The following is a 461,373-nucleotide window of genomic DNA, read 5'->3' as shown; positions in this document are numbered from 1 at the left end:
CACCGGCAGTCCCATTTCCATCAAAGTACAGGCGCAGGGGCTGCCGCAGACGCTGGCGTCGATCGAAGCGCTCCACGCGGAGTTTTTCCCGGGCAATCCGTTCGATTACACGTTCCTGGACGAAAGCTTCGCGCGCCAATACCGCAACGACCGGGTGTTCGGACAGGTGTTTCAGCTCTTTACGGGGCTTGCCATCTTCGTCGCCTGCCTGGGCTTGTTCGGGCTGGTGTCGGTGACGCTCGTGCAGCGCACCAAAGAGATCGGCGTCCGAAAGGTGCTGGGCGCTTCGCTGGGGCAACTGGTTTTGCTTCTCTCTCAAGACTTTGTGCGCCTGATCCTCCTGGCCAATCTGCTGGCCCTGCCGCTGGCCTATTTCCTGATCCGGCGCTGGTTGCAGGAGTACGCGTTCCACGTGGGGATAAACGGCTGGCTCTTCGGGCTGCCGTTGCTGTTCATTCTGTTGATCGCCGGACTGGCCATCAGCGGGCAAACGCTACGGGCCGCTTCGGCCAACCCGGTGGACAGCCTGCGCAGTGAATAATAGAATGACTGAATTATAGAATCATTGAATAAAACGCAGAGCGCAGAGCGTGAAGCAGGAAGTAGGAAGTGCGAAGTAAGGTCATCTTGTCAAGGCTCTTCTTTTCATTGGAGAATAAGGCCCTCTTTAAACTTTGAGCTTTAAGCTTTGAACCCAATCAACCAAAACACCATGATCCGCAACTACCTTCTGATCGCCTGGCGGAACCTTCGTCGGAGCCCGGCCTTTTCTCTTCTCAATGGCATGGGACTGGCCGTGGGCATGGCGGCGTTTCTGTTGATTTATCAGTACGTGCGCTACGAGCGGAGCTACGACCGATTTTATCCTGATGCTGCGCAGCTCTACCGCATCAATGCCGAGACGTTTACGAATCAACAGCGCGATCGGAAGACGGTGCGTACGCCACCGGCTCTTCTGCAACGGGAATATTCTGAAATAGAAGCGTTTACGCGCGTAGCTATTTTCGGAGATGCCATCGTGAACCGCCCGGTTACCCCCACCACCGCGACGGAAGTCGTTCCTTCGACGCGTGTGGAAGAAATCTACGCAACCGATCCGGGTTTCTGGTCGGTGTTTGCCTATCCGGTGCTGGCGGGCGATCCGGCCGAAGGGCTGCAAGCACCGATGACGGTGGTGATCTCCGCACGCGTCGCCCGTGCACTGTTTGGTAAGGAAAATCCGCTCAATCAGTCAATTCAACTCAACAGTTCGAACATCGACGGCTCCGCGCAATTTACTGTCAAGGGTGTCTACGCCGATGTTCCCGTCAATGCGCACCTCCGCCCGGACATTCTGATGTCGTACGTCACGATTCATCAATTCATGAGCCCCGAAGTGGACGACAACTGGGACTGGGACAACCTGTTCACCTACGTGCGTCTTCGCCCCACGGCCAACCCCGCGACGCTGGAAACTCAATTGGCCGCCTGGACCGAGGAACAAATCGGTGCCCGCCTCCGCGAAAATCAGCGGGCGGTGCATTACACGTTGCAGCCCGTCACCACCATTCACCTGCAACCCGGCTGGGGCGACGAGCCGAATCCGACCCTCTCCGGGCAGACGCTCTACGTGCTGATGGGCATTGGCTTGCTGATTCTGCTCATGGCGGGCATCAACTACGTGAACCTCTCGACGGCACGGGCCGTGCGGCGGGCCCGGGAGGTCGGCGTGCGAAAAACGGCGGGGGCCTCTCGCCTTCAGCTCGTTGCCCAGTTCCTCACCGAGTCGTTTCTGCTCAATGTGATAAGCGCCGGGCTGGCCCTGACGCTCTTCCAACTCCTGCAACCGTATTTCGGGCAAACGCTTACGGAAATGCCGCCTGCCTTCGCCCTGACCCACTGGCCTCCGTTCTGGTTTCTATTGGCCATGCTCATTGTCGTAGGGAGTCTGGGGGCGGGGCTTTATCCGGCGTTTGTCTTGTCCGGCTTCCGTCCGGCGGTGGTACTCAAGGGAACCCTCGGCAGCGCGGCGACGGCTCAGCGGCAAGGACTGCGGCAGGGGCTTGTTGTCTTTCAATTCGCCGCGTCGGTCTTGTTGATCATCGCCACCCTTACGGCGGCTCGCCAGCTTCGCTTTATGCAACAGCGCGACCTGGGCCTTGACCTTTCCCAGCAACTGGTGGTGCAGGCACCCGCTTATTTGTCGGGGCAAGGTCAGTTCAAACAGGCCTTGGCGCCCGAACCCGACATCGCCGGGATTGCGCTCAGCGGCGACGTGCCGGGCCGGGAGATTTACTGGCGGACCGATCAGTACCACCGCCCCGGACAAGATGCGCCGGGCAGCGTGACGTTTCTGATGATCGACGGCGATTTTGTCGAGGTCTACCAACTGGAACTGCTGGCCGGGCGCACCTTTTTACCCACCGATACATTGCAACGCCCCTACCCGGCGATGCTCAACGCGTCCGCCGTAACGCTCTTTGGCTTCGCGTCCCCCGAGGCGGCCGTGGGCCAAACGCTGGAAACCGGCGATCAGCACCCCATCATCGTGGGTGTGTTGAACGATTATCATCATCAATCACCCGCGCAGCCGATTCCTCCGACCCTCTACCGACCGGGCGGGGGCGATTTCGGCAATTTTTACACCATCCATACGCAGACGCGCAACATGCCGCGCACGCTGGCCAAGGTCGAGTCGACGTTCAAGCAACTCTATCCGGATTCGCCGTTCGAGTACTTCTTCCTGGATGCGTTCTACGCGCAACAGTACCGGGCCGACGAGCGGACCTATACCTTATTCGGCAGCTTCGCGGGGCTGGCCATGCTGATCGGCTGCCTGGGTCTGTTCGGACTTTCGGCCTATACGGCGCAGCAACGCACCAAAGAGATCGGCATCCGCAAAGTGCTGGGCGCCTCGGTAAGTAGCCTGCTGGGGCTTTTGTCGAAAGACTACCTCCGCCTCGTCGTGGTCGCGAACCTCGTCGCGATTCCGCTCGGCTGGTATTTGGCGCGACAGTGGCTGGATCAGTACGCCTTCCGCACGGAACTGAGCGGCTGGCTGTTCCTGGCACCACTCCTAGCGCTGTTGTTGATCGCGGGCCTTACCGTCAGTGTCCAGACGCTTCGCGCTGCCCTGGCCAATCCCGTCGAGGCGCTGCGAAGTGAGTGAAAGCGCATAGCGCTAAGTGTGAAGCATGGGAAGCGGAGTAGAGGGGGCAGAGCGTTTGGATAGCTGGTGATAGGCACAAAGCACCAGGACTTGCCACCAGATAACTCAAGAACCTTTTCACCAACTCCTGCTATCCCTTCGCTCACCTTTAGGGTTAAACGTTTCACCCAATACCTAAAAGCGGTCTGCAGGTCCCCGGTCGACGCCATGTCGCCCCCCACCTGACGTTTTTTTCCGTGGTTATGTGCTGCGACGATGGGTACTTTCTCGTCTTTCCAGCATATTGTACATATGTTCCGCCACGCTCTCCTTTTCCGCCGTTTCTTTTGCCCGGTCATGTGCCTGGCACTGAGCACGCTGGCAATAGGAATGGCGCAGGCCAATGCGTTACTGCAAGGGGTTGTGACCGACCAGATAACGGGCGAGCCGCTGGCGGGCGTGAATGTGTTCGTACGGAACCTGCGGGTAGGCACCACGACGGATTCGAGTGGCCAGTACCAGCTCCGGCTTCCGGTGGGGCAGGTGGCGATTCAGTTTTCCGCGGTCGGGTACCGCACGCACTACGAAGCGTTTTACCTCCTCGACGATACGCTGCTCCAGGTTCGCCTGATCGAGAAAATCCAGCAGATACAGGAGGTGGTGGTGCGCTCCGAGGCGCTGGAGCAACGCCTCCAATCAATCGAGATGAGCCGCGTGCGCCTGGACATCGCCGAACTGAAGAAACTCCCCGCCGTGTTCGGGGAGGCGGACCTGATCCGGGGACTGCTGCTACAACCGGGCGTCAGCACGGTCGGCGAAGGCGCGGGTGGGTTCAACGTGCGGGGTGGTCGTGTCGATCAGAACCTGGTCCTTCTCGACGGCGCTCCGCTGTTCTCTACTTCGCACCTGCTGGGGTTGTACACGGGCATCAATCCTGACGTGGTCGACAACGCGACGCTCTACAAAGCGGGCGTCCCGGCGCAGTACGGCGGGCGGCTATCGTCGCTGCTGCTGGTAAACACGCGGGCGGGCAATGGCGAAAAGCTGCGGGTGTCGGGGGGCCTCAGTCCGCTGGCGAGTCGCGTGGTGGTGGAAGGACCGTTGTGGCGCGAAAAGCTTACGTTCCTGGTCGGGGGGCGTGCCGCCTATCCGAACTGGATTCTCCAGTCGTTTCCGGGCGACGTGAGAAACAGCCGGGCCTTTTTCTATGACCTGAACGGGAAACTCCTGTTCCGTCCGAATGCCCATCACCGCCTCGCGCTGTCGTACTACCGCAGCCTGGACACGTTTCGCTTTCCGGGCGACACGCTGTATTTTGGGACGAACAACGCCGCCTCGCTGCAATGGAATTACCTTTTGAACGATGCCCTGTTGTTCAACGTGCAGGCGACCCACAGCGACAACACCACGGGGCTGCGCGGACTGCGCCAAGCCTACGAGTTCACCCAGCAGGCAACCATTCAGCAACAGGAAATCACTGCGCATTTTCTCTACACGCCCGCACCAACGCATCAGGTGGAAGGGGGACTTTCCGGCACCCACTACGCCGTTCGACCCGGCACGGTGCGCCCGACCCATGAAACCTCGAATGTCATTCCGCTGGACCTGCCGCAGGAGCAAGCCTACGAAGCGGCTGCCCACCTCAGCGAAGAGTGGCGGTTGTCGTCGCGCGTAACGGCACGGGGCGGCGTTCGCTACGTCTGGTTTCAACAGATAGGTCCCGGCGTCCTCTACCATTACCAGCCGGACCGGCCCCGCAGCCGGGAAACCCTCACCGACACGACCTTGTATGCGGCCGGTGCACCCATGCAACGGTACGGCGGCTGGGAACCCCGCCTCTCGGTCAGTATCGTCCTGACACCCGACGCCTCGGTCAAAGCCAGCTACAACCGCACGCGCCAGTACCTGCACCTGATCTCGAACACCACGGCCATTTCGCCGGTCGATTTCTGGAAGGTGAGCAGCCGGTACCTGCCGCCCCAGACGGCCGACCAGTTCGCGGTCGGTGTCTTCCGTAATTTCTCCGAGAACGCTTTCGAGACTTCGGTCGAGGTCTATTACAAAGCGATGCACTCACTGGTCGAGTACACCAACGGAGCCCGGCTCTTGCTCAATCCGCTGCTCGAAACGGACCTGATGCGCGCCCGCGGCCAAGCCTACGGCGTGGAGCTGAGCGTGGCGAAACACCGGGGGCATCTGACCGGGCACCTCAGCTATACCTACAGCCGGACGTGGGTGGCGGTGCAGACCCCGTTTGCGCTGCAACGCATCCATGACGGGCAGTACTACCCGGCGCACGTCGACCGCCCTCACAACCTGGCCCTCACCACCCAGTATCCGCTCGGGCAGGGCTGGACCTGGACCACCACCTTCGTGTTTACCTCGGGGCGGCCGACCACGTTCCCCGACGGGCAGTACCTCCTGAACCAGACGGTGGTGTTCAACTATTCTCAACGCAACCTGGACCGCATTCCGCCCTATCACCGGCTGGACGTGGCCCTGCAAAAAGATACCCGCCGTGCGCCCGACCAGCCGCGGTACAGTACCTGGAACCTTTCCGTGTACAACCTGTACGCCCGCAAAAATCCTTACTCGATTTACTTTACGCGGTACAACTACGCGCAGACGCGCGCCTACCGTCTGTCGGTCCTGGGCACGCTGATCCCTTCGGTCACCTGGAATTTTCACTTCTGATGCGCCCGTTTTTCCAATGGCTTTGCGGTAGCTTGCTTCTCCTGGGTGGGTGCATCGACGAGGTGCCCCTTCGGGTGAGGAACGTGCAGCCCATCCTCGTGGTGGAGGGGCTTATCACCAACGAACCGCCCCCCTACACGGTGCAACTGACCTACACCGGCAACTTCGTTTCTTCGACCCTGTTTCCGGAAGCCCTCTACGTTACCGGAGCACAGGTCCGCATCTTTGACGATCAAGGCGATACGACTACCCTGAAACCGGTGCTGGAAGCGCAGGGCGTCTACCGCACGACCGACCCAACATTTGTCGGGCAGATTGGGCGCCGCTACGCGGTCGATCTTGTCCTGGCCGACGGTCGCCACTACGTCTCGCAGCCGGAACTGTTGCGGGCCGTCGCCCCCATTGATTCGCTGTCGGCTGAGTTTACCGAGGTCGTGAATTTTGACGAAGACCATCCGTACGGTTATCAGCTCTTCGCTCATGCGCAGGACCCCGCCGAGACGGAAGATTACTACCGCTGGACCCTACAGGGCTACAGCCGCCGCGAGTCGACCGGCCGCCCGCTGGGGTTTGCCGGCGTCTGCTGCAACAGCTGCTGGGTGCCTTTCTACGAACGCGGCATCAACGTCCTGTCCGACGCTGCCTTCAACGGTAACCGCATCGATCATTACTACGTGGGGTACGTGCCCTACTACGTGCCGGGGCTACACTTTGTGGAAGTCAGCCAGTATTCTCTGACGCGCGAGGCGTTTCAGTTCTGGCAACGGTACGGCGAGCAACTGACCCGCACGGGCACGACGTTCGATCCCCTGCCCGCTCCGCTGGAAGGCAACGTGGCCAACGCCGACAACCCGGACGACCTGGCGCTGGGTTATTTTGGTGCGTCGGCCCTTGTCCGTCGGCGTACCATCCTGCGGGGCGATACCGTGCGGCCGGGTCCGTATTATTACGAAAGTTTTATCGAGCCGGGCGACTGCCGGGAAGTTTACCTCAACGGGGACCTTTATACGCCGGAAGGATGGTGATGCGCACGTACATTTCCTGGCTTGGCTGCTGCCTTCTGGCGCTGGGTGGGTCGTCCTGTCAGCCCAAAGAGCCGAACCTGATTCCCTTGTCGCCAGACCCCGCGTTGGCCGTACTGTCGGTCTACAGTGCAGCGGCGGGCCAGGCCTCCCTGGTGCTGGAAGTGAAAGGATTTCCGGATGCGGAGGAGGGGGGTGTGGCCTGGGCCGAAACGCCCGACCCTACCGTCGACCAGGAGCATCAGGCATTCTATAGTGACACCTCGCCACGGTCCGTAACGGTGGAAGGCTTACAACCGGGACGGAACTATTACTTCCGGGCGTACGTCCGCACCGGCAGCGAAGTGCAATACAGCGACAATCGCCTTTTAAGGCATCAGTCACCGTTCCGTTGGTCTCCCCGCAATCCCCTCGTGCTTTCCGAAGGCAATTACACAGTTTCCAGCATTTTCAAAGACGACATCCTCTACGTGGTGCGGCCCGTCGACGAAGTCCATACCGAAGTCTGGACGTATTTCGCGCAGGGAGATGCGTGGATTCAGCGACCGGACCTGCCCCTGGCGAACGTGCGCTACGACCCGTACCTCTTTCTCTTTTATCAGGAAAATCTTCCTCAGTTTCTGTATTACGGCGGGGGGTACTACCTCGACGAAAGCACGGTAGAGAAGATTCAGTACCGCAACGACCTGTGGCAATACCCGCCGTACGGAGGCTATTCCACGCCCTTTGGTCCGCCCGATCTGGTGCCGAGTCGCATTCCGGTGCGCGATGGGCCGACGGCTCATTTCTCACTACGTGCCCAGGCCGTGGTGGTGAACGCACAACTGCCGCGTTCGGTCTGGAGTTTCAACGGCGAAAAATGGACCTCGTATGCGGATTTTCCAGATACGACGCCGGGGCAACTCGTGGCCGCCGCATGTGACACGACCGGCTACTTACTGGTGGAAAGTGACGACCCGACCGCCCCGATTCACCTGTGGCGGTACGACGAGGCGACAGACAGCTGGACACGGCTCGCCGACTTTCCGGGCGCGTGGCGGCGGGGCGGCATCACGTTTTCGCACGGCGGCAAGGTGTATTACGGATTGGGGGAAGCCTCGACGCCCAGGGGAGGTCTGTACGATCTCTGGCAATACGATGTCCAAACCAATCAGTGGCATTTCTTTGCTGACTACCCGGGCGCAGGGCAGCTAAAGGTGATCGCCAATGTGTTCGAAGGGCGTGCGTACCTCGGGCTGGGCTATCGGACGGCCCAACAACCCAACGGGGCGTTTAAGTACGTGCACGCCTCCGATTTCTGGCAACTGTCACTGGAGTGACGACGGCTCCACCCCCTTCTGCTGCATCCGAAAGGCGGCCAGTTCTTCGTATACCGCGCGACGCACGCGGTTGATGCCGCCCAGCGGTCGGTGCGTGGGTAGGCTATGCCACGGCGAAAAAGAGAGATTCTCACCGAATGTCCGCCGTGCTTCGGTATCGAATTCCTGCGACGGAATGCGCAGGGTACCGACGCGGTAAAACGGCGCGTGCCAGATGCGGGACGTGTCTTCGATCGGTTCGCGGACGGGGTCAGTCTGAGGCTGCACCAAAAAGGTAAACGTAGCGTCCTGCGTCGCCAAATGATCGACAAGGCGCTGCCGCAGAAAATCGGGTGCGGGGCGACGCGGCCGTTCCACCAGCGGGGCGTACAGGGGACGGGCGCTGAATTTGACCGCCGTGCCTTCTCCGCCCAGCCGAAACGGACTGCCGGAGAAATACGACAGCGTCAGCAGATCCGCATGCTTCTTCATGAACCGGAGGGTCAGCGCCAGGCGTCGCCAGTTGCCGGGGTTGAACACGTACGGCAGGTTGTGCGGAAAGCCGTGCACCAAGCCGTAGAGCGCCTGCCGGTAGTTTCGTGCGTTGCCGGGCGACAGGACCGGGCTGGTGGTCAGCAGAAAATCCTGCGTGGGAACACCGATAGGATCGTCTACTAACGAGGCCTCTCCTACCTCCAGCACCTTGATTGCCATGCCCCGCCCCGAAGCTTTCGCATCGGATTGGACCTTCGGCGGCGCGTTAGAGAAGCGCACCCACGCCTGATACGTCTTGTGTTCTCGGAATAAGCCTTGCCGCAGATGCTCGGGCAAATCGGCATCGACCGTCAGTTCGGCCCGTACGCAGCCGTGCATTTTGGGATGAAACTGCCGCAGGGTTTCGCCGGGTGCGTACCGCTTGGCCAGCGAGGCTTTCATCAGCGCAATCATCGCCGTGATGTCGGCCGCTTCACCGGGGGGGGGGGACTCCTGACCGAGTTGTAAGGGTGGCATCAGCGAAGAGGAAAGGTGGCGAGGTAGCGCAGGGCACGAAGGCCGGGCAGGAAGAAATAGGCCCCGCCCTGCATGTGCGTAAACTGGGGCAATTGCTTGTACCGCCGACGAAACGGGCGGGCCGGGACGGTGAACGAGTCGGTTACGACGCCTTCTTCTTGATAGTGCGTCCCGACGAGCGGATCGCTGTCGTCGTAGGCTCCGCCGAACTTGTGGAACCGTATCCAGGCGTTTTGCACAAACTCGAACTGCCGGACGATATCGCTAACGAAACAAATAAAATGAATGCCGCGCTCCTGCCCATCGGGGGCGGCCTGCATCAGGTCCAGGGGGTCCATCGAAGGAGCCAGCGGCGGTCCGTAGGTGCGTCCGCGCCGCAACAGCCGATGTTTCTGCACCATCTCCTGCGAGTCCTGCGCCGACCGTTCCGTCAAGAGCCAGTCGCGCGGATTGCTGCGGCGAATGTGCGCCCCACCGGGACATTTCAGACCGTGGAAATCGTCGTTCCAATAGAGAAAGTCGTTGTCCTGTGCCAGCGCGGGGTCGTCCTGGTCTGGCGTCTTCGTGAGGGGCGCGCCGCTCGGCCAGCGTCCTACCATTTTGGCTCCCAGACCAATGGCCGCCGCTTCGGGCGTTGCGCCGGGCTCTTGTGAATGCGCCTTCAGGTACTGCCAAAAGGCCGGAACGTCCTGGCTCATTTGCCGGAACACGAGGTAGCTACCGTTTCGTCCCAGGTCCTTTGCCGGTGGGCGCGGCGGCGTTTCCGGTGGAACGTCGGGCAGAACGCCGTCCGGATCGGCGGCGAGCGCGACGTGCGGCGTATCGGGAAACAGGTCGTACTGATTGGGATATCCCAGGATAAATTCACCGGGCGCGAGCGTGTTCCATGCGGGCGTCTCCTCCGCTTTGGAAAGCCCCCGGATGATGGGTTGTGAGATGCTGTCGTTGAACCCGAAGTGTTCCCGGAAGTTCGGCAGCTTGTGGGTATCGAGCCGTGACAGGGCGACGATGCCGGCGGCCTCCCACTGCGTTTTCTGCTCGGCAAGCAAGGCTTCCAGGGCCGCCTGATCGCGCGCAAAGAGCATCAGTACCGCATGGGGCTCGCGTCCGGGTCCGCCCCACTGCCAGTGCGTCGGTGCGTTCTGCGCCACATCACCCAACACAAACTGCCGGTGCGCCTCCGTCATTCCCTCTTTAAACTGCCGGGAAAACGTCGCAACGGCCTCGGCCGGAATGCCCAGTTGCCGGAACCCTTCCGCGGTCAGCGCGAGATGCACCGCCTGGTCCTCGGGCGATTGACTCGCCGGGGTAATCAGCGGCAGCAGGGCGTGCAGCCATTGCTGCGTGCGGCGGGCCTCGGTGAACTGCATCGGCACGTAACAAGCGCCATCCAGCCGGCCGTATCCCCGGATGAGTAATCCCTGGATGTCGTCGGTTTCAAGTGTCATAGGTTCAGTTTTCAGTGGACAGTTGGCAGTGGGCGGTTTGCAGTTGCAGACGAAGCATTAATTTTTGGAGACTTGGTTGGTAAATTTTTCGGGAGACCGTAGTAGGGTGTTCAGCATTCTGCCGATCTCTTCGCTGGCCTGTGTGAGTCGGTTTTTCGTAGGTTCATCCCAATAGCGACAGGCATAGGCAAAATCGATCCACACCTGAACCTCCGCATTTTCGGCATCTGCATCAGAAACCTTGGCTACAAAATGAGCCGGGTATTGCCGTTTGCGGTACGCTTCGGCCAGGTTTGCGCAGACGGCGCGAGAGGCCCGGCGGACCTGATCTGTCAATGCATATTTTTCTTCCTGCGGAAAGACTTTGCTCAACTCGAAGATGTCCATCGCCACCTGAAAAGCTTTCTGGTAGACCTTTAGCTGCTTCAGCGATCCCATTTATGTGCTTATTCTAAACTGCCCAATACAACCTGGTAACTGCAAACTGTCCACTGCCTACTGAAAACCGCCCACTGAGAACCGAACTACAGTCGCAAGAGCCACTCGCTAACCTCGGCGTCGTTCAGGTCTCCGAAGAGCCCTTTGCGGAGTTCGTGGTTGTTGGTGACGTTCGTGATGCTCAGGAGCGGATGGGTGTAGTACCACACCTGCGTGATTTTCTGGCTGGCGCGGACCGTCTGCATGTACTTCCGGCTGTCTTGGCCGCCACCCAGCATGGCCCAGCGCGTCGGGGGGAAGCCCTGCCCGTGGCCGAAGATCAGGTTCATGTTGCGTGTGCGCTTCTTCGAATCCACGAAGTCGTGGGCGTACCCTTCGGAGGTGTTGTCGAAGTAGGCGACGAAGACGATGCGCCGCCCACCATCGAGTTGGAGCCACCGCGCCGCGTGGACGGTCGAGATGTAGTTAAAGCCCCGGACGAAGCGAACCAGCCACAGCGTAGTCGCCAGAAACAGGGGACGTACCCAGCCTCGTTTTAGCGGCCCGATCACCGTCATTTCGTTGATAACCGGATAGGTTTCGCGCGAGGCGATCTGGTAAATCTGTTCGTCGGTCTGGCGCGGAATGGGCGCATAGGGCTGATTTTCCGTCAGTCGCAATACCAGCAGAAGCCCTACCAAGTATAGGAAAAAGCCTCCCAACACAATGGCCGCGCCGATGGTGAGCGGATGGTGGATGAAAAGGGCGACGAGCGACAACAGGAGTAAAATTCCCAATACCCCGCCAAAGAGCCAGAGCGAGCCGAACAGGTTCCAGTAGCTGGCGAACGAGCGCCGGAAAGGCGTCACCGCCCATTGCAACGCAGGGGTAGCGCGCACATGGTCCTGTAATCGTTGCCGGATGGCGACGGGTGTTTCGGATCGCAGTTCGGGATGCGCATCCAGAAAATCCTCCAAGGTCTCGCGCAACGTCTGTTCGCGGGTCACGTCTTCTTTCGAGATGTACTGATAGCCCGCATATGTCGTGGTGGCTTGCAAGTGCCGCTGCAGGTAACGTCGCAGGCCCGCTTCCGACGCGTCGTGGGGGCTTTTTTCGCAGTGCTGGTAGACCTGATGCAGCGCAGCGCCGTTGCCCCGCACCAGTTCGTCCAGATGCTCGCGACGGCTGCCGGTGAAGGTAGTCATGAGCAGAAGCCAGGCGGGCAGCAGTTGCCCCCGCTGGTTGTATTCGGCGTCGATCAGCACCCACGAGGCGAAATGCGTCGTGGTATGTGCCCGAAAGGTATAGCGGCCCCCGTCCTGCTGGACCGAAGCGCCGATTTCCTGAAGCAGATGTTGAAGGGCGTTTTCCTGACCGGGCTGGACCCGGGTCGCGACGGTGAGCCCCTGGAGGGTGGTGATCATGGGAGGAGCGTCGGGCGAGAAAGATAGGAATTAACAGGATAAGATGCTAGAAATCAACTATTTATTCCTACTTACTTGAGTTTTGTGCCGACAATTTTTACCTTGACGGTCCTTCTCTGCTGCCTCGCTCCGAGGCAGCGCGCGTGCCCCTAACCCCACCTCTTATGCTGACGCTCTCCATCTTGCTGCAGTTTCTCGGCAAACTCATTTTCCAACGCAAGCAACTCCCCGACTACCTCGAATCGGTCGACGACCGCCTGACCCACCATTGCACCAACGCGCAACGCGAACAGGTGATCCGTCACCTCAACTGGATGTTGCGGCGGCGGCGTTTTCAACGTTTCATCGAGAACACAGTCAACCACCTGATGCCGAGCGACGAGCGCCTGATTTTCGATACCGGTGCGTACGAGAAGCGCGCCAATGGGTACCTGCCTCCAACGGAAACCCGCGTAACCTGGAGCAACTGGATCGGCAGCCAGCAACTGGTGCCGTTGCGCTTTCTGGTGCCCGGCAACGGCGTTCATCAGGAGGCCGACCAACAACTGCCCGACCAACGGATGGAGTATGATTTCGACGGCCTGCGGTCCCTTCAGCAACTGGTACGCGACGCGGAACGGGAAGGCCGACGCGTGCGGGCGGTGGCGTCGGGACATTCGCTGTCGGACGTGGCGGTGACCGCCGATTACATGGTGAGCACCCGCCGGATGACGCGGCCGCAACGTCGGGCCGATCAGCCCTACATCAAGGCCGACTTCCGCGACGGCTATTTGGTCGATACGCGGGTGGGCGATCACGTGACACAAGAGCGCCGCCACTTGTACGAAACCGGGGCGGGCACGATTATCAAAGACCTGAAACCCCTGCTGGCGCAAGAAGGCTGGGCGCTGCAAAACCTCGGCGGCTCCGACGTACAGGGCATTCTGGGTGCGGTTTCCACGTCGACCCACGGCTCCGGACTGGGGCTGGGCCCTTACCCCAATTTCGTAAAATCGATGGTGATGGTGGTAGGCGGCGGGCGGGCCATCCGGCTGGAGCCCCACGACGGCATCACTGATCCCGAGGCGTACCGACAAACGCCGGAGTGGCTCGAACACGGCATTGAGTTGGTCCAGGACGACGCTCTGTTTTACAGCGCCGTGGTGGCGATGGGCTGCATGGGCATCGTGTTTTCGGTGGTGCTGGAAGTAATGAACCTGTATTCGCTGAAAGAAGAGCGCCTGCCCAGCAGTTGGGAAATCGAGAAGGCCATCATCGCGGAGCGCGGCCTCGACTACCTGCGGCAGGACCGCCATTTCGAGCTCACCATCAACCCCTACGCTGTCGACGACAGCGGCGAACATTTCTGCCTCGTGACGCGGCGCAACTACGTGGACCTGGACCCCGACCAACCGGCCGACGAGCGAACGCGGCGCAACTACCTGTCGTCGCTGCTGTCGGGGCTGATCATCGCGGGGCCGGTGTCGGCGTGGCTGTTCAACCGCCAGTTCGAGCGCATCCCGAAGCTCATCAGCAATTCGCTCTACCGCATTGTCGATTACGAAGAAGACGGTGGGGGCTTTTGCGGTCCGTACGACGTGGTGCTGAACCAGGGATTGGGCGAAATGAAATTTTACGGTTATGCCATCGAGCTGGCCTTTCCGCTGGAAGGAAATTTGTTTGTGCAGGCGGTCGACCGGATGCTGGAACTGATCAACCAGTTTGCGCAGGCGTACAAGCATTTCCATCCCGCTCCGCTGGCGCTGCGGTTTGTCGATGCCTCGCCCGCTTACCTGTCGATGACGTACGAACGGCCGGCGTGCCTGGTCGAAGTGGTTTCTCTGTGGGACGTCCGGTGCAGCCTGGACATTTTAAAAGTAATCGAACGGGAAATGCTGGCGTTTCAGGCGCGCCCGCACTGGGGACTCAACCTCGGCTACGCCACCGGCATCGACCAGGATCTCAGCCGCTGGTATCCCCACTACGACCGGTGGCTGGCCGCGTACCGGACGTTTAACCCGCACGGCACGTTCGACAACCGTTTTACCGACCGCGCGGGGCTTTCGCGCGCCGAAGCACCGACTCCTCCCCCGCCGCTGGCTCCACCGGTGAAGATGATCTGACGCGATGCCCAGCGTTGAGAAGGCCCGTTTGCGCTACGAAACCACTCCCTCTTACATCGTCGCTTTTTGAAGCGGCTACGTGCCAAATCTTTGCCTTGTCGCCAGACTGGTTTTCTGCCTCATGGGCCCATTGGGGGTTTACAACGCGCGTAACCTTTTGTAGCTAAACGGCTTAGGCCTGAGGTGCCGGTCTATCCCACGACTTATCGGACTTTTTCTCTAGTACGATTTCTTTCAAAAGGCGGTGTACCGTTTCGGCCCGCCGCTTCGTGCACGGCTTCCGATTTTTAATATCTACCCTTTTTCTGCAAAAACAGCACAGCAAGAGTGAGTTACCATTCCCGCACTAACTTTATTTAATTAAAAATATTATCAGAATATTTAAAATGGCAGGTTTGAAGGGAGTACTTGTAACAACAATTCAGGAATGGTTCCGATGTTCTCATAGCGCGCAGGTCACCGATAACCTCGACGAAGACATCAATGTCTCCAGTCTGCGCAAACAAATGCTATTGGGCATTATCGGCTGTTTTGGCATGTTGCCGATCGATGCATTTACCGGTGTTTACGGACGGCCCGTCCTCCTGATTGTCGTCGGTTCCTTATTTATCTTCTGGCGGCGTCTTCTGAAGCAGTCGCCTCAACAAATCCGGACCATCCGGGCGCTTCACTGGGCAACTGTTTTTCTGCTGGCCACGGCGGGCTGGTACCTGAGCGGCGGCCTTCTGTCGCCTTTTACGCTCTGCTTCTCTACCTTGTTGGCCGCCGTGCTGGTCATCACTCCCAGTACCCTTCACCTGCGGCTGATCGTATTTTCGTTCATTCATCTGCTCCTGTTGTTGACCCTGGAACTGCTGTTCCCCACACTCATTCCTGCCTCTACCAAAATTCACACGCATCCGTATGCGGAGGCCATCAGCTCTCTGCTCTTCTCCTTCGTTTTTCTGGGCATTCTGGTCAATCATCTGAAACAGCAATACGACCAAGCTTACCAAACCATTCAGTCGCACAACAATTCGCTGCAAAAGGCCAATCAGGAGCTGGACCGCTTCGTTTACAGTGCGTCGCACGACCTGCGGGCCCCCATTGCTTCGGTGATGGGACTGATTCAGGTTGCGCGGATGGAAAAAGATTCCGGCCAATTATCGACCTACTTCGACCTGCAGGAGCAACGCCTGCGCAAACTCGATACCTTTATTCAGGACATCATTCACTACTCGCGCAACAGCCGACAGGCCCTCCGGCCGGCACGCATTCACTTCCGGGAACAGATCGAACTGGCGTTCGAGATGTACGGTGTGGCCGATCAGGGATTGACGGTAGAGAAAATCTATACCGAAACCGTAACGCCCCACGATTTCCATACCGACCCGGGTAAGCTCGAAGTCATTCTAAATAACCTGATTTCCAACGGATTTCGCTACGCAGATGCCCGCAAAGAAAGAAGCTTCGTCAAAATTTCGGTTACCCAACAGGCCAACGAAGTGCTGCTCAAAGTTGCTGACAACGGCGTAGGCATCCCGACCGAACACCAGGCGCGCATCTTCGAGATGTTCTACCGCGCAAACGACCAGAAACCCGGCTCCGGCCTAGGCCTGTTCATCGTCAAAGAAACGGTCGAAAAGATGCAGGGCTCCATTGCCGTAGAGTCGACGCCGGGCCAGGGCACCACGTTCACGGTGCGACTCCCCAATTTACCGCCAACCGAAGTTCCGGTAGAAGAGGAGATCGTCTATGCCTAGATCACAAAATCATTCTTCTGTTCGATAACGACTCTGCTTCCTCTAGAAGTGGGGTCGTTCTGTTTTAGGCCCTTCGTATCTGCTGGATAAAACACTTATGTTCTTAAGCAGATTTACCATCTTTGGACATGAACCGCCTCGCGCGCATTTTTCAACTTCCGGGTTTGCTTTGGTACAACGCCCTGTTCTGGACGCTGCTGGCGTGCCTGGATGTGGTGCGCAGTATCGTGTTGGCCCACCATCTGGGACGGACATTCGTATGGCGTGGGCTGATCGGGTGGCCGCTGGCCGATTACCTGACTTACTGGCTGTTGAGTCTGCTGCTCTTTTCCTTTTACCTGTCGACGCGCAAGCTGCATCGCGGGTGGTGGGCGCTGCTGCACGTGGGGGGTGCGGTGGTCTACGCCGTGGTGCATTGGGTGGGCAGTGCGGTCATTGCGGTGCTACTGGAACGGCTGTTTCTATCGCAAGAGTTGCAGGCGCTCGGCACGTTGCTAACCTGGCACCCTACGGTAGGAGCCGATCTGCTTTATTCCGGTTTTTTGTACGCGCTTTCGCTGGGCCTCATCGCCGGGCTGGACGTCTACCACCGGTTGAAAGACCGCTCGCTTCACGCCCTCGAACTGGAAAACCGGCTGACACAGGCGCAACTCCAGGCCCTGCGTATCCAGATGAATCCGCACTTTCTGTTCAATGCGCTCAACACCATCACGATGATGGTGCGCGCCCGCAAAAACCCGGAAGCGGTCAACATGATTGTAGGGCTGAGCGACATGCTCCGCAGCAGCCTCTCGCGCGAAACCCGCCCCTTCGTGACGTTGCGCGAAGAAATGGCGCTGGTGGAACAGTATTTAACGATTGAAGCGGTGCGGTTTCAGGATCGCCTGACGATCGAATACGACATTGCCGCCGAAACGCTCCCGTTGCAGGTGCCGCCGCTGGTGCTGCAACCGCTCGTCGAAAACGCTTTCAAACACGGCATCGCCAAAACGCTCGACCACGCCACGCTGCGCATTGCCACGTCGGTACGCGGTCAGCAGTTGGTGCTGGAAGTATTTAACTCTGGCCCCGGGGCGGTGCGCACGCGCGCTTCGGGCGTACATCCGGCGCAGGCCTCCACTCTGCTGGGCAGCCGCCAGCGCGCGCCCGCTTCGGAAGAGCGTCCCGAAGGACACGGCATCGGCTACCGGAATACCATTGACCGGCTGTTGCGCCTGTACCAAGCCAATTTTAAATTTCAGATCTATCACCAGGAGGGCGGCGTGCTGGTGCAACTCCTGCTGCCCCTCCGCGAAACACCCGCCGAAGCTCATGCCTAAACTCCGCACCATCCTGGTCGACGACGAATGGGAAGCCCGTGAAGGGCTCCGCGCCCTGGCCGAAGACGACCCTGACCTGGAGGTAGTGGCCGTTTGCCGCAACGGCGTAGAGGCCATCGACGCCATCCACACGCACCATCCCGACCTGCTGCTGCTCGACATCCAGATGCCCGTGGTCGACGGGTTCGAGGTGCTGCGCAGTTTGCAGGTGCCTAGGTTGCCCGCCGTGATTTTCGTAACGGCTTACGACCAGTACGCCCTCAAAGCCTTTGAGGTCCACGCGGTAGACTACCTACTGAAGCCCTTCACCGACGAACGGTTTTACGCGGCGCTGACCCATGCTAAACAGTTGATTGCCGCGCGCCAACCGTCGGGCGTGGAAAAGCTGGTGCAGGCGACCGCTCCGTCAGTAAAAGAAACCCTTCTGGCCGACCGGGAAGAGGAGACGCGGCGGATGGTCATCAAAGCCGACGGGCGGGTGCATTTCGTGCCGCTCGACGACATCATCTGGATCGAAGCCTACGACTATTACGTAAAGATTCACGTGGCCAGGCGGTTTTTCCTCCTGCGCGAAAGCATGAAACGGCTGGACGCACGCCTCCCCGACCACCAGTTCGTCCGCATCCACAAATCAAGCATCGTCAACGTGCGGTTCTTACAACGACTCGACCCGCTCGCCAACAGTGAATACGAGGCAGTCCTCACCACCGGTGAAACACTAAAGGTCAGCCGCCACTACCGGGACCGACTCCAGGCCTGGCTGGAAGGAAAAGGAAGGAGGGTTTGAGGGAGTGAAGGAGAGAACGGTTGGGCTTCAAAACGTAATCCGGTCAATCGAGTTGGGGCTTCGCCGTTGCAATCCAGGCTTTGACTTCCTGTAGATCTTGCCCCTACCGCTTTTTGTTTTCTCACGTACTATCTTTCGTTAAACTAGCTTTCAAGAACTCTGGACTAGAGTCCTGGAACTCACCTCCTTTTGCTATTTGTTCTATCAAGCATATTTCATCGCAGAGATGCGCCCCGTTGGGTTGTGCCCCAAGCTATGGATACATTAATCTCCTTCAATCCCCAACAATTGATTCCGGCAAAAGCCTGAAACGAGAAGCAACTGCATTGCAGGAGGTGTGCAAATGGCCTACCTTGAGCCTTCGTCTTTCCAACGCTTTATGTTACCACACATCCGCCTCGGCACGCCCGACGATGCCGCGCTACTGGCCCCTTTTAGTGCCCGCGCATTCCGCGATACGTATGCGGCCTACAACACGCCGGAAGACATGGACGCTTACGTCGCCACGCATTTCACGACCGCGCAGGTGGCGCAGGAACTGGGATATGCGCACGCGTATTTTCTGCTGGCGTTTCTGGACGATCAACTGGCGGGGTACGTTAAGCTGCGCGACGGCGAACGGCCCGCGTGCGTGCCCGGACAGCGGCCCCTCGAGATTGCCCGGTTGTACGTGGACCAGACCTACCACGGTCGGCGCTACGGTGCCGCGCTCATGCAGGCCTCGCTTCACGAAGCGCAACGGCGGGGACACGATACGCTCTGGCTCGGCGTCTGGACGAAAAACGAACGGGCGCGCGCCTTCTACCAGCGCTGGCATTTCGAGGAGGTGGGTACACAAGTCTTTGTATTGGGTCAGGACGTGCAGGACGATCTGGTACTAGCGCGGAGCGTGCTGCAGTAAGACGGTAGGCGATGCTCTGGACCTCTCTGGCGTCGTCGAAAAAGTTTATCGTGGGTCAAAATGCGCCGGATTCTGCCGAGAATTTAACATATTTGAAAGACCTCGTGGACGACGGAGTGCTTACGCCGGTGATTGACCGAAGCTATGCGTTCGAGCAGGTGGTGGAGGCGCATCGGTACGTGGCGCAAGGACACAAAAGGGGCAACGTCACCCTTACGGTAGCGTGAATCGTCCCCGATCACCCTAAACCCGAATCTCCTCATGGAACAGGAAAGCTCCGCCCTTTTCTCCATTCCGCTGACGGAAGCGGAGGCGCAGGCCATCAACGAATGTATTCCCATCCGAACGTTTGAGAAAGGCACGGTGCTGCTGCGCGAAGGCCAGGTCGCCACCGATGCGTATTTCATTCTCCGGGGATGCATCCGGTCTTATTATCTGCTGGACGGCGACGAAAAAACTACAGCATTCTATACAGAAGAGCAGTCGTGTGCGTCGCTCGACAGCTACACCAACCGAGCGCCCGCGACCCACTACCTTGCCTGCGTGGAAGAAACTACCGTATTGGTGCTCAATTACGAGAAGGAACAGGAGCTGATTCGGCGGTACCCGAAATTTGAGTCGCTTTGCCGTGTGGCGGTGGAACAGGACTTCGGCAAGACGCAAGAGCAGTTGGCCCGCTTCATCACGTCCTCGCCCGAACAACGCTACCGGGCCCTGTTAGACTCTCGGCCTGATTTGCTGCAACGCGTGCCGCAATACCACTTGGCGAGTTACCTGGGCGTCACGCCCGAATCGCTCAGCCGCATCCGCAAACGGATTCTACTCAAGGGCTAACGCCTGCCTTTTCCCGGAGCAATTTGGTCGGTGAAAACCCGCCCACAACAACCAGCCGGTCAAAGACAACTCTCCCATCACGCCTGCCAGCACCACAATTCCGGTGAAGACGACTTCGTAATCCGCGTAACTCGTCAGGAAGAAATGCGCCAGGCTGTCGGCCAGGTACCCGCACGAAGAGGCCAGAAGCAAAAGCCCCACCAGGGTAGGTACGTAAGGCGCCCGGATGACCAGGAAGCCCAGCAGGGCCAGGTGAGCGCCGAAGAAAATCAAGCCGACGAGCCACATTTGGTCAAAGGAAGCCAGCGCGGCCATCACAGCGTCAGGCAGCGCTTCCGCCGCCAGGGGACTGGCACTGCTCGTCAGGAACGCAATGCGAAATAACGCGTACAGCGCTACGCCAAACAGCCCTCCGTTTACAACTCGTAACCCCGACGACAGTTGCGCCAGACGCGGATGCATCGGTTTGAGGAGGATGTACAAGGGCCACGCCAGCGCTACATCGACTGCAACCATCAGCACAAACGCCAGCAGCCCCAGGCGAAACTGAAGCACGTGCGTCATCAGCGCCTGTACGGTCGCCGCGGCATCGTTGGGCACCACCAGGCTTTCCAACACAAAGAAATTGGCAAAGAAGCCGGACAGAAAAATGAGTAGATAACCGATTCCTGCCGCACCGGCGAGTCGTCGAAATGTGTGCGTTTTCATGGCGTTAGTCGGCGTGTACGGTGATCACGACGTTTCCTTTTTTGTGGCCCTGCTCCACATACCGGTGCGCTTCTGCGAGTTGCGTCAGAGCATAACGCCGGTCGATGGCAGGGCGCAACGTTCCCGCTTCCAATTGCTGTTTGATGAAGCGTAAGTTTTCCTGGCGCCCTTTGGCCACCCCGGCCACTACTTTCCGACGGCTGACCAGAGGCGCCCAGACCATGTGGAAATAGTCGGACGGAGCCGCTTCGCTGGCGACATACACGCCCTGATCGGTCAGCAGGTGTCGACACTGGGTGTACGACGTTTTCCCGACGGTGCTGAAGATGATGTCGTACGCATCAGGCAGAGTTGTGAAATCGGTCGTGGTGTAGTCGATGACCCGGTCCGCGCCCAGCGACCGAACCAGCTCCAGGTTGGCGGTGCTACACACCCCCGTTACCGTTGCGCCATACGCTTTCGCTAGCTGTACAGCGGCCGTACCGACTGCCCCGGAGGCGCCGTGAATCAGGACGTTCGCCCCGCGCCGGATCTGGGCCTTCCTCAGAAAATGCAGCGCGGTAAGGGCGCCGACGGGTACGGCCGCCGCCTGTTCGCAGGTGAGGTGTTTCGGCTTCAGCGCCAGCGTACCGTCTTCCGGCAAGGTGATGTATTCTGCGTAGGTACCCGACTGCAACCCCGTTGACCCGAATACCCAATCGCCTTTTTTGAAACGCGTCACCGCCTTGCCGGTCGCCTCCACTTCGCCCGCCAGTTCATGCCCCAGAATCGGATGTTTCGGGGCGGTCAGTCCACTGAACAGGCGTATTGCAAACGGGTCGCCTTTCCGCATGCGCCAGTCGCCGGCCGTCACCGTCGTGGCATGAATCCGGATCAGCACTTCGTGATCCTGCGGCGTAGGCGTTTCCACTTCTGCCAGCTGAAGCACCTCCGGTGCTCCGTAGGTCTGATAGGTTACTGCTTTCATCGCGTTGTGATTTTGTGATGAAGCAAAGGTATTCCCCTCATCCCCTGAAGTTCATTGACTTTGGGTAAGAAGCGACGACGAGGGATTAGATTCTTACAGGGATGCGCCAGACTCAGCTCAGTCGGACACGGGAGATCAGCCACGCGGAACAAAGGCCAAGCAATGCGACGAGCGCGAACGACCACTGCAGGTTGGCGATTTCGGAGATGAACCCAATGAGCGGTGGACCAAACAAAAAGCCGAGGAAGCCGGTGGACGAGACGGCCGTCAGGGCCATGCCGGTCGACATGGTGGTGGTTTTCCCGGCGATGCCGTATACCAGCGGAACGATGGTCGAGGTACCCACGCCCACCAACAGGAAGCCCGCCACCGCCGTGGGCAGATAGGGCAACAGCACAGCCGTCAGCAGTCCCAGGGCAATCAACACGCCATTGACCTGAATGAGCCGCCGGACGCCGAGCCGCATCGCCAGCCAATCGCCGAAGAAACGCCCACCCGCCATGGTGGCCATGAACGCCACGTAACCAAGTGCGGTCATCGATTCCGGCACGCCGACCACTTTGGTAAAATAAATGCCGCTCCAGTCGAACATGGTGCCTTCGCAGATCATGCTGCAAAACGCAATGGCCCCGAGGTTGAGCAGGGTACGGTCGGGCCGCACGAAGATCGGCTTGTTTTTATGAGCACTGGCGTCTTCGTCAAGCGTGTACCGGTGGAACGCCAGCATCAGCACCAATGCCGTAAGGCTGGTGATGGCAAAATGGGTAGTAATGGCAAGCTCGAGCGAAATGAAATAGCTGCCCAACAGCGCCGACAGAAACCCCGCCAGGCTCCAGAGTCCGTGGAACGAAGCCATGACCGAGCGACCGTAAAGGGCCTCTACACCCACGCCCTGGGTGTTGGTTGCAATGTTGTAAAGATTGCCGGAAAGGCCGAACAAAAACAGGACGCCCATCAGCTGCCAGGTGGCTTGCGTCATGCCGATCAGCAACAGAGCTACGGCGTAGAAGGGTGCCCCCACGGCCAGCAACCGATGACTTCCCAAGCGCCCGACCAGCCATGCCGACAGGGGCATGCCCAGGATCATCCCGGCGGGCATGGCCAACAAAACGCCGCCCAGTTCGCCGTCACTCAGCGCTAACCGTTCCTGAATTTGTGGAATACGGCTGGCCCATGAAGCAAAAATAAGTCCTCGTAAAAAGAAAAACGCGCCCACCGCCATGCGGTGCGTCCTGCGGTGACGTGTCGCCACTACCACCTCACTTGCCATAGGTTTCGGGTTCTACGCGGGTGGTGGGCCGTCGCTCGAAAAAGTATTAGAAAAAGTTTCGGCAAAGGTAAGCAACCGGTCATTAGCACCAAAGTGTCCATCAGACACAATTGCACAAACAACCGCTGCGCCCGCAGGAACCGCACTTTTACCGTGGCACGCCGGAAAAGGGGTGATTTGCGTTAGACGATCTTGAAGTCGACCTTCTATTCGCGGAGGTTCACCAGGTACTGACCGTAGCCGCTTTTCATCAGCGGTTGGGCCAGTTCAGTAAGTTGTGCTCGGTTGATAAACTTCATGCGATAGGCGACCTCTTCGATGCAGCCGATCTTCAGCCCCTGGCGCTCTTCGATCACCTGAACAAACTGCCCGGCCTGCATCAGCGACGGGAACGTACCGGTATCGAGCCAGGCGGTTCCGCGGTTAAAAATTTTGACGCTTAGTTTTCCTTCGGCCAGGTACTTCTTGTTGATGTCGGTTACCTCGTACTCGCCCCGTGCCGACGGCTTCAGGTTGCGCGCGATTTCGACCACGCGGTTGTCGTAAAAGTACAGGCCCGGCACGGCGTAGCTCGATTTGGGCTGTGTGGGTTTTTCTTCGATGGAAAGCGCTTTGAAGTTTTCGTCAAACTCCACTACACCGTAACGCTCAGGATCGTGCACATGGTAGGCGAAGACGATGCCGCCGTCGGGATCGTTGCATTCCTGCAACAGGCTGGACAGGCCGGAGCGGTAGAAAATGTTGTCGCCCAGGATCAGCGCCACTTTGTCGTTCCCGATGAAATCCGCCCCGATCGTAAAAGCTTGCGCCAGCCCCTCCGGCTTTTCCTGCACTGCATAGGAGAACGAGCAGCCTAAACGCGAACCGTCGCCCAGCAGTCGCTCGAAGTGCGGCAGATCGTGCGGCGTGGAGATAATCAGTACCTCGCGGATGCCCGCCAGCATCAGGACCGACAGCGGATAATAGATCATCGGTTTGTCGAACACCGGCATAAGCTGCTTGCTGACTGCCAAGGTGAGGGGATGAAGACGGGTGCCGGAGCCGCCGGCCAGAATAATTCCTTTCATCGAATGGATGCGTGGTTGAAATCGTAAAGTTCTAAACTCTGGTCAGAATGGCAAACGTGGGGAAGAAACCAGGGAGCGCGCGAAGTGCAATGTAAGGAAGCCACTTTTACACCAAAAAGGCGGACACCTTCGCACCCGCCCTTGCTATTTTAACGCCCGATTAGCCTACCGGTGACTTACCGCGCTTCGTATTGCTCTTTGTAATAGTGCTGGTAGGCACCAGAGGTTACGTTTTGGAGCCACTCCTGATTGTCTAGATACCAGTCGACGGTCTTCTCCAGCCCTTCGGCGAATTGCAGCGACGGCTTCCAGCCCAACTCACACTCAATTTTGGTCGCGTCGATGGCGTAACGCAGGTCGTGTCCGGCCCGGTCTTTTACAAACTGGATGAGGTTCCGCGAAGTGCCTTCCGTCCGGTTTAGTTTGCGGTCCATAACGTCACACAGCAAATGGATGAGCTCCAAGTTCTGCCACTCGTTGAACCCGCCAATGTTGTAGGTTTCGCCCACCTTCCCTTGGTGATAGACCGCATCGATGGCGCGCGCATGATCCACCACAAACAGCCAGTCGCGAACGTTCTCGCCTTTGCCGTAGATGGGCAGGGGCTTGTCGTGCTGGATGTTGTGAATGCAAAGCGGAATCAGTTTTTCGGGAAACTGGTTGGGACCGTAGTTGTTTGAGCAGTTGGAAAGCACCACCGGCAGGCCGTACGTATTGTGGTACGCACGCACAAAATGGTCGGACGAGGCTTTAGAGGCCGAATAAGGCGAACGCGGGTCGTAGGCCGTTTCTTCGGTGAAGAACGTGTCGGGATCGTGAAGCGAGCCGTACACTTCATCGGTCGAAACGTGGTAGAACAGGTGCTGGTCGAGGGTATCGCGCCACGCATGTTTAGCCGCGTTGAGCAGGTTGACCGTTCCGACCACGTTGGTCAGCACAAAGTCGAGGGGATTGGTGATGGAGCGGTCGACGTGCGACTCGGCCGCCAGGTGAATGACGCCGTCAAAATTGTACGCCCCGAACAGTTCCTGAATGTAGTGCGCATCGGTGATGTCGCCTTTCAGAAACGTATAGTTCGACTTCTGTTCGATGTCGGTCAGGTTCAACAGGTTCCCCGCATAGGTCAGCTTATCGAGGTTATAAATATGGTAGTCGGGGTATTCGTTGACAAAACGACGCACCACGTGCGAACCGATAAAGCCCGCCCCTCCCGTGATTAAAATCTTTTTTTTAGACATAGCGCAATTGCTTAACCAAGGTTCAATTTATCCAAAATTCGCTACAAACCAGCGGCATTTCTTACATCAAAGCTTCTACTTACGCAAACGACCACCCCGCCTTGTTCCAGTCCTTCAGGACTTGTGCTGCCGCGTGGTAGCCGCACATGCCGTGTACGCCCCCGCCCGGCGGGGTGGAAGACGAACAGACGTAAACGCCTTTCAGCGGAGTTTTGTAGGGCGATAAGCTCAGCGTCGGGCGGGCAAACGTCTGCAGCATGTCCTGCACGCCTCCGTTGATGTCGCCCCCCAGGTAATTGGGGTTGTAAGCTTCCATGTCGGCAGTAAACATCGTATGGCGCGCCAGGACCCGATCGCGGAAGCCCGGTGCAAACCGCTCGATCTGCCGCTCGATGCGGTCGGTCATATCCTCCTGCGAGCCGTTCGGCACGTGACAATATGCCCACAACGTATGCTTGCCCTCCGGCGCACGCGTGGTATCGAACAAGCTTTGCTGCGCCATCAACACATAAGGGCGCTCCGGATGGCGACCCTGCCAGATTTCCTCTTCGGAGCGGGCAATTTCGTTCAACGAGCCGCCCAGATGCACCGTCCCGGCCCGGCGGCACGCTTCGGCTTCGAAAGGCACCGGCCCATCGAGCGCATAATCCACTTTGAACACGCCCATGCCCATCCGGTAGCGCTCTACCTGTTTCTGGTAACGCTGCGGAAACGCCAGTCCCCCCATGTGCAGAAGTTGCTTGGGATTGAGGTCGAAAATCACGGCCCGCGAGGCTGGCAGGTCACGGACATCCGTCACCATAAAATCCGTCACAATTTCGCCCCCGATGGCCTGGTAATAGCCCGCCAGCGCGTCGGCAATGCTCTGTGAACCTCCCTTCGGCAAAGGCCACCCGAACCGATGCGCGATGCTACCCAGCACCAGCCCAATGGCCGAAGAAAGCGGCTGCGTAAGGCGCAACATCGAGTGCGCGGCCAGCCCGGCAAACAAAGCCCGGTTCGCTTTGTCGCTGAAGGCCCAGTGGGCCAGCTCGCGGGCCGGCACCAAGCCTTTCAGGCCAAACAGGGAAAAAGCAATCGGATTTTTAGGGATGCCCAGCGGCGGCGCTAAAATGTTGGGCACCAGGTCTTCCCACCGGTCTACAATCGGGCCGATCAGTTTCCGGTACATGCTCCCGTCTTTGCCAAAAGCCGCCACTGTCGCCTCCAGCGATTGTTCCAGTCGTGCGGCCGTCCCGCCGTCGACGGGGTGCGCCAGCGGCAAGTCGGGCTGAATCCACTCCAGTCCGTATTCGTCCAGGGGCAGACTCTGAAAAAACGGCGATCCCATGCCCATAGGGTGGATGGCCGAACAGCGGTCGTGCCGATACCCCGGCAGGGTCAGTTCTTCGGTGCGCATGCCGCCGCCAATGGTCGGCTTGGCCTCGACCAGGAGCGTAGACAACCCGGCCTGTTGCAGGCGGATGGCAGCACCGAACCCATTCGGCCCCGAGCCGACGACAATCGCATCGTAACTGTGCTGTTGGAAGTTGGAAGCCATAGATCAGTATAAAGGTGGTCAATCTGGCGCGACTGCTTTTGTGCACCCGCCTGCCGCAATATTACCTCTCTTCCGGCTACGATTTTTCGTAGCGTGCCAAATCCCCTTATCTTGAGCAGTTTAAATCGGAAAAGGCAGATGAAATACTTGCTTTTCTTGTGGTGGAGCGGCTGGCTGGGCTGGGTTCTGCCTGCGTGTGCACAAGAGCCGACCTGGGAACTCTCCAAGCAAGAAGATAGCATCCGTGTCTATGTGCATCATCCAGAAAAGGGCGCCCGGCACTTCAAAGCGGTTATGCAAATTGATGCGCCCCAGGCGGCCCTGGTGGCCCTCATACGCGACTCGCCCCGCGGCCCCAGGTGGATCGACCGCATGATTTTGTTGCAAGACGTCAAGATCGTCAACGCGCAGGAATGGTATACCTACGCCGAATTGGCCCTGCCGTGGCCGTTCCAGAACCGCGATGTGGTAACGCACAACCAACTCTACGAGGATACGCAGGAACGTTCGTTACGCATCGAAATGCGCGGCGTGGCCGATTTTTTACCTGAAAAAGAGAACAAGGTCAGGATGGCGCATTCGGAAGGTACGTGGAAGCTTCGCGCGCTCGATGCGACGCACACAGAAGTAACCTACCGGGTAAAAATCCAGCAAAACGCGCGTTTTCAGGTTCCGCCGTGGGTAGCGGTTCCGCTGGTCAGCAACAGCCTGTGGAATACCTTCCGCCGGATGCGTCAGGAACTACAGGACACCACCCCGACACGCTCACCCTCCCCCCCGGTGTCCCCGACCGATGCGCCGTAACTTTAACGGAATCGCTTCCGGAACCAATCTTTCACGCGCTGCATGGCGTCGTCGGTCGAATCGCCTCCCGACTGGTCCCCGATCAGGTAGGCATACGGATGCAAAGGCGGTACGTGATCGAAAATAATTTTCAGGATGGCCAGGTACGGAATCGCCAGAATGGTACCCGCCACGCCCCACACACTGCCCCCCACCACGATGATTACGATGGTAAACAGGGCATTCAGTTCGACCCGCTTCCCCACGACTAAGGGCTCCAGCACGTAGTTTTCTAACATCTGCGCTACGGTAAAGACTGCTATCACCCCGATGGCTTGTCCGCTATCGCCCGAAATCAGCGCCGTGGCCAGAGGCAGCCCACCGCCCACGATGTTGCCGATGTAGGGGATGATGCTCACAACGGCCGCCAGCAGCGCAAAGAAAAATGCATTTTGCACGCCTACTACCAGCAGCCCTACCGTGTACAATACGCTCAGAATCACGATCAGAATCAAGCGCCCGAACAAGTATTGGTAGGCCACCTTCGAGCCTTCGGTAATTACCTTATCGGTGCGATCGCTGGCGTCGTCGGGCGTAAGCTTCTGAATGAAACGGCGAAACTTGGTCCGGTACATCAGAAACAGAAACATGTAAACCAGGGTCAGGAACAGGTCTGCCATCGTCCCGAAGAGGCCCATCACAAATCCCTGCGCCATCGACTTCAGGCCACTCATGGCGGAGTCCCCGCTTTCCAGCAACTTTTTCTGTTCTTCTGGACTGATGCCAAACTTTTCGGCCACTACCTTCTGGTACTTGTCCAGCATTTCCGTGAATTGCCCCCCCACTTGCTGGAGTCGCTCGGCAAAATCGGCCATTTGGCCGGACAAGAGCGCCAGCAATCCCCCAAACACCAAGACGAACAGCAACACGCTGAGCAGACTAGCCCAGGTACGGCTCATGCGTTGCTCCAACCATCGGCAGACGGGCTGGAGGAGCATGGCGAAGATGGCGGCAAAGGCCACCGGCTTTAAAAATCCCTGCGCACGGGCCAAGCACACAAACAGAACAAAGAAAAATGCTAAAACAAGGGTGGCCCGGAATAATAAATCTTTTTTCAACATGAAGCGGAACTACATCTCTTTTGGGGTGTTATACGGAGACAGTACGTTTGGGTGTATTGCTCTTTATGAAGAAGAACGGAAGCCCGAAAAAAAAGGTAGCACACAAGCCCTCACCACTGCCCCTCGGTCGATTCGACGGAGCATTCGGCAGATTTAGCAGAATGGATTATAGTAATTATCGAAACTAATCCTTACCTTGTTGATGTCTGGGCCTCATCTACTTTTTTTATCTATTAGTTATTAGGGAAACCTGATTCAGGGGATCCGCTACGCTTACTCCAGGTGCTATGTTTGACCGCCTTTCTACTAAAAGCGGTGTGCTCGTAACGACTACTACACCATACCCAACCTTATGCTGATGCTGAACGACGAAAAACAAGTAAAGACTTCTCAGCTTGTGGAGAAGATCTATCAGGATGTGCTGGACCCCAATCGGGCGCAATTGCACGACCTGCTGATTGCGCACAACCTGAGCCCGGAAGAGACCGATCGGTTGCCGGAAGAAAAGAAACGTCTTTGGTTACGCTTGCAGGAAGCGAATGCCAACGCTTACCGGCGTATCTCACGCATCTTAAATATTTTCTGACCCCACTGGCCCGATCCCCCATCGGGCTTTTTTTGTGCCCCGACGTTTGTGTGTTTCCCTGCGGACCTACGAAAAAAGCCGGCCCTGTGTAACAGGAACCGGCTTTGTCGATTGGAACTCAACTGTATGTAGGACAATCAGGACAGTTTACTTGATTTCTTCGTCGGTGGTGTTGCTCAAATAGGTGGGGGACTCTTCGATGAAAAGATCCTGCGTACCGTTGGCGTAGTCGATCCGGTCCAGTTCGCCCACTTTCATGGTATAGACCGCGCCGCTGGCGTCTCCTTCTTTGGTGTAGCGCACTTCGTCGATGTTGACCAGTTGGACAGTGCCTTTAATGCGCTTGCCTTTGTTGGTGACAATCACGTCTTGGGGGGTTTGGGCATAGCTAGCAAAGGCCAACAGAAGCCCAACGCCGGTGAGTAACCATTTTTTCATGCTGCAATCGTTGTATGAAAGAATCAGGTTAAGGATTCAATTGATTTTCATAACAAATTACAGCCTAAAAAAACAGAGTTACCACTCTTCTTTCAGGGAAAACCTACACCCGCGCTGCTACCCCGAGGCCAGTTTGTGTGCCTGACGCGTGGTTTCGGGCAGGCGGTATTTCGGCGCACAATGCATCACCAACCGGATGGCCGTTTCGAGGCTCACCCGATGGCCGGTGGAAATGAACAGCGGCTTGGTGCCCACCCGCGTACGCAATACGCCCCCGATGATGTCACGCTGGTAATACAAAGGTTGCCAGGCACCGCGCTCGTCCGGCACTTCCTGATAACGCCCCACCAGACGCGATTTTCCTACACCCACCGACGGAAGGTCGAGCAACACGCCCAGGTGGCAGGCAATGCCAAACTGCCGGGGATGGGCTGTTCCCTGCCCGTCGCACAGCAGCAGATCGGGCTTGGCCCGGAGCTTATCGTACGCTTCGAGGACCGCGGGCACCTCCCGAAACGACAGATAGCCGGGCACATAGGGAAAACGGGTGGGCTGCCGCGCCAGGGCGTAGTCGATGAGCTGGAGGGTTTGCCCATCGAGCACGGCGACCGCGGCGCGCGTTATGGTTCCCTCCTGTTCAAACCCCACGTCTACCCCCGCCACCGTGCGGAACGGTTCGAACTGATCGTCGCGAATCACCCGATCGCGTAATTGAAGCTGGACGGCCGTAGCGTCCTCAATTGTAGTAGGCCATTGCATCGTTTCTGTAGTACGTAGGCGCCGCCCGGGCGTTGTGGTTTGGTTTAAGCGCCGACCCGTACTTTTGGCCTATGCAAGTCGATCCGTTCTCTCCCGATTATTTCATGGGCGAAGCCCTGAAACTGGCCCGACAGGCGGCCGGCGCCGGCGAGGTTCCCGTAGGGGCAGTGGTGGTGTGTCGGAACCGGATTATTGCCCGCGCCTGGAATCAGACCGAACAGTTGAACGACGTGACGGCCCACGCCGAAATGCTGGCCATTACGGCCGCCGCCAATCATCTGGGGGGCAAGTACCTGTCGCAGTGTGAGTTGTACGTCACGCTCGAACCCTGCGTGATGTGTGCCGGGGCGCTGGCCTGGGCACAGTTGGGCAAGTTGTACTACGCTGCGGCCGACGAGAAGCGGGGCTTTTCGCGACTGGCTTCCGCAAAGGGGACGCTCCTTCATCCGAAAACACAGATCATGAGCGGTTTGCGTGCCGAAGAAGCGCGGCAGCTGCTGCAAGAATTTTTTGGGCGGCTCAGAAACCCTCCCTCCGGCGGAACGTACGTGTAGCATACAACCCGAGTCCTGCCCTCCGCGCCACGGATGTTCCGTTTTTCCTGCGTACAGACGAATTTTCGTATCCCCGCTCACCCTTAAAATTTCTGATTCTTATGGCTTTTGAACTGCCCTCTCTCCCCTATGCCGCCAACGCCCTGGTGCCGCACATCGACCAGCAAACGATGGAAATTCACCACGGAAAACACCACGGCGGCTATGTCGCGAAACTAAATGCCGCCGTCGACGGTACCGACATGGAAGGTAAATCGATCGAGGAGCTGCTGACGCACGTCAGCAAATACCCGTTGGCCGTGCGCAACAACGGCGGCGGTCACTACAACCACCGTTTGTTCTGGAAGATTCTTTCGCCCAACGGCGGAGGCCAACCCACCGGCGAACTGGCCCAGGCCCTCGACTCGGCCTTCGGTTCGTTCGAGGCCTTCAAAGAGAACTTTTCGGATGCAGCTGCCACGCGCTTCGGTTCCGGCTGGGCCTGGCTGATCTCCCAAAACGGGAAACTGGCCCTCACTTCGACGCCCAATCAGGACAATCCGCTGATGGACGTGGCCGACACCAAAGGCACGCCGATCCTGGGACTGGACGTGTGGGAGCACGCCTATTACCTGAATTACCAGAACCGCCGCCCCGACTACATTTCGGCTTTCTGGAACATCGTCAATTGGGACCAGGTCGCCAAAAATTACCAGGCCACGCTGTAACGCCGTGGCCCTACGGCCTTCGTACCATCGCGTACTTTTGCTGGCAGCTTCCCCGCAACGGAGGGCTGCCATTTTTCCTGCATTTTTGCCTCGCCATGTCCGTTACCACACACGCCTTCCAGAATACCCTCGCCTACGCCCAACAGTGCGACGCGCACGATCCGCTGCACCGGTTTCGCGCGGAGTTTCACCTACCTCAGCACGCAGGAAAACCGGCCCTCTATTTCTGTGGAAATTCGCTGGGCTTGCAGCCTAAAAGCGCCCGCGCTGCCGTAGAACAGGAACTGGACGACTGGGCACGGCTGGGCGTAGAGGGGCATTTTCAGGGCAAAAATCCGTGGCTTTACTACCATAAATTGTTGCAGGAACCGGCCGCCCGCCTCGTGGGAGCAGAACCCGACGAAGTGGTGGTGATGAACAGCCTAACGGTCAACCTGCACCTGATGCTGATTTCGTTCTACCAGCCGCACCGCGAGGCAAACGGCACCCGTCGCTTCCGCATACTGGTGGAAGGAGGCGCGTTTCCGTCCGACCAATATGCGTTGGAATCTCAGGCACGCCTGCACGGCCTGGACCCCGACGAAGCCATCGTGGAAGTCCATCCTCGCACGGGCGAACACACGCTTCGTACCGAAGACCTCCTCGCCACCATCGCCCGGTACGGCGACGAACTGGCGCTGGTCATGATGGGCGGCGTCAACTACTACACCGGACAATGCTACGATATGGCCGCCATTACCGAAGCGGCGCATCGCGTCGGGGCCTATGCGGGCTTCGATCTGGCGCACGCCGCCGGAAATGTTGTCCTCCGCCTGCACGACTGGGGCGTCGACTTTGCGGTCTGGTGCAGTTACAAGTACCTGAATTCCGGGCCGGGGGGCACGTCGGGTACGTTCGTGCACGCGCGCCACGCCCGGAACAAGGAACTGCCACGCCTGGCGGGCTGGTGGGGGCACAACGAAGCGGAACGCTTTCTGATGCAGAAGGGCTTTCAGCCGATGCCGGGCGCGGCGGGCTGGCAACTGAGCAACGCGCAGATCTTCCCGATGGCCATCCACAAAGCATCGCTGGAGGTATTTGAGGCGGCCGGGGGCATGGAAGCGTTGCGCGCCAAAAGCGAGCGGCTCACCGGCTACCTGGAGTTTCTGTTGCGCGATTACCAGGAGCACGCCGCTCGCCACCGCCCCGCAAAGGCATTGCCCGAGGTGCAGATCATCACACCCAGCAACCCGGCCGAACGGGGCTGCCAGCTTTCACTGCTGGTGCCCGAAGGAGGGCGCGCACTTTTTCAGCGACTGACCGAGCGGGGCGTCGTGGCCGACTGGCGCGAGCCGGACGTGATCCGCGTGGCCCCCGTACCCCTGTATAATACCTTCGAGGAGGTCTATACCTTTGTGCAATTGTTTTATGAATTGTGGCCCGATTCCGTTGCGTAACGCGTCATCTTGACGCATCTTTGCGGTCCTTTTCTTAGTACAGAAGCTTATGGCCACTGCCCTCAAAAATTTGTCAGAGTACCAGTCGGAAGGCATCCGCGACGTATCGGCCCGGCGGTTCGGCATTGTGGTAGCCGAGTGGAATCACGAGGTGACGGAAGCGCTTTTCGAAGGCGCCATCGCCACGCTGAAACAGCACGGCGTGCCTGACGAAAACGTGGTCCGCAAAAACGTGCCCGGCAGTTTTGAGTTGTCGCTGGGCGGGCAGTACCTAGCGCAACGCCCCGACATCGACGCCGTCATCTGCCTGGGTTGTGTCATTCAGGGCGAAACCCGCCACTTCGATTTTATCTGCTCGGCCGTGGCGCACGGCATCACCGAAGTGGGGCTTAAGTACAACAAACCGGTAATTTTCGGCGTTCTCACACCCGACAACCAGCAACAAGCCCTGGACCGCGCCGGAGGCAAGCATGGCAACAAAGGCGACGAGGCGGCCATCACGGCCATCAAGATGCTGAGCTTCTGATCTGCACACCAACCAACTACCCGAGTATCCCCCCCGATTTTTACTACTAAATTTTCCGTTTCTGATTGACTAATTGCACAGTATGAAGGTTCTTAAATTCGGCGGAACGTCGGTGGGTTCACCTGAGCGAATGCACCACGTTGCGCAACTCATTCAGGGTGGTACGCCCAACTTTGTCGTGCTTTCGGCCGTGAGCGGTACGACCAACGCGTTGGTGGCCATTGGGCAGGATCTGCAACAGGGTTTGCAGGAAGTGGCCGAAGATAAAATCGCCGCATTGTTCAAAAAATATAAACAGTTTGTCAACGACCTCTACAGCGAAGACCTGAGCAAGCAACAGGGCGAAGAGGTGATCGACCGGCAATTCCGCTGGATGCTCAACCTGGCGCAAACGCCTTTCACGGGCGTGTCGGAACGTGAGCTGCTGGCCCAGGGCGAACTTCTTTCTACGCAACTGTTCCAGATCTACCTGCTGGAAATCGGGGTGCGGTCCGTGCTGTTGTCGGCGCTCGATTTCATGCGTGTCGACGAAGACCACGAGCCGGCCTTCGACCTGATCGGCGAGAAACTCAACGCCTTGATGGCGCAATCGCCCGACCAGGAGATTTACCTGACGCAGGGCTACATCTGCCGGAACCACCGCGACGAGATCGATAACCTGCAACGCGGCGGCAGCGACTACACAGCGTCGATTCTGGGCGCGGTATTGCGCAGTGAAGAAGTTCAGATCTGGACCGACATCGACGGGATGCACAACAACGACCCACGCATTGTGGACCGTACCTATCCGGTGGCGGAACTGTCGTTCGACGAAGCGGCCGAACTGGCCTACTTCGGAGCGAAGATCCTGCATCCGCTGTCCATCCGTCCGGCGCAACGCTTTGGCGTTCCGGTGAAACTGCTCAACACGATGCAACCGGACGCGCAGGGCACTACCATCGCCGATCACTCGCCGACGGGGCAGATCAAGGCCGTAGCCGCCAAAGATGGCATCACGGCCATTCGGATCAAATCGAGCCGGATGCTGCTGGCCTACGGTTTTCTACGGCGTGTTTTCGAGGTATTCGAGCGCTACCGTACCCCCATCGACATGATTACCACTTCGGAGATTGCCGTTTCGGTCACCATCGACGACAGTTCTCACCTGGATGAGATTGTGAAAGCGCTGGAGCCTTTCGGGACCGTAGAGGCCGACCGCGATCACACCATCGTCTGCATCGTGGGCAATCGTCTCTCCGAAAACTCGGACAATGCGTACCGGGTGATGAGCGCCCTGAAAGGCATCCCTGTCCGGATGATTTCGTACGGGGGCAGCCGCCACAACATTTCGGTACTGGTGCAATCGAAATACAAAGAGGCCGCCCTGCGTGCCCTCAACGAGAAAGTATTCGACCTGCTGCCGCAGGAATAACCGCATTCGCTTTCATACAAACGGCGTCGCCTCTTTCGGAAGCGACGCCGTTTGTTTTTGCGGTTGATCCGATGCACCATCACCCGGAACAGAAGGTCTTTTTCGTCCGGCTTGCTGGCCGCTACCCGCAAGGTCAGGTCCACAGAGCTGCACCCTCGTGCTTTGTACAGCGTTGACCGGTGCCGGTTGGATGAAGCGGTTTCCGGTTGACGGGGCGTGGGTGTGGTGCGGTGCGCATGTAGCTCGTCAAGAGCGTCACGCCTCTACTCGCACTGCAGGTTATACTGCTCGATGGTGGTGCCCAACCGCTTGTAGGTACGCAGTTCGGGATGATTGGCCACGTACAACATAAACTCTTCGCAGTCGCCGAACAGTTGGTTGAATTCCTCTTCGTAGTTGCGTCTCCGCAAAATGTAGGGCTTCTCGCCTTCTTTAAACACTACATAGTTCATCTCTTTTTCCGAGAGCTTGAACCCGGCCAGCGACGTGGACGATTCCATGGCCGCGGGGTTGTTGTAGAGCTTGATTTTCCGGCCGTCCATCAGGCGCTCCATAAACACCACCTTGCCTTCGCGTTTTGGGTGCTCGTGGCTTTCGTAATGGAGGTACTGTTTGTCGACGGTGGTCAGGTCCGTAAAGTCGCGCAGCAGCTTCGGGCGCTTCTGCCCAAACGCGCGGATGTCTTCGGCCTTGTACTTGGTTTTGCGGCCGGAGCCTTCGCGCAGCGTGATCTGGGTGACGTAACCGGCCTGCCCCGAGACGTTCACTTTGCCGCGCAGCGTGTCGAGCGTATGGGTCACCACGTAGCCTTCTACCGGAACGGTGAGGGGTTCGGAGTCGGAAACGATTTGCGCCTGTAGGGGGCCTGCCAGAAACAAGGCAACGGCCACCCCGCCAAAGAAAGTTTTCATAAGAGTTGCTTGCTTAAAACGTTCGCAAGTACGCCCCTGGGCAGACCATTCGCTAGGAAAAAACCGACGCGACACCGTGTGCTTCCTTTGGGGTGCGATGGGCTAACTCAACCACACCCCTCTCGATCACTTCCGGTAGATTTCTCTACGAAATCCCCAATCTTCTCTTCTGAACGCCACTTTGTCTGTACAAACTTTCTTTCCGGCATTGCAATTTTCCGGAAATTACAGATATTACCCGCTGTAAGTCTTCCAGTACCAACGACTTATGCTCCATTTCCAACTCATCAACCGTTCCATCAACCCTACCTGCCTATCGAACAACACTCCTCCTTTCTAGCCATGCTCCTATTCAGCTAGCACCCGATTTACTCCAACCTATTTTCCCATCCACCATGCAAACACATCTACTCCGGCAGATGAGGTATGTCTTTATACTTCATCTTGCTCTTCTGTATTCTTTCTCTTCCTTTGCCCAGACCACCATTTCCGGAAAAGTCTCCGACGAAGGGGGCGGTACCTTGCCCGGTGTGAACGTGCTGGTCAAAGGCACCAACGCGGGCACCATTACCGACACCGAAGGCAATTATTCGCTGAGCGTTCCCAGTGGCGACGCGACGCTGGTATTTTCCTTCATCGGGTACAACACGCACGAAGAACCCGTAAACGGTCGCTCCACGATCGACGTCATTCTTCTGGAAGACGTTCAGTCCCTCTCCGAAGTGGTGGTGGTCGGCTACGGCACCCAGAAAAAAGAGACGGTGACCGGCTCGGTCGTCACCGTGAAGGGCAAAGACCTGGTCAAATCGCCAGCGGTCAACCTCTCGAACTCGCTGGCTGGTCGCATGCCGGGAGTCGTGGCGGTGAACCGCAGCGGCGAACCGGGCTACGACGGCTCCGGCATCCGCATCCGCGGCTCGAACACGCTGGGCAATAACGACGCGCTGATCGTGATCGACGGCATTCCTGCCCGCCAGGGGGGCATTGAACGCATCAACCCGGCCGACATCGAAAACATTTCGGTACTGAAAGATGCTTCTGCTGCCATCTACGGCGCACGGGCGGCCAACGGGGTGATTCTGATCACGACCAAACGGGGCCAGAGTGGTAAACCGGAACTGTCGTATTCGTACAACCAGGGCTGGGCACAACCCACGGTGATTCCTCAACTGGCCGACGCAACGCAGTTTGCCGAGATGCGCAACGAACTGGAAATTTACAACCTACCGGCCGACGAATGGTCGGCTGCGCAGAACGCATTCCGGCAGACCGGTACGTACGTACGGCCCAACGGCTCGGAAATCAAAGCGCCCTACAGCCCGGACGATTTCCAGAAGTTTGCAGACGGTTCCGATCCCTGGGGCCACCCCAATACCGACTGGTACGACGCCACGCTGAAGCCCTGGTCGCCCCAATCGCGCCACAACCTGCAACTGACCGGCGGTACCGAAGCTTTCAAATACCTGGCGTCGCTGAGTTACCAGAACCAGGATGCGTTTTACCGCGATGCCGCCACCGGTTACAAGCAGTACGACTTCCGCGTGAACCTCGACGCCAACGTGAACAAGTACATCAAAACGACCATCGGGGTATTGGGGCGTCAGGAAAACCGCTTCTTCCCGACCGTAGGGGCCGGGGCCATTTTCCGCATGCAGATGCGGGGCATTCCGACCCAACCCGCCTACTGGCCAAACGGCCTGCCAGGGCCGGACATCGAAAATGGACAGAACCCGGTGGTGATCACCACTAACCAGACCGGTTACGACCGCGACACGCGCTATTATGTGCAAACGAACGGCTCGGTCGACGTCACGATTCCCTGGGTGAAGGGGCTGAAATTTACGGGTACGGCCGCCGTCGACAAGTACATCCGGCGGACCAAACGCTGGGAGATTCCGTGGTACCTCTACACCTGGGACAAAGTTTCGTATGAGGACGATGGCGTCACGCCCAAGCTGGTGCCCGGCAAACGCGGCCCCGCGGAGCCCCGCCTCAACCAAAGCGACGAAGATCAGCTCAACATTCTGCTCGGCGGGATTTTCACCTACGAGCGTACGTTCGGCGGCCACGCCCTCACGGTGCTGGCCGGTACCAACCGGGAAACGATTCAGAACGACGGGTTCAGTGCCTACCGGCGCTACTTCATCTCGCCGGTGGTCGACCAGATGGCGGCGGGGGGCAATGCCGAACGGAACAACGGCGGCGGTGCCTGGGAGCGCGCCCGCCTGAATTACTTCGGTCGGGTGGCGTACAACTACAAAGAAAAGTACCTGGCGGAGTTTCTGTGGCGTTACGACGGCTCTTACATGTTTCCTGAAGCGACCCGCTACGGGTTCTTCCCCGGCTTTCTGGCAGGCTGGCAAATTTCCGAGGAAAGCTTCTGGAAAGAGAGTGTTCCGTGGGTCAACTACCTGAAGCTACGCGGTTCGTGGGGGCAGATGGGGAACGACCAGGTTTACTACGACGCCAACCGCAACGGCGTAATCGACAGCGACGAGCCGCTGCAAGAGTATCAGTATCTGTCGACCAACGCCTTCCGCAGCTACATCATCGGCGGGCAGGAAGTGCTGACGCTCTACGAAACGCGCGTTCCTAACCCCTCCATCACCTGGGAAATTGCCAACAACGCCGACATCGGGCTGGAAGGGCAGTTGATGCAGGGCCGCTTCTTCTTCGAACTGGACGTTTTTTACAACAAGCGCACCAACATCCTGTGGCCCAAGTTCGGATCGATTCCTCAATCGACCGGGATGAGCCTGCCGCCGCAAAACATCGGGAAAGTGGCCAACCGTGGGTTCGAGTTTTTGCTCGGCCACAACGGGCAGGTCGGCGAGTTGAGCTACAACGTGAGCGTAAACGGCGGCTACTCAAAAAACAAAGTGTTGTTCTGGGACGAAGCTCCCGGCGCGCCCGCCTGGCAACGGACTACCGGCAAGCCCATGTATACCTACCAGGCGTACATCTACGACGGCGTGTTTAAAGATCAGTCGGCGATCGATGCCAACACCATCGACTACAGCGCCATCACGCAAACGCTCCGCCCCGGCGACATGAAGTACGTGGACTACAACAACGACGGAAAGATCACGCCGGACGATCAGGTACGCAACGACAAGACGAACATCCCGACCTTCCAGGGAGGCGTGAACATCGGGGCGCAGTTCAAAAACTTCGACCTGTCGATCCTCTTCCAGGGCGCGGCCGGTGCACAGGTTTACATCAGTCCGGCCGAAATGGGCAGCATCGGCAACTATCTGCTCGACATGTACGAGAACCGCTGGACGGTCGACAACCCCAGCGACGAGCATCCGCGCATCGCCGACCGGGGCAACCAGTATTTCTCGTTCAACAACACATACTGGCTGCGCAGCACCGACTACATCCGCCTGAAAAACCTGGAACTGGGCTACACCCTGCCCTCGCCCATTGTCGACAAAATCGGCATCGGCAACCTGCGGGTGTACGTGAACGGCCTGAACCTGGCTACGGTCAGCAAGTTGAAGGTCTACGATCCGGAAAATGCCAACCCCACGGGGCAGTATTATCCGCAATCGCGCATCATCAACACCGGCCTTACCGTCACTTTCTAACCACCCCCTGAGCTTATTCCCATGAAAAATACCAAGTTTATCCCGCTGGGGATCGTCATGGCCGTTTTTGTGACGACTGGATGCAACGACGACTTCGTGAACACCCAGCCCCTGACGGAAGTATCCGCCGACCTGGTTTGGACCGATGCCGGTCTGGCCGAAGCGTTTGTGACCGACCTGTACACCGGGTTGGGCAACGGCGGCTTCGACGAACAAATGCTAGCCTCGTTGACCGACGAAGCCATTTTCACGCACCCCGGCCGGGGCATCAACACCATTACGGAGGCGCGGTCGAACCCGGCCGACCGGGGCTGGATCAACAACACCCTCGACTGGCCCAACATGTACGCGCGCATCCGGGCGGCCAACCTGGCGCTGACCAACCTGGAGTCACCCGGGTTCGACAATCCGGACATGGCGCAGCGCCTGAGAGGCGAGGCGTACTTCATGCGTGCGTATTATTACCACCAGCTCGTGCGCTATTTTGGCGGAGTGCCGCTGATCGACCGTCCCTACGAACTGAACGAGCCCGACTACATGGCCCCGCGCAACACATTCGAAGAGTGTGTCGACTTCATCATCAGCGATTGCGACATGGCGGCGCAACTGTTACCCGTCAAGGGCGACATCGCCAGCGGTCGTGCCAACGCTACCGCCGCGATGGCCCTCAAGGCGCGCATTCTGTTGTACGCCGCCAGCGACCTGCACGACATCCCGACCGCCAGTGCAAACTCAGCGGCCATTGCGTCGTACAGCAAGCCCGAATACCTGGGCTACCTGAGCGGTGACCGCACGGCGCGCTGGCAGCAGGCCCGCGATGCCGCCAAGGCCGTAGTGGACATGACTGAGTTCGGGTACATGCTCGACCTGAGCGCACCCGCCACGGCCGAAGAAGGCACCGCGAACTACGTGAACATGGCCATGTCGCGCAACGGCGGCGACCGGGAGCTGTTGTTTGGGCGCTACTTCATCAACGCCAAGCAGGAAAACGGCGGCCGGATAGGGCTGTTCAACGGCCCGAACGGCTACCACAACTGGGCGGGCAACACGCCGATCCAGAACCTGGTGGACGATTACGAGATGATGGACGGCACTTCGTTCGACTGGAACAACCCGGCGCAGGCCAGCGATCCGTACAGTGACCGCGATCCGCGGTTCTACGCCACCGTGCTGTACGACGGCGCGCCCTGGAAGCCCCGTACTGCCGATGTCGCCGGCAAAGATCCGTTCAACGAGATTCAGACCGGGCAATACGAGGTGATCAATGCCGAAGGCGAAAAAGTCCCCCATTTCGGGCTGGACACGCGCCAGAGTTCGGTGGAAGACTGGAACGGCACCCGGACGGGCTACTACATGCGGAAATTTATTGATCCCAACCCGTCGATCGTCGACCAGAACACGTGGCAGCAAATTCCGTGGCCCTTTTTGCGCTACACGGAAATGGTGTTCAACTACATCGAAGCCAGCCTGGAACTGGGCGATGAGGCTGAGGCGCTGGCCTGGCTCAACAAAATCCGGTTCCGCGCCGGGATGCCCGCCGTAACTGCCTCGGGGCAGGCGCTGCGCGACCGCTACCGCAACGAACGGCGCATCGAGATGGCCTATGAAGAACAGCGTTACCACGACGCCCGCCGCTGGATGATTGCACCGGAAACGCTGGGGCAGCAGGCCGAACGCATCGAGATCATCGGTACGCTGAAACCGAGTGCCGAAGTGACGTTGTACCGCTATGACCCCGCGCAGTACAACTACGAGTACACGCCACAAGACATCGATCCGGGGATCGAGAACCGCCAGTGGGACGATAAAATGTACTACTTGCCCATCCACCGGGACGAAATGAACCGGAACACCGAATTGGTGCAGAACCCGGGCTATTAACTTACAGACCGTTGATTTTGGACAGAATCTATGTCGGGAGCGTAAGCTTCCGGCATAGATTTTTTAGTTTTGGTACGCTGCTAAACAACTCCCTACATTGTTGAAGCTTTATTCTAGTTCCTTTCGTGCGCTGGCGCTCGTCAGCCTCTTTGCCGCCTGCCAGTCGGAAACGCCTCAAGAATCTCATACGTCGGATCGCCCTGCGCCTGCCGAGTCGGCCCCGCCGCCCCGGTTTACGCTGCTCCCAGCGTCGGAGACGGGCGTGCAGTTCAACAACCCGCTTACAGAAGGCCCCAACACCAACGTGATGATGTACGAGTACTTCTACAACGGCGGGGGTGTGGCCGTCGGTGACCTGAACGGCGACGGGCGCGACGATCTTTATTTTTCGGCCAACATGACGGAAAACCGGCTGTACCTGAATCAGGGGAATTTCAAGTTCGAGGACGTGACCGCGGCGGCCGGGGTCGCCACGCGCAACGGCCCCTGGAAAACGGGTACCACGCTGGCCGACGTGAACGGCGACGGCTGGCTGGACATTTACGTCTGTTACTCGGGCAATTTGCGGCCCGAACGGCGACGCAACGAACTCTACATCAACCAAGGACCGGACAGCAGTGGCGTACCGCATTTCACCGAACAGGCCGCGGCCTACGGCCTGGACAGCCCGGCTACCAGCACGCAGGCGCTCTTTTTCGACTACGACCGCGACGGCGACCTGGACCTGTTTCTTCTGAATCACCACCCGCACCCGCTGCCCATCCTGAACGAGCGCTCCACAGCCGAACTGCTCCGCCAGGTCGACACACAAAGCGGTTCCCGCCTGTTTCGCAACGAAGGTCCCGACACCCAAACGGGCGTAGCACGCTTCCAAGACGTTACCGAACGCGCGGGGCTGCGCAGCTCGTCGCTGTCGTACGGCCTGGGGGCAGCGGTGGCCGACCTGAATCAGGACGGCTGGCCGGACCTGTACCTTTCGAACGACTACGCCGTGCCCGACTACCTCTACCTGAACAACGGCGACGGCACCTTTACCGATCGCCTGCAGGAAAGCGTGGACTACACCTCGCAGTTTTCGATGGGCAACGAAGTGGTGGACGTTAATAACGACGCCCGCCCCGACATCTACACGCTCGACATGCTGCCGGAAGACAACCGCCGTCAGAAGCTCTTGTTTGCGCCCGACAATTATGAAAAGTTTGAGTTGAACGTGCGCGTGGGCTTTCATTACCAGTACATGCGGAACATGCTGCAACTCAACGAAGGCAACGGCACCAGCGGCCGCCCGACCTTCACGGAGATTGGGCAGATCGCCGGCCTATCCAACACCGACTGGAGTTGGGCGCCCCTATTCGCCGATTTCGACAACGACGGCTGGAAAGACCTGTACGTCACCAACGGCTACCTGCACGACTACACGAACATGGACTTCGTGAAGTTTATGGATAGCTTTGTGCAGAAAAAAGGCGGGCGCATCCTGCGCGAGGATGTCGTGGAGCTGGTTCAGCAGATGCCTGCTTCCAACGTCACCAACTACCTGTTCCGTAACGAGGGCGGGCTGAAATTCACGTCGGTGGGCGCCCCATGGGGACTTAACCAGCCTTCCAACAGCAACGGCGCGGCCTATGCCGACCTCGACGGCGACGGCGACCTGGACCTCGTGATCAACAACATCAACCTGCCCGCGTTCATTTACCGCAACGACACCGACCGGCAACAGCCGCGTCACTTTCTGAAGGTACAACTGAAAGGGGCCGGACGCAACACACAGGGCATCGGCGCGAAGGTGATGGCCTACACAGGGGCGAACACGCAATATTTGGAACAAATGCCGACGCGTGGTTTTCAGTCCAGCGTCTCGCCGATCCTACACTTCGGGTTGGGCGACGCCACCACCCTGGACTCCCTGCGCATCGTCTGGCCGACGGGGAAACAGCAACTCCTCCGGAAGGTCGCGGCCGATCAGATCCTGACGGTAGACGAAAACGATGCTTCCGGCAACTACCGCCCCGCGCTCGCTCCCCGACCGCTGTACCGGGAAGTGAAGTCGCCGGTAGCGTTTACGCACGCGGATGCCGCCGTCAACGATTTCAAACGGCAGTCGCTCCTCATCAACCCGCTCTCGTACGTGGGGCCCTGCATGGCGAAAGGCGACGTCAACGGCGACGGTCGGGACGATTTGTTCATCGGCGGGGGGAATGGGCAATCCGGCGCGCTGTACCTGCAACAAGCCGACAGTCGTTTTACCCCTAAAGCCGTGGCGGCTTTTGCGACCGATCAGGGCAGCGACGATGCCGACGCGCTCTTTTTCGATGCCAACAATGACGGGGCGATCGACCTGTACGTCAGCAGCGGTGGCTACGACCGTTACCAACCCGACGATCCGCTGTTGCAAGACCGCCTTTACCTGAACGACGGAAAAGGTAACTTCACAAAAAGCGCCGGACTGCCGAAGATGCTGACCAGCACCGGTACCGTCTGTGCGACCGATGTTAACAGGGATGGACACCTGGATTTGTTCGTGGGGGGGCGCTGCATTCCCGGCCGGTACCCGGAAGCACCGGAAAGTTATTTGCTGATCAACGATGGACAGGGCCACTTCACGGATCAGACGGCCACGCTGGCCCCTGCCCTACAAAACCTGGGACTGGTGACCGACGCCGCCTGGCACGACCTCAACGGCGACCAACAACCGGAACTCATCGTCGTGGGCGAATGGCTGCCCATTTCGGTGTGGGAACAAAAAGATGGTACCTTCTCGGACCAGACCTCCCGCTACTTTGCCCAAGCGTACCAAGGTTGGTGGAACACACTATGTGTCCAGGACCTGAACGGCGACGGAAAAGCAGAACTGGTGGTGGGCAACCAGGGACTAAACACGCAGGTGCGTGCGAGCGACGCCGAACCGGCCGAACTCTACTATAAGGACTTCGACGACAACGGCTCTGTCGATCCGATCCTGACCTTTTACATCCAGGGAAAAAGCTATCCGTACGTCAGTCGCGACGAAATGCTCGATCAGGTAGTCCGGCTGCGGTCCCGCTTTCCGAATTACAAAAGCTACGCCGACGCCACCCTCCAGGATATCTTTACCGAAGAAGAACTTGCCGGCGCGCAACACGCCGAGGCCAACGTCCTGGAAACGGCGTACTTCTCCCAGAACGCCAACGGTATTTTTGAGTTAGGGTCATTACCGGAAGAAGCGCAGTACGCTCCGGTCCACACCATCGCCACCTTTGACTACAACGGCGACGGGCACCTGGATCTGTGGCTGGGCGGCAACGTACACCACGCCCGCCTCCGCCTCGGCAATGCGGGCGCCAACCACGGAATCCTCCTGGAAAGCGATGGCAAAGGCCACTTCACCTATGTGCCGCAGCAGCGTTCCGGCTTCCACCTCACCGGCGACGTGCGCAGCATCACGGTTTGGGACGATCTAGTGTTGTTCGGCATGAATCAACAGCAAGTGGTGGCGTACAGACGGACTCAGGAAAGCGTATTTTGATACCTACAAGCTTGCCTCATGAGGCGATGCCCTGTTAAAAAGAGAGGCTAAATCGTACGACAAGACACAAGTCGTAGTGCATTTGAACACAAAAAAGCTCTGCAAGATCGAAAAGGCTGGTCTACCAGGAAATAAGCGCGGGGTATATCTCCTACAGATGATTGCTCATGCCGTTTTTGATGAAATACTCATTCCTCTTCGATACCCCATGGTTCTTGAAATTCGAGCGAATCTGCCGCAATTCGATAAGGATAGTAATACGTTATTCGCCGCTCTTTACTCCTGCATTCGATGGCGATGGCATCGATTTTTTCCGTAGCCGCCTCCCTTCTGACAAGAACGTCGTAGGCGAGGGCATAAGCCCGGCTCTTACCTTGCTGGCATTTCGCTTCTGTGATTTCCCGCAAGTGCCGAAGCAGCGTTTCGCTTTTCGGAAAATCATCCCCTTCATAGTAGCTAATTGAACCTATCTCTCCGTTTGGCTCAACAGTAAACCCGATGGGATAAAACTCTCCCTGCTTCCGCAGAAGCTTTTCTGCCGTATCCAAGCAGGCGTTCAGTAAAGAAAGAAAATCCCCGTTGGCCACTTCGCGAATCAGATCTCGCCCTGGTGATAGAGGGTTAGCCCGGCGATGGGAGTTTCGAGGATGTTGCGGAGGGTCAGGCCCCGGTCGTTGGCGACCTGCCGTAGCACATTGGCGTAGTAGAACGCAATGGAACCAACAAAGTGGACCGGCACCTCTTTGGCCCGGTCGTATTTCTCCACGTACTTCTGAAAAAAGAGGCCGAACGCATCGTAGACCAGTTGGTACACGTACGGATGGCTGAGGTTATCGAACAGGAACTTGGCGAACGACGCGGCGTGGCTACTCGGCATGGGCTCGGAATAGAGCCGCTGCAACAGCGCATCGCGGTTGGTACCGGGAAAACGTTTGAGAAACTTTTCGTGAAGATCGGCGGGCAGTTCGAGCTGCATGAAGTCGGTGAGCAGGCGTTTGCCCAGATAGCCACCGCTGCCTTCGTCGCCCAGCCAAAAGCCCAGGTTCGGTAGTTGGGCCCCAACGTCCTTTCCGTCGTAGTAGCACGAATTGGCCCCCGTCCCCAGAATGCAAGCAATGCCCGGTTCGTGTCCGCAAAGCGCCCGTGCGGCCGCCACCACGTCGTTTTGCACGTGAATTTCGGCGTCGGGCATCAGGGTCGCGATCGCTCCTTTTACCTGCGCATTTTTCTCCGGAGCGGCACAGCCGGAACCGTAGTAAAACACCGTTTGTGGTGGCCCCGACAGGTGCGGCATCAGGTGCTCGCGCATGTGGCGCACCATTTCGTCGGCCGAAATGAAATAAGGATTAAATCCGATGGTTTTGGCCTGTTCGACCGTACCATCTTGGTGCAGAAGTCGCCAGTCGGTTTTGGTCGCACCGCTATCGGCAATCAGAATCATAAGCAGAGGGCTAAACGCTTCAGCAAGCTTACCCCATCCGCACGAAAGCACAAAAAATTATCCGCCCGTTCCACCTTCAGGCTTTCGCATCAGGGACATGCCGATGAGCTACAGGGTGCGCAGCATTCCCCTTCCCGTTCAACGGCGTTTGGCGCGTTTGCGCGAAGGCGTGTGGTGCTTCTTCAACGCACGATGGAGGGCGTCGTACCCTTCGTGCTCCTGTTGGTTGATGGTAATGCGGTCGGGCCCAAAGTGGATTTCCAGTTGGCGAAAGGTACCGTTCCAGGTTTTGATCGAAGTTTCTTGCAAGTCGTCCAGTTGGCGCAGGTCGAACGTACGTTGGCGAAACAACAGGGGCTGACGGAAGTAGAACTTGCCTTCAGTAAGCCGGATGACCTTGTAATCCCAGAGCATCTTGAGCGTAATGCCCACCATCAGGATGATTGTCAGCGGAATCGCCACCATCAGCCATCCGCGGGGGGCGCGGGTAAAACTGACCAGCATGGTGCCCAGCACAGCGTAGCCCAGCACCAGAAACATGACGATGGCAACAAGCGATTTAGATTTGGGTTTGACCAGCATACAACTGCAAGATACACCCTCTAACACGAAACAAGCTCCACCCATACGGATAGAGCCTGTTTACTGCTACTATATTGTTAAAGCGTTAGTACGTCCTAGTGGACGCTGTGCTTAAATTCGTCCAGTTGGCGCAACGTGCCTTCCACCAGTTTTACCTGATTGGCTAGGCGCTCGCGGACTACGTCCGGCAATTTGTTGTCGAGGGCTTTGCTGTACGCTTCCAAAGCGGAGCGGTCACCGCGTTTGCACTCATCCAAAATGGCATCTGTGTCGTTTTTGACAAATTTCGACTTGATGTCGAACCAGGCCCGGTGGGCATCGCCCAGCAATGTACCGGAGGCTTTGATGTCATATTCGCCACCCAACTGCCGGATGTCGTCTTTCAACTCTTCTTCAAACAGGGAACGCTGCTGTGACAGACGAAGCAAGATCGTTTTCAGTTCCTGATCGTCAATGTGTTCAGCGGCATTTTTGTACCCCGCTTTTCCGTCTTCATTTATCTTTATAAGGCCATTCAACGTGCGAATGGCAGCTTCATTATGATTAGCCATATCTTAGAATATTTTAATTCGCAATCTTGTTGGTGTATACGGGAGCCCCGCCGTTAGGTTGTAGTGTTGTATAGATTTTCGCATCACGACGCCCATTTTATGGCTTGCTGACCCTTTTTTCGGCCTTATTTCAAAATTTATTTCTTTTCGTCTACGTTACTTTTGCCTCATGGAAGACTCACTTACCCTCTCGTCCGAAGAACTGATTCGTTACGGTCGGCAACTCCGGCTGCCCGGCTTCGGCGTGGAGGGCCAGCAACGCCTGCACGACGCCCGGGTGCTGATCGTGGGGATGGGTGGCTTGGGTAGTCCGGTGGCGCTGTACCTCGCAGCGGCGGGTGTCGGGACACTGGGGCTGGTCGACTTCGATCGCATCGATGTAAGTAACCTCCAGCGGCAGGTTTTGTACAGTGAACAGGAAGTGGGACAACCCAAAGCTTTGCGCGCTGCGCAGCGTCTAAAGGCGTTAAACCCGCACGTCAACTGCCGTGTGCACGCATTACAACTGTCGCCCGAAAATGCGCTGGACGTGCTGCAGGACTATGATCTGGTGGTAGACGGGACGGACAACTTTGAGACGCGCTACCTATTGAACGACGCGTGTCGGCTGGCAGGCAAACCCTGGATTTTCGGATCGATTTATCGTTTCGAAGGACAGATGTCGGTGTTCAACCTGACGCTACACGACGGGCAAGTTTCGCCCGATTACCGCGATCTGTTTCCCGAACCGCCACCGCCCGAACTGGCGCCCAACTGTGCCGAGGGCGGTGTGCTGGGCGTATTGCCGGGCGTGATCGGCAGCATGCAGGCCAACGAGGCCATCAAGGTCCTGTGTGGGCTGGGCGAACCGCTGGCCGGACAGCTTTGGACGTTCGATGCCCTGACCGGCCAGGTACGCACCATTCGCTACAAGGCACGCAAAAACCGTCCGGAAATTACTAAGTTGCAGGACTATCAAACATTTTGTGCATCCACCCAACCTCCCTCTCCTATGAAAGAAGTGACTGTCCAGGAACTCCAGAAGATGAAGGAATCGGGCGAAGATTTTCAACTGATCGACGTCCGGGAACCTTACGAGCGCGAAATCGCCGACATCGGCGGAGAGCCTATGCCCATGGGGCAAATCGACCAGCACGTTGATAAAATTGCCCGCGACAAAAAAGTGGTGGTCCACTGCCGCAGTGGAGGCCGCAGCGGCAAGATCATCGAAAAACTGGAACGCGAACACGGGTTCGACAACCTGTATAATCTGAAAGGCGGCACGCTGGCCTGGTCGGCCGAGATCGACCCCTCGGTGCCCCGTTACTAATACGACCTCATTTTCCGCAGAGGCCTTCTTTTTCGCAAAGGGAGGCCTCTGTTCAATTTTCCCCTATGGCCTCTTCTCATCCGCTCAACCAGATTTTTTTCGGGCCGCCCGGCACCGGCAAAACCTACCACACCATCGACCGTGCGGTAGCCGTGGTAGAAGGGCTCTCGGAACAAAGTTTTCGGGAACAGTACCCGCCTGAGGCGCGGGAACGGCTGCGGCGGCAGTTCGAGCGCTACAAAGAAACCGGTCAGATCGCGTTCGTCACGTTCCACCAATCGTTTGGGTACGAAGATTTTGTAGAAGGCCTGCGGCCCCGTCGCAGCGAACAGGGCGGTCTTACGTACGAAGTCGAAGACGGCATTTTCAAACAGCTCTGCACCGAGGCCACTTACGCGCTGTACGTGGCGCAGCACCGCCCCGCCCGGACCATTACGACGCGCGAGCGACGCACCAACCGCGACTTCAACGCGCTCTACTTCGACTTTATGGTGGACCTGAAACAGCGGATGCAAAGTCACGTGACCCCACCGATTTTCACGACGCGTTCGGGTTCGGAAGTGATGCTGACCGGCATCACCGGCAACAACAACCTGTCGGTGCGCCACACCCGAGGCAACCGGACCTACGTGGTGTCCAAAGGGCGCTTGCGCCGCCTTTACGAGCGTTTTGCGCACCCAGACGAAATTCAGAACATCACGACCGATATTTTGGAGACCATCGGCGGTTGCAACACGTCGGTCTACTGGGCGGTGTTTCGTGCACTGAAAGAGTTCGAGCAACCGTTCGATTCGTACGTGTTGGAGAAAGAAGCGCTTTACGAAGAAGAATTGCTGAGTGATCCGGACTACGACACCAAGCGCCGCACCATTGCCGATTTTGACTACGCTTCCCTGACCGAACTCGACCGGCGGTGGGCCGACCGCTACGTGCTGATCATCGACGAGATCAACCGGGGCAACGTAGCGGGTATTTTTGGTGAACTGATTACCCTGATCGAGCCGGACAAACGCGGTGGCAACGCCGAAGCCCTGAGCGTCGAGCTGCCCTATTCCAAAGACCGCTTTACCGTGCCGCCCAACCTCTACCTGATCGGTACCATGAATACAGCCGACCGCAGCATCGAAGCCTTGGATACGGCGCTGCGACGGCGGTTCCACTTTGTCGAAATGCCGCCGCAGCCCGCTCTACTTGCTGCCGAACGGCTTCTGGCTGAACGGGCACGGCAGGGCCTTGCACTAGCTCCTTTGCAGGACTTTCTCCAGAACAAGACCACCCCGCCGCAAGTCGCCGAACCCTTAGCGCGGTATGGCCCGAAGAAAACCACGTTGACAACGCCCCAAGTCGACCTGAAAGCATTGCTTTTCACCCTAAACCGGCGCATCGAGCGCCTACTGGACCGGAACCATTGTCTGGGCCATGCTTATTTTATGGAACTGGCGTTTGCGCCCGATCCGTGGGAAGCCTTACGCCAGCTTTTCCGCGACCGCCTGTTGCCACTGTTGCAGGAGTATTTTTTCGCAACGCCCAACCAACTGGAGCTGGTCCTGGGACGCCACTTTTCGGAAGGCGATGCCTCTTCTGAAAGCACCGACGACTTTTTCGCTGAATCTCGCTTTACTGCTCCGTACGCGTGGGACGAACAGCCTCCCTTTCGCCTGAAATCGCCCGATGCCATGTCGCGCGAAGCATTTCAGGAAGCCGTGATCAGCATCTACCGCCGTTGACACACCAACATCATTACAAAATACGCTAATAGACGCCAAAATGGCAGATTTTACACAAGATATACGCCAAGCATCACACCTTCCTGAACAGACTTGAACACCCCCTTGTCGCTTGTACAGACGCGTTGCGCTTGTGCGTGTTCAGCGCGGAAATCGTATTTTCGAGGCAGATTTTGTTATTTATCAGTAGTTTAGCCTCCAACGGCTTTCCAAAAAGGCAGAAACTTCTCTTTAACGGGAAGAAATAGCCTTTCCACCATACCCGTGATTTTGAGCGCACACCGGCCTCTGTCCATCAGAGTTCCACACATAAACCCTACGATTGAACACCCTATGAACAAGGTTGAACAATGGCCAAACTGAACGTAACGCAGGCAGCAAAGGCTGCCGGAATTTCCCGTACAACCTTTTACAAAGACATTGATAAGAAGCGCATTTCGTTTGATGTGGACGAACGGGGGAACAAGCTTTTCGACACGTCCGAACTGTTAAGGCACTATCCCGACCTGAAAGCGGTAGACACGCCCAAAACCGTTCAGGTGAACAAGGTTGAACAGCCGGAGCATTCCGTGGATTACATGGAGTACCTGATGCTGAAGAAAGAAAATGAGATGCTTCGCCGCGAACGAGACATCGAACGTGAGCGCCGCGAAGCCGCCGAGTTTCGGGAAGAGAGCCACCTGCGCATCATCGAAAAACAGACCTACCTTTTGGAAGGCTCCAAGCGTGACCAATATCCCGCCATGCCCCAGCAACCCGTGCAGGAACTTCCGGAGCCGGAGACCGTTACCCCCCAGGCCGCGCCAAAAGCGGGTGGCTTTTTCGGGTGGCTGCTCGGCAATTAGGCCGCACGATTTCGTACCTTCGTTCTTTTTTCTTCTTTCCTGACTCCGATGCAACGCCTCACCGTTTTTGAGCACGATACCTTGTCGGTCGGCCCGACGGTGACGGCCAAACACGTGCAGGCGTTACTCCGGTATGCCGAACGCTCGGGCCATCGTTTTCTGACGCCAGTCTACCAGGGGGTACGCCTGAATTCGTGGGTAGGCTCGGTGCAGGTCGGCGACCTCCAACTGGAAATTCTGCCTAAAACCGGCCGCCAGGGTCACGCTGAACTGTGGCGCAAAGCCCTGCCCGACTTGCTGCGGGCCTGTCGTCTGCTACCCGTTAAACAGGCCGAGGCTTTGCAGGCACCGACGCCGGGGACGTTGCCGGAGCAATACGCTCAGCATTACCTTTCGATACTGGAACAGTTGTGGGCGCAAGGGTTACGCCGGCATTATCAGGCCGAAGAAGGAAACTTACCCTTCTGGCGGGGCAAGGTGGTGATGCGACAGCAACTTCGGCAAAACTACCTGCACCAGGAACGGTGCTACACACGCCACACCCGTTACGCCATCGATCATCCGGTCCACCAGTTGCTGTATCAGGCCCTGGAAGCGCTGGCGAGCTGGCCACTGGCCGCCTCGCTACAGGTACAACGGCGACGGCTGCGTCAAGAGTGGCCGATCACCACTCCCCTGCCTGATGCAACGGCGCGGGCAGAACAGTTGATCAAAACCGCCTGGAACGATACATACCGGCAGGCCTTGGTGCTGGCACGCCTGATTCTGACGCACACCCGCGTCGATGGCCAGGGTGGACCCGACCACGTGCATGCGCTGCTCTTCGACATGAATCGCCTGTTTGAGGAGTACGTCTACCGGCAATTGAAGGCCCACGAAACCGAAGCTTTGCGCATCACGCGGCAATGCAGCCGCCTTTTCTGGGAAACCCGTTCGATCCGTCCCGATATTCTAATCGAAGCGGGCGACCAGCGGTGGGTGCTCGATACCAAATGGAAAACGTCCCGTCGGGGCCAGCCCGACGACGACGACCTGAAACAGATGTATGTGTACACGCACTACTACGGAGCCGACTGCGCGGTGCTGCTGTATCCACAAACCAACGAAGCGTCTGATTTTCACGGTAGTTACCACCGCACCCCACGCCTGTCGGCCTCTGACCGGCCACACGCCTGTCGTGTGCAGTTTGCGGCATTGTTGCGCCACGGCTCGTTGAATCCGCACCTGGGCCGCGAGCTTTTGCAGGGTATGCTGGCCGATTCTCCGATTGCCCGGCTCGTTTAGGCGATCAGACCAACCCTTTGCCCTGCTCCTGCGTATTTTCTTCCTGAACTGCCCGTTGAGGGCTTTTGCTTATGCCATCATCCATACCTATGTACCGCCCCGTGGGGGCGTTTCTGCAGGCCGATGCCTGTGAATTTACTGTCTGGGCCCCTTTGGCCGAAACCGTTTCTCTCGAACTTTCTTCTCCGCGTGTGCAAAGCGTTCCGATGCACCCCGATGCCTGGGGCTACTGGAGCGTGACGTTGCCTAACATCAAGGAAGGCACGCGGTACGCGTTCCTACTCGACAGCGAACTGCGGCGGCCAGACCCGGCCTCGCGTCACCAGCCGGAGGGCGTACACGGCGACTCCGCGGTGGTGGGTCCCGGCTTTGCCTGGAACGACCAGCACTGGCAGGCGCCTCCGCAAAAAGACTGGATTCTGTACGAACTCCACGTCGGCACGTTTAGCCCGGAAGGCACGTTTGCCGGTGTTATCCAGAAACTGGACCATCTGCTGGAGCTGGGAGTCAATGTCCTCGAAATCATGCCCGTCGCCCAATTTCCGGGCGGGCGAAACTGGGGGTACGACGGCGTCTATCCCTTTGCCGTACAGCATTCGTACGGAGGCGCGCGCGGTCTCAAGCAGCTCGTTGACGCGTGCCACGCCAAAGGCTTGGCCGTTATTCTCGACGTGGTTTATAACCACATGGGGCCCGAAGGCAACTACCTGCGCGACTTTGGACCGTATTTCACCGACAAGCACCACACCCCGTGGGGGCAGGGCATTAACTTCGACGACAAACACTGCGACCCCGTGCGCAGCTTCTTCCTGCAAAACGCCCGCATGTGGCTGGAAGAGTTTCATCTGGACGGGCTGCGCCTTGACGCCATCCACGCCATCCGCGATTCCAGCGCCAAGCACCTACTGCGCGAACTTTCGGAGATGAAGGCCGAACTGGAAGCCCAAAACGAGCGTCAGTACATCCTGATCGGGGAGTGTGATCTGAACGACGTGCGCTACCTGGACCCGACCGAGCGCAACGGCTTTGGGCTCGACGCCCAGTGGATCGACGAATTTCACCACGCCCTGCACGCACTGACGACCCATGAGCGCATGGGGTACTACGAAGACTTTGGAGATTCCGGGCAATTGCTGGCGGCTTTCCAGCGCGCATTTGTGTACAACGGGCAATACTCGCCCCATCGCAAGCGCCGCTTTGGCAGCGATGCCAGCCACCTACCCACGTGGCGGTTTGTCAACTTCGCGCAGAATCACGACCAGATCGGCAACCGCATGATGGGCGACCGGCTAGCGACGACCCTGTCGTTCGAAGCCCTCAAGCTCACCGCCGCGGTGCTATTGCTCTCCCCTTACCTGCCGATGCTGTTCATGGGCGAAGAATGGGGCGAAGACACGCCCTTCATGTATTTCGTCAGCCACGGCGACCCGGACCTCATCGAAGCGGTGCGCACCGGACGGAAGCGAGAATTTGCGTATTTTCAGCGCGAGGGACACGAGGTGCCCGATCCGCAGTCGGAAAAGACGTTCCAGGGTTCGAAGCTGAACTGGGAATACGCCAACGATCCTCAAAAACGCTTGTTGTGGCAGTATCACCGGGAGTTGATCCGCCTGCGGCGAGAGCATCCGGCTCTGGGAACCGGCACGCGCGACGCGATGCAGTTTGAACTCGACGCCTCCCAGCATCTGCTGGAAATGACGCGGACGCACGGCGAACATCGGCTGTGTGCGGTGTTCAACCTGACTCAAACCACACGTTCCACCCTGTGGCCTCACACTGGCCACTGGCGGCTTCTGCACAACGCGGGCGATGCGCAATGGGGCGGCAGTGCCTCGGTGCCGGAGCAGTTGAAACAGACCGATGCGTTCATTGTGCCTCCCTATGGCGTGCTGGTTTACGAAACCACAACCGCAGCAACGACCTAAGCACCACCGCTACAGAAACCGTAGCGTCGTAACGATTTGCTTGATTTTCTAATTTTATACCCCTGGTTGTCGGCGGGCTGTTTGGCTCCGTCGCTACCAGCGGTACCGAACAGATAGTACTTTACACCATGGGTAAAAATAAATACGTCTGTATTCACGGCCACTTCTACCAACCGCCCCGCGAAAACCCGTGGCTCAATGAGGTAGAGATGCAGGAGTCGGCTTACCCCTTTCATGACTGGAACGCCCGCATCACCGCCGAGTGCTACGCGCGCAACTCGGCCGCCCGCATTCTGGACGAGGAAGGCCGCATTCTGGACATCATCAACAACTACGCCCACATCTCGTTCAACTTCGGCCCTACGTTGCTGGAGTGGATGGAGAAAAAGGCGCCCGATGTGTACGCGGCCATTCAGGACGCCGATCGCGAGAGCCAGAAGCGCTTCTCGGGTCACGGCTCTGCGTTGGCGCAGGTCTACAACCACATGATCATGCCGCTGGCCAACGAACGCGACAAACAGACGCAGGTGATCTGGGGCATTCAGGATTTCGAGCGCCGGTTCCACCGGAAACCCGAAGGCATCTGGCTGGCCGAAACGGCCGTCGATACGCCGACGCTGGAAGTGCTGGCCGAGCACGGCATCAAGTTCACGATTTTGTCGCCCTATCAGGCAGAACAGGTACGCCCCCTGAAAGGCGGTGCCTGGACGGAAGTGACCGGCGCACGTGTCGATCCGCGCCAACCTTACCTGTGCAAACTCCCCTCCGGACGCACGATCAGCCTGTTCTTTTACGACGGGCCCGTGTCGCAGGGCATTGCCTTCGAAGGCCTTCTGAACAACGGCGAGCGGTTTGCCCAACGGCTGATGGGCAATTATTCGCCCAACGATCAGTCGGAGTTGATGCACATCGCGACCGACGGCGAAAGCTACGGCCACCACCACCGGTTCGGCGAAATGGCCCTGTCGTTCTGTCTGGACTACATTCAACGCAATCAGGAAGCCACCCTAACCATTTACGGCGAATACCTGGAGAAATTCCCGCCGCAGTGGGAGGCCAGGATTGTCGAAAACAGTTCGTGGAGTTGCGCACACGGCGTGGAGCGCTGGCGCAGCAACTGCGGTTGCCACACGGGCGGCCCCCTGGGCGGCAAGCAGTCCTGGCGCGGCCCGCTGCGCGAAGCGTTTGACTGGCTGCGCGACCAACTGATTCCGATTTACGAACGCCAGATGGATGCGCTGGTGCACGACCCGTGGGCAGCCCGCAACGACTACATCTCGGTGATTCTGGACCGCTCGGCCGACAACGTGGAGGCCTTTATCCAACGGCACGCCCGGCACCGCCTGTCCGATGCAGAAAAGAGCCGCCTCATGAAGTTGATGGAAATGCAGTTTCATGCCCTGTTGATGTACACCAGTTGCGGCTGGTTTTTCGACGAAGTGACGGGCATCGAGGCCATGCAGGACGTTTGCTACGCGGCGCGGGCCATTCAGATCGCCGAAGAACTGGCAGGGGTCGAGCTGGAACCGGAATTTGTCCGCCTCCTGGCGCAGGCCCCCAGCAACTCCGACGAATTTGCCACGGCCGCCGAAGCATACGAACAGGAAATTCGTCCGTCGGTTGTGGACCTGAAGCGCGTCGGCGCACATTACGCCATTTCGTCCCTTTTCAGCGATTACCCCGAGGAAGCGCATGTCTACAGCTACCAGGCGCGCTCCCTCAAATACGAGCGCTTCGAAGCCGGAAAACAAAAGCTGGCGATCGGCAAGGCCGAACTGCTGTCGGAAACGACCCTCGGGCGCGACACGCTTTCGTTTGCGGTCCTGCACCTGGGCGACCATCACCTGTTCGGAGGGGTACGCGAGTTTCTGGACGAAGACGCGTACCACGTGATGCGTGATGCCATGGAAGATGCCTTTCAGCGCAGCAACGTTCACGAGATCATCATGCTGATGGACCAGCATTTCGGCATGCACAGCTACTCGTTCTGGCACCTGTTCCGCGACGATCAGAAGAAAATCATCGATCAGGTGCTGTCCTACACCTACACCAGCGTGGAAGGCATGTTCCAGCAGATCTACGACAACAACTTCCCGATTATGCAGGTCTTGCGCAACTTCAGCATGCCGATGCCCAGTCACCTGAAAATTCCAGTGGAGTTTGTATTGAACACGCGGATTCGCAGGCAATTGGAAGCCAGGCACATTGATCTGGATGAACTGAAGCGCATCTTTGCGGAAGTAAAGCGCCTGCAGGTCGACCTCGATCTGGTTACGCTGCACTACGCAACGGTCGAGCGGGTCAACCAGCTGATGGAAGACCTCACCACGAGTCCGTTCAAGGTGGCGCTGATGCAAACGGCCAGCCAATTGCTAGACCTGGTGGGCAAAACCTCGGCGCAGCTGGATTTGTGGCGGGCGCAGAACCTCTGCTTTATGGTGTGGCGCGAACACCGCCACGACATGCAACAGAAAGCCGAACAAGGGGAACGCCCCGCGCAAAAGTGGCTGCAGCACTTCGAGCAGCTCACCAAGAGCCTCAACATGAAAGTGGATCATTACGTACCGGTCAAGGTCTGACCAATCCCTGTTGTTCGGGGCGGTGCAACGGATGAATCGCCCCCAGCTTTTTTTAACCTAACTATTCCCTATGCCCTTTACTCCTTCGGCTACCTACCGGGTACAGCTTTCCCCACAGTTCACACTGGCTGACCTGCGTGCCATTTTGCCCTACCTGCACCAGTTGGGCATCGATACCATTTACGCCGCGCCCATGTTCGAGGCGCGGCCCGAGAGCAACCACGGCTACGACGTAATCAACCCCGATCGGATCAATCCCCTGATCGGCACGCTCGAAGAATTCGAAAGCCTGGTTGCCGATCTGAAAGCACGAAACATGTCGTGGGTGCAGGACATCGTGCCGAACCACATGGCCTACGACCCGGGCAATCCCTGGATCTGGAGCATCCTCGAACAAGGCGAGCACTCTCCTTACGCCTCGTTTTTCGACGTCGACTGGCGCCATCCGAACCCCCAACTGCGCAAGCGCATCATGCTGCCGGTGCTGGGCGGGCCCGCCAAAGAGATCATGGAAAAAGGTGAAATCAAGCTGGACTGGGACCCGGACCGGGGCTTTGTGCTGGCGTATTGGGACAACCGCTTTCCGGTGAGCCGTCGCAACTACCCGGGTCTGCTGACGCGGATGCGCTCCGACCTGAAAGAAAAGGAAGGCAAGGCCAAGAAAGACCTTTCGGCACTGCTGCGCGAGATCCGCAAAACGGTGCAACAGCCCGACGCCACCGACGCCTGGGCAGAGTTGCGTCAGCAATTCAACACCTTGCTCGAAAAACACAAGCCTCTCCAGCGGGTACTCAACGGCTTGCGCTGGAAATACAGCGACAACTCCGTACTGTTGCAGCGGCTGGTACGCGACCAGCATTACCGCCTGAGTCACTGGAAGATGACGGAGCGTCACATCAACTACCGTCGCTTTTTCACCGTCAACGACCTGATTTGCCTGGCGGCCGAAAACCAGGAAGTGTTTGACCGCTACCATCGGTTTATCAAGGAGCTGTACGACAAAGGATTGATCCAAGGCGTCCGCGTCGATCACGTCGACGGACTGGCCAACCCGGGACAGTACCTCCGCCGCCTGCGTGCGCTGTTGGGCGAAGAGGCCTACATCGTAGTCGAGAAGATTCTGGAAGAGGGCGAGCACCTGCCGGAAGACTGGCCCGTGCAGGGCGAAAGCGGTTACGGATTTCTGGCGCACGTCAGCCAGCTGTTCACCACCCCGGAAGGGGCCGCGCCACTGGCGGAAGTGTATCAGAATTTTATCGGGACCCAACCCGTTTACGCCGACGTGGTGTACACGCAAAAGCGGTTCATCCTGACCGAACGTATGGGCGGCGAACTGAACAACCTGATGCGCCTCTGGAAACTGGCCCTGCCGGAAGAGTCACAGAGCTTGTGGGAGCTGAACTCCCGCCGCGAAGCGCTGGTGACGCTGATGGCATCGTTTCCGGTCTACCGCACCTATGCCGAACAACCGCCTTTTTCAGAGGCCGACCGGCACGTCTGGCAAGAAGCCCTTGCGCTGGCCGAAAAACGGTCGCCACAGTTGGAAGACCTCTGGAAAGAACTGAAAGCGGTTCTGCTGTCGAAAGAAAGCCCGAGCGGTGCGGAAGTCAACTTTATCAAAAGACTGCAACAGTTCACCGGGCCGCTCATGGCCAAAGGTGTGGAAGACACCACGTTCTACCGCTACAACCCGCTGGTGTCGCATAACGAAGTCGGCGACCAGCCCGAGCATCTGGGCCTGACGGCCGAGACGTTTCACCAGGCGATGCAGGAGCGGCAGCAGAAGTTTCCGCACGCCATGAACACCACCGCCACGCACGACACCAAACGCGGCGAAGACGCACGGATGCGCATCAACCTGCTGAGCGAAATTCCGCAGCAGTGGGGCGAAGCCGTAGCACGCTGGCGGGAACTGACGCAGGCCTGCAAAACCGAAGGAACGCGCAAAGAGGCGTGGCCCACCCCAAACGACGAATACTTCCTTTACCAGGCATTGCTGGGCGTGTTTCCGCCCGACGGAAAAGCGACCAAAGACGTTAACGAACGGTTGCAGGCGTATGCCCTGAAAGCCTTCCGCGAAGCCAAGGACCGCACGAGTTGGTCGGCCCCAAACGAAGAATACGAAAAGGCGGTCAAGGATTTTTTGAACAAGAGCTTGAAAGACAAAGCGTTTCTGCAGGATTTTCAGGCGTTCTGGACACCCCTGTGGCAAGCCGGTGCGGTTGCCTCGCTGGCACAAACGCTGGTACGACTCACCGCGCCCGGCGTACCCGATACTTACCAGGGCACCGAATTCTGGGACCTGAGTCTGGTCGATCCTGACAACCGCCGCCCGGTAGACTATCCGCAGCGCACCAAACAGGTAACACAACTGCGCGAGGCCATGGCGAAAGACCCCGGTCGCTTGCTGACCTCGCTGCTGGCAAAGCCAGAAGACGCCCACCTAAAGCTCTTTACGCTCCAGCAGGCACTGGAACTGCGCCGCGCCCACGCCGCCCTGTTCGCGCAGGGTTCGTACCAAACGCTTACCTTCACGGACGGCCCGGCCGCCTTCGGCCTGTTGCGTCAACACGCAAGAGAAGCCGTTGCTGTCGTCACGCCGCTTCGCTTTATGTCGCTGGCACCCAACGGCCTGGACGCTTACGACGGTGCCACGTATTGGCAGGGAGCGAGCGTGTCGTTGCCTGCGGATGCACCCACCCGGTGGCGGAACGTGCTGGATGGCGCGACGTACACGGTCGAGGGCGGACGCCTGCCCCTGGCAAACTTGCTGGCGAAATTTCCCGTAGCCTTGTTGATCAACCAACCCTCCTCATGAACATCGAACGCAGCAGCGGAATCCTGCTCCACATCACCTCTCTTCCCTCCGCGTACGGCATCGGCGACTTAGGACCGGCCGCCTACGAGTTTGTCGATTTTCTGGTCGATGCCGGGCAATCCTGGTGGCAGTTGTTGCCCCTGAACCCTACGGAGATGGGTAGTGGCAATTCGCCGTACAGTGGCCTTTCGGCATTTGCCGGCAATCCGCTCTTGATTTCGCCGGAGGTGCTGATTGAAGAAGGCTACCTGCAAAAGAGCGACCTCAGCAAAACGCCTTCGTTTCCGACCGATAAAACGGATTTTGAAAAAGTTATCCCCTTCCGCGTGCAGTTGCTGGAGAAAGCCTACCGCGCCTTCCGCGAAAGGGGCACGACCAAACAGCAGAAGGCGTTCCGCAAGTTTTGCAAAGCGCAAAAATTCTGGCTCGACGATTTTGCGCTCTACATGGCCCTGCGCCAGTACTTCAACGGGACGTCGTGGTCGGAGTGGCCCGAACCGATCCGGTTGCGAAAGAAGAAAGCCCTGAAAGAGATTAGCCAGGAAGTGGCCGATACGATAGAACGCGAGCAGTTTCTGCAATACGAGTTTTTCCGGCAGTGGTTTGCCCTGAAAAGCTACTGCCAACGTCGGGAAGTCGGGTTGTTCGGCGACATTCCTTTTTACGTAGGTTATGACAGCGCCGACGTCTGGGCAAATCAACACATTTTCAACCTGGACAGCGACGGAAAATCGAAGACGGTTTCGGGCGTCCCGCCCGATTACTTCAGCAAAACCGGACAACGCTGGGGCACGCCCGTGTTCCGCTGGGATGTGTTGAAAGACGAAAACTACGGGTGGTGGGTCGACCGCATCGACCAGAACCTCGCGATGTTCGACCTGATCCGCCTCGACCATTTTCGCGCCTTTTCGGCCTTCTGGGAGGTTCCGGCTGACGAAGAGACGGCCATCAACGGCCAGTGGAGTCCCGGACCGGGCAAGTCGTTTTTCAAGCTTCTGAAAAAGCATTATCCGTCGTTGCCCATCGTGGCCGAAGACTTGGGCGACATCGACGCGCCGGTACGCAAGCTGATGCACAAATTCGACCTGCCGGGCATGCGGGTGTTGCAGTTTGCTTTTGGAGACGGCATGCCGAAAGGCATTTACATCCCGCACCACCACGACGTGAACGCCATTGTGTACACCGGTACGCACGACAACAACACCACCCGCGGTTGGTACGACAACATGTCCACGCCTGAAGACCGCAAGCGCCTGCAAGCGTATGCCGGACAGCGGGTGACCAAGGTGAACGTTCACGACGTTGTGTTGCGGTTGGCGATGAGTTCAGTCGCCCAACTGGCGGTTTTCCCCATGCAAGACGCTCTGGGCCTGGGCGAAGAGGCGATCATGAACCGCCCGTCAGTAGCCCAAGGCAACTGGGCCTGGCGGCTGGAACCCAATAAACTGACCCCAGAGTTAGCGCATCACCTTCGCGAACTGACGCTTCTGTATGACCGACTGCCCGAAAAAGCGATGGTTGCGGAAGACGACGAAGACGCGTAGGTATGTCAAGGGCGTTCAGCGCTGTTCAGGGCCCCCGTCTTTGGTAGTAAACCTGCCTCGGTGGCAAGCGCCCCCATTGAATTTGAAGCGTACCCCGTTTGCCACGCACGAGCGACAAATGTGGTACGCTTCGCTTTATTCACTCATTCTATTGCTGCATGATTTCTCCCGCTGATCTAATTCTGAATCCCGATGGTAGTGTCTATCACCTGGGGTTGCGCCCCGAACACTTGGCCGATACGGTGCTGACGGTAGGTGACCCGGAGCGCGTCGCGCAGGTGAGTCAGCACTTCGACCGCATCGAGTTTCAGACCCAGAAACGCGAGTTTGTGACCCACACCGGCTGGCTGGGCAAAAAGCGGTTGACCGTGATTTCCAGCGGCATGGGTACCGACAATGTAGAAATTCTGATGACAGAGTTGGACGCGCTGGTCAACGTGGACCTGACGCAACGCACACCGCACCCTACGCTACGTGCCCTTAACGTGGTCCGGCTGGGTACCTCGGGGGCGCTCCATGCCGACCTGCCCATCGACTCGTTGCTGGTCTCAGCGCAGGCCGTGGGCCTCGATCCGTTGACGCAGTTTTATGATTTCCCACAGGAGGCGCACGAGCGGGCATTAGGCGAAGCGTTGCAACGACACCTGGATCTTTCGTTTCGCCCTTATGTAGTGGCCGGATCGGCACGGCTTCAGGAGAAGCTCGCCTCGGACCTGACGCCCGGCCTGACCCTGACCTGCCCCGGCTTTTACGCTCCCCAGGGTCGCCACGTCCGGCTGGCACCGCGCCCCACCGATCTGCTCGAACGCTACCGTACCTTTGGCTGGCAGCGGCAGCGGCTCACCAACTTCGAGATGGAAACGGCCGGATACTACGCGCTGGGACGCCTGTTAGGTCATGAGGTCTTGTCCGTTAATGCTCTGGTAGCGAACCGCGCCAACGATCAGTTTTCGACCCAACCCGGCACAACGGTCGAGCGCATGATTCGCCGGGTACTGGAACGCTTCTCTGCCGATTGATGTAATCAAAATATACCGTACTTTTGTCCGACCTTCTCCCCCGCCCGTTCTACCTCCCTGCCGTTAACATTTTTTACATTTCGTAGTAGTTAAAGAGAAAAGCCCTGTGTCCAACACCAGAATTCATTCCATATTTAGGCCAGGGTTTCATGAAGATTTATGAGTAAAAGCAAAAAAGTAAAATCACGTTTCACCCTCTCCCCCGATAAAGTAGCGGCCCTGCTCGACAGCCAGCCCGACAAAACCTATTCGTTCAAGGAACTGGCGCGTGAACTGGACCTGAACAGCAAACAAGAGAAGATTCGTCTTTCGGAAATATTGCAGGAAATGACGGCGATGAAACGCCTGATGGTCACTAAAGAAGAAGCGTTCCGTAGCAAAGCTACGCCTCAGAACGCCCAAGAGATCGAAGGCATTCTGGACCACGTCAATCCGCGTTTCGGATTCATCGTCAGCGACGACGCACCGGTGGACATCAAGGTGAACACCGATCAGTTGAAAGGAGCCGTAGACGGCGACCGCGTACGCGTCCTGGTGTACGCGCGCAAAGCCAGCAACCGGGCCAGCCGCCGCCACGCTAATCCCGAAGGCGAGGTGCTGCAAGTGCTGGAGCGCAACCGGACCGAGTACGTCGGCCGCATCGAAGTGTCGGAACGGCACGCGTTTGTGATCCCCGACAACCGCCGGATGTACGAAGACATTTTTGTGCGGAAGGAAGACCTCAACGGCGCTAAAAATGGCGAGAAGGTGATCGTGCAGGTAGTGGAATGGCCCGAAGGCGATTTTCAGCCCGTCGGCAAGGTGAAGGATGTGCTCGGCCCGGCTGGTGCCCACAACACCGAGATGCACGCCATCATGGCGGAATACGGCCTTCCCTACAGTTTTCCGGAAACAATCGAGAAAGAGGCGGAAGCCATCCCGGAAGCCATCTCGAAAAAAGAAATTGCCAAGCGCCGCGACTTCCGCGACGTGTTGACGTTCACGATCGATCCGGTCGATGCCAAAGATTTCGACGATGCCCTTTCCATCCAAAAGCTGGAAAATGGCCATTGGGAGGTGGGTGTACACATCGCAGACGTTACCCATTACGTCCAGCTGAATACCCAGCTTGAACGCGAAGCTGAACGCCGGGCTACCTCCGTCTACCTGGTGGACAGGGTGGTGCCCATGCTGCCCGAGCGGTTGTCCAATGGCCTGTGTTCCCTGCGTCCCCACGAAGACAAACTGACGTTTTCGGCCGTGTTCGAACTGGACGACCAGGCGCATATCGTCAACGAATGGTTTGGCCGTACGATCATCCACTCCGATCACCGCTTTGCATACGAAGACGCACAGGAAGTGCTGGAAGGACGCGACGACACTTACCAGGAAGAGTTGCTGGTGCTGAACCGCCTGGCGCACAAGTTGCGCGAAGACCGCTTCCGACGCGGGGCGATCGGGTTTGAAACCACCGAGGTGCGCTTCAAACTGGCCGAAGACGGCACCCCGCTGGAAGTCGTGCCCAAAGTCCGGAAAGATGCGCACAAGCTGATCGAAGAGTTTATGCTGCTGGCCAACAAGCAGGTCGCCACGTTTGTGTACCACCTGCGCAAGGGCCGGAAGAAAAACCCGATGGTCTACCGCGTACACGAAAGCCCCGACCCCGATAAGCTCCTGACGTTCGCCAACTTCGCCCAACGCTTCGGCTACAAGGTAGAGGCCGAAGGGAAAAATATGTCGCAGTCGCTGCACCGGATGGTGACCGCCATGGAGGGCAAGCCGGAACAGGACCTGTTGCAGACCCTGGCGATCCGTACGATGGCCAAGGCGCGCTACACCCTGGAGCCGCTCGGTCACTTCGGGCTGGCGTTCGAGCACTACACCCATTTCACTTCGCCAATCCGCCGCTATCCCGACATGATGGCGCACCGCCTGTTGCAGCACTACCTGGATGGCGGGCAGCCCGTTGACCCAGAGCCGTGGGAAAAGCTGGCGAAGCACTCGTCCGACCGGGAAAAACAGGCGGCCGATGCCGAGCGCGCTTCGGTGAAGTACAAGCAGGTGGAATTCATGAAGCTACAGGACCCGAACCGGACGTACGAAGGCATTGTCTCCGGACTGAGCGAATACGGCATTTACGTCGAGATCATCGAAACCAAGTGCGAAGGCATGGTGCGAATGAGCGACATCGAGGACGATTATTATGAACTCGATCCGGAAAACTACCGGGCCGTCGGACGACGTTCGAAGCGGATCATTGCCTTTGGCGATACGGTCCAGGTGCGCGTGTTGAACACCGATCTGGAGAAGCGCATCATCGACCTGGAATTTGCCGGTACCAATGGCCGCAAGCCGAGCCGAAAGGGTGGTGGCAAAACCATGTCGCGAAAAAGCAGAACTCGCTAACTTGCGGCACACCCTTTTTCGAGCGCATGTCTTTCGCCCTTCAGGCTGTCCGTGAGCACCTCAACCAGGAAATCGCCGCATTACCTTTCGGTCAGCATCCTCCCGAGCTTTACGAACCCATCCGGTACCTGATGCAATTGGGCGGTAAACGCCTCCGCCCGTTGCTCACGCTGCTCGCGTGCCACGCCTTCAGCGACCGGTGGGAACCGGCGTTGGCGCCGGCCATCGGCGTGGAGCTGTTTCACAATTTCACCCTGATGCACGACGACATCATGGACGACGCCCCCCTGCGGCGGGGTGAGCCTACGGTCCATGAGAAATGGAACCCGAACGTAGCCATTCTTTCGGGCGACGTGATGCTGGTGCGGGCGTACGAGTTCATGGCACAAGTCGCCGACGTCCACCTGCGGAAAGTGCTGGCCTTGTTCAGCCAATGCGCAGCCGAAGTGTGCGAAGGACAACAACTGGACATGAACTTCGAGCGCCGTGCTACCGTCAGCGAAGAAGAATACATCGGCATGATCCGCCTGAAAACGGCAGTGCTGTTGGGCTTTGCGTTGGAGCTAGGGGCCCTGATCGGCGGCGCTTCCGAAGCCGATCAGCACCGGCTGCGCGAATTTGGGGTCAGCGTAGGCATCGGCTTTCAACTGAAAGACGACTTGCTGGACGTATATGGCGATCAGGAAAAGTTTGGCAAGCAGGTAGGCGGCGACATCATCGCCAACAAAAAAACCTTTCTGCTCATCAAGGCCCTTGAACAGGCCGAAGGCGCGCAGGCCACCGAATTGAACAGTTGGTTAACACGCACCGCGTTTGAGAAGGAAGAGAAAGTACAGGCGGTGCGTTCACTTTACGATCAGCTGCACATCCGCAAACAGACCGAACAACGCATGAACGTCTGCTTTACAACGGCGTGGCAAGCCCTCGAGCAGCTTCAGCTTTCCGACGCGCAGAAAGCACCCCTACGCACGTTTACTACACAACTCATTGGCCGGGAATTTTAACCTATGTCACTTAGCCTCACTCTGATTGTCATCATCATCACCGTGGTCACGTCGCTGCTGGCCTGGAACAACGCCAACTTGTTCGAACGGTGGATGTTCACCCCGTACCTCATCAGGACCCGCAACCAGTACGATCGGTTCCTGACATCCGGCTTTATTCACAACGATTGGGGACACCTGCTGTTCAACATGATTACGCTCTACTTCTTCGGGACGGCGGTTGAACAGTATTTCCGTTCACCTCTGTTGTTTCTGGTGTTGTACCTGGTGGGCATCGTGGTGTCCAGCCTGCCCACGTATGCCAAGCACAAAAATCATTCGCACTACCATTCGTTGGGCGCCTCGGGCGGGGTCTCGGCCATTCTGTTTTCGGCCATCCTGTTCGACCCTATCCGTGGGCTCTATCTCTTTTTCATCCCCATTCCGATTCCGGGCTTCATCTTCGGGATCTTGTACTTATTTTATTCTGCCTACCGGGCCAAACAGGCCAACGACAACATCAACCACGATGCGCACCTGTATGGGGCGCTGTTCGGGGTGGCGTTCACGCTAGTTTTGTTTCCCTCGGTCATTTCCAACTTTTTTTACCAGCTTGCTAACTGGAACATTTTCAATTAGTTAGCGTGCAGTGCAGGAAAGATGTCTGCGAAATCGTAGCGATTTTCAAATATCTTACGTAGGATTAACACTAGTTAACTTACCCTAATAATCCTGTACCTTTTATGAAAAACCTCCCACTCCTTACCACCCGCCTCTGGGTTTTGCTACTGGCATTGGGTATGATGGCCTCCTGTACTGCCAAGAAGAAGTACGCAGCGCACTTCCACTACGCCACGCCGCCCAATTACGCAAAAGCTGAAGTAGCCCCGGCTCCCGCGAAAGAAGAGCCTGTGTACACCGCCACGGAGCAGGAAGCTACCCTGCAGGGCCTGACCAAAACCGCACCGGCACCCGTTCAGTTGGCCGAACCCGCCACGGCAACGCGCGCTGAACAAGTCGCCCGTGTGAAAGCCGAAGTAAAAGAATCGCTTCAGGAAATTGTAGCGGCAGGCGAAAGTCTCAAGAAGAAGGACATCACACGTGCTGAGAAGAAAACGCTGAAGAAAAAGATCAAAGCGGAGGTCAAAAAAGTGCGTGATATCAAAAAGGCCCAGGACCTGGACCCGGAACTGCGTAACATTCTGCTGATCGGGGGTATCGGGCTGATCCTGGAAATTGTGGGGGCTGCCATCCCAGGCGGTATAGGAGCCGCGTTCTACATCATCGGGGGTGTGATGATCATCATAGCGCTCGTCATGCTACTGCTTTACCTTCTGGAGTGACCCCAAGGTACGCTCATAAAAAAGCCGGCTTCATCTGAGATGAAGCCGGCTTTTTTATGATGCTGTCTGGGCAAGACGGGCGTTCGGAAACGCGCCTTACTCTGCCGCTTGGGGAACAACCGATACGTAAGAACGCTTGTTGAACCCTTTTTTGAATTCTACATTACCATCCACCAAGGCAAACAACGTGTGGTCTTTGCCGATGCCGACGTTCAGGCCGGGGTGATGTTTGGTGCCGCGCTGGCGTACGATGATGTTTCCGGCTTTGGCGGGTTGGCCTCCGAAAACTTTCACGCCAAGGCGTTTACTTTCTGAATCGCGTCCGTTACGCGAACTACCTGCTCCTTTTTTGTGTGCCATGGGTGCTTACAGTTGAATGTCTTCGATTTGAATTTTAGTGAACTGTTGGCGGTGCCCGTTCTTTTTCCGATACCCCTTCCGACGTTTCTTCTTGAAGACGATCACTTTGTCGCCTTTCACGTGTTCAAGGATTTTAGCGGAAATGGTAATGCCGCTTAGCAGGGGCGCTCCAACTTGAATGTTGTCGCCATCTTCAACCAGTAATACCTGGTCGAAGGACAGGGCAGCGCCAGTTTCTCCATCGATCCGGGGAACGTAGAGTGCCTGATCTTTTTGCACTTTGTGCTGCTGACCTGCAATTTCAACGATTGCGTACATGTTCGGAAATTAAAAATTTTTCGGACCGCAAAAGTAGTAATTGATTATGGCTTTACAAAGTTCCGGCCTCTTTTCTCATTATGCGCCCTCCTGGCGAATCTGTTCGGCCGCCAGCCGCCCCGACCGTAGTGCGGCGTTGATCGAACCGTTCAGCAGGTGATCGCCACAGAAGTAGAGTCCCTCTTGCAGCCGTATGCCCTCGTGGGGTAGCGCATGCACCACCGACACCTGCTTCGGCAGGGCGTAGACAACACGGTACGTACGCAAGTACTTCCACTGGTGCACAGCATTACCGTAGAAGCCGTACCAGGGCATCAGGTCCGTGCGAATCTTTTCGGCTAGTGCCGCATCGTCAGCCTCGGGCAAGCCGGGCACCGACACCGAAATCAGGTATTTGCCGCGTGGCGCATAGGCGGGCGCTACTTTATTGAGTACACACAGGTTGTTGACCAGCGCCCCTTCGGACGCATTCAGCGCGATGATCGGCTCGTCGATTGGGGGTGTATCGGCGCTGAAGTACACGTTGGTGGTACTGACAAATTCCGTATTTACGTCTCGCCCCAGTTGCCTAGCCAGGCCCGTGGCTTCGGTCGCTACCAGCACGGCGTCCGCCTCCAGCTGTTCGCCAGCTTCGGTGGTCACTTTTCTCGCTTCGACCGCTTTCACCGGGGTATTGACACGAATGCTGCCTTCGGGCAGGCGGGCGGCCAGTTGCTTCGGAATTTCCTCCATGCCCTTCGCCGGAATGGCGGTGGCGCCTTCCGAAAACATCTTGAAGACAAAGTCGAACATCCGCCGTGAGGTGATCAGGTCGCGCTCCAGAAAAATCCCCCCGAAAAACGGCCGAAAAAAATTGCGGATGATGCGGTTGCTGAATCCATAGGTCTTCAGGATCGTGTGGGTGGGCACTTCGGGCCGCTGGAAAAGTGCCTCGACCGATGTTCGCTCCAGCTTCCGTTTGAGCGACAGCATCAGCATTTTGTCGGCCAGCGTAGCCGCCGGAGAACGCAACGTCGGCCAGGCTTCCTGCCAGGCGCGCGTCGGGTCCGCCAGGCGGGTGGTGCCTTCCGGCAAGTGCAACAACGCACCGGGTGTAAACGCATGCAGATCGAGCTTGCCGTAGTCGAGCATTTTTTGCGTCTCGGGGTAGGCCGTTAGCAGGACCTGAAAGCCCCGGTCGAACAGAAAGCCCTCCTGAAAATCGGTTTTGACCCGGCCGCCGACCCGCTCGGTCGCTTCCAGGAGTTGCACTTGTACGCCTTTGCGGTGCAGGGTGACGGCCGCGGCCAGCCCGGCCAACCCTCCCCCGACAATGATCACACGTTTAGGTTCCATGTGGGGAGTAACGAATTTCCCGCTTCTATGTTTATCGTCGCCGGGGAGTAGGCCCCAGCGCTGCGCCGCTGTCGGGCGTTTGCGACCGCAGGTAGAAGCTGTCGCGGGATAGATTGGACTTAGGGCACAGTTCGAGCGCCTCGCAGGCATACAAATGGTGCCAGAGCCTATTGCGACGGCCACAAAAAAGCCGGGCTATTGATGGCCCGGCTTTGGTAAACTGCGCAGCGCTTACGCACCTTCCTGTCACTCGTGGCGGCGCAGCTTTAGGCTATAAAATCTCAGAAGAGTTGCGTGATCAACAGGCCCAGCCCCAGCACGCACGTCAGCGCGTACAGAACTTTCCAGCCCGACCCTGTGGGGTAAAGTTTGTCGTCATAATACACTACATCGAGCGACTGGCCTTCGAAGAAGACCGGCGGGTTGCTGCACGTTTCCAACGGACGTTCTACCGCCTGATTTTCCTTTCCCTGAAACTGCACCACCGGCGCAAAGCTGTAGCGCAGTTGCCCGGCATCCATTTTCCAGGCACGGATCACCTTCACCACTCGGCCGCGGGTCTGAAACCCGTTCCGCACGTGAATAAAGTCCGTCACCAGCCAGTAGAGACCGATCCCCACCAGCGCAATCCCGAATAGCAAAAAGATATTTTCCATCGTCTTAGTCCTCCTTGTTCTTCTTTAAGAAATGTTAAGGTAACAAATACTTAACATTAAGTTAACATTGGGCTAAGAGATTGGTTCAAATTGATTCGGATTTTCGGGGTGGTCTGTTGGAAAACGCGTTGGAATTACCGCTTCCAGCACCTCGGCGATAACCAATCGCCCACTTAGCGTGCCAATTGGAGGTAATAAATCCCCTCTCAATGCAGCCCTTCAGCATTTTACACCTCACTTCAACACCTCGGTAATCAGGATATCGACGTCGAGCCCAGGCCAGTGGACCAGCGCACCCTTGGCCAGCAACTTCCAACGCTCCCGCTGCTGAGGTTCGGCGTGCTGCAACGTAGGGTACCATGCAAAAGGGATGCCCACATCGCGCCCGTCGTGCAACACAAAATGGATGCGCTCGGCATCGAACCACACGCGCTCCACGCGACAGGCGCTATGCACCGCCCTTTCCAGGTCCATCGGTCCGGGCGACGTCCCGGCGGCGTCCGCCTGTTGTCCGGAGGCGGCGTCACGGTCGGTCGGCTTGCGCTCCGCCTTGTTAAGTTCTACCGATACGATGCCCGTCGGGACAGCGATGATGCCGTAGCCCATGATCATCAGCAGCGTCGCCAGCAATTGGCCGGCGGTCGTTTGCGGTGCAATGTCGCCGTAGCCCACGGTGGTTAGCGTCACCACCGCCCAATAAATCGAAATGGGAATGTTGCGGAAGCCATTTTCCGGTCCTTCGATCAGGTACATGGCCGCCCCCATGATGATCACCAGAATCACGACAGTGCCGATAAAGACGGTGATTTTGGCCACGCTCTGCCGGAGGGCCAGCGTCAGGATCTGCGCCTCGCCCATGTACCGGCTCAGTTTCAGCACCCGGAACACGCGCAACAGCCGCAGCCCTCGGATTACCAGCAGGTATTGCGACCCGACAATGACCAGACTCAGGTACGTTGGTAAGATGGACAGCAGGTCGATGATGCCGAAAAAGCTGAACAGGTAGCGTGACGCGCGCCCGGCCGACAGGATGCGCAGGCCGTATTCGATGGTAAAAAGCAGCGTGACGATCCACTCGACCAGCCGCAGCATTTCGCCATGCCGCCGCGCCACCGAATCGACGCTTTCCAGCATCACGATCAGGATACTGAACAGAATCAGAATCAGTAGCACCACGTCGAATGCCTTGCCGGCGGGCGTGTCGGATTCGAAGATGATTTCGTGGAGACGGAGGCGCCAGGGTTGGCGGATGCGTTCTTTTTCGAGCACAGCAGAAGCGTAAGGTGAAGTGTGGTGTGGCATTGCAGGCCAGGGACACAAAGAAGAAGATAAAATCAAAAACGGCAAATCTGCCGTATGAGATTAACAACTACCTGCATCTAAGCTGATCGTATCCCTAAACCCAGAACTTCCTTGCGTTACCATCCCATTGAAAATTACGGCATTATCGGCGACCTGAACACCGTAGCCCTTGTGGGCATCCACGGTTCGATCGATTTTCTCTGTTTTCCCGATTTCGATTCGCCGTCCATCTTTACCGCCTTGCTCGACGCCGACAAAGGCGGCTTTTTTTGTGTGCAGCCCAGCCACCTCGACGACGTCCGCAACAAGCAGATGTACCTGCCCGACACCAACGTGCTGATCACCCGATTTTTGTCGTCGGAAGGCGTCGGCGAAATCACCGATTTTATGCCCGTGGAAGAGTGCTACGAAGGCGGCAACGTGCTGATCCGCCGGGTGACGGCCGTGCGCGGCACGCTAACGTTTACCATGACCTGCGCCCCCCGGTTCAACTACGCGCGCGACGAGCATCGGATTGTGGAAGAAGGTGGGGCCATTTTGTTCCGCAGCAAAGAAAACGGCGGCTTCACATTGCGCCTGACCAGCAACGTACCGATCCAGATTCGGCAGGACGACGCCACTGCCGAATTTACCCTGGAGGGTGGCCAGTCGGCAGATTTTGTGCTGGAGCTCCTGAACGAGAAAGTGAATTTCAACCGCGACATCGACTCGTTCGTGACGCGCCACCTATACGAGACGGTCAACTACTGGAAAAAGTGGGTTGACGAGTCGAAATACAACGGGCGCTGGCGCGAAATGGTGAACCGCTCGGCCCTGACGCTCAAGTTGATGACCTCGTACAAACACGGCTCTTTGGTGGCGGCGCCCACGTTTTCTCTGCCCGAGTGGATGGGTGGCGAGCGCAATTGGGACTACCGTTACACCTGGATTCGCGACGCTTCGTTTACGGTCTACTCCATGTTGAGCCTCGGGTACACGCGCGAAGCCTCGGCGTTTATGTGCTGGGTCGAAAAAAAATGCCAGGACATGGCCGAAAACGGGTACCTCGGGCTGATGTACAAACTCAACGGCGACCACGAACTGACCGAACAGACGCTCGACCACCTGGAAGGGTACTGCGGTTCCAAGCCCGTTCGGATCGGCAACGACGCCTACGAGCAGATCCAGCTCGACATTTACGGCGAACTGATGGATGCCGTCTACCTCTATAACAAATACGCAGAGCCCATTTCGTACGATTTCTGGCAGGCGCTTAAACGGCACATCGAGTGGCTCACCCAAAACTGGAACAAGCCGGACGAGGGCATCTGGGAAGTGCGGGGCGGCAAACGCCATTTTCTCTACTCCCGCCTGATGTGCTGGGTGGCGATGGATCGCGCCATTAAACTGGCCAACATGCGCCCGTTTCCCATCCCCGACCACTGGGTGAAAGTCCGCGACGAGATTTACAACACGATTTGGGACGAATTCTGGAACGACGAGAAGCAATGCTTCGTACAGTACCTCGGCTCCACCACCGTCGATGCGGCCACGCTGCTGATGCCGCTGATCCGCTTCATCAGCGCCAAAGACCCGCGTTGGACATCGACCATGAAAGCCATCGAACAGGAACTGGTGTCCGATTCGCTCGTGTACCGGTACCATCCTGAGAAAGCGGCCGACGACGGCATGAGTGGCGGCGAAGGTACTTTTTCGATGTGTACGTTCTGGTACGTCGAGTGTCTTTCGCGCGCCGGCGAGTTGCAAAAGGCCCGGCTCTATTTCGAGAAAATGCTGGGCTACGCCAACCATCTGGGCCTCTATTCCGAGATGCTGGGCTTCCGGGGCGAACACCTCGGCAATTTTCCACAGGCCTTCACCCACCTCGGCCTGATTTCTGCCGCCATCAACCTTGATCACCAACTGAACGACCAACGCAATCAAGAAACACCCATCTCTTTTTAATTTTTTTATGAAAGCAATTGCGATTACGCCCGGCGAGGGCAATGCCGAACTGATCGACAGCAACGAACCGCAAATCACCCATCCCAAACAGGTCAAAGTCAAAGTACTGGAAGTAGGCATCTGCGGGACCGACCGCGAAGAGGCCATCGGTGGGCGGGCCGACGCCCCGCACGGTAGTCACAAACTGGTCATCGGACACGAGATGTTCGGGCGGGTGGTAGAAGTGGGCAGCGACGTGGTGCTGGTGCATCCCGGCGACTACGCCGTGTTCACGGTCCGGCGGGGCTGCGGGGAGTGCGTGTCCTGTAAAAACAACCGCAGCGACATGTGCTACACCGGTGACTATACCGAGCGCGGCATCAAAGAAGCCCACGGCTTCGAAACCGAATACGTTGTTGACGACGAGCAATACCTGGTAAAGGTGCCGGAAACGATCAAGTCGGTCGGGGTGCTGGCCGAGCCGATGTCAGTTGCCGAAAAGGCCATCGACGAAGCGGTTAAGCTCCAGGCCGCGCGCCTGCCCGAAGTAGACGACGCCGATTGGTTGCAGGGCAAAACTACGTTGGTTGCCGGCGTAGGCGCCATCGGGATGTTGGCAGCCATTGTGCTGCGGCTCCGCGGGGCGCGTGTGCTCGGGCTCGACATTGTCGACGAAGACACAAAACGCCCGCAGTTGCTGAAGCGCATCGGCGGCGAATACATCGACGGACGGAAGATCCAAACCATCAACATCGACGACCAATACGGCGAAGTCGACCTGATTTTCGAAGCGACGGGGGTGGCCGAACTGGGCTTCAACCTGATCGACGCGCTGGGAATCAACGGCGTTTACGTGATGACGGGCATTCCGCACGGCAACCGTCCGGTGTGCATCACGGGCCCCGATCTGATGCGCCAGCTGGTGCTGAAAAACCAGGTGATTCTGGGAAGTGTCAACGCCAGCCAGCGGCATTTTGCGCTGGGCATCGAAGACCTGGAAAAAGCCCGGAACAAGTGGGGCGACGTGGTCGACGAACTGATCACCACGCGGCTGAGCTACACCCAATTTTCTGAGGCGCTGAACCAACGGGACGAAGACGACATCAAAACCGTGATTCAGTGGAGTGACGAAGCGACGCAGTAGCGGACTGGAGGGTCTGTGAATTGGCGAGTTGGTGGATGTATTAAGGGGCATGGCGGTGCTGCGGTTAGGGTAATGACGTGCCCCCACCTCCCATCCGCTTTCCTGATCGTTCTTTGTAGTTTAACGCATCTGCATCACCTATCTCCCGATCTGTTCCCATGCGTTCTATTCTTCTGAGTCCCTTTTTTCCTGCTACTCACCGCCTGCACACATCACGCGCCCATCAACGAACTGACGGCCATTCGAGCGGTGCTGGACCAACAGGCCGGAGACTGGAACGCGGGTAATCTTGAAGGCTTTATGGCGGGGTACTGGCGTTCCGATTCGCTGCGGTTCGTCAGCACGCAGGGCATTACGTACGGATGGCAGGCCACGCTGGACCGGTACCGGCAGCGGTATCCCGATGCCGCTTCGCGCGGTACGTTGCGCTTCGAAATTGTTTCTACGGAGCTACTGAGCGATGACTCGGCTTTTCTGGTCGGTCGGTTCTTTTTGACGCGCCCCGAAAAGGGCGATGCGGATGGGTACTTCACGTTACTCTGGCGTAAAATTGACGGAGCATGGGTAATTGTCGTAGATCATACCGGTTGACGAAACTATATGTACCTACATGTAGTTAAAGAGGCAGATCACTTTCTACTCTTATGAATCATCCGGAAACGTTAGATATCAAAAGCGCCAAAACGAAATATCCCGTACACGAGCTGCTGCGGAGCCGTTGGAGCGCGCGGGCCTTTGCCGATAAAGCCCTGGACGAAGACACCTTGCGTACGCTGTTCGAAGCGGCGTCGTGGGCACCGAGCAGCATGAACGAGCAACCGTGGGTCTACCTGTATGCGCACCGTAGCGACGCGGAAAATTTTCAGAAATTTTTCGACTGCCTAATGCCGGGCAACCAGGCGTGGGCCGACCGGGCAGCGGTGCTGGTCCTGAGCCTGGCCGAAAAGAACTATCAGAACAGCGGACGACCCAATACGCACGCGTGGCACGACGTAGGGGCCGCCAACACAAATCTGTTGCTCCAGGCGGCCTCGATGGACATTTATGGTCACCAGATGGGTGGCTTCGACCGGCAGAAAACCGTGCAGGCTTTTGATTTGCCTGAGCACCTGGAACCGGTCTGTTTCATTGCGCTGGGTTACCTGGACAATCCGGAAACGCTGGAAGAGCCGTTCCGCAGTCGTGAGCTGGCCGAACGCCACCGCAAACCCCTGGAACAGATCGCGTTTGCAGGCCAGTTGGCCCGTTAATTCAAAGATTTATTTTGCCGAAAAAGCCTGGTGTGCCCCGCCGCCGCCGGGCTTTTTTGTGGGGTGACATAGCAGAATGGTGAATTACAGACTGGAGAACTAAGGACGTGTAATCAAGGGTGTTGTGGGTTATCAGTTCAGTGCTCCTCTGGATCAACCCATGCTAGGGTATCCTGATAACCGCTTATTCCATCACCTCCACCGAATTATAAAAGATTCAGGAAGGCGGCGATGAAGGGAGAGGCCAGCAGAAGGCCATCGAAACGGTCAAGGAAACCACCGTGTCCGGGAATGGCCGTACCCGAATCTTTGATGGCAATACTTCGTTTAAACAGCGATTCGACCAAGTCGCCGTACGTGCCCGTCACTACGATGATGAGGGCAATGCAGTACCATTGCCAGCCCGGCAATTGCGTAAACCACGTCGCCAGTGCTGTAGCCGTGAGCAGCGCCGCAATCAGTCCGCCGATGCTTCCCTCCCACGATTTTTTGGGCGATACGCGCGCAAAAAGCTGCCGCCGCCCGAAGTTGACGCCCGCAAAATACGCCCCTGTATCGCTGGCCCAGAGCAGAAACAAACTGCCCAGCACGATCTGATACTGGTAGGTTCCGTTCTCGAACACGGCGTAGTTCAACAGCGCAAACGGCAGCGCCACGTAGGCCACCCCCAGGTAGGTAAACGCGATGTTGGTGAATGGTTTCGCTTCGATCTTGTAAAGCTTGATCAGAAAAATAAACGAAAGCACGGGCGGAATCAGCAGGTACCAGACCGCAGACAAGGTACCCTGTTCTACCAGAAACGTAAGCGTATAGATCAGAAGGCCGCAAAACGTACCGTACGACTTGAGTGGAATGTTGCCGTCAAGGCCCAGCAGTTTGTAGAACTCCAGTTGCGCCGCCGCCAGCAGGACAAAGAACAACCCAAAATAGCTCCATTCGTCCCAGTAAATGGCATTCACGATAGCCAGCGCGCCCACAAACGCCGCAATGACACGTTGCTGTAGGTTGCTCAGGCTACTTAAACGTAATCTCATCCTCAATGATTTTGATCGCCAGAAGGACGTGCTCGGGAGCAACGTACACCTCCTGAAAGCCGAAAAGATACGCGGAATCCTGCTTATTCACCACCACGGGGTTCAGACCGGCGTCCGTCAACACCGCCCTGACGATCTCGGCCCGGTAGGCTTGCTGGGTACTGTAGACACGTTGCCAGTTCTTCATGCCGCGGGACGGAACTGTCTGCGGAACAGGAACAGCATAGCCGCCACGCCTACCCCGGCCAGCAGCGAATAGTGCAGGGGCGTGCCTTCCGGCGATTCCAGGTTGACGCCGATGGCGTCTTGCTGGTAGAGGTAGAGCATCAGGAGCGTAAACCCGTTGTTGCAGAAATGCGCGGCAACCGACATCCACAGGTTACCCGACCAATAGTACAGGTAGCCCAACAACGCCCCCAGCAGCATGCGCGGAATCAGCCCGAAAAACTGAAAGTGGAAAAACGAAAATACGAAGGCCGTGAGCCAGATCGCCACGTGCGGATTGCGCAGCGCGCGCGTCAGACGATTTTGCAACAGGCCCCGGAACAGCAGTTCTTCGCCAAAAGCCGGAATGACGGCAATCACGAGCAGCGCCAGCAGAAACTGACCGGCCCCTTCGAAGTTGGTAATGTATTCGGTCAGTTCGGCCAGGCTATCTTCTTTTTCCCGGGCCCACGTCTGCACCGGAGTCAGCCACGACGGCAACTCTACGTTCTGGTTCCACTCGATAAAAAAGGCATTGGCGGGCAGGGCAATCAGCGTCACGGCAAAGGCCAGCAACACGCCTACCGGCAACAGCGGTCCCGGGCTCAGCGCCCGCAGGGGTTGCCGCTCCTGCCATCGTAAATAGGCCAGCGGGGCCAGCACAAAGATGCAGAGTGCCGACACGCCCTGCGCCAGCAAAATGGCAATGCGGGCGTTCGGAAATTCGTCGGGGACCGTCATCACGTCGCCCATGCGGGTGAGGTTGAAGTCGACAAACGGCGCCAGGACCAACAATTGCAAAATGGCCGCCAGAATGAACCCGATGCCCACGTAGATGATTAACATGTAAAACGGAGCGGGTCGGCGGTTCCAGTAAGGGGGCTGAACGCCCGGCTGGTCCGAAGCATAACGACCGTCGGAGAACGCTCCGCTTTGTGTAATTTTGTATTCAGACATTGGTTGTTTGACTTAACGCAACTGTATCGTGGTAAAAATCCGTGACTTAGAACTGGGCGAATTTCCGTTGCTGCTGGCGCCGATGGAAGACGTAAGCGATCCGCCATTCCGGGCCGTTTGCAAACAAAACGGGGCCGACCTGATGTACACGGAGTTCATTTCGTCGGAGGGGCTGATTCGTGATGCGCACAAGAGTGTCCAGAAACTTGACATTTACGACGACGAACGGCCCATCGGCATCCAGATTTTCGGTGATAAAATTGACTCCATGCGCGAGGCAGCGGCCATTGCCGAGGCAGCCGGGCCGGAACTGGTCGACATCAACTACGGCTGTCCGGTCAAAAAGGTCGCGTGCAAAGGCGCCGGTGCGGGCATTTTGCTCGACTTGCCCAAGATGCAACAGATGACGGCCGAGATTGTAAAGCGCTGTTCGGTTCCGGTCACGGTCAAAACCCGCCTGGGCTGGGATGCTAACACGATTCGCATCGTAGAAGTTGCCCAGCGCCTGCAAGATGTGGGCATTGCCGCCCTGACGATCCACGGACGCACACGCCAGCAAATGTACAAAGGTGAGGCCGACTGGTCGCACATTGCCGAGGTGAAAAACCACCCGGCCATCCACATCCCCATCTTCGGCAACGGCGACATCGATTCGCCCGAAAAAGCGGTGGAATACCGCCAGCGTTACGGTGTGGACGGCATCATGATCGGCCGGGCCGCCATTGGGTACCCGTGGATTTTCCGGGAGATCAAGCACTTTATGGCAACGGGCGAACACCTCCCCACCCCCGACATGGCCGAACGCGTGGCGGTCTGTCGCCAACACCTCGACTTTTCGTTGCAGTGGAAAGGCCCGGTGGCAGGCCTGACGGAAATGCGCCGCCATTACACCAACTATTTCCGCGGGACGCCCAACTTCAAACCGTACCGCACCCGCCTGGTTACGTCCGACGATGCACAGGAGGTGTACGATACCCTGGCCGAAATCGGCGAGCAATTGACGTACGTGCCCCTCGGATGAGTTGGGCCGCCGCCCTCCGGACGCGCCCGGCCGTTCAGGCCTGGACACTGTTGCTCTTCCTTTCGCTGCTGTGGGGCAGTTCGTTTATTCTGATCAAAAAAGGTGTTCAGGTGTACACCCCGCTGCAAGTAGGTACGCTGCGCATCCTGGCCGCGGCGGTGTTCATGGTTCCTTTCGGAGTACCGCTGATCCGACGCGGTGTGTTGCAACAACTGAGCCGAGCACAGTGGGTTTTCCTGGTGTTTGCAGGCTTTACGGGCAGCCTGATCCCCGCCATCTTCTTCTCGATCGCCGGACAACACATTCCCAGTGCCTTGTCGGGCGCATTGAACGCCTTGACACCCCTGTTCACGTTTCTGATTGGAGCGGTTTGGTTGGGTTTACAGGTGCGGACACCCCAACTGATCGGTGTAGTTCTGGGGCTGCTGGGCAGCGTCCTGCTGCTGACCGGTGGGTTTACATTCGGATTTGCGGGACGTGTCAACCTCTACGCGGGTTTCGTGGTGCTGGCGGCGCTTTGCTACGCGGTGAACATCAGCATGGTCAAGCGTTTTTTGCACGGCGTCCGTCCTGTGCACATCTCCGCACTTTCCCTGTTGGCGGTGGGCCTTCCGGCGGCGGTAGTGCTGTTCTCGACCGACTTTGTGACGCGCACGGTGCAGGCACCGGGGGCGGGTCTGGCGCTGTCGGGTGTGCTGTTGCTGGGCGTGGTGAACACCGCCATTGCACTGATTTTTTACTACCAACTCATCCAGCTCTCTACACCCATCTTCGCGAGTTCGACTACGTATGTGATTCCGATTGTCGCGCTGGCCTGGGGACTGCTTGATGGTGAATCGCTACAGCCGGCACATCTGGTGGGGATGGTTACGGTGGTGGGTGGCGTGCTGTTGATCAATCGCGGGCGCTGAACCGGAACGTTCCCAGGGCGGGCAGGTGGTCTGAAAAGTGAACCTGGTCAAAAACCTGATAGTCTGTACACTGAAAAGCCTCGGCAGCAAACATATGATCGATACGCCACAGGGGCCACACGCTCGGAAACGTAAGCCCGATGCCTTGTCCCCCTTTTTCGAACGCGTTGGCCAGGTGCATGCGCATTTGCCAGTAGGTGTAGCTGTAGGGGGTGTCGTTCATGTCACCGCACACCATCACCGGATAGGGCGACTGCAGCATGTGCTCCCGCAAAGCCACCGTCTGGTCGCTGCGCCGGCTTAACCCATCCCGGATCTGTTCGAACCACGTATCCCGGTTTTCCGGGCGCAAGCCGTACGATTGCATGTGGACGCCATAAAAGCGAACGGTATCGCTAGGCAACGCAATGTCGGTCCAGAGATTCTGGTTCAGATGGGCCGAGATGCTGTTGGGCATCAGGCCGGACGCGATGATCGGATGGCGGCTCATCACCATCGTGCCAACGTAATGGTTGATTTTGCCCGACCGGCTCACGATGTAGGGATCGAACGCCTGGTAGCGGTAGCCGTTCTCCCGGAAACGCTCACGCATGTTGAACAGGGGCGATCCTTCGAAATCGTAGAATTCCTGAATCACTACGATGTCTGCCCCCTGCGCGGCAATCCAGGCCACTTCCTGATCGATCACCTGTGGTGACCGAGGTTCAGCGTCCTTTTCGCGGGGATGGTAGGCGTCGCGCTCAAACTGTTTCACGTTGTACGTCAACACCTTCACCTCGTCCGTCGGCAGCGGAGCGCTCCCCCCTTTTCCGAACGTCGCCCACAGGTAGGGCAGCCCCATCAGCAAAGCAAATAACAGGGGTAGCTGCGTGGTCCAGGGGCGGCGGAGCAACCCGACCAGCAACAGCAGCAGGTGCAGCAGCAAAGCCGGCAAAATGCCCAACCCGCTAACGCCGATCCACCACAGACTGCCGCCGGGCTTGATAAAAGGCATCAGGTAAAGGACCCCGTACAACCCTGCCATCAGCAGATCGCTCTTCCGTAGCTGCCGCCGGCGCCGTTGCGCAGAGCGGGAGCCGGTTACGTCACGCAATCGGTTCATCCAATAAAAATCTACGGCAACGCTCGCTGCCTTCGTTTACAACTGCTGATAAAGTAGGATGAAAGCAACGCCGGCCACCATGCCCGACACAAAAAGACTCCAGTCGTGCCGCTCGGTTTTCACAAACTGCACGAAAATGAAGGAAATGAACAAAACGGCACACACCACCACCAGTTGCCCCAGTTCGATGCCTAGGTTAAAGGCCAGCAGGCGCCAAACGATGGGTTGGTCGGGCGGAAGCAACGACCGCAAATACGTCGAAAAACCCATGCCGTGAATAAAACCAAAAAAAAGCGCCAGCGCGTACCGAAGGCGGGGCCGGTAGTTGGTGTCGGTCAGGAGGCTGCGCTGGTGACGGACAAACAAATTGGCAATGGCGGTACAAAGAATGGTGATGGGGATCAGGATTTCGATTACCTGCGGTGGAAAGCGAAACACCTCAAATGCCGAAAGCGCCAGCGTAACCGAATGCCCAACCGTGAACGCCGTCACCACCACCAGCACCTGTCGCCAGTCGCGCGAAAAATAAACGGCGCATAGGGCAATCACAAACAAAATGTGGTCGTATGCATGGGGGTCAAGAATGTGGTGGAAGCCTAACGCGAGGTAAGCACTAAATTCTGACATTCATTGTATGTTTATGCCCGGCATTGCACAGGGAAACTGTAATTGCCTCGTTATCTGACATTTCCCTTGCAAAGAAGGCAAGTTGGGTCTTCCTACGTTTCGGGATTTTAGCCCGATTTTTCAGGGTCAAAGCTATTGAAATAATCCTAACACACCCTTGCGCATCGCTCGATTTCCTCTTGCTGCAGCTTCTTGCTCACCGGCCTGGTGGCGGCTCGTGCTGACCTTGTGGACGTGCCTGTACGCCGGCTGTAACGCCCCCCGCTCGGCCCTGCATCAACTCGAAAAAGAAAAGTACGAAGCCGCCTCTAAAAAGTGGCGCAAAGTGCTCGCAAAAGATTCAGCTCAGGTAGCGGGCCTGTACGTCGCGTCGCGTTATTTCGTAGAAGCCGACACCACCGCCAACCCGTTCGACTCGGCATACCACTACATCACCGCCGCGCAGCGAGTCTATGCCCTTGCCCCGGACGAAGGGGCCAAACAGTTGAAAAAACTCAAGCTGGACAGCACCGCGCTCGACCGGCAAAAAATCAAAGTCGACAGTCTGGCCTTTGCCTACGCGCGTTCGGTGCACACCGTACCGGCCTACCAGGCCTTTCTGGATCGTTATGCCTCGGCACCGCAACGCCCCGCCGCCACCGCCACGCGCGACTCATTGGCCTTCGAAGCGGCCAAAGCCGAGGGTACCTACCAGGCGTACCAACGTTTCCTGAAACAGTACCCTGACGCCCGGCAGGCCCGCGAGGCCAACGAAATCTACGAGCTTCTGCTTTACGAAAACCAGACCGCCTCGGGCACGCTGGAGGCTTACGAGAATTTTGTGCGTCGCTATCCCCATAACGCTTACCTGACCGAGGCCCAGCGGCACATCTACGCCCTGCGCACCGCGCCCCATACCCCCGAAGCCTACGCGCTTTTCTACGCTGACTACCCGCACGCACACGTGGCTCCCCACGCGCTCGAATGGCTCTTTTTGTTCCACCGGGAGGAAGGTACGCTGGAGCAGTTCGCCAATCAGTACAGCCTACCGTCGGCCGACAGCATGTTGATCCGGCTGACCACCGCCACCACGCAACTGTTGCCGATGCCGGCCAACGCCCGCTGGGGATTTATCGACGAAGCAGGCCAGTGGCGCATTCCGGCTCGTTACGACGCACCGACCGACGAATACCGCTGTGCAGAAGTCGATGCGCCGTATTTCGTACTTCATCAGAACGCGCGCGCCGGGCTGGTCGACCGGGCGGGCAAACCGCTGACGGCTTTCCGCTACGACCGGCTGGAAGCCCTGCGTCCCGGTATCTACCGCGCCGAACGCGGCGACAGCGTTGGTTTGGTGACCGGGGCCGATGGCGAAACCATCCCGTTGCAGTTCGAAGACATCAGTTTGGTCGGAGGCTTTCTGGTCCGCGCCGAAACAGGCGGGCAAGTACGGTTGTTAACGCTCCAGGGACACAACGTCCTGAAAGGCACGTTTGAGGACATTTCGATGGAAGACGATCAGCTGCTGGTGCGCCAAAACGGGCGCTATGCGGTGTTGCGGTGGACGCAACTCCTCAACGACCTGCAACAAAACCGCGCACCGCGGCCGCAGTTCCAGTTTCACGAAGTGGTGCCGCAGCCGCAGGAATCGTTTCTGGTGCGCGTCGGCGACCGTTGGGGGGTGGTGAACGCCCGCCTCAAACCCATTGTCCCCGTCACGGCCGATGCCGTAGAATACACGCCCGGCGGTTGGTTGGTGCAGAAAGACCAGCAGTACTTCCTGATGAACCGCGATGGGCAGCCGCTGCATCCGCAGGGGTTCGAACGGGTGATCTTCAATACACAATTCTATGGCGTGAAGGTGGCCGGACGCTGGGGCGTTCTGAACCAAGCCGGTGCGTTTTACAAAGAGCCCGCGTACGACTCAGTACAGTTTCTGGCAGAAAACATTCTGCTTCTCTCGCTGAACGATAACCTTTTTGCTGCGTTCGGGCAGGACAAAATGGTCAACTTCAACCGGTACCAGAAGGTAGAGGTGCTGACCAACAAGTTTACGCTGGGCGCCAACGAAACTCCGGTTTACCTGCTGCTGGCCACCGACGCCGCAGGCCGTCAGTCGCTTTTCAACAGCCAGGGAGAGCAGATTATGGCCTCGCGCTACGACCGCATCGCCCTGCTGGGCAACCAACTGCTGATGGCGGAACGCAACCGAAAAACGGGCATCTACGACCTGCAGGGCAATACTATAGTCCCGGCACGTTACGACGGAGCCGGCTTTTTCAACGGCCGGGTCATGTTGCTTCAGCGTGGAAAATTCGGGATGTTTGACCCCACGTTGCAGCACCTGATTCCGCCGCAATACGAAGCTACCCTTCGCCCGCTTGCTGAATCAACCAACGCGTACATTGCGTTAAAGAAGGGCAGCTACGGCCTGATCGACAGCCAGAACCATCCGTTGATTCCGTTTACGATGGACGAAATCCGGCACTGGACCGAGGGCATTTCTTTGGTACGGCAAAACGGCCGGTGGGTCTTCTGGGAATGGGGCAAGAACGAAGCCGCTTCGGAGCCGATGGATGCCATCCGATTTTTGCGCGAAACGCCGGAAGAAAGCGTGCTGCGTGTGGAGCGTGGCCTTCGGTACGGTGTGCTGAGCAGTGTATACGGTGAGGTGTTGCCTGTCCGCTACGAGGAAGTCATCGACCTGGGGCAGGACCGGCCGTTGTACTTTGCGGCGCTGCAAGCCGAAGAGGGCCAGTACCATGTCGATTACGTGAATGCCGAAGGCGTGCCTTTTCATCAGGTAGTCGTCGACGAAGAAACGTACGATACCCTGATTTGTGAATAATCTGACTTATGACCACCCTTCTCCCTTTCTTTCCGCTCAATCTGGTTGTCTATCCACAGGAAGCCCTGAACCTGCACGTTTTCGAACCGCGCTACAAGCAGCTGATCAGCGACTGTCTGCAGGAAGAAAAAACGTTCGGCATTCCGGCGTATCTCGACGAACAGGTGTCCGAATACGGCACGGAAGTGCGCATCCTTTCGGTGGAAAAGCGCTATGACGACGGGCGGATGGACATTCGCACCGAGGGCGTCCGGGTGTTTCTGTTGCAATCGCTCGACAATCCGATGGCCGACAAGCTCTACGCCGGTGGGGAAGTGCGTTTTATGCCCGACCATACCGACGAAGACCCGAACGTACGCGCGGCGCTCCTGTTCAACGTCGAGCAACTGTACTCGCTGCTGAACCTCCGCCCCGAGTTTCGGACGACGCCCGACCGGCTTCTTTCGTACGAAATCGCGCACAAGATCGGTTTGTCGCTGCACCAGGAATACGAACTGTTGAAGTTCCGCAGCGAAACCGAGCGGCAAACGTACCTATCCGAGCACCTGAAGCGCACGCTGCCGGTGGTGTCTGAAATTGAGCGGACCAAAGCCCGTATCCGCATGAACGGCCATTTTCGGCACCTCGATCCACTGAATTTTTAGCTTCTTCAATACCGCTTGTAGCCGTAGGTATCCATCATGAGGGGCTTGCCTTCGGCATCGTACGTAATTTTTTCGGTGGGTAGTTTGCGGTGGTCGTACTTCAGCACCTCGCGCGTTTGCAAAACGCCCTGATCGTTGTAATAGCGCGCTTCGATGCGCTGGCCTTCCTCGTTGTACCGGTATTCGGCCAGCGGCGTGGCGTTCTCGTCCGGGCGGCGTAACTCCATACGGCGGATCTGCCCTTCGTCGGTCAATAGGAATCGGTGGTCGTACACCAACTCTTCGTCGACCGTAAACAACTTCTCGAAATAAAACTTCCCGGTGGGGTCAAAATAGCTGTTGGTAACGTGGGTCGGTGCACCGAGCTGATTGCGGCGCAACAGCTCACGCTGGTCTCCTTTGTACACCACTTCGTCGAGCATCGCCACCCGCTTTTCGTCTTCTTTGTAGTGCATGATGCGGTACAACTGCCCGTTCCGGTACAGATGCCGTTCCTGCACTTTGCCCCGCCCGTCGGTGATGATGCACTGCATGGGCACCCCACGCTTGCTGTAGTCAAACTTAATCTTGGCTTTGCCGCCCGCGTCGTAATCGGTGCGCTCCACCAAATTTCCCCGCTTGTTGTAAACCTCGGTCCAGACCAACTCGCTCTGTTTGTCCAAGCGCCCACGGGCGTCGTACCGATGGCGGTACAGGTGCACTTCTTTTACGTTGGCGCCTTTGTAGTACTGCTGGAGCTGCCAATCCCATCGGTCGGGCGGATATTTGGGAAGGCGCGACGATTGGGCGTGCGCGGCCACAAACCAGAACATAGCGAGGAGCCACCCTACTGTTTTCATGGAGAAAGAGCGATTACGAACAGATCAGTTAAAAGATTGATACACAGGTCAAAAGAACTGTGGCATAAAAGTTATCCAATGCCGGAGAATTTTGTAGTCGAATCTTTTTTTACCACTGGCGCCCCAGCCACATGCCCGCCGCCGTGGCCAGTAGCCCCAACCCGAGGCTCACGCCCATGTACAGCAGCGCGCCGCCGGGTCGACCTTCGCGCAGGAGCAGCAGCGACTCGTACGAAAACGTGGAAAAGGTGGTAAAGCCACCGCAGAACCCCGTTGCCAACAGCAGCTTGGTCGGCAGTTCCCACTGTTGCCGGGCGGCGAGGACCAGAAAGACGCCGATCAGCAGACACCCCAGCACGTTGGCCAGCAGCGTCCCCCACGGAAAGAAGCCCGGCCACCAACGTTGGGCATACAGGCTGATGCCGTAACGGGCCATGCTTCCGAAAAAGCCGCCCACGCCGACCCAAAGCAGTAGTTTCATGCGTGGTTAAGTTGTTCGAAGGCGTGGCCTAGTTGTTCGATCAGATCGGTAGCGGTCATGGCAATCATGCCGTTGTGCTGAGCCGCCAGATCTCCGGCGGCACCGTGCAGGTACACCCCGAGTTTGGCGGCTGTAGCGGAGTCGTATTCTTGTGCCAGGAGGGCCGTCAGGATGCCCGTCAGCGCATCACCGCTCCCTCCTTTCGCCATGCCCGGATTGCCCGTAGTATTGAAATGCACCTCCCCGTTCCACAGCACGACGGCCGTGTAGGCCCCTTTCAGCACGATGACGCACTGGTAGCGCTGCGCAAACTCTTTGGCGCGCGCCAGGCGCTCGTAATCGTTCGCAACCGGCCCAACCAGCCGCTCAAACTCTTTCGGATGGGGGGTGAAAATGCTCTGGCGAGGTAGTTTAGCCAGCCACGCCTGGTTTTCGGCCGTAAGGTTAATGGCGTCGGCGTCGATTACCATGGGGCTGATCATCTTCTCGATCAATCCGCCCAGCGCTTTGGCCGTTTTGAAGTCTTTGCCCAGGCCGGGCCCCACGCCGATGGCATCGTACGCCCCGAGCGGCGGAAAATCCGACACGATTTTCTTGTTGCTGCCGGCCGTCATCACCATCACTTCGGGCAGGGCCGTTTGCATGATTTTATAGCCGCATTGCGGAATGAGCGCCGACGTCAGACCCGCCCCCGCCCGCAGGCAGGCGTGTGCACTCAGGACTGCCGCCCCGATTTTTCCGTAGCTCCCGGCAATCAGGAGTGCGCGGCCAAAGTTGCCTTTGTGCGAAAAGCGCGTACGCGGCTGCAGAAGTGCCCGTGCGGCGGCCGCATCGGTATAAAACCAGCTTGTTTCAGTCTGTTGAATGACTTCCGGGTGCAGCCCGATGTCGCCGACGTACCACTCGCCGACGTATTGCGCGTTGCCGGGCAACAGAAACGCCAGCTTCGGGAATTGAAACGAGAACGTTGCCTCGGGTTTAACAATCACGTCGCCAGAGCCGTTGGGCCGATCGGCAAACAAGCCCGAAGCGATGTCGACCGCCACCGTGGGCAGTTTAGTGCGGTTCAGGAACTGAATCAGTTGCGCCGGAAAACCTTCGACCGGGCGGTCCAGCCCCGAGCCGAACAGCGCGTCGATCAGCAGCGCGTCGTCCGGCAACGCCACAGGCAACTGCTCTGCACGTTCCAGCAGGGTGACGGTCGTGAGTTCCTGTAGCCGTTGGAGGTTGGTTTCGAAATCGTCCGAGCCCTGCGCTTTCAACTTCATCACGAAGCACTGCACCGTGTAGCGCTGCGCTTGCAACAAACGCGCAATGGCCAGGCCGTCGCCCCCGTTGTTGCCCATGCCACAAAAGATCGCTACCGGCCGCGACGCGGGGTAATGCTGCACAAACCAGTCGGTAAACGCCTGCGCGGCTCGTTCCATCAGATCGATGGAAGCGATGGGTTCGTGTTCGATCGTGTAACGATCAAGCGCCCGGATCTGCTCCGCAGTAAAAAGTTTCATGAAGGAGGCTTCGTTAAATCGGCGTTCAAGTTAGGCGACAACCCTTCCGCATGCAAACGAACAGGCGTTCGACAGATCAACGCGTTATGGTTACCTTTGCCTCACTTTCCGATGATGTATGTCCCGATCCCTTTTGTTTCTGCTTATTTTGACCATAGGCGGATGCGCAAGCAAAAATCAAAGTAACGTGCCGGCCGAGCCCGAACTGGTCGATACCGTGGTGTTTGAAGAAGAACCCGCCCCTACGGTGCCGAGTGTCAGCAAAACTGAGCTTATTTTCTTACCCGATACTGCGACTACCTTCCGGGGCCTGAACCTGGGTGCCAGCCGGCAGGAGGTGTTGCAGATGGAAGCCGACAACGCCCCTGAGGAGCGAACCGACCGTCTGTTGGTTTCGCTCGACCTGGACAGCACCGAACTCGCGGATATTATGTACATCCTGGACGAAAACGACCAGGTGAAGGGCTTCAACATTCAGGTCTACCTCCGTAACGAAAGCTCGCTGCGCGACATGCAGACAGAATTACAAGCGTACTTCACCCAAAAATACGGCGCTCCCCGCGCCAAACAGAACGATTACGTCGAATGGTCGCTACCCGAACAGGAGGCGGTGCGGATGGGCATCATCAACGAGGGAATCGACAAGGGCATTGAGATAGAAATTGGCGCAGGCTCGTAACAACTTAAATACTATTTTAATTTTTCGCTAAAACCTTACATAGCCAAGGTGCACTTGGATTTATGTACCGTCTACTTTATTCCGAAAATTGTCCGACTGCCCCCGATTTGAGCGCGGGTAGCACCTCACGATGCTCCAACCCACTCTCCTCGCACTACTTCCTGATTACCACTCCTTTACCACAACCCGTCACGCCAAATCACCCCAGGATCAGCCTACGTGAAGGCCCTTGCGCTTTTGCACTATGTGCATAAGAAATAACCCTTATCTACATAAATCAGGAGAATAAATGAAATTTTTCCTCCTAACGTGCACCAAACATTGCGACCGTGGGGTCACGGGCTGATATCAAAAAATTGATAATTTACGTAAACAGACTACATTTGTCACTGTAGATTTATTAACAGTCCCCGTTAATTATTTCTGCACTTTATGGTTTATGATACAAAAAAAGCGCCGCTGTTATGCTGCGCCTTTTTTTTGCCATAAGGGTTATTTTCCTTACGTTATTCTTCCGCCAGGAAGGGGTAGCGGTAATCGGTCGGCGGCACGAAGGTCTCTTTGATGGCACGCGCCGATACCCACCGCAGCAGGTTCAGCATCGAGCCGGCTTTGTCGTTGGTACCCGACGCGCGGCTGCCGCCAAACGGTTGCTGGCCTACCACCGCGCCGGTCGGTTTGTCGTTGATGTAGAAATTGCCGGCCGCGTTTTTCAGTCGCTGCGAAGCCAGCTCCACGGCGTAGCGGTCTTGCGCAAAAATGGCACCGGTCAGGGCGTAGGGTGACGTATCGTTGACCAGTTGAAGGGCCTCTTCGAACCACTCGCTTTCGTATACATAGATCGTCAGGACCGGACCGAAAATCTCTTCGCACATGGTGGTAAACATCGGATCTTCCGTAACCACCACCGTAGGCTCAATAAAATACCCTTTCGATTTATCGCACTTCCCGCCGGCGATGATTTGCGCCACCGGCGACTCGTTCACCTTCTCGATGTAACCGGCGATTTTATCAAACGCACGCTCGTCGATAACGGCATTTACGAAATTGCTGAAGTCTTCGACGCCCCCCATTTTGATCGTTTTCAGGTCGTCGAGCAGGTAGCGTTTTACGTCGCCCCACAAATTGTTCGGAATGTAGGCGCGCGACGCCGCCGAACACTTTTGCCCCTGAAACTCGAACGCACCGCGAATCAGCGCGGTAGCCAAAGCCTTGGGTTCGGCCGATTTATGCGCCAGCACAAAATCCTTTCCGCCCGTTTCTCCCACAATGCGCGGGTACGTCCGGTACTTGCCGATGTTCGCTCCGATGGTTTTCCAGAGCTGCTGGAAAACGCCTGTGCTGCCCGTAAAGTGCAATCCGGCAAAGTCGGGATGGTTGAAAATGATATCACCAGCCACAGGGCCGTCTACATAAATCAGGTTGATGACGCCATCGGGCAGGCCCGCCTCGCGAAACACGCGCATCAGGACCTGTGCCGCATAGATTTGGGTATACGCCGGTTTCCAGACCACCGTGTTGCCCATCATGGCCATCGACGTGGGCAGGTTGCCTGCAATGGCCGTAAAGTTGAACGGCGTGAGGGCGAACGTAAATCCTTCGAGGGGGCGGTATTCCATCCGGTTCCAGACGCCCGCGCCAGACTCGGGTTGCTCGGCGTAGATCTGGGTCATGTACGCCACGTTGAACCGCAGGAAGTCGATCATTTCGCAGGCCGAGTCGATTTCGGCCTGGAACGCATTTTTGGACTGTCCCAGCATGGTCGCCGCGTTGACTTCGGCCCGGTACGGCCCCGCCAGCAGATCGGCGGCCCGCAGGAAAATAGCCGCCCGATGCTCCCAGGCCATGTCCTCCCACGCGGCTTTGGCACCCAGCGCGGCGTTGATGGCCTGTTCTACGTGCGACGCATCGCCTTCGTGAAAGTAACCCAGCACATGCTGGTGATCGTGCGGCGGCGAAAGCTTGTGCCGGGTGTCGGTCCGCACCTCTTCTCCACCGATGTACATCGGAACGTCCAGTTCTTTCCCGCGGGCTTCCTGCAACGCCTCTTTCAGCGCCTGACGTTCGGGACTTCCCGGCGCATAGTCGAGCACGGGTTCGTTCTGTGGAAGCGGTGGGTTGAAAAATCCTTTTAACATGATCGAAAAAATTTACGGGCGGCAAAGGTAGCAAGATTTGCCCGCTCCGGACACCCGGCTTCCGGGCTTGCCGAGGTGTCCGCTCCCCCCTCTGGTAAAAAATCTAGGCCCGAAGGTTTGGAGAACAGTGGCGTAATACTAATTTTGTACGCCCAAACGGAGAATGTAGCTCAGCTGGTTAGAGCGCCAGATTGTGGTTCTGGAGGTCGCGGGTTCGAAACCCGTCTTTCTCCCTTCGCTAAAAAAGGCCCTGGTGAACTGCCAGGGCCTTTTTTGTTGCGTTGGTTTCCTTCTTTTATTGAATGGCAAACACGGTACGAACCTCATAACGCAGCTTGATGGTTTTGAAATCGATGGGCGGGGCGGCGGCCGCGTCGGCTTCCATCGCCATATTGGCGACCCTCATCATCGGTTGCGGACCCGAGTAGCCGTTGTCGATTTCCTGAATTTCCTGCACGGGCCCGACTTGCTCGTCGATAGCGGCCAGCAGGTAGGTCGCCTTTTCGCGGGCGGCTTTTAATGCTTCGATTTTTACTTCCCGGCGAAACGTTTCGATCTGGCTGTGCGAATAGGACAACACGTCGGTTCGGTCGATGCCTTTGTCGTCGATGCCCGCCAGAATCTCGTTGATCTTGTCAGGCGTTTTTAATTTCAGGCGATACTGCTTTCCTGTTAAGAAATTTTTTTCTTTTTGCTTTTGCCAGTAATTTCGAAATCCCTGAACGTCTTCTATCCGTAGATCATTTGGGTCGACGCCTGCACGTTTCACGGCTCGCTGAAGCTGATTTTCCAGCTGGTCGATGGTGGTTTTGTTGGTTCCGTTCATGTATTCGCGCAGCGAGATCAGAAAATAAATTTCGTCGGGCACTATCTCACGCTCGGCGCTTCCTGTTACTTCAATTTTTCGGAGAGAAGCTTGTTCAGAAGTCTGAGCAAACACGGTTGATGTCAGAAACAGCACCAGGAAGACGGCATAAAAAGCACGTCGGTAGTGTATTGATCGCATAATCGTAGTAAAAATGGTTATGTACCGGGGCAGGTAGCAAAATGCGGGCCGAACATCGTGGCCTCCGGTGAGTTGTAAAGTCTGATGTACGTAGTGATAGCGGTTTTCCAATAAAATATTTATATTAACTGGCTTACTTTGACAAATTCCTTCCGTCATGAAAATCATCTACTCTTCCCTCCTATTTTGCACTTTTATCGCGCTATCCGGGTGTTTTGGCTTCCGTAATTACATGGTCGAATCGGACTACAGCTACTACGGGCGCTTCAAGAAGTATAAAACGTTCAACTTCTTTACCGAGATGAACTCCAGCGCCATTTCGACTGCCGAGGATACGCTGATCCGGGAGCTGATTCAGCAACGGTTGCAATTGCAGGGGTACCAGATGGACGAAAGCAAACCGAACCTGATGGTGGCCTATAAGATTTTCTACGACAACTTCAACTTTAAGGGATACAACCAGCCGCAGATCGATCAGTGGGCTAAAACGGAAAACGAAGACGAGACGTACGATCCGGTCAAGTATAGTTTGCGTGAAGGCACGCTACTGATTCTGCTCTACGACAACAAGCGTGACAAGGCCATCTGGCAGGGCTATGCGTCCGGCCTATTTGGCGACCAGTACGCCGTTGCTAGCCGACGCCACATCCGCCGGGCGGTGCGCTCGATTTTTGATCAGTACCAGTTCCTGGCCGAAGGATTTGCGGTAGAAAACAAAGGCGAATAGACCTTTCTTGCCTTCTTTTGTAGTGAGCCGACACCTTGTCGGCTTTTTTATAGGTATCTGTCACTTCCCGTCTTAACCGCTGATTAACGTGTCCGACGACGCTTTACGCCTTTCTCGCTACCGGGCTGCGCTTCTGGGAACTGCCCTGGGCGATGCGCTGGGCGTTCCGGTGGAAGGCAAAAGTCGGGAAGCGCTGCGCAGTGCTCCCATTACCGAACCGATGGGCAACGGCGTGCACCAGCAACCGCCCGGCACGTGGTCGGACGACAGCGCCCTGACGTTCTGCCTGGCCGAGAGTCTGGCGCAAGGCTACAACCTACACGACCTGGCGCAGCGTTTTCTGCGCTGGCAAACCGAAGGGCATTGGTCGGCACACGGCACGGCCTTTGGCATTGGCCAGACCACCCAAGCAGCACTGCAACGCCTGCAGTCCGGCGTTTCGCCCGTAGAAGCGGGCGGCCTTGAGGAGCAGCACAACGGCAACGGCTCGCTCATGCGCATCCTTCCCCTGGCGTTTTACCTCGACGATCTTCCCGTGGCGCAACGCTACGAACGTACGGCGGAAGTATCGTCGCTTACACACGCGCACCCGCGCACGCTGGTGGCCTGCTTTTGTTACCTCGAATTGGCGCGCCAGTTATTGCACGGGCAACCGCCCGACCGCGCCTTTTTCGCCATGCAGGAGGTTTGCAACGACTACCTCGATACCCTCGACCTTTCGTACGAGGAGCGAGACCGGTTCGAACGGGTGTTGATTCTGGACATCGGCCAGTTGCCCGCCGACGACATTCAGTCGGATGGTTACGTAGTGCATACGCTGGAGGCCGCCTGCTGGTGCTTGCTTACGCAGCCAGATTACCGCACTACCGTACTGACCGCCGTGAATTTGGGAGACGACGCCGACACTACGGCAGCCGTGGCCGGGGGCCTGGCGGGCATTGTGTACGGTGAAGCGGCTTTACCGGAAGCATGGCTCGCTCAACTGGCGCGGCGGGAGGAGATCGTGGCGCTGGCCAATGCGCTGGGGCCGCCGCTTGCGTAAAGTTGGTATCTTGCGACCCCACAAACCCCCTTTACGCTATGTTTGTCCATCACGTATTTTTCTGGCTCAAAAGCCCGAACGACGCTACAGTCCGTGCAGAATTTACAAAAGCGCTGCAGGAACTCGTTACCATCAGCACCATTCGGCAATCGCACATCGGCATACCGGCCGCGACCAACCGCCCCGTCGTCGACAACACGTACGCATTTTCGCTGCTCCTGATGTTCGACAACAAAGCCGACCACGATGACTACCAGGATGATCCCGACCATCACCGGTTCATCGAACGCTGTTCGGCCTGGTGGGAGCGCGTGCAGGTATACGACGCAGTAGAAACTGATTAAATAAAAAAAGCCCGGTTTCTGACCGGGCTTTTGCCTGCTGTACCCAGAGCCGGGGTCGAACCGGCACGGTGTTGCCACCATGGGTGTTTGAGACCCACGCGTCTACCAATTCCGCCATCTGGGCTTAATGGGGATGCAAACATAGAGAACATTCCTCAGTTCTCAAACTATCGCACTCAAGCGATCGCTTTCCTGGTTCTGAAAAAGCAATTTGCAGAAATGTACCAAGTCGCACTTGTGTAACATTTTCAGGATTTTTATATGATTTCTATAAAAAATTGCTCCTACTGCTCTTGAGAAGGAATACGACTTTTCGCGCTACAGCGTTAATAGTAGTGTAATTGAATGGATAAAAACCGCATTCTTAAGATTTATTGAGCCTTTTCGCTCCATAAAACCACGCACATTCATGCTTCGACGTATTTTTTCTATTGTTTAACTATTTAAATAATTATTTTGATACCGTAACTTTCAATCGCTCAACCTGATTACCCTTATGACTGCACGGCCCTCTTCTTCTTCTCTCTCTCCTAGCAGTCCTGGCTTTGAGGATGAGTTGGCAAAGGCCCGGCAGGAAATCGCATCGTTGAAAGCCACAAATGCCTCGTTGCGGCATCGGTTACGTGACAGTCAATCGGCGCTGTCTTCGCCTCCTACCAGTTTCCCCCACAGTGTATTGCAAGTGTCGGCCGACAGAATCATTGTACACGCCCAGGGACACAACGTTTTCTCGAAACACCGACATATTTCAGAGCTGATCGGGCAACCGTTCTTACAACAACCGCGTGGGTTACGCCGGCATCGCTACTTCGTCGAGCATGCGTTGCAGGGGCATTTTCAACACAAAGTCTTTGCAGAAAAAACAAAATCGTACCACTTCTGGTACCTGCCGCAGGTACATTTCCGTAAGGTCACGGGCGTAAGCATCATCGGGCAGGTAGACATGGAGCCCTCGGCTTACGAGCAACTCACCGAAGGCGGGTGGCTTTACGATTATGCGACGCATACGCTCGTCTGTGCGCCGGAAATGCTTCGCTTACACGACCTTGAGCCTGCTGTGCACGAAGATGCCTTAGCAAAAATTTTGGCACGCGTGCATCGGGAAGATGCCGACCGAGTTACCCTTTGGTTCGCGCAACTCTCGAAGCAAGCCCCTTTGCTGCAAGAGGAAATTTACCGCATTCATACGCGACGCGGCAGGGTACAGCACCTCGCCCTGAGCGCTACACTGCATTATGACGACGAAGGCCATCCTACTAAAGTAGCGGGCACGGTGCGAAAAATCCCCACACCCCCGAAGGCGCCTTCCTTCAGTCCCGATCAGTTCGATCAACTCGATCTTCTGAACAACGCAAACGTAGCGGTGCTGTCCATCGATTTTGACTGGAAGCTGCAGTACATGAACCGTTGTGCAGCGAAGATGCTGGGGAAAAAACAGAAGAGTTCGGTGGGTAAACCGCTACAGGACGTCTGTGCCGAGGCCATCACACCCTATTGCCTTGAGAAGAACCTCAAGACGGCGCTTGAGCACCGGCGTGCGGTCCGGTTTGAGACGTACCATGCTCCGAGAGAGACGTGGCTGGAGATTCAGGCGACGCCTTACGAAGGCGGGTTGTCGGTGTTTTTCAACGACATCGGGCGACTTAAAGAAATGGAGCAGGCGTTGCGGTCGCTCAACCATGCCAAAGACCAGTTCTTTTCCATCCTTGCTCATGACCTGCGCAGCCCTTTCGCTACCATCATGAGCCTGACTAACCTGGCGAGCACTTATGGGAGCGACATTTCGCAGGAAGATCTGCAAGCGTGTATGCTCCGGTTACACCACGTCACGCAGAACACCCACAAACTGCTGGACAACTTGCTCCTCTGGTCAAAAGCTCAGATGAATCAGTTGCAGTGTGCCTCTCAGCAAATTGCTTTGCGACAAACGGTTGAGGTCTGCATGGAGCTCTACCGCGAAGATGCGCGCGAAAAAGGGCTTACGCTGCTCAACACCGTTTCTGAGACGGTCGCGGTCTGGGCCGATCAGCACATGGTTGAAACCATTCTACGCAACCTGCTTCACAACGCCATCAAGTTTACGAAAAACGGCACCATTACCGTAGCCGCTCAGGTCGAAGACGACTACGTTGCGATATCGGTCACTGACACGGGGACAGGCATTGCGCCCGATCTCCTGGAAACGCTGTTCAATTTCGACTCGCTTACGACGGTTCGCGGCACGAATGGCGAGAAGGGCTCCGGTTTAGGACTCAATTTGTGTAACGAGTTAGTCCGTAAAAACGGCGGGAGCTTACAGGTATCCAGTCAACAAGGCAAAGGAACCGCGTTTACGTTTTCGCTACCTCTCCGCGCTGCAACGGCTTAAATCATCATTTTTTCCGTGATATGTGCTAATGTCCTGTTGACAGCCTTGGGCCTCAGCCGGTTTCAGGCATAAGAAACAACGTAATTAGTTTTCCCTTTTTCGATAATAACACTAGTTACAGGAAACATTGGGGTAACATTGTTTCGACCAATGCACCACGTCCATAGTTCAATGTGCCCATTCGTAGGATTTAGACTATCCTAAAAAAACACCGTTTCTGTAATATTTCAAGAGCGAAAATTCGCCTCTCTATCCTTTTGATACTTATTTTTAGGCTTTCGTGCATAGCGTGCTGGGTTCGTTCGCCATTACCGCCTCATCCTCATCGGGTACGTTTAATAAGTCTCCTATGCGATTACTCCTTGTATTTGTCTTTTCGGCTATTTTCAGTTGGGTCGCATACGGACGGCAGGATGTTGTGCTGATCAGCCAATTGCAAAAGCGCCTGCCACAACAGCAGGAACTTAACCGCATTGCTACACTCAACAAACTAGGATGGGAATACCGCCTGTCGGAACCTGACAGCACGTTGTATTACTGCCGCCAGGCCATTGAGCTGGCACAACGCCTGCAAACGTCGCGGGGCATTGCCGAAAGCCTGAATTACATGGGACTGGCGTCGTCTTACAAAGGTGACTATCCCACGGCTTTTGATTACCACCAGAAAGCCCTGAACATCGCTACGGCAACGGCCGACTCGTCGCAGATCGCCCATTCGCTCAACAGCATCGGCCGCATCTTCTACGTGCAGGGCAATCCGGTTCGATCGTACGACTATTACCTGAAGGCCCTCGATCTGTTCACTCAACTCGGCGACTCGTCCGGGATGGGGTATACCTACAACAGCCTCAGCCAACTGTACGAGTTGCAGGAAGAACTGGGAAAAGCCCTGGAAGTCGCTAAAAAAGCACTTGCCATCCGCCAGCAGCAACAGAACCGACGCGGCCAGGTTTCCTCGTACCAGACCATCGCCCGTTTGTATACCAAGCTGGGCACGACCGAACAGGCAACCGTCTGCTTGCAAAAGGCCCGGGACATCAGCCGAGAGCTGGGTGAAATCAGCCTCGCGGAAATCGAATTGGGGTTGGCTGAGTTGTACCTCAATGCTCAACGCTACGAAGAGGCCTTACAAAACGGGCAGGAAGCGTTCCAAGTCATCGATCGGTCGCACAACCGGAAGCTCATGGCCCAGGCCAGCCTCATGATGGGTTGCATTCACCTTAAAATGGGGCATTTTTCGCAGGCACACACCTTCCTCGATCAGGTGATCAAGTACGCGCAGGAGTCGGGTAATCTCGAAGAGCAGCAGCGTGCCTTTCTGCATTTGTCCGAACTGGCCGAACGCGAAAACAATTACCGTCAAGCCTATCAACACTATCGTCAGCACGAAGCCCTGCAAGATTCGCTCTACAGCACGGAAAAGGCACGTCTGATGGAGCAGATGGACGCGCAACTTAAAATTGACCGCATTGAACAGGAGTATAAGCTGCTGAAAGCCACGGAAGAAAAGAATCAGCTGATCATTGAACACGAGCGGCTGAAAGACATCGCCCAGTACCTGATTCTGGCGCTGGCGGTAGCGCTGGCCACCGTATTGGTGGTGGCGTACGTCAAGCGCCGCAAGCAAAACGAAGAGCTGGTAGTGAAGAACAACCGGATCGAAGAACAAAACCGGGAGATCATCAAGCGCAACCTTTTCATCGAAGAGCAGAACCTGATTCTTCAACGGCAAAATCAGGATTTGCGCAGTATGGACGAGGAAAAGGACCAGTTCATGCGCATTGTAGCGCACGACCTGAAATCACCCTTCAACAGCATCAAGGGCCTCACAGACCTGCTGCCACTGGACGGCAACCTGACCGAAGAGCAGCAGCAGTTTGTAACGCTGATCCGTCAACTCTCGAACGATAGCCTGCAACTCATCACCAAAATGCTGGACATTCACGCGCTGGAGCACTCCAGCCAGGTGAACACGCAGGAAGTGATGATCGAACCCTGGCTGGAAAACGCGCTGCGCCCGCATCGCGCTAAAGCCCTGCAGAAAGGCATTACACTCCGCTGCGAAAGCGAAGAGGGCCTGTTGCTCGAAACCGACGAATTGTACCTTACGCGCATTCTCGACAACCTGGTCTCCAACGCCGTCAAGTATTCTTCGTCGGGGAAACTCGTAGAAGTCAATGTCTACCGCCAGCAGCACCATGTCTGTTTGTCGGTACGCGACCAGGGACCAGGCTTTACCGAGCAGGATAAGGAGCAGCTTTACCGCAAGTTCCGGCGCTTGAGCGCGAAACCCACGCAGGGAGAAGAGTCACACGGCCTGGGACTTTCCATCGTCAAGACCTTGGTCGAAAAGCTCGATGCCTCCATTGTGCTCCACAGCCATCCTGACCAAGGCAGCGAGTTTGTCGTGACGTTTCCGTTAACAGCAAAGCAGCTCGTTCCTTAACGTTCTGTGTGTACTTTTGCGGTACGCACATGGCCTTACTACACGAAATCCGCACGCTGGTTCGCAAAGAGATTCTCCTGGAATGGCGACAACGCTATGCCTTGAACGGCATGCTGCTGTACGTGGTCAGCACGGTCTGGATCGTCTACCTCAGTTTTCAGTTGGCCGGAGGGCAGATTGGCGTCGTGACCTGGAACGCACTTTTCTGGATTACCCTCTTGTTTACGTCAGTCAACGCCATCGCCAAAAGTTTTATGCAGGAGAGCCGGGGGCGGCAACTCTACTATTACCTGCTGACCAGCCCCGAAGGTCTGATCTTAGCCAAGATTGTGTACAACGTGGTGTTGATGCTTACGCTTACGCTCGTAGGGCTGGTGGTCTACGGCTGGGTGCTGGGCACGCCCATACAAGACTGGCCGCTTTTTCTGCTGGCCACTTTGCTAGGGGCCGTCGGCTTTGCCGGAACACTCACCATGGTGTCGGGCATCGCGGCCAAGGCCGGCAACAACACGACCCTGATGGCCATCCTGAGTTTTCCGATCATCCTGCCCATGCTGCTGATGTTGATGCGGGTTTCGAAAAATGCTCTCGATGGGCTGGACTGGGCCGCTAGTCGCGACGAGCTGGGGGTGCTGCTCGCCATGAATATGATCGTTGTCACCCTTTCGTACTTCCTGTTTCCGTACCTTTGGCGTAGCTAACAAGGGAACTTTTTACCGCGACAGCGGGCTTTGGTCTCGGGGTTTCGCCTGACGCAGATATGATTGAAAAAAGTTTAACATCGAGGTGGTGGAAAGGGCTGGCCGTGGTGCTGTTGCTCTACACCGTGATCGCGGGCTTTCTGATGGAAGTGCCTCGCTTGCCCATCTTGAACGAAAGCATCCGCAACCTGCACTTTCACGTGCCGATGTGGTTCGGTATGATGATTATCCTGACCATTTCGGTCGTCTATTCCATTCGGTACTTGCGCAATCCCTCGTTTCAGAACGACAGTGTCGCCATCGAAGCAGCCAACACCGGCGTGTTGTTCGGGGTGCTGGGCCTGATCACCGGCTCGCTGTGGGCCCGCTTTACATGGGGCGCCTGGTGGGTCAACGACCCGAAACTGAACGGTGCGGCCATCGCCACGCTGATCTACCTGGCCTATTTTGTGTTGCGGGGTTCGTTTGCGGACACGCAGCAGGCGGCTCGCATCAGCGCGGTCTATAACATCTTTGCGTACGCTACCCTCATTCCCCTTCTGTTCGTGCTGCCCCGCCTGACCGACTCACTTCATCCGGGCAACGGCGGCAATCCAGGTTTCAGTTCCTACGATCTGGACAGCCAGCTTCGGCTGGTTTTTTACCCGGCTGTGCTGGGCTGGACGCTGCTGGGCTGGTGGATCACGTCGGTCCACATTCGGCTGCGGCGCCTGCGCGAACGGTGGGAAAATATTGACGCCTCTGTGTCGGCCGAACCTTATGCGTCGTTACAATCCTGATGGCCATGAAAAAATTACTTTTCCTTTTTCTCCTGCTCGTTTCCCTAAACTTAAACGCCCAAACCGATGTTTCGGAAGCGGCTCCTGATCGTTCCACTTCCCAGGTAGAAATGGCCGACACGCTACGGCAAAGCGGTAAGATCTACGTCGTTGTGGCGGTGGTGGTCGTCCTGCTCTCCGGGGTCCTGGTGTACCTCGTGCGCCTCGACCGGCGTGTAGACAAACTCGAAAAAGACGTGGCGCATCATGCCTGACGCGGCGCCATAATCATACAAACTTCCTGCTGAGTAACTCTTTATGAAAAAGGCACATCTTCTAGGCATTGTCATCATCGCGGTGGCGGTGGGCATCATCATTTCAACCGCCGGCGACGCCAGTACGTACGTCAGCTTCCAGGAAGCCGCCACGATGGCTGCCAACGGGCGTACGGAAAAAATTCACGTGGTCGGTGAGTTGCAGAAAGATCCCCAGGGGCACTTTGTCGGGATGCAGTATCAGCCCGAGCTCGACCCCAACTTCTTCACGTTTTCGCTGGTAGACGACCAGGGCAAAGCTCAGCAGGTCATCTACCATAACCCCATGCCGCAAGACTTCGAGAAGTCCGAGAAGATTGTCATCATCGGGGGGTATCAAAACGACGTGTTCGTGGCCGATAAAATCCTGATGAAATGTCCTTCGAAATACCAGGACGACGAATTTAGAGAAGTGCCTCAGGCCACAGCGCCTCAGGCTCAATTATAGTTTTTCACGGTTCTTTGCCGAACTGCCTGCCATGATCCACGAATTTCCCGGCCTGCTAGGTAACTTCTTCATCACCCTGATGTTTGTGACGGCGGTGGCCGCCGCGTTCGCTTTCTTTCGGGCCACGCAACTGCCCGCCCTCCGCACCCACGACCGCGCGCTGTTGCAGCGTTTCGGGCGCACCGTCTTCGGCATCCACGTGGTGTCGGTCATGGGGGTGGTCGCCACGCTCTTTTTTATCGTTTACAACCACTATTACGAGTACCACTACGCGTGGAGCTACTCGTCCGAACACCTGCCCACGCAATACATCATCGCCAGCTTCTGGAACGGTCAGGAGGGCAGTTTTCTGCTCTGGTTGTTCTGGCACGCCGTGCTGGGCGTGATCGTGATGGCGACCAACCGCCGGTGGGAAGCACCCGTCATGACGATTTTTGCCTTGGTGCAAGCGTTTCTGGCCTCCATGATTCTGGGCGTCGTCATTCCGGGGCTGGACCTGAAAATCGGCAGTTCGCCGTTTATGTTGCTGCGCGACGTAATGCAAAGCTGGCCGGTGTTTCAGATCAATCCGGATTACGTTCCGGTCGACGGGCGTGGCCTGAACCCTTCGTTGCAGAACTACTGGATGGTGATCCACCCGCCGACGTTGTTCCTGGGCTACGCGCTGACCATCGTGCCGTTTGCGTTTGCCATCGCCGGCCTCTGGCAGCGGCAGTACCACGCCTGGGTGCGACCGGCGCTTCCGTGGGCGCTGGTGGGTTCGCTGGTACTCGGCGTAGGGATTCTGATGGGTGCCTATTGGGCATACGAAACGCTTAATTTCGGCGGTTACTGGAACTGGGACCCGGTCGAAAATGCCGTCTACATTCCGTGGCTGATGCTGGTGGCGGGCGTCCACACGCTGGTCATTGCTCGCCGAAACGGCAGCGCACTGGGCACTAGCCTCATTCTGGTCATCGCTTCGTTTTTGCTGGTGTTGTACGCCACTTTCCTGACGCGCAGTGGCATTTTGGGCGAGTCGTCGGTGCATTCGTTTACCGACCTTGGCCTCTCCGGGCAGTTGCTGCTCTACCTGTTTACGTTCCTCATCCTGTCGGCGGTATTGCTGACGATCCGCTGGAAAGAGCTTCCTTTTACCGACAAAGAGGTGAAAGTCTACTCCGGCGAGTTCTGGATTTTTATCGCCGCTACCATTTTGGGCCTGGCGTCGTTTCAGGTACTGGTGCCCACGTCCATTCCGGTCTACAGTAAACTGATTGGCCTGTTGGGCATTGAATCAAACCTGGCGCCCCCGGCCGACCAAGTGGGCTTCTACACCAAATGGCAATTGTGGTTCGGGGTCGCCATTGCGTTTGCCTCGGCGCTAGGACAGTTTTTCTGGTGGAAAAAGCTGGACGCCAAAAACTGGCTCAATCACCTGACTACTCCGCTGATCGTCGCGTTGTTGCTTTCGGCCGGACTGATTGTGCTGACCAAAGTGGACAACTTTGTGTACATCACGCTACTGACGGTGGGTGCGTTTTCGCTCGTGGCCAACGGCATGATTCTGTGGCGCATCGTGCGGGGCAACTACCAGTTGTCCGGCGGTGCCGTGTCGCACATCGGCGTAGGGTTGATGCTGATCGGCATCATGTTTTCGTCTGGTTACTCGAAGGTGATTTCCAAGAACCAGACGGGCATGCTGCTGTCGAAAGATTTTTCGGACGAAGCCAACCGCGACAACGTGCTGCTGTGGCGCGGCACGCCCCAAGCCATGGCGGGCTACACGCTGACGTACCTGGGTCCTCGGCTGGAAGCACGGCATTTTCCGGGCTATCTGAACGAACAGTCGCTTCGGCGTCTGGATCAGTACCGGGCGGTAGCGCGGGAGGACATTACCTGGAACGACAAAACCTACTTTGCGCAAGGCGATACGCTGGAGCTGTTCCCCGAAAATACGTACCACGAAATCCGGTTTAGCAACGAAGCAGGCGAGGAATTCACGATGTATCCGCGCGTGCAGATCAACGAAGACATGGGCGGCATTGCGCCTTCGCCCGACATCAAAAAGTTTGCGGACCACGACATCTACCTGCACGTCTCGTCGATCATGGCCCCCGATCAGGAACGTGAATGGAGCGAAGCCGAATCCTTTAAGGTCGCCGTGGGCGATACTTTCGTGCTCAACGATTTTATTGCCGAACTGGTGAGCGTAGAACGCGTCGACGAGGTGGAAGGTATTTCGTTGGGTGCCAACGATGCGGCCGTGCGGGCCACGGTGCGGGTGCTGGGCAGCGAAGGCAGCTACATTCTGCGCCCGGCGTTTGTGATCAAAGACCAGATGGTGGGGCGCATTCCGGAAACATCGGGCGAGCTGGGACTGCGGCTGGCCCTGACGGAGATCGATCCGGCAACCGGCGAGTTTACGTTCGAAGCCAGCACGACACAAAAAGACTGGCTGATCATCAAGGCGATGGAAAAGCCGTACATCAACGTGCTGTGGATCGGCAGCCTGCTGATGTCGCTCGGCTTCGGCATGGCCGCCTTCCGGCGCTACCGCGATTTCCGCCAGATGCGCGACAAAGATCGCGAATGGGACGATCAGGAAAAGTCACAAAAAGCCACCCCGGTGGGTGCCTAACGCCCCGTTTTTTTGTAATTTTGAAATCTTACTCTCTCGTCAGGAGGGTAACTAACTTATTCTCAGCCGAACCTAACTATACAAACGCATGAGCCTGGAAATTAACGGAAAGGTCGTAGAAGTGATGCAGCCGGTCAGCGGTAATGGCCGCAATGGCACGTGGACCAAACAGGAATTTGTGATCGAAACGCAGGGACAGTATCCCAAAAAAGTATGCTTCACCAGCTGGGGCGACCGCACCGACGTGGTGAAAAACTTATCGCCCGGGCAGGATGTCACCGTTTCGTTCGATCCTGAGTCGCGTGAGTACAACGGCCGCTGGTACACCGACCTGAAAGCCTGGAAAATCGAACAGGGCGGCGGCGGACGCGGCCCGATGGATAACCCGGGTGCCGCTGCAGGCGAAGACCTTCCGTCGTACGAGCTGCCTTCGGGTGGCGATGCCGGAACCGACGATTTACCATTCTAAAAGAACCCTATTGGTTATAAAAAAAGGACCGATTCGTACGAATCGGTCCTTTTTTATGTGGTTCGAAAACGGTTTAGAAACCGAAGCCCAACGAGAGCTGGAACGAAGAGTTGCGCGAATCTTCCGTCAGTTCTCCGGCAATGCCACTGCCGTTCCCTACATCGCGCAAGCCATAGTTATAGCGCAGGCCGATCACCAGCGGGTCCAGTTCAAATCCGATACCCGCCGCAACGCCAAAATCCAGGTCGTTAAAATCGCCGCGGTCAATTTCATCGACCGTATCGTAACTGTCGTTCTCTGAATCGTTGGAGACGTTGGCACCCAACAGGTAGGCCACGTACGGCCCGGCGTGCAGGTTGACGTTCTCGCCCAGGTTGACCACGGCCAACAGGGGCACTTGCAGATAGGTGAGATTCAGGCGAATGGTGCTGGCTCCCGGCGTCAGCAAACCGCCCCCGCCAAACTCATAATCGCGCTTGGTGCCGGTCGTAGTCAGCAACGCTTCCGGCTGAAGCGAAAGCCCCGCCACCAACGGCACCTTCGCAAACAGGCCCGCATGGTAGCCTAGCTGTAGGTTTTGGTCCGTGACGTTTTCGCTGGCGTTGTAAAAATTCGACAGGTTCAAGCCGCCTTTTAGTCCAAATTTAGCGTCGCCGTCTTGTGCATTTGCGGCTACAGGCGCGAGGTAAGCCACAAGCAACAGGCCCATCAGCATTCCTAACGTGTGTCTATTCTTCATAATTTAGCTGGATTTAGTTTCCATACAGTATGTTATGAAGGAATAAACGAGGCTGATCTAAGAAGGGTTATCGCAAAAGGTATTTATCGAAACGCGTACAACGGCGGCGTGCGGTCGATCAACTTCAGTCGATGTGCATACAGCGCCAGATAACGTTGCCGCTCTTCGTCGGTAGCGTGCTGAGGTGCCCACGCTACGAACGGTGGCAACACGTCCATACCGGTAAAGTGTAGAATGCCGTGCTGAATCGGAAACAGCAGCGTATTCAGGTCACCGTGGCGTCCGCCTGCCACAAAAGTGAGTTCGGCGCTGCCCGTCGTCAGGCTGAGCATAGCACGCTTGCCTCGGTACGGGCCCGTCTTGTAAGACCCACCGGCAGGCGCACCGTAGGCCACACCGTAGGACAACACGCGGTCGACCCATCCCTTCAAGATGGCGGGGAAGCCGAACCACCAGAGCGGAAACTGGAAGATCACCACATCGGCGGCGGCAAGCTTTTCGTGCTCCTGCCGAATGGTCTCGACAAATCCCTGGTGCTGGGCCGCATGTTTCTGTTCGGCCTGGTATCGAAATCGCTCCGGATCGGCCACGGTCGTAAAATCGTGTCGGCCGGCCGTAGGGTCGAATTTCAGCGCGTACAAATCGGAGACAGTTACCTCGTGGCCGCGCTGGGCAAGCGTAGTCTGTGCCTGGTGCAGCAAAGCGCCGTTAAACGACTGAGGTTCAGGATGGGCGTAAACAATAAAAACCTGCATGATACGCCGCAAAACTACATAACCCTTCGAAAAGGCCGCCGAAACCCGGACAGATTGCCCGATGGACTATACCTTTGCCGCATTATTGACGAGTTATGGATACAACACAAAAAGTTTCGCTGGACGTACTCATTGAAATTCCGAAAGGAAGTCGCAACAAATACGAGTATGATCACACGCTGAACATGATCCGGTTCGACCGGAAGCTCTTTTCGCCAGTGCATTACCCGACCGACTATGGCTTTTTCCCCAACACCTTGGGAGAAGACGGCGATCCGCTCGACGCGATGGTGCTGGTCACGGCACCGACGTTCCCGGGCTGTCTGATCGAAGTACGGCCGGTCGCCATGCTGAAAATGTTCGACGAAAAAGGCCCAGATGCCAAAATTCTGTGCGTTCCGGTAACCGACCCACACTGGAGCCACGTGAAAGACATGAAGACTGTCAACCCGCACATGATTGTGGAGATCGGCCATTTCTTCCAGGTGTATAAAGATCTGGAAAAGAAGAAAGTAGGTATTGAAGGATGGCACGACGTAGACGTCGCGATCGAAGAGATCAAACAAGCTCAGATCCGCTTTAAGGAACAGGGCCATTAATCTAATCCATCATGGGGATTCCCCCTCTGGTTCTATCCGATTACCAGTACGAACTGCCTGACGAACGCATCGCCCGGTTTCCCCTGACGCCGCGCGATGCGTCCAAGTTGCTGGTCTATCGGCAAGGGACCCTCACCCACCACACATTTCGCGACCTGGACGCGCTGCTTCCCGCACAGACGCTGCTGGTGTTTAACGACACCAAGGTCATTCCGGCACGGTTGTTTTTTCATCGGACTACGGGCGCGCAGATCGAAGTATTTCTGCTGCATCCGCAGGAACCCAGTCCGGTGATGAGCGAAGCCATGCAACAGACCGACACCTGCACCTGGCAGGCGATGGTGGGCAACCGCAAGCGCTGGAAGGCGGGCGAAGTGCTGGAAAAAACGTGGGAAACGCCGCAAGGCACCATTACGCTTCGGGCCGAACAGGCCGGGGCCGATCGCGTTACGTTTCACTGGACCCCTGCAACGCTCACTTTTGCCGAAGTGTTGACGGCTTCGGGCGAGATGCCACTCCCCCCCTACCTGAAACGGTCGGTGACCGAACAGGACCGGACGCAGTACCAGACGGTCTACTCGAAACAGGAAGGGGCCGTGGCGGCTCCGACGGCCGGACTGCACTTCACGCCCGAGGTGCTGGCCCGGTTGCAGACCCGCGGCATTGCGCTGGACTTCCTGACGCTGCACGTCAGTGCCGGGACGTTTCAGCCCATCAAAACCGAACTCGTTACCGAGCACGCCATGCACCGCGAGCAGGTAGAACTGAGTCGACAGAATCTATTGCATTTGCAGCAGCACCTGGGGCACATCGTTGCCGTGGGCACAACTTCCATGCGGACGCTCGAAAGTTTGTATTGGTTCGGGGTGAAACTCCTGCACGATCCCCAAAGCACGTTTAGCATCGACCAGCAACTGGCCTACTCGATTCCGGCCACGCAACAGCCTTCCGCAGCCGAAGCGTTGCGGGCGGTGGAAGCTTACCTGGACCGCACGAGACAGGAAATTTTGCGGGGCGAAACGGGCATCTACATCCACCCGGGCTACGACTTCAAGCTCTGCCGGGGACTTATCACCAACTATCACCAGCCGGGGTCTACGCTCATTCTGCTGGTCGCCGCTTTTGTCGGAGCCGACTGGCGGCGCATTTACGACGAAGCGCTCCAACACGACTACCGGTTTCTCAGCTTCGGCGACTCGTCGCTGCTGCTGCCCAACGGCTAGTTATTTCACGTCTGCCAGTGCGCGCGGCAAGTCCAAGTTGAGGCGTTCGCGGCGCGGATGGTTGTACGCCCAACTCAGGAACCAGTCCAGGTCGGGTTCGTACTCGATGTAGTAATCTTCGTGGAGTTTACGGCAGATCAATTGTGCCACGCGCACCGTCAGCCGGGCCGTCGTTTTGTAAAACGACGCGTACCGGTCATCGAAATGGCGGTGATGACGATCGTAGCAAAAACGCAGCATGTGCAGCGTCAGGTCCACTTCCCCCTTCAGGTCGTTGGTGATGTACTTGTAGCGCGCGATGGCCTCACGGGCTTTGCGGATCGCGCGGGTTAGGGCGCGCGACGGGCGGCGCGCAGGCTCCACCTCCATAATCTCGGTAATGGCGGCCGCCGTTTCGTCGTACACTTCCTCCCGGCTGCTCAGGTCCAACTCAAAGGCAAGTTGCGCGTACAGATCGGCATCTCGGCGCACAATACGTAACAGTAACTTCTCTTTTTCACGATCGGGCAGGGCGCGAATGGCCTGTCGAAAATCGGCGGAAGGTGTGGGCATAAGCGAAGGTAACCAACCTGGCTGTCAGTTGCTGCGTTATAAGTACATGGAACCGTTGACATACAAAAAACCACATACCGCTTCTTCCCGACACACGCGTACGGCAGGAGGCCCCTCGGCCCTGCGTCACCTGGGCTGGATCGAGAAAACGACCAAGTTGCTCGACACGGCGTTTCGCATTCCCGGGACCAATTTTCGCTTTGGGCTAGATCCACTTCTGGGGCTGATTCCGGGAGCCGGCGATCTGATTTCGTTCGGCTTTTCGGGCGCACTGCTGCTGGCGATGGCCCGGCACGGAGCCAGCCAGAAACTGGTCATCAAAATGCTGGGCAACATTCTGCTCGACGCGACCATCGGTGCCATTCCGATCCTGGGCGATATTTTCGATGCGACCTACAAAGCCAACTACCGCAACCTGCAGCTGTTGCGCGAATACCACGAGGAAGGCAAGCACCAAGGCAGTGGCAAAGGCATTCTCGTCATTGCGGGCCTCGGCCTCCTGGGCATTCTGGCGCTGATCGTCTGGGGCATCTGGGAAATAGCCGAAGCGATTTTCAGCTAAGTCAAAAAAAGCGCCTCTTGCGGGAGGCGCTTTCGTGCGTAACGTCTTATTCTTCCATACCGGGGGGCATGGACCCCGTCAGTTTGACCCATCCCCGCGCCAACTCGCGTCGCATCAGCACGCTGGTCACCCCCGCCAGCACCGCCGACGAAATGGTCCAGATCACGGCTTCTTTCCAGTCGGTATCGGGCGAGTCCGGATTTTTAGGGGGATGATCTTTCTGGATTACTGCGTAGGCCTCGTCGAGTAACTTGTGCACCACTACGCTGGTCAGGGCCACGGTGCCGGCCTTGGCCAACCCCCAGGCAATTTCGTGTGTAGACATCTTCATATCTATAGATAGAGTAAGGATTCTCTTTGGTTTCTCTTATATACCCGGTTGATCTTCATTAGGATACGAGGAAAGCCATTTTTTAAACGACGCGTTGCGCAGGCATCTTCGGCCGCTAAAATTTCGTACTTATCACCTACCCTTACCATACACCTCTTTTCTTATGTACCGACTTTTTCTCCTTCTGCTGGTGTTGGGCTGCACCCCGCACGCACAAGCGCAATACGAACTTCGTGATGCCTTCCCCGAGCTTACCTTCGACTTGCCGGTCGACATCGTAGCGGTACCCGGGGAAGAGGATCGTCTGGCGGTGGTCGAAAAGCCCGGCCGGATTGTAGTGTTTGCCAACGATGCGGCCACGAGCGCCACGCAAACGTTGCTCGACATCACGCCCCAGGTCAACTCTTCTCCGAACGAGGCGGGCTTGCTGGGGCTGGCGTTCCATCCGGACTTTGCCACCAACGGCTATTTCTACGTGAACTACACCACAGGCAACTTGGCGACGCGCATCTCTCGCTTTCAGGCCGGTGCGGAAGGCACCGCCGCCGCTTCGTCGGAAACCATTTTAATTACGTTTCCGCAGCCGTTCGAAAACCACAACGCCGGATGCCTGCGGTTCGGCCCCGACAGCTACCTCTACATCGCGACGGGCGACGGCGGTAGCGGGGGCGATCCTCAGAACAACGGACAAAACCGAAAGTCGATCCTGGGGAAAATGCTGCGCATTGACGTCAATCAGACAGAAGGAGAACGGCCCTACGCCATTCCGGCCGACAATCCTTATGCTGGCAATAACGAAGGGTTTCTGCCGGAAATCTATGCCTACGGCTTGCGTAATCCCTGGAAGTTTTATCCCGATCCGGAAACCGGTACGCTGTGGGTAGCCGACGTAGGCCAGAACAAAATCGAAGAAATCGATCGGGTGGAGAAAGGCGGGAATTACGGTTGGCGGTTGATGGAAGCGTCGGCGTGTTACAACCCCTCTACCTGCGACACAGCGGGGCTCAACCTGCGTTTGCCCGTCTGGGAGTATTCCCACGACCAGGGTGATGTGTCGATCACAGGCGGGATGGTGTACCGGGGTCAGGCGGCGCCCAGTCTGCAGGGAAAGTACATTTACGGTGACTACGTCAGCGGTCGCATCTGGTCGCTCGACGCCGTAGCGGTGTCTGATACGAGCCCGTTCCTTTTGAAGATGAACGGTAACATTTCCACCTTCGGCCTCGATGCCGCCGGCGAACTGTACGTAGCCAACTACCGCCAGGGTAAACTGTATCAGCTCGTAGAGGTCACTCCTACGCCATCGCGTTCTTCCATGACGCCCCTTGATTTCTCGGTGCAGCCCAACCCCGGCGGGGCGGCCTTTCAGTTTACCATCAACACCCAGGCTACCGACAAAGCAACGTTGCAGCTTTTCGACCATCAGGGACGGCACGTCGACACCTTGTTCCGCAACGAACGCGTCACGCCCGGTACACGCCAGGTCGATTATGCAGCCCGTCACTTGCCTTCAGGAGTGTACATCGCCCAACTAACTACCTCGTCCGGGTTGCAGACCCTGCGATTGGTCCGACAATAATTTGTATTTTATCGGCCGAAAATGTGCTGAAAAGCCTTTCCCGTAACACCAGGGAAATGGTATTATTGTCCTACTGTGCGGATTGCTCTGATGACCACCTTGAACGTAGTGCTTTTGGTCGTTACGTTCCTGGCTTACCTTGCTTCGTATATCAACCCGGAACGCGCCTGGTGGGCCGGGTTCATGGCCCTGGCGATTCCTATTACGCTGGTGCTAAACGTCATTTTTGCGCTCTATTGGCTGGTGACCCGCCCACTGCGGGCGTTGTACTCGGTGGCGGTGCTGCTGTTAGGTTACCGGTTTATTCAGGCTACCATCGCCTTTTCCCCACAGGACGAAGACGCCCCGCCGCCCGACTTTACGGTGATGACCTACAACGTACGGGCGTTTAACCTGTACCACAGTGCTTCGTCGGAAGAGATGATCCGGTGGGTCAGCCAGACCCGTGCCGATATCGTGTGCCTGCAGGAATTTTATAACCAGAACGGCTCCGACAAGTTCAGCGCCATCGCGCGCATCAGCCACGGTCCGCTGAACCACTACTATTTTTCGCCGTGGGTCACCACCAAGCGGAAAGGGCAGTTCGGCATGGCGATTTTCAGTACACATCCCATTATTTACCAGGGCACGTTGGAACTGAGCAAAGCCACCAACAATCAGATCATCTACGCCGACATCCGCCTGCCGAAGGGCATGGTGCGGGTGTACAACATCCACCTGCAATCTATGCGCATCAGCGCCGAAGAACTAAATCTGGATGTGTCGGAAGAAGAAATGCGCAAACACGCCTCCAGTGTGACCGATAAATTGCGCGGCGGATTCGAAGAACGCGGGCGGCAGATGCGGGCGCTGGAAGAAAGCATCAAAACCAGTCCTTATCCGGTGCTGGTCTGCGGCGACCTGAACGATCTGCCGTACAGCCACACGTACTACCGACTCAACAACGAACTGCAAAACGCATTCGAAAAGGCCGGACACGGGCTCGGCGTTTCTTACGCGGGCAACCTGCCTTTTTTACGGATCGACAACCAGTTTGCCGACCAGCGTTTCAACGTAGTGGGGTACGAGACTTTTTATAATGCTATCTGGTCCGACCATTATCCAGTGAAGGCGGCCTATACCTTTAAATCTGCCCGGGAAAATTAAAAAAGGTGTAATCTTTGGGCGCTTCTTACGTAGAGTCTAAAGAGCAGAGCAGCCGGGGAGCCATTTTTTACAACGCTACCAGCATTTCCGTAAAGATTTATTCGACTATGTTCTCGAACGCCGTTTACGTCCGCAAAAGGTCGGTCTATCACGGGTTACTCTTCCTGACGGTGTTGTCGACGGTCGCTACGCTGGCCTCGTACTACTTTACGCACATTTCGCCGCAGGTATTCTGGCCGGGCGCGTTTTTGTCGCTGGGCCTGCCCATGCTGCTGGGGTTCAACCTTCTGCTGATTTTGCTGTGGCTGATGGTACGCCCTTCGCTGGCGGTGTGGCCGCTCGGGCTGCTCATTGCAGGCGCGCCGTTCATCTCGGCAACCGTGTCGATTCGCCCGGCAGAACTGCCCCCGGTCACCGACAGTAGCCGGACCTTCAACGTGTTGAGTTACAACGTCAGTACGTTCATTTCGGGGCGGCACTACTTAAAGTACATCGGCAAAGAAAACGCCCTCCCGATGGTGGAGTGGGTCACCAACAGCAAGGCGGACATCCTCTGCCTGCAGGAATTTTACAACAACGACTCGTCGTCGATTTACAACACCGTCGAGCGGCTGATCAGCAGCGGGCGGCCTTACTACTACATGACGCCCATCAAAAACTACCAGGACGAAGGCGGCTTCCACAGCGTGGCCATCTTCTCGCGGTATCCAATTGTGCGCGGGGGCGACGTAATTGTCGGGAAGCAGAGCGACCTGAACCGGGGGCTGTTCGCCGACATCAAAGTCGCCAACGACACGGTGCGCGTGTACAGCCTTCACCTGGAATCGATGACGATCAACGAAGCATCGCTGTTTTCGGCCAACTCGTCCGAAAAGTGGTTGCAGAGCGTACAGACGGCGCTGGGAAAAATCCGGCGGGGCACCCGCGTGCGGGGCGAACAGATCGACCTGTTGAAGGAACACATCGCCAACAGTCCTTATCCGGCCATTGTGTGCGGCGACTTTAACGACCTCCCCTACTCGTACACCTATTTCCGGCTCAAAAAGCAGATGCTGAGCGCCTTCGAGGAGGCGGGTAACGGCTTTGGTTTTACCTACAACGGCAAGTTGTTTTTTCTACGACTCGACAATCAGTTCTACGACCCGGTCTTCCAGATTCACCATTTTGAAACCCTGCGGTCGGTGCCCTACTCCGAGCATTTTCCGATTGAGGGGACCTACTCGCTTCCCGCCGGGTAATTTTGCTATTTTTGCAGCCGTTTCAATCCCGAGAGGTTTGCGTTCCGCCATGGTTCAGTCCCTAAAAATTTACGATACACTTTCGCGCCAAAAGAAAGATTTTCAGCCCCTGAATCCTCCTTTCGTAGGCATGTACGTCTGCGGTCCTACGGTCTACGGCGAAGCACACCTGGGGCACGCCCGCTCGGCCATCACGTTCGACACCGTTTTTCGTTACCTGACGCACCTCAAGTACCGCGTGCGCTACGTGCGGAACATCACCGACGTGGGGCACCTGTCCGACGAAGTAGCGGGCGAAGGCGAAGACCGCATTGCCAAACGGGCACGGCTGGAACAACTGGAGCCGATGGAAGTGGTGCAGTACTACACCAACCGCTACCACGCCGACATGGCCGCGCTCAACACCTGGCCGCCCAGCATTGAACCGCGCGCGTCCGGGCACATCACCGAACAGATCGGGATGATCGAGGCCATTCTGGCCAACGGCTTTGCGTACGAGGTGAACGGCTCGGTGTATTTCGACGTCAACAAATACCAGGAGGCCAACGGCAGCTACGGCGAACTGTCAGGGCGGGTGATTGATGACCTGATGACCGGCACACGCACCCTCGACGGGCAAAGCGAAAAACGCAATCCGCTCGATTTTGCCCTCTGGAAGCGCGCCTCTCCCGAACACCTAATGCGGTGGCCGTCGCCCTGGAGCGAAGGGTTTCCGGGCTGGCACCTGGAATGCTCGGTGATGGGCGGCAAGTACCTGGGCACGCAGTTCGACATCCACGGCGGGGGCATGGACCTGATGTTTCCGCACCACGAGTGCGAAATTGCCCAGTCGAAAGCCTCGCACGGCGAAGCGCCGGTACGCTACTGGATGCACAACAACATGATCACGATCAACGGACAGAAAATGGGACGTTCGTTGAACAACTTCATCAACCTGCACCAGTTCTTCTCGGGCGACCATGAACTGCTCGACCAGGCGTATACGCCCATGACCATCCGCTTTTTCGTCTTGCAGGCGCATTACCGCAGCACGCTCGATTTCTCGAACGAGGCGTTGGTGGCGGCCCGCAAAGGCTACAAAAAGATGATGAACGGCCTGCTGGCGCTGCACAAGCTGGACTACCCGGCCGAAGAAGAAACCCTGAACCTAAAGCTGGCACAACAGATCACGCAATTGTGCGACCAGTGCTATCAGGGCATGAACGACGACTTCAACACGGCCGTAACCATCGCGGCGTTGTTCAATCTGGTAAAACGGATCAACTCGTTTGCCGTGAACCCCGAAACCATCGGTACGGTTAGCCGCGCGACGTTCGAGCGGATGAAAGAAACGTTCGGTACGTTCGTTACCGAAGTGCTGGGGTTGCGCGAAGAACGCGCCGAAGACCAGACCACCCTGATCAGTGCGCTGTTGGAAATGTACCGGGAAGCCAAAGCCTCCAAAGCGTACGACCGCGTCGACCGCATTCGGGCCGATTTTCGCCAGCAAGGGTTAATTATCAAAGATACCAAACAGGGCGTCGAGTGGGCCTACGAGGAATAGTAACGCATGAAGAGATCGCTTAGCACCAGTACCGTACCCACCGGAAAAGCCCTGGCCTTTGGGCTCGGAATGATGCTTCTGGTCAGCGCGTGCGACGATACAAAAACGTCTCAGACCACCGAAAATAGCCCTCCCCCAGCGGCATTGGTTCAGGCCCCCGACTTCAATGCCGACTCGGCCTATGCGTTTGTCGAAGCACAGGTGGCGTTCGGCCCGCGCGTACCCAATACGCCCGCGCACCGGCAGTGCGGCGATTACCTGGTCAACTACATGCGGGGCATCGGCTGGGAGGTACAAGAGCAAAATTTCGAGGCTACGGCCTGGGACGAAACGGTCCTGAACGGCCGCAACATCATCAGTACCCTGAATCCACAGGCCAACAAGCGCATCCTGCTAATGGCACACTGGGACACACGTCCTTATGCCGATCAGGATTCGGTGCGGCAGCGCGAACCCATCGAAGGCGCAAACGACGGCGGCAGTGGCGTAGCGGTGCTGATGGAAGTAGCACGGGTGCTTCAGGCATCGAACCTGCCGCAGAACTTGGGGGTAGACATCATTTTTACCGATGCGGAAGACTACGGCCAACCTGAAAGCGAACGCGACGGGGCCGGGAAACAGGATACGTGGTGCCTGGGCGCACAGCACTGGGCCAAAAATCCGCACCGCAAGGGCTTTTACTACGGCATTCTGCTCGATATGGTCGGGGCGGAAGGAGCGCAATTTGCGCGCGACGAAATTTCCATGCAGGCGGCGCCGTCGGTCGTTGACCGGGTATGGAAGATCGGCACTCAACTCGGGTACTCTTCTTATTTCTCGTACCAAACGGCCAGCGGCTTGCTCGACGAGCACTATTACGTCAACCGCATCGCGCGCATCCCGATGATTGACATCATCCAGTACGATCCGGTCCACGACGATTACTTCTACGAGCACTGGCACACGCACGAGGATACGCTGGAGCACATCAACCGCGAAACGCTTAAGGCCGTCGGGCAAACCCTGCTGCAAACGCTCTTTCAGGAAGCCGGACCGGTCGGTGCCTAGTCACTGCTGCGCCGGATAGTAGAGCAATTCCTGCGCGTACGCTTCTGAAGGTTCTCCTTCTGGCTGCGCCGCAAACGTGTTGGTCTCGCGACTGGCGGCCATCTGCACCAGCGGCCACAGTTTTTCTGGTTGCAGAGGATGAATCTGCGTAGTGGTCCACTCACGTTCGCCCCGCGCTACGGGTTGTAAATACCGAAGCGCCGCCGGAATGCCGCTGCCTTGCGCCGTTTCGTAGGACCACAGATTCACTCCGACCTGATCGGCCAGGTACACCATGTTCAGCATCGCCCGCAAATTCATGATGCTATAGTCCCACGACCGCGTACGGGCCAGTTCTTCGGGCTGGCTACCGTCGGGAGCCAGTTGCGGGTCGAGGCGGCGCGTTCGAAAGGCCAGGGCAGTTTGCCGCGCGATCCGCGGCTGTCCGGTGTACAGCGCCAGGGTGACCACCTGTCCGTCGTACCAGGTGCCGTGGTTGTTGTGCGTGTCGCGCTCTTCCTGCCCGATGCGGCTGGTGCGTAACCACCGCAGGTACGCTTGGCACCACGCCTGCATGGCGGCTTCGTCGGCGGGCGTCCAGAAGGCAGTTTGCTGCAACAGCCCGATTGCATCCACCACCTTGATGAGGTCGCGCGTTTCGATAATGCCATAGGGTCGCCCTTCGGCGTGTCCCGGTACGCCCTGCCCGTAGTTCAGGTGTGGGTTCATGCGCGTCTCGGGCGTCAGAAACCAATGACGAATCAGGTCGGCGGCGTGTGCTGCGTAAGCCTCTTCGCCGGTAAAAACGTAGACCAGCGCGAGTTGGAAGCTTTCTTCCACCACGTTCTTGAAATAGGTAGCATCGGAAATGGCACGCACTTCGGGGTTGATCTGACCGTCGCGTCGGACGTAGGGAAGCCCGTCGCGTTTAGTAGAATCAGGCCACCAGTAAATGCCCATGCTGAGGTAATCGTGCTTGTCGCCACTGGGCGGAAGAAACGCCTTTTCCATCACCGAATAGGGACCGTTCTGCACCATCGCATCCGCCTCTTCACGCAGTAAGGTCAAGGCCGCGCGGCTACGTTCGTCGGTCGGCAGCAGCTGCTTTGCACGCGACAACCGGGCAGGTGTCGTCAGGAAAATACGCGGGTGTTGCGTCGCCAGACGGCGCTGTTCCTCTCCATAGTGCAATCGCAACAGCGCCTCCACGTAATAGTAATCGGCGTAGTTGAGCGGCACATCCACTTCGCTGTGCTCAGGAAAATGGCCAACGCTGTGCGACAGCAGAAAGCTGGCGTCCGGGGCGGTGTTCCGGTACGGAGGGGCCGACAGCGTTTGCAGGATGGTCCGCGCCGTCTGGCGGTAGGTCGCCTGCATATCCGGGGAATACGCGCTCAATTCGAGCAACGCCGAAGCGAGAATAGCCGCCGCCGACGCGTCGCGGGGTGCGTCGGGAATGTCGGGAGCATCGAAGTCCCAGTATGGTATTTTGTCGTCGGGCAGGTGCGGATGCTCCAACACAAACGTCGCAATGCGCTGCGCCAGCGCTAGAAATTGCGCGTCGCCCGTTTCCCGGTAAGCCACCGTAAACCCGTATAAACCCCACGCCTGCCCCCGTGCCCAGGCCGACTCGTCGGCCGCACCCTGGTGGGTTTGCCGCTGCCGCACCTCGCCACTCGTCGTGTCGTAGTCCACCACGTGGTACGAGCTGAAATCGGAACGGAAATGGTGGCGCAGGGTGGTAAGGGCGTGTTGATACGCTACGCGGTAAAACGATGAGTCGCCCGTGAGGCGGGTGGCTGCAAACAACAGCTCCAGATTCATCATGTTGTCGATGATCACGGGATATTGCCACTGAGTGGCGTGGTGATCCCACGAACGGATTGTCCCCGTGGCAGGTCGAAACCGGCTCATCAACGCGCGCGCACCCTGCACCAGCACGTCGCGATACGCTTCATCGCCCGTCAGGGCATACCCCGTTCCGTAGCTGTTGTAGAGCATAAAGCCCAGGTCGTGCGTCCCGCGATTGTATTGTTCTTTCGCCAGCCGAGCCGTGTACTGCATCGCCATCTGCTGCACGGCCGGATCGGCCGTGTATTCGTAAAGCAACCACAGGGTGCCCGGAAAAAAGCCGCTTGTCCAGTCATCGCTCGCCAACAGCCGTACCGAACCGTCCGGACGAGTCGTACGGGGCAGTCCGGCCGAATCCTGGTAGAGCGTGGCGACGCGCATCAGTTGCGTCTGCGCACGTTGCAGCGACTCGTGAAGGGGAAGCGGCACCTCGGCAGTTTCGTGAACGGCAGGTGGGTGGCAGGCAATGGGGAGTAGAAGAAACAGCAGAAAACGGAGAGCGTGGTGCATAAGTCGACAAGGGTTGTACCCCAAAGAATAGCGCAACGGCATTTTCCTACTCTTTTTGGTTCTCCATCCGGTGCATTTGCTTTCCGACGCGGGTTCTCTACCTTTGCGGCACGGGGTGCCCTGCATGTAACAAACGGGCTGAGATCATACCCATTGAACCTGATCCGGTTAGTACCGGCGAAGGGAACGTATGGTAATACGGAACAGGACAGCCGTTCCCCTGGCTGTTCGCGATGTTTCAATTTTTTCCAAAATCTTAATGCAATTTGTACGGAAAGCGCTTTTCAGCACGATGCTGCTGCTGGGAAGCTTCGTGCCCCTGATGGCACAAAATCTATCGGGTACCGTGGTCGATGCGGAAACGCAGGAGCCGCTGACGGGTGCCCACGTCGTGATCGTCAACACCTACCGCGCCGCCTACGTCGGTCCCGAGGGAGAATTTACGATCCAGAATTTACCGGCCGGGAGCTACGACCTGCGCGTCACGTATGTCGGCTACGATGCCTATACCGAGGAAATCGCGGTTCCCTCTCCCTCCGAACTGCAAATCACCCTGCAGCGAAGTACTACCCTGACCGAAGAGGTGGTCGTTTCTTCGACGCGGGTGACGGAACGGAGTGCGGTCGCGTACACGGACGTAGACCGGGAGCAGATCCAGAAGATGAATCTGGGGCAGGACATTCCGCAACTGCTGCAACTGACCCCTTCGGTGGTGAGCACGTCGGACGCGGGGGCGGGCGTCGGCTACACCAGCATCCGCATCCGGGGCAGCGACCCGACGCGCACGAACGTGACCATCAACGGCATTCCGTACAACGATGCCGAATCGCAGGGAACGTTTTTTGTCGACCTGCCCGACTTTGCCTCGTCCGTCCAGAGCATCCAGATTCAGCGGGGCGTCGGCACCTCGACCAACGGGGCGGGCGCGTTCGGCGCGACGGTCAACATCCAGACCAACACGCTGGAGCGCGAGCCTTACGCGCAGGTGAGCAACTCGTTCGGGTCATACAACACCTGGAAACACACCGTTCGGGTGGGCACCGGCTTGCTCGGCGGCCACTGGGCCTTCGACGGGCGTCTGTCCAAAATCTCGTCCGACGGCTACATCGACCGGGCGCGCTCCGACCTGAAATCGTTCTTCACCTCAGCGGGGTATTACGGCGAAAAAACGGTCGTGAAGCTGAACGTCTTCTCCGGTTTTGAAGAGACGTACCAGGCCTGGAACGGCGTGCCCGAAGCGGTGGCCAAAGGCGATGCCGCCGGCATTGAGGAATTCATCGGCCTGAACTGGCCTTCGGACGCAAATGCCCAGTACCTCCGCACCGCCGGACGCACGCTGAACTACGCGGGCACCGACTTTTTCCAGCAGTTTCCGGCGTACAACAACGAAGTGGACCATTACCAGCAGGACCACGCGCAACTGTTTCTGACGCAGGAACTTTCCCCGTCACTCAACCTGAACATCGCCGGGTTCTACACGCGCGGCCTCGGCTATTACGAACAGTACAAAGTCGGGGAAGATTTTGCCGCTTACCAATTGTCGAACGTCGTGCTCGGAAACGATACGCTGACCGAGACGGACCTGGTGCGGCGGCGCTGGCTCGACAACCACTTCTACGGAACGGTGTTTTCGGCAAATTACACCGAAGGACGCCTGAGCGCGACGGTCGGCGGCGGCTGGAACCGGTACGACGGCGACCACTACGGCGAAATTATCTGGGCACAGTACGCGAGCGATCATAATCTAGGCGATCGGTATTACCAGGGCAACGGCCTGAAGTCGGACTTCAACGTGTATTCGAAGGCGAATTACCAGTTCACCGATGCGCTGAGCGGCTTTCTGGATCTGCAATACCGCACGATCGGCTACGACATCGGTGGCACCGACAACGACCAGCGGACGCTGGATCTGTCGACGCAATATGATTTCTTCAATCCCAAACTGGGCCTGAACTACCAGTGGAACGACCGTCGCAGTCTGTACGCGTCGTTTAGCGTGGCAAACCGGGAGCCGAGCCGCACCAACCTGGTCGATGCCCCCGCGGGGAGTTTGCCGACTGCCGAAACCCTGTACGACCTGGAAGCGGGTTACCGCGAACAGTCGACGCGGGCCTCGTGGAGCGTGAATTACTATTTGATGCAGTACAAAGATCAGTTGATTCAGACAGGCGAATTGAACGACGTGGGCAGTCCGCTGATGGTCAATGTCCCTCGCAGTTACCGCACCGGCGTGGAACTGGTGGCGGCCCTCCGCCCGGTCGACTGGCTGACCTGGAACCTGAACGCGACTTTCAGCCTCAACAAGATCGACGAGTTCCGGGAGCTGAATTACGTCTATGATGCGTATTACGACGTGGTAGGCGACACTACACTTGTCTACACCAACACCACCATGTCGTTTTCGCCGTCGGTGATCGGGGCGTCCAGCCTGCAAATTACTCCCGTGGAAGGATTGGAATTGGCGGTGCTGACCAAATACGTGGGTGACCAGTACCTGGACAATACGCAAAACGAGACGCGTAAACTGGATGCGTACCTGGTCAATGACTTGCGGGCGAGCTACTCGCTGGCGGCGCTGGGCGCGAAGGAAATCAACCTGACGCTGCTGGTGAACAACGTGTTCAACACGATGTATTCCTCGAACGGCTATACGTATCTGACGCTCTTCCAGGGCGAAAGTGGTATCAACCTCACCAACAACAACTTTGTCTATCCGCAGGCGGGTACCAATTTTCTGCTGGGCCTGACGGCACGGTTCTAACCTTTTTAGTCCTCTACACCACCCACGGGCGGGCTGCGACGAGTCTCTTTTCTCTTCGCGCCCGCCTTTTTTGTGGGCGAGCATCACCGATAAAAGTCTGTTTACCAGAGGTGAACAGGTTGAAACTGGTCGATAAATTTTCTACCTTGATGTTACCACCTCTCTCCCTGCCATGCGAAAACTTTTTACCCTCTTCCTGCTCCTGGCTACGCCCGCCTTTGCGAACCACCTGCTGATCCCGATGGACGAGGCGCAGACCAATCACCTGAAAGCCTACGGCGTCACGTTTCAGACGCTCAAGCACCGTGTCCCCGTTTACTGGCTGCTCAATTACCGGGGCGGCAGCTTTCTGTTGCCGGAACGCACGGAACTGGCGGGCGACTTGCGCCAGCGGCAGGTGGCATTTGAGGTGCTGACCGACGAACAAGCCAAACGCCTCCGCACTTCACTCGACAACGACGGCCCCGAAACCACTGCCCTTCTGCTGTCGCGTGCGCCCCGCATTGCTTTGTATCAGGTGAAAGGCAACGTGACGGGCAACATTGTGGAGTCTGTATTGTCTTATGCAGAGATTCCTTTCGAAGAAATTAGGCAGGAAGACGTGCTGGAAGGGAAATTGGATCAATACGACTGGGTGCACGTGCATCACGAAGATTTTACCGGACAACATGGAAAATTTCACCTTTCCTTTAAAGATCAGCCCTGGTACAAGACACAATATGATGAAGATCAAGCCATCGCTTCGCAATACGGTTTCGCCAATACCCCTCAACTGAAGGGTGCCGTCGCGCGTAGAATCCGCAATTTCTGCCAGAAGGGCGGCTTTTTGTTCGCGATGTGTGCGGGTACAGATACCTACGACATTGCGCTGGCGACCGAAGGATTAGACGTCCACGATGTGATGTACGATGGAGACTCCATGAACACAGCGGACTTTGATCGGCTTGATTTCACCCAAACGTTTGCGTTCCAGAACTTCCAGATCAGTCAGGACTGGCGGGAGTACGAGTTCTCGACAATCGATCATGTGATGATGGAACGGAGAGTAAGCGAAAAGAACGATACCTTTCAATTGCATCAATTTTCGGCACAACTGCAGCCGGTGGCGGCGATGCTTACCCAAAATCACCAGCGATTCATCAAAGGCTTTATGGGCCAGACGACGGCCTTCAAAAAGACTTTGATCAAACCGGAGGTTACCGTGTTAGCGGAACCCACTTCGGTTGAAGAAGCCCGGATGATTTACGGCAATTACGGACAAGGGCACTGGGTTTTTCTGGGCGGGCACGATCCGGAAGATTACCAGCATCTCGTAGGTGATCCGGATACCGACATCAGTCAGCACCCCAACTCGCCTGGCTACCGGCTGATTCTGAACAACGTGCTGTTGGCCTCTTCCAATCTGGTGGACATCTCCGGCACACTGACCGCCTACCCCAATCCTGCCGCCGACCAATTGCACCTGACCTTTTCGGAAGAACAGACCGGCGACTGGCACCTTCGGATTCTGGACAGCATGGGCAAGAACTGGCACAAAGCCGAGTTCGAGCGGCACGAGGCGACCCAGCCCATTGACCTCACGGTCGCGAACCTCCCGGCGGGGATTTACTTCGTGGAAATTTCGCAGGGCCGTTACCGCGCCACCCAGAAAGTGATTAAACAATGAAAGCTATTCTTTATGCACATCTTTGAATTGTAGCATCTCAAATAGTCGCTGTTCTTTCTCGTTGTCGAAACCGCACGAGGTCCTGAATTCTTTGGGATTCTCGTACGTCCCGAACAGCATGTCCCACCAGACAATGTCGCCATAGTTGTTCGTGTGCTTGTTGTATTCGTGGTGAATCCGGTGCATTTCGGGTCGCTGGAAAATGTAGCCGATCCACTGCGGCGTCTTTACGTTGGTATGGTAGAAAAACTCGCCCAGCGCGGTGCATAGCGTATAGACCGCCCCCGCTTCCAGACTTAAACCCAAGAGCGTGTAGACCAACAGACTGCCGATCAGGGAATTGACCGTCATCTCCAGCGGGTGTTTGTAGAAAGAGGTGATCACCTCGATCCGTTGCGGCGAATGGTGAATCTGATGAAATCGCGTCCACAGAAAATCGACTGTATGCCGCCAGCGGTGCCACCAATAGAAAATGAAGGTCGCAATGAAGTAAGCGATAACGCCGCCCCAGGCGGGTCCTACCTGATCGGACAAATGAAAAAGGCTCCAGGCCGAAAACCACCGTTCCCAGGTTACGCCCGCCAGCGTCACGATACCCAATTGCACAAAGTTGACGCCCAGTACCCGGATGGTCCAGGTCGGTACTTCCGGTAATGTCCAACCGGGCATGAGCCGCTCGATCACAAAACAGCCACCAAAAACGATAAAAATGATAGTTAGCATGGTAGTGCTTTTTAGAAAGATGATCGCCTATCGCCAAGGAAAAATCAGAAAGGTAAGCGTGATGATGATGCCCAGGTTAGCAACGAAGTAGACATTGCGCCAAAATGCGGGCTTGATTTTCTTCGCCAGCCAATGATAGAGTAAGGCAAGGACTAGTCCTAGGCCAATCAAGAAGGGAACACTGTAGAGTAGAATTATCGAAGCGCCTCCTCCAGCCACGGGTAGGATGGTTGTCATAGACAATGTCAGAAAACCGCTGAGAAAAATCAGCCAGGATTGGTATTTGATTTTTGAATGCATCGCTTTTGCGTTGGTGAGTGAAAAAAGAACCGCCGGAAGTTATTTTCCGACGGTTGAACTGTGATCAGTCTTTTGCGTCGCCGTTTGCTCGCTTCAAACCCAGTTTGCTTTTCAGGGCTTGCAGAGCGGCTGAAGCTTCGTCTTGTTTCAGGGTCTTGTCGATTTCCCGGTCGAGGCACTGATCGGCATCGGCCAGTTGTCCGTAGGCGTTGGCCAGCGCTTCCTGCTCGTCGACCTTGTCGCGCATGCGCTCCAGCATCTCGGTCGTGTCCGAACTGGCGAGGGGCAGGCGGTGGCGTTCGGCCTGTTGGATGGCCTGACTCACGGTGGAGCGCGCGCGCAACACGCGGTATTCGTTCTGCCACGTCTGGATGTGCTCCTGCATCTGTTGTACCTGGCATTCCATTTTACGGACGGACATTTCCAGTTTCTCCCGCTCCAGGGTCAGGCGGTCGGCGCGGTGCTGGTGTTCCTGCTGGCGACTCAGCGCTTCGGTCGCGAGGCGGTCGGCCAGGGCAGGCTCCACCGCACCGTCCGCACTTTTTTGCAGGAGTTGCGTTGCTTTCTCTTCGTACGAGGCCGCCTGTTGTTGCGCCTGTTCCTCTTCGCGGCGGGTACGTTGCAGCGCCCCCTTGATCGACGCCAGTCCGCGCAGGGCACGCGCCAGGTCGGCTTTCAGTTCGCGGATGCCCTGCGGCGTCATCACCACCGGGTCTTCCAGGCGGTCGACGGCCACGTGCAGTTCGGCCTGACGGATGCGGGCCAGTCGTTTCCATAAGTCTCTCATGTTAGTAGGTCATGTCTTCGTATTCCTTCAATATCTTTTCGGTCTTCGCCCCGCTCAGGCGGTTGACGAGGCGTTCGTTCTCGAAATCGTCGCGCAGCGTTTTGGCGAGGGTAAAGGCAGAACTGATCAGGAAGAAGACGCCCATCACGAGGTAAAACTTCATCCAGCTTGGGGATTCCATCAGCCAAACGCCCCCGAGGGTCAGTCCCAGGGCCAGTACAAACGAGGCCCACGTCATGAAGCGGTAGGCGGCGGTGTTCTTGTTCAAAAGATGATTGTCCATAACATTCGTGTTTTAGTGTGAACAGGAACGAAGGTAGAGCACAGGACTACGGATCGCGAACCGAAAATCCGTTAGATTAGATGCCAGCAAACAATGTGATTTCACAACAACTGTTTGATAATCAATATCTTGAATCTATATCGATTAGACATTAAAGAATGCAATATCGAGGCATAAGACAGGCGGCAATGCTTGCCGGGATCGTGCTGCTTACCTTGATTGGCGTGGTGGCGCTGGTGGTCTACCGGTGGACGCAGACGCCTTACGGCCCACTCGACTACAAAGCCACCATCGGGTTACGTCTGGTGTACACGCCGCCCGATATCACTCAACCCGTTGCGCAATTGCGCGCCCGGTTTGCGGAAGAAGACCTGAAGCTGAGCGATGCGTACCGGGCGCGTATCGCGGCAGTGGTCGATACCTTCCTTTCGGCGGAAGCGGGGAAGTTGCCCCTCCGGCTGTACTTTCCGGCAACCGAGCCGGAAGCGTCAGCGCTGCCCGTGGTTTTGTATTTCCACGGCGGAGGCTTTGTGTTCGGGAGCCTCGATGAATACAATGGAGTCTGCGCCCGCCTCGCCCAGAAAACCGGCGCCATCATCGTTTCGGTTGATTACCGACTCGCGCCGGAGCATCCGTTTCCCGCCGCGGCCAACGATGCGTACGCCGCGCTTCGCTGGGTGGCGCAGCACGCGGCGGCGCTCGGGGGCGACAGCACGCGCCTGGCGGTGATGGGCGACAGCGCAGGCGGAAACCTCGCGGCGGTGGTAGCCCAGATGGCGCGCGACCGCCACGGCCCATCGATTGCTTATCAGGTACTGTTCTATCCGGCGACCCAGTCGCTCGACTTTGCCACGCCCTCGCACCAGCGCTACGGACGGGACTACGGCATCACCACGGAACGCATCCAATGGTACACGCGGCAGTACCTGCCCGACACGGCCGACCGCTCTCGTCCCTACGCTTCTCCCCTGCTGGCGAAGGAATTTGAAAACTTGCCGCCCGCGCTGGTGGTGCTGGCCGGATTCGACCCGTTGCGCAGCGAGGGCGAAGCCTACGCGAAGAAGTTACAGGCAGCGGGCGTGCCGACCCAGTTGGTGGTGTACGAAACCATGATCCACGGCTTTCTTTCCATTGAAGCGTTTGACCAATCGGACGAAGCCATCTCGATGACTGCTTCGGTGTTGCGACCCATTCTTTTTCCGCATGGATGACCTGAAAACCATCATCGCGACGTTTTCGGCCGAGGAGCAGAAGCGCTTCGCGCAGTTTGTGCAACGCCAGCGCACGCGGAAAGACCGGAAAGATTTGCAACTCTTCCGACTACTGCGGCAGGCGCGCGACGTTTCGACCGAAGAGCTGAGTCAGCGCCTTTACCCCGAAGCGCCCAACCCGGTCGCGTATTACGCCGTGCGCCAACGGTTGCTGCAACAGGTCATCGAATTTATCCTGCTGAAACGGTGGCAGGACGATCAGGCCCAGACCGCTTCCATCACCGGGCTACTCTCCCTGGCCGAATACCTGCTGGAAAGCGGGCACGATGCGCTGGCGTGGCAGTTTCTGCGAAAAGCGGCCCAACAGGCGGAGGAGCGCGAACAGTTCGATCTGTTACAAACCGTGTTGCACCGGCAACTGGAGCACGCCGACAGCGACGGGGCCGAGCCGCTGGAAGAGCTGATTACGCGCTGGCAGGCGAACCGGCAGCGGGTGGACGAAGAAGCGCGGGCCACGGTGGCCTACAGTGTGATCCGGCAGCGGCTACAGAACGCCAAGCAACAAGGGCTGGTGCTGGATTTCGAAGCGATTGTGGAAGAAGTATTGCGGACCTACGACCTGACGGGTGTGGTTGGAAAGCGGCCGCGGCTGGCGTTTCAACTGGTGCAGATGGCGCGCAGTGCGGTGCTGGTGCGGAAGGATTTTTACGCGTTCGAACCCTTTCTGCTCGAACGGTATCGACAGGTCGCCGCCGAGCCGGGCTTCGGTCCGCACCACTGGTCGTTGCAGGTGGGCTGGCTCTACCTGATCGCTCACGTACAGTACCGCAACCGGAAATTTCGCGCGTCGCTCGACACGCTAGCGTCGCTGCAACCGTTGCTGGCGCACAAGCACCATCCGCAGTTCCAGCCCGCATCGGCTTTACTACGGGCGGCCAATCAGGCGATGCTGGGGGAATTGCCCGCCGCCATCGCCCAACTCGAAGCGTTGCTTCAACACTCCGCCTTACCTGTTCCGGTGCAATTGAATGCCCGGTTGAATCTCGCCTTCTATCTGTTCCAGACGGGCGACTACCGGCAGGCCAACCGCGTGTTGCAAGCGATTCGTCATACGGACGGCTGGTGCGAAAAAAAGATGGGGAAAGAGTGGGTGCTGAAGCGCAATCTGAGCGAGCTCATCCTGCACTACGAACTAGGCGATCCGGATCTGGTCGAGCAGAAACTACGGAGCATCGACCGCCGACTGGGGAAGTGGCTACAGCAACCGGCTTACGCCAACGTGCGCGTCTACCTACAGTTCCTGAAAAAAATGCTGGCCCAGCCGACGCAGGTCACCCACGAAGCGTTTCAGCAGGACGTAGAGGCGTCTTTCGCGTTTGCGCCGACCGAGCAGGAAGATTTGCAGTCAATGCAGTTTTATGCCTGGCTGAAAGCAAAAATGGTGCGCCGGCCCTACGCAGAAGTCTTACGTGAGCTGACGCACCTTTTATAAGGTAGCGGGCAAAAAGCGCGGTCAGGCCTTTTCGCGTTCGGTTTCGTATTGCTGAATTATTTCCTGGTACTCTTTCGCTTTTCGCTCCATTTCTTCCTGCGTGGCGATCAGCTCCTCCATGTTCTGGCGCATCTCCTCTTCCTGCTGGCTCATTTGTTCCGTCTGACCGCGCATCTGTTCCAACAGATGCTGAGTCTGTTCTTTAGTGCGTACCATCGAAACCGCCGCCGCAATAGCTTCCCCGATTTCTTCCACGAAGTTGGCTTGGTATTCTGCCAGTTCTTTAAAGGAAGCTACTTCGATTACGCCGAGCACCTGCTCGTTGAACTTCAGCGGCACAATCAACAGATAGCCCGGAGTAGCTTCTCCCAGCCCCGAAGTGATGTTGACGTACTGCTGCGGCACTTCGCGGAGACGCACCGTTTCGCCTTCTAGGTAAGCCTGCCCCACCATTCCGGAACCGATCTCGATGCGCTGTTCCAGAATCCGCTTTTTGTCGTAAGCATAGCATCCCGTCATGCGCAGGTGCGGATCGTTTTCGTCCTCGCTCAAAATGAAAATTCCGCCCTGGTTTGCGCCCAGGTATTTCACCACAAAGGCGAGTAGTTTTTCGGACAGTTCTTTGACTTCGTTCTGGTGAAGGCGCGTAATTTCCGAGACTTTCGAAATCCCTTCCGTGGCCCACAGACGTCGTTCGTCAGCGGCTTTTACCTGCTGCATCTGGTCGCGCATCTGCAGAAGCTCGCCCGCCAGGTTGCGCTGATTCAGGTGTTGATTGCTGGCATTCAGCCCGCTCCACTCAACCTGGTAGTTCCCGTTCGTAATGCTGTGAATGAATTGAAGCGCCGTCTGCAAATTGCCGATGATGCCGTTGATAATGCTCTGTTCGTTCTGAACCGTCGCTTCGGTGTTCCCGTCGGAGAAAATGTACTGCCGGTTGCTTTGCGCCAGTTCGGCAAATAATTTGTGCCTGCTTTGCGCCACTTGGTTGAGCCGGTAGACTACCCAGATCAGAATCGGCAACCCCAGTCCGATCAGGAGTACCTGCACGATCAACAGCATTTTGATGCCTGCTTTGTAATGAGCTTCCTGCAAGTCAGCCGACTCGGCCAGGAAAAGGTCCACTTTTTTGAAGAAAGCGGTGTAGCTCATGTACAGGTCATAGCCCGGATCTTTCTGAAAAACCTCTAGAATTGCCTCTTCGTTGCCCTGCCTTTTCCATTCGATCATCCGACCCATGGTGGCAATGTATTCGCTGATGGCCTGCTTAACCTGCCGGGCCTCTTCGGGATGCGGATACCCCTGCGCCCGCAACAGCGACTCCAGCGAATCCAGGTTTTGCTTGTGGCTGGTTACGGCGTGGGTATACGGAATCATAAATTTATCCTCGGGTACAATGTAGAAGCCCCGGAAGCCCAGATCCGTATTTTTTACGTCGGTGTTGATGTTCTGGACGATCTTGTCGATGTTCCGCAGCCGGTCGCGGCCTTCGTTGTAAGCCAGCACGCCCTGGCGACTCTGGTAGGTGAGAACGGCATTCAGCAAAAGGAGACCTGCAATGGTTACAATGCCCACCATGATGCCTTTCTCCTGGAAGAAACGGGTAATTTTTTTCATAAAGAACTACTTGGGTGTCAGACGCAGGGAGGGAGCAGTCGTTAAGAATTGAATTCTCAAAGATTGCAATTTCGTCCTGCCTGCCGCAGCGACATTGCGGGTAGCTCTTTCGCCAGTAAGTTCAAGGAAGAAAAGCGCTCGTTAGAAAGTAGCGATGTACTACTGCTTTGCCTCGAAAGAATTATTCATCGTAGAGAATCAGGCACTTGCAGCGCATTTGCACGGTTCTACCACAACGGTCACCGCACTGCATGCGCATACAGTGCAAGCTGCCGGGAGTAAGAGCGACACGTAGAACTGCAGCTTCGCATGCAATCGCTTGCAACGGGTTCCAAAGCAGCACTTACTCGATCACTTTCGCACGTGTGAAGGGCTTGGTTTCGTCGAAAAGTTTGCGATACGTAGCGTGCACTTTGGCCAGGCGTCCGCCCATTTGTTCGGCAACGTGCACCATTTTCGGGTTGAAATCGCCGATCCAGTTCATCTCGAAATCCTGGTACCGAAATCCTTCGTGCTGGACGTGCTTGCCGGTCGCCACCACCATGGCTCCTTCCAATCCTTTGCCCTGATGCTCAGGCACAATGCCGAAGACGACCCCGAACATTTTTTTGCAGGTGCCGCGCCACTTGTGGTAGACAAACTGAAGCTTGCCCCACCAGTCGAGCTTGCCATTCAAGTGTTTGAAAATCTGGTTCAATTCCGGCAGAATGATGAAGAACCCCACCGGCTCTCCTTTATAATAAGAGAACCAGATGATGTCCTCGTCGAGGATGGGCTTCATTTTCTGCATCAGCCCTTTGGCCTGCGCCGACGACATGGCTGCTACGCCCTGGTGACGTGTCCACGCCTTGTTGTAGATGGTGCGGAACTCTTCGGCATACGCATCCAGCTTCTTCTTTTCGATGTGCCGGAACGTATAGTTTGGGTCGCGAGCAACGCGCTCGGCCTTGGCGTTTACCTGTTCGGAAAGCGGATCGAGCACCTTGCGCGCGTAGGTGAACTGTTTGTAATAGATCTGAAACCCGTACGCTTCGAACAGACGCTGGTAGTACGGAAAGTGGTAGAACATGCCGTAGTTCGGCTCCTTGTCGAACCCGTCGATCAGCACGCCCCACCAGCGGTCGCGGTCACCAAAGTTGATCGGTCCGTCCATCGCTTCCATGCCGCGTTCCTGCAACCACGCTTTGCAGGCGTCGAAAAGCTGGAAGGCCGCCGCCTCGTCGTCAATGCAATCGAAAAAGCCCAAGCCACCGGTGGGTTGCTCGTACGAGCGCGCCGTTTTCTTATTGAAGAAGGCGGCCACCCGCCCGATGGTTTCGCCCGCGTTGTTCTGCAGAATCCAACGTATACACTCCCCTTGTCGGAACGACTTGTTTTTCTTGGGATCGAACACCTCCTCGATCTCGTGATCCATAGGCCGGATCCAGAGCTTTTCGTTTTTATACAGCCGGACGGGAAATTGAATAAACTCTTTCTTGTACTGGGGGTTATCGTTGACTTCCAGAAGTTGCATGCACGTGGGTCTAAAGTTGGCGGCGCAAAAGTAACGATTGTTTCTCCGCAAAGCCCGCCTTCCTGTCTCGGGTGGTAGCGGTCAGCTTCGCACAACAATTATTGCAAAAAGTAACGCCCGTATATCAACATTTACATTTCTCATTCGTAACAGACAGTAACGGAGGATAATGTTACCTCCTATTTTGTTAAACACTTTTTGATCAGTATTCCTATGAAAAATCTAGTAAACCGCATATCCTTGGTCGGAAGCGCTTCTGCCTTCCTACTCCTTTTTACGCTTCTGGTTCCTCGCGCGCAGGCGCAGTTGAGCGACCAGGAGGCGCGTGTCGGCATCAAAGGGGGGATCAACCTCTCGAACCTGTACGTTAATGACGTGTCGGACGAAAAGGCCAAGTTCGGCGCTCACGCCGGTCTGTGGGCCAAAATTCCCGTAGCGGCGGTGTTTGCGGTGCAACCGGAGCTGCTCTATACTACGGCGGGCTCCAAAATCGGCAGCTACACCAACGTGCAAGGCAGCCAGCAGCAGATCAACTTCAGCCTGGGTTACCTGCAGCTGCCCGTATTGGCCTCGCTAACCGCCGGTCCCGTAAGCATCCAGGCCGGTCCGTACGTATCGTACCTGCTGTCGGCGAAAGTGAAAAATCTTCGCGTCGACAACAACGGCGTGCCGACTACCGGACAGGACCCCAGCAGCACGGAAGTAAACCGTGACAATTTCAACGCGATCGACTACGGTCTGGCCGGTGGCATCGCCCTCGACATCAAAGGCTTTCAGCTGGGCGCCCGCTACAACTACGGGCTGCGCAACGTCGGGCAGACCTTCCTGGCCGAAACGGTCACCAACGGTTCAAAAAATTCAGTCGCTCAGGTATTTATTGCCTTCGGCTTGTAAGCATCCAGGTTTCATCGTTAGAAAGCTTCGCCGTCTTCGGATGGCGGAGCTTTTTTGTTGAATGCTATTTTATTTTAGGTTATTTTGAACCATTCTACATAATTCATTCTTGCCTAACAGGCGATTTGCCGGAAATTTGCGTTCTTAGGAAATGGTGGTGCATGACGAATGTCACCGGAACGCATTGGGCTTTTTTGTAGTTTTACGCATCCGGATCATCCGAAAACTAGTTTCATGGCAATTGGTATAGAAAAGCGTACGATCGAAGAGTTGGTCACCGAAAACCATGCACGCGCCGCCGTGTTGTATCAGGAAGGCATTCCTTTTTACGACTGCGGGAGTCTGACGCTGGCGGAAGTTTGCCGACGCCGCGGCTACTCGGTCGATTTGCTCCTGAACCGCCTGAAACAGCGCATCGCCCCGCCTACCCGCGAGGACCTGGCGTGGGCGACGTACCCGGTCAACGCGATCATCGCGTTTTTGCGCCATACGCACCGGCTGTACCTCCGCGAAAAACTGCCGTTTGTGCGCCAGCTTCTGGCCCGCACGCTCCCTTCGTTTTTCCACAAGCCTCAGATCGGCCACGACCTGCAACTGGTGTTTCCGTTGTTTGCGGAAGACTTCATCCATCACATTCACGAGGAAGAAGATACGCTGTTCGCCTACATCCTCAAGCTTCAGGAAGTGAAGCTGGGCAAGCGTTCGTGCGCGTCCATGTTCTACGACCTGGAACGCCACTCGATCCAGCAGTTTGCGGTGGAGCATCACGACGACGACGACGACATGACGGGCATTCGGCAGATCACGCAACAGTACGACCTGCATCCGCAGGACCACCTGCACGTCCGGGTGCTGTACACCGAGTTGCGGTTGCTGGAAGAAGATCTGCAGCGCCACGCCTCCATCGAAAACCACGTACTCTTTCCCAAGGCGCTCTGCCTGGAACAGGAAGTGAAACAGTCGTTGCGCCGCACGGCCTCGTACAACTGATGGAAAGCTCGACTACTTCGGGACGGCTGGTAGCCATCGACTACGGCACCAAGCGCGTGGGCATTGCCGTAACCGACACGTTGCAGCTGATCGCCACGCCGCTAACGACCGTCCACGCACAAGAGATTTTTACGTTTTTGCAACAGTATGCGGCCCAGGAACCAATTGCCGCGTTTGTGGTGGGCATGCCGCGCCGCCTGAACAACGAAGAAACCAACGCCACGCCCCACGTGCGCGGCTTCGTGCGGAAACTGCAAGCGACTTTTCCCGACAAAGAAGTGCACTTGGTCGACGAGCGCTTCACCTCCCAGATGGCCCTGCAGGCCATGATCGCCGGAGGCAGCAAAAAGAAAGACCGCGCGCAGAAAGGCAACATCGACAAGGTGAGTGCCGCCATCATCCTCCAGTCTTTTATGGAACGACGCGCCCTGCGCGGTTAGCCCCGCTCCTTTTTTCAGTCGGCAAAATTTCCGCAGAAGGCTGTACCTTTGAATTTTCGAATTGCCTCGGCTGTTACCCCATAGGTACTCCGCAACGTATTTATTTCTATGATCTATCCCATTGTAGCGTACGGCGATCCTGTCCTGAAACAACGCGCCAAAGAAATTACACCCAACCAGCTCGACCTGAAAAAGCTGGTCGACGATATGTTTGAAACCATGTATGCCGCCAGCGGTGTAGGGCTGGCCGCCCCGCAGATCGGGAAAAGCATCCGCGTGTTTGTGGTCGATGCCGAAGCGATGGACGAAGACAACCTGAAGGGTTTCAAAAAAGCGTTTATCAATCCGCAGATTCTGGAAGAAACCGGCGAGAAGTGGGCATACGAAGAAGGGTGCCTGAGCATTCCGAAGATTCGGGAGGACGTTTTTCGCCAGCCCCGCGTCAAGCTGCGCTATTTCGACACTGACTGGAAAGAATACGTTGAAGAGTTCGACGGCATGGCGGCCCGGGTAATTCAACACGAATACGACCACCTGGAAGGCGTGCTGTTTACCGATTACCTCTCGCCTTTCAAGCGCCAGTTGATCAAAAACAAGCTCGGCAACATCAGCAAAGGGAAGATCGACGTCGAATACCGGATGCGTTTTCCGGCGGTCGCCAAAGCGGGTCGTCGGTAATTCCACGCACGGTCGCGCATCTTTCTGGTAATTTCGGGCGCTCATCCATTTCTCCCTTCCATGTCTGTCCATAAATCTGACATCAAGCGTATCACCACCCACATCCTTCAGGAAATGAAGGGCCGCGGTGAAAAAATCTCGATGCTGACGGCCTACGATTTCTCGATGGCACGCATCCTGGACGCTGCCGGCATCGACGTGCTGCTGGTCGGCGATTCGGCCTCGAACGTAATGGCCGGTCACGAAACCACGCTCCCCATCACGCTTGACCAGATGATCTACCACGCCTCGTCGGTGGTGCGCGCCATTCGGCGCTGCCTGGTGGTGGTCGATCTGCCGTTTGGCTCGTATCAGGGGAACTCGTCCGAGGCGCTGCGGTCGGCCATTCGCATCATGAAAGAATCGGGGGCGCACGCCATCAAGATGGAAGGTGGCCACGAGATTCGCGAGTCGGTGGCGCGCATCCTGAGTGCGGGCGTCCCTGTGATGGGGCACCTGGGCCTGACGCCGCAGTCAATCTATAAATTCGGGACGTACAGCGTGCGTGCCCGTGAAGAAGACGAAGCCCAAAAGCTGATTGAAGACGCGAAGCTGTTGGAAGCATGCGGCTGCTTTGGCCTGGTACTCGAAAAAATTCCGGCCGACCTGGCCCGGCGCGTTGCGGAGGCGCTCACTATTCCGGTGATCGGCATCGGCGCGGGCAACTTCGTCGACGGACAGGTATTGGTCACCCACGACATGCTGGGCATCACCAAAGATTTTCAACCCCGGTTCCTGCGGCGCTATGCCGAGTTGTACAACCTCATGCAAGGGGCCGTGGAACAATACATTCGTGACGTGAAGGAAGAGGATTTCCCGAACGCACAGGAAAGCTACTAACGCTCATGGAGAAGAATCCTTATCAGAAATACTTTCAGGTCGTTTACGAAGACAACCACCTGCTGATCGTCAACAAGGCGTCGGGAGTGCTGGTGCAGGGAGACCAGACCGGCGACCCGCCGCTGTCGGAAATGGCGAAAGAGTTCCTCAAGCAGAAATACAACAAGCCCGGCAACGTGTTTGTGGGCGTTGTCCACCGCCTCGACCGGCCGGTCAGCGGCCTGGTGGTGCTGGCCAAAACCTCGAAGGGGCTGGAACGGATGAACCTGCTGTTCCGTCGCCGTGACGTGAAGAAAACATACTGGGCGATTGTGGGCCGACGGCCCGAACACGATTCGGCGAAGCTGACCCACTGGCTGATGAAAGACGAAAGCCGCAACGTGGTGACGGCTTACGACGAGCCCAAAGGCGATGCGCAAAAGGCCGAATTAACGTACGAGTACAAAGGTACCCTGAACGGGTTCCACCTGTTGGAAGTGCTGCCCGTAACGGGACGCCCCCATCAGATCCGCGTGCAGTTGGCCTCCATCGGTAGTCCCATCCGCGGGGATGTGAAGTACGGCTTCGCCAAACCTAACCGCGACGCCAGCATCAGCCTGCACGCGCGGCGCCTCGACTTTATCCATCCCATCAAAAAAGAGCCTTTGATTTGCCTGGCAGGCATTCCCGACGATGGCTTCTGGGATCAGTTCCTCACCCTGGAGAAACCCGACGTCAAAGACAAAAACCTCGACTTCCTGCACTAGAAGTTGAAGCCCGTACGGACGATGATCGGGCTGCCGTAAACGTTCCGACTCGGATCGTAATTCAGGTTGTACAGCGCGGCCATGATGAACGTGGCGCGCTGCCCGATGGGGAAGATGACGCCCCCTCCTACCAACGGACTGGTGATCCACTGGCGCTCGACGGTCCACGTCGCTTCGTTGAGATTCTCAAAATTCAGCGCCTCCAGTTCGGCCTGCGCGAAGATGTTCTTGTACAACGTGTAGCGACCGAACAATTTTCCTCCATACACCGAATTCTTCAAGACCAGCGGCTGGCCGTTGCTGTAGTATAGCCGACGCCGCTGGTAGATGTAATTGACCCCGACGCCCGCCGAGAAACGGTCGGTAACCCGATAGCCCACCAGCGGCGCAATCTGTACGTAGGTATTGTTGCCGAACTGAAGCCAGAACGACCCACCCGGAAAGATGCGGTCGCGCCAGGCAGGACGCTGCGGTTGGCGCTGTGGCGTAATCACCGGCGAGGTCGCTTCGGTCGAGTCCTCTTCTTGTACGTACTGGGCGCACAGCGGCCCTGACAGCAAGCCGCTCAACAGAAGGAGGTAAATCAGGTATTTCATCATACGTTTTTCTTTGTAACGCCGGTCCGGCGCGTTCGGTATGCCATCCCTTTTGGATAAGATCCGTAGGTAAGAAGGTTGCTTACGAAAGTAGTAAGATGAAAGTAATTGTCAGAACCCAAGTCCGTTGTCCGCTCGAACAAGTGTGGCAACGTTTCGACCAGGAGTTGTTCGAAGCCCTGGCCCCGCCCTTCCCGCCGGTGCGGCTCCTGCGTTACGATGGCAACCAAGAGGGCGACCAAGTCCACCTGTCTCTCGACCTGGGCGTGGTGCAGTTTGCCTGGGTAAGCTTGATTACCGAGGTGCGCCGCTCCGAAACCGAATCTTATTTTGTGGACGAAGGCCTGGCGCTGCCGCCGCTGCTGACGTACTGGCGCCACCGCCATCGGTTGCTTCGGCTGTCTGCGCACCATACGCTGATCATCGACGAAGTGGAGTACCGTATGGCGTCACGAGCGGTTGAAATTGCTGCGGCTCCGGGCTTTTGGGCGCAGTTCCTCTACCGGCAGCCCATCTACCGCCGTTACTTCGACACGGCATCGGCGTAGCCCGCTGATGCAACTTTCCTGTTCGGTTTGGAGTTGTAAAATCTATGTGGCAGTACGCAATCATCGCACTCCTCTTTCTGGCCGCGGCCTTCTACCTGGGTCGTATGTTCTGGCGCAGCTTTCTGAAGCGGGATGCTTCGGCGGGTTGCGGCGGCGGTTGCGCCAAGTGTCAGGCGGCAGCCAAGTTTAACGACATTCCTCTCCCACAATCAAATACCCGTTAGTTTTACCCATAAACTTATTGTCTGTTTATGGAGCAAAATTCATCCGGCGGTAAGCGGGACGATATTCTACGCGCGACCCTACGCCTCATCAAATCACACGGTTTTCACGGCACACCCATGTCGCTGATCGCACAGGAAGCACAAGTGGGCGCGGGCACGATTTACCGGTACTTCAAAAGCAAAGAAGACCTCATACAGCAATTGTACCGCGAAATTCGCCTTGCGGCCGACAAGGCAATGCTCGAAAATTACCAAGCCGAAGTGCCCGTACGTGAGCGATTCATGCGCGTCTGGAAAAATCTCGCCAAATACTTCATTCTCAACCCCGATCATCTGGGCTTTTTAGACCAGTTTGACCTCTCGCCTTTCCCCTATCAGCCTGACGAAGAGCACCAGCAATTGCTACAGGAAATTGACCAATTTCTGGATTATGCGCGTGAACAGCAGTTCATGAAAGACTTGTCGAATACCTGCCTGTATGCCCTGATTTTCGCGCCGCTGCGGGCACTTTGCCGTTTACATCATACAGGAGAAATGGAATTATCAGAAGATTTGATGCAGCTGAATGCGGCCGCTTGTTGGGATGCCGTACGGCGTTAAAAATTTTTATCTTCCAATAGGAATGAACATTCACTCTTATTTGATCATTTTAGAATGAACGTTCATTCTTATGACTAAATCGATTAAATACCACTTTTAATTCATTTATTAAAGGACAGCATAGAACTTTTCGTCTCCATGCATTTTGTTAGGCTTGTTCCACGTGGAACTCTTATGGTTTTCACAAAAAGCAGATTGAAATGTTCCATGTGGAACACTAAAGTAGCGGCACGCGATATGGTATTTATGGAGGTATGCGACTCGATCTTACACGCCTCACAAAAACCCTCTTTCAGAACAAAAAATACTACCATCCAGCACGCGTGCTAAGTACTGTAAATTGGACTTAAGAAGGTCCAGAAGGCAGGTATTTTTCTTTGTTCAAAGGCCTAACCAAATCGCTTATTCTGCGTTTTTTATATGGGTGTGCGCGTTGATTTTCGACGTCGAAAACAAGCCTACAAAGAGCGATTTCCCGCAGGGAATGCGCTCGCAAACCGGAAACATTTTTTCGCGCGCTCACTTTTTTACCTCTACCACTTCTCGTTTTTAAACTGAAATGAATTGCAGTAAGTGATTTGTACTACGCTCTAAATGTGCCCCTATGAAACAAGAGAAAGCTCAACTTTTAATGATCACCTCTTTTCCGCCACGTGAGTGCGGAATTGCTACCTATAGCGAAGATTTAATAAATGCGTTGAACAGCCAGTACGAAGAGGCATTCGACATCAAGGTATGTGCGCTGGACGAGCCGGGAACTCAACCACGGTATACGGACCCGCGGGTGCTGTACCATTTCGACGCCTGGAACGAAGAAGCGTGCGCTCGTATGGTGCAGGAGATTAATCACAACCCAGCCATCCGGCTGATCCACGTACAGCACGAGTTCGGATTATTCGGTGGGGAGTACGGTAGCTACCTGTTGCAGATGATGCTGAAGTTGGAGAAGCCTGTGGTGCTGACCTTTCATACGGTACTGCCTGCACCTGATGCGAAGCGGCGGGAATTGGTGCGCAGCCTTTGCACGCTGGCGGTACGCTGCACGGTGATGACTCACAATTCCGCTCACATTCTGGAAGAAGAATACGGCATTGATGCAGACCAACTGCGGGTAGTGCCGCACGGTACGCCCGCCATTGCATGGAAAGACCCGCTTGCGTTAAAACGCAAATACGAGTTAGAAGGCAAAACTGTCTTCTCCACTTTTGGTCTCCTGAGTCCGAATAAAAGTATCGAAACGGGCATCGAGGCACTAGCACCTATCGTTCAAGAGTTTCCCGATGTGGTCTATCTGATTCTGGGTCGTACGCATCCGGGCGTGGTGCGCCATGAGGGAGAGCGGTACCGGGAGATGCTGGAGCAGAAGGTAGAAGAACTAGGGCTTACCCGTAACGTCCGGTTTGTAAACAAATACCTGGAGCTGGATGAGTTGCTGGAATACCTTCAACTGACCGACGTCTATTTCTTCACGTCGGCCGATCCTCATCAGGCGGTGAGTGGTACGTTTACGTATGCCCTGAGCTGCGGGTGTCCGGTGATCTCTACGCCCATTCCTCACGCAAAAGAATACCTTTCGGACAGCACCGGCATTCTCCTGAAAGATTTCCGCAATCCTACCCAACTGGCTGAAGCGGCGTTGACCTTGTTGCGCCAGCCAGAGCGATGCCAGAACATGAGTCAACAGGCGTACGGCCAGATGAATGCCGGCTCGTGGTACAACGTGGCGATTTTACACCGCAATGTGTACCGGGAAGAAGACAAAGCCTTTGGTGGCCGGAGTAATTTGCCAATCCTGAAGATGGATCATCTCGAACGGCTTAGCTCGGAGTTTGGCATCTATCAGTTTGCGCGCTACAACCAACCGGACCCCGCGCATGGGTATACGCTAGACGACAACGCGCGGGCGCTGATCCTGACCTGTGAGTATCGGCAGCTGAGCCAAGAGCGCCGTACGGAAGAGTGGATGGGCAAGTACCTCCGCTTCATGCGCCACTGTCAACAAGCCGATGGAACATTTTTGAACTACGTTGATGACACGTTGCAGTTCACGACGCAGAACCAGGAAGTGAACCTGGAAGACGCGAACATGCGGGCGGTATGGGCCTTGGGTGTTTTATTGGAGCATCATCATCGCTTACCCGTTCCTGCGCACTTACGCAAGATGGCAGAACAGATGCTGGCTCGCGTTACGCCTCACATCGCCCAGGTTCGTTCGCCCCGAGCTGCTTCTTTCGCATTGAAGGGATTGTATCACCTGCACAAAGCCCAAGGCCTAACACAACCTCACTGCGAAGCCGTTGACCTTTTGGCAACGCATCTGCAATCGCTTTACCGAGATAACCAGGGCGAAGGATGGCAGTGGTTTGAGCCGTACCTCACGTATGCCAACAGCATCTTGCCCGAAGCGATGCTCTACGCTTACCGACTGACGGACCAAAGCGCGTATTTGCAGACAGCCCGCACCACGATGCAATTCCTGATTGATAAGATGTGTACCGAAGAGCGGATCAAGTTGATTCCGAATACCGGTTGGTTGCAGAAGGGACAGACGTGCGAAGGCTTCGGTGAGCAGTCGATCGATGTGAGCTATACCATTCATACGTTGCTGGAATTCGAACAGGAGTTTCCGCAGCAAGGCTATGGGGAGCTGGCTGAGTTAGCCTTTAGCTGGTACGTAGGAAATAATCATCTGCAACAGTTTGTCTATAACCCGACGACGGGCGGGTGCCACGACGGCGTGGAAGAAACCAACGTAAATCTGAACCAGGGTGCCGAGTCGACCGTGTGCTATCTGTGGGCGCGCATCCAGATTGAAAACTTCCGAAAACGGGCACAACTGCCCCGGCCCGCCAAAGCCCAACGCACGCAACCGCCGACCAGCTACCATCCGCTGCCCAATTTCCGATCGATGCCGGTGGCGGCACGAAGCCCGGAGAATCGAGATTAGCCACATGAGGTAAAAAAAAAGGAGTCGATCGCGACTCCTTTTTTTATAGTGACATGCTTAAGCCTTCGGTGCAGTTGCGGCACATGTCGATTTCGGAGCGGGACCGGAAGACGGCTTCCCGAAAATGTTGGTACGCTTCACTTCGCCAGATTTCCTCGAACGACTGTGACCTGACAGAGCCAAGGGCATGCTCCGCATCTTTGTCGAAGCAGCACGGTACAACTTTTCCATCCCATGTGACGACACACGAGTGCCACATCTTCCAGCAACGGTTCTCCCAATCGTTCTTGATGCGATACTTCCCGTCGTTGCCCAGCCGGTAACGCGCGTATTGATCCTGAGTCGGTAAAAGGGACGAGCCGTTCTGATAGTCGTACAACTGCGCCGACTTCAACACGACCTGGTCTACTTCCAACTGATTGGCCAGGGCATGGACTTCCGGGATCTGGTGCTCGTTAGGGCGAACCACCAGAAACTGAAAAATCAGATGAGGGGTGCGCGAGTGCAACTTCTTTTTCCAGGCCACGATGCGCCGTGTTCCTTCCAATACCTTTTCCAGCTTTCCGCCAACGCGGTATTGCTGATAGGTTTCCTGCGTGGTCCCGTCAATGGAAATGATCAGGCGGTCCAGGCCCGACTGCACCGTTTGCCGGGCCAGCTCGTCCGTCAAGAAATGTCCGTTGGTAGAGGTCGCAGTGAAGATGTTCCGGTCGGCCGCATACCGCACGGTAGAGAGAAAGTTTGGATTGAGGTACGGCTCTCCCTGAAAGTAAAACAGCAGGTACCACAGCGTCGGATGGAGTTCGTCAATCACCTGCCGAAACAGCGATTCCGAGAGCATACCGGTCGGTCGGGTAAACGCACGTAGCCCACTCGGGCACTCGGGGCACCGCAAGTTGCACGACGTGGTCGGTTCAATCGACAGGCTGATGGGCAAGCCCTGATGGCGCGGCAGGCGGGTAAGGCGCGACCGGTGGTAACTCCCATACACCCGGGCAGCGTTCGCCAACCGGCGGGGCGTCAGCTTGGAAGCGAGGTTCCACTGGTCGCGCCACTGACTCATAATTCGATTTCTACCTGCGTCTGCAACAAATCTTCCATCGTTTCGCGGCGGCGAATCAGGTGCGCCTTGCCTTGGTAGACGAGCACCTCGGCGGGCCGGAACCGGGAATTGTAATTGGAACTCATGCTGAAGCCGTAGGCTCCGGCATTGCGCAATGCCAGAATATCGCCCTCGCGCACTTCGTTCATTTTCCGGTCAGCACCCAGCGTATCGGTCTCGCAAATGTTGCCGACCACCGTGTAGATCCGTTCTGTAGAGTTGAGGTTGGAAGCATTAAAAATGCCGTGGTACGCGTCGTACATCATGGGACGAATCAGGTGATTCATCCCGGAATCGACACCCACAAATACCGTTGCAGGGGTGGTCTTCACCACGTTGGCATGCACCAGCAAAAAGCCGGCTTCGCTCACCAGATACTTGCCCGGTTCGAACCAGATCTCCAGTTCGCGTCCGTATTCTTCGCAAAAGGCCTGGAAGGCTTTGCTCATCTTCTGCCCCAGCTCGTCGATGTTGGTCACCACATCGCCCTCTTTGTAAGCAACCTTGAAGCCACTCCCGAAGTCAAGAAACTCGAGCTGGTCAAAATTCTCAGCCGCTTCGAACACGAGTTCAGCGCCTTTCAGAAACACGTCAGCATTCAGAAAGTCGGAACCCGAATGGACGTGCAGGCCGATCACCCGCAGGTGCGTAGTCTCGACAATGCGCAGCAGATGGCGCATCTGCAAAATTGAGATGCCGAACTTGGAATCGATATGGCCCGTCGAGATTTTGGTGTGGCCGCCCGCCATGATGTGCGGATTCAGGCGAATGCAACACGGCACCGAATTGCCATACGTATTGCCGAATTGCTCCAGAATGGACAGGTTGTCGATGTTGATCATCACCCCCAACTTAACCGCTTCCTGAATTTCGGAGAAAGCGACGCAATTCGGGGTATACATAATTTCGGAAGCCTCGAAGCCTGCGCGAAGGCCCAGGTGCACCTCCTGAATGGAGACACAGTCCAGCTCGGCACCGGCCTGGCGGATCAGCCGTAGGATGCTCAGGTTGGTCAACGCCTTGGCGGCGTATTTGATCCGCAACTTCAGACCCCCGAAAGCCTTTTTGATGTTATCTACTTGCCCAACGATGGTGTCGGCATCGTAAACGTACGTAGGAGTACCGAACTCGCGTGCGATTTCGGGTAGAGGAACGCCCTGCAGACAATACTGTCTGTCGACTACTTCAAGCATAAGAGGATAGCGATAGCAAACGTGTGAATGGAAAAACGGAGAGAAACCCCTCAAAAATTGAGGCGGCAAAATTAGGAATAATAAATCTCAATAGTATATTTAAGCATCGACCTTTGCGGTTGTCTGGGAAGCCGTACCGTTGACGCATCACGGTCGTCCGCACTCTTTTCGGCAGCTCCAAAAGTGTATCTCCCCCACATGGTTAAGTAGTACAAATATAGGCTAAGATGATAGAAATCATACCGGCTCTTTCTGTGTCGAACGGCAAGTGTATCCGCCTGACACAGGGCGATTTTACCAACCCGACGGTCTACGATTACCCCCCGCTTCAAGTGGCAAAGGCCATTGAAGAACACGGGTTCCGGCGGTTGCAGTACCAGGACCTGGATGGCGCCATACAGGGGAAAGTAGTCAATACGTATGAGCTACGGATGATCGCCGCATACACCACGCTGAAAATCGATTTTAGTGGTGGAATCCGTACCGATGGCGACGTACACACGGCATTCGAGTACGGTGCCTATACCCTCACGTCCAACAGCGTGGCGGTAAACAACCCGGAGTTGTTCACTTCGTGGCTGACGTCGTACGGACGCAACAAGATCGTGCTGGCGGCCGACTGTTTCAGCAACGGGGCCGTGGCAACGCGCGGCTGGCAGAAGAAGACCGACACGGACGTGATTGACCACATCCAATACTATTACGACCGCAGCATTTTGCACGTGAAGTGTACGGACATCTCGCGCGACGGGGTGATGGAAGGACCGAATTTCGACCTCTACAAACGCATCCTGGACCACTTTCCCGACATTCGCCTGATGGCCAGCGGAGGGGTGCGGTCGCTGAAAGACATCGAAGAGTTGCAAAAAATTGGTTGCCATGGCGTCATTATCGGAAAAGCGCTCTATGAAGGGCGGGTAAAACTCGCCGAACTAGAAAAATTTGTTATGTCGCAGGCGTAACCAAAAATCAAAACCTTACCTCTGCTCCTACGTAGTAAAAGTACTCTACGATAAAGCGCAACTGTCTCTGTTCTGCACAACCCCGACAAGAGACAGACATCACACACACATTGCATGTCTAGATTAATTACGATATCAAACCGATTGCCCATTTCGCTGGTTCGCCGCGATGAACGTTATGAATACACCCCCAGTGCCGGTGGCTTAGCCACAGGGCTTAAATCCTTCCACGGGCAAAACGACAACCTCTGGATCGGCTGGCCCGGTATGGAGATCGGACAGGAAGAAGATCAACGCGAGATCACCGATCGGATGAAGAAGGACAAGATGCATCCGGTCTTCCTGACAGAAAGCGATATCGAAGATTTTTACGAGGGGTTCAGCAACAAAACCCTCTGGCCCCTTTTCCACTACTTCAATCTCTTTACAGACTACAGCCCCTATACCTGGGAGCGGTATGTGGAAGTGAACCAGAAATTTGCCGACGAGATTTTTAAAGTGGCTCGCCCGGACGACGTCTTTTGGGTGCACGATTACCAGCTGATGTTGTTGCCCGCACTGATCCGGGAACGGTTCCCGCACGCAACCATCGGCTTCTTCCTGCACATTCCTTTTCCTTCGTACGAGATGTTCCGGTCGCTGCCGTGGCGGCGCGAACTGCTTAATGGCATGCTGGGAGCCGACTTGATTGGTTTCCATACGTACGACTACGTACGGCATTTCCTGAGCGCGGTGAAGCGCATTCTGGATGTCGATCATTCCCTGGGACGCATTAAGCTGGGCGACCGCGTAATTGACGTGGATTCGTTCCCGATGGGCATTGATTACAAGAAGTTTGCGAATTCTATCCACAATCCGACCACGATTCGTGAGGTAGTGAAGTTCCGCAACAACTTCAACCACGAGAAGATCATTTTGTCTATCGACCGACTAGACTATTCAAAAGGCATATACCAGCGTTTAGAGGCGTACGATACGTTTCTGAGCGATCATCCCGAATACCAGAAGAAAGTCGCTCTGATCACGGTTGTGGTGCCTTCTCGGGGCAATGTGGATCAGTATCAGAAGCTGAAAGTACAACTCGACGAAGCCATCGGGCGCATCAACGGGAAATACAGCACTCCCGAATGGACTGCCATCCATTATTACTACCGGTCGCTGCCTTTCGAAACCCTGACCGCGCTTTACTATTGCGCCGACATTGCGCTCATCACGCCGTTCCGTGACGGAATGAACCTGATCGCCAAAGAATACGTGGCCACGAAAACCGACCAGCAAGGCGTGCTGATTCTGAGCGAAATGGCCGGCGCGGCAAAAGAATTGACCGAAGCGCTGTTCATCAATCCCAACGACATTCAAGGCATTTCCGATGCACTTCACGATGCCCTCAACATGCCTTCCGAAGAACAGCGGACGCGCATGCAGGAGATGCAGAGCAAAGTGGAGCGTTACGACGTGAAGAACTGGGCAGAGTTGTTCATCGACCGCATGTACGAAGCGCGTTCGCTCAACACCCGCCGTCGTGAAAAGCACTGGAACGAAGCTTTGCAGCAAGAACTGATCAAGAAATACAAAAAGACGCACCGGCGCCTGTTCCTGATCGGGTACGACGGCACGCTGGTGAAATTCACCGTCAATCCGCTTAGCACACGCTCTGACAACGAACTACGCACGCTGCTCAGCGAACTGGGCAAAGACCCCGACAACAAAGTGGTGGTCATCAGCGGACGCGACAAGAGTTTCCTGGAAGAGCAGTTGAAAGGATTGCCGGTCGACATGATTGCCGAGCACGGCGTATGGGGAAAACGCGGCGATGACTCGTGGCAGATCCTGAAACAGCCGCAGGAAGGCTGGAAGGACGACATCCGCAGCATTCTCGATTCGTTTGTAGACCGGACACCGGGCTCTTTCATTGAAGAGAAAGAATATTCGCTGGCGTGGCACTACCGGGTGGTAGACTCGGGATTGGGCGAGATGCGCGTGCACGAACTGACCGAACTTCTCTCTCACCGGGTGGCGGCGCTGAACCTACAGGTGATCGAAGGCAAAAAAGTTATCGAAATTAAAACGTCGGGTATTAGCAAAGGCACGGCCGCCAAAGAGTGGCTCGATTCCGACAACTGGGATCTGGTACTGGCCATCGGTGATGATTACACCGATGAGGACGTGTTCCGTGAGACCAATGCCGAAGCGTATACCTTGCGTGTAGGCTATCAGGATTCCATTGCGCGTTTTCACATCGATTCGGTAGAGGACGTACGCAAATTGCTGCGCGCGCTGAACCTCGCCTCTAACGTCGAAAGCCATCAGAACGGCGTCCACAAAACGACTACGGCCTAAGTATCTATAAGCTAAGCTTAAAAGAAACGTCCCCCTTTTACCGACGCAGTGTCAGTAAAAGGGGGACGCTTTTGCATTCGGCCGGTGTTACAGGAACAGCGGCTTGTCGATGCGGGCGGCAATCCGGTTCACGGCATTCATCAGCCCTACGTGGCTGTAGGTCTGCGGGAAATTTCCCCACTGCGAACCTGACGTCGCTTCAACGTCTTCGCTGAGCAGACCCAGGTGATTGGTAAACTTCAACAGGCTTTCGAAGTACCGAACTGCGTCGTCGATGCGACCGATGCAAGCCAGCGCATCGACGTACCAGAAAGCACATACCAAGAACGTAGTTTCCGGTTTGCCGAAGTCGTCCTGATGCAGGTAGCGATAGAAGAGTCCCTCAGGCGTTTTAAGGGCCTTCTCGAGCGTTTCTACGTGTCGGATGGCGCGCTCCGAGTGATTGTCCAGATACCCCATCGGAATCATCTGTAACAGGCTGGCATCCATATTGTTCGTCTCGATCGCCTGCGCATATGCTCCCATCTCGGGGCGGTAGCATTTTTCGATCTGTTGGGCCGACATCCGCACCAGCCGCGAGGCCAGGCTTTCCATCTCTTCGTGCTTCAACAAACGGGCGATTTTCAGCGCGGCAGAGCTCCCGGCCCAGTGGAAGAGGAAGGTGTAACAGTGGCGTTGGCTGAAATTCCGGAATTCCCAGAGGCCCGCATCCGGCTCGTCCATCGTGCGCTCAATAAAGCGCAGCAGGCGCATGATCAGGTTCGGCATGGTATTCCGCTCGGGGCCTACCAGCCGCTGGTCAACGTAAAGCGGCAGGAGCGACACCAGAATCTGTCCGTAGACGTCGTTTTGAATGTGCTCTTTAGCCTGGTTACCGATCCGCACGGGCCGGTTGCCTTCGTAGCCGGATAAAGCCAGCTCGCGTTCCGGAAAGTTACCGTCGCCCAGAATCGAGTACACGGGACTGTAGCGCCCCGTATCGCTGAACGCAATGTTTTGAATGTAGCCTGCGTACCGTTCCAACTCTTCAAAGTGACCGATGTCGTTAAGAGCTTTGAGTGTGTAGTAACTGTCGCGCATCCAGCAATAGCGGTAGTCCCACGTACGGCCCGATCCGGGCGCTTCCGGCAGACTGGTAGTCGCCGAGGCAATGATGGCCCCCGTGTCCTCGTACTGGTGGATTTTGAGAATCAGCGCCGAGCGAATCATCTCTTCCTGCCAATACGGTTTGATCTGGCACCGCCGGACCCACTCGCGCCAGTGGTGGATGGTCTTGCGCAGGAAATCCTCCGAAGTCGTGACCAGAGGCGCTTCCATCGGGATGCCCCACGTCAATACGAGGTATTTAGGTTCAGTCAGCAGGAAATCACGCTGGTCTTTGACGTAATTCAGCGGAATGTTGGTGGTCAGGCGCACGTCCTTCTCCAGGTTGGTAAACTGCAGGTGGTTGCTGCCCATGTTCACCTGGGGCACCAGCTCCCCGTACTCCCCTACCGGCCGACACGACACGCTGATCTGCGGCTGGCCGTCGAGCGGCTCGATTTTCCGGATCATCATCAGCGGCTTGTAGTACCGCTCGTTCTGGTGAAAACGCGGTGCAAAGTCCGTTACGCGGAATCGTCCGGAAGCCGTATCGAACTCGGTACACAATACGTTGGTATTCTGGAGGTAGTACTGTCGCGTCTGGTACTGATCGCTGTTGGGGCGGACCCGGAACTCCCCCCCTTTTTGCTTGTCTAACAGCGCTCCGAATACGAAGCTGCTGTCGAACGAAGGCCAGCACATCCACGCAACGTTGGCGTGGTCGTCGATATGGGCCAGAAATGCGCAGTTGCCTATGACACCCAGGTTGTAGGTGTGCTTGTTTTTCATAAAAGTTATTTCGATGGCGAGCAATCAGGAAGCTGACAGGGGCCTCCGCATCGTATGATGTTGCGCAAAAGAAGGGTTTACTCCCAGCAATAGCAAATTAAAAGCATGGCTTCGCCGCATTTTATGAAGCCGTAGTCGCTGAAAATATGGCATTTAGAACCGAATTACGCTGCCTGTCCCCCTACGCGGGGGCATCTTATATCGAATACGCCACCCAAAAAGCCGTGGACCATGTTTATGACAGCATGGTTGTTTTTCCCTGGTGGGTCAAGAAAGTACGGCGCGATCTGGCAGGAAACGCCCTTCGGCTGTGCAGCACCGTCGGGCATCCGTGGGGGCATCAGCGAACTGAAGTCAAGCTGCGGGAAGCCGAGGTCGCCTTACGCGACGGAGCCACCGAACTGGAAGTGACGCTGAACCTGATGGCACTGCGCGACCAGCAGGCGGGTTGGGTAAAACCCGAGCTTGCCCGCCTCTCGCAAGGGCTGCACGACCGTGAAGCGTTCATGACCGTAGCGCTGGATCACAAACAAATGACTTCTGAGGAAATCGAATTGGCCCTGGCCCTCTGTGTCGCTACGGGCGTAGACCGCGTGACCACTTTCCAGGCATTCACCACCGCCGAGGAAGTCACGGCGTGGTTGCATAGCCTCCGGCAACAGGCGGGTGAAGCGCTGGACCTGAAATTGAACGTGACTCCGAGGTTATTTGAGCAACGCGCCTCACTCCTGGTTGCGGACAGCACGATTACCTTCTGTCTGGACGATGCTACGGATGCCACCGACCACCGGTAACGCAGGTTCTGCTTTGGCCTGAGTAGGACCAAGCGGCAACGGCTGTACTCGCTTGGCCTCGATGACGACCGAATCGATCGCTATGTCGATCGGTTCCGGAATGATGGTCGGGCACTGGTACTGTTTTTTGATTTCCGCCTCAGGCTTGTTGAACTTCCCGAAGGCATAGCCCAAGCTGTCGTCGTCGTACACCTGCTCCAGGAACTCTCCGACCAGGGGCAGCGCTGTTTTACCACCTTCGCCCAGGGACGAGGTCCGGAAGTGCACAGAACGGTCTTCTGCGCCGACCCAGGTGCCTGCAATCAGGTCTTTGGTGACGCTGATGAACCACCCATCCGAGTAGTTCGACGACGTGCCGGTTTTGCCACCAATCTGGTTACCGCGGTGAACGTCGTACGCCCACAGCCCTTGTGCGGTCCCTTCGGGCTCTTCCAACGTGCCGCGCAGCATGTACGTCATCAGGTAAGCCGTCTCTTCACTGATCGCCCGGCGGCGTGGGGCCACAAACTCGTGAATCAGGTTGCCGTGGCGGTCTTCGATGCGCGCCAACAGAATCGGCTGGGTCCATACTCCCCCGTTGACAAAGGTGCCGTAAGCCCCTACCATTTCGTACACGGAGACATCGCTGGAGCCCAACCCAATGGAAGGCACTTCTTCGAGCGGACTGTCAATGCCCATCCGGCGGGCGTAATCGGCCACCGTGTCCCACCCGATTTTCTCGGTAAGCTGGGCCGTAATGCTGTTCACCGACTTGGCCATGGCCCACCGCAGCGACATGGAACGACCCGAGAACACCCAGTCGGCATTGCGCGGGGACCACGCTTTTTTCTCACCATTTTCCAGATAGCGTACCGTAACGGGCTGGTCTACAAACCGATCGCAGGGCGAATAGCCTTCTTCCAACGCGGCGGCGTACACAAACGGTTTAAACGTAGAACCGGGTTGGCGCTTGGCCTGCTGCACGTGATCGTACTGAAAATGCCCGTAATCAATGCCACCGACCCACGCTTTGATGTGTCCGTTGTAAGGGTCCATCGCCATAAAGCCCGTATGCAGCAATTTCTTGTAGTAGCGAAGCGAGTCCAGGGTACTCAGGGTCGTATCAACTTCGCCGTTCCAGGTGAAGATACGCATGGGATGGGGCTCGTTCATGGCGCGCCAGATTGCCACCGAATCGCCTTTTAACGACTCAGCGAGATACTTGTACGTTTTGGTGCGCTGCGCGGCCTGTTCGATGAAATTAGGAATCTCTCGCTTGCGACCATCGATCCAGGGATTTTGCCCGCGCCAGTGTTCGTTGAATACACCTTGCAACTGCGACATGCGTTTTTTGACGGCCGCTTCGGCATGGGCCTGAACGCGCGAATCGAGCGTCGTGTAAATCATCAGGCCGTCGGTATACAAATCGTAGCCGTTTTCTTCGCACCATGCCTCCAGGTTCTGTTGCAACGCATGGCGGTAATAGCCCGAAGGCCCATCGGCCACGCGTTCCAGCGTGGGTTCGACCACCAGCGGAAGCGCTTGCAACGAGTCGGCCTCCGCAGCCGAGAGGTAACCGTATTTGGCCATTTGCGCCAGTACCACGTTACGTCGCTCTCGTGAGCGGTCGGGGTGAATCAGCGGATTGTAGGTTGTGGTGGCTTTCAGAAGACCGACCAGAGTGGCGGCCTCTTCTACAGTCAGGCTGTCGAGCGATTTGCTGAAATAAGTCTTAGCGGCGGTTTTCACCCCGTACGCCTCACTGCCGAAGGCCACCGTGTTCAGGTACATCGTGAGGATCTCTTCTTTCGTATAGGCCCGCTCAATCTTGACTGACAAGATCCACTCTTTAAGTTTGTAGATCAGGGTGCCGAGTCCGCTTACGCTGGACAGGTAACCTTGCTCCTCTTCGCCACGGGTGCGGTACAGGTTTTTGGTAAGCTGCTGCGTGATGGTGCTGCCGCCCCGGTTTTTTCCTTTCAGGCTATAGTACACCACACTGCCCAACGCCTCCGGATCGATGCCCGAATGTTCGCGGTAGCGGATGTCTTCGGTCGCCAGCAATGCTTCGATCAGGTGCGGAGGCAGATCGCTGAACTCGACCGGACTGCGGTTTTCCCGAAAATATTTCCCCAAGAGCTGTCCGTCGGACGTGAAGACGTAAGACGGCACCGCGATTTTGGGGTTTTCCAGCTTGGCCATGCCCGGCATTGGACCAAACAGGTGCAAGGCGTTGATTTCGATGGCCCACAGGAAAACCAGGGGCAAGACCAGCGCTACGGCGGCGCTAACCCACAGAATACGAATCGATTTCCGCTGGAAAGTATGTTGAAAGTAAGCAGCCACTCGTTTCGCAAGAGCATCTGCCTGGGATAAAATCAGTTGCATATAGCTTATTTCGCCTCAAAACTCCTTTGTGTAAGTTTTGTAACGTGATTTACTAGTTACTTTGGCTTGTACGATTTTTGGGTGGGCAGGATACAGGTGCTTATCCAGGCAGGCGGTGGTACTAGCGCGGATGGGCACAACGGTGGGAAGAAGTTAGCTTGAAACCCGTTTGGTAACGAAAACGTGCCCACCCGGATTATTTTTTATATAAAATTTTTTACCTTCTTTTATCCTTGTTTTCAACGGTCAGTAAGTCAAGGGATTACCCTTCTGTGGCGACCTGCAGAGTTCCCTCACCGTGGTGCCGCGGTCCCTGGCTTTTCACAAACGATTTTTCGCCATCAACCTACCGCGTTTTTCCTGAACTACCCGTCGTTCTTGAAAGGAGATACTTTCGGCAGCTTGCTTCCGTTAGTACTAGAAGCTGTGGAGTGCTCTCAAAAAATTACAACTTCGGGAGCGCAGTGCCGAAAACCCCGAGGAGGACGCGACCGCGGCCTTTCGGATGCTCCGACAGTTGCATGTTGCAGCGCTTTCTAATGTGTATTCAGGACACATCCTATTTGAAAACCTGATAAAACCGCCGATATTTGTAGTTCGGCACCATGTATGTATTGGCCTAAACCGTATTTTTGATTCCTAATGTATCGCTTAAAAAAGCAGGGATTATTACTTCTATGTGCTGGTCTTTTTCTCAGTTATGAGGGAATGGCACAAATCGACAATCCTGGTAATGCTCCCTACTCCCGATTTGGCATTGGCGAACTTACCCCGGCGGGGCTGCAACGCAACATGGCGTTGGGTCAGTCGGGCGTGGCCTCCGGGCGTGCCGATTTTGTGAACGTGCTCAACCCGGCCCTACTGTACCACAATTCGCGAGCGACCATCTTCGAATCCAGTCTGGTCGGGCAACAGAAAAAAATCGTCAGCGACAGCGTGGATCGCAACGTGTTCAACGCCAACCTGGCTTACATCACGTTTGCCTTCCCGGTACTCTACAACCGGGGTGCGCTGGCCGTGGGCATTGCTCCCTATTCCAACGTAGACTACAACATCAACCTGCAACGCTCTACGCCGGGCGACACGTTAGAGTACTTCGAGCAGCTTTACGGCAGCGGGGGGCTGAACCGCGCTTTTGTCGCGGGCGGATCGCGCATTGGAAAGCAATTTTCGGTAGGCTTTCAGGTCAGTTACATTTTCGGGAACATCGAAACCCATCAGGACCTGCGCCTGTTGACCACCGACGCCGCCACGCTGACCGTAGGCCGTACGCTGAGCCGCCGGGTATCCGACCTGACGGTGGGGTTTGGGGCGGCCTGGCAAAAGAAACTTTTCAGCGATTACTACCTCAGCCTCGGTGCTACGTATGATCTACAGACCGATCTCAAAACGCAGTATCAGCAGATGGTCGTGCGGAAAGTAGCCCCCGGTGTTACCGATGGATCGGTGACGGATACGTTACCGGAATTCACGCAGGATCGTCAGGGCGCGATACGCATCCCCGCTTCGTACCGGGGTGGCTTTAGCTTTAGCCAGGTGAGTCTCCGGAAGGCCTACTGGTCAATTTCGGCCGATTACGCCTACCGCGAGTGGAGCAATTATCAGGGTATGGATGGTAACAGTAGCTTTCAAAATTCGTATTTGATAGGTGCGGGTGCAGAGTGGTCTCCCGCCCGAGGTACGGGTGGTCTGCCGAAGTATTACGAACTGATGGTGTACCGCCTGGGCTTCTCTTACGAAAAAATGCCGCTGGTATTCAACAATACACAATTGGACGATATTGGCATTAATTTTGGATTAACCTTTCCCGTAAACAAGAATCAGTCGGGAATCAATGTAGCCTTTACCTTGGGGCAACGCGGGACGGCAAGCAACAACCTATTGCAGGAAAAGTACTTCCGGTGCAGCGTCGGCTTCACGCTCAGCGATTCACGGTGGTTCCGCCGGTATAAGTTGGATTAATTAAATTTCTAGTATAGACAATGAGAAAATTAGCACTTGCACTCCTGTTTCTTTTCAGCTGCAGCAGCCTGGTGATGGCCCAAGATTGGGGCGACAACCCTGATCAGGCGCGTCTTGAGTATGTTCAACTGAAAGATTTAACCGCGGCGAAAGATTATGCAGCCGCCAAGCCTCATTTCCTCTGGCTGTGGCAACATGCCCCCAAACTGGGCAAGCTGATCTACATCAAAGGCAACCAGATTTACGAAGGGTTGGCCGATGCCGCTACCGATGCTACCAAAAAAGCCGCTTTGCAAGACACAGCCCTGATGCTGTACGACGTTCGCGTTCAGTACGGTGATGCAGAAGCCGACATGATGAACCGCAAGGGGCTGAAAGCCTATACGTACCTCAAAGATCGCTCTGACAAACAGCAGGAGCTGTACCAGTTATACAAAAAGATTTTCGATCTGAATAAGAACGATGTCTACGTACAGAACGCCATTCCGTTTATGCAACTGACCTGCAACGAGAAAAATGCAGGGCGCCTCACTGACGAAGACGTACTGGCCAACTACGATCAGATTTCAGCCGCTTACGAAGCAGGTGCTTCGGGTCAGTACAAAGACTCGTGGGAGCAGGTAAAGGAGATTACCGATGGTCTGCTGGCCGGTTGCGTCAACATCGACTGTGAGTTCGTTAAGAACAACTTCGGTCCGAAACTGAAAGAAAACCCGTCGGACGCGGTGTTGGCAAAGAAAATTGCCAGCCTGATGTATACGGGTAAGTGCACGGATGATCCCCTGTTCCTGGAAGCCGCCATTATCCTCAATAAAGCGGAACCTACGTTCGGTTGGTCTAAGACAATCGGCCGCATCTTGCGGAGCAACAAGGAGTATGACAAGGCGATGGAATACTACAATCAAGCCGCCGAACTGGCGGACGATAACACCAAGAAAGGTGACGTTCTGCTGGAAGTAGCTCAGCTGCAAAGTGACCTGGGACAGCGCCAGTCGGCACGCTCCACTGCCCTGAAAGCGGCTTCGGCCGATCCCAGCAAAAAAGCTCCTGCCAATGAACTGATCGGTGACCTGTACTTCAACAGCTACAACGATTGTTCTGGAGGAAACCCGGTTGAGAAGCGTCTGGTCTTCATCGCGGCCTACGAGAAATACCAGGCCGCCGGTGCCAGCCGCAAGATGAGCACAGCCAAGGCCCAGTTCCCTTCGGCTTCCGAAATCTTCACGCAGGGTTACGAAAAAGGACAGAAGATGAACACGGGTTGCTGGATTGGCGAAACCGTCACGCTGCAAACCCGTCCTTCCGATAACTAAGTCGACGCACAATTTTCTCAAAAGGTCAGCGTGTACCCCACGTTGACCTTTTTATGTTTACGGATTGCAAGCGCTATGAAGCACATGTCCAAATTACTATCCGGGTGGTCTGTGTGGTTGATGATCGGAGGCACGCTGGTGGCCTGTCAGGACAATAGCCCTTCGTTACAGGCGATGCAGGTATACGAAGGCCCCCGCTTCGAAGCCGAGAACATCGAAACCCTGTACAGTGACTCGGCGCAGCTTCGGATGCGGATGGAAGCGCCACTGCAACAGGAGTTCCAGAGCGGCGATCAGGATTTTCCTCGCGGGATTTACATCGAATTTTTCAGCCCCGAGGGCGAAAAAACCTCTACCCTCCGGGCCGATTCGGCCCATATGGAAAAAGCTACCTCGCTGTACAAAGCCTACGGCAACGTAATTGTGATCAATCTGGAGAAACACGAAACCCTGAAAACCGAGGAGTTGTTCTGGAACCAACGCGAGGATAAAATTTATACCGATAAATTTGTGCGGATCGAAACGCCAAAAGAAATCCTGCTCGGCGAAGGGCTTGTGACCAACCAGCGTTTCTCTCCGTACAAAATCCAAAAACTGCGCGGTACCATTGCCGTGCCCGACGAAGAATGAAGTTTTGGCCGATCGTTTGGTTTTCTATCAGTGTTGCTACTTTTGTGATTGGCGTACATCAATCCTTCATGGTAGGAATTGCCAATAGCTATTGGGTGTTTATGATCAGCGGAGGTGCTTTTCTGGCGTATCGACTCGTACAGCGACCCGAACCCGACGACGCCCCACCACCCCCTACTCCTCCCCCATCCCGCAAGTCGCGGCATGCCTCTAAAAAATAGATGGAATACGTTCAATTCCTGCTCATTGCACTCTTCCTGCTGCTTTCCGCGTTCTTTTCAGGAATCGAGATTGCCTTCGTTTCTTCCAACAAACTGGTCATCGAACTGCAGCGGAAGCGCGGCACGCTGGCCGGCTACATCCTGTCCTACTTCGTAGCCCACCCCTCCCGGTTCATTGCCGCCATGCTGATTGGCAACACCATCGCCATCAGTGCGTACGGCATCGTGATGGCCGCGGTGCTCAATCCCTGGCTAGAACCGGTGCTCAATAACGACATCGGTGTTCTGCTGTTGCAAACCATCATCTCGACGTTGATCGTCCTGCCCGTTGCCGAGTTTCTGCCCAAGAGCCTGTTCATGATCAACCCGAACCGGATGTTGTCGGCCCTGGTGGTCCCGCTGGCGATTATCTACGGCATTATGTACCTGTTCGTGTTTCTGATCGTGAACCTGGCGCGGCTGGTCATCGAACACCTGTTCCGCATGAAGTATTCGGAAGATCGGCCCGTATTCGGCATTACGGACGTCAATAATTACATCCAGAATACCATCACCACCCCGCAACAGGAAGAAGACGCCGAGATCAACGCCCGTATCTTCAGCAATGCGGTGGAATTCAAATCGTTACGCGTGCGGGAGTGTATGATTCCCCGCACCGACATCGTGGCGATTGATAAAGAAGATGGCCTGGAGGAACTGAAGCAGGTGTTTATGGAAAGCGGCCACTCGCGCATCCCGGTTTACAAGGAAAACATCGACGACATTGTAGGATTCTGCCACTCGTCGGCGCTTTTCAAAAAGCCGCAAACCCTGGAAGAAATCATCTCTCCGATCATTATCGTGCCCGAAACCTTACATGCCAAAGAGTTGCTGGTGCAGTTCATCAGCGAACACAAAAGCATTGCTCTGGTGGTGGATGAATTTGGCGGTACGTCCGGGCTGGTGACGATTGAGGACGTGATGGAAGAAATTTTCGGAGAAATTCAGGACGAACACGACGAAGAAGACTGGGTAGAACAGAAGATCGATGCCCATACCTATCTGCTCAGCGCACGCCACGAAGTCGACTACCTGAACGAAAAATACCAGTGGAACATCCCCGAGGGCGACTACGAAACGCTGGGGGGGTACATCATTTCCATCGAAGAAGACCTCCCCAAGGTTGGCGAGGTTATTGATGCTCAGCCCTTTAGGTTCACGATCACGTCCATGCAGGACGCACGGATCGATACCGTTCAGGTGACAGTTCTTACGCCACAAGAGGAAGATTAACAAGTCCTTAGGCTTGTTATTTTTGCTTCATCCTCGTTATTTTGCAAACCTTTTTATCAACCCAATTTGTGCTCTTATGTCAATTATTCAAACGCTTCGCGATAAGTCGTGGATTGCGGTCGTTTTCGTGCTGATTGCCATGGTGGCCTTCATCCTTGGCGACCTGTTCGGCCCGAATTCCATGCTACTGGGCAACAACAAGCAGCTGGTAGGCGAAATCGCCGGCGAGGACGTCACGTTGCAGGAGTATCAGGCGAAAGTCGACGAACTTACCCGCAACATGGCGATCCAGAACGGAGGGACGCCGCCGTCGGAAGCTCAAATGCCCGCCATCCGCGAGCAAGCCTGGAACCAGCTGATCTTCGAAAAAGCGTACCAGAAGCAGTTCGAAGCGCTGGGGCTGGAAGTCACTGCCGACGAGCAGTACGACATGGTGCAGGGCAATAACATCCACCCCTGGGTCCGCCAGTCGTTCTCCGATCCCGAAACCGGCGAATTTGACGGGGAGCGTATTCGTACCTTCCTCTCGGCCCTGAAAGCGGGACAAGTTCCACCAGAACAGCAGATGATGTGGCTCAATTTCGAGAGCCAGTTGATTCCGAACCGCCTCCAGACGAAGTACGAAAACCTGCTGACCTCCACCAACTACATCACCAAAGCAGAAGCGCAGCGCGAGTACCAGAAGCAAAGCGCCAAAGCCAGCCTGCGGTACGTGTACGTGCCGTACCGTTCGGTGGCCGATTCTACCATCCAGGTATCGGACAGTGATCTGAATGCTTACCTGAAAGCTCACGCTTCGGAGTTCAAGCAGGAAGACACCCGCACCTTCGATTACGTCGTGTTCCCACTTTCGGCTTCGAAAGAAGACAGCGCCGCGGTGTACCGCGAACTCGCCCAACTGAAAGAAGAATTCAAGCAGGCCGTAAACGACTCAGTATTTGCCGTTAATAACTCTGATGTCTCGGTAGCACCTCGTCTGGTCATGCCGTCGGAATTACCGACCGAACTGGCCGACGCCAGCTTCACGCTACAGACTGGCGAAGTGTACGGACCGTTCACCAACGGCAACGCACTGGCCCTCTATAAGATTGGCGAAACCGACGAAACAGGCGAGTCTTACGTACGCGCCAGCCACATCCTGATTAAACCTGCCGCCGATACCGATGCGGATAAGCAACTCGCCAAGAAGGAAGCACGCCGCATCCTGGGCGAAATCAAAGGCGGTGCTTCGTTTGCAGAGATGGCCCGCCAGTACGGCACCGACGGCACCGCCACGCGGGGCGGCGATCTGGGCTGGTTTGGCAAAGGACGCATGGTGAAGCCTTTCGAAGATGCGGTTTTCGCCAAGCAGGGCACCGGTCTGTTGAACGACGTGGTCGAAACCAACTTCGGCTACCACATCATTGAAGTAACCCAGCCGCAGGACAGCAAACGTTACAAGCTTTACACCGTGCAGCGCGAACTGGAAGCGAGCGAAGGGTCGCGCGAACAAGTGTATCGCGAGGCCAGCCGCTTTGCCGGTACGGCCACCGGTGCCGAAGCGTTCGATCGTTTGCAGGAGGAGAATCCTGCGGTCAACCGTTTCACCGCTTCCCGGATTCAGAAAAACGCCCAGTACGTTAACAACATCAGTGGACGCGGCGCCCGCGACATGATCCGCTGGGCGTTCAACGACGCGCAAGTGGGCGATGTATCGGGTGTGTTCGAAGCGGACGACCAGTACATTGTCGCCGTGCTGACCGGCAAAACCGAAGCCGGAACCCCTGCGCTGGCCGATGTGCGTAGCGAAGTGGAAAGCGAGGTCATCAAAGAGAAGAAAGCCGAACAGATCAAAGCCCGTCTGAAAGAGATTTCGGAGAAAGACCTGGATGCTATCGCGAAGGCATATGGCAGCGGTGCTACGGTGAACTCGGCCAACGACGTGACGCTGGGATCAGGTTCTCTGCCCGGCATCGGCGTCGATCCGCTTCTGTTGGGCGCGGCTTTTGCCCTGGAGCCCAACAACGTGTCGCAACCGGTTGCCGGTGACAACGGCGTCGCCATTCTGGAAGTGACGTCCAAAGAGCCCGCGGCCGAAATTGCTGACTACAACACGTACAAAGGCGAAGTAGAACAGCGGCTCGGCAGCCGGACCCAATACGCGGTTTCGCAAGTGATTCGCGAAAAATCGGACATTGAAGACGAGCGCGTCAAATATTTTTAAGCAACCCCACGTTGCAGAGAAAGCCGGCCCTACAGGTCGGCTTTTTTGTTTTACCTACGCCTGCTTGCTGGTGCGTACCTTTGGTCTTTCGATTTTGATTTCTATGCCACCACATGTTTCGATCCACGCCTGGTTACGCTCGGTAGGATTCGCAGGAATCGCCGGTGCGTTTCTGTCGTCGTGTAGCGTCACGTCTACTTCTACTACTTCCATGTCTACTCCCGTTGTCTCCCCTTCGCCCGATTCTCATACATTTGCCCGACCGACCGAGGCTGTGGTTCGTCACCTGGACCTGACGCTTTCGGTACGCTTCGAAGAGAAAAAACTGATCGGAAAAGCCGTCTACGATATAGTGAACCAGACCGGTACCGATGCCATTTTCTTCGATACGCAACAGCTGAACGTGGAGCATGTCACGATCGGAGCCCCCGAAGTGGCCACCGAGTTCAGCCTGGAGCCGGAGGACGCTACGCTAGGGCGCGCCCTGAAGGTGAAAATTTTACCTGACACCCGCCGCGTCACTCTCTACTACCAGACCACCCCTGACGCCGCGGCGCTGCAATGGCTTTCGCCGGCACAAACGGCCGGAAAAGAGCATCCGTTTCTGTTTACCCAGGGGCAAGCCATCCTGACCCGTTCGTGGATTCCGGTACAGGACAGTCCCGGTATCCGCTTTACGTACAATGCTCACCTGAAAGTGCCTGAAGCCCTGATGGCCGTGATGAGCGCCGTGAACCCCACCGAACGCAGCAGTACCGGTGAGTACCACTTCCACATGCCACAGCCCGTTCCGGCTTACCTGATCGCTCTGGCGGTGGGCAATTTGGTATTCGAACCGATCAGCGAGCGTACAGGCGTCTATGCCGAGCCGGAAACCATCGAAAAGGCAGCGTATGAGTTCGCAGAACTCCCCCACATGTTGGAGGCTGCAGAAACGCTCTATGGGCCTTACGAATGGGAACGCTACGACCTGCTGGTGCTGCCGCCCAGCTTCCCTTTTGGCGGCATGGAGAATCCGCGCCTGACGTTCGCTACCCCGACCATTCTGGCAGGCGATCGTTCCCTAACGAGCCTCGTGGCGCACGAACTGGCCCATTCGTGGTCGGGCAATCTGGTGACCAACGCGACCTGGAACGATTTCTGGCTGAACGAAGGGTTTACGGTCTATTTTGAGCGACGCATCATTGAAGCGCTGTACGGTTCGGATTACGCCGCCATGCTGGAGGCACTCGGTTGGCAGGATCTGCAACATACCGTAGCTGAGCTGGGGACGGAAAGTGCCGATACGCAGTTGAAGTTAGCGTTAGAAGGACGCAATCCGGATGACGGGATGAACGACATTGCCTACGAAAAAGGGTATTTCCTGCTACGCCTGCTGGAAGAGCACGTCGGACGCGACCGGTTTGATGCTTTTCTACGGCAGTATTTCGCCGATCATAAATTCCAGACGATGGATACGGAGCGGTTTATTACTTACCTGCAGGAACATTTTTTAGAAGCGGGCGCTTTCGATTCGTTGCAGGTAAATCAGTGGATTTATGGGGTGGGGATTCCGAAAAACGCTACGAAAATAGATGCTGCCAAGTTTGCAGAAGTGGATAACTTTCTGCATTTGTGGATAAGTGGCGGGGTTATCAACAAAAATGCCACAAAAGATTGGTCTTCGCACGAATGGCTCCATTTTATCCGACAATTGCCCCGCGAGGTAACATCGGAACAAATGGCGGCACTCGACAACGCGTTTCACTTTACCCAATCGGGCAATGCCGAAATTCAGGCAGCCTGGTACGAGTTGGCCATCCGCCACCAGTATACACCCGCTTACAATGCCGTCGAGGCGTTTCTGACCGAAGTGGGCCGTCGGAAGTTTCTCGTCCCCCTTTACAAGGCGTTTAAGGAAACCGGTCAACTCTCCCGCGCCCGTGCCATTTACCAGCAGGCCCGCCCCGGTTACCATTACGTGTCGCAGGCCACCCTGGACCAATTGCTGAAGTCATAAAAAAAGCCCTCCTTTTCGGGAGGGCTTTTTTAGGCGTTCTGAGCGCTCTTAGTATAAATCCGAATAGATGTACTTGTTTTCCTGAATCATCGCGTTAGCGACCCTGCGACGGGCCTCTTTCGCGTTGAACGGCGCCACTTTGGTAAACCGCTTCAGCCCCATCAGCATCACACGCTGCTCGTCGCCTTCAGAGAAAGCGTTGATCGCGTTCTTTCCCCAGGAATGGATGCGGTCGGCCGTGTCGTACAGGTAGGTGCGCGTCATGTCGATCTGCCCCTGACACGCTTCTTCGCCCCGCTTGCCGACCAGCTTCTCGGTCCGCAGCATCGCGGACTCGACCGTATAGATTTCGATCAGCATATCCGCCAGGTTCATAATGATCTCCTGCTCGTGAGCCAGCTTGTTCATGTACTTCTGCACAGCGGCACCGGCCGTCATCAGAAGGGCTTTTTTCAGATTCTTCACCGTTTTTTTCTCGGCCGCGAAGAAGCTTTCGTCTTCATCGGCTCCGAAATCAGGGATGGACATGATCTCCTTGGACACCGCCGTGGCCGGTCCCATCAGATCGATCTCACCTTTCATCCCCCGCTTCAGAATCATGTCGATGGCCAGCAGGCGGTTGATCTCGTTAGTGCCTTCGAAAATCCGGTTGATGCGGGCATCGCGGTACGAACGGTCCATGGGCGCTTCGGCCGAAAAGCCCATGCCACCGTAGACCTGCACGCCTTCGTCGACGATGTAGTCGAGCACTTCAGAGCCGTGGACTTTCATGATGGCGCATTCGATGGCGAACTGCTCGACCGACTTTAGTTTGGCCTGCGCTTCTTCCATGCCTTCACCTTTCAGGCTTTCGTAGGCGTCGTCGATGTTCTGCCCGGCGCGATAAGCCGCCGATTCCGAAACGTAGAGGCGGGTTGCCATTTCGGCCAGTTTGTACTTGATGGCGCCGTAATTGGCGATGGCCTGTCCGAACTGCTTCCGCTCGTTCGCGTAATTGATCGCCTTGTTGAGCACTTCCCGCGACGCACCGATGGCGGCGGCGGCCAGTTTGATCCGACCGATGTTGAGGATGTTAACCGCGATCTTAAAGCCGTTCTGGCGTTCGGAAAGCATGTTCTCGACCGGTACGGGCGTCTCGTTGAAGAAAATCTGCCGGGTAGACGACCCCTTGATGCCCATCTTCTTCTCTTCTTCGTTCATCGTGATGTTGCCAAACGACTTTTCCACGATGAAGGCGGTCAGGTTTTTGTCGTCCTCGATCTTAGCGAAGACGATGTAGATGTCGGCGAACCCACCATTGGTGATCCACATTTTCTGCCCGGAGATTTTGTAGTGCGAGCCGTCTTCCGACAGAACCGCCTTGGTTTTTCCGGAATTGGCATCCGAGCCCGAGTCGGGTTCGGTCAGGCAGTAGGCCGCTTTCCACTCGCCCGTTGCCAGTTTGGGCAGGTACTTTTCTTTCTGTGCCTCGTTGCCGTAGTACAGAATCGGCAGGGTGCCGATGCCCGTATGAGCCGACAGGGCCACGGCAAACGAATGCCCCGCCCCAATGATGTCGGCCACCAGCATCGACGTGTTGAAATCCATGCCGAATCCGCCGAATTGTTCCGGCACAGACGTTCCCAATAGGCCCAGTTCGCCGGCTTTGTCCATAAGTTCTGGCATCAATTCCGGGTTTTTCATGCTATCGATTTCGTCGAGCTTCGGATAGATCTCCTTGGTGAGGAAATCGCGGCACGTCTGGGCAATCATCCGCTGCTCTTCGTTGAATTCTTCAGGGATAAAAACGTCCTGCGCGTCGGTGTCTTTGACGAGAAATTCGCCGCCTTTAATGGCGCGGCCTTTTAACATCTCTTCCATGCTATTCTGGTTTTTTTAAGGTTGTTTATCGTTCTAAAAAGTGGATTAGTTCAGGAATTCGTAGATGCCGGCAACGCCCTGGCCACCGCCCACACACGCCGTCACCATGCCGTATTTTTTCTGCTGCCGCCGCATTTCGTTGAAAAGCTGGATCGACAGTTTGGTACCCGAACAGCCCAACGGATGGCCGAGCGCAATGGCACCGCCGTTGACGTTGATTTGGTCCGGGTCCAGATCCAACTCCCGGATAACGGCCACCGACTGCGCGGCAAAGGCTTCATTGAGTTCGATCAGGTCGATGTCGTTCTGCTGCAGGCCTGCCTGTTTCAGCGCTTTGGGTACGGCCGCCATCGGCCCGATGCCCATGTAGCGCGGTTCTACGCCGGCAGCGCAGTAGCTCATCATGCGGGCTATGGGTTTCAGGTTCAGTTCGTTGACCAGCCGCTCGGACATGACCAGCACAAAAGCGGCTCCATCCGACGTCTGCGACGAGTTTCCGGCCGTGACGGTACCTCCCATTGCGAAAACCGGTTTTAGACGGCTGAGCGCCTCCAGATTGGTATCGGCGCGCGGCCCTTCGTCGGTGTCTACCACATACTCGCGCTTCTTCTTTTTCATCTTCGGGTCCAGGTACGTCTCTTCGACCGTAATCGGCACAATCTCGTCCTTGAACTTGCCGTCCCTAATGGCCGCCAACGCACGCTCGTGCGAGCGCAAGGCGAACGCATCCTGATCTTCCCGACTGATCTTCCACTTCTCTCCTACCTGCTCGGCCGTGAGGCCCATCCCGATGTAATAGTCGGCGTGGTGCTCGGCGATGTCGTAGTTCAACGCGGTTTTCCAGCCCATCACCGGCACCAACGACATGGATTCGGTGCCGCCCGCAATGATGCAATCGGCTTGCCCTGCATGAATCTTGGCCGACGCGATGGCGATGGTTTCCACGCCCGAGCCGCAGTAGCGGTTCACAATCATACCGGGTACTTCGATGGGCATGGACAATAGCGAAATCATCCGGCCCATTTGCATGCCTTGTTCTGCTTCGGGCACGGCGTTGCCCACGATCACATCGTCGACGCGTTTCGGATCGAGCGAAGGCACGGACTTCATCAGGTGTTTGATGACCTCGGCGGCCAGATTATCGGGGCGCGTAAAGCGGAATCCGCCGCGGTTGGCTTTGCCGACGGCCGTACGGTAGCCGGCTACAATGTATGCATTCATGTGTTTGTGACGTTTTGAGGTGGTTGTTTAATTGCGGATCGGCTTGCCGGTTTGCAGCACCGCCTGGATGCGCTCGAGCGTTTTCCGCTCGCCGCACAGCGACAGAAACGCTTCGCGTTCCAGATCCAGCAGGTATTGTTCCGATACTTCCTGAGGCGTGGACAAATCGCCACCACAGATGACGTAGGCCAGCTTCTCGGCCACTTTTTTGTCGTGCTCGGAGATGTAGCGCCCCATGCGCATGGCGTGTACGCCAGCCTTGAACAGGGCGATGCCGGTGCGGCCTTCTACCTTGATGTCCGTCCGTTGGATCGGGTGCGTATAGCCCGCTTCAGCCAGGCTCAGCGCCGCTTTTTTCGCTTCGATGAGTTGACGGCTGCTGTTGACGGTAATGCGGTCACGGTCGCGTAGGATGCTCATCCGACGGGCCTCGTGGGCCGACGTCGCGACCTTGGCCATCGCAATGTCCATGTAGGCATTTTGCAACCGGTTCAGTTCGGGATCTCCCTTCTGGAAGCTATCGGAAGTGCGGAGGGCAAATTCTTTGGTGCCGCCCCCGCCCGGAATCAGGCCGACGCCCATTTCTACCAACCCGATGTAGGTTTCGGCAATGGCTTGTACATGGTCGGCGTGCATCGTCATTTCACAGCCGCCGCCCAGCGTCAGTCCCCGCGGGGCCACCACCACCGGAATGCTGGAATAGCGCACGCGCATCATCGTGTTCTGAAACTGGCGAATCATCAGGTCCAGTTCGTCGTATTCCTGCTCGATGGCAAACATGAAGACCATGGCCAGGTTGGCCCCGGCCGAGAAGTTGGCCGCTTCGTTGCCAATCACCAAGCCCTGGTATTCTTTTTCTGCCAGGCTGATGGCCTTGTTGATGCCCTCAATCACACCGGAGCCCAGGGTGTTCATTTTGGTGTGGAACTCCAGCCCCAAAATCCCGTCGCCCAGGTCGAACAGGGTAGCATCCGAGTTTTTCCACACGACCGAGTTTTCGCGAAGGCTATCCAGCAGAATCAGTCCTTCCGTACCGGGGATTACTTTGTACGCCTGGTCTTGCTGATCGTAGTAGAGTTTCTGGCCTCCTTCGGCTTTGTAGAACGACGTAGCGCCGGAAGTGAGCATCTCCTCTACCCACGCTGCAGGTTGTTTGCCCTGTTGTTTCAGCAACGACAAGCCATTTTCCAGCCCGATGGCATCCCAGGTTTCAAACGGGCCCATTTCCCAGCCGAAACCGGCCTTTAAGGCATCGTCGATCTTGTACAATTCGTCGGCGATTTCGGGGATCCGGTTCGTTACGTACTGGAACAGACCCGCAAACATTTTCCGGTAAAACTCACCGGCTTTGTCCTGACCTTTCAGCAGCACACCAAACCGCTTCCGCAGGTTGTCGATCGATTTAGTGGTTTCCAGCGTGGCGAACTTGGCCTTTTGGGAGGGGGCGTATTCCAGCGTTTTCAAGTCCAGGGCCAGAATCTCCGTTTGCCCGTCCTTTTTGGTTTTCTTGTAAAAACCCTGCCCGGTTTTGTCACCCAACCACTTGTTTTCTTCCATCTTCCGCACAAAATCGGGTACCTGGAAAATGCCACGCGATTCGTCGTTCGGCAGTGCTCTATAGAGGTTGTCGGCAACTTTGATCATCGTATCCAGCCCCACTACATCGGACGTGCGGAACGTAGCCGATTTGGCATGGCCGATGACAGGTCCGGTAAGCTTGTCGACTTCTTCGACAGACAGGTCCAGTTCCTGCATGATTTTGATCACCTCCATGATGGAATACACCCCGACCCGGTTGGCGATGAAAGCGGGTGTATCCTTGGCCAGTACGGTCGTTTTGCCCAGGTAGAGATCACCGTAGTTCATCAGGAAATCGACCACTTCGGGCTTTGTTTCCGGCGTTGGGATGATTTCAAGCAGCTTCAGGTAACGCGGCGGATTGAAAAAGTGCACCCCGCAGAAATGCTCCCGGAAATCGTCGCTACGTCCCTCCAGCATCAGGTGGATCGGAATCCCCGAGGTATTGGAGGTAATGAGCGTGCCGGGCGTGCGGTGTTTTTCTACCTGCTCAAATACTTTCTTTTTGATGTCCAGATTTTCGACCACCACTTCCATCACCCAATCGCACTCTTTGATGGCAGCCATGTCGTCTTCGAAATTGCCAGTGGTGATGCGGCTAGCGAAGGCAGCATCGTACAGTGGCGCCGGATTAGACTTGATCGCCGCCTGAAGCGCGTCGTTTACCAGCCGGTTCCGGTATTTTTTATCAGTCAGTTGTAGGCCTTGGGCTTTTTCTGCCTCGTTGAGTTCACGGGGCACAATGTCCAGCAGGGTCACCTTTACGCCGATGTTGGCGAAATGTGCAGCGATACGGCTTCCCATAACGCCTGACCCCAGAATGGCGACATGTTTGATCGTCCTCTTGGCAGCGCGTGGGCGCGAGCGCTGCGCCTTTTCTTCACTTAACAGAGGTATTTCCATGATGATAGGATTGGTGGTGATTGATGATTTCTGATAGCTGATTGTTTTCGATCAGGCGATTCATTTCGCCGATCACTTCAAAAAAAGTAGCAAGCTTGGCCGGAGGAAACTGTTCGCGTATAACGTAATTGAAGGCCCGCACGGTTTGTTTGGCAATGTCTCGCTTGCGCAAGCCTTCTGCGGTGAGGCAAATCCGTACCATGCGCTTGTCGTGCGCGTCGTTCGTACGGTAGATCAGGCCCGTTTCTTCCATGTTTTTTAGGGTGCGGGTCAGGCTGCGCATCTCCAGTCCCAGCATCGGGCCGATGCGTGTCGCAGGCGTGCCGAGCTTCTCGTCGATGTTGATGAGCACGTAACCGATCGTCATCGTAAAGCCCTCTTTGGCTGCCTCAGCGTTGTACCAACGGGCGATGGCATGCCAGGCAGTTTTGATGTGGTAATCGATGGTCTCTTCTTTCTTCAAATCCGTCTCCGTTTGGTGGGTTCAGTAAATATACAAAAAATGTTATGCTTGCATACTACTTTGGTGGCAAATAAAAATAGACTCCCTGCCGAGGAAGTCTATTCAAGATGGGAAAACTTGGGCGTTAGTTCAACACATCGCCCCGCAGATTTCGGAAGCGCCGTCGGGCATCCTGCGTATGAATGCTACTGGGATAGTCGCGCATCAGGCGTTGGTAGGCTTCCATAGCCTTTTCCTTATCCTTTTTCTTTTCTTCCTGTACCCGTCCGATACGATACAGCGCATCGTCACCGTAGAGATCTTGTCCGTACTGATCCACAACTTTCTGGTACAACGTTAAGGCCTGATCGGTCTTGCCTTCCTTCTCCAGGATACGTCCTTTGAGCCAGTAGATCTCGTCCGTCAAGCTATGATTGGGGTACACGACCAGCATGCTGTCCAGTGCACTATAAGCTTCGTCCAGTTGATTCTGGTATTGCAAAAGTTCAATTCGTGCGTATTCCTGCAGGGCCGCTGTGTTCGTATCAAGCGCTAAATTGTCCTGAATAAGAAGGCTGAGTTCCATGGCATCGTTGGCAATTTCGCGCGAAGTAGCCATCTTCAGAATATCCAAATGCCCTTGAGCCAATTCAAAGTCACCTTTGTAGAAGTTCAGTTTGGCGTTACGCAGCTTGGCTTCGTGACCTTTGGGGGTATCTTTTAACGATTTTTCCACCTGAGCGTACAAAAGGGTGGATTCCCAGGGTTCGCCTGCCAGAAGGTAAACATCCCCTAACAAAAGCTTGCAATCAGCGAGGAAATCTTCGGTCACTCTACGAGAAGTTAAAATTTCCCGAATGATTTCTTTTGCCTTATTCAAATCGTGGAGATAAAAGGCATACAATTCAGCGACGTTCTTTAAGCTTTTTAAGGCTTCCTCGTTGTTGGGGACTTCGGCCGCAAATTGTACATAATCCTGAATCAAGTTCTGAATTTTTACTTCATCCACCGGGTAGATGCGCTTTACGGCTTCTTCTTTCGCTTCGATGTAGTAGCGTCGTGAAATGGAGTAGAACGGGCTTTCCCGGTATTCTTTGGTTAGGTAACCGAAGATCTCCTCGGCCGCTTCGAAATCGCCATTTTTCAGGGCAATTTCGCCTGTTTCGAACAGGGTTCCTCCTTGCTTTCGCTCGCGCCGATCAATGGCTTTAGCCTGGATAAAAGCACCATAGAAATCTTTGTCTTGGATGTATAGCCACAGTAAAAGTTGGTTATACGCGATTTCGTTAGGTTTCTTCTGCGTTTTTTCAATTAAGATTTTTTCAAGTTGTTGGCGTTCTTTGTCGTCGCGCAGAAAATTTTGCATGGTATTCTGCACGCTCTCTACCGCTTCGGGATCTTCTTCCGCCCACGAAACTAATTCCTGAATTGCGTCATCGACGTCTCCCTGAGAATAATACAAATTTGAAATTTGCACATGATACGGACCAAGTCCGCTTTTTTGAGCGGCTTCGTAAACTTTCAAGGCAAAACCGTTCTGCCCTTTTTCGGACAGGTAGGAGGCGAGTTGTTCGGTTTCACGCGCGCTTTGCTGCGTACGTTCCACCAACTTCTGGAGGTGCGCCGTGGCACTTTTCTCTGCGCCCTGATTCAGCAACAAGAGTCCGTAGTCAGCCTGGGCTTTGAGGTCGTCCGGTTGTTCCTTCAGGTACTTCTTCAGGAATTTCTCCTTCTCGCCCTCTTTTTTCAGCGCAGTCAACACCAGCATGTACTCGTCGTAAATGGACGAGTAGTTCTCTTTGCTTTTGGCCAGTCTGGTCAGGAGCTCTTCAGCTTTTACGTAATCCTCGTTTTGGACATACTCTTTGGCGATTTCAAGGTCTTTGCTTTGTGCCCAGGCATTCGTTGCCAGGGCACACCCCAAAAGGGCAACAGAAGCGCTCTTTCGTAGCACTCTGACCCAGGAGGGATCGGATGCAAATGTATTTTTTTTTCTCATACTTCGATTTTCAGGTTTTTCTTACCTCCTACAGCAATAATTAACATTTAGATTTTTTTAAAATTTTAAATCCCTCCGCTGCTACTATTAGGGGTGTGGATAAGTGGAAAACCACGTGATTTAGGAAATTGATTTCTTGTAGAACGCAACTTATCCACACTTCGTGCATAAGTTGTGAACAACCTTTTGGAGGTGAATATCAATCACTTAACACAGTTATCCACAGTGTTGACACTCGGTGTTTTTCCACTGCTCTTTCTTGGAGTGCATGTGTTGACAACTTCGGGAAAGATGTGTGAAGAAGCAAAGAGTTTTCCTCATCTCTTTTATCGGACTTTTGCGATGTGGATAAATAGTACGCCTTTTCCCACACTTATCCCCTGCTTGGACACAGATTCGTGTGGATAAGTAATTTTATAACTAGCTGATTTTCAGATGGGTTTAAAAGGCTTATGTGGATAACTTCTGGCAATTGTGTATATCACCAGCCCCATGTAAGGTCGCGTACTTCCCAATTTGCCTTTAAGGTAATGGTGCGATCGCCTTGGGCATTCGTATAATAGTGGACTTCTTCAGGAAGAATCTTTCTGGCGAAGCTTCCCTTGTCCCACTTTCCATTTTGGTTCTTATCCACAATAGCGCGAAGTTGATATGTCCCTGGCCGGACATTGTCAAACGTGAAGTCTGACTGGTACAAACTCTGGCGCACTACTTCTCCCCTATCGTTCACAAGTTCCACTATAATATTCTCCGCCGGCATGTTGACTTTCCCCCGAGCGATGGCTACTTCTTCAGAACTTGCGCGTTTCAGGGTAAGGCTGTCTTTACGATTGGTCTGGCCGTTGATATAGGAAAGCGTCCCCGCAGGAATAAGTAGACCGTAAGCGCGAGTAGTGGGTAAGGTAATTTTTAGCTTAGTACGGCCAAACAAAATACTGTCCACATTCAGACTCGTAACCGTACTATCTTGGTACAGGAAAAAAGCAAGCGAATCGCTCGACGTTTGGCGTAACGGAAGGGGGAGCTGCAATTCCCACTGATTAGCATCCGTCCCGACGATGGGTGACGCCTTAGCAGCTTGCTTGACTGTATCTACCTTGACTTCCTCTGGGACAGGCAACGATAGGTTTACTTTTACGATCGTATCCAAAATCGATCCTATAGAGTCTTCCGCCTGCACTCGTATTCGTAGGGAATCGACGTAGTCTGTTTCCTTATAAAGCCTTATTTTCGAATTAGCTTCTGTTGTAAAGGGCAATTCTTTGCCGGTAGATTCTGCAAAAAGCGAGACCTTCGCAAAGGGTTTGTTGGTTTCCAGAGTCACATTGACTTTTTCATTCCGGACTCTTTTTAAGCGAAGCGTATCATCATTTGAGGCTATGGAGTACAATACAATACCGCTGGTATCGCTAATTAAGGGGATACTGTCGGGTAAAAAACCAATTTGTTCATCGACATTATCGTAGATCAAGTTGTTATTTTTTTCTACCAGTGCGTAGATTTTATACTCTCCAGGTGCCAAGTTGCTGATCACAAACTCCCCTTCTTCGTCGGTAACGGCATAATAAAGCGGCTTATCCTCTTGAATAGTCAGGGTATCCTGAGCATCGTATAACAGTACCGATGCCTCTTCTACAGGAAGTTGTGTTAAAGGAGACAGCACGGTGCCCGAAATCGAGAGTGAATCGAGATAATCGCCCGTACTGAAGGCTATACGCACATTTTTAGCCTTGTTTTTTTCAGTTATGTCCTCAATGCTCTCACCAAAATTGAGCGTAGTCGTGGTATTAGCTGGGAAGTCTTCTTCAAACTCTAACTGAATTCTATTGCGCTTCACCTTGTAATCGAACTTAATTCCTTCTCTAAAAGGCGTTATTAGCACATTTTGCTGGGGATTTACAATCGATACGTTCTCGTCGAATTCGAGAATAATTTGTTTTCCCTTATAATTAATGCTTCCATTTTCAGGAATCACCTTTACTAATACAGGGCTGATGGTATCGCGTGTACCCCCTTCAGGAGCGCGGACGTTTGCGCAACGGCAATGGAGGCCTAGGAGTAGAATCAGCAAAATGCTACTCAGCTGTTTTCCCATAAAAAACTACAGATTGGTGTTAATAATTACCAGAATAGGTAAATAGAAAGGCTACAGACGCGCCTCCCTGTGGTTAGTCGTTGACTAAACGATTTCTAATACGTAGATAATGCTAGAATATTGAGAAGACTGGGAAGCTTTTACATTAGACTTCAGTCCAATTTCCATCGCTTTTAACAGGCTTGGGAGCGTTAACTTGCCCTTCCGATAGCGTTCGCTTAACAGGGATACATAGAAAGAGTCGAGCACCATTCCCCTTTGTCGTATGACACGGAAGCCAAACTTCCTAGCTAATGCCTGCATTACCGAAGGCTGGAAATGATGCAAATGCCGTGGAACATCATATGCCGCCCAATAGTGTTGATAAAAAGTTGCGTCGTACGCTTCGGGATTAGGAACCGCAATCACTACTTTTCCATCCGGCTTCACCAGTTCGCATAGCTTTTTGAAAGTGGCGGATAGGTCATGCATGTGTTCTAATACATGCCACAGCGTTATCACGTCGAACCGATAGTTGCCGGCTACTTCTTGGATCTGTTGCAAAACCTCTCCATGTATTTTCTGGGCAGCTAGTTCACGCGCTTTTGGATCAGGTTCTACTCCCTCTACCATCCACCCTCCCCTTTGGCAAAATTCGGCGAAATAGCCAGTACCGCATCCCACATCCAACAACCTCTTCCCCTCGGGAGATAGCTTTCGAACGAGAGAGCGCTTCTGTAATAGGGTCGCTTGACGTGCTAATTTGTAAAGCTTGTTTACAAACCCTTGGCTCGTATCACTGTGGGATATGTACGCCGCTGACTGATAATACGAACCGATGTGCGCATTCGCAGGGCGTGGATTGGTAAACAGATGGCCACAACTGTTGCACGCATCAATGCTGAACAATTCGTGGCTTACTGAATAATCGAGGCACTTTTTGTACAACGAAAACTGACTACTCTCAGCCCCGCAGGCGGGGCACTGCAAAACCGCTTCTTTCATTTGCTCATATAAACCATCAGGATGGAGATATCCGTCGGCTTAATTCCGCTAATGCGGATCGCCTGTCCTAAGGTAGAAGGTTTGTGTTTGGAAAGCTTTTCTTTTGCTTCGTTCGAAAGCGCTTTCAGTTGGTAATAGTCGAAGTTTGGATTGATATTCTTTTCTTCTACTTCTAATAACCGTTGCGCATTCTGACGTTCTTTTTCAATGTAGCTTTCGTATTTTACCAGAATGCTAGCCTGTTCTATAGATTCAGGCGAAAATTGAGCCAATCCTTCGCTTAAGCTATCATTCAATTGAAAATCGCTGATCTCGATCGAGGGTCTTTTCAGAAGGTTGATCAAAGAGGCCTTTTCAGAAATTTCTGCCGACTTCTTTGCCGCCAACATGGCATTTACTTCCTCAGGGACCACTTTTTCGCGTCGTAAGAAATCGACAAGCAACTCCGTCTGGCTTTTTTTGAATTGTACCTGCTCGTAGCGTTCGGCACTGGCTAGTCCCAAGCCATATCCTTTTTCCGTCAACCGGATATCCGCGTTATCTTGGCGCAACAAGATTCGATACTCAGCTCTGGACGTAAACATGCGGTACGGTTCTTCCGTCCCTTTGTTAATCAAGTCATCGATCAATACGCCGATGTAGGCCTCAGAGCGATTGAGAATGAAGGGCTCTTTCTCTTTAACTTTCAAATGGGCATTAATTCCTGCCATCAAACCCTGACAAGCGGCTTCCTCGTACCCCGTGGTCCCATTGATCTGACCCGCAAAAAACAGCCCCTCAATGAGTTTGGTCTCTAACGTGTATCCCAACTGAGTAGGCGGAAAGTAATCGTATTCTATAGCGTAGCCGGGCCGGAACATTTTTGCGTTCTCGAAACCGGGAATTTTTGTCAGGGCTTTGTACTGCACATCTTCCGGCAACGATGAAGAAAAACCGTTTACGTAGATCTCTACCGTATCCCAGCCTTCAGGTTCCACGAAAATCTGGTGGCGTTCCCGTTCAGCAAAGCGGTTAATCTTGTCTTCAATAGAGGGGCAATAACGCGGCCCTAGTCCCTGAATTCGCCCATTGAACATCGGAGACTTATCAAATCCGGTCTTCAGAATGTCATGTACTTCCGCATTGGTGTAAGTGATATGGCAACTCTTTTGTTGCTGAATGGGCTGTACGGTGTTCAGATAGGAGAACTTCCCGGGTTCTTCATCACCCTTCTGCTCTTCCATCGCTGCATAATTCAACGAGCGGCCATCGATCCGAGGAGGCGTGCCCGTTTTCATACGACCGCTCTCAAACCCTAATTGAATAAGCTGCTCAGTAAGTCCTTTGGCCGATTTCTCACCAGCTCTACCCCCACCGAACCGCTTTTCACCAATGTGAATGATCCCATTCAGAAACGTACCGTTGGTCAAGACCACTGCATCGGCCTCTATTTCAATTCCTAATTGGGTACGTACGCCTGTTACTCTTTTCCCCTCTATCAAAAGATCGGTGACCGTTTCCTGCCAGAAATCGACATTAGGATTACTTTCCAGTGATAACCGCCACGCCTCTGCGAATCGCATCCGATCGCTTTGGCAACGGGGGCTCCACATAGCGGGTCCTTTTGAGCGATTGAGCATACGAAACTGAATAGCGGTCTGGTCAGCGATAATGCCAGACATGCCTCCAAGTGCATCAATTTCCCGAACGATCTGTCCTTTTGCCACGCCACCCATGGCAGGATTGCAAGACATTTGTGCGATAGTCTGCATATTCATCGTAACCAACAACACTTTAGAACCCATCGTGGCCGCACTATGGGCAGCCTCGCAGCCCGCATGCCCCCCCCCTACTACAATGACGTCGTACTTTTTGAACATAACCAAGAATGAAATGTTCCACGTGGAGCGATCATCATGGCTCCACGTGGAACGTTAGTCAGGAAGCAAAGATAGAAAAACATTTTCCTGCATCCGCATTAGCGATTTCAAAGGTTTTGTGCTGTCTTCCATACCTAACAGATGCAAAACACCGTGAATCATGACCCGATGCAATTCGTTCTCAAAAGAAGTGTTTTGAGTTTTAGAGTTATCTAAAACCCGATCAATGCTGATAAAAATATCACCCTCAATCGCCTCCTCTTCTGAGTAGTCAAACGTGATAACATCAGTAAAGTAATTATGATTCAGATAATCGATGTTTACCTGCAACAAGGCTTCATCGGACATGAAGATAAAATTGAGGTGAGTAATGGGAACATCGAAGAAAGCAAAAATGCTTCTTAAAACCTTTCGGCTAAAAGAAGCATTAGAGAGTTTGAAGGAAATACCTTCGTAGAAGAACTGAATTTTAGAAGCCATCAGTCAACATAAAAAAGCAGTTCGACTTCGCTTCCGTTGTTATTAAAGTTCACTTCGTCTGATAAGTTCTTCATGAGGAAAATGCCGCGCCCACCGGGTTTTAGAATGTTCTCAGGGGCGGTGGGATCAGGTAAGTTGTCAAAATCAAACCCTTCGCCCTGGTCTTGCACTACAAATCGCAACTGATGGTCGTCTTTGTAAAGGGTAAGATTGACATTTTTGGTAATATCATTATGGTTGCCGTGCTTGATGGCGTTATTGACAGATTCCGTGACAGCAATCATAATGTTTCCATAGATGTCATCACTAATACCAAGTTCGCGTTGAGTATTCTCAATAAAGCTCTCAACCAAACGAATATTCTCAATAATTGAGGGTATTGTAAGCCGAATTGGGTTCATGGGTTAAGGTATATTTGAAAAATAGCGGTTTGTCTCTTCTTTGTAAAACGGAGAGAGCGTTGGGTTGACGGATTTTAAAATTTCGACCTGTTGACGACGCAATTTTAAGTACTCTTCGAAGTTAGGGGAATTTGATGGATTTCTGCTCTTGGCCGTCTTAGATTCTCGATTAGGATCTAATTCCTGCTCTTTCATTGCCTTTTCTGCTTCGAGCAAACGTGTCGTCATTCGCTTTTGCCGTTCAAGCAATTCGGATGACAACCGCTTGTTTACCAGATCTTCTTCGGTCTTCTCCATCTCCCGTTGAATCTCTTTCAACATCTGACCTCCCATCCCCTTCTCTCCTTGCTGCATCTCTTGCGCCGCATTTTGTTGTGCTACCTTCTGCAAAGCTCGGCGAAGTTGCTCTTGTTGCAAAGCTAACTTAGCCAGCTGTTCCGACAACACCCTCCCGTCTTTACCACTACGCATAAGGTCTTGCATTTGTTGGTTTAATTGCTGCTGCATTTCACCTAAACCCGGCATCGGTTGCGACTGACTCTGAATCATTTGCTGACCGGACATCATGGAAGCCATCTGCTGTTGCATTTGCTTGAGCGCGTCGCTTAGCATAAGGGCCAAGTTATTCATGGAGGTCATGGCGTATTGCTGATTGGACATGGACTCGGCGGGACGACGGCGCCGGAGCGCATCAATGCTGGAATCCATGTGATCGTTCATGGCACTCACTTCGCGAGTGACGAACGATTGGATCTGGAAGACGCGTTTGGCCAGGGCCTGCAGACTGTCTTCTACAATTCGGGCATCTTCACGGAGCTTCAACTGCTGTTGGGCTAGCTCGATAAAACGGGGATCGGACTGACGCATGGAGCGAAAGTCTTTCATCAACTGTTCCTGGTCGAACGAAAGATTCACCAAGTTTTCCAGAATCATGCGCAGGTCGTCCATGTTCTCCATTGCCTGCTGTTGGGCCATTGACATCTTCATTTCTGAAAGTTGTTGGCTCAACTGTTGCATTTTCTGGGCGGCATTTTTTTGTGATTGCTGTCCCTTTTGCGACTGATTCTGTTTTAACTGCTGGAGGGCCTTCTGCATCTCCTGACTGGCATCCTGGCGTTGCGATTCCGCTTCCGACATATCTTTGGGCCGCTCCAGTTGCTCGTTGAGCTTGTTCATCTTCTCGAAATCTTCTTTCAATTGCTCAAACTCTTTGTTGAGTTGCTCTTGCTCCTGAGAAAGCTGCTCCTGCGATTTGGGTGATTCTTCGGGGGATTGCTTGTCGTTTTGGTTTCCTTGTTGAGGCGGGTCCTGTTTGTTTTGGTCGCCGGCACGCTGATCATTCTGTTGAGACTCCTTGTTCTGCTGATCTTTATCGCCCGTCTGTTGCTCTCCTTTTTGGTCTTTCGACTCCCCTTCTTTCGCAGAATCTTTATTTTTTTTTGGGTCGGCTTTTTGAGATTTCTCCTGATCGGCCAGGTTTTCCTGCTCCTTCTGCATCTCGTCAACCTTGGCGATGGTTTCCTCGATCTGCTCGTCAAGCTTCAAACGCTTGTATAGTTCTAGCGCGCGATCCAACTCATTCTCCAGATTACGGTCTTTCTTTTCCATCTGCTGCATCATCTTCTGCAGCTCTTGCGGGTCCATGCGTTCCTGCAACATCCGCTGAAGCTCTTCCAGCATCTTTTGCGTTTCGTCATTTTGCAGCTCGCTGAGCAGGTTCTCCAGTTGCTCGGCTTTTTCCTGTACCTCAGGGGACTCGTTCGAAAAGCGATCTTTCTGTTGTTGCAGGGACTGATATTGTTCCTGCATTTGTGCGATCTGTTCTTTTAACTCCTGCTGCCGCTTCATCAGGTCCTCCATCATTTTCTGATCCTGATATGTCAGATTCTTTTTGGAGGCGAGTCGTTCGCGCGTTTCTTTCCATTCACGGTTGAGCTGGCGCGTTTGCGAGAGGATCTGTTGAATATCCTGTTCGGTAGCTTGTGCTTGGTTGGCCAGCTGCTCCTGGATGGCTTCTTTCTGAGGAACCTGAAACTTTTGCACGGGTGTCTTAGAAGACTTCGGTCCGTTTATCCCATCGTTATCGAAAACCTGAACGTAGTATTCGAGCGCCTGGCCGGGCTGCAATTTCAACGCGTCCAGTGCCCAAGAGTAAAAATAGTTCTGACTGGCTTGGTCAGAACGCAAGCCGATGTTGAGCCGCTGATACTTGGTTTCCTGATCGGGCTTTTGTGTATCCAGCACCCGATAAACCAGGTAAAGACCCGTCAGTCCATAGTCGTCCGTGACCTGACCCATCAGACCCAGGTAGGAAAACAGGGTCGTATCGGCTTGCTTTTCCAGCGTAATGGAGGGGAACTGATCAGGCACCACTTCAGCCCGATACGCCAGGCGATCACGGTTGGAACTGTATTCGTTACGCAGCTGGATTTCATAATCTGCAGATTCCAGCAGTGTGCGCGAATAGGAGAACAGCGCCGGCGACATCTGCGTGGCTTCTGCCTTCGACTCGCCTTCAAACTGGAAAACGAGGCTATCCACATGGGCTGCACGAAACACCCAGTTGACACGCGTTCCCGCGGGAATGGTGAAGTTCCCGGTGTTACTGAGGGTTTCGGCCGAACGTTTCAGGTAAGACGGATAGATCAGCTCGGCATCGAACGACGTGATCTCCGGACGGAAGATCATCGGTACGTGATACGACGACGACGAAAACCCAGCGGCTACAAACGAAAAATTCAGGTCGCGCTGCACATTCCGAAATGTGTATTCATATTCATTAGCACTGGTCTTTTCGAGTTTATAACGGCGGTTGTCCGACATCAGAAACACTTGCTCGGGCAGGGCTTCGCCTGTCATTTGCAGCCGCACCGTAAAGTCTTCGTTGCGAAACGCGGTTTGGTCGGCGTTGAGCAGTTGGAATTGAAATGGCGCCTGCGGCAGAAATTCTTGTTTGTAATGGACCAGGCGGGTAGTTCCTTCCGAGAACAGCTGGGGAATGATAAGATAAAGTAAACCCAGCAACAACGTCAGCGGGACGATGTACTTCAGCAACTGAAGATTATCGCGCATGTCGACCGCATCAGGGAAGCGGAAACGCGAGAGGAAGGCACTCTTCTGCTGCAAACTAGCTGTGAGTAACGCATCCTGCTGCTGATCGGCCTGGCGGTACAACTGCACGGTGTTGAGCAGTTTGTCGGCAATATCCGGATAAGCTTTGCCTACCATGACGGCGGCTTTTTCGTCACTCAGGTTCCGATCCAGGTAGATCAGGTGATAAGCCGGAATCGCGATCCAGCGCACCAGCGTATACACGACAAACCCAAGGAACGAGAAAAACAGAATGGCACGTAGCCACGTGGGGAAATGCCCGAGGTACTCTAACCCTACCGTTACCAGATACCCTACCAGCAGAAATCCTACGAAGGTGAGCAAGCCGCGCGTAAGCTCATGGAGAAAAAACTTCTTTTTATAAGAACGAAGCTGGGTGAAAAGAAGCTGGTCTTTCATGTGCAAAAGGAGTAGTGAGTTAACGACCGATTGTGGGCAAGCCCGATGAGCTAAAAACCTGCGCAGCGCAGGGAACCATGAAGTCCTCCCGAAGGATAACCCGATAACGAGGTGAATCGATTATCAGCACTAGGGAAGAAAGACGAGCGATCCTGCTACGATCAGCTTCTTCTTGTTCCCTCTCGAAAAGCAAAAGATAGAGTTCCTCAACGCTTTACGTAAATTAACGAAACACAAAGAGTTGATCAAATGATGATACTAATGCGCCAAGCTTAGACGTATGTACGAAAAAAATGAAAAACCAAGTGTTATAATTCTGCCTGCATGTAGCTGATAATGTGAGCTTTCAGAAACTCTTCCTGCGACAGTAAATCATACCGGGGAAGTTTCTGAACCAAGCGCCAATGGGGCCAGCCTTCTTCGTCGTGGCCTTCCAATTCGTAATACCCTGAGGGGCTCAACACACGGCAAATGGCAATGTGCATCAGGTCTTGCTTCTGCTCCTTTGAAAAGTTTTTGAAGCCTTGACCCAACTCGCGTACACCGATCAGAAACAACACGGCATTGAGGTCGGGCGCTTTACCAAAACGATCCCGAAACCAAGTTACCACCTGCTGCCACTGAAACTCCAGATTATCTACTTCCATGAATAAAATACAAACGGTAATCTCTACTTTAAAGTGTTATGCCGACGATTTAGTTTCGTTGTTGTACCCACATTACTGTCGTGCCTGTGACAGCGAGTTGGTGGCCGGCGAAAACCTAATCTGTCTGACGTGCCGTGCCCTTCTGCCCCAAACCGATTTCCATGAGGAGTCCGGCGAAAACCCGCTGGTACAAAAACTCTGGGGGCGCGTAACCCTGCAGCATGGCATGGCACTCCTGCACTATTCGAAACAAGGCAAAGTACAGCGACTCATCCATCGACTCAAGTACAAAGGTGAGAAAGAAATTGGTACGGCCGTCGGCGAGTGGTACGGACAGATTTTAATAGATGATTTCAAGGATACATTCGACCTGATTGTACCGGTGCCGTTGCATAAGAAACGAGAGCGTTGGCGTGGGTATAACCAGAGTGGGATGTTCGGAGAAGGGCTCGCTCGCACGCTGAACGTTGCGTATGCAGACGACTTGCTGGTGCGGGAAGCAGACCGTAAAACCCAAACGCAAAAAAACAGGCTGGACCGTTGGGTCAATGCGGAAGGAATATACCGGGTTACTGATCCGGCTCGCTTGCGAGGCAAACACGTGCTGTTGGTAGACGATGTCGTTACCACGGGGGCAACCCTCGAAGCAGCGGCGCAACCGTTGGTAGCGGCGGGTGTCGCTTCCCTAAGTGTCGCGGCCATTGCAAATGTATAGAGCATAAAAAAAGCGGATGACTCGTCATCCGCTTTTCTATTGAGCAATATCGTATTTTCGATTAGTAGTTGGTACCGGCGCGGATCATGGCGCAGCGGAAACCGATGGTGGCAGTGCTGGAATCTTCAGCCAGGTAGCGGCGTGTTCCAGGCGAGAGCCAGTAAGCAACGTCTTTCCAGGAACCACCTTTGTAGACGCGTACGTGGTCATCGATCAGCGAATAAGAATCGTCCTTTCCGTAGCCATCGGCTTCGTCCATGTAGCCATCACGACGCAACGGGTTGAAGTCAGAGACTTGTTGGAACGTCAGCGGACGGTATACATCGTACACCCATTCGTTTACGTTACCGGCCATGTTATACAAACCGAAGTCGTTCGGGGGGTAAGCGTAAATCTGATCGGTGATCATAGCACCGTCGTTTAGTTTACCAGCGATACCGGCATAGTCACCACGACCGCGCTTGAAGTTCGCCAGGAAGTTACCCATCTGCTTGCCGTAAGGGTTACGGAGCGCATGGCCATCCCAAGGATAAATACGTTTGTGCGTCTGGTTTTCGTCGCCATACTGCGTACCGATCAACGCCTGTGCAGCGTATTCCCATTCAGCTTCAGAAGGCAGACGATAGGCCGGTAACACAACGCCCGATTCCAGCGGAATACGACCGCCACCTTCCGGAACTTCGATGCCTGCATCTTCGGCTAACTTTTGGTTTACAACGGCCGTACGCCATTTGCAGTAGTCGTTGGCCTGTTCCCAGGTAACTCCTACTACCGGGTAATACCGGAAACCGGGGTAGCGCAAGTAGTGATCTACATAAGGATCGTTGTACGCCAAATCCGACAACCAAACGGTGGTATCCGGCAGGGCCGCCGTGTACACCTCCTCGGCAGAGTCGCGCTGTACATAGAACAGGTATTCCAGCCAGTGGATGTTGGCCACCTCGGTCTGATCCATGTAGAACGTCGGGATGGTTACCGTCCGCTCCAAGTTGTCGCGTGAATAAATAATGTCTTCTTCAGAAGAACCCAGCACTGTACGCCCGCCTTCAATCAGAATCAGGTTAGGCCCTTCGGGCTGCTCCAGGTAATCCTCTACCTGAAATCCTTCGTCGTCGTTGTACGCCAAACCTGTTGCTGTGCTCTCGCCCCCAGGGTTGGTTGCCGTTGGGTGTTGCTTCGAGCAAGCCGATAAAAGGCAAGCCGCCGCCGCAACGGATAACCCGAATTGGGTTGCTCTGGTGATTTTGCTCATATACCTGTTTAATTTGTGCATCTTCCTGGTTAGGGAAAGACTCATAATAATAGAATGCTTACGGATAACGCCGTAATGATCAGAAAATTATAGGGAGTTCGCCCTAATCACTTTGTAAAAGTAAGGTTTTGTTTTCGATCCCGAAAAACGATGTAAGTTCTCGTTTGGAATGTAGAACCCGCCTGAGTTACAGGATGTCAGATCAGGAACTAGTTTCTAAAATTGACACCATCTGATCGAGAATTGTGGCCGCTTTTTCGATCGAATTGACGTGTTGTACTGTCAGGATCAGCCGCTTACTGGTTTCGCGCATGCGGCACGTCTTCGGATGGCGCTGTACGTAATCGAGAATGCGGCCGAACGTTTCAGATTTGTAATACGCTTCCTGATCAGAAGGTAGAAAATACCCTTTCATCACGTTCTCCTTCAATACGAGCTTCTCAAAACCAGCGCGTTCCGCCTTCCAGCGCAGCCGTACGGTGCGGATCAGATCTTCTACTTGGGGCGGAAATGCTCCGAAGCGGTCGGTCATGGACGCTACGAATTTCTCCAGCTCTGCCTCGTTTTTAATGCTGTCAAGTTTTGAATATAAATTGAGCCGTTCGGAGATGCTTGCCACGTAAGACTCTGGAATTATTATTTCCATATCGGTTTCGATAGAACAGTCTGGCACAGGGACTTCCGGCTTCAAGTCGATCTCGTGTTGAAACAAATCCCGGAATTCGCTCTCCTTCAGTTCCTGAATGGCTTCGTCAAGCACTTTGTGATACATCTCAAAGCCCAGGTCGGTAATGAAACCGCTTTGCTCACCGCCCAGCAAATTTCCCGCCCCGCGGATATCCAGATCGCGCATGGCTACCTTGAAGCCATCGCCTAATTCCGAAAATTCTTCCAGGGTTTGCAGCCGCTTGCGGGCATCGGACGTGAGCATGGAAACCGGCGAGGTGACCAGATAGCAAAATGCTTTCCGGTTGGAGCGCCCCACGCGGCCGCGCATCTGGTGCAGGTCCGACAGACCAAAAATGTGCGCGCGGTTAATAATAATGGTATTGGCATTCGGAATGTCCAGACCGGATTCAATAATGTTGGTGGAGACCAGCACGTCGTACTCGCCGTCCATAAACTTCATCATGATCTTTTCAAGCTTGGCCCCCTCCATCTGCCCATGTGCCACTCCGACTTTGGCGTCGGGCACCAACCGAAGAATGATGTTGGCGATCTCGTCGATGTCCTGAATGCGGTTGTGTACGAAGAATACCTGCCCACCCCGCTGCAGTTCAAAACTAATGGCGTCGCGAATGAACTCCTCATTAAAAACGTGAAGCTCGGTCGTGACGGGCTGGCGGTTGGTCGGAGGCGTGGCGATGATCGACAAGTCGCGCGCTCCCATCAGCGAAAACTGAAGCGTCCTGGGAATCGGTGTGGCCGTTAGCGTCAGTACGTCGACGTTGACCCGCATTTCCTTCAGGCGGTCTTTTACCTTCACCCCGAATTTTTGTTCCTCGTCCACGATCAGCAGACCCAGGTCCTTGAACTTTACGTCTTTGCTGACCAGCCGGTGTGTCCCGATCAAGATGTCTACTTTGCCTTCCTCTGTCTTTTTTAACGTTTCCCGGCTTTGCGCCGAGGTCCGGAAACGGTTCAGGTAATCGATGGTGACGGGGAAGCGCTCCAACCGTTCGCTGAACGTCCGAAAATGCTGAAACGCCAGAATGGTGGTCGGCACCAGCACAGCAACCTGCTTGCCGTTCGCTACTGCTTTAAAGGCCGCCCGAATCGCCACTTCGGTCTTCCCGAAACCGACGTCGCCGCACACCAACCGGTCCATCGGGTATGGCTGCTCCATGTCGTTTTTAACATCGGTGGTTGCTTTGGCCTGGTCGGGTGTGTCTTCGTAGATAAAAGACGATTCCAGCTCGGCCTGCAAAAAGCCGTCGGGAGCGTAGTGAATGCCGGGGGCTGCTTTGCGTTTGGCGTACAGTTCGATCAGCTCGCGCGCAATGTCCTTGACTTTCTTTTTTGTCTTGGACTTCTTTTGGTCCCACTCGGCCGAACCCAGTTTGTTGATCTGCGGCGGTCCCCCCTCTTTACCACTGTAACGCGCAATTTTGTGCAGTGCGTGGATGCTCACCAGCAGAAAATCGTCGTCGCGGTACACCAGACGAATGGCTTCCTGCGCTTTGCCATTGACCTCTACTTTTTCCAACCCGGCAAACCGTCCGATGCCGTAGTCAACGTGAGTAACGTAATCGCCAGGTTGCAGGCTTTGCAGTTCTTTGAGGGTAAGCGCCTTGGTTTTGGAGTACCGATCTTTGGTATGATACCGGTGAAAACGATCGAAAATCTGATGGTCGGTATAACAGACGATTTTCTGAAGATCATCGATAAACCCCTGACGCAATGAAATGTTCAGCGGCTGAAACTTCAGATGCGGGTTCAACTCTTCAAAAATAGTCTGGAGTCGCTCCGTCTGTTTCGGCATTTCGGCCGTGATGATGTTGACAAATTCCTGCGCCTGTGTTTCGGCCAGGTTATCGGCCAGCAGTTGGAAATCCTTGTTAAAGGAAGGCTGAGGATGCGCCTCGAACTGAATGACGTCGGCCGCACTTCCTTCACGCGAAAACCGATTTCCGAACTCGATGTGGGGATAAGCCGCCGCATTCTTCGCGAAGCTGGTCGGCGTTTCGTAGAGGTGATCGGGTGGCAACGCTACACCCCGTTCGCCGTTTTTCTCCAGAATCTGGTCAAACACCTGCTGTACTTTCTCGAACGACTGCCCGATGATGTCGAGCGTTAAGTCCCAGTCTTTGTACCAAATTACGCACCCGTCCGGCACGAAGCCGAAAAACGATTCACGGCTTTCGCCGGTAAGTTTGGTTTGCACGTTGGGCGTAATGGCGACCGACTCGCGTTTCTCGACGGACAGTTGCGTGTTGGGATCGAACGTACGGATGCTTTCCACTTCGTCGCCAAACAATTCGATGCGGAACGGTAGATCGCCTGCAAAGGAGTAAACATCGATGATGCCCCCGCGGATGGCGTACTGTCCAGGCTCGTACACAAAATCGGTTCGTTCAAAATCGTAGCTGCTTAACACCTCGTTCAGAAAGTTGGTGTCCAGCTGATCGCCCACCTTGGCCGAGAGCGTATTTTCGGTTAACGCCCGCTTGTTAATCACTTTTTCGGTCAGGGCTTCCGGGTACGTCACGATGTGTGAACCCACCATGCGGTGTTCGTTCAGGTGGTTGAGCACTTCGGCCCGCAGCAGCACGTTCGCGTTGTCCACTTCTTCGAACTGATACGCCCGCTTGTACGACGTCGGGAACATCAGCACAGGACGCTTCGGCAACAGGAACTGGAGGTCGTTCATGAAGTAGGCCGCTTCTTCCCGATCGTGCAATACGTACACAAAGGTGGACGGCCGCAGTTCGAACAACGCCGCCGCCACCACGGCATCGAGGCTGCCGATGAGCCCCTTCAGGTGCAGGTGCGGCGACTTGGACGCGCGCAGCTTTTCAGCCAGCGTTTGAACGAGCGGATCCTGTTTATAAAGCTGTAGAAAATCAGTGACTTGCAAGGGAAATCAGATTAAAGTACGTACAGAAAAACCCACCGAGAGGTTCCGTTGATGTAACGTCAGGAACGGGAAAAAAGGTTAGCTAATGCGACTCCAGTTTGTCGCATCTTTTCGGAGCGAATCGATGTGGTGACGAATGGGCTGGTGCTCGGGCGCACTCAGGTTCGGATCGTCGGCAATGATCTGCTGGGCGTCGTGGCGGGCCTCCTGCAAAATCTTGCCATCCTGTGCGATGTCGGCTACCAGCAGGTTGAGCACGCCGCTTTGTTGCGTGCCGGACAGATCGCCGGGGCCGCGCAGTTTCAGGTCGATGTCGGCAATTTCGAAGCCGTTGTTGGTGCGTTCCATTGTCGCCAGCCGGATCTTTCCTTCTTTGCTGATCTTATAGCCCGTCATCAGAATGCAAAACGACTGCTCAGCCCCCCGCCCTACCCGGCCGCGCAACTGGTGCAATTGCGACAGACCAAATTTTTCAGCGTTTTCGATGATCATGATCGAGGCATTGGGAACGTTCACGCCGACTTCGATAACGGTCGTGGCTACCATAATTTTGGTTTCTCCCTTCACGAAGCGCGCCATCTCGTAATCTTTCTCGCGCGCTTTCATCTTGCCGTGCACAATGCTTAACGGATAATCGGGAAAATAACGACTGACACTTTCGTAGCCATCCATCAAGTCCTTGTAATCCAGCGTCTCCGACTCTTCGATCAGTGGATACACAATGTAGGCCTGCCGTCCCTTTTCAATCTCGTTTTTCAGGAAACCAAAGACCCGCAGGCGGTGCTTGTCGAAGCGGTGAACTGTGCGGATAGGCTTACGGCCCGGCGGCAGCTCGTCTATAACCGACACATCCAGGTCGCCATACACCGTCATGGCCAGGGTGCGCGGAATGGGCGTTGCGGTCATCACCAGTACATGGGGCGGCATCTCCGGGTTTTTGCCCCACAAGCGGGCCCGCTGTGCTACTCCGAAACGGTGCTGTTCGTCGATAACACATAAGCCTAGCTTCGGGAATTCGATCCAGTCTTCGAGCAGAGCATGAGTACCTACCAGGATCTGAATCTGTCCGTTTTGCAGCATTTCGTCCAGGTAAGCCCGCTCGCGTTTGGTGGTGGAGCCCGTCAACTTTCCGATGCCGATCCCTAACGCTTCGGCAAATTCCTTCAATGAGGTATAGTGCTGATCTGCCAGGATCTCCGTCGGGGCCATCATACATGCCTGGTAGCCGCTGCCGATCACGAGCAGCATGCAGATGAACGCCACAATGGTTTTACCACTGCCCACGTCGCCCTGCAACAGACGATTCATTTGCCGCCCCGACTTAAAATCCTGAAAGATTTCGCGGATCACGCGCTTTTGCGCATTGGTCAGATCAAAAGGCAAATGGTCGTTGTAAAAACGGGTGATCAATTCCACGTTGCTGCAGATGTAGCCCCGAAACGTTTCCTTCTGAACGGAGTGCTGGCGCAGCAACCGCAACTGCACGTAGAACAGCTCTTCGTATTTCAGACGAAACCGCGCCCTTTGTAACAAATCTTCGCGTTCCGGAAAGTGGATGTTCATCATGGCTTCGGCCTTGGACATCAGCCGGTATTTGTCAATCAGATGATGCGGCAGCGTCTCGGGGATCTTGTCTTTTGCCAGTTCGATCAGCGTCCGCATGATGCGCCCTAACGCCCGGCTGTCAAGGAAGCGGCGCTTCATCGTCTCGGTCGTATGGTACACTGGCTGTAGAAATCCGGCCGTAGGTTGCGCTTCAGCGAGGAGTTCCAGTTCCGGATGAGCGATGCTAAACTTTCCCTGAAACGAAGAGGCTTTTCCAAACACGACGTATTCATGCTGGAGTTTCAGACGCGACTGTACCCATTTGATGCCCTGAAACCAAACCAGTTCCAGCTCGCCGGTCTGGTCGCGCAGGCGAGCCATCAGGCGTTTTTTGGGCCCCTCCCCGATCAGCTCTTTGTAGACTAAATGGCCTTTCACCTGCACATACGGCAAGTCGTCGGTCAGATCGCCAATGTCGTAAAACCGGCTGCGGTCTTCGTAACGAAACGGGTAGTGTTGGATCAGGTCACCGTAGGTGAACAGCTCTAGTTCCTTGTTAAGCGTAGCGGCTTTTTGCGGCCCAACCCCACGGAGGTATTCTAACTTGGTATTAAAAAAACCGGGATGCATACCCAAAAATAGCGCTACTCAGTCCAATGAAGGGTGTTGAGCATGTGCACAATGTCGCTTTTGATAAAATCGATGACAGGGGCCAGCGAATCGTTCTTTGACGCTACCTGGAAGTAAAGCGCGCCTCGGAGGAAATGCTCGGTACTGTCGGTGGTGTAAAACTGAAATTGGCTGGGTACTTCGCCGCTGAGTTCAAACACGTAGGCCGGCTGGCCGGCAGCGGTTTGCAGCACCGCCTCGTCGATGGCCGAGGCGCGGATCTGGTGTTTGGCCGTGAGGCGCCGCGCGTCTTCGGTCAGTTCGACCAGTTGGTTTTTGGGCTGTTCGAGCGACTTGTACGTTACGGAAATACGGGCCCCGAAATCCGGGTAGACGATGTCGATCCAATGCGGCTCGGAAAGGCCCGTAGTGTCTTTGGTAGCGTAGGCGTATTTCGAAAACTCGAAGGTATAGGGATGTCCCGTTTCGAGCGGTTGAAACGCTGGCGCTGGCAGATCGATTCGATTAAATCCCTTGGGCTTCGGGGTATATTCCTGGCTGCAGGAAAACAAAAACAGCCCCCCCACCAGCAGCCCCAGGCTACACGATTTTTTTAGAAACATCACTTTCGGTAATGTGGACTTTAACACGCTTGATGCGTTTGGCATTGACAGAGACGATCTGGAAAACAAAGTTTTCGTACTTGATGGTTTCACCGGCACGCGGAAGTTTCGCACTAAGTTCCAGCAATAGCCCGCCCAGCGATTCACTTTCTCCTTTTACTTCTTCGAACAGAAGCGGATCGACGTCCACCACTTTACAGAAATCGTTCAGCGACGTCTTTCCCTCAAACACGTACGTCTGGTTGTCCAGCCTTGTAAAGATGACGTCCTCGTCGTCGTCAAACTCGTCGTTGATTTCGCCGACGATTTCTTCGATGATGTCTTCCAGCGTGACCAACCCACTCGTTCCTCCGTATTCGTCGACCACAATAGCCATGTGCACGCGCCGTTCCTGAAAGTCGCGTAACAGGTCGTCGATCTTCTTGTTTTCCGGCACGAAGTAACACGTTCTTAACAGCTTTTGCCACTCGAAGTGTTCATCTTCTTCAATATACGCCAGCATGTCTTTGGTGTACAGCACGCCCTCGATGCGGTCGATGGTTTCGCGGTAAATCGGAATGCGCGAGTAGCCCGACTTGTTCACCTTGTCCAGCAACTGATGGTAATCGAATTCAATGTCGAAGGCCGTGATGTCCATCCGTGAACGCATGATCTGCCGGACCGAAATCGTACCGAAGTTGACAATCCCCTTCAGAATATCGCGCTCTTCGGAGGTCGTATCTTCATCGGAAGCAATGTCGAGGGCATGGTTCAACTCATCCACCGACAGGGTGTAGCCCTTCCGTTCGATGTTTCGTTCAATGAAGTTGCCCATGTGAATGAGGACATACGAGAGCGGATAGAAGAACGTATCGGCGGCGCTGATGAACCCGACCACCTGGCGGGCAAACGTGAGGTTGTTCTGCACGGCCATGACTTTGGGCGTCACTTCGCCAAAGAAGACAATCAGGAACGTGATGATCAGCGAAAGTACGAAGAGGGCTGTTTCGGGCTGGTCATCGCCAAAATAAGCCAACATCATGTAAGTCGACAAGGTGACAAACCCGATGTTGATAAAGTTGTTGAAAATCAGGATGGTGGCCAGTAACCGCTTGGGGTGATGCAGCAATTCGGCGATACGCTGTTCGCGGGGTGTGCCGGTTTGCAAACGTACCACCTCTTCAGTCGGTAAGGAGAAAAATGCCACTTCAGCGCCGGAAATGAGCGCGGAGAGAACAAGAAGAATGAGAAGGATAACGCCGCCAACGGTGTAAAACACCCAGGTTACCAATAGCAACGCTCCAATGCCCTGGCCGAGCCCAAATAACCCGCCAGGGTCTAAACTACTACCTTCCAAAATTTATATAAGCTGGTTCAACATATTAAAACGGCAGTTCGTCATCGTCGCCATCGCTCGACATCGCCGGAGGAACGGGCTCCTCCCGCCGCTGCGGGGGCACTGGCGTGGCACTTGACGACGGGGCTCCGTTGTAGTCGGACGAGCCTCCCGAACTGCCCGAGCCTCCGCCCAGCATCGTCAAGTTGGTGACGCGCACACGGGTGGTCGACCGACTAACGCCGTCTTTGTCCTGCCACGATTCCGTACGCAACTTTCCTTCTACATAGATGGTGTTTCCCTTCTTGAGGTACTGTTCGGCAATACGGGCTAGTCCGTCCCACAGCTCAAGCCGGTGCCATTCGGTCTGGGTGATGCGTTCACCGTTTTTACTGGTGTAGCTTTCTGAAGTGGCAATGTTAAAATTAGCTACCGTAGAGCCACTTTCCAGATGCCGGATCTCTGGGTCGGAGCCTAGATTGCCAATCAGAATCACTTTGTTAACACCACTGGCCATAGCGTCTTGTTTAATTGGTAAGTAGGGTGATGAGAGTAATGTAACCTAAAAATGCGTCTCTTTCAAGTACTTATCGATCAGCACAGGCAAAGGATAAGCCGTTAGTTCGTCTGCGGCTATCTTTCTTAATCCAGGCGCATTTTTCTCTACCAGCCGCTCGATCAGCGAGCCGGAAGCCACAAAAGTATGAAAGCGCGCGTATATTTTCTGGTGAGACAGAATATGTACATATTGTTTCGAGAGGCTTTCTTCCGTTCCTTCTTTTCGCAGGCTGCTGATTAAGGGATCGTTCAAGAGCGCGCTTTCCATTACCACTTCGTTTTCTCCCTCCACCAAGTAAAAATCAAATAAGCCCTTCCAGATATCGTTGGAAGTCCGGGGCTTCAGCCATACGTCGCCTTCTTCACTTCGCAACACGACGTAGTGAAAGTACCGGGGGCGAACTTTGGTTTTTTTCTGCTTGACCGGAAGCTGGGCCTGGCGGCCTGTTGCAAAGGCGACACACTCCAGTTGAAACGGACAAAACATACATTTGGGCGAGACGGGAACACATTGCATCGCCCCGAATTCCATCATGGCCTGGTTAAAGGTAGCGCTCTGGTCAGCGGGTAACAGCGACTGGGCTAGCGCAAAGAACGTTGCATATGCCTTGGGCGAAGCGATATCGGTCTCTTCACCAAAGTAGCGAGCCAATACGCGGTACACATTGCCGTCGACTACCGCCACCGGCTCCTCGAACGCGAAAGAAGCAATGGCCGCCGCCGTATACTTCCCAACGCCCCTCAACTGAAGGAGCTGTTGGTAGGTGTCCGGAAACTTTCCGTTGAGTTCTGTAGCGATATATTGAGCTGTGTAGTGCAGGTTCCGGGCACGTGTGTAGTAGCCTAGCCCCTGCCAGAGTCGAAGTACCTGTTGCTCATCGGCTTTGGCCAAGGCGAACACATCCGGGAATGTTTCAATGAACTTCAGGTAGTAGTCCTGTCCCTGCACTACGCGTGTTTGTTGTAAAATAATTTCAGAAAGCCAGATATAGTAAGGATTACGAGTGTTTCGCCAGGGTAATGGGCGTGCATGACGGCGGTACCAAGCCATTAACCGCTCTGCGAATGGATGCGTCATAGTGAAGGGGAATGTAAGGAAAATACTATTGCTTTTGTTTTGGGTTAAATGTTGTTATAAATTTGTATTCCACTAACAGGCAAACATATACAAATTGTTATGAGGTGATAGAAAAACTGGAGCTAACTTTTCCTAATTAAAAAAACACAACTAAATTTGTTGATCATGAGCCTAGGGAGGATACGATCATGAACGTTTTATATTAATTAACCAAGACCATAATTAACGTGACCAAAGCAGAAGTAATCAACGAAATCGCCGACAAGACCGGCGTTGACAAGGTCGATGTGCAAGTTGCCATCGAGGCGTTTTTCACAGTTGTGAAAAACTCTATGGCCGAAGGCGAAAACGTATATGTGCGCGGTTTCGGCAGCTTTGTTAACAAGAAACGCGCTCGAAAAGTGGCACGGAACATTTCCAAAAATACAGCCATCATTATCGACGAGCATTTCATTCCAAGTTTCAAGCCATCTAAAATTTTCATCGAAAAAATTAAAGATAGCGACAAGCTGAATACAAAAGAAAAGCCCGAGTTAGTGCGCGTCTAACCAAATCGGTACGTACCTTTGACCTGTTTATCTGGAGTTAACTTTCAGATAAACAGGTTTTTCTATTTAGTATGCGTAAGGAAATAATCATCATCAGTATAGTAGCGGTAGTAGGGGTACTTGTGTTGTTGGTACTACCCCGCGTAGTTGTAAATAACCAGGAAACGCCTTCGCAGACCGCCCAGGTTCCGACCGAGTCCGACACCCACGATCACGACGAAGAAGACGGTGCCGTAGCGGGACCGCACGCGTTCGAAGCCGACGAAGTTACCATGACGCGTCTGGCCCACCTGCGTACGAATTATTTAACTGAAACAAATACCCAAAAAAAAATTATCTTTGCGGACTCTTTATCGAAGCTGTTCGCACAATTGAACCGTTTTGATAGTGCAGCGGTTTACCAGGAGCGTTTGGCGGAGCTCGATCCGACAGATACGAATCTGATTGCAGCCGCTGATTGGTACAGTGAAGCGTTCAACTTGTCGACGGAACCCGCCCATGCGGAGCCGCTGAACCAGAAAGCACAGTCAATTTACCGACGGGTGCTGGAACGGAGTCCGGACAATCTGGATGTGAAAGCCAAGCTGGCAATGACCTACATGTCGAGCAATACGCCGATGGAGGGCATTCTGATGTTGCGTGGCATTCTGGAGCAAGATCCCGAAAACCAGACGGCCCTTTATAATTTAGGGGTGTTGGCTTTGCAGACCCGGCAGTACGATCGGGCGATCGAACGCTTCCAAAAACTTATAGAAATAAACCCGCAGCACATGCAGGGTTATTTTTATTTAGGTGTGAGCCACAAAGAGTTGGGGCATCGGAAGGAAGCCCGGCTGTATTTTGAAAAAGTTAAAGAGCTGAGCGCAGACCCCGCTGTACAATCTACGGTTGAGGATTATCTGCGCGAACTCAGCTAAGTATATGTTTCACTTTATTAAATCTTTTTAGAATATGCCTTGCGGAAAAAAGAGAAAAAGACACAAGATTGCCACGCACAAGCGTAAGAAGCGCCTTCGTAAGAACCGCCATAAGAAGAAATAAATCCGGCTGGGCGGGTGCATTATGCGCCCGCTCGCGGGATTTTTGAATTTTCAGTTTCTCGTTATGGTGAATGAATAACGAACTGGCAATAAGTTCTACCCCGAAAGGAGATCGCATTGCTTTAGTACAGGACAAACGGCTGGTGGAGTTTCACTTCGACCAGCACGACGAAAAATTCACCGTCGGCGATATTTATCTGGGCACTGTCCGTAAAGTATCCCAGGGGTTAAATGCCGCTTTTGTAGATGTCGGTTACGAGAAAGACGCTTTTCTGCATTATCACGACTTAGGACCTCAGGTTCGGTCTTTGCTGAAGTACGTAAAGACTACACAGTCGCAGAAAGGAAACGCACCGCGCGTAGAGCAAATGTCGCTCGAGTCAGACATCGACAAACTGGGCAAAATCACCCAAGTGCTGAATCGCAATCAGCAAATTCTGGTTCAGGTCATCAAAGAACCGATTTCCACAAAAGGCCCGCGCCTCTCTTGCGAAATTTCGCTGGCGGGCCGCTATCTGGTCCTGGTCCCTTTTTCTAATACCATCAGCGTCTCGAAGAAGGTTACCAGCAAAGAAGAAAGGCAACGCCTGCAACGTCTCATCTCCTCCATCAAGCCCGCTAATTTTGGAGTCATTATTCGGACGGTTGCAGAAGGGAAAGAGGTAGCAGAACTTGATCGAGACCTGAGGAACCTCCTGAAAAAATGGGAAGATGGGTTCCAAAAGCTCCAGAAGGCAAAGCCCCGAGATAAAGTCATCGGTGAAATGGGACGGGCTTCCTCCCTCCTGCGCGATTTGTTGAATGAAAGTTTCGACAACATTACGGTCGACAGTCGCGAAATCTACGAGGAGGTTAAGGAATACATCCGGACCATTGCCCCTGATAAAGAAAAAATTGTCCGCCTACACAATTCGTCCCGAAACAAACTTTTTGAAGTCAACGGGATCGAAAAGCAAATACGCACCCTTTTTGGGAAGACCGTTAGCCTGCCGAGTGGTGGGTATCTGGTCATAGAACATACTGAAGCGCTTCACGTCATAGACGTTAACAGCGGCAACAGCGGAAACCGACCCCATTCGGAAGATCAAGAGTCGACCGCACTGCGGGTGAATTCCGAAGCAGTAAAAGAAGTTGCGCGCCAATTACGTCTGCGCGATATCGGAGGAATCATCGTGATCGATTTTATCGATCAGAAGAAAACCGAGAACCGTCGCAAAATATATGACGAAATGAGGCAGGAGATGAAAGAAGACCGCTCGCGTCATACGGTCTTGCCTCTGTCCAAGTTTGGGATCATGCAGATTACGCGCCAGCGGGTTCGCCCTGAGATGAACGTGGTGACACGCGAAACGTGTCCTACCTGCGGAGGCTCAGGAACAATCTCAGCAAGCATTGCTGTGGCAGATCAGATTGAGAACAATCTGGACTTCATACTGAATAAACAGAATGAGAAAAAGGTTACCATCTCGGTACATCCTTTCTTGCATTCTTATTTTACCAAGGGCTTTATCTCCAAGCGATTGCATTGGATGTTCCATTACGGAACCTGGATTAACGTACAGCCCGATAGTTCGTTAGGCATCACAGATTATAAGTTCTTTAATCGGAACGGTGAAGCCATCGAAGCCAACTAATGAAAAGCCCCGGTCTTGCCGGGGCTTTTTGCGTTAAAACTTGATGCCGACTTCAATACCGATAAAGTCGTTTTTCAAGGTTACATCGTTAAAAGCAGGTGCGTTGCGAAGCGCGTTGACCAGTCCGCGATTGTAAGTGAGGCCGGCAAATCCTGTGGTGTTTTGCCCCATGAGCAGCTCTGCCCCTATCGTCATCAGCAATCCGATATCGTAGGGTTTAAATACCTTGTCTCCCAGGCGGTCGCCTTCACGCCGACGCTCGTTGATCTTAATATCGGTAGTTTCGCCAATCACAAAATACATGCGTGTATCGGTGGCAATTTCGTTCGTGAACAGCTTGATCGCTGCCGGAAGTTGCAGGTATTGTAGACCGTATACTGCTTGGAGAGACGCCCCCGAAGACGGTACCTGCGAGAGTCCTACCCGACGCGGGGTGAACCACAAACCGGTTGAAAACGCGTATTGATCGGCAAAGAAAAAGTCAAGCACGGGACCTGCACTAAAGCGCAATCCACTTCCATCGTTTTCGACAGGACTGTTTGCCGTTTCGGAAGCATTAACACGATTGAAGGAAACTCCCGGCGCGACCCGGAGGCTGACTTTGACGTTAGATTGTGCGTAAAGAGAGCATGTAAGCAATAGAGCAAGAAAGGTGAAAAGAACTTTTTTCATATAGATTAATTTGGCGAGTTATCTCGTTGATAAGCTGTTAGTTAACAATAAAATGAAGAAAGCGATTGTCGCACTTGTGCTTTTGTGTGGCCTTGCAAGTTGCACAAAAGAGCAAGAATGCATCAACTCTCCCGATGTCTCGTCTATCAATGTCGATTTAGAGGTCGTACGGATGGATCAAATGCTGTTTGAGACGCAATCTAAAGACGACATCACCGCACTGTTGAACGCTCATCCCTTGTTTACGGAAAAATTTCTGAATCGTTCGCAACTGCCCCACGACTCAATTTTAGTGAATCAGCTGTACGCCTTAGTGCATGATTCTCATATGGATACGCTTTTTCAGCAAACATCGCGCTATTATGAAGAGATAGACGATGTAAGAAATGACCTGGAAGACGCACTGCAGCACGTAAAGTACTACTATCCGGATTTCGTGATTCCGAAGGTTTATACCATTGTATCGGGATTTGGGACCGACCTTTTTGCAACCGATAGTCTGATAGTAGTTGGACTGGAGTACTTCATGGGAGATGACCCTGATTTGTACAAGCCGGCAGGTCTGCCGGAATATATGCAACGGCGTTATCAGAAAAACACGCTGGTACCCATGGTGCTGACGCTGATCTCGGAGAAATACAACCAGGCCGATCGGTTGGATAACTCATTGATCTCGGAGATGACCTATTACGGGAAAGCCTATTATTTTACGAAGCAGATGTTACCCTGTACGCCTGATAGCCTCATCATCGGGTACACAAGCGAGGAGATGCGCACCGTGGAGTCGTATCAAAAAAGCATCTGGGCCCACTTTGTAGACAAGCAGCTCCTCTACGAAACCAATCACTTCGAAGTCACACGTTATGTGGGGGAACGCCCGTTTGTGGGAGAAATCAGCCGTAGCTGCCCGGGACGGGTGGGACGCTGGGTCGGATGGGAGATTGTCCGGAAGTACATGGAGGAGACCGACACGACTTTACCAGAATTGATGGCGATGACCGACGGGAAAAAGCTACTGGAACAATCGCGTTACCGTCCCCGAGAGTAATCTTCGTAGGCACTTTCGATCGTAGTAACCAGCCGGGACATCAATTGGGCAGTATCGAACTCGGTCTCAGCCAGCTGACGCGCGTTGCTTTGCTGACTCGCCAGCAAAGCGGGGTTTTCCAGATAAGGCAGAAGCTGGACCGCAAAGGCGGCAGGGTCGTGCGGTGGGGCGTAAAAGCCGCACTGATGTTGGGTGACTAGCTCGTAGAGCCAGCCGCGGAAGTTCAGAATGCATAACTTGCCTGCGGCCAGGGCATCAAAAAATTTATTGGGACAGCCAGTCTCCAGTATTGGGCGATCGATGAACGAGATGTAGCACGCATCGGTTTCAGCAAGCAATTGCCGCACGCCCACTTTATCGGTGTAAGAAAAGAAGGTAACGTTAGGAAGCGAAGTTGCCATTTGTTTCAGCCGCCCTAGTTCCGATCCTTCAGCCGCAATCCAAAAACGTACCTGTGCCAGTGGGGCGGCTTGCCGAAGAAAATAGGCAGCGGCATTTAGTAAGAACTCCAGATGGTTTGCTTTTCCGGCGGCTCCGAAATAACCGATAGTAAAAGGGCGTGTGCCAGAAACTACCGGCATGAAAAAGTCGCAATCCGCCACATTTGGAATTACGACAGGCTCTATTCCCTGTGCTTTTCGCCGAATGGCTTGTGCGATCCCTGGGGTATAGGCAATGACGCGAAGAGCCTGTTGGTAAATATGCCTTTCTATACCGAGAGCAACTTTTTGCAACAGGGGGTTTTTTAGATAGCCTAACTGAATGGGAGCATCCGGCCACAAATCTCCTACTTCCACCAAGAAAGGCGTGCCCCGCCAGCGTTTGAGCAAGAACCCGACGAGCGGTACCGAAAGAGGGGTGGTTACCGTGTACAGAACATCAAAATCGTGCCGCGCCGCGAGCGCTTTGGCTGCCTGAAATACAAAACGGAAGAAGGCCTTCCCGCGTCGGATTAGCCCGTAACGTTGCTGATAGTCGGTAGGGAAATAGTGGATGGAGCAAGCACCATGCTCCTTTTGCTGATACCGCAACTCCTGATGAGCTGTGTACACCTCTACATGATGCCCACGGTCGGCGAGTGCTTGCGCTAAGTACCAAGTCCGAATCCCCCCTCCTTGTGAGGGGACCCGAAAATGCTGATGCACCAAGGCAATTCTCATATGATTCCCCCGGCGCCGTGTTTTTCGTAATAGCGGCAGAAATGCGTAAGGGGACACACTTCACACTTCGGACGACGTGCCAGGCAAGTATAACGTCCGTGCAGAATGAGCCAGTGGTGAGCAACTGCTACGTACGTTTCCGGAATGTGACGCATCAACTGTTTCTCCACTTCCAGCGGAGTTTTCAGCTTTTGATCTACTAAACCAAGGCGCTTCGAGACACGAAACACGTGCGTATCGACCGCCATTTTGGGTTGGTTATAGATAACGGAAGCAATAACATTGGCCGTTTTTCGCCCTACGCCCGGTAGCTTTTGCAGCAGGGCAGCATCTTCAGGTACTTCTCCTCCAAATTCTTCTGTCAGCATCTTGGCCATGCCGAGCAAATGACGCGTCTTGTTATTGGGATAAGAAATACTGCGCAGAAAGGGTTGTAGCTCTTCGAAGTGACTGTTGGCGAGATCGTAAGGTGTCGGAAAGCGATCGAAAAGCGCAGGGGTGGTCAGGTTAACCCGTTTGTCTGTGCACTGCGCACTGAGAATCACCGCGACCAAAAGCTGATACGGATTCTCGTACGTCAGCTCAGTCTCGGCAACGGGCTGATGTTCCGAAAAATAATCAATAAATAGGCGATACCGCTCTGTACGACGCATAAGAAAACTGGGGCCGATTGTGGACTCGGCCCTTTTCTTACAAAGATAGCGGACTTCAGAAAAGAAGGAACCTAATCGACGGGGTGATACGTACGGCGTCGTGCGTACTTCATGATGTTATCGACCACCCGCTGTGGCGGTTCTAAGGTGATGTTGTGGAGCTGGCCGATCAGTTCCTTGTTTTGTCGATAGAACTGATACAAGGCTTCATCGCTGGCCAGCGCCGATTCGATCAGCTGGCTTTCTTGAGCGTTGGTTTCTCCATACAAATAACGGAGAATGTCATCGTGGGTAAAAGTTTGGGTCATAGGCTGCATTGCTCTTACGCATTTTTTTCCTGAGGTTAATGAGCGCGTATCTCATCCGCCCGAGAGCGGTGTTGATGCTAACCCCGGTGGCGTCGGCAATTTCCTGGAAACTCATCTTCGCATAATGCCGCATGATCAGCACTTCTTTTTGCGGCTCAGGGAGCGTCTGAATTAACTTGCGCAGATGGGCGTGTGTTTCCTTCTTTATTTGCAGCGATTCGAAAGAGTCTTCGGCGAAGTCAATGGTGTTGAACACGTTACTACCGTCTTCCAACACGATGGTCGGATATCGCTTCGACTTGCGAAAATGATCGATCGCAAGGTTGTGCGCTACCCGTACTACCCACGGCAGAAACTTTCCTTCTTCGTTGTAGCGACCGCCCTGGATCGTATCTACTACCTTAATAAAGGTTTCCTGAAGGAGATCTTCTGCCACGTAATGATCTTTGACGATCAAATAGATGGTAGTAAAGATCTTGGCTTTGTGCCTACGTACTAGTTCTTCAAATGCTGCTTCATCACCGTTCCGGTAAAGTGATACGAGCTTAGCATCGCTCAGATCAACACTTCTCATTTGATTTTACATTTAGGTAACGTAGAGCTTTAAGCCATATTGTATTGTTTAAAGTGAAGCGATTAAAATGAAAGGTAATTCTGTTTTTAACTATCAAACTTACTAAAATTGTCCCACTCTGCGCAATAGCTAACCGATAGGGCACCACTAAAATGGGCAAAAATAATGTAAGAAAAGTGAGCTTGGCGTATCACTTACTATTCGGTGCTGATTCGGATAGTAAGCCATAGCCGCAACAACTATGCCTAAGGCAAATGCAATGACCGTTCTATATACTAGACGCTGAAGATGAGGTAAACGCTGCCTGCTGTAAAAAATTTTTTTACAGCAGGCATATTTTTTACTCAGCCCTGAGCCGAGATGCCTTCCACTTCACACAGAACCCGAACCGCATTGCTGATCCCTTCCGGGTCAAAACCGCACTCACGATGTAACTCCAGTTGCTCTCCGTGCTCTACGATACGATCAGGAATGCCCAACCGGCGGACCGAGGCTTGGTAGCCATGCTCTGCCATAAATTCTAGGATGGCACTACCGAAGCCGCCCATCAGGCAACCGTCCTCTACAGTGACGATCTTGCTGAATTTACGGAAAACTTCGTGCAGCAGATCTTCATCCAGCGGCTTCACGAAACGCAGGTCGTAATGCGCAGGATGGAGCTCCTCTTCTGCCAATTGCGCGCAAGCTTCTACGGCGTAGTTACCGATGTGCCCGATGGTCAGGATCGCTACTTCTTCGCCTTCTTTCACCAATCGACCCTTTCCGACTATGACTTCTTCCATGGGGGTACGCCAGTTCGGCATCACGCCCTGGCCGCGAGGATAGCGAATGCAGAAAGCGCCTTCCTGGCGAGGAAGCTGCGCCGTAAACATCAAATTGCGCAACTCGGCCTCATTCATCGGTGCCGCTATAATCATATTGGGAATGCAGCGCATGTAAGCCAGGTCGTAAGCACCATGATGAGTCGGTCCATCAGCCCCGGCAAACCCTGCACGATCCAGGAAAAAGTTGACCGGAAGATTTTGGATGCATACGTCATGAATTACCTGATCGTATGCGCGTTGCATAAACGTGGAATAAATGTTACAAAACGGAATGAGCCCCTGAGTAGCCAATCCCGCTGAGAACGTTACGGCATGTTGCTCGGCGATGCCGACATCGAACGTGCGGTCGGGCAGTTCGCGCATCATAATGTTCATGGAACAGCCCGAAGGCATGGCTGGCGTAATGCCCATAATTTTCTCGTTCTGGCGGGCCAGTTCCAGCAACGTATGTCCGAAAACATCCTGGTACTTAGGAGGTTGCGGAGTGTCGTATACTTTCTTATGGATTTCGCCAGTGATCTTATCGAACTTGCCGGGAGCGTGCCATTTGGTTTGATCCTTCTCAGCCAAAGAGTAGCCTTTTCCCTTTACGGTAACGCAGTGCAGAATCTTGGGACCGGGAATTTTTTTCAGATCGTTCAGAACGTTGACTAAATGATCGATGTCGTGACCATCAACCGGCCCGAAATAACGAAGGTTAAGCGCTTCAAATAAATTACTCTGCTTCAGGAGAAGCGACTTAAGACTTGTCTCTACCTTCGACGCGATTTCGCGGGCACTGCGGCCAAATTTGCTGAACTTACCCAGGAGGGTCCATACATCGTCACGTACTTTGTTATACGTCTGCGATGTGGTGATGTCGGTCAGATACTCCTTCAAGGCCCCTACATTGGGATCGATCGACATGCAGTTGTCGTTCAGCACAATCAACAGGTTGGCGTTCGAAAGGCCACCGGCGTGGTTCATCGCTTCGAAGGCCATGCCGCCCGTCAGGGCTCCGTCGCCGATCACGGCAATGTGCTGCCGGTCGTTCATCCCCAGGTAATCAGATGCCACCGCCATGCCCACCGCTGCCGAAATGGACGTAGATGAATGGCCTACCCCAAAGGCATCGTATTCGCTTTCCTTGCGTTTCGGAAAGCCCGAAATGCCGCCGTAGTACCGGTTGGTATGAAAGCGTTCCCGCCGTCCGGTGAGTATTTTGTGCCCATACGCCTGATGCCCCACGTCCCAAACCAGTTGATCGTTCGGCGTATTGAAGGCGTAATGAAGAGCGACCGTGAGTTCCGTCACGCCCAGACTGGCACCAAAATGCCCTCCGTAGACCGACACGTTATCGATGATGAACTGCCGAAGCTCATGACAGACTTGCAACAACTGTGTTTTATCAAGTTGGCGCAGATCGGCAGGGGAATTGATTTGCGCCAATAGGGGGCCGGGCTTTATCAGCATAAGGTTAACGTTACTCCAAGCAATTCAACATGAGGACAAGCAGTTTTGTTTTCCATGGGTTGAGTTGCTGAAAGAAAAATGCGGCCAGGTTCGTGACACCACAGAGCCTGTTTTCGCTTTAAGTTAAGTACTTTGCGGTAACAACCAGTAGAAGTGCTACGCATTGAATTTCGAGGTAAAGTTACCAATTTTTGAGGGCCCCTTCGACCTGCTCCTTTTTTTTATCGAGCGGGACGAGTTGGACATTTACGACATTCCCATCGCCCACCTCACCAACGAGTTTCTGGAGTACCTGCGCAAGTTGGAGGCGTTCAACCTGGAGGTCGCCAGCGAGTTTATTTTGGTGGCGGCCACGCTGATGCGCATCAAGGCCAAGTTGCTGCTACCCCGTAAGGAAACCAACGAAATGGGCGAAGAGGTAGATCCCCGCGAAGAACTTACCCGACGCCTGCTCGAGTACCGTAAATATAAGTCGGTAATGGCGGAGTTTTCGGAGCGAGAAGCGCAGCAAGCCTTACGTGAGACGCGTGGCAACGCATCCGACGAAATTGAGCGGGCACTGCAAGCCATTGATGCTGAGGCCGAATGGCAACATTTAAATTTGTATCAACTGATGCGGGTCTATCACCGCACCATGCGGCGCTACGACGAAAGCCAGCAGCAGAATGTCCATGTGGTAAAACAATACGAGTATACCATTGAGGGACAAAAAACTAAGATTATGGATAAAATCGGACGGCAACCGGTCCTGACGTTTACGCAGCTTCTGGAAGAGTACAAGTCGCGACTGGCCACGGTCTTTAATTTTCTGGCCATCCTGGAGCTGTTGCAGACCGGCCACGTGATGATTCAACTCGAAGCGGGCTACAACAACTTTTTAATTTTGAAAGCGGCCTGATCCCGCTCTCCACCATGGATCAGAATCAGAAGCAACTTCTGGAACGACTCAGTCCCACGCGTATTTTGTTACCGATGTTAATCGGCATCGGCGTGACGATCTACCTTTTTGTCTCCAAATATACCTGGAACGACCTCAGCTTTTTGCTGCGCGCCAACGGAGGCTGGATCTTGGCGTCGTTGGTGGTGCTGGTGATCCGCGACACGGGTTACATCTACCGGATTCGGCACTTGACCGGCAAAGACCTTTCGTGGAACAGCAGTTTTTACAGCATCATGCTGTGGGAGTTTGCCTCGGCAGTTACGCCTTCGGCCGTGGGGGGAACAGCCGTAGCGGTATTTATTCTGATGAAAGAGGGGCTGACGTTCGGGCGTTCGCTGGCCTATGTGATGCTGACGGCCGTGCTCGACAATGCCTTCTTCATTTTTGCTTCTGGACTGGCCCTGGTCTTTCTCCCCACGCAGATCTTCCCCGACATCTCCGAGTTCAGCTTCCAGATCGGGCGTAGCTTTCAGTATTTCTTTCTGATTAGCCTGAGTCTGATTGCTCTTTACACCTTCGTGATGGCCTTTGCGCTGTTTGTGCGGCCGCGCGGCTTCAAGTGGTTTTTGTTGCGCCTTACGGCCTGGCGTCCGTTGCGTCGGTGGCGGCAGGCGGCTTACATCCAGGGAAATGAAATCCTGATTGCCTCGAAGGAACTGAAGGGCAAAGACGTCGGCTACTGGACGAAAGCCATCGGCTCGACGTTGTTCGTCTGGTCGGCGCGGTACCTGATGCTCAACTGTCTTATTGCGGCGTTCACGCCCGTAACTGGTCCCGAGCACGTACTGATTTTCTTCCGTCAGGTCGTGATGTGGGTCATCATGCTGATTTCGGTGACTCCGGGGGCGGCTGGCCTTGCCGAAATCGCCTTCGATGCGTTTTTCAAACAGTTTCTGGGCAACTTCAGCACGGCTGTGGCACTGTTCTGGCGAATGTTCACGTACTATCCTTACCTATTGATTGGTGCTTTGCTCCTGCCCCGCTGGGTGCGGCGCGTCTTCTTCAAAGGCACAAAAAAGCCCTCTTCGGGGAAAGAGGGCTAATCCTAATATCGCGTTTCGTTTAGACGATCTCTGTTTCGGAGAAGAAGAATTTTCCTTCGAGGGCAGCGTTCTCGTCGGAGTCGGAACCGTGCACGGCGTTCGCTTCGATCGATTTCGCAAATTTCTTGCGGATGGTGCCTTCGTCGGCTTTGGCAGGGTCGGTTGCTCCAATCAATTTCCGGAAATCGGCGACAGCATTGTCTTTCTCCAGAATCATGGCGAAGATCGGACCGGACGACATGTAATTGCACAAGTCCTGATAGAACGGGCGCTCTTTGTGGACGCTGTAGAAATCTCCCGCCTGTTCGGCGCTCAGTTTCAGCAGACGCGCCGCTTTAACTTTGAATCCTGCCGCTTCAATCATTTGGATGATCGAACCACTGTGGCCGTCGGCATAGGCGTCGGGCTTGATCATCGTGAAAGTTCTATTTGTGGTCATAGTTCAGTGTAGTTTGAGGCAAAAATAGAGGGATCGAAGAATATAGCTTTCAGATATTTCAATTTTTCGACGCAGGAGGACAGCCGCTGCTTACTTTTGCAACATGCAGGAAGACACGCGCACGCACCTCTATCTGGTTCCTACGCCCATCGGGAATCTGGAAGACATTACCCTGCGTGCCATTCGGATTCTGAAAGAAGTCGATGGTATTTTGGCGGAAGATACCCGCACCACGGGCCATCTGCTGCGCCATCTGGACATCTCGCAATCGGTGCGCAGTTTTCATATCCACAACGAACATCGGACAGTAGCCGCGATTGTGGAACGCCTGAAGGCGGGCGAAGTGCTGGCTCTGGTCTCTGACGCCGGCACGCCCGGCATCTCTGATCCTGGATTTTTGCTGGTGCGGGCCTGTCTGGAAGCAGGCCTGCAAGTCGAGTGCCTGCCGGGGCCCACGGCGCTGATTCCGGCGCTGGTAAAATCGGGCCTGCCCACCGATCGTTTTGCGTTCGAAGGCTTCCTTCCTCACAAAAAAGGCCGAAGTACCCGGCTGAAAGCGTTAGCCGAAGAATCGCGCACGTTGGTATTCTACGAATCCCCGCACCGCGTTTTGCGTACGTTGCAGGAGCTGGCCGACGTGTTGGGCGCAGAGCGACTGGCCGCAGTTTCGCGTGAGCTGACCAAGGTTTACGAAGAAACGCGGCGCGGCACCCTACAGGAACTGCATACGTGGTTCACCCAACATCCGCCGAAAGGCGAATTTGTGCTGGTAGTACAGGGAAAGTTCTGATATACAATCCACTAAAGACTCTAAAAAAAGCATGCAAGTAGACCTCGCGAAGTTGTGTCCTCAGGTAGTTGAGTTGAGCCGGAAAGCCGGTGCCTTCATTCGTAAGGAGCGGCAACGTTTCAATACGGATGCGGTAGAACTGAAAGGAAAAAACGACCTGGTTTCGTACGTAGATAAAGAAAGCGAAATTCTGTTGGTCAAGGGCTTGCGTGAGATCTTGCCGGAGGCAGGCTTTATTACCGAAGAAGGAACGACCGGCGAGAACCCGGAATCGTACGAGCAGCTGGAGGGGTATCATTGGATCATAGACCCGGTCGATGGCACCACCAACTTTGTGCACAGCCTTCCCCCCTATTCCGTGAGCATCGGGTTGACGTGGGGACGCACGCCCGTACTGGGAGTGGTGTACGAAGTAACGGCCGATGAGTGCTTCTATGCCTGGAAAGATGGCGGCGCTTACTGCAATGGCGAACCGATTCGTGTGGCGCCTGTCACCGACCTGGCGCAAAGCCTGATCATTACGGGCTTTCCTTATCGCGTTTTTTCTGACCTAGGTCGCCTGCTGGACATCATCAAGCACTTCACGCTGCATACGCACGGCGTTCGGCGATTGGGTTCCGCGGCGGCCGATTTGGCCTACGTGGCAGCCGGGCGGGGCGAAGGCTTTTTCGAGTACAACCTAAAACCGTGGGACGTAGCCGGAGGCGTTGTGTTGGTGCAGGAAGCCGGAGGGTTTATCTCGGACTTCAACGGTGGGGACGACTACGTGTTTGGCCGAGAGCTGGTCGCGGCCGGGCCGATTCATCCACAAATGCAAAAGGTAATTGCCGAGTACTGGAATCAGACCCCTACTCAACCGTAACCGACTTGGCTAGGTTGCGGGGTTGGTCTACGTTGCAGCCGCGCATCACGGCGATGTGGTACGACAGAAGCTGCAGCGGGATGACGGCAATGATCGGCATCAGCGCTTCGTGAGCCGCGGGGACTTCCAACACGTGGTCGGCCATGTGGCGAATTTCAGCATCGCCTTCCGTCACCACGGCGATCACTTTTCCATGCCGTGCCTTGACCTCCCGAATGTTAGAGATGATCTTTTCGTAAGAGCTGTCCTGGGTAGCGATAAACACCACCGGCATCGCTTCGTCGATTAGCGCGATGGGGCCATGCTTCATTTCGGCCGCCGGGTACCCTTCGGCGTGGATGTAAGAAATTTCCTTCAGTTTAAGCGCGCCTTCCAGCGCCACCGGGAAGTTGTAGCCCCGCCCCAGGAACAGCGCGTTATCGGCGTCTTTGATCTGCTCGGCGATGTACTGGATCTGCTGATCAAGCTGCAAGGCCTTCTCGATCTTATCGGGAAGCTGCTCAAATTCCACCAGCATTTCGCGGAAACGCGTTTCTTTGATGGTTCCTTTACGGTAGGCGATCATCACCGCCATCATCGACAGAACGGTTACCTGTGCCGTGAACGCCTTTGTACTGGCAACTCCGATTTCTGGTCCGGCGTGGGTGTAGGCCCCTTCGTGCGTGACGCGTGGAATCGACGAACCCACCACGTTGCACACGCCGAAAATGATTGCGCCTTTGCTTTTGGCCAGTTCGATGGCGGCCAGTGTATCGGCGGTTTCGCCCGACTGTGAAATGGCAATGACCACATCACCCTCGTAAATGACGGGATTGCGGTACCGAAACTCCGACGCATACTCGACTTCTACCGGGATGCGTGCAAATTCTTCGAAAATGTATTCGGCTACCAGACCGGCGTGCCAGGAAGTACCACAACCCAGGATGATGATGCGCTTGGCGTTAATCATGGTGTGGAGGTATTGGCGCAACCCCCCCAGCACCAGGTGACCCTGTTTGGCCGAGACGCGTCCCCGGAGCGTGTCGTGCACCGAGCGAGGCTGTTCGTAAATCTCCTTCAGCATGAAGTGCTCAAACCCTCCCTTTTCGATCGACTCCAATTCCATGTCCAGTTTCTGGATGTAGGGCGTGGTCGGGATCGACTCGATATTGCGGATGGAAAGTGCGCCGTCTTTGATCGTCGCGATCTCTTGATCGTTCAGGTAGATGACTTCGTTCGTGTATTCGATGATAGGGCTGGCATCCGAAGCCAGAAAGTACTCGTCTTTTCCTACTCCGATCACCAGCGGGCTTCCTTTGCGGGTCGCTACCAATTGCTGCGGGGCATCCTGATCGACCACCACAATGGCGTACGCGCCTACTACCTGTGTCAGGGCTAGCCGAACGGCCTCTTCCAGCGTGCAGTGCTCGTTTTTCTGGATTTCTTCAATCAGGTGCACAAACACCTCCGAGTCGGTTTCACTTTTGAACGTATGTCCCAGGGAAGTCAACTCTTTGCGCAACGCACTGTAGTTCTCGATAATGCCGTTGTGGATCAGCGCAATTTTGCCGGATTGCGATACGTGCGGGTGCGCATTGATGTCACTCGGTTCGCCGTGGGTTGCCCAGCGGGTGTGGCCAATCCCGACGGTGCCTTTGGTAGGCTGATCGGTCAGCGTATTCTCCAGCTCTTCGACCTTGCCTTTCTTCTTGTATACCCGCAATTCTCCGTTCAGCAACGCCACGCCGGCGCTATCGTAGCCGCGGTACTCTAACCGCTTCAGCCCTTGAAGCAGGATGGGATAGGCGTCCCGGTGTCCGATGTAAGCAACAATTCCACACATAATTTTGAGGTTCTACGGTGAAACTAAAGAAAACGAATTACTCTTGCTTTACGCCCTAACGTGCTGAATGTAAGGTTGATAGCACTATTGTCCCATGACGGGAACGTAGTAAACTTTCAACTGCGCGGGAGCCATCTCGCTGTCGGGACCATAAAATACCACCCGATTCAAAGTAGGGGCACCCGCCACGGTCAGCCCCAGATCCCAGCGTGCGTCTTTAGCACGTTCTGCGTCGCTGCTGATGCGGGTGGTGATGTAGTCCGTGATGTCGATCTGGTACAGCTGCCCGGCGGGGTTGTATTGAAAGATTTCCTTTACGCCCGACTGGCTTCCCGACAGTACGTTGGTTTTGATGGTGAGTTCGGTTTTGCCGTTGTTCACGGAACGGATGCTTCCGTCTTCCCGCAGTTCCACCAGTTTCACCGGAGGGGGCAGAGGGTAACCGACGGTGAGTTGCGGCCGCAAAATCAGGTCGGCCCGAATAATCACGACTTCGTCGGCAATGTCTTGCAAGCGTGCCAGATCGCCCAGTAGAATGCGCGAGCGAATGTTGGTAACCTGTTGCGAGAATACTTTTTGGTTGGTGGCACTCGGCTGCAACTCGTCACCGGCGTCTTGCAAACCCGCCAGTGGCGTGCCTTCGCGCGACTGAGCAACGCGGAAATAAGCGGTACTGTCGTTCGCGAGCCACAGCTGGATTTTCCGAGCGGTGGTGTCATTGGGAGGTACGTGGTAAAACACCTCGGCCATTACCTGCCCGGAACCCCGCGTCGGAAAACCGAACGTGTGCATGGTCCCGTTTTCTTCTTTCGGCACGAGAGCCAAACCCGGGAAAACGGCCGTAAACTCATCGCGTCCTGACAGCGAATCGATGCTGTTCAGAAAATCAAAGATGCGCTTTCCGTAAGCGTTGGTATTCACTCGGACCAGCCCCGAGGTGTTGGTTTTCAAGAGCGAATCTACCAGCACTTCGTCGAACACCATTTCCCCAAGCAATGAGTCGTGTTGATAGGGAAGACCTTCCGACACTACCGTGTAGGGAGTACCGACCGCAGGCGCTTGCTGCAACTCGTAAAACTGCAAGGTCTGACTGCCCGTCGTATCGCCGAAGAAATTCTGGTACGAGAGATAGACCTGCATGGAGTCGTAAACCGCTGCCGTGTCTATGCTGAATTTAGACAAGACCGGCGCCAATTGAAAGAACGCCTCCGCTCGCGTGGCACCAAACTCGGGATCGGTTACTGTGCCCGCCATAAGCGAGCGGTAGCTGGTAGTAGAGACGTTGGCCCCTTCGCCCGGTATGGAAGAGACAAGAGGATCGTATAGGACCGTACTGATCGTAATTTCAAACGAGTCGGTCTGTGCCCCTATTTCATCGATTTCTCCTACTTTATATCCCAAGTCATCGGCAGGGTCGTTACAGGAAGCCAGTAGAAAGAGAAAAAGGGCTGATGTACCAATCAGCCCCTTTGTAATATGGTTAGTTGACGAACGTTTAATTCGTAAGCTCATTATACAAGTTGTAATATGAATCGGCAAGGTCTGCTTCTCCCTCGAACGACGTAATCTTCTTGTTAGTATCCACACTTTCGAAAAGCTCGGTAAGCTTATCGTTAAACTCTTCTCCGGCTTTGATCGTCACGTCTGCGTACTCAATACCCACCCGCAGGAATCCTTCGATGTCGGCGGTTTTAAGGTGCAGAAGCATCTCGTCCTCAATGTCAAGCATCTTCACCTTTTCCAGAAGGCTTGCATCAAATTTGTGCGCAAAGTAATTGTTGTAGATCGAAAATACGGTCTTCGCCGACTTGAAAATAGGGTCTTTGCGGTAAGTCGTTTTCAAATACATCGGAATCAGGCTCGTCATCCAGTCGTTGCAATGCACGATGTCCGGCGCCCAGCCCAATTTTTTCACCGTTTCGATCACGCCTTTGCAGAAGAAAATGGCGCGCTCGTCATTATCTGCGAAAAACCGGTTATCCTTGTCGAAGAAAATGGATTTGCGGTGGAAATAGTCCTCGTTGTCTATGAAGTAAACCTGAAGTTTGGCATTAGGAATAGACGCTACTTTAATGACCAGCGGCTTTTCCTCCTCCCCTACGGCGATGTTAATTCCTGATAGACGAACCACTTCATGTAACCGATTTTTGCGCTCGTTGATCAACCCAAAGCGCGGAACGAGAATGCGAATTTCCATACCCCGCTCTTGCATCGCTTGCGGTAGTTTTCTAACAAAATCCGCCACTTTCGAAGTTTGCAGGAAAGGATTGATTTCACTGGCTACGTAAAGGATTCGTAGTTTGGACATACGTGTGGGATTTTAAATTAAGATGAGGACATAATTTAGAATGCAAATATACAAAAAAAGCTGATCAAAGGCTACAATAACAGGGCTTTACGCTAGTTTTGTAGCCATTTTCACTAAAATATGGAGGTATTTCAGACTTCCGCGGCACTAAAAAAATATTTATTTCAACAGCGCTGCAGCGGCAAAATAATCGGGTTCGTGCCCACGATGGGCGCGCTGCACGAAGGCCACCTGTCGCTGCTGGAAGCCGCTCAACGGACTACGGACTGCACGGTTTGTAGTATTTTCGTCAATCCCACCCAGTTTAATAATTCCACCGATCTGGCCAAATACCCACGCACGCTGGAAGCGGACCGCGCTTTGTTGGAAGCCGCCGGGTGCGATGTGCTTTTCTGCCCTGATGAACAAGAGATTTATCCGGATCAAGGGCTTCTGCGTCTGGATTTCGGACCCTTGGAGCAACGAATGGAGGGTGCGTATCGACCGGGACACTTCCATGGCGTAGGGTTGGTCGTTGCCAAGCTGCTCCATAAGGTATCGCCCGATAAGGCATTTTTTGGACAGAAGGATCTTCAGCAGTTCCGCATTGTGGCCCAACTGGTGCGCGATCTGTCCTTCGATGTGCAACTGGAGATGGTACCCATCCAACGCGAAGCGCACGGGTTGGCAATGTCGTCGCGCAACCGGCGGTTAACCCCCGAGCAGCGCCACGAAGCCGGCCAGCTGTACGCAACCCTGCAGCGCGCAGCCGCCCGGGTATTTGAGCTACCTTTGCCGCAACTCCACCGCATGGTTGAAGAACAGTTGTCTGCCTCCCCCTCCATCCGGCTCGAGTATTTCGAGGTCGTCGATGCGCATACGCTGGAGCCCGTGCAAGACGTGCATCAGGCAGAAGCCCTGGCGCTTTGCCTGGCCGCGTACGTAGGCGAAGTGCGCCTTATCGACAACGTGTTGATGGAAGAAAAATAACAAAGGGACAAAACCAGTACAAAATTTGTTGCGGTCACGCACAAGCATAGTTACCAACAGATCATGCAGATTCAAGTAATGAAATCGAAGATCCATCGGGTGAAGGTGACGCAGGCCGAGTTGCACTACGTCGGCAGTATCACCATCGACCAGGACCTGATGGAGGCTAGTAATATCATCGAGAACGAAAAAGTACAGATTGTCAACATCAACAACGGCGAACGGCTGGAGACCTATGTGATTCCTGGCGAACGAGGATCGGGCATGATTTGCCTGAACGGCCCGGCCGCCCGTAAAGTACAGGTGGGCGATATGGTGATTATCATTTCGTACGGAAGTATGGATTTTGAAGAAGCCAAGTCGTTCAAACCCACCATCATTTTTCCTAACAACAACAATCGTCTTTCGTAGGCGAGGCTTCTCTTTCGGCTTTCATGGAGCGACTCAAGGCATTTCTGAAATACGCGTTGCCTGTCGGAGCGGCATTGCTGCTGCTATGGTACGTTTACCGTGACACCTCGCTGGAGCAACTCTGGCGCGACCTGGAGAAAGCCGACTACCGCTGGATTCTGCTGTCGATCATCCCGGCCTTGATCAGCCACTTGGCCCGGTCGGAACGATGGCGCTTGTTGCTGGAACCGTTGGGGCATCGGCCCCGGTTCGTGACGGCTTTCCTGGCGGTGATGTCGCTCTACTTTGTCAACCTGATTGTGCCGCGTGCCGGTGAGGTAAGTCGCTGCGGTATTCTGCGCAACACCGACGGCATTCCGATGGATATCTCGCTGGGGACGGTTGTCGCCGAGCGGGCCTTCGACCTGATCATGCTGCTGTGCACCATCGGCCTGGCGTTTATGCTGGAGTTTGACCAACTGAGCGAGCTGTTGACGCCACTTTTTTCCGACAAGCTCAATAACACTCAGAGCGGTTTGTCAGGGTTAGTCTGGGGACTGGGCTTAGCCGTCTTGCTGGGCGTCGGGTTGGCGGTGTTGGTCTGGACACAACGCAAGCGCCTGCAAGCTTCAGCCCTGGTGCAAAAACTACTGGGTTTCGGCAAAGGCCTGTGGCAGGGCGTCGTTAGCATCCGCTACGTTCGTCGCCCGGTGTTGTTCCTGTTGTATACGATGTTGATCTGGGTATGCTATTTCTTAATGTCTTACTGGGCCATGCTGGCGTTTCCGGCCACCGCCGGGCTGGGCGCCAAGATCGCGCTGGTCATTTTTGTACTCGGCGGGTTAGGCATGGTGGCGCCCGTGCAGGGAGGCGTGGGTGCCTATCATTTTATGGTTGGCGGGGGCCTGATGCTCTACGGAGTCAGTGAACACGACGGAGCCGCTGCCGCCGCCCTGATGCACACGTCGCAAACCTTATTTTTGTTGATTTTTGGAGGCTTCTGCTTCTTTCTGACCTTCTTTTACAAGAAAACGCCATCGCTGGTAGAGAAACCATGACCGAGTCGAAGATTTTAACGTGGGAGGCCGCCCGGCAGCAGCGAGAAGAGTGGCGCCGCGCCGGCGAAAGCGTAGTGTTCACTAACGGATGCTTCGATCTGGTGCACCTGGGACACGTCGATTACCTGGAAAAGTCGCGCGCAAAAGGCGAGCGACTGGTGGTGGGCGTGAACTCCGATGCATCGGTCCGGCGTTTAAAGGGTCCTAACCGACCAATTCTGGACGAATACGCGCGCGGCCGGCTGTTGGCAGCGCTGGCTTTTGTAGATGCCGTGGTGCTATTCAACGAGGAAACGCCGCTGGAGCTTATTCAGACAATATGTCCTGACATTTTGGTCAAAGGCGACGACTACACAATCGATACCATTGTTGGTGCAGATTTTGTTTTAGAAAACGGCGGAAGGGTAGAAACCGTATCGTTAGTGAAAGGGTACTCTACCTCTCTTTTGGTAGAACACATAAAAAAATTATACTGAGATGTCAGGAATCTATTTGATCGTTATCCTCACCATGCTGGGGAGTTGGTTTGTGGGCTGGCGCTTGAAAAGCAAGTTCCGCCAGTATGCACAAACGCCGTTACGCTCTAACCTGAGCGGGCAGGAAATTGCCGAAAAGATGTTGCGTGATCATGGCATCACCAACGTACGGGTCGTCTCGGTCCAGGGGCGGTTGACCGACCACTATAACCCTGCCGACCGCACGGTGAACCTAAGCCACGAAGTTTTCTACGGACGGAATGCTGCCGCCGCGGCGGTGGCGGCCCACGAATGTGGCCACGCCGTGCAACACGCAAAGGCGTATTCCTTCCTGAAGTTCCGTTCTGCCATGGTACCGATGTTGTCGGTAACGTCGCGCTTCATGCCTTTTATCATCATCGGCGGAATTTTCATGTTGCAATACACGCCCCTGCCGCTGGCCATTGGGGTCGCCTTGTTTGCGCTTACTACCTTGTTCAGCTTCATCACGTTGCCTGTGGAGTTCGATGCCAGCAAACGTGCCCTGGCCTGGATTCACGACCGCGGTGTGGTCACGAGCCAGGAATATACCCTGTCGAAAGGCGCGCTCCGGTGGGCTGCCATGACGTACGTAGTCGCGGCGTTGAGTTCACTGGCTACGCTTTTGTACTATGCTTCGTTGTTAGGCGGCCGCCGAGATTAACAACTTTCAAGCCTGAAGCACATGCTTTTGAAAAGCGGGAGGAAATTTCCCGCTTTTTTTTTGAGGCTTAATCGGAAAAAAGTCCTAGTTTTGAGGCGTAAAACAGCTGCCTCTCTATTTTTATTGCAACCTCTTTCAAAAACAAGCCACCTATGAGATTTGAATTCACCGAAGAGCAGCTGGCTGTTCGAGACGCAGCTCGCGATTTTGCACAAAATGAATTGAAGCCCGGGGTTATAGAGCGTGACGAGAAACAACAGTTTCCGGCCGAGCAAATCAAGAAGATGGGCGAACTGGGCTTCCTGGGCATGATGACGGACCCGGCCTACGGCGGTAGCGGACTCGATACCATTTCGTATGTGCTGGCGATGGAAGAAATCTCCAAAGTTGATGCGTCGGCGTCGGTGGTGATGTCGGTCAATAATTCGCTCGTTTGCTGGGGTCTGGAGAAGTACGGTACCGAAGCACAAAAGCAAAAATACCTGGTCCCCCTGGCCAAAGGCGAAATCATCGGTGCCTTCTGTCTGTCGGAGCCCGAAGCGGGTTCAGACGCTACTTCGCAGCGCACAACCGCGGTGGATAAGGGCGACCATTACCTGCTGAACGGGACCAAAAATTGGATCACCAACGGCGGGAGCGCTTCGGTCTATCTGGTCATGGCGCAAACCACTCCGGAACTGAAGCACAAAGGCATCAACGCGTTGATTGTTGAAAAAGGCATGGAAGGCTTTACGGTCGGGCCCAAAGAAAACAAGATGGGCATTCGCGCGTCCGATACACATTCGCTGATGTTTTCGGATGTGAAGGTGCCCAAGGAAAACCGGATCGGCGATGAAGGCTTTGGTTTCAAATTCGCCATGAGTACCCTCAACGGCGGTCGAATCGGCATTGCTGCGCAGGCGTTAGGCATCGCCTCAGGCGCATACGAACTAGCCCTCAGTTACGCAAAAGAGCGGAAAGCATTCGGGAAAGCCATTGCCGAGCATCAGGCCATTCAGTTCAAGTTGGCCGATATGGCTACCGAAATCGATGCGGCCCGGTTGCTTTGTTTGCAGGCGGCGGTACTGAAAGATCAGAAGAAACCTTTCTCGAAAGAAAGCGCCATGGCAAAGCTGTTTGCCTCGAAAGTAGCCATGCAGGTCACCACCGAAGCAGTGCAGGTACACGGCGGGTATGGCTACGTAAAAGAGTACCATGTGGAGCGTTTGATGCGCGATGCAAAAATTACGCAGATCTATGAAGGTACTTCCGAGATTCAAAAGATTGTAATTTCCCGGGAAATCCTCGATTGAGAACTCTACCTTAATCGAACAATGGTCCGCATTAATAGGTTGCTGGCAAGCAATTTTTGCGACTTGGCCTAACTACTAATCGATTTTTTTTATCTTTGCGTATTGTAATAAAAAAGTATTCCCCTTTAAACCTTATCTATACTCGCAATGGAAGATTACAATAAAATAATCGAGTCGCTCGGGGTGAAGTACGTAAAAGCACGTAACGTACGAATGCTGAAGCCGGTCGCCCTGACTAACTTTTACGACATCGAGAATACAATCATCCTCCTGAACAAGGGGAAAATCTCTTTTGGTACAGAAGAGGTGGAGACGCTGGAAGAAGGCGAGATCCTGTTTATCCCCGGTGGTAAGATGGCGAGCGTCACGTACGGTGGGGGAAATCCTCCGAAGGTGAACTACGAAACGTATATCGGAAACAAAGACCGTTACTACGAAGTCAACAAGTCGATTGCTCCGTCGGAGCTGGACGAGGAGAACTTCAGCACGGTAACCTTCGAAGCCAAAGTATTCGATACGGTTAACTTTTTTGCGTCGCTCGATATCCCGCCGTTTGTCATCAAGAGCGAGAAACTGCGTCACCTGGTCGATGAGCTGATCGTGGAAGAGATGAACGAAGTACCGGGCAAAGGCCGCATCATTCTCAACAATACGGAGAAAATCGTCATCGAGACCATTCGCTACATTCTGGTGCATCGCCTGTTTGTAGAGCAGCTGGCGACCAACAGCACGTACTTCAAAGACCCGCGCCTGCTGAACATCTTTGCGTACATCAAAGACGAAATCGGTGGCGACCTATCGAACAAGGTACTCGCCAGCGTAGCCAACGTATCGGAAGATTATGTGGGACAGTACTTCAAGATGCTGACCGGGATCAACCCGCAGGATTATATCGAGTACCAGCGGATGGAAAAAGCCGTTCACATGCTGCGCACCACCAAGAAAAGCATCCGGGAAATCGGCCGCGAAGTGGGCTACAAAGACACTGCCTACTTCTGCCGCCGCTTCAAAATGATGTTTGGCATTCCGGCCGGGAAGATGCGCCGCCGCGAATCACTCATGAACGTTTAAGGCCGCATTCATGGCCCTGACCTTTTGGGAAACCTCGGACAACAGTTCGGGGTTTTTTTCTATCCCGTTGCCAATCACCACCAGGTCGGCGCCCGCTTCCAGCAGTTTCCGGGCCGTATCGGCATCGGTAATACCCCCCCCTACAATCAGCGGGACTTCGATAGAACGGCGCACCGCCGAAATCATCGAGGGCGAAATGGTCCGCAAGGCACCACTGCCCGCATCCAGGTAAATCAACTTTAGCCCCAGCATCTCGCCGGCCATGGCCGTGCAGACGGCAATGGTATTTTTTTCGTGCGGAATGGGAGTGGTATTGCTGATGTATTGCACCGCCGACTGCCGACCGCCATCGATCAGCAGATAGCCTGTGGGAATCACTTCCAGAGCACTGCGGCGCAAAATGGGCGCCGCGGCCACGTGTTGCCCGATCAGCAATTCAGGGTTGCGTCCGGAAATCAGTGACAGGAGCAGAATGGCATCGGCCTTGGGGTCGATGTGCAGGTTGCTGCCCGGAAACAGCAGAACCGGAATCGAATCTTGCTTTCGCAGCCGCTCCACCAGCAGATGAATGTGGTCAGTGGTGATCAGGCTCCCCCCTACAAAGAAATAATCAATGCGATGCAGCAGCGCATTGGTGAGCAGCTCATCGCATTGATCTTCTGTGGTTTTGTCGGGATCGACCAGAACCGCAACGGCTTTGTAGCCGCGCTTATGATCCCGAAGCAGACGAGAATATACGGAGGGTAGGTTTGTCTCCTTCATGTACTGAGTCCTTGTCTTTGTTCTTCCGATTGTCAAGCAAGTTAAGGATTTGATCGCGGAACAGCGAGACAGTAGCGGAAGCTAATACACCCAGTAGCACCGAAACCAGCGGCAGGTAGACGGCATTACCACTCCCCGACGAAGATGGAGTTTCTTTGATGATCGACGGTACTTCGCGAACAATGACGCGCTCGCGCACTTTTACTTTGTGGCGGTTGCGGGTAGCGACTTTCTTAAGAAGGTAGAGGCCGCCCAACACGCCGGCCGCGACCATAGCCCCTCGCTTGGCCGACTTTTTCGCATCGCTTTTGATGAAAAACAAGTCGTCGGAAAGGGCTTGCTGGTAACGCTCCTGGCGTCGTTGATAATAGTTGCGTGCTTCCTGGTCGTTTGCGAAAAACGAGGATTTAGACGGTTGGCTCATGATCGATTACAGTTTCTTGGATAACTCCGTTTTTAATTTCCATATGCGCGGCCTGCCCATTCTGGCTGGGGGGGCTTTTGCGCAGCTTAGCAATCGCTGGATCGAGTTGGGCTTTGATGGTATTCTTGAAGGAACCGATGATCGATTTCTTGGCCAGAAGCAAGATGATTATAATAAGTAGATAAAAGCCGGTGACGATCCAGTACCCCCAGAAGGTACTGTTCAGCGCATGGTTAAGTGTGGTAGCGGTGGCAATGTTGAGAAAGACGAACAGAAACAATCCGAGAAACGCGACAATGGCAAAAAAGATGGCAGTGCCACCCGACTCGGATACTTTGTCACTAGTAGCCTCCGCCTTTTCGATGGCCGTGAGTCGCAAAAGTTCGATGCGTGCTTCTATGTACCCCGTGAGGTTTTCCAGAAGGCTATCCAGTTTGAAGAATTTGTACATATTCAGAGCTAGGAGATTGGTTCAGAGCTACTACTGAGTTAAATATAAGGTATTTCGTCAGTTCTCTTCTGCTTACGCGCTTTTTCCCGGTTACGTTGTGGTGAGCGGCAATCTTGCGTTATAAACGTGCGTTGAGCTGCGCCATTTGCTGAATACGCTCCTGCGCGACGCGCATGGCGGCCTGGTGGGTGTTGATGCCTTCGCGCTCGGCCTTCTCGAAAATCCTCAGCGTTGTGTCATAAATCTTCTCGGCGTGTTTGTACGCCTTCTCGCGGTTGTAGCCCGTAAATTCCATGGCGACGTTGACCACACCACCGGCGTTGATCAGAAAGTCGGGGGCGTAGAGGATGCCCCGTTCTGCGCACGCATCGGCGTGAAGGTCTTCGTTTTCCAACTGGTTGTTGGCTGCTCCCGCCACCACCCGGCATTTCAGGCGCGGCAGGGTATCGTGGTTCAACGTTCCGCCCAGCGCACAAGGTGCGTAGATGTCGACGTCCAGGTCGTAAATCTCGTCAGGTTTCACCACCGTAATCGGGTGTTGCTGTGCCACTACCTCCAGCCGATCTTCGTGGAGGTCGGTGACGAAAACGATCGCGCCTTCTTTGATCAAATGGCCAATCAGGTGACTGCCCACACTGCCGGCCCCCTGCACCGAAATGCGTCGCCCGGCCAGGCTGTCGCTTCCGAAGGCTTTGGCCGCCGCTGCTTTCATGCCCATCCAGGTCCCGTAGGCAGTTACCGGCGAAGGATCGCCACTGCCGCCGTCGCCTTCCGGCCGGCCCGAGGCCCAGCGTGTTTCCATCGCTACGTACTCAATGTCGCGGGTCGACATGCCAACATCTTCGGCTGTTATGTACTTTCCGTTCAGACTTTGAATAAATTTGCCGAACCGACGCAGCAGCGCCTCCGATTTGCCCTGGCGTGGGTCACCAAGAATGACCGCTTTTCCACCACCATGATTCAAGCCGGCGACGGCATTTTTATAGGTCATGCCGCGCGAGAGCCGCAGCACATCGCGGACCGCCTCGGCCTCGGTAGCGTAGTTCCACATGCGCGTGCCACCCAGGGCAGGGCCCAGCACAGTATTATGAATGCCGATGATGGCTTTCAGACCCGTTGCGGGGTCATAGCAAAACACGACTTGCTCGTGTTCGTATTTAGCAATCTCTCCGAACAGCGACGTCGCCGCCGCAGCGGAGTTCGCCACGGAACCGGTTTCTTTGGTTTCTACCATAAAAATTGGGGGTGGGGTTGTGGGTTGGTGTAGCGTCAGACCGTATACTTGAAAAATCGGCCTGTCGTGGCTGCAAACTTACTTTATTTTCGCCTTTCCGAACTATGCCCCCGGGTTGTGGTTTATGAGGAGGGTATGAAACATTTACTCTGTGAAAGCACTACGTCGAATCAACCATTACTTCTATAAATACAAGTCTCATCTGATCTGGGGGACTATATTTATCATCATCTCCAACGTATTTGCGGTGGTGCCGGCGCAGGTCGTACGGCAGGCGTTTGATCTCATCAAAGAGACGATCGACATCTACCGCACGTACGAAGGCTTCGAGCTGCAAGAGGCTTTTTACGACATCTTCCTCGACAAGATTCTTTTCTACGGTATCTTGATTGTGGGCATGGCGCTGTTGCGCGGTGTCTTTCTGTTTTTTACGCGGCAGACCATCATCGTGATGTCGCGGCATATCGAATACGATCAGAAGAACGAAATCTACGAGCACTACCAGTCACTGCCCCTGAGTTTCTACCGGCGTCACAACACCGGCGACCTGATGGCCCGCATTTCGGAAGACGTCAGCCGCGTGCGGATGTACGTAGGCCCCGCCATTATGTACGGCATCAACCTGATTGCGCTGTTTGCCTTGGTGATCAGCTACATGTTCAGCGTAAACGCCGAGTTGTCGCTCTACGTGCTGTTGCCGCTGCCGGTGCTGTCCGTAAGCATCTATTTTGTTAACAACATCATCAACAAGCGTTCGGAAGAGATCCAGCGTAGCCTGTCCAACCTGTCCACCTTTGTGCAGGAAGCGTTTTCGGGCATTCGGGTGCTGAAGGCATTTACACGCGAAGGCGATTCGCTCGCGCAGTTCGAAAAAGAAAGCAACGATTACCGCTACAAGTCCATGCGGCTGGTGCGGGTCGATTCCCTCTTCTTCCCGCTGATGCTGGCGCTGATTGGGCTGAGCACGATCCTGACGGTTTACATTGGCGGCTTGCAGGTTATGGCCGGGAAAATCACGGTCGGCATCATCGCCGAGTTTGTCATCTATGTGAACATGCTCACCTGGCCGGTCGCGTCCCTGGGCTGGACCGCCAGTCTGATTCAGCGGGCGGCTGCCTCGCAGCAGCGGATCAACGAATTTCTGGACGTAAAGACCGACATCGTGTCGCGCAAAGAATTGTCGAAAGACATTCACGGCAAAATCGTATTCGATCAGGTAAGCTTCGTTTATCCCGACTCGGGCATCAAGGCGCTGGACCACGTGTCGTTCGAAGTAAAACCGGGGGAATCGATCGCCATTCTGGGCACCACCGGATCAGGCAAAAGCACCGTAGCCAACCTGATTTGCCGCATGTACGACCCGACGGGCGGAAATGTCACCATCGATGAGGTGGACGTACGCGACTACAACCTGCATTCGCTGCGGGGGCAGATCGGGTACGTGCCGCAGGACGTCTTTCTGTTTTCTGATACCATTCGCAACAACATCACGTTCGGGTTGCAGGGTGTCTCCGACGACCGCGTCGTTCAGGCCGCCGAAGACGCTGATCTGTATCACAACGTGATTGACTTCCCGGAAGGGTTCAGCACAAAAGTCGGAGAGCGCGGCATTACCCTGTCGGGCGGACAAAAACAGCGCGTGTCGATTGCGCGCGCCCTGGTCCGCGATCCGAACATCCTGATTCTGGACGACTCACTGTCGGCCGTAGATACGAAAACGGAAAACCGGATTTTAGGCAGGTTGAAAGGAATTATGGAAAACCGGACGACGGTCATCATCTCACACCGGGTGTCGTCGGCCAAGCTGGCGGACCGGATTCTGGTCTTGGACGAGGGAAAAGTAGTGGAGCAGGGTACGCACGATACCCTGTTGGCGGCGGGGGGCGTGTACAAAGAGTTGTACGACAAGCAACTCACGACGGAAGAAGCCGCCTGATGAGGCACTTGTCGTACAACGGCAGAAGCAGTTATACCATCACGGGTTGCATCCGCTGGCGGAACATCCGGTCGAAGAAAATCCGGGCTTTGTTCCAGGTCTCTTCGTCTACATAGTAGCTAACACGAGGGCCATCGATTTTACCTTTGATCAGCCCTACGGCTTTAAGTTCTTTTAAGTGTTGCGATACTGTCGACTGCGAAAGCGGCAGTTCGTTTACGATGTCACCGCAAATGCATTTGCCACGCTCGGCCAGGAGCTTGAGGATGGCAATGCGGGCGGGGTGTCCCAGGGCTTTGGCATACGCGGCCAGTGTGACCTCTTCGTAATCAAATTCGTCCTTTTTTGTGTAGGCCATAAGGTAGTTTTAGGATGAGAACGTACGTAAACACACGTGGATGTCAAGGTGTCAGCGCACGTGTTGTTGCTGCAAAAAAAAGGGATTTTTTGAGAAATCCGGCATCGTCAATAGACGATTTTCCTAAATGTGGATAAAAAAACGGGCATTTTCGCCTCAAAATCTTACGCGACTCTGCAAAAGGGTCTTAAAAGCTAAAATTAGCCCTGTATAGTGCAAATAGAGTTCATCATTTGAGCACAGGGAGTTACAGCGCACCAACGTATGGAAGAAACAACAACCGATAAAAGTGGCAATTTATTCGACCTGAGTATCCTGCGTCGACTGATGAGATTCGCCAAGCCTTACCAGGGCATGTTTTACCTGCTGATCTTCCTGACGTTGCTGTTGGGATTTTCCGGCCCGATTCGCCCCTACCTGTTTCAGGTGATGATCGATCAGCAGATTGCTGCCGGTGACTACAGCGGGCTGAGCAACATGCTCTACATCCTGCTGGGGCTGCTGGTGGTGCAGTCGGGCACGCAGTACGCCCACACGTACATTTCCGGCTGGCTGGGGCAGAACGTGATCCGCGACATTCGGGTGCAGCTCTACGAACACATTTTGAGCCTGCGGTTGAAGTTCTTCGACCGAATGCAAATCGGCCGGCTGGTGACGCGCAACGTATCCGACGTCGAAACGCTCTCAAACGTCTTTTCCGAAGGGCTAGCCGCCATGGCCGGCGATGTGGTGCAGATCTTCTTCATTCTGGCCCTGATGTTTTATTCCGACTGGGAATTGACGCTGGTCAGCCTTTCGACCCTGCCCCTCCTGCTGATCAGTACTTACATCTTCAAAGAGAAAATCAAGTACGCGTTCAACGATGTACGCACGGCGGTGTCCAACCTGAACTCGTTCGTACAGGAACACATCACCGGTATGAACATCGTGCAGATTTTCAGTAGCGAAGCGCAGGAGTACGAGAAGTTCAAGGAGATCAACGAAGTGCATCGCAAAGCCAACATTCAGTCGGTACTCTATTACTCGATCTACTACCCGGTGGCCGAAATCATTGCCGCCATCGGAACGGGTTTGCTGGTGTGGTACGGCGCGCGTGGGGTGTTGAAAGAAGACGTGACCTTCGGGACGCTGGTGGCGTTCATCATGTACATCTCCATGTTTTTCCGCCCGGTACGTGCCATTGCCGACCGTTTCAACACGTTGCAGCTGGGGGTAGTGAGCACAGACCGCATCTTCAAACTGCTGGACAACCGCGAGCACATCGTGAACGGCGGTGAACACCGTCCTGCCAAACTGAAAGGGGATGTACAGTTTAAAAACGTCTGGTTTGCGTACAACGATGCCGACTATGTACTGAAGGACATTTCGTTTCAGGTAAAGAAAGGCGAGACCCTGGCCCTGGTCGGGGCGACGGGGGCCGGCAAATCCTCCATCATCAACCTGCTCAACCGCTTTTACGAAATCAACCGCGGCGAAATCCTGCTCGACGGTGTGAACATCCGCGAGTTCGACCTGACCAATTTGCGGAGCCACATCGGGCTGGTCTTGCAAGACGTGTTTCTTTTTTCGGGAAGCATCGAAGAAAACATCACGCTGAACAACCCAGACATCAGCCGCGACCGCATCTGGGAAGCCGCCGAACTGGTGGGAGCCCGGAAGTTTATCGAGGCCCTTCCCGGCGGACTGGACTATAAAGTGATGGAACGGGGGGCTACCCTTTCGGTCGGACAGCGGCAACTGATTTCATTCATCCGGGCGATGGTATACGATCCCCAGATCATCATTCTGGACGAGGCCACTTCGTCGGTCGATACCGAAACGGAGGAAATGATCCAGAACGCCATCGAGAAGCTGATGTTCGGGCGTACGTCGATCGTAATCGCCCACCGCTTGTCGACCATCCAAACCGCCAACCAGATTCTGGTGCTCGACAAAGGCGAGATCAAGGAACGCGGCACGCACGAGAAGCTGCTGACCGAAAATGGCTACTATGCGCAGTTGCACCGCATGCAGTATAAAGAGGTGGTCTAAGTCTCTCTTCTGCTTGCCATGATCACACTGTGCAACTACATCGGAGGAAAATGGCGGGAACCGCACACGGGGCAGTACCTGGACGACGTGGACCCGGCCGTTGACCAGGTGTTCGCGCAAGTGCCCGCTTCGGGTCCGACCGATGTCGACGACGCAGTGGCTGCTGCCCAACGCGCCTTTCCGGCGTGGTCAGCACTGCCGGTGCGCGAGCGGTCGGCATGGCTGATGCAACTGGCCGAAGCCATCGAGGCACGACACGAAACGCTGGCGCAGGCCGAGTCGCGCGATACGGGCAAACCCCTGTGGCTGGCCCGGGCAGTCGACATTCCGCGTGCATCGGAGAACTTCCGTTTTTTCGCCACGGCGATGCTGCATTTCGCCTCCGAGTCGCACCTGACCGACCAGGTGGCGCTGAACTATACCGTCCGGTCTCCTTTGGGCGTGGTGGGCTGCATCTCGCCCTGGAATCTGCCGCTTTACCTTTTTACCTGGAAGATAGCCCCGGCGCTGGCCGCCGGGAATTGCGTAGTTGCCAAACCTTCGGAGGTAACGCCGCTGACGGCGTTTCATCTGGCCGAAATTTGCGAAGAGATCGGCTTTCCTGCCGGCGTGCTCAACATCGTACACGGGCGCGGGGCCGAAGCCGGACAGGCGTTGGTTACCCATCCGCATGTGGCCGCGATTTCGTTTACGGGCGGCACGCAGACGGGGCGTGGCATTGCGGCCGCGGCGGCTCCTTTGTTCAAAAAGCTGTCGCTGGAGCTAGGCGGAAAGAACCCGAATCTGGTCTTTGCCGACGCTGATCTGCACGAAGCCGTGCGCGAGAGCGTTCGTGCTGCCTTCACGAATCAGGGACAGATCTGTCTGTGTGGTTCCCGCATTTTCGTGGAACGCGCCCTCTACAAACCATTTCGCGAAGCGTTTCTGCAGGAAGTGGCGCACTGGCAAGTCGGCGATCCGCAAGACGAAACCACCAAGGTAGGGGCCGTGGTGTCGGAGTCGCACTTCAGGAAGGTCCTCTCCTACCTCGATCTGGCCTGTGACGAAGGCGCCACCGTGCTGACCGGGGGGCATTCGGTGCAAGTGGAAGGCCGTTGCACCAAAGGATTTTTTATGGCGCCTACGGTCCTGGAAGGCCTGTCGCCTCAGTGCCGTACCAACCAGGAAGAAATTTTTGGCCCGGTCGTTACCCTGACTCCTTTCGACACGGAAGATGAAGCCGTAACCTGGGCCAACAGCACACCCTATGGCTTGGCGGCGATGGTCTGGACGTCGGATGTGAAGCGGGCTCACCGTGTGGCAAGCGCCTTGCAGAGCGGAATCGTCTGGGTCAACTGTTGGATGCTGCGGGACCTGCGCACGCCTTTCGGCGGGATGAAGCAGTCGGGTGTAGGGCGTGAAGGCGGCTGGGAAGTTTTGCGGTTTTTCACTGAACCGAAAAACATCTGTCTGAAGTTGTAAGTACGTACCGCTTTTGTTTAAAATCGTTTATCGTGTGTATGCGTAGTAGGGCTAGATTGGGGCTGTTTGTGTGGTGCTGCCTGGGAATTTTTTCTGCAGCGTGGGCGGAGCATACGCCCTTTTCAAGAGAAGATAGCCTGCGGGGTAGCCTGAATCCGATGCGTCGGTGCTACGACGTCACGTACTACGACCTGCAGGTTCAGGTTGATCCTGCTCAGCAGACCATTACCGGGTCCAACGAAATTTTTTTCAGGGCAACGGAGCCTTTTCAGGTAATGCAGGTCGATCTGTTCCAGAACATGGAAGTCGATGCCATTACGTTTCACGAGGCCGAAGTAACCTTTCAGCGCGATGGCAACGCACTGTTGGTCGAACTGCCACACGCAGTACCGGCAGGACAGCAAGCCGCCCTGCGCATCGCCTACCACGGACGGCCCACCGAAGCGATCAAGCCTCCCTGGGACGGTGGCTTCGTATGGGCGAGCGACGGGCAGGGCAAGCCCTGGATTGCGGTGGCGTGCGAAGGTGCCGGGGCCAGTCTCTGGTGGCCCAACAAAGATCACCTCTCCGACGAGCCGGATAGCATGCAGATCAGCCTGGACGTGCCGAGCGGTTTGAAGGCCGTCGCCAACGGGCGACTGCGGCGGCAAACGTCCCTCTCCGATGGATATACCCGATTCGAGTGGTTTGTAGGCTATCCCATCAACAATTACAACGTGACGCTGAACATTGCCGATTACACGGAACTGACCGATGCCTACGTCAGTCACGACGGCGATACGCTCGCGCTCAATTACTACGTGTTGCCGCCCCACGCCACGCGCGCCCGCGAACATTTTCAGCAGGTAAAACCGATGCTGGCGATCTACGAGAAGTTGTTCGGAAAATACCCCTTTTGGGACGATGGCTACGCCCTGGTCGAAACGCCTTATTGGGGCATGGAGCACCAGAGTGCCGTGGCGTACGGAAACGAGTTTGAAAACCTGCCGCACTGGAACTTCGACTACATCATCGTGCACGAAAGCGGACACGAGTATTGGGGCAACAGCGTGAGCTGCCGCGACCACGGCGAAATGTGGATTCACGAGAGTTTTTGCACGTATGCAGAAGCACTCTACGTCGAAGCCAGGTTCGGATACGATGCCTCCGTAACGTACCTTCAGGAACGACTGGACGTGTACCCCATTGCCAACCGGGAGCCGATGCTGGGGCCGCTGGAGGTCAACTACACCGGCTGGAACGATGCCGACATGTATTACAAAGGGGCCTGGATGTTGCACACGTTGCGGAACGTAATCGGCCACGATTCGCTCTGGTTTGAAACCTTGTACGGACTGGCGCAACACTTTCGCTACCAGACGGTTACTACAGAGCAGGTAATCGGATACATGGAACAACATTTGGGATGCGATCTGTCCGCATTTTTTGACCAGTACCTACGCCACCCCAGCCCGCCGCAATTCGTGTACAAGGTAGACCGTGCCGGACATCGGGTTCGGTACCAGTGGAAAGCCGACGCCGAAGGGTTTCACATGCCGCTGCGCGTGCGCACCAAGGGAGGTGTGTGGCAAACCCTCACGCCTACGCAAACATGGCAGGAGTTTGTTCCGGCCAAGCCGGCCAAAAGTGGATTAGAAATTGATACACAGTCGTTTTATGTGACTTCAGACAAAAAGTGATGCCATCCGAATTCTCAAAACATAAACCCGTCTCCTCCTCACGTCAGTTCATGCGGAGCACGCTCTACGCCCGGCGGGACCCCTATCAACTGATGATCTACCTGGGCATGCTGGGGAGTGCCCTGATCTTTCTGTTCCTCAGCGTGGTGTACGTGCTTCGGAAGGGGGGTGCCCAGTGGGAAACCTTTGCCCTGCCGCGTATTTTCTGGCTTACCACGGCCGCCATCATGATCAGCAGCTTTACCCTGACGGCCGCGCGACGCGCCTTTCACCGGGAAAAATTTCTGACCTACCGCCTGTTGCTGAGCGCCACCTTCGTGCTCGCGCTGGTGTTTGCGGTGGGACAGGTCTTAGGCGGGCAGCAACTGTTGGAAGAAGGTATTACTTTGCAGGGCAATACGGCTGGCGCGTTTGTGTACCTTTTTTCGGGATTGCACCTGGCGCACGTGCTGGGGGGAATGCTGGTGGTGGCCTATGCACTGGTGGACGGCTGGCGTCATCATCACTACGTGGACTCATTTTTGCAGACGCTGAATCCCGTGAAAGTGTCGCGGTTGCGGCTGGTGAACCTCTACTGGCATTTTGTGGACGTGCTCTGGCTGTACCTGTTCGGGTTTCTGCTCTACCACCAGTTGTAATTGCCGGAAACGTCGGCCGCCCGACCAACCCGCGGGAATCTTTTGCCGGGTGGCTTCCGTTTCCAAGAATACGCGTCCGCGCACCGTAAGCGTACATCACGTAACGACCTTTGAGTTATGAACTATTTCGGGATGCTCCTGGCATTCTTTCTGCCGTTTGTGTTGCAGGCACAAATGGTGCAACCGCCCACCTGGACGTACAGCGTCAGCAAACAGGAAGTGAAAGCAGGCGACGAAACCGAGCTGATTTTCCAGGCGGAAATCGATCCGGCCTGGTACCTCTACTCCACCGACTTCGATCCTGACCTGGGGCCTTACGTCACCGAGTTTACGTTTACCCCGAACGCGACGTACGAACTGGTCGGCGACATCAAACCGATCAATCCGAAAAAGAAGTACGATGAGATCTGGGATGGCGAGTACACCTACTTCAAGAAGCACGCGGAGTTTCGGCAGAAAGTGCGGATGCTGAAAGCCAATCCCAGCATTGTGGCCCACATCGAATACCAGATTTGCTCCGACGAAACCGGGCAGTGCGTTTTGTTCGAGGAAGATCACACCTTCAGCGACATTCGGGTGAGTGGCAACGCAGCAACATCCACATCCGAACCGACCACCGGTAAGGCCTCGCTGGACGAAAAACCTACCCAAGCCGTGGCGGACGTCACGCGCGACGCGTACGTGCAGGACGATACCACCGAACCCGCCGTCGCCGGCAAAATGCCGGCCGCGCAAGATACGGCGACTGTGCAGCAAACGGCAGTGACGCGTTATTCTTCCGCGGCAACTGCCACAGCGGCCAGCGGAGGCTTATTGGGCTTTATGGTAGTCGCTTTCGGATCGGGACTGCTGGCTCTTTTGACGCCCTGCGTATTTCCGATGATTCCCATGACCGTGTCGTTCTTCACGCGCAGCGGCGGGGCACGCAGCAAAGCCATTCAACAGGCGCTGATTTACGGACTCTCCATCATTCTGATCTATACCTTGATCGGTACGGTGATTTCGCGGCTGAACGGCCCGGAGTTTGCCAATTTCGTCAGCACCCACTGGCTGCCGAATATTTTGTTTTTTGCCGTATTTATTTTCTTCGCGCTGGCCTTTCTGGGCATGTTCGAAATCGTATTGCCCAGCAGTCTGGTCAGTAAAGTCGACGCACAAGCCGACAAAGGCGGGTTAGTCGGGGTCTTTTTCATGGCTTTCACGTTGGTGTTGGTTTCGTTTTCGTGCACCGGTCCCATTGTCGGAAGTCTGCTGGTGGCCTCGGCCGGAGGAGAAGTGTTGCGTCCCATCGCAGGCATGTTTGCCTTCTCGCTGGCGTTTGCGCTGCCTTTTACCCTGTTCGCCATTTTCCCGCAGTGGTTGAGCAATCTGCCCAAGTCGGGTGGCTGGTTGAATTCCGTCAAGGTGGTGCTGGGCTTTCTGGAACTGGCGCTGGCGTTCAAGTTCCTCAGCGTGGCCGATCAGGCCTACCACTGGAACCTGCTGGACCGGGAAATTTATCTGGCGATCTGGATCGCCGTTTTCGCCGGGTTGGCGCTCTACCTGTTCGGGAAGATCCGTCTTCCTCACGACAGTGTATTGGAAAGCATTTCTGTGCCGCGTCTGTTGCTGGCACTGGTCACGCTGGGCTTTGTCGTGTATCTGATTCCGGGCCTGTTCGGCGCACCGCTGAAAGCACTGGCGGGTTACCTGCCGCCGCAGAATACGCTGGACTTCGACCTGACAAACCAACGTAGGGCTGGTGGCACTGGCGTGCTGGCCTCGAATTCGCTCGAAGGATGTGAACCGCCCAAGTATGACTTTTTGCACCTGCCACACGGCCTGCAGGGATATTTCGATCTGGAACAGGCGATGGCGTGCGCCCGCGCGCAAAACAAGCCGGTCTTCGTGGATTTTACCGGCCACGGGTGCGTCAACTGCCGCGAGATGGAAGCGCGGGTCTGGTCCGATCCTCGCGTCCTGCAACGCCTGAACGAAAACTTCGTGATCGCTTCGCTGTATGTAGACGATAAGACCGACCTGCCCGAAGCGGAATGGTACGTGTCGGAATACGACGGAAAGGAAAAACGCACCATCGGAAAGAAAAACGCCGATCTGCAAATCGGGCGGTACGGCAACAACGCCCAGCCGTACTACCTCCTCCTGGACCCTGTGACGGGCAAGCCGCTGGTGCCCCCGACGGCATATGACCTGGACGTACAGCATTTTGTAGAATTCCTGGACGCTGGCCGTGAAGCCTATCAGCAACAGGTGGCCTTGAAGTAAACTAGAAATAAAGCCAGTAGCCTTTCAGTTGGCCTTGCGTGTTGACCTCCAGGGCGGGGAAGGGTACCTTGACGAAGAACAGCACATTAAATACTTTCTTCAAAAAACGCGATCGCGTGGGAATACGCGTCCAATCCACATCGAGCGACAGCAGAAATTGCCGATACCGTGCCGTTTCGGGTAGCCACACACCCCGGTAGTAGCGAAGGTTTTCAAATTCGCCGAACATGCCGTTAGCGCTGTAGCCTGCCGCGACGCTGAGCCAGGGCGGTAGTGTCTCGTGCCACACCAGCTTGTTCAGCGGGGCGCTCAGCCAGTAGGTGTGCCCGTTGTAATCGAGGAACAGGCTCTGCAAAAAATTGCGTCCCATGTAACCGTTGGCCTGCGCTGCGTAAGGCGAGCGCCAGAAACTGAACTTGTATTTGACCAGTTGCTCCCGAAACAGCAACTCTTGCCCAACGACCAACGCTGACCCGGTTGCGTTGGCCACCACATCGCTCCACGAAAAGCCCCAGCCTTCGTACAAGCCGTCGAACACTTCAATGGGGGCTTGCAACACAAACCCGAGTGCTCCGCCATACATCAAGGACTTTTTACGACTGACGCCCGCATCGCGCAGCAAATGGTAACCTGCGTAGCTTTCCAGGTAACTGCCGAACACGTGTCCGAACTTGTCGATCTGCAGATAGCCTTTGTGGTCGTCGTAAAAGTGAAACGGAACCGCTTCGTGGTCCTTGTACCAGATGAACTGCAAATACGACATGCCGGCGACGTAGAACGCACTTTCGGCCAGGATGATCCGCGTCAGCTTCTTTTTGTTGACCTGAGCTGTGTCGGCGTATTGGGCAATTGCAAGGCCTCCTCCACTGCCAATACAAAGCCAGAAGAACAGCAGAAGACGCATGGCAGCTCAAACAATATCTTACAAAGTGAACGTAATGGGAATGATCATCCGGACGCGCGTGAGAGTGCCCTCATGTTTACCAGGAATCCAGGGCGAAGAAGCGTTGATGGCTTTTAGTGCTTCTTCGTCGCACCCGCCACCGATTCCTTTGACTATACGTGCGTTGGTGAGCGAGCCGTCTTTCTCAACAATAAATTCCACAAATACCCTACCCTGTATTTTCTCTTTGCGAGCTAGTTTGGGATAAGTAAGCGTCTTACTTAGGTAGTTACCAAAGGCGGCTTTGCCGCCAACAGGCTCAGGCATTTCGTCAACTACTCGTAAGACGGTGTCCGTAGAAATTTCTGTACTTACCGCGCTACTCGTTTGCGCATGTACATCAATCCGTACCAAAAGTGTAAAGGCGAAAAAAGCAGCGAGCCAGAAGCGCATGGTAAAAAGGTTGAGTTGAAAGAAGTCCGAAAGATAGCGCGGACCTGCACTCAAACCAAGATAGACATGATGTCTTCCTTACTCAGGCTTTTGACGAACGACTCTTCCGTGGTGATCAGTTCGCTGGCGAGTTTGCGCTTGTCGTGTTGCAGGGCGAGAATTTTCTCTTCTACCGTGTCGCGGGTGATGAATTTGTAGGTAAACACCTTCCGTTCCTGTCCGATGCGGTGCGCACGGTCGATGGCCTGCGCCTCAATGGCAGGATTCCACCACGGATCGAGAATGAACACGTAGTCGGCGGCGGTGAGGTTCAGGCCCACGCCCCCGGCCTTTAGCGAGATCAGGAAGATCTGCAACTTTTCGTTTTCCTGAAATTTCTCTACCTGCGCTTGCCGGTCTTTCGTGCTGCCGTCCAGGTAAGCGTATTTGATCTTTTTCTTGTCCAGGCGGCTTTTCAGGATTTGCAGATGTTTTACAAACTGGCTGAAGATGAGCACCTTGTGATTTTCGCCCAGGATGCTTTCCAGTTTGTAGATCACGTCTTCCATCTTGCCCGAATCTCCTTCGTAGCCCTCGTCGATCATGCGTGGGTGATTGGCCAGTTGACGCAGGGCGGTGAGGCCTTGCAGCAGCAGCAGTTGCGACTGCGACACGCCGTTGTGCTCGATGTAATCGAGAATTTTGTTGCGGTAATACGATTTCGATTCCTCGTAAATCTTCTGTTGCGTCTCGCTCATGTCGCAATACTGCACGTGGTCCACCTTTTCGGGCAGTTCGCGGGCGACCTGCGACTTGTGCCGACGGAGCACAAACGGTTTGATGATGTTGTAGAGCCGCTGCGTCTTCACCTCGTCGTGTTTCTTCTCGATCGGATTCAGGAACTCGTGCCGGAAGAAATGTTGGTTGCCCAGCAGACCCGGGTTTACGAAGCTGATTTGCGACCAGAGGTCCATCGTGCTGTTTTCGAGCGGCGTCCCCGTCAGAATCAGGCGATTGCGTGCGTTGAACTTCCGCACCGCCCGCGCGATGTTTGACGACGGGTTTTTGATGGCCTGCGATTCGTCCAGAATCACGTAGTTGAAGAAGTACTGCTTGAGGAGGTCAATGTCGATGCGCGCGATGCCATATGAAGTCAGAATGACGTCGTAATTCTGGAAAATCGAGATGTCCTTTTCGCGTGAGGTTCCAATGTAGGTAAAGATGCGCAGTTCGGGCGTAAAGCGGCGCGCTTCCACTTCCCAGTTGTAGATGAGCGACGTGGGCAGCACCAGGAGCGACGCCTGTTCCACACCCGCTTCTTTCTGTTGCTGGAGCAGCGCCAGCGTCTGCACGGTTTTGCCCAGGCCCATGTCGTCGGCCAGACAGCCCCCGAACCGGTACTTGTTCAGGAAGAGCATCCAGTTGTAGCCCGCCTTCTGGTAAGGCCGCAACGTGCCGTTAAAGCCCTGTGGCAGAGGAACATCTTCGATCTGTTCGAATTCACGCAGCTTTTCCAGCTTGCGGCTGATGGTTACCTGCGCCAGGTTGCCCTGTTCCAGTTCTTTGATCAGCGCCAGGTGATGTTTCTGCAACTTCAGGTTTTCGGAAACGTGTCCGTTTCGCTGCTCTTCCGTAAAGGCCAGTAGCTCTGAGTAGCGAACGAACCACTCTTCCGGAATCACCGCCACTTCGCCGTTGGGCAGCGTAAACTCCCGTTTTTTCTGCAAAATCAGGTTCCGCAGTTTCAGAAACGCCACTTCAAAGTCGCCGAAGCGCACAATGGCGTGGATGTCGAACCAGTCGCGGTTCTCGGTGATTTCCAGGTTGATCGACGATTTGCCGAGGAAGTAACGCTTGTCGTCCTGCTGTTGCTGGCGGATGGTGTAGCCTTGCTCCCGCAGTGCCTCTACGTGATCGGCCAGCCACTGAAAACCTTCCTGTCGAGGCACGCGGTGGCGGTTACCCGTCCCGAAATTCAGGCCCAGGGTCTTGAGCTTTTCGACCACTGCTTGTTCGCACGCCTTCTTGCGGCGAATGCGGTGGAAAACGTACGAGTCGCCTACCGTCTCGACGGCCACGCTCACCGGCTGCTGCGGATCGGCCTCGAACGTAAACGCTCCGTACGCATAGCAGAGCGTAAACTCCAGTTCGCCGTCGTTGCCGTTGCTGTCGGTCATTTCCGAAAACATAAGGACCGGCTCGGGCTGAAGTTCATCACACGTGATCTCAAAGCCCTTGGCGTAAACGTCGTACGACTCTACGAGCGGTGCCACGAATTTTTTGAAGTACATCTCTTCCACCTTCCGCGGAATGGTGATAAACTTCTTGTTGAGGAAAGGCTTCAGCTTGTTGCCATCTACGTTTTTCTCAAAGTCGTACAGGCAGTTTCCCAGCAGCATCCAGGCCGGTTCCCGGCACACGATCATCGCATTTTTGTACTGAAAATCGAGCTTTTCGCCTTTGTACTTGATCGTCGGGAAATAGTGCGTGTTGTCCTCGTTCCGCCGAAAGTGGAACAACACCGTGGCCTTTTCTTCCGACATATACACCTGCCGCCAGGTCGGTTCGCCGTCGTTGCCCATCTCGAAGATCATTTTGTCGCGGAGCAGCGGCAGAATTTCCGATTTGCGGGTTTCGATAAAGGCGTCGATGCGTTCCTGAAGCGCTTTGTCGCCTTTTTCAGGATCGTACACCTTCAGGTAAAAATCGGTCGTGGAAATTTTTTTCGGAGAGAACGTCTTGACGATGGTATCGTGCTGGATCTGGTCCATTAGTTCGATCAACCGAAAGTCGGTTTCGTCGAGGCCCTCGGCAAATTCGGGAGCGTTTTTCGCCGAGATGTTCTGATGCTGGAGGGTGAGCCGACCATGATCATCTTTTTGCACCACGAACGATTCGATCAGGTAACCGAGGTACTCGTGGCCATAGAGCGAATAAATGATCTGAAATGGCTTGGCTTTAGATACGTGCATGGGTAGCGCAATAAATCTCCAATGTTAAGAAATAGCGCTGTAACCTGAAATTAAAATCCTTTTAATTTGAGTTAATAATTCTTTACAGAAAGGTCATTACTGTTGTCAAAATGTAAAAATTGCAGGATTTAATTTAAGGATAAAGCAACCTTTGAGGCCAACTTTCGCCAAAGCCTCAAACCTGCAGTTCGAGTAGGGACGTACTGGCTGCCTGGGAGGCGGGGCGGTACGTAGCCAGCAACGTGATGACGATGATCAGCAACGCAGAAAAAACAAAGTCTTCCCACTGGATTTTGATGGGGTAGGCGTCTAAAATGGAAGTCTGCATGCCCATGGAAATAATGCCGTAATGCTGTTGCAAAAGGCAGAAGATCAAGCCCCCTACCAGACCGATGGCCGCGCCCGTGAAGGCGATGAGCGCCCCTTCGTTCATAAAAAGGCGACGGATGAAGCCGGGCGTTGCGCCCAGTGCATAAAAGACCGCCACGTCGTGCTTCTTTTCGATGGCAAGCATGCTTAAGGAGAAGAAAATGTTGAACGAGGCGATACCCAGAATAAACGCAAAGGTCAGAAACACAAACAGGCGTTCGACCCGGATGGCGCGGATCAGGCTGGCGTGCTGCTCATCGGAGTTTTGCACCAGAAAGGCGTCGCCGAGTAAGGCTTTGAGGCGTTTCTGCACCGCCTCCAGGTCGCTCCCCGGTTCTGTCTGAATCTCCAAGGAAGTACGTCGGTTGCCGTAGCTCGTGAGCGCCTCGGCGAAGCTGAGGGGCACAAACACGTAGTTATCGTCGAAATGCTGTTCGATCGAAAAAACGCCGCCTGGCCGGATGTTCATCCGGGTGAAGGCGCTTTCGGGACTCAGGCCCACCTGTCGGGTTTTCTTGGGGTGCCAGAGTTGCAGCGGATAAAAGTGATTGTCGAGCACTATGTTCAGCGCGTACTGCACGCCTAACCCTACGATGGCATAGTTGGTATCGGCTTTGGATAGGACCAGTTGCCCGCTCACCAGCGCCGAGTCGAGGCGGGCCTGTTTGGTGAAGTTGTCGCTGACGCCCTTCACCTTCACGACCATGTGGGCGTCGCGGTAGCGCATCAGCGCATTGTCTTCGATCACTTCTGTGACGTACCGTACGCCCTCGGCCGTGCGAAGTTGCTCGAGCATGGCGCTGTCTATTTCAAACGACTTGCCTTCGGCCGCGCTGATTTTAATTTCCGGATCGAACGTGCCGTACAGGCGGCGGATCATGTCCTCAAGCCCATTGAATACCGACAACGCCACCACCAGCGCCGTAACGCCCACGGCGACCCCCAGCATGGAAATCACCGAGATGATGCTGATGAAGCTCTTTTTCTTGCGGGAAAAGAAGTAGCGTTTGGCGACAAACAGGGGCAGTTGCATACGTCAGTAACTCAGGAACGTTAGCAAGATAACGACTGCCGGAAGGATTTTCGGATTTTATTTCCAGGCTTTGACCAGCAGTCCCATGCCACTGCGGTGGTTCCAGCGCATGTCCAGCCAGTTCAACACGAAGCAGAACGGATAGACCACCATGTAGTAGGGAATCAGCAGCCACAGAAACGCCGAGGAACGCTGGAGCAGCGTGGCGGGGTACTTCATGGAAAGCAGCCACGAAAGGCGTCCGGCCCGGCCGTAGATGTAGCGCATCGCAATTTTGCGGAAGCCCGCCGCGCACAGTTTTTCGCGCAACTCCTGCTTGTCGTACCCGGGACGAATCCGGGAGTCGAGTTGCATGGCGTCTGCGCCGTCGAGCGTCGACGTGCCGGCTTGCCGCGAGGGGCTGCAAATCAGCAGCATCCCGCCGGGTTTAAGCGCGCGGTACATGTTGGTAAGCACCTGTACGTCGTCCTGAATGTAGGTCAGTACGTCGACTGACAACTCCAGGTCGAACGAATCGGGGCGGTCCAGGTCGTTCAGGTCCTGTGTTTTACAAAACACATTGTCGACCCCGGATTGGTGGAAGAAAGAGTTACAGGAACAGACCTGGTCTTCTTTTACATCCACCGCCAGTACACTCCATTTGTCGCTCACGCGGCTCAGGTACCAGGCGTTCTGCCCAAAACCGGTGCCGGCATCCAAAATGTGAATGGACTGCTTGCGCAACTTTCTACCCCACAGCTTGATCTCCTTGTGGATGTGCCAGGAACGGAGCAGCAGCAGGTCGAGCAGAAAGTAGAGAATTTTTCGATAGAAACCTGTAGTCCCAAATAGGTCGTTCAGGTTGGTCTTCAGACTTTCGTATTGCATAGTACACGAACTACTCGTTTCGGTCCGTGCGGGTGCGGTTAACGTCTTCATCATTTTCCTCCGGTGGAATGTCCAGCTTGTCTAGGAGAGAGTCGATGTGCGAAGCGTATTCAGCGGTATCATCCGGGTAAAAACGTAACTCGGGAATGATGCGGACTTGGTTTTTGATACGAGCCGCCAGTTGATGACGGATCTGTTTATTCCGCTCTTCGATGCGTTCCAAAAGGCCCTGTGGATCTTTTGTTAGCAGGAAGCTAAGGTAGACTTTGGCCACACTGAGATCGGGGCTCACGCGCACGCTAGTCACCGTGATAAACGCCCCATCGAACCAATGCTTACTATCTTGTTGGAAAATGGTAGCCAAATCCCGCTGGAGCAATCTCGCAAATTTCTGTTGTCGCTGGCTTTCCATAAAATAAGGGCTGCAAAGTTACGTCTTATTTTCTTTCTCCCAATATTTTCGCAGCTTTCCATGTAGCAAATGCATCGTATTTCATAAAAGTTCACCAATCGTGATCAGCTTCTTTAAAACAATCTCGCCCCTGCGTCTGGTAGCGCTTCTGGTAATTCTGGTGGGGCTCCGGCTGCCGTGGCTTCTGGGCACGACGCCCCTGACCGTGACCGAAGTAGGTTGGATGGTGGTGGGTGAAAAAGTAAGCCACGGGGCCGTAATGTACCGCGACGTATGGGATACCACCGCCCCGCTGGCCAGTGTGGTCTATGGCCTGCTGCATACGCTGTTCGGCAAGTCGCAGCTGGCGTTCCAGTGGGCGGCGCTGGTGCTGGTGGCCGTGCAGGCGTTTCTGTTCAATCGCTACATGGACCAAGACGACGTGTATCCGGACCGCACTTCGCTGCCGGGCCTGATGTACGTATTGGTCAGCAGTCTCTTCTTCGATTTTCTGACGCTCTCGCCCGCGCTGATGGCCGTCACGTTTCTGCTTCCGGCGCTGCACCGCGTTTTCCGCCACATACGACTGGGACTCGAAGACGACGATCTGTTTTTCATCGGCCTGTTTGTAGGCATTGCGGCGCTGTTTCACCTGCCCATTCTGGTGTTTCTGGCGTTGCCCATTTTAGCTTTTCTGCTTTATTCAGGCACTACCGCCCGGCAATACGTCCTGATTCTGATCGGTGCTGCGCTGCCCATTGCCATTGCCTTTCTGTACTACTATTGGTACGATGCGGCCCTACTCTTCTATCGAAACTATTGGGCCACGTTGTTATCGCTGGCCTCGGTGAACTTTGCCGAATACCAGACGCTGGCGATCATTTTCGGTATTCCGGTGCTGCTCATGCTGGCAGGTGCGCTGATGATGAGCGGCAACCATCAGTACACCAATTACCAGAGCATCTGCCAGCAGATTATGGTAATGTGGGTGATCGGTGGCGTGGCCGTGATCTTTTTCGATTACCGGCGAACGCCGTCGCAGTTCATGGTGCTGGTGCCTGCGGCCGCTTATTTCATCACGCACGTATTTGTGCTGGCCCGGAAGCGGTGGCAGTACGAAGCCGGATTCGGCGTGCTGGTGCTGGCGGTGGTGGCGTCGCTGTACGGACCTCAATGGATGAGCGCAGAGGCGTTGGGCCCCCTGGACGATTACCTGGTGGAGCGAAGCGAAGATCCGGCCCGCGACATTGCATCTGGCAAGCGTGTACTCGTGTTGGGCGATGCGCTGGTTGCTTATCAGGATCATGCGCTGGCCACGCCTTACCTCGACTGGAATCTGGCGAAAAAGCATTTACACGGGCTGGACACCTACCGGGCGGTGGTAGACGTGTACGAAAATTTCGTGAACGATCCGCCCGACGTCATCATCGACCAGGAAGAAATGGTCCCGCAGTTGTTCTTCCGCATCCCAACGCTACGCGAACAGTACCAGCCATCCGGCCAACCGGGGGTGTACGTGCGCACGCAAACGGCCGCCAGAGGATTATAACCGCCGAAATCGAAAGAACGGAAAGCTGGCACCCGCCGGAAACGTATCCTGATCGGGCGGTAACTCCAGGAAGCCGTCGCATTGTGATAGATTCGCCAGATCGCCCGACCCCTGCCCCGCCAGTGGCACAGCCAGCAGTACACCGTTCGGACTGCTGTTTACCCGTACCGGAAGCAGGTAGGTCAAGGCTGGTTTGAACGAGACTTCCACCGTCAGTTGGGCGTATTCGGTCGGAAAATCTACGCCCAGGTGACGGTAGAGCCACGGCCGCACGTAGCGGTAAAAACAGAAAAATGTAGAAACCGGGTTGCCCGGCAGGGCAAACACCACCTTACCGGAAGCAGTGGTACCGAACCAGATCGGCTGCCCGGGCCGTTGCGCAAGGCGATGAAAATGCCGCTGCACACCCAGGTCGGCCAACACATCGGGCACAAAATCAGACGTTCCTTTCGAGACGCCGCCGCTCAGGATCAGCAGGTCGTGCGCCTCCAGCAACGCCCGAAGCTGCGTCTTCAGCGCGTCATAATCGTCGCGCAAGTGGTAGCGTTCCGCACCGATCCCTTCTTGATGCAATGCCGCTTGCAAAGCATGACTGTTCGACTGGCGAATCTGGTGGGGGGCGGGCGCTTGCGTCACCTCGACTAACTCATCGCCGGTTGCGATCAGCGCTACCCGCGGCATGTGGCTCACCTGCACCTCCGCTTTGCCTACGGTGGCGGCTACTGCAATCTCAGCGGGCGACAGGCGAACGCCCGGTTCCAGCAATACGTCGTGTTGGCTACGGTCGCTGCCCTGCCGGTGGACGTTCTGCCCCGCCCGTTCCGGCCATACCTGCACGTCGGCCCAGACGCTTTCCGCTTCTTCCTGCAAGGTGACGTCTTCGTAGCGCACCACCGTGTCGGCGTTCTGCGGCAGTACTGTCCCCGTCATTACCTCCAGGCAACCGTTCGCTCGATCTTGCAATTGCCCTTGTGGCGCACCGGCCAGTTGCCGGCCTTCCACGCGGAGCCGCCGAGGCGTCGGTTGCCAGGTGAACGCAATGCCGTCCATCGTCACCCGATCGAACGGCGGGAAATCGCGGTCGGCCGACACGGGTTCGCGCAGGATGCGGCCCACAGCAAGCTCCAGCGGCAAAGTCACCACCGAAGCGCGGGGCGCATGGTTCAGTATAATCTGGAGGGCTTCCGTAACCGAGATCATAAGCAAGCGTTACTTTTGAATGAACAGAATTTCAGCGAGATGATGTTGTTGATACGGAGATCGCACGCATCGGTAGGTACGCGACTCGCAAACTCATCCCAGATTAACATAATAACTCTATAACGACGCATGGCTTCTTCCGAATTTTCGCACGTAGACGCAACCGGTAACCCCACGATGGTCGATGTAGGCCAGAAGCAGGTGACCCGGCGGGAAGCCACGGCCCAGGCGGTCGTGGTGTTGGGTGACGAAATTATGCGTCACTTGCAAAACGACGAAATTCATACGAAAAAAGGCCCAGTGTTTCAGACGGCCATCATCGCCGGCACCATGGCCGTAAAACGCACGTCCGACCTGATTCCCTTCTGCCATCCCCTGCCCGTGGAGAAGTGCAAGCTAGACATCCGGGTGAACGCACAGCGCGAAGTCGTCATTACCTGCACGGTCGGCGTCACGGCCAAAACCGGGGTAGAGATGGAAGCGCTCACCGGCGCGTCGGTGGCGGCGCTCACGGTCTACGACATGTGCAAGGCGCTTTCGCACGACATCGTGATCCGGGAAACGAAGTTGATGGAAAAAACAGGCGGCAAACAAGACTTTACACGTTCATGAAATCACATGCGAAACACGCCAAACTGACCCGCCCCCACCTCGGCGAATTCGGCCGAAACGAACTGGCGATCCTGGGCACACCGTGCGGCAACATCCAAACGTTGGTCCGGCAACTGACCGAAGCACTGGCGAAACAATGGAAAGTCGCTTATGTCGATGCCGATCACCAAAGCGCCGATGAAGCAGTCCCTGATCCTACTTCCGTGTTGACGTACGGCGGAGCGGCAGGATACACAGATAAAATTCAGTTTGGACAATTCCAGTACGCTGTACAGCCCAACGCGCATCACCAGAAACGCTTCTTCCGGGAGATGGATCTGGTCGTGGTCAATGGGAATCACTTTCCGGCCCAAAGCCAGATTGTGGTGATCGATCCGAAGAAATCGCTCGAAAAGAAGCTGGAAAAATTGACCGATGTACGCCTGATTCTGTTGGCAGAAGGAGTAGAAGCGGTTCCCGACTATCTGCAGGCCTATCTGCCCCACTGGGCGGAATTGCCGCTTTATCGGTTATCGGAAATAGAAAAAATAAGCGCTTGGGTTAGTGAATTTGTAGTAAATGCCGTCCCGCCGCTGCACGGACTGGTTTTGGTGGGCGGACGCAGCACGCGCATGCAGGAGGACAAGAGCCAGATCGCCTACCGAGGCACGGCCCACCGCCGGTATCTGGCTGAACAATTAGCGTCCGTATGCGATCAGGTTTTCCTTTCGTGTCGCCCCGATCAAGTTGGAGAATTGGAGGATTCGTTTCCGGCACTGCCCGACACGTTTTCGGGCTTAGGACCCTACGGTGCAATCCTGACGGCGTTCCAATCGAACCCGAATGCGGCGTGGTTGGTGGTGGCGTGTGACCTGCCCTTTGCCGATGCGTCCGTCTTTGCGCACCTGAAAAAACAACGCGATCCGAGCAAAGTCGCCACTGCATTTCTGAATCCCGATACGGCCTTTCCCGATCCGCTCCTGACCCTCTGGGAACCGAAGAGTTACCCCATTCTGCTAGACTTTCTGAGCCAGGGCTATTCCTGCCCGCGCAAGGTGCTGATCAACTCCGATTGCCACGTCCTTCCGGTTCCACACGCCAATGCGCTGCACAACGCCAACGAACCCGCCGAACGCGACGAGGCCATGAAGACGCTTCAACGTTAGGCAGCGTTAAACCAAAAATCACGCTTAAAGAAGTTGCAGCGCGTCGCCGACCCGTATGTGGTTGCCCGCGGTGATGCGGGTATTGACCGAGAGAAAATAGAAGTGCGGAAACTGCGCAGGAGAAGCCCACGACGGCAACGACTGCTCGCGTTTGGCCGAAAATTCTTTCGAGAACGTAACGGGCTCGGCCTGACCGGTGTAGGAATTACGCGACGGAACCGGACAGCGAGCGCACATCTTCAAGCCTTCGAACCGGACGTTGCCGATCGAGAAAGCTACGGGTTGGGCGGGCAGGCGTCCGCAGAGCTGATCTTCCCAAAAAGGCGCCTCCACCCCACCGATTTCCAGATTGGCCCGGAAGCGCCGCCGCACTTCGTCGGTTGTCAGGCCGAACCAGCGCGCCACTTCCTGTAACGACGCTTCTGAAATCACCGTCGGGCCGGGCCGTTCGTCATCGTCCGGAAAGCCGTTCTGTTCGCTGCGGCGCAAAAACACGTGCTTCCCAAAGTAGTCGCTGGCCCATTGTTCTAGCAAGTTGCTTTCTGCTTCCAGGTCGAACGTTGCGCGTCCGGTGGCTGTTTCGAACGTCACCTGCTGCTGCGCTAGTTGAAAATCAGCGCGGATCTGCTGGATGGCCGGATACTTTTTCGCATTGACGGTGCGGTCGTTTTCGTCGAAAAAGGCCCAGCGGCGATCAAAACCCAGGGCACCACCGGCGGTCAGTTCGCTTTCGGAAACCGAAACACCGTCCATCGACTTGATGGGATACACCAGAATGCGGGAAAGATGAGGCATGGCGTGAAAGTAAAAAGATCAAGGATGTGCCGAAACCCAGATTTCGCCGTCTTCAAACACTTCCTTCTTCCAGATGGGCACCGTCTCTTTCAAGGTGTCAATTACAAACCGACACGCCTCAAACGCCTCGCGCCGATGCGGGGTCGACACGGCAATCACCACCGCAAGGTCGCCGATGTGCAGCGTGCCCTTCCGGTGGACAATCGACAGGCCCTGAACGGGCCAGCGTTCAGCAGCCTGGGCCGCGATTTTTTCCATCTCGCGCAACGCCATTGGGTCGTACGCCTCGTATTCCAGGCGCACCACAGGGCGGTCGGCGGTTTTGTTCCGCACGATGCCCAGAAAGACGTCGACCGCCCCCGCCGCGTCGGACGAAGCCCGGTCGATGGCTTCCTGCGTATCGAGGGGTTGGTCGGTAAGATGGAGGTAGGGAGTCGGCATAAGCGATACAATTGCCCCAAGTTACTGGAATGCTGCAGGGCATGGCAAGAAAATATTATAGAGAAACGCACAAAAAAAGTGGTACGTCAAAACGACATACCACCTCGTAGTAGGGCGCCCTATAACTTAGATGACAATGGAGAACGGGACACGGACGTACACATTGCCTCCGATATCAATGTCGATGTAGGCGGTAAAGGTATTACCTTTTTGCCAAGAAGAGGTAGTGCGTGCTTCCCAAGCTACGCTGTAGAGCTTTGCGGTGCCGCTCAGCAGATCGCCCAGTGTTCCAAACATCGTGATCAGTTGCTCAGCATCTTCTGCTTGCATGTAAGCACCGCCTGTTTGCCCAGCCAAGTAAGAAAGTACCTTAGGATCGGTCCCGTCGCTCAACCCTACGGTGTAAATCATCACATGCTGGCTGTTTGCGTAATCCACTACGTCGTCAATATCTGCGTAATCGGTGTTCTGGCCGTCTGTGAACGCAATCAGTGCGCGGTTGGTGTAGCCAATGTCGTCGGCGGCATCAGCGAGGTGGCCACTCATCGCATAACACGACCTATACAGAGGTGTGCCTCCGCCTTCTTGGCCTGCCAAGTCGTTAACCTCCTGTATCAGATCTGCCACATCGTGTGTTAACTTCCCATCGCCGTGAATCCACAGGTCAGCTCGATAGTTACTCGTAAACGAGGCAAGCATCACCTGATCGGTACTGCCCAGCGAATTCATGAAGATCTCGGCGGCTCCGATGCGGAGATCGTTGGGGTCGTTGCTGCTCATGCTACCGCTCTGGTCCATCAGTAAAGCGGAGGCGTACTTTCCTTTGTGATCCAGGCGACTCTGCGAGACACCTGTAATGGTAAACTCGGCGTTTGTATCATCAGAATTCAGCTCAAAAGCCGAAACTCGGAGGTCGTTCACGAAGTTTCCGTCGTCATCCACAATGTAAAGCATGATTTGGCAGGTCAGCCGATTGTTGTCAATCTGCGCGACCGAACTACTAACGAATGCACCGCTGGCTTTACCGTTTAGGTCGCGTCGAGGCTCTTCATCGTCTGAATGGCAGCTTTGGAGGAACAGGAACGTGCCGCAAGCGGCGAGGAGGAAGGAAAATTTAGGCGAGAACATGGGAGGGAGATTGAAGTGAAGAAAAGTAGGAAGGAGACAGGACGACCAGCGCTATTCGAACACCAGGGGGTAGCGCGCAAGCAGCTTGATCGAACGGTTGTAGAGTTCGTCACTTTCGTCAGGGTCGTTCAGGTTGACGAGTCCCAGGCTGAGTTCGAAGCCGACGTCTAGTTTATTGGCCAGGAATGGTACCGAAATGCCCGCACCGATGTCAAAACCACCATCGCCCCGGCGGATGCCGTCGTTGTCCAACCCAAAATCGATGTGATCGCTGTCTGACGATTGCGTACCGTTGATATTGTACTTGTATTTCGCTACTCCATTGATAGCGGCACTGAAGTAAAAACCTGCGCTTCCCCAAACATCGAATTCGTCTGCAATGGGGAGCGAGTACTGAGCGTGGAGGGGAATAGTGAGGTAGATAAACCCAATGGATGCTTTGATGGAATTGCCGCCAGATTTGTCCGACGTTCTTACGCCTTTTCCTTCCAGGAGAAGGCCTGACCGTAACGTTAAGTTTTCTATCAGTTCATAAGCCCCTTCAACGCCGGCGTGTAGTGTCAGCCGGGGCTTATTTGGGTCAAAGGCTTGTGTTACACTGGTAATTCCGAAACCAATGCGCGGTGCCACAGAGACCTGCGCGTAACTAGTAGTCGTTGCTGTCAACAGACAAAAAGCGAGTACACCAGCTTTCGTAATCATGTGGAAGGAAAGTTTAAAGAGTGCTTGGAGATAAAAAGAGCTAAAAAACAGAAGGCTCTGAAACGCACTGCCTGCATAGGGCATGCGATATCTGCTTCCAGATGGGCAAACCGACGGTTGCGCCTATCTGAAATCAAAATAGGGACTTAATGCAGAATTGGATAGACCGTTCCTGCTGAACCAGAGATTTATCTTGAGAAAGGGGGAGTTTTCTCTACGAAAACGTTAAGGGCACTGATAATGAACAAGTTACAAAAGATGTTTTGTCGCTATTCAGTGATTTCGATGCGGTTGCCGTCGGGGTCGAGCACCACGCTCTCGTAGTAACCGTCGCCGGTCGTGCGGGGTTCACCGACGATGGTATAGCCGTCGTGGCGGAGCCGTTCGGTGAGGGCATCGACGGCTTCCTTGCTACCGACCGAAAAGGCAACGTGGACCCAGCCACCCGCCTGTGAAGTCGGAGTATTCGGATTGGGGGCAATGCCCGGCATTTGCATCAGTTCCAGGCGAGGTCCCTTCGCGAACGTCAGAAAATATGACTCAAATTGCTTCCGCGGGTTGGTGTATTTGTCATTCGCTGTCCCGCCGAAATAGGTTTCGTAAAACTGGCGCATGGCTTCCAACTCGTAGGTCCAGAGCGCGAGGTGTTCGATGTGCATAGAGAGTGGCAAATTGATAAATGGCTGATGGACAAATGGTTGACGGAAAGCTAATCCACTTCCCGGTGGCTGGTTTGCGGATACGTTACTTCCCAGGCGTCGCCGTAGAGCGATTCGTACACGACCGACACCTGAATCAGATCCCCGGCATTGCTCCGTGTGGAGTGCCCCAAGTTGGCGACGTAGGCTTCTTTGTCAAGGTAAAGCAAACGTTTTTCTTCCTGTTGGGGAATGACCATGTCCGCCAGTAAATCCTGATAGTCCTGGTACGCTAGGCTGTCGGGTAAATGATGCTTGGCAGCTACGGCTTGCGCCAGATGGGCAAAATCGCGGAGGGTATCGCCTGCGTACAAAATCGTCACCCGGCGGATGATGGCAGGGCCTACGCCAGTATTGCGCAAGTTGAGGCGGTAGTATGAGTCTTCGCCATTCACCCTCCAGCCGTGCAGCAGTTCCAGCCGGGGCCATACAGCCGCGTGTTGCTGTTGTTTGAGGATGTAGGTCTGGTAAGCGGTGGTGCCGAGCGCGCAGATACTGACCAGGGTGGCCATCCAGGCAATCAGGTTTTCTGACTTAATCTTTCGGAAACGTAGTTTCGCCATACGGTGCAGGGAATCAGCCGCCACTGACGGGCGGAATCAGCGCAATCTCGTCGGAAGGGTGCAACACCTGATCGGGTTCGGCGTATTCGCTGTTGACCGCGACCAGCAGCGAGGTGAGTTTTTGCAGCGGCGGGTAATCGTTCCGCAACTGGGCCAGCAACGCATCCACCGTCGCCGCTTCCGGAAGCGTGTAGGGCAACTGCGACGCGCCCACTACCTCGCGGGTAATGCCAAAAAGCAAAAGGTTCAGTTCCATGTTGTGAGATCAAAACTAAGACAAGCGGGTGAAAAACAAAGGCGTCTAACTTCATGCAAGCAAAAACGTTAACTTTATCGTTCCCGAACGGCCACCCTCGGAACAAAAAGCCCCGATCCTGACTTTTGATGAATTGAACTTCCCGTTATGGACGCTCCTTTCCCGACTTTGTACGATAACCACGGACGCCCGCTACAGTACCTGCGGCTGGCGGTGACGGATCGGTGCAACCTGCGCTGCTTCTACTGCATGCCGGCGGAAGGGATTCCATACCTGCCCAAAAAGGAATTGCTGCGCTACGAGGAGATGGAGCGGCTGGTGACGTTGCTGGCGCAACTGGGCATCCGAAAAGTGCGCATCACGGGTGGCGAACCGTTCGTCCGCCGCGATCTGGTGCCATTCATGGAGCGGCTGAGTGCCATCCCGGGCATCGAGCAATTGAACCTGACCACCAACGGCGTGCTGACGCAACCGCATGTACCCGCGCTGAAGGCGATGGGCGTCGGGACGGTGAACTTAAGCCTCGATACGCTGGACCGCCAGCGGTTCCTGCAAATCACCCGCCGCGACGAGTTCGACCGGGTCTGGGCTACGTACGAGTCGCTATTGGAGCACAATATCGCGGTAAAGATCAACGCCGTGGTGATGGAAGGGCAAAACATCGACGACATCCTGCCGCTCGTGGAACTGACGCGCCACCAGCCGGTCGACATCCGGTTCATTGAAGAGATGCCGTTCAATGGCGAGGGCAACCACTACCCTACCCTCACCTGGACCTACAAGCGCATCTTCGACTACCTGCGTACGCACTACCCCGATCTGCAAAAGGTGGAAGACCATCCCAACTCTACCGCGCACCATTACGTGGTGCCCGGCTACCAAGGACGGATCGGCATCATCGCGGCGTTCAGCCGGACGTTTTGTGGCACCTGCAACCGCCTCCGCATCACGGCCCAGGGTGGCCTGAAAACCTGCCTTTACGATCAAGGCGTCCTCGACCTACGGGCCTTACTTCGTAGCGACGCCTCCGACGAACAAATCAAGACTTCCCTCATCCACACCTTTCGGCACCGTGCCAAAGACGGCTTCGAAGCCGAACGCCAGCGCACGCCCGTCACCGAATCGATGGCTACCATTGGCGGATGATTGTATCAGGTATGAATCAGTGTTATCATGAGAAGTAAGAACCCATATATACAAGAAAGTGTAAAGTTTAGCTTAACTGTGCTGAGCTGTGGTAAATATGAATTAGAATGCTATGTGTTTGAGCAGAAACTTAATGCACCTACTCTCTTTGTAAAGGACTTAGAGACGGGTTACTACAACTATGTAGGAGATTTCTTTCGATTTAATTGGCATGAAAAAGATATTACAGAAGATTTGATACCTACAATAGACGAAGTGGTGGAGAGAAACTGGGGAGATGAAGTTTTAGTATCAGTTCTGTTGACTGCGATTATTGATCCTCATAAAACATATTTTACTTCAGAAAAAAATTTGACAGAGGGTATAAAAATGGCTGTGAAAGATGACAGAATGAACTTGGATACCCTGGTGTTTCGACAAATTGCTACAAAGTGGCTTAATTTTCTTAATAGCTTGGCCGCCAGTACATGATCTTAATATCTGTTTGTGGCAACGGCAAGCAGATAAATTTAAACCTCTATTGCGACGGAATTAATTCCGTCGCTACGAATGAATCTTCCTGAAAACCAAGCCCGAAACGTACAACTCTGTCGACAACCTGTGGATTACCAATTCTTTTTCCACAACTTTTCCACAATGCGCTTTTGCGTTCTTCTGCAATTGCGGGAATTTTCTAACTTCAATGTGACTTGCTAACGTAACATTCGTTTCTGTCGCGCATGATTCCCGAACTCCTGACCCTTCAGGGCCTTTACTCCTACAAAGAACCGCAAACCATCGACTTTGCCACCCTCACGTCGTCGCGGTTGTTTGGCATCTTCGGGGCGGTCGGCAGTGGGAAATCCAGCATCCTCGAAGCCATCATGTTCGTGCTCTATGACCGGAGCGACCGGCTCAACAAGTCGGGCGACGACCGGTATTACAACATGATGAACCTGCAAAGCGACGAGATGTCGATCGACTTCACGTTCCGCTGCGGGCCACAGAATCAACAGAAATACCGGTTCCTGTTCAAAGCGAAGCGGAAGAAAAAGCGGTTCGACCAGGTGAGTGTCGACGCCCGGCGGTTCCTGCGCTGGTGCGACGAGAAAGCCGACTGGGACCCGATGATCGGCGTGAGCGATGCCGAGCGCATCATCGGCATGAGTTACGAGAACTTCATGCAGACGATCATCATTCCGCAGGGCAAGTTCCGCGAATTCATCGACCAGAAACCGAACGACCGCTCCAAAATGCTGAAGCAGTTGTTCCACCTGGAAAAATTCGACCTCTTTCAAAAGACCAACGTCCTGACCAGCCGCACCAAGCACGTCATCTCCAACCTGGAAGGGCAATTGGCGGGCATCGGCGTGGTGGACGAAGACGACATCGCGAACCGGCAGCACCGCATCGAGGAACTGAAAATCAGCATCCGGGCGGGCGAAGCTGAGGTGAAAAACCTGGAATTGCGAAAGGCGCAACTCGACGAACTGCGGAAGCTGTTCCGCGAAATCCGCGAGGCCGAAGCGCAATGGGCGATGCTCTGCGAACAAAAGCAGCACTACCATGCGCAGGAACAGCGGATGCTGCGCTACGAACGCGCCCGTACCTACTTCGGCGACAAGCTGGAGCGTCGCGTGCAACGGCAGCAGGAAATCGACGCGAAAGAAACGCGCCTGACGCAACTGAAACAGCAGGCGGACGAAAACCAGACCGCCCTGCAAACGGCCGCCCACCAACTCCAAGAGGCCAAAGCGGCCTACGAAACGCGCGACCGTCTAAAAGAACAGGCCGACGACCTGCGGCACCTGATCCGTCTGAAAAACCTGCGGGCCGAACAGGACAGCCTCGCCGAACAGGCCGAAACCGAACAGGCCCGCGCCCAGCAGGTCGAAACGAAACTGAAGCTCCACCGTCGGCAACTGACGGAACGCGAGCAGCAACTGGCCGAGCAGGAAACCAACCAGCCCGACACGGCCGAACTGACGCAGGTGCAAAACTGGCTGCAACAGCGCGACAAACAGCACCGCGCGCTCGAAGAGGCCAAAGCGGAGCAGGAGCGGTTGTGTACGCAGAAGAAAGCCGTAACGCAGCGGCTGCAGGAGCGCCTGAACCAGACCAAAGCCTTCGCGGGCCTGACGGACTTCGCTCCGTTTTACGAGCGTGTCAGCGAAGAAGAGCAAAAGATTCACGCCCGGCTGCAACAGTTGCGCCACGAGCTGCAACAGGCACTGATCCGTCAGACCCTGGCTCGGTACGCCGACGACCTGCGCGAAGGCGAATCGTGTCCCCTTTGCGGCGCAACGCACCACCCCGCCGTGACGGTCCGCCACACGGCCGACCAGGACGTCGCCGAAGCCGAGGCGCGCGTTAAGAAGTTTGAAGAAGGCGAACAGCGCCTGCATCAGTTGCGCGAGGAAGTGCGTCTGCTGGACACGGAAGCGAGTCGGATCGACGCCCAACTGGAAACGCAACAAGGCGTGCTGCAACGCGCGCAGCAGCAGGTCGAAACCCATCAGCAGCAGTTTGTCTGGTCCGATTACGCCGGGGCCACGCTCGACGCGGTGGAGCAGCAACTGAAAGCCGCCCGCCAGCATCAGGCCGAACTGCACAACTCCCGGCAGGCGCTGAAGCAACTCCGCGAAGACGTACAGACTCAGGAGGAAGTCAACCAGAAAGCACAACTCGCGCTCAACGAATTTGAGAAGAAGCGGGTCGCGACCCGAACGCAGGTGGAAGCCTACAGCAACCTGTTGAAGCATTTCGAAGAGGCACAGTTCGAGAGGTTTTCGGTAGAACGGCTGGAAGCCAACTTGGAAAAAGGACAGGCCCGCATCGCCGAAATTGAGCAGAACTACGAGAAGGCCGATGCTGCCCAGCGCCAGCATGAACAGCAGCGCAGCCTTCTGGAAGGGCAACTCAGCACAGAAACCCTCGCGTTGCAGCACCTCCGCGTGCAAGAAACGCAGGCGACGGAAGAATTGACGCGCCTGTGCGCCGTTCACGAATTCCAGGATCTGCCCGAAGTGGAAGCGCTGCTGCGCGAATCACTCGACATTGCGCAGGAACGCAAAGAAATTCAGGACTTTTACAGGTTGCTCGATACCACGGAGTATAACCTGAGTCTGTTGCGCGAGCGGGCCAGCGGACAGCAGTGGGACGAAGCCGAATACCTGCACCACTGCGGCGCGCTCGATTCGGCCAAGAAGGAACTGGACGAAGACAAACGCGAGATTGCGTTGCAAAACAAAGCCTTAGACGAGCTGATCGTCCGTCGGCAGAACCGCCAGAGCGTGGAAAAGATGCTGGAAGTGCAACAGCACCGCCTCGACAACCTGAAAGAACTGGCGGGTTTGTTCCGCGGTAGCGGCTTTGTCGATTACGTCTCCAGCATCTACCTCCAGAACCTCTGCGAAGCGGCCAACGAGCGGTTTACCCGCCTGACGCGCAACCACTTCAGTCTGGAGCTGAGCGACACGAACGAGTTTGTGGTGCGCGATCACCTGAACGATGGCAAAACCCGCTTGCTGAAAACCCTCTCGGGCGGACAGACCTTCCAGGCGGCCCTGTGCCTCGCCCTCGCCCTCGCCGAGAACGTGAAGGCTCTCAATCAGGCGGAACAAAGCTTTTTCTTCCTCGACGAAGGCTTCGGCGCGCTCGACAAGGACTCGCTTCGGCTCGTGTTCGAAACCCTCAAGGCGCTGCAAAAAGAAAACCGCATCGTCGGCATCATCTCCCACGTCGAAGAACTGCAACAGGAAATCGGCGTCTACCTCAGGATCGAGAACCACCGCGAACACGGCAGCCAGGTGTCGTACAGTTGGGAGTGAGCATGAACGTACTCGAAGCGAAGATGCAAAAGAGCGCGTATGCTGACGAGGCTCATTTAGTACTGCTTATCGATGGACAGCCGTTAGACCACATCATTCATGCAGTAGATCCGGAAGATAAGTTGAGATTGAAAGGACTAGTTCCTACGCTTCTACACTGGCTTGAGAACGAGGAAGAGCGTCGTGTGACATGGAGCCGTGTGTTGCCTGAGGATGGTCATTGCGCAGTTGCCCCGATCCTGATGTGTCCTGACGATTGCGACTTTACTTGCACAGTGATTGTGGTTGAGATCAACCACAGCAACGACATAATCACTTGGCAAAGAATAGGAAGAGACATTTCCTTTTCTACAATTCCAGAGAAGATCGGAACCGCAGTTGAATGGTTCGACTTGCCCCAATATAGATTTGAACGAAGCGCCTACCAAACATGCCTCAAGCTATTTGGGGAAAAATTAGAAAAGTAAAGACTCACTTTATATAAGCACTTCTTCTTCAAGTGTAACCGCTTTTCTTCCAGATCGTTACATAGAGTACGCCTTTGTGGCGAACAAACTTTTAAAATGTAACAGATCATGGGAGATACAACCATCAAAAAAATAGATTCCGACTATTCACCCACCGCCGAGCACGGTGAGAAATTTCTGGCCACCGGCGTGAGCCTGGCCATGCGGAAGTGGGAAGACGAGGAACCCGGCGAACAGAAACCGGAAGTGAGCCGCCCTTACGAAACGGTCGGTTACGTGCTGAAAGGCAAAGCCGAGTTGCAGTCCGAAGGACAAACCGTAGTGTTGCAGCCTGGCGACTCGTACGTCGTGCCGAAGGGTGCGAAGCACACCTACAAAATTCTGGAAACCTTTTCGGCCGTTGAGGTGACTTCACCGCCGGCTCATCTGCACGACCGCGACTAATAGCGGTTCGGAAGTCATTGAATTTTGAAAGCCTCTTCACCCGAAGGGGCTTTTTTCATGTGCCCTGGCAAACGGGGCAGTAGTACGTGCCCCGCCCTCCCACCTGCGTGTACAGAATCGGGCTTTCGCAGCGTGGACACGTGTACGCGCCGCCGTCGCGCTCGTGGTCTTTCACCCAACGGTTCTTGATCAGGAATCCGCGCGGAAACGTGGCGTAATCTGCTTCGTGTTCGATGGCGACGCGCAGGATGCGTTGCAGCGCCTGGTGGAGGTCGCGGACCTGCGCTTCGTCGAGTTCGTTTACGCGGGTTTCCGGATGGAGATGGGTCTGGAACAACACCTCGTCGACGATCCAATTGCCCACGCCCGCCGCCACCCGCTGGTCGAGCAACGCCGGTTTGATCATCGTCTTCCGTCTACGCAGGTTTTCCCAAAGCTCATCGGCCGACATGGTGAGGGCGTCGTGGCTCAGTTTCTTCTTTTGTCGGTAGCCTTCCACCGAATCGGTCAGATCCAACCGGGCGAATTTGCGCGGATCGGTCAGGGCCAGCCGGTAGCCGTTCTCAAATTCCAGTTGGAAGCGGGCAAAGCGGGGCGGCTCGTCGCGGTAGTACTGCAACCAGCCCGTCATCCCGAAATGCATCATCAGCACCGTGCCGCTGTCGAGGTGCAAAAACAGGTATTTCCCGATCCGGTCGGTAGCGACAAACGCCTGCCTTACCAGCGCGGCGCGCATGGCTTCCGGCGCTACGGCCAGCCGGGCTTCGTAGCCCGGTTCGATCAGAACCTCTTCGATGGGGAGTTGCAAGGCAGTCTCTTCGGCGTACCGCCGCAGCCATTCTACTTCGGGTAATTCGGGCATCTCAAAACGAAAAAATGAATAAAAATACAAGCATTTAGGGCCTCTGATTGTTTCAGGGCACCGTATGCCGTACGGCAGGTAATCCACAAAAATCATTATATTGCTGTAACCTGTCTTAATTACCAAACGATGAGTAACACCACCACACCCACCGAAAAGACTGCGATGCCCTGGCTAAATTCCTACCCCGAAGGAGTCACGTGGGACATCGATCCCGCTGCTTATTCCAACGTGGTAGAAATGTTGGAAGAGATGTTTGCCCGTTACGGCGATCATGAAGCTCAGGAGAACTTGGGGTATACCATGACGTACGATCAACTGGAGGAAGCTTCCTGCCACTTCGCGGCCTTTCTGCAAAGCAACGGACTAAAGCCCGGCGATCGCATCGCCCTGCAGATGCCCAACGTGCTGCAGTATTTGGTTGCCCTCTATGGGGCCATTCGGGCGGGGCTTACGATTGTTAACCTGAACCCCCTGTATACGGCCAGCGAAATGCTGAAGCCTCTGCGTGATTCGGATGCTAAAGCGATTGTGATTCTGGCCAATTTCGCAGACAAGCTGGAGAAGATTTTGCCCGAGACCAAGCTTCAGTTGGTCGTGGTCACGGAGGTAGGCGACATGCTGCCGCCGCTGAAGCGTACCTTGATCAACGCGGTGGTCAAATACGTAAAGAAAATGGTTCCGGCGTTTCAACTGCCGCAAGCCATTTCGTTTACCAAAGCACTCCGAAGCGGGCGTAACCAAACGTACCAGAAACCTTCGGTCAGCTCCGATCAGACCCTCTTTTTGCAATATACGGGCGGCACTACGGGTGTGCCCAAAGCGGCAGATCTTTCGCACGCCAATATCGTAGCGAATGTGTTGCAATCGAAAGAGTGGTATTCGCGTCTGAAACCAGGGCAGGAAGTTTTACTGGCGGCGCTTCCGTTCTACCACATTTTTGGGCTGACGGTCAACAGCCTTTTCCTGATGCACCTGGGGGCTAAGTTGATTCTGATCACCAACCCGCGCGACATGCCCGGATTTATCAAAACCATGCAGAAACACCGCTTCACGGTGTTTACCGGACTGAACACGCTGTTCAATGGGTTGATGAATCAGGCAGACTTCACCAGCATCAAGTTTCCCGAAAACGGACTTTACATCGCGGGTGGTATGGCCCTGCAACAGGCGGTCGGCGAACGCTGGCTGCAACTGACGGGCTGTCCTATCGTGGAAGGATACGGGTTAAGCGAGACGTCACCGGTCTTGACGTGTAACCATCCGCTGCAGAACCGCCCCGGCACGATCGGCCTGCCCCTGCCACGCACCGAACTGCGGATCATGGACGACCAGGGACAGGAAGTGCCGATGGGCGAACGGGGCGAGATTTGTGCGCGTGGCCCTCAGGTCATGAAAGGCTACTTTAAACAACCCGAAGAGACCAAGCGGGTATTTTTCGCGGGCGGTTGGTTTCGCACTGGCGATGTGGGAGTTATGGACGAAGGAGGATACGTGCGCATCGTGGATCGGATGAAAGATATGATTCTCGTATCGGGCTTTAACGTCTATCCCAACGAAGTGGAGGACGAAATCGCAAAACACCCGGGTGTACTGGAATGCGCTGTGGTCGGTATGCCCGACTCCGAATCGACCGAACGCGTTAAGGCGTGCATTGTGCGAAAAGACCCTAATCTGACAGAAGAGGACGTGATCACCCACTGTCGCAAAACGCTGACCGGTTACAAAGTGCCGAAGCATGTTCAGTTTTACGACCAGTTACCGAAGTCGAACGTAGGGAAAATTCTGCGCCGCGAACTGCGATAAATAAACAAGATATTCATCTCCCAAAAGCCTCGTGAAAAGCGGGGCTTTTGCATTTAGGCCAGATGCCACGAGCCGTCCGGTTCTACTGTATAGCCTTTGTCGGCCTTCGCCAGCAGCGAAGCGTCTCCGTCCGAATACGCCTCTACGATCCGATACTGTCCCGAGCCATAGTGGCCATCGAAGCGCCTTATTTTTTCACCGTCTTTGTTGGCCTGCCCCACCACCTGATATTTTCCGTTTCGGTACGCGACGCGCGTCCCGAAAAGTCCGGTGATGTCCAGGTATTCACCGAGGGGCAGCAAGTAAACTTCAAAAGCCCCTGACGAAATCCACACGTCGATACCTAACCTTTGCAACTCACGCAGGCGTGTCAGCAAGGGAGCATTGAAGTGCTTTGGGTACTCAATATGCCAGAATTCGCGGGCGTACTCGGCGACTTTTTCGGGCGGCAGGCCATCCAGGTAGCGAAAGAAATTCTCTTTGAATTCGGTTTGACCCATTAGGCCGAGGCGATGGGCCAGCCCGGCGAGCCGTTGCCGAACCAGATTGAAAAGCTTCGTTTCGTGCTTGAAACAGATGAATTTGTAAAACTCTTCCTTGGAAGACTTTCGATAGAGAGCCTGGTTAAGATCGAAAACCGCGATCGGGACGGGTGGTGCAGTTGGGGTCATGCCTGCTGTTTACGTAAAGGCCTCTTGGTTTGATGTCGTTTCCCCTAGCTCTTTTGACAAGGACCCCTACGCCGCGCTTACATCATCTCTTTACATTGAATTCAGGAGCAAGGAACTTATCAGCTAGCCCAGGGGTTATACTAGAGCACTCCTTCTTATTCGGCTTCCATTTTTGGCTGGATCATTATTATTCGGGCGTTGAACGACGTACCGCAAGCAATTATTTTCACTAAAAAAACACATTATGCCTTCTAGCAAAGAGTATTCTTATTTGATAAGCGCCGCAGTTGATTACCTGGAGAAAAAAGGATACGACCAGATTCGCGCTGATGTCCCCGATAAAGAAAAACCGGCGGCCATCGTTCGCCAAAACGACGAGGAATCGTTCGTGCCGGATATCACTGCGCGCAGAAATGGAGGAAAGTGCTATTTTGATATTGTGACGGAATCGAAAAGTGATAAACTAAAGACCGCTGGCAAATGGCGCCTTTTCTCTACGCTGGCAGAGCACCGCAACGGTGAGTTTTATCTGCTGGTCCCTTACGGAAAGTTGAGCTTCACCAACCGCTTGCTGGAAAAACACGGCATCACTGCAAAAATTCTGAAGATGCAGGACGTGGAAAAAGTAGCGGATGTAGAAGAAATGGTTTCCGCTTAACAAAGCATTTACTAACTACATACAAAAAGCCCGTGCTATACCAATAGCACGGGCTTTTTGTATGTAGCTTAAAAATAATAAGGAATTAGGGCCATAAAAAAGCCGATCGGATAGAGACTCCAATCGACTTTTGCAAATTTAAGCAGCAAGTTGAGCAATCTATACAGTCTGCTCGGCGTGCTTACCCTCGCGAATTTCCTCAATCATTTTCCGGTTAAACGCCGGAATATCGTCAGGTTTACGGCTGGTGACCAGCCCCTGATCGGTTACCACTTCGCGATCTTCCCAATTAGCACCAGCATTGATCAAATCCGTTTTAATGGACGGGAACGAAGTAACGGTACGTCCTTCGACCACACCCGCCTCGATCAGCAATTGGGGCGCGTGGCAAATGGCCGCTACGGGTTTATGTTGTGCGAAGAAATCACGTACAAATTGCACAGCTTTCGGGTTGACCCGCAGGTTATCGGGGTTCATCTGACCACCCGGCAACATCAAGGCGTCGTACTCTTGTGCGTTGGCCTGATCTACAGCGACATCGACCGGGACAGTAATCCCCCAATCGGTATGATCCCATCCTTTCACGTGTCCGTCTTCCGGAGAAACTACGTGCACGGTAGCTCCCGCTTCTTCCAGCGCTTTTTTGGGTTCGGTAAATTCTACTTGTTCAAATCCATTCGCTACCAAAATGGCAACTTTTTTATCTTTCAGTTTACTCATAACTGTAATCTGTTTCTAGTTCTAAAAATTGTAAATGCCAAGTAATTTATTGGCGTTAGTTACATTTTAAAATACGCCACTTGTTTGCATACGGTTTCAATACTCTCTTAAGTATTTCAAAATAGCGTGGTTGTTCATTTTTTTTAACAGGATGGTTGCCGGGTTTGCCGGTGGCGTTCCGACTGCTGTCCGCGCTAACTTAGCCTGCGGCTTTGCGTATAGAAGTTGCAATCCACTTTAGACCCCTGTGCCCTATGGGAGCCATCGCTTTACCACCCGACGCCATCGCGCCACCCAACCTGACCTATACCGCCGACACGGAAGCGGGCTATACGCGCGTGCGTAAAGGCCGTGGCTTTGCCTTTCTGGATGCTGAAGGGAAGTATATCAAAAACGAACATGAGCTGGAGCGCCTGCGAGGGTTGGGCATCCCTCCGGCCTATACCGACGTGTGGATTTGCTCCGCGGCAGACGGACATCTGCAAGCTACCGGGCGCGACGAGCGTGGACGGAAGCAATACCTCTACCATCCGGACTGGACCGACTATCGCAACCGAACAAAGTTTTACCGCCTGTTGCAGTTCGGTCAAAACCTGCCCCTGATTCGCGAGACCGTAGAGCGTGACCTGCGCCAGCGGAAGTGGACCAAAACGAAGGTGTTGGCGTTGGTGACGAGCCTATTGGACGAATCGTTTATCCGCATTGGGAACATGACTTACGTGCGACAAAACAAAACATTTGGGCTGACGACCCTGCGACGCAAGCACATCCACGAAGAAGGCAAAAGCATTACGTTCGAGTATAAAGCCAAAAGCGGGAAAAATCGCAAAGTGAAGATTCAGAACCGCCGCCTTGCCCGCCTGGTGAAGCAGTGCGCCGAATTGCCGGGCTACGAGGTGTTTAAATACTGGGATGAGGACGGCGAACGCCACCGCATCGATTCGCAGGACGTCAACCATTACTTGAATGAAATTACGGGCCAGTCGTTTACGGCCAAAGATTTCCGGACCTGGGGGGGCAGTACGCTGGCCTTGCTGCGCCTGGAAGAAGCCTGTGACGAAGTTAGTACCCATCCCCGAAAAAAGCTTCAACAGTGTCTGGTCAAAAAGGTAGCGGAATTGCTGGGTAACACGGTGGCGGTGTGCCGCGAATACTACATCCATCCGGCGGTGTTACAAGCAGTCGAAGACGGCACAGTTGCCGACTTTATGCAGCAGGGGCAGCGAAAATACCGCCGCTACGAAGACTACCTCAAGCCCGAAGAAATGCAGCTGATGGCCATCATGGAGGCGGAAGCACACGCCGCGTAGCGCCGAGAACAAAAAAAGAGAGCAACTGTTCGCAGTCGCTCTCTTTTTACTTAAACCTCAACGTTTTCCGTTTAAACGGAATAGAAATATTAGAATTTTTTGCCGGCTGCGCGTGCTTCTTTCAAAACGGCAGTGATGCCTTTTTTATTGATGGTGCGCAACGCCGTCGATGAAATCTTCAGCGTAACCCAGCGATCTTCTTCGGGAATGTAGAAGCGCTTCTTGTGCAGGTTTGGATAAAACTTGCGTTTCGTTTTATTGTTAGCGTGCGATACGTAGTTACCAGTGCGTGGGCGCTTCCCTGTGATCTGACAAACCTGTGACATAACAAAGCGTCTTTTAAAATGGAGGGCAAATGTCGCGAAAGGATTTGAAAGAGTCAACCGTGATGGCAGATTAATTTGGCTTAAATCCATACGGGCAGTGCCGGCAGCCGCTGCGGCAGCAATACCCCCGGCGGAGGTGATACTGCGCTGTAAACACCAGAAACCCCTGCTCGTTGTAGTAATAGTCGCCGGGTTGCAGGTGAGCAGCGCCTCTGGGGCGCGGTGCGTTTGCCGATTCGTCTTTTTCCTTCTTCACGTTTTTGGTGGTACCTTTATTGTTCAGAAACCTGCCTGCCGCTGCTTTGTTCAAAAGGCAGGCACCTTGACCGATCCTACGACCATGACCGAACTCATTCCACAGAGCCAACAGGCCATCGACCTGGAAGACCGCTACGGCGCCCATAACTACCATCCGCTCCCCGTGGTGCTTGCGCGTGGCGAAGGCGTGTACCTGTGGGACGTAGAAGGCCGGCGGTACTACGATTTTCTGTCGGCTTACAGCGCTGTGAATCAGGGCCACTGCCACCCCAAAATTATCCAGGCATTGGTGAGCCAAGCACAAAAACTTACCCTGACTTCGCGAGCGTTCTACAACGACATTCTGGGCAAATACGAGCGCTTCATCACCGAATTTTTTGGGTACGACCGCGTGCTGCCCATGAATACGGGTGTAGAAGGGGGCGAGACCGCCATCAAACTCTGTCGGAAGTGGGCCTACACGGTCAAAGGTGTGCCCGAAAACCAAGCCAAAATCATTTTTGTAGAAGGCAATTTCTGGGGGCGTACCCTGGCGGCCATCTCCGCGTCGACCGATCCGGTGAGCTTCCGGGGCTTTGGTCCTTACATGCCGGGCTACGAAGTGATCCCCTACAACGACCTGAAAGCGCTGGCGCAGGCGCTGCAAGACCCGAACGTAGCAGGTTTTATGGTTGAGCCCATTCAGGGCGAAGCGGGCGTGGTGGTGCCCGACGACGGCTACCTGCGCAAAGCTTTCGACATGTGTCGGGAGAAAAACGTTCTTTTTATTGCCGACGAAGTGCAGACGGGCATCGCACGCACCGGCAAGCTGCTGGCCTGCGACTGGGAAGGTTTCCGTCCCGATATTCTGATTCTGGGGAAAGCCCTTTCGGGCGGCGTTTATCCGGTATCGGCTGTGCTGGCCCGCGACGAAATCATGCTGACCATCCGGCCGGGCGAACACGGCTCCACGTTTGGCGGCAATCCCCTCGCCTGCGAAGTGGCCATGGCGGCCCTGGAAGTCGTGCGCGACGAAAAGTTGGCCGAACAGGCCGACCGGTTGGGTGTGCTTTTCCGGGAGCGGATGCAACAGTTGATCGAGAAGACCGATCTGGTGACGCTGGTACGTGGCAAGGGTTTGCTCAACGCCATCGTCATCAACGATTCCGAGGAGAGTGAAACGGCCTGGAACCTGTGCCTGCAACTCAAAGAAAACGGCCTGTTGGCCAAGCCAACGCATGGCAACATCATCCGCTTTGCGCCACCTCTGGTCATGACCGAAGCGCAATTGCACGCGTGTTGCGACATCATCGAACAGACGGTGCTGGCTTTTAAAGCCACCGCAAGTACTACCCTGTAAGGGCGACACAGGCAGGAGAGCATAGGGTTGCCCCTCGCTGCCAAGCACGCCTACTAAAAAGCAAGCAATTCAGGGGTGGTTGCGTTACCTTTACGGGGGCCAACCATTTTGTTACGCTACATGCTTTCCTACATTGTCTGGGACATTAATCCGGAAATTTTTACCATTCCTGGAATCAACTTCCCGCTTCGGTATTACAGTCTGTTTTTCGCGCTGGGGTTCATCATCAGCCAGCAGATCATGTTTTATTTCTTTCGGAAAGATGGCCGTCCGCAGAAAGACGTCGACACGCTGACGATCTACATGGTGGTGGCGACCGTCATCGGGGCGCGGCTGGGGCACGTGATTTTCTACGAGCCGGAAATTTTTGTGGAAGACCCGATTGGCGTCATCCGTTTCTGGAACGGAGGGCTGAGCGGTCTGGCGAGCCACGGCGGCGCGTTCGGTATTCTGTTCGCGCTCTGGCTGTACGCACGCAAGCGACCCAATCAAAGCTATTTCTGGATTCTGGATCGGATCGTAATCGTAGTAGCGTTGACGGGGTGCCTGATTCGCCTCGGCAATTTTATGAACTCGGAGATCGTCGGAAAACCCACCAACAGCCAATACGGCGTGGTGTTTGCGCGGCTGGCCGAAGAGTGGATCATGGCGCGTAACGACGCCATTCTGGACGTCGAGGCCGAAAAGGGAGGCACAGTGGGCGAAACGCCCGTGACCCTGGACATTACGGTGCGTCGCAACTACCGGAACGATATGGAAATCGATCGGTTGCTGCAGGCCGCTGTGCAACCGGTGCTGACGTCCTCCCGGGTCATCGAAGACGTCTACCTCCCCCCCGGTCAGGAGCCCAAGTTCGACATTTGGCGCGATCCGTCGGGCGTCGAAGTGAAACTACAAGCCGCCGGCATTGCCCGCCACCCCTCCCAGTTGTACGAATCGAGTTTCTACCTGGCTCTTTTCCTGGTGCTGTTTTTCCTCTGGAAACGTTACCGCACTACTTGGGCAGAAGGCAAAATCTTCGGCATTTTTCTTATTGCCTTGTTCGGCTTCCGTTTCCTGGTCGAGTTCGTGAAAGCCGATCAGGTAGCCTTCGAGGCGGATATTCCGTTGAACATGGGGCAATGGCTCAGCATTCCGCTGGTACTGGCAGGCATTTTTGTGCTGATTTACGTGAGCCGAAAACACAAGGAAACGCACGCAAACGTTTCCGAAAACTAACGTTCAGACTTCCTCGCTATGATGATACGAAGACCGCGCCGCAACCGTAAGTCGGCGGTAATCCGCGAACTGGTCGAAGAAACGACCCTGTCGGTGCGCGACCTGATTTTTCCGATCTTTCTGATCGAGGGCGATAACCAGGCAGTCGCGATCGATTCGATGCCCGGCATGTATCGCTACTCCCCCGATCGCCTGCTGGACGAGATCGGCGCCTGTGCCGAATTGGGCATTCGTACGTTCGACGTGTTCCCGAGTTTACCGGAATCAAAGAAAGATCGACGCGCTACCGAAGGCACCAATCCGGAAGGGCTGTACCTGAGCACGCTGCGTAAAATCAAGGAACACTACCCGGACGTGTGCGTGATGACCGACGTGGCCATGGACCCATACAGTTCAGACGGGCACGACGGACTGGTGCAGGACGGTAAAATCCTGAACGACGAGACGCTCGAAATCCTCGGAAACATGGCCGTGGCGCAGGCCGAAGCCGGTGCCGATATTCTGGGCCCGTCGGACATGATGGACGGGCGCGTCGGGTACATGCGGCAGCAGCTCGATGCCGCTGGTTTCACGGACGTATCGATCATGTCGTACACGGCCAAATACGCGTCGGCGTTCTACAATCCTTTTCGCGATGCCCTCGATTCGGCCCCGAAATTCGGCGACAAGAAAACCTACCAGATGAATCCGGCCAACCGGCGCGAAGCACTGCTTGAGGCCGAGCTGGACTTCGAAGAAGGAGCCGACATGCTGATGGTGAAACCGGCGCTGTTTTACCTCGACATCATCCGCGACCTGAGCGAAGCCTTTCCCATTCCGATTGCGGCCTATAACGTCAGTGGCGAATATGCCATGACCAAAGCGGCTGCGGCCCAGGGCTGGCTCGACGGCGAACGGATTATGCTGGAATCGCTGCTGAGCATCAAACGGGCCGGCGCTAAAATCATCCTGACTTACTTCGCCAAAGAGTACGCTCAGGGCGTGAAAGAAGGGCGCTGGTAGTAACTTGAAATTGCAAAAAAAATGGTAGGCCACGGTTCGCAGAATCGTGGCCTATTGGCGTATAAGCCACCTTGTTGCGCTCCTTTCGGTACGAACGTAAGGGGCAGGCTGAACAGCGGGAGAAAGAACCAAACTAAAATGGTATATTTACAGTTATAGAACAGGAAACTCTACACACGCCTGTGTCCTTCAGTTTTCTCCGCTGAGATCCTTTTCGGGAAGATCCGTAGCCTTGCCGAGGCTGTATTCCCTCTTCTTCCTGCGATCTCTTTCCCCTTTTGGAGCGGAATCTACCTGACACCGGCGATTTCCTAACCGCAGTGGTCTGACCGACCGTGGTTTTCAGTAAGCAAGCCGGGCAGCGTAGGCGGGCCCGCGGTGAAAACGCTTTATCATTTTTAAACATAAACCCTGATACATGAGCAGATCTCAAAATAGCTTCATCAAAAGACAAAAAGAGAAAAAGAGACAAAAGAAAAAGGAAGAGAAAATGCAGCGCAAAAAAGAGCGCCAGGAAAACTCGTCGGGTGGAACCCTGCCCGAAATGTTAGCCTTTGTGGATGAGTTCGGCAACATCACCGATACGCCTCCCGAAGAGCAGGATGAGAAGCTAAAAGAAAAGATCGAGACAGATTTCTAAACGTACAGGCGTTGGGCCGAGGCAGGCGTAACGCCAAGCACGAAGCCTGCTACACGATATAAAAAGACGGCGTCCCGGAAGATGATTCCGGGACGCCGTTTGCGTATGGCAAAGCGCCGTAACGCTATTCGTTGTGCATCAACGCCTTTTTGGCCAGGAGTTCTTCTTCCGTCTCGCGATGATCGGGATCGTCTACGCAGCAGTCGACCGGGCAGACGGCCGCGCACTGAGGCTCTTCATGGAAGCCCATGCACTCCGTACATTTATTGGTTACGATATAATAGAATTCGTCGGAAACGGGTGGCTGTTCTGCCTCGGCATCAACTACCTCGCCGTTTAACAGTTTTACCTCACCTTCCAGGTCGGTACCACCGGCATACGTCCACTCTACCCCGCCTTCGTAAATGGCTGTGTTGGGGCATTCGGGCTCGCAGGCACCGCAGTTGATGCACTCGTCGGTGATCATGATTGCCATAATTGTATCGTTTAGTCTGTGTGAATACTTACTTTTTTAACAAAAGTAAGCGCATTAAGTTGCGGACGCAAAAAAAGCACTATGCAACCTCTTTCTCTTGCCGAGCGCCTCGAGGCGTTCGTTCAATTACGCGAACAGTTCCGGCGACCGGAGGCCCCCGCCCTGGCGACGGCCATCACTCAGGCCAGCCAACGAAACGGGTGGTTTACAGAAGGCAACATTCTGACCGCCCTGGCCGGGTTGGTGCGGCTCCTGGAGCCCACTGATTTGCGCACCTGGCTGGACCGCTATCCGCTCGACCAAGTGACTCCGAAACAAGTAGGGGTCGTGATGGCGGGCAATATTCCGCTGGTGGGGTTCCACGACATGATGAGCGTGCTGCTCAGTGGGCATACGCTGCTGGCCAAGCTCAGTTCGCAGGACGAAGTGTTGCCTACGTACGTACGCAACGAACTGGTGCGCCTGCAACCCGCCTTCGCCGATCGCATTCAGTTCGTGGAACGGTTGAACGATGCGGAGGCGATCATCGCCACCGGCAGCGACAATACCGCGCGCTATTTTCATCACTACTTTGCCAGTCGCCCGCACATCATCCGGCAAAATCGTGCTTCCGCAGCCGTGCTGGACGGACAGGAAACGCCAGCGGATTTTGCTGCGTTAGCCGACGACATTTTCCTCTATTTCGGGTTGGGCTGCCGGAATGTGGCCAAACTGTATGTCCCCGAGGGCTACGACTTCGTGCCTCTGCTGGAGGTGTTGAGCGCGCGCCAGGAAGTGATCTTGCACCACAAATACGCCAACAATTACGACTACCGGAAGTCGATTTACCTCGTCAATCGGTTACCCCACCTCGATAACGGCATTGTGCTGCTGGAAGAGAAAACGGCGCTGGTGTCGCCACTGGCGGTGTTGTATTACGAGTTTTATCAGAGCGATCAGGACCTCACGGAACGGTTGGCAGCGCACGAGAATCAACTGCAAACACTGGTTTCTCGGGAAGGCGCTTACCCCGGCAGTGTACCGTTCGGTACGGCGCAACGCCCCCGGGTGTGGGAGTATGCCGATGGGGTCGATACAATGCAATTTCTGGTCGAATTGCCTACCGGAACAGCCTGAGAAATGACCACTCGGTTTCGGCGGGCCACAGCAGAATGAGTAAAAGGCCGCCAACCAACACAGCACTCCATAACGGCACTACCCACCGGAGCAACGCCCGGCTGCCCAGCACTGCGACCGCGCCACCTTTGAAAAGCATGTTGGCCAGCGACCCGATCAGGATCAGTCGCCAGGCATCGGCGTACGATACGCCGGCCTCTTCTTCTCCGGCCATCTGAGCAATCGAGATAGTAATGGCATCCACATCGGTAAGTCCGGAGAAGAGGGCGACGCCGTACAGCCCTTTGTTCCCGAGGTAATCGCGGGCCGCCGCCGTGGCCAGCAGCACCACCGCGAAAATTAGCCCGAACACCACCGCGCTTTTCAGTTGGGCAGGATTTTCGGGCTCGGGCATCGGCTCCTGCGGTGGCGTACGGAAAAAAGACAGGAAGACGATCAGGCAGGCAAACAGCCCGACCATGAGCAGCAACGGCGGCCCTACCTGCGGCAACGCCTGGGGCAGAATTGCAAATACTTCGACCAGTACCCGAACAAACGAGACACCCGACGCAATCAAGATGACCAGGACCGTAGCGCGAACGTTGCCTGCGTCGGCCCGGCTCATGCGGGCGTACGAAATGGTGGTGGCCGTACTGGAAATCACCCCACCCAGAAGCCCGTTCAGGAACGTACCCGCTTTGTGACCGACCAGCTTGTAGATGAAATAGCCGCCAACGCTGACGCCCACAATCAACACGACAATGAGCCAGAGCTGGCGCGGGTTCAGTACGTCGTAGGGACCGAACGTCCGGTCGGGCAGAACGGGAAGAATGATCAACGCCACGATGACAAACTGCACGATGGCGTGCACGTTGCGCTGCCCCAGCCGTTCGGCAAACTGATGCAGCGGCTGCTTGAAATAGAGAAGCACCATCACCAGGCCGCCCATCACCAGGGCCGGGGCGCGTTGGCCCGTAGCCAGGTAAGCGCCAATGCAGTACATCACCAGCAAAGCCACTTCGGTGGTTTGCCCGGGATGCAGCACCTTCCGATCGAGAAACTTGAAGTTGACGGCGAACAACAGGCCCCCGAGCGTAAGCAGCCCTGCGGCTATGATCCAACCCCCAAAATCGTGGGCCAGCAGACCGGTCATGGTGCCCAAAAGCGTCACCAACGGAAACGTTCGGATGCCCGCGATGCGCGCTTGGTCGGCGTGTTCGCGTTGCAGCCCGACCAGCAGGCCTAGTCCCAGAGAAATCAGTAGTGAAATAAAGACGTCAGGCATGGCGAAGAAACGTTAAAAGGCTACCTGTATGCGGGTCAGTACTGAGTGTTCCTGCGCTGTCCAGGTGGCCCATTGCGACACCAGTGACCATTTGATGTGTTCTGTCAGATACCCGTTCAGACCGGCGGTCCAGGCGGAGGTGCGGTACGGATCGCGCGCGGTGAATCGTTCGGCCAACGGATTGGTAATGGTCATCTGCTCGTAGCGAAGCACAACTTCCCAGGCGCCCCACTCCCCCTGCATCGGATGAAATTCGTGTTGCGGGTACAGCAAAGTGGTGCGCGGCTTTTCGTCGTCGGTCAGCATCAGTCCTGCGGTGATGTAAAATCCGGCGACCTCCAGTTGCCCGTTCGTTTGGGTATGACGCACGTCGCTCCACTGCCCCCGCAACCATTCGGCCCGTAACGTATAACGCGACCAGAGCCATTCGAGGTCGGCTCCCAGGCGTGTCAGGCGGCCGTCGTGCTGTAAAACAGACGCGTGTGGGTAAAACGCAGTGCCCCGGTGAGTCTCGAACGACACCAGGTCGAGCGAATCGTTTCGAAGACCCGAAGCGCCCGAAATAGCTACGTAGAGGTGACTTGCGGCTGCCTTTCGGTGTGCGAACGGCCGGGCTACCAACCGACCGACTACATCTTTCGCGCGGTTGTTTTCCGGTTGGTTGAAGGGGCGGCCGTTGAAGACGCCGACGGCGTATTCGAGGGAGCCGCCCAGCACGTCGCCAAACGCCATCAAGCCGATGTCGGAAGTAGGCGTCAGCGCGTTCACGACCATAGGGCGCTCCATCAGATCGAGTTGCAGCGAAGAAAGCAGACGACTCTGGCTGAACGGCTCCTTGAACTGCCCGGCCCGTACCCGTACATAAGGCAGATGGCGCGATTCGACAAACGCCTGATCGAGCTCGGCCTCGCCGCGGTCGAAGCGGGCACTGAGCATGTAACGGAAGTGCGGAAATGCATACCCGGTGGCCAGCATACGAGCCCGCCGGATTAACCATTCGCCCCCCTGGGTAGTTGACCAATGGAAGTCGGTCTGGATTCTCCCGCCGAAGCGCAGCGTCTGATCATCGCTTACCATGTAAAAACCGTCGTCGTAAACGGTGCGCGTAATGGAAGAGTCGACGGTTTGGGCCTGACCAACGCTGGCGTACAGAAACCACGCCGTACCAAGGAGGAATCGGAAAAGAGCAGGGTAAGAAGCGTACAATTTGAGTAAACGTTGTCTATACGTTACGTAAACGTTAAGCGCAGGTTAAGGCGGTTCGCAAGCGCGGCAACGTACGTGCCACTACACCAAACCGGCACGCTTCGTAATGGGCCGCCCATGTCAGCGCGTCGTTTGCCGATGCGCGCTTGTGGGGCACAAAAACGGCGTGCACCGTGCTATGGCAGAGTCGCCTTCCCTTCGCTTGTATTTAACTATGTTTGCAGCGCATAATGAACGCCCAGATCGCCGACATTCAGGCTCCGATTGCGGAGGAGATGCGGAACTTCGAAACCCGGTTCCGTCAATCGATGAAGAGCAACGTCCTGTTGCTTGACAAAATCATGAGCTACATCGTGCGGCGCAAAGGAAAGCAAATGCGCCCGATGTTTGTGTTCCTGACGGCCCGTACCTGCGGCGAGGTCAACGACTCCACTTACCGGGGCGCGGCCCTGATCGAACTCTTGCATACGGCCACGCTGGTGCACGACGACGTGGTCGACGACGCAAATTACCGCCGGGGTTTCTTTTCCATCAACGCCCTCTGGAAGAACAAAATCGCCGTGCTGGTGGGCGACTACCTGTTGTCGCGCGGGTTATTGCTTTCCATCGATCACGACGATTTTCATCTGCTGAAGATCGTGTCCGAAGCCGTGCGGGAAATGAGCGAGGGCGAACTGTTGCAGATCGAAAAAGCTCGCACGCTCGACATTACCGAGGACGTATACTACGAGATCATCCGGCAGAAAACGGCGTCCTTAATCGCCTCCTGTTGCGCCGTGGGGGCCGCTTCGGTCACCACCGATCCGGCTACCATTCGTCTGGCCCGCGATTTTGGCGAGAAAGTGGGCATTGCGTTTCAGATCAAAGATGACCTGTTCGACTACGGGACCGACAAGATCGGCAAGCCGCTCGGGATCGACATCAAAGAGAAAAAGATGACGCTGCCGTTGATCTACGCCCTGCAGCAAAGTTCGTGGCGGGAAAAAAGACGCATCATCGGGCTGGTGCGGAACCATGCCGACAACCCCCGCAAAGTGGCCGAGGTGATCGCCTACGTCAAAGAAACCGGCGGTCTGCAATACGCTACCGAGGCCATGCACCGTTTTCGTGACGAAGCCGGTGCGCTGCTCGCCCAGTTTCCCGATTCGCCGGCGCGGCAGTCGCTCGACCAACTGGTGCAGTATACCATCGACCGGACCAAATAGACTCCGAACCGTGCCAGCAAGCTTCATCCGATCGCTCCCCAAATTCGTACGTAGGATAGCATCTGTTGCGGCGCGGGCGCGTTTTTTGATGGTGTGATCGACTTTATCTTTGCGGGCGCCAGATAGCCCTGTATCTGGAAATGTATGTTGAAAAAATTCTTTCTCCGACGCTCCCTGGTCAATACGATTTTTGCGGCTGCCATTTTCGTTATCGCGTTGCTGGAGTACGTCACGCACCAGAGTTTTTCGACGTGGGAAGAGAACACACAGGCAGTTATTCATACGCAACAGGTCATTATTCAGGGGGAGCGCCTGTTTTCGTTGATGAACGAAAAGGAGTCGGCCTACCGGGGCTACATGATTACGGGCGACAGCGTATACCTGCAACCGACGTACGCACACGACGAGGATCTCGATACCGCCTTTGTCACCTTGGATAAGCTGACGCAGGACAACGAACGGCAACAGAAGCGATTGCAGCGCGTGCAACAGTTGATGGCCCGGAAAACTCAGTTGCTGAACGACCGCAAAGAACGCCGCGATACGTACGGACTCGCCGGGCTTTTACGAGGCCGTACCGGCGAAGGCTACCTGATTATGGACAGCCTGCGCAACGAAATCGACAGCCTGATTGTCGAGGAGCATTCGCTGCTGGTGGAGCGCGATCAGCAGATGTCCGCCAGCGAAGGAAAAGCCGAAAAGTTTTTGGTGATCGGGGTGGTGGTAGGCCTCGTATTTTTGGCGGCGACGTTTGTCTGGCTCAACGTGCAGATGTACCAGCGCGACCGTGCCTACGACCTGATCGAAGAGAATAACAACCTGTTGGAAGCGCGTGTTTCCCAACGCACGGAAGAACTAAGCACCGCCAACCAGCGCCTCAAAGAGATTTTGGCGCAACAGGAGCATACGCAGGAGCAGTTGCGAATGCGCCAGTTCGAGTTGCAGGAAGCGTATCGCGCCATTGAGGCCGAAAACGAGCGCAAAAGCAAAGAGCTGAACGAAGCACGTACACTACAGATGTCGATGCTGCCGATGGAGCTTCCCCCGTTCACCTGCATCGAGCTCGACATGCACATGGAAACGGCCACCGAAGTGGGCGGTGACTATTACGACTACAGCTACGAAGAAGAGACCGAGTCGGTCACACTGGCGGTTGGCGATGCGACCGGTCATGGTCTCAAGGCAGGCATCATCGTGGCCACTGCCAAGAGCTACTTCCAGACCCTCGCGCACCATTACTCACCCGCCAGCATTTTGCGGCGCATCTCGGTCGGCATCCGCAATCTGGGCCTGCGAGCCATGTACATGGGTGTGACGGTGGTGCGCTACCAGCACCACAAACTGTCCATCGCTTCGTCGGGGATGCCACCTCTGTTCTTGCATCGGAAGCAGCAAAACACGACCGAGACCATTCTGCTGAAAGGGCTCTTCCTGGGCTCGGACCTGAAGCATTCGTTCAACGAGTTTGAGAGCGAGGTAGCACCCGGCGATTTGCTGCTCATCATCACCGATGGCCTGGCCGAACTAGCCAACGCTGACGGGGAAATGCTGGGATATGAGCGCATCCGGCAATGCTTTCATGAACTGGCGGCGTCGCGAGGGCCGGCCGACATCACCGACCAACTTCGCACGCTGGGCAAAACCTGGTTGCAGCGCAACGACATTCACGACGACGTAACCGTGGTGGTGGTGCGGTTCCGGTAACTTGGACGGAAGGGAGGTTTATTGTTAAAATTCAATAAAGTCGAATTTCTGTGAAGGTATTGATAGGATAAGTGCAAGGCGCCTAGGAACCATCTTTACTCAACTGAGGTTAGAAGGACGCTCGCAAATCGATCACTCAAACGAACAGCATGATTACGCGCTTCTTCAACCCGATTCTGCTTCTGATCCTTTCCAGCCTCGCTCTTTTTTCTTCGCCTGCCCGGGCGACCGACACGGACCTGAACGACAAACGCCAGTACGAGTTTGAATACCGGGTCCAACAGGTTTACACGACGTTCGGGTTGGAAGGCAAACTCAACTATACCGCCTTCCGGCAAGCGTACATTGGGTACCTCAACCTCGCGAAGGAGGGGGCCCTTCGTCCCGGAGCTCCGCTCACCGTAATCGACTTTAGTCTCCCTTCCTCTCAAAAGCGCCTTTACGTCATCGACATGGTGCAACGCCGCCTGGTGCTGCACACCTACACCTCGCACGGCCAGGGAAGTGGCGCTGATCTGGCAAAAAAATTCTCGAATACGCCCGACTCCCATATGAGCAGCATCGGATTTTACGTTACTGCAGAAACTTACCAAGGTAAGCACGGTTACTCTTTGCGCTTGGACGGTATGGATAAGGGATACAACGACAACGCGCGCCGTCGGGCCGTGGTAATGCACGGTGCCGACTACGTCAGCGAAGCGTTCATCCAAAAAGTGGGACGCCTGGGGCGTAGTTACGGATGTCCGGCCATGAGTTGGGAAGTGTATCAGCAGGTGATCGATAAAATAAAAGGAGGAAGTTGCCTGTTTATTTACTACAACGACGCGAATTACCTGAGCCAGTCGCGTTACCTGCAACTAGAGCGCATTTTGGCAACAGACAGCGAAACTCTGGCTATAACCCGTCCATAAAAAATTGGTAATGAAGTGGTTATTGTCGAAAGGCATAGGTTTGGATTTCAGGAATGACTGCTAATATTGTGGCTTGATTTTAAATTTTCGGGAGGAAAAATCGGCCACCTTTTTATAGTTAGACCGACGGCCACGGAGCTGCCGCCCACCGAACTGTGGGTAGCAAGTAACAAATAGCCTAAAGTCTCGTATTAACTTTTAATTTACACATCTCAAGTTATGCTGAAATCTTTACGCAGTACCTTATCCAAGGTAGCGCTATGGCGTACGCTAGGAGCTAGCGTTTGTATAGCGTTTGGGTTTGCTCAAAGTGCTATTGCGCAGACCACGATCTCGCTGGAAGCAGAATGTACGCAGGTGGGCGAAGCCTGGCAGTACGTGACTGACGCCAATGCCTCGGGCCAAAAATCCCTGATTGTTATTGGTAAGTATGGGTATTTGCCGAGTAGCAAAGTCACTGATCGGATCCGGTTTACATTTTCTCTTTCACAGGCTGAAAACATTTACGCCTTTGCCCGGATTCTGGCCATAGACACTACGCGCAACTCATTCTACGTTCGTGTTGACAATGGCGCGTGGCGGTTGTGGAGCACGCCGGTTGCCAGTGGGTATGCGTGGGCTCCAATGTTGGATTCGGCCTTCAGTTTAAGTGCCGGCCCCCATACGATCGACTTTACGTTCCGCGAAGGCGATACCCGCCTCGACAAACTCATCATCAGTTCTTCGGCCACAGCTCCTGCCGACATGGGCGCTCCGGCCGTTAGCTGCACTTCGCCTTCGGCCGCTGCCGTGGCCAAGATCCAGGCCGTAACGCAGGTAGTAGACGCCGATGGCAACGGGATGGAAGCGGTTATGCTGGATGCCAGCACGTCGATACCCGCCGCCGGAAGCAGCATCATCGATTACCTCTGGGACATCGAAGGGCAACCCCGCGCCACGGGCGTTTCTCCGACGGTTAACTTACCGCTGGGAACGCATCCCATCACGCTGACTGTGATCAATGCCAACGGCGCTACGGCCGCACGTAAAACATACGTTACCGTATCGGCCGCGCAAGACGCCAACATTTGGCTGGAAGCCGAGCACGCCCAAGTGGGAGGTCGCTGGCTGATTACGGAAGACATTCTAGCTTCGGGAGCACGTTATGCGGGCGCACAAGTCAGCGCACTTCAGGCCGCCGATGATACCATCAGTAGTTTTGTTCGCTTCGAAACTACGATCGAAACACCTGGGGCTTATCTGTTGTACGCACGCGTACGTGCCACAACGGCCGCCTCGAACTCATTCTGGGTACGCCTGAACGGTGGCGACTGGAAACTCTTTGACGTAAACCAATCGCCTAATTTTCAGTGGAGCAAAGGTAAACTTGCCGATGGGACGTTCAGTTTCACCGAAGGTCTGAACACGATTGATTTTGCCTGCCGCGAGAGTGGGACGCAACTGGACAAGATCATGATTGCTACCGACGTCGCTACGCTCGATCCTGCCGCATCGGTGCTGGGGCCGCTGGCCTCGAACATCGACGACACTACTACGTTTACGACCTATTGGCTGGAGGCCGAGTGTGCTCAAGTGGGCTCCAAGTGGAAGCAGAACAATACCGAGGCCGACCCATCGGGTGGGGTATCGCTCATCGCACAAAACGTGTTTGAGCCCAATCCCGACTCGCTTACCAACATTGACATTGTTCGTTTCAACTTCCACATCAGCACCACGGGGGCGTACTACATTTACGCGCGAGCCCTGGCACCGGCTACCAACAAAAATGCCTGCTGGGTGCGCATTAACGGTGGTGCATGGTTCCTGTGGAACGGCCTGAAAACGGCCTCTACGTTCCAATGGAACTGGATGCGCGACCGCTCGTTCATCTTAACCAGCGGTTACAACTCGATCGAAATTGCGTACCGGGACCCTGGCTTTTACCTGGATCGCCTCTACGTGAACAACGAAAACGTAGCGCCGTCGGGCAAAGGTCCGCAGGAAGGCGGTTGCGGTGTGGTGAGCGCCGTATACGATTCCAATCTGGTGCGCTCCAATCCTTTCATTCTCTATCCGAACCCCAGCTCAGGTCAGTTTGCCCTGCGCTTCGATCCGACTACCCGGTCGCCGCGCTACACCTACGTGAAGGCTTACACCGTACGGGGGCAGCAGATTGGCGAGTGGAAATTCGATAACCTGAAGTCGCCGGAAGTGATGTTCGATTTGAGCAACCGCTCAGCAGGCGTATACTTCCTGCGCGTTGAAGTGGACACTCCCGACCAGGTTTACTTCCTGAAAGTGACGAAACAATAAAATAGCACGTTTATGTGCGAGAAAAGCGTCGGCAGTAGTCGGCGCTTTTTTTATAGGCTTAGTGGTAGGATGCGGACCGCCGCTCCGTCGAGGCACCGGTGCTGTCCTCTCGCGTTACGATAGCATCAACCGATCGTAAACGCTCCGCTAAATCGGCTGAGACGCTTCGTCAAAGGCCGAAAAAATCCGAACTTTACCTTTCATACATCCTTACGCTTTACCCCAATCCGATGACAAGCATTACTGAATCTTCTTCGCGCTATAACCAACTGGAACAAATGTCGGTACGCGATCTGTTGAACCACATCAACGAAGAGGATCGTACCGTGCCGGAAGCCGTCGCCAAGGCCATTCCGCAGCTTGAAAAACTGGTGGAAGCTACGGTGGCGAAGATGGAAGCCGGTGGGCGACTTTTTTACATCGGAGCCGGGACCAGTGGCCGCCTCGGCATTGTGGACGCTTCGGAGTGCCCCCCGACGTATGGCGTACCACACGGGTTGGTCATCGGGTTGATTGCCGGAGGCGATAGCGCTATTCGTAAAGCTGTCGAGTTTGCGGAGGACGATGAGCAGCAGGCCTGGAAAGATCTGCAGGCGTATGACATCACCGCCGCCGACGTGGTGGTGGGCATTGCCGCTTCGGGGCGCACGCCCTACGTGATCGGAGGTTTGCGCAATGCGCGTCAGCACGGCATCACGACGGGGTGTATTGTGTGCAATCCGGGGAGTGGGGTGGCCGCACAGGCGGATTTTCCCGTAGAGGTGATCGTGGGGCCGGAGTTTGTGACCGGCAGCACACGCATGAAGGCCGGCACGGCCCAAAAATTGGTGCTCAACATGCTGACCACTACTACGATGATCCGGTTGGGACGCGTAGAAGGGAACCGCATGGTGCACATGCAGTTGAGCAATCAGAAACTGGTGGAGCGGGGCACTCGCATGGTGATGGAAGCGTTACACATACCGGAAGCGGAAGCCCGTGCGCTCTTGGAAAAATGGGGAAGCGTGAAGCAAGCAGTGGAAAACTATGCAGGAAATTGAGCCTTATTACAATTGGGAAAAGTACTACTCGTCGGTAGACGACGAGCGCTCGCCTTTCTACGGGCGGACTTACAACATGCTGGCCTACGAAAATGATATCTACGGGTACTACATTCACCCGCTGTGGGATTTCATTGGGTCAGAAACCCTCTACATAAAAATACTTTTTGCGGATTACAATCACCGGTTCGCCATCATCGAGATGTTCGGGGAGTGGAACGACTGCCTGCACAACGACATCATGCACCTGAAGCGAAACGTGATCGACTACATGGTTCGGCGGGGCATTAACCAGTACATTCTGATCGGAGAGAACATCCTCAACTTCCATGGTGGCGACGAGGACTACTACGAAGAGTGGTTCGACGATGTGGAAGACGGTTGGATTGCCGCCGTCAACTTCCGCGATTTTGTCCAGACCGAATGGAAGAAGTACCACCTCGACTATTACGTCAACTTTGGTGGTACGCTCGAAATCGACAACTGGCGTACCATGAAGCCACTCCACTTCTACCAACTGGTGCAAAAACTCATGGTGCGTCGGTTGGGGTACTGAGGGGCGTTACCCACGTGTCGCCATGGATCGAGTACCGCTGGCCCGAGCCCGCCTCTTTGCACACAAACCGGGTCCGTTTTTGTTGTTCGTGCTGAAAACGCCGCGTGCCCAGTAAGAACCAGTCGCCGGGTGCCGTGCGCGAAACGGGCAGCATGAGCGGTGCGGGTTGTTGCTGATCGAGACGCGCGACCCGGGCAAGACCGCTGATCACGTAGTTGCGTTTTTTGTGCACATCCTGCACCAGAATGCGCGTCCGGCGGCGTTCGAGCCACCGAAACTCCCGCTTACGAAATGTAAAAAAGCTACCGGGCGGCAGGCTTTCGAGCAATACCTCGTTGGGTGCAACGTTGGCATCATACGCCTGTAGCGCTTTGTAAAGCGCTCGGTCTGTGCACGACGAAGCACGCGGTTTGCGCAGGCTTGTTACCACGACGTCGCGTAGGTCCGACGGGAAAATATCCAATTCCAGGAGGGGCTGCATGAGTTGCGCAAAACAGTGCTGCCATTCGCGGCCGTGGGGCGCTACCGGTCGGTGGGTGTGGCGATTTTGCACATGAAAGTGGGCAATTTCATGGATGTAAGTTATTAGGAACTGATACGGATTTAAATTCCCGTTTACGGAGATAAAGTGTTGATTTTTAGCGGGATCATACCGATAATCACCCAGTTTAGAGCGGCGCGATCGGGCAATTCGCAAGGCAAAAGCGCCCTCGTTCCACAAAGCGCGACAGTAAGGCACCGCCGCGGCGGGAATGTAAGGTTCGGCAACAAAAAGAGGCATCTTCCTAATCTTTTCAGATTTTTCTAAACTTATTCGTCTCAACTCAGTACAACAAAAATAGGAGCCCTTGCAAATACCCTCATTACCTCGTTACTTACGGCGGCACAGTTCACCCAGAATACTACGATTATGTACGTTTCCCGAACCAAATCAATCACTGCTTCCCAATTGAAGGAAAGGCTGGAGCGCCGGGAAGCAATGCAAATTATCGATGTGCGCGAGCCTTTCGAATGGGAAATTTGCCATCTTGAAGAAGCGGAACTTATCCCGATGCGCCGCATTCCTGTAAACCTGGAACGGGTAGCCACCGACAAACCCGTCGTACTCTATTGCCATCAGGGATTGCGCAGCGCCAACATCATCCGCTTTATGGAAGATGCCCTCGGGGTGGACAATCTCTACACGCTGGTGGGGGGCATCGACGCCTGGGCCAAGCAGGTCGATCACAGCATGGCTACGTATTAGGGAGCGCACCTCCTGCCCTCCGCGCGGCGGCCATCCTAGGTCGTGCCGCCGACACTTGCTCTTTTTCCGGGAACCTTCCGAGTCGCATTTCACTTTTCAGGTAACACATACAACCGAAAAGAAGATGACGAAATGGGCTTTGCTGACGTTACTCGCGGGCTTTCTGGCCAGCTGCCTGGGTAAGGTCGACTCCAAACCGCTATACGAAGAAAACGAACCTCTGAGTGCTCAGGTCGATACCGCCACCTTTGGGTCGGGGTGTTTCTGGTGTACCGAGGCCGTCTTTCAGGACCTCAACGGGGTCGAAAAAGTAGTATCAGGATATTCGGGCGGGCATGTGCCCAATCCTACCTATAAACAGGTGTGCACCGGTACTACGGGCCACGCTGAGGTTACGCAGATCTATTACGATCCTTCGAAAATCACGTACGACGAACTGTTGGAAGTCTTCTTCAAAACCCACGATCCAACAACGCTGAACCGCCAGGGGAACGACGTAGGACCACAGTATCGCTCCGCAATTTTTTACCATACCGCCCGGCAGCAAGAGCTGGCAGAGCATTACAAGAAAGAGTTGGACAACGTAGGCGCGTTCGATCAACCCATCGTGACGGAGATAGTGCCGTTCAAAGAATTTTACGAAGCCGAAGATTATCACCAGAATTACTTCAACCTGAATGGATCGCAACCTTATTGCCAGTTTGTGATCAAACCGAAGGTGGAAAAATTTCGGAAGGTGTTTAAGGATAAGTTGAAAAAAGAGGTGCAATAGCCGACGAAGGACTTCTAAAAAAAAGCCTGGCTCTTTTCAGAACCAGGCTTTTTTTATCTCGCGCCCATCTCTTTCAGCTTTTGCTGGTGCAACCCTATCTGGTCGCTTAGTAAGTTGGCTTCGGTCATAAAGAATTCGTCTTCTGTGTAATTTTCACCGAGCGAGTTATATTCTTCTACCAGTTCGTTAATCTTCTCTTTGATCTCCTTCACTTCCTGGCTATCAGAATCATCGATTCGCTCTTTATTTAAATTCAGAGGTCTTGCGTACATAAGCTTGTTCGTTTTACTTTCTTGTTCATACGGAAATACCTGTCGAAACGATACCGGCTTTGGGCCACAACGACCCTTGAGGCAGATCAGAAACTTATATTCTATGCGGATTTCCTGGCTTTTTCGAATGGCCTGGCGCGACAGCCGAAAAAATCGCGGGCGGTTGGCTTTGTTTATGGCGGCGATTGTGTTGGGCATTGCGGCCCTGGTCGCCATCAACTCGTTCGGGTACAACTTGCGCCGCGATATCGACCGACAGGCCCGCGAATTGCTGGGTGCCGACCTGATGCTGGACCGCAACCTGGCGCCAGATTCTGCCCTTCAACATGTGGTCGACTCCATCGTCGCGCTGGCTCCGGAACAAAAGGTGGCCCAAGAAGTCAGCTTTGCTTCGATGGTCTACTTCCCGAAAACCGAAGGTACCCGGCTGGTGCAGGTGCGAGCGCTCTCGGGCGAGTATCCGTTCTACGGCGATTTTGAAACCCTGCCCCAAATCGACTTTGCGGCCCAGCGAGGTGCCCTGGTCGATCAGACCGTTATGTCGCAGTTTGGCGTGGCGGTGGGCGATAGCGTGCGCGTCGGTACCGTGACGTTGCCCATCGTGGCACGTTTGCAGAAAGCGCCCGATCAGTCGGGAATTACTGCCACCGTAGCGCCCGTGGTTTACATTCCCGGCGCAGAACTAGAGGAAGCGGGGCTAGTGCAGCGGGGCAGCCGCGTGAAATACCGCTATTTTTTCAAACTCAATGCGACGCAGCTCGACATTCCCGTATTGGCCGATTCGCTGGAAGCGCAGTTGAAAGTGGCGCGCGTCGACGTTGAAACCGTTGACGACCGAAAAGCCAGCCTGGGGCGTGGGTTTCGTGATCTGACGCGTTTCCTGAATCTGGTCGCGTTCGTGGCGTTGCTGCTGGGATGTGTAGGCGTGGGGAGCGCTGTGTTTGTGTACGTGCGCGAAAAATTGCCTTCCGTAGCGGTGATGCGCTGCCTGGGCACGCCTGGTAACCAAGCCTTTCTGATCTACCTGATTCAGATCGCCGGGATTGGCTTACTCGGAGCGGTGGTCGGCAGTGCGATCGGTAGTAGTGTGCAAAGCCTATTGCCCAAATTACTGCAGGATTTTTTGATGTTCGAGGTCACGAGCGACGTTTCGGGTCGTGCCTTTGCAGAAGGTGTCTTGACCGGATTGCTGGTGTCGGTGCTGTTTGCGTTGCCTCCTCTCCTCTCCATCCGGCGCGTTTCGCCACTCCTGGCCCTGCGTGCTTCCTACGAACCTGCTCAAAACGGGCGCGACCCCTGGCTCTATGGCGTTTATGTGCTGATCGGGCTCTTTATCTTTGGCTTCACGTGGTGGCAGTTGCGCTCCTGGCAGGAAGCACTTAGCTTTTCAGGAGCAATTTTGCTGGCTTTTCTACTGTTGGCGGGCGTGGCGTACGCTACCATCTGGCTAACACGTCGGTTCTTTCCGGTCGGGTGGAGTTTTGTCTGGCGGCAGGGGCTCGCCAGTTTGTTTCGCCCAAATAACCAGACCATGACGTTGCTGATTGCGGTAGGATTGGGAACTGCCCTGATCACCACACTCTACTTCACACAGCAACTGCTGCTGAGCCAGGTGGCCTTTACGGGGAAAGCCGGACGGCCTAATATGGTCTTGTTCGACATCCAACCGACGCAGCGAGAGGCCGTTGCCGCACTGACGCGCGCCAATGGACTGCCCGTATTGCAAGAAGTGCCCATCGTGACCATGCGGCTGGCGGAAATTAACGGGCGTTCGCGGGAAGCGCTTCTGGCCGATACCACCGCCGACGTTTCGGAAGGTTCGCTCAATCGCGAATACCGGGTTACCTACCGCGATTCGTTGATCAGTTCGGAAACCCTGACGGATGGCGTTTGGCAAGGAACTGCCCCGGCGGGCGTGCTGCCGGCCATTTCGATCGAAGAAGGATTTGCCCGACGGATGGGTGTCGAACTGGGCGATACCGTGACGTTCGACGTACAGGGCCGACGGGTCGAGACGCAGGTAGGAAGCTTCCGCGAGATCGACTGGAATCGGGTGCAAACTAATTTTCTGGTGGTCTTTCCGACGGGCGTGTTGGAAGCCGCTCCGCAGTTTTTTGTGCTGTTGACCCGCCTGCCGCAGGCTGGGAATTCGCCCGCAGCGGCCGTGGCAGCACCAGCGGTAGAGAAGGCCGCTGCGTTTCAACGAGCCCTGGTGCAACAGTTTCCGAACGTTTCGGTCGTAGACCTGACGCTAATTTTGGATACGCTCAGCGATGTACTTGACAAAATAGCGTTTGTGATCCGCTTTATGGCAGGGTTCAGCATCCTGACCGGCCTGATTGTGTTGACCGGCTCGGTGTTGGTCAGCCGGTTTCAGCGACTGGGCGAAAGTGTTTTGTTGCGCACCCTCGGGGCTAATCGTCGGCAAATCCTCCGCATTACGGTTGTCGAATACCTGATGCTGGGGTTGCTGGCTTCGCTGTCGGGCGTTGGCCTTTCGCTGCTGGCCAGTTGGGGCCTTGCGTATTTTGTTTTCGAAGTGCCGTTCGTGCCTGATTTCTGGCCAGTGCTGGCGACCAGTGCGGTCATCACCTTGCTCACCATCGCAATCGGGCTGAGTGGCAACCGGGGAATCTTGCGACGGCCTCCGCTGGAAGTGCTTCGGGTTCAGTAAGCTTTGCTATCTTTGACCAGGATGAATTTCGAAGAATTTCAGCATTCCTTGCAGTCGCCTACTCCCCCTACAGGACTAACGGCCGCCCTTCGAGCCCTGTGGTACGAAGGAAAAGACGATTGGGAAAAGGCGCATCAGATCGCCCAGGATGACGAAAGTGCGGCGGGTTCGTGGGTGCATGCCTACCTTCACCGCAAAGAAGGCGACCTGGGTAACGCTGCCTACTGGTATCGCCGTGCTGCACAGCCCACCGCCTCGGGTCCGTTGCGCACCGAGTGGGAATTGATGGTCCGAGATCTGCTGATGAAATCAAACTAGCGTAGTCGTACGTCTTTTTGTTGTTATAAACAGCCGTCCATTTTCCGGTATTCATCGAATGATGAGCACAAATCCTCCCGAAACGCCTACTTTTGTTTTATTGAATAATTTCAAATAAAAATTTAACTATAATTGGTTATGGCGCTTCCCGGTTTTGTAGTATCGGCTGGACGCAAGGTGAAACGTGGTTGGGAACAAGTTCGCTATCGCTTTATTGACCGACCCAAAATACATCGTCATATTCAGCACCTCAGTGGCCCTCTCCAACTTCAGGCAACACCTACCGATGCGATTGTCATCGGGCTGATGCGCGACAGCGAAGAGCACATTCCTTCTTTCTTGGAGCACCATTTCCGGTTGGGCGTGCGTCACATCGTGTTGCTGGATAACGGCTCTGTCGACCGTACGGTCGAGCTGGCCTCCGCGCATCCACAGGTAACGCTTTTGCAGACCAAAATGTCGTACAAAGACTATAAGTACGCATTTCGTCAGTATCTGATCGATCGTTTTTGCCAGAAGGGCTGGTGTCTGGTGCTGGACATCGACGAGCGATTCGACTTTCCCGGTTCCGACCAGATCAGCCTTTCGCAATTTTTAGCGTATCTCAACCAGCATCAGTATACAGCGGTCGTGAGCCACATGCTCGACATGTTTCCGGAGGGCGACCCGGATACGTGGCCGAAAGATGGATCTGAATTTGCGCGCAAGAGCAATTGGTATAACAATACGGACCTGACGCAAGAGCCCTACGTTCCGTATTTTAACTGTACGCCTTCGAACGAAGCCATCAGGTACCATTGGGGTGGGGTACGCGAGACCATTTTTGGCGTGCATCCCAACCTGACTAAGCATCCGCTGATTTATCCTGCCAAGGGCGTGTCGCCGGTGCTTTACTCTTCCCACTTCTGTGCCAATGCACGTGTCGCCGATGTCAGCACGGTGTTGCTGCACTACAAGTTCGATCGGAAGTTTCACGAAAAATGCCTTCGTGCGGTAGAGCGGGGAAACTATGCGGGTGGTTCGACCGAGTACAAAGCGTACTTACAGGCTTTGGAGAGTGGCGAAGCGCGTGACCTGAAGCGGCCCGGCTCCCGGCAACTGGAAAAGATCGATCAGCTGGTGGAAGAAAGATTCCTGGAAGAAACCAACACGTACAGGCAGTTTGTTACGCAGCAGGCGCGTGCGCAATCGGCCGCTAGCGTTTCTAACTAGTCGTCGCGCCCTTATATAAAGTTGACTTCGGGGGTCAGGGCGATGCCAAACCGTTCCTGGACCGATTGCTGGATCTGTTCGGCTAAGGCTTTGACCTCCGAACCTTTCGCCCCACCCAGGTTGACCAGTACCAGCGCTTGTTTGTCGTGAACGCCTACGTTACCGAGACGGCGTCCCTTCCAACCGCACTGATCGATGAGCCACCCGGCCGGCACTTTTACGCGCCCGGGTGTGGTGGGGTAGTGCGGCACTTGGGGATATTGCTGCTGCAAACGCAAAAAATCTGCTTCGTCAATTTCCGGGTTTTTGAAGAAACTGCCCGCATTCCCGATCTGAACCGGGTCGGGAAGTTTACTCTGACGAATCTGGATGACGGCCTCAGAAACAGCGCGTACCGATAAGGCATCGACTCCCATTTCGGAGAGCGTATCTTTGATAGCGCCGTACGACACATTGTAAACGGGCTGTCGATTCAAGCGCATGGTCACCGAGGTGATGATGTACTGACCCTTCGCCTCGTTTTTAAAGATGCTTTCCCGGTACCCAAAACGACAAGCTTCTGCATCGAACTGATGCAGGCTACCGTCGGCAATGCGTACCGCTTCCAGGCTTTCGAATACTTCTTTGATTTCCACTCCATACGCCCCGATGTTTTGCATGGGCGCCGCCCCCACCGTACCGGGGATTAGGGATAGATTTTCGATGCCCGATAGCCCTAGTTCGATGGTGCGCATCACCACTTCGTGCCACCGTTCTCCGGCACCGGCTTTCAGCCAGACGTGCTCTTCGTCCTGTTTTACTTCCGTAATGCCCCCAATCTCCATTTTAAGGACCAGCCCCTCGAACACTTCCTGGGTAAAGAGAAGGTTGCTGCCGCCTCCTAAAATCAGTAGAGGCAGGTTGCGTAACGTTTCATCGCGCAGCAATTCTTGCAACGTCGGCACGTCGCGCACCACCGCGAAATAGGCAGCGTAGGCTTCGATCCCGAAGGTATTCAGTGCTTTGAGCGGGTAATGTTTATGGAGTTGCATGGGAGGAGTAGAGACCATCAATATTCAGACAAAGGTAATGGCAAAAGCGTGGACCCGTCAGGCACTAAGGCCCAAACGCTCTCTTTTCTTCTTGCTTAGTTTGCTGAGTGTCAGGTCGTACGCTTGGTCGATCCAGGGAGATAGGGGTAATTCCTCGACGGCTTCCATCAAAAACGTGTTCCAGTGTTCTTTGTTGATGTGGTAGCCGGGTTTGACGCACGCGTGCGTGTTGCGTAGATCGATGGCCTGCTGTGGATCACACTTCAGCGTGAGGCGGTATTCCTCTCCTTTGTCGGCAATGGCAAAAACCATATCACCAAGCTTGTAATAAAACGAGTCGTTGCCCAACGGCTGCTCTTCGTGTGCTCCCGGTTTGTCCAGGCAATACGCGCGAAACTTTTCGAACTGCATGAAGAAATTGGATGGTTAATCAATTGAAAAACGAAACTACTCGAAGTGCTGCACTTGCCGTTCGCAGCCCATGCGCCGATCTTTCCCACGTACCTATTTCACAGAGAAAGCAGCAAACGCTTGGGGTGTACGCAAGAGGTGCTTTATTTTAGCCTCTCACAACGAGAACAACCTGATAATGAGCATTTACCTCGGCATCGACATCGGTGGCACCAACGTTAAAATGGGGTTGATCGACCCCCAGGGAAACATAAAACACCGCCTGACTTACACCACCCTCACTTGGCGTACGGATGGTCCTTTTGAAGCACGATTAGCCGAAGCCATTGCCGCTTACCTACAGCAGGTCCCACCGGTAGCCGGAGTGGGCATCGGTATTCCGGGAACGTTGACAAAAGACCGGCGGACAGGACTGGAGTTTCCTAACATTCCGGAGCTGAATGGCGTGGCACTTGCCGCTTACCTGGAGCAGCAATTCCCGACCCTTTCGTTCTGGCTGGAAAACGATGCCAATGCGGCGGCCTTGGGAGAGTATTATTTCTCGGGAGAAGCGATGCCTGAAGATTACCTGTTCGTCACGTTAGGCACCGGTGTGGGCGGTGCGGCCATCATCGACCGCAAGATCTTTATCGGTGGCGATGGCAACAGTATGGAGATTGGGCATGTGGTATCGCGTTTCGAGCGGCGCCTGGAAAGCAACATTGGGAAGCGCGGCATTGTCAACATGGCCGAGGCCATGCTTAACGATTACTGGGGAAAAACCCGGATTGTGGCCCACAAAGACGAACCCATTACGGGACGCAAACTGATCACGGCGGCCGAGCAAGGCGATGTATTGGCGCTGCATGTGTTGCAGGAGGTCGGCGAGATTTTGGGCGAAGGGTTGGTCAGTGCCATCCGGCTCCTGGATATCAAGACCATCTTAGTTGGCGGTGGGTTGTCGGCTACGTTCGAGTTTATCCTGCCGGGCATCATGAAAATCATGCGCCACTATTTGACGCCCTACTACCTGGAACCTTTGGTCATTCGGCGGGCGCGCCTCGGGAACGATGCGGGGTTGCTAGGAGCCGCCGCGCTCTGTTTCTAATTCTACCTCTTTCTACCTCTCCTGGCCTGCCTGAGGCTATGCGGACTCGTGCCCTCAACTTTTTCTCCCAAGGGGGCAACCTTTTCCTTCGTTCTTACGTCATGTGTGTAATGTTAATAATAATTTTTATTGAAATAATTATTATTAATGCGAATCTCTTTAGCTTTGGTTCGTAGAAATAAGGGCATTGTGTGGCTATAGAGCGATAACATGTAAAAAAGCTTCATCTACGCCGTAAACCTTAGCTGGTAACAAATAACAAACTTTTCAATATTTTTCTTGTATTTATTGTTACGAGAATCTATCTTTACATCACAAAACTTTTTCACGTATAAATGAAAATGCCATGAGAGAGCACGTATACATGACCGCACAGCCTACAGCCATCATCAATATCGTGACGAGCTTGGATTTCAAGCACTACCTGATGGACGATATCGTAACCCTGGGGTATGCTTCCGTGGGTGCCGACGTAATCAATGGAATTTTCGGCTTAAAGAAGGGTGCACTAACCATGAGTGATCTCGACTTTATTCAACGTCGTTTCCGGCGCTGGTGCGAGTACCACGGGTTCCGCGTCCACTTGAAAACTGACAGCAAAACCGGGAAAGTGACCAGCTACGACCTGACACTTCTCGAACCGATGGCCATCGGAGCCTGATCCTGATATTCTCTGCCAAAAGCTTCGGGCGATCGCGTATCTTTGCTTTCGTTCGAGGCTTTTGGCAGTTATGATTTCTCCCGCGATTATTGAACAGGTTCGGCAAACTGCCGACGTGCTGGAAGTTGTTTCCGACTTCGTTTCGCTTAAGAAACGCGGCAGCAACTGGATTGCCTGCTGTCCTTTCCATCAGGAGAAGACGCCCTCGTTCGCAGTTTCGCCCGCCAAAGGCATCTACAAGTGCTTCGGATGCGGCAAAGCCGGCGACCCCATCAGCTTCGTGATGGAAATCGAGAGCCTCACCTACCCCGAGGCCATTCGCTTTCTGGCGAAGAAGTACCACATCGACATTCCCGAAGAAGAAGAGCAGACCGACGAGGCGCGTCAGGCCCAAAACGAACGCGAGAGCCTGATGATCGTGCTGGGATTCGCTGCGCGCTATTACCAGGAAACACTGAAAAACCACGAGGAAGGGCGGTCCATCGGGCTGAGTTATTTCCGGGAGCGTGGTTTTACCGAAGCGACCCTGGAAGCATTCGACCTCGGCTACAGTCTGGAGGCCTGGAGCGCGTTTACAGATGCGGCCCTGAAGAAAGGTTACCAGCTAGAATTGCTCGAAAAGGCTGGCCTGACCATCCGCAAAGATGAAAACAAGCGTTACGACCGTTTTCGCGGGCGGGTCATCTTCCCGATCCATAACGTCTCGGGCAAAGTCATTGCCTTCGGCGCGCGCATTCTCCGTACCGATCCTTCTAAACCTGGCGGCGCACAGCCCAAGTACCTGAACTCGCCGGAAACCGAGGTTTACAACAAAAGCAAAGTGCTGTACGGGCTCTACCAGGCCAAGCAGGCCATCCGGCAGCACGACGTTTGCTATCTGGTGGAAGGCTATACCGACGTCATTTCCATGCACCAGGCGGGCGTATCCAATGCGGTAGCCTCGTCGGGAACGTCGCTGACCGAAGAGCAAATCCGCCTGATTTCCCGCTACACGCAGAATATCACGGTGTTGTACGACGGCGATCCGGCCGGGATCAAAGCTTCGCTGCGCGGGATCGACATGATTCTGGAAGCGGGTCTGAACGTGCGGGTGGTCAACTTCCCCAATGGCGACGACCCCGACAGTTACCTGCGCCGCGTGGGAAATGCGGCGTTCAAGGAGTACCTTCAGAAGAGTACCGTCGACTTCATCACCTTCAAAGCCTCCTTGCTGGCGGCCGACACGCATGACCCGTTCCGGAAGGCGGAGGTGATCCGGGAAATGGTAGAAAGCATTACGCGTATCCACGATCCGATCAAACGTTCGGTATTGTTCCGGCAGGTCAGCAACATGCTGGAGGTGGAAGAAGACGCCCTGTTGGCCGAAAGCAACCGCATTCGTTTGCAGCAGGCACGGAAGGAATCGGACCGTGCCGAAAGTCAGCCTGAATTTACTTCGGCAGAAGGTGGCCTGCCCGAGTCGTTTCTGCCCACGGAAACGCGCGAGGCATCCACGCCGCACAACACCCTGCAATACGAAGTCGAGAGTGGCGAGCGCGAGCTGTTGCGGTTGTTGATGGGGTGGGGCAACGTGCTTTTCGAAGACGGCTACCCGGCGGGCGATCACCTACTCGAAATGCTGGCCGATGCCGATTTTACCCATCCGGTGCACCAGAAAATCCGGCAGGAATACGCCGAGTTGCGTAACCAGACGCAAGTGCCCGACGCTGCTTTCTACACGCAGCACAGCGACGGCGAGATTCAGAAACTGGCCATTCATCTGTTGGTGCGGAAAGAAGAACTCAGCGACGGCTGGTGGGAACGCTTCAAAATTGCGATTCCGTCCGAGACAGAACCCAAAACGCTGCTGCACCTGATGGAAACGAGCGTGTTGCGTTACAAAACGTCGGTGATTCGGTTTATGACCCACGACGTCAACGAAAAAATCCTGGAAGCTCAGAAAAGTGGTGATGTAGACACGGAGCTCCAACTGATGAGCATGCACATCGAACTTAAAAAAGTAGAACGCGCGCTGGCGACTTCACGTGGAAACGTGGTGATCCGCTAAGCAGACGGGGCCTCGGTCGTGGAGTAATCCAATCGGGAGATTGTCTGAAAATGAGTAGGTTTGTCAGTAAATCACCGCGAAATCCACCCGATACGATGGCAAAAAGCGATAAAAAGTATAAAAAGAAAATCAGCAAAGACCTCTCGGCGAAAATCGGGCAGCTGGTGGACGAAACCCATCTCATTCCTGACAAGAAAGTGAAGAAACGCAGTCAATCCATGATTAGTAAGCTGGCCGACAAGCTGGCGGGCCTTTTTACGAAAAAAGAGAAAAACGAAAAAAAGGCGGAAGAAGCAACTCCTAAGTCTAAAAAGCAGAAGCCGCGGCACGAGGTGAGCGCTTCGGGTACCGATAGTGCGGAGGCACCGCGCCCCAAAAAGAAACGACGGAAGCGCCCTAACCCTAATAAGAACGTAGAGGCGACCGCCGCAACCGGCGACGACAAAGGACCTTCGACCAAACCTCGTAAACCACGCCGCAAGAAAAAGCCGAACCCCAACGCCGGCGCTACGACGGCACCGACACAAGGCACTACCGATACCGATACCCCCGGCGAAAGCAAGCCCAAGTCGAATTCGCGTCGCCGTCGTCGACCCAAGAAAACGCACGATACTGCGGAACCTGCCGTACGGAGCAAACCCGAAACGCAGGCTAAAACCGTTCAGGAAAACCTGGAAGACAAACCGGCCAACCCGGCGGCTCAGGCTGCCCCCGGTGCCGATGCGGACGCAGCTCCCAAACCCAAGCCCCGGCGGCGGCGCAAACCGGCCAACCGCAACAAGCCTGCGGGCGAGGGCAATGCGGCTGCCCCTGAGCAAAGCGACGTAAGTAGTGCAGAGAAAAAAGCTACTGACGCTCCGAAGCCGAGTGTGGGCGAAGATGCCAATCCAAAACCTGCGCCCGCTCCCAAACAGCCTGATAACAAGGAGACAAAAGAGGCACCCGCCCCGCCCAAAAGCGAGACTCCTCCCCCGCCAGCGCCCCCCGCTCCGGCCGAATAAACCTGCCTGGAAGCGGTTGCGAAAAAAGCCCAAAAAAACCTGTTTTTTATGCGAAAGAACGGCACTAGAAGCCGTTTTTTCCTGTTGAATACCTGTCAGCTTTTTCGTAATTTTAAACAAAAATCAAAGCTTACAGCATGGCAAATGATCCTGAAAAAATGAAGGCTCTCCAACTCACCATGGAGAGAATAGACAAGATTTACGGGAAGGGTACCATCATGAAACTCAGCGACGAGCGCGTCGTCGATGTGCCCGCTATTTCGACTGGTTCGCTGGGGTTGGATATCGCACTGGGCATTGGTGGTATTCCCCGCGGCAGGATCACCGAAATTTATGGCCCGGAATCGTCGGGTAAAACCACTTTGACAATGCACTGCATTGCCGAAGCTCAAAAGAAAGGCGGCATCGCGGCATTTGTCGACGCCGAACATGCTTTTGACAAAACCTATGCCCGCAAACTGGGAATCGATACCGAAAACCTGTTGATCTCGCAACCCGACAACGGTGAACAGGCGCTGGAAATCACGGAACACCTGATCCGTTCCGGTGCGATCGACATCGTGGTCGTTGACTCCGTAGCGGCACTGGTGCCAAAAGGTGAACTGGAAGGCGAGATGGGCGAAAGCAAAATGGGTTTGCAGGCCCGTCTGATGTCGCAGGCGCTGCGGAAGCTGACCGGTGCGATCAACAAAACGGGTTGTTCTTGTGTGTTCATCAACCAGCTGCGTGAAAAGATCGGCGTGATGTTTGGCAATCCGGAAACAACGACCGGTGGTAACGCCCTTAAATTCTACGCTTCTGTCCGTCTGGACATCCGTCGCATCGGTGCGATCAAAGAAAGCGCCGACAACATTACGGGAAACCGGACGCGCGTGAAGGTGGTGAAAAACAAAGTAGCACCTCCTTTCAAAGTGGTTGAGTTCGACATCATGTATGGTGAAGGCATCTCGAAAGTCGGGGAAATCATTGACCTGGGCGTAGAGATGGAAATCATCAAAAAGTCCGGCTCCTGGTTCTCGTATGGCGACAGCAAACTGGCGCAAGGACGTGATGCGGCCAAACGCACGTTGCTCGACAATCCGGAACTGATGGAAGAAATCGAAACGAAAATTCGTAACAAAGTGAGCGAGTTGACGGGCGATGGCTTCTTGGAGCCTGAAGACGATGTACTGGCTTCGATCAACGACGTAGAGGAGGAGTAAGCCTCTTCTTCATAACACAATAAAAAGAGCCCACGGATTTCCGTGGGCTCTTTTGGTTTTACATCCCTCCTGTTGTATCCGGGGTGGTGTCGGCGGGGGTCACGTTGATGCCCGCGTTCGGCCCGGTGACGTCACCACTGTCTACATCCACCTCTACCGTGGCCGGATCGGGGCCGGTCATGCGGTCATCGGTCTGATCGCCTACAATCTGATCGGGGTTTTCGCCGGCGGGGACATTACCGCCCTGGGTCTTTTCGGGGTTGCAACTGCACACCACAAGGGCCAGTGCTCCTGCCGCTATAAAGTGTTTAAACATGGGTTCCTGTTTATATGGCTCATTGGTTTGTCTCCACTATAAACGGGAAGGAGCTGTCAGCGGGTTACATCGTCGCGGACGTAAGCAACCGGAGCATCCATCTCCGAAAAATGTTTCTCATTGCGATAAAGATTCTCGATGGTCCAGGGAATGTCTACCGTTTGGGGATGTTTCCTGACGGCGCAGTTTTTTACGTGACAGTAAGGGCAGCATTGGTAGACACAAGGATCGGAATGGACAAAAACTTCCACGCGGTGGGAAGAGGCCCCAATCAATACTTCCTCAAACCGTTTCCCTTCGTCGTGGGCCGTTTTTAAATCGAGGTAATACGGCAGTGTCAGGTGGCAGTCGATGTGCAAATCAGCACCGTATTTCTGAACGCGCATGTTATGAACATCAATCCAGGTCGAACGTCGTGCGGCCTGTAAGGCGTCTCGTAGTTGTTGCAGCGTAGTATCGTCGGCCTCGTCCATCAGCCCGGCGACCGATTCGCGCACCAGGCGGTAACCGTTGTAGAAAATTACACCCAACAACAGAAAAGTAAAGACCTGATCGAGCCAGTACCAGCCTGTCCACAGAATGGCGCCCAGCCCTACCAACAGCACCACGCTGCTCAGGCTGTCGACCAGCAAGTGACGTCCGTCGGCCGAAACGGTCGGCGATCCCATTTGCTTTCCTTCACGCACCAGCCAGTAGCCTAGCACCGCGTTGGCCAGGGTAGCAAACGCCAACAGGCCGGAGCCTACGGGCAACGCCTGTAACTCCGGGGGCGCTTGCAGGTGCTGGATGCCCTGCACCAACATAAAAATTCCGGCAGCAATGATGAGCGCGCCTTCAAATCCGGCCGAAAAGAACTCGATTTTGCCGTGTCCGTAGGGGTGATTCTGGTCTTTGGGCTGCGCTGCCAGCGAAACGCTATAGAACGCAAAACCGCTGGCCATAACGTTGATGATTGATTCGAGCGCATCGGTCAGTACCGCTTGCGATTGCGTCAGATGATACGCCAGAAACTTGATGCCCATGAGCAGGAGACTGATTCCGAACGACAAAATCATCAACCGGCGTTTCCGTGTAGCAATAGAAGTTACCTGACTCATGGAGAAATTTACGCAGATCCTTACAGAAGGGATCGGAAATTTGCTTTGGAAAAGCCCGGGCCAGCTTTATATTTGCGGGGCTGTAAACAAAGGCACATGAAGTTATCTGATTTTTCTTTTCGCGGACGTCTTTTCTTTGCGATGCTGTTGAGTGCACCGCTTCTGTTGGGTTCGTGCGATCGCTACAATCATCCTAAAGACCTCACCCAAGAAGAAATGGCCAGTCGGCCGCGTGTCTACGGGGAACCCGATGGACCGCCACGCCAGGCGAAGCTTTCGTACGAGGCCGATCCGAATTTGGCCGAAAATGCCGATGCGGCACGTCATAAGCTTTTCGCCGATCAATACGAATATTACGAGTCAGGCGTGCCTGTCGATGAAGCCGGAGCCGGCATGGATTCGACGCAAGCCGCTACGAAATAAACTGAGCAATCAGTACGAAACTAAAAACGCCCTTTCGCTTGTCGGAAGGGCGTTTTGTTTTATCATTCCGTACGCAGGCGTCGCGTATCAGTAGCCGTATTTCTCTTTCCACATCGCTCTCAGGCGCGTGCGCATTTCGTTCTCGCGTGGATTGTTTCCGGGGTCATACAGTTTAGTGCCCACCAGCGTGTCGGGCAGAAACTCTTGCTCAGCAAAATTTCCGTTGTAGTCGTGCGAGTACTTGTAGCCGACGCCATAGCCCTCTTTTTTCATCAGTTTGGTTTGCGCGTTGCGAAGCGCCAGCGGCACCGGAGCATCGCCCGTTTGCTGCACCAACTGCCGCGCCTGTTTGATGGCCACGTACGAAGCGTTGCTCTTGGGAGAGGTGGCGAGATAGATGGCTGTTTGTGACAAAATGATTTCCGCTTCCGGGTAGCCAATGACGTTAACCGCCTGAAAACAGTTGTTCGCCAGAATCATGGCGGTAGGATTGGCGTTACCGATGTCTTCCGACGCCAGAATGAGCAGACGGCGGGCGATGAACTTGACGTCTTCGCCGCCTTCGATCATCCGTGCCATATAGTACAGCGCGGCGTTGGGATCGCTCCCCCGAATCGATTTGATGAACGCGGAAACGATGTCGTAGTGCTGTTCTCCGGTTTTGTCGTACATCACCGTTTTGCGCTGACCGACCTGCATCACCAGTGCATCGTCGATAATGTACTTCTCCCCTTGCAAGTCGGCCGCCTCGACCGATTGTTCCAGCAAGTTCAACAGCTTGCGTGCGTCGCCACCCGACAAGCGGAACAGGGCTTCGGTCTCGCGCAACTCAACCGATTTTTCCTTCAGCACTTCGTCTTCTTGCAGCGCACGGGTCACCAGCGCGGTAAGATCCTCAGACGAAAGCGGCTTGAGGGTAAAGACCTGACAGCGAGAGAGCAACGCTGAATTTACTTCGAACGAAGGGTTTTCGGTCGTAGCGCCGATTAGGGTAATCGCACCCTTCTCCACGGCACCCAACAGTGCATCTTGCTGCGCTTTATTGAAGCGGTGAATCTCGTCAATGAACAACATGATTTTTCGCCCTCGTGCCTGCGCAATCACTTCTCGGACTTCTTTCACACCCGCGCTGATGGCACTCAGGGTTTGGAACGGCATTTTGGCCGAATGGGCAATGACGTTCGCCAGCGTAGTTTTTCCCACGCCAGGCGGTCCCCACAAAATCATAGAAGGCGGGCTGCCCGCTTCAATCATCCGTCGCAAGGGGGCGGTGGGACTGAGCAGGTGCTGTTGGCCTAAGTAATCGGCGAGCGAATGGGGACGCATTCGCTCGGCCAGCGGAGGAACGGGAATATCAAACATAGCGGTAAGAAGTAAGGAAAATGCAGCGAAGCGTAAGCGTCAGATTTCACCGCGCAACAACGCCAACACCGCAGGCTCCAGCCGAGTGCGTTGGTCGCGAATCGACTCATGGCCCAGTTCAAACGTAATAAGGGGCTGGCCTTGTTCCTGTGCCCACGTGCCAAACGAGCCTGGCGTGGCATAGCCCACATCGGCTACGTGCGGTAGCCCGGTCATGTCCGACAGCAATCGCCCGAGAGGCGTATCGGCCGGATCGTCGACGCAGGCCAGTGGAGCATGAAACGTAACGATCATTTTCGGTTGAAGGCGCTTCACCAGCGCTACTAACGCTTGGTTTTCTGGTTCGGACAGAGGCGCCGACCCCGGGCTAAGGGCCACTGCCCGCGGATCGCTGTCCTGGTGCCAGCGATGGTGTACTGGTGCCGGCGACCAGTCTTTCGTAGGGAAGTTGCGGTTCAGATCAACGCCGTTCAGGTTACCACGCGTGCCCCGGGCTAAGGCATCAGGGTTGACCGCCAGCACAACCGCACTGGCCAGTTGCGCTGGCAGAATGGACCGGAGCGCAGTAGACAACAAAACGGTGGTTTCGGGCTCGTCCCCGTGGTGGGCCGCCAGCAACAGGTACTGAATAGGCTTCTGGGGCGGTAGAAAAACTTCTAATGCGGTGCCCGCTACACTACGTCCATACGTCTCGGGGATTAGGTCGAACGTACCTCGCTCAGATTGAGGGCGTAAAGGTTGAGTAGAATCCATAAGCAAAGATGCAGAAACCTGTGTGATCTTCAGTGAGGCACTTTTCTGACCGAAGAAAGTTCTGTATGAGCCCTGAGCGCAGAAAAACCTGAAGGGATCGACCCTGAAAATTGCATACTTGCTTTAGCAAATACAAACGCTTGTATTTGCTAATGTGAGCCTATTGTCCAAAAAACGGCTTTTTGAGATTGAAGCGCCATCAATTTGGTACATCTCTTTTGCACAAAGCACCACTTTGCTGACCAAAAGTTACATTGGATTTGTGTAGGCGAATTCACTCGGATGGTAATGAAGGCCAAAATATGATTCAGGATTGATAAAGTGCGTGTGATTTTAGTGCTAATTTTTACTAATTTTAAAAAATAACCTCCTTTAATATTAAATTAACAAAAAAGTTATTGTGTCATTTTGTTTTTATCAAGCATCCGCCGCTACATTTGCATCAACAAATAGATGGTTTGTTTAATATTTTAATCGTTATGAAAAACGCAGTAAAGATGTGGGGAATGATGTCGGGGATTGTAGGCCTCATTCTTCTAAACGTAGGTGGAGCTTTTGCAGGTGGTAAGTCTGGCCAGGAGCCAATGCTGAAGGTAAAAGCAACCGATCAGAATACGTATCGGCTTACTTACGCTACTGAGCAAAAAGGAACTGTCAAGGTTAGCATCTATGATGCCGAAGGCCGGAAGTTGATCACCGATCGCATTTCAGGTTTGAATGCCTTCAGCCGTAACTACGATTTCTCTTCTTTGCCCGAAGGCGAATACCTGTTCAAGGTAGAGGACGATCAGAGCAGCCGCGAGCATCTGGTAATGTACTCGCTTCCGAAAGAAGACGTGCAGATGGCACTTAAGCCAGCGGCCGACCAGCGGTATCGCTTGGTGGTGCGGAGCGAGAACGTGCCTCCGGTACGTGTGTACATCTATGATCGGTACAACAACCTGATCCAAGACGACTACATTGTATCGGATGCCAGCTTCAGCCGTGTCTATGACTTGTCGAAGTTAGCTACGAAAGATGTCACCTTTAAAGTGGTGGCTAACAACTCGGAAGCTGTTTTCTCGAGCAAGTAAGAGACGTGTAACGGCATAAAGAGCGATACGTATACACTAGGTATAAACCGCTCCTTATGTTATGATAACTCTCAAAAAACTCAGTTATACGCTCCTGGTACTCGGAATGGGCTTTGCTACATTAACGGCCTGTGAAGGTAATAAGTATGTGCACGATGATTTAGACAACGTGCCTCCCAGCGAAGTAACCAGTGCCGGCGATTCGCTACAAGTTGTAGATACCACGTATAACAATAACTGATACGCTTTAAAAGCAAAGAAAAGCCGATGGGAATCCTTCTCGTCGGCTTTTTTCGTATGCGCTCGATAATCCAGATAAGTTGTAACCTTTTTGGGCGAAATTTCGCATGATAAAGCAAACAGAAATGGATTTATCATGATAGATACACATAAAAAGACTCTTTTATCAGGTTACTCCGAGCGCGAAAAATCGGCCTACTTGGGCGCTATTGCGACTATTGCAATGGCCGACAGCCGGGTGACGCCCGAGGAAATACAGTTTTTGCACACCTTAAGCGACGCAGCTAATTTGCCGTCGACCGAGGCCGACCGGGTGGTGGCAGTTGCACAAAGCCCCAACTCCCTCAATCTGAAGCAGTGTCTCGACGTGCTGAAAGCGAGCGAGTTGAAATATGCATTCCTGACTGACGTCATTGCCTTCGCTAAAGCCGATGGACAGTTTACGAAAGAAGAAGACGAAAGCATTCGGCAGATGGCGAGTTATCTAGCGTTGACCGAAGCTCAGTACCGGGCCTTGGTGGAATATGCAGATCAGCCAGCCGCAGCAACCGCTTCGCCTGAAGCCAATTCGCTGGCAGCCAGCGGCTTCGGTGATCGTTTCGAACAGCTGGGCATTCCTAAAAGTGCCATGAAGGCGCTTTTGCTGGTGGCTGCTCCTATGGTGTTGCGGGAAATTTTTAAAGATAAGAAGCAACCCATTGCTACGCAGTCGCATGGGACCGCTCCGGCAGCTGAACCCACTAGCACAGGGGGTGGTTTACTTGATCAATTACTGGGCGGCTTCGGTGGCGGTAGGAGTACGCACAATACCGCCGGTGGCTTGGGTTCCATGGCGTCGGTATTGAGCGGGAACCGCGGTTACCGTAGCACACGTGGATTGTTGGAAAGCGTGATAGGTGCCGTAGCGGCAGGGCCTTACCAGCACGATGATCGCCGTCGATAAAAGTAAGACATGATATAATAAAAAAGCCTCTCTGGAAAGAGAGGCTTTTTTTATAGACTATTTTTTACTTAGATCTCCACACGATCCACGTTCATGAAGTGGATGTTTTGATTGCCATCAAGCGTAATGCCCACAACCGAGTCTTTGCTGATGTGTCCTGCTAGGATCTCTTTCGAGAGTTCGTTCAGCAAAACGCGTTGCATGACCCTTTTCAGAGGGCGGGCTCCGAACTGCGGATCGAACCCAAGCTCACCGAGTTTGTCGAACACGTCGTCGGTCGCTTCCAGGCGAATACCACTTTCTTCCAGACGTTGCTGAATTTGGTGGAACTGGATCTCCACAATCTGGCGGATCTCTTTGCGCGACAGCGGTTTGAACATGACGATCTCATCGATCCGGTTCAGGAACTCAGGACGCAGGCTCTTGCGCAGCATCTCCATAACCTGCTCGCGTGTTTCGTCCAAAATGTGGTCCACGCTGCCCATGTCATCGCCATCCGGTAAGATGTCCCGCATCCGCTCAAATCCTTCCTGGATAAGATGCGAACCGATGTTAGAGGTCATGATGATGATCGTGTTTTTAAAATTCGCCACACGACCTTTGTTATCGGTCAGGCGACCATCGTCGAGGACCTGCAACAAAATGTTGAAGACATCGGGGTGCGCCTTTTCGATCTCGTCGAGCAGAATCACCGAATACGGTTTCCGGCGTACGGCTTCTGTCAACTGCCCGCCTTCGTCATAACCCACATAGCCGGGGGGCGCTCCTACGAGCCGCGAAACGGCGTGGCGTTCCTGATACTCCGACATATCGATGCGCACCATCGCGTTTTCGTCATCGAACAGAAACTCAGCCAAGGCCTTGGCGAGTTCGGTTTTTCCTACCCCGGTCGTACCCAGAAAGATGAACGAACCAATCGGCCGTTTCGGGTCATGCAATCCCGCGCGACTCCGGCGTACGGCATCAGACACGACACTAATGGCCTCCTCTTGTCCGGCGACGCGTTTGCCCAACTCTCGTTCCAGGTTCAGTAACTTTTCCCGGTCGCTTTGCAGCATTTTGGTAACCGGAATGCCCGTCCATTTAGCGACTACTTCTGCGATGTCCTCCGAAGTCACCTCTTCTTTCAGCATCGATTTTCCATCCTGATGCATTTCCTGGACTTGCTTCTGGTAATCTTCCAGCTTCTGCTCAGCCTCGCGAATGCGTCCGTAGCGCAACTCGGCCACACGTCCGTAATCGCCGGAGCGCTCTGCTTGCTCGGCCTCCAATTTGTAGCGATCAATTTCCTCTTTCGCCTTCTGGATGCCCTCCAGCACTTGTTTCTCGCTCTCCCAGCGCGCCTTCAGGCTATTGCGCGTCTCGTTCAGATCGGCGATTTCCTTGTTGAGGATGGCTTCCTTGTTGTGATCGACCTCTCGGCGGATGGCTTCGCGCTCGATTTCCAGTTGCATGATTTTCCGCTGCACTTCGTCCAACTCCTCCGGCAACGAATCAATCTCGATCCGCAGGCGGGATGCCGCCTCGTCCATCAAGTCAATGGCCTTGTCGGGCAATTGCCGCTCGGTGATGTAGCGGTTGGACAATTCGACCGACGCGATAATGGCATCGTCTTTAATCCGCACACCGTGGTGCAGCTCATACTTTTCTTTGATGCCTCGCAGGATGGAAATGGAATCGGCTACGCTGGGTTCATCGACCGTAACGGTCTGAAAACGACGTTCCAGCGCTTTGTCTTTCTCGATGTACTTCTGGTATTCTTTAAGCGTAGTCGCGCCGATGGCATGCAGTTCGCCACGTGCCAGTGCGGGCTTTAATAGGTTGGCAGCATCCATGGCACCGTCGCCGCCCGCGCCGGCTCCGATCAGCGTGTGGATTTCGTCAATAAAGAGGATGATTTCGCCTTCGGAATCCGTCACCTCTTTGATCACGGCTTTTAGACGCTCTTCAAATTCTCCTTTGTATTTGGCACCGGCGATGAGCAAACCCAGGTCAAGCGATACGATCTGCTTGGTTTTCAGGTTCTCGGGTACATCACCATCGACAATGCGTTTTGCCAACCCTTCGACAATGGCGGTTTTCCCGACGCCGGGCTCCCCGACCAGCATAGGGTTATTTTTAGTGCGCCGCGATAAGATCTGCAGCACACGCCGGATCTCTTCGTCGCGCCCGATCACGGGATCAATCTTCCCGCGCCGTGCCAGCGCCGTGAGGTTTTGTGAGTAGCGCTCTAACGAACGATATTTGTTTTCGGCGTTTTGGTCCGTGACTTTTTGCCCGCCACGCAGCTCTTGAATCGCTTGCTTCAGGGACTTCTCCGCGAAGCCCACGTCTTTCATCAACTGCGCAACGCGGTCTTTTCCGGCCAGAATCGCCAGCATCAAATGCTCAACAGCGACATACTCGTCGCCGAATTCTTTCAGGAAAGTCTGGGCCTTCTGAACGGCCGCTGCGGCATCGTTCGCCAAATAAGGACTTCCGCCGCTTACTTTCGGGTAACTGGCAATGATCTCGTCGAGTTTCTGATCCAGGTACTGACGGTTGATGTTCAGCTTCTTGGTCAGAAACGAAATCATATTTTCATCGGCCTGAAGGATGGCTCTCAGCAAATGGCCGGTATCAATGGCCTGCTGCTGGTTGCCTCCGGCTATTTCCGTAGCCTTTTGAATGGCTTCCTGTGCCTTGATTGTGAAATTATTCAGGTTCATGATTTATCGATTGCGTTGAGGTTCTTCAATGGGTTGTACGGCAACTTTCCACCTCTCGATGTGAGTTGCTTCCGTGTAGTAACAAATCAAAGTCCAGCTTGATAAAACCCAAAAATGCGGTCATAATGACGCATTTTGCGATCAATTTTCATTCAGAAGCGAAGGAGTTGCGCCATTTTGGCGGCGTCAGGCAGGTTGGTGTACCGCTACTTCAAAATGGAGGGTAAAAGTGGTGCCCTGACCAGGACAGCTCTCGATGTTGATGCGTCCGTTCATAGCCTCGGTCTGCATTTTCACCAGGTAGAGCCCAAGCCCTTTGCCTTCGGGGTTTTCGTGAAGCTGCTGGTAAATACCAAATATTTTCTCGCCGTATGTGTTCAGGTCAATGCCTACACCATTATCCTTGCACGTGAGGGTGATGCCGCTTTCTTCGACATAGCTTTGGATGTAGATCACCGGGCGTCGGCCGGGCGTATGGTATTGTAACGCATTGCTGATCAGGTGGTAGAAAATGTTTTCCATGTACTCAGGAATCATCTTCATGCCGGCGACCTGCGAGAAATCCGTATGAATTTCGGCCTGTAACGCCCCAATCAATCCCGCCAGGGGCTTGATGCCGGTAGCGAATACCTGAGCAAACTCGCTTTCCTGAAGTTTGTCGGTCGTTGCCGCTTCCTCGATTTCCAGAAGTTGCGCCAGGTCTTTGATGACCGCGTCCAGGTTGTGGGTAGCTTTTTCCAGGTGGGGTAAGTACTTCTGCAGCACACTCAACGGACTCTGCTCCATCCCGATAATGCCCATCAGCCCGAGGATGTGCGCCACGGGTTTACGGATTTTATGAGACACCATAAACGCAAATTGCTCCAGCTGGGAGTTGCGTCGTACCAGGACCTGATGCGAGCGCATCAACTGTTGTGTTCGGTCTTCAACCTGCTTCTCGAGCGAGTAGTTGTACTGTTGTAACTCTCTGTTTTTCTCTTCAATGATGGCTTGCTGCTCGTGAAGCGTTTCGTTTTGCTGCTGAATCTCTTCGCTTTTCTGGATGATCTCGTCGGTACGCAACTGGATGGTCTCTTCCAACTGCTGGTTGTATTCCGTGATGATGCGCTCCTGTTCGGCGGCGGCGGCCAAGGCTTCGGTTTGGGCTATCTCTTTTTCAGAGCGATACATCCGAATTCTATCCGCCAGCGAGATAGCGAACAACAGGGCTTCGATAAAAGAGCCTACCTGCACAATGGTGTCGGGCGCGATGCTAAGCGAGATCCAACCCAGGTAATGGAGGCCTAACAGAAAGGTGCCGATCAGCAGAATCGCCCACGCCAGAACAAAGTAGCGGGCCGATTTATTGCCCTGGTAAAGCGCGTGTACACCGGCCGTCAGGATCGAAGCGGACGTAGCGACAAACAAAAATGCGATGACCTCCGAGGCCACCCGGTGGTCGGCACGCCAGGCGAACACCATGCCCAGCCCACTGGCAATGGCCAAGAATTGCAACAGCACGTGAATGCCTTGCAGGTGGCGGTGTGTTTTAAGAAAAGTGATGGCAAAAATGGTCGAGAAGAACAGGGTACCGTAGGCCGAAATCACCGAAAGTTCGTTGCAGAAGCCACCGACAAATTCCAGGTACTGTGGCGCATGGCCATTGATGACAAGCTGTAGGCAAATGTTGAACCCTACAAAACAGCAATAATACAGGTAAGACCACTCCAGTAGCGAAAAGAAGAGCAGCAGGTTGTAGAGCAGAAGGCCGATGAGGGCACCGTAGAAAATCCCGAAAATGATTTCCTGCCGCATGGCTACTTCCTGGTGGTAAGAGGCCTCGACGAAACTCATGCTCACCCGGACGCTCCCTTTGTTGTGAATGCGTAGGAAATAATCTTGCGCGGTAGTATCCGACAGGTCGACCGGAAAAAGGTAGTTATGGTAAAACTGAGGTTGATTGTAAATGGGCGAATACAGCTCGCCGGAGTTGATCTCTTTCCAGGTGCTATCCGTATCGTGATAGAAAAAGTCGACAATGTCGAGCGAAGGGTGCTCAACTTCCAACAGCCAGGGAATGGGCTCGTCGGCGGTACGCTTCACGCGCAGGTGGAGCCAGAAGACCGACTTGGAAAAGCCAAAGTTGAATTTGCCACGCTCGGCTTGCTCAAACGGTAATGAGTCTTGAACCGCAAGTAGTTCTTCAAAATCGAAGACCTTCTTCTTATCTTCAAAATACGAGATCTCTATCTCCGGGTGGGGGGCATCGGGTTGCTTGGTAAGGATTGGTATCTCTGTCGCTGCGTGCACAGAAGGAGATCCACTTAGCAGAAGAACCAGAAGCATTATGCGCGAAAGCATCCCTTTAGCATTGCCTACACTTTTCCTGCGTACCCCAGGACCAGTAAAAGCAAAACGGAATATTTTCGTGTCGAGCATAAAAGGTATGCCTCAGATGAAGCCAAAACAGCCATTATTGACCATCCATACACCTGCACGCGTCTAGTCAATAAAATGTTATTTACAAATCTATAATTCTGTACGTATATAATTTTTTGATAGTCTCTTAATATCTAACATAGATTACATCATCGCTAATATGCTGGAAAAGAGGGGGCGAAGGGAAAAGTAAGCCAGGCGAAAAGCCACACCGTCACCCACTTACTTTTGGAAGTTTGCTAGAATTTGGGGGAATTCCGGTAGGTAAGTGGGAAAAGGAATCGCAGGCCGAATCGTATTTTATATTATTATGGATAGAAAAACTTAAAATTTTCTTAGTGAGTCTTACATCCTCCTTTTCACATCGATGAAACCTTTATAATGATCTATCAACGCCGGTCTACATCCCCTCTTCCACGAAAACCTTCCTACCTTTCTCTACCAAAACAAAAACAATGCTCGCCTTCGGGCAGTTACCCTTTATTAAGGTAGGTACTTTACCACGCCTCAAGCGGCTCTACAATTTTTAGTTTTTTACCCACAGTAAATGCAGCATTCAGAACGGACCTACCTTCCTATCGGAGACTACGGTGTTATTGGCAATCTTCATACCGTTGCGCTGGTAGGCCTCAATGGTTCTGTCGATTTCATGTGTTTCCCGCGCTTCGACTCCCCTTCGGTTTTTGGGGCTTTGCTGGACAGAAAAAAGGGCGGCTTCTTTGAGATAGCGCCTGTGGAGCGCGATGTGGACGTGAAGCAGATGTACCTGCCAGACACGGCTATCCTCATGACACGATTCATGGCCGATGCGGGCGTGGTCGAAGTCCTCGATTTCATGCCGGTCAAAGAACAGGAAAGCCGCTGCGTGCTGATCCGTCGCGTGACGTCGGTTCGGGGCAAGCTGAAGTTGCGGATGCGCTGCTGCCCCCGGTTCAACTACGCCCGTTCGTCACACAAGGCCGAATGCGACGGTCGTGTGCTGGTTCTGAAAAGTGAGGGGGACGACGGCATTATGGTGCGGTTGACCAGCAGCGTTCCCATCAAGATTGACGAAGGTGACGGCTACGCCGAGTTTACGTTGCACGAGATGGAGAAGGCCGATTTTGTGATGGAGGCCATTTCGAAAGCGGACGTACCGAAACTGGAGCTGGATCACTTTGTCGACAAGGCGTTTGTGGCCACAAACGAGTACTGGAAAAACTGGATTAGCGGCTCTCGTTACAAAGGGCGTTGGCAAGAGATGGTGAACCGCTCGGCCATGACGTTGAAACTGCTCACTTCGTTTCAACACGGTTCTATGGTGGCAGCGGCTACGTTTGCGTTGCCGGAAACGTTGGGGGGCGAGCGCAACTGGGACTACCGCTACACCTGGATTCGCGACTCGGCCTTTACCATGTACATTTTCATCCAGCTAGGGTTTATGGACGAAGCACACCGCTTCATCGACTGGATTAAAGAACGCTTCAACGACATTACAGAAGGAGGAGAACTTCAACTGATGTACGGTGTCGATGGACACACCAACCTGAAAGAAGAGGAACTGAATCACCTGGAGGGCTATCGCCAGTCGGCTCCGGTACGGATTGGCAACGCCGCCTACAAGCAACTCCAGCTCGACATCTACGGAGAATTGATGGACTGCCTCTACCTCTACAACAAATACGGCGGTCCGATCACCTACGACTTCTGGAAAAAGATGGAGAAGCAGATCGATTTTGTGTGTGAACACTGGCAGGAGCCTGACCACGGCATCTGGGAAGTGCGTCACAAGAAAAAGAAGTTTTTGTATTCGCGCCTCATGGCCTGGGTGGCGCTCGACCGGGCCATCAAATTGGTCGAAGACCGCTCGTTTCCGGCACCCCTCGACAAGTGGCGTACCACACGCGATGCGATTTATCTTGAGATCTTCGAGGACTTTTACGATCCGGAACAGGAAGCATACGTGCAATCGAAAAACAGCGATGTACTCGATGCCTCCGTGCTGCTCATGCCCATTGTGCGGTTTGTAACGCCCGCCGAGCCGCGCTGGCATACCACGCTAAAGGCCGTAGAACAGCGCCTTTCTTCTGAATCGTTGGTGTACCGGTACCGTTTGGACGATGGCGCAACCGATGGGCTGGATGGCGAAGAAGGGACCTTCTCCATGTGTTCGTTCTGGCTGGTTGAGTGCCTCTCCAAAACCGGAGAATTCGAAAAAGCGCGTCTGTATTTTGAGAAGATGCTGGGCTACGCCAATCACCTGGGACTCTACGCTGAGCAACTCGACACCCGCGGCCGCCAATTGGGCAACTATCCGCAGGCGTTTACGCACCTGGGGCTTATCAGTGCCGCCCTGGAATTGAACCGGCAAGTCGAAAACCGGCCGGGCGCAACGCCCGCGTAGGTTTAAAGCAGCAGCATGCTGAGCATCCCGGCAATCATAATCCACTTGCAGAGGCGGCTCAGAAACGTAAAATCCTGCACCGTATCGGCTCGGACCAGCAGCACCGTCAACCAGGACAGCGGCAACAATAACAACAGAAAAAAGTACCCGACGCGGTCGGACAGCAGAGCCGACAAAGGAAATAACACGGCAATAAACGCGGCAATCAGTCCATAGATCAGCTTCTTGGTTTTGCTAACCCCCCATAAGATGGGAAGCGTTTTGCAACCGTGCGAGGCGTCGCCGCGCATGTCTTCCAGGTCTTTCACGATCTCGCGCACGAGGGTCATAAAAAAGGCATAAATCGCGAAAGTGAACAGCATCGCTTCGTTCTGCCGATAATAGACGGCCAACACGGCCAGCGTCGAAGACGTCAGCAATGCGATGGTCAGGTTCCCCAGCAAAGGCAGCCGTTTCAGGAAACTGGAGTACAGCCACAACAGCCCCGCCGCTCCGATGTTGATCAAACCGACCTTCCAGTGCAGTGCCGTACCGATCACAATCCCCAACGTACTGAGCACCAAGTGAGCACCCATCGCAACCCGGCGCTTCAACAGCCGGTCGATGACGACCCGTTGCGGTTTGTTGATGACATCGATTTTGACGTCATAATAGTCGTTGATGATATAGCCCGCGGCGGCAATCATGATGGTGGAGAGCGTCAGCAGGAAGAGGTGCCGATCCGTGAGACGCGACCACCACGAGTCCTCCTGGCCGATTAAAAAAATTCCGGCGAGGTACTGAGTCGCCACCACAATAAAAAGATTACCCACCCGCACCAGGCGGATAAACCCGATGAGGGAAAAATTACGCGGCCCGGCGACGGTTGCCTGTGCCATACTATGCAAATTTTCGGCGGACAATTTCCCGAAGCGCCATCACGTGCTCGTTGTCGTTTTGCCAGCCGTATTCAAGTGCCCACTTCTGGTCCAGCATCGAAAGCGCCTCGTCGTACGACTGACTTCCTTCCAGCTCCTGCAGTGCCATGCTCCATTTAACATTATCGCCCTTGAACAGTTCGTTAATGAAGGCATAGCGCTGGTTGAGCGGAATGGCGTTGCGAATGTTATCTACTTTTTTCTGCTGATGTTCGTCGAGGAGCGTGCGCGCTGGCGCTTCTTTGCGCAGGCGATCGTTCAGCGTCGGCTGCGGTTCGCGCACAAACCGTGCGTTCAGCGGGACTTTGTCTGGCGCCTGATCCGGCTCCGTGGCCAGTCCTACGTCGGCAGACAGGGGTTTTAATTGCGGATTGGGCTGATGGCTTGCGAACGATGGAGCGGCAGGCTCGCGCCGACCTCCTGGGCGAACTGCTTCGCGTACCTCGGAAGTGATCACGATGTCGTCTTCGCGCAACGGCAGCACAGCGCTGAACTCGCTCAGTACCTGTTGCATACTGGTCAACTGGCGATCGTGCCGAATGCCAGCTTTGTGAAAATAAAGTTTGATTTCGCCTGCCGGGGCCTGTTTGGTGTAACCCGACTCCAGTTCGCTGATCACCTCCTGCAAAACCACGCGGTTGTAATCGATGTAACGGCGTAGCTGTTTGAGCGAATCGGCGTGCACAAATCTGACGTTTTGCTGCGTCACTTCGTCCTTGAAGTAATCGAGGGGTGTAAGGCCTAACCGCAGCGCGTCGATGATGGACTGGCGTAACAAAGGCTCGAAATCGCCCTGCGCTACAGAAATATGTTGCGAAAGCTGATCCATAAAGTCGTTCAGGGCTTGCTGGACTTCAGGATGCTGGTAGTCGAAAAAAGGGCTCCGGAGACGCTCGGCCTCTTCCTTCCAGCGGGCAAAAAGGGTTTTCAGGACAAAAAGGTTGACCTGTCGGATGGGAGTAAACTCCAAAATCTGGTCGCCTGAAATACGGTCACGGAATTGGAAAAAAGGCGGAGACAGCCGTTCCAGAAACGACTGCGCATAAGCCTCAAGCGCCTGCGGATTAAGTTTGGTCTCCATGCCGAGATTTAGTTCTTTTGTAGGCTAAAATTTATTCAAAGTTAGTGATCTGTACGCTGAACCACAACGGAATTGCAGAATCAACTAAACGTCCAGAAACACCACGGATTTGTGTAATTTGCCACAGTTCCTCCTTTGTACATAACGAAGAAAAACGCATTTCATTTTAGCAGCTGACGCCGATGTTTATAGAGCCTCATTTCTCCGAACGTGATCATGAAGGAAGCCTGAAAGTCGGGTGGATTGAGGTCATCTGTGGGTCTATGTTTTCCGGTAAGACCGAAGAGCTGATCCGGCGGATGAAGCGTGCGGCCTTGGCCCGGCAGCCCCTGCAGATTTTTAAGCCGGCCATCGACACGCGCTACCACGAAGAGCAGATTGTGTCGCACAACGAAAATGCGCTGCAATCCATCACCGTGGGGCACGCCTCGGATATCCTGGCACTGGCCGAAAGCGCCGAAGTGGTGGGCATCGACGAGGCGCAATTTTTTGAAGACGACCTTGTTGACGTGTGTGTGCAGCTGGCTAACCAGAACAAACGGGTCATTGTGGCGGGGCTTGACATGGACTTTGAGGGCCATCCGTTTGGGGCCATGCCGGCCCTGATGGCCGTGGCCGAGTTTGTGACCAAGGTGCATGCCATCTGCATGGTGTGCGGCGCGGTGGCCTCCTACTCTTTTCGGCTGGTCGACACCAACGAGCAGTTGTTGTTGGGCGAAAAAGAGTTGTACGAAGCGCGCTGTCGGCGTTGTTTTTTAGAAGGAATGCGTTACCGGCATCATACCGAGGAAGCACGAATTCGCGAAAATCGACGTTAACGTTCTGGGCTCTTCATCCGCCATGCGATCATTCTTTCTCTTCTTCTCGCTTTTTTGCAGTTTTCCGTTCCTGGCACAGGCGCAATCGACCGGTAACATTCCGGTCGGAACGTGGCGTACGCACCAATCTTACCAATCCCTGACCGATGTGGTCAGTGCGGGGTCGCGTATCTACGCGGCTGCACGCGGGGCCTTCTTCTACGTCGATCTGGAGGACAACAGTTTTCACCCGCTTTCGCGAATCGACGGATTCACCGGGGTGGACATTACCGACCTAAAATACCACAAAGACCTTGATGTGGTGGTGGTGGCCTACGCCAGTGGCAACATCGACCTGATCAAAGGAGGGAACGAAATCATCAACATTAACGCCATTGCCAGATCGGAATCGGTCGTCGGGGGGCGAGCCATCAATCAGATCCACCTTTACGGTAAGTTCGCCTACGTCTCCGGCGGATTCGGCGTAGCCGTTGTTGATCTGGAACGGGCTGAAATTCGCGAAAACTATACGTTTCGGATGTCCAACGGTGTAAGCGCCGAGGTGTTCAGCTGTGCAGTGTACAACGACGAACTGTTGCTCGTTTTTACACGGGAGGGGTTCCAGGCTGGTCGCCTTCAGGACAACCTGTTAAACAGCGAGAACTGGTTCGCTGCCGATAGTGGCGCGCCTCACATCACGACCGACAAAGTGGTGCATTTAGCAACCCTTGAAGGCAAAACGTACTTTTTCTACAGCTATGTCTACCAATTCACAGGCGACAGGTGGCAGGTGGTTTCACCGTATGTAGACCAGAATTACAACACGGATGTCAGCGTTAGTGACGATCAGGTCGTGTTCTCAAGTTTAGGGGAGGCCATGGTGTTCAACCCTGTTCAGCGTAGTGTTCAGCGGCGTTCAGTGGGGACGTTCGTGCAAGATGCCGTTCTTGACGATCAGGGTTGCCTCTGGACAGCCGATGCTAATCAGGGATTGTTTGCTTCGTGTGCGCCGGGCGAGGCGGTTAGCTATCTGCCCGCAGGCCCAATTGCTATGACAGCTTTCAAGCTGTACAGCTATAACAACCAAGTAACCATACTGCACGGAGGCTACACCCCCTCTTCGCAACCTGCTAACCAGAATGCGGGCTTCTCAATTTTCGAGAATGGCCGTTGGCAGTCGTATTCTAACCGGAACGGTAGCATCCCCTACACCTTTGTCAATGCGGTGGATGCTGCCTATAATCCTGTAGATGGACATTATTACGTCGCCTCTTATACCAACGGTCTGCTCGACATTGCGCCCGACAGCAACATGCAATTGTGGACGGATCAGAACAGTACGCTGACGCGCAATGTGTGGCCACGAGTAGTAGGGGTAGCCGTCGATCCGCAGGGCGACGTGTGGCTTACCAATGCCTTTGCGCCCAACCGGCCGCTGCACGTAAAACGACAGGACGGGACATGGGAAGCCTTTGATATGCGACTGACTTCTCAGGAGTTAGGGCCGCGTGGGCCACGCAACCTACTTATCGACGATAATGGGTTCAAGTGGGTGCGCCTGTGGGGTGGTAGTGTGGTCGTGTTCGACGATCAACAAAACCGCAGCCGTGTCCTGACGATGGATCGGAACGGACTGCCGAGCAACGAAGTGCTCGCGATGGCAAAAGATCAGGATGGCTTGATCTGGGTGGGTACCAGCGCAGGCTTGGGTGTATTTTACAATACGTACGAAGCTTTCGATACCGACATTCAGGCGGAGCGTCCGCGCGTGCGAGTCAGCGCAACAGAGGCCGAGTATCTGTTGAGAGACGCGGAGATCACGGCGCTGGCCATTGATGGCGGCAACCGAAAGTGGATTGGGACCCGTAGTGGACTTTTTCTCATTGCCGGTAGCGAAAACGAAGAAGTGGCGCATTTTACTACGGCAAACAGTCCGCTGGCTTCTAACGAAATCCTGGACCTGACCATCAACGACGTAACGGGCGAAGTGTTCATCGCTCAAGAGGAAGGTGTAATTTCTTACCGCGCCGTGGGTACCGCAGCCGAAGCCACGCACAGCAATGCGTTGGTGTTTCCGAACCCGGTGCCACCCAACTACAGCGGGCAGATCACCATTTCGGGATTAGCCCGCAATGCCTCTGTAAAAATTACCGACATTTCTGGCAAACTCGTTTACGAGACCCAGGCCATCGGTGGGGCCGCGGCCTGGAACGGCTTCGACTACAACGGGCGCCGGGCCAGTCCGGGAATCTATCTGGTATTCAGTGCTTCCGAAGACGGAATGGACGGTCTGGTGACAAAAATCGCGTTGGTCGAATAATGCTGGAAAAAACACAGGGCATCGTCTTCAACTACCTGAACTACCGGGAATCGTCGGTAATCAGCCGCATCTATACGGAAGACTTCGGGCTACAATCGTTCTTGATGAACGGCGTGCGGAAAAGTAGCCGCAGTGCAGGGCCGCGCACTGCGTTGTTCCAGCCGCTCACCATCGTCAATCTGGTCATTTACTATCGGCCCGGTGCTGACCTGCACCGCATTTCGGAGGTGCGCTGTCTCCAGCCCTATACGTCCATTCCCTACGATTTCCGTAAGTCGGGCATCGCACTTTTTCTGGCCGAGGTACTGAGCAAATCGGTGCGCGAAGAAACCCCCAATCCGGACTTGTTTCGCTTTCTGCTCGAAAGTCTCTATCAGTTCGATGTCATGCCCGACCACTACGGCAACTTTCACCTGCAGTTTCTGCTCGGGCTGAGCCGTTTTCTGGGATTTATGCCGTCGTCGGCCGGCGATCTCTACAGTCAACTGTTCGATACCGCCGGGTGGCGGCAGATCATCGACCCCGCCGAAGAAACCGCGCTGAACGCGCTTTTGCAGAGCCGATCTTACGAAACTCACATCCCGGTTTCCAATACGATCCGGCGCAGCCTCCTCGAGCACGTCATGAAATTTTACGACTTGCACGTCGCCAATTTTGGCGAAATCCGGTCGCTGACGGTTCTCCAGGAAACCATGCGGTAAAACCCCACTGATCGTATATCCTGAATATCACTACTTAGCTTCTCTGCGGATTACAAATACCGCCTGAAATGCCAGAGGGGGCGTTTTTTTAGGAAGTGCAGATCCGACTCGTGGGCATACGCTTCGCGCTCGAAACTAATCCGCCGGTACGCCGCGCCGTGCGGCAGCCCCTTCCACCGGTACCACCCGTATTCGGCGACATACCACACGTAAAAAGGAATGACCAGCAACTCCAACTGCTGCCGCAAGTGGATGCGCTCGTGGTTAATCAGGCGGGCCGTTGGGCGGGCCGGGCGGAGCAGAATAAACGGCCAGAGGGCCATTCCCGCCACGCGCATGTGGGGCATGTGTACTTGAATTCCTTTCATGACAGGGAGGCGCTAAAGACGATCATTCAGGGGGATGGCCGCCTTTTCTGTCAGATTTCTGGACGCGAGGCTGGGCATCGGAGTTGCTTAAAGTAAGAAAATATCCCGCAAAAAATCCGGACTACCCTTCCCTGCCGTAGGTATGCCAGCTTACGGGTGAAGTACTACCCCGCACCGAAGCAAAAAATACAACACACACGGGTAGATTTTTTTCTCAAAAACGAAAAACGTATGTCAAAGTTGATAAAGCCTGCACAAGGCTTCGGGAAAAGTACGTCCCGTCGAAATTTTCTGGCCACCAGCGGCATCGCCCTGGCTACGACCGGCCTGATCCTGGCGGGTTGTGACAAAAACGACGATCCTATGCCGACCCCTCCGGCCGATGCGGTAGACCTGGGCAGCGGCGACGTGGGAATCTTGAATTACGCGTATGCCCTGGAACAACTCGAAGCGGCTTTCTACACCGCCGTAATGGCTTCTCCGTACGGAGGCATTTCGAGTGAAGAAGGCAAAATTATGGAGGCGCTGCAGAAGCACGAAGTGGCGCACCGCGACTTTTTCAAAGCGGCCTTGGGATCGGATGCCATCCAGGCGCTGGAGGTCGACTTCAGTAGCATCGATTTCAGCGATCGCGCCAGCGTATTGATGGCGGCGCAGACCTTTGAAGACCTGGGTGTGGCGGCTTACAACGGAGCCGGAAACCTGATCCAGAACGTCGATTATCTGCTGCTGGCGGGTAAAATCGTTTCAGTAGAGGCGCGTCATGCTGCCGCCATTCGCCAACTGATCGGCACAAATGCCAAGGCGTTTGCGGGCGACGACGTGGTGGACAGCAACGGGCTGGACCGGGCTACGGCGCCGACCGATGTGCTGATGGCGGCTGCGGCTTATCTAACAACCCCCGTCAGCGGCAGCAACCTGCCTTCGTAACCTTAACCTTTAACACGAATCATATGAATATCTTCCATATCATCGACCAGTTTCAACTGGACATCGATCCTAAAAAAGCGACTTCACGGCGCGATGCTTTTCGGATGTTTGGCGACTTAGGCGCCAAATCGCTGCTGGCGGCGGTTCCCTTCGGATTGGCTGCGCTGGCTTCCAGCCCGGCCCGGGCACAGTCGATGGCCAATCCTGTTGAGGTCCTGAATTTTGCCCTCTTGCTCGAATACCTGGAAAACGAGTACTACCTGATGGGACTGGACGCCGGCGTGATTCCCGCCGGATCGGATGCTGAGATGGTCTTCGCCCAGATTAGTAAACACGAAGCCGCTCACGTCGAATTTCTAAAAACGGCCATCAGCGGCGCAGGCGGAACGCCCATCGACAAGCCTACCTTCGATTTCACCGTGAGCGGTACGTTTGACCCATTCGGGAGTTACGATCAGTTCCTGGCGCTCTCACAGGCATTTGAGGACACAGGCGTGCGGGCTTACAAAGGGCAGGCAGGCAACCTGCTCGGTGCGAGCGACGTGTTGAAAGCAGCGCTCCAGATTCACTCGGTCGAGGCGCGCCATGCATCAGAGGTCCGTCGCATTCGCGGGTTAATGGGCTGGATTACGCAAGACCAACGCGGCACCGGGATGCCCGCCGAAACGCAGGCTGTTTACAACGGCGAAGACAACGTAATGCAGGGCGGGGTTGATGCCGTTTCGATCACCTCCGTCGGGGCGGATGCGGTTACCGAAGCCTACGACGAGCCGCTTACGAAAGACGAAGTAACGACCATTGCTTCACTGTTTTTAAAAGCCTAACTACGCAGTTTTCTTCAGTTTATAGGTTAAGTGGTTTATGAAGAGAGACCCGAACGGTGCGTGTGCCGTTCGGGTTTTTTCGTGCCTGTCTTCATGGAAGATTGACTTCTGCCTCCGGTGCGTTTTTGAGGTATTGATCCAGAAACGCTACAATCGCGGTATAGCCCTTAATCTCGTTCTCTTTCTTTGCGAAGCCGTGTCCCTCGTCGTCGAACACAACGTAATCGACCGGGACTCCGTTGGACTTGGCGGCCGCCACAATCTCATCCGATTCTACTTTCAGGACGCGTGGGTCGTTGGCCCCCTGCAACACCATCAGCGGTTTCTCGATGTTCTGCGCGTGGAACAGCGGCGATTTGTTGTACAGCGCCACCGAATCGGTTTCCGGGTTACCCATTTCGGCGTACAGCGCATCGCGGAACGAGCCCCACCACGGCGGAATGCTCTTCAGCGTACGGAGCCAGTTGGCCACACCGAAAATGTCGACGCCCACGTCGAATGCCTGGGGCTGAAACGCCAGCGCCGCCAGCACCATGTAACCGCCGTACGAACCGCCAATGATGCCAATCTTGCTGGAATCGACATACTGGGTTTCGGCCAGGTACTTCTTTCCCCAGATGCAATCCTGTAGGTCTTCGGTGCCGTGTTTCTGATCGTCCATCTGGAAAAACGTTTTGCCGTAGCCGCTGCTGCCCCGGTTGTTGACGGCCAGCACGGTATAGCCCTGGTTGGTCAGGTACTGCAACAGTGGCGAATATCCCAGCCGCGACTGCCCGCCGGGGCCGCCGTGCACCCAGACCAGCGCCGGCGACAGGCTGTCGGCCGAGGCCTGATGGGGTTTGTAGAGCAATGCCGGAATTTTGGTGCCGTCGAACGAGGCATACCGCACCACTTCGCCCTCCACCAGGTCGTCAGGGTCGATGGCCGCATTCAAGGTGTGGGTTAGCTGCCGGTGTTCGCCGGTCGCAAAGTTGTAGACATACAGATCGCTGGGCGACTTGGAGCTGCCTACGTAAAACGTCATCAGGTCTTCGTTCGGCGCGATGTTGACGGACGTAACGTCGCCGCCTTCCACATCCGGAAAATCAATCTCTTTTCCGTCATTTTCCTGGTCGAAAACATGAATGACGTTACGGGCATCGTCGTTCACGCCGACTACGCGGTACTTACCCCCGTGCGACAAATACGCGTACATGATGTCCCAATCGTAAGCCAGTTCGTCGCGGTGCTCGCCGCTGGCCAGATCGTACCGGCGCAGCGTACTGAACTCGCCCTTCTCGTCAGTCAGGTAATAGAGGGTCTGGCTGTCGAGGCTGAAGTAGGCGGGGCTGTAGGTGGCGTTGCCTTCGTGGGGCGAAAGGTGCGTCTGCTGACCCGTCTGTCGGTCCACCAGGTACATTTCGTTGTTGCTAGTGGTGATCGACTTCGTCAATACGATGTAACGCTTGTCCGGCGAAATGTCGGCCAGGTCCAGTCCGTCTTTGTTTTCGTAAAACAGGCTGGGCTCCAGCGTCGCGACGGGCACTTCGTACACGTCGAAAAACTGTGGATCGCGTCGGTTGGAGCCGAAGAAGAAACTCTGACGATCGTGACTCCACCCGTAAAACGACGCTTTGGCCTGTTCGCCGGGCGTCAGGTCACGGGCGGTGCCGTTGGTGTCGAGCAGGTAGATGTGGTTGATTTCGTTACCGCCCTGATCGGACGAAAACAACAACCGTTCGTCCTCGGGAAAATAAGCGATGGCATAAATCGAATTACTGTCCGATTGCGTAAGGGCCGTCGGTTCGCCGCCCGCGACCGGCAGGCTGTACGCATTCCAAATACCCGAACGGTTGCTCGAATAAAGGATTTTGGTCTGATCGGGCGAAAACGAACTACCGGCAATCTTTTCATTGTCCATGAACTGTTCAATGGTGTACTGTTTGACGGCCCGGGCAGGGGCCGAACTGGTACGTTGCGACGTATCGACGCACGCCAGCAGGGCGAGCGGAAGCAGCAGAAGTGAAAAAGAGCGTTTCATAGTAAAGTGTGGAAAAGGGAAGAGCGGTGGGGTGGGAACGAAAGGTCTGAAAATCAACGGCCAATCGCAAATGGTGCGGATACCGTTCCTCCCAAACCGTGTCAACCCGGCTCCGGTGCGTTCGTTAACTTAGGAACGTGAAAGCTCCGCACCCGCGTCCTACGCCCACCGACCTGGCGAACGTTCCCCTGCACCGGACGTTGCCCTTCGACGACATGGTGCCTTTTGTGCGGGAGGCACTGCGCGACCGGACCTGGGCATCGGTGGCTTATTTTGCTGTGGCTTTGGGGCCAATCCTCGTCGGGCTTCTGGTGGTGGGCACCCGGCTGGCAACTCACCAGGAAATTCCCTGGGACGGACTGTGGCAGGCCGGGGGGTGGGCGGCGCTGTTTTCGTTTACCCTCCTGATCCCGATCCACGAACTGTTACACGCTGCCGCGTACAAGCTCGCAGGTGCGCCGCGCATCAGCTTCGGGGCGCAATGGCGGCAGTTTGTGTTTTATGCGGCCGCCGACCGTTTTGTGGTAACCCGACGGGAGTTGGTGGTCGTGGCCCTCACGCCTTTTCTGGTGATCACCCTCGTGACGCTCCTGGGGGCGATGCTGGTGCCGGGGCCGGGGCGCTGGTTTTTCCTGGCCGTGTTCGTCATCCACACGTCTTTCTGCGGAGGCGATTTCGGCATCGTCAGTTACCTGATGCGCCACCGCCCCGACTACAGCTACGACGATCTGGACGCGAAAAAAGCCTACTTTTTTAAGGAATCGTTCAGTCGCGAAACAACGGAAGACTTTACTGAAAATTAATGGCTTCGTAGAACAACCCAAAGGGCCAAAAATCAGTATGCTGTAGAGGAAGCCCCCGGGCTAGCGATGTTCTTCCCGCCAATTTTTATCGTGTCTCAAATGCCACGAAGGCGGGCGATGCGGAACCTGATTCCGAGACTTTTTACATTCCTTCTTCTCATCCTCCCGAGCGTCGCCTCGGGCACAGTCAGTTTTAGTCCACCTTAAATCAAAACTCATCATGAACAACAACCTCACCTTATCCGCTACTTCCATTGTGGGGACCAAAGTGGTCAACAATCAAAACGAAAACCTGGGCGACATCAAAGACCTGATGATCGACACCAACCGGGGGCGCATTGCCTACGCGGTGCTTTCTTTCGGCGGCTTTCTGGGCATGGGCGACAAGCTGTTTGCCATTCCGTGGCCGATGATCAAGTTCGATACCGTCGACGAGCACGTGGTCCTCGACGTTAGCAAAGAACAACTGGAAAATGCTCCGGGCTTCGACAAGGACAACTGGCCGAACGAGCCTCAGAACGACTTTGTGAACCGCGTGTATTCGCACTACGGCTACAACTCGTTCTACAACAACGACGACCGGAATCTGCAAAGCGAGTCGTCGATGAGCAGCAACATGAACCGAACCACCGCCGACAGTGCCATGTCGAACCTGAACCGCAGTGGTGGAAGCAACATCGGCGGTACAGGACGTGCCAACGAAGACCTCAACCGCCAGAATATGGAAGAAGGGCGTATGGAGCAGAATCGCTCCGAATTGCGCTCGGGCCGTATTGAAGAGCAGCGGGGAGCGAACGATCCGGAACGACGCTCGCGTACCGGCCGCGACCCGTATACGGGCGGAACGGACTTATAAAAAGACAACACCAGCGGGCGGTTTAGTCGCCCGGAATCCGCATGACACGCCGATGAAAAGCGCGCTCCGACCGAGCGCGCTTTTTATGTATAGGCCACGCCTGAAAGCGTTTGAGGCGCCTGTTCCGTGCGAAAAGGACTTGGTGATCAGGGAATTAGTAAACTTAGCCGCCCCAGTTCCGTACTTAAATAAAAATTTCGTGAACGATTTTATGAAAAAAATACTATTCTCTCTCTTTTGCTTGCTATGTACTGCTGCGACGGCCCAAACTGCTACGGTGGTTTTCAATTACGAGCGATCTCAATTCAACGATAACCAGCCCCTGCCTGCGGGCGAAAATTTTACGCTGACCGGCGAAGTGAACGGTCAGGTCAGCATGGTGGAAGTGAAGATCTACCCGAAAGACGCCAATCTCAGCAAAGCGCCCCTGTACCGCAATCTGTGGAAAGGTGCGTTCAGTGGCGAAGCGCAGACGTTCTACCTGCCGGTGAATTACAAGTTGCGGGACAACACCCCCTACGATTTTGTCATCAACTATTACCGGCGGATCACCAACCAGGAGTTGCGGGAAGTGCAGCGGCAGTTGTACACGTATCTGGATGCGTATGTAGATCAGAGCATTACTTCGAACGGCAAACGTGTCAAACTGGAGAAAGGCCCCAACGAAATGGTCAACGACCTCAATTCGGTGGTCAATTCGTCTCTTGCCATGTACCAGAACGGACCGAACCTGCGGTTTGCGGGCTTCTCGGACCTGACGCGCGACCGCTTTCGGACATTGAAGGGCATGCGCCTGGACAAAGACAATGCCCCTCAGTTCGACGACATTACCCGCGAAGTGAAAATGCTGTTGCACACCGAAGTGCAAGCCATGCTGAACTCGGGCCTGTCGGTCATCGCCGACAGCAAACACGTGGATAATTATCCGGTTGAAAAGACGCGTAACATCTTGACCCTGCACGCCGGTTACGGCGGGGTGTACCTGGATGGCGATCTGCAGGATCTTTCGTACGGGTCGGGCTTTAATGCCGGGCTCACGTTGCCGTTAGGGCAAAAAGTATACGCCAGCAAATTCTGGAGTCGCTCCGAAATTGTGGTGGGATTTTACTTCAAAGACTTTAAGGTGTCGGACGATCGCACCGTGAGCGGGCCCATTTTCAAACGGCCGACGTATATCGGGCTGGGTTACAACATCTTCGAGTTTGTCAGCCTGACTGGGGGCGTCACGTTCCTGGAAGATGCCTCTACGGCCGGTGGTTTCGACGACTTGGCCAATCGTGTGTACGTCCGTCCCTTTCTGGGGGTTAACGTCAACCTCAACCTCTGGCTAGACCTCGCCCGCTAATTGACTGATTATGATGAACTTGTTTTTACGTATGATTCTGTGCGCATCGTTCCTGATCGCCAGCCTTTCCGTCCGCGCCCAACAGAACGACTATCGTTGGCGGGTGGGGCTGTACACAGGGGTGATGACGTACTACGGAGACCTGAATACCCGGCTGTTTTCCAATACCACGCCGCTGCGCAAATTCGATTTGGGCTACCTGAGCTACGGGGCCGATCTGGAACTGTCGCTTTCGCAAGCCTGGGGCATGCGTCTGCTGTACTCGCGGGGGCAGTTTGAAGCCAACGACCGCGCGCTTGATTGGCAGGGCAACCTGCGACTGGGCGAAGAAAACTTTGACCGCGCGCTGAACGCCCGCACCCAACTCAACGACCTGAGCCTACTGCTGAACTATTACTTCGACAACGAAACGTTTTTGAGCCGCAACGCCTGGATCACCCCCTACCTGACAGCTGGTCTGGGTTTTACGCAGTTCGACGTTTGGGGTGATTTGTACCGCAACGGGCAGCGTTATTACTACTGGGACGATCAGACGATTCGGACGGTGCCACAGGGGAGTACAGCCCCCGAGCAAGCGCCCGTCGTATCGCAAGACGGTACGTTCGAGACGAACCTAAGTGAACTGGATGTCGAGGAAGATTATGCCAACCAGACCATCAGCGTGCCGATGGGCATTGGGGTGAAAATGCGGTTCAGTAGCCGGATCAACGCCAATCTGGAGGTGCTGACGCGCTATACCTTCACGGACTATCTTGACGATGTAGCGGGGGTATATCCCACCGAAACCGACAACCCCCAGGTCAATTACGCCGCGAATCCTTCGGGACGCCTGGCCGAGTACCGGGGCGATCCCGGCGGCAACAACGACTGGTACACATTCGTCTCTTTGTCAGTGCATTACAACTTCGGGGCAAAGCCGCAGCCCTACAAAGTACCGGTGATCTACACAAATCCCAGCACCGCCTCGCAAACCCTGCTGGCACCGCCCGCACCCTCCGAACAACGCATGAGCATGCGTACCCGACGGTTTACACGCGTTACACGCGGAGAGGCTGGCCGCCGGGATGCCGGTCTCCTGGACGCCGGTCGCCGAAGAGCGATGGTTCCTGATAGCCTAGCGACCCGTTTTTCGCCCGTCGACTCGACAGCGGCCGAAGAAGCGATGGCCGCGATGCCCGACACGGCCTTGCCCCCTCCCTCCGACTCAGCGTTGGTCAGCGATTCGGTGCTGAACCAACTTCAGGCGGTAAGGCAGGAAATGGATACTACTGCCACGAGTGGCACCCTTCCTGATCACTTGGCGAGCGATTCTGCCGCTTCGCTGCAGCTGCGGCCCGAAACGCTAGCGGGTGATTTGCCGGAAGTCTCGATGCCTCTGCTGTTTAGCCCGGTCCCGACGGCGGCCGACAGCCAAAACGTTGCGTTGAAGGCGCCGTCGCGGGTGTCTCCGAAGCCTTCGGGCGTCACTCGGGATACCGTGGCTCGGGGCGGTCCGGCTCCTCAGATCGGCGAGCCGATGGATTCTGTCCGACAAGTGCCGACGTTCTTGTCGTTCAACCCATTGCCCACGCCTATCGATACCCCGCAAGTGGGGGTTGCCAGGCCCACTGCCCGTACGAAGGCTGATACGACCTACATCACCGCCCCCGATCAAAGCAATGCGGAAGTGGAGCAATTGCGTCGCCAGGTTGCGCTGCTGTCCAACCGGCTGGAAAGCCTGGAAGGACGTCCCTTGGCCACCACCCAGGGGCGGGTGATGCCGACCCGGACGGATACGATAACCGCCTACGATCCGCAGGTGCAGCAACTTTCGGTCGAAAATCAGGTGTTACGGGAAGAACTGCGTGCACTACAGCGGCAGATGATGAATCAGCCCCCGGTAGCTACGTCGCCTGCAACACCGGCACCCGCCTCCACCACCAATCAGGAAATCCAAGCGTTGCGACAAGAGATGCAACAACTGCGCAGCCAGATGGCCCAACAGGCTAGCCGGCCCACGTCCCCCGTTACTGCGGCCCCCGCAAACGACCAGGAACTGCAAGCACTGCGCACTGAACTAGAAACGCTTCGTCGTCGCGTGAACAGTAACGCTACGTCCAATACGGTAGTCGCGGCCCCTGTGCCGGTACCGGCTACCTCGGGCGACAATACGTCCATGCGGTTGGAGCGCACGGCCGAAGATTCGCTTCGCGACGCCCAAATCCGCCAGACGGAGCAGAGCATTGCAGACCTGAACAGCCGCCTGCAACAGATGCAAGCCAATCAGGGTGCGAACGCCACTACCGATGTCCAGGCCGAAGTAGACCGCTTGCGGGAGTTGATGAACAATACTACCCTGGAACTGAACCGATTGCGGCAGGAGCAGGCAACGGCACAGACCCGGGCCGAACTGGCTCGGAATTTTCAGAAAACGGAGGTTTTCTTCGCGACCGGTTCCTCCTCCATCGATTCCACCGACGCCCGTAATATCCGGCAGATTGCACAACTGACGCAGGAGTATCCGGAACTGAAAGTAGTGTTGCGTGGCTACACCGATCAAACGGGCAATGCACAGCAAAACCAGATTTTGTCGCGAAAGCGTGCCGAAGCGGTGCGCACGGCGCTGGTCAACGCTGGCGTTACGGCCGAAAAGATTACGGTAGAACACCACGGTGCCGACCGCAGCCTCGGACCGCAGCAATACTCGTACGGACGCCGCGTCGAGATCCATCTGTATACCAACTAATCTCGCAGCAAAGAACACAAAAAAAGACGACCGCCGGGTCGTCTTTTTTATTTCTGAAGGAAATAAAATATGCTGCCTAGTTACTCGCCTGCGAAAGCTCGGCCAGTTCTTTGTACTTTTTGGCTTCGGTTACTTCTGCGGCCTGCGGGTATTCGTTAATGATCCGCGCGTAGGTAGTAGCCGCCTCGCCCATCTGGTTATTTTTCTCGTAAGCCAGGGCAAGTTTCATCAGATAGCGCGGCGTAAACTGATCGTTAGGCTTGTAGTTAGCGGCCTCTTTGTAAGCCGAAATCGCTTGCGCGTAATTCTCTAGCTCCATGTAAGCGTCGCCAATCAGCGCATCAGCGCGCGCTGGCAGCAGCAGGTCGTCCGACTGAAAATCCTGTAGTGCGTCGATGGCTTGCTGGTATTGACCTTGCTTCAGGTAAATGGAACCGATGTAGAATTTCGCGAGGTTACCCGCGTCGGTCGAGCCGTATTCGTCGGCAATGTAGAGCAGCCCGTAGTTGATGTCGTCGCCGTTCAGCGCTTTGTTCAGCGAGTCGGCTTCGTAATAGTAAACGGCCGGGAACATGTACTGCTGTGCTTCCACCTCATTCTGACGCTGTGCGTAGCGCCAGAACGCAATGCCCGCAATTGCCAAACCCACGACCAGGGCCACGCCCAGCACGATCGCACGGTTCTTGCGGAAAAAATCTTCGGTGCGGTCCAGTTGACCGCGTAATGCATCCGGGCTTTCCAACACCTTGTCAGAGGCCGGGACGGGAGCCTCTTGTTGCCTGTTCTGCGGAGCCACTTTGGTTTTAGCCATGCTAGTCGTAGGTATAGTGCTATGCGAATTTGAACGCAGGGCCGCAAATTTAACGTAAATATTTCATTTCAAACAGCAACCCTGAATCGATGTAGTAAAACAAAAGCCTTTGTACCGAAAGGACAAAGGCTCTGACTATTAATGAGTTAGTGCATGTAAGATCGAAAGACCGGCCAAGCGTAGCTTACGGATGATCGACGATGAACGGATAATCCTCTTGCATGTACACATCTTTGTAAACTTCTTCCGGATCGGGGTAAGGCGACTCTTCGGCGAATTGAACCGATTCGTTCACCTGCTGCTTGATCTTCTCTTCGATGGCTTTCAGTTCGTCTTCGGTCGCAAACTTGTTGTCCAGGATCGTCTTCCGCACCTTTTCAATGGGGTCGCGTTCCCGGTATTCGGCCAGTTCTTCTTTCGTCCGGTATTTGGCCGGATCGGACATCGAGTGGCCTTTGTAACGGTACGTGCGCAGTTCCAGCAACGTAGGGCCTTCGCCTTTGCGGGCGCGCTCTGCTGCTGCCGCTACCGCCCGGTGTACGTTCTCGACGTCCATTGCATCGACCGGCTCAGAAGGCATGTCGTACGCCAGTCCGAGTTTGTAAAGCTCCTGCACGTTGGTGGTACGCTTCACCGACGTTCCCATGGCGTAACCGTTGTTCTCAATGGCGAAAATCACCGGAATTTTCCACAGCATCGCCATGTTGAACGTTTCATTCAGCGCACCCTGGCGGACGGCCCCGTCGCCCATGTAACAAATGCAGACTTTTCCGGTCTTTTTATACATCTCGGCGAAAGCCAGCCCGGCGCCCAGCGGAATCTGACCGCCTACGATGCCATGACCACCCACGAAACCTACTTCCTTGTCGAACATGTGCATCGAGCCGCCTTTCCCTTTCGAGCAGCCGGTCGATTTGGCGAACAGTTCGGCCATGATGGCGTTCGGCGAAGTGCCCAGCGCCAGTGGATGCGCGTGGTCGCGGTAGGCCGTAATGTATTTATCGCCAGGTTCCAACGCACTTACCGAACCGGCGGCGCAGGCTTCCTGCCCGATGTACAGGTGGCAGAAGCCACGGATTTTCTGTTGTCCGTACAACTGACCGGCTTTCTCTTCGAAACGCCGCATCAGCATCATACTTTCAAACCAGTATAAATAAGTTTCTTTGGGAAACGTTTCTTTCTTTTTGGTGTTTGCCTTGGATTTGGAAGCTGCCTTTGAGGCCGCGGTTGCTTTTTCTTTAACGCTTGCCATGCTTTCGTTCTTAGAATTTTCGCGAAAATAAGTAAAATCGACTGAAATTTACGGGTTAAACGCGGAAGGCCCTTGCGCCGTTCTTCTTAACAACCACTGATTTTCTGCGTTGTTTATCGTTATGCACCTGCAATACCTTCGTCTCCTCAATTTTAAAAATTATGCCGCACTCGAAGCCGACTTTTCGCCCCAAATTAACGCCATTGTGGGCGACAACGGGACTGGGAAGACCAACCTGCTGGACGCGGTGCACTACCTTTCGCTAACCAAGAGTGCCTTTAACAAGATTGATACTCAAAACATTAAACACGGCGAAGATTTTTTTCGGATCGACGGGACGTTTCTGAAAGAAGACGAGAAGTGGGACGTTTCGTGCCGCCTCAAGGCAGGCGACAAAAAGGTGGTGCAAGTCAACAAACTGCCTTACGAGCGGCTGAGCGAACACGTCGGGCGCTTTCCGCTGGTGATGATGGCACCGGACGATACAGACCTGATTCGGGGCGGTAGCGAAGACCGGCGGCGCTTTTTCGACGGCATCATCTCGCAGATCGACGCGGTCTACCTTCAGTCGCTGATGAAGTACAACCACCTGCTCAACCAGCGCAACAGCCTCTTGAAGCAGTTTGCCGATCGGCATTACGTGGACCGAACGCTGCTGGAAACTTACAACGAGCCTCTGCTGGCCCTGGGGAAAGAAGTGTTCGAGCGGCGGCAGGCCTTTGTGACCGACTTCCTGCCCGTGTTTCTGCACCATTACCAGCACCTGACCGACAGCCGTGAGGAGGTCGCGCTTCAGTACGAGTCGCACTGGCAAAGCGGCACGTTTGCGAAAGAGTTTGTGCAGTCGATCAACCGCGATCTGTACATTCAGCGGACCGACCTGGGCATACACCGCGACGACTACGCCTTCAGCATCGAAGGGCATCCGCTCCGCAAATACGGCTCACAGGGCCAGCAAAAATCGTTCGTGATTGCGCTGAAACTGGCGCAGTTCGATCAGATGAAAGACGTATCGGGGCGCAAGCCCATGCTGCTGCTCGACGACATCTTCGACAAGCTCGACGATCACCGCATTGCGCACCTGATGGAGTTGGTGGCCGACCAGCACTTTGGGCAGATTTTTCTGACCGACGCCCGCCCGGAACGCACCGAAAAAATTTTTAACACCATTCGCGCGGAAGTTCGGGTTTTTCGTACAACCTTTACTGAGTAATCCGTTCACTCCCACATGTACCGCTCCTACCCCAAGAAAGAGAAGAGAGAAACCAGTCGCTCCGGAGAAGCTACGCTCAAGGAATCGATCAACGAGTTGCTTGAAGTGTACCGTCTGCGAGGCAAGTTCAAAGAGACCCATGTGGTGAATGCCTGGGAACGGCTGATGGGCGCTCCTATCGCCAGCCGCACGCACCGGTTGTACATCAAAGACCGTCGCCTGTACGTGTCGCTTACCTCAGCGCCGCTCAAGCATCAGCTCAACATGGCGAAAACCAAGATCGTCGAGATGCTGAACCGCGATGCCGGTGAACAGGTCATCGACGACGTGATGTTTTTGTAAGGTTCTTTCTTTTTCGGCAGTCGCCAGTCTGTTGCCTGTTGGTGAGCAGAGGCCGCAAGTTCAGATGGCAGACCTGATGTATGTCGCACAAGAAAAAAGGACACGTCACCACGTGCGCAGAGCGATGCAAGCATTTGCGTAAGTACCTGAAGCGGCGCTTCTGGAAGGGAGAACGCAAAGCTGCCAAAAGCCTGATGACCTCTGATGGGCACGCGTAACGTATAACATTCGTTAAGTTGCGACCGTGCAACCCCGAATCGAAACCCTACCGAAAAAGCATTTCGCAGGAGTACGCATGACGACGTCGTTGGCCGACAACCAAACTCACGTACTCTGGCGTACCTTCATGCCTCGGCGCCGGGAAATCACCCGGGTGATCGGTAGTGAACTCTACTCCATCGAACGGTACGGCCCAGCGTATTTCGAGCGATTTGATCCTCAGGCTCGCTTCGAAAAGTGGGCGGCAGTAGAGGTCCCGGCGACGACCACCGTGCCTGAAGGTTGGGAAACGCTGACGACTCCCGAAGGACTGTATGCCGTTTTTGTGCATCGCGGCCCCGCCAGCGCCGGCCCGACGACGTATCAATTTATTCTCGGAACCTGGTTACCACAATCGACCTATGTTGTGGACCATCGCCCGCATTTCGCGGTGATGGGTGAACGATACAAAGGCGAAGACCCGGATTCGGAGGAAGAACTGTGGATACCGATCACGAAGAAGGTATGAAGCCGCCAGTGCACGCAGACGCATGTCAGCAGATTTCTACGGTTGGTCGAAATGACAAATGAGTTGTTAGGTCATCCTGCAAAGTGGCTTTGCTATGACAGGTTCGAGCGCTTATGGATTAGTGCAGAGTTTTAAGCACAGACGCTACCTTTCCCACTGCCTGAGCCATTGCTTTTGCGCGTTGGTATCGGGTACGGGTAATGCCCGAATGGTACTGATGTGGAAGAGCATTCCTTCGGCGGTGAGGCCGTTGTCCAGCAAAACGGCCCCCGCAATGATGGAAGACCGGCCGATGCCCATACGGCAGTGAATAACGATGCTCCGTCCCTGATCGAGTTTTGTTCTCAGGTCTAGAATCAGGTAACTCACCGCTTGTGGATCAGAGGGTAAGCCCCGGTCCCGGATCGGAAAAAGAATAAAGTCCAGCTGGTGTCGTTTACAATGGACTTCTTCGTTTCTCAGGCCCAACTCATCTATCTCCGGCTTTTCCAGCAGAGAAACTACAACCTGGACACCACGATTCGCCCAATTGGCTACTTCTCCTTCGAGCCAATCGTCTCCTCGTGGACGAGGCATGATGCCGAGCCTTGCCCCGGTAGCAAACTCCTCCAGCCAATAAATTTTCGTGAACATACTTCTAACGAGCAAGCTGATCAGGCTACCAGCTTCCGCTGGCCCCGCCCCCGCCGAACGAGCCGCCGCCGAAACCACCGAAGCCGCCTCCACCGCCGCCGCCAAAGCTGCCACCGCCCCCTGAGAAGTTGCCCCAACCGCCGCCGCGTCCGGAGTTCGCCAGCATCCACCACGGAATCGACGACATGCCTCGGTTGCGATACGTCCGGCCGCCCCCCCGCCCGCCGCCGCCCCGACTGATCAGGAAAACGACGAGGATGATGAAGAAGATGATCATGCCGATGGACATGCCGGGACTGCCGCCATCGCCATCGCGTGCGCGGGGTTCGGCCTCAAATTGCCCGGCAGCAGCCTGCATCAGCGCGGTAGTGGCTTGGTCGAGGCCTTGGTAATAGTTCTCGTTGCGAAAAGCCGGACGGATGACGTTGTCGATGATGCGACCGGCCACCACATCGGGCGCGTAGGCTTCCATCCCATACCCGATCTGGACGCTCACTTTCCGGTCATTGATGGCCGCAACAATGAGCGCGCCGTTGTCTTTTCCCTGCTGCCCGATTCCCCATTTCTGCGCCACCCGCTGTGCATAATCGGCAATTTCGTAATCGCCCGTGGTCGGAACGATGATGACTGCAATCTGCGTCGAAGTAGTATCGTCGTACGCCACCAACTTACGCTCCAGGCGGTTCCGCTCCTCGCCGCTCAGCAGATTGGCGTAGTCGTTCACCAGGCGGGGTGGGTTCGGCGGGTCGGGAATGGCCACTTCCTGCGCATGCAGTGCGAATGAAGCGAGCCAAACCAACCCCAGAAGTAGGAAGTGTTTCACAGATAAAGCTTAGTTCTTCCCGAACGAGATGTCGTCGGGCAGTTCGTTGATGTCGTCCTTTTGGCGGGGAAAGTGGACTTTAAGTTCCTGTCCGGCCATGCGAATGCCTTCTTCCAGCCCTTCGGTAAACTTCCCCTGCCGAAACAGCACGGCCATGTGTTCTTTGATGTCATCCCAAAAACCCGGCGGCACTTTCTGGTTGATGCCCTTGTCGCCCAGAATCGCGAATTGATGCGACTCGAACGCGAGGTAAAACAGCACCCCGTTGCGCAGGGCCGTTTTGTGCATCTTCAGCGTAGCGAACAGATCGGCCGCGCGGTCCAGCACTTCGCCTTTGCACGTGCGCTCGATGTGTACCTGAATTTCGCCGGAAGTATTCAGTTCGGCGTCTTTGATGGCCGCAATGATTTGTTGCTGTTGGGAAGACGAGAAGAACTCTTTCGCCATGAGCGGGATGGAAGTGATGCGAAGGATAAAACTAGAATTCGACCGTAGGCGGGCGGTCCGAGCCCGGCGTAGCCTGGAAGTACGCCTTGGTATCGAAGCCGAAAATGTTGGCCGTAATGTTGCGCGGGAACTGCCGGATGTACGTGTTGTACTCCTGCACGGTCTGGTTAAAGTTGCGCCGCTCCACGGCAATGCGGTTTTCGGTCCCTTCCAGTTGCACCTGCAAATCGCGGAAGTTCTGGTTCGCTTTCAGGTCGGGGTAGTTCTCGGAGACCACCAGCAGACGTGAGAGCGCACCGCTCAGTTGCTGTTGGGCTTGTTCGAAGCGCGCCATGTTTTCGGGCGTCAGGTCGTCGGCACTGAGGTTGATCGACGTGGCACTGGCCCGGGCTTCGATCACCTGCGTCAGCGTTTCCTGTTCGAAGTTAGCGGCTCCCTTTACGGTGCTCACCAGGTTGGGAATCAGGTCGGCCCGGCGCTGGTACACGTTTTCAACCTGCGACCAGGCCTGGTCGACGGTCTCTTGTTTCTGCACCATGCTGTTGTAGCCGCACGAACTGAGCGACAGGACCAGGCTGAGGCCCAGGAGCTGAAGGAATATACGTTTCATACAAAAGGTTTAAGGTCAAGGGTGAATGCAATTTCACTATCGCAATACGTAGATGCGAAACAGAAGTTTATGAAGGGCTCTGTTCGTTGGATGAAGGGTTGGATTGCGGGCGTGGCTTGCGGCGCTTCTTCCGTTTTTTCTTCTTTTTGACCTCGCCTTCGGCCGCACCCGCGGTCGGTGTGGCCGTTGGTGCAGGCGTCGCGGCGCTGGCCGATGCCTCCGACTGCGGTCCCTTCGGTTTCCGTTTTTTCTTCCGGCGCTGGTTGGGCGCAGCACCCGACGAGCGCTTCTCCGGATTGTAGGCCGGGCCGGGTTCGAAGCCTTCGGGCAGGGGCAACTTGGGCAATTCCATCTCCATCAGCTCCTCGATGCGGCGGACGCGGTGCTGTTTTTCACCATTAATGAACGTAATGGCCACGCCGGTGCGCTCGGCCCGCGCCGTCCGCCCGATGCGGTGGATGTAGTCTTCGGCGTCCTGCGGAATGTCGTAATTCACTACGTGACTGATGTTGTCCACGTCGATGCCCCGCGACAGCACGTCGGTCGCGACCACGATGGGCAACTGCCCGTTCTTGAATTCGCGCATCACCTCTTCCCGCGCGTTCTGATCCAGATCCGAACTAACGCCTTTCGACTGAAATCCCAGCTTGTTGATGGCGCGGACAATCTTGTTCACCTCGCTGCGGCGCGACGTAAAGACGATCATGCTCTGGACGTCCATCTGCCGGAGAATGTGCTCCATCAGGTCGATCTTCTGATGATCGTGCACCAGGTAGGCCGACTGGTCGATTTTTTCGGCGGGGCGCGAAATGGCGATGTTTACCTCGGCCGGGTCGCGCAGGATGCGGTCGGCCAGGAGGCGGATTTTTTTCGGCATCGTGGCCGAGAACAGCAGCGTCTGCCGATCGGTGGGCAACTCGTTGACGATCTGGATGATGTCCTCGAAAAAGCCCATGTCCAGCATCTTGTCGGCTTCGTCCAGAATCAGGGTACGGATGTGGTCGAGCTGTACGTAGCCCATCCGCATGTGCGCAATGAGGCGCCCGGGTGTAGCAACCAGAATTTCCGCACCGTTTTCCATGGCGTTACGCTGGCGCGACCAGACTTCGCCGCCAGTGCTGCCGCCGTAAATGGCCATTGAGGTGACGCCCGTCAGGTAACCGAAGCCATCGATCTGCTGATCGATCTGCTTGGCCAGCTCGCGCGTCGGTGCCAGAATCAGGCATTGCGAAGCTTCTTTGGGGTGGTCCAGAATGTGTTGGATGGTGGGAATCAGGTACGCTGCCGTTTTTCCCGTTCCCGTTTGCGCGCAGCCGATCAGGTCGCGTCCCGACAGAATTTCGGGAATGGCCTGGGCCTGAACAGGCGTCGGCTCGTTGTACTGCATCATGTCGATGCTCTCGGTCAGGGAAGAATGAAGGTTAAAATCGTGAAATGTCATGCAATAGCGTCAAGATGGGTGAGGCGTTGAAACGCCGAGGCCGGAAAGGCCGTTCTGCGTGGTCGCGCGAGATGCCCTAAAAATACGGGCTCCTTGCCAATCATAACCAAAAAGATCGTAATTGAATTCAATAAGTGGTTTGCGTTGTATTTCCGGCCTCGCCCGGCGGCGTTACCCTGCCGAAACTTTAGTCACGTTGTCGTCGGGATTGCGGTCCAGCAGGATGTTAAACGGATCGACGCCGGCGCGGTCCGGCTTTTCCGGCACGGTAAATTCCAGGGTGTGTTCGCCGCCCGTCAGGCGATGTTTCTGCAAATAGAGCGGCTTCTTCACGGTTTGGCCGTCTTCGGTCACGTCTTTCAGAATCCCGATGTCGACCCAGTCGTTCATCGGCGTTTCCTCTTCCGCACCCAGGCTGTCGGCGTAATATTTCTTGGTCTGCACCGTCAGGGTCACCTTGTAGCGGTCGTCCGACAGCTTCTCGTATTCCGCGTCGGTAATGCGGTTTTCGTACAGAGCGCGGCGCTCCCAGAGGTCTGTCAGCAGGTAGGTGAGCGAATCGGGCGTGACGGACTGAATGGCGGCGTACAACTCGCGCGAGCTGGTGTAGGGCGCCTCGCCGAACTTGACCGAGTTGACGTACTGGTGCAGGGCGCGGTTCAGTTTGTCTTCACCGATGAAATCCTGCAGGGCATACATCGCCACGCTGCCCTTCCGGTAATGCACGTACGCCTGCCCGTCGTTTTCCAGGATGGTGGGCTCGTACTTGTCTTCCCCGGCCCGTCCCCGCAGGTAACTGTCCAGTTCGTACTCCAGAAACTTCTGCATCTGCGCCTCGCCGTACTTCTCTTTCATCACCATCAGCGCTGAGTATTGCGACATCGTTTCCGACACGGTCGAGGCACCCTTCGTCGCCCGCGGCATCACCTGATGGCCCCACCACTGGTGCGCCACTTCGTGGGCCGTGACGTAGAACATGTAGTCGGTGTCTTCCGGGTCGGAAAAATCGGCCTGCCACCCGAACGCCTCCGAGAACGGGACGGTGTTGGCAAACGACTGCGCGAAGGTGGAATAGCGCGGGAACTCCAGGATGCGCAACTGGCGGTGCTGATACGGCCCGAAATTTTTGGAATAGTAGGCCAGCGACCGTTTCATCCCGTCCATCACGCGGTCAAGGTTCCGTTCGTGACCGGGATGGTGATAAATTTCCAGGTTGACGGTTTTCCCGTCGGGACTAGTCCACGTATCGCGCACCACTTCGTAACGTGCCGACACAATTGAGAAGTAATAGAAACCGGGCGCTTCCGATTGGTAATGGTAATATTTCCGGCCGTCGGCTTCCCACTCGCGTTGCAGGTAGCCGGGTGCGATGGCGATCTGGTCGGGCGCCGTACTGAGCACCGCCTCGAAGTTCACGTAGTCGGCATCGTCGCCCACGAACGAGTTGTTCCGGGCAACCGGATCGTCGATTTCGGGCGCGCGCTGGTCTTTCTCGGGCAGGTCGTACTCCTCCCGGTCGTCGTCCGAACTCATTTCCCGGTCTTCGCTGTACCCAAACGAAGGCAGTACGCTGGTGTCGAAAAACGTTCCGTTGTAAATCAACTCGCGGTTGTAGCCTTCGTTGGTAAAGCCCCGGTTTTGGGCCTGCATGGTGAACTGCATCGTGGTCGTGTCACCCGGCGCGAGCGGACGGGGCAGGCGGTAGATGGCGTACGTAAGGCGTGGGTCGTCGAGCAGCGTTTCCGGCGCTGCGCCGCCGATGCGAAAGTTCGAAAGTCCGTATTCTTTCCCGACCTGTACGTGCAGCGAGTCGATGGTCTGATTGGTCTTGTTTTTCAGTCGGAAACGGCCACGCACGTCGGCTCGGCGTTCGGCCGGAAACAGATCGACTTCCAGATACACGTCGGTGATTTTTGGTTGCGGCACGTCCTCATACTGCTTGTACTGCTTTTCGTAATCAGCCGCGATCTGCTTGCCTTCGTCGATGGTCCGGTACTCGTTCTGTACGTTGGTGTTGTAGAAGATCCACGCGCCCATCGCCACGAAGCCGACCAGCAGCAGCACCAGCGTCAGCGCAATGGGCCGATCGAACCGCTGTTGCGCTATCTGGAAGCGGTTTTTGAAGTTCTCTTCCACGCCCCGAAACCACATCACGTTGCCGATCAGCAGCATGACGCCCGCCAGCAGCAGCCAGTAGGCATTGAACGAAAGCAGCGGCGCAAAGAAGTGCCCAAACCCGTTCATCTCCGAATACAGATAACCCGGCCGCCCCCCGAAAAGGTAAAGGTTGTGCCGGAATTCGGCGATGCGGAAGCCCAGCACCGTCACCCAGATGGCGATCACCGCGAAGTGCCCGACGAACTTGTTGTTGACCAGGATGTGGACAAAGAACGCCAGCCCGACGATGACGAGGTAAAACGGGAGCGTCAGCACGAACAGGTCGATGAAGTAGACGTCCAGTTCGTAGTGAAAATACCCTTTGATGGTCTGGAAGAGAATGCCAACGACCATGATGGTGGTGACCAGCAGCACGCAGATGTAGGCCAGGGCCAGGTACTTAGAGCCGTAGACCAGCCAGTTGGGAACGGGGAACGTGTCGGAGATCTGCGCGAACTTCAAACTGCGGTCGCGGTGGACCAGCTCGCCTGTGTAAAAGATGATCAGGATCATCACGAAGAAAAAGAAGCTGCCCTCTTTCAACTCGATCATCGTCGATGTGGTGGGCAGCGAAGGCGTGCCGTACAGCGTGTTGCCGAACCAAGCGTCGAGGAACATGAACAGCACGCCCGCCAGCAGGATGACGATGAAATATACGTCTTTGGTCGCGCTGCGGAACTCCATCCCCGCCAGCCGGAACATCTGCCGGAAATGCACTCCGAACGAGTAGTCGGGCGTGACGCGGGGTAGACTTTCCAGCGAAACGGGCGCTTGTGTCGCGTCGGCCGTCTTGGCCTTGCGTCCCTTCTTCTTGCGCTTCGTGCGTCCCAGCAGAAAGTCCTGGAAGCTGAACCGCGTAAAGGTGATCGCCAGCAGCACGACGCCCACGCCTACCCAGATCAGCCGGTTCCACAGCACCAGCCCCGCCAACGGCACCAGGCTATTATTTTGTTCAGCGATGGACCAGTACTTGCTCACGTCGGTGTAAGCGTTCAGCCCGAACGGATCGAGCAGCGCCGAGAGCGTCACGTTGTCCAGGTCGCTGATCAGCGAGTCGGCGATGAGGTACCCCACCAGCAGCACGATGCCGCCCGCGTAGGCCGCCATGATGTTGCGCGACAGCGTCACGGCCGAGAAAAACACCGCTCCCAGGAAAAACAGGTTGGGCAGCAGAAACAGCAGCATCGGTTGCAGGTAGTGCACCACGTGAAACGGCCCGAACTTGTCAGCGTCGACCCACCCGAACAGCGGCGCTACGGCCGCCCCCAGCAGAATCCCGACATAAATGCCCAGCATAATGAACACCAGCGTCACGAACGAACCCAGAAAACGCCCGCCCAGGTACGCGCTCTTTTTGATCGGCAGTGCGAAGAAGTAGCGGTCGGTGCCGTGCTCCAAGTCACGGTAGGTCGGGACGCCCATCACCGCCGACGACACCAGCGCCCCGAACACACTCAGGATGATGGTGAAGTTGTAAATAAACACGGGCGCATTCTTCAGCACCTTCTCCGAACTGATGCCGATTCGCACGTTGTCCGTCGCCGTCGCCAGAAACGACAGCAGCAGGAAGATGAAGAAGTACAGGTACGTCGCCGGCCGTTTGGCCCGGTATTTTAATTCAAATAAGAAGATTTCGCTGAGCATAGTCGTGTGGGAGCATAGAGCGGAGGGCAGAGTGCATAGAGACACTAACCCTCTCGTTTCTGAAGTGATTTCTGAAAATTGGTGAGCTTACGACAGAGCATATCTAGTTCGTCGAGTAATTGGTTGGCCTGTTCTTCGGCGAGCAACTGGCGCTGTTGCATCATGATGAGGACGTTGGCGTTTTCGAAGACCGAGCGGCGTGCGATGTTGAGGAAGTGGATAAATTCTTTGGACGAAGTAGAGCCGGACCCTTCCGTGATGTTGTTCGTCACGCTAAGGGCGGAGCCACGGAGTTGTTCCGCAAAACGATAAAGCTTTTCTGCTCTTCGCGCTCTGCCCTCTGCGGGAGCTTCGCTCCCTCAAACCGTCACCACATCCATCTTCTGGGCGATGGTGGCGAAGTAGACGTCCTCCAGGTCGGCCTGGACGGGGTCGAAGCCTTCGGGTGGCACGTCACTTTGCACGTGGAGCACCGTTTTGCCGGCGAACATGCGCGTGGAAATGACGCGGTAGCGTTCGCGGTACTGGGGCACTTCGCTGCGGTCGACCGCCTTTTGCCAGATCTGGCCCTGGAACGAGGCGACCAGCTCGGCGGGGTTGCCGGTCAGCAGCACTTCGCCCAGGCAGATGATCGCCATGTCGCGGCAGAGGTTACTGACGTCCTCCACGATGTGAGTCGACAGAATCACGATCGTGTTTTCCCCGATTTCGCTGAGCAGGTTGTGGAAGCGGTTGCGTTCGGCGGGGTCCAGCCCGGCGGTGGGTTCATCGACAATGATGAGCCTGGGGTTGCCCAGCAGCGCCTGTGCGATGCCGAAGCGCTGTTTCATCCCGCCCGAGTAGGTGCCGAGGTTCTTGCGGCGGGCGTCCCAGAGGTTCACCTTTTGCAGCAAAGCGTCCACAATTTCCTTGCGCTCTTTGCGCTGCGTGAGGCCCTTGAGCGTAGCGATGTGGTCGAGCATCGTTTCGGCGGTCACTTTGGGGTAAACGCCGAACTCCTGCGGCAGGTAGCCCAGCACGCGCCGCACGGCGTCTTTGTCGTGCAGCACGTCGATGTCGCCCATTGTGACCGAACCGGTGTCGGCTTCCTGCAAGGTGGCCAACGTGCGCATCAGCGACGACTTGCCCGCACCGTTGGGCCCCAGCAGGCCGAACATCCCCTGCGGAATGGTGAGCGTGACGTCTTTCAGCGCCTGGACGCCATTCGGATAGGTCTTGGAGAGGTGTTGTATGCGTAATTCCATACGGTAGTTTATGAGTGTCAATCAAAAGGCAGAACGATCCAAAGAAAAGAAATCGGGCCGGATGACCAAGCGCGGATTGTCCGTGGTCGAACAATTTGTGGGATTGGAGGTATTCCTATAGGATGAACGGAAACGATGCCGGGGGCGGTGCGCGGTGCTGGAAGCAGGAAAGTGCAGGCTTTCTTCTACTTTTGTATAGCCCCACCCGTATACATCGCTTTACTCCTACTTCCCTCTTGCTATGACCAGAAAAGAATACTTTCTGCTGGCGGTGCTTGCGGCCGTCCAGTTTACCCATATTGTCGATTTTATGATCATGATGCCGCTGGGGCCGCAATTGATGCGCCTCTTCGACATCGACCCGCGGCAGTTCAGCCTTGTGGTGTCTTCCTATACGTTCTCGGCGGGGATCTGCGGCTTTGCCGGGGCGTTCTTCCTCGATCGGTTCGACCGGAAAGCGGCGTTGCTGTGGCTCAACATCGGGTTCACGGTCGGAACGGTTTTGTGTGCGCTGGCCCCTTCGTACGAGCTGCTGTTGGTGACGCGCTGCCTGACCGGTGCGTTCGGCGGCGTGCTGGGGGCCTTGGTGCTGGCCATTGTCGGCGATGCGTTTCCGGTCGAGCGGCGGGCCAGCGCGATGAGCATCGTGATGATGGCCTTCTCGGCGGCGTCGGTCTTCGGGGTGCCGTTTGGGTTGTACCTGGCGACCTTGTTCACGTGGCATGCTCCGTTCTTTTTCCTGGGAGGGTTCGGCATAGTGATGACGGCGGGAATCGTCTTCTACGTACCCACGTTGCGCGGGCATTTGCGGGACGCCTCGGCCCCGAAGGCGCATCCGATGGAAGCCCTCTCGCTTGTTTTGGAGAACCCGAATCAGCTGCGGGCACTGTTGTTTATGGTGTTGCTGATGTTGGGGCAGTTTACCGTCATCCCGTTTATCTCGCCCTACATGGTGAGCAACGTCGGGTTTACGGAACAGCAACTGACCTACATTTACCTGTGTGGCGGGGCGCTGACCATCTTTACGTCGCCCGTCATCGGGCGGTGGGCGGATCGCTACGGGCAAAAGCGGATCTTCACGATCTTCATGTTTTTGAACCTGCTGCCGCTCCTGCTCATCACCAACATGCCTGCCATGAGCATCGTGCCTGTGCTGATCGTCACGACCTTCTTTTTCGTCTGTGGCGGCGGCCGCATGATTCCGGCCATGTCGATGATTACCTCCACGGTACGGCCGCAGAACCGGGGCAGCTTCATGAGCATCAACTCGGCAGTACAACAGCTAGCGGCCGGGTTCTCTTCGTTTATCGCGGGGGTAATTGTGGTCGAACGGGCCGACGGCACGCTGGCGCATTACAACTGGGTGGGCTACTTAGCGGTGGCCTGTACTGTGGTGGCCATTTTTGCCGGGCGGCAGCTTCGCGTAGTGGATCACGAAGTCCGTCCCGAAACGGCAGGCATAGCAGCCACCGGCGAGCCCGAATCAGGAGCGGTCGTGGCGTCGGTCTCCGACCAGGCGTAACCTAGCGGGACTGCAGTTGCGGGCTCAGGTAACGTTCGCCCTGACCGATGGCGTAAATGGCCGCTACCAGACGGTCGTGGGCATCTTGCCGGAGCATGTAGCCACTCAACCCTTGCGCCAGAAGTTTTTCCACTTCGAGCGGGTCTTTTTCCTGCCCCATCAGCAGAAGCTTGACGTGCGGACAAAGGCGTTGTGCGGCTTTCAGAAACTGGTGGTACTCCTGGTCGGGTACTTTATCGTCGATGACGATCAGGTCGACCGGATGTTTCTGCAGCCATTCGAGCGTACCTTCGGCGGTGGAGGCCGAGCCCACCACTTTGAGCCCTTCGGCCATAGCCACGCGGCTAATCAGGCCGCCGAGCAGCATTGGGTGGTCAACAGTTAAAAAAATATCCATGGTTTTGTGGGTTTAAGCTTCCTCACTATGTACGCGGTACGCAAACGAGCGTTACCCCGACCGCCGGAGGACGACACAAAAACCTGATGAAGGTCAACGGGCAGGGCCCCTCTCTCGTACAGACGCGAGGGCTGCCCCACAGTACTTGGCCGCTTCCGGGCGAATCGCGAACTTACTTTTCCACCCTTTCCCTTGTGTCTTATGGCTGAAATTACCCCTGATGCGTTGCGTGCCGTGTCGGTGTTCGAAGAACTTCCCGACGATATTCTGACGTGGTTTCTGTCAGAAGCGCGCTTGATAGAATTGGCGAAAGGCGAGTTCCTGTTTCAGGAAGGCGACCCGGCCGACGACCTGTTCGTGCTGTTGGAAGGCGAGATTCACCTGGTGCTGAAGATTGGCGGGCAAGCCATGCCTATCGGCACGTACGAGCGCGGCTCCATTCTGGGCGTGCTGCCCTACAGCCGGATGAAAAACTACACCGGCGACGGTCAGGCGCTGATTCCTTCTCAGGTGCTGGCTCTGCACCGGGATCATTTTCAGGAGATGGAACAGAAAAGCCAGGAACTGACGCAGCGGCTGGTCGCCGTGATGACAACCCGGGTACGCGAGGGCACCAAAACGCAGCAACAGCGCGAGAAAATGATGGCCCTCGGCAAACTTTCGGCGGGTCTGGCGCACGAGCTGAACAACCCGGCCTCGGCCATGCGCCGGACGGCCGCCGAGCTGGAAAAGAAAATTTTGCACCTGCCCGACTACGTGGCCCAACTCGGCCGCTATTCACTCTCGTCCGACCAGATGCACAACATCTGTACGCTGATCAAGCACAAGCTGGAGACCGAGCCCGCGTCGCTGTCCTTGCTGGAGCGGTCGAGCCGCGAAGACGAACTGACCGACTGGCTGGAAGAGCGCGGTGTGGAAGCGGGGTGCGACCTGGCCGAGCCGCTCGTGCAGGCGGGCCTGGCGCCCGACGATCTGGAGGCGCTGCTCGACGATTTTCCGTCGGAAGCGATTCCCGCCGTCATGGCCTGGCTGGAAGGCGTGCTGGCAACCACGCGGCTCACCCGCGAGTTGCAGGAAGCCTCAGCGCGCATTTCCCAACTGGTGGGTTCGATCAAAAGTTACACGCACATGGACCGCACGAACGAGAAAGAGCCGATCGACCTGCGCGAAGGGCTGCGTAGCACGCTCGTGATGATGAAGCACAAGCTGAAATCCAAAAACATTCAGTTGAAAGCGGAGTTAGACAAAAACCTGCCCCAGGTGAACGCGGCCGTCGGCGAATTGAACCAGGTCTGGACGAACCTGATCGACAACGCGGTCGATGCGATGGAGGAGCGCGGCGGCGTTTTGCAGATCTCGGCCGAACCCGCCGGTGAGTTTGTGCGCGTGGAAGTGACGGACAACGGTACCGGTATTCCGGAAGACATCCAGAGTCGTATTTTTGAGCCGTTCTTCACCACAAAAAAGATGGGAGAAGGCACCGGACTGGGGCTGGACATCGTGCAACGCGTTTTGAAGCAGCACCAGGCTTCCATTCAGGTCACTTCAGCCCCCGGCCAGACTACCTTTCAACTGTGCTTTCCCGTCGCAGCTAAATCGAATTCAACCTCTACCCCTTCGCAGGAGAAGGAAAAAACGGCATGAAAAAGCCCATTATTTTCGCGATCGACGACGACGAGCAGGTCTTGAGCGCTGTTACGCGCGATCTGCGGTCGAAGTACCGGAGCAAATACCGGATTCTAAATACCAACTCGGTGCAGGAAGCGCTCGACTCGTTGCGCGAGCTCAAGCTGAAAAACGAAGTAATCGCCCTGTTTCTGTCCGACCAGCGCATGCCCGAGATGCTGGGCGTGGAATTTCTGGAAAAGGCGCGGGACATTTTTCCCAAGGCCAAGCGCGTGTTGCTCACGGCCTATTCGGACATCGAAGCGGCCATCAAAGGCATCAACGACGTGCAACTCGACTATTACCTGATGAAACCCTGGGACCCGCCGGAAGAGAAGATGTATCCGGTGCTCGACGATCTGCTCGACGAATGGCAAACGGGCTACCGCCCCGATTTTGAGGGGATCAAGGTGGTGGGCTATCAGTACTCGCCCAAATCGCACGCCGTGAAGGATTTTCTGGCCGGCAACCTGATCCCGTACCGGTGGGTCGATGTGGAGCGAAACGAACAGGAAGCCGACGAGTTGCTGAAGCTGGGCCAGGTGGAGCGCAAAGCACTCCCAGCGGTTTTCTTCGACGACGGCTCCGTGCTGACGTCGCCATCGCCCGTGCAGGTGGCGGAAAAAGTGGGCTTGAACGCCCGCGCGTCTGATAAAATCTACGACGTGGTGATTATCGGGGGAGGACCGGCGGGGCTGGCCGCAGCGGTATACGGCGGTTCGGAGGGACTGAGCACGCTGGTGATCGAAAAGCGCGCGCCGGGCGGACAGGCCGGAACCTCGTCGCGCATCGAAAATTACCTGGGCTTTCCGACAGGCCTGAGCGGGGCTGAGCTGACGCGGCGGGCCGTCACACAGGCGCAGCGTTTCGGCATCGAGATGCTGTCGCCCCAGGAAGTGGTCAACATTGAAGTGCGCGACAGTTACAAGATGCTAAAGCTCAGTGACGACAGCGAAATCAAAGCGAAAAGCATCGTCGTGACGACCGGCGTCGATTACCGTAAGCTGGAAGCCAAGGGCATCGACAAGTTTACCGGCGCGGGCGTCTATTACGGCGCTGCCACGACCGAAGCCAATGCCTGTCGCGACCAGGACGTGTACGTGGTGGGTGGGGGCAACTCGGCCGGACAGGCAGCCATGTACCTCTCCAACTTTGCGAAGAACGTCTACATCCTCATCCGAAAAGAGTCGCTTACCTCCAGCATGTCACATTACCTGATCGATCAGATCAACGGCACGCCCAACATTCACCTCCTGCCCGAAACCGAAGTGGTGGAAGCGTGCGGCCAAGAGCACCTGGAGCGGCTGGTGTTAGAGAACGTACAGACGCAGGAACGCAACGCGGTGGAGGCAGGCTCGCTGTTCATCTTCATCGGGGCGCGGCCTTTTACCGACTGGGTGCAGACCTACATCCTGCGCGACGACCGGGGGTTTATCGTGACGGGGCGTGAGTTGCAGAAACACAAGGATTTCCGGACCTCATGGAAAAAAGACCGCGAACCTTTTCTGCTGGAGACCTGTAGCCCAGGCATTTTTGCGGCGGGCGATGTGCGGGCGGGTGCCATGAACCGGATTGCGTCGGCTGTAGGCGAGGGCGCCATGGCCATTAAGTTCGTACACGAATACCTGGCGGAGGTGTAACCTCTTCCGGCGCGGGCGCATACGTTTCCAGGACCTTATAGACAAGCGGTTTGTGCATGGGCTTGGCCAACATGCCGTTCATGCCGGCCTGTTCTGCTTGCGTTCGGGCTTCTTCGGTAACGGCGGCCGTCAGGGCTACAATCGGGAGCGGCTGGTCGAGGTGCGCTTGTAGGCGTCTGATTTGCCGGGTGGCCTCTAGTCCGTCCATCTCGTGCATGTGGAGGTCCATCAGCACCAGGTCGAACGTTTCTTGCGAGGCAACCGTTTCGACGGCTTGCGCACCGTTGTCGACGAGCGTAACCTCAATCTGGCAACTGGTCAGCAGTTTCTGAATAACAAGCTGGTTGATACGATCGTCTTCGGCCACCAGCACCCGCATGCCGGGCCACGTTGGGTGCTCCGTCTGAAGCATCGGCTGTTTGCCGGGTACTGTGCCGTGGTTGGCCGGTGCAAAGTGCTGCACAAAGTAAAAGCGCGATCCCCGGCCCACTTCGCTGTCGACTTGTATCCGGCTACCTTGCAGGGCAAGCAGTTTTCGGGTGATGGCCAGGCCCAGGCCCGTGCCGCCGAAGCGGCGCGTAGTATCGGCATCGGCCTGGGTAAACCGGTCGAAAATCATGGCTAACTTCTGGGGCGCAATGCCAATGCCGGTATCCTTCACCTCAAAAAGAAGTCCTACCGAATCGGGTCGTGCGTCCGCTGCCAGCCGAATAGCGAGCAGAATCTCACCAGACTCGGTGAATTTCAAGGCGTTGCTTAGCAAATTGTGGAGCACCTGCTGGAGCCGCAAGGGGTCGCCCACTACCCACTGAGGCACTTTAGGCGCCAGGTTAACGCGCAACACCAATTTTTTCTGTTGTGCCAGCACGGCAGTGGCCGTTTGCAACTGCGCCACCAACTCAAACAGGTCAAACGCCACCGATTCGATCGAGAGGCGATCTTCTTCTAATTTCTGGTAATCCAGCAGGTCGTTTACCAACTGATGGAGGTGCGAGGCCGAAAAGCGCAGAGCCTCCAGGTACGTGTGCTGTTGGGCTGATAACGTCTCGTGCTGAAGCAGGTCGGCCATGCCGATAATGCCGTGCAGGGGCGTACGAATTTCGTGGCTCATCGCCGACAGAAACTGATCTTTGCTGTGGGCCAGGTGCTGAGCCTGTTGGGTGGCTTGCCGTAGGGCCGCTTCTGTGCGGCGCCGTACGGTAATTTCGCGTCGCAGCCGTGCGTTCTGCTGGTGTAACTCGTCTGTGCGTTGTTGAATGAGCACTTCCTGCCGGGCATTGAGGCGTTCAAGCTGGTCTTGTTTTCGTCCGATTAAGTAGGCTAAAATGCCCAGAATCAGCGGAGTAGTGTCGATGATCCAAAGAAAAGGGATATTTTGCTGCACGTAACCCACAAACTGCCAGCTGGTACCTACGGTTTGCCAATGGGCATAAAGGTACTCTCCAATGCGGTGCAGTTTATCGAAATGCCAGTTAACAAGATACGTAGCCAGGGCTGGGAACAGCAGCCCAAAGCCGACTCCCATGCCGCCCCATCGTAAGGCGTGTGACGTTTTGTTGATCGGCTTCTGGCCAGATACAGACATGAATCAAAGGTAACGCGGGAGATGTCGCTGAATCTGCGCTTCTGTTCGATAAAATAAGCCCTGTAATAATTAACGATCTATCTTTTATGCATTTCTCTTCGCTTTGGCTTTTCTGCCTTCTGGCGTATTGCGCTGTCGCCTGCCAGCCTGCCTCAGAAGTAACCGATCAGCAAAGCGCCCAGGCACAGCCGTTCGAAGAAGGCTGGCAGCGCATTCATCAGGCGCAGGATGAACGGAACCGAGACTCCATTCATGGCTACCTCAGTCACCCTCAGGCTTCGTACCGGTACTATGCCGCTCTGGCGGCGGGCTCCCTACAGGACAGCACCTTAACCCCTTCGTTGGTGTACCTGTTGCACGATAGCGCGACCAAAGTACGGCGTGCGGCGGCCTTTGCCCTCGGCCAGACGGGCGGCGTTCCGGCGGCGCAGACACTCCGAAAAGCGGTCGAAACGGAGCCCGATGCCCGGGTCCAGGCGGCGTTGCTGGAGGCCTACGGGAAGGTAATCGATGCTGCCTCGCTCGGCTTTTTCCAGGCGTATGAGACAGACGATGCCGTGGCGCGCGCCGGATTGGCCTGGGGACTGTACCGTTCCGCCTTGCGCCAGCCCGTACCCGATTCTCTTCTTCCGCGGGTGATCGCCTGGTTGCAGGACTCGTCTGCCGCGGTTCGGCTGGCCGCCGCGCATACGCTGATGCGGGGGCAGGTACCGTCCCTCAACGCGTATGTGGACGTCCTGCGGCAAGTGGCGCGCCAGGATACCGCCGTGGAAGTACGCATGGCGGCCGCCGGGGCATGGCAGCACGTGAGTGTCGCGTCCAAGAAGCAAGTATTGCGGGAGATTTTGACCGAAGAGCCCGACGAGCGGGTAAAGATCAACGCAGTACGAGCGCTCGATGCGTCCACTTTCCCCAGCCTGATCGACCCGTTGAAAGACGCTTTGCAGGCGGGCGGCAACCTGGCGGTGGCGGTGGCCGAACGACTCCACACGCTGGTACGGCCGCAGGACGTCTCGTGGTTGGTCCGTGTGGCCCAGGCGCAGCCCTCCGCTGCCTGGCGACCACAGGCCCTGATCTACGCCGCGGCGTTGCGGGTAAGCCCGGACAAACGTGCCCTGCGCCGGTACGTGCTGGAACGTTATCACGCTGCCGAAAGTCCTTACGCCAAAGCCCAATGGCTTGATGCCTTGGCCGAAGACCCCGCTGCGTTCGATACCCTGCGTTACTTTGTTTTTACAGCAGCGTCGCCTATCGTGACGTCGGTAGGGCTGGCGGGGTTGGTACGGATGCGGCAGCACCCCGATTTTCCAGCCTCACAGCACGAAACCTGGGCGGCGAGCATCCGGCGTGGCCTCAGTGCGGGCGATGTGCCCTTGATCAGCGAAGCGGCCATTGCCATGCGCAATCCTGACCCGACGTTGAAAACCCTGTCGACGTTTCGGGCCGATACTTCTCTGATTTTTGCTGCACTGCGTCGGCTGCAGTTGCCGCGCGACTACGAAACGTATCTGGATTTGCACGCGACGCTGGCATTTCTGAAGGAGCGCCCCGCCCCACCGGTGCGCAGCCCGGCCTGGAACCATCCGATCGACTGGGATCTGCTGGCTACCTTACCTAACGAGCCGCGGGTGCGCATTGAAACCAGCGAGGGCACAGTCGAGCTGCTGCTGCTGCCGGAAGAAGCCCCCGGTACGGTCGCAAGCTTTGTGGCCTTGGCACGTGCTACATTTTTCGATAGCCTGGCATTCCATCGGGTAGTGCCTAATTTTGTGGTGCAGGGCGGTTCACCGACCGGCAACGGCTGGGGGAGCACCGACTACACCCTGCGCTCCGAATTTTCGCCCCGCCCCTACCGGACCGGCAGCGTGGGCATGGCGTCGGCCGGAAAAGATACCGAAGGGTGTCAGTGGTTCATCACCCACTCGCCTACCCCGCACCTCGACGGGCGCTACACACTGTTTGCTGAAGTGGTAGAAGGCCTGGAGGTAGTTCAGCAACTGGCCGTGGGGAGCACAATTTACTCGGTGCGCCTGGTCGAAGACATAGAAGATCCTAGCCCTTAACGCAGAAGGCCCGTATACACCTGTAATGGATAAACAAACAGACGTACACGCCGAGCGCCGCATGGCGCTGCTCATCGATGGCGATAATGCCCGCCCCACCCTGATCCAAAAGTTTTTGAACGAGGCCGGGCGCTACGGCAGCACAACGATCCGACGCATTTACGGCGACTGGACCACCCCGAACATGAATGGCTGGAAAGGTGCCCTGAACAACCACGCCGTACAGCCGGTGCAGCAGTTCCGCTACACTGTGGGGAAAAACGCGACCGACAGCGCGATGATCATCGACGCGATGGATATTTTGCACAGCGGACTGGCCTCCGGGTTTTGCATCGTTTCCAGCGACAGCGACTACACACGCCTGGCAACCCGTATCCGGGAGTCGGGCATCTTTGTGATGGGCATCGGCGACGAGAAAACGCCCCGCCCCTTTGTGAATGCCTGCAACATCTTCATCTACACCGAAAACCTGTTGGAAGAAGAGACCTCGGAGAAAAAGAAAAAGGTCAACAAAACGCAACGGAAAAAGAAACAGCCCGATCCGGTAGCCATGCTCAAAGAAGCGTACGAACTCGCCGCCGGCGAAGACGACTGGGCGCACCTCGGCACCATGGGTACCCATTTGCGGCAGATTGACCCCGGTTTCGACCCGCGTACGTTCGGCTACCGGCAACTCTCGCAACTGATCCGCGCGCACAGCGAAGTTTTCCAGCTCAGGCAGGAAGGGAACGGTAGCGGGCCAACGCCCATGTTTGTGCGCATGAAAGGGAGCTGAGCCGGGGCGGCGTCGAGCGCGTTAAAAGTCCTCGTCGGGTAAAATCTCCTGCACCCGCCCAACCTGACCGTCGTCGAGGCGAACCTTGATGCCGTGGGGGTGAAACGCTGAGCGTGTCAGGATGTTTTTCACAATCCCCTGCGTCAGGTCGCCCGTCCGCTGGTCTTTTTTCAGTACGATGTCGACCAACTGGCCGGGTTTAATGTCTTTGCGGTAGCGTCCGTCTGCCATAGTAATATTTAATTAGCAGCTAACCGATCTACTCGACCACCAGTTCACTGTAGCCCACTAATTTGCCCTTCCGGTATGATTCCGACCGCACCATGCCGACGCCCGGCACAAAATAGTCGACGCTGCTGAGGTTCATCGGCACGGTGATGCCCATTGCGCCGACCCGGCTCTCCAGGTCCTGCGTCAGCTTCCACGCGTCGAACGTGCCCGATTCGGTGGTAACGGCTTCTTTGCCCTCGACCTTCCGGTTTTTGATGGCCATCTGCATCTCCGACATTTTCATGCCGCTGGCTTTATCGTGCGCCGTAAGGCTCATCTGGCTTTCGGGAAGCGTTTGGCCCGCGCTCAGCTCGTAGGGGAGCGTGAGGTGATCGCCGGTTAGTTCGACGTCCATATTCTGAAAATTTTTGGACTGATCCTGTGGAACAAACATCTGCATGTCGACGTGGGCCATGCCGTCTTCGCAGAAAAACGTAAAATCGCTTTCGGCCGTGAGCTTGTCTTTTTTATCGTAGACCGAACTGTGGATCTGAGCCTCGGTCCGGTCGCCGGTTTGGTCGATGGCCGTTACCTTGTACACGACCCGACCCGAAGCCTTGCCGTTGCTCGTGTAGCTTTTCATTTCGAACGTGTCGCCCACGTTTTTGACCGGGAAGTAGCCGATGCACTCCTGGGCCGATGCAGAAAGGAGGGTAAAGAGCGCAAGAAGACAGCTCCAACCCCAGCGAAAGATTTTCATGGTGTGGAGGGAAAGGTGTAGGCCCTGAAATAACTAAAATTCCGGCACTATGCCAACGCGCGATCGTAGGCTTCCAGGTAGAACTTACCCAGGTACTTCCAGTCGAAGGTCGCCGACAGGCTTTCCACTTTGTTGCGTTGGTTGATGCGGTCGCGCCGCGAAAACTGCACAAACTGGAACAGAATATCGGCCAACTGGTCGGCGGCCTGGTAGAACGTTTTACGACGGCGATTCACGACGTACATGCCGCAGTCTTTGTGGTTGTCGAACGCGTTCATCACGTAATCGCCGAAACCCGACAGGTCGCTGGTGACGGATGGCACGCCACTGGCACCGCACTCGAGCGGGGTGTATCCCCAAGGCTCGTAATAGCTCGGGAAGATGCCCAGGTGACAGCCGCGCACAAACTGGCCGTATTCCATCCCGAACAGCGGGTTCATCGGCGAGATGAAATCGGGATGATACACCATTTTGACGCGGTCGTGGGCGTGGTTCAGCAGGTTGGCGCGCCGCATGAAGTTGAGAATCTCGTCGTCCTGATCGTCGATCAGGTTGTGTGTAATGATGGAAGGCAGGTGGGTGCTGCGCCACGATTGCAGCGTCCGCCGAAAACGCAGGCGCCAGTAATCGTCCACGAACTGATTCAGGTCCGGCAGGCGGTGCTCGTGCTGCGAAGCCGCTACCTGAAACAGGCGTTCGCCAATCTGTTTCTCGATGGCGTTGCACGTCTCCCGCAGCTCTTCCATCACCCCTCGCGACTCCAGCACCTCGGGGTTGATGGACCGGTAGGGGCGGCGGGTTACGAAAAACATCACGACCGTGGTACTCATCCCGGCCTGTTGCATGCGCCAGTTGAGGCGGGCCAGCGCTTCCAGCGTCAGGTCAAATCCTTTATTGCGGTATTCGTAACGGCCCGACGTGAAGAAGTACAGCGTATTGTCCAGGTCGAACGAATAACTCTGGAAAAAATGGCCCATCACAAACTGATGGATTTTGTTTTTGTACTGTTGGTGCAGGTTCTGAAATTCGTGCAGGGCCACGAAGCGTTCGATGTTCAGGCCGTTGGGCAAAAGCAGATCCGGTTTCCGACCCAGCAGAAATTCGCACTCGCTGCCGGTTACCTGGCTGACGGTCGTCATCACGTCACAGTGGGCTGTGGCGGCGCGCTCGATCCGCACCATGTGCTCGATGCCGTAGTGTTGCGCTTCGTGCAACCAGTCGTATTGATCCAGCTTTTCGTAAAACTGCTCGTCGTTCATCGCGATGTAGCGCCCCAGCAGCGTGGCGTGGGTGGTAAACACCGTGCGGATGGGCCACTGGTTTCGCCGGATGTCGGCGATGGGCAACCCGGCCATCCACTCGTGGAAGTGCGCAATGATGCTCAGACTCTCCTGGCGTGCGGCGGTCAGTTGCTCGTAAAACAGCGTGACCAGGTGGCTGAAAGCCAGCACTTTGTCGTACAGGTCATCGCCCGTTGGCGAAGCAATGCCGTGCGCTTCCCAGTAGTAATGCTTGTTGGCGTTGGTCTGGGGCAGATCACTCAGCGGATTCAACAGAATGACGCGGGGACGCCCCGACACCAGCCAGCGTCCGTAGTGAACTTCCACGCCTTTGTCCAGCAATGCCCGCACGGCCCGCCCGACGGCATCGTTCCCCGGTTCGATCGGATCGAACTCGCCTTGGGCCATGTTGGCGAACCAGGGGCCAATCAGGCAATAATTGTCGCCCCAAAAGCCAACGGCCGCGGGGACCTTGGTGCGAATCACGGTGTAGATGCCGCCAACTTGGTTACAAACCTCCCAGGCAGCTTCGATCAGGAGGGTATTTCTTTTCCGTTCAGGAGTTAGGTGGTAGAGGGCATCAGATTGCATACAGGTGAGGGGGAAAGGGACGTGGTGGTAATAAAAGGGTGTGCTACGGCCGACCGTAGCGGTAAGGTTAGGGTACGGGTTGAGTAGGTCTGACAGTTCAACATACGAGCCACGAAGCACCGCTTTCTGTAATGGAGTTGCAGAGTAACTCCTTATACTGTTTTTGCGGGCGTCAAGGTACAGGAATGCCGTTATTTTCATCGGATTTCTTTCTGGATCGGGTAGGAGGGCGCGGCGCATGCTGGTCGAAGGAAGCCGCTATCGCGGAACCCATTGCTGGCGCGTTTGTTGATGAAGATCAGTCACCTTTACTACGGCAGCCTCTCCACGGGAGTGGTTCTTCGGCTATACGCCAGAGGCGGTCGGCGAGAATCGCAGCATATGAAAAAAAAGTTGTTTTTCCTTTTGGGCGTCCTTTGGAGCTACGCTGGCATTGCGCAGTCTCTTGTCAATAGCGAGCACGGTTACCTGCTGCCCGCCCGCGACACCACGCGGCTGCTTGTCATTTTTGCCGAAGTGGATTGCGGTGCCTGTGGCCAAAGTAGCGCCTGTTTGCCCGATAACGACGCCTGGCGGCCCGGACAACTGCCGCCCGATGCTGCGCGCTATTTCGACGCTACGCTCCGGCCGGGAGAAGCTCCCCATCAGTACATCACCAACTATTACCACACCATGTCGCGCGGCGAGTATGTGCTGCTGGGTGACTATATCGACCGTGTCGTAACGGTTCCTTGCCACCGCACCAGCGAGGTGGACGTAATCCGCGAACTCAATACCTGGCCGGAGATTCGATTGCACAGCCAGCGTTCGTCTTCTGATGCGGCGCTGACGCTGGAGGATTTCGACCTGTGGGGCAGCGAGCCGCCCGGAGTGCCGAAGTCGCGCGGGCCGGATGGCATCCTCGACGGCGTGGTGATTTTCTGGAGGAACCTGAACAAAGGCGTGATCGACTGTGGGGGTGGGTTGGGTATGCAGGTCTTGCTGGCGGGGCAGCAGTTGCACGGCAAAAAGCTGCGCGTGGCCAGTTCGTTCGGGGCGTGTCGTAGCGGGCAGGCGGCGTGGGATTTGTTCATTGCCGAGCAGTTGCACGCGCTGTTCGGGGGTAATAACTTCCATACGGTCGGCGGGGCCGGTCTGCACACGTTTATGATTCCGGCGCACGTGTACGGGACCAGCGCGCAGTCGGGGGCGTCGTCGCTGCTGATCAACGGCTGGGAACGCCATCGGCTGGGCTGGCGCGGTCGCGATGCCCAGGGGCAATTGACGCGCCAGTACCTGATTGGCGCTTTGGAGGCAACCGGCACGCGCGAAGTGCCGACCGACCTGAAACTGCCCAAAGAACTACGTACCGATACGTTTCTGTTGCGCGATTTTGTGACGACCGGCGATGCGGTCCACATTCAGTTGCCGCACCTCGACTGGCAACAGGTCGGCGACGTGAAAAACCAGTACCTCTGGCTGGAAAATCATCAGCTCATCTCGCCGCACGACGTCAACATCTGGCACAACCTGGACTGCCGCCAAACCTGGAGCCCCGGACTGTATGCGCAGATTCAGGTGGGCAAAGACCTCAAAGAAGGCGCATCGGCCGACGTGTTTCCGATCGGCAGTAGCCGCGACGCCGCCAAACCTAACGCGCTGGGGAGCTACATGTTTCCCGTAACGGCCGAGGGCAATTGGGATTATACCTATCGGTACGACAAGGCCCTGCGCAGCTGGGAGGCTTGCGTTTGGGCCGGGAACTGGACGTTGCCGACCGACGCCGCACAAAAGCTTCCGAATCCCTTTACCGGTCACTCCGACCTCTACTCTGCCACCGATTCGAATCACGATCGTCTGTTAGACAAAGGCGATAAGATGTTTACGGGTTCTTCCAAAGTCTATGGCGATTCGGTGGTCCACGCGCTCTATTCCATGGGCGATGCGCACGATGCGTTTCGCCTCGCCGGAAACAGCCGACTCGCGTTAGGCACCAACCCGGCACCGGTACCGGTTTACACGCACCGCTCGGGTTCCAAACTGGCACTGAACCGGGGGCCGTTGGCTTCGTACGAAAACCGACAGATCCACCTGAACGGTCTGGAGGTGCGCATTTTGGAAGAAAACGTGGACGGCAAGGGAGCCATGAAAATCAGCATCCGCTGGGATCAGTACCGCGTGGAACAGGATCAGCGTTGGGCCGGCGACATCGTATTGTATCCCCACGATTTCGAGGCTACTCAACCTTCACTGGAGCTGGCGTCCGGGCGGACGATCACCCTGGCCCGGGGGCAGAGCCCTACCTACATGGTAGCCCGTACGGTATTAGACGATTCGGTGGCCTGGTTCAGCGACACCACGCGCTTTACGTTAATGTCGGGCGCTTTCTTAACCCAGGAAACCGGCTCGACCATTGTCCTTACCGACGGAACGCAGGTCGTGCTGGAAGCGGGCGCACACTGGACGGTGCCCGACGCAGCGACGCTAACGCTGCGCGGCGGGAGCACCTTGGTGCTGCAATCGGGCGCGACGCTAGAGATCGGCCCCGGGGCGTTGCAGGTAGAGGACGGGAGCCGCCTTCTGGTGGAAGCGGGCGCAACCCTAAGTGCAGCGAAGCGGGACCTGCGTCGCTGGCAGAAACGAGGCCTCCTTTACGAAATTCCGGCAGCGACCACCGCCACCGAGTAGACCGGTGAGTCACCGCGCCGTACCCCTTCCGGTTGGTTTGCGTAAGAGGAAGAGATTGGAAAATTTACCTATGGATGCAAAGCAAATAATCGGCGTAATTCTTATGACAGTGGGCGGTGCCGCCATGATTTTCGCGGGGCTGGTCATGCTGCGCGGCGGGGGCAACCTGTTCGGCACGGGCATCACCGGCTGGGGCGGCCTCATTCCTTTTTTCATTGGACTCATCTTCTTTTCGAGCGGCATTCGGTTGCTACGCGGGACACAATGATTTTTTTAGTCGATGAGCATGGGCTTCATATTGACGTAACATCTTGGTTTAAAGAATAAAAGAAGCGTAATAGACAGGCAATGCTGGGGTGACGTACAAGCTCTATTTTCGTACCAAGACCAAACGCAACTCGTCATGCGTATCCTACGTCCTCGTTTCCGCGATTTTTTCTTTCGCCTGCTCTTTAACCTCTATTCGCCTTTGTCGCACTGAACGCGCCCTGCATGAAGGACAAAAAGCGAAAAGTAGAGGTAGTGGTCATCTCTGATGTCCACCTGGGCACCTACGGCAGCAAAGCCCGGCAATTGCATCGTTACCTGAAAAGCATCCGACCCAAAATTCTCGTCATCAACGGCGACCTGATCGACATCTGGCGCTTCAGTAAAAATTACTGGCCGAAAGCCCACATGCAGGTCGTCAAGCGCTTGTTTGGCCTGATGGCCGACGGTACGCGGGTGTATTACGTGACAGGGAACCACGACGAGATGATGCGCAAATTTGTCGGCCTGAAGTTCGGGACATGCGAGATCGTCAACAAAGTGGTGCTGGAGTTGAAAGGGCAGAAAGCCTGGTTTTTTCACGGCGACGTGTTCGACGTCACGATGCAACACTCCAAGTGGCTGGCGCAACTGGGCGCGGTGGGCTACGGCATGCTGATCGTGCTGAACCGGTGCGTCAACTTTTGCTCGGAGTTGATGGGCCGGGGCAAAATTTCCCTTTCCAAGGCCATTAAAGACCGGGTGTCGTCGGCGCTGAAGAAGAAATCGGAATTTGAGCAAACGGCTGCCGATCTGGCCATTTCAAAAGGATACGCTTACGTGATCTGTGGCCACATTCATCAGCCCCTGATCAAAGAAATGGCGAACGAACACGGCAAGGTCTGTTATCTGAATTCCGGCGACTGGGTCGAGAACATGACGGCGCTGGAGTACCACAAAGGAGACTGGAGCATTTACCGCCACGAAGATGCCGAAGAAGCCGACGACGAGCACGAGGAGCCGGATCTGTCGACCTTCGACAATCAGGAGCTGTTCCGTCAGTTAATGCAGGAGGTGAGAGGATGAAAGTACTGTATGCCATCCAAGGCACGGGCAACGGCCACCTGAGCCGCGCGCGTGATATAATTCCCGTTTTGCAGCAACGCGCCGACGTTGACATTCTGGTCAGCGGCACGCAGGCCGATGTGAAGTTACCTTATCCGATCCGCTACCAGTGCGGGGGCATGGGCTTCGTGTTTGGTAAGAGTGGCGGCGTGGACCTGTGGCAGACCTACCGCCAGGCGAATACCGGGCGCTTTTACCGCGAAGTGCGGGACCTGCCTGTGCACAATTACGATCTGGTCATCAACGACTTCGAACCTGTTTCGGCCTGGGCCTGTCGCTGGCAGCGTACGCCTTGCGTCGCGCTGAGCCATCAGTATGCCGTGCTGGCCCCGACCGCGCCCAAGCCCATTGAGCGCGATCGCTTCGGGGAGTTTATTTTAAAACAGTATGCACCCGCAACGGCACACTACGGGTTTCATTTTGCTTCTTTTGCCGAGAACATTTATACACCGGTGATTCGCGCGCAGGTGCGTCGGCTGACGCCTACCGACCTGGGCCATTATACGGTTTACCTGCCTTCGTACGACGACGAGAAACTGGTCAAGAAGCTGAGCCGATTCCCCGACGTCCGGTGGGAGGTCTTCTCGAAACACAATCGCCATCCGTTTACCCGGCAGAACGTTACGATCCGCCCGGTCGACAACGAAGCCTTTTTGCACAGCATGGCTACCAGCAGTGGGGTGCTGTGCGGCGCCGGGTTCGAAACCCCCGCCGAAGCGCTGTTTCTGGGCAAAAAGTTGTTGGTCATCCCCATGAAAACGCAGTATGAGCAGCAGTGCAACGCCGCCGCGCTGAGTGCCATGGGTGTGCCGGTGATCAAGAGCCTGAAGAAGAAACACTTCCCGATCCTTGAAACGTGGCTGCAGCACGGGCAGCCCATTCCTGTCCATTTTCCTGACCTGACCCAATGCATTTTAGAGCGCATCCTCGATACGCACACCGCGCCGCAGGCTTCGTCGCTGTTGGCGGCTTCTTTTTAACCATTGGACCCCAGGTCGACCTGAACCCACAGCACGCATGACCCGACACGAGTTTGGCGCAGCGTTCGCGTGGGGAGTTTCGTCGGCGGCATACCAGACCGAAGGTGCCTGCGACCGTCACGGCAAGGGGGCATCCATCTGGGATCGGTTTGCCAACACGCGTGGGCGCATCCAGCGCAACGAAAACGCCAACGCCGCCTGCGAGTTTTACGACCGCTACGCTGACGATGTGCAACTACTGCGGTCGCTCCGCATCCCTAACTTCCGCTTTTCGCTGGCGTGGTCGCGCATTCTGCCCCAGGGCACCGGCGCTGTTAACCCACAAGGCCTTGACTTTTACGACCGACTGATCGACCAGTGTCTGGAACAAGGCATTACGCCCTGGGTAACGCTCTACCACTGGGACCTGCCGCAGGCGCTGGAAGACCGCGGCGGTTGGACAAACCGAGCCATCGTCGACTGGTTCGTCGAGTACGCCACCCTTTGCGTACAACGCTACGGCGACCGCGTGCGTCACTGGATGGTGCTGAACGAACCGATGGTCTTTACGGGCGCGGGCTATTTTCTGGGCATTCATGCGCCGGGGCGCCGGGGCCTGAACAACTTCTTACCGGCGGTCCATCATGCCACGCTCTGCCAGGCGGAAGGGGGGCGGGTTGTGCGTGCGCATTGTCCGGATGCCCAGCTGGGCACCACGTTTTCGTGTTCGTACGTGACGCCCTGGCGAGCGAACGCGCGCGATGGGGCGGCGGCCCAGCGTGTGGATGCGCTTCTAAATCGGCTCTTTCTGGAACCCGCCCTGGGGCGCGGCTACCCTGTACAGGAGTTGCCGGTGCTGAAGCGGCTGGAGCGCTGGATGCGGCCGGAAGACGAAGGCAAACTGGCGTTTCCTTTTGACTTTATCGGTGTCCAGAACTATACGCGTGAGGTGATCCGGCATTCGTGGTTTACGCCCTATCTACAGGCGCGGCTGGTACCCGCTCCCAAGCGGGACGTGCCCCTGACGCTGATGAACTGGGAAGTGTATCCCGAGTCGCTTTACCACATGCTGATGCAGTATGCCGCCTACGACAACATTCCGCGGCTGATCGTCACAGAAAACGGTGCGGCGTTCGCGGATCAGGTCATCGACGGTACGGTGCACGACCCCCAGCGCCTTGCGTACATCCGGGCCTGTCTGGAGCAGGTACAACGCGCGCAGCGGGACGGGGCACCCGTCGATGGATATTTTATCTGGACGTTTACCGACAATTTCGAGTGGGCAGAGGGCTATCGGCCGCGCTTCGGGCTGGTCCATGTCGACTTTCAGACGCAGCGGCGCATCATAAAAGCCTCGGGGCAATGGTACCGCGATTTCCTGAGCGAATCCTGAATGGGGATTGCGACGTTTAGAAAGAGAAACATCTTTCTCGTGCGCGAACGTATCTACGAAGTCTTTCAAGAGTTCTTCGATCACATCATCCAAGGATTGCCCTCGTTTATGGTGGGCACCTTTTTCCTGTTACTGTTTCTGGGCCTCGGCCTGTTGTTGCGATTCGTCTTCCGGAAGCGGGTGGCCGCCAAAGCAGACGATCCGCTGTTGGCCAATTTTATCGGGCGGCTGGCGCTGATTCTGATGCTCATTTTCGGCGGCATCATTTTCCTGAACCAACTGGGTTTGAGTGGAGCCGCTGGCGGTTTGCTGGCCGGGGCGGGCGTCACGGCCGTCGTGCTGGGGTTTGCGTTTCAGGACATCGGCGAAAACTTTCTGTCCGGCTTTTTTCTGGCGTTTGGGCGGCCGTTTGGCGTAGGCGATATCATCGAAATCGAAGGATTTATGGGGAAAGTGAACTCGCTAAACCTGCGCAATACCCACATTCGTACGTTCGACGGGCGCGATATTTTCATCCCCAATTCCCTATTGATTAAAAATCCGCTGGTCAATTACACGCGCGACGGTCTGATGCGCCACGATTTTGTGATCGGACTGGATTACGGCAGCGACGTGATGGAAGCCACCCGCATCATCATGGAAACGCTTCGCGGCATCGACACGATCGTGAAATCCGACGGCCTGATGCCGTTTGTGACGATCGATGAATTCAGCACCAGCACCATCAACCTGCGGGTGCATTTTTGGATCAATACCTACGATATTCTGAACTCCGGCACCGTGCTGAAAAGCGAAGTGATGCGGGAGATTTTAAATGCGTTGATTCGCAACAAGTTCAACCTGCCGGCCGACATTGTTGAGTTGAAGATCTACCAGGAGGGGCAGCCCATTCCGGTCAGTGTACGCGACCTGGATGCAAAGACCGGTTGAAGACAGTGGGTTGGTGCAAGTTGAGTTGCAGAAATACGCGCTTGCTGCCAATTTGCACAATGACTATAGAAGAAGCACAGCAGACCGTCGATGCGTGGATTCAGTCCACAGGGGTACGCTATTTCAACGAGCTGACCAACATGGCGATTCTGACCGAGGAAGTGGGCGAGGTGGCACGGATCATCTCCCGCCAATACGGAGAGCAGTCGTTCAAGGAATCGGACCGCGGAAAAGAACTGGCCGACGAACTGGCCGACGTATTGTTCGTGGTGATCTGCTTGGCTAACCAGACGGGGGTGGACCTGACGGCCGCGTTGCAGAAAAATCTGGAGAAAAAGACGCTGCGTGATGCACAACGGCACCAGCAGAATGAGAAGTTACGAAAGGGCTAATGGTTCGCGGGCTGGGGGATGTCGGCGGCTTTGCCTACGTACGAGTCGGTCTCGATAAACTGATGGTCGCGCTGCGTTGACGCCTGTGCGTTGGACAGTACAGTAACGGCCTGCGCACAGATAAGCAAGGTGCCTACGACAGTGGCGATCAGAGAAAAACGCAGAAAAAACTGCGGATACATTTCCGAATACAGGAAAAACAAAAGGCTGATGAGTGCCAACGTACCTAACACGAGTGTCAATCCGAGCAAAATGAGATGAAAAACTTGCGGAAGCGACTCTGCCTCAGCGAATTGTTGATTCGTTACGGTGCAGAAAAGCCCGTAGATGAGTGTTGATAGGACCGCATTGCCCACGAAAATAAAATGAGTGATGCGTAGCGCCGTGAGATGGTTTCGCGTTAGCGCGTAGAGTAAGAAACCGGCGCCTGTCAGCATTCCGATTGCCGGAAAGAGTGCTGTGAGCAGCGACAGAAAAAACGAAGGTTGCATTAGCCTAACACAAGTGTAACATGTTTATATACCGTGTTATTATCAAAAGTAACCAGACTGTCATATAGTTACCTTAAAAAAACATAATTCCATCAACAAAATTGTGTGGGTAATCGTCTGTTTTAATCTCGAAAGATCGTTTACTTTACAACGTATCCTTTGTTCCCTACAAGTACCTGGCGTTCTACATGGCTAGCAAGCACCCTCTTTTTTTTCTCCTGAGTTTCCTCCTGCTTGCTGGCGCCCTGCGTGCGCAACCCACGCAACCCGATACGCTGCTGCCCTATTTTCTGCCCCCCGTCGATGCGCAGGAGTACGATCTGGCAGGGTTGGCGCCTTACCTGGTTACCCCCCCGGATACGTTTCACCTCTGGCAATACGGTTCCGCGTTTGACGTAGACTTTCAGCAGATCAGCTTGTCGAACTGGGCCGGTGGTGGGCAAGACGCTATCTCGCTCCGAGGCCAGATGCGCCTGTTTGGCGTGATGGATAATGGGGTGGCGCTTTGGGAAAACCGCCTGGATCTAGTATACGGCATTACCCGGCAAGAACAGGCGACAGGCATCCGCAAAACTGACGATAACCTTCAGTTTGTTTCCAAATACGGATATGAGTTAAAAGGTCCCTGGCACATTTCGGCAGGGCTCGATTTCCGGACGCAGTTCAGCCCGGGATACCGTTACCCCAACCGGGATACCGAAGTGTTGGTCTCTGACTTTCTTTCTCCCGGCTTTTTGTTGTTATCTCTGGGTTTTGAAGCGCAACAGAATAACTTTTATTCGATGCGCTTGTCGCCCATTTCGGGAAAACTCACCATCGTGCGGGACGATTCGCTGGCGGCGCGCTATCAGGTCGTGCCGGGCGAGAAAGTAAGGCGAGAAATTGGGGTCCAGGTCGATGGCTCCTTTCAACGTAAAATCCTGGAAAACATCTCGTTCAACACCCGGGCTACGTTTTTCTCGGCGTTCGATACGTTCGGCAACGTGGACATCAACTGGGAGTCGCAGCTGGAGTTGCGTGTCAACCGCTATGTTTCGTCCAAAGTGACGACCCTTTTGATTTACGACGATGACCTGAACGTTCCGCGAGGCGACGACCGGCCGCCCGGACCGGCCATTCAGTTTCGGGAGTCGGTGGTTGTAGGCTTTTCTCTACGATTGTAGTCGCGCATCACCCGTAGCGGTGGTCTTTGAGGCGGTCGAGCATCATGCCCCAGAGGGCCTCGTACGGCATCACTTCCAGGCCCCAGTTGCCCCCCAGGTACTGCATCGACGTTTGCCGCATTTCTTCGTAGATGCGCTCGGAACTCCGACGTGTCTGGTAGTAGCGGAATTCTTCCTGACGCATGTTGGTCATCAGGCTGATGAGGCACTCGCTGCGGAAGTGAAGGTCCTTTTTGGGATAGCGTCGTGTGTACCGCGCCAGTTCGTCGGTGCAGCGGTTGAGGTACTCCACGTTCATCTTTTCGAGATGATAGAGCGTCTGTACCGTGAGGCGTGCTACGTTCAGCCCGCGCTTTTTCTTCGAAAACTCGGGCAACTCGGCCATAAACTCGTTGAACCGGAACCCCGTTTTCGAATTTTGGATCAGGGGACGGATTTCTTTCAGGTTAGCCGTTTTGTACAGGTAATGCAGGTACGCCTGGAAAATCAGCCAGCGTTCTTTCCGGTTCCCGCTGATTTGCCGGAAGCTGGAGTGCAGCACTACTTTCTGAAAGATGTTGGCCGCTCGTAGGTAATCTTCCGCGTGCATGGCCAGCAGGAAGTAATACTCGTGCAACGTCACCCACTGATCGTTCCCTTCGATAAAGTACTTTTCGCCCGCTTCGACCGTCGCCGCGCCCGTCTCCAGATCGCGTAGGTGGAGCAGGTAGTTCATGCGGCGTAACACAATGCGCGCCAGATCGGCCCGCGTGAAGTGATGCGGGTGGAGTACGGCAAAATGCTCCGTCTCTTCCGTAACGACGAGGGCCTCTTTGTAATCGTCGACCAACTGAAAGTAGAGGGACTTCAGCCGGTAGTAGTTCATCATGAGCCAGGGACTGGCAAACAGATTGAGCGACTGTTCCAGGTCTTCGTAGCCCTTCTTGGCCACTTCCCGCACCTTGTCGCGGCTGGTCTTCGACTTGCGCAGCAGCGCGGTGGCCTCTTCCCAATACCGCTCCGACAGGTTTTCGATTCGCAGGCGGTTCTCGGCATAGTCGGCTTGTTCGCAGTACCGCAGAAATTCTTTGTAGGGCCCCTCTTTGCTGGCGTGCTGGCGCAGGATGCGTGCGCACTCTAATGCAATCTCAGTCAGGTAGTAGGATTCGGCTTGTTTGAGCGCTTTTTCTACGGCAGGGATGGCCAAACGGGCAGAATTGTGCAAAAGTAAGACACGGGCGTTGAAAAGCGTCTTGTTACACTCGTAGGCAACCGCCTTGTATTCCGCTACGTCAGGATCGTGAAAATCCAGAAAAAAGAGCGTGTTGAGCAGCTTTTGTTTTAGCCGGGTTTTCAGAATGAGGTACTTCTTTTCGGCCGGGTCGCACTGGTAAATTTCGGCGGCTGCTTCTTCGTCGGTCTTAAATCGACCGGAATGAATACCATCGAAAAGCTGGAAGTAGTTACTGTTTTTATTACGGCTGCCTTCGTCAAACAGCTCGATTTTTTTGATACGTTTCTTCGTAACTAATTCAATCAGACTTCTCAGATTTTCCATAAAAGGGGGAAAATTTAACTATACAAAGGTAAAAAATGATATTTGTGAAGCAAGAATAACTCTCATTGCCTCTGTACACCTGCCGCGCCTCGTGCCCTTAAACCCCGCGCAATTGATTATTTTGCTTATCTTTTCTCGTCAATTCGCGTCGTATGTTAATCGCCACGTTGTTAGGCATCGGCATTGTACTAATTTTGATTGAGGTGCTCTTTGTGCCGGGCACCACCATTGTCGGCATTGCCGGAGGGCTCTGCGCGGCGATCGGAATCTACCTGACCTACCGTGCCCACGGTCCGTTGTGGGGCACGGGGGTGTTGTTAGGCGCCGCGCTGGTCGCTGGAGTGGCCTTTTATTATGGATTTCGTTCAGAGTCGTGGCAACGCTTTGCTTTGCAGGACCGCCTCTTGGGTCGCACCAACGACCAAAGTGAACGCCTGCTGAAGCCCGGCGAAGTGGGCGAGACGCTTTCGGCCCTGCGTCCTTACGGGAAAGCCGAGTTTCCGGCGGGCACATTCGAGGTGTTTTCGCAGGACGGCTTTGTGCCCGAAAGCTCAAAAGTGCGCATCTTACGGATCGATAACAATAGAGTAACGGTCGAAACTATAAAACCTACATAAAAACCTACCATGGGTGAAGGATTTCTGTCTGTCGTCATACTGATCGTGGTCGGCATTGTGCTGATCTACCTCTTTCTGTACTTCGTGCCGCTGAACCTCTGGATTACGGCGGTATTTTCCGGAGTCAGGATCAATCTTTTTGAACTGGTCTTCATGCGGATTCGGAAGGTGCCCCCGCGGATCGTGGTCGAATCGCTGATTACCGCCACCAAAGCGGGGCTCCAGGTCTCGAGCAGCGAGATCGAAACCCACTATCTGGCCGGAGGCAACGTGCCGTCGGTCATTAAAGCGCTCATTTCGGCCGACAAAGCCAACATCAACCTCACGTTCAAGCAGGCCACGGCCATCGACCTGGCGGGGCGCGACGTATTTGAAGCGGTGCAGATTTCCGTTAATCCTAAAGTGATCAACACGCCCAACGTAGCCGCCGTAGCGGCCGACGGCATTCAGCTGATTGCCAAAGCGCGCGTTACGGTGCGGGCCAACATTCAACAGCTGGTTGGCGGCGCAGGCGAAGACACCATCCTGGCGCGGGTCGGCGAGGGAATTGTGACCTCCATTGGGTCGGCGGCTTCTCACAAGGATGTGCTGGAAAATCCCGACAAAATCTCCAAGCTCGTGTTACAGCGTGGTCTGGATGCCGGAACGGCCTTTGAAATCCTTTCCATCGACATTGCCGACGTCGACGTCGGGACCAACATCGGGGCAAAGTTGCAGATCGACCAGGCCAATGCCGACCTCAAAGTGGCAGAAGCCAAAGCCGAAGAGCGGCGCGCCATGGCCGTAGCGGTAGAGCAGGAGATGCGGGCCAAAGCCCAGGAAGCACGCGCGCGCGTAATCGAAGCCGAGGCCGAAGTGCCGAAAGCCATTGCGTCGGCCTTCCAAAGCGGCAACCTGGGGGTGATGGACTACTATCGACTGCAGAACATTCAGGCGGATACCGACATGCGCAGCAACATTGCGGGCGATAGTGGACAGTCTACCGGCAAAACCTCCTAACCGCATTTTTCTTTCGGAGCTGCTCTGCGGATTAATGCCGAACTTTGCGGCATGAGTAGCACAACCGATCCTCCTTCTTTTGCTGACCTGAAGCTCAACCGCCAGTTGTTGGACGCCATTGCCGACGCCGGCTTTGATAGTCCCACAGCTGTGCAGCAACGTACCATTCCGCTCATCATGGCGGGACACGACGTGCTGGGCATCGCGCCCACGGGTACCGGCAAAACGGCGGCCTTCGTGTTGCCGCTACTTATGAAATTGAAGTACGCCCAGGGGGAGCATCCGCGTGGGTTGATTCTGGCCCCGACCCGCGAGCTGGCCATTCAGTTGAACGAGCACGTCGCGCAACTGAACCGCCACCTTGACCTGCGGCACGCCGCACTCTACGGGGGAACGGGCTTCAAAATGCAGACCGATGCCATCGAAGCGGGGCTCGATCTGGTGATTGCGACGCCCGGCCGCCTGATGGACCATTACCGGAAAGGCACGCTGATCCTGAAAGAACTGAAGGTGCTCGTGCTAGACGAAGCCGACAAGATGATGGACATGGGCTTTATGCCCCAGATCCGCCAACTGTTAGAGATCATCCCCCGCAAGCGGCAGAATCTGCTGTTTTCGGCCACCATGCCCGACAAGGTGCTGCGCCTCTCGGAGGAGTTCCTGGAATTTCCGGAGCGTGTAGAAGTGGCACCCCAAGCAACCGTAACCGAAACGGTAGAGCAGCGGTTGTACGAGGTGCCCAATCAGGCCACCAAGCTCAATTTCGTGACGCACCTGTTGCGGCAGGACGAGGTAGCCCGCGCGTTTATTTTTACCAAAACCCGTACGACGGCCAACTACATTTACAACAGGCTGGTCCGCGAATGGGGAGAGCGGGTTCGGGTTATCCACGCCAACAAAGATCAGAACGCCCGCCTCAATGCCATGAATGCTTTCCGAGCGGGAGAGCTACACGTACTGGTAGCAACCGACGTCGCTTCCAGGGGCATCGATGTACAGGACGTAACCCACGTGATCAACTTTGATGTGCCTATTGTGTACGAAGACTACGTGCACCGTGTGGGGCGCACCGGACGTGCCGAACACGAAGGTGTATCGGTAACGCTGATGAACCCCGCCGAGGCCTACCACATCGAGCGGATCGAGAAAATCATTCACGGCGCCATTCCCCGCCATGCGTTACCGGAAGCGGTTCCCGTGGTGGCCACCTCGTTTGAGGAACAGCAGGAGATGGCGCGCGCGATCGATCAGCAGCGCAAGCGAGAAGATCCTACTTATCAAGGTGCCTTTCACGAAAAGAAGCGTCGCCCTTCGCCCACCAAAAAGAGCCCAACCAAAAAGTCAGGCAAGCGGCCGCGCCGGCGGCGGTAGGGCTTATTCCTTGTAAGATATTTGTATAATCCAGCTTGGTCGCCAAATTTTTTTATTGCTTTGCGACTAGTGCCATTCCCTCGGTGCTGGCGTAGAATTCATTTATCTCGCTGGTTTGGAAGTAATTAACGGTTGAAGGCAGCATAGACTCTGGCCTAAGTGCAATAGGTTATTTCTGGTAAAATATAGAATTTTTTTTGTATCACGCTTCGCTGATCTTTGCTCTGTCAACTTGATATAGTTTAATTATATATGAGTAGGATCAAAGCGAGTGCCTGGGGTGCCAAAGTAATAGGCTTGCTAAGCGTAGTATTCCTGTTAGCAAGCTGCGAGAATGTAAAACGCGTTACGACGGTGACCTTCACTCGTAATCTGGACGTGAGTTTCCTGCTTTCCTCTATGGGAAGCGCCAAAAGTATCTCTGAGAAGGTGGTCTACGATCCCCTCGACGACGAGGAGCTGGACAAGTATGCCAACCGTCTGCAAACTATATCGATCATTGCTTTGGCTTACAAAGTCGATTCGCTGGTCACCAGCCCTGACAACAAACAGGATCTGTTGCTGGAGACCGGCACCTTGAGCTATACGGAAAACGAGAATGATACCCCGGTTGTATTAGCGCACTTCAGAAATCTGAACGTTGCCGATCTGTATGCGCAGCAAGCGTTTGTCGCGTTTCCGTCAGAAAACACAGACCTACTGGCTGCCTCACTGATGACCAAAAAGACTCTTCGTTTTTACATAACCGGTACTGTCAACCAGACGCCCGTCACCCTGGGGGTCACCGTGCGGTTGAACATTGAAGCCAAAGCAGGCTTGATCTAACAAAACCATCTGTTTCCATTTGTTTCATGATCGCCTGGCAGCCAAGCTGCCGGGCGTCTTTATTCTTCGATGGCGCCGACGTTGGGTGTGGTCAGGCTGCGGGGACCGTTTAAAAAATCGCGCCGCAAATCGGACGTGCGTACGCCCGGCAGCGAAAAGGTCGTGAGGTCAGCGCCGTACTGCCGGGCCGGAGAATCTGTGTCGAGTGTATCGAGTCGGAAGTCGTACTCGATCGGGTTAGCAAAATCAAGTTCCCAGGAAATCAGCCGGTTTGCCGAAGCGAAGTCTTCGAGGGGCAACTTAGAGGCATCGCGCAGCGAAATAACATTATTATGGATTTCTGCCTGGCTTTCGGGAGTTGACAGACCCATCTGGAATTCTTCTTCATTGCGCCCGGACACAATGTTGTTGACAAAGAAGAAAGAATAGGGAACTTGCGCCTCGATCTCTTGCCCCTCCTCATTATAATAACTGTACAAATCGGAAATTACCACCGCTGCGGTCCGGCGGATCGTCCGCAGGTTGGTATTGTAGGCGAACGTGTTGTGCGCGAAATAATAGGTACCTCCCAATGCCGCCAAGAGCCGCTCGCCACCGTTGATAAAAAGGTTGTTATACGCCACCAGCGAAGTGGGCTTGTAGCACCAGAACGTATTGCTGGCCATGTTGGCGATGAGCGAGTTGGAGATCTGCAAGTCGACGGGTCCTTCTACGTCGGGTAATCCTACCTGAAAACGTTCCCCGTTTTTAATGTCAGTAAAATCGATCCGATTGTCAGTACTCCCGTTCACAAAAATGATTCCGCCCCACTGGTTTGGCTGGTTCAAGTAAGGGTCCTTACTTTCGGCGCCGGTAAAATCGCGCGTGCTGGTAATCCGAACCACCTCAGAGGGCGTACCGTTGATGTGCAACGTGCCCTGTACCACCAAAACGGCGGTGCTGTGCATATAGAGGCGGGTGCCAGCCTCGACGTTGAGCGTACATCCCGGGGGGACCAATACTCCTTCGAAAAGCACATAGGGGCGGTCTTTGGTCCAGGTAATGGCTTCTCCCGAACAGGCAAGCGCTACGTTCCGAAGGTAATAGGCGTCCTGCCCCCAGGCTTCGAGCATCACCTGCTGCTGGTTGCCGTTGCTCTGGACCACGAGCTTGTCTTCAATCACAAACGGATTGTCCTGATCTTGAGCGTCGATGGTTGCTTCGATCAAGACCAGTAGACTGTCGCCCCCGCGCACAACGATGTTATCGACTACCGGACCGGACCGGCCGTTGACCACAAGGGTGAAGGGCCCTTCGGGATTGGCCAGCGACACCGCATCGATTTTGATGGCCTTCCGATGTGGATTGTAAATCCGTAGCCGGCGCGTTGCCGTTTTGATGTCGGTAAATACCGTATCAAACCGAAGCGTATCGGCAGAAAAAGAAAGCTGATCGGAGGGGTCGGTGGTAATGACCTCATCGATCGGCTCACAAGCCCAGACTAAAAACAACAGTACCGCCAGGCAAGAGAAAGTGGTCTTCATGCGAAGAAGAAACGCTCCAAAGGCCCGGTTGGTATGCAGCAGCGTCACGCTTGCCCTTCTTTTAGCTTCTCTGCGTTGTCGGCCAGGCGCAATTGCTCGATAAAGTCGCCAATGTCACCATCCATGACGGCCGGGAGGTTATAGACCGTGTGGCCAATGCGGTGATCCGTCACACGGCTTTGGGGGTAGTTGTAGGTTCTGATCTTGTCGGAGCGGTCGCCGCTGCCCACCATGGCTTTGCGTTGCGCACCCAATTCTTCGTTCTGCTTTGCCAATTCGATATCGTACAACCGCGAGCGGAGGACCTTCAGGGCTTTCTCGAAATTTTTGATCTGCGACTTTTCGTCCTGGCACTGCACCACGATTCCCGTGGGGATGTGGGTCAGGCGAATGGCCGAATAGGTAGTATTGACCGACTGCCCACCAGGACCGGACGAGCAGAACGTGTCTTTACGGATGTCGTTCATGTTGAGCTCCACGTCCACCTCTTCAACTTCGGGTAATACCGCCACGCTGGCCGCCGAAGTGTGGACGCGTCCCTGCGTTTCGGTAGCGGGAACCCGCTGCACCCGGTGAACGCCCGACTCCCATTTCAACATGCCGTAGACATCGTCGCCCGAAACGTTGGCAATGATTTCTTTATAGCCTCCCGACGTCCCTTCGGTGTAATCCAGAATCTCCATGCGCCAGTTGCGCTCTTCAGCAAAGCGCTGGTACATCCGGAACAAGTCGCCGGCAAAAATGGCGGCTTCATCTCCCCCGGCTCCACCACGGATCTCCATGATGACGTTGCGGCTGTCGTTCGGGTCTTTCGGAATGAGCATGGTTTTCAGCTCCTCCTCCTGCGCCTCGCGGGTTTCCTGCAACGTCTCCAACTCCTCCTTGGCCATCTCCCGGAACTCGGGGTCCTTTTCGGTAGTCAGCAATTGCTTCGCATTTTCGATATTATCTAACGTCAGGCGGTAAGGGCGGTACTTTTCGACAATCTTCTCTAAGTCCTTATACTCTTTGCTCAATTTTGAGTACCGTTTCATGTCACTCACCACATCGGGCTGAACAATCAGGTGCCCCACTTCTTCAAAACGCTGACGTATAGCCTCTAACTTGTCAATCATAATTGTCTAAATAGGGGGCAAATTTAAGCAATAGTTACGTGGCTTTTCCATTCCCCCCGGGGGCGGTTTTCGGACCGCAACCCGGGAATTCCTACTTTATGCTACTAAACCGAGGGGCAACCGTTAGGCAGAGGGCCTGGACACGCGCTATATGTGCAATGATTCATATCATTTCGGGTCAAAACTTTCTTCAGTATTGATATAAAGTGTTTTAGCGAGTCCTGCCCATCTCATATATCTATTTTAGCCCCTCGAAATCACCATATACACATATCACCGAGCGTAGCGGTTCTGATCCTTTTTTATGATGAAAAAAACACGATTCGGGCTAGGGAAGAAGATTTTTCTCGGATTTTCCGTACTGATTTCCTTCTTCGCATTAAATGCCGTCCTGAGTATTATCACCCTCAATCAAAGTGAAGAAGGGCTAAGTCGGAGTTCCGACGTAGTCGAACCTTCGATGGAAGCCATTGACCAGTTGGAAAACACGGCCATCCGATCAAAAATGCTGATTACCAACTGGGTGTATCTGCAAACCAACGAAGAAGACAAGCAAGATTTGCGGACGTTGCATAACGTCGAATACCCCACGTTGCAGGCGCGCGTCAAAGAACTGAGCCAACAGTGGGAAGATTCGACGGAGATCGCTCAGATGGACACCATCTTGCAGGAATTCGATGCGTTGCTGGCAACCGAAAAACGGATCATGTCTACGCTGGTGACCTTCGAAGATTACGAAGATCCGGTAAAGAAAATGGTAGAAGGGGAGAGCGTGATCGAAGAAGTAGTCTTACCCTCGACGGCCTCGCTGTTGCAACGCATCGACAAGCTGCAACAACAAAAAAAGACGGAACTGGCCAGCACCAAGCAGGAAATTATCGACTCGTCGAGCCTGCTCATGACCATCGTCCTTTCGCTGGGTATCGGGATTACAGTGGTCGGCATGCTGATCGCCTACATTACCAGCCGTTCTATTACGCGTCCTATTTCCTACATCAGCAGCATCGTACAACAGATGGGACGCGGGGAGCTACCCGAAGAAAGCACCAAGCGTTTCAGCAACGACGAGATGGGCGACATGGCCGAGGCCGTTAACAAACTGTCCGTTGGCTTGCGTCAAACGGCACAGTTTGCAGAAAACATTGGGCAAGGCAATCTGAAAGCCGAGTTTACGCCCTTGAGCGAAAACGACGTATTGGGATCTGCCCTCTTGGAAATGCGCCGTAACCTGCAGCAGGTCGCCGAAGACGAAGCTCGCCGTAACTGGACAACGGAAGGTTTGGCCCGCTTTGGTGAAATCTTGCGCCAGAATACCAACAACCTGGCCGAACTGGCCGACCACATCATCGGTAACTTGGTTAAATACACCAAGGCCAACCAAGGACGCATTTTCATTCTGAACGAAGACAACCCGGACGATCCGTACCTGGAGTTGCAAGGGTGTTATGCCTGGGATCGGAAAAAGCACCTGAATCAACGTATCGACATTGGCGAAGGGCTGGCAGGCCAAGCCTGGCAGGAAAACAGTACGATTTACATCACGGACGTTCCCGATAACTACGTAACGATTCGTTCCGGCCTGGGTGATGCCAATCCTACCTGTATTCTGATTGTGCCGTTGCGTGTGAACGAAGAAGTGTTTGGCGTCATCGAGATGGCTTCTTTCCAGATCTTCGCTCCGCACGAAGTCGAGTTTGTCGAAAAAATCGGGACAAGCATCGCGTCGACCATTTCGTCCGTGCGCATCAACCAACGTACGTCACATCTGCTGGAAGAGTCGCAGATGCTCACTGAGCAGATGCGTGCGCAGGAAGAAGAAATGCGGCAAAACATGGAAGAGTTGCAAGCCACCCAAGAGGAGATGCAACGTGCCCAACGTGCTGCCCACGACAAAGAAGAACTGATCAACTCAACGAGCCTGTTGCTCGAAACAGATACCAGGTTCCGCATTCAGTTGACTAATGGCCGGGCTAAAGAATTCCTCGGGCATGCCACCGATAAGGTAATGAGCTTTTCGTTACATGATCTGATGACCGATGGCGATCAGTTGGCGGATCTCAAACGAAAACTGGAAGCCGGTCACTACTGGCAAGGTGTAGTCTCACTCAACAAGAGCAACGGCAAGAGCGAAGAGTTTCTGGTCATCGCCGGGAGCATCCACACCAGCGAAGATCAAGGCGTGCGGTACCATTTCATCATCAACCGCATTGCAACGGTGCATACAAACGCATAGGAAGCAGCGCAAATCCTTTGAAAACCCCGTGATGTCCTCACGGGGTTTTATTTTTGCAGGCATGAAGCAATCGACTCTGGTTTACGGGCTGTGCCTTCTCCTGATGATGGGGTGCCACGGTGACCGACTCGATACCTCGCAGGTAAAAGAAGAAATGAACGCGCGTGAGATTATACGCGCCACTCCGGGGCAAATTACCGAGAAGGCACGCCAATTAGGCAAGCAGACACAAGCCCAACTGGAAGCCCAATGGCGGCAGCGGTTGAAACACGCTTTGGATAGTCTGCCGCCCGAGGAAGCGCTGGCGTATTGCCGCATTGACGACTTGCCGGTCTACCAACAGGCCGAAGCCCGGATCATACGACTTTCGCCCCATCCGCTGGCACCACGCCCCGATTCGCTCGTGACGCCTCAGGCGCTTGAACTGCTCGAAGCCTACGTGTATGGCGCGGCCGAGGGGGTGAAGCTGGATGAGAACATCCAGAAAACCCGAAACGACCAGGCATTGCTCTACACCAAACCTCTGATGTTCGATGAAGCGTTTTGTTTGAAATGCCACGGGCAGGAGCGAAGCGAGCCGACAACGCAGGCCTTACGCAAACGCTTTCCTCAAGCCGACTCGGTGGCTTTTCAAGCATCGCAGGGCGATCTGGCAGGCATCTGGTCCATCGAGTTTGAAAAACGTACGGTGGTCAGCAGCATCGGAAGCAACTGACAATCAGGTTTTTCGTAACCTTCCCCTGGCGCTCATGCGTTTTTAGGATAAGGCAGTACACCACACGGGTGTCATTTTTTACAGATCCTCATAACCATGAAACGCTATACCTATTATATCGGGGCGTTTGCCCTACTCCTTCTGTTTAGTTGCAGTCCTCAACTGACGGTTCATTCCGACTACGACAAGGAGGCACAGTTCGACTCGTTCAGCACGTACGCCTGGGTCGACTCGGCCGGCATGAAGCAGACGTCGGACAATCCGACCATCGACAATTCGCTGAATTTGAAGCGGATTCGGCAGGCCATTGAGCGGGAGATGAACAACCTGGGATACGAGATGGTGTCGTCTGACCCGGACTTGCTGGTGAATTACCAGATCGCGGTCAACCAGAAGACCGACACGCGCTACATGAACAACTACGGCTATTGGTACTGGCCTACGTACCAAAATGCGTACGCGCAGGATTACGACGAAGCCATGATCATCGTTGATCTGATCAATGCCACAGACAAACAACTGGTCTGGCAGGGGTGGGCCGCTACCGATGCGGCCACGTTGCAGCAAGACCCCGAAGGAACCATCAACGAGGCGGTGACCGACATTTTCAAAAAGTACGAGAAAGTAGGCCAGCCCCAACGAGTTGCTTACAACTAAGGAATCTCAGCAAGCATAGAGTTAGAGAGAGGCAGTCGGCAGGCTGCCTTTTTTATGCTGCCTGATTGATAGTAATGCTATTGTGTTTAATAGTTTAGGTTCGCCGCTTGTCCATGCCGGCTTCCTTTCATCTAAGTCTAACGCCGCTTATTTCTTACACGCTGGAAATTGTGGAAGATCTGATTGTATATTCAATTCATCAAACGCACAAAATCCATCTTTCCACCTCATAACTCTACGACCATGAGCATCTTCAAGCGCCTCTTCAAAATAGGAGAAGCCGAAACCAATGCGGCCATCGACCGGCTGGAAAATCCTATCAAGATGACCGAGCAAGGCATCCGTGATATGAAGGCCGAGTTGGACAAAAGCCTGCACGGGCTAGCCGAAATCAAAGCCATGGCCATTCGGGCGCAGAATGATATGAAAGACTATCAGACCAAGGCCGAAGAGTACGAGCAGAAAGCCATGCAGTTGCTGCAACGTGCACAACAGGGCCACATGGATTCGGCAGAAGCCGACCGCCTTGCCACCGAAGCGCTGGCCAAAAAAGCTCAGAACGAAGCGCACGTAAAACGTACCACGACTGAAAAAGAGCAGTTCGACCGCCACGTCGAGCAGATGGAAGGCAACATCAAACGCCTGAAGGCCGACATCAGCAAGTGGGAAAACGAACTAAAAAGTTTGAAAGCCCGCGTCAACGTGAGCGCCGCTTCGCAGCGACTGAACAAGCAACTGGCCCAGATCGACTCGTCCGACACCGCTTCCATGCTGGAGCGGATGAAAGAGAAAGTGGCGCAATCGGAGGCGCTGGCCGAATCGTACGGGCAGATTGCCAACGAAAGCCGCAGCCTCGACGAAGAGATCGACCGGGCGCTTGACGCCACCGACGTGCAAGCCTCGGCCGACTTGGCTGCACTGAAAGCAAAGATGGGCCTGGGGCCGTCCAATGCTGCTGACGCGAAAGAATAAAGAAAAAGGTACGGAGTTCAGGTGCCAGGCACTGGGCTTCGTGCCGCCTTCTGCGCTATTTTCGACGGCCGTTGTGTGGTACCATCGCAGCGGCCGATCATTATCTCACACCTACACGGATCGATCGCCATGAAAGAATTAGTTGACGCCTCCTTTTCGTCGGTCAACATCATCCCGACCTTTCTGCTCCTGTTTGTCATAGGATACTGGCTGGTCACGCTGATTGGAATGGTGGACCTGGATTCGATCGACATTGACGTCGATGTGGACGTGGATGCCGACGCCGATGTAGATGTAGACGGCGGCAGTTCGCTGATGTGGCTGAACCATGTTCTGGCCTTCTTCAACCTGGGGAAAGTGCCGTTGATGGTGTTTCTCACCTTCCTGGCGCTTCCCTTATGGGCTGGTTCGGTTCTGGCGAACCATTACGTAAGCAACACGTCGTTTGCCGTTTCGCTGATCTTTCTGCTGCCTGTGCTGATCGCTAGCCTGTTCATTGCCAAGTTTCTTACCTGGCCTTTTGTCAAGGTGTTCGAGCACATGGACGAGGAAGAAGATACCACCGTCATCGGGAAAATCTGCCGCACGTTGGGAACCATCGATCATCAGCACGGTGGCCAAGCCGTGGTAGAAGGAAAAAGCTCTCCTATCAAACTCTTTGTTCGTACGCCCGAAGGTAAAGTAGTGCCTAAGGGAGAAACGGCGCTGGTCATTGAGTATCAGCCCGATAAAAAGTATTATCTCATTGATCCTTATAAACTCTGAAGCTCATGTTAGAAAACGTAACGATCATGGTAGTGGGTATCAGTGTATTCGTCTTATTGATGATCCTGATTACCCTCGCCAAAATGTACCAAAAGGCCGAGCAAGGCCGCGCATTGGTACGCACGGGTGTTGGGGGCACAAACGTCTCTTTTGGAGGGATGTTGGTAGTTCCTGTATTGCACCGTCTGGAAACGATGGACATCTCCCTGAAAACGGTGATGATTTCTCGTCAGGGAAAAGATGGCCTGATCTGTAAAGACAACATGCGGGCCGACATCCAGGTAACCTTCTTCGTACGAGTAAATCCGACCAAAGAAGATGTCCTCCACGTAGCCCAATCCATCGGTTGCGAACGCGGTTCCGATCCGGAAGCGCTGGAAAATCTCTTCGATGCCAAGTTTTCCGAAGCGCTGAAAACGGTTGGGAAACACTTTGATTTTGTCGACCTCTACAACGAACGCGAAGGGTTCAGGGAGCGAATCATTCAACACATCGGAACCGATCTGAACGGGTACGTGCTGGACGACTGTGCTATCGATTACCTGGAGCAGACGCCGTTGGAGTTCATGAACGAGCACAACATTCTGGATGCAGAAGGGATCAAAAAGATCACTGAACTGACTGCCGTGCAGAAGGTGCTGGCCAACAAGATCGAACGCGATAAGCAGAAAACGATCAAACAGCAGGACGTAGAGGCGAAAGAAGCGATTCTGGAACTGGAGCGTCAGCAGATCGAGAAAGAAGAAAAACAGAAGCGGGAAGTGGCGACCATTCGTTCGCGCGAAGAGGCCGAAGCCGCTCGCGTACAGCAGGAAGAGCGCCTGAAAGCAGAGCGCGCCCGCATCCAGTCGGACGAGGAAATCCAGGTGGCGGAAGAAAACCGCGAACGGCAAGTAGTCGTCGCTCGCAAAAACAAAGAGCGCACCGAGGCTGTCGAGCAGGAGCGCGTCCTGAAAGATCAGGAACTGGAGCGCACCGAACGCGAGCGCATCGTAACGCTGGCCGCCATCGCGAAGCAGAAAGCGGTAGAAGAAGAACAGAAAAACATCCAGGAAACCATTCGCGAGCGCGTCGAAGTGCAGAAGTCGGTGGTGCTGGAAGAAGAGCGCATCAAAGACACCCGCGCCTTCGCCGAAGCCGAACGGAAAAAAGCTGTCGCCATCAAAGAAGCCGAAATGCGAGCCGAAGAGGCGTTGGTAGAACACATCAAATCGGCAGAGGCCGAGCGGCAGGCGGCCGAGTTCAAATCGCAGCAGCTGATCATCGAAGCGGAAGCCGACCAGGCCACCGCCGGGAAGAAAGCCGAAGCGATCAAAGTCCTGGCCGATGCCGAAGCCTCCAAAGCCGCCGCCGTCGGATTGGCCGAAGCCCAGGTGATGGAAGCCAAGGCCGCCGCCCGCGAAAAGCAAGGGGAAGCCGAAGCCGGTATCGTGGAAGCCACGGCCCTGGCCGAAGCCAAAGGCATCGAAGCCAAAGCCCGTGCTCAGGCAAAAGCCGATCAGGAAATAGGGAAAGTGGCTGCCGAAGTCACTCTGCAGAAAGGGAAGGCTGATGCCGAAGTCATCGAAGCCAAAGCGCAGGCCGAAGAGAAGCAGGGCCTGGCCGCCGCCCGCGTGATGGCCGAGAAATTCGCCGCCGAAGCCAAAGGCGTCCGCGACAAAGCCGAAGCCATGAAAGCCCTCGACGGGGTGGGGCGCGAGCATGAGGAGTTCAAGCTGCAACTGGCGAAGGACAAAGAGGTACAACTAGCCCACATCGACGTGCAGCGTAACCTCGCCGAATCGCAGGCAAAAGTCCTAGCCGAAGCGCTGAAGTCGGCCAACATCGACATCGTGGGGGGCGACGGTGCCTTCTTCGACAAGATTACCAGCGCCATCGCGACGGGTAAATCGATCGACGCGGCGCTGGGCAACAGCCAGGTGCTGAACGGGGTGAAGAACTCACTTCTGAACGGCAACGGGCACGAAGGGCATAACATCGTCGACAATGTCCGCGACCTCGTTAAACGGATGGGCATCACGTCGGCCGACATCAAAAACCTGACGGTCGCAGCCCTACTGACCAAGATGATCGGCATGACCGACCACGACGGCACCCGGAGTCAGCTGCAACAGTTGCTCTCCCTCGCCAAATCGAACGGCCTCTCCGATACGCCGGCCCGGAGCCTGGACAAGATGCTTTAGAATTCTGACTTCGTAAACTTCACCGGCAGGTAGGTCATCTGCCTGCCGGTTTTTTGTATGGTTCGAAATTCGATCATTCCGTACCGTCCCTACTTAAAGCGACTCGCGCGTTTTCTGCGGAAACACAGCACGCTTTCAGAAGTATTGCTCTGGCAGCAGATCAAAGGAAAGCAGTTGGGCTGGGAATTTCACCGACAGGTGCCTATCGACCATTTTATCGTTGACTTCTATTGTCACGAATTGCAACTGGCTCTGGAAATTGGCGGAAGTAGTCATCAGGGACGAGAGCGAGTAGATGCCAAGCGTCAGCAGCAACTGGAGCGGCTAGGAGTGCGCTTCTTACGTTTCGACGATCGGGAGCCCAAGCGAGATATGAAACTGGTGATTGACACCATTCTTGATTGGATAGAGAGAAATCAACCGTAGTCTGGGACATCCCCCGGCCTGCGGCCACCTCCTTCTAAGGGGGTGGCCGCAGGCCGGGGGATGTCCACTACACAACGAAACCACGTCATGGCTGAGACCATTTCACATACTACCGAAGAAGCCCCGACCCAACTGGAACAGGGCACGTACGAGATCCTGCGCAATCGCTTGAAGCAACACGCTGACGACCTGCGGACGCGCCTTGATCAGCTGAACGGCGCGCGCAGAGACGTGTTCGGGAGCCTGGAGACCAAACTGGTGGCGACCGAGCGCGTCACGACCGAGCACAACTGCGTAGCGCAGGACATGGTCCCGATCGGCGACAGTTTCCTGTTCGGCTACAACGTCCACCTGGGCCTCAAAACCGAGACGCACCTACAGGATGTGTTCAGCATCTATCGCTACCAGGATCACCAGTTCCATGCAGAATCGCTGGCGATGGTGCAGGACGCGCGGTTTCTGGAGGATTTCAAAAATCTTTACAAGTACTACCGCGACACACGTTTCGTGAAGTTTGGGGTGATCGGACCGCAACTGTTCATGGTGTTCCAGACCAGCCCGAAACCGGAAGACATCAAGACGTTCAAGTGGGCCATCCAGCCGGACGGAAAGGGAGTCAAGTACCTGGACAACCGGAGTGATCACGAGTTTGTCTACCCGAACCAACACGAATTTCGGTGGATACGGGCCACGCGCGACATGCACCGGAAGGGGATGCACCCGCACATTTCCATCGAAGATCGGGTGTTTGTCGAGGCGGTTGGTGGTGACCTGACGATCAAGGTAGAAGACAACACCGATACGGGCGAGGGGATCTACGCCGAACCGGTCGACCAAGTCGATCAGACCCTCGACGATGCCGAAATTCACTACGCTCCGGTCGGGAATTTAATCATCCTGAAAATCAAGCCTTTTCAGGAGAAGGCTTTCCGCTACATCGTCTACAATGAGAAGTTGCGCGAGGCGGTACGGATCGACGCCCTGGCCGATGCCTGTGTCCTTCTGCCCGACGACCAGGGAATCCTGTTTCCCAACGGATTCTACCTGCAAAACGGCGAATACAAGCTGTTCGATACCGACGACACGCACATGCGGTTCGAGAAACGCCTGGCCTCGCCGAACGGGGAAGATTTCCTCTACGTATTCTACAGCCCGTATTCCAACCATTACACGCTCCTCTTTTACAACCTGATTGAGCAGCGCGCCGACATTCCGGTGAGTTGCCACGGCTATTCGCTGTTCGAAAGTGGTGAATTGTTGCTCTTTCGCGACACGGCGGGCGATAACGCTCCGAAGCGGCACCACGCCGTGCAAATCTGGCAAACGCCGTTTGTCGGACCCGACGTGCCGCTGTCGACCACGAGCGATCACTACCTGTTCAAGATTGGCAACAAAGACGTGGTGCGGGCCATGGCCGAAAGCCGCGAGCTAATCACGCTGGTGAACCGCGATGACCGCTACGCCGACCTGTACATCGACCTGGCGAAGCAAGCCTCGACCCTCCTGGACAGTTACCATTGGCTGAGCCGGGAAGAGGCGTACCAGTTGAACGAACCGCTCCAGGCGATCAAGCAGTCGGCGGCAGCCGCCATCGAAGAGTTCGAGAAAGTAACCCGGCTGCGCCAGAGCACGGCCGAAGAAACCCACCGGGTCTTCCAGAAAGCGGAAGAACTGTTCGGAAAGGTGCGCCGGAAAAAGGCGGACTCCATTCGCCAGTACGTGGAGTGGCTGGCCGAGCTGCGCACCGTGCGGGGTGAGCTGATTGCGCTGAAAGAACTGCGGTACGCCGATGGGGAAGCCATCGCCACGAAAGAAGGAAAAACCGCCGAGCAGCAGGACAAGCTGGCGCACGACGCGGTGCAGTTCCTGTTGCAGGAAAACTCACTGGCCCCGTACCAGCAGCGGCTGGAAGAATTGCAGCAGAAGGCGGATGCCGTCGGGAAAGTGGTAGAGGTGAGAGAGACGGAACAGGAGGTCGATACTGCCGCTCATGAACTGGATCTGCTGATCGAAGTGGTGAGTAACCTGAAAATCGAGGACGCGACACAAACCACGCAGATCATCGACCGCATTTCGACCTTATACGCCCACTTGAATCAGTTGCGGGCCGCGCTGAAGCGGAAGCGGAAAGAGCTGCGTGGGCAGGAAGGACGGGCCGAATTTGCGGCGCAACTGAAGCTGATCGACCAGAGCGTCACAAATTACCTCGACGCCAGCCAGACGCCCGAGCGGTGCGACGAATACCTCACCAAACTCCTGATTCAACTGGAGGAACTGGAAGGCCGCTTCGTGGAATTCGAGGATTTTATTGAGAAGATTACCGAGAAGCGCGAAGAACTCTACAACACGTTCGAGTCGAAGAAGGTCGCGCTAATCGAAACCCGCAACCGTCGGGCCGAGGCCCTGCGGCAATCGGCCGAGCGGGTGCTGAAAGGCATTCAGAACCGGGTGTCGAGCTTCGCCTCCATCGCGGAGATCAACGGCTATTTTGCCGCCGACCTGATGGTCGATAAGGTGCGGCAGTTTGCGCAGCAGTTGCAGGAACTGGGCGATTCGGTCAAGGCCGATGACGTGTTGAGTCGCCTGAAAACGGTGCGCGAAGATGCCGCCCGTCAGTTGAAAGACCGGCAGGAATTATTTGTCGGCGGCGCAGATACAATTCGCTTCGGCGAGCATCACTTCTCCGTCAATACGCAGCCGCTGGACCTGACGCTCGTGCCGCGCGACGGGACGCTACAGTTTCACCTGACCGGCACCAACTTCTTCCAGCCCATCACCGATCCGGCCTTTCTGGCAACCCGCGAGGCGTGGGACCAGACCCTGGTGTCGGAAAATGCGCGGGTGTACCGTGCCGAGTACCTGGCCTGGCAACTGTTTCAGCAGACCCAGCTGTCGGACGACACGCTGGCAGAAGCGGTGCAACAGTACGTCGCCAACCACCCGCAGGAAGGCTACGTCAAAGGCGTGCACGATCAGGACGCGCTCCTGCTGTTGCAGGCGCTGCGGCAACTGGACCAGCACATCGACTTGTTGCGCTACCCTTCGTCCGCCCGTGCCATGGCTGCCTTGTACTGGCAGGGCTTCATGGCCGAAAAGGAAAAATCCGTCTGGCACCACCGCCTGAAAGGCATCGGCGTAATTCTACAGGTCTTTCCCGATACGCACGAGTTCGACGGGATGATTGAAGAATTGCAGACCGAATTACGTGCCTTTGCGCAGCAGCACCAGTTGTTTGCGGAGACTTGGGCCGAAGAGGCCGGCGCGTATCTGTTGCACGAAATTGCCCGTGACGAATCCTTCGTGACCGAAGGCGCGGCCGCCCAATTGCGTCGTGATTTCGCAGCTTACCTGAAACAGGTGAAGGCCGAAGCCGCGTATCAGACTTCGGTCGAGGCGCTGGCCGCGTCACCCGCCGCCCGCTTCAAACTGATCCGGAAATGGTTACGGGCCTTTCTGGACCACACCGGGAAAGGGGAGCAGCGGGGGTATGTAGACGAAGTTGCCGTGCAGTTATTCGCCAACCCGGCGGGCGAAGCGAAAGTCATCGAAGCCTCGCTCGAAACGGCGCTGTCAGGATTGCAAGGCACGCACGCTGTCCTCGACAATGGCGCGTATACGTTACAGTATCACGATTTTTCGCAGCGGCTCCGCACCTTCGAACGGGAAACCGTGCCGCAGTACCAAGCGTTCGTGGCACTGAAAAAGCAACTGACAGAAGACTTCCGACACGAACTGCGGCTTGATTCCTTCCGGCCCCGCGTGCTGACCTCGTTTGTCCGCAACCGCCTGATCGACAAAGTCTACCTGCCCCTGATCGGCACCAACTTCGCGAAGCAGTTGGGCGCGGCCGGCGACCAGAAACGGACCGACCGCCAGGGCATGCTGCTATTGATTTCGCCTCCCGGCTACGGGAAAACCACGCTGATGGAATACATCGCCAGCCGGTTAGGGCTGGTGTTCATGAAGATCAACGGACCGGCCATTGGGCATCAGGTCGTCTCGCTCGATCCGGGAACCGCTCCCAATGCATCGGCACGGGAGGAATTGGAGAAGCTAAACCTCGCGCTCGAAATGGGCGATAACCTGATGCTCTACCTGGACGACATCCAGCACCTGAATCCGGAGTTCCTGCAAAAATTCATCTCCCTGTGCGACGCGCAACGGAAAATCGAGGGTGTGTACAGGGGCCGCAGCCGGACCTACGACCTGCGGGGGCGGAAGGTGGCCGTGGTGATGGCCGGAAACCCGTACACGGAAAGCGGCGACCAGTTTCAGATTCCCGACATGCTGGCCAACCGGGCCGACATCTACAACCTGGGCGACATCATCGGGGATTCGGACGAGGCATTTGAGTTGAGCTACCTGGAAAACAGCCTGATGGCCAACCCGACGCTTCAGAAGCTGGCCGCCAAAAGTACCGCCGACCTGTTCCCACTCCTGCGCATTGCCGCAACGGGCAGCAAAGAAGGACTGGAGTTCGAGGCGAATCATACGCCCGAGGAAATCAACGAATACGTCAACGTGCTGCGCAAACTCGTGCAGGTGCGCGACGTGCTTCTGCGCGTGAACCAGGAATACATCCACTCCGCTGCGCAGGCCGACGAGTACCGCACCGAACCGCCGTTCAAGCTTCAGGGCTCGTACCGCGACATGAACAAATTGGCCGAAAAGGTGGTGCCCGTGATGAACGACGACGAACTGAAGACCCTGCTGCGTTCGCACTATGAACAGGAAGCGCAAACCCTGACGCAGGGTGCCGAAGCGAACCTGCTCAAGTGGAAGGAAATGCTCGGCTGGATCACCTCCGAGGAGAACGCACGCTGGGAAGCCATCAAAACCCAGTTTGTGAAGAACAACCGCCTGAAAGGCCTTGGGGGAAATGGCGTCAGCCAGGTTGTCGCCCAGATGGAAGTCCTCGCCGAAGGCATCCAGCGCATCGGAGAAGCCCTCGGCCGCAACGGCAACTAGTAACCGGTAAAAATTTAGCTGTACCACTTCTATTCTCGCGCTCAGGTAGAAGTGGTACGGCTTTCTTCCAGGACAAAGCAGTTATGGATTCAATATCACCCTTTTTGAAAAAGCTAGGCTTAGTCGATTCTTTCTCGACAAAAGTCGCCATCTCTCAAAAGGAGTTTGTCGCCAGGTTAAGGAAGCATGTGGACGAAGGCAATACCAGTGCCTTTTCCGGGGCCTTCGATGTTTTGTCCTCCAGTAAAAACGAGTACAAAGGACACGTAGGCAGGTCGGAATTTAAGATAAAAAGGCGTAAAAGGCTTTTCGAGGTAGGGATGAGTGCCCTGGCAAAAGGCACGTTCCGACAAAGCGGAGAGTACGTAGTGATTGAGACCGAAGTGGATGGATTCAAGAGAATGATGATTCCCTTCTATGTGATTGGCTTCATTATGTATTCCGTATTCATTTTCTCCATGCTATTTATGGATGACGGAAATGGACCGGGATCATTCGTGTTTCTACCCTTCATTCTCTTTCACGCGTCGTTGATGTTCGGCATGCCTTACCTGATGATGCGGCGGAGTGTGAAAAAGATGAAGTACGAGCTTGAGCGAGAATTTCACTACATGGCCAGCAAGCAAGTCATAGACCTGGGATAACGTGTGTCCCTGTATTTTTACCACTCTTTTCGCTTAAACCGGAACACGCATATGATGAAACGCTTTTGGCGCTGGCTCCTGCTTCCAAGCAAAAAACAGATCAGTCAGATGTTTCGGGAGAGACTTCGCGAGATGCGTGAGATCAGCATCACAGCTCATGGCTTTCGAGTTGAAAAACTGGACGACGGTTCGGTGGAGCATGATGTGGTGTGGAGAAGGCTTGAGGACATCCATTTTTCTCCGGAAAAATTGGTGCTGATCAGAAACGGTAGCGTGTACCTGGAAATCCCGAATGAGTATAGCGGCTGGTATGCGTTGGTGCAGCAAGTACCAGTCGGGTATCCAGGTTACGATTACGGAGGGGTGAAGCAGTTCTTTGCTTCGTTAGCGGGCTGTGACGTGTGTGGGCTACTCGCCGTAACGAGCCATAAATGCCTGAGCTGTGGTTCGGACGTATGGAATGAACAGCTTGCCCAGGAGTATGCTACCCGCGAAGCGTATGTGCGTGAAAAGCAGTTAGACTTATTTGAACCTTCTGGGGAGGATGAAACGATTGACATCCATAATTGTGCAGAGGGCGGCTTTCCATCCGATCCTGCTTGGCGCGCTCTGGTGACCGAGGAGGAGATTCGCGAAAATATGGCGTAATCCTTCGTTTGGCATCAAACGACAAAGGCCCATCCAGTTCTTACCGGATAGGCCTCTTTTAGATGTACTTGACGTATCTACTTCCCTACTTCGTACTGATCGGCGTCGAGGTCGATGATCATCTCGGTCTGGGCCTGGTTGCCGCGGGCCATTCGGCGCAGCGTGTCGGCGGCTTCTTTGTTGAGTTCGTCCATGCGGCTGATCTGCGTCGCCATTTTGGGCAGCGCCTCCTGCCGGAACTTGGAGATGTCTTCCAGCGCGGTCCGGATGTCCTGAAACGCTTTTTCCAATTGCTCCATGCTCAGCATCGATTCGGAGGCCTGCTTGTGAATAGCAGCACCCTGGGTTTTCAGACGTTCGGCGTTGTGGGCGATCAACTTCGACGTAGTGTCGTTCAAGGCGTTGATCTTTTTCATCACAATTTCCTGATTGTTCAGTGCCAACGCGGTCGCAATCGCGGTTTGCAGGGCTGTCACCGTGACGTTCAGCGCCCGGCCTACGCCGCGCATCAGTTCGCGGTTGTTGCGGATGATGACTTCGATGGTCAGGATGCCCTGTTGGTTGATGTTCAGCGTTTGCTGCAGGTCGATGATGCGCTGACGCAGGGGGAATAGGAGTTCTTCCTGCACAAAGCGATGCTGATCGGCATCCGAGGCCAGGTCGCGGTCCAGTTTATACTGGAGTTTGTCGTCGAGCAGTTGACCGAGCTGAATCGTGCGTTCCAGCCGATCCATCGCCGTTACCATCCGGTCGCGGTCGTGCGAAAGGGTGATGTTGTCGCGGCGCAGTTGGTCGCGGCCCAGTTCCAGCGATTTAATGATTTGATCGATGACCGCCTCGGCCGACTGATACTTGGCAAAGTAGCGTCCCATGCGATTCTTTTTGCCCGGTAGCATTTTGCCGAAACTCGCCATAAACCCCGACGGACTGGAAAAATCGAACTTGGCCGGATCGAGGTCTTCTACCTGTTCTTTCAGGTCGATGAGCGACTTGGCCACCGGTCCCCCGTTGTCGCCGGTTTCGGCCAGGGTTTTGATCGGCCCTTCCAGCATTTTGCTGAGGTTCGTAATTTCCTGTTGCGTGCGCGTCCCCATCTCGTCGACAGCCCGGCGCTTGGTGTTGCTGGCCGTTTCGTCGCTCAGCAGCTGCGTCAGAAACTCATCTGCCTTTTTATCCAGCTCCGGGTCAATGGGACGCTCCGGCTCGAAATTCAGTTCCTCAAATTCGGGTTCCACAGGTTTGACGGGTTTATTGGGTTGCGTTGCCATAGTATTCAGAAATAAGGGTTTGTCGTGAGTAATTGTGAAATGTAGCCAGGGATCGGGCGGTTAAGCACTGACCTTGGGCGTAGAGTATTCGTGAGCGCGCTTGGTCAGTTCGACCAGCTCGCGCATGGCTTCTTCCATCGTGAGGCGTGCCTCTTTATTGCTGACGTCGATGTTCGAGATGGCGACCGTCGTCTCGGCGATCTGCGTTTGCGCCCGTTCGTTTTCCAGGTAGCGTTGTTCGATGTCCCGCTTTTCGGCTTCGTATAGGGCCAGCCGCTTTTGCAGCGCCTCCCGCTCGCCCGGCATCAGGATGGGCGCTTTGAGGCGACGCTGAATCTCAAATACGTCGATGCCGTCAATGCTTTGCAACGAAAGCGCTACTTCCGAGAGGTTATCGATCGAGGCCAGAAAAACCTCCTGGGCAATGCCGTAGTAGCGTTGGTACGTCAGCTCCGTGGTTTCGAACTTGGTCTGAAGCATTTCCACCAGTGCATCGAACTGCTTTTGTAACGACTCCATTTGCACCAGGCCACGCTGTCCGTTGTACTCGGTCAGGTAAGCACGCAATTGGGTTCGACGTTCCTGCGTCTGTTGTGCCAACTGGCGCTGAATACGCTCCACGTAGCGGCTTTCCACCTCATCGGGATTCGCCAGGTAATTCCACGAAACCGACGCTGCACTCAGCGTAGAGGAGGAAGCCGCCAGAAAGAACAGGATTTCCGACATGCCGAACAAGCCCATCGCCACTAAAGAGGAGGCTACCGCCACCAGGGAGTAGCGGAATGTCCAGTGGCCAAACGCATGCTGGCGTCGGGCCCGGCGCAACGCTCCCGGACTGAGGTCGGCGTACGTGACGGGTTTGAAGACCTCGTCAACGGATTTTGGTTTATAAAGTGAAGTTCGTTTTGACATGGTTTAGAGAGGATTGGCCTGTGCCAGAATAAATTCTACGCGCGGCATCCGCAGGCGGTACGCCCGCTCCGATTCGTCGGCCTGGCGCGTGGGCGGTTGTGTGGCCCCTACGCCTTCCGCGTGCAACTGATTGGCGTCCAGCCGCCCACGGCTGATCAACTGCGCCCGCACTTTCTCGGCACGGCGTTGTGACAAAATCAGGTTGGCCGCTTCGTCGCCTAGTCCCGTATGGCCGCGTACGATCAGCCGGTAACCCGGGTACTCCTGTTTCACGCGCTCGGCAACCTGATCGATCAATACTTCGTCTTCGTAGTCTAGCTCGTCTGTGCTGCGCTGGAAAATCACCGGAGCCGCGTCGAGAACCGTCGTGGTGGTCAGCTGCGCCCACGCTTCTTCGGTCAGGGCCGTGAAGGTGGTGGCCTCGCTGTTCAGCAGTTCCCGTAAGAAGTTGCTGTTGATCAGCCGGTACGGATCGACGCTCGAATTACGTTGCACCAGGGTACTGACCAGTTTATTAGGCTGCCCTTCCGCCGGGTTGCGGCTCACGCCGAACAACTCGTAGCTATTTTCGCGCAGGTCGTACCAGTCGGTCCGGGCCAGAAATTTTTCTACTTCCTGCGGAGTCATTTCCGTTTCCTGCACCAGGGCCTGCACGAACTCGTCGCGATGGCCGGTATAGTAGTCCAGGGTCTGGAAATAATTTTTCAGAAGCAGTTTAACCTGCCCGGGTTTCTGCGAAACGGTTTCCCGGTTTACGACCAATACCGTCAGCGTAGGTACTTCGATGGCATTCGTGCTGGTTTGAATTACCTCTACATGCGCGTCGCTGGTTTGCTGCTGGGCCGTCGGGTGGGCGTCCGGCTGGGCCGTGCGCGGGCCGTATAGACTGGCGACAATCACGCCCGGGTAGTCGAACCCGCTACCGTACTTCAGATACGATTCCACCGGCATGACCAGCGCATCCTGTGTTCCGTCGACCAGACTTTGCAATTGTGCGGCATAGTCGCCGTGGCTCGTCGTGAAGTCGATGGCCTGTCCGCTGCGCGCCTGCCGGGCTTTCATCTGGGGGGAGTGGAGAAACCAATACCCCGGCTGATGGTCGCCCGCGATGCGCAGGTGCTCGATGTGGCCGACGGCGTCCGACGTGGCGATCTGCTCTTGCTCGAACAGAATGCGTCGTCCGTACCACCAGGCACCCATGCCTGACGTGATGAGCATAAATACCGCAAAAGGACCTAACCACTTTTTCATGATCTGCTGCAAACTAGTGTTATTCGGCGGTGGCCGGCGTTTGAGTTTCCGCCACCAGCGTTTTGGTATCAATTGGTTCGAACGTTTCAGGCTCTACCCGCTCCGCTTCCGGCGTAAGGGTGAAATCGGTGCGTTCGTTGGCATTTTGGAACGAGAGCGCGTACGTTCGTAACGGATGCTCCCGGTCGATGCACAGCCCCACCGTATGGATGGCAATGCCTTTCTCTACGGCGTAGCGGGCGGCGTCTTCCAAGCCAATGTCCTGCCCGTCGGTGATGATGACGAGGTGATACTCGCCGTAGCCCTGTTGCTTTTTCGACTGCTCTTCCAGTTGGTTGACGCCCTGGTAGATGGCTTCGCGTAGCGACGAGTTGCCGTCCGCGTCGATGCGGCGAAGGGCGCGGTTCATCTTTTTCCGGTTGTCGGGACCCAAAGCAACCGGCTCGGTAAACGCTTCTCCTCGGTCGCGATGGTCGTCAAATACCAAAAGGCCCATGTTGGCATCGTCCGGCACCTGCTCAATAAGTTCCTGCGCGGCCCGCTGGGCACTGCGGAGTTTCTCCTGTCCGGCACACCGTTCTTCCATGTTCTCACTTCCGTCGAAGATGAAGTAGTAGTTGGCGGCAAGCAGCGGCGAAGCGTCGGTCGGAGGGGGTGTTTCTTCGGAGAGATCTTCCCCGCTCACTTCCTCAACCTTGGGCTTGGGGACAAAATCGCGCCCGAATTCGGCGACGTCGCGCTTCACCTTGCCTTCGCAGGTAAAAAGCCGGATGGCCAACAGGACGAAAAATATTTTGAAAATGACACGCATGGTCGTTCGTTGCTTTGTGGTTCACGTTACTGTACAGCGGCTTCTTCTACCCGAAACACCACCCGCCGGTTGGCTTGCCACTGCGCTTCGTTTTTCGGCGACTCGTATTTCGGGTGCTGTACGCCTTCGCCGATGGCCACCACCCGCTCCTGATCGAGGGGCAGATTTTGCGTCTGCGCATAGTCCAGCAATTGTGCACGGATCTGCTCTGCCCGAACGTACGAAAGGTTCTTGGCCCGCTGCTTCAGCGTGTTCAACTGCTGCTCCGAAGCGCCTTCGGCTTTGGCCTTCAGGATGCCTTGCGGATCTGCGTGGCCCTCGATCTTGACGACCGGGTTCCGAAACGCACGGGTCATGGCCAGTACCTGCCGGAAATCGTCCGTGTAGGTTTTGTCGGAGGTGCGTTCGTTCGGCGCGAAATAAATTTCCAGCTCGCCGGGCGGAGCCGCTGCCGTGTTCGGGGTGGGCGCCTGGACCGTTGCGGTTGCCGGAGCAACGGCGCTGTCCTGACGCGCTACCGTATCGGCCGCTGGTGTTGCCACCACCGGAACCGCGTACCGAACGCCGTCTCGGGTATATTCCCAGGGAGCAGCCTGCAACGTCACCGGTTTGGCCACCACGCCCAATCCCTGCAAGCCCGGCTGTAGCGCAACGACGTGCTGTTGAAACGGACTTATCAGGCTATCCTGCCCTGTAAAGAACGTTTGGTTCTCTTCACGACCGACAAACTGGTAGCCGTTCCACAACTCTTCGGTCTCGGCCGTTGCGTGCGCTGTGCCGAACAAGTGCTGTGCGGTGGTGGTCAGCAAACGGCGGTAGGCCGGATCGGTCGGGGTTTTTGCCAACGCTTCCAAACGCGTTTCGGCTTCCATCAGCGCCTGCACCAGTCGGGCCACCTCCTGCGGATGTTGTTCCAGATAATCTTTCCGTACCGCATACACGTCCGCAATCACTTTGGCGTCGGCTTGGGTCGATTGCAGCAACGTCGCACCTTTGACCGACCCCTCGGCTCCGGTTCCGATTGTACCGTTCGAGGTCAGCATCAGGGCATCGGGCAACAGGCACAGCGCCGCGTCGAGTGTCGGATCGGCCTGAAATACCGAAGCTGGGTCTACCACTTTTCCCGGCGTTGCATAACCGGGCAGCGTAGGTTCAGCCACCCAGCGGATCTTGGTGCTTTTCAGCGCCTTGTCTTGCCACAGGTGCGGCAAATAGTCCATTGCGGGGCCGTACAGCGGTGCAGCCAGCGTCTTAATCTCTTTCAGGTCATAATCGGCCCGTACCACCAGGGCATCGCCGCCGGCAGACCACGTGAGCTGATAAATCACCACCAGATCGCCACCTTGGGCCTGAAAAGCCTCCGCGGCGGCCGTGATCATCCCTAACGTACCGCGCACGTACGGCGTTCGGCCCGACAGGCTGGCTTCTACCTGCTTGCGAAAATCGTCTTCGCGCACCAACGTTACCTGAGCGTTCTGGCGTGCAAAAAGCCCTTCGGTTTCGGCCAGAATAGGTACCAGATCGCCGCCCCGGGTGACCACAGGTAACTGCACCGACCGGTATTCCGGCACGGGCCGCAGGGGCGTCTTGATCGCCTGCGAAAGCGGTTTCGCCGTCAGGGTTTCTACCTGCTGCGCCCACCCCGCCGGATTCAGACCCAGGCAGCACAGCAGCAACAGGCCCAGCGAACGAGGAATCGGAAGATGGAAAAGTCGAGCGTTCATAGCGCGTGCAGAAAACGATGTCAAAATTAATTTCACTCAAGTTAACGAAGATTCCAGCAGAATGTAGGCGATACTTCAATAGCGGTATCAGAACAGGAAGACCGGTTTGAAAGCTATGTGAATGGCAGAGGATATAATAGCATTGCTATCTTTTGTAATAGTTGTGTTGCTCTTGTTTGATGAATGGGGTTTTGATCTACCCTCGGTAGTCTTTCCCTCTTTACCAGAAGACGTTCCTACGGCGCTTTTACTTTACTCCCCTTCTGCGAAGGGCATAAAAAAAGGCCGGGTTACAAACCCGACCTTTCCATAAAACAAAGAATGTCGATTAATAGTGGATGTGCTCACCCCCAATTTGCCGGAACTCACGTTCGAATCGCTCGGCGTCGGAGCGACCGTGCGGTTTGAAGCTGATCAGAATACCGCCTTCTTCCTTAATACCCGTCTCGTAAACCTGGGCTTTTTCTTCTGGTACTCCGGCACCTGCCAGCGCACCGATGATGCCACCCGCCAGTCCACCGGCACCCGCACCGGCCAGACCCGCCGCAATTGGTCCGGCAATCACCAGACCGACACCCGGCAGAATTACCGAGGTCCCGACGGCAGCAATGGCACCGACGATGGCCCCAATTGTACCCCCAATAGCCGAACCCGCTCCGGCACCTTCGAGCGAACGATTGCCCAAATCAGTTTCCGGATCGTGGTAACGGTCGTCGTTGTAATGGCGCTCACGGGTGTCTTTCGACATAACCACCGTGATTTCATCCTCACGGTAACCGTGATTTTTCAGTTGGCGGTATGCATCTTCCGCGCGGTCGGCATTGTAAAAAATGGCCGAGAATACCTCCGGCTCCGGGTTATTCCCCGCAATAAATTCGGTATGAGCCGACGTATGAAGGCCCACCGGATTTGTGTTCTCCGGATCTTTGGCTTCGTACGCTTCGCGGCTGGCTTCGCGCGCTACTTCCGCGTAGTGGCTTTGCTGGGCGGCATTGGACATCGTTGGATTGTACCCTTCGCCCACCACGTGGCCCGGCCGGTCGTCCAGACGATTGGTCGATGTGGGATTAACGTCGTTACGCGTTTCGTCCCATCCGTGCGCCGGCTGGTTACCCAGGCTCGCGTCCTCGCGGCTGGCGTAATCGTCCGTACGCTCATTCCATTCGCTTTCTGATTGATCGCGTCGTGCGGGATTCAAATCATCGGGAGCGGTTTTCCACTGCCCTGTTTCGGCCATCGGCTGATTGGCCGTTAGCCCATCCGAAGTGCTTGATTGGAGATCCTGCGCGTTCATGCCGCCGTCCTCGTAGCTCTCAGGGCTGTTGGTGCGGGCTTCATTTGTGGCGCGCAGCTCGTCTTCTCCATGTGTATATCCGGGATAATTTTTTCTTTTATCTTCCATGATTAAAAAGTGCTTAGTTGGTACTACTGTTGGTTGTAGTTATAAAAACGGATACGGTTTATAGGAGTTACTAAAACGAATTATTTTATCACTCCTTCTTTGGAAGATGCTATGAGTAGAAAAGACGCCGACCATAGGTTTTCCCACGTGCCGCAAAGGAAGAACCTGCTGGATAAAGCCGTTCAGACCTCACAGGAGCCGCCCAACAGAAACAGATTACGTACGGCGCGTGAGCGGTTTTGGCCCTCACTTCTCCCGAACCGAAGGTGTTACCGATCTTTCGGAAAAGCTTAAAAAATGTAACGCACTTCGCACCACGGAATCTCGTCTTGCAATAGCTCCCGGAAAATCGTGATCATCTGCCGTTTCAGGTCGTGGCGATAGCGGAGGTTCTCTCCACCGTACTGGCTGGTTTTGGTCTCCTGAAGCTCCGGTCGCCACAGCAAGGCCTCGCCCTGCGGATGTATTTCCTGATTGAGGGCGTGCTGCGCGACGTTGTGCGTCAGGAAAATGACTTCGCACTTCATCTGCGCTTTTACCTCCGGCCGAACGCTTGCGTCTAGTTGCCGGAACAACGCGCGGTAATCGTGTCGCCACGCCTGGCGATCGTCCGCATTCCCGTAAACAATCACCGGCGAAAAATTGACGTGGACTTCGTAACCGGCGTCGTAAAAATCGTTGAGTGCGGCCAGCCGTTCGGCGACGGGATCGGTACGGACATCGACCAGTTTGCTGACGTGCGGCGGCAGGAGCGTAAAGCGGATGCGGGTTTTGCGCTGCGGATCGTAGGTGAGCAAGTCACGGTTCACAAACTTGGTCGCAAACGAGCCTTTGGCCCGCGGGTGCGCGCGAAAAAACGCGACGGCGGTGCGTATGGCGTCGCTCAGTTGGGCATCGACCGAGACGTCGGAGTTACACCCGATGTCGTACACGTAAAACGTCGGGTCGGTTTGCGCCGGGACGCGCGGCCAGGGCAGGTGTAGGGCGTGGCGGTCGACCTCGGCCAGAATCTCTTCGGTGTTGGTGAAAAGCGTAATCGGGTTGAGGGGCTTGTTCCGGTCCACGTAGCAGTACGTGCAGCCACCAAAGCAGCCGTTTGCTAAGCTCGGCGCGATGTAATCGGCACTGCGGCCGTTATCTTTATTGACGAGGGTTTTGAGCCGGCCCAGCACCAGCAGATCGGACTTGGCACGGAAGTGTTTCAGGCCCAGGTCGGGCAGGCGGTTGTGTTGCTTGATGACGATGCGCTCGGCGTCGGAGTAACGCTCCAGCACGGCTTGGCCGCGGTGGTTGAGGGCGTCGGGGGTGTACAGAATGTAACGGGGTTGGAGCGTTTGCACAGGCGAAAAAGTTCACCTGTATAACCCGCACTCCGGGGACGATGTTCAGCCCACTCGCTAAAAATCGAAGAATTCGCCTTCGTCTGCGGCTTTCGTCGTGTCTTTGGGTTCGGCCTGCCGGGCCTGCTGTTTGCCACCAAACAGGTCACGGAACTCTTTCGCTTCTTGCTTCAGGCCTTCTTTGATCTTCTGCTTCACCTTCCGGGTGTCGTACCCTACTTTGAAGTTATCGGACGTGCCTTTGAGCGTCAGGAAAAGATTCGAGTGGAGTCCGTCGTCTTCTACCATGCCGTAAATCGCGTCGCGGTCGGGGCGTTTCAGGTCGTGCAGCGGAATGCCAATGCGGTAATCCATCACCTGATCGAACGTATGGGTGCCTTCAATCGAGAGACTCATGGCATTGTTGCGGATCATCATTTCAGGAATGTACACCGTTTTATGGTCGATGCGCAGGTGGTTCTCCAGCTTCGAAAACCGGAGGTGGGCCAACTGGCGATCGTCCAGAAATGCCGAAAGCGACTGCATGGGCTTGAAGTTGATTAACTCACCGTCCTGGATTGTGACGTCGGCGTCGGCCACCAGTCGCTCGGTATCGATGTCTAACCGGCTGTTCAGGACCAGAAACGCGTTGACGGTCGACGTGATTCTTCCTTTCAGGTGATGATCCTGCAAAAAGTCCTGCCCGAAATTCTCGAAAACGTAGAACAGACTGTCGGCGTGAAGCTGTTCGAAGCGCCCCCGTGCCTGCACCTCAATGGCCTCCGGCTGGCGGGCGTCCATCACCACCGAACTGCTGATCTGCCCACCGGCAATTTGCATTGCCACGCGGTTGATGCGCCCTACCTGATCGCGCAGCTGCAAGTCGCCGTCGATGCGCCGCGCGTCGAACCGGCGGAACACCAGCCGCTCGATGTGGCAATCGAGCGCACACGAGAAGCGCGGCTCCACTTTGAAGCGGTACTCTTCTTCTGCTCCGCTTTTCGGATCGGCGGCCGCCTGTCCGGAAGCCGACAGCAGCTCGTCCAGATCGAGCAGCGTAGACCGAAAACTTGCGTCGGCGTGCAGCGAAACGTCGTTGTAGAGCAGAAACGCGAGTGCATTTTTGAAAATGCCATCCAGCGCAAAATCACTGCGGCCAATGCGCCCGACGCATTCCTGCACCGCCAGATCGTGACCGCTCACTACCAGCAGACCGCTCCAGCCCTGAAACTGCAACGGCTTGTCGCGCATGCGGAAGTGCACCTGATCGAACTGCAACTCACCCTCGGCCCGCAGTTTGGAGCGCTTGCCCGATTTCAGGTCGCGCAGCCGCCCGGCGAAGTCCACGTTTGCATCCAGGGTGCCGCCGGCCTGCCTGATTTCGTCGACGGGATAGAAGGCCGTAAGGGCGGCAAGGTCGAGGGTTGCGTCCAGACGCATTTCGACGTAGGGATCTTCAAAGTTGCGCAGCAGAAAATCGGCCGTGAACGGCTTGCCGTCCAGATTACCCTTCACGTCCGACAGCCGCAATTCGCTGGTGGCCAGGTGCTGCCGCGCTCCGTTGGTGAACGAACCGGTCAGATAGACGCCCGTGGCGCGCTGCTTCAGGTCCGGGTGGTAAAACGAGGCGTTGCGACAGCCGAAACGGAAATCGAGCAGCGGCGCTTGCGTGTCGGTGACGTGGCCTTTCACCCGCCCGTCGAAATACACTTCGCCTTCACTGCGGTAGACGCGCAACTTCTCCGTCATCGAAGTCGGCAGTAGCGACGTCAGGGTTTGCAGCGTGGCGCGTTCTCCTTCCGTGTGCAGATCGAGCGAGACACCACCGTGGGTTTCGATCAGCCCGGCCACCGTAAAAGAGGCGCCGTCGATCAGGAGTCGCGAGGGCATCACCCGGTAAAGGCCACTGTCCAGGTCCATCTGAATTTCTGACTGCACCTGCATGGGTTTGTCCCGGAAATAGATATCCTTGCCCACTCCGATCTGATGCACCAGCAGCCCGCCGTCGACGCCGACCGTCAGCTGATTGCCGTGGAGATTCAACCGGGCGGTGGTCTCTTCGGCCAGCAGCCGGTGGTGCTGTTGCGAGCCTTCCAGCAGGTACTCGACCAGCACCGTTTTTAGTTGGATGCGCTTGATGTTGAAGCGAACCGGTTCGGCGGCCGGGGTCGCCGTCGTATCGGTTTTGAAAATGTTGTAATTCGGTTGCCCTTGTCGGTCGACGCGGACGCTGACCTGCCCGCCTTCCAGCCAGACTTGCTCCACTTCGTAGTGCCCGCGCAGGAGGCTGAACGGACTGAACGTAAAGTACAGATGACGCACGTTGGCCAGCGGTTCGGGCGCGTCGGGCAGGCTGCCTTTGATCAGTACGTTCTCAAAATCGAGGGCGATGCGAGGAAACTTGCTCCAGATCGAAATGTCGATTTTCTCCACATGCACCTCGGACGTGAGGTAGCGGTTTGCTTCGGTCACGAAACGGGCGATGATCCGGTCCTGAAACACCCAGAGCAACACGCTGAGCAGCACCACCAGTCCTACCAGTGTGCCTGACGCGTATCCCAACAGTCTGTAAGCGGACCGAAGCTTCAAGGTGATGCAATAATTAAAGAAGTGGATGGGAAGTCCGTTAAAAAACGAAGTGACTTCGGCAGAACGTACACAAGAAAGGTCAACTCTTTCAACTTTTTTAAAACCAACCCGCCGTTCTGCGGTTAGTTAAGGTAATAAATCCGGCCTTTTTTCTTCTACGTAGAAATGCCGATGAAGTAGAAACATTTTTTAACCGAATTGATAAATCGACTATGGCAACGATTCAGAAGGGCTCCCATGTGAAATGGAAGTGGGGCAGTAGCTACGCCGAGGGCAAAGTCGTGGAAACCTATGCCGAGGAAGTCACCAAAACCATCAAAGGGAAGGAAATTACCCGCAAAGGCGAGTCCGGCAACAAAGCGCTTTTTATCGCGCAGGAAGACGGCGACCACGTGCTGAAACTGGAACAGGAAGTGGAGAAAGTGTAAGATAATCAGCGAGATTACAACGTGTAAAACGCACCGCTCCTCGTCCGGGTGGTGCGTTTTTCGTGTCTAGGCATTAGCCTCGCGGTCCGTTCCTGCGCAAGCGCCCGATCTTTTCTACATTTACCTCCTAACCTTAACCCGAACGTCGTTTTGTCAACTACTGCTTTGTCTGCCCCCGCGCCGCTCCGTCCCGGCGACCGCGTCGTCCTGCTTTCGCCGGCCAAGGCGCTGCCCGAAGCGGCGGTCGTCGACCACGCCACAGCGATTTTAGAAGGCTGGGGGCTGCGCGTCTCGTACGGCGAGCACGTGCTGGGGCGGCACCACCAGTACGCGGGCACCGACGCCGAACGCCTTCACGATCTGCAAACGGCCTGCGACGATCCCGACGTAGCGGCGATCCTGTGCGCACGCGGGGGCTACGGCACCACGCGCATTGTCGACGCTCTGGACCTGAACGGTTTTGCCCGGCGGCCCAAGTGGATCATCGGGTTCAGTGACATTACCGTACTGTTGGCCAAGCTCAATCGGGCGGGTTTCCAAGCCCTGCATGCCACCATGCCCGTTTCGTTTCGGCAGGAAGGCGCCTCCGAAGCCCTCGAAAGTCTGCGGCGTGTGCTGTTTGGGGAAGCAGTTGCCTATCACCTCCCGCCGCATCCCCTCAACCGGTTGGGCGAGGCGGCAGGGCCGCTGGCCGGCGGGACGCTTTCCATCGTGTGTTGCAGCCTGGGGACTCTGACGGAACTGGAGCTGCGCGACAAGATTCTGTTTCTGGAAGAAGTCGGGGAATCGCTGTACCGTATCGATCGGCTGGTCGGGCAACTGAAACGCGCCGGGCAACTGGCCGAACTGGCCGGGCTGGTAGTGGGGCAATTTACCGACATCGAACCGGATGCCGTTCCGTTTGGGCAGTCGTACGAGGAGATTATTGCCGAAGCCGTGGCCGAATACACCTACCCGCTGGCGTTCGGATTTCCGGTCGGGCACGTGGGGCGTAACCTGGCGTTGCCGTGTGGCAAACTCGCGCGCTTCGCGGTGCGTCCTGACAGCGTTTCCCTTGAACTGGTGCCGGAGAAAAGCGCATAAAAAAAGCCTTCCTCGGTCCGAAGGAAGGCTTCAGGGTATCATGTCGTTAGGCGATTACGCGTCTTTCCACTTGATGCCGCAACCGATGGCTTTGGTTTCGCTCACCTGCACGGGGTTGCCCGCCAGGATGCTGTTCATGGCATCTTCCACGTATTTCTTGTTGACCGCCGCCGGATCGTTGGCATTGTCGTCGATCGTGCCGATGTACTCCACTTTGTAATCGCTACCGTATTTTTTCACGATAAAGAGGTGCGGTGTCCGCACAGCTCCGTACGCCCGGGCAATTTCCTGCGTGTTGTCCATCACGTATGCAAACGGATAGCTTTTGCTTTTCGCGACTTTCTGCATGGCCTCGAACGAATCTTTCGGCTGTTTTTCCGGATCGTTCGGGTTGATGGCGATGACCGGATAGCCTTTGGCAGCGTATTTCTGATGCAGGGCGATGATGCGCTGCTCGTACGCCTGCGCAAACGGACAAGAGTTGCACGTAAACGCCAGGATGTAACCTTTGGCTGACGAATCGCCTTTCATCGACACCATCTTGCCGTCCACGTTCTTGAGCGAAAAATCGCGGGCTTTGTCGCCCACCTCATAGCCTTGTGCAAAAGCCGCCACCGCGACGAGCATCACCAGCAGAAAACTCAGGGCAAATCTTTTCATGAGTGCAAACAGATTAAAGGTGATCGGAATTAAAGCGCTTGTTCAATCAGGGTCTCCAGTTCGCCGGGTTGCAGCATGCCCTCTTTGAACAGCCGAATATCGTCTTTTTTATTGAAAATCAACGTGGCCGGAATGCTGCCCTGCCACGAGGGCTCTACCGAATCGATCCAGGTATTGTAGTCGGGTTCGTCGAGAAGTACGATTTCAGAAGAAAGTTTTCGCTTCTCGACAAACGGAATCACTTTTTTCTCAAATTGGTTGGCGAAATCGAGGCTGACCAGCAGAAACTTAACGTTCTGGTCGGCATACTTCCGGGCGGCCGCCTCAAAGTCGGGTAATTCTTTAATGCAAGGACCGCACCACGTTGCCCAGAAGTTCACGACGTAAAGCGTATCTTCCTGCTGCTGTAAGACGCGTTCCAATTCCGCAAATTTGATGATCCGGGGCGCAGGCGCGGCCGGAGGGTGGGCCGACACGGGCGTGGTGGTACTCAGCCACCACCAGGACAGAACAAACAAAAGCATGTGCATGGCTACAAAACAAAGGATGGAAGATTTTCATTCAAAATCCGGTGCCTGCGGATACAAACGGTCGGGAGGGACGCCATGTTTTGACCCCCCGTGGGCTCCGGCACGGGAGCGTAGCGGGACATAGCGTTTGCGACTGGTACAAAAATTGGTTCTCTGTTTTCATCAAGCCTTTGAACGACGATGAAAAACCTCTTCTTTCTCCTGATGTTCCTGTGTAGCCTCAGCCCGGTCGCCGGGGCGCAACCGCAGGACCCCGCCCCGGCGCAAGTCGCACCCGCCCGCCCCTGTGCGGCGCTTACGTTTCGCACCAGCAACCGCCAGCGCATTCGCGTTTTTATCGACCGCAAGCTGATGAATCCGCGCCCGGATGTTTTTGTGAAGACAATGGGCATCGAACCGGGGCCGCATTTCGTGACGCTCGAAATTGCCGCACGCGGGGTGGTGAACCGGCAGTCGAGCCGGATTTTGTTGAGCGATGGCCAGGAAACCATTTTCGAGATTGAACACGCCGGCTGGCGCAACTACCGCATTGTGGAAGTGGGCAGTTTTGCCTTGCCACCCGACCAGCGGTGCGGAGGCTCGGCACCCGTCGCCAGTGCACCGCCCACCGCGCCGCCTGCCACACCGGCCCCTCCGGCAGAGCAGTGGCCCGACGAGCCGCTGCCGGACGACACCTCGCCCGAAGCCGCTCTGCCGCCCGAGGAACTGCCGGACGATTCGATGGACGTTCCGGTCGACGACGAGGTGCCGCTGTGTGAAAAGACGCTGACCGACCAGGCCCTGGCGTCGCTGCGCGACGAAATTGAACAAGCCGATGCCGACGAACGTAAACTGGATATCGCCATTCTGGCGGTGCGGAAGGCGGCCGTGCGGGCTACCGACGTCTGGGATCTGCTCCCCCTGTTTGCGGAAGAAGAGACGCGATTGTCATTTGCCAAATTTGCGTATCATTACACGTGTGACCCGCAGCACTACCAGGTGGTCAACCAGGGGTTCGCGTCCGAGGCTTCGGTCGAAGCACTCAATCAATACCTGGAGGAGCTGCCTACACCTGAATAACTAAAGTCGTTAAGAAGATTTCGCATGAAATCGTTTAAAAATTTTCTGTACCTCGTTTTCGCGCTTTATCTGGTGCTGAGCATTCTGCTGATTTTGTACAGCGACAGCATCCTGGGGTCGCTCAACATTGTCAACGACGTGGGGTTCTGGTCCGGCTGGCTGATGGGGGGATTGCTGCTGTTCATCGTCGAGGTGCTGGTCGAAAACGCGCACGTTTCGCAACTGCAACGGCAGGTGGCCCGTCTGCAGCGGGAAGTAAACGAAGTAAAAGCCCGTTATTACGACGACCTGGCAACTTCGCAGCGGCCGGAGCAGAAAAAGAGCCGTACCATCATTCCGGGATTTGGCCGCGACAAAGCCGCAACGCCCCCGCCTCCCGCCACCAACACCCCTCCGAAGTCTACGCAACCGCCCGAGCAGCTTCCGCCCCATCCGTACGAAGACCTCGACGACCCGGATCGCTAGGTTGCGGTTCTGTGAGCATCCCCGCATCTTTGTTGCAAAGTCGGCATGATGCATTTACAAACCATTCGGGACGAGTTGCAAGAGGCGGCGCGTGTGCTCGACGCCTTTCTGAACGATCCCACACAAGTACAGAACATTGAACAGGCCGCGGCCCTGATGGCAGAAGCCATTCGGGCGGGCGGCAAAATCATTTCGTGTGGCAACGGGGGATCGCACTGCGACGCCATGCATTTTGCCGAGGAACTTACCGGCCGGTATCGCGACGAACGCCCTTCGCTGCCCGCCATTGCCATTTCTGATGTCAGTCACCTCTCGTGCGTCAGCAACGATTACGGATTCGAGCGCGTGTTCTCCCGGTTTGTGGAAGGCATGGGCCGCCCCGGCGATGTGCTGTTCGGGCTGAGCACCAGCGGCAACTCACGCAACGTGATGCTAGCCGTGGAAGCGGCACGGGCGCAGAGAATGAAGGTGGTGTTGCTGACGGGCAAAGACGGGGGCAAGCTGGCCGGCCAGGCCGACGTCGAAATTCGGGTACCGCATTTCGGGTACGCCGACCGCATTCAGGAAGTCCACATCAAAATCATTCATATTCTGATTCTTCTGCTGGAACGGACCCTTTTCCCGTCCGCCTGATCGTTCCATTTTTTTCGGACGACGTAGGTACAAAACCGTACGGCCTGCATAATAGGAGTGAGTGGCTCATGAAAGCACCGCAGGCCGATGAAGTACGATCACTACGAAGCAGAAGATTTTGCCGCCGACGAGGCATTTACTGCCTGGGTACAGCACCCGGAACCGGAAACCGAACGGTTCTGGCAAGACTGGCTGGCGGCACATCCCGACAAACGTCCGACCGTTGCGCAGGCCGTGCAGCTGGTGCGCCGGTTGCGTTTTCAGAATCCTGTTGTCTCCGAGCCGGACGTGCAGGACGCCTGGCAGGACGTACAGGCGCAATTAGATTCCCGGCGACGGCAGCGCACGCTTTACCGAATGGCCGCCGTGATCAGCTTCCTGATTCTGAGCAGCGCCGCCACCGTGTGGGTGTTGTCGAACCAGTGGGAACGTGTCGAAACCGCCTTTGGCGAGACGCGTACGCTTGAGCTGCCCGACGGGTCGCGGGTCGTGTTGAACGCCCATTCGCAGTTACGGTATCCGGCAAGCTGGGACGCCACGGAAGACCGCGACGTGTGGTTGGAAGGCGAGGCGTTTTTCGACGTGGTGCATACAGCCAATCATCAGCCCTTTCGCGTACACACCCCCGAACTCGATATCCGTGTGCTGGGCACGTCGTTCAACGTGCGGCACCGACGTGGGAAAACGCAGGTCGCCTTGCAGCAGGGAAGCGTCCAGTTGCAACTGAATCCCGAAGTGACGCCCGCGGCGGCTGCCGACCCGATTATGCTGGTGCCCGGCGACCTGGGGCAGTTTTCGGACGCGACCCAACGGCTGGAAAAACAGCCCGTCGACGTAGCGGCGCAGGCCGCCTGGAAGCACCAATTGTTCGTATTCGACGATACGCCCCTGTCCGAGATTGCCTTGCATCTGAAAGACCAGTGGGGAGTAGACGTCGCCTTTGCCGATCCGGTCACGGAAGAGCGGCGACTGACCGGCGAAATTCAGGCTCCCTCGCTGGACGTGTTCCTCGAAAGCCTGGAAGAAGTACTCGACCTGGAGATTCAGCGGGAGCAAAACCGCCTTCTTATTCAATAAGTCATCACCCTGAAACGCGTATCCACCACCATGCGCTCACTTTTTTATGTTGTAGGGTTTCTCCTGAGCTGCCTTTCCAGCGCGGGCTGGGCGCAGCCCCTGGCGTCGTCCCGGCAGGCTCCGTCGGCCACGCCATCCCAGACGTCGGAACGTGCGCTGACGGCCGTACTCGACGAGCTGAAGGCGCGGTATCAGGTGCGGTTCATCTTTGAGACCCGCTACCTGGAAGGAAAATTTGCCGACCGGGAATTCAGCGATCAGGGCAACCTGGAAAAAAGCCTGAAGGCCCTGTTGAAACCCCACAACCTGCGGCACAAGCGCCTGCGGTCGGGCGACTACGCCATTCTGCCGACCCGTTCGCGCACGGTCGAGCCGGTGCCGTCCCGAACCGCCGGCATGGGCCCGCCCACCACGCAGCTGACGCGTGCTTCGCCCCTGACCGAATCGTCCCGGTTCGCGACCCTCGCCTTGCCGTTATCGGTGGAAATCCGGGTGACCGGACAGGTAACCGACGCGCAGGGCCAAGGCATTCCCGGCGTGAATGTGCTGCTGAAAGGTACGGCCAGCGGGACAGTGACGGATGTAGACGGAAATTATACCCTAGCCGTACCCGACGAGAGCGCCGTGCTGGTGTTTTCGTCCATCGGGTACATCACGCAGGAAATTCTCGTGGGGAACCAGACGACCCTGAACATACAACTGGCCGACAACGTGCAGGCCCTTTCGGAAGTGGTGGTAGTGGGCTACGGCACGCAGGAAAAGCAAAATGTGACGGGCGCGGTGGCGTCGATCGATCCGCAGAAGCTGAACCAGTTGCCCAACATCAGCATCGACCAGGCCTTGCAGGGACAGGCCGCGGGGGTGCAAGTTACGCAGGGAACCGGCGCGCCCGGCGACGACATTCGGGTGCGCATCCGGGGCGTGGGCAGCATCAACGATAACAGCCCGCTCTACATCATCGACGGGGTACCCACCAAGGGACCGATCAACACGTTCAACCAGCGCGACATCGAGTCGATTTCGGTATTGAAAGATGCCGCCGCGGCGTCGATCTACGGTGCCCGAGCTGCCAACGGCGTCGTGATCATCACTACCAAATCGGGCAAGAGTGGCAAAACCACGTTCAACCTCGACAGCTACTACGGTTGGCAGGAGGCGTATCGCCTTCCCAAACTCCTCAATACGCCCCAGTACGTCGAAATCCGGAACGAGGCCATCGCCAACACCAACGCCCAGCGGGCCGCAAACGGGCAGGGGCCCCTGGCCATCAGTCCGTTTACCGGCAACGCCGATTCCTTACCCAACACCGACTGGCTCGATGCGCTGTTTCGCGTTGCGCCCATCCAGAGTTACAACCTGTCGGCCAGCGGCGGCAGCGAGCGCATCCGTTTCTACCTCGCCGGAAATTACTTTAATCAGGAGGGCATCATCCCGAATTCCGGGTTCGAGCGGTATTCGTTCCGCTCCAACGTCAACGCGGACCTCAGCAAACAGGTGAAAGTAGGTACCAACCTGACGCTGACCTACTCGAAGAAAGACGTCGTGGGCAGTTCGGGCGATGGGGGGGGGGGCAACGGCGGGGGCATTATCCGGTACGCGCTGTTGCGGGCGCCGGCCATTCCGCTCCGGAACGCAAACGGAGAATACAGCGATCTTCCCGCCGACCAGTCGTTTTTCGGCGATGGTTACAATCCGGTGGGGCTGTCCGAGAAAACGGACAACAAAGAGCGGCGCTACCGCCTGTTCGGCAACCTCTATGCCGAGTGGGAAATCATAAAAGACCTGAAGTTCCGTTCGGACGGGGGCATCGATTTTCTGACGGGTGAAGACAAACGCTTCAACGAGCAGTGGGGCAATTTCGGGCGCATCAATAATCCCAATTCCCTTAGCCTGACCGACCTGCGCACAGCGACGATGAACTGGACCAACACGCTGTCGTACAGCCGTTACTTTGGCGAGCGGCACTACGCCACGGCGGTGATCGGAACGGAAGCCATCCAAAACCAGAGCCATTTTACCAACGCTTCGCGCAGCAACTTTCCTGACCAGCGTCCCAACTTCCGCTACCTCTCGCGGGGGCTGAGCCAGATTCAGAACTCGGAGACGGCCTACGACTGGGCGCTGTTTTCCTTGTTTGCGCGGGCCACGTACGAATACGGCAATCGCTATCTGCTGACCGCCAACCTCCGTCGCGACGGCTCTTCGCGGTTCGGGCGTAACCAACGCTACGGCATTTTTCCGTCGGTCTCGGTGGGATGGCGCCTGTCGAACGAGGCCTTCCTGAGCGACGTCGCCTGGCTTTCGAACCTGAAGTTGCGGGCCGGGTGGGGGCAACTGGGCAACGACCAGATTCCCGACTACTATCCGTCGTCGCTCGTCGACGAGACGGTGGGTTACACCTTCGGCAATCCGCAACAGGCCGTGCGGAGCTATGCGGTGGTGGCGCGTGGCGACGCCAACCGGAAGTGGGAAACCTCCGCTACTACGAACGTAGGGCTGGACGTAAGCCTGTGGAAAGATCGCCTTTCGTTTACCGCCGACTACTTCATCCGCCGCACGTCCGACATGCTGGTGCCGGTGCCGTTGCCGCTGGCGGCCGGGAAAGCAAGCGCTCCTTACGTCAACGCCGGCGACGTGGAGAACCGGGGATTGGAACTGTCGCTGGGGTACCAGAGCAACGACGGGCCGTTTACATGGAGTGTCGACGCCAACTTCACAACGATTCATAACGAAGTGCTTTCGCTGGGTAGCGGCGAGCCGATTTCCGGCGGGCTGAGCAACAGCCAGACGCCTCCGCTGACCCGCACCGAGCCGGGTTACCCGATCGGCTCGTTTTACCTGTACGTCGCCGATGGCCTCTTTCAGGACCAGAGCGAAATCGATGCGCATGCCTTTCAGGCGGCCGGGACGGCACCTGGCGACATCCGCTTCCGCGATCTCAACGACGACGGTGTGATCGACGGAGCCGACCGGATGCACATCGGCAGCCCGTTTCCGGACTTTAGTTACGGACTCACCGCCACGGCGGGCTTCCGGGGGTTCGATTTGCGGGCGTTTGTGCAGGGCGTGCAGGGCAATGATCTCTACAACTACGCCGGGCGGATCAGCGAAGACGCCTCCCGCCCCTTCAACTCGTCGGCCGAAATTCTGGAACGGTGGACCGGCCCCGGCACCAGCAACTCGATGCCGCGCGTTGTGCTGGTGGATGAAAACAACAACACCCGCAACTCGACGCGGTTTCTGGAAGACGGCTCGTACCTGCGCCTGAAAAACGTGACGCTGGGCTACACGTTGCCGGCCTCCTGGCTCGAAGCGGCGCACCTTTCGCAAACCCGTGTCTACTTCAGTGTGCAGAACGCGTTCACGCTCACGAACTATCCGGGGCTGGACCCCGAGATGGGCACCAACGACAACGACCGGGGACAGAACGATCTGGCGGTGGGCATCGACTGGGGTACCTATCCGCAACCTCGCATCTACACCCTGGGCCTTAACCTCTCTTTCTAACCGTGATGCCGATGAAGACGCTCCCCTCGCTTGCCTGCTGCCTCACGCTCGTTCTGCTGTCGGCCTGTGGCGAAAATTTTCTGGACCGCGACCGCATCGGTCAGTCGGACGAAAACCTGTTTTACCAGTCGGAATCGGACGCGATGCTGGCGGTCAACGCCGCGTATTCGCGCCTCAACTTCACGCAACAGAACAACAACCGCATGTGGGTGTTCGGCGATGTGGTGTCGGACGATGCCATCAAAGGCGGGGATGCGACGCAGGCCGACATCCTGCTGCTGGACAACTTCAGCATCTTTCCCGACAACGAAAACCTCGTGATCCAGTGGTCGCTCTACTTTGACGGCATTAACAACTGCAACCTGGTGCTCGACAAGGTGCCGTCCATCGCGATGGACGAAGGGCTGAAAGCGCGCCTTTTGGGCGAGGCACATTTCCTGCGGGCGTATTATTACTTCGAGCTGACCAAGCTGTTCGGGCCGTTGCCGCTGTACACCACGGTGCTGGACCCCGGCCAACTGCGCATTCCGCGTGCGACGCAGGCAGCAACGTGGGCATTGATTGAACAGGATGCCACCGCGGCGGCGCAGGTATTACCGGTGGCGTACAGCGGGGCCGACGTGGGACGCGCGACACAAGGGGCCGCGCTGGCACTCTTGGCGAAAGCGTACCTGTTTCAGCGAAAATGGCAGGAAGTGCTGACCACCGTTGAGCAGATCAAAGCGCTGGGTGTGTACGACCTGATGCCCGACTACCAGGACAACTTCCGGGTTGCCACAGAAAACAACCGGGAGTCGGTGTGGGAAATTCAGCACGTCAGCAAAGCGGTGCCGCCGCAGGGCAACTACCTGAACCAGTTTCTGGCCCCGCGTTTTTACGGCGGGGGCTACGGCTTCAACCTGCCCACGCAAAACTTTGTCGATGTCTTCGAAGCGGGCGATCCGCGCCTGGACTTTACGGTGGGGCGTGCCGGGAACGACTTTTTCGGCGAACCCTACCCGAGCAATAAGCTGTACTCGGTTACGGGCTACACCGCCAAAAAATACCTTGAACCGCAGAGCCGCAACGCCGACCGTCCCATTGCCGATGGCGACCTGAATTACCGCGCCATCCGCTTTGCCGACGTGCTGCTGTGGGAGGCCGAAGCCCAGGCCGAGCTGGGAAACGCCGCCGCCGCCGAAGTGCCACTGGAGCGAGTCCGGGCCCGCGCCCGCGCACAGGCGAGCGATCCGTCGGCCCTGCCTCCGGTGCAGGGGCTTTCGCAGGCCGACATGGTTCAGGCGATCCGCCACGAGCGGCGGGTAGAACTGGGGTTTGAGATGCACCGCTACTTCGACCTGACCCGCTGGGGCGTGGCTGCCGAGGTGATGCACGCGGCGGGCGAAGCCGGATTTCAGGAGAACAAACACGAGCTGTTTCCCATTCCGCAGACCGAACAGGACCTGAACGCGCAGCTCACCCAGAACCCCGGCTACGGCGATTAACTTTTTCTCAATCCTAACGCACACACGGTTGCCCTTACGTACCACCCTTCTGCTTCTACTGATCGCACTGCCCGTCTGGGGACAGCAGATCGCCATTCCGCGCATCGACCAAATGCCCGACCAACCGACGCCCTACCTGATGCGCGACTGGGCTCGTGTGGCGCGTGGCTACGACTCCCTGGTGTTTGATTTCTCGCGGACGGGTGCGTACCTGCCGCTGATCGAACGGGACGAGACGCCGGTCAACTATCCCGACCAGCCTTCGTTCGGACTGCACACGGTGGTCGGAACGCCTTACCCCGACAACCACGAAGGCATCAATGCGCTGCCCGCCCTGATCGGCGCGACGCTGGTGGGCCTCGACAAAAGCAACCAGTACGGAGAAAACTGGGTGGTGCAGGCGCGCGAGTGGTTCAACCGCCGCCCGGGCGAAAACGTGTACCTGAACGGTAAAGTGACGAGTAGCGGCAACGACTGGTGGTACGACGTGATGCCGAACGTGTTTTTCTACCAACTCTACGACCTCTATCCCAACACGCCGGCGTTTGCGACCCAACTCACCACCGTGGCAGATCGTTGGCTCGAAGCCGTCGAAACCATGGGCGGGCAGGAAGCGCCCTGGCAACAGCCGAACATGAACTACCGGGCCTGGCGACTGGCTTCCATGACGCCATTGACCTCCGGAGTGATCGAGCCGGAAGCGGCGGGCGCGCTGGGCTGGCTTTTGTACAACGCCTACGTGGAAACGGGTGAAGAGCGCTACCGCAAAGGGGCGGAGTGGTGCCTGGAGTTTCTGTCAGGACTCACGAACAACCCTTCGTACGAACTGCAACTGCCCTATGGGGTTTACGCCGCCGCGCGCATGAACGCCGAGCTCGGAACGGCGTACGACGTGGAGAAACTGATGAACTGGTGTTTCAACGTTGGGCCGTTGCGGAGCTGGGGAGCGATTACCGGCACGTGGGGCGGCTACGAGGTGTCGGGGCTGATCGGGGAGGTCAGCAGCAACGACTACGCCTTCGCCATGAACGGCTACGAACAGGCCGGGGCGCTGGTGCCGCTGGTGCGCTACGACGACCGCTTTGCGCGGGCCATCGGGAAGTGGATGTTGAACCTGGCGAACGCCTCCCGCCTGTTTTATGCGCCGTACCTGCCCGCCGAACAGCAGGACAATGAAGACTGGGCGCAGCAGTACGACCCGAAGGGCTACATCGGCTACGAGGCCATCCGCCGCCAGAAAAACGGACAATCGCCCTACGCCACCGGCGATGCGATGGACGGCGGCTGGGGCGCGACCAACCTGACACTCTACGGTTCGTCGCACGTGGGCATTCTGGGCGGTATTGTCGACACCACGGAGGTGCCCATGATTCTGCGGCTGGATGCGCGCAGAACCGACTATTTCCAGAAAGACGCCTACCCGACGTACCTGTATTACAACCCCTACACAACGGCGCAGACGGTATCGATCGACGTAGGCGCAGGTCAATACCGTCTCTACGACGCAGTGAGCAACCAGTTTGTGGTCGAGAACGCCTCGGGCATGACGGCGCTCCCGCTTCCGGCCAATGCCGCCGTGGTGCTGGTGGTGGTGCCGGGCACCGGAACCGAAACCGTCGTGGGCCACCGGCGGCTTGTCAACGGCATCGTGATCGACTACCAGAATGGCGAATCGGTTGCAAACGTGCCACCCCGCATCAAAGCGCTGGCCAGTGCCGACTCGGTGGTAGCGCAGGGAGACAGTGCGCTGTTTTACTGCACCGCCGAAGACCAGGACGGCGATTCGTTGACCTACACATGGTCGGCCACAGGCGGCACGTTTCAGGGAAGCGGTGCCGCCGTGGCGTGGATCGCACCCGATACGTCCGGGACGTTTACCCTGACCTGCACCGTTTCGGACGGGCAAGGCGGCACCGCCACGGCACAGGACACCATTCGGGTGGTGCCCTACATCAGCTACGCCCCGGTGATCACCCGCCTCCACGCCCTTCCGCGCAAAATCGGGACGGGCGCGTCGGCCACGCTGATCTGCGAAGCAACCGACCTGAACCCGAGCGACACCTTGACTTTTACGTGGTCGGCTCCGGAGGGCACTTTCGCGGGGAGTGGCGATACGGTGACGTGGACCGCCCCCGCGACGCCCGGCAACTACGTGCTTACCTGCTTTGTGGACGACGGCTACGGGAATACTGTGGCCGATAGCCTGGACGTGATGGTCCGCGATCTGTCCGCCACTCCGACAGGAAATCTGGTGGCCTGGTATCTATTCAACGGAAACGCCGACGACGCCAGTGGCTACGGGAACGACGGCACGGTGAGCGGCCCACGCCTGACCGACGACCGTTTCGGCAACACACAGCAGGCCTACTTCTTCGACGGGATTAACGACGTGATCACCGTACCGAGCAGCGAAAGCCTCAACTTCCAGGACGCCATTACGGTCAGTTTCTGGATGCGCCTCGACCGTTTTTACGACCGGGAGATGCACCCGATTTCGCACGGAAGCTGGCAGAACCGCTGGAAAACGTCGATTGGAGCCAACCGCCTGCGCTGGACGGTCAAAACCTCGATGACGACGAAAGACCTTGATTCGGAAGATTCACTGGACCTCAGTCGCTGGTACCACGTGGTTACCACCTACGACGGGGCCGATTACGAAATCTGGCTCGATGGCGAACTGAATGCTTTCACCGCCGTGACGGGCGAAATCCTGACGACGCCCCTCAGCCTGACCATCGGGCAAGTGCTGCCTGGCGAAAGCGGCTTCAACTTCCGGGGGGCGTTGGACGACATCCGGATTTATAACTACGCATTGTCGCCCGACGCCATCGTGGCGTTGAACCTGGATTCGACCATTACCAGTGCGGAAGGCGGGCCGAACTTCGACGGGTATCAACTCGCCGGTCCGGTGCCCAACCCCGTCCTGCACGAGGCCAGTGTCCAATTCCAGTTGCCCCAGCGGCAGCACATCACCCTGAACCTCTACAACGCGGTGGGCGCCGAAGTCGCGACGCTGGTCGACGGCTGGTACGAGCGCGGAACCCACACCCTGCGCTGGCGACCGAACGCCCTGCCGGGTGGCCTTTATTTCTATCGCCTGGAAACCGCCGGGGGCTTTGCTGCCACCCGAAAAGTTCTTTTACAGAAACCCTAATCCTTTACTTATTTCCACACATCTACAACACCATGAAAAAGCTTTTCTTCTTTTGTCTGGCCGCCCTTGTCAGTGGCATGGCCTTCGCCCAAATGCCCGTGGCGATTTATCCGCTCGATGGTGACGCCATGGACGTCAGCGGCAACGGTTTTGACGGCACCGTCGCCGGCGCGACTCCTACCATAAACCGTTTCGGCACGGAAAACAGCGCTTACCTGTTCGACGGCGACATGGACTCGATTGTCGTTTCAAATGCAAGTAACGCGTTGGCGATGATGAACTCAGAATACACGTCGATCAGCTTCTGGATCAAAGTAAATTCATTTGTCACCGCCGATGAAAACTACATCATAAGCTTTGGTGGCTGGCAAGAACGCCTGAAGATCTCTTTGCCTGCCCACAGGAGAATTGTCTGGTCGACGAGGACAAGCACGGGCAATGCCGATATGGATGCGACTGATCCGTATGTATTAGACTCAACTGATTTTCACCATGTGGTGATGGTGCATGGCATTGATACTAATTTTATCTATATGGATGGAGAACGTGCACACTTTATCACGACGGAAAACAATCCTAACGTAGCCGGTGGCTTGCTGGTCACCAGTGCTGACTTTGTGATCGGTAGTGATGCAATGGAAGGAGAGCGTTATTTCAAAGGCGTACTGGACGACATCATGGTGTACAACTACGCCATTTCGGCAGCGATGGTCGACAGCATCTATACGGCACAAAGCGACGGGCCGCTGACCAGCATCCAGACGGACCGCTTTGCGACTTACCTGACAACGGTTTTCCCGAATCCGGTGCGCGACGTGGTGATGTTGCGCCCCAATTTCGATGGCGTAAAACAGGCTCGTCTCGACGTGTACGACATGCTCGGCCGGCAGATGCAGTCGGTTGACCTGACTTCTCAGATGCGCAGCGACCTGATTCGTCTGGACGTCAGTACCCTGCGCGCCGGACAGTATCTGATGAAACTTTCGGTAGACGGCGAGCCGATGGGCGCTTACAAATTGTTGAAGCAATAAGCGGGCAGATTACGTTTGGCTCCTACTGCTTGCTCCGCAAAACCTCGCTGGCTACGGCGAGGTTTTCTTTTTTTGAGCCAGCACCGGTTCAGTGGCGGTGAAAGAGACGTGGCACTTTTACCGAGCGGTCGTCAAGGTTAAAAGTAGTACGTCTAGTCTCGTTTCTTCCTCAAAGCGCGATGCCCGTGGTGGTGTCGAAAAAGTAGAGCCGATGGGGGCGAATGTCGAGCAGCAGGGTTTCCCCAGTCTGCGGAACGGAAGCGCCCGGAATGCGTGCCACGAGCGGTTGTCCGGCAAGGGTAAAATAAAGGTACGTTTCGCTGCCCAACGGCTCCACCACGTCGGCACGGGTACGGAGGGTAGCGGTGGCGTCGTCGGCGTAGCGCACGTCTTCGGGACGGAAGCCCAGCGTAAGGGGTTTGCCGAGGTAGTGGGCCACGCGCTCGGCTTCTGCATCGCGCAGGGGCAGAGACCAGTCGCCCGTCTGGGCTACAAAGCGCAACCCTTCGTGTCGTTCGAGGGTACCTTCCACGAAGTTCATGGACGGGCTGCCGATAAAACCCGCCACAAATTTGTTGACCGGATGGTGGTAGAGCTGCAAGGGCGTGTCGACCTGTTGCAAAACCCCGCCGGAAAGCACCGCAATGCGGTCGCCCATCGTCATGGCTTCGGTCTGGTCGTGGGTAACGTACAGCATCGTGGCCGAGAGCTGGCGGTGCAAGCGGGCGATTTCGGTGCGCATCCGCACGCGCAGTTCGGCGTCGAGGTTGCTGAGGGGCTCGTCGAACAGAAATACGGCCGGCCGTCGGACAATGGCGCGGCCCAGCGCGACCCGCTGCCGTTGCCCTCCCGAAAGCGCCTTGGGTCGCCGTTCCAGCAACGTCTCCAACCCCACGATGCGGGCCGCCTCTTCTACCCGCTGCCGAATGTCCTGTTTCGAAAAACCCCGCAGTTTCAGGCCGAAAGCCATGTTTTCGCGAACGGTCATGTGCGGATAAAGCGCGTAATTCTGAAACACCATCGCGATGTCGCGGTCTTTGGGCGGTACGTCGTTCACCCGCCGTTCCCCAATGTACAAGTCGCCTGCGCTGATGTCTTCCAGTCCGGCCACCATGCGCAGGGTAGTGGATTTGCCGCAGCCGGAAGGGCCGACCAGTACCATAAACTCCTCGTTCCGGATGGTAAGGTTGACGCGGCTGACGGCTTCGGTGCCGTCGGCGTAGCGTTTGACGACATCGATCAGTTTGACTTCGGCCATGGTGGTGGAATATGCGAAAAAGCGTGTTACGTCAGTTCGAAATACGATTGAGGAATGTGCGTGATGCGGCAGCAAAGGTCCAGCTCGCCCGAGGCCACCACCAACACGTCGTTGTGCGGCGCTATGCCCGTCGAGAAGACCACGTCCGTCAGGTAAATCCCTTCGGTCTGGTCGGCAGTCAGTTCCGGGCGGGCTTCCAGGAGGGGCTGCGGTTCCAGGTGCAGAAAGTGGTGCGGGTCGTTAGCGTCGAGCATCGCCCAGAACGTACGGTAAATGCCCACCAGGCCGCGTCGTTCTACGCCGTGGAACAGCATCAGCCAGCCTTGCGGGGTTTTGAGCGGGGGTGTGCCGCCGCCGAGCCGTTCGGAGATGAGCGAGCCCAGCTGAGGGCGTAGAAACGGATGGTCCGTCGGTTTCCAGTGCAGCAGGTCCGGCGATTGCGCCAGGCTGATGGTTGGCCCGGGAAACGTCGGGCGGTCGGGGGGCGGGGCGAAGTAGACGCTGCCCATCGGGCGCGTCAGGGCATAGTAGAGGTCACCGATCCGTTCCGGGAACAACAGCATGTCTTTGTTCTGGTGATCGAGGATGATGCCTTCCAGCGTCCAGTCAAGGCCGTTGTCCGACGTGTAGAGCGTCGTGCAGAGGCGTTCGGAGCTCACCGAACAGGTGGTCATGTAATACCGCTCCCCGATACGGGTGATGCGCGGATCTTCCACACCGTATTCCTGGTAAGTCGTGCGCGGCTGAATGAGTTTCTCGTAGTGCACGTCGAGGACCTGCAACCCGTCGGGCGACAGCTCGACCGGCAGCAGCCACGAAACCGAGGTCAGGCTCAGCACCGGCGCGTGTTCAAACTTTTTGAGGCGGTAAACGCGCGGATCGCTCGTGTCGATTTCTTCCGTAGGGTACTCGTCTAGCACGTAGCCTTGCTCGGTCGTCCAGCGGATGGCGCGGATCTTTCCCCCTTGCTCCGGTACCTGCAAGGCCTCCGCCACGCGGACCATCAGAAGCAGGTTGTCGTTCGGCAGGCGGGTCAGGGCGGGGTTGAAAGCCCCGAGTACGTGGGTAGGTTCGCCGAGGTGTCGTCCGATGGGCAACCAGGCCGGATCGACGTCGCGCGGGCTGAAAATCAACTGATCGGTTTCAAACTGCATAGGTAAGTACGGATTAATCGGTTGAGGCAGAAACAGCGGGTGCCGGGAGACCATAGCGCGCTAACGCGCGGCGTGCCACGGGATGTTGCTCGATCGCTTGCAGTGTGAGCAGTGCCTCGATGGTCGATTCGGCACCCGCATTCCGGTTGATGTTGTCGGCGCTTTGTAGGCCATCGAAGCCCCGGCCGGTCGCGGGGTCGTACATCGGCGTATGGGCCCGGTTTTGTCCCAGAAACCACGCGGCCAGTTCGCCGGCCCGCGCCGCGTAAAGCGTATCCTGGGTCAGGTCGGCGGCTTCCAGGCACGCCCATACCTGCGGCCGGATGCCGTAAGCGATTTGCGGAAATGTTTCCGTTTCGAGCACGGCGAGCGTATCGGCCTGTACGGCCACGTTCCAGGCACTGAGTTGTTCTCTGTGCAGGAGCTGCGGATAGTAGTGATCGAGTTCCCGTTGCGCAGCCGCTCGCCAGGAAGGTTGTGGCAGCGTTCGGCTGGCGCGCAGCAGCGCATACGACTGGTCGTTGCCCCAGGCGTGCCACGTATTTTCCCAGCTTAAAAATGCCCCGGCCGGAAACTGCGTGGTAGCTGCGGTGCCCAGTTGCATGGTAAGCATGCCTTGGCCTAACTGCACGGCATAGTTGCAAAGCACCGAATCGCCCGGACACTGACTACTAAGAACCAGGAGCAACAGCGACGCCTGATCGGCCGCGTTGCCGTAGGGAAGCCACGTCGGTTGTGTCAGCCCTGCCACCCGTTTCGTTTCGGTCGAGGTCGGCAGTTCCGCTTTCCAGGCCGTGAGCAGCCGGTTCAGGCTTGCTTCCAGCCGCGCGGCCAACGCCGGATCTTCCGTACGAAAGACCGGGATGCTCTCGGTCAGCGCCCAGCCCGCGCGCCACGACCACCAGTTGGCCTCGGCCACGCTGGTCTGAAACGTGCGGTTGATCTGCCCGTCGGCCCAGACGAAATTGTAGAAATACCCGTTGTCTGCCTGGAGGTGCAACACAAACCGCAGCAGCTTCCGCGCCACATCGAGGTCGGCCGGATTGTGGTTGAGCTGGAACTGGCGAACGTAAAAAATAGCGGCCCGCGCCACGTCGTCCACGCATGCGACTCCTTCGTCGGCATCGTCCACCCAGCCGTAATCCGGGTACTCGCTGTAGATGTGGATGATGCCGACCGTATCGCGCCCCAGCACCATCTCCTGGTACAAACGCCTCAGGTGCGCGTCGTTCACCCAACAGACGTCCAGAGAGTCTTCCGCCGCTTCTGTCGCCCGTGGCGGTGCCTTCTCCTGACACCCTGCCCACACCAGCGCGATGAGCCCAAGCCAACCCAAGCGGCGGATACTCATACGGCGATCATTTCGTCGAGAAGTTCCTGAATCTTGAACCGGGCGAAGCCGGTATACGAGTCGGACATGGCATAAGGCATGATGATCTCGTCGCCGTGCTGCATCCAACCGCAGGTGTACAGCACGTTGGGCACGTAGCCTTCACGCTCTTCTTCTGTGGGTTCCATCAGCGGTTTGTCCAGACAGGCAATGACCTTCGACGGATCTTCCAGGTCGAGCAGGCAGGCCGACAACACGTACCGGCGCATCGGCCCGACGGCGTGGGTCAGCAGCAGCCAGCCCGCCTCCGTTTCGATGGGCGATCCGCCGTTGCCCAGTTGAATCAGCTCCCAGTCATACTCGGGCGTACGGAGCAGTTGCATCTCTTCCCAGATGTAAAGATTATCCGAGAACATGATGTACAGATTCTCGCCGTCCTGACGGGACGTGATGACGTACTGGCCGTTGATTTTCCGGGGGAACAGCGCCATGCCTTTGTCTTTCACCGCGATGCCGTGCATCGTCCGGATGCTGAACCGCTGAAAGTCGGTCGTTTCGATGAGCTGCGTATGGATCTGCCGCCCGTCGTAAGCCGTGTAGGTGCCGTAGTAGATGTAGGAGCCGTCGTCTTGCAGAAAGCGCACAAAGCGGACGTCTTCCATCCCGACCAGCTCGCGTTTGGAGTAGGGGAAGATGACCTGCGTGGAAATGTCGTTGCTGCGCGGGAACCGGAAGTCGTAGTTGGCTTCGAGCAGATCGAGCAGGCTGTGGATGGGGCGCCGTTCGGCTGGCGTGTTGTTTTTCGAGATTTTCAGGGCACGGAACGCTTCCCGTAATGTGAACGATTCCGGCAGTTTTTCCAGCGCTTCGCGGTCGAGGTCCGGCACAAACGGCGCCAGCATGCGCGCAAATTCGCGGGTATACACTTTCTCTTCCACAATCTCGGGCATCTGCGAATAGTGGAGCGGCTGGTCGAGGGTGACTTCCCCGCGGGCATCGACCACCCCACTGCGAAACTCGATCGACGAAAGGTGCCCTTCGCCGGTCGCACGCAGGCTCATGATGAACCGCACCGCGCCGTCGGGCAGGCCTTTTTGGTCCGGGTGGGGCACGATGGACGGGTTGAACAGCGCCACGGCCTGGTTCGAATATTCTTTCGAAAAATAACAGCCGACCAGCAGCTGCCGTTTGGTGCTCATCCGCTGAATGTGAGGATTGTGCCGGATGATGCGGCAGAAGTGCTCGTGTACGATGTCGACAAAGTGCTGATGACGGTGCGAAAACTTCTCGTGAATTTCGCCCAGCAGGCGGTCGACGTGTTCGTCGGACATTTCGCAGATGCTGTTCACCACCCGCTGTACGCGGCTTTCGCGGGGAATCACCAGAAACATGAGAATAACACGGCGGGGGTCTTGCGCAATCCGAAGGGGCAATCGGGTAACGTGCATATACTAAGAACGTTTCGTTTTAGAAGAGTCAATCTTGAGGTACGAAAGAAACTAATCTTTGATTCCGGTAGAGGCCATACTCTGGATAAAATATTTTTGAAAAAACACGTAGGCGACCACAATCGGCAGGGCCAGGAGGGTGGCCGCCGCCAGTTTGACGCCCAGTTGCGCATCGGCCCGCCCGCCCACCGCGAAGAGCGTCACCAGCTGCGGCATGGTCATCAGTTGCTGGTCGCGCACGACCAACAGCGGCCACAGCACCTCGTTCCAGGTGGCCATAAACGTAATGATCCCGACCGTAACCAGCGCCGGCACTGCGTTGGGCCAGAGAATCTGAAACAAGATGCGCAACTCGCCGCAGCCGTCGATGCGCGCCGCGTCAATCAGATCCTGGGGCAGCGTGGCGAAATACTGCCGGAACAGCACAATCGACAGCGCGTTGATCAGGTAGGGCACCACCAATGCCCAGTACGTGTCGACCCAGTGCAACTCCACCATCAGAATGTAGTTGGGAATCAGGGTGATCTGGAAGGGAAGCGTCATGGTGAACAGGATGATGTAGAAGATCAGGTTCCGCCCCCGGAACCGCATCCGCGCCAGTGCGTAGCCCACCATGGAGCCGAACACCAGCACGCCGCCCGTCACCAGCGACGCCACCAGCAGGCTGTTCAGCAGCGACCGCCCGATGGGAATGCGCTCCCACATCTGCACGTAGCTGGCGGCGGTCAGGCTACTCGGGAACAGCACCAGCGAACCGATGTCCCGCTCCGGGGTCAGCGAAGCGCTCACCATCCAGACGAACGGGTAGAGGAACGTCAGCGCCGCAAGGGTCAGGATCAGGTAGAGGAGCCATTTTTTCATGCCTTGTGCAGTTAAGTGATGGGATTAGGCGTCTTCCCGCTCGATAAACCGCCGTTGGACTACCACCACAAGCAGAATCAGAAATGCGAAGAAAAAGCCCAGCGTGGCGGCGTAGCCCATGTGGTAGTAGAAAAAACCCTGTTTGTAGATGTAGAGCACGGCCGAAAGCGTGCTGTTGAGCGGCCCGCCGCCGGTCAGGATGTAAGGCTCGATGAACAGCGAGAACCCCCCGATCGTCGAAAGCACCACCACCATGAAAATCGTGGGGTTGATCATCGGGAGGGTGATGTAGCGGAACTGTTGCCATGCCGATGCGCCTTCCAGTTCGGCGGCTTCGTAGTACTGCCGGGGAACCGTTTGCAGCCCCACTAGAAACAGAATGACGTAGAGGCCCACGTTTTTCCAGGTTGCCATCAGGGCGATGGAAATCATGGCCCAGTCGGGATCGACCAGCCACCCGATGCGGCCCAGCCCCAGCGAGGTCAGCCCCCGGTTCAGCAATCCCGTATCGAAGCCGTAGAGCTGTTCCCAGAGCATGGTCACCACCACCCCGGAGACAACGACTGGCAGAAAAAATGCCGCCCGAAAAAAGGCTTGAAAGCGCAACTTCCGGTTGAGCAATTCGGCCAGAAACAACGCGATAACGATCTGCAGCGGAATGTGGACGATCAGGAAACGCAACGTGTTGCCCAACGATTTCCAGAAAAACTGGTCTTGCACCAGCCGCTTGAAATTGCCCAGCCCAATCCACTCCATCGGCGCGATGATGTTCCAGCGGTGGAAGGTAAGCACCAGCGAAAAAACCACCGGAAACAGGATGAACACGCTCAGGTGCAACAGGTACGGCGCGACCATCAGGTAAGGAATCAGATTTTTCCGGCGGAGTGCCATGTTGGGGTAGCAAAGGGGTAGTTATTGGGTGAACAACAGGTTAACGGCCTGTGCGGCATCGTGGACGGCTTCTTCTGGCGTTTTCTGCCCGTAGATGACGCAGGCTTCGTACTCCTGCGAAATCAGGTCGAATACTTCTTTCATCACCTCGCTGTTGTCGGTGCCGCGTACGTATGCCGCCTGCCGCGCGAAGAAAACCATCTTCGGGTGTGCTTCGAAAAACGGGGCGAACAGGTCGTGTTGCAGCAACGCTTTGCGGCGGGGTAACTGGCTGGTCAGTTCCAGCAAGGCCAGGTCGTTTTCGGCATTGGTCGCAAACATCAGGAAATCGAGCGCGTCTTGCGGACGCGTGCACGTGTTAAAAATGACCATGTTTTTAGGATCGCCGTAGGTAAAATGCGGTTCTGGCGCGCCGGCGGGAGCGGGCATTTCGGCGAAAGCGTACTGAAACCCTTCCGGCTTGAACTGATCGGCGTGCGAAATTTCCCAGGGACCGGTAAACCGCGTGGCGATGACGTTGGCCAGAAACGGATCTTGCCGGGCCGAGAGGCGCTCGCGTGGAAAATACTGTTGCTGATAGAGGGCCTGCAAAAAGGCAAAAACCGCCACGGCGTGTTCATTGTCGAATACCGCACGGTTGTGTTCGATCAGGGGCGCACCGCCCGAAGCGGCCAGGTACAGCGGGTAGAAATCGAAGAAGCGTTGCCACCACGTTACCTGCGGCTCCGAATACCCGAACCATTGGTCCACGTAGCCGTCGCCGTCCCGGTCCTGATGGAAACGTTGCGCAGCCGCTAGAAACTCCGCGTAGGTCTGTGGCGCCCGCCGGGCCAGCGTATCGACGATGGTCTGGTTGTAGATCATCACGATCGGATTCACTTTCCAGGGAATCTGATAGATGTGGCCATCGTCCGAAGTGATCTCCCGGATAACGGCCGAATCGCAACGCGCCCGCAGGTAGTCGCGGAACCCCCGGAGGGTATCCAACGGCACCAGCCGCCCCGCCCTGGCGTACCGCTCCACATCGCCCTGCCACATGTTCGAATAGATGTCGGGCGTGGTTCCTCCAACGACTGCCGCCAGAATGATCTCCTCGCTCGACTGTCCCTCCGGCACCGGCTGAAACGCGACGGGCTGATCGGGGTGCGTGGCATTCCAAGCTTGCACCATCCGGTCGGCAAAAGCAATCTCCTGCGAATTGTTCGACGACCAGTAGCGTAGCGTGCGCGCAGCTCGCTCGTCGTCGTGGCATCCGCCCAGCAAAACGCCGGCGAACCCCAGAGTCGCGACGGTGCGCATCAGATGCGAAAACGAAGACGGTGGTGAGGGCCTCATTTACCTACATATGCACAGGCGCAGAAGATGTACTTACCGGCGCGCGAACATTCTCAATTTTGCGTCTGCGGTTTGATCCTGTGTTACGGAATTGTTATTTTTCCCATGACGTGCGGCGGTTCTTGCCCGAAGGTTTTTCCACTGCTACCTCCACCACCTTTCGACCCACTCCTCCCATGAAAGATCATCTACTTTGGCGTCAGTTCAAGGACGGGAATCATCAGGCGTTTGCTACCATTTTTCATACGCACTACCGGGCGTTGTTTCAGTATGGGGTCAAAATTGTGCCGGACGAGAATCTGGTGAAGGATTGCATTCAGGAGTTGTTCACGGATCTGTGGGAAAAAAGGCGGCGACTCGGCGATTGCCCCAGCATTTTGTTTTACCTGTTGAAATCGCTGCGGCGGCGCATCGTCCGGGTGGCGGCCGCACAACAGCGCCGCAATCGGCAGGATGCGCATTTGTACGAGCATGCGTTTCATCTGATGCTGTCGGACGAGGAACGGATGTTTGCGCAGGAGACGTACGATCTGCTGGAGAGCCAGCTACAAAAGGCGTTGGAGGGATTGTCGCCCCGCCAGAAAGAGGTGATCTACCTGCGGTATTACAACAATTTGTCGTTTCGTGAGGTGGCCGAGGTACTGGAGCTGAATTATCAGTCGGTGCGGAATTATGCCCACTCGGCCTTAACCGTATTGCGCAAGCGCCTGCAACCGCCCCTGAAGGTAGTGGGTTAATATGCAAAAAGGCTTTCTGCATGCAGAAAGCCTTTTTCGTAAGCTTGTTCGAGGTAGATCAACCGCCCTGCGCCAGCGCTTCGGCACCGCCCACAATCTCGAGAATTTCCTTCGTAATCGCTGCCTGACGTGTCCGGTTGTAGGTAAGCCGCAGTTCTTTCAGCAGTTCACCGGCGTTCTCAGTGGCGCTGTCCATCGCGGTCATCCGCGCACCGTGTTCGGCGGCATTTGATTCCAGCAGCGCTTTGTAGAGCTGAATGTTGAGCGATTTGGGAATCAACTCCTCTACAATGAATTCTACCGAGGGTTCGAACAGGTAATCGACATTCGCCGTTTCTTCGGGATCGGGTTCCGTCGGCATAATGGGCAACATCTGTTCCACGCGCATGATCTGCGTCGCTACGTTCTTGAACTCGTTGTAGACGATCTCTACGCGGTCCACTTCACCGTCACGGAACATCCGCATCGCTTCTTCGGCGGCATGGCGGGCGTTGTCGAACGTGAAGTCTGAAAACAGATTTGCGTACTCGCCGACTACCTGGTAGCCCCGCTTCCGGAACGCGTCGTACCCTTTGCGTCCGATGCACATCAGTTGCAGCGTACCCTGCTGCTGATGTTGCTGGTAATGGGCCGCAATGTGGGCCTGCGTGGTACGGACTACGTTTGTGTTGAACGCCCCGCACAAACCGCGATCGGACGTGATCGGAATCAACAGCACCCGTTGCGGGGGGCGCTGTTCGGCGTATACATTTTCTAGCTCGTCCGGATTAGTATTCGCCGAAAGGTTGTTCAGCAAGGCCGTCAGCTTCTGCGCATAAGGACGCATCTGCGTAATGGCCTCCTGCGCCCGCCGCAACTTCGACGCCGCCACCAGTTTCATGGCTTTGGTGATCTGCTGCGTCGAGTTGACCGACTGAATCCGGTTTCGTACTTCTTTTAAGCTAGGCATTAGACAGCGTACTTAGGTACGAGTTCTTTGGCAACTTTTTTCAGAACGTCGGTGAGTTCGTCACTGTATTTTCCGGCCCGCAACGCATCGAGCGTATCGCGGTGCTGCGCATCAAGCTGATCCAGGAATTCGTTTTCGAACTCTTTCACGCGGGCAACCGGCACTTTATCGATCAGACCATTGGTCGAAGCGTAGATGATGGCAATCTGCTTTTCAACGGGCATCGGGTCGTACTGCGCCTGCTTCAACACTTCTACGTTCCGCACGCCGCGGTCGATCGCCAGCTTTGTGGCAGCGTCAAGGTCGGAACCGAACTTGGCGAACGCTTCCAGCTGACGGTATTGCGCCTGGTCGAGCTTCAGGGTACCCGCTACCTTTTTCATGGATTTGATCTGAGCGCTACCGCCTACGCGCGATACCGAGATCCCCACGTTAATGGCCGGACGAACCCCCGAGTTAAACAGGTTGGTTTCCAGGAAGATCTGACCATCGGTAATCGAAATTACGTTGGTCGGAATGTAAGCCGACACGTCACCGGCCTGCGTTTCGATGATCGGCAGGGCCGTCAGCGAACCACCGCCTTTGACGACGGGGCGGAGCGACTCAGGCAAGTCGTTCATGTTTTTGGCTAGCTCGTCAGAAGACGTGAGTTTCGCGGCCCGTTCCAGCAAACGGCTGTGCAGATAGAATACGTCACCCGGATAGGCTTCGCGGCCCGGAGGACGACGCAACAGCAGCGACACTTCACGGTACGAAACGGCCTGTTTCGACAGGTCATCGTAAATCACCAGGGCCGGACGGCCCGTGTCGCGGAAGAATTCCCCGATGGCGGCACCAGTAAACGGCGCGTAGAACTGCATCGGAGCCGGATCGGCCGCCGAGGCGGAAACGATCACCGTGTAGGGAAGAGCGCCGCCTTTGTCCAGCGATGACACAATCTGCGCCACGGTAGAGGCCTTTTGGCCGATGGCAACGTAGATACAGAAAACGGGCTCGCCGCGCTCGTAAAACTCGCGCTGGTTGATGATGGTATCGATGGCAACCGCCGTTTTACCGGTCTGGCGGTCACCGATGATCAGTTCCCGCTGGCCACGACCGATCGGAATCATAGCATCGATGGCCTTGATTCCCGTCTGCAACGGTTCGTTTACCGGCTGACGGAAGATTACCCCAGGCGCTTTCCGTTCGATCGGCATTTCGTAGCGATCTCCGGTGATGGGTCCTTTGCCGTCGATCGGGTTGCCGAGGGTATCGACCACCCGGCCCAGCATGCCTTCGCCTACCTCGACAGAGGCAATGCGCCCGGTGCGCTTCACCGTGTCGCCTTCTTTCACCTGCTCGGAATCTCCGAACAGTACGGCGCCCACGTTGTCTTCTTCCAGGTTCAGGATCAGGCCGGTCAGGCCACTTTCGAATTCAATCAGCTCCCCGGCCTGCGCCTTGGAAAGTCCGTAGATCCGCGCTACCCCGTCGCCGACCTGCAGGACAGTACCGACTTCCTCCAGTTCTGCTTCGGTTTGAGCTCCGGCTAACTGCTGCCGCAGAATAGCCGATACCTCATCGGGTCTTACATCTGCCATGAGATTTTATCTTCTGATGTGATCGTTAATTAATAGATATGATGATGCAAGCGATTCCTTAGTATTTGGCTACGTAAGGGTTCTCGCTGAATTTGCGTTTGAGTTGGTGCAGGCGGTTCCGCACCGAGTCGTCGATGCGCCGGTCGCCGATTTGCAGGATGTACCCGCCGATCAGTTCCGGATCTACCTTCTCCTGCAGTTCCGCTTCTTTGCCGGTCTGTTTTTTCACCATCGCCATAAATTGCTGCCGTAGTTCGTCGGTCAGCGGCATGGGGGTAATCACCGTCACGTTCTCGATGCCCATCAGTTGGTTGTACTGCCGATGGAACGAGCGAGCAATGCCCGGCAATTGACTTTCCCGGTTTTTGCGGGTCAGGATTTCGAAAACAGAAAGCGTGAGATCGTTGACTTTCCCTTTGAAAATGCTTTGCAGGATTTTCAGCTTTTTATCGCTGTTAACGATAGGACTCTGCAGGAGGTTGGCTAACGCGCGATTTTCGCGGATGGCCTTGTCGAACAATTCCATGTCCTCACGAATTGCCTCCAGCATGCCTTTCTCCTGTGCCAGTTCCAGAATCGACTTGGCGTAACGGAACGCAACACGCGTGTTTTCTGCCGCCATGTTAGTTCAATTCTGAATCTTGAATGTACTTCTGCACCAGGGTCTTCTGCGCAGTGGGATTGTCGAGTTGCTGGCGTACCAGTTTCTCGGCGATTTCGAGCGACAGTTGCGCGACCTGATTTTTCAGTTCGGTGACGGCCGCCCGCTTCTCAGTTTCGATGGTGGCCTTGGCTTTGGCAATCATGGCATTTCCTTCGGCCTGTGCCTTGTCGTGCGCTTCGGCCACGATGCGTTCCGAAGTTTCGCGCGCTTCTTTCAGCATTTTGTCGCGCTCGCGGCGGGCTTCCTGCAACAGGGCTTCGTTCGACGCGTGCAGCTTTTCCATCTCTTCTTTTGCCTGCTGCGCAGCTTGCAACGAGCCTTCGATGTGCTCTTCACGCTCTTTCAGCGCGCTGGCGATGGGACGCCACGCAAATTTGCCCAACAACAACAATACTACCAGAAAGGTGACGGTTTGCCAGAAAAGAAGGCCAATACCGGGGGTGATAAGTTCCATGTATCTAGATCGTAATAAAACGCTTCAAGTTTCTGTAAAATAAAATGCCTGCCCCCCGACCTAGCGACGGGCGGCAGGCAAATGCATTATGCTTCCCGGAAGGAAATCAGCAGACAAACGACCACACCGAAGAGGGCTACCCCCTCGATCAGTGCCGCGGCGATAATCATCACCGTCTGGATACGGCCGGTTGCTTCAGGCTGACGAGCAATAGCGTCCATGGCAGAACCACCGATGCGTCCGATGCCCAGACCTGCGCCTAACGCAACAAGTCCGGCTCCGATACCGGCGCCCATGATGGCTGTGCCGATGTCGAGCAACATAAGGCTAAGCTTAAGAATAGCTGCTAACATGATTGTTTAGATTATATAAACAGAAACTAAGAAAATACTCGTTTTAGGCGTGTGCTTCGTCGTGATGCTCCTCTACGGCCTGGCCGAAATACATGGCGCTCAGCATCGTAAAGATGTAGGCCTGCAAAATGGCCACGAACAGTTCGAGGAAGTTCATGAACGTAGCAAAGGCTACGCTAACCGGACCGATGACGAAGCTCTGGAAGATGAAGATCAGGGCCATCAGGCTCAGGATGATGATGTGCCCGGCCGTGATGTTGGCGAACAGACGAACCATCAAGGAGAACGGCTTGGTGAAGATCCCCAGGATCTCGACCGGCCACATGATCGGCAGCAGCCAGGCCGGTACGCCGGGAGGGGCTACAATGTGCGACCAGTAGTTTTTGTTGCCGCTGAACAACGTGATGAGGAGCGTAAAGAACGCCAGGACCGCCGTAACGGCGATGTTGCCCGTCAGGTTGGCGCCACCTGGCAACAGACCCAGCAGGTTGTTGAACCAGATGAAGAAGAAGATCGTCAGCAGAAAAGGCAGATACCGCTCGTACCGCGGGCCGATGTTCGGCTTGGCGATGTCATCGCGAATGAAGATGATGATTGGTTCGAAAAAGGCAGCCAATCCTCTGGGCGGCTGATTGGGATTGCGCTTGTAGTAGCCGGAGATCGAAAAGAAGACGACGAACAGCAAGATTACGCTCAAAAACATCGAAGCGACGTTTTTGGTAATCGACAGGTCGTATACGTGGCGTCCTTCTTCTACCGGTGTAATGTGGCCGTGGTCATAACGGTAACCGGCGTATTCCACTTGAGCGTGGTGCTCGTCATAGAACCGGGACGAAGAGAAAACCTCCAGTCCCTGGTCGGCCGAGTAGAGGATGACGGGTAGCGGCAACGTCAGTCCGTCGGCAAAGTGCCACTCGTGCGCGTCGGTCACGTGGTGCGTGATCATCTCACCCGGGCTGAATTCCTCAGCTTCGCCTTCAGCGGCCCAGGCCGGTAAGGAGAATGACAAAAGGGAGAATAAATAGAAAATAGAAGGGAAAAATTGGCTTCTTTGGAAGATTCGTTGCACTATTTCCATTAGTTAAGGCCTCTCTGAGAATCGGAGCGCAAGTTACCCAATACGGCATAAATTTCAAATCCGACGAAAATCAGGTAAATCGCAAAAAAATTCAGGACAAACGTTTCCAACGCGGGGGTGCCCATATAAATGAAGGCAAAAGCGACCAGTGCGCTAATAAACAATCGGATAACCGATCCGCCTAAGTAGAAAATTTGGAAGCTCCCGCGGCGGTAATGTACCCCATAGTCCACCAGCAGTTGGATGCCAACGGCCAATAGTGTATTGATCAGCAGCAGCCACCAGACCATCGGGTGCAGCCAGCGAGCATCGGAGAACGCCTGGACGGCCCAGAGGGCGGCGGCCAGCAGCCCCGCAAACAACAAAACTCTCAGAACTCCTTTTAAAAGAAGAGGCACTGTGTAACAAGTTAGTAAGCCGCAAAGGTACACAGTTTTTGTGGGCCCGGCGTCTGAAGAAAGGGCTTTCTATTCTTCGCCTTTGGGTAGGCTGCGGATGACCCCGAGGATGGCCCCCACAAACCCCAGTACCGACAGGACGACGGTAAACCACGGAAAAGCAAAGGCGAAATGTGCATCCAAGCGCATTCCGCCCCAAACGGCCAGCCCGATGACGGCGATCATCTGAAAGGCCAGCCCCGAATATTTGATATAAGGATTAAACTGTGACTTTTTGCCCGTTTTTATGGGGTTGAACTTGGGGTTGCTGTTTTCCATGGGATGAATCGGCTTGTTCTTTTCCTTTTACGCCCATATGGCACTGACCGTTGAAGACGGCGCCAGATTCTACCATCATTTTGTTGGCGTAGATGTCGCCGTCGATGCGCGCCGAAGGCTTCAGCACCAGCAGCTCGGCTACTTCCAGTTTGCCTTTCATGTAGCCCTGCACTTCAGCATTTTGTGCTTCGATGTCGCCTTCGATGTGAGCGGATTCTCCCAATACGATGCGTGCCTTCGAGCGGACGTTGCCCGTAACGCGCCCGTCGATGCGGATGTTGCCGGTGGTGTCGATGTCGCCCTGGATGCTGGTGCCTTTCTGAATGTGGTTGCTCAGCACACCCACTTCTGGAGTGTCCCGACGTGTTTCTTTGGATGAGGAGCTGCTATTAAACATGGCCATTCTAGTGTGTTAGATGATAAAATGATGAGGATTAAAACTTGACATAATTCTTCGGATCGATGGGCTTGCCGTCGTACCACAACTCAAAATGCAGGTGCGGTCCCGTGGTCAGTTCCCCGGTGTTCCCGATGATGGAAACCACTTCGCCCGCTTTCACAAAATCGCCCACCTTTTTAGAGAGCGAAGAATTATGCTTGTAGATAGAAATCAGGTTGTTGGCGTGTTGGATGGCAATCGTGTAGCCCGTGTCTTCCGTCCAGGAAGCGATGATGACCGTTCCGTCGGCCACGCCGTGCACCGGCTCGTTTTTCTTCGCCACGACATCCACTCCGTAGTGCCCGATTTTAGTATCGTAGTCGGAAGAGACAATGCCGTTGATGGGCGAAAACAGAAATACGTTTTCCAGACTGGTCGACGCTTCTTCCGACATGATCACGTCCGAGCTGTGTTTGCTTTCAAAATCTTTCCGCCACTTGGTGTCGATGTCCGACAGGTCGTCCAGCGTGCTCTCGGCTACGCTTTCCCGCTCGATGTCTACTTCTTCTTTTTCCAGCTGATGCGCTTCGGCCTCCAGTTCGTCGCCGCTGCTGACCACCTTCTGGAAACTAAGAATAAACTGGTCGCGTTGCGAAACCTGTTCGGCAAGCGAATCGGTCGCCAGCGAAAGCTGAATCATTTGCCGGCGCATGCGTGCCTCTTCGCCGCCACTTTCGAACCAATAGAGAAGCCAAGCTTTACTTACATAGAAGCTGGCCGCAAACAAAATCGCCACCAGTAACCCACTGAAAACGATTACTTTTGCGTAATTGAATCGAAACTGTTTTCGAACCGCAAAATCTTCTTCACTTCGTACGACCAGACGGTACGGTTGCGTTAAACGTTGAGAAAGTGTCTTTTTTTGTTGCAAGGTAATTGAAGCCTTTTGTACAAAAGTAGAGATTCAATGATCATTAAGAAAGGTAATTATATTGACAATGTTACCTCAGATAACTCCGTGTTATTCACCACTTTGAGACATCAAAATCAGTTGCATTCGGGGCGCAGATGGTTCGGTGTAATCTTTGTTATGCTGCCTGTTTTCCTTTTTTCCTGTTCGGTCGAACGTAAGAATCCGCTCAGCAAAACCTACCATAATATTCTGGCACATTACAACGGCTACTTTTTAGCGCGCGAAAAAATGAAGACCTCGGAAGAGGGATTGCGCTCCAAAATGGTCGACGATTACAACCGTGTGCTTCCCATTTACCCCGACGTGACCGAGTCGACCGCCAGTGCGATGCAGGGGGATATGGACGAGATTATTAAAAAAGCTTCCATTCCCATTCAGCGCCATAAGAACAGCCGGTGGGTGGACGATTCGTACGTACTGCTGGGCAAAGCGCGTTACTATCAATACGATTTTGAGAACGCCATTCAGACGTTCAAATACGTTAATACCGAAGGCGAAGACGATGCCGCGCGCCATCAGGCGCTGATCTGGCTGATGCATACCTTCATGGACCAGGAAGAATACGGGAACGTGATTGCGGTGGCCGATTACCTGAAAAAGGAGGAACTGAATCACGACAACCTGCGCGACTTCCACCTGGCCCTGGCTCATTATTATTATGTAGACAAAAACTGGTCGCAAGTGGCCCGCAACATCGAAGCGGCGCTGCCTTACGTGCAGAAACATGACCGACGGGCGCGGCTCAATTTTATTTTGGGGCAGATTTACCAGAACGGGCAGCGCGATAGCACGGCCTACGATCGCTATCAGGCAGTGTTGCGCAACAGCCCCCCTTACGAGCTGTCCTTTTATACCAAGCTGAATATGTCGCAGGTGACGGAGCTGTCGGAAGGCAGCGACGTGCGGCGTATCCAGAAGTATTTCCGGAAGCTGCTGCGCGACCAGAAAAACAAGGAGTACAAAGACCGGATCTATTACGAAATGGCCCGCTTCGAACTGAAGCAGGACAACGTGGAGAAAGCCGTCGATTACCTGCAGAAGTCGGTACAACAGGAGGGCGGCAATCCAAACCAGAAAGCCTACTCTTACCTGGAATTAGGCAAGGTGTACTACGACCGCCTGCGCAACTTTGAGCGCGCAAAGGTGTATTACGACAGCACCCTGATGTTCATGAACCAGGAACTGGAAGAGTACGAGGCCATCTCCAAACGTCAGCAGGTACTGGAAGAGTTTGTCGGGCACTACTACACCATGCAGCACCAGGACAGCCTGCGGAAACTGGCGGCGATGGATTCCATAGAACTCTATGCCGTGCTGGACAAAATTCTGGATGCCGAAGAAGCCCGCCGGGAGGCCGAAGCCAAAGCCCTGGCTAGGGCAGAGCGCCGGGCGCAGAACCGGGCCGCGTCGGTGTTCGACATGAGCGGCGACGGGGGCTTCGAAACCGGAGGCGGGGCAGGATCTTCGTGGTACTTCTACGACACGCGAGCCCTCAGCCAGGGGCAGAGTGCTTTCCAGCGCACGTGGGGGAGCCGTCCGCTGGAAGACAACTGGCGGCGGTCGAACAAAAATTCGGACGCCGACTTCGATACGGGCGAGCCGGTCGCCGGTGCGCAGGCCCCCGCGGCCGATTCGGCGAGTGCCACGGCTTCGGTCAATGCGGCAGAAGTGCGGGAAAGTCGGCGGAGCGAGTTGCTGGCCAATATCCCCACCACGCCTGAAGCCCTGGCCGCCTCCGATACCATCCTGCAAACGGCGCTGTACGAACTGGGTCGCATCTACGACCAACGGCTGGACGAGCCCAAGAATGCCGCCACCACGTTTGAACGCCTGATTGACGAGTTTCCTGAAAACGAGAACTACGCCGAAGTGCTGTATTTTCTGCACCTGATCTACTCGCAGTTGGGCGACGAAGCCATGGCGGCCAAATACCGCGAAGCGCTGACCGAGAAATTTGGCAACTCCATCTACGCCAAAAAATTGAACAACCCCAACTACGCGGAAGAAAGCCGTCAGCGCATGGAAGCGATTGCGGCCCGCTACAAGGTGGTGTACGAACTTTACGAACAGGCCTTTTACGATTCTGCTCAGGCCGGCATTGATGCCATTCAGGTAGAGTACCCGACAAGCGAGTTTGAAGACCGGCTGGCGCTGCTGGAAGCGCTGATTCTAGGCCGTACCGAGAAAGGACCGGGGTATCAGCAGGCGTTGGAGCAATTCATTAATACGTATCCCACCAGTTCGCTGGTCGATTATGCCCAGCAGCTGCTGGACGGATACATCAATCAGGCCGGACAAGCCGATCTGGACCCGGAAATATTACAGGCCGACCCGGCCGAACTGGAGGAGGCGAATGCTGAGGCCGAAGAGGCCGTTGCCGATTTGTCGGGCATCAAAATGCCTGACAGCGAGCCGGTTGAAACAAAAGCTACCCCACCGCCCGCACCGGCCAAACCCGCGGTAACTTATTCCGAAAACTTGCAACGCCCTCATTACTTTGTCGCGGTGTTTCATCTGCCCGTGGGGCAGTCGCGCACACTGACGGAAAACTTTGCACGTTTCAACGACGACCAGTTCTCGACCGCTTCGCTAAGCAGCAGCCCGTTGATGCTGGACGACAGTACGTTTGCCGTCATCGTTAAAGAGTTTCCGTCTAAGGATCAGGCAGTTGCTTACCTACAGAAACATTACACCGAGGCATCGCCAACCGCTGCTTTTGAGCGGAACCAATACGATATATTTGTTATTAGCAATGAGAACTTCCCGCGTTGGTATAAATCCAAAGGCACGGAAGGCTACCTCGCATTCTTCCGTGAACACTACCGTTAACTATGGCAACCAAAGCAAAACAACCCCCTAAGCAGAAAAAGAACTGGCTTCCGTTGTTGGTCCGCACCATATGGGTGGCCTTTCTTGGCGGGCTTGGCCTTTTTGTGGGGTTCGTCATGGCGATCAATGTCGACTTGTTCGGGTTGTTCGGCGGGTTGCCCGGCACCGACCAACTGGAAAACCCTACCAGCGAGGTCGCTTCAGAAATCTACTTTGCCGATGGCGTGCGAATGGGGAAATACTTCCGGCAGAACCGCACACCCGTTAAATTCGACGAGCTTTCGCCCAACCTGGTCAAAGCGCTGTATGCCACCGAAGACATCCGCTTCGACGAGCATTCGGGCGTAGATTTCAAAGGACTGGGGCGCGTGGCCTGGGGGATTGGCAAATATGCTGTCACGTTGGGCAAAAGCGATCTGGAAGGCGGGGGCAGTACCATCTCGCAGCAGTTGGCTAAAATTCTGTTTGGTACCCGGAACGATCCGCGCTACTCGGGGCCGCTGTTGAAAGTGCCCGGCCTGGGCATGTTGATCATCAAGATCAAAGAATGGATCACGGCCGTGAAGCTGGAGCGCGCTTACACCAAGCAGGAGATCCTCACGATGTACCTGAACCAGTTCGACTTTCTCTACAACGCCGATGGAATCCTGGTGGCTTCGCAGACCTACTTCAACAAAACGCCCGATCAGTTGAGCGTAGAAGAGGCCGCTGTGTTGGTGGGAATGTTGAAAAACCCGAGTCTGTACAGCCCGGTGAAATACCCGGAGCGGAGCCTGAGTCGCCGGAATACGGTGATGTCGCAAATGGTGAAGTACGATCTGCTGGCGGCTGAGGCGTACGATACGCTGAAGGCCAAACCGATCAAACTGCGTTTCAAAATCGATACGCACAACGAAGGCCCGGCCACTTACTATCGCTCTTATATCCAGAACTACCTGGTCAACTGGGCCAAAGAAAACGGGTACGACCTCTACGAAGACGGTCTGCGCATTTACACCACGCTCGACTCGCGCATGCAACAGTACGCGGAAGAGGCGATGGAAGAGCACATGAAGTACCAGCAGGCGATTTTCTTTCAGCACTGGAAAGGACGCAACCCCTGGGTCAACGACAAGAACCAGGAAATTCCGGGCTTTCTGGACGTTATGAAAAAGCGCACGCCGCAGTACCGTGAGCTGAAGAAGGAATACGGCAATAATACCGACTCCATTGATTACTACATGAAAAAGCCGCGGCCCATGCAGGTGTTCTCCTGGACTGCGCCGGGGCACGTGCTGGATACGATCATGAGTCCGATGGATTCGCTGAAGTATACCAAACACTTCCTGCACTCCGGTCTGATGTCGATGGACCCGCATACCGGCGAAGTGAAAGCGTGGGTAGGGGGCATCGATCACCAGTTCTTCAAGTACGACCACGTACGGCAAGGGCGCCGGCAGCCCGGCTCTACGTTCAAAGCGGCCGTCTACACCGCCGCCATCGACAACGGCTACACGCCCTGCCATCCGGTGTACGATCTGCCCACCACCTTTCAGGTTGGCGATACCACCTACATTCCCAAAAACAGCGGCGGCGATTTTACGGGCGAAAAGATGACGATCCGGCAGGGGCTCGCTCAGTCGAAGAACTCGGTCAGTGCCTTCCTGGTCCGCAAGTTCGGTCCGCAAACCGTAGTTGATTACGCACGTCGCCTGGGCATTACCAGCCCGCTCGATCCGGTGCCTTCCATTGCTCTGGGAACCAGCGAAATATCCGTTTACGAAGCCGTTGGGATGTACAGCACGTTCGTCAATCAGGGAACCTGGACGGAACCTTACACCATCCAGCGAATCGAAGATAAAAACGGCAACGTACTCAAAACCTTCAATCCCAAGGTCGTTGACGCCATTTCGCCGCGCACGGCGTACACCATGTTGTACATGCTGATGGGTGCCACGCAGGAAAAGAACGGCACCGCGCTGGGGCTGTACAGCCGCAGCAAAGTGATGACCGACGGCAACCAAGTAGCGGCAAAAACCGGAACGACTGACAACTACTCGGACGGTTGGTTTACTGGCGTGACGAAAGATCTGGTTACCAGCGTCTGGGTGGGGGGAGAAGAACGCAGCATCCACTTCCGGACGTTTGAATACGGACAAGGTGCCCGGCTGGCGATGCCGATCTGGGCCAAGTACATGGACAAGGTCTACGCCGACAAATCGTTGCCGGTCAAAAAAGGACCGTTCGATGTGCCGGAAGAATACGAGTTCGACTTCAAGTGCCCGCCGATGGAAGGCGACTCTATCAACCTGGCGTCCGAAACCGAGGCGCCGCAGCCGACGCCGAATACCTACGTGAAGCCGACGCAGCGCGAAGATTTTTAAGATTTCAATCGAAATAATACAGAAGCCACTGAGATACGCAGTGGCTTTTTTAATGCAAAAAGTGGGGGATTGCAGAACGCTGCGTTAAGTTTGCGACCCAACCACACTACATTATTCCGTATGGATTATCGCATAGAAAAAGATACCATGGGCGAGGTGCAGGTGCCTGCCGATAAATTCTGGGGTGCCCAAACCCAACGCTCCCGCGAAAATTTCAAGATCGGAGGCCAGCAGATGCCGCTGGAAATCATCCAGGCGTTTGCGTACCTGAAAAAGGCCGCCGCCCTCACCAACCAGGAGTTGGGCGTGCTGCCCGAAGAAAAAGCCACTGCCATTGCGCAGGTATGCGACGAAATTCTGGAAGGCAAACTCGACGATCAGTTTCCGCTGGTTGTGTGGCAAACCGGGTCGGGTACGCAGAGCAACATGAACGTCAACGAAGTGGTAGCCAACCGGGCGCACGTGCTGCGCGGCGGGCAACTGACCGACCAGGAGAAGTTCCTCAACCCGAACGACGACGTCAACAAGTCGCAGTCTTCGAACGATACGTTCCCGACCGCCATGCACATCGCGGCCTACAAAATGGTGGTTGAAATCACCATTCCGAAGGTGGAGCAACTGCGCGATACGCTGAAAAAGAAAGCCGCCGATTTCAAAGACGTGGTCAAAATCGGGCGGACGCACTTCATGGACGCGACGCCCCTCACGCTCGGGCACGAGTTTTCCGGGTATGCCTCGCAACTGGACCACGGCCTCAAGGCGTTGCATAACACGCTCGATCACCTGGCCGAACTGGCGCTGGGCGGTACGGCCGTAGGCACGGGCCTCAACACGCCGAAAGGATACGCCAAACGCGTGGCCGAAGTGATTGCCGAACTGACCGGCCTGCCTTTCCGTACGGCCGAGAACAAGTTCGAGTCACTGGCCGCCCACGACGCCCTGGTCGAAACCCACGGCGCGCTCAAGCAACTGGCGGTTTCGCTCATGAAAATCGCGAACGACATTCGGATGCTGGCGTCCGGTCCGCGTTCCGGCATCGGCGAAATCCTGATTCCCGAAAACGAACCGGGCTCTTCCATCATGCCGGGCAAAGTAAACCCGACCCAGGTCGAAGCCATGACGATGGTCTGCGCGCAGGTGATGGGCAACGACGTCGCCGTTTCGGTAGGGGGGATGAACGGCCACTTCGAGCTGAACGTCTTCAAGCCCGTGATGATCTACAACGTGCTGGTATCAGCGCGTCTGCTGGGCGATGCCTGTGCCTCGTTCGACGAGCACTGTGCTTCGGGCATTGAGCCGAACAAACCGTTCATCAAACGCCACCTGGAAAATTCGCTGATGCTGGTAACCGCCCTCAACACGAAGATCGGGTACTACAAAGCCGCCGAAATTGCGAAGAAGGCACACAAAGAAGGCTCTACGCTGAAAGAAGCGGCCATCGCCCTGGGGTACGTCACCGCCGAACAGTTCGACGAGTGGGTACGGCCCGAAAAAATGGTGGGCAGCCTCGACTAAAAACAGACTACCGCATTGCACGAAAGCCCGGCCATCCGACCGGGCTTTTTTCGTAAAGAGAAGCGTTAGGGTCGGTGTGCCGTATGCGTCACGGCGATGCGGTCACAAATCAGGGTGGCGCTCTGCACAAAGCCGGTGGGGCGCTCGTCGCTGAGGCTGTTCACGCAAATCTTCAACCGGTCGGTTGGCGTCACTTCCAGGATGCCCTTCGAGATGAGGTGATGTTCCTCGTCATAGAAATCGATCTCCATCGGCGACGTGTCCGGATTGAGGCGATAATAAAACGTGAAGGTCGCGGCCGAGCTTCCGGGCAAATCCATCGACCGCATGCCGACCAGTTCGAAAATGTACCGGCCGTCGTCGGTGAATTCATACACGATGCTGTCGCCGCTCACGTTCGACGTCGCCCATTTTCCAATTTCCGAAGTTTGACCGAAGGCGCGGGAGGCGAGGACCGTAGAAAATAAAACCAGAACGCAGGCGCGCAAATAGAAGGAAGCTCTCATGATACGTTTGTAAAACGACGCTGCAAGGCAGCCATCATCTTCATTCCCAGGAGTAACGCACAAAAAAGCTTTTTATGATACGCCGCGCTGCGCAACGCAGAAATCTTTGTAGAGAAGAGGTGTGGTGAGGGGCTTGTGCTCGGCTATTGGCGCATCCATGTCAATGTTATAGCGCGTAACCCCTGAAATGAACTTGGCGATGTCCGGCAAAGCCACGACACGATTTAGATTATACGGTTGAACACAGCGACGATTCGCTTGGAGACGGGCAAGTGCTAGAAGAGCAACAGTAAAAAAAGCCGCTGCGGGGGACCGGGCCCATTGATTAATAAACTATCTAAAACGGCAATTGAGTGAAGGGATCTTCGTCTTTAAAAAAGTATCCCGCTCTATTATCCAAGGCTTATGGGTATTGGGTTAAACTGAGTTGGTCATTGCATTCTGCAGCTATTATATCCAAATAGTGAATTGCCTTTCCAAGATAGTAGAAGATGCCCTTTTCAGAAAAGTAAACCATTGCAATTCTACGGAGCACCAACTGTATTTGACCCACTACCGAATACTTCACACATCAAGTATCTATTTCTGTTCCTTTCTCTGCGTCTTTATTTACTTTGTTGAGTAGGAAGGGTGCGAGTACAGTTGCTAATCCACCTATGAGTCCAACCCCAGCCCAATCATGTCCCATATAGATAAGTCCTAAGCTACCTACGATAGTGATAATCCCTATAGTAAACGCCATCCACTGTCCAGTGCTACTTTGATTTAAACTCCTTTTAACCACAGTTTTTTCCAAATCTCTTCTATGCTCCGATTGGCTTTGAGCCATTTCAATCTTTGCTTCTGCCATTCGTATTATTCTTTCTCCACTACCCGGGAACGCGGCTTCGTATTCAGCCAGGGTTTCAGGAGAAGGTAATGGTCCGGAAAAAAACTTTTGCTGGACTTCATAAGAAGTAGCCATCAAATGCACCAAAAAGGGTCCCTGTTGTTCTTCAGGGACCCCTTCTAATTGGCTACGAACCGGCTCTGGAAGCTGGTCCGGGTTAATTCTAACCTGAGGCACGTGCGATGGCTTAGTACGTTTCTGCTGCTGTTTTGCCATCAAATTCTATTGTTAACTGATTTCTTAAAGCCAACTTCTCTTTAGAATCATATTTGCTTTCAGCAATAACCAAATCGTTATTGACAACGTCTAGGTCGTTGTTCAAAGCCTTGATGTCCAAAAGTTGTGACACCTGTGTGTAACGTAACCGCGCGCTTCCAGCCAGGTCAAATGCGCGACCAAAACCAGTCCAAAAGTTTGGTAGTGGAAGCCCGAAAACGAAGAGCTTTGTTTTAGTATCCATGGTAGGGGTTGGGGTTAGACGGGTTAATACTTACAATCAGTTTATAAGTGCATCATCTGAGCGTATCTCGTAGAGTCACAAATAATGCTTTTCTTACATCCGATTTTTGCTACTGTTGCTACAACGTATTAACGAAGAAAGGAGTTTGTGTATACAATACTATGTAAAATATAATATTGCCCGCAAATGTGAAAAGCTTTTTTATACCGTAATGCAATATCGGGGAAGAATGGAAATAAAATAAAACTGAAACAAAAGTTTACTTACACACGGTTTGTGTGAGATTGGCCTTTACATAAATAATGTATTTTGTTTGCAAAATAAAAAAGCACTTACTCGGAAAAACCGCGTAAGTGCTTAACAATGAAGCTCCCCAGGTTGGGCTTGAACCAACGACCCCCTGATTAACAGTCAGGTGCTCTGACCAACTGAGCTACTGAGGAATTTGTCAGTATGCCTTCCGAAAAAAGCGACACAAAACTAAGACTTCTGCGTATGCCGTGCAACCATTCCGGGGCAATATTTTTAGCTTAGTTTGGCGAATAGGCTTCTAAAAACGTCGCCAGCTTGTCGAAGCGTGGCAGCAGGTGCACGTGTTGTTCCATCTGCTTCCGGTACGCCTCGCGCACATCCTCGAACGGATACTGGCTCGCCAGACGTGCGACCACCAGTCCGCGGATGCAACGATGGGCCTGGTTGAAGGCGTAGGGGCAGGGCTCCTGGGGGGTGGCGTTCCACAAGTGGTCGATCTCGTGCAACTGGGTGTATTTGTCCAGAAACTCAAAACCCTGTTCGATCATAAAGTCGCTGATGGAGCGGCGCGTCTCCGAGAGGCACTTGGCCCCTTTGATGCAAAAGCGCTTGTAAGGCTGCCCCTGCAAACGCCCGAACGACGTAACCAGTGTGTTGCTGTTGCGCCGGAAGCCCTGCATGCCCGTGGTAAACGGATAAGCGAGTTGCTCGACCATGTCGAGACGGATGCCGATAAACGCTTCGATCCAGGTTTCGCCGTTGCAGGGACTGAAGGCCAGAATCATGTTCTGAAAGCCATTGTCGGTAGGGCGACGAAACTGGTTAAAGGCCCGCACCTGGGCGAATCCGTAGCGTTCGAAAAAAGGGGCTAGCTTTCCAAACAGTTCTTCTTCGATTTGCGTCAACTCCATATGATTGCCTAAACCCTTCGGCCGTCGGTTGGTTCCCCAAGCATGAAAACTTTCCTCCACGCCGGGTTGGATTTCGGCAACAAACGAGCCGGCACCACGGTCCTGTGCTGGCTCGATCCACACGCGCAACGGTTGCAGTTCCGGCGATCGGAGCGCGGACAAGACGCCGACCGGTGGCTCCACCAGCAGATCGAGGCCCTGATGCCCGACCAGATTTTTATCGATGCACCGCTTTCGCTGCCGGGGGTTTACCGGGAACTGCCGCAACACCACGACTATTTTTTTCGGGCGGCCGATCGCGCCCTGCGGGCCATGTCACCTCTGTTCCTAGGCGGCTTGACGGCGCGTGCCATGCAACTGGCCGCCACCGCACCCGACCCGGTGCGTTTCTTTGAAACGTATCCGTCGGCCGTGGCGCGTCGGCTGGGGCTCGGTGAGCTGGGCTACAAAAAAACGCTTCCACCGGTGGTAGAAGCGCTGACAAACCACACAAGCGTGGCGTTTCATCCCGACGAGTTGCCCACGTGGCACCACGTCGATGCGCTACTTGCCTGGCTGGCCGGCGAGCGCTTTTTGCGGCAGGAGCATGACGTGTACGGTACGCCGGAAGAAGGACTGATTTACACCTGAGGCACCGGGGCGGCGGGGTGTGGAAGCTGGCACAGCCCGTCTGATTCGACGTGAAACGCGAGGTTCATCAGGTTGTAGAAGTGCTCGCTGGCGACCATCCAGCCAATGCCGATCACCTGTTGCTCTGAGAAGTAGCGCTGGCAAAGCCGGTACGTGGCGTCACTGACCTGTTTTTCCAGCGTAAGCTCGGTGGCAAACCGCAGGGCGGCTCTTTCGGCTTCGGTAAATTGGGGCGAAGTCTCAAACGCATGGACCCGAAAGAATTTTTCCTGATTGACAAACGCCTTGAGGGCTTCGGCCTGACCAATGTCGATGCAAAAACGACACGTGTTGAGTTGCGCGACGTGGATGCGCAGCAGCACTCTGAGGGCTTTGGGAAGCGCTAATCGGGCTTCCAACGGCTGAATCTGGGCCATCCACCAACTGAACCGGAAAGGCAGTCGGGCGTAGATGGTTTTCAGGGGTGAGATGACTTTGCCCACCTGGCGACGCGAGAACCAGTACACCAGTTTCATCAGGGGACTGGACGGTTGTTCTACGGGAATGAGACGAATCGACATAAGCGTTTTTTCCCGTATGTCTGGAAGGCGCTCATTTTGTGACAGACTGCAACAAAATTTTTAGCTTGTCCGGGTTCCGCACGATGAAAAAGCGCTTCACCGCATGGTGTTCCAGTGCTACGAGCACGAGCGTCGCGGGCGTTCCGTCGGCTGCAGTATACAGGAAGCCCGTCTGGCCGTTTACGTCTACCACCACCGGTATGGTCGCCAGACCTTTGCGCGCCAATCCGAGGAAAAACTTGCCGACCGACCGACGGCCCAGCACAGGATGCACCGCCGCCGATACTTTTCCGCCCCCGTCCGAATACATCGCTACGTCTTCGTGCAGCAGTTGCAGCAACGCCTCCAGGTTTTGTTCCTGGCACGCGTGCAGAAAGGCACGCATCAGGGTTTCCAGGCCCGAGGACGGGGCGGGTGCTGTGGGACGAACGGCGATTTTCTGACGGGCCCGGCGCAGCAGTTGGCGGCAGTTGGCCTCGGTAGTATTCAGCCACGAAGCCATTTCGCGGTAAGGATAGTCGAAGGCTTCGCGCAACACGAACACGGCCCGTTCGGTCGGCGTAAGGTTTTCCAGCGCATGCAGCACCTCGTAACTCAGGATGCCTTCCGAGGCAATGCCGTCGGACCGTTCGGGTGTAATCAGGGGTTCGGGCAGCCAGGTGCCCGTGTACACTGCCCGCTGTTTCTTCAGCACCTTCAACCGGTCGATGCTCTGGTTCGCCACCATCCGGGTCAGGTACGCCTTGGGGTGTTGTATCGGTTTCGTCGGCGCTTCCAGGCAGGCCGTGACCACATCCTGCAGCACGTCCTCAGCCTCCTGCACTTCGCCTAAAATGTGGTAGGCCACGGCAAACAGGTAGGGGCGGTAGCGGGTAAATTCTTCGGCAAGCACCATCGTCGGAAAAGTTGCGAACGGATGCTAAAGTAAAAAAGACGACGGATTCGTCTACCGTGGGGGGTTGCCTTGGCAACTACTTTGCGCGCGGCTGAACCCACCTTGGTTTCTGAGGGTTACTGATAACGAATACTTTTTGATGCATGGCAAAACGATTCCGCTCGGACGTTTCCGAAGACGACAAAAAAGTCAAAGTTAACAAGCAGGGGTTGCAGCACCTGCGCCAGATCTTTGGTTTTATTCGCCCGTATCGCGGCTATTTTGCCGGGGGGCTGCTGTTCCTTTTGTTCTCCAGCCTGATGTCGATGGTCTTCCCGTTCATCACGGGCAAGCTGGTCGATTCGGTGGGCGAAAACACGGAGGGGCTCTTCGCCAACCGGAACCAGATTGCCCTCTTCATGATCGGCATTCTGGTGTTGCAGGGGCTTTTCTCCTATTCGCGCATCTGGTTGTTTGCCAAGATGGTAGAACAGGCGTTGCGTGACATCCGCCTGGCGTTGTATCAAAAAATGATGTCGCTGGGCATTCCTTTTTTTGAACAGAGCCGGGTGGGCGAACTCAACAGCCGCATCACCAACGACATCACCCAACTGCAAAGCACCTTTTCGACGACGCTGGCCGAATTGCTCCGTCAGATCGCCATCCTGATTGTTGGGATCGGCATCATCGCGTTTCGCTCGCCTCAGCTGACCCTCGTCATGCTCCTGTCTTTTCCGGTTCTGATTGTAGCGGCTATCTTTTTCGGGAAGTTCATCCGGAAACTGTCCAAGCAGGTGCAGGACGATCTGGCGCAGGCCAATACGGTCGTTGAAGAAACGCTTCAGGCCGTGCAGGTCGTCAAGTCGTTTACAAACGAACGTTACGAGGTGGGGCGCTACAGCACGGCGCTGGAGCGGGTGGTACGCAATGCCCTGAGCGCTGCGCGTTACCGGGGGCTGTTCTTCGCGTCGTTTATCATTTTCTCCCTGTTCGGGGGCATTGTGCTGGTCTTGTGGTATGGATTAGGGCTGGTGGCCGAAGGCACGATGACCATCGGCGATCTGGTTTCGTTTATCATCTACACCATGTTCATCGGGGGGGCGGTCGGTGGCATGGGCGACCTATACGGGCAGTTGCAGAAATCGATCGGGGCGTCGGAGCGCGTGCTCGACATCCTGAATACGCCCGGCGAACTGGATCTGACTCAGCCGGAAGTACCCGTGCCCGCTTTGCGTGGCCACGTCACGTACGAGCACGTACGTTTTGCGTACCCCACCCGCCCGGACGTTACGGTGCTGAAAGATCTTTCGCTGGAAGTGCTGCCGGGGCAGAAAATTGCCCTGGTCGGGCACAGCGGCGCAGGCAAATCGACCATTGTGCAGTTGCTCATGCGGTTCCATCAGGTGGAGGGAGGGCGGATTTGCATCGACGACCAGCCGGTGCACGACATGGACTTGACCGCGCTGCGCCATCACATTGGCATCGTGCCGCAGGAAGTGATGCTGTTCGGCGGCACCATTCGCGAAAACATTGCGTACGGCAAGCCGGGGGCTACAGAACAGGAAGTGATTGAGGCGGCTCGTAAAGCCAATGCCTGGAGCTTTATCAGCGCGTTCCCCGAAGGGTTGAGTACCGTGGTGGGCGAGCGGGGCGTCAAACTTTCGGGTGGGCAACGCCAGCGCATCGCCATCGCCCGCGCCATTCTGAAAAATCCTACCATTCTCGTCCTGGACGAAGCGACCTCTTCGCTCGATGCCGAATCGGAACGGGTGGTGCAGGAAGCCCTCGACGTGTTGATGGAAAACCGCACGACCATCATCATTGCACACCGTTTGGCGACCATCCGCAAGGTAGACCGCATTTATGTAATCGGCGACGGGCAGGTGGTCGAAGCGGGCACGCATGCCGAACTGGCGCACCTGGAAGAGGGCGTGTACCAGCACCTGCTGCGCCTCCAGTTCGAGCCGCAACAGGTTGGTTAAGGCAGGGGCCGTTCCTGCGGAGCGACTTTGCCGTTTGTGGCGTTGTTTTGAGCAGGCACGCTGTTCTCGAAGTAAAGCGAGCGCGACGGAAATGCAAACGAACAGCCGTGTTGCCGGACGATCGTCAGGATTTGCAGGTTTACCTCTTCGCGGACCTTGTTATACTCGTAATAGTCGAGCGTGTTTACAAAGAAGAGCACCAGCAGACTAAGCGAGCTGTCTTTAAATTCGAGAAACGACACGTGGCTGTCGTCGTTGAGCTTCGGATGCTGGCGCAAGGCCTCTTCGATGGCCTGAATCACCTCCCGCAGTTTTTCTTCGGGCGTGTTGTACATCAACCCGACTTCGAAACGTGCCCGGCGGAACGTCCGCAGCGCGAGGTTGTCCAGCGGCTGGTCGATCATCTGTTTGTTCGGCAGGGTTAGCACACTTTTTTCCAGCGTCCGGATCTGCGTGCTCCGAAAGCCAATGCGCTCCACCGTGCCGATGATGGAACCGACCTGCACCAGATCGCCGACCACAAACGGCCGGTCCAGAAAAATCGTAAAGGCGGCAAACAAGTTTTCCAGCGTCTCTTTACCGGCCAGCGCTACGGCCAGCCCGCCGATGCCCAGCCCGGCGATGATGGACGAAATGTCGAGGTGGAATATGGCCCCAAGCACGAAGAAGAAGGCAATGATGATCAGCACAAACTTGCCCATCTGCCGCAGGAAGGGCACCAGCTGTAGTCCCAGTCGCGACTGGCTCTCTTCGGCGCGCTCCTGATACAGGATGGCGAAATAGTCCACGACGCGCAGCAAGATCCACGTGGAAGCAAACACCAGCGTAATCTGATACGCACGCAACAGGCCCAGCCGCAGACCGGGCTCGTTGGGGGGCGTCAAGTCCCAGGCGTCCGGAAACTCCAGAATCGAGAGGGCCGCGAACACAATGAGTAACGTCAGCACCAAGCCTACAGGCTTGCGCAGCAGTTCTGCAAAGCGGGCGGCGGGGTGTTCGGTAACCACCGGTGGCACAGCGCTGTCCTGGGGTTGCGTTTCCGTCGCATCGCCGCCCGGAGAGGTGCCGCGCAGAAGACGGTAAAAAAGGTAACTGAGTGCCCGCACAATGAAGCGCCGCAGCAGAAACCACGCGGCAATGATGCCCAGGCTGTACAAAATGCTGCGCAGCGGGTTGTCCAGAATTTCGTGCGCCAGCAAAGAAGTCAAATCGGTCAACTCAAACATAGAACGTGTGGTGAGGTCGCAACGCCGACCGCAAGACGCCTGCGTTGCGGTCGGCAAGGGTTACTCAAAAGTCAGGTGGTTTACCCGTTAAAATGCGCCGCAAAGGTAGCTAAAAAGAAAAGGCAGCCCTCAACGGACTGCCTTGTTTTATGGGGACACAACGGCGTCTTAGCCGTTCATCGAAATCAGGAATTCGGCGTTGTCGCGCGTGCCTTTCATTTTGTCTTTGAGGAACTCCATCGCTTCGATCGAGGTCATGTCGGACATGTGCTTGCGCAGAATCCAGACGCGCGATAGCTCGTCTTTTTCCATGAGCAGGTCTTCGCGGCGGGTGCCGGAAGCAGGTACGTCGATGGCCGGGTACACACGCTTGTTGGCCAGCTTGCGGTCAAGCTGCAATTCCATGTTACCGGTACCTTTAAATTCTTCGAAAATCACTTCGTCCATCTTCGAGCCGGTCTCGATCAGCGCCGTGGCGATAATGGTCAGCGAACCGCCGTTTTCAACGTTGCGGGCCGCACCGAAGAAACGCTTGGGCTTGTGGAGGGCGTTGGCATCGACACCACCGGACAGGATTTTACCCGACGACGGCACCACCGTGTTGTAGGCACGGGCCAGGCGGGTGATGGAATCCAGCAGAATCACCACGTCGTGACCACACTCTACCAGACGTTTGGCTTTTTCCAGGACAATGCTGGCCACTTTTACGTGGCGCTCGGCCTGTTCGTCGAAGGTCGACGAAATCACTTCTGCCCGGACGTTGCGCGCCATGTCGGTTACCTCTTCCGGACGTTCGTCGATCAGCAACACCAACAGATACACTTCCGGGTGGTTTTCGGCAATGGCATTGGCAATTTCCTGCAACAGCACCGTTTTACCGGTTTTGGGCTGGGCGACGATCATGCCCCGCTGTCCCTTCCCAATGGGCGAGAACAAATCGAGCACACGGGTCGAAAGTTTGTTGCTGGCGGTGCTGAGTTGCAGCCGTTCGTTCGGGAACAGCGGCGTCAGGTACTCAAACGGAACGCGGTCGCGAATTTCTTCGGTGGTCTTTCCGTTCACGGTCTCGACGCGCAGCAGCGCAAAGTATTTTTCACCCTCTTTCGGCGGGCGAATCTGGCCGCGCACCGTGTCGCCCGTTTTGAGGCCGAACAGTTTAATTTGAGACGGCGACACGTAAATGTCGTCGGGAGAAGCTAAATAGTTGTAGTCGGGCGACCGTAAAAAGCCGTAACCGTCCTGCATCATCTCCAATACGCCCTCATTGTCGATCACGCCATCGAAATCGCGGATCTGTTTTTGAGACTTTTTCGTCGGGCGCTGGTTGTGAGTTTGAGGAGCGGGGGCGGCTGCGGAAGCACCGTTGCCATTGGGGTTGTTATTGGGGCGGTTTCCGTTGTTGTGCACCACGTTTTCGCGTTCGCGCTTGGGCTGTTCGCGTTCCCGGCTGGGTTTTGGGGGTGGCGGAGCAGACTCTTCCTCATCGGCATCGAATGAGGTCATGGTTTGTTCTATCTCTGACGTAAACGATTTGAGTAGGTCTATATCTTCGTCGTCGTTGTCATTATCGTTTGAGGACGACGTGTTTTTTGAGGGGTGAGAAGGTTCTGCGGCGACCTCTTTGACGTTTGCCCGCTTCACACGCACACGCTTGCGAGGCGCGCGGTTCTCTTCTCGGTCTTTCTCAGGCTCGGCGGCTGATGTTGAGGCGCTTTTCGCCACAGGCTCTTTGCTGTCTTCCGCTTCGGCACCCTTTTTAGGGGGCAATTCTTTTTCGGGGATAACTGCCTGCTGGTCAAGTATTTTGTAGACAAGGTCGTTTTTGGCGACTCGTTTGTAATTCTTGACGCCCAAATCCTCAGCAATCTCTTTTAGTTCGGAAAGAAGCTTTCCTCGCAGTTCTTCAATGTTATACATAAAATGGGACTCGTAGAAATTCGATGTTCACGCACAGTGAGGGTATAAAATGCGCAATGGCTGACTAGTTTGTGATCTAAGCCGGAAGGCGTAGGGGTAAGAAAAGCATCTAAAAAGGAACAAGCCTGCTATGATGTAGGCTCGGGTCGGAAACAATTCTGCAATAGTATCAATTCAGGCCTTACTTGTCAAGGTAATGGCATTGACCACTGCAAAAAAGTTTACGGAAAATTGTACGTCGTGATTTTAGTATTAGTTCCTCGCGTGTACAATTACGGCGGCTGCACTGAAAGGTTTCTTTACTTTTGCCGCCCCAACCCTTGGCGAAGGGTGGTCACTCATGTACATATACTTCTTACAATCATTTTATGTTACAAGTTCAGTTTATTCGCGAAAATCAAGAAAAGGTGTTGGCTGGTCTGCAAAAGCGGAATTTCCCGAATGCCGAAACCCGCGTGGCGCGCATTCTGGACCTGGACACTCAGCGACGTGAATTGCAGGGACAACTCGACCGTGTGCTGGCCGATGCCAACCAACGCGCCAAAGCCATTGGGCAGTTGATGAAAACCGGACAGCGCGATCAGGCCGAAATTGCCAAGCAGGAAGCCGCTCAGCTCCGTACCCGCTCTAAAGAACTGACAGATCAACTCGCCACGGCCGTTGCGACCCTCGACGAGTGGTTGGTGGAATTGCCTAACGTACCCCACGAGAGCGTTCCGGCAGGGACGTCGGCGGATGAGAACGAAGTCGTACGGGAGGTTGGTGAGCACCCACATTTGCCCACGGAAGCGCTGCCGCATTGGGACCTCATTCGCCAGTACAATATTATCGACTTTGAACTAGGGAATAAAATTTCCGGAGCAGGTTTTCCGGTTTATAAGGGAAAAGGGGCCCGATTGCAGCGGGCGCTGGTCAACTTTTTCCTGGACAAGGCCATGGAAGCCGGATACGTCGAGGTTCAGCCCCCGATCCTGGTCAATCGCGACTCGGGTTATGGCACGGGCCAGTTGCCCGACAAAGATGGACAGATGTACCACATCACCGCCGACGATCTGTTTGTCATCCCGACGGCCGAAGTGCCCATTACCAACCTGTACCGCGACGTGATTCTGGAAAAGGACGAGCTGCCGGTGCGCCACGTGGGGTATACGCCCTGTTTCCGGCGGGAGGCGGGCTCGTGGGGAGCGCACGTACGGGGCCTGAACCGACTACACCAGTTCGACAAGGTGGAGATTGTACAAGTGCGCCGGCCGGAAGAATCGTACCAGGCCCTGGAAGAAATGCTGGCGCACGTCGAGCATCTGTTGCAACAGTTGCAGCTTCCGTACCGGGTGTTACGGTTATGTGGGGGCGACATGGGCTTCACCTCCGCCCTGACCTACGACCTGGAAGTGTGGTCGGCCGCGCAGCAGCGCTGGCTGGAAGTGAGCTCGGTCAGTAATTTCGAAACCTTCCAGGCCAATCGCCTCAAGCTGCGCTACCGGCCCGAAGCCGGCAAGAAGCCGGAGATCCTCCATACGCTCAACGGGAGTGCGCTGGCCCTGCCACGGATTGTAGCGGCGTTGCTGGAAAATAACCAGACACCCGAGGGAGTGCGCCTGCCCGACGTGTTGCATCCGTATACCGGCTTCGCGTCGATCGAGTAGACGCTGGCCGTGGGCGTGTATACTTCCCCCGGCCTTTTGCGTACAGATGTTTCAGAAGCTTACGTTCACTTCCCCTCTATGAAAGACTACACCATTCGGAAAGCCACCCGCGAAGACGTTCCCGCGCTGTTTCGTCTGATCAAGGAACTGGCGTTGTTCGAGAAAGCTCCCCGCGAGGTAGAGAACTCGGAAGAGCAGTTGCGCAAAGACGGCTTCGGGTCTGATCCGCTGTTCGGCGCGTATGTCGCCGAAATCGACGGCAAGGTTGTTGGCGCCGCGTTCTATTACTGGCGCTATTCCACCTGGAAAGGCAAGCGCCTCTACCTGGAAGACCTGATTGTGGAGGAAGACCACCGGCGCAAAGGCATTGGCAACGCGCTGTTCAACCAGATGATCCGCGTGGCGCAGGAAAACGACTGCAACGGCATGTCGCTGCAAGTGCTGGAGTGGAACGAGCCCGCCATCAACTTCTACAAACGACAATTCATGACGCTCGATCCCGAATGGGTAAACGCCCACATGACGCGCCAGCAGGTGGAGTCGTGGCGATTCGACGAGGAAGCATAAGAAACCGGGGAGCGATGCAACACATCGCTCCTTTTGTGTGTTGGCTAGGCATGGACACGAACGAACCTCTTTTTCAGGAAGGACTGCGTCTGCTGCAACAGGAAAAGTACCGGGAAGCCTACCAGGCTTTTTCCAAGGTGTTAAAGGCGAAGCCTCAACACGCCGATGCCCTGCACCAGCGCGGGTTAGCCTCGTTTCGGGTGCAAAACTTCCCGCTGGCGCTGACCGACTTCGATCAGGCCGTGGCGCTGGCCCCGCACCAGGCTGTGTACTATGCCGACCGGGCCATCGTGCATTACCATCAGGCGAATGCGCAGGCGGCGCTGGCCGACCTCGACCAGGCGCAGGCGCTCGAACCGCAGAATCCCTACCGTTACAGCAGCCGGGCGTACGTGCGGGCTCACTACGGCGACGTCGAAGGGGCCATCGCCGATTATCAGTACGCCATTGAACTGGACCCTGACGACGCCATCGCGCACAACAACCTGGGGCTTCTGGAAGAGCAACGCGGCTACAAACAACGCGCCCAGCGCCATTTCGACCGGGCCGATACGTTGAGCGGCGACACGCCCCGCGCGGGCCAGAACGTCCCGACGCCGGCAACTGACGCGGCGGCTGCCACTCCGCAACCCCTTCCGCCCACTGCGCCGACCGAGGCCGCCCGGCCGGGCGTGGGCGACTACCTGCGGGTGATGCGCGAACTGACCACCACACGGCAAGGCTGGCGCGAAGTGGCCGACTTCATCCGCAAGTCGCTCTCGTCGTAAGCGAAATCCGGTTGCCTTTTTGTTCCGTAGGTTTGGCACGAGGCATCCGTATTTTGTTGTAATTTTGTCGGGTTCCGTTCTCTACTAACCTTACATCTTCTTATGCTTACGCAATCTTCTGCTCTCACGCGCGATGCCCGCATTTTTGATCTGATCGAGAAAGAAAAACACCGCCAGCAGTACGGCATCGAGCTGATCGCCTCCGAAAACTTTGTTTCGCCACAGGTGATGGAGGCAATGGGCACTGTGCTGACGAACAAATACGCAGAAGGCCTGCCCGGCAAGCGCTACTACGGCGGATGTGAAGTCGTCGACGAGATCGAGCAACTGGCCATTGACCGGGTGAAAGAACTGTTCGGCGCCACCTGGGCCAACGTACAGCCCCATTCGGGCGCGCAGGCCAACGCGGCGGTGATGCTGGCGGTGCTGAATCCCGGCGACAAAATTCTGGGCTTTGACCTGTCGCACGGTGGCCACCTGACGCACGGTTCGCCGGTCAACTTTTCGGGGAAACTGTACCAGCCGCTGTTCTACGGCGTAGAGGCCGAAACCGGCCGGATCGACTGGGACAAAGTGGAAGCTACGGCCGTGAAAGAGAAGCCGAAGCTGATCATTTGCGGGGCCTCGGCCTACTCGCGCGACTGGGATTACGAACGCCTGCGTGCCATGGCCGACCAGATTGGCGCCCTGCTGCTGGCCGACATTTCGCACCCTTCCGGCCTGATCGCCAAAGGGTTGCTGAACGATCCGCTGAAACATTGCCACATCGTGACGACCACAACGCACAAAACGCTGCGCGGCCCGCGGGGCGGGATGATCATGATGGGCGAAGATTTTGACAATCCGTTCGGCCTGAAAACCCCGAAAGGTGAACTGCGTTCCATGTCGTCGCTGCTCGATTCGGGAGTATTCCCCGGTACGCAGGGCGGTCCGCTGGAGCACGTCATCGCGGCCAAGGCGGTGGCCTTCCACGAAGCCTTGTCCGACGCCTACGGCGACTACGTGCGCCAGGTACAGCAGAATGCCGCGGCCATGGCGAAAGCCTTTGTGGCCCGTGACTACACCATCATTTCGGGCGGAACCGACAACCACATGATGCTGATCGACCTGCGCTCCAAAGGACTGACCGGCAAGCTGGCCGAAAATACATTGATCAAAGCCGACATCACCATCAACAAAAACATGGTGCCGTTCGACGACAAGTCGCCGTTCGTCACGTCGGGGATGCGGGTCGGCACGGCAGCGGCGACTACCCGCGGCCTGAAAGAGAGCGACATGGCGCGCATTGTGGAGTACATCGATACGGTGCTGATGCACCACGACGACGACGCCAAGCTGAGTGCCGTCAAAGAAGAAATTAATCAGTGGATGGGTGACTACCCCCTGTTTCAGGCGTAATGCACGTTCCAAACGTGCGCGCAACAGGTATCCTACTTTTATGACTAGAGCTAATGAGGAACGAGGATTCGTTGGATAGCAAAGAGATGTCGTTCATCGACCACCTGGAAGAACTCCGGTGGCACTTGATTCGGGCCGGGTTGGCCATCGGGGTGTTTTCCATCCTGGCGTTCGTTTCGAAGAAACTGATCTTTCACGACCTGATCCTGGGGCCTTCGCGTACCGATTTCTGGACGTACCGCATGTTTTGCAAACTGGGCAACCTGATGGGGTCCGAGGCGCTTTGCATGGACAAACTGCCGTTTGTGATCCAGAGCCGGACCATGACGGGTCAGTTTTCGATGCACCTGACCACCTCGTTTGTCGTTGGGCTGATTTGCGCTTTTCCGTATGCCTTCTGGGAATTGTGGCGATTCATACGACCCGGCCTGTACGACCACGAGAAAGGAATGACGACCGGTGCCGTGTTCTGGGTGACGTTGCTGTTCATGACGGGTATTGCCTTCGGGTATTTCATTGTCACGCCCATTTCGGTCAACTTCCTGTCCAACTACCAGGTCGACGAAAGCATCCTGAACGAGTTCGACATTCTGTCGTACGTCTCGACGGTGACCATGATCGTACTGGCCTGCGGCCTGATGTTCCAGTTGCCCGTCGTCATTTATGTGCTGTCGAAGGTGGGCGTGGTTACGCCCATCACGTTGCGCTACTTCCGTCGCCACGCGCTGGTGGTGATCCTGGTCGTCTCGGCCGTCATCACACCACCGGATGTCATCAGCCAGATCATGGTATCGTTGCCTCTGCTGTTGCTTTACGAAGTGGGCATCCGCATCTCGGCCGTAGTGGTGCGCAAGCGAGTAGAAAAACAGATCAGCGCCCTGCAAGTGCGGGACGATGCTGAAGTACCTGAAAAAACTGAAATATAAACGCCATGTTTACCAAAATAGCCATCGGTGCTGACCACGCCGGTTTTGCCCTGAAAGAAAAAGTAGTGGCCTTGCTGAACGAACGCCATCTGGAAGTTGTCGACAAAGGCACCTACAGCGAAGATTCGGTCGACTATCCCGACTTTGCCCACCCCGTCGCCAGTGCGGTCGAGGATGGTGCGGTCGAGTTAGGGGTGCTGATCTGCGGTACGGGCAACGGAGTGGCCATTGCGGCCAACAAACACCAGGGCATTCGGGCAGCGCTGTGCTGGACCTCCGAGATTGCCGCCCTGACGCGTCAACACAACGACGCTAACGTTCTGTGCATTCCGGCCCGATTCGTCAGCGAAGCCACGGCGCTGGAAATGGTGCAGACCTTTCTGGATACTGCTTTCGAAGGCGGGCGGCACGCACGCCGGATCGGCAAGATCGCCTGCGTGTAAACCACGATACGTCGCTTAAAAAGAAAAGCCCCGTCTGTGCAACAGGCGGGGCTTCTTTGTAGGAAGATAAGATGATTACATCGTGGTGTCGGTGGTCATGGTGTCCATCGGCATTTCCTCCATGCTCTGTCCTTCTGCAGGAGCATTCATCATGGGTTCCTGGACGGTTGCCGTGTCGGCATCGCCCGAAGTTGAAGTGCCTTCTGAACAAGCAGCGAACGCAAGCGCGCCGCCAACAAATAAGAGAGCAACCAATTTTTTCATCTTGAAACGAAAGTTAAGTAAGACACAAAAGTAGCTACGAGTCTGACTTATTCAAGGTTCGTCATTTATTTTTTTCTGAAGAAGATGTTGATAGGAACACCTGTGAAATCAAAATTTTGCCGAATTTTATTCTCCAAAAAGCGTTGATAAGGTTCTTTTACGTATTGCGGCAAATTGCAGAAGAATGCGAACGACGGCGTTTTGGTCGGTAGCTGGGTCATGTACTTGATGCGGATGTATTTCCCCTTGCTGGTCGGCGGCGGTGTTTTCTCGATTTCAGGCAGAATTTTTTCGTTCAGCTCCGACGTCGGAATGCGCTTGCTCATGTTTTCGTACACCTCAATGGCCTTTTCCATCGCCTGGAAAATGCGTTGCTTCGTCAGGGCCGACACAAACAGCACCGGAATGTAGTCCATCGGTTCGAGGCGCGCCTGAATGGCCCGTTCAAAATCGCGGGCGGTGTTGGTGTCCTTCTCCACCAGGTCCCACTTGTTCACCAGAATCACCAGCCCCTTTCTGTTTTTGGCGGCCAGAAAAATGATGTTGACGTCTTGCGCCTCGATGCCGCGCGTGGCGTCCAGCACAATCACGCACACGTCGGAGTCTTCCAGCGCCCGCAGCGAGCGCATCACCGAATAAAACTCGATGTTTTCCTTCACGCGCGATTTGCGACGTAGCCCTGCCGTATCGGTCAGGATAAAATCTTTGCCGTAGGCCTTGTACCGCGCGTCCACAGCGTCGCGGGTGGTGCCGGCAATGTCGGTCACGATGTTCCGCTCCTGGCCCAGCAGTACATTCACCAGCGAGGATTTGCCCACGTTGGGGCGGCCCAGAATCGCGATGCGCGGAACGCCCTCGTCAGGATCTTCTTCGCCGGGCGACTGGAAGTAGCTCACCACCTGGTCGAGCAAATCGCCGGTGCCTGCGCCGTTCTGGGCGGAAATCGGATACGGGTCGCCCATGCCCAGGGCGTAAAATTCGCCCATCATGTGATGGCGGTCCGTGGTGTCGGCTTTGTTCGCCACCAGCAGCACCGGCTTGTCGGTCTGGCGCAACACCTGCGCAAACTCCTCGTCCAGGCCCGTCATGCCGGCGTCGACGTCGACCACAAACAGCACGACCGTCGCCTCGTCGAGGGCGATCTGCACCTGCTCGCGGATGGCGCCTTCGAACACGTCTTCGGACCCGACGACGTAGCCGCCCGTATCGACGACGGTAAAGTACTTGCCGATCCACTCGGAGTGGCCGTAATGGCGGTCGCGCGTGACGCCGCTTTCGTTATCCATGATGGCCTGACGGTGTCCCACCAGGCGATTGAACAGGGTTGATTTGCCGACGTTGGGGCGGCCGACGATTGCAACTAAATTGGCCATGATTGGCGGATATAAACGTGTTAAGGTTGAAGAGGTACACGCGGCGCGCCCGAAAAGTTCACCACGCATGGTGTCGGGCACCGGTGCCTCGCACGATGTGTAACTAGTAGCCGAGTTGGTCGAGCTGACGCCGGTTGGTGCGCCAGTGCGGCTCCACTTTGACGAACTGCTCCAGGAATACTTTCTTCTGGAAAAACGCTTCCATGTCTTTGCGGGCCTGCATGCCCACTTTTTTGAGCGCTTCGCCGTTTTTCCCGATCAGGATGCCCTTCTGGCTCTGCCGTTCGACCAGGATCTCCGCCCGGATGCGGATCAGGTCGTCGGCCTCCTTAAAGCTCTCGATCACCACCTCGCAGCTGTAAGGAATCTCCTGCTTGTAGTTGAGCAGAATCTTTTCGCGGATAATTTCCGACGCAAAAAAACGCTCCGACTTGTCGGTGAGCTGGTCTTTCGGGAAATAGGGTGGATGGTGCGGAATGTGCTCGAGAATGAAGTTGAGCACCCGCTCCAGGTTGTAGCCGTGCAGCGCCGAAACCGGAATGATTTCCGTCGCCTTGACGCGCTCCTGCCAGTACGCGATCTTCTCCTTCACCGTCTCCTGGTCGGCCTGGTCCACCTTGTTGATGAGCAGCATCACCGGCACTTCGGCCTGGTTCACTTTGGCGACGACCTCCTCTTCGCTGAACTTCTCGTAGATGTCGGTCATGAACAGAATTACGTCCGCATCTTCGAGCGAGGTGTTGACGAAGCTCATCATCGACTTGTGCAGTTCGTACTTCGGCTCGATGATGCCCGGCGTATCCGAATAGACAATCTGAAAATCGTCGCCGTTGATGATGCCGAAAATGCGGTGGCGGGTCGTTTGCGCCTTCGACGTGATGATCGACAGGCGTTCGCCGATCAGGGCGTTCATCAGGGTGGATTTCCCGACGTTCGGTTTCCCGATGATGGTGACGAATCCGGCTTTGTGCTGCTCCATGTAACCTAGAAATTTTTCTTCCGTTTACTAGAAAGAAGCACAAAGGTATTGCATTTTTAAAAACCTTCCTTACCTTTGTGCCCCACATCGCGGGGTAGAGCAGTTGGTAGCTCGTCGGGCTCATAACCCGGAGGCCGCAGGTTCGAGTCCTGCCCCCGCTACTAAAAACCCTTCATACAGCCAGTATGAAGGGTTTTTTCGTTTTATACGCCTTTCTTATACTTTTTTTGGTTTATGCCTAGGATCAAGTCATTCTATGGGAGCTAACTAATTATTTGGATAACTTGAATCTTAGCATTTGCTTATGATCGTCTTCTTAAGCAAAGTTATGTCGTATGCAAATGATGCATACGAAGTGGTTTCGAAAAACTGGTATACTTCGTATTCATGAAAGTAAATATGGCTGACTCAATATGAGCAAAGAGCGTCTATTCAGAGCGATTCGCAAAGAACAAGTTACCCTCTGGGCTGGTGCTGGACTTTCAATGTACGCAGGATACCCTTCGGGCAAAGGGCTGGCTCATCGTATATATCATGAACTGTCAGAGGAAGAGAAACAATATATAGATCCAAATTCACTTCTACCTGACCTGACAGAGCAATTTGTCAGAAACAGAAACGGCAAAAGGCATGAGCTGAACACAATTCTTAAAAATATCTACCAGAAAGCTCCTGATTCAATAGAATATCATGAAAAGATCGCCAGTATACCGCACTTCAAGGAAATCATCACCACTAATTATGACCCTCTGTTTGAAAAGGGATATGATGATCAATGCCATCTGATTTTAAGGGATGGAGACCTTCCGTATGCTAAGTCGGCGAAAGTACCTATTTACAAGATACATGGGGATTTGTCAGACCTCGCTACAATACTGATCACTAGGAAAGACTACAATCGATTCTTTTCAGATCGAGACAATAGCGTCTACTGGAGCTATATCAAGAGTGTGATGGCTACCAAGACATTGCTTTTTATAGGCTATACTTTGGAAGATCCTAATGTAGAAACTCTCTTCGATGATATCTGTGCGGCACTTGGGCCAAATCAGAGAGAATCATTTTTCGTGGCTCCAAGTATGTCACAAGCGAAGATCATTGACTTAGCTAAAAAGAACATTACATACATTGATTCGACTGGAGAAAAAATAATTGACGAGCTGTTAGAAAATGTTAATCGAAATATAGCTGATGACCTGCGAGATGGGTTAGTATCCTCTGACACCTTCATGAAGTTTTGTGCAACGCGAGGAGTTTATACAGAGATAGGCGCGGAAGAGAACGGGTTTTCTTTGAAATCACTGACAGGAAGGAGTAACCAAGTTGAAGGTAATCTGATTTTTACCTTGAAAGATGGTGATAATGAATTTCAGGAAAAGTTTGAAGAGTTTATTTCCGGAAAGGTATTTGGCGACTTCGAAGTGCCAGAAGACAAGATTTTGCATGCAATCTTATCGATCGCAGGTATTAAAATCAAGGATCGTGAATCAGGATTAGGCAAGCTGCAATTTCAAGCTATACCGAAGAAACTATTGAAGTTTGACATCAACTTCGGGATAGAATTCGCATTGTCTGATCTAGTAGGAAGGCTGTATGGGTCAAAGCATCTAATCGAATTGAAGCTTGAATACAAAGAGGCAGTTTTCAAAATTCAATTAAAAGAGAGCGAAGAGTTTAGCAAAATTCATTTTTTATTTCGCCACAGTGAGATCTTCACGAAAACGAAAGACGAGATAGAAATATATAGTCTTCTTAAACACTTAGCTTCAGGAAATACCTTTACTCTTCACTTCGAAGATGGAAGTACTTATAGAGAAGCAATGCAGAAAATGCAGCATATGGTAGAATATGCTGACCATTATTTGGCATACTTCAAAAAGTTAAAGGAGATCGAAGATCATTATGAAGTTCAGTTTCGCAATATGCATTCAGAAGCTGTGAGTAATGAGCAGAATCTGGATATACTCAATAATGTCTTAGCATCAATTCGTAAAGAGCCCATTCTTTACAGGTGGGATGGGCCCTTAACTTCAACGATAGACTTTGAAGAAGATGGAGTACAACGACTCTCAGATGTAAATAGCGGGGGGAGTTCAATTTCTGCAACATTTGGCCCTTGGGAAGTGTATCTACATAAAAAAAGGCTCATGTTGGGAACTAGAATGGTTGAATTTCTTGACCCATTTATAGCAAACCTGGAAGCGATTCTCAATAGAAAAACTACCAAAATGGAGCTTTATAGTAGATCGAAACAAATCAAAATATTCTATTTGGAGGGGCCGATAAATGAGCTTGAGTGAGACAAGTCTCGCACAGGTTAGCAGCAGCGTACCTACAAAGCCCTATTTGGCGCGGTGGTAAGCTTGCGATTACCTAGACGTACCACTTTTACCAATAGGTCGGCAGCGTAAAAGTGGTACGTCTGAAAAGGTACCTTTGACACTGACCTGCCCACGCGGTGTCACCCTGAAAGGAGGCTTCTTCCCTGTGATAGCAGAGGCATTCGGTAGGGGAACTGCGTCCTCCTGTATTGGAACGGGAAGGTGAATTCCGTTTTCAAATTCACCCCAAAAGCGGGCAATCCTGGCTACTTTTGTGCTCCGCCTGAACGGGCCGAACGTTGACAACCTGAACCCAAATCCCCTCCTTATGTCGCAAGCATCGCAACCAGCCGCTACGATCAAAGCCTACGTCGAAGCGAACAAAGACCGCTTTCTGTCCGAACTGATGGACCTGTTGCGGATTCCGTCGGTGTCGGCCGACAGCAAGTTTAAGCCGGAAGTACAACGGGCCGCCGAATTCATCAAACAGCAGCTGGAAGCCGCCGGGGCCGAGAACGTGGCACTGTGCCCGACCCAGGGGCACCCGATTGTGTTTGGGGAGAAGATCGTCGACCCGGCGCTGCCGACCGTGCTGGTGTACGGGCACTACGACGTGCAACCCGCCGACCCATACGAGTTGTGGAAGTCGCCGCCGTTCGAGCCGGAAATCCGTGACGGACGCATCTACGCTCGCGGCGCCTGCGACGATAAGGGGCAGGCCTACATGCACGTGAAAGCCCTTGAGCTGATGATGCGTGCCGACATGCTGCCGTGTAACGTCAAGTTTATGATCGAAGGGGAAGAGGAAGTCGGCTCTGAGCACCTCGGCGACTTTTTGCGCGACAACCGCGAGCGGCTGGCCGCCGACGTTATTCTGATTTCGGATACGGGCATTTTGTCGAACGAGCACCCGTCGATCACGACCGGATTGCGCGGCATGAGCTACGTGCTGGTCGACGTGGTCGGCCCCAACCGCGATCTGCACTCCGGCATGTACGGGGGGGCGGTGGCCAACCCCATCAACGTGCTGTGCGACATGATTGCTTCGCTTGTGGACGACGACGGGCGCATCACCATTCCTGGTTTCTACGACGACGTGGCGGAGGTGAGCGACGAAGAGCGGAAGGCCATGAATGCCGCGCCCTTCAGCGAAGAGGCGTTTAAAAAAGAATTGGACGTGGCCGACGTCAAAGGCGAGAAAGGCTACACCACGCTGGAGCGAAAGTCGATTCGTCCGACGCTGGACGTCAATGGCATCTGGGGCGGCTACACCGGCGAGGGGGCCAAAACCGTGCTGCCCTCCGAAGCGCACGCCAAAATTTCGATGCGGCTGGTGCCCAACCAGTCTTCGCAAAAAATCACCGAACTCTTCACCCGGCATTTCGAGTCGATTGCCCCGAAAAGCGTCAAGGTGAAAGTAACGCCCCACCACGGCGGCGAACCGGCCGTGACGCCCACCGATTCGGTGGCCTACCAGGCGGCCAGCAAGGCGTTTGAAGAGGCCTGGGGCAAAACCCCGATTCCGTTGCGCGAAGGCGGCAGCATTCCGATTGTGGCGCTGTTCGAAAAAGAACTGGGCCTGAAAAGTGTGTTGCTGGGCTTCGGACTGGATTCAGACGCCATCCACTCGCCGAACGAGAACTTCCACGTGTTCAATTACCTGAAAGGCATCGAGACGATTGCGCTCTTCTACCAGCACTTCGCGGCGATGAACCCAGAGCGGTAGCCTCAGGCCGATTACCGCAGCGGTGTGCCCACCACGACGATCGGCTTGCCTGCCGGATTGGTCGTGGCGATGAGCGAGCGCGTATCGCTTTCGCCCAGCTTCAGCTTCTTCCGGATGTGTTCCGGCGAAAGCGGGAAGTTGCGGGTCAGCACGTGCGCACGGCCCTCGGGGAAATGGGCGTGCAGGGCTTTTTTGTTCAGCGTGGTGACGGCCCCGACTTCCCACCGGCGTCCCGGAAAATCAGGGACGAGTGTCTGCGAGGTATAGAGATGGCTGTTGGGATGGAGCTTGGCGAGGCCGTAGCGCTGCCCTACCGTTCGAAAAGCTCCGGCTTTCAGCAAGGCCGCGTGCGGTTCGTAGAGGTAGCGTTGCGGAGCGGCCAGCGTCACTTCGGTGGCTGCCTCTTCGGCAAAGGTGAACGTAAACGTTTCTTCGGTGGCCTCTCCGGTCAGGTGTACGGCGTGGATGCGGGGTTCGGTGGCCTGCCGTTCGGCCAGCAGCAACACTTCCTTGCATTCGTTCGCTACGGCCACGACCCACGCCTGGGTGACCGTACGGAGTTGCAGCAGCGCGCGTGGCAGGTCGAGCAGCGGCGAGGCTTTGATCAGCACGCGGGGGGCGCGTTCCAGCAGAGCGGGTAGCCAGCTCACTACGTCGGGGCGGGCGTCTTCCAGACTCACCACACGGCTGTGTAGGCGGTCGGGGCGGCGGTCCGGGTCGAGGTAAATGCAGTCGGGCGCAGCGTCCAGGGTGGGTAGAAACGTTTCGGCAGGGCCGGAATGCCAGGCGATGTTGCACTGACCGAACACCGCGCCATTGTGGGCGGCCAGCGCACTTAACTCCCCGTCGGCTTCGACCGACACAACCCGCGCAAACGAACGGGCAAAGAACGAGCTGTCCACACCAAAGCCGCCGGTCAGGTCCACCAGCAGATCGCCCGATACCCGCGAGGCCTTAAACGCCGCGGTCCGTTCGGACGAAGCTTGTTCGACCGAGCGGCCCACCGGAAACAGGATGCCGGGTGTAGCGTACCAAGTCGGGAGCTTGTGCCGGGCCTTCTGGCGGGCTTGTAACTGTTGCACCACCAGCCGCATGGGCCAGTCCGGGTGCGGCGGTGCCTGGAGGAGCAGGCGGGCCGGATCGTCGGTGGCGTGGGCCTGCAAAAACGCCTGCACGTCTGCCGACAACAACCTGGCTTTTTCTTGCTCCGTCATCTTGCAAAAATCACGATTTCTTCAGAATTCCTTCAAAATGTGGGCGTACCTTTAAAATGGATTAAGCTGACCATACTGCGCTGCTACGTGTGCTGGGCAAAAGCAGAGCGTATCACGAAGCAAAACCCGAAAACTTTGTGGGTGCTTTGTGTAAAGATGACACTACTCTTTCGTTACTTTGTCGTAGGCGGGCGGGAGTTCTTCCTGAGCGCTTCCAAACAATCGTACAGCCGGATGGTTCTTACCACATGTAACAACACACCATGAATAAGACGAGCAAGCGTATCCTCTACGGAGTGATCGCTGTAGTGATCATTTTTTTGCTGGCGCTGCCCAAGCTGAATTTGTTTAGCGATCCGGAAGAAACTGCCACACCAGCCACCGCACCCGGCAGTGGGGCCGTGGCGGTAGAGGGCATGGTCGCGAAGCTGACGACCCTGAACAACCGCATTGTAGCGACCGGAACGGTACTGGCGAACGAGGAGATCGAAGTCCGCAGCGAAATTTCGGGCAAGGTCACCGAGATTCTGTTCCAGGAGGGCGATCGGGTGCAGAAAGGACAAACGCTGCTCCGCATCAACGACGACGAACTGCGCGCGCAGTTGCAGCGGCTGGACTACCTCCGGCAACTGGCCGAAGACAACGAGTCGCGTTATAAAAAGCTGCTGGACCGCGAGGCCATCAGCCAGGAAGAATACGACATTGCGGCCACGGAAATGAAAACCTCGCAGGCCGAAGTCGAAAACCTGAAAGCACAAGTGAGCAAGGCCATCATCCGTGCGCCTTTCGAAGGGGTGATCGGGCTGCGGCAGATCAGCCTGGGAAGCTACATTGCGCCCACCACGCCCATCACCACGTTGGTCGACAACGACCCCATCAAAGTCGAGTTTTCCATTCCGGCGCGTTACAGCAAGTCGGTAAAAGTGGGCAACGCCATCGATTATCAGGTGGAAGGCTCACCCAACACGTTCCGGGGCGTGATCTATGCCATTGACCCGAGCATCGATCCGGTGACGCGCACCTTGCGGGTACGGGCCCGCACGCCGAATCCCGAAGGAGAGCTGCTGCCCGGTGCTTTCGCCACCATCGAACTGGTGCTGGAAGAGATCGGCGAAACCATCATGCTGCCGACCGAAGCGGTGGTTCCCAACCGTAGTGGGCACATCGTGTACGTGAGTCGGGCCGGAAAAGCGCAACCGCAGGACGTAGAAGTTGGCTTGCGCACCCCCAGCGACATTCAGATTACGCAGGGCATTTCGGCCGGCGATACGATCGTGGTCACGGGGGTACTGCAGGTGCGCGCGGGAGCGCCGTTGCAATTCATGAACGTGACTTCTTCAGACCAGGAGCGCCCCACTTCCGTGGTGGATAGCCTGGAAATCAGGCAGGGCGCCTGAGTGCACCGATACGCCAGTTTTCTGACTTTAATTTTTTAAAACCACCTTCCGTCCATGGCCGATTTATCTTCCCTTAGCATCCAGCGGCCGGTTCTGGCCGTCGTGATGTCGCTGGTCATCATGCTGTTCGGCGTCATTGGGTTCTATTACCTGGGTGTCCGCGAGTACCCCAGTGTTGACCCGCCCATCGTTACCGTCAGCACCAGCTACACCGGCGCCAATGCCGATATCGTCGAGACGCAGATCACCGAGCCCCTGGAGGAGGAAATCAACGGGATTGCCGGGGTGCGCTCCCTGACGTCTACCAGCCGCGACGGGCGCAGCACCATCACCGTCGAATTTACGCTGGATTCGGACCTGGAAGCAGCGGCCAACGATGTGCGCGACCGGGTGTCGCGTGCCGTGCGCTCGCTCCCCCCGGAAGCCGACCCGCCGACGGTGAGCAAAGCCGACGCCGACGCCGGTGCCATCATCTTTTTGAACGTGCACAGCCCGAAACGTTCGTTGCTGGAGCTTTCTGACATTGCCGACAAAATCTTCAAAGAACGGCTACAGACCATTCCTGGCGTTAGTGAAATCCAGATCTGGGGCGAAAAACGTTATTCCATGCGGCTGTGGATCGATCCGCTGCGGCTGGCCGCGTACCGCCTCACGCCGCTGGACATCCTGACGGCCCTGCAGCGCGAAAACGTAGAGTTGCCCTCGGGGCGCGTAGAAGGGCAATCGACCGAACTCAGTGTGCGGACCATGGGGCGTTTGCGCGACGTGGATGCCTTCAACAACCTGATCATCCGCCAGGAAGGCGACCGGGTGGTGCGGTTCAAAGACATTGGTACCGCCGAACTGGGGCCGGAAAACGAGCGGACCATTATGAAGCGCGACGGCGTGCCGATGGTGGGCGTGTCGCTGGTACCGCAGCCGGGTTCTAACCAGATCGAAATTGCCGATGCTTTCTACGCGCGGGTCGAGCAGATCCAAAAAGACCTGCCGGACGACATCAAGACCGGCGTCGGATTCGACAACACGACCTACATCCGCGAGTCGGTACGGGAAGTGGAACAGACCATTTTCGTGGCATTTATGCTGGTGGTGTTCATCATCTACCTGTTTTTGCGCGACTGGCGCAGTACGCTCATTCCGGTCCTGACCATTCCCATCTCGCTCGTCGGGACGTTCTTCCTGATGTGGCTGCTGGGCTTTTCGATCAACGTGCTTTCGCTGCTGGGCATCGTGCTGGCCATCGGGCTGGTGGTAGACGATACCATTGTGGTGCTGGAAAATATTTATACGAAGATCGAAGAGGGCGTCGATCCGGTGACGGCGGGTCGGGAGGGGACCAAAGAGATCTTCCTGGCGGTGATTGCTACCACTGTAGCGCTGGTGGCGGTATTTCTACCCGTGGTGTTTCTGCAGGGCATTACGGGGCGTCTCTTCCGCGAGTTCGGGCTGGTGATCGCCGGTGCGGTGGTGATTTCTTCTTTCGTTGCCCTGACGCTGACGCCGATGGCGAGCGTCCGTTTACTCAAGAAACGGGTGCAACAGCCGTGGTTCTACCGCAAAACGGAGCCTTTCTTCCAACGCCTGACCGACGCCTACCGCGCATCGCTCGAAAGCTTTATGCAGATGCGCTGGATGGCTTTTGTTATCATGGGCATTTCGATCGGGTTTATTTACCTGTTCTTTAAAATTCTGCCCCGTGAGCTTTCGCCTCTCGAAGACCGCAACGGCTTCACAGTCCGTGCGACCGGCCCCGAAGGCGCCACGTTCGAGTTCATGGACCAGTACATCAATTCCTTGATCGACCTGGTGGAGACAGAAGTCGGCGACGGCCTGAACGCCATCATTTCCATTACCTCACCCGGCTTCGGTGGGTCCAGTTCGACCAATACCGGCTTTTTGCGGGTACGCCTGAAAGATGCAGAAGATCGGGAGATTTCGCAGCAGGAGATCGTCGACAACCTGACGCCCAAGCTGACGCAGTTGCCCCGCGCGCGGGCCTACGTCTCGCAAGATCCAACCATCAGCAGCAACCGCCGCAACTCGTTCCCGGTGCAGTTCGTGTTGCAGGCGCCCACCATCGACGATCTGAAAGAGATTCTGCCTGCGTTTGAAGAACGCGCGCGGCAGGATCCGCACTTCTCGTTCGTGGACATCAACCTGAAATTTACCAAGCCGGAAATTCAGATCGACATTGATCGCAACAAAGCCCGTACGATGGGCGTCAACGTGAACGACATCGCGCAGACCTTGCAACTGGGCCTCAGCGGCCAGCGCTTTGGGTACTACGTGATGAACGGGAAGCAGTACCAGATCATCGGGCAGGTGGGACGCGAAAATCGCAACGAGCCGCTCGATCTGCGTTCGCTCTACGTACGAAGCAACAACGATAACCTGGTCCAGATGGACAATTTGGTCACTCTGACCGAACAAAGTACCCCACCGCAGTTGTACCGCTTCAACCGCTACGCCGCGGCTACGGTACAGGCGCAACTGGCCAAAGGGGTAACCCTGGGGGCCGGGTTGGAAGCGATGGATAAAATTGCCGACGAGGTATTGCCGGAATCGTTCTCAACGGCGCTCGACGGCGACTCGCGCGAGTTTATGGAAAGCTCGTCGAGTCTGGCGTTTGCCTTTGTGCTAGCGCTCGTGCTGATCTACCTGGTGTTGTCGGCACAGTTCGAAAGCTTCCGCGATCCGTTCGTCATCATGTTTACCGTGCCGCTGGCACTGGTCGGCGCGTTGCTGTCGCTCTGGTATTTCGACCAGACGCTGAATATCTTCAGCCAGATCGGCATCATCATGCTGATTGGGCTGGTTACTAAAAACGGCATCCTGATCGTGGAATTTGCCCAACAGCGCCGCGAAGCCGGACGAAGCATCACCGAGGCCATTCAAGACGCCGCCACCGCGCGTTTCCGCCCGATTCTGATGACGAGCCTTTCGACCATCCTGGGCATTTTGCCCATTGCCCTGGCGCTGGGCGCCGGCTCAGAAAGCCGCGTGTCGATGGGCATTGCGGTCGTAGGAGGGATGATTTTTGCCACGGGGTTGTCGCTTTACGTCATTCCTGCCATTTATACCTATCTAACTTCTCGTTCCGTACGCGCTGCCCAAGCGGTGTGATGTTGTGTATGAAAAAATTGTGGTTTGTTCTAAGACTGTGTCTGGTGCTCCCCCTCCACGCACAGGACGTTCTTACATTAACCGAAGCGCTTTCGCTGGGGCTTGAGAAAAATTACGCCATCCGCATCGCCCAACTGCAGCGCGATAGTCTCGACAACCAACTGACGTTGGGAAATGCGGGTTTCCTGCCGGTGATTACCGCCGACGGAACCCGTCAGTTCAGCGTGAACGATACGCGGCAGGTGTTTCTGGACGGGCGCAACAACGCGCTCGACAATGCACGTACGGACGTTCTGAACGGCTCGATTGATGCCACGTGGCGCATTTTCGACGGGTTCAACATGTTTGTGGCCTACGAAAGCCTGACGCAATTGCGCAAGGTCGGCGAATTTACCCAACGGGCTGCCATCGAAAATCTGGTGGCCGACATTACAGACGCCTATTACAACGTCGTCCAGCAAACGGCACGTGTGCGCGCGTTCGAAAATACGCTCACCATTTCGGAACAGCGTCTGCAACTGGCACAGGATAACTACGAGGTGGGGACCGGTACCCGCGCCGAGTACTTAGCGGCGCAAGCCGATTTAAACACCGACCGCTCGGCGCTGATGCAGGAACAGCAGTTGCTCAAGCAAGCGATCATTCAGGTGAATGCTCTGTTGGTCCGCTCGCCGATCGTGGAGTTTGCCGTGGCCGATACGCTCATTCCCCTCGGCGATTCGCTACAATTTCAGGAACTGACGGATGAATTGGGCTCGGCCAATACGGAGCTGCGGCAGGCACGTTTGCGGCGCGACATTGCGCTGTTGCGCACGCGTGCCGTCAAGTCACAGCGCTATCCACAGGTTGATGTATACGGGAGTTATTCGTACAACCGCTCTAATTCGCAGGCCGGCTTTCTGCTCCAGAACCGGCAGGTCGGGTATACGTATGGTGTTACGGCCCGCATCAACATTTTCGATGGCTTTAACCAAAACCGCCGGGAACAGAACGCCCGCGTAACGGAGCGTATACGGGAAGCGCAGGTCGAAAATACGCAGATAGGACTGGAGTCGGTGCTGGCGCAGGTCTACAACGACTACGTGAACAGCCTGCGGCTGATTCAACTGGAACAGGAAAACTATGCTATTTCGCAGGAACGGGTATCCATCGAACTGGACCGTTACCGGATTGGTGTATCGACGCCTTTGCAACTGCGTGAGGCGCAAACCACGACCGTTGAAACCAACCGCCGTTTGATCGAAGCGCAGTATACCGCCAAACAAGCCGAAACGGAATTGCTCCGCCTGACCGGCCGTTTGGTCAACACCACGAATTAACCTTACCCCACTACGCGCGGAGGGTGTAGAACTCCGCTTTTTCGTAATCGTGGCGTAACAGATCGCCTTCCAGCACCAACCCTGTCAGAATACGGGCCGCCCGGCGTTTCGAGACGTTGATCAGGCGCGCATAATCCTTCAGCGAAATTTTGTTTTTCCGCCGCAGGTAGCTGAACACCGCTTGCTCGTTGCGCGTGTACGTGCGGTTATCGGCCAACCGCTGTAGCGTCTCTTTGCGCAGTACATCAACGGTTTGCTTGCTGGCCCGCACACTCTGGTCCTGGCTTCGTACGTAGACGTGCCACTCGCCGTGCTTGTTGACACAGCGATGCGGCTTGTGCTGGCTTTCGGCCACATGCGCCAGCAGCACGGTCCCTTCGTTCGTGTGAATTTCTTCCAGACGCAAAGGCACGGCGGGGTCGCAGTAATGCGCCGCTGCATCCTGAAGCATGTACGATTCTTCGTCGGGATTAATGCCGGTGATCTGGCGATCGTCTCGTACACCGACAAGGATGGTGCCGCCGCGGTTGTTAGCGAAGGAGACGATGGTTTTGGCGATCTTCTCGCGATGGGTAATGGTTTTTTTAAAATCAAGCTGGCTGTTCTCGCCTTGCCTGATCAGTTGCTTTAGCAGCAATTCCATACCGTTGCAGTTGCCTTCCGTTTCTGTTACGGACGAAGTATGGTTCGGAAAAGTTGCACGCCCCGGAGGGATGCTCTTTACGTTTCCGGCCACATGTCGTTCCGACCCCGGAACCGGAAATTGTTCTCTATCTTTGCCCAATTTAACAAGAAACTTTGCACTGAAAACAAAAAAACGTGAAAAACTTATCCCTCGCGCTCAACATTGTCTTACTCATTGCGGTCATCGTACTTTATGTCTTGCATTTTAGTGATCGTCAGCCTGTTACGGCTTCCGCGAAAGGCGATACGACTGGCGTAGCGGCCACAAATGAGGGGGGCGCATCGGTCCCTGTCATTGCTTTTGTGAACACCGACAGTTTACTGACGAAGTACGATTTTTTCAAAAGCAACCAGGCGTCGCTCGAAGCGCGTGGTCGTCGGGCCGAAAATGATTTGCAGTCGCGTTCGCGTACGTTGGAGAACGAAGTGCGCTCCGCGCAGCAGCGGGCACAGAGCGGGAGTTTGACTCAACAGGAAGCTGTCGAACTGGAGCAGCAGATCATGAAGAAACAGCAGGACCTGATGGCCTACCGCGACAAATTGACGCAGGAACTGGCCGCCGACGAGCAACGCCTTGTGCGCGAACTGAACGAAAACATTGTCGACTACCTGAAAGATTACGGCCAGAAACAGAACTATACGTACGTGTTGGGCTACAATCTGGGAAACAGCAACGTGCTGTTCGCTGCCGACAGTCTGGACATCACCGCCCAGGTGCTGGAGGGACTAAACCAGGCATACGCCGCTAAAAACACGGCCAAAGCCGACGAGAAAAAATAACCTTACCGGCCTTTCGTAAAAAAGCCCTTCTGCCATGACGGCGGAAGGGCTTTTTAGTTGAGCGTGGAACGGGATTAGTCTTCTACAATGACTTCGATTCTGATGTAATCCCCTTGGTTATAGGTGCCTTTTACTTCTTCTACGTGAATCAACCCTCGCTTACGGCCACGTTCCTCGTCTAATTCAAACACCAGGTAATCGCCCGTTTCGATACGCGTTACCGCTTCGCCGCTCGGCGAGTTCGGGTCGGCTGTGGAGGCGTTCCAGATTTGAGTGATCCCCTGTGGGTTGGTACGGGCTTCGGCGTATTGACCGGCGCTGATGTTGGCCGGGCGGAGCAACGTGTTGTTAAGCGTGTTCCACTGGTTGCCCGACGTTCCCAGGTTGTAAATAGAATCGGGGTAGGCGGCTGGCGAAGCAATGGAGGCATCGTCGTCATCTCCATAATAATACCCGAAGTCGATCATGGCCGATGTGTTAGCGGCCCCGGTATTGACCTCGTTCACGGTATAAGTAGTTCCGGTTTGGGCATCGAAGAAAGTTTCTGAATTCCGTTGCCCTAGCGGTGCATACAACAAAACCGCCCTGAAGACCTTGGTAGGCGTATTCATGGCCGTGATTTCGAACGATTGCGACGTCGTCTTGCCGTTGCTGTCTTCGGCTTGGAACCGCAGCGTGACGGTGCCGGCCGTGTCTTCGGGCATCAGCACGTAACGATACGTGGTGTTAAACGTGGTCGGAGATTGCCCCGCCGGGCTGGAAAACGAGGTGTCTGCGGTGTTGTTTCTCGAAATGGTCAGCACACTGAATCCGTCTTCGGCTTCAACGGCTACGTTAAACAACAGCGTATCGCCTACGTATCCGTCGTACGAGTCTTCGTCGGTAATGCTATCGCCCGTCAGGGTAATCGACAAATCGCCACCCAGCGGAACCGGGTCTTCTGTCGTATCCCCGCACGCACTCAAAAAAAACACAAACCCCACCGCCCATAGCGCAAGTAGGTAGAGAGATGACTTTTTCATAATGATAAAAATGGTAAAAAAATAAGCCCTTCTCTGTAGGGTACAGAAAAGGGCTTATTACACTAAAACTAATTAATTAACGATCTTCAGCGTAATGGTGATGGAACCGTTATCGTATTCCTGCTGACCTGTCGTAGGGTCGCGCTCAGTATCGATGCTGTTGACATAGATCCAGCCTTTCTGTCCATCGGCAGTCTCAAAGGCTACTACATCGCCTTCGGCCAGTTCGTTCGCTTTCGAGTCGCCCGATTCCGTAATGGTCGCGTTGATGGTTCCGGCCGTTGCGGCGTCGAAATCAGCCATGGCCAAATCCGTCTTCACAAACTTGGTAGAGTTCTGCGTATCCCAGGTGCTGGGGCGCGACGGAGAGTTGACGTAGACCACATCCACAGATTCGTCATCGGGAGCGGCGAGCGTGGCCAGGTTGGTCGGACCGTAGAAGTAGACAATATCGATCATGGCCGAATTGGCTTTGGCATCGGCAATTTTGTACACTTTACCGCCGCCGTCTACGTCGTAGAAGCTACCGTAGGTTGTGTTCTGGTTACCGCCCAACAGAACGGCTGTCTGGGTACGCATGCCCGTAACCGTTACGACAAAACTGCTGGTTACCGTCTGAGCGGTAGGCGTATTGTCGTCTGCTACTTCGAAGTTCATCACGATGCCGTTGGTATCGGCTTCGGTCGGAACGTAGTAGAACGTAGTGTCGTAGCTGGTAACCGTTGTCCCTGACACTTTATTCTTTCTGAACAGCTCGGTAGAGCCTTTTTTGACACTCAGGTAATTGAAGCCTACGGCAGAAGTAATGTTAACTTCGACTTCGATGGAATCGCCTACAAAAGCGGCTACAGAATCGGGATCTTCTTCTCCGTCTACAGTTACTGTAATCTCAGGCGCGGCGCCTCCTCCGGGTGTTGGATCTTCTGTGGTATCGCCGCAAGAATTTAAGAAAATCATTGAGCCTACGGCCAACAATGACATAAGGTAAGCTGAAAGCTTTTTTTGCATGTTCATAAGTAAAATAATTAAGAGAAAAGGTTGAATAGAGATTAAACCAAATGAGGTTCTAGTTGGCGTTGCAATTCGTTTAGAGAAGAAGCTCCGGTCTGGCGCCAGATGGCCTTTCCCTGCCGGAACAGGATAAACGTCGGAATGCTGCGGACCTGATATTGACCAGCCACGGCCTGATTCTTATCCACGTTGATTTTGATCACTTTCAGCCGACCATGCAGTTGACTGGAAAGCTGGGACAGAATGGGGCTCATCGTTTTACAAGGCCCGCACCAATCAGCATAAAAGTCGACCAGGACTGGCGTCTCTCCTTTGATTAGCGCTGCGAACTTTGGCTTGTTACTCATACTGCTTTATACGACACAGAAATAATGCCGTTTCATAGCGACGTTACGAGAAGAAATTCAGAAGGTTATTGAGGGGCAGGATTTTACGGGGGCAGGCGGGTGTAATATTTTTTGAGCTTATTGCCTTTTTCAGCGCCTTGAGCCCCATTCCTTCTTCTGGAGACGCAAAATCTGATGTTGGGAAAAATAGCGTTGCATGCACGGCTACGCGACGATGAACGTAGCACGAGGCAAACTTCAGCCTGTCGTAATGATGAACAGAACCGGGCTGTACTTTCTGGCCGACTATTTCAGGCTGCCGACACAGAGAAAAGATCAGCGTGTTCGACGAATTCTGGACCTAACTTCCTGAGCCAATGCTGACTAGGACTGGTGGCGCCAGCTAAAAATGTTGTGCCGAAAAAGTCGCCTATGCTGGCGTCCGTTGCGCAAACCATGGCCTTCACCAGCCCAGCACTCGCCTGACACGCGGGCAGGCAAGTGCTGGGCCGAAAGAAGCACACCAATAAGCTCGCTTTTGTGAGCTGTTTTTCTCCTCTAGTCGTTGGTTGCCATTACAGCGAACTGGTGCGGCCACCGTCAACGGGCAGGTTGATGCCGTTGATGAACGCCGCCGCCGGGGTCGCCAGAAACGTTACGGCGGCGGCGACTTCGGCCGGTGTGGCAAAGCGTCGGACCGGAATTTCGCGTTGCATCTTCTCCGCCATCTCGTCGGGTGTGAGGCCGTCGCGTTCGGCCCATTGCTCAATGAGGCTCCGCAGGCGTTCCGTGTCGGTCGAGCCAGGCAAGACGTTGTTGACCGTGATGCCGAAGGGGCCTAGCTCCTGCGACAGGGTTTTGGCCCAGTTGGCCACCGCTGCCCGGATGGTGTTCGACACCCCCAGGCCCGGAATGGGCTGTTTGACCGACGTCGAAATGATGTTGATGATGCGGCCGTAGCCCGACTCTTTCATGAGGGGCAGAAGGCACTGCACCAACGTCTGGTTGCAAATCAGGTGTTGGTTGAATGCCTTGCGGAAGGTCGAGGCATCGGCTTCGGTCAGAGGGCCGCCGGGAGGGCCGCCGGTGTTGTTGACCAAAATGTGGACGTGGCGCAGTCGCTCCAGGTACACATCCATTTTTTCGCGGAGCTCGTCCGGGTGCGAAAAGTCGGCTACGACGTAATCGTGTCGCTGCGTGTCGCGGGCGGGCAACTCACGGCGCACGGCCTGCAGCTTTTCTTCGTCGCGGGCCACCAACGTTACACTGCAGCCCAGGGCGGCCAGCTCCTGCGCGACGGCCCGTCCGATGCCTTGCGTGCTGCCACAGACGACGGCCCGCTTATCGTTAAGTTTAAGTTCCATACACTATAATCTGTGAGGCTAGTTTAGGCATTTTATGGCGGAGAGAGAACTCAACCGACCGAAAATCCGAAAAAACAGTAGCTTTGGTCTTATTCATCTGCAACGCAAGTACTTGCCTCTCATGCCGATACAACGCCCATTTAACATCCAAGCCTGGATTGAAGAACACCGCCACCTGCTGAAACCGCCGGTGGGCAATCAACAAGTCTTCAAAGCCAACGACGACTTCATCGTGATGGTGGTCGGAGGGCCGAACGCCCGGAAGGATTACCACTACGATAAAGGAGAGGAGCTTTTTTATCAACTGGAAGGCGACATCACCCTGAAGATCATCGAAGATGGCAAGCCGGTGGACATTACCATTCGGCAGGGCGACATGTTTCTGTTGCCCCCCGAAGTGCCTCACTCGCCGCGCCGTCCGGCAAATACCATCGGGCTGGTGATTGAGCGGTACCGGAAACCCGACGAGATGGACGGTTTTATGTGGTTTTGCGAGCACTGCGGCAATAAACTGTACGAGGAGTTTATTCCCGTGTCGGACATTGTGGGGCAACTGCCCAAGGTGATGAACGCGTTTTTTTCGTCGGAAACGCTGCGTACCTGCGATACCTGCGGGACGGTGATGGAAGCGCCCGTGCAGCCCAAGTAACCTGCGGGAAGAGGCGGCACGGCGTAGCATTGTTAACTGAAAATTCGGGAATGCGGTGGCACAGCGTCAGGAATCGATGACCGATGTGGCGGGAGACTCAACCTCTTCCTGCCTGAAGGTCGACATCCATACCCATATTCTGCCTGAGTCCTGGCCCGATCTGCGTGAACGCTACGGCTACGGGGGCTTCATCCGCTTGGAGCATTACAAGCCCTGTTGCGCCCGGATGATGATGGACGACCGCTTTTTTCGGGAAGTGCAGGACAATTGCTGGGACCCCCAGCGGCGCCTCTACGAATGCGATCAGTTCGGCGTTGGGGTGCAGGTGCTTTCGACCGTGCCGGTGATGTTCAGCTACTGGGCCCATCCGGAACATACGCTCGATCTTTCGCGCCTTCTCAACGACCACATTGCCGGCGTAGTGGCCGACTATCCCGACCGCTTTGTGGGGTTGGGCACGCTGCCCCTACAGGCGCCCGACCTGGCCATCGGTGAGCTAGAGCGCTGCGTAAAAGAGTTGGGCCTGGCGGGCGTGCAAATCGGTACCCATGTCAACGACTGGAACCTGGATCATCCCGGCCTTTTTGCGGTGTTCGAAGCCGCCGCCGAACTCAATGCCGCCATTTTTGTGCATCCGTGGGACATGATGGGGCAGGAACAAATGCCGAAGTACTGGCTGCCGTGGCTAGTGGGGATGCCCGCCGAAACCGCACGCGCCATTGCGTCCATGATTTTCGGCGGAATTTTCGAACAGTTTCCGCAGTTGCGTGTTGCCTTTGCACACGGAGGCGGCTCGTTTCCGGCGACCATCGGACGCCTGGAGCACGGGTTCCATGTACGACCCGATCTTTGTGCGGTCGACAATCCGGTAAATCCGCGGGCGTATGTCGGCAAGTTTTACCTCGATTCGCTGGTGCACGATCCGCAGGCGCTGGACTACATCGTCAAGCTGATGGGCGCAGAGCGCATTGCGTTGGGCACCGACTATCCGTTTCCGCTGGGCGAACTGGAGCCGGGAAAGCTGATTGAATCGATGCCGTACGACGCGGCTACCAAGCGACGCTTGTTGCACGGAACGGCGCTGGAATGGCTCGGCCTGCGTGAAGAACATTTCATTCCAACCTCGCGAAAAACCTCTTGAAGCGTAAATACTGGCTGATGCTTGGGTTGTTCGGGCTCATGGCGGGCTGCGGCCTGAAACTGGACCGGGACGTCAACGAACATCAGGCTCGGTTTCGCACCACCGATGCCTCGGAACTTTACTTCCGGAACGTACGCAGCACGGCCTACGAAGCACAGGAACTTCCGGGTAACCAGATGCGTGTGTATCGGATGGACGATCGCTCGCGCGCTACCGATCGCCCCGTGCTGAACCTGGCCATCGCCCTGAATTGGCAATACGACGAGGCGTACGTACTTGTGGAGCCCAACGGGTGGTTTCCGGAGAGCGATACGTTGCAGGTCGCGTGGGAGCAGCCCGACAGCCTTCACTCCGGCCTTTACACCTTCGCTTTCGGGAGTAAGGAAAATCACTTCCGCTTTGCCAGCCAACTCCAGCGAAGCCTCTTGCGCGGCGATGCCCTTTATCATCAGGCTACCGACGGAACGCGCACGCCGCTGCTGGCACAAAAGGCTGAGCGAGAAATATTTAGGAAAACGATGATTGATTACTACCGACTCGTTGAATTAGACTAGAAAAGCTGTATTTTCAAGTCTTGAACCAGACGAGGCATGCTGCACTTTCGGACCATTCTCTTCCTTTTATGCTTAAGCCTTAGCTTTTGCACGTGCGGGCAGACCTCCTCGGGCCTGACAGGCGGTCTTAACTTGTCTACCCTGTATGGGCCAGACATGGTGAGCGCCCAGTGGAAGAAGGGGTTTCATGCGGGGTTTTTTGTGCGGCATCAGTTCAATTACGTGGCGGGGCTGCATACGGAGCTGTTGGCTTCTACCCGAGGCTTTATTGACCTAAATGGTACACGCTTTCAATTCATCTACGCTTCGTTGCCTGTGCTGGCCTCACTGAAACTAAACCGCCGGACTGACTTGCTATTCGGTCCGGCGCCGGGTCTGTTCATTGGCGGCATGCAGACGGAAAAAGGCAAAGAAGCGGCCGAACTGATGCCCGCCTTGCGTCGTGCTGACTTGAGTCTGGCGTTAGGTATGCTCTTCCGGCCGAACGACCGTTACCATCTGGGAGTGCGGGTTAATTCGGGTCTGTTTCCGGTCGCTAACGGGTGGAATGCCCAGCATCTGAACGCGCAGCTATCGTTGGGTATTTATTTGCCGCAACTGCCTCGTTAATAGCACCTTACCCCTTTCTTGTTAAATTTTTTTACACTTTTTAAAGGGAGGCGCAACTTCGCTGAACCCTAGCGCACTTTTACCGTTACTATTCGTGCGAGTTAGTAAAAATTCAGAATAAAATATTGTCACTCACCATAATGTAGCCCTTTAATCATGGAAAATTGTCTTTATCTGAAACGTAACTTTGGTTCCAGCTCCGTCTATTTCTACGTCGAGCCAAAATTGTTAGGCGATCTGTTCGAAGCTACCGAAGTAAATGTCGGCATGCAGTCCTGGCGGGGACAGGCCGCACAAGGGACGCGTCTGATGACGAGTAGAGACCTGGAAGACTTGTTCGGAGAAGGCTATTTTGAGGTGAGTGAGACGGAATTCCAACGTGCGACCGGCCAATTTCAACGTGCAATTGCCTGACCGTTGCTTGTTTTGTTTGTAAAATTAGATTTGATTTGCCGTACTCTGTGGAAGCCAGCGGTTTACGCCACGGTGTTCGTACCAAATATAAATTTAATTTACACACGCAGATTCTGTAAAATTAGCCCCTGGTGGATTTCGTCAGGAGTTTAGTCACACTCATGCAAAGTTTATATCTGAAATGCATTTATGAAGATGGGCTCGTGTATTGCAAAATCGATCCTATTGACGATGCGGAAGATGATTACGTATTTCGCGGCATTGAGCTAGCGCTTGAAAATGGAACGTGGGAAAAAGATACGTTCGAGCTAACTGAAGACGAGTTAGACGAGATGTACGACGATGGCTTCCACGAAGTAGAGCGCAAAGAATACGAAGAAGTATTAGAAGAATACAAAACCAAGAAGTCGCGCTAGACGCTTGGTAGATAGCCCCGCCAAGAGTGGCCCCGCCAGGAATCGAACCTGGATCAAAAGTTTAGGAAACTTCTATTCTATCCGTTGAACTACGGGGCCCCGCTAGGCGGGGCTGGGGACTTGCCCAAAACTACTGGTTACTGTTCTGGATACAAATGCGTGGCGGGCACATAGTTGGGAAATATCGTACGGAACTTTTCCGCTACCAACGCAAATAATTTTTCGCGCAATTCATCTGCATACAGGTTGTGAGCCGCCGAAATGAACACCGCCGGGTGCTCGGTTTTGGTGGCGTACGAATTATTCAACTGCTCCAACAGAAGGGTCCGCGTCTCTTCCTGAGCGAAGCCGGGCAGTTGGTCCACCTTGTTAAAGACCAACAGGGTGGGTTTGTCGGCCGCGCCCAGGTCTGCCAAAATGCTTTGTACCACCTCCATATGTTCTTCGTAAGCAGAGTGCGACACATCCACGACATGCACCAAGATGTCGGCTTCGCGCACTTCGTCTAGTGTTGATTTAAAGCTCTCGATCAGGTGGGTGGGCAGCTTGCGGATGAACCCCACCGTATCGGTCAGAAGAAACGGAACCTGATTGAGCACAATTTTCCGTACGGTTGAATCGACGGTTGCAAATAATTTGTTTTCGGCAAACACATCCGATTTCGAAAGGAGGTTCATCAAGGTAGATTTACCAACGTTGGTGTAGCCAACAAGTGCTACCCTGACGGTTAGGTCACGGTGTTTGCGCTGCGTAGTACGTTGCCGGTCAATTTTGTCCAGCTTCTCTTTTAGCCACGCGATACGGTCCTGTACAATCCGCCGGTCCGTTTCCAGTTCTTTTTCCCCCGGTCCCCGCATCCCGACGCCCCCGCGCTGTTTGCTCAAGTGTGTCCACATGCGCGTCAGGCGCGGATACATGTACTGGTACTGTGCCAGTTCTACCTGAAGTTTGGATTGCGCCGTTTGCGCACGCTGGGCGAAAATGTTGAGGATCAAAAGGCTGCGATCCAACACTTTACACTGCAAGGCCGCCTCTACGTTGCGCACCTGCGCAGGCGTTAGGTCGTCGTCGAAGATGACCATATCAATTTCGTACGCCTTGACATACGCCACGATCTCTTCCAACTTTCCTTTACCTACGAAAGTGCGATGGTCGGGCTTCTGCAAGCGTTGCGTGAAACTCTCCTTAGTAATGACCCCGGATGTACTCGCCAGAAAAGCCAATTCGTCCAGGTATTCCTGGGCCTGCTCGTCTGATTGGCCTTGCCTGACGATGGCTACTAAAACGGCCGTTTCGGGTTCGTCAGTGGAAGAAATGAATTTTTTTTCGATCATGAATTAATAACAATTACAAGCTTGCCGAGATAGCCTACTGTAACATAGGCCGTGGCATAAATGGTTTCACTGGGCCCAGGAACGATAAAATTTCGGGCGATTGTTTCTCAACCCGCGGGCAAGTGCCTAATTTAGTGCAAAGAATTTCGCAAGTTCTGCCCGAAATCCGGACACTAATGGTATTTGAAGAATCGTATCTAGAGGGAGTATATCACATAAAACCGCGCATTTTACAAGATGATCGCGGATTTTTTTTTGAATCCTACAACGACAAAGCGTTTGCTGCGCAGGGCTTGTTTCTAAATTTCGTGCAAGATAACCAATCCTTTTCGCGCAAGGGAGTCATACGAGGCATGCATTTCCAGCGTTATCCGCATGCGCAAGGCAAATTAGTGCGGGTCGCGCACGGCAAAGCCTTGGATGTGGTGGTGGATTTAAGGGCTGGGTCACCCACCTTTGGCAAAGCCGATAGCTTCGTGCTCGATGCCACGCAAAACAACATGGTCTGGGTGCCAGTGGGGTTTGCACATGGGTTTGAGGCGCTGGAAGATTGCGTGCTGATGTATAAGTGTACAGACTTCTATCACAAAGATTCGGAGGGCGGGGTTGTATGGAACGACCCGAAGCTGGACCTTCCGTGGCATG

At 55.4% G+C, this 461,373-nt stretch carries 400 protein-coding genes, 5 tRNA genes and 1 riboswitch (2 of these 406 only partly in view); of the genes, 220 read left to right on the top strand and 185 right to left on the bottom strand.

Features of this window, described 5'->3' with window-relative positions:
* From BLR44_RS10860 to BLR44_RS10840, 5 genes are all read left to right on the top strand, one after another.
* Positions 1-541, top strand: the 3' portion of a protein-coding gene (locus BLR44_RS10860; protein WP_089681721.1) for an ABC transporter permease. It extends 1,907 nt beyond the left edge of the window; the window shows 541 of its 2,448 coding nt (coding positions 1,908-2,448); its start codon lies beyond the left edge, outside the window; it ends in the stop codon at positions 539-541.
* Positions 542-712: 171 nt separating this feature from the next.
* The gene (locus tag BLR44_RS10855) at positions 713-3,148 is read left to right on the top strand and encodes an ABC transporter permease (RefSeq protein ID WP_143017234.1); all 2,436 of its coding nucleotides are present in this window, start codon (positions 713-715) and stop codon (positions 3,146-3,148) included.
* A gap of 291 nt (positions 3,149-3,439) precedes the next feature.
* Entirely contained in the window at positions 3,440-5,821 is a 2,382-nt protein-coding gene (locus BLR44_RS10850) for a TonB-dependent receptor (protein ID WP_176955984.1), read from the top strand.
* Positions 5,821-6,846 (top strand): DUF4249 domain-containing protein, encoded by a 1,026-nt coding sequence (locus BLR44_RS10845; protein WP_089681718.1) that lies wholly within the window; start codon positions 5,821-5,823, stop codon positions 6,844-6,846. Before BLR44_RS10850 ends, BLR44_RS10845 begins: the two co-directional genes overlap by 1 nt.
* Positions 6,846-8,162: a Kelch repeat-containing protein gene (locus BLR44_RS10840; protein ID WP_143017233.1), complete on the top strand. Its 1,317-nt coding sequence runs from the start codon at positions 6,846-6,848 to the stop codon at positions 8,160-8,162. Before BLR44_RS10845 ends, BLR44_RS10840 begins: the two co-directional genes overlap by 1 nt.
* Here the strand turns inward: BLR44_RS10840 and BLR44_RS10835 are convergent.
* The 4 genes from BLR44_RS10835 to BLR44_RS10820 all read right to left on the bottom strand — a co-directional run bounded on the left by BLR44_RS10835 (position 8,151) and on the right by BLR44_RS10820 (position 12,441).
* Positions 8,151-9,152, bottom strand: a complete 1,002-nt coding sequence (locus BLR44_RS10835; protein WP_143017232.1) for a catalase family protein — start codon at positions 9,150-9,152, stop codon at positions 8,151-8,153. The genes BLR44_RS10840 and BLR44_RS10835 overlap by 12 nt on opposite strands.
* Positions 9,152-10,600, bottom strand: a complete 1,449-nt coding sequence (locus tag BLR44_RS10830) for a Dyp-type peroxidase (protein ID WP_089681715.1) — start codon at positions 10,598-10,600, stop codon at positions 9,152-9,154. The genes BLR44_RS10835 and BLR44_RS10830 overlap by 1 nt, the downstream gene beginning before the upstream one ends.
* 57 nt (positions 10,601-10,657) lie before the next feature.
* The gene (locus BLR44_RS10825) at positions 10,658-11,038 is read right to left on the bottom strand and encodes a four helix bundle protein (protein WP_089681714.1); all 381 of its coding nucleotides are present in this window, start codon (positions 11,036-11,038) and stop codon (positions 10,658-10,660) included.
* A gap of 86 nt (positions 11,039-11,124) precedes the next feature.
* Positions 11,125-12,441 (bottom strand): hypothetical protein, encoded by a 1,317-nt coding sequence (locus BLR44_RS10820; protein WP_089681713.1) that lies wholly within the window; start codon positions 12,439-12,441, stop codon positions 11,125-11,127.
* Between the two features lie 164 nt (positions 12,442-12,605).
* Here BLR44_RS10820 and BLR44_RS10815 point away from each other — a divergent pair, with 164 nt between their 5' ends.
* From BLR44_RS10815 to BLR44_RS10785, 7 genes are all read left to right on the top strand, one after another.
* Positions 12,606-14,543: a D-arabinono-1,4-lactone oxidase gene (locus BLR44_RS10815; RefSeq protein WP_089681712.1), complete on the top strand. Its 1,938-nt coding sequence runs from the start codon at positions 12,606-12,608 to the stop codon at positions 14,541-14,543.
* A gap of 395 nt (positions 14,544-14,938) precedes the next feature.
* A complete protein-coding gene (locus BLR44_RS10810; protein ID WP_176955983.1) occupies positions 14,939-16,285 on the top strand; it encodes a sensor histidine kinase in 1,347 nt (448 codons plus the stop codon).
* 128 nt (positions 16,286-16,413) lie between these two features.
* On the top strand, positions 16,414-17,604 hold the full coding sequence (locus tag BLR44_RS10805) for a sensor histidine kinase (RefSeq protein WP_143017231.1): 1,191 nt from the start codon (positions 16,414-16,416) through the stop codon (positions 17,602-17,604).
* The gene (locus BLR44_RS10800; RefSeq protein ID WP_089681709.1) at positions 17,597-18,391 is read left to right on the top strand and encodes a LytR/AlgR family response regulator transcription factor; all 795 of its coding nucleotides are present in this window, start codon (positions 17,597-17,599) and stop codon (positions 18,389-18,391) included. Before BLR44_RS10805 ends, BLR44_RS10800 begins: the two co-directional genes overlap by 8 nt.
* A gap of 379 nt (positions 18,392-18,770) precedes the next feature.
* Positions 18,771-19,292 (top strand): GNAT family N-acetyltransferase, encoded by a 522-nt coding sequence (locus BLR44_RS10795; protein WP_089681774.1) that lies wholly within the window; start codon positions 18,771-18,773, stop codon positions 19,290-19,292.
* 11 nt (positions 19,293-19,303) lie between these two features.
* Complete coding sequence (locus tag BLR44_RS29265) at positions 19,304-19,519, top strand: zinc-binding dehydrogenase (protein ID WP_089681708.1); 216 nt, start codon at positions 19,304-19,306, stop codon at positions 19,517-19,519.
* 34 nt (positions 19,520-19,553) lie between these two features.
* Complete coding sequence (locus BLR44_RS10785; protein WP_089681707.1) at positions 19,554-20,126, top strand: Crp/Fnr family transcriptional regulator; 573 nt, start codon at positions 19,554-19,556, stop codon at positions 20,124-20,126.
* Here BLR44_RS10785 and BLR44_RS10780 read toward each other — a convergent pair.
* The 6 genes from BLR44_RS10780 to BLR44_RS10755 form a co-directional block, all read right to left on the bottom strand.
* Positions 20,112-20,834, bottom strand: a complete 723-nt coding sequence (locus BLR44_RS10780) for a DUF4386 domain-containing protein (protein ID WP_089681706.1) — start codon at positions 20,832-20,834, stop codon at positions 20,112-20,114. The two genes, BLR44_RS10785 and BLR44_RS10780, sit on opposite strands and share 15 nt — an antisense overlap.
* A 4-nt stretch (positions 20,835-20,838) precedes the next feature.
* On the bottom strand, positions 20,839-21,801 hold the full coding sequence (locus tag BLR44_RS10775; RefSeq protein WP_089681705.1) for an NAD(P)-dependent alcohol dehydrogenase: 963 nt from the start codon (positions 21,799-21,801) through the stop codon (positions 20,839-20,841).
* Between the two features lie 112 nt (positions 21,802-21,913).
* Positions 21,914-23,071 carry an MFS transporter gene (locus BLR44_RS10770; RefSeq protein WP_218127047.1) on the bottom strand — a complete coding sequence of 386 codons (1,158 nt, stop codon included), beginning with the start codon at positions 23,069-23,071 and terminating at the stop codon, positions 21,914-21,916.
* Positions 23,072-23,277: 206 nt separating this feature from the next.
* On the bottom strand, positions 23,278-24,138 hold the full coding sequence (rfbA, locus tag BLR44_RS10765) for a glucose-1-phosphate thymidylyltransferase RfbA (protein WP_089681704.1): 861 nt from the start codon (positions 24,136-24,138) through the stop codon (positions 23,278-23,280).
* 176 nt (positions 24,139-24,314) lie between these two features.
* A complete protein-coding gene (rfbB, locus tag BLR44_RS10760) occupies positions 24,315-25,376 on the bottom strand; it encodes a dTDP-glucose 4,6-dehydratase (protein ID WP_089681703.1) in 1,062 nt (353 codons plus the stop codon).
* A gap of 79 nt (positions 25,377-25,455) precedes the next feature.
* A complete protein-coding gene (locus tag BLR44_RS10755) occupies positions 25,456-26,916 on the bottom strand; it encodes a phytoene desaturase family protein (RefSeq protein ID WP_089681702.1) in 1,461 nt (486 codons plus the stop codon).
* A 138-nt stretch (positions 26,917-27,054) separates the two neighbouring features.
* Between BLR44_RS10755 and BLR44_RS10750 the strand changes: the two genes are divergently transcribed.
* Positions 27,055-27,720: an START domain-containing protein gene (locus tag BLR44_RS10750; RefSeq protein WP_089681701.1), complete on the top strand. Its 666-nt coding sequence runs from the start codon at positions 27,055-27,057 to the stop codon at positions 27,718-27,720.
* A gap of 2 nt (positions 27,721-27,722) precedes the next feature.
* Here BLR44_RS10750 and BLR44_RS10745 read toward each other — a convergent pair whose 3' ends face one another.
* On the bottom strand, positions 27,723-28,820 hold the full coding sequence (locus BLR44_RS10745) for an AI-2E family transporter (protein WP_089681700.1): 1,098 nt from the start codon (positions 28,818-28,820) through the stop codon (positions 27,723-27,725).
* Positions 28,821-29,172: 352 nt separating this feature from the next.
* On the opposite strand from BLR44_RS10745, the gene BLR44_RS10740 reads away from it, so the two are divergent.
* On the top strand, positions 29,173-29,406 hold the full coding sequence (locus BLR44_RS10740; RefSeq protein ID WP_089681699.1) for a hypothetical protein: 234 nt from the start codon (positions 29,173-29,175) through the stop codon (positions 29,404-29,406).
* Positions 29,407-29,553: 147 nt separating this feature from the next.
* Here the strand turns inward: BLR44_RS10740 and BLR44_RS10735 are convergent, their stop codons facing one another.
* Both BLR44_RS10735 and nfi read right to left on the bottom strand, forming a co-directional pair.
* Positions 29,554-29,844: a hypothetical protein gene (locus BLR44_RS10735; protein ID WP_143017230.1), complete on the bottom strand. Its 291-nt coding sequence runs from the start codon at positions 29,842-29,844 to the stop codon at positions 29,554-29,556.
* Between the two features lie 117 nt (positions 29,845-29,961).
* A complete protein-coding gene (gene nfi, locus BLR44_RS10730) occupies positions 29,962-30,603 on the bottom strand; it encodes a deoxyribonuclease V (protein WP_089681697.1) in 642 nt (213 codons plus the stop codon).
* Between the two features lie 71 nt (positions 30,604-30,674).
* Between nfi and BLR44_RS10725 the strand changes: the two genes are divergently transcribed.
* The 5 genes from BLR44_RS10725 to BLR44_RS10705 all read left to right on the top strand — a co-directional run bounded on the left by BLR44_RS10725 (position 30,675) and on the right by BLR44_RS10705 (position 35,237).
* Positions 30,675-31,157: a nucleoside deaminase gene (locus tag BLR44_RS10725; RefSeq protein WP_089681696.1), complete on the top strand. Its 483-nt coding sequence runs from the start codon at positions 30,675-30,677 to the stop codon at positions 31,155-31,157.
* Between the two features lie 101 nt (positions 31,158-31,258).
* Positions 31,259-31,864 carry a superoxide dismutase gene (locus BLR44_RS10720; protein ID WP_089681695.1) on the top strand — a complete coding sequence of 202 codons (606 nt, stop codon included), beginning with the start codon at positions 31,259-31,261 and terminating at the stop codon, positions 31,862-31,864.
* Positions 31,865-31,959: 95 nt separating this feature from the next.
* Complete coding sequence (kynU, locus tag BLR44_RS10715; RefSeq protein WP_089681694.1) at positions 31,960-33,300, top strand: kynureninase; 1,341 nt, start codon at positions 31,960-31,962, stop codon at positions 33,298-33,300.
* A 49-nt stretch (positions 33,301-33,349) separates the two neighbouring features.
* Positions 33,350-33,826 carry a 6,7-dimethyl-8-ribityllumazine synthase gene (gene ribH, locus BLR44_RS10710; RefSeq protein ID WP_089681693.1) on the top strand — a complete coding sequence of 159 codons (477 nt, stop codon included), beginning with the start codon at positions 33,350-33,352 and terminating at the stop codon, positions 33,824-33,826.
* 82 nt (positions 33,827-33,908) lie between these two features.
* Positions 33,909-35,237 carry an aspartate kinase gene (locus BLR44_RS10705; RefSeq protein WP_089681692.1) on the top strand — a complete coding sequence of 443 codons (1,329 nt, stop codon included), beginning with the start codon at positions 33,909-33,911 and terminating at the stop codon, positions 35,235-35,237.
* Positions 35,238-35,500: 263 nt separating this feature from the next.
* On the opposite strand, the gene BLR44_RS10700 is transcribed toward BLR44_RS10705, so the two are convergent.
* On the bottom strand, positions 35,501-36,148 hold the full coding sequence (locus BLR44_RS10700) for a hypothetical protein (RefSeq protein WP_089681691.1): 648 nt from the start codon (positions 36,146-36,148) through the stop codon (positions 35,501-35,503).
* A 395-nt stretch (positions 36,149-36,543) separates the two neighbouring features.
* Between BLR44_RS10700 and BLR44_RS10695 the strand changes: the two genes are divergently transcribed.
* The 3 genes from BLR44_RS10695 to BLR44_RS10685 all read left to right on the top strand — a co-directional run bounded on the left by BLR44_RS10695 (position 36,544) and on the right by BLR44_RS10685 (position 45,124).
* Positions 36,544-39,738 carry a SusC/RagA family TonB-linked outer membrane protein gene (locus BLR44_RS10695; RefSeq protein ID WP_089681690.1) on the top strand — a complete coding sequence of 1,065 codons (3,195 nt, stop codon included), beginning with the start codon at positions 36,544-36,546 and terminating at the stop codon, positions 39,736-39,738.
* Between the two features lie 21 nt (positions 39,739-39,759).
* Positions 39,760-41,619, top strand: a complete 1,860-nt coding sequence (locus BLR44_RS10690; protein ID WP_089681689.1) for a RagB/SusD family nutrient uptake outer membrane protein — start codon at positions 39,760-39,762, stop codon at positions 41,617-41,619.
* A gap of 97 nt (positions 41,620-41,716) precedes the next feature.
* Positions 41,717-45,124: a VCBS repeat-containing protein gene (locus BLR44_RS10685; RefSeq protein ID WP_410493072.1), complete on the top strand. Its 3,408-nt coding sequence runs from the start codon at positions 41,717-41,719 to the stop codon at positions 45,122-45,124.
* Between the two features lie 188 nt (positions 45,125-45,312).
* Here BLR44_RS10685 and BLR44_RS10680 read toward each other — a convergent pair whose 3' ends face one another.
* From BLR44_RS10680 to BLR44_RS10665, 4 genes are all read right to left on the bottom strand, one after another.
* Complete coding sequence (locus tag BLR44_RS10680; RefSeq protein ID WP_143017229.1) at positions 45,313-45,672, bottom strand: hypothetical protein; 360 nt, start codon at positions 45,670-45,672, stop codon at positions 45,313-45,315.
* A 47-nt stretch (positions 45,673-45,719) separates the two neighbouring features.
* Complete coding sequence (locus tag BLR44_RS10675; protein ID WP_089681687.1) at positions 45,720-46,565, bottom strand: N-acetylglucosamine kinase; 846 nt, start codon at positions 46,563-46,565, stop codon at positions 45,720-45,722.
* Positions 46,566-46,703: 138 nt separating this feature from the next.
* Positions 46,704-47,147 (bottom strand): hypothetical protein, encoded by a 444-nt coding sequence (locus tag BLR44_RS10670; RefSeq protein WP_089681686.1) that lies wholly within the window; start codon positions 47,145-47,147, stop codon positions 46,704-46,706.
* Positions 47,148-47,242: 95 nt separating this feature from the next.
* On the bottom strand, positions 47,243-47,698 hold the full coding sequence (locus BLR44_RS10665; protein ID WP_089681685.1) for a ferritin-like domain-containing protein: 456 nt from the start codon (positions 47,696-47,698) through the stop codon (positions 47,243-47,245).
* Positions 47,699-47,867: 169 nt separating this feature from the next.
* Here BLR44_RS10665 and moeB point away from each other — a divergent pair, with 169 nt between their 5' ends.
* The 13 genes from moeB (at position 47,868) to BLR44_RS10600 (ending at position 67,459) form a co-directional block, all read left to right on the top strand.
* Positions 47,868-49,007: a molybdopterin-synthase adenylyltransferase MoeB gene (gene moeB / locus BLR44_RS10660; protein WP_089681684.1), complete on the top strand. Its 1,140-nt coding sequence runs from the start codon at positions 47,868-47,870 to the stop codon at positions 49,005-49,007.
* Positions 49,008-49,072: 65 nt separating this feature from the next.
* Complete coding sequence (locus tag BLR44_RS10655) at positions 49,073-50,734, top strand: AAA family ATPase (RefSeq protein WP_089681683.1); 1,662 nt, start codon at positions 49,073-49,075, stop codon at positions 50,732-50,734.
* A 350-nt stretch (positions 50,735-51,084) separates the two neighbouring features.
* On the top strand, positions 51,085-51,579 hold the full coding sequence (locus tag BLR44_RS10650; protein ID WP_089681682.1) for a hypothetical protein: 495 nt from the start codon (positions 51,085-51,087) through the stop codon (positions 51,577-51,579).
* A gap of 48 nt (positions 51,580-51,627) precedes the next feature.
* Positions 51,628-52,863, top strand: coding sequence for an McrC family protein (locus tag BLR44_RS10645; RefSeq protein ID WP_089681681.1), 1,236 nt, complete (start codon positions 51,628-51,630; stop codon positions 52,861-52,863).
* An 89-nt stretch (positions 52,864-52,952) separates the two neighbouring features.
* Complete coding sequence (gene treZ / locus BLR44_RS10640; RefSeq protein WP_089681680.1) at positions 52,953-54,788, top strand: malto-oligosyltrehalose trehalohydrolase; 1,836 nt, start codon at positions 52,953-52,955, stop codon at positions 54,786-54,788.
* A gap of 128 nt (positions 54,789-54,916) precedes the next feature.
* Complete coding sequence (locus BLR44_RS10635) at positions 54,917-57,367, top strand: DUF3536 domain-containing protein (RefSeq protein WP_089681679.1); 2,451 nt, start codon at positions 54,917-54,919, stop codon at positions 57,365-57,367.
* Between the two features lie 70 nt (positions 57,368-57,437).
* A complete protein-coding gene (gene treY, locus BLR44_RS10630) occupies positions 57,438-60,185 on the top strand; it encodes a malto-oligosyltrehalose synthase (protein ID WP_089681678.1) in 2,748 nt (915 codons plus the stop codon).
* On the top strand, positions 60,182-61,729 hold the full coding sequence (gene malQ, locus BLR44_RS10625) for a 4-alpha-glucanotransferase (protein ID WP_089681677.1): 1,548 nt from the start codon (positions 60,182-60,184) through the stop codon (positions 61,727-61,729). Before treY ends, malQ begins: the two co-directional genes overlap by 4 nt.
* A 158-nt stretch (positions 61,730-61,887) precedes the next feature.
* Positions 61,888-62,748: a nucleoside phosphorylase gene (locus tag BLR44_RS10620; protein WP_089681676.1), complete on the top strand. Its 861-nt coding sequence runs from the start codon at positions 61,888-61,890 to the stop codon at positions 62,746-62,748.
* Between the two features lie 159 nt (positions 62,749-62,907).
* Positions 62,908-65,133, top strand: a complete 2,226-nt coding sequence (gene rnr / locus BLR44_RS10615) for a ribonuclease R (protein ID WP_089681675.1) — start codon at positions 62,908-62,910, stop codon at positions 65,131-65,133.
* Between the two features lie 26 nt (positions 65,134-65,159).
* Positions 65,160-66,137 carry a polyprenyl synthetase family protein gene (locus tag BLR44_RS10610; protein WP_089681674.1) on the top strand — a complete coding sequence of 326 codons (978 nt, stop codon included), beginning with the start codon at positions 65,160-65,162 and terminating at the stop codon, positions 66,135-66,137.
* Between the two features lie 3 nt (positions 66,138-66,140).
* Positions 66,141-66,755 (top strand): rhomboid family intramembrane serine protease, encoded by a 615-nt coding sequence (locus BLR44_RS10605; protein WP_089681673.1) that lies wholly within the window; start codon positions 66,141-66,143, stop codon positions 66,753-66,755.
* A gap of 104 nt (positions 66,756-66,859) precedes the next feature.
* Positions 66,860-67,459: a hypothetical protein gene (locus tag BLR44_RS10600; RefSeq protein ID WP_143017228.1), complete on the top strand. Its 600-nt coding sequence runs from the start codon at positions 66,860-66,862 to the stop codon at positions 67,457-67,459.
* 96 nt (positions 67,460-67,555) lie between these two features.
* Here the strand turns inward: BLR44_RS10600 and rpmA are convergent, their stop codons facing one another.
* From rpmA to BLR44_RS10575, 5 genes are all read right to left on the bottom strand, one after another.
* On the bottom strand, positions 67,556-67,819 hold the full coding sequence (gene rpmA / locus BLR44_RS10595; RefSeq protein WP_089681671.1) for a 50S ribosomal protein L27: 264 nt from the start codon (positions 67,817-67,819) through the stop codon (positions 67,556-67,558).
* A gap of 6 nt (positions 67,820-67,825) precedes the next feature.
* Positions 67,826-68,137 (bottom strand): 50S ribosomal protein L21, encoded by a 312-nt coding sequence (gene rplU / locus BLR44_RS10590; protein ID WP_089681670.1) that lies wholly within the window; start codon positions 68,135-68,137, stop codon positions 67,826-67,828.
* Between the two features lie 78 nt (positions 68,138-68,215).
* A complete protein-coding gene (locus tag BLR44_RS10585; protein WP_410493071.1) occupies positions 68,216-69,622 on the bottom strand; it encodes an NAD(P)/FAD-dependent oxidoreductase in 1,407 nt (468 codons plus the stop codon).
* 131 nt (positions 69,623-69,753) lie between these two features.
* Complete coding sequence (locus BLR44_RS10580) at positions 69,754-70,128, bottom strand: DUF3592 domain-containing protein (protein ID WP_089681668.1); 375 nt, start codon at positions 70,126-70,128, stop codon at positions 69,754-69,756.
* Between the two features lie 234 nt (positions 70,129-70,362).
* Positions 70,363-71,397, bottom strand: a complete 1,035-nt coding sequence (locus tag BLR44_RS10575; protein WP_245706028.1) for an ion transporter — start codon at positions 71,395-71,397, stop codon at positions 70,363-70,365.
* A 144-nt stretch (positions 71,398-71,541) separates the two neighbouring features.
* Here BLR44_RS10575 and BLR44_RS10570 point away from each other — a divergent pair, with 144 nt between their 5' ends.
* The 4 genes from BLR44_RS10570 to BLR44_RS10555 all read left to right on the top strand — a co-directional run bounded on the left by BLR44_RS10570 (position 71,542) and on the right by BLR44_RS10555 (position 75,747).
* Positions 71,542-73,374 (top strand): glycoside hydrolase family 15 protein, encoded by a 1,833-nt coding sequence (locus BLR44_RS10570; protein ID WP_089681667.1) that lies wholly within the window; start codon positions 71,542-71,544, stop codon positions 73,372-73,374.
* Positions 73,375-73,381: 7 nt separating this feature from the next.
* The gene (locus tag BLR44_RS10565; protein ID WP_089681666.1) at positions 73,382-74,497 is read left to right on the top strand and encodes a glucose 1-dehydrogenase; all 1,116 of its coding nucleotides are present in this window, start codon (positions 73,382-73,384) and stop codon (positions 74,495-74,497) included.
* Positions 74,498-74,746: 249 nt separating this feature from the next.
* Complete coding sequence (locus BLR44_RS10560; RefSeq protein ID WP_176955981.1) at positions 74,747-75,088, top strand: YybH family protein; 342 nt, start codon at positions 74,747-74,749, stop codon at positions 75,086-75,088.
* A gap of 53 nt (positions 75,089-75,141) precedes the next feature.
* Positions 75,142-75,747, top strand: coding sequence for a nitroreductase family protein (locus BLR44_RS10555; RefSeq protein WP_089681664.1), 606 nt, complete (start codon positions 75,142-75,144; stop codon positions 75,745-75,747).
* Positions 75,748-75,953: 206 nt separating this feature from the next.
* On the opposite strand, the gene BLR44_RS10550 is transcribed toward BLR44_RS10555, so the two are convergent.
* From BLR44_RS10550 to BLR44_RS10540, 3 genes are read right to left on the bottom strand one after another with little or no spacing between them, the layout of a single operon-like run.
* A complete protein-coding gene (locus BLR44_RS10550) occupies positions 75,954-76,781 on the bottom strand; it encodes a phosphatidate cytidylyltransferase (RefSeq protein WP_089681663.1) in 828 nt (275 codons plus the stop codon).
* Positions 76,762-76,968 (bottom strand): putative signal transducing protein, encoded by a 207-nt coding sequence (locus tag BLR44_RS10545; RefSeq protein ID WP_089681662.1) that lies wholly within the window; start codon positions 76,966-76,968, stop codon positions 76,762-76,764. Before BLR44_RS10545 ends, BLR44_RS10550 begins: the two co-directional genes overlap by 20 nt.
* Positions 76,965-77,942 carry a CPBP family intramembrane glutamic endopeptidase gene (locus BLR44_RS10540; RefSeq protein ID WP_089681661.1) on the bottom strand — a complete coding sequence of 326 codons (978 nt, stop codon included), beginning with the start codon at positions 77,940-77,942 and terminating at the stop codon, positions 76,965-76,967. The genes BLR44_RS10545 and BLR44_RS10540 overlap by 4 nt, the downstream gene beginning before the upstream one ends.
* Before the next feature lie 28 nt (positions 77,943-77,970).
* Here BLR44_RS10540 and dusB point away from each other — a divergent pair, with 28 nt between their 5' ends.
* A complete protein-coding gene (gene dusB, locus BLR44_RS10535; RefSeq protein WP_089681660.1) occupies positions 77,971-78,963 on the top strand; it encodes a tRNA dihydrouridine synthase DusB in 993 nt (330 codons plus the stop codon).
* Positions 78,960-79,874 carry a DMT family transporter gene (locus BLR44_RS10530; RefSeq protein ID WP_089681659.1) on the top strand — a complete coding sequence of 305 codons (915 nt, stop codon included), beginning with the start codon at positions 78,960-78,962 and terminating at the stop codon, positions 79,872-79,874. Before dusB ends, BLR44_RS10530 begins: the two co-directional genes overlap by 4 nt.
* On the opposite strand, the gene BLR44_RS10525 is transcribed toward BLR44_RS10530, so the two are convergent.
* Together BLR44_RS10525 and BLR44_RS10520 are read right to left on the bottom strand one after the other, a co-directional pair.
* Positions 79,858-80,976, bottom strand: coding sequence for an endonuclease/exonuclease/phosphatase family protein (locus BLR44_RS10525; RefSeq protein WP_089681658.1), 1,119 nt, complete (start codon positions 80,974-80,976; stop codon positions 79,858-79,860). The two genes, BLR44_RS10530 and BLR44_RS10525, sit on opposite strands and share 17 nt — an antisense overlap.
* A gap of 36 nt (positions 80,977-81,012) precedes the next feature.
* The gene (locus BLR44_RS10520) at positions 81,013-81,603 is read right to left on the bottom strand and encodes a HupE/UreJ family protein (protein WP_089681657.1); all 591 of its coding nucleotides are present in this window, start codon (positions 81,601-81,603) and stop codon (positions 81,013-81,015) included.
* Between the two features lie 217 nt (positions 81,604-81,820).
* Here BLR44_RS10520 and BLR44_RS10515 point away from each other — a divergent pair, with 217 nt between their 5' ends.
* Positions 81,821-84,430: a WG repeat-containing protein gene (locus tag BLR44_RS10515; protein ID WP_089681656.1), complete on the top strand. Its 2,610-nt coding sequence runs from the start codon at positions 81,821-81,823 to the stop codon at positions 84,428-84,430.
* An 8-nt stretch (positions 84,431-84,438) separates the two neighbouring features.
* Positions 84,439-85,074 carry an LON peptidase substrate-binding domain-containing protein gene (locus BLR44_RS10510; RefSeq protein WP_089681655.1) on the top strand — a complete coding sequence of 212 codons (636 nt, stop codon included), beginning with the start codon at positions 84,439-84,441 and terminating at the stop codon, positions 85,072-85,074.
* 5 nt (positions 85,075-85,079) lie between these two features.
* Here the strand turns inward: BLR44_RS10510 and BLR44_RS10505 are convergent, their stop codons facing one another.
* The 3 genes from BLR44_RS10505 to BLR44_RS10495 all read right to left on the bottom strand — a co-directional run bounded on the left by BLR44_RS10505 (position 85,080) and on the right by BLR44_RS10495 (position 87,902).
* Positions 85,080-85,913, bottom strand: coding sequence for a hypothetical protein (locus tag BLR44_RS10505; protein WP_143017226.1), 834 nt, complete (start codon positions 85,911-85,913; stop codon positions 85,080-85,082).
* A gap of 109 nt (positions 85,914-86,022) precedes the next feature.
* Positions 86,023-86,394 (bottom strand): fluoride efflux transporter CrcB, encoded by a 372-nt coding sequence (gene crcB, locus BLR44_RS10500; protein WP_089681653.1) that lies wholly within the window; start codon positions 86,392-86,394, stop codon positions 86,023-86,025.
* Positions 86,391-87,902, bottom strand: a complete 1,512-nt coding sequence (locus BLR44_RS10495) for an NAD(P)H-hydrate dehydratase (RefSeq protein WP_089681652.1) — start codon at positions 87,900-87,902, stop codon at positions 86,391-86,393. The genes crcB and BLR44_RS10495 overlap by 4 nt, the downstream gene beginning before the upstream one ends.
* Positions 87,903-88,020: 118 nt before the next feature.
* On the opposite strand from BLR44_RS10495, the gene BLR44_RS10490 reads away from it, so the two are divergent.
* A complete protein-coding gene (locus tag BLR44_RS10490; RefSeq protein ID WP_143017225.1) occupies positions 88,021-88,581 on the top strand; it encodes a hypothetical protein in 561 nt (186 codons plus the stop codon).
* 506 nt (positions 88,582-89,087) lie between these two features.
* On the opposite strand, the gene pruA is transcribed toward BLR44_RS10490, so the two are convergent.
* Positions 89,088-90,719, bottom strand: coding sequence for an L-glutamate gamma-semialdehyde dehydrogenase (gene pruA / locus BLR44_RS10485; protein ID WP_089681650.1), 1,632 nt, complete (start codon positions 90,717-90,719; stop codon positions 89,088-89,090).
* Between the two features lie 158 nt (positions 90,720-90,877).
* Here pruA and BLR44_RS10480 point away from each other — a divergent pair.
* Positions 90,878-90,953 (top strand) — tRNA-His (locus BLR44_RS10480).
* A gap of 61 nt (positions 90,954-91,014) precedes the next feature.
* On the opposite strand, the gene BLR44_RS10475 is transcribed toward BLR44_RS10480, so the two are convergent.
* Positions 91,015-91,725, bottom strand: coding sequence for an SIMPL domain-containing protein (locus BLR44_RS10475; protein WP_176955980.1), 711 nt, complete (start codon positions 91,723-91,725; stop codon positions 91,015-91,017).
* Positions 91,726-91,882: 157 nt separating this feature from the next.
* Here BLR44_RS10475 and BLR44_RS10470 point away from each other — a divergent pair, with 157 nt between their 5' ends.
* The 3 genes from BLR44_RS10470 to BLR44_RS10460 all read left to right on the top strand — a co-directional run bounded on the left by BLR44_RS10470 (position 91,883) and on the right by BLR44_RS10460 (position 93,838).
* Complete coding sequence (locus BLR44_RS10470) at positions 91,883-92,452, top strand: DUF4136 domain-containing protein (protein ID WP_089681648.1); 570 nt, start codon at positions 91,883-91,885, stop codon at positions 92,450-92,452.
* Between the two features lie 88 nt (positions 92,453-92,540).
* The gene (locus tag BLR44_RS10465) at positions 92,541-93,494 is read left to right on the top strand and encodes an ADP-ribosylglycohydrolase family protein (protein WP_089681647.1); all 954 of its coding nucleotides are present in this window, start codon (positions 92,541-92,543) and stop codon (positions 93,492-93,494) included.
* A 38-nt stretch (positions 93,495-93,532) separates the two neighbouring features.
* Entirely contained in the window at positions 93,533-93,838 is a 306-nt protein-coding gene (locus BLR44_RS10460; protein ID WP_089681646.1) for a Dabb family protein, read from the top strand.
* A gap of 40 nt (positions 93,839-93,878) precedes the next feature.
* Here the strand turns inward: BLR44_RS10460 and BLR44_RS10455 are convergent.
* Positions 93,879-93,962, bottom strand: a tRNA-Leu gene (locus BLR44_RS10455).
* A gap of 372 nt (positions 93,963-94,334) precedes the next feature.
* Here BLR44_RS10455 and BLR44_RS10450 point away from each other — a divergent pair.
* The 8 genes from BLR44_RS10450 to BLR44_RS10415 all read left to right on the top strand — a co-directional run bounded on the left by BLR44_RS10450 (position 94,335) and on the right by BLR44_RS10415 (position 103,962).
* The gene (locus BLR44_RS10450; protein WP_089681645.1) at positions 94,335-96,206 is read left to right on the top strand and encodes a PAS domain-containing sensor histidine kinase; all 1,872 of its coding nucleotides are present in this window, start codon (positions 94,335-94,337) and stop codon (positions 96,204-96,206) included.
* A gap of 349 nt (positions 96,207-96,555) precedes the next feature.
* A complete protein-coding gene (locus BLR44_RS10445; protein ID WP_089681644.1) occupies positions 96,556-98,652 on the top strand; it encodes a tetratricopeptide repeat-containing sensor histidine kinase in 2,097 nt (698 codons plus the stop codon).
* A gap of 29 nt (positions 98,653-98,681) precedes the next feature.
* A complete protein-coding gene (locus BLR44_RS10440) occupies positions 98,682-99,353 on the top strand; it encodes a heme exporter protein CcmB (protein WP_089681771.1) in 672 nt (223 codons plus the stop codon).
* Between the two features lie 59 nt (positions 99,354-99,412).
* On the top strand, positions 99,413-100,132 hold the full coding sequence (ccsA, locus tag BLR44_RS10435; RefSeq protein WP_089681643.1) for a cytochrome c biogenesis protein CcsA: 720 nt from the start codon (positions 99,413-99,415) through the stop codon (positions 100,130-100,132).
* A gap of 5 nt (positions 100,133-100,137) precedes the next feature.
* Positions 100,138-100,386 carry a CcmD family protein gene (locus tag BLR44_RS10430; RefSeq protein WP_143017224.1) on the top strand — a complete coding sequence of 83 codons (249 nt, stop codon included), beginning with the start codon at positions 100,138-100,140 and terminating at the stop codon, positions 100,384-100,386.
* 43 nt (positions 100,387-100,429) lie between these two features.
* Positions 100,430-100,873 (top strand): cytochrome c maturation protein CcmE domain-containing protein, encoded by a 444-nt coding sequence (locus BLR44_RS10425; RefSeq protein ID WP_089681641.1) that lies wholly within the window; start codon positions 100,430-100,432, stop codon positions 100,871-100,873.
* Between the two features lie 31 nt (positions 100,874-100,904).
* The gene (gene ccsA, locus BLR44_RS10420; RefSeq protein ID WP_089681640.1) at positions 100,905-103,493 is read left to right on the top strand and encodes a cytochrome c biogenesis protein CcsA; all 2,589 of its coding nucleotides are present in this window, start codon (positions 100,905-100,907) and stop codon (positions 103,491-103,493) included.
* 88 nt (positions 103,494-103,581) lie between these two features.
* The gene (locus BLR44_RS10415; RefSeq protein ID WP_245706027.1) at positions 103,582-103,962 is read left to right on the top strand and encodes a DUF3127 domain-containing protein; all 381 of its coding nucleotides are present in this window, start codon (positions 103,582-103,584) and stop codon (positions 103,960-103,962) included.
* Between the two features lie 73 nt (positions 103,963-104,035).
* On the opposite strand, the gene BLR44_RS10410 is transcribed toward BLR44_RS10415, so the two are convergent.
* Both BLR44_RS10410 and BLR44_RS10405 read right to left on the bottom strand, forming a co-directional pair.
* Positions 104,036-104,701, bottom strand: coding sequence for a porin family protein (locus BLR44_RS10410; RefSeq protein ID WP_089681639.1), 666 nt, complete (start codon positions 104,699-104,701; stop codon positions 104,036-104,038).
* Between the two features lie 83 nt (positions 104,702-104,784).
* Positions 104,785-105,456 (bottom strand): NAD(P)H-dependent oxidoreductase, encoded by a 672-nt coding sequence (locus tag BLR44_RS10405; RefSeq protein WP_089681638.1) that lies wholly within the window; start codon positions 105,454-105,456, stop codon positions 104,785-104,787.
* A gap of 95 nt (positions 105,457-105,551) precedes the next feature.
* Between BLR44_RS10405 and BLR44_RS10400 the strand changes: the two genes are divergently transcribed.
* Positions 105,552-106,055, top strand: coding sequence for an inorganic diphosphatase (locus BLR44_RS10400; protein WP_089681637.1), 504 nt, complete (start codon positions 105,552-105,554; stop codon positions 106,053-106,055).
* Positions 106,056-106,066: 11 nt separating this feature from the next.
* A complete protein-coding gene (locus BLR44_RS10395; protein WP_089681636.1) occupies positions 106,067-107,278 on the top strand; it encodes an S-adenosylmethionine:tRNA ribosyltransferase-isomerase in 1,212 nt (403 codons plus the stop codon).
* On the opposite strand, the gene BLR44_RS10390 is transcribed toward BLR44_RS10395, so the two are convergent.
* Positions 107,279-107,830 carry a hypothetical protein gene (locus BLR44_RS10390; RefSeq protein ID WP_089681635.1) on the bottom strand — a complete coding sequence of 184 codons (552 nt, stop codon included), beginning with the start codon at positions 107,828-107,830 and terminating at the stop codon, positions 107,279-107,281.
* A gap of 46 nt (positions 107,831-107,876) precedes the next feature.
* Here BLR44_RS10390 and BLR44_RS10385 point away from each other — a divergent pair, with 46 nt between their 5' ends.
* A complete protein-coding gene (locus BLR44_RS10385) occupies positions 107,877-108,392 on the top strand; it encodes a DUF4112 domain-containing protein (protein ID WP_089681634.1) in 516 nt (171 codons plus the stop codon).
* Positions 108,393-108,438: 46 nt separating this feature from the next.
* Here BLR44_RS10385 and BLR44_RS10380 read toward each other — a convergent pair whose 3' ends face one another.
* Positions 108,439-108,717: a DUF4235 domain-containing protein gene (locus BLR44_RS10380; protein ID WP_176955979.1), complete on the bottom strand. Its 279-nt coding sequence runs from the start codon at positions 108,715-108,717 to the stop codon at positions 108,439-108,441.
* A gap of 169 nt (positions 108,718-108,886) precedes the next feature.
* Here BLR44_RS10380 and BLR44_RS10375 point away from each other — a divergent pair, with 169 nt between their 5' ends.
* The 5 genes from BLR44_RS10375 to BLR44_RS10355 all read left to right on the top strand — a co-directional run bounded on the left by BLR44_RS10375 (position 108,887) and on the right by BLR44_RS10355 (position 115,276).
* Positions 108,887-110,302 (top strand): PQQ-dependent sugar dehydrogenase, encoded by a 1,416-nt coding sequence (locus BLR44_RS10375; protein WP_089681632.1) that lies wholly within the window; start codon positions 108,887-108,889, stop codon positions 110,300-110,302.
* Positions 110,303-110,392: 90 nt separating this feature from the next.
* Entirely contained in the window at positions 110,393-111,448 is a 1,056-nt protein-coding gene (locus tag BLR44_RS10370; RefSeq protein ID WP_089681631.1) for an endonuclease/exonuclease/phosphatase family protein, read from the top strand.
* Positions 111,449-111,462: 14 nt separating this feature from the next.
* Positions 111,463-112,686 (top strand): endonuclease/exonuclease/phosphatase family protein, encoded by a 1,224-nt coding sequence (locus BLR44_RS10365; RefSeq protein WP_089681630.1) that lies wholly within the window; start codon positions 111,463-111,465, stop codon positions 112,684-112,686.
* A 49-nt stretch (positions 112,687-112,735) separates the two neighbouring features.
* A complete protein-coding gene (gene cysS / locus BLR44_RS10360; protein WP_089681629.1) occupies positions 112,736-114,229 on the top strand; it encodes a cysteine--tRNA ligase in 1,494 nt (497 codons plus the stop codon).
* A gap of 6 nt (positions 114,230-114,235) precedes the next feature.
* Positions 114,236-115,276 (top strand): M28 family peptidase, encoded by a 1,041-nt coding sequence (locus tag BLR44_RS10355; RefSeq protein ID WP_089681628.1) that lies wholly within the window; start codon positions 114,236-114,238, stop codon positions 115,274-115,276.
* On the opposite strand, the gene BLR44_RS10350 is transcribed toward BLR44_RS10355, so the two are convergent.
* Positions 115,277-117,616 (bottom strand): alginate lyase family protein, encoded by a 2,340-nt coding sequence (locus BLR44_RS10350; RefSeq protein ID WP_089681627.1) that lies wholly within the window; start codon positions 117,614-117,616, stop codon positions 115,277-115,279.
* A 101-nt stretch (positions 117,617-117,717) separates the two neighbouring features.
* A riboswitch (TPP riboswitch) is annotated at positions 117,718-117,820 on the top strand.
* A gap of 55 nt (positions 117,821-117,875) precedes the next feature.
* On the opposite strand from BLR44_RS10350, the gene BLR44_RS10345 reads away from it, so the two are divergent.
* A complete protein-coding gene (locus BLR44_RS10345) occupies positions 117,876-120,377 on the top strand; it encodes a TonB-dependent receptor (RefSeq protein WP_089681626.1) in 2,502 nt (833 codons plus the stop codon).
* Positions 120,378-120,549: 172 nt separating this feature from the next.
* On the top strand, positions 120,550-122,043 hold the full coding sequence (locus tag BLR44_RS10340; RefSeq protein ID WP_089681625.1) for a T9SS type A sorting domain-containing protein: 1,494 nt from the start codon (positions 120,550-120,552) through the stop codon (positions 122,041-122,043).
* A 3-nt stretch (positions 122,044-122,046) separates the two neighbouring features.
* Here the strand turns inward: BLR44_RS10340 and BLR44_RS10335 are convergent, their stop codons facing one another.
* The 3 genes from BLR44_RS10335 to BLR44_RS10320 form a co-directional block, all read right to left on the bottom strand.
* Positions 122,047-122,766 carry a sterol desaturase family protein gene (locus BLR44_RS10335; RefSeq protein ID WP_089681624.1) on the bottom strand — a complete coding sequence of 240 codons (720 nt, stop codon included), beginning with the start codon at positions 122,764-122,766 and terminating at the stop codon, positions 122,047-122,049.
* 364 nt (positions 122,767-123,130) lie between these two features.
* Entirely contained in the window at positions 123,131-123,853 is a 723-nt protein-coding gene (locus BLR44_RS10325) for a PspA/IM30 family protein (protein ID WP_089681622.1), read from the bottom strand.
* A gap of 1 nt (position 123,854) precedes the next feature.
* Positions 123,855-124,136 (bottom strand): YiaA/YiaB family inner membrane protein, encoded by a 282-nt coding sequence (locus BLR44_RS10320; RefSeq protein ID WP_089681621.1) that lies wholly within the window; start codon positions 124,134-124,136, stop codon positions 123,855-123,857.
* A gap of 188 nt (positions 124,137-124,324) precedes the next feature.
* On the opposite strand from BLR44_RS10320, the gene BLR44_RS10315 reads away from it, so the two are divergent.
* Entirely contained in the window at positions 124,325-125,347 is a 1,023-nt protein-coding gene (locus BLR44_RS10315) for an alpha/beta hydrolase (protein ID WP_176955978.1), read from the top strand.
* Positions 125,340-126,839, top strand: a complete 1,500-nt coding sequence (locus tag BLR44_RS10310) for a hypothetical protein (RefSeq protein WP_089681619.1) — start codon at positions 125,340-125,342, stop codon at positions 126,837-126,839. The genes BLR44_RS10315 and BLR44_RS10310 overlap by 8 nt, the downstream gene beginning before the upstream one ends.
* A gap of 21 nt (positions 126,840-126,860) precedes the next feature.
* On the opposite strand, the gene BLR44_RS10305 is transcribed toward BLR44_RS10310, so the two are convergent.
* Both BLR44_RS10305 and BLR44_RS10300 read right to left on the bottom strand, forming a co-directional pair.
* Complete coding sequence (locus tag BLR44_RS10305; RefSeq protein WP_089681618.1) at positions 126,861-128,456, bottom strand: GAF domain-containing protein; 1,596 nt, start codon at positions 128,454-128,456, stop codon at positions 126,861-126,863.
* A gap of 343 nt (positions 128,457-128,799) precedes the next feature.
* Complete coding sequence (locus tag BLR44_RS10300) at positions 128,800-129,969, bottom strand: hypothetical protein (protein ID WP_089681617.1); 1,170 nt, start codon at positions 129,967-129,969, stop codon at positions 128,800-128,802.
* Between the two features lie 213 nt (positions 129,970-130,182).
* Between BLR44_RS10300 and BLR44_RS10295 the strand changes: the two genes are divergently transcribed.
* The 6 genes from BLR44_RS10295 (at position 130,183) to BLR44_RS10270 (ending at position 134,596) form a co-directional block, all read left to right on the top strand.
* Complete coding sequence (locus BLR44_RS10295; RefSeq protein ID WP_089681616.1) at positions 130,183-130,863, top strand: porin family protein; 681 nt, start codon at positions 130,183-130,185, stop codon at positions 130,861-130,863.
* Between the two features lie 234 nt (positions 130,864-131,097).
* Positions 131,098-131,853, top strand: coding sequence for a hypothetical protein (locus BLR44_RS10290; protein WP_089681615.1), 756 nt, complete (start codon positions 131,098-131,100; stop codon positions 131,851-131,853).
* On the top strand, positions 131,853-132,293 hold the full coding sequence (ruvX, locus tag BLR44_RS10285) for a Holliday junction resolvase RuvX (RefSeq protein WP_089681614.1): 441 nt from the start codon (positions 131,853-131,855) through the stop codon (positions 132,291-132,293). The genes BLR44_RS10290 and ruvX overlap by 1 nt, the downstream gene beginning before the upstream one ends.
* 108 nt (positions 132,294-132,401) lie before the next feature.
* The gene (gene def, locus BLR44_RS10280) at positions 132,402-132,971 is read left to right on the top strand and encodes a peptide deformylase (protein WP_089681613.1); all 570 of its coding nucleotides are present in this window, start codon (positions 132,402-132,404) and stop codon (positions 132,969-132,971) included.
* Positions 132,972-133,031: 60 nt separating this feature from the next.
* Complete coding sequence (gene panB / locus BLR44_RS10275) at positions 133,032-133,850, top strand: 3-methyl-2-oxobutanoate hydroxymethyltransferase (RefSeq protein WP_089681612.1); 819 nt, start codon at positions 133,032-133,034, stop codon at positions 133,848-133,850.
* A 5-nt stretch (positions 133,851-133,855) separates the two neighbouring features.
* Positions 133,856-134,596 (top strand): RluA family pseudouridine synthase, encoded by a 741-nt coding sequence (locus BLR44_RS10270; protein ID WP_089681611.1) that lies wholly within the window; start codon positions 133,856-133,858, stop codon positions 134,594-134,596.
* Here the strand turns inward: BLR44_RS10270 and BLR44_RS10265 are convergent.
* Positions 134,593-135,195, bottom strand: coding sequence for a hypothetical protein (locus tag BLR44_RS10265; protein WP_089681610.1), 603 nt, complete (start codon positions 135,193-135,195; stop codon positions 134,593-134,595). The genes BLR44_RS10270 and BLR44_RS10265 overlap by 4 nt on opposite strands.
* Positions 135,196-135,290: 95 nt before the next feature.
* Between BLR44_RS10265 and BLR44_RS10260 the strand changes: the two genes are divergently transcribed.
* The 4 genes from BLR44_RS10260 (at position 135,291) to BLR44_RS10245 (ending at position 139,511) form a co-directional block, all read left to right on the top strand.
* Complete coding sequence (locus tag BLR44_RS10260) at positions 135,291-135,740, top strand: SRPBCC family protein (protein ID WP_089681609.1); 450 nt, start codon at positions 135,291-135,293, stop codon at positions 135,738-135,740.
* A gap of 44 nt (positions 135,741-135,784) precedes the next feature.
* Complete coding sequence (locus tag BLR44_RS10255) at positions 135,785-135,964, top strand: FeoB-associated Cys-rich membrane protein (RefSeq protein WP_089681608.1); 180 nt, start codon at positions 135,785-135,787, stop codon at positions 135,962-135,964.
* Between the two features lie 27 nt (positions 135,965-135,991).
* Positions 135,992-136,564 carry a TetR/AcrR family transcriptional regulator gene (locus BLR44_RS10250; RefSeq protein WP_089681607.1) on the top strand — a complete coding sequence of 191 codons (573 nt, stop codon included), beginning with the start codon at positions 135,992-135,994 and terminating at the stop codon, positions 136,562-136,564.
* Positions 136,565-137,195: 631 nt separating this feature from the next.
* Positions 137,196-139,511: a glycosyltransferase gene (locus BLR44_RS10245; RefSeq protein ID WP_176955977.1), complete on the top strand. Its 2,316-nt coding sequence runs from the start codon at positions 137,196-137,198 to the stop codon at positions 139,509-139,511.
* Positions 139,512-139,554: 43 nt separating this feature from the next.
* On the opposite strand, the gene BLR44_RS10240 is transcribed toward BLR44_RS10245, so the two are convergent.
* Together BLR44_RS10240 and lysA are read right to left on the bottom strand one after the other, a co-directional pair.
* Positions 139,555-140,574: a radical SAM/SPASM domain-containing protein gene (locus BLR44_RS10240; RefSeq protein ID WP_089681605.1), complete on the bottom strand. Its 1,020-nt coding sequence runs from the start codon at positions 140,572-140,574 to the stop codon at positions 139,555-139,557.
* Entirely contained in the window at positions 140,571-141,806 is a 1,236-nt protein-coding gene (gene lysA, locus BLR44_RS10235; RefSeq protein WP_089681604.1) for a diaminopimelate decarboxylase, read from the bottom strand. Before lysA ends, BLR44_RS10240 begins: the two co-directional genes overlap by 4 nt.
* A gap of 227 nt (positions 141,807-142,033) precedes the next feature.
* On the opposite strand from lysA, the gene BLR44_RS10230 reads away from it, so the two are divergent.
* Positions 142,034-142,768 carry a 1-(5-phosphoribosyl)-5-[(5-phosphoribosylamino)methylideneamino]imidazole-4-carboxamide isomerase gene (locus BLR44_RS10230; RefSeq protein WP_089681603.1) on the top strand — a complete coding sequence of 245 codons (735 nt, stop codon included), beginning with the start codon at positions 142,034-142,036 and terminating at the stop codon, positions 142,766-142,768.
* Positions 142,769-142,882: 114 nt separating this feature from the next.
* Positions 142,883-145,108, top strand: coding sequence for a bifunctional alpha,alpha-trehalose-phosphate synthase (UDP-forming)/trehalose-phosphatase (locus tag BLR44_RS10225; protein WP_089681602.1), 2,226 nt, complete (start codon positions 142,883-142,885; stop codon positions 145,106-145,108).
* An 87-nt stretch (positions 145,109-145,195) separates the two neighbouring features.
* On the opposite strand, the gene BLR44_RS10220 is transcribed toward BLR44_RS10225, so the two are convergent.
* Positions 145,196-146,980, bottom strand: a complete 1,785-nt coding sequence (locus BLR44_RS10220; protein WP_089681601.1) for a glycoside hydrolase family 15 protein — start codon at positions 146,978-146,980, stop codon at positions 145,196-145,198.
* Between the two features lie 146 nt (positions 146,981-147,126).
* Between BLR44_RS10220 and BLR44_RS10215 the strand changes: the two genes are divergently transcribed.
* Complete coding sequence (locus tag BLR44_RS10215; protein ID WP_176955976.1) at positions 147,127-147,774, top strand: hypothetical protein; 648 nt, start codon at positions 147,127-147,129, stop codon at positions 147,772-147,774.
* On the opposite strand, the gene BLR44_RS10210 is transcribed toward BLR44_RS10215, so the two are convergent.
* Entirely contained in the window at positions 147,703-150,099 is a 2,397-nt protein-coding gene (locus BLR44_RS10210) for a penicillin-binding protein 1A (RefSeq protein ID WP_245706026.1), read from the bottom strand. The two genes, BLR44_RS10215 and BLR44_RS10210, sit on opposite strands and share 72 nt — an antisense overlap.
* 750 nt (positions 150,100-150,849) lie before the next feature.
* Between BLR44_RS10210 and BLR44_RS10205 the strand changes: the two genes are divergently transcribed.
* The 6 genes from BLR44_RS10205 to BLR44_RS10180 all read left to right on the top strand — a co-directional run bounded on the left by BLR44_RS10205 (position 150,850) and on the right by BLR44_RS10180 (position 159,741).
* A complete protein-coding gene (locus BLR44_RS10205) occupies positions 150,850-152,103 on the top strand; it encodes a BamG family beta-barrel-assembly machinery protein (RefSeq protein WP_143017222.1) in 1,254 nt (417 codons plus the stop codon).
* A gap of 20 nt (positions 152,104-152,123) precedes the next feature.
* Positions 152,124-153,416 carry a tetratricopeptide repeat protein gene (locus BLR44_RS10200; RefSeq protein WP_089681597.1) on the top strand — a complete coding sequence of 431 codons (1,293 nt, stop codon included), beginning with the start codon at positions 152,124-152,126 and terminating at the stop codon, positions 153,414-153,416.
* An 84-nt stretch (positions 153,417-153,500) separates the two neighbouring features.
* Entirely contained in the window at positions 153,501-154,046 is a 546-nt protein-coding gene (gene lptC, locus BLR44_RS10195) for an LPS export ABC transporter periplasmic protein LptC (protein ID WP_176955975.1), read from the top strand.
* A gap of 221 nt (positions 154,047-154,267) precedes the next feature.
* Positions 154,268-155,539: a hemolysin family protein gene (locus BLR44_RS10190; RefSeq protein WP_089681595.1), complete on the top strand. Its 1,272-nt coding sequence runs from the start codon at positions 154,268-154,270 to the stop codon at positions 155,537-155,539.
* Positions 155,540-155,615: 76 nt separating this feature from the next.
* Entirely contained in the window at positions 155,616-157,742 is a 2,127-nt protein-coding gene (locus BLR44_RS10185; protein ID WP_089681594.1) for a peptidylprolyl isomerase, read from the top strand.
* Between the two features lie 103 nt (positions 157,743-157,845).
* Positions 157,846-159,741: a M1 family metallopeptidase gene (locus BLR44_RS10180; RefSeq protein WP_245706025.1), complete on the top strand. Its 1,896-nt coding sequence runs from the start codon at positions 157,846-157,848 to the stop codon at positions 159,739-159,741.
* A 48-nt stretch (positions 159,742-159,789) separates the two neighbouring features.
* On the opposite strand, the gene BLR44_RS10175 is transcribed toward BLR44_RS10180, so the two are convergent.
* From BLR44_RS10175 to BLR44_RS10120, 12 genes are all read right to left on the bottom strand, one after another.
* Complete coding sequence (locus BLR44_RS10175; protein WP_089681592.1) at positions 159,790-161,601, bottom strand: acyl-CoA dehydrogenase family protein; 1,812 nt, start codon at positions 161,599-161,601, stop codon at positions 159,790-159,792.
* Positions 161,602-161,646: 45 nt separating this feature from the next.
* A complete protein-coding gene (locus BLR44_RS10170) occupies positions 161,647-162,822 on the bottom strand; it encodes an acetyl-CoA C-acyltransferase (RefSeq protein WP_089681591.1) in 1,176 nt (391 codons plus the stop codon).
* Positions 162,823-162,849: 27 nt separating this feature from the next.
* On the bottom strand, positions 162,850-165,303 hold the full coding sequence (locus BLR44_RS10165) for a 3-hydroxyacyl-CoA dehydrogenase/enoyl-CoA hydratase family protein (RefSeq protein ID WP_089681590.1): 2,454 nt from the start codon (positions 165,301-165,303) through the stop codon (positions 162,850-162,852).
* Positions 165,281-165,766 carry a MarR family winged helix-turn-helix transcriptional regulator gene (locus BLR44_RS10160; RefSeq protein ID WP_089681589.1) on the bottom strand — a complete coding sequence of 162 codons (486 nt, stop codon included), beginning with the start codon at positions 165,764-165,766 and terminating at the stop codon, positions 165,281-165,283. The genes BLR44_RS10165 and BLR44_RS10160 overlap by 23 nt, the downstream gene beginning before the upstream one ends.
* Before the next feature lie 124 nt (positions 165,767-165,890).
* Positions 165,891-167,744 carry a tetratricopeptide repeat protein gene (locus BLR44_RS10155; RefSeq protein ID WP_089681588.1) on the bottom strand — a complete coding sequence of 618 codons (1,854 nt, stop codon included), beginning with the start codon at positions 167,742-167,744 and terminating at the stop codon, positions 165,891-165,893.
* Between the two features lie 481 nt (positions 167,745-168,225).
* Positions 168,226-169,839 carry an Ig-like domain-containing protein gene (locus tag BLR44_RS10150; RefSeq protein WP_089681587.1) on the bottom strand — a complete coding sequence of 538 codons (1,614 nt, stop codon included), beginning with the start codon at positions 169,837-169,839 and terminating at the stop codon, positions 168,226-168,228.
* An 84-nt stretch (positions 169,840-169,923) separates the two neighbouring features.
* A complete protein-coding gene (locus BLR44_RS10145; RefSeq protein WP_089681586.1) occupies positions 169,924-170,823 on the bottom strand; it encodes a methyltransferase domain-containing protein in 900 nt (299 codons plus the stop codon).
* Entirely contained in the window at positions 170,820-172,682 is a 1,863-nt protein-coding gene (gene mnmG / locus BLR44_RS10140; protein WP_089681585.1) for a tRNA uridine-5-carboxymethylaminomethyl(34) synthesis enzyme MnmG, read from the bottom strand. The genes BLR44_RS10145 and mnmG overlap by 4 nt, the downstream gene beginning before the upstream one ends.
* A 54-nt stretch (positions 172,683-172,736) precedes the next feature.
* Positions 172,737-173,162, bottom strand: coding sequence for an rRNA maturation RNase YbeY (gene ybeY / locus BLR44_RS10135; RefSeq protein ID WP_089681584.1), 426 nt, complete (start codon positions 173,160-173,162; stop codon positions 172,737-172,739).
* Complete coding sequence (locus BLR44_RS10130; RefSeq protein ID WP_089681583.1) at positions 173,162-173,563, bottom strand: ATP-binding protein; 402 nt, start codon at positions 173,561-173,563, stop codon at positions 173,162-173,164. The genes ybeY and BLR44_RS10130 overlap by 1 nt, the downstream gene beginning before the upstream one ends.
* A gap of 3 nt (positions 173,564-173,566) precedes the next feature.
* Positions 173,567-177,073, bottom strand: coding sequence for a DUF4175 family protein (locus BLR44_RS10125; RefSeq protein WP_089681582.1), 3,507 nt, complete (start codon positions 177,071-177,073; stop codon positions 173,567-173,569).
* 308 nt (positions 177,074-177,381) lie between these two features.
* Positions 177,382-177,720, bottom strand: coding sequence for a hypothetical protein (locus BLR44_RS10120; RefSeq protein ID WP_089681581.1), 339 nt, complete (start codon positions 177,718-177,720; stop codon positions 177,382-177,384).
* On the opposite strand from BLR44_RS10120, the gene BLR44_RS10115 reads away from it, so the two are divergent.
* On the top strand, positions 177,719-178,435 hold the full coding sequence (locus BLR44_RS10115; RefSeq protein WP_089681580.1) for a ComF family protein: 717 nt from the start codon (positions 177,719-177,721) through the stop codon (positions 178,433-178,435). The two genes, BLR44_RS10120 and BLR44_RS10115, sit on opposite strands and share 2 nt — an antisense overlap.
* Before the next feature lie 61 nt (positions 178,436-178,496).
* Here the strand turns inward: BLR44_RS10115 and gldJ are convergent, their stop codons facing one another.
* From gldJ to mutY, 7 genes are all read right to left on the bottom strand, one after another.
* On the bottom strand, positions 178,497-179,687 hold the full coding sequence (gene gldJ, locus BLR44_RS10110) for a gliding motility lipoprotein GldJ (RefSeq protein ID WP_089681579.1): 1,191 nt from the start codon (positions 179,685-179,687) through the stop codon (positions 178,497-178,499).
* A 202-nt stretch (positions 179,688-179,889) separates the two neighbouring features.
* On the bottom strand, positions 179,890-183,264 hold the full coding sequence (mfd, locus tag BLR44_RS10105; protein WP_089681578.1) for a transcription-repair coupling factor: 3,375 nt from the start codon (positions 183,262-183,264) through the stop codon (positions 179,890-179,892).
* A 78-nt stretch (positions 183,265-183,342) separates the two neighbouring features.
* A complete protein-coding gene (recG, locus tag BLR44_RS10100; protein ID WP_089681577.1) occupies positions 183,343-185,439 on the bottom strand; it encodes an ATP-dependent DNA helicase RecG in 2,097 nt (698 codons plus the stop codon).
* 14 nt (positions 185,440-185,453) lie between these two features.
* A complete protein-coding gene (gene gldD / locus BLR44_RS10095; RefSeq protein ID WP_089681576.1) occupies positions 185,454-186,041 on the bottom strand; it encodes a gliding motility lipoprotein GldD in 588 nt (195 codons plus the stop codon).
* Positions 186,019-187,299, bottom strand: a complete 1,281-nt coding sequence (gene gldE, locus BLR44_RS10090) for a gliding motility-associated protein GldE (protein WP_245706024.1) — start codon at positions 187,297-187,299, stop codon at positions 186,019-186,021. Before gldE ends, gldD begins: the two co-directional genes overlap by 23 nt.
* A 103-nt stretch (positions 187,300-187,402) precedes the next feature.
* The gene (locus tag BLR44_RS10085; protein WP_089681574.1) at positions 187,403-187,873 is read right to left on the bottom strand and encodes a single-stranded DNA-binding protein; all 471 of its coding nucleotides are present in this window, start codon (positions 187,871-187,873) and stop codon (positions 187,403-187,405) included.
* A 45-nt stretch (positions 187,874-187,918) separates the two neighbouring features.
* Positions 187,919-188,992: an A/G-specific adenine glycosylase gene (gene mutY, locus BLR44_RS10080; protein WP_089681573.1), complete on the bottom strand. Its 1,074-nt coding sequence runs from the start codon at positions 188,990-188,992 to the stop codon at positions 187,919-187,921.
* Positions 188,993-189,219: 227 nt separating this feature from the next.
* Here mutY and BLR44_RS10075 point away from each other — a divergent pair, with 227 nt between their 5' ends.
* The 3 genes from BLR44_RS10075 to BLR44_RS10065 all read left to right on the top strand — a co-directional run bounded on the left by BLR44_RS10075 (position 189,220) and on the right by BLR44_RS10065 (position 192,214).
* Entirely contained in the window at positions 189,220-189,540 is a 321-nt protein-coding gene (locus BLR44_RS10075; RefSeq protein ID WP_089681572.1) for an HU family DNA-binding protein, read from the top strand.
* A 71-nt stretch (positions 189,541-189,611) separates the two neighbouring features.
* A complete protein-coding gene (locus tag BLR44_RS10070) occupies positions 189,612-190,457 on the top strand; it encodes a tetratricopeptide repeat protein (protein ID WP_089681571.1) in 846 nt (281 codons plus the stop codon).
* Positions 190,458-190,651: 194 nt separating this feature from the next.
* Positions 190,652-192,214 (top strand): Rne/Rng family ribonuclease, encoded by a 1,563-nt coding sequence (locus BLR44_RS10065; RefSeq protein WP_089681570.1) that lies wholly within the window; start codon positions 190,652-190,654, stop codon positions 192,212-192,214.
* A 33-nt stretch (positions 192,215-192,247) separates the two neighbouring features.
* Here the strand turns inward: BLR44_RS10065 and BLR44_RS10060 are convergent, their stop codons facing one another.
* Complete coding sequence (locus tag BLR44_RS10060; RefSeq protein WP_089681569.1) at positions 192,248-192,886, bottom strand: porin family protein; 639 nt, start codon at positions 192,884-192,886, stop codon at positions 192,248-192,250.
* Positions 192,887-192,938: 52 nt separating this feature from the next.
* Here BLR44_RS10060 and gldB point away from each other — a divergent pair, with 52 nt between their 5' ends.
* The gene (gene gldB, locus BLR44_RS10055) at positions 192,939-193,934 is read left to right on the top strand and encodes a gliding motility lipoprotein GldB (protein ID WP_143017221.1); all 996 of its coding nucleotides are present in this window, start codon (positions 192,939-192,941) and stop codon (positions 193,932-193,934) included.
* Here the strand turns inward: gldB and BLR44_RS10050 are convergent.
* From BLR44_RS10050 to dxs, 5 genes are all read right to left on the bottom strand, one after another.
* Positions 193,916-195,094 carry a glycosyltransferase family 4 protein gene (locus tag BLR44_RS10050; RefSeq protein ID WP_089681567.1) on the bottom strand — a complete coding sequence of 393 codons (1,179 nt, stop codon included), beginning with the start codon at positions 195,092-195,094 and terminating at the stop codon, positions 193,916-193,918. The genes gldB and BLR44_RS10050 overlap by 19 nt on opposite strands.
* A complete protein-coding gene (gene nth, locus BLR44_RS10045; protein ID WP_089681566.1) occupies positions 195,091-195,747 on the bottom strand; it encodes an endonuclease III in 657 nt (218 codons plus the stop codon). The genes BLR44_RS10050 and nth overlap by 4 nt, the downstream gene beginning before the upstream one ends.
* 71 nt (positions 195,748-195,818) lie before the next feature.
* A complete protein-coding gene (locus BLR44_RS10040) occupies positions 195,819-196,055 on the bottom strand; it encodes an anti-sigma factor family protein (protein ID WP_089681565.1) in 237 nt (78 codons plus the stop codon).
* Positions 196,030-196,629: an RNA polymerase sigma factor gene (locus BLR44_RS10035; RefSeq protein ID WP_089681564.1), complete on the bottom strand. Its 600-nt coding sequence runs from the start codon at positions 196,627-196,629 to the stop codon at positions 196,030-196,032. Before BLR44_RS10035 ends, BLR44_RS10040 begins: the two co-directional genes overlap by 26 nt.
* Before the next feature lie 344 nt (positions 196,630-196,973).
* Positions 196,974-198,905 carry a 1-deoxy-D-xylulose-5-phosphate synthase gene (gene dxs / locus BLR44_RS10030; protein WP_089681563.1) on the bottom strand — a complete coding sequence of 644 codons (1,932 nt, stop codon included), beginning with the start codon at positions 198,903-198,905 and terminating at the stop codon, positions 196,974-196,976.
* A gap of 163 nt (positions 198,906-199,068) precedes the next feature.
* Between dxs and BLR44_RS10025 the strand changes: the two genes are divergently transcribed.
* Together BLR44_RS10025 and BLR44_RS10020 are read left to right on the top strand one after the other, a co-directional pair.
* A complete protein-coding gene (locus tag BLR44_RS10025; protein ID WP_089681562.1) occupies positions 199,069-199,803 on the top strand; it encodes a segregation and condensation protein A in 735 nt (244 codons plus the stop codon).
* A gap of 14 nt (positions 199,804-199,817) precedes the next feature.
* Positions 199,818-200,888 carry a lysylphosphatidylglycerol synthase transmembrane domain-containing protein gene (locus BLR44_RS10020; RefSeq protein WP_089681561.1) on the top strand — a complete coding sequence of 357 codons (1,071 nt, stop codon included), beginning with the start codon at positions 199,818-199,820 and terminating at the stop codon, positions 200,886-200,888.
* A 19-nt stretch (positions 200,889-200,907) separates the two neighbouring features.
* Here BLR44_RS10020 and BLR44_RS10015 read toward each other — a convergent pair whose 3' ends face one another.
* The gene (locus tag BLR44_RS10015) at positions 200,908-201,327 is read right to left on the bottom strand and encodes a nucleoside-diphosphate kinase (protein WP_089681560.1); all 420 of its coding nucleotides are present in this window, start codon (positions 201,325-201,327) and stop codon (positions 200,908-200,910) included.
* A gap of 103 nt (positions 201,328-201,430) precedes the next feature.
* Between BLR44_RS10015 and rsmI the strand changes: the two genes are divergently transcribed.
* Together rsmI and BLR44_RS10005 are read left to right on the top strand one after the other, a co-directional pair.
* On the top strand, positions 201,431-202,117 hold the full coding sequence (rsmI, locus tag BLR44_RS10010; protein ID WP_089681559.1) for a 16S rRNA (cytidine(1402)-2'-O)-methyltransferase: 687 nt from the start codon (positions 201,431-201,433) through the stop codon (positions 202,115-202,117).
* A gap of 31 nt (positions 202,118-202,148) precedes the next feature.
* The gene (locus BLR44_RS10005) at positions 202,149-202,979 is read left to right on the top strand and encodes an inositol monophosphatase family protein (protein ID WP_089681558.1); all 831 of its coding nucleotides are present in this window, start codon (positions 202,149-202,151) and stop codon (positions 202,977-202,979) included.
* On the opposite strand, the gene glmS is transcribed toward BLR44_RS10005, so the two are convergent.
* The 3 genes from glmS to BLR44_RS09990 form a co-directional block, all read right to left on the bottom strand.
* Positions 202,966-204,801: a glutamine--fructose-6-phosphate transaminase (isomerizing) gene (gene glmS, locus BLR44_RS10000; RefSeq protein WP_089681557.1), complete on the bottom strand. Its 1,836-nt coding sequence runs from the start codon at positions 204,799-204,801 to the stop codon at positions 202,966-202,968. The two genes, BLR44_RS10005 and glmS, sit on opposite strands and share 14 nt — an antisense overlap.
* 84 nt (positions 204,802-204,885) lie before the next feature.
* Positions 204,886-206,202 (bottom strand): DUF4270 family protein, encoded by a 1,317-nt coding sequence (locus tag BLR44_RS09995; RefSeq protein ID WP_176955973.1) that lies wholly within the window; start codon positions 206,200-206,202, stop codon positions 204,886-204,888.
* Positions 206,203-206,296: 94 nt separating this feature from the next.
* Positions 206,297-207,109, bottom strand: coding sequence for a glycogen/starch synthase (locus BLR44_RS09990; protein ID WP_089681555.1), 813 nt, complete (start codon positions 207,107-207,109; stop codon positions 206,297-206,299).
* Between the two features lie 120 nt (positions 207,110-207,229).
* Between BLR44_RS09990 and panC the strand changes: the two genes are divergently transcribed.
* From panC to BLR44_RS09955, 7 genes are all read left to right on the top strand, one after another.
* Positions 207,230-208,078 carry a pantoate--beta-alanine ligase gene (panC, locus tag BLR44_RS09985; protein ID WP_089681554.1) on the top strand — a complete coding sequence of 283 codons (849 nt, stop codon included), beginning with the start codon at positions 207,230-207,232 and terminating at the stop codon, positions 208,076-208,078.
* Between the two features lie 63 nt (positions 208,079-208,141).
* A complete protein-coding gene (gene panD / locus BLR44_RS09980) occupies positions 208,142-208,489 on the top strand; it encodes an aspartate 1-decarboxylase (RefSeq protein WP_089681553.1) in 348 nt (115 codons plus the stop codon).
* Positions 208,490-208,512: 23 nt separating this feature from the next.
* Entirely contained in the window at positions 208,513-209,526 is a 1,014-nt protein-coding gene (locus tag BLR44_RS09975) for a lysylphosphatidylglycerol synthase transmembrane domain-containing protein (protein ID WP_089681552.1), read from the top strand.
* Positions 209,523-210,002 carry a D-glycero-beta-D-manno-heptose 1-phosphate adenylyltransferase gene (gene rfaE2 / locus BLR44_RS09970; protein WP_089681551.1) on the top strand — a complete coding sequence of 160 codons (480 nt, stop codon included), beginning with the start codon at positions 209,523-209,525 and terminating at the stop codon, positions 210,000-210,002. The genes BLR44_RS09975 and rfaE2 overlap by 4 nt, the downstream gene beginning before the upstream one ends.
* 1 nt (position 210,003) lies before the next feature.
* Positions 210,004-210,684: a zinc metallopeptidase gene (locus BLR44_RS09965; RefSeq protein WP_089681550.1), complete on the top strand. Its 681-nt coding sequence runs from the start codon at positions 210,004-210,006 to the stop codon at positions 210,682-210,684.
* Positions 210,685-210,836: 152 nt separating this feature from the next.
* Entirely contained in the window at positions 210,837-211,976 is a 1,140-nt protein-coding gene (locus BLR44_RS09960; protein ID WP_089681549.1) for an acyl-CoA dehydrogenase, read from the top strand.
* 147 nt (positions 211,977-212,123) lie between these two features.
* Positions 212,124-213,047, top strand: a complete 924-nt coding sequence (locus tag BLR44_RS09955) for a helix-turn-helix domain-containing protein (protein ID WP_089681548.1) — start codon at positions 212,124-212,126, stop codon at positions 213,045-213,047.
* Here BLR44_RS09955 and BLR44_RS09950 read toward each other — a convergent pair.
* The 4 genes from BLR44_RS09950 to BLR44_RS09935 all read right to left on the bottom strand — a co-directional run bounded on the left by BLR44_RS09950 (position 213,030) and on the right by BLR44_RS09935 (position 215,918).
* Positions 213,030-213,809 (bottom strand): phosphoglycerol geranylgeranyltransferase, encoded by a 780-nt coding sequence (locus BLR44_RS09950; RefSeq protein WP_089681547.1) that lies wholly within the window; start codon positions 213,807-213,809, stop codon positions 213,030-213,032. The two genes, BLR44_RS09955 and BLR44_RS09950, sit on opposite strands and share 18 nt — an antisense overlap.
* On the bottom strand, positions 213,757-214,233 hold the full coding sequence (locus tag BLR44_RS09945; protein WP_089681546.1) for a hypothetical protein: 477 nt from the start codon (positions 214,231-214,233) through the stop codon (positions 213,757-213,759). The genes BLR44_RS09950 and BLR44_RS09945 overlap by 53 nt, the downstream gene beginning before the upstream one ends.
* Complete coding sequence (locus BLR44_RS09940) at positions 214,217-214,684, bottom strand: hypothetical protein (protein ID WP_089681545.1); 468 nt, start codon at positions 214,682-214,684, stop codon at positions 214,217-214,219. The genes BLR44_RS09945 and BLR44_RS09940 overlap by 17 nt, the downstream gene beginning before the upstream one ends.
* 118 nt (positions 214,685-214,802) lie before the next feature.
* Positions 214,803-215,918 (bottom strand): Glu/Leu/Phe/Val family dehydrogenase, encoded by a 1,116-nt coding sequence (locus BLR44_RS09935; RefSeq protein ID WP_089681544.1) that lies wholly within the window; start codon positions 215,916-215,918, stop codon positions 214,803-214,805.
* A 151-nt stretch (positions 215,919-216,069) separates the two neighbouring features.
* On the opposite strand from BLR44_RS09935, the gene BLR44_RS09930 reads away from it, so the two are divergent.
* A complete protein-coding gene (locus BLR44_RS09930) occupies positions 216,070-217,854 on the top strand; it encodes an ABC transporter ATP-binding protein (RefSeq protein WP_089681543.1) in 1,785 nt (594 codons plus the stop codon).
* A gap of 31 nt (positions 217,855-217,885) precedes the next feature.
* Here the strand turns inward: BLR44_RS09930 and BLR44_RS09925 are convergent, their stop codons facing one another.
* On the bottom strand, positions 217,886-218,212 hold the full coding sequence (locus tag BLR44_RS09925; protein WP_089681542.1) for an ArsR/SmtB family transcription factor: 327 nt from the start codon (positions 218,210-218,212) through the stop codon (positions 217,886-217,888).
* Positions 218,213-218,476: 264 nt separating this feature from the next.
* On the opposite strand from BLR44_RS09925, the gene BLR44_RS09920 reads away from it, so the two are divergent.
* From BLR44_RS09920 to BLR44_RS09900, 5 genes are all read left to right on the top strand, one after another.
* The gene (locus tag BLR44_RS09920; RefSeq protein ID WP_089681541.1) at positions 218,477-220,243 is read left to right on the top strand and encodes an ABC transporter ATP-binding protein; all 1,767 of its coding nucleotides are present in this window, start codon (positions 218,477-218,479) and stop codon (positions 220,241-220,243) included.
* Positions 220,244-220,261: 18 nt separating this feature from the next.
* A complete protein-coding gene (locus tag BLR44_RS09915) occupies positions 220,262-221,704 on the top strand; it encodes an aldehyde dehydrogenase (protein ID WP_089681540.1) in 1,443 nt (480 codons plus the stop codon).
* A gap of 158 nt (positions 221,705-221,862) precedes the next feature.
* A complete protein-coding gene (locus BLR44_RS09910) occupies positions 221,863-223,383 on the top strand; it encodes a M1 family metallopeptidase (protein WP_176955972.1) in 1,521 nt (506 codons plus the stop codon).
* 50 nt (positions 223,384-223,433) lie between these two features.
* Positions 223,434-224,021, top strand: a complete 588-nt coding sequence (locus BLR44_RS09905) for a cytochrome c oxidase subunit 3 (RefSeq protein WP_176955971.1) — start codon at positions 223,434-223,436, stop codon at positions 224,019-224,021.
* A gap of 117 nt (positions 224,022-224,138) precedes the next feature.
* Entirely contained in the window at positions 224,139-226,286 is a 2,148-nt protein-coding gene (locus tag BLR44_RS09900; protein WP_089681537.1) for a protein-disulfide reductase DsbD family protein, read from the top strand.
* Position 226,287: 1 nt separating this feature from the next.
* Here BLR44_RS09900 and BLR44_RS09895 read toward each other — a convergent pair whose 3' ends face one another.
* The 6 genes from BLR44_RS09895 to rbfA form a co-directional block, all read right to left on the bottom strand.
* The gene (locus BLR44_RS09895; protein ID WP_089681536.1) at positions 226,288-227,190 is read right to left on the bottom strand and encodes a DUF2279 domain-containing protein; all 903 of its coding nucleotides are present in this window, start codon (positions 227,188-227,190) and stop codon (positions 226,288-226,290) included.
* 18 nt (positions 227,191-227,208) lie between these two features.
* Positions 227,209-227,622 (bottom strand): energy transducer TonB, encoded by a 414-nt coding sequence (locus tag BLR44_RS09890; protein WP_143017219.1) that lies wholly within the window; start codon positions 227,620-227,622, stop codon positions 227,209-227,211.
* Between the two features lie 50 nt (positions 227,623-227,672).
* On the bottom strand, positions 227,673-230,573 hold the full coding sequence (locus BLR44_RS09885) for a DEAD/DEAH box helicase (RefSeq protein ID WP_089681534.1): 2,901 nt from the start codon (positions 230,571-230,573) through the stop codon (positions 227,673-227,675).
* Positions 230,574-230,748: 175 nt separating this feature from the next.
* Entirely contained in the window at positions 230,749-231,975 is a 1,227-nt protein-coding gene (locus tag BLR44_RS09880; protein ID WP_089681533.1) for an ABC transporter permease, read from the bottom strand.
* A gap of 57 nt (positions 231,976-232,032) precedes the next feature.
* Positions 232,033-232,842, bottom strand: coding sequence for a class I SAM-dependent methyltransferase (locus BLR44_RS09875; RefSeq protein ID WP_176955970.1), 810 nt, complete (start codon positions 232,840-232,842; stop codon positions 232,033-232,035).
* Between the two features lie 10 nt (positions 232,843-232,852).
* Positions 232,853-233,254 carry a 30S ribosome-binding factor RbfA gene (gene rbfA / locus BLR44_RS09870; RefSeq protein ID WP_089681531.1) on the bottom strand — a complete coding sequence of 134 codons (402 nt, stop codon included), beginning with the start codon at positions 233,252-233,254 and terminating at the stop codon, positions 232,853-232,855.
* A 100-nt stretch (positions 233,255-233,354) separates the two neighbouring features.
* Here rbfA and BLR44_RS09865 point away from each other — a divergent pair, with 100 nt between their 5' ends.
* Positions 233,355-234,782, top strand: a complete 1,428-nt coding sequence (locus tag BLR44_RS09865; RefSeq protein ID WP_089681530.1) for a DUF6427 family protein — start codon at positions 233,355-233,357, stop codon at positions 234,780-234,782.
* Here the strand turns inward: BLR44_RS09865 and BLR44_RS09860 are convergent.
* Entirely contained in the window at positions 234,777-235,982 is a 1,206-nt protein-coding gene (locus BLR44_RS09860; protein ID WP_089681529.1) for a molybdopterin molybdotransferase MoeA, read from the bottom strand. The two genes, BLR44_RS09865 and BLR44_RS09860, sit on opposite strands and share 6 nt — an antisense overlap.
* A gap of 129 nt (positions 235,983-236,111) precedes the next feature.
* On the opposite strand from BLR44_RS09860, the gene moaC reads away from it, so the two are divergent.
* Entirely contained in the window at positions 236,112-236,594 is a 483-nt protein-coding gene (gene moaC / locus BLR44_RS09855; protein WP_089681528.1) for a cyclic pyranopterin monophosphate synthase MoaC, read from the top strand.
* Positions 236,591-237,739 (top strand): NTP transferase domain-containing protein, encoded by a 1,149-nt coding sequence (locus BLR44_RS09850; protein WP_089681527.1) that lies wholly within the window; start codon positions 236,591-236,593, stop codon positions 237,737-237,739. Before moaC ends, BLR44_RS09850 begins: the two co-directional genes overlap by 4 nt.
* 24 nt (positions 237,740-237,763) lie before the next feature.
* On the opposite strand, the gene BLR44_RS09845 is transcribed toward BLR44_RS09850, so the two are convergent.
* The 7 genes from BLR44_RS09845 to BLR44_RS09815 all read right to left on the bottom strand — a co-directional run bounded on the left by BLR44_RS09845 (position 237,764) and on the right by BLR44_RS09815 (position 242,322).
* Positions 237,764-238,534, bottom strand: a complete 771-nt coding sequence (locus BLR44_RS09845; protein WP_089681526.1) for an MOSC domain-containing protein — start codon at positions 238,532-238,534, stop codon at positions 237,764-237,766.
* Positions 238,535-238,552: 18 nt separating this feature from the next.
* The gene (locus BLR44_RS09840; RefSeq protein ID WP_089681525.1) at positions 238,553-238,975 is read right to left on the bottom strand and encodes a molybdenum cofactor biosynthesis protein MoaE; all 423 of its coding nucleotides are present in this window, start codon (positions 238,973-238,975) and stop codon (positions 238,553-238,555) included.
* A 126-nt stretch (positions 238,976-239,101) separates the two neighbouring features.
* Positions 239,102-240,103, bottom strand: a complete 1,002-nt coding sequence (locus tag BLR44_RS09835) for a vWA domain-containing protein (protein WP_089681524.1) — start codon at positions 240,101-240,103, stop codon at positions 239,102-239,104.
* 51 nt (positions 240,104-240,154) lie between these two features.
* The gene (locus BLR44_RS09830; protein ID WP_176955969.1) at positions 240,155-240,805 is read right to left on the bottom strand and encodes a porin family protein; all 651 of its coding nucleotides are present in this window, start codon (positions 240,803-240,805) and stop codon (positions 240,155-240,157) included.
* 269 nt (positions 240,806-241,074) lie between these two features.
* Positions 241,075-241,464: a VOC family protein gene (locus BLR44_RS09825; RefSeq protein WP_089681522.1), complete on the bottom strand. Its 390-nt coding sequence runs from the start codon at positions 241,462-241,464 to the stop codon at positions 241,075-241,077.
* 50 nt (positions 241,465-241,514) lie between these two features.
* Complete coding sequence (locus BLR44_RS09820; RefSeq protein ID WP_143017218.1) at positions 241,515-242,066, bottom strand: hypothetical protein; 552 nt, start codon at positions 242,064-242,066, stop codon at positions 241,515-241,517.
* Between the two features lie 13 nt (positions 242,067-242,079).
* Positions 242,080-242,322 (bottom strand): MoaD/ThiS family protein, encoded by a 243-nt coding sequence (locus tag BLR44_RS09815; protein WP_089681520.1) that lies wholly within the window; start codon positions 242,320-242,322, stop codon positions 242,080-242,082.
* A 147-nt stretch (positions 242,323-242,469) separates the two neighbouring features.
* On the opposite strand from BLR44_RS09815, the gene moaA reads away from it, so the two are divergent.
* From moaA to BLR44_RS09790, 5 genes are all read left to right on the top strand, one after another.
* Positions 242,470-243,468, top strand: coding sequence for a GTP 3',8-cyclase MoaA (gene moaA, locus BLR44_RS09810; protein WP_089681519.1), 999 nt, complete (start codon positions 242,470-242,472; stop codon positions 243,466-243,468).
* A 27-nt stretch (positions 243,469-243,495) separates the two neighbouring features.
* Positions 243,496-243,939: a hypothetical protein gene (locus BLR44_RS09805; protein WP_089681518.1), complete on the top strand. Its 444-nt coding sequence runs from the start codon at positions 243,496-243,498 to the stop codon at positions 243,937-243,939.
* A gap of 248 nt (positions 243,940-244,187) precedes the next feature.
* Complete coding sequence (locus tag BLR44_RS09800) at positions 244,188-247,277, top strand: SbcC/MukB-like Walker B domain-containing protein (RefSeq protein ID WP_089681517.1); 3,090 nt, start codon at positions 244,188-244,190, stop codon at positions 247,275-247,277.
* Between the two features lie 2 nt (positions 247,278-247,279).
* Positions 247,280-247,744, top strand: a complete 465-nt coding sequence (locus BLR44_RS09795) for a hypothetical protein (RefSeq protein WP_089681516.1) — start codon at positions 247,280-247,282, stop codon at positions 247,742-247,744.
* A 108-nt stretch (positions 247,745-247,852) separates the two neighbouring features.
* Complete coding sequence (locus tag BLR44_RS09790; RefSeq protein ID WP_089681515.1) at positions 247,853-248,188, top strand: cupin domain-containing protein; 336 nt, start codon at positions 247,853-247,855, stop codon at positions 248,186-248,188.
* 55 nt (positions 248,189-248,243) lie between these two features.
* Here the strand turns inward: BLR44_RS09790 and BLR44_RS09785 are convergent, their stop codons facing one another.
* On the bottom strand, positions 248,244-249,050 hold the full coding sequence (locus BLR44_RS09785) for an Fpg/Nei family DNA glycosylase (RefSeq protein WP_089681769.1): 807 nt from the start codon (positions 249,048-249,050) through the stop codon (positions 248,244-248,246).
* A 129-nt stretch (positions 249,051-249,179) separates the two neighbouring features.
* Between BLR44_RS09785 and BLR44_RS09780 the strand changes: the two genes are divergently transcribed.
* Positions 249,180-250,856, top strand: coding sequence for an AMP-binding protein (locus tag BLR44_RS09780; RefSeq protein WP_317042777.1), 1,677 nt, complete (start codon positions 249,180-249,182; stop codon positions 250,854-250,856).
* A 53-nt stretch (positions 250,857-250,909) separates the two neighbouring features.
* Here the strand turns inward: BLR44_RS09780 and BLR44_RS09775 are convergent, their stop codons facing one another.
* The gene (locus BLR44_RS09775) at positions 250,910-251,527 is read right to left on the bottom strand and encodes an HAD family hydrolase (RefSeq protein WP_089681513.1); all 618 of its coding nucleotides are present in this window, start codon (positions 251,525-251,527) and stop codon (positions 250,910-250,912) included.
* Between the two features lie 244 nt (positions 251,528-251,771).
* Between BLR44_RS09775 and BLR44_RS09770 the strand changes: the two genes are divergently transcribed.
* Positions 251,772-252,185: a hypothetical protein gene (locus BLR44_RS09770; protein WP_089681512.1), complete on the top strand. Its 414-nt coding sequence runs from the start codon at positions 251,772-251,774 to the stop codon at positions 252,183-252,185.
* 159 nt (positions 252,186-252,344) lie between these two features.
* Here the strand turns inward: BLR44_RS09770 and BLR44_RS09765 are convergent, their stop codons facing one another.
* The gene (locus BLR44_RS09765; protein ID WP_089681511.1) at positions 252,345-252,905 is read right to left on the bottom strand and encodes a type 1 glutamine amidotransferase domain-containing protein; all 561 of its coding nucleotides are present in this window, start codon (positions 252,903-252,905) and stop codon (positions 252,345-252,347) included.
* 254 nt (positions 252,906-253,159) lie between these two features.
* Here BLR44_RS09765 and BLR44_RS09760 point away from each other — a divergent pair, with 254 nt between their 5' ends.
* Positions 253,160-254,215, top strand: a complete 1,056-nt coding sequence (locus tag BLR44_RS09760; RefSeq protein ID WP_089681510.1) for a DNA topoisomerase IB — start codon at positions 253,160-253,162, stop codon at positions 254,213-254,215.
* A gap of 89 nt (positions 254,216-254,304) precedes the next feature.
* Here the strand turns inward: BLR44_RS09760 and rpmB are convergent, their stop codons facing one another.
* Both rpmB and BLR44_RS09750 read right to left on the bottom strand, forming a co-directional pair.
* Positions 254,305-254,541, bottom strand: coding sequence for a 50S ribosomal protein L28 (gene rpmB / locus BLR44_RS09755; RefSeq protein WP_089681509.1), 237 nt, complete (start codon positions 254,539-254,541; stop codon positions 254,305-254,307).
* Between the two features lie 70 nt (positions 254,542-254,611).
* The gene (locus BLR44_RS09750) at positions 254,612-254,740 is read right to left on the bottom strand and encodes a C1orf53 family protein (RefSeq protein ID WP_176955989.1); all 129 of its coding nucleotides are present in this window, start codon (positions 254,738-254,740) and stop codon (positions 254,612-254,614) included.
* 141 nt (positions 254,741-254,881) lie between these two features.
* On the opposite strand from BLR44_RS09750, the gene rocD reads away from it, so the two are divergent.
* The 4 genes from rocD (at position 254,882) to BLR44_RS09730 (ending at position 258,998) form a co-directional block, all read left to right on the top strand.
* A complete protein-coding gene (rocD, locus tag BLR44_RS09745) occupies positions 254,882-256,138 on the top strand; it encodes an ornithine--oxo-acid transaminase (RefSeq protein ID WP_089681768.1) in 1,257 nt (418 codons plus the stop codon).
* A gap of 120 nt (positions 256,139-256,258) precedes the next feature.
* The gene (locus tag BLR44_RS09740; protein ID WP_089681507.1) at positions 256,259-257,356 is read left to right on the top strand and encodes a prolipoprotein diacylglyceryl transferase; all 1,098 of its coding nucleotides are present in this window, start codon (positions 256,259-256,261) and stop codon (positions 257,354-257,356) included.
* Positions 257,357-257,377: 21 nt separating this feature from the next.
* Complete coding sequence (gene hemB / locus BLR44_RS09735) at positions 257,378-258,358, top strand: porphobilinogen synthase (RefSeq protein WP_089681767.1); 981 nt, start codon at positions 257,378-257,380, stop codon at positions 258,356-258,358.
* A gap of 418 nt (positions 258,359-258,776) precedes the next feature.
* The gene (locus tag BLR44_RS09730; protein WP_089681506.1) at positions 258,777-258,998 is read left to right on the top strand and encodes a cold-shock protein; all 222 of its coding nucleotides are present in this window, start codon (positions 258,777-258,779) and stop codon (positions 258,996-258,998) included.
* Between the two features lie 124 nt (positions 258,999-259,122).
* Here the strand turns inward: BLR44_RS09730 and BLR44_RS09725 are convergent, their stop codons facing one another.
* On the bottom strand, positions 259,123-259,473 hold the full coding sequence (locus BLR44_RS09725; protein WP_089681505.1) for a 4Fe-4S binding protein: 351 nt from the start codon (positions 259,471-259,473) through the stop codon (positions 259,123-259,125).
* An 81-nt stretch (positions 259,474-259,554) separates the two neighbouring features.
* On the opposite strand from BLR44_RS09725, the gene BLR44_RS09720 reads away from it, so the two are divergent.
* On the top strand, positions 259,555-260,589 hold the full coding sequence (locus BLR44_RS09720; protein ID WP_089681504.1) for an acyl-CoA reductase: 1,035 nt from the start codon (positions 259,555-259,557) through the stop codon (positions 260,587-260,589).
* On the opposite strand, the gene BLR44_RS09715 is transcribed toward BLR44_RS09720, so the two are convergent.
* Both BLR44_RS09715 and BLR44_RS09710 read right to left on the bottom strand, forming a co-directional pair.
* Positions 260,573-261,853, bottom strand: a complete 1,281-nt coding sequence (locus tag BLR44_RS09715; RefSeq protein ID WP_089681503.1) for an MgtC/SapB family protein — start codon at positions 261,851-261,853, stop codon at positions 260,573-260,575. The two genes, BLR44_RS09720 and BLR44_RS09715, sit on opposite strands and share 17 nt — an antisense overlap.
* Before the next feature lie 12 nt (positions 261,854-261,865).
* The gene (locus BLR44_RS09710) at positions 261,866-263,059 is read right to left on the bottom strand and encodes an OprO/OprP family phosphate-selective porin (RefSeq protein ID WP_089681502.1); all 1,194 of its coding nucleotides are present in this window, start codon (positions 263,057-263,059) and stop codon (positions 261,866-261,868) included.
* A gap of 230 nt (positions 263,060-263,289) precedes the next feature.
* Here BLR44_RS09710 and BLR44_RS09705 point away from each other — a divergent pair, with 230 nt between their 5' ends.
* From BLR44_RS09705 to BLR44_RS09680, 6 genes are all read left to right on the top strand, one after another.
* Entirely contained in the window at positions 263,290-264,264 is a 975-nt protein-coding gene (locus BLR44_RS09705) for a polyprenyl synthetase family protein (protein ID WP_089681501.1), read from the top strand.
* A 144-nt stretch (positions 264,265-264,408) separates the two neighbouring features.
* Positions 264,409-265,968, top strand: coding sequence for a PP2C family protein-serine/threonine phosphatase (locus BLR44_RS09700; protein ID WP_089681500.1), 1,560 nt, complete (start codon positions 264,409-264,411; stop codon positions 265,966-265,968).
* A gap of 149 nt (positions 265,969-266,117) precedes the next feature.
* Positions 266,118-266,879, top strand: coding sequence for a murein L,D-transpeptidase catalytic domain family protein (locus BLR44_RS09695; protein ID WP_089681499.1), 762 nt, complete (start codon positions 266,118-266,120; stop codon positions 266,877-266,879).
* A 219-nt stretch (positions 266,880-267,098) separates the two neighbouring features.
* Entirely contained in the window at positions 267,099-269,171 is a 2,073-nt protein-coding gene (locus BLR44_RS09690) for a T9SS type A sorting domain-containing protein (RefSeq protein ID WP_143017216.1), read from the top strand.
* A 230-nt stretch (positions 269,172-269,401) separates the two neighbouring features.
* Entirely contained in the window at positions 269,402-270,211 is an 810-nt protein-coding gene (gene murQ / locus BLR44_RS09685) for an N-acetylmuramic acid 6-phosphate etherase (protein WP_089681497.1), read from the top strand.
* Entirely contained in the window at positions 270,198-270,767 is a 570-nt protein-coding gene (locus BLR44_RS09680; protein WP_089681496.1) for a hypothetical protein, read from the top strand. The genes murQ and BLR44_RS09680 overlap by 14 nt, the downstream gene beginning before the upstream one ends.
* On the opposite strand, the gene BLR44_RS09675 is transcribed toward BLR44_RS09680, so the two are convergent.
* Positions 270,742-271,548, bottom strand: a complete 807-nt coding sequence (locus tag BLR44_RS09675; RefSeq protein WP_089681495.1) for a hypothetical protein — start codon at positions 271,546-271,548, stop codon at positions 270,742-270,744. The two genes, BLR44_RS09680 and BLR44_RS09675, sit on opposite strands and share 26 nt — an antisense overlap.
* A 129-nt stretch (positions 271,549-271,677) precedes the next feature.
* Here BLR44_RS09675 and BLR44_RS09670 point away from each other — a divergent pair, with 129 nt between their 5' ends.
* Positions 271,678-272,013, top strand: coding sequence for a rhodanese-like domain-containing protein (locus BLR44_RS09670; protein WP_089681494.1), 336 nt, complete (start codon positions 271,678-271,680; stop codon positions 272,011-272,013).
* A 124-nt stretch (positions 272,014-272,137) separates the two neighbouring features.
* Positions 272,138-272,785, top strand: coding sequence for a peptide-methionine (S)-S-oxide reductase MsrA (gene msrA, locus BLR44_RS09665; RefSeq protein WP_089681493.1), 648 nt, complete (start codon positions 272,138-272,140; stop codon positions 272,783-272,785).
* A gap of 53 nt (positions 272,786-272,838) precedes the next feature.
* Here msrA and BLR44_RS09660 read toward each other — a convergent pair whose 3' ends face one another.
* Positions 272,839-273,057, bottom strand: a complete 219-nt coding sequence (locus BLR44_RS09660) for a hypothetical protein (RefSeq protein ID WP_089681492.1) — start codon at positions 273,055-273,057, stop codon at positions 272,839-272,841.
* 103 nt (positions 273,058-273,160) lie between these two features.
* Here BLR44_RS09660 and BLR44_RS09655 point away from each other — a divergent pair, with 103 nt between their 5' ends.
* From BLR44_RS09655 to BLR44_RS09645, 3 genes are all read left to right on the top strand, one after another.
* Positions 273,161-275,731, top strand: coding sequence for an ABC transporter permease (locus BLR44_RS09655; protein WP_089681491.1), 2,571 nt, complete (start codon positions 273,161-273,163; stop codon positions 275,729-275,731).
* 21 nt (positions 275,732-275,752) lie between these two features.
* Positions 275,753-276,049 carry a hypothetical protein gene (locus BLR44_RS09650; protein WP_089681490.1) on the top strand — a complete coding sequence of 99 codons (297 nt, stop codon included), beginning with the start codon at positions 275,753-275,755 and terminating at the stop codon, positions 276,047-276,049.
* A gap of 138 nt (positions 276,050-276,187) precedes the next feature.
* Positions 276,188-277,261, top strand: a complete 1,074-nt coding sequence (locus BLR44_RS09645; RefSeq protein WP_089681489.1) for a glycosyltransferase family 2 protein — start codon at positions 276,188-276,190, stop codon at positions 277,259-277,261.
* 11 nt (positions 277,262-277,272) lie between these two features.
* On the opposite strand, the gene murB is transcribed toward BLR44_RS09645, so the two are convergent.
* Both murB and BLR44_RS09635 read right to left on the bottom strand, forming a co-directional pair.
* Positions 277,273-278,292: a UDP-N-acetylmuramate dehydrogenase gene (gene murB, locus BLR44_RS09640; protein WP_089681488.1), complete on the bottom strand. Its 1,020-nt coding sequence runs from the start codon at positions 278,290-278,292 to the stop codon at positions 277,273-277,275.
* Between the two features lie 57 nt (positions 278,293-278,349).
* Complete coding sequence (locus BLR44_RS09635; RefSeq protein ID WP_089681487.1) at positions 278,350-278,703, bottom strand: MmcQ/YjbR family DNA-binding protein; 354 nt, start codon at positions 278,701-278,703, stop codon at positions 278,350-278,352.
* Between the two features lie 178 nt (positions 278,704-278,881).
* Here BLR44_RS09635 and BLR44_RS09630 point away from each other — a divergent pair, with 178 nt between their 5' ends.
* The 5 genes from BLR44_RS09630 (at position 278,882) to recA (ending at position 284,701) form a co-directional block, all read left to right on the top strand.
* Entirely contained in the window at positions 278,882-279,790 is a 909-nt protein-coding gene (locus BLR44_RS09630; RefSeq protein WP_089681486.1) for an ROK family protein, read from the top strand.
* A gap of 346 nt (positions 279,791-280,136) precedes the next feature.
* Positions 280,137-280,451, top strand: a complete 315-nt coding sequence (locus BLR44_RS09625) for a hypothetical protein (protein ID WP_143017214.1) — start codon at positions 280,137-280,139, stop codon at positions 280,449-280,451.
* 70 nt (positions 280,452-280,521) lie between these two features.
* The gene (dnaG, locus tag BLR44_RS09620) at positions 280,522-282,498 is read left to right on the top strand and encodes a DNA primase (RefSeq protein WP_089681484.1); all 1,977 of its coding nucleotides are present in this window, start codon (positions 280,522-280,524) and stop codon (positions 282,496-282,498) included.
* Between the two features lie 95 nt (positions 282,499-282,593).
* Positions 282,594-283,499 carry a hypothetical protein gene (locus tag BLR44_RS09615; protein WP_089681483.1) on the top strand — a complete coding sequence of 302 codons (906 nt, stop codon included), beginning with the start codon at positions 282,594-282,596 and terminating at the stop codon, positions 283,497-283,499.
* A 137-nt stretch (positions 283,500-283,636) separates the two neighbouring features.
* Positions 283,637-284,701, top strand: a complete 1,065-nt coding sequence (recA, locus tag BLR44_RS09610) for a recombinase RecA (RefSeq protein WP_089681482.1) — start codon at positions 283,637-283,639, stop codon at positions 284,699-284,701.
* A gap of 58 nt (positions 284,702-284,759) precedes the next feature.
* Here recA and BLR44_RS09605 read toward each other — a convergent pair whose 3' ends face one another.
* Positions 284,760-285,017: a hypothetical protein gene (locus BLR44_RS09605; protein WP_089681481.1), complete on the bottom strand. Its 258-nt coding sequence runs from the start codon at positions 285,015-285,017 to the stop codon at positions 284,760-284,762.
* 56 nt (positions 285,018-285,073) lie between these two features.
* The gene (locus tag BLR44_RS09600) at positions 285,074-286,072 is read right to left on the bottom strand and encodes a cation diffusion facilitator family transporter (protein ID WP_089681480.1); all 999 of its coding nucleotides are present in this window, start codon (positions 286,070-286,072) and stop codon (positions 285,074-285,076) included.
* Positions 286,073-286,210: 138 nt separating this feature from the next.
* Between BLR44_RS09600 and BLR44_RS09595 the strand changes: the two genes are divergently transcribed.
* Complete coding sequence (locus BLR44_RS09595; RefSeq protein ID WP_089681479.1) at positions 286,211-286,537, top strand: hypothetical protein; 327 nt, start codon at positions 286,211-286,213, stop codon at positions 286,535-286,537.
* Positions 286,538-286,624: 87 nt separating this feature from the next.
* Here BLR44_RS09595 and BLR44_RS09590 read toward each other — a convergent pair whose 3' ends face one another.
* A complete protein-coding gene (locus tag BLR44_RS09590) occupies positions 286,625-287,899 on the bottom strand; it encodes a replication-associated recombination protein A (protein WP_089681478.1) in 1,275 nt (424 codons plus the stop codon).
* A gap of 39 nt (positions 287,900-287,938) precedes the next feature.
* Complete coding sequence (gene mpaA / locus BLR44_RS09585) at positions 287,939-288,652, bottom strand: murein tripeptide amidase MpaA (RefSeq protein WP_089681477.1); 714 nt, start codon at positions 288,650-288,652, stop codon at positions 287,939-287,941.
* Positions 288,653-289,131: 479 nt separating this feature from the next.
* Here mpaA and BLR44_RS09580 point away from each other — a divergent pair, with 479 nt between their 5' ends.
* Positions 289,132-289,725, top strand: a complete 594-nt coding sequence (locus tag BLR44_RS09580) for a T9SS type A sorting domain-containing protein (protein WP_143017213.1) — start codon at positions 289,132-289,134, stop codon at positions 289,723-289,725.
* Between the two features lie 331 nt (positions 289,726-290,056).
* Complete coding sequence (locus BLR44_RS09575; RefSeq protein WP_143017212.1) at positions 290,057-290,908, top strand: TerB family tellurite resistance protein; 852 nt, start codon at positions 290,057-290,059, stop codon at positions 290,906-290,908.
* 68 nt (positions 290,909-290,976) lie between these two features.
* On the opposite strand, the gene clpB is transcribed toward BLR44_RS09575, so the two are convergent.
* Positions 290,977-293,616: an ATP-dependent chaperone ClpB gene (clpB, locus tag BLR44_RS09570; protein WP_089681474.1), complete on the bottom strand. Its 2,640-nt coding sequence runs from the start codon at positions 293,614-293,616 to the stop codon at positions 290,977-290,979.
* A 186-nt stretch (positions 293,617-293,802) separates the two neighbouring features.
* Positions 293,803-295,905 carry a sensor histidine kinase gene (locus tag BLR44_RS09565; protein WP_176955968.1) on the bottom strand — a complete coding sequence of 701 codons (2,103 nt, stop codon included), beginning with the start codon at positions 295,903-295,905 and terminating at the stop codon, positions 293,803-293,805.
* A 676-nt stretch (positions 295,906-296,581) separates the two neighbouring features.
* On the opposite strand from BLR44_RS09565, the gene BLR44_RS09560 reads away from it, so the two are divergent.
* Positions 296,582-298,417 (top strand): glycoside hydrolase family 15 protein, encoded by a 1,836-nt coding sequence (locus BLR44_RS09560; protein ID WP_089681472.1) that lies wholly within the window; start codon positions 296,582-296,584, stop codon positions 298,415-298,417.
* Positions 298,418-298,419: 2 nt separating this feature from the next.
* On the opposite strand, the gene BLR44_RS09555 is transcribed toward BLR44_RS09560, so the two are convergent.
* Together BLR44_RS09555 and BLR44_RS09550 are read right to left on the bottom strand one after the other, a co-directional pair.
* Positions 298,420-299,295, bottom strand: a complete 876-nt coding sequence (locus BLR44_RS09555) for a geranylgeranylglycerol-phosphate geranylgeranyltransferase (RefSeq protein ID WP_089681471.1) — start codon at positions 299,293-299,295, stop codon at positions 298,420-298,422.
* A gap of 1 nt (position 299,296) precedes the next feature.
* Positions 299,297-300,415, bottom strand: coding sequence for a hypothetical protein (locus BLR44_RS09550; RefSeq protein ID WP_089681470.1), 1,119 nt, complete (start codon positions 300,413-300,415; stop codon positions 299,297-299,299).
* 182 nt (positions 300,416-300,597) lie between these two features.
* Here BLR44_RS09550 and BLR44_RS09545 point away from each other — a divergent pair, with 182 nt between their 5' ends.
* The 3 genes from BLR44_RS09545 to recO are packed head-to-tail and all read left to right on the top strand — an operon-like array spanning position 300,598 to position 304,233.
* Positions 300,598-301,233, top strand: coding sequence for a thymidine kinase (locus BLR44_RS09545; RefSeq protein WP_089681469.1), 636 nt, complete (start codon positions 300,598-300,600; stop codon positions 301,231-301,233).
* A 22-nt stretch (positions 301,234-301,255) separates the two neighbouring features.
* Positions 301,256-303,532, top strand: coding sequence for a type IX secretion system anionic LPS delivery protein PorZ (locus BLR44_RS09540; RefSeq protein ID WP_089681468.1), 2,277 nt, complete (start codon positions 301,256-301,258; stop codon positions 303,530-303,532).
* Positions 303,532-304,233 carry a DNA repair protein RecO gene (recO, locus tag BLR44_RS09535; protein WP_089681467.1) on the top strand — a complete coding sequence of 234 codons (702 nt, stop codon included), beginning with the start codon at positions 303,532-303,534 and terminating at the stop codon, positions 304,231-304,233. Before BLR44_RS09540 ends, recO begins: the two co-directional genes overlap by 1 nt.
* A gap of 50 nt (positions 304,234-304,283) precedes the next feature.
* On the opposite strand, the gene BLR44_RS09530 is transcribed toward recO, so the two are convergent.
* Positions 304,284-304,601 (bottom strand): hypothetical protein, encoded by a 318-nt coding sequence (locus BLR44_RS09530; protein WP_245706022.1) that lies wholly within the window; start codon positions 304,599-304,601, stop codon positions 304,284-304,286.
* Positions 304,602-304,832: 231 nt separating this feature from the next.
* Here BLR44_RS09530 and BLR44_RS09525 point away from each other — a divergent pair, with 231 nt between their 5' ends.
* Together BLR44_RS09525 and BLR44_RS09520 are read left to right on the top strand one after the other, a co-directional pair.
* Positions 304,833-305,531 (top strand): ferritin-like domain-containing protein, encoded by a 699-nt coding sequence (locus BLR44_RS09525; protein WP_089681466.1) that lies wholly within the window; start codon positions 304,833-304,835, stop codon positions 305,529-305,531.
* Between the two features lie 23 nt (positions 305,532-305,554).
* Positions 305,555-306,355: a ferritin-like domain-containing protein gene (locus BLR44_RS09520; RefSeq protein ID WP_089681465.1), complete on the top strand. Its 801-nt coding sequence runs from the start codon at positions 305,555-305,557 to the stop codon at positions 306,353-306,355.
* A 91-nt stretch (positions 306,356-306,446) separates the two neighbouring features.
* Here the strand turns inward: BLR44_RS09520 and BLR44_RS09515 are convergent, their stop codons facing one another.
* Positions 306,447-308,375, bottom strand: a complete 1,929-nt coding sequence (locus BLR44_RS09515; protein WP_089681464.1) for a S9 family peptidase — start codon at positions 308,373-308,375, stop codon at positions 306,447-306,449.
* Between the two features lie 137 nt (positions 308,376-308,512).
* On the opposite strand from BLR44_RS09515, the gene BLR44_RS09510 reads away from it, so the two are divergent.
* The 4 genes from BLR44_RS09510 (at position 308,513) to BLR44_RS09495 (ending at position 314,104) form a co-directional block, all read left to right on the top strand.
* Complete coding sequence (locus BLR44_RS09510; protein ID WP_089681463.1) at positions 308,513-309,178, top strand: DUF3267 domain-containing protein; 666 nt, start codon at positions 308,513-308,515, stop codon at positions 309,176-309,178.
* Between the two features lie 220 nt (positions 309,179-309,398).
* Complete coding sequence (locus BLR44_RS09505; protein WP_089681462.1) at positions 309,399-310,034, top strand: PRC-barrel domain-containing protein; 636 nt, start codon at positions 309,399-309,401, stop codon at positions 310,032-310,034.
* A 211-nt stretch (positions 310,035-310,245) separates the two neighbouring features.
* Positions 310,246-311,379 (top strand): hypothetical protein, encoded by a 1,134-nt coding sequence (locus tag BLR44_RS09500; protein ID WP_218127046.1) that lies wholly within the window; start codon positions 310,246-310,248, stop codon positions 311,377-311,379.
* Between the two features lie 31 nt (positions 311,380-311,410).
* Positions 311,411-314,104 (top strand): DUF6089 family protein, encoded by a 2,694-nt coding sequence (locus BLR44_RS09495; protein WP_176955967.1) that lies wholly within the window; start codon positions 311,411-311,413, stop codon positions 314,102-314,104.
* Between the two features lie 76 nt (positions 314,105-314,180).
* On the opposite strand, the gene BLR44_RS09490 is transcribed toward BLR44_RS09495, so the two are convergent.
* Together BLR44_RS09490 and pdhA are read right to left on the bottom strand one after the other, a co-directional pair.
* A complete protein-coding gene (locus BLR44_RS09490) occupies positions 314,181-314,915 on the bottom strand; it encodes a tetratricopeptide repeat protein (RefSeq protein WP_089681459.1) in 735 nt (244 codons plus the stop codon).
* 184 nt (positions 314,916-315,099) lie between these two features.
* Positions 315,100-316,167, bottom strand: a complete 1,068-nt coding sequence (gene pdhA, locus BLR44_RS09485; protein ID WP_089681458.1) for a pyruvate dehydrogenase (acetyl-transferring) E1 component subunit alpha — start codon at positions 316,165-316,167, stop codon at positions 315,100-315,102.
* Positions 316,168-316,288: 121 nt separating this feature from the next.
* Between pdhA and recF the strand changes: the two genes are divergently transcribed.
* The 3 genes from recF (at position 316,289) to BLR44_RS09470 (ending at position 318,449) form a co-directional block, all read left to right on the top strand.
* Positions 316,289-317,380: a DNA replication/repair protein RecF gene (recF, locus tag BLR44_RS09480; protein ID WP_089681457.1), complete on the top strand. Its 1,092-nt coding sequence runs from the start codon at positions 316,289-316,291 to the stop codon at positions 317,378-317,380.
* A 15-nt stretch (positions 317,381-317,395) separates the two neighbouring features.
* Positions 317,396-317,722 (top strand): DciA family protein, encoded by a 327-nt coding sequence (locus BLR44_RS09475; protein ID WP_089681456.1) that lies wholly within the window; start codon positions 317,396-317,398, stop codon positions 317,720-317,722.
* A gap of 244 nt (positions 317,723-317,966) precedes the next feature.
* Positions 317,967-318,449 (top strand): GyrI-like domain-containing protein, encoded by a 483-nt coding sequence (locus BLR44_RS09470; RefSeq protein ID WP_089681455.1) that lies wholly within the window; start codon positions 317,967-317,969, stop codon positions 318,447-318,449.
* A gap of 144 nt (positions 318,450-318,593) precedes the next feature.
* On the opposite strand, the gene BLR44_RS09465 is transcribed toward BLR44_RS09470, so the two are convergent.
* From BLR44_RS09465 to BLR44_RS09430, 8 genes are all read right to left on the bottom strand, one after another.
* Positions 318,594-319,025, bottom strand: a complete 432-nt coding sequence (locus BLR44_RS09465; RefSeq protein WP_218127045.1) for a protein-tyrosine phosphatase family protein — start codon at positions 319,023-319,025, stop codon at positions 318,594-318,596.
* Between the two features lie 82 nt (positions 319,026-319,107).
* Positions 319,108-319,905: a TPM domain-containing protein gene (locus BLR44_RS09460; RefSeq protein WP_089681453.1), complete on the bottom strand. Its 798-nt coding sequence runs from the start codon at positions 319,903-319,905 to the stop codon at positions 319,108-319,110.
* 9 nt (positions 319,906-319,914) lie between these two features.
* On the bottom strand, positions 319,915-320,352 hold the full coding sequence (locus tag BLR44_RS09455) for a TPM domain-containing protein (protein WP_089681452.1): 438 nt from the start codon (positions 320,350-320,352) through the stop codon (positions 319,915-319,917).
* A gap of 31 nt (positions 320,353-320,383) precedes the next feature.
* A complete protein-coding gene (locus BLR44_RS09450; RefSeq protein WP_089681451.1) occupies positions 320,384-320,962 on the bottom strand; it encodes a LemA family protein in 579 nt (192 codons plus the stop codon).
* 67 nt (positions 320,963-321,029) lie between these two features.
* Complete coding sequence (locus BLR44_RS09445) at positions 321,030-322,403, bottom strand: DEAD/DEAH box helicase (RefSeq protein WP_245706020.1); 1,374 nt, start codon at positions 322,401-322,403, stop codon at positions 321,030-321,032.
* Between the two features lie 171 nt (positions 322,404-322,574).
* Complete coding sequence (locus BLR44_RS09440; protein WP_089681450.1) at positions 322,575-326,204, bottom strand: ABC transporter permease/M1 family aminopeptidase; 3,630 nt, start codon at positions 326,202-326,204, stop codon at positions 322,575-322,577.
* Between the two features lie 44 nt (positions 326,205-326,248).
* Positions 326,249-326,476, bottom strand: coding sequence for a four helix bundle protein (locus BLR44_RS09435; RefSeq protein WP_245706019.1), 228 nt, complete (start codon positions 326,474-326,476; stop codon positions 326,249-326,251).
* Positions 326,477-326,563: 87 nt separating this feature from the next.
* Positions 326,564-327,448 carry an ABC transporter ATP-binding protein gene (locus BLR44_RS09430; RefSeq protein ID WP_089681449.1) on the bottom strand — a complete coding sequence of 295 codons (885 nt, stop codon included), beginning with the start codon at positions 327,446-327,448 and terminating at the stop codon, positions 326,564-326,566.
* A gap of 241 nt (positions 327,449-327,689) precedes the next feature.
* On the opposite strand from BLR44_RS09430, the gene BLR44_RS09425 reads away from it, so the two are divergent.
* On the top strand, positions 327,690-328,970 hold the full coding sequence (locus BLR44_RS09425) for an MFS transporter (RefSeq protein WP_089681448.1): 1,281 nt from the start codon (positions 327,690-327,692) through the stop codon (positions 328,968-328,970).
* 1 nt (position 328,971) lies between these two features.
* Here the strand turns inward: BLR44_RS09425 and BLR44_RS09420 are convergent, their stop codons facing one another.
* Entirely contained in the window at positions 328,972-329,367 is a 396-nt protein-coding gene (locus tag BLR44_RS09420; RefSeq protein WP_089681447.1) for a response regulator, read from the bottom strand.
* 201 nt (positions 329,368-329,568) lie between these two features.
* Between BLR44_RS09420 and BLR44_RS09415 the strand changes: the two genes are divergently transcribed.
* The gene (locus BLR44_RS09415) at positions 329,569-331,011 is read left to right on the top strand and encodes an ATP-binding protein (protein ID WP_089681446.1); all 1,443 of its coding nucleotides are present in this window, start codon (positions 329,569-329,571) and stop codon (positions 331,009-331,011) included.
* A complete protein-coding gene (locus tag BLR44_RS09410) occupies positions 331,008-332,672 on the top strand; it encodes an FAD-dependent oxidoreductase (protein ID WP_089681445.1) in 1,665 nt (554 codons plus the stop codon). The genes BLR44_RS09415 and BLR44_RS09410 overlap by 4 nt, the downstream gene beginning before the upstream one ends.
* Here the strand turns inward: BLR44_RS09410 and BLR44_RS09405 are convergent.
* Positions 332,638-334,257, bottom strand: a complete 1,620-nt coding sequence (locus BLR44_RS09405; protein WP_089681444.1) for an ATP-binding protein — start codon at positions 334,255-334,257, stop codon at positions 332,638-332,640. The two genes, BLR44_RS09410 and BLR44_RS09405, sit on opposite strands and share 35 nt — an antisense overlap.
* An 86-nt stretch (positions 334,258-334,343) precedes the next feature.
* Between BLR44_RS09405 and BLR44_RS09400 the strand changes: the two genes are divergently transcribed.
* Positions 334,344-336,320: a peptidylprolyl isomerase gene (locus tag BLR44_RS09400; protein WP_089681443.1), complete on the top strand. Its 1,977-nt coding sequence runs from the start codon at positions 334,344-334,346 to the stop codon at positions 336,318-336,320.
* Positions 336,321-336,345: 25 nt separating this feature from the next.
* Complete coding sequence (locus BLR44_RS09395) at positions 336,346-337,095, top strand: NYN domain-containing protein (protein ID WP_089681442.1); 750 nt, start codon at positions 336,346-336,348, stop codon at positions 337,093-337,095.
* 21 nt (positions 337,096-337,116) lie between these two features.
* Here the strand turns inward: BLR44_RS09395 and BLR44_RS09390 are convergent, their stop codons facing one another.
* Genes BLR44_RS09390 through BLR44_RS09380 form a run of 3 tightly spaced genes read right to left on the bottom strand, consistent with a single transcriptional unit; the run spans position 337,117 to position 339,936 of the window.
* Positions 337,117-337,326 carry a YwbE family protein gene (locus BLR44_RS09390; RefSeq protein WP_089681441.1) on the bottom strand — a complete coding sequence of 70 codons (210 nt, stop codon included), beginning with the start codon at positions 337,324-337,326 and terminating at the stop codon, positions 337,117-337,119.
* 28 nt (positions 337,327-337,354) lie between these two features.
* The gene (locus BLR44_RS09385) at positions 337,355-338,065 is read right to left on the bottom strand and encodes a TapB family protein (protein WP_089681440.1); all 711 of its coding nucleotides are present in this window, start codon (positions 338,063-338,065) and stop codon (positions 337,355-337,357) included.
* A 47-nt stretch (positions 338,066-338,112) separates the two neighbouring features.
* Complete coding sequence (locus BLR44_RS09380) at positions 338,113-339,936, bottom strand: glycosyltransferase (protein WP_089681439.1); 1,824 nt, start codon at positions 339,934-339,936, stop codon at positions 338,113-338,115.
* A 381-nt stretch (positions 339,937-340,317) separates the two neighbouring features.
* Here BLR44_RS09380 and BLR44_RS09375 point away from each other — a divergent pair, with 381 nt between their 5' ends.
* From BLR44_RS09375 to BLR44_RS09350, 7 genes are all read left to right on the top strand, one after another.
* A complete protein-coding gene (locus BLR44_RS09375) occupies positions 340,318-342,603 on the top strand; it encodes a hypothetical protein (RefSeq protein WP_089681438.1) in 2,286 nt (761 codons plus the stop codon).
* Positions 342,604-342,706: 103 nt separating this feature from the next.
* Positions 342,707-342,871 carry a hypothetical protein gene (locus BLR44_RS28860; RefSeq protein ID WP_176955966.1) on the top strand — a complete coding sequence of 55 codons (165 nt, stop codon included), beginning with the start codon at positions 342,707-342,709 and terminating at the stop codon, positions 342,869-342,871.
* A 224-nt stretch (positions 342,872-343,095) separates the two neighbouring features.
* On the top strand, positions 343,096-343,935 hold the full coding sequence (locus tag BLR44_RS09370) for a UDP-2,3-diacylglucosamine diphosphatase (protein WP_089681437.1): 840 nt from the start codon (positions 343,096-343,098) through the stop codon (positions 343,933-343,935).
* On the top strand, positions 343,932-344,954 hold the full coding sequence (locus tag BLR44_RS09365) for a glycosyltransferase family protein (protein ID WP_089681436.1): 1,023 nt from the start codon (positions 343,932-343,934) through the stop codon (positions 344,952-344,954). Before BLR44_RS09370 ends, BLR44_RS09365 begins: the two co-directional genes overlap by 4 nt.
* A gap of 37 nt (positions 344,955-344,991) precedes the next feature.
* Positions 344,992-346,326, top strand: coding sequence for a GH1 family beta-glucosidase (locus tag BLR44_RS09360; RefSeq protein ID WP_089681435.1), 1,335 nt, complete (start codon positions 344,992-344,994; stop codon positions 346,324-346,326).
* A gap of 39 nt (positions 346,327-346,365) precedes the next feature.
* Positions 346,366-347,256 carry a mechanosensitive ion channel family protein gene (locus BLR44_RS09355; RefSeq protein ID WP_176955965.1) on the top strand — a complete coding sequence of 297 codons (891 nt, stop codon included), beginning with the start codon at positions 346,366-346,368 and terminating at the stop codon, positions 347,254-347,256.
* A gap of 59 nt (positions 347,257-347,315) precedes the next feature.
* A complete protein-coding gene (locus tag BLR44_RS09350; protein WP_089681433.1) occupies positions 347,316-347,648 on the top strand; it encodes a nucleotide pyrophosphohydrolase in 333 nt (110 codons plus the stop codon).
* Here the strand turns inward: BLR44_RS09350 and BLR44_RS09345 are convergent.
* Positions 347,645-348,139 (bottom strand): hypothetical protein, encoded by a 495-nt coding sequence (locus BLR44_RS09345; protein ID WP_089681432.1) that lies wholly within the window; start codon positions 348,137-348,139, stop codon positions 347,645-347,647. The genes BLR44_RS09350 and BLR44_RS09345 overlap by 4 nt on opposite strands.
* Before the next feature lie 188 nt (positions 348,140-348,327).
* On the opposite strand from BLR44_RS09345, the gene BLR44_RS09340 reads away from it, so the two are divergent.
* On the top strand, positions 348,328-349,302 hold the full coding sequence (locus BLR44_RS09340; protein ID WP_089681431.1) for a DUF3078 domain-containing protein: 975 nt from the start codon (positions 348,328-348,330) through the stop codon (positions 349,300-349,302).
* Between the two features lie 7 nt (positions 349,303-349,309).
* Here BLR44_RS09340 and BLR44_RS09335 read toward each other — a convergent pair whose 3' ends face one another.
* Positions 349,310-350,839 carry a hypothetical protein gene (locus BLR44_RS09335; protein WP_089681430.1) on the bottom strand — a complete coding sequence of 510 codons (1,530 nt, stop codon included), beginning with the start codon at positions 350,837-350,839 and terminating at the stop codon, positions 349,310-349,312.
* Between the two features lie 152 nt (positions 350,840-350,991).
* On the opposite strand from BLR44_RS09335, the gene BLR44_RS09330 reads away from it, so the two are divergent.
* The 4 genes from BLR44_RS09330 (at position 350,992) to BLR44_RS09315 (ending at position 354,651) form a co-directional block, all read left to right on the top strand.
* Positions 350,992-351,456 carry an NfeD family protein gene (locus tag BLR44_RS09330; RefSeq protein WP_089681429.1) on the top strand — a complete coding sequence of 155 codons (465 nt, stop codon included), beginning with the start codon at positions 350,992-350,994 and terminating at the stop codon, positions 351,454-351,456.
* A gap of 9 nt (positions 351,457-351,465) precedes the next feature.
* Entirely contained in the window at positions 351,466-352,455 is a 990-nt protein-coding gene (floA, locus tag BLR44_RS09325) for a flotillin-like protein FloA (RefSeq protein WP_089681428.1), read from the top strand.
* Between the two features lie 51 nt (positions 352,456-352,506).
* Complete coding sequence (locus BLR44_RS09320; RefSeq protein ID WP_089681427.1) at positions 352,507-353,826, top strand: DEAD/DEAH box helicase; 1,320 nt, start codon at positions 352,507-352,509, stop codon at positions 353,824-353,826.
* 354 nt (positions 353,827-354,180) lie between these two features.
* Entirely contained in the window at positions 354,181-354,651 is a 471-nt protein-coding gene (locus BLR44_RS09315) for a hypothetical protein (RefSeq protein WP_143017210.1), read from the top strand.
* A 59-nt stretch (positions 354,652-354,710) separates the two neighbouring features.
* On the opposite strand, the gene BLR44_RS09310 is transcribed toward BLR44_RS09315, so the two are convergent.
* A complete protein-coding gene (locus BLR44_RS09310) occupies positions 354,711-356,174 on the bottom strand; it encodes a hypothetical protein (RefSeq protein ID WP_143017209.1) in 1,464 nt (487 codons plus the stop codon).
* 44 nt (positions 356,175-356,218) lie between these two features.
* Positions 356,219-357,289, bottom strand: coding sequence for a peptide chain release factor 1 (gene prfA / locus BLR44_RS09305; RefSeq protein ID WP_089681424.1), 1,071 nt, complete (start codon positions 357,287-357,289; stop codon positions 356,219-356,221).
* Positions 357,290-357,596: 307 nt separating this feature from the next.
* Here prfA and BLR44_RS09300 point away from each other — a divergent pair, with 307 nt between their 5' ends.
* The 10 genes from BLR44_RS09300 (at position 357,597) to BLR44_RS09255 (ending at position 371,500) form a co-directional block, all read left to right on the top strand.
* Positions 357,597-359,522 carry a GAF domain-containing protein gene (locus BLR44_RS09300; protein ID WP_176955964.1) on the top strand — a complete coding sequence of 642 codons (1,926 nt, stop codon included), beginning with the start codon at positions 357,597-357,599 and terminating at the stop codon, positions 359,520-359,522.
* A 61-nt stretch (positions 359,523-359,583) separates the two neighbouring features.
* Positions 359,584-360,237 carry a c-type heme family protein gene (locus BLR44_RS09295; RefSeq protein ID WP_176955963.1) on the top strand — a complete coding sequence of 218 codons (654 nt, stop codon included), beginning with the start codon at positions 359,584-359,586 and terminating at the stop codon, positions 360,235-360,237.
* A 96-nt stretch (positions 360,238-360,333) separates the two neighbouring features.
* Complete coding sequence (locus tag BLR44_RS09290; protein ID WP_089681421.1) at positions 360,334-360,894, top strand: DUF4136 domain-containing protein; 561 nt, start codon at positions 360,334-360,336, stop codon at positions 360,892-360,894.
* A gap of 243 nt (positions 360,895-361,137) precedes the next feature.
* Positions 361,138-361,866, top strand: coding sequence for a PspA/IM30 family protein (locus BLR44_RS09285; RefSeq protein WP_089681420.1), 729 nt, complete (start codon positions 361,138-361,140; stop codon positions 361,864-361,866).
* 129 nt (positions 361,867-361,995) lie between these two features.
* Complete coding sequence (locus tag BLR44_RS09280; RefSeq protein WP_089681419.1) at positions 361,996-362,631, top strand: OB-fold-containig protein; 636 nt, start codon at positions 361,996-361,998, stop codon at positions 362,629-362,631.
* 5 nt (positions 362,632-362,636) lie between these two features.
* Positions 362,637-364,814 (top strand): flotillin family protein, encoded by a 2,178-nt coding sequence (locus BLR44_RS09275; RefSeq protein ID WP_089681418.1) that lies wholly within the window; start codon positions 362,637-362,639, stop codon positions 364,812-364,814.
* A 57-nt stretch (positions 364,815-364,871) separates the two neighbouring features.
* The gene (locus tag BLR44_RS09270; protein ID WP_089681417.1) at positions 364,872-365,240 is read left to right on the top strand and encodes an endonuclease domain-containing protein; all 369 of its coding nucleotides are present in this window, start codon (positions 364,872-364,874) and stop codon (positions 365,238-365,240) included.
* A gap of 87 nt (positions 365,241-365,327) precedes the next feature.
* Positions 365,328-370,208, top strand: coding sequence for a DNA repair ATPase (locus BLR44_RS09265; protein WP_089681416.1), 4,881 nt, complete (start codon positions 365,328-365,330; stop codon positions 370,206-370,208).
* A gap of 83 nt (positions 370,209-370,291) precedes the next feature.
* Positions 370,292-370,852 (top strand): hypothetical protein, encoded by a 561-nt coding sequence (locus BLR44_RS09260; protein WP_089681415.1) that lies wholly within the window; start codon positions 370,292-370,294, stop codon positions 370,850-370,852.
* A 51-nt stretch (positions 370,853-370,903) separates the two neighbouring features.
* Positions 370,904-371,500 (top strand): hypothetical protein, encoded by a 597-nt coding sequence (locus tag BLR44_RS09255; protein WP_089681414.1) that lies wholly within the window; start codon positions 370,904-370,906, stop codon positions 371,498-371,500.
* 77 nt (positions 371,501-371,577) lie between these two features.
* On the opposite strand, the gene BLR44_RS09250 is transcribed toward BLR44_RS09255, so the two are convergent.
* The 8 genes from BLR44_RS09250 to BLR44_RS09215 all read right to left on the bottom strand — a co-directional run bounded on the left by BLR44_RS09250 (position 371,578) and on the right by BLR44_RS09215 (position 382,776).
* Positions 371,578-372,768 (bottom strand): toxic anion resistance protein, encoded by a 1,191-nt coding sequence (locus BLR44_RS09250; protein WP_089681413.1) that lies wholly within the window; start codon positions 372,766-372,768, stop codon positions 371,578-371,580.
* Between the two features lie 60 nt (positions 372,769-372,828).
* Positions 372,829-373,680, bottom strand: a complete 852-nt coding sequence (locus BLR44_RS09245) for a hypothetical protein (RefSeq protein WP_143017206.1) — start codon at positions 373,678-373,680, stop codon at positions 372,829-372,831.
* Between the two features lie 3 nt (positions 373,681-373,683).
* Positions 373,684-374,931 carry an OmpA family protein gene (locus BLR44_RS09240; protein WP_143017205.1) on the bottom strand — a complete coding sequence of 416 codons (1,248 nt, stop codon included), beginning with the start codon at positions 374,929-374,931 and terminating at the stop codon, positions 373,684-373,686.
* Between the two features lie 19 nt (positions 374,932-374,950).
* Entirely contained in the window at positions 374,951-375,742 is a 792-nt protein-coding gene (locus BLR44_RS09235) for a vWA domain-containing protein (RefSeq protein WP_089681410.1), read from the bottom strand.
* Positions 375,743-375,768: 26 nt separating this feature from the next.
* Positions 375,769-377,466, bottom strand: coding sequence for an OmpA family protein (locus tag BLR44_RS09230; protein ID WP_089681409.1), 1,698 nt, complete (start codon positions 377,464-377,466; stop codon positions 375,769-375,771).
* Positions 377,467-377,794: 328 nt separating this feature from the next.
* The gene (locus tag BLR44_RS29300) at positions 377,795-378,868 is read right to left on the bottom strand and encodes a hypothetical protein (RefSeq protein WP_317042776.1); all 1,074 of its coding nucleotides are present in this window, start codon (positions 378,866-378,868) and stop codon (positions 377,795-377,797) included.
* Positions 378,869-379,158: 290 nt separating this feature from the next.
* A complete protein-coding gene (locus tag BLR44_RS09220; protein ID WP_089681408.1) occupies positions 379,159-380,208 on the bottom strand; it encodes a spore photoproduct lyase family protein in 1,050 nt (349 codons plus the stop codon).
* Positions 380,209-380,265: 57 nt separating this feature from the next.
* The gene (locus BLR44_RS09215; RefSeq protein WP_143017204.1) at positions 380,266-382,776 is read right to left on the bottom strand and encodes an AsmA-like C-terminal region-containing protein; all 2,511 of its coding nucleotides are present in this window, start codon (positions 382,774-382,776) and stop codon (positions 380,266-380,268) included.
* A gap of 212 nt (positions 382,777-382,988) precedes the next feature.
* Here BLR44_RS09215 and BLR44_RS09210 point away from each other — a divergent pair, with 212 nt between their 5' ends.
* Positions 382,989-383,204: a hypervirulence associated TUDOR domain-containing protein gene (locus tag BLR44_RS09210; RefSeq protein WP_089681406.1), complete on the top strand. Its 216-nt coding sequence runs from the start codon at positions 382,989-382,991 to the stop codon at positions 383,202-383,204.
* A gap of 150 nt (positions 383,205-383,354) precedes the next feature.
* Positions 383,355-384,287 carry a S66 peptidase family protein gene (locus tag BLR44_RS09205; RefSeq protein WP_245706018.1) on the top strand — a complete coding sequence of 311 codons (933 nt, stop codon included), beginning with the start codon at positions 383,355-383,357 and terminating at the stop codon, positions 384,285-384,287.
* Between the two features lie 54 nt (positions 384,288-384,341).
* On the opposite strand, the gene BLR44_RS09200 is transcribed toward BLR44_RS09205, so the two are convergent.
* On the bottom strand, positions 384,342-384,947 hold the full coding sequence (locus tag BLR44_RS09200) for a thioredoxin family protein (RefSeq protein WP_089681404.1): 606 nt from the start codon (positions 384,945-384,947) through the stop codon (positions 384,342-384,344).
* Between the two features lie 29 nt (positions 384,948-384,976).
* Positions 384,977-385,471, bottom strand: a complete 495-nt coding sequence (locus tag BLR44_RS09195; protein WP_089681763.1) for a TlpA family protein disulfide reductase — start codon at positions 385,469-385,471, stop codon at positions 384,977-384,979.
* A gap of 186 nt (positions 385,472-385,657) precedes the next feature.
* Between BLR44_RS09195 and BLR44_RS09190 the strand changes: the two genes are divergently transcribed.
* The 8 genes from BLR44_RS09190 to BLR44_RS09155 all read left to right on the top strand — a co-directional run bounded on the left by BLR44_RS09190 (position 385,658) and on the right by BLR44_RS09155 (position 397,887).
* Positions 385,658-386,536: a DUF4476 domain-containing protein gene (locus tag BLR44_RS09190; protein WP_089681403.1), complete on the top strand. Its 879-nt coding sequence runs from the start codon at positions 385,658-385,660 to the stop codon at positions 386,534-386,536.
* A gap of 24 nt (positions 386,537-386,560) precedes the next feature.
* Positions 386,561-387,001: a hypothetical protein gene (locus BLR44_RS09185; RefSeq protein ID WP_089681402.1), complete on the top strand. Its 441-nt coding sequence runs from the start codon at positions 386,561-386,563 to the stop codon at positions 386,999-387,001.
* A gap of 45 nt (positions 387,002-387,046) precedes the next feature.
* Positions 387,047-387,634, top strand: a complete 588-nt coding sequence (gene lpcA, locus BLR44_RS09180; protein WP_218127044.1) for a D-sedoheptulose 7-phosphate isomerase — start codon at positions 387,047-387,049, stop codon at positions 387,632-387,634.
* 87 nt (positions 387,635-387,721) lie between these two features.
* Positions 387,722-388,711 (top strand): FecR family protein, encoded by a 990-nt coding sequence (locus tag BLR44_RS09175; RefSeq protein ID WP_089681400.1) that lies wholly within the window; start codon positions 387,722-387,724, stop codon positions 388,709-388,711.
* A 30-nt stretch (positions 388,712-388,741) separates the two neighbouring features.
* Positions 388,742-392,218, top strand: a complete 3,477-nt coding sequence (locus BLR44_RS09170; protein WP_089681399.1) for a SusC/RagA family TonB-linked outer membrane protein — start codon at positions 388,742-388,744, stop codon at positions 392,216-392,218.
* Positions 392,219-392,229: 11 nt separating this feature from the next.
* On the top strand, positions 392,230-393,702 hold the full coding sequence (locus tag BLR44_RS09165; protein WP_089681762.1) for a RagB/SusD family nutrient uptake outer membrane protein: 1,473 nt from the start codon (positions 392,230-392,232) through the stop codon (positions 393,700-393,702).
* A 28-nt stretch (positions 393,703-393,730) separates the two neighbouring features.
* Positions 393,731-396,856 (top strand): LamG domain-containing protein, encoded by a 3,126-nt coding sequence (locus tag BLR44_RS09160; protein ID WP_089681398.1) that lies wholly within the window; start codon positions 393,731-393,733, stop codon positions 396,854-396,856.
* A 32-nt stretch (positions 396,857-396,888) separates the two neighbouring features.
* The gene (locus BLR44_RS09155) at positions 396,889-397,887 is read left to right on the top strand and encodes a LamG-like jellyroll fold domain-containing protein (RefSeq protein ID WP_089681397.1); all 999 of its coding nucleotides are present in this window, start codon (positions 396,889-396,891) and stop codon (positions 397,885-397,887) included.
* Positions 397,888-398,056: 169 nt separating this feature from the next.
* Here the strand turns inward: BLR44_RS09155 and BLR44_RS09150 are convergent, their stop codons facing one another.
* From BLR44_RS09150 to BLR44_RS09120, 7 genes are read right to left on the bottom strand one after another with little or no spacing between them, the layout of a single operon-like run.
* Complete coding sequence (locus BLR44_RS09150) at positions 398,057-399,145, bottom strand: ABC transporter ATP-binding protein (protein WP_089681396.1); 1,089 nt, start codon at positions 399,143-399,145, stop codon at positions 398,057-398,059.
* A 26-nt stretch (positions 399,146-399,171) separates the two neighbouring features.
* The gene (locus tag BLR44_RS09145; protein WP_089681395.1) at positions 399,172-400,299 is read right to left on the bottom strand and encodes a glycoside hydrolase family 130 protein; all 1,128 of its coding nucleotides are present in this window, start codon (positions 400,297-400,299) and stop codon (positions 399,172-399,174) included.
* A gap of 13 nt (positions 400,300-400,312) precedes the next feature.
* Positions 400,313-401,650, bottom strand: a complete 1,338-nt coding sequence (locus BLR44_RS09140) for a hypothetical protein (protein ID WP_143017203.1) — start codon at positions 401,648-401,650, stop codon at positions 400,313-400,315.
* Positions 401,647-403,077 (bottom strand): glycoside hydrolase family 130 protein, encoded by a 1,431-nt coding sequence (locus BLR44_RS09135; protein WP_089681393.1) that lies wholly within the window; start codon positions 403,075-403,077, stop codon positions 401,647-401,649. The genes BLR44_RS09140 and BLR44_RS09135 overlap by 4 nt, the downstream gene beginning before the upstream one ends.
* A gap of 51 nt (positions 403,078-403,128) precedes the next feature.
* On the bottom strand, positions 403,129-403,938 hold the full coding sequence (locus tag BLR44_RS09130) for a carbohydrate ABC transporter permease (RefSeq protein ID WP_089681392.1): 810 nt from the start codon (positions 403,936-403,938) through the stop codon (positions 403,129-403,131).
* A 24-nt stretch (positions 403,939-403,962) separates the two neighbouring features.
* Positions 403,963-404,829 carry a carbohydrate ABC transporter permease gene (locus BLR44_RS09125; RefSeq protein ID WP_089681391.1) on the bottom strand — a complete coding sequence of 289 codons (867 nt, stop codon included), beginning with the start codon at positions 404,827-404,829 and terminating at the stop codon, positions 403,963-403,965.
* Positions 404,830-404,850: 21 nt separating this feature from the next.
* Complete coding sequence (locus tag BLR44_RS09120) at positions 404,851-406,164, bottom strand: extracellular solute-binding protein (protein ID WP_089681390.1); 1,314 nt, start codon at positions 406,162-406,164, stop codon at positions 404,851-404,853.
* Positions 406,165-406,340: 176 nt separating this feature from the next.
* On the opposite strand from BLR44_RS09120, the gene BLR44_RS09115 reads away from it, so the two are divergent.
* On the top strand, positions 406,341-406,901 hold the full coding sequence (locus tag BLR44_RS09115; protein WP_089681389.1) for an RNA polymerase sigma factor: 561 nt from the start codon (positions 406,341-406,343) through the stop codon (positions 406,899-406,901).
* Between the two features lie 58 nt (positions 406,902-406,959).
* Here the strand turns inward: BLR44_RS09115 and atpG are convergent, their stop codons facing one another.
* From atpG to BLR44_RS09065, 10 genes are all read right to left on the bottom strand, one after another.
* The gene (gene atpG / locus BLR44_RS09110) at positions 406,960-407,850 is read right to left on the bottom strand and encodes an ATP synthase F1 subunit gamma (protein ID WP_089681388.1); all 891 of its coding nucleotides are present in this window, start codon (positions 407,848-407,850) and stop codon (positions 406,960-406,962) included.
* A complete protein-coding gene (gene atpA / locus BLR44_RS09105) occupies positions 407,850-409,430 on the bottom strand; it encodes a F0F1 ATP synthase subunit alpha (protein WP_089681387.1) in 1,581 nt (526 codons plus the stop codon). The genes atpG and atpA overlap by 1 nt, the downstream gene beginning before the upstream one ends.
* A gap of 58 nt (positions 409,431-409,488) precedes the next feature.
* On the bottom strand, positions 409,489-410,052 hold the full coding sequence (gene atpH, locus BLR44_RS09100; RefSeq protein WP_089681386.1) for an ATP synthase F1 subunit delta: 564 nt from the start codon (positions 410,050-410,052) through the stop codon (positions 409,489-409,491).
* A 1-nt stretch (position 410,053) separates the two neighbouring features.
* On the bottom strand, positions 410,054-410,548 hold the full coding sequence (locus tag BLR44_RS09095) for a F0F1 ATP synthase subunit B (RefSeq protein WP_089681385.1): 495 nt from the start codon (positions 410,546-410,548) through the stop codon (positions 410,054-410,056).
* An 86-nt stretch (positions 410,549-410,634) separates the two neighbouring features.
* Positions 410,635-410,871 (bottom strand): ATP synthase F0 subunit C, encoded by a 237-nt coding sequence (gene atpE / locus BLR44_RS09090; protein WP_245706017.1) that lies wholly within the window; start codon positions 410,869-410,871, stop codon positions 410,635-410,637.
* A gap of 73 nt (positions 410,872-410,944) precedes the next feature.
* Positions 410,945-411,979 (bottom strand): F0F1 ATP synthase subunit A, encoded by a 1,035-nt coding sequence (atpB, locus tag BLR44_RS09085; RefSeq protein ID WP_089681383.1) that lies wholly within the window; start codon positions 411,977-411,979, stop codon positions 410,945-410,947.
* Positions 411,979-412,377 (bottom strand): hypothetical protein, encoded by a 399-nt coding sequence (locus BLR44_RS09080; protein ID WP_143017202.1) that lies wholly within the window; start codon positions 412,375-412,377, stop codon positions 411,979-411,981. Before BLR44_RS09080 ends, atpB begins: the two co-directional genes overlap by 1 nt.
* Before the next feature lie 69 nt (positions 412,378-412,446).
* Positions 412,447-412,629: an AtpZ/AtpI family protein gene (locus BLR44_RS29130; protein ID WP_262482280.1), complete on the bottom strand. Its 183-nt coding sequence runs from the start codon at positions 412,627-412,629 to the stop codon at positions 412,447-412,449.
* A gap of 7 nt (positions 412,630-412,636) precedes the next feature.
* Positions 412,637-413,092, bottom strand: a complete 456-nt coding sequence (locus BLR44_RS09070) for a bactofilin family protein (RefSeq protein ID WP_245706015.1) — start codon at positions 413,090-413,092, stop codon at positions 412,637-412,639.
* 37 nt (positions 413,093-413,129) lie between these two features.
* Positions 413,130-414,005, bottom strand: a complete 876-nt coding sequence (locus tag BLR44_RS09065; protein ID WP_245706014.1) for a M23 family metallopeptidase — start codon at positions 414,003-414,005, stop codon at positions 413,130-413,132.
* Between the two features lie 159 nt (positions 414,006-414,164).
* On the opposite strand from BLR44_RS09065, the gene BLR44_RS09060 reads away from it, so the two are divergent.
* From BLR44_RS09060 to fumC, 3 genes are all read left to right on the top strand, one after another.
* Positions 414,165-416,876: a type IX secretion system periplasmic lipoprotein PorW/SprE gene (locus tag BLR44_RS09060; protein WP_176955961.1), complete on the top strand. Its 2,712-nt coding sequence runs from the start codon at positions 414,165-414,167 to the stop codon at positions 416,874-416,876.
* 2 nt (positions 416,877-416,878) lie between these two features.
* On the top strand, positions 416,879-419,239 hold the full coding sequence (locus BLR44_RS09055) for a penicillin-binding protein 1A (RefSeq protein WP_089681378.1): 2,361 nt from the start codon (positions 416,879-416,881) through the stop codon (positions 419,237-419,239).
* A gap of 120 nt (positions 419,240-419,359) precedes the next feature.
* Positions 419,360-420,754: a class II fumarate hydratase gene (gene fumC, locus BLR44_RS09050; RefSeq protein ID WP_089681377.1), complete on the top strand. Its 1,395-nt coding sequence runs from the start codon at positions 419,360-419,362 to the stop codon at positions 420,752-420,754.
* A gap of 65 nt (positions 420,755-420,819) precedes the next feature.
* Here fumC and BLR44_RS09045 read toward each other — a convergent pair whose 3' ends face one another.
* The 5 genes from BLR44_RS09045 to BLR44_RS09025 all read right to left on the bottom strand — a co-directional run bounded on the left by BLR44_RS09045 (position 420,820) and on the right by BLR44_RS09025 (position 423,772).
* Complete coding sequence (locus BLR44_RS09045; protein ID WP_143017201.1) at positions 420,820-421,260, bottom strand: hypothetical protein; 441 nt, start codon at positions 421,258-421,260, stop codon at positions 420,820-420,822.
* A 571-nt stretch (positions 421,261-421,831) separates the two neighbouring features.
* Entirely contained in the window at positions 421,832-422,365 is a 534-nt protein-coding gene (locus tag BLR44_RS09040) for a DUF2335 domain-containing protein (RefSeq protein ID WP_089681375.1), read from the bottom strand.
* A complete protein-coding gene (locus BLR44_RS09035; protein WP_089681374.1) occupies positions 422,337-422,609 on the bottom strand; it encodes a hypothetical protein in 273 nt (90 codons plus the stop codon). The genes BLR44_RS09040 and BLR44_RS09035 overlap by 29 nt, the downstream gene beginning before the upstream one ends.
* Before the next feature lie 369 nt (positions 422,610-422,978).
* A tRNA-Asn gene (locus BLR44_RS09030) sits at positions 422,979-423,052 on the bottom strand.
* Between the two features lie 87 nt (positions 423,053-423,139).
* Positions 423,140-423,772: a hypothetical protein gene (locus tag BLR44_RS09025; RefSeq protein ID WP_089681373.1), complete on the bottom strand. Its 633-nt coding sequence runs from the start codon at positions 423,770-423,772 to the stop codon at positions 423,140-423,142.
* A gap of 42 nt (positions 423,773-423,814) precedes the next feature.
* On the opposite strand from BLR44_RS09025, the gene BLR44_RS09020 reads away from it, so the two are divergent.
* Positions 423,815-424,402 (top strand): DUF429 domain-containing protein, encoded by a 588-nt coding sequence (locus tag BLR44_RS09020; RefSeq protein WP_089681372.1) that lies wholly within the window; start codon positions 423,815-423,817, stop codon positions 424,400-424,402.
* Here BLR44_RS09020 and BLR44_RS09015 read toward each other — a convergent pair.
* Entirely contained in the window at positions 424,393-424,962 is a 570-nt protein-coding gene (locus BLR44_RS09015; protein WP_089681371.1) for a carboxymuconolactone decarboxylase family protein, read from the bottom strand. The genes BLR44_RS09020 and BLR44_RS09015 overlap by 10 nt on opposite strands.
* Before the next feature lie 31 nt (positions 424,963-424,993).
* A complete protein-coding gene (locus BLR44_RS09010) occupies positions 424,994-425,857 on the bottom strand; it encodes a sigma-70 family RNA polymerase sigma factor (RefSeq protein ID WP_089681370.1) in 864 nt (287 codons plus the stop codon).
* Between the two features lie 143 nt (positions 425,858-426,000).
* Here BLR44_RS09010 and BLR44_RS09005 point away from each other — a divergent pair, with 143 nt between their 5' ends.
* Positions 426,001-427,818, top strand: coding sequence for an ABC transporter ATP-binding protein (locus tag BLR44_RS09005; RefSeq protein WP_089681369.1), 1,818 nt, complete (start codon positions 426,001-426,003; stop codon positions 427,816-427,818).
* Here BLR44_RS09005 and BLR44_RS09000 read toward each other — a convergent pair.
* Both BLR44_RS09000 and rho read right to left on the bottom strand, forming a co-directional pair.
* The gene (locus BLR44_RS09000) at positions 427,815-429,044 is read right to left on the bottom strand and encodes a mechanosensitive ion channel family protein (protein ID WP_089681368.1); all 1,230 of its coding nucleotides are present in this window, start codon (positions 429,042-429,044) and stop codon (positions 427,815-427,817) included. The two genes, BLR44_RS09005 and BLR44_RS09000, sit on opposite strands and share 4 nt — an antisense overlap.
* Positions 429,045-429,212: 168 nt before the next feature.
* Complete coding sequence (gene rho / locus BLR44_RS08995) at positions 429,213-430,961, bottom strand: transcription termination factor Rho (RefSeq protein WP_089681367.1); 1,749 nt, start codon at positions 430,959-430,961, stop codon at positions 429,213-429,215.
* Between the two features lie 368 nt (positions 430,962-431,329).
* Between rho and serS the strand changes: the two genes are divergently transcribed.
* From serS to rpiB, 6 genes are all read left to right on the top strand, one after another.
* The gene (gene serS / locus BLR44_RS08990; RefSeq protein WP_089681366.1) at positions 431,330-432,607 is read left to right on the top strand and encodes a serine--tRNA ligase; all 1,278 of its coding nucleotides are present in this window, start codon (positions 431,330-431,332) and stop codon (positions 432,605-432,607) included.
* Between the two features lie 78 nt (positions 432,608-432,685).
* The gene (locus tag BLR44_RS08985; RefSeq protein WP_089681365.1) at positions 432,686-433,174 is read left to right on the top strand and encodes a GNAT family N-acetyltransferase; all 489 of its coding nucleotides are present in this window, start codon (positions 432,686-432,688) and stop codon (positions 433,172-433,174) included.
* A 14-nt stretch (positions 433,175-433,188) separates the two neighbouring features.
* Positions 433,189-433,941: a tetratricopeptide repeat protein gene (locus tag BLR44_RS08980; protein ID WP_176955960.1), complete on the top strand. Its 753-nt coding sequence runs from the start codon at positions 433,189-433,191 to the stop codon at positions 433,939-433,941.
* Positions 433,942-434,043: 102 nt separating this feature from the next.
* Positions 434,044-435,339 carry a serine hydroxymethyltransferase gene (gene glyA, locus BLR44_RS08975; RefSeq protein WP_089681363.1) on the top strand — a complete coding sequence of 432 codons (1,296 nt, stop codon included), beginning with the start codon at positions 434,044-434,046 and terminating at the stop codon, positions 435,337-435,339.
* A gap of 53 nt (positions 435,340-435,392) precedes the next feature.
* Entirely contained in the window at positions 435,393-436,265 is an 873-nt protein-coding gene (tatC, locus tag BLR44_RS08970) for a twin-arginine translocase subunit TatC (RefSeq protein ID WP_245706013.1), read from the top strand.
* A gap of 5 nt (positions 436,266-436,270) precedes the next feature.
* Positions 436,271-436,708 (top strand): ribose 5-phosphate isomerase B, encoded by a 438-nt coding sequence (rpiB, locus tag BLR44_RS08965; RefSeq protein ID WP_089681362.1) that lies wholly within the window; start codon positions 436,271-436,273, stop codon positions 436,706-436,708.
* A 75-nt stretch (positions 436,709-436,783) separates the two neighbouring features.
* Here the strand turns inward: rpiB and BLR44_RS08960 are convergent, their stop codons facing one another.
* The 3 genes from BLR44_RS08960 to era form a co-directional block, all read right to left on the bottom strand.
* Complete coding sequence (locus tag BLR44_RS08960) at positions 436,784-436,972, bottom strand: hypothetical protein (protein ID WP_143017200.1); 189 nt, start codon at positions 436,970-436,972, stop codon at positions 436,784-436,786.
* Between the two features lie 65 nt (positions 436,973-437,037).
* The gene (gene der / locus BLR44_RS08955) at positions 437,038-438,345 is read right to left on the bottom strand and encodes a ribosome biogenesis GTPase Der (protein ID WP_089681360.1); all 1,308 of its coding nucleotides are present in this window, start codon (positions 438,343-438,345) and stop codon (positions 437,038-437,040) included.
* 103 nt (positions 438,346-438,448) lie between these two features.
* Positions 438,449-439,324 (bottom strand): GTPase Era, encoded by an 876-nt coding sequence (era, locus tag BLR44_RS08950; RefSeq protein ID WP_089681359.1) that lies wholly within the window; start codon positions 439,322-439,324, stop codon positions 438,449-438,451.
* Between the two features lie 88 nt (positions 439,325-439,412).
* Here era and BLR44_RS08945 point away from each other — a divergent pair.
* The 3 genes from BLR44_RS08945 (at position 439,413) to BLR44_RS08935 (ending at position 443,371) form a co-directional block, all read left to right on the top strand.
* Positions 439,413-439,485, top strand: a tRNA-Met gene (locus BLR44_RS08945).
* Between the two features lie 252 nt (positions 439,486-439,737).
* Positions 439,738-441,624, top strand: coding sequence for an SIR2 family protein (locus BLR44_RS08940; protein WP_089681358.1), 1,887 nt, complete (start codon positions 439,738-439,740; stop codon positions 441,622-441,624).
* Positions 441,625-441,973: 349 nt separating this feature from the next.
* Positions 441,974-443,371 (top strand): dipeptidase, encoded by a 1,398-nt coding sequence (locus BLR44_RS08935; protein WP_176955959.1) that lies wholly within the window; start codon positions 441,974-441,976, stop codon positions 443,369-443,371.
* A gap of 11 nt (positions 443,372-443,382) precedes the next feature.
* On the opposite strand, the gene BLR44_RS08930 is transcribed toward BLR44_RS08935, so the two are convergent.
* On the bottom strand, positions 443,383-444,585 hold the full coding sequence (locus BLR44_RS08930; RefSeq protein WP_089681357.1) for a class I SAM-dependent methyltransferase: 1,203 nt from the start codon (positions 444,583-444,585) through the stop codon (positions 443,383-443,385).
* Positions 444,586-444,848: 263 nt separating this feature from the next.
* Between BLR44_RS08930 and BLR44_RS08925 the strand changes: the two genes are divergently transcribed.
* From BLR44_RS08925 to BLR44_RS08915, 3 genes are read left to right on the top strand one after another with little or no spacing between them, the layout of a single operon-like run.
* Entirely contained in the window at positions 444,849-445,982 is a 1,134-nt protein-coding gene (locus BLR44_RS08925; RefSeq protein WP_089681356.1) for an efflux RND transporter periplasmic adaptor subunit, read from the top strand.
* A 54-nt stretch (positions 445,983-446,036) separates the two neighbouring features.
* Complete coding sequence (locus BLR44_RS08920) at positions 446,037-449,105, top strand: efflux RND transporter permease subunit (protein ID WP_089681355.1); 3,069 nt, start codon at positions 446,037-446,039, stop codon at positions 449,103-449,105.
* A 44-nt stretch (positions 449,106-449,149) separates the two neighbouring features.
* Positions 449,150-450,424, top strand: a complete 1,275-nt coding sequence (locus BLR44_RS08915) for a TolC family protein (protein WP_176955958.1) — start codon at positions 449,150-449,152, stop codon at positions 450,422-450,424.
* A 10-nt stretch (positions 450,425-450,434) separates the two neighbouring features.
* Here the strand turns inward: BLR44_RS08915 and BLR44_RS08910 are convergent, their stop codons facing one another.
* Positions 450,435-451,067, bottom strand: coding sequence for an AlbA family DNA-binding domain-containing protein (locus BLR44_RS08910; protein ID WP_218127043.1), 633 nt, complete (start codon positions 451,065-451,067; stop codon positions 450,435-450,437).
* Between the two features lie 176 nt (positions 451,068-451,243).
* Between BLR44_RS08910 and BLR44_RS08905 the strand changes: the two genes are divergently transcribed.
* Positions 451,244-451,888 (top strand): OmpH/Skp family outer membrane protein, encoded by a 645-nt coding sequence (locus tag BLR44_RS08905; RefSeq protein WP_089681353.1) that lies wholly within the window; start codon positions 451,244-451,246, stop codon positions 451,886-451,888.
* A gap of 74 nt (positions 451,889-451,962) precedes the next feature.
* On the opposite strand, the gene BLR44_RS08900 is transcribed toward BLR44_RS08905, so the two are convergent.
* The 4 genes from BLR44_RS08900 to BLR44_RS08885 form a co-directional block, all read right to left on the bottom strand.
* Positions 451,963-452,910 (bottom strand): hypothetical protein, encoded by a 948-nt coding sequence (locus BLR44_RS08900; protein ID WP_143017199.1) that lies wholly within the window; start codon positions 452,908-452,910, stop codon positions 451,963-451,965.
* Between the two features lie 72 nt (positions 452,911-452,982).
* Entirely contained in the window at positions 452,983-453,867 is an 885-nt protein-coding gene (locus BLR44_RS08895; RefSeq protein ID WP_143017198.1) for a hypothetical protein, read from the bottom strand.
* A gap of 92 nt (positions 453,868-453,959) precedes the next feature.
* Entirely contained in the window at positions 453,960-454,268 is a 309-nt protein-coding gene (trxA, locus tag BLR44_RS08890; protein WP_089681350.1) for a thioredoxin, read from the bottom strand.
* A 554-nt stretch (positions 454,269-454,822) separates the two neighbouring features.
* A complete protein-coding gene (locus BLR44_RS08885; protein ID WP_089681349.1) occupies positions 454,823-455,611 on the bottom strand; it encodes an SDR family oxidoreductase in 789 nt (262 codons plus the stop codon).
* Positions 455,612-455,732: 121 nt separating this feature from the next.
* Between BLR44_RS08885 and BLR44_RS08880 the strand changes: the two genes are divergently transcribed.
* The 6 genes from BLR44_RS08880 to BLR44_RS08855 all read left to right on the top strand — a co-directional run bounded on the left by BLR44_RS08880 (position 455,733) and on the right by BLR44_RS08855 (position 459,394).
* A complete protein-coding gene (locus BLR44_RS08880; protein WP_176955957.1) occupies positions 455,733-456,260 on the top strand; it encodes a 3-hydroxyanthranilate 3,4-dioxygenase in 528 nt (175 codons plus the stop codon).
* A gap of 55 nt (positions 456,261-456,315) precedes the next feature.
* Positions 456,316-457,401: an amidohydrolase family protein gene (locus tag BLR44_RS08875; RefSeq protein WP_245706012.1), complete on the top strand. Its 1,086-nt coding sequence runs from the start codon at positions 456,316-456,318 to the stop codon at positions 457,399-457,401.
* On the top strand, positions 457,398-457,955 hold the full coding sequence (locus BLR44_RS08870; RefSeq protein ID WP_089681348.1) for a hypothetical protein: 558 nt from the start codon (positions 457,398-457,400) through the stop codon (positions 457,953-457,955). The genes BLR44_RS08875 and BLR44_RS08870 overlap by 4 nt, the downstream gene beginning before the upstream one ends.
* Positions 457,956-458,087: 132 nt before the next feature.
* Positions 458,088-458,564 carry a hypothetical protein gene (locus BLR44_RS08865; protein ID WP_176955956.1) on the top strand — a complete coding sequence of 159 codons (477 nt, stop codon included), beginning with the start codon at positions 458,088-458,090 and terminating at the stop codon, positions 458,562-458,564.
* Positions 458,565-458,720: 156 nt separating this feature from the next.
* Entirely contained in the window at positions 458,721-458,978 is a 258-nt protein-coding gene (locus tag BLR44_RS08860) for a hypothetical protein (RefSeq protein WP_089681346.1), read from the top strand.
* A 161-nt stretch (positions 458,979-459,139) separates the two neighbouring features.
* A complete protein-coding gene (locus BLR44_RS08855) occupies positions 459,140-459,394 on the top strand; it encodes a hypothetical protein (RefSeq protein WP_143017196.1) in 255 nt (84 codons plus the stop codon).
* A 27-nt stretch (positions 459,395-459,421) separates the two neighbouring features.
* Here BLR44_RS08855 and BLR44_RS08850 read toward each other — a convergent pair.
* Positions 459,422-459,493: transfer RNA gene (locus BLR44_RS08850), tRNA-Arg, on the bottom strand.
* A 38-nt stretch (positions 459,494-459,531) separates the two neighbouring features.
* Complete coding sequence (gene hflX, locus BLR44_RS08845; RefSeq protein WP_089681344.1) at positions 459,532-460,728, bottom strand: GTPase HflX; 1,197 nt, start codon at positions 460,726-460,728, stop codon at positions 459,532-459,534.
* A gap of 176 nt (positions 460,729-460,904) precedes the next feature.
* On the opposite strand from hflX, the gene rfbC reads away from it, so the two are divergent.
* Positions 460,905-461,373, top strand: the 5' portion of a protein-coding gene (gene rfbC, locus BLR44_RS08840; protein ID WP_089681343.1) for a dTDP-4-dehydrorhamnose 3,5-epimerase. It continues 71 nt past the right edge of the window; 469 of the gene's 540 nt are visible here — the first part of the coding sequence; the start codon lies at positions 460,905-460,907; its stop codon lies off the right edge, out of view.

This window comes from Catalinimonas alkaloidigena (genome assembly GCF_900100765.1).
GTDB classification, from domain to species: domain Bacteria; phylum Bacteroidota; class Bacteroidia; order Cytophagales; family Flexibacteraceae; genus Mooreia; species Mooreia alkaloidigena.
Note: the sequence above shows the minus strand (reverse complement) of the source record. Positions and strands in the feature narration are given on the sequence as shown.

Bases quoted from the DNA above. Each gene is read 5' to 3' on its own strand.
- BLR44_RS10855 (WP_143017234.1), top strand. From the start codon at position 713: ATGATCCGCAACTACCTTCTGATCGCCTGGCGGAACCTTCGTCGGAGC.
- BLR44_RS10850 (WP_176955984.1), top strand. From the start codon at position 3,440: ATGTTCCGCCACGCTCTCCTTTTCCGCCGTTTCTTTTGCCCGGTCATG.
- BLR44_RS10845 (WP_089681718.1), top strand. From the start codon at position 5,821: ATGCGCCCGTTTTTCCAATGGCTTTGCGGTAGCTTGCTTCTCCTGGGT.
- BLR44_RS10840 (WP_143017233.1), top strand. From the start codon at position 6,846: ATGCGCACGTACATTTCCTGGCTTGGCTGCTGCCTTCTGGCGCTGGGT.
- BLR44_RS10835 (WP_143017232.1), bottom strand. From the start codon at position 9,152: ATGCCACCCTTACAACTCGGTCAGGAGTCCCCCCCCCCCGGTGAAGCG.
- BLR44_RS10830 (WP_089681715.1), bottom strand. From the start codon at position 10,600: ATGACACTTGAAACCGACGACATCCAGGGATTACTCATCCGGGGATAC.
- BLR44_RS10825 (WP_089681714.1), bottom strand. From the start codon at position 11,038: ATGGGATCGCTGAAGCAGCTAAAGGTCTACCAGAAAGCTTTTCAGGTG.
- BLR44_RS10820 (WP_089681713.1), bottom strand. From the start codon at position 12,441: ATGATCACCACCCTCCAGGGGCTCACCGTCGCGACCCGGGTCCAGCCC.
- BLR44_RS10815 (WP_089681712.1), top strand. From the start codon at position 12,606: ATGCTGACGCTCTCCATCTTGCTGCAGTTTCTCGGCAAACTCATTTTC.
- BLR44_RS10805 (WP_143017231.1), top strand. From the start codon at position 16,414: ATGAACCGCCTCGCGCGCATTTTTCAACTTCCGGGTTTGCTTTGGTAC.
- BLR44_RS10800 (WP_089681709.1), top strand. From the start codon at position 17,597: ATGCCTAAACTCCGCACCATCCTGGTCGACGACGAATGGGAAGCCCGT.
- BLR44_RS10795 (WP_089681774.1), top strand. From the start codon at position 18,771: ATGTTACCACACATCCGCCTCGGCACGCCCGACGATGCCGCGCTACTG.
- BLR44_RS29265 (WP_089681708.1), top strand. From the start codon at position 19,304: ATGCTCTGGACCTCTCTGGCGTCGTCGAAAAAGTTTATCGTGGGTCAA.
- BLR44_RS10785 (WP_089681707.1), top strand. From the start codon at position 19,554: ATGGAACAGGAAAGCTCCGCCCTTTTCTCCATTCCGCTGACGGAAGCG.
- BLR44_RS10780 (WP_089681706.1), bottom strand. From the start codon at position 20,834: ATGAAAACGCACACATTTCGACGACTCGCCGGTGCGGCAGGAATCGGT.
- BLR44_RS10775 (WP_089681705.1), bottom strand. From the start codon at position 21,801: ATGAAAGCAGTAACCTATCAGACCTACGGAGCACCGGAGGTGCTTCAG.
- BLR44_RS10770 (WP_218127047.1), bottom strand. From the start codon at position 23,071: ATGGCAAGTGAGGTGGTAGTGGCGACACGTCACCGCAGGACGCACCGC.
- rfbA (WP_089681704.1), bottom strand. From the start codon at position 24,138: ATGAAAGGAATTATTCTGGCCGGCGGCTCCGGCACCCGTCTTCATCCC.
- rfbB (WP_089681703.1), bottom strand. From the start codon at position 25,376: ATGTCTAAAAAAAAGATTTTAATCACGGGAGGGGCGGGCTTTATCGGT.
- BLR44_RS10755 (WP_089681702.1), bottom strand. From the start codon at position 26,916: ATGGCTTCCAACTTCCAACAGCACAGTTACGATGCGATTGTCGTCGGC.
- BLR44_RS10750 (WP_089681701.1), top strand. From the start codon at position 27,055: ATGAAATACTTGCTTTTCTTGTGGTGGAGCGGCTGGCTGGGCTGGGTT.
- BLR44_RS10745 (WP_089681700.1), bottom strand. From the start codon at position 28,820: ATGTTGAAAAAAGATTTATTATTCCGGGCCACCCTTGTTTTAGCATTT.
- BLR44_RS10740 (WP_089681699.1), top strand. From the start codon at position 29,173: ATGCTGATGCTGAACGACGAAAAACAAGTAAAGACTTCTCAGCTTGTG.
- BLR44_RS10735 (WP_143017230.1), bottom strand. From the start codon at position 29,844: ATGAAAAAATGGTTACTCACCGGCGTTGGGCTTCTGTTGGCCTTTGCT.
- nfi (WP_089681697.1), bottom strand. From the start codon at position 30,603: ATGCAATGGCCTACTACAATTGAGGACGCTACGGCCGTCCAGCTTCAA.
- BLR44_RS10725 (WP_089681696.1), top strand. From the start codon at position 30,675: ATGCAAGTCGATCCGTTCTCTCCCGATTATTTCATGGGCGAAGCCCTG.
- BLR44_RS10720 (WP_089681695.1), top strand. From the start codon at position 31,259: ATGGCTTTTGAACTGCCCTCTCTCCCCTATGCCGCCAACGCCCTGGTG.
- kynU (WP_089681694.1), top strand. From the start codon at position 31,960: ATGTCCGTTACCACACACGCCTTCCAGAATACCCTCGCCTACGCCCAA.
- ribH (WP_089681693.1), top strand. From the start codon at position 33,350: ATGGCCACTGCCCTCAAAAATTTGTCAGAGTACCAGTCGGAAGGCATC.
- BLR44_RS10705 (WP_089681692.1), top strand. From the start codon at position 33,909: ATGAAGGTTCTTAAATTCGGCGGAACGTCGGTGGGTTCACCTGAGCGA.
- BLR44_RS10700 (WP_089681691.1), bottom strand. From the start codon at position 36,148: ATGAAAACTTTCTTTGGCGGGGTGGCCGTTGCCTTGTTTCTGGCAGGC.
- BLR44_RS10695 (WP_089681690.1), top strand. From the start codon at position 36,544: ATGCAAACACATCTACTCCGGCAGATGAGGTATGTCTTTATACTTCAT.
- BLR44_RS10690 (WP_089681689.1), top strand. From the start codon at position 39,760: ATGAAAAATACCAAGTTTATCCCGCTGGGGATCGTCATGGCCGTTTTT.
- BLR44_RS10675 (WP_089681687.1), bottom strand. From the start codon at position 46,565: ATGATTCTGATTGCCGATAGCGGTGCGACCAAAACCGACTGGCGACTT.
- BLR44_RS10670 (WP_089681686.1), bottom strand. From the start codon at position 47,147: ATGCTGGTCAAACCCAAATCTAAATCGCTTGTTGCCATCGTCATGTTT.
- BLR44_RS10665 (WP_089681685.1), bottom strand. From the start codon at position 47,698: ATGGCTAATCATAATGAAGCTGCCATTCGCACGTTGAATGGCCTTATA.
- moeB (WP_089681684.1), top strand. From the start codon at position 47,868: ATGGAAGACTCACTTACCCTCTCGTCCGAAGAACTGATTCGTTACGGT.
- BLR44_RS10655 (WP_089681683.1), top strand. From the start codon at position 49,073: ATGGCCTCTTCTCATCCGCTCAACCAGATTTTTTTCGGGCCGCCCGGC.
- BLR44_RS10650 (WP_089681682.1), top strand. From the start codon at position 51,085: ATGGCCAAACTGAACGTAACGCAGGCAGCAAAGGCTGCCGGAATTTCC.
- BLR44_RS10645 (WP_089681681.1), top strand. From the start codon at position 51,628: ATGCAACGCCTCACCGTTTTTGAGCACGATACCTTGTCGGTCGGCCCG.
- treZ (WP_089681680.1), top strand. From the start codon at position 52,953: ATGTACCGCCCCGTGGGGGCGTTTCTGCAGGCCGATGCCTGTGAATTT.
- BLR44_RS10635 (WP_089681679.1), top strand. From the start codon at position 54,917: ATGGGTAAAAATAAATACGTCTGTATTCACGGCCACTTCTACCAACCG.
- treY (WP_089681678.1), top strand. From the start codon at position 57,438: ATGCCCTTTACTCCTTCGGCTACCTACCGGGTACAGCTTTCCCCACAG.
- malQ (WP_089681677.1), top strand. From the start codon at position 60,182: ATGAACATCGAACGCAGCAGCGGAATCCTGCTCCACATCACCTCTCTT.
- BLR44_RS10620 (WP_089681676.1), top strand. From the start codon at position 61,888: ATGATTTCTCCCGCTGATCTAATTCTGAATCCCGATGGTAGTGTCTAT.
- rnr (WP_089681675.1), top strand. From the start codon at position 62,908: ATGAGTAAAAGCAAAAAAGTAAAATCACGTTTCACCCTCTCCCCCGAT.
- BLR44_RS10610 (WP_089681674.1), top strand. From the start codon at position 65,160: ATGTCTTTCGCCCTTCAGGCTGTCCGTGAGCACCTCAACCAGGAAATC.
- BLR44_RS10605 (WP_089681673.1), top strand. From the start codon at position 66,141: ATGTCACTTAGCCTCACTCTGATTGTCATCATCATCACCGTGGTCACG.
- BLR44_RS10600 (WP_143017228.1), top strand. From the start codon at position 66,860: ATGAAAAACCTCCCACTCCTTACCACCCGCCTCTGGGTTTTGCTACTG.
- rpmA (WP_089681671.1), bottom strand. From the start codon at position 67,819: ATGGCACACAAAAAAGGAGCAGGTAGTTCGCGTAACGGACGCGATTCA.
- rplU (WP_089681670.1), bottom strand. From the start codon at position 68,137: ATGTACGCAATCGTTGAAATTGCAGGTCAGCAGCACAAAGTGCAAAAA.
- BLR44_RS10585 (WP_410493071.1), bottom strand. From the start codon at position 69,622: ATGCCTGCGAGGCGCTCGAACTGTGCCCTAAGTCCAATCTATCCCGCG.
- BLR44_RS10580 (WP_089681668.1), bottom strand. From the start codon at position 70,128: ATGGAAAATATCTTTTTGCTATTCGGGATTGCGCTGGTGGGGATCGGT.
- BLR44_RS10565 (WP_089681666.1), top strand. From the start codon at position 73,382: ATGAAAGCAATTGCGATTACGCCCGGCGAGGGCAATGCCGAACTGATC.
- BLR44_RS10555 (WP_089681664.1), top strand. From the start codon at position 75,142: ATGAATCATCCGGAAACGTTAGATATCAAAAGCGCCAAAACGAAATAT.
- BLR44_RS10550 (WP_089681663.1), bottom strand. From the start codon at position 76,781: ATGAGATTACGTTTAAGTAGCCTGAGCAACCTACAGCAACGTGTCATT.
- BLR44_RS10545 (WP_089681662.1), bottom strand. From the start codon at position 76,968: ATGAAGAACTGGCAACGTGTCTACAGTACCCAGCAAGCCTACCGGGCC.
- BLR44_RS10540 (WP_089681661.1), bottom strand. From the start codon at position 77,942: ATGTCTGAATACAAAATTACACAAAGCGGAGCGTTCTCCGACGGTCGT.
- BLR44_RS10530 (WP_089681659.1), top strand. From the start codon at position 78,960: ATGAGTTGGGCCGCCGCCCTCCGGACGCGCCCGGCCGTTCAGGCCTGG.
- BLR44_RS10525 (WP_089681658.1), bottom strand. From the start codon at position 80,976: ATGAACCGATTGCGTGACGTAACCGGCTCCCGCTCTGCGCAACGGCGC.
- BLR44_RS10520 (WP_089681657.1), bottom strand. From the start codon at position 81,603: ATGTCAGAATTTAGTGCTTACCTCGCGTTAGGCTTCCACCACATTCTT.
- BLR44_RS10510 (WP_089681655.1), top strand. From the start codon at position 84,439: ATGACCACCCTTCTCCCTTTCTTTCCGCTCAATCTGGTTGTCTATCCA.
- BLR44_RS10505 (WP_143017226.1), bottom strand. From the start codon at position 85,913: ATGAAAACAGTAGGGTGGCTCCTCGCTATGTTCTGGTTTGTGGCCGCG.
- crcB (WP_089681653.1), bottom strand. From the start codon at position 86,394: ATGAAACTACTGCTTTGGGTCGGCGTGGGCGGCTTTTTCGGAAGCATG.
- BLR44_RS10495 (WP_089681652.1), bottom strand. From the start codon at position 87,902: ATGAAACTTTTTACTGCGGAGCAGATCCGGGCGCTTGATCGTTACACG.
- BLR44_RS10490 (WP_143017225.1), top strand. From the start codon at position 88,021: ATGTCCCGATCCCTTTTGTTTCTGCTTATTTTGACCATAGGCGGATGC.
- pruA (WP_089681650.1), bottom strand. From the start codon at position 90,719: ATGTTAAAAGGATTTTTCAACCCACCGCTTCCACAGAACGAACCCGTG.
- BLR44_RS10475 (WP_176955980.1), bottom strand. From the start codon at position 91,725: ATGCGATCAATACACTACCGACGTGCTTTTTATGCCGTCTTCCTGGTG.
- BLR44_RS10470 (WP_089681648.1), top strand. From the start codon at position 91,883: ATGAAAATCATCTACTCTTCCCTCCTATTTTGCACTTTTATCGCGCTA.
- BLR44_RS10460 (WP_089681646.1), top strand. From the start codon at position 93,533: ATGTTTGTCCATCACGTATTTTTCTGGCTCAAAAGCCCGAACGACGCT.
- BLR44_RS10450 (WP_089681645.1), top strand. From the start codon at position 94,335: ATGACTGCACGGCCCTCTTCTTCTTCTCTCTCTCCTAGCAGTCCTGGC.
- BLR44_RS10445 (WP_089681644.1), top strand. From the start codon at position 96,556: ATGCGATTACTCCTTGTATTTGTCTTTTCGGCTATTTTCAGTTGGGTC.
- BLR44_RS10440 (WP_089681771.1), top strand. From the start codon at position 98,682: ATGGCCTTACTACACGAAATCCGCACGCTGGTTCGCAAAGAGATTCTC.
- ccsA (WP_089681643.1), top strand. From the start codon at position 99,413: ATGATTGAAAAAAGTTTAACATCGAGGTGGTGGAAAGGGCTGGCCGTG.
- BLR44_RS10430 (WP_143017224.1), top strand. From the start codon at position 100,138: ATGAAAAAATTACTTTTCCTTTTTCTCCTGCTCGTTTCCCTAAACTTA.
- BLR44_RS10425 (WP_089681641.1), top strand. From the start codon at position 100,430: ATGAAAAAGGCACATCTTCTAGGCATTGTCATCATCGCGGTGGCGGTG.
- ccsA (WP_089681640.1), top strand. From the start codon at position 100,905: ATGATCCACGAATTTCCCGGCCTGCTAGGTAACTTCTTCATCACCCTG.
- BLR44_RS10415 (WP_245706027.1), top strand. From the start codon at position 103,582: ATGAGCCTGGAAATTAACGGAAAGGTCGTAGAAGTGATGCAGCCGGTC.
- BLR44_RS10410 (WP_089681639.1), bottom strand. From the start codon at position 104,701: ATGAAGAATAGACACACGTTAGGAATGCTGATGGGCCTGTTGCTTGTG.
- BLR44_RS10405 (WP_089681638.1), bottom strand. From the start codon at position 105,456: ATGCAGGTTTTTATTGTTTACGCCCATCCTGAACCTCAGTCGTTTAAC.
- BLR44_RS10400 (WP_089681637.1), top strand. From the start codon at position 105,552: ATGGATACAACACAAAAAGTTTCGCTGGACGTACTCATTGAAATTCCG.
- BLR44_RS10395 (WP_089681636.1), top strand. From the start codon at position 106,067: ATGGGGATTCCCCCTCTGGTTCTATCCGATTACCAGTACGAACTGCCT.
- BLR44_RS10390 (WP_089681635.1), bottom strand. From the start codon at position 107,830: ATGCCCACACCTTCCGCCGATTTTCGACAGGCCATTCGCGCCCTGCCC.
- BLR44_RS10385 (WP_089681634.1), top strand. From the start codon at position 107,877: ATGGAACCGTTGACATACAAAAAACCACATACCGCTTCTTCCCGACAC.
- BLR44_RS10380 (WP_176955979.1), bottom strand. From the start codon at position 108,717: ATGTCTACACACGAAATTGCCTGGGGGTTGGCCAAGGCCGGCACCGTG.
- BLR44_RS10375 (WP_089681632.1), top strand. From the start codon at position 108,887: ATGTACCGACTTTTTCTCCTTCTGCTGGTGTTGGGCTGCACCCCGCAC.
- BLR44_RS10370 (WP_089681631.1), top strand. From the start codon at position 110,393: ATGACCACCTTGAACGTAGTGCTTTTGGTCGTTACGTTCCTGGCTTAC.
- cysS (WP_089681629.1), top strand. From the start codon at position 112,736: ATGGTTCAGTCCCTAAAAATTTACGATACACTTTCGCGCCAAAAGAAA.
- BLR44_RS10355 (WP_089681628.1), top strand. From the start codon at position 114,236: ATGAAGAGATCGCTTAGCACCAGTACCGTACCCACCGGAAAAGCCCTG.
- BLR44_RS10350 (WP_089681627.1), bottom strand. From the start codon at position 117,616: ATGCACCACGCTCTCCGTTTTCTGCTGTTTCTTCTACTCCCCATTGCC.
- BLR44_RS10345 (WP_089681626.1), top strand. From the start codon at position 117,876: ATGCAATTTGTACGGAAAGCGCTTTTCAGCACGATGCTGCTGCTGGGA.
- BLR44_RS10340 (WP_089681625.1), top strand. From the start codon at position 120,550: ATGCGAAAACTTTTTACCCTCTTCCTGCTCCTGGCTACGCCCGCCTTT.
- BLR44_RS10335 (WP_089681624.1), bottom strand. From the start codon at position 122,766: ATGCTAACTATCATTTTTATCGTTTTTGGTGGCTGTTTTGTGATCGAG.
- BLR44_RS10325 (WP_089681622.1), bottom strand. From the start codon at position 123,853: ATGAGAGACTTATGGAAACGACTGGCCCGCATCCGTCAGGCCGAACTG.
- BLR44_RS10320 (WP_089681621.1), bottom strand. From the start codon at position 124,136: ATGGACAATCATCTTTTGAACAAGAACACCGCCGCCTACCGCTTCATG.
- BLR44_RS10315 (WP_176955978.1), top strand. From the start codon at position 124,325: ATGCTTGCCGGGATCGTGCTGCTTACCTTGATTGGCGTGGTGGCGCTG.
- BLR44_RS10310 (WP_089681619.1), top strand. From the start codon at position 125,340: ATGGATGACCTGAAAACCATCATCGCGACGTTTTCGGCCGAGGAGCAG.
- BLR44_RS10305 (WP_089681618.1), bottom strand. From the start codon at position 128,456: ATGAAAAAAATTACCCGTTTCTTCCAGGAGAAAGGCATCATGGTGGGC.
- BLR44_RS10300 (WP_089681617.1), bottom strand. From the start codon at position 129,969: ATGCAACTTCTGGAAGTCAACGATAACCCCCAGTACAAGAAAGAGTTT.
- BLR44_RS10295 (WP_089681616.1), top strand. From the start codon at position 130,183: ATGAAAAATCTAGTAAACCGCATATCCTTGGTCGGAAGCGCTTCTGCC.
- BLR44_RS10290 (WP_089681615.1), top strand. From the start codon at position 131,098: ATGGCAATTGGTATAGAAAAGCGTACGATCGAAGAGTTGGTCACCGAA.
- ruvX (WP_089681614.1), top strand. From the start codon at position 131,853: ATGGAAAGCTCGACTACTTCGGGACGGCTGGTAGCCATCGACTACGGC.
- def (WP_089681613.1), top strand. From the start codon at position 132,402: ATGATCTATCCCATTGTAGCGTACGGCGATCCTGTCCTGAAACAACGC.
- panB (WP_089681612.1), top strand. From the start codon at position 133,032: ATGTCTGTCCATAAATCTGACATCAAGCGTATCACCACCCACATCCTT.
- BLR44_RS10270 (WP_089681611.1), top strand. From the start codon at position 133,856: ATGGAGAAGAATCCTTATCAGAAATACTTTCAGGTCGTTTACGAAGAC.
- BLR44_RS10265 (WP_089681610.1), bottom strand. From the start codon at position 135,195: ATGATGAAATACCTGATTTACCTCCTTCTGTTGAGCGGCTTGCTGTCA.
- BLR44_RS10260 (WP_089681609.1), top strand. From the start codon at position 135,291: ATGAAAGTAATTGTCAGAACCCAAGTCCGTTGTCCGCTCGAACAAGTG.
- BLR44_RS10255 (WP_089681608.1), top strand. From the start codon at position 135,785: ATGTGGCAGTACGCAATCATCGCACTCCTCTTTCTGGCCGCGGCCTTC.
- BLR44_RS10250 (WP_089681607.1), top strand. From the start codon at position 135,992: ATGGAGCAAAATTCATCCGGCGGTAAGCGGGACGATATTCTACGCGCG.
- BLR44_RS10245 (WP_176955977.1), top strand. From the start codon at position 137,196: ATGATCACCTCTTTTCCGCCACGTGAGTGCGGAATTGCTACCTATAGC.
- BLR44_RS10240 (WP_089681605.1), bottom strand. From the start codon at position 140,574: ATGAGTCAGTGGCGCGACCAGTGGAACCTCGCTTCCAAGCTGACGCCC.
- lysA (WP_089681604.1), bottom strand. From the start codon at position 141,806: ATGCTTGAAGTAGTCGACAGACAGTATTGTCTGCAGGGCGTTCCTCTA.
- BLR44_RS10230 (WP_089681603.1), top strand. From the start codon at position 142,034: ATGATAGAAATCATACCGGCTCTTTCTGTGTCGAACGGCAAGTGTATC.
- BLR44_RS10225 (WP_089681602.1), top strand. From the start codon at position 142,883: ATGTCTAGATTAATTACGATATCAAACCGATTGCCCATTTCGCTGGTT.
- BLR44_RS10220 (WP_089681601.1), bottom strand. From the start codon at position 146,980: ATGAAAAACAAGCACACCTACAACCTGGGTGTCATAGGCAACTGCGCA.
- BLR44_RS10215 (WP_176955976.1), top strand. From the start codon at position 147,127: ATGGCATTTAGAACCGAATTACGCTGCCTGTCCCCCTACGCGGGGGCA.
- BLR44_RS10205 (WP_143017222.1), top strand. From the start codon at position 150,850: ATGGCACAAATCGACAATCCTGGTAATGCTCCCTACTCCCGATTTGGC.
- BLR44_RS10200 (WP_089681597.1), top strand. From the start codon at position 152,124: ATGAGAAAATTAGCACTTGCACTCCTGTTTCTTTTCAGCTGCAGCAGC.
- lptC (WP_176955975.1), top strand. From the start codon at position 153,501: ATGTCCAAATTACTATCCGGGTGGTCTGTGTGGTTGATGATCGGAGGC.
- BLR44_RS10190 (WP_089681595.1), top strand. From the start codon at position 154,268: ATGGAATACGTTCAATTCCTGCTCATTGCACTCTTCCTGCTGCTTTCC.
- BLR44_RS10185 (WP_089681594.1), top strand. From the start codon at position 155,616: ATGTCAATTATTCAAACGCTTCGCGATAAGTCGTGGATTGCGGTCGTT.
- BLR44_RS10180 (WP_245706025.1), top strand. From the start codon at position 157,846: ATGCCACCACATGTTTCGATCCACGCCTGGTTACGCTCGGTAGGATTC.
- BLR44_RS10175 (WP_089681592.1), bottom strand. From the start codon at position 161,601: ATGGAAGAGATGTTAAAAGGCCGCGCCATTAAAGGCGGCGAATTTCTC.
- BLR44_RS10170 (WP_089681591.1), bottom strand. From the start codon at position 162,822: ATGAATGCATACATTGTAGCCGGCTACCGTACGGCCGTCGGCAAAGCC.
- BLR44_RS10165 (WP_089681590.1), bottom strand. From the start codon at position 165,303: ATGGAAATACCTCTGTTAAGTGAAGAAAAGGCGCAGCGCTCGCGCCCA.
- BLR44_RS10155 (WP_089681588.1), bottom strand. From the start codon at position 167,744: ATGAGAAAAAAAAATACATTTGCATCCGATCCCTCCTGGGTCAGAGTG.
- BLR44_RS10150 (WP_089681587.1), bottom strand. From the start codon at position 169,839: ATGGGAAAACAGCTGAGTAGCATTTTGCTGATTCTACTCCTAGGCCTC.
- BLR44_RS10145 (WP_089681586.1), bottom strand. From the start codon at position 170,823: ATGAAAGAAGCGGTTTTGCAGTGCCCCGCCTGCGGGGCTGAGAGTAGT.
- mnmG (WP_089681585.1), bottom strand. From the start codon at position 172,682: ATGTTCAAAAAGTACGACGTCATTGTAGTAGGGGGGGGGCATGCGGGC.
- ybeY (WP_089681584.1), bottom strand. From the start codon at position 173,162: ATGGCTTCTAAAATTCAGTTCTTCTACGAAGGTATTTCCTTCAAACTC.
- BLR44_RS10130 (WP_089681583.1), bottom strand. From the start codon at position 173,563: ATGAACCCAATTCGGCTTACAATACCCTCAATTATTGAGAATATTCGT.
- BLR44_RS10125 (WP_089681582.1), bottom strand. From the start codon at position 177,073: ATGAAAGACCAGCTTCTTTTCACCCAGCTTCGTTCTTATAAAAAGAAG.
- BLR44_RS10115 (WP_089681580.1), top strand. From the start codon at position 177,719: ATGAATAAAATACAAACGGTAATCTCTACTTTAAAGTGTTATGCCGAC.
- BLR44_RS10120 (WP_089681581.1), bottom strand. From the start codon at position 177,720: ATGGAAGTAGATAATCTGGAGTTTCAGTGGCAGCAGGTGGTAACTTGG.
- gldJ (WP_089681579.1), bottom strand. From the start codon at position 179,687: ATGAGCAAAATCACCAGAGCAACCCAATTCGGGTTATCCGTTGCGGCG.
- recG (WP_089681577.1), bottom strand. From the start codon at position 185,439: ATGCATCCCGGTTTTTTTAATACCAAGTTAGAATACCTCCGTGGGGTT.
- gldD (WP_089681576.1), bottom strand. From the start codon at position 186,041: ATGTTTCTAAAAAAATCGTGTAGCCTGGGGCTGCTGGTGGGGGGGCTG.
- BLR44_RS10085 (WP_089681574.1), bottom strand. From the start codon at position 187,873: ATGGCCAGTGGTGTTAACAAAGTGATTCTGATTGGCAATCTAGGCTCC.
- mutY (WP_089681573.1), bottom strand. From the start codon at position 188,992: ATGACGCATCCATTCGCAGAGCGGTTAATGGCTTGGTACCGCCGTCAT.
- BLR44_RS10070 (WP_089681571.1), top strand. From the start codon at position 189,612: ATGCGTAAGGAAATAATCATCATCAGTATAGTAGCGGTAGTAGGGGTA.
- BLR44_RS10065 (WP_089681570.1), top strand. From the start codon at position 190,652: ATGAATAACGAACTGGCAATAAGTTCTACCCCGAAAGGAGATCGCATT.
- BLR44_RS10060 (WP_089681569.1), bottom strand. From the start codon at position 192,886: ATGAAAAAAGTTCTTTTCACCTTTCTTGCTCTATTGCTTACATGCTCT.
- gldB (WP_143017221.1), top strand. From the start codon at position 192,939: ATGAAGAAAGCGATTGTCGCACTTGTGCTTTTGTGTGGCCTTGCAAGT.
- BLR44_RS10050 (WP_089681567.1), bottom strand. From the start codon at position 195,094: ATGAGAATTGCCTTGGTGCATCAGCATTTTCGGGTCCCCTCACAAGGA.
- nth (WP_089681566.1), bottom strand. From the start codon at position 195,747: ATGCGTCGTACAGAGCGGTATCGCCTATTTATTGATTATTTTTCGGAA.
- BLR44_RS10040 (WP_089681565.1), bottom strand. From the start codon at position 196,055: ATGACCCAAACTTTTACCCACGATGACATTCTCCGTTATTTGTATGGA.
- BLR44_RS10035 (WP_089681564.1), bottom strand. From the start codon at position 196,629: ATGAGAAGTGTTGATCTGAGCGATGCTAAGCTCGTATCACTTTACCGG.
- dxs (WP_089681563.1), bottom strand. From the start codon at position 198,905: ATGCTGATAAAGCCCGGCCCCCTATTGGCGCAAATCAATTCCCCTGCC.
- BLR44_RS10020 (WP_089681561.1), top strand. From the start codon at position 199,818: ATGGATCAGAATCAGAAGCAACTTCTGGAACGACTCAGTCCCACGCGT.
- BLR44_RS10015 (WP_089681560.1), bottom strand. From the start codon at position 201,327: ATGACCACAAATAGAACTTTCACGATGATCAAGCCCGACGCCTATGCC.
- rsmI (WP_089681559.1), top strand. From the start codon at position 201,431: ATGCAGGAAGACACGCGCACGCACCTCTATCTGGTTCCTACGCCCATC.
- BLR44_RS10005 (WP_089681558.1), top strand. From the start codon at position 202,149: ATGCAAGTAGACCTCGCGAAGTTGTGTCCTCAGGTAGTTGAGTTGAGC.
- glmS (WP_089681557.1), bottom strand. From the start codon at position 204,801: ATGTGTGGAATTGTTGCTTACATCGGACACCGGGACGCCTATCCCATC.
- BLR44_RS09990 (WP_089681555.1), bottom strand. From the start codon at position 207,109: ATGTCCAAACTACGAATCCTTTACGTAGCCAGTGAAATCAATCCTTTC.
- panC (WP_089681554.1), top strand. From the start codon at position 207,230: ATGGAGGTATTTCAGACTTCCGCGGCACTAAAAAAATATTTATTTCAA.
- panD (WP_089681553.1), top strand. From the start codon at position 208,142: ATGCAGATTCAAGTAATGAAATCGAAGATCCATCGGGTGAAGGTGACG.
- BLR44_RS09975 (WP_089681552.1), top strand. From the start codon at position 208,513: ATGGAGCGACTCAAGGCATTTCTGAAATACGCGTTGCCTGTCGGAGCG.
- rfaE2 (WP_089681551.1), top strand. From the start codon at position 209,523: ATGACCGAGTCGAAGATTTTAACGTGGGAGGCCGCCCGGCAGCAGCGA.
- BLR44_RS09965 (WP_089681550.1), top strand. From the start codon at position 210,004: ATGTCAGGAATCTATTTGATCGTTATCCTCACCATGCTGGGGAGTTGG.
- BLR44_RS09960 (WP_089681549.1), top strand. From the start codon at position 210,837: ATGAGATTTGAATTCACCGAAGAGCAGCTGGCTGTTCGAGACGCAGCT.
- BLR44_RS09955 (WP_089681548.1), top strand. From the start codon at position 212,124: ATGGAAGATTACAATAAAATAATCGAGTCGCTCGGGGTGAAGTACGTA.
- BLR44_RS09950 (WP_089681547.1), bottom strand. From the start codon at position 213,809: ATGAAGGAGACAAACCTACCCTCCGTATATTCTCGTCTGCTTCGGGAT.
- BLR44_RS09945 (WP_089681546.1), bottom strand. From the start codon at position 214,233: ATGAGCCAACCGTCTAAATCCTCGTTTTTCGCAAACGACCAGGAAGCA.
- BLR44_RS09940 (WP_089681545.1), bottom strand. From the start codon at position 214,684: ATGTACAAATTCTTCAAACTGGATAGCCTTCTGGAAAACCTCACGGGG.
- BLR44_RS09935 (WP_089681544.1), bottom strand. From the start codon at position 215,918: ATGGTAGAAACCAAAGAAACCGGTTCCGTGGCGAACTCCGCTGCGGCG.
- BLR44_RS09925 (WP_089681542.1), bottom strand. From the start codon at position 218,212: ATGGCCTACACAAAAAAGGACGAATTTGATTACGAAGAGGTCACACTG.
- BLR44_RS09920 (WP_089681541.1), top strand. From the start codon at position 218,477: ATGGAAGAAACAACAACCGATAAAAGTGGCAATTTATTCGACCTGAGT.
- BLR44_RS09915 (WP_089681540.1), top strand. From the start codon at position 220,262: ATGATCACACTGTGCAACTACATCGGAGGAAAATGGCGGGAACCGCAC.
- BLR44_RS09910 (WP_176955972.1), top strand. From the start codon at position 221,863: ATGCGTCGGTGCTACGACGTCACGTACTACGACCTGCAGGTTCAGGTT.
- BLR44_RS09905 (WP_176955971.1), top strand. From the start codon at position 223,434: ATGCGGAGCACGCTCTACGCCCGGCGGGACCCCTATCAACTGATGATC.
- BLR44_RS09900 (WP_089681537.1), top strand. From the start codon at position 224,139: ATGAACTATTTCGGGATGCTCCTGGCATTCTTTCTGCCGTTTGTGTTG.
- BLR44_RS09895 (WP_089681536.1), bottom strand. From the start codon at position 227,190: ATGCGTCTTCTGCTGTTCTTCTGGCTTTGTATTGGCAGTGGAGGAGGC.
- BLR44_RS09890 (WP_143017219.1), bottom strand. From the start codon at position 227,622: ATGCGCTTCTGGCTCGCTGCTTTTTTCGCCTTTACACTTTTGGTACGG.
- BLR44_RS09885 (WP_089681534.1), bottom strand. From the start codon at position 230,573: ATGCACGTATCTAAAGCCAAGCCATTTCAGATCATTTATTCGCTCTAT.
- BLR44_RS09880 (WP_089681533.1), bottom strand. From the start codon at position 231,975: ATGCAACTGCCCCTGTTTGTCGCCAAACGCTACTTCTTTTCCCGCAAG.
- BLR44_RS09875 (WP_176955970.1), bottom strand. From the start codon at position 232,842: ATGCAATACGAAAGTCTGAAGACCAACCTGAACGACCTATTTGGGACT.
- rbfA (WP_089681531.1), bottom strand. From the start codon at position 233,254: ATGGAAAGCCAGCGACAACAGAAATTTGCGAGATTGCTCCAGCGGGAT.
- BLR44_RS09860 (WP_089681529.1), bottom strand. From the start codon at position 235,982: ATGATCTCGGTTACGGAAGCCCTCCAGATTATACTGAACCATGCGCCC.
- moaC (WP_089681528.1), top strand. From the start codon at position 236,112: ATGGCTTCTTCCGAATTTTCGCACGTAGACGCAACCGGTAACCCCACG.
- BLR44_RS09850 (WP_089681527.1), top strand. From the start codon at position 236,591: ATGAAATCACATGCGAAACACGCCAAACTGACCCGCCCCCACCTCGGC.
- BLR44_RS09845 (WP_089681526.1), bottom strand. From the start codon at position 238,534: ATGCCTCATCTTTCCCGCATTCTGGTGTATCCCATCAAGTCGATGGAC.
- BLR44_RS09840 (WP_089681525.1), bottom strand. From the start codon at position 238,975: ATGCCGACTCCCTACCTCCATCTTACCGACCAACCCCTCGATACGCAG.
- BLR44_RS09835 (WP_089681524.1), bottom strand. From the start codon at position 240,103: ATGTTCTCGCCTAAATTTTCCTTCCTCCTCGCCGCTTGCGGCACGTTC.
- BLR44_RS09830 (WP_176955969.1), bottom strand. From the start codon at position 240,805: ATGATTACGAAAGCTGGTGTACTCGCTTTTTGTCTGTTGACAGCAACG.
- BLR44_RS09825 (WP_089681522.1), bottom strand. From the start codon at position 241,464: ATGCACATCGAACACCTCGCGCTCTGGACCTACGAGTTGGAAGCCATG.
- BLR44_RS09820 (WP_143017218.1), bottom strand. From the start codon at position 242,066: ATGGCGAAACTACGTTTCCGAAAGATTAAGTCAGAAAACCTGATTGCC.
- BLR44_RS09815 (WP_089681520.1), bottom strand. From the start codon at position 242,322: ATGGAACTGAACCTTTTGCTTTTTGGCATTACCCGCGAGGTAGTGGGC.
- moaA (WP_089681519.1), top strand. From the start codon at position 242,470: ATGGACGCTCCTTTCCCGACTTTGTACGATAACCACGGACGCCCGCTA.
- BLR44_RS09805 (WP_089681518.1), top strand. From the start codon at position 243,496: ATGAGAAGTAAGAACCCATATATACAAGAAAGTGTAAAGTTTAGCTTA.
- BLR44_RS09800 (WP_089681517.1), top strand. From the start codon at position 244,188: ATGATTCCCGAACTCCTGACCCTTCAGGGCCTTTACTCCTACAAAGAA.
- BLR44_RS09795 (WP_089681516.1), top strand. From the start codon at position 247,280: ATGAACGTACTCGAAGCGAAGATGCAAAAGAGCGCGTATGCTGACGAG.
- BLR44_RS09790 (WP_089681515.1), top strand. From the start codon at position 247,853: ATGGGAGATACAACCATCAAAAAAATAGATTCCGACTATTCACCCACC.
- BLR44_RS09785 (WP_089681769.1), bottom strand. From the start codon at position 249,050: ATGCCCGAATTACCCGAAGTAGAATGGCTGCGGCGGTACGCCGAAGAG.
- BLR44_RS09780 (WP_317042777.1), top strand. From the start codon at position 249,180: ATGAGTAACACCACCACACCCACCGAAAAGACTGCGATGCCCTGGCTA.
- BLR44_RS09775 (WP_089681513.1), bottom strand. From the start codon at position 251,527: ATGACCCCAACTGCACCACCCGTCCCGATCGCGGTTTTCGATCTTAAC.
- BLR44_RS09770 (WP_089681512.1), top strand. From the start codon at position 251,772: ATGCCTTCTAGCAAAGAGTATTCTTATTTGATAAGCGCCGCAGTTGAT.
- BLR44_RS09765 (WP_089681511.1), bottom strand. From the start codon at position 252,905: ATGAGTAAACTGAAAGATAAAAAAGTTGCCATTTTGGTAGCGAATGGA.
- BLR44_RS09760 (WP_089681510.1), top strand. From the start codon at position 253,160: ATGGGAGCCATCGCTTTACCACCCGACGCCATCGCGCCACCCAACCTG.
- rpmB (WP_089681509.1), bottom strand. From the start codon at position 254,541: ATGTCACAGGTTTGTCAGATCACAGGGAAGCGCCCACGCACTGGTAAC.
- rocD (WP_089681768.1), top strand. From the start codon at position 254,882: ATGACCGAACTCATTCCACAGAGCCAACAGGCCATCGACCTGGAAGAC.
- BLR44_RS09740 (WP_089681507.1), top strand. From the start codon at position 256,259: ATGCTTTCCTACATTGTCTGGGACATTAATCCGGAAATTTTTACCATT.
- hemB (WP_089681767.1), top strand. From the start codon at position 257,378: ATGATACGAAGACCGCGCCGCAACCGTAAGTCGGCGGTAATCCGCGAA.
- BLR44_RS09730 (WP_089681506.1), top strand. From the start codon at position 258,777: ATGAGCAGATCTCAAAATAGCTTCATCAAAAGACAAAAAGAGAAAAAG.
- BLR44_RS09725 (WP_089681505.1), bottom strand. From the start codon at position 259,473: ATGGCAATCATGATCACCGACGAGTGCATCAACTGCGGTGCCTGCGAG.
- BLR44_RS09720 (WP_089681504.1), top strand. From the start codon at position 259,555: ATGCAACCTCTTTCTCTTGCCGAGCGCCTCGAGGCGTTCGTTCAATTA.
- BLR44_RS09715 (WP_089681503.1), bottom strand. From the start codon at position 261,853: ATGCCTGACGTCTTTATTTCACTACTGATTTCTCTGGGACTAGGCCTG.
- BLR44_RS09705 (WP_089681501.1), top strand. From the start codon at position 263,290: ATGAACGCCCAGATCGCCGACATTCAGGCTCCGATTGCGGAGGAGATG.
- BLR44_RS09700 (WP_089681500.1), top strand. From the start codon at position 264,409: ATGTTGAAAAAATTCTTTCTCCGACGCTCCCTGGTCAATACGATTTTT.
- BLR44_RS09695 (WP_089681499.1), top strand. From the start codon at position 266,118: ATGATTACGCGCTTCTTCAACCCGATTCTGCTTCTGATCCTTTCCAGC.
- BLR44_RS09690 (WP_143017216.1), top strand. From the start codon at position 267,099: ATGCTGAAATCTTTACGCAGTACCTTATCCAAGGTAGCGCTATGGCGT.
- murQ (WP_089681497.1), top strand. From the start codon at position 269,402: ATGACAAGCATTACTGAATCTTCTTCGCGCTATAACCAACTGGAACAA.
- BLR44_RS09680 (WP_089681496.1), top strand. From the start codon at position 270,198: ATGCAGGAAATTGAGCCTTATTACAATTGGGAAAAGTACTACTCGTCG.
- BLR44_RS09675 (WP_089681495.1), bottom strand. From the start codon at position 271,548: ATGCCTCTTTTTGTTGCCGAACCTTACATTCCCGCCGCGGCGGTGCCT.
- BLR44_RS09670 (WP_089681494.1), top strand. From the start codon at position 271,678: ATGTACGTTTCCCGAACCAAATCAATCACTGCTTCCCAATTGAAGGAA.
- msrA (WP_089681493.1), top strand. From the start codon at position 272,138: ATGACGAAATGGGCTTTGCTGACGTTACTCGCGGGCTTTCTGGCCAGC.
- BLR44_RS09660 (WP_089681492.1), bottom strand. From the start codon at position 273,057: ATGTACGCAAGACCTCTGAATTTAAATAAAGAGCGAATCGATGATTCT.
- BLR44_RS09655 (WP_089681491.1), top strand. From the start codon at position 273,161: ATGCGGATTTCCTGGCTTTTTCGAATGGCCTGGCGCGACAGCCGAAAA.
- BLR44_RS09650 (WP_089681490.1), top strand. From the start codon at position 275,753: ATGAATTTCGAAGAATTTCAGCATTCCTTGCAGTCGCCTACTCCCCCT.
- BLR44_RS09645 (WP_089681489.1), top strand. From the start codon at position 276,188: ATGGCGCTTCCCGGTTTTGTAGTATCGGCTGGACGCAAGGTGAAACGT.
- murB (WP_089681488.1), bottom strand. From the start codon at position 278,292: ATGCAACTCCATAAACATTACCCGCTCAAAGCACTGAATACCTTCGGG.
- BLR44_RS09635 (WP_089681487.1), bottom strand. From the start codon at position 278,703: ATGCAGTTCGAAAAGTTTCGCGCGTATTGCCTGGACAAACCGGGAGCA.
- BLR44_RS09630 (WP_089681486.1), top strand. From the start codon at position 278,882: ATGAGCATTTACCTCGGCATCGACATCGGTGGCACCAACGTTAAAATG.
- BLR44_RS09625 (WP_143017214.1), top strand. From the start codon at position 280,137: ATGAGAGAGCACGTATACATGACCGCACAGCCTACAGCCATCATCAAT.
- dnaG (WP_089681484.1), top strand. From the start codon at position 280,522: ATGATTTCTCCCGCGATTATTGAACAGGTTCGGCAAACTGCCGACGTG.
- BLR44_RS09615 (WP_089681483.1), top strand. From the start codon at position 282,594: ATGGCAAAAAGCGATAAAAAGTATAAAAAGAAAATCAGCAAAGACCTC.
- recA (WP_089681482.1), top strand. From the start codon at position 283,637: ATGGCAAATGATCCTGAAAAAATGAAGGCTCTCCAACTCACCATGGAG.
- BLR44_RS09605 (WP_089681481.1), bottom strand. From the start codon at position 285,017: ATGTTTAAACACTTTATAGCGGCAGGAGCACTGGCCCTTGTGGTGTGC.
- BLR44_RS09600 (WP_089681480.1), bottom strand. From the start codon at position 286,072: ATGATTTTGTCGTTCGGAATCAGTCTCCTGCTCATGGGCATCAAGTTT.
- BLR44_RS09595 (WP_089681479.1), top strand. From the start codon at position 286,211: ATGAAGTTATCTGATTTTTCTTTTCGCGGACGTCTTTTCTTTGCGATG.
- BLR44_RS09590 (WP_089681478.1), bottom strand. From the start codon at position 287,899: ATGTTTGATATTCCCGTTCCTCCGCTGGCCGAGCGAATGCGTCCCCAT.
- mpaA (WP_089681477.1), bottom strand. From the start codon at position 288,652: ATGGATTCTACTCAACCTTTACGCCCTCAATCTGAGCGAGGTACGTTC.
- BLR44_RS09580 (WP_143017213.1), top strand. From the start codon at position 289,132: ATGAAAAACGCAGTAAAGATGTGGGGAATGATGTCGGGGATTGTAGGC.
- clpB (WP_089681474.1), bottom strand. From the start codon at position 293,616: ATGAACCTGAATAATTTCACAATCAAGGCACAGGAAGCCATTCAAAAG.
- BLR44_RS09560 (WP_089681472.1), top strand. From the start codon at position 296,582: ATGCAGCATTCAGAACGGACCTACCTTCCTATCGGAGACTACGGTGTT.
- BLR44_RS09555 (WP_089681471.1), bottom strand. From the start codon at position 299,295: ATGGCACAGGCAACCGTCGCCGGGCCGCGTAATTTTTCCCTCATCGGG.
- BLR44_RS09550 (WP_089681470.1), bottom strand. From the start codon at position 300,415: ATGGAGACCAAACTTAATCCGCAGGCGCTTGAGGCTTATGCGCAGTCG.
- BLR44_RS09545 (WP_089681469.1), top strand. From the start codon at position 300,598: ATGTTTATAGAGCCTCATTTCTCCGAACGTGATCATGAAGGAAGCCTG.
- BLR44_RS09540 (WP_089681468.1), top strand. From the start codon at position 301,256: ATGCGATCATTCTTTCTCTTCTTCTCGCTTTTTTGCAGTTTTCCGTTC.
- recO (WP_089681467.1), top strand. From the start codon at position 303,532: ATGCTGGAAAAAACACAGGGCATCGTCTTCAACTACCTGAACTACCGG.
- BLR44_RS09530 (WP_245706022.1), bottom strand. From the start codon at position 304,601: ATGAAAGGAATTCAAGTACACATGCCCCACATGCGCGTGGCGGGAATG.
- BLR44_RS09525 (WP_089681466.1), top strand. From the start codon at position 304,833: ATGTCAAAGTTGATAAAGCCTGCACAAGGCTTCGGGAAAAGTACGTCC.
- BLR44_RS09520 (WP_089681465.1), top strand. From the start codon at position 305,555: ATGAATATCTTCCATATCATCGACCAGTTTCAACTGGACATCGATCCT.
- BLR44_RS09515 (WP_089681464.1), bottom strand. From the start codon at position 308,375: ATGAAACGCTCTTTTTCACTTCTGCTGCTTCCGCTCGCCCTGCTGGCG.
- BLR44_RS09505 (WP_089681462.1), top strand. From the start codon at position 309,399: ATGAACAACAACCTCACCTTATCCGCTACTTCCATTGTGGGGACCAAA.
- BLR44_RS09500 (WP_218127046.1), top strand. From the start codon at position 310,246: ATGAAAAAAATACTATTCTCTCTCTTTTGCTTGCTATGTACTGCTGCG.
- BLR44_RS09495 (WP_176955967.1), top strand. From the start codon at position 311,411: ATGATTCTGTGCGCATCGTTCCTGATCGCCAGCCTTTCCGTCCGCGCC.
- BLR44_RS09490 (WP_089681459.1), bottom strand. From the start codon at position 314,915: ATGGCTAAAACCAAAGTGGCTCCGCAGAACAGGCAACAAGAGGCTCCC.
- pdhA (WP_089681458.1), bottom strand. From the start codon at position 316,167: ATGGCAAGCGTTAAAGAAAAAGCAACCGCGGCCTCAAAGGCAGCTTCC.
- recF (WP_089681457.1), top strand. From the start codon at position 316,289: ATGCACCTGCAATACCTTCGTCTCCTCAATTTTAAAAATTATGCCGCA.
- BLR44_RS09475 (WP_089681456.1), top strand. From the start codon at position 317,396: ATGTACCGCTCCTACCCCAAGAAAGAGAAGAGAGAAACCAGTCGCTCC.
- BLR44_RS09465 (WP_218127045.1), bottom strand. From the start codon at position 319,025: ATGCCTCGTCCACGAGGAGACGATTGGCTCGAAGGAGAAGTAGCCAAT.
- BLR44_RS09455 (WP_089681452.1), bottom strand. From the start codon at position 320,352: ATGGCGAAAGAGTTCTTCTCGTCTTCCCAACAGCAACAAATCATTGCG.
- BLR44_RS09450 (WP_089681451.1), bottom strand. From the start codon at position 320,962: ATGAAACGTATATTCCTTCAGCTCCTGGGCCTCAGCCTGGTCCTGTCG.
- BLR44_RS09445 (WP_245706020.1), bottom strand. From the start codon at position 322,403: ATGACATTTCACGATTTTAACCTTCATTCTTCCCTGACCGAGAGCATC.
- BLR44_RS09440 (WP_089681450.1), bottom strand. From the start codon at position 326,204: ATGCTCAGCGAAATCTTCTTATTTGAATTAAAATACCGGGCCAAACGG.
- BLR44_RS09430 (WP_089681449.1), bottom strand. From the start codon at position 327,448: ATGGAATTACGCATACAACACCTCTCCAAGACCTATCCGAATGGCGTC.
- BLR44_RS09425 (WP_089681448.1), top strand. From the start codon at position 327,690: ATGACCAGAAAAGAATACTTTCTGCTGGCGGTGCTTGCGGCCGTCCAG.
- BLR44_RS09420 (WP_089681447.1), bottom strand. From the start codon at position 329,367: ATGGATATTTTTTTAACTGTTGACCACCCAATGCTGCTCGGCGGCCTG.
- BLR44_RS09415 (WP_089681446.1), top strand. From the start codon at position 329,569: ATGGCTGAAATTACCCCTGATGCGTTGCGTGCCGTGTCGGTGTTCGAA.
- BLR44_RS09410 (WP_089681445.1), top strand. From the start codon at position 331,008: ATGAAAAAGCCCATTATTTTCGCGATCGACGACGACGAGCAGGTCTTG.
- BLR44_RS09405 (WP_089681444.1), bottom strand. From the start codon at position 334,257: ATGTCTGTATCTGGCCAGAAGCCGATCAACAAAACGTCACACGCCTTA.
- BLR44_RS09400 (WP_089681443.1), top strand. From the start codon at position 334,344: ATGCATTTCTCTTCGCTTTGGCTTTTCTGCCTTCTGGCGTATTGCGCT.
- BLR44_RS09395 (WP_089681442.1), top strand. From the start codon at position 336,346: ATGGATAAACAAACAGACGTACACGCCGAGCGCCGCATGGCGCTGCTC.
- BLR44_RS09390 (WP_089681441.1), bottom strand. From the start codon at position 337,326: ATGGCAGACGGACGCTACCGCAAAGACATTAAACCCGGCCAGTTGGTC.
- BLR44_RS09385 (WP_089681440.1), bottom strand. From the start codon at position 338,065: ATGAAAATCTTTCGCTGGGGTTGGAGCTGTCTTCTTGCGCTCTTTACC.
- BLR44_RS09380 (WP_089681439.1), bottom strand. From the start codon at position 339,936: ATGCAATCTGATGCCCTCTACCACCTAACTCCTGAACGGAAAAGAAAT.
- BLR44_RS09375 (WP_089681438.1), top strand. From the start codon at position 340,318: ATGAAAAAAAAGTTGTTTTTCCTTTTGGGCGTCCTTTGGAGCTACGCT.
- BLR44_RS28860 (WP_176955966.1), top strand. From the start codon at position 342,707: ATGACAGTGGGCGGTGCCGCCATGATTTTCGCGGGGCTGGTCATGCTG.
- BLR44_RS09370 (WP_089681437.1), top strand. From the start codon at position 343,096: ATGAAGGACAAAAAGCGAAAAGTAGAGGTAGTGGTCATCTCTGATGTC.
- BLR44_RS09365 (WP_089681436.1), top strand. From the start codon at position 343,932: ATGAAAGTACTGTATGCCATCCAAGGCACGGGCAACGGCCACCTGAGC.
- BLR44_RS09360 (WP_089681435.1), top strand. From the start codon at position 344,992: ATGACCCGACACGAGTTTGGCGCAGCGTTCGCGTGGGGAGTTTCGTCG.
- BLR44_RS09350 (WP_089681433.1), top strand. From the start codon at position 347,316: ATGACTATAGAAGAAGCACAGCAGACCGTCGATGCGTGGATTCAGTCC.
- BLR44_RS09345 (WP_089681432.1), bottom strand. From the start codon at position 348,139: ATGCAACCTTCGTTTTTTCTGTCGCTGCTCACAGCACTCTTTCCGGCA.
- BLR44_RS09340 (WP_089681431.1), top strand. From the start codon at position 348,328: ATGGCTAGCAAGCACCCTCTTTTTTTTCTCCTGAGTTTCCTCCTGCTT.
- BLR44_RS09335 (WP_089681430.1), bottom strand. From the start codon at position 350,839: ATGGAAAATCTGAGAAGTCTGATTGAATTAGTTACGAAGAAACGTATC.
- BLR44_RS09330 (WP_089681429.1), top strand. From the start codon at position 350,992: ATGTTAATCGCCACGTTGTTAGGCATCGGCATTGTACTAATTTTGATT.
- floA (WP_089681428.1), top strand. From the start codon at position 351,466: ATGGGTGAAGGATTTCTGTCTGTCGTCATACTGATCGTGGTCGGCATT.
- BLR44_RS09320 (WP_089681427.1), top strand. From the start codon at position 352,507: ATGAGTAGCACAACCGATCCTCCTTCTTTTGCTGACCTGAAGCTCAAC.
- BLR44_RS09310 (WP_143017209.1), bottom strand. From the start codon at position 356,174: ATGAAGACCACTTTCTCTTGCCTGGCGGTACTGTTGTTTTTAGTCTGG.
- prfA (WP_089681424.1), bottom strand. From the start codon at position 357,289: ATGATTGACAAGTTAGAGGCTATACGTCAGCGTTTTGAAGAAGTGGGG.
- BLR44_RS09300 (WP_176955964.1), top strand. From the start codon at position 357,597: ATGAAAAAAACACGATTCGGGCTAGGGAAGAAGATTTTTCTCGGATTT.
- BLR44_RS09295 (WP_176955963.1), top strand. From the start codon at position 359,584: ATGAAGCAATCGACTCTGGTTTACGGGCTGTGCCTTCTCCTGATGATG.
- BLR44_RS09290 (WP_089681421.1), top strand. From the start codon at position 360,334: ATGAAACGCTATACCTATTATATCGGGGCGTTTGCCCTACTCCTTCTG.
- BLR44_RS09285 (WP_089681420.1), top strand. From the start codon at position 361,138: ATGAGCATCTTCAAGCGCCTCTTCAAAATAGGAGAAGCCGAAACCAAT.
- BLR44_RS09280 (WP_089681419.1), top strand. From the start codon at position 361,996: ATGAAAGAATTAGTTGACGCCTCCTTTTCGTCGGTCAACATCATCCCG.
- BLR44_RS09275 (WP_089681418.1), top strand. From the start codon at position 362,637: ATGTTAGAAAACGTAACGATCATGGTAGTGGGTATCAGTGTATTCGTC.
- BLR44_RS09270 (WP_089681417.1), top strand. From the start codon at position 364,872: ATGGTTCGAAATTCGATCATTCCGTACCGTCCCTACTTAAAGCGACTC.
- BLR44_RS09265 (WP_089681416.1), top strand. From the start codon at position 365,328: ATGGCTGAGACCATTTCACATACTACCGAAGAAGCCCCGACCCAACTG.
- BLR44_RS09260 (WP_089681415.1), top strand. From the start codon at position 370,292: ATGGATTCAATATCACCCTTTTTGAAAAAGCTAGGCTTAGTCGATTCT.
- BLR44_RS09255 (WP_089681414.1), top strand. From the start codon at position 370,904: ATGATGAAACGCTTTTGGCGCTGGCTCCTGCTTCCAAGCAAAAAACAG.
- BLR44_RS09250 (WP_089681413.1), bottom strand. From the start codon at position 372,768: ATGGCAACGCAACCCAATAAACCCGTCAAACCTGTGGAACCCGAATTT.
- BLR44_RS09245 (WP_143017206.1), bottom strand. From the start codon at position 373,680: ATGTCAAAACGAACTTCACTTTATAAACCAAAATCCGTTGACGAGGTC.
- BLR44_RS09240 (WP_143017205.1), bottom strand. From the start codon at position 374,931: ATGAAAAAGTGGTTAGGTCCTTTTGCGGTATTTATGCTCATCACGTCA.
- BLR44_RS09235 (WP_089681410.1), bottom strand. From the start codon at position 375,742: ATGCGTGTCATTTTCAAAATATTTTTCGTCCTGTTGGCCATCCGGCTT.
- BLR44_RS09230 (WP_089681409.1), bottom strand. From the start codon at position 377,466: ATGAACGCTCGACTTTTCCATCTTCCGATTCCTCGTTCGCTGGGCCTG.
- BLR44_RS29300 (WP_317042776.1), bottom strand. From the start codon at position 378,868: ATGGAAGATAAAAGAAAAAATTATCCCGGATATACACATGGAGAAGAC.
- BLR44_RS09210 (WP_089681406.1), top strand. From the start codon at position 382,989: ATGGCAACGATTCAGAAGGGCTCCCATGTGAAATGGAAGTGGGGCAGT.
- BLR44_RS09200 (WP_089681404.1), bottom strand. From the start codon at position 384,947: ATGAAAAGATTTGCCCTGAGTTTTCTGCTGGTGATGCTCGTCGCGGTG.
- BLR44_RS09195 (WP_089681763.1), bottom strand. From the start codon at position 385,471: ATGCTTTTGTTTGTTCTGTCCTGGTGGTGGCTGAGTACCACCACGCCC.
- BLR44_RS09190 (WP_089681403.1), top strand. From the start codon at position 385,658: ATGAAAAACCTCTTCTTTCTCCTGATGTTCCTGTGTAGCCTCAGCCCG.
- BLR44_RS09185 (WP_089681402.1), top strand. From the start codon at position 386,561: ATGAAATCGTTTAAAAATTTTCTGTACCTCGTTTTCGCGCTTTATCTG.
- lpcA (WP_218127044.1), top strand. From the start codon at position 387,047: ATGATGCATTTACAAACCATTCGGGACGAGTTGCAAGAGGCGGCGCGT.
- BLR44_RS09175 (WP_089681400.1), top strand. From the start codon at position 387,722: ATGAAGTACGATCACTACGAAGCAGAAGATTTTGCCGCCGACGAGGCA.
- BLR44_RS09170 (WP_089681399.1), top strand. From the start codon at position 388,742: ATGCGCTCACTTTTTTATGTTGTAGGGTTTCTCCTGAGCTGCCTTTCC.
- BLR44_RS09165 (WP_089681762.1), top strand. From the start codon at position 392,230: ATGAAGACGCTCCCCTCGCTTGCCTGCTGCCTCACGCTCGTTCTGCTG.
- BLR44_RS09155 (WP_089681397.1), top strand. From the start codon at position 396,889: ATGAAAAAGCTTTTCTTCTTTTGTCTGGCCGCCCTTGTCAGTGGCATG.
- BLR44_RS09150 (WP_089681396.1), bottom strand. From the start codon at position 399,145: ATGGCCGAAGTCAAACTGATCGATGTCGTCAAACGCTACGCCGACGGC.
- BLR44_RS09145 (WP_089681395.1), bottom strand. From the start codon at position 400,299: ATGCAGTTTGAAACCGATCAGTTGATTTTCAGCCCGCGCGACGTCGAT.
- BLR44_RS09140 (WP_143017203.1), bottom strand. From the start codon at position 401,650: ATGAGTATCCGCCGCTTGGGTTGGCTTGGGCTCATCGCGCTGGTGTGG.
- BLR44_RS09135 (WP_089681393.1), bottom strand. From the start codon at position 403,077: ATGCACGTTACCCGATTGCCCCTTCGGATTGCGCAAGACCCCCGCCGT.
- BLR44_RS09130 (WP_089681392.1), bottom strand. From the start codon at position 403,938: ATGAAAAAATGGCTCCTCTACCTGATCCTGACCCTTGCGGCGCTGACG.
- BLR44_RS09125 (WP_089681391.1), bottom strand. From the start codon at position 404,829: ATGGCACTCCGCCGGAAAAATCTGATTCCTTACCTGATGGTCGCGCCG.
- BLR44_RS09120 (WP_089681390.1), bottom strand. From the start codon at position 406,164: ATGAGGCCCTCACCACCGTCTTCGTTTTCGCATCTGATGCGCACCGTC.
- BLR44_RS09115 (WP_089681389.1), top strand. From the start codon at position 406,341: ATGAAAGATCATCTACTTTGGCGTCAGTTCAAGGACGGGAATCATCAG.
- atpG (WP_089681388.1), bottom strand. From the start codon at position 407,850: ATGCCTAGCTTAAAAGAAGTACGAAACCGGATTCAGTCGGTCAACTCG.
- atpA (WP_089681387.1), bottom strand. From the start codon at position 409,430: ATGGCAGATGTAAGACCCGATGAGGTATCGGCTATTCTGCGGCAGCAG.
- atpH (WP_089681386.1), bottom strand. From the start codon at position 410,052: ATGGCGGCAGAAAACACGCGTGTTGCGTTCCGTTACGCCAAGTCGATT.
- BLR44_RS09095 (WP_089681385.1), bottom strand. From the start codon at position 410,548: ATGGAACTTATCACCCCCGGTATTGGCCTTCTTTTCTGGCAAACCGTC.
- atpE (WP_245706017.1), bottom strand. From the start codon at position 410,871: ATGTTGCTCGACATCGGCACAGCCATCATGGGCGCCGGTATCGGAGCC.
- atpB (WP_089681383.1), bottom strand. From the start codon at position 411,979: ATGGAAATAGTGCAACGAATCTTCCAAAGAAGCCAATTTTTCCCTTCT.
- BLR44_RS09070 (WP_245706015.1), bottom strand. From the start codon at position 413,092: ATGTTTAATAGCAGCTCCTCATCCAAAGAAACACGTCGGGACACTCCA.
- BLR44_RS09060 (WP_176955961.1), top strand. From the start codon at position 414,165: ATGCTGCCTGTTTTCCTTTTTTCCTGTTCGGTCGAACGTAAGAATCCG.
- BLR44_RS09055 (WP_089681378.1), top strand. From the start codon at position 416,879: ATGGCAACCAAAGCAAAACAACCCCCTAAGCAGAAAAAGAACTGGCTT.
- fumC (WP_089681377.1), top strand. From the start codon at position 419,360: ATGGATTATCGCATAGAAAAAGATACCATGGGCGAGGTGCAGGTGCCT.
- BLR44_RS09045 (WP_143017201.1), bottom strand. From the start codon at position 421,260: ATGAGAGCTTCCTTCTATTTGCGCGCCTGCGTTCTGGTTTTATTTTCT.
- BLR44_RS09040 (WP_089681375.1), bottom strand. From the start codon at position 422,365: ATGGCAAAACAGCAGCAGAAACGTACTAAGCCATCGCACGTGCCTCAG.
- BLR44_RS09035 (WP_089681374.1), bottom strand. From the start codon at position 422,609: ATGGATACTAAAACAAAGCTCTTCGTTTTCGGGCTTCCACTACCAAAC.
- BLR44_RS09025 (WP_089681373.1), bottom strand. From the start codon at position 423,772: ATGGAGTTGACGCAAATCGAAGAAGAACTGTTTGGAAAGCTAGCCCCT.
- BLR44_RS09020 (WP_089681372.1), top strand. From the start codon at position 423,815: ATGAAAACTTTCCTCCACGCCGGGTTGGATTTCGGCAACAAACGAGCC.
- BLR44_RS09015 (WP_089681371.1), bottom strand. From the start codon at position 424,962: ATGTCGATTCGTCTCATTCCCGTAGAACAACCGTCCAGTCCCCTGATG.
- BLR44_RS09010 (WP_089681370.1), bottom strand. From the start codon at position 425,857: ATGGTGCTTGCCGAAGAATTTACCCGCTACCGCCCCTACCTGTTTGCC.
- BLR44_RS09005 (WP_089681369.1), top strand. From the start codon at position 426,001: ATGGCAAAACGATTCCGCTCGGACGTTTCCGAAGACGACAAAAAAGTC.
- BLR44_RS09000 (WP_089681368.1), bottom strand. From the start codon at position 429,044: ATGTTTGAGTTGACCGATTTGACTTCTTTGCTGGCGCACGAAATTCTG.
- rho (WP_089681367.1), bottom strand. From the start codon at position 430,961: ATGTATAACATTGAAGAACTGCGAGGAAAGCTTCTTTCCGAACTAAAA.
- serS (WP_089681366.1), top strand. From the start codon at position 431,330: ATGTTACAAGTTCAGTTTATTCGCGAAAATCAAGAAAAGGTGTTGGCT.
- BLR44_RS08985 (WP_089681365.1), top strand. From the start codon at position 432,686: ATGAAAGACTACACCATTCGGAAAGCCACCCGCGAAGACGTTCCCGCG.
- BLR44_RS08980 (WP_176955960.1), top strand. From the start codon at position 433,189: ATGCAACACATCGCTCCTTTTGTGTGTTGGCTAGGCATGGACACGAAC.
- glyA (WP_089681363.1), top strand. From the start codon at position 434,044: ATGCTTACGCAATCTTCTGCTCTCACGCGCGATGCCCGCATTTTTGAT.
- tatC (WP_245706013.1), top strand. From the start codon at position 435,393: ATGAGGAACGAGGATTCGTTGGATAGCAAAGAGATGTCGTTCATCGAC.
- rpiB (WP_089681362.1), top strand. From the start codon at position 436,271: ATGTTTACCAAAATAGCCATCGGTGCTGACCACGCCGGTTTTGCCCTG.
- BLR44_RS08960 (WP_143017200.1), bottom strand. From the start codon at position 436,972: ATGAAAAAATTGGTTGCTCTCTTATTTGTTGGCGGCGCGCTTGCGTTC.
- der (WP_089681360.1), bottom strand. From the start codon at position 438,345: ATGGCCAATTTAGTTGCAATCGTCGGCCGCCCCAACGTCGGCAAATCA.
- era (WP_089681359.1), bottom strand. From the start codon at position 439,324: ATGGAGCAGCACAAAGCCGGATTCGTCACCATCATCGGGAAACCGAAC.
- BLR44_RS08940 (WP_089681358.1), top strand. From the start codon at position 439,738: ATGAGCAAAGAGCGTCTATTCAGAGCGATTCGCAAAGAACAAGTTACC.
- BLR44_RS08935 (WP_176955959.1), top strand. From the start codon at position 441,974: ATGTCGCAAGCATCGCAACCAGCCGCTACGATCAAAGCCTACGTCGAA.
- BLR44_RS08930 (WP_089681357.1), bottom strand. From the start codon at position 444,585: ATGACGGAGCAAGAAAAAGCCAGGTTGTTGTCGGCAGACGTGCAGGCG.
- BLR44_RS08925 (WP_089681356.1), top strand. From the start codon at position 444,849: ATGAATAAGACGAGCAAGCGTATCCTCTACGGAGTGATCGCTGTAGTG.
- BLR44_RS08920 (WP_089681355.1), top strand. From the start codon at position 446,037: ATGGCCGATTTATCTTCCCTTAGCATCCAGCGGCCGGTTCTGGCCGTC.
- BLR44_RS08910 (WP_218127043.1), bottom strand. From the start codon at position 451,067: ATGGAATTGCTGCTAAAGCAACTGATCAGGCAAGGCGAGAACAGCCAG.
- BLR44_RS08900 (WP_143017199.1), bottom strand. From the start codon at position 452,910: ATGAAAAAGTCATCTCTCTACCTACTTGCGCTATGGGCGGTGGGGTTT.
- BLR44_RS08895 (WP_143017198.1), bottom strand. From the start codon at position 453,867: ATGATTTTCTTAAATTCTTGCGGCGATACCACAGAAGATCCAACACCC.
- trxA (WP_089681350.1), bottom strand. From the start codon at position 454,268: ATGAGTAACAAGCCAAAGTTCGCAGCGCTAATCAAAGGAGAGACGCCA.
- BLR44_RS08885 (WP_089681349.1), bottom strand. From the start codon at position 455,611: ATGGAACTTAAACTTAACGATAAGCGGGCCGTCGTCTGTGGCAGCACG.
- BLR44_RS08880 (WP_176955957.1), top strand. From the start codon at position 455,733: ATGCCGATACAACGCCCATTTAACATCCAAGCCTGGATTGAAGAACAC.
- BLR44_RS08860 (WP_089681346.1), top strand. From the start codon at position 458,721: ATGGAAAATTGTCTTTATCTGAAACGTAACTTTGGTTCCAGCTCCGTC.
- BLR44_RS08855 (WP_143017196.1), top strand. From the start codon at position 459,140: ATGCAAAGTTTATATCTGAAATGCATTTATGAAGATGGGCTCGTGTAT.
- hflX (WP_089681344.1), bottom strand. From the start codon at position 460,728: ATGATCGAAAAAAAATTCATTTCTTCCACTGACGAACCCGAAACGGCC.